The sequence below is a fragment of the Caulobacter sp. GW821-FHT10A06 genome, assembly GCF_059415805.1.
Window position 1 is genome coordinate 230,687 of sequence record NZ_JBWKNY010000005.1, and the last position, 442,201, is coordinate 672,887.

434 protein-coding genes, 10 tRNA genes and 5 pseudogenes (2 of these 449 cut by a window edge) are annotated in these 442,201 nt (G+C 67.6%); 251 read left to right on the plus strand and 198 right to left on the minus strand.

The window, feature by feature from the left end; genetic code table 11:
* The 3 genes from AC07NF_RS15830 to infC all read right to left on the minus strand — a co-directional run.
* Nucleotides 1-602, minus strand: the 5' portion of a protein-coding gene (locus AC07NF_RS15830; protein ID WP_492812737.1) for an MFS transporter. It extends 589 nt beyond the left edge of the window; only the first 602 of its 1,191 coding nucleotides appear in the window; the start codon lies at nt 600-602; its stop codon lies off the left edge, out of view.
* Between the two features lie 35 nt (nt 603-637).
* Complete coding sequence (locus AC07NF_RS15835) at nt 638-2,581, minus strand: alpha/beta hydrolase family protein (RefSeq protein WP_492812735.1); 1,944 nt, start codon at nt 2,579-2,581, stop codon at nt 638-640.
* Between the two features lie 135 nt (nt 2,582-2,716).
* On the minus strand, nt 2,717-3,238 hold the full coding sequence (gene infC, locus AC07NF_RS15840; RefSeq protein ID WP_172263415.1) for a translation initiation factor IF-3: 522 nt from the start codon (nt 3,236-3,238) through the stop codon (nt 2,717-2,719).
* 238 nt (nt 3,239-3,476) lie between these two features.
* Here infC and AC07NF_RS15845 point away from each other — a divergent pair, with 238 nt between their 5' ends.
* The gene (locus tag AC07NF_RS15845) at nt 3,477-4,076 is read left to right on the plus strand and encodes a YitT family protein (protein ID WP_494629013.1); all 600 of its coding nucleotides are present in this window, start codon (nt 3,477-3,479) and stop codon (nt 4,074-4,076) included.
* Between the two features lie 12 nt (nt 4,077-4,088).
* Here AC07NF_RS15845 and AC07NF_RS15850 read toward each other — a convergent pair whose 3' ends face one another.
* Together AC07NF_RS15850 and AC07NF_RS15855 are read right to left on the minus strand one after the other, a co-directional pair.
* Nucleotides 4,089-5,060 carry a glycosyltransferase family 9 protein gene (locus AC07NF_RS15850; RefSeq protein ID WP_494629010.1) on the minus strand — a complete coding sequence of 324 codons (972 nt, stop codon included), beginning with the start codon at nt 5,058-5,060 and terminating at the stop codon, nt 4,089-4,091.
* Entirely contained in the window at nt 5,057-6,244 is a 1,188-nt protein-coding gene (locus AC07NF_RS15855; RefSeq protein WP_494629009.1) for a glycosyltransferase family 4 protein, read from the minus strand. The genes AC07NF_RS15850 and AC07NF_RS15855 overlap by 4 nt, the downstream gene beginning before the upstream one ends.
* 56 nt (nt 6,245-6,300) lie before the next feature.
* On the opposite strand from AC07NF_RS15855, the gene AC07NF_RS15860 reads away from it, so the two are divergent.
* Complete coding sequence (locus tag AC07NF_RS15860; protein ID WP_494629008.1) at nt 6,301-7,173, plus strand: alpha/beta fold hydrolase; 873 nt, start codon at nt 6,301-6,303, stop codon at nt 7,171-7,173.
* 3 nt (nt 7,174-7,176) lie between these two features.
* On the opposite strand, the gene AC07NF_RS15865 is transcribed toward AC07NF_RS15860, so the two are convergent.
* A complete protein-coding gene (locus AC07NF_RS15865) occupies nt 7,177-8,037 on the minus strand; it encodes an SDR family oxidoreductase (protein WP_494629007.1) in 861 nt (286 codons plus the stop codon).
* A gap of 149 nt (nt 8,038-8,186) precedes the next feature.
* Between AC07NF_RS15865 and AC07NF_RS15870 the strand changes: the two genes are divergently transcribed.
* The 6 genes from AC07NF_RS15870 (at nt 8,187) to gafZ (ending at nt 13,175) form a co-directional block, all read left to right on the plus strand.
* Nucleotides 8,187-8,261 (plus strand) — tRNA-Gly (locus tag AC07NF_RS15870).
* A 98-nt stretch (nt 8,262-8,359) separates the two neighbouring features.
* Entirely contained in the window at nt 8,360-10,135 is a 1,776-nt protein-coding gene (locus AC07NF_RS15875; RefSeq protein ID WP_494629006.1) for a DUF885 domain-containing protein, read from the plus strand.
* A 1-nt stretch (nt 10,136) separates the two neighbouring features.
* Complete coding sequence (locus tag AC07NF_RS15880; RefSeq protein ID WP_494629005.1) at nt 10,137-11,069, plus strand: sugar kinase; 933 nt, start codon at nt 10,137-10,139, stop codon at nt 11,067-11,069.
* Nucleotides 11,069-11,986, plus strand: a complete 918-nt coding sequence (locus AC07NF_RS15885) for a hypothetical protein (RefSeq protein ID WP_494629004.1) — start codon at nt 11,069-11,071, stop codon at nt 11,984-11,986. The genes AC07NF_RS15880 and AC07NF_RS15885 overlap by 1 nt, the downstream gene beginning before the upstream one ends.
* Before the next feature lie 95 nt (nt 11,987-12,081).
* Complete coding sequence (gene gafY / locus AC07NF_RS15890) at nt 12,082-12,450, plus strand: gene transfer agent production transcriptional regulator GafY/HdaB (protein WP_291873758.1); 369 nt, start codon at nt 12,082-12,084, stop codon at nt 12,448-12,450.
* Nucleotides 12,450-13,175 (plus strand): gene transfer agent activator GafZ, encoded by a 726-nt coding sequence (gafZ, locus tag AC07NF_RS15895; protein WP_494629003.1) that lies wholly within the window; start codon nt 12,450-12,452, stop codon nt 13,173-13,175. Before gafY ends, gafZ begins: the two co-directional genes overlap by 1 nt.
* On the opposite strand, the gene AC07NF_RS15900 is transcribed toward gafZ, so the two are convergent.
* Nucleotides 13,172-13,921, minus strand: coding sequence for a glucose 1-dehydrogenase (locus AC07NF_RS15900; RefSeq protein WP_494629002.1), 750 nt, complete (start codon nt 13,919-13,921; stop codon nt 13,172-13,174). The genes gafZ and AC07NF_RS15900 overlap by 4 nt on opposite strands.
* Before the next feature lie 173 nt (nt 13,922-14,094).
* On the opposite strand from AC07NF_RS15900, the gene AC07NF_RS15905 reads away from it, so the two are divergent.
* The 3 genes from AC07NF_RS15905 to AC07NF_RS15915 all read left to right on the plus strand — a co-directional run bounded on the left by AC07NF_RS15905 (nt 14,095) and on the right by AC07NF_RS15915 (nt 17,829).
* On the plus strand, nt 14,095-14,568 hold the full coding sequence (locus AC07NF_RS15905; protein WP_494629001.1) for a GatB/YqeY domain-containing protein: 474 nt from the start codon (nt 14,095-14,097) through the stop codon (nt 14,566-14,568).
* A gap of 145 nt (nt 14,569-14,713) precedes the next feature.
* Nucleotides 14,714-16,861, plus strand: coding sequence for a DUF6311 domain-containing protein (locus AC07NF_RS15910; RefSeq protein ID WP_494629000.1), 2,148 nt, complete (start codon nt 14,714-14,716; stop codon nt 16,859-16,861).
* A gap of 86 nt (nt 16,862-16,947) precedes the next feature.
* Nucleotides 16,948-17,829 carry a DUF8189 domain-containing protein gene (locus AC07NF_RS15915; RefSeq protein ID WP_494628999.1) on the plus strand — a complete coding sequence of 294 codons (882 nt, stop codon included), beginning with the start codon at nt 16,948-16,950 and terminating at the stop codon, nt 17,827-17,829.
* On the opposite strand, the gene AC07NF_RS15920 is transcribed toward AC07NF_RS15915, so the two are convergent.
* The 5 genes from AC07NF_RS15920 to AC07NF_RS15940 form a co-directional block, all read right to left on the minus strand.
* Nucleotides 17,826-18,143: an ArsR/SmtB family transcription factor gene (locus AC07NF_RS15920; protein WP_494628998.1), complete on the minus strand. Its 318-nt coding sequence runs from the start codon at nt 18,141-18,143 to the stop codon at nt 17,826-17,828. The genes AC07NF_RS15915 and AC07NF_RS15920 overlap by 4 nt on opposite strands.
* A gap of 62 nt (nt 18,144-18,205) precedes the next feature.
* Nucleotides 18,206-18,655, minus strand: a complete 450-nt coding sequence (locus tag AC07NF_RS15925; protein ID WP_494628997.1) for a PA2169 family four-helix-bundle protein — start codon at nt 18,653-18,655, stop codon at nt 18,206-18,208.
* 57 nt (nt 18,656-18,712) lie between these two features.
* On the minus strand, nt 18,713-19,645 hold the full coding sequence (trhO, locus tag AC07NF_RS15930) for an oxygen-dependent tRNA uridine(34) hydroxylase TrhO (RefSeq protein WP_494628996.1): 933 nt from the start codon (nt 19,643-19,645) through the stop codon (nt 18,713-18,715).
* A complete protein-coding gene (locus AC07NF_RS15935; protein ID WP_494628995.1) occupies nt 19,638-20,063 on the minus strand; it encodes a SufE family protein in 426 nt (141 codons plus the stop codon). The genes trhO and AC07NF_RS15935 overlap by 8 nt, the downstream gene beginning before the upstream one ends.
* A gap of 43 nt (nt 20,064-20,106) precedes the next feature.
* Nucleotides 20,107-20,901, minus strand: a complete 795-nt coding sequence (locus AC07NF_RS15940) for a sensor histidine kinase (RefSeq protein WP_492812699.1) — start codon at nt 20,899-20,901, stop codon at nt 20,107-20,109.
* 196 nt (nt 20,902-21,097) lie between these two features.
* Between AC07NF_RS15940 and divJ the strand changes: the two genes are divergently transcribed.
* On the plus strand, nt 21,098-22,843 hold the full coding sequence (divJ, locus tag AC07NF_RS15945; protein WP_494628994.1) for a cell cycle sensor histidine kinase DivJ: 1,746 nt from the start codon (nt 21,098-21,100) through the stop codon (nt 22,841-22,843).
* Between the two features lie 6 nt (nt 22,844-22,849).
* Here divJ and AC07NF_RS15950 read toward each other — a convergent pair whose 3' ends face one another.
* Nucleotides 22,850-23,737: a hypothetical protein gene (locus AC07NF_RS15950; RefSeq protein ID WP_492812696.1), complete on the minus strand. Its 888-nt coding sequence runs from the start codon at nt 23,735-23,737 to the stop codon at nt 22,850-22,852.
* Nucleotides 23,738-23,803: 66 nt separating this feature from the next.
* On the opposite strand from AC07NF_RS15950, the gene AC07NF_RS15955 reads away from it, so the two are divergent.
* A complete protein-coding gene (locus tag AC07NF_RS15955; protein WP_492812695.1) occupies nt 23,804-24,133 on the plus strand; it encodes a DUF1491 family protein in 330 nt (109 codons plus the stop codon).
* Nucleotides 24,134-24,276: 143 nt separating this feature from the next.
* Entirely contained in the window at nt 24,277-24,657 is a 381-nt protein-coding gene (locus AC07NF_RS15960; protein WP_492812694.1) for a hypothetical protein, read from the plus strand.
* 4 nt (nt 24,658-24,661) lie between these two features.
* On the opposite strand, the gene AC07NF_RS15965 is transcribed toward AC07NF_RS15960, so the two are convergent.
* Nucleotides 24,662-24,799 carry a hypothetical protein gene (locus AC07NF_RS15965; protein WP_492812692.1) on the minus strand — a complete coding sequence of 46 codons (138 nt, stop codon included), beginning with the start codon at nt 24,797-24,799 and terminating at the stop codon, nt 24,662-24,664.
* A 253-nt stretch (nt 24,800-25,052) separates the two neighbouring features.
* Here AC07NF_RS15965 and AC07NF_RS15970 point away from each other — a divergent pair, with 253 nt between their 5' ends.
* From AC07NF_RS15970 to AC07NF_RS15990, 5 genes are all read left to right on the plus strand, one after another.
* A complete protein-coding gene (locus tag AC07NF_RS15970; protein WP_494628993.1) occupies nt 25,053-27,446 on the plus strand; it encodes a TonB-dependent receptor plug domain-containing protein in 2,394 nt (797 codons plus the stop codon).
* A gap of 103 nt (nt 27,447-27,549) precedes the next feature.
* On the plus strand, nt 27,550-29,139 hold the full coding sequence (locus AC07NF_RS15975; RefSeq protein WP_494628992.1) for a tetratricopeptide repeat protein: 1,590 nt from the start codon (nt 27,550-27,552) through the stop codon (nt 29,137-29,139).
* Complete coding sequence (locus AC07NF_RS15980; protein WP_494628991.1) at nt 29,136-30,632, plus strand: DUF1570 domain-containing protein; 1,497 nt, start codon at nt 29,136-29,138, stop codon at nt 30,630-30,632. The genes AC07NF_RS15975 and AC07NF_RS15980 overlap by 4 nt, the downstream gene beginning before the upstream one ends.
* 67 nt (nt 30,633-30,699) lie before the next feature.
* A complete protein-coding gene (locus tag AC07NF_RS15985; protein ID WP_494628990.1) occupies nt 30,700-32,163 on the plus strand; it encodes a tetratricopeptide repeat protein in 1,464 nt (487 codons plus the stop codon).
* Nucleotides 32,164-32,192: 29 nt separating this feature from the next.
* Nucleotides 32,193-33,791, plus strand: a complete 1,599-nt coding sequence (locus tag AC07NF_RS15990) for a peptide chain release factor 3 (RefSeq protein ID WP_494628989.1) — start codon at nt 32,193-32,195, stop codon at nt 33,789-33,791.
* Here the strand turns inward: AC07NF_RS15990 and AC07NF_RS15995 are convergent.
* Together AC07NF_RS15995 and AC07NF_RS16000 are read right to left on the minus strand one after the other, a co-directional pair.
* On the minus strand, nt 33,788-34,606 hold the full coding sequence (locus tag AC07NF_RS15995) for a hypothetical protein (RefSeq protein WP_494628988.1): 819 nt from the start codon (nt 34,604-34,606) through the stop codon (nt 33,788-33,790). The genes AC07NF_RS15990 and AC07NF_RS15995 overlap by 4 nt on opposite strands.
* Nucleotides 34,607-34,655: 49 nt before the next feature.
* Nucleotides 34,656-37,181, minus strand: a complete 2,526-nt coding sequence (locus tag AC07NF_RS16000; protein ID WP_494628987.1) for a hypothetical protein — start codon at nt 37,179-37,181, stop codon at nt 34,656-34,658.
* A gap of 104 nt (nt 37,182-37,285) precedes the next feature.
* Here AC07NF_RS16000 and AC07NF_RS16005 point away from each other — a divergent pair, with 104 nt between their 5' ends.
* Nucleotides 37,286-37,666 (plus strand): methylglyoxal synthase, encoded by a 381-nt coding sequence (locus AC07NF_RS16005; protein WP_494628986.1) that lies wholly within the window; start codon nt 37,286-37,288, stop codon nt 37,664-37,666.
* Between the two features lie 8 nt (nt 37,667-37,674).
* Here AC07NF_RS16005 and AC07NF_RS16010 read toward each other — a convergent pair whose 3' ends face one another.
* Nucleotides 37,675-38,154, minus strand: a complete 480-nt coding sequence (locus tag AC07NF_RS16010) for a ribonuclease H family protein (protein ID WP_494628985.1) — start codon at nt 38,152-38,154, stop codon at nt 37,675-37,677.
* 381 nt (nt 38,155-38,535) lie between these two features.
* Between AC07NF_RS16010 and AC07NF_RS16015 the strand changes: the two genes are divergently transcribed.
* From AC07NF_RS16015 to AC07NF_RS16055, 9 genes are all read left to right on the plus strand, one after another.
* Nucleotides 38,536-39,915, plus strand: coding sequence for a hypothetical protein (locus AC07NF_RS16015; RefSeq protein ID WP_494628984.1), 1,380 nt, complete (start codon nt 38,536-38,538; stop codon nt 39,913-39,915).
* 63 nt (nt 39,916-39,978) lie between these two features.
* Nucleotides 39,979-40,278, plus strand: coding sequence for a hypothetical protein (locus AC07NF_RS16020; RefSeq protein WP_494628983.1), 300 nt, complete (start codon nt 39,979-39,981; stop codon nt 40,276-40,278).
* A 112-nt stretch (nt 40,279-40,390) separates the two neighbouring features.
* Entirely contained in the window at nt 40,391-41,209 is an 819-nt protein-coding gene (locus AC07NF_RS16025; protein WP_494628982.1) for a DUF6794 domain-containing protein, read from the plus strand.
* A 3-nt stretch (nt 41,210-41,212) separates the two neighbouring features.
* Nucleotides 41,213-41,614 carry a hypothetical protein gene (locus AC07NF_RS16030; RefSeq protein WP_492812671.1) on the plus strand — a complete coding sequence of 134 codons (402 nt, stop codon included), beginning with the start codon at nt 41,213-41,215 and terminating at the stop codon, nt 41,612-41,614.
* A 138-nt stretch (nt 41,615-41,752) separates the two neighbouring features.
* On the plus strand, nt 41,753-42,016 hold the full coding sequence (gene fliQ / locus AC07NF_RS16035) for a flagellar biosynthesis protein FliQ (RefSeq protein ID WP_099580251.1): 264 nt from the start codon (nt 41,753-41,755) through the stop codon (nt 42,014-42,016).
* A 21-nt stretch (nt 42,017-42,037) separates the two neighbouring features.
* Nucleotides 42,038-42,793 (plus strand): flagellar biosynthetic protein FliR, encoded by a 756-nt coding sequence (fliR, locus tag AC07NF_RS16040; RefSeq protein WP_492812669.1) that lies wholly within the window; start codon nt 42,038-42,040, stop codon nt 42,791-42,793.
* 9 nt (nt 42,794-42,802) lie between these two features.
* A complete protein-coding gene (gene flhB / locus AC07NF_RS16045; RefSeq protein ID WP_494628981.1) occupies nt 42,803-43,900 on the plus strand; it encodes a flagellar biosynthesis protein FlhB in 1,098 nt (365 codons plus the stop codon).
* A gap of 101 nt (nt 43,901-44,001) precedes the next feature.
* On the plus strand, nt 44,002-46,083 hold the full coding sequence (gene cckA / locus AC07NF_RS16050) for a cell cycle histidine kinase CckA (RefSeq protein WP_492812665.1): 2,082 nt from the start codon (nt 44,002-44,004) through the stop codon (nt 46,081-46,083).
* 40 nt (nt 46,084-46,123) lie between these two features.
* Nucleotides 46,124-47,662: a DUF5605 domain-containing protein gene (locus tag AC07NF_RS16055; RefSeq protein WP_494628980.1), complete on the plus strand. Its 1,539-nt coding sequence runs from the start codon at nt 46,124-46,126 to the stop codon at nt 47,660-47,662.
* Here AC07NF_RS16055 and AC07NF_RS16060 read toward each other — a convergent pair.
* Entirely contained in the window at nt 47,659-48,186 is a 528-nt protein-coding gene (locus tag AC07NF_RS16060) for a DUF4199 domain-containing protein (RefSeq protein WP_494628979.1), read from the minus strand. The two genes, AC07NF_RS16055 and AC07NF_RS16060, sit on opposite strands and share 4 nt — an antisense overlap.
* Nucleotides 48,187-48,283: 97 nt before the next feature.
* Nucleotides 48,284-48,697, minus strand: coding sequence for a helix-turn-helix transcriptional regulator (locus AC07NF_RS16065; protein ID WP_494628978.1), 414 nt, complete (start codon nt 48,695-48,697; stop codon nt 48,284-48,286).
* Nucleotides 48,698-48,806: 109 nt separating this feature from the next.
* Here AC07NF_RS16065 and AC07NF_RS16070 point away from each other — a divergent pair, with 109 nt between their 5' ends.
* Nucleotides 48,807-49,511 carry a nuclear transport factor 2 family protein gene (locus AC07NF_RS16070; protein WP_494628977.1) on the plus strand — a complete coding sequence of 235 codons (705 nt, stop codon included), beginning with the start codon at nt 48,807-48,809 and terminating at the stop codon, nt 49,509-49,511.
* Here the strand turns inward: AC07NF_RS16070 and AC07NF_RS16075 are convergent.
* Nucleotides 49,508-49,819 carry a hypothetical protein gene (locus AC07NF_RS16075; RefSeq protein WP_494628976.1) on the minus strand — a complete coding sequence of 104 codons (312 nt, stop codon included), beginning with the start codon at nt 49,817-49,819 and terminating at the stop codon, nt 49,508-49,510. The two genes, AC07NF_RS16070 and AC07NF_RS16075, sit on opposite strands and share 4 nt — an antisense overlap.
* Nucleotides 49,820-49,853: 34 nt before the next feature.
* Here AC07NF_RS16075 and AC07NF_RS16080 point away from each other — a divergent pair, with 34 nt between their 5' ends.
* Nucleotides 49,854-50,177: a (2Fe-2S) ferredoxin domain-containing protein gene (locus AC07NF_RS16080; protein ID WP_494628975.1), complete on the plus strand. Its 324-nt coding sequence runs from the start codon at nt 49,854-49,856 to the stop codon at nt 50,175-50,177.
* Here the strand turns inward: AC07NF_RS16080 and AC07NF_RS16085 are convergent.
* Nucleotides 50,160-51,341: an MFS transporter gene (locus AC07NF_RS16085; protein ID WP_494628974.1), complete on the minus strand. Its 1,182-nt coding sequence runs from the start codon at nt 51,339-51,341 to the stop codon at nt 50,160-50,162. The genes AC07NF_RS16080 and AC07NF_RS16085 overlap by 18 nt on opposite strands.
* A 122-nt stretch (nt 51,342-51,463) precedes the next feature.
* Between AC07NF_RS16085 and AC07NF_RS16090 the strand changes: the two genes are divergently transcribed.
* Nucleotides 51,464-52,063: a TetR/AcrR family transcriptional regulator gene (locus tag AC07NF_RS16090; protein WP_494628973.1), complete on the plus strand. Its 600-nt coding sequence runs from the start codon at nt 51,464-51,466 to the stop codon at nt 52,061-52,063.
* Here AC07NF_RS16090 and AC07NF_RS16095 read toward each other — a convergent pair.
* Entirely contained in the window at nt 52,060-52,377 is a 318-nt protein-coding gene (locus tag AC07NF_RS16095) for a YbjQ family protein (RefSeq protein WP_291873847.1), read from the minus strand. The genes AC07NF_RS16090 and AC07NF_RS16095 overlap by 4 nt on opposite strands.
* Before the next feature lie 182 nt (nt 52,378-52,559).
* Between AC07NF_RS16095 and AC07NF_RS16100 the strand changes: the two genes are divergently transcribed.
* Nucleotides 52,560-53,024, plus strand: a complete 465-nt coding sequence (locus AC07NF_RS16100) for a DUF4112 domain-containing protein (RefSeq protein ID WP_494629443.1) — start codon at nt 52,560-52,562, stop codon at nt 53,022-53,024.
* 44 nt (nt 53,025-53,068) lie between these two features.
* Nucleotides 53,069-53,533 (plus strand): DUF4112 domain-containing protein, encoded by a 465-nt coding sequence (locus AC07NF_RS16105; protein ID WP_492812649.1) that lies wholly within the window; start codon nt 53,069-53,071, stop codon nt 53,531-53,533.
* Between the two features lie 7 nt (nt 53,534-53,540).
* Here AC07NF_RS16105 and scpA read toward each other — a convergent pair whose 3' ends face one another.
* Entirely contained in the window at nt 53,541-55,694 is a 2,154-nt protein-coding gene (gene scpA, locus AC07NF_RS16110; protein ID WP_494628972.1) for a methylmalonyl-CoA mutase, read from the minus strand.
* Nucleotides 55,695-55,698: 4 nt separating this feature from the next.
* Nucleotides 55,699-57,084, minus strand: a complete 1,386-nt coding sequence (locus AC07NF_RS16115; RefSeq protein ID WP_494629441.1) for a methylmalonyl-CoA mutase family protein — start codon at nt 57,082-57,084, stop codon at nt 55,699-55,701.
* Nucleotides 57,085-57,317: 233 nt separating this feature from the next.
* Between AC07NF_RS16115 and AC07NF_RS16120 the strand changes: the two genes are divergently transcribed.
* The 5 genes from AC07NF_RS16120 to AC07NF_RS16140 all read left to right on the plus strand — a co-directional run bounded on the left by AC07NF_RS16120 (nt 57,318) and on the right by AC07NF_RS16140 (nt 64,053).
* The gene (locus AC07NF_RS16120; RefSeq protein WP_492812645.1) at nt 57,318-58,325 is read left to right on the plus strand and encodes an NAD(P)H-dependent flavin oxidoreductase; all 1,008 of its coding nucleotides are present in this window, start codon (nt 57,318-57,320) and stop codon (nt 58,323-58,325) included.
* A gap of 93 nt (nt 58,326-58,418) precedes the next feature.
* The gene (locus AC07NF_RS16125) at nt 58,419-59,138 is read left to right on the plus strand and encodes a DUF2793 domain-containing protein (RefSeq protein ID WP_494628971.1); all 720 of its coding nucleotides are present in this window, start codon (nt 58,419-58,421) and stop codon (nt 59,136-59,138) included.
* A 242-nt stretch (nt 59,139-59,380) separates the two neighbouring features.
* Entirely contained in the window at nt 59,381-59,956 is a 576-nt protein-coding gene (locus AC07NF_RS16130) for a TMEM165/GDT1 family protein (RefSeq protein WP_494628970.1), read from the plus strand.
* A 45-nt stretch (nt 59,957-60,001) separates the two neighbouring features.
* Complete coding sequence (locus AC07NF_RS16135; RefSeq protein WP_494628969.1) at nt 60,002-63,583, plus strand: hydantoinase B/oxoprolinase family protein; 3,582 nt, start codon at nt 60,002-60,004, stop codon at nt 63,581-63,583.
* Nucleotides 63,568-64,053 (plus strand): low molecular weight protein-tyrosine-phosphatase, encoded by a 486-nt coding sequence (locus AC07NF_RS16140; RefSeq protein WP_494629439.1) that lies wholly within the window; start codon nt 63,568-63,570, stop codon nt 64,051-64,053. The genes AC07NF_RS16135 and AC07NF_RS16140 overlap by 16 nt, the downstream gene beginning before the upstream one ends.
* A 1-nt stretch (nt 64,054) precedes the next feature.
* Here AC07NF_RS16140 and AC07NF_RS16145 read toward each other — a convergent pair whose 3' ends face one another.
* The 4 genes from AC07NF_RS16145 to AC07NF_RS16160 form a co-directional block, all read right to left on the minus strand.
* Nucleotides 64,055-64,540 (minus strand): hypothetical protein, encoded by a 486-nt coding sequence (locus AC07NF_RS16145; protein WP_494628968.1) that lies wholly within the window; start codon nt 64,538-64,540, stop codon nt 64,055-64,057.
* Between the two features lie 143 nt (nt 64,541-64,683).
* Nucleotides 64,684-65,322, minus strand: coding sequence for a DUF1190 domain-containing protein (locus AC07NF_RS16150; RefSeq protein ID WP_492812638.1), 639 nt, complete (start codon nt 65,320-65,322; stop codon nt 64,684-64,686).
* A 12-nt stretch (nt 65,323-65,334) separates the two neighbouring features.
* Nucleotides 65,335-65,766, minus strand: coding sequence for a DUF350 domain-containing protein (locus AC07NF_RS16155; protein ID WP_494628967.1), 432 nt, complete (start codon nt 65,764-65,766; stop codon nt 65,335-65,337).
* Complete coding sequence (locus tag AC07NF_RS16160; protein ID WP_494628966.1) at nt 65,766-66,410, minus strand: YjfK family protein; 645 nt, start codon at nt 66,408-66,410, stop codon at nt 65,766-65,768. Before AC07NF_RS16160 ends, AC07NF_RS16155 begins: the two co-directional genes overlap by 1 nt.
* A 156-nt stretch (nt 66,411-66,566) precedes the next feature.
* On the opposite strand from AC07NF_RS16160, the gene AC07NF_RS16165 reads away from it, so the two are divergent.
* The 4 genes from AC07NF_RS16165 (at nt 66,567) to pelA (ending at nt 70,580) form a co-directional block, all read left to right on the plus strand.
* On the plus strand, nt 66,567-67,238 hold the full coding sequence (locus AC07NF_RS16165) for a YjfI family protein (protein WP_492812633.1): 672 nt from the start codon (nt 66,567-66,569) through the stop codon (nt 67,236-67,238).
* 25 nt (nt 67,239-67,263) lie between these two features.
* Nucleotides 67,264-68,022 (plus strand): PspA/IM30 family protein, encoded by a 759-nt coding sequence (locus tag AC07NF_RS16170; protein WP_492812631.1) that lies wholly within the window; start codon nt 67,264-67,266, stop codon nt 68,020-68,022.
* A complete protein-coding gene (locus AC07NF_RS16175; RefSeq protein ID WP_494628965.1) occupies nt 68,022-69,185 on the plus strand; it encodes a glutathionylspermidine synthase family protein in 1,164 nt (387 codons plus the stop codon). The genes AC07NF_RS16170 and AC07NF_RS16175 overlap by 1 nt, the downstream gene beginning before the upstream one ends.
* Nucleotides 69,186-69,272: 87 nt before the next feature.
* Nucleotides 69,273-70,580: a pectate lyase gene (pelA, locus tag AC07NF_RS16180; RefSeq protein WP_494628964.1), complete on the plus strand. Its 1,308-nt coding sequence runs from the start codon at nt 69,273-69,275 to the stop codon at nt 70,578-70,580.
* 4 nt (nt 70,581-70,584) lie between these two features.
* Here the strand turns inward: pelA and AC07NF_RS16185 are convergent, their stop codons facing one another.
* On the minus strand, nt 70,585-71,322 hold the full coding sequence (locus AC07NF_RS16185) for a copper homeostasis protein CutC (protein WP_494629436.1): 738 nt from the start codon (nt 71,320-71,322) through the stop codon (nt 70,585-70,587).
* 54 nt (nt 71,323-71,376) lie between these two features.
* Between AC07NF_RS16185 and AC07NF_RS16190 the strand changes: the two genes are divergently transcribed.
* From AC07NF_RS16190 to AC07NF_RS16235, 10 genes are all read left to right on the plus strand, one after another.
* Nucleotides 71,377-72,417, plus strand: coding sequence for a glycosylasparaginase (locus AC07NF_RS16190; RefSeq protein ID WP_494628963.1), 1,041 nt, complete (start codon nt 71,377-71,379; stop codon nt 72,415-72,417).
* Between the two features lie 62 nt (nt 72,418-72,479).
* Nucleotides 72,480-73,343 carry a dienelactone hydrolase family protein gene (locus AC07NF_RS16195; RefSeq protein WP_494628962.1) on the plus strand — a complete coding sequence of 288 codons (864 nt, stop codon included), beginning with the start codon at nt 72,480-72,482 and terminating at the stop codon, nt 73,341-73,343.
* A 98-nt stretch (nt 73,344-73,441) separates the two neighbouring features.
* The gene (locus AC07NF_RS16200; RefSeq protein WP_494628961.1) at nt 73,442-74,449 is read left to right on the plus strand and encodes a purine-nucleoside phosphorylase; all 1,008 of its coding nucleotides are present in this window, start codon (nt 73,442-73,444) and stop codon (nt 74,447-74,449) included.
* Nucleotides 74,450-74,538: 89 nt separating this feature from the next.
* Nucleotides 74,539-74,997 (plus strand): MarR family winged helix-turn-helix transcriptional regulator, encoded by a 459-nt coding sequence (locus AC07NF_RS16205; RefSeq protein ID WP_492812620.1) that lies wholly within the window; start codon nt 74,539-74,541, stop codon nt 74,995-74,997.
* 6 nt (nt 74,998-75,003) lie between these two features.
* Nucleotides 75,004-77,022: an FUSC family protein gene (locus AC07NF_RS16210; RefSeq protein WP_494628960.1), complete on the plus strand. Its 2,019-nt coding sequence runs from the start codon at nt 75,004-75,006 to the stop codon at nt 77,020-77,022.
* Nucleotides 77,019-77,228, plus strand: coding sequence for a DUF1656 domain-containing protein (locus AC07NF_RS16215; RefSeq protein WP_291873900.1), 210 nt, complete (start codon nt 77,019-77,021; stop codon nt 77,226-77,228). Before AC07NF_RS16210 ends, AC07NF_RS16215 begins: the two co-directional genes overlap by 4 nt.
* 4 nt (nt 77,229-77,232) lie before the next feature.
* Nucleotides 77,233-78,114 (plus strand): efflux RND transporter periplasmic adaptor subunit, encoded by an 882-nt coding sequence (locus AC07NF_RS16220; RefSeq protein ID WP_494628959.1) that lies wholly within the window; start codon nt 77,233-77,235, stop codon nt 78,112-78,114.
* Nucleotides 78,111-79,529 carry an efflux transporter outer membrane subunit gene (locus AC07NF_RS16225; RefSeq protein ID WP_494628958.1) on the plus strand — a complete coding sequence of 473 codons (1,419 nt, stop codon included), beginning with the start codon at nt 78,111-78,113 and terminating at the stop codon, nt 79,527-79,529. The genes AC07NF_RS16220 and AC07NF_RS16225 overlap by 4 nt, the downstream gene beginning before the upstream one ends.
* 55 nt (nt 79,530-79,584) lie before the next feature.
* A complete protein-coding gene (locus tag AC07NF_RS16230) occupies nt 79,585-81,564 on the plus strand; it encodes a TonB-dependent receptor (protein ID WP_494628957.1) in 1,980 nt (659 codons plus the stop codon).
* Nucleotides 81,565-81,697: 133 nt separating this feature from the next.
* Nucleotides 81,698-83,197 (plus strand): GH39 family glycosyl hydrolase, encoded by a 1,500-nt coding sequence (locus tag AC07NF_RS16235; protein WP_494629434.1) that lies wholly within the window; start codon nt 81,698-81,700, stop codon nt 83,195-83,197.
* Here AC07NF_RS16235 and AC07NF_RS16240 read toward each other — a convergent pair.
* The 4 genes from AC07NF_RS16240 to AC07NF_RS16255 form a co-directional block, all read right to left on the minus strand.
* Nucleotides 83,194-84,159: a FecR domain-containing protein gene (locus AC07NF_RS16240; protein ID WP_494628956.1), complete on the minus strand. Its 966-nt coding sequence runs from the start codon at nt 84,157-84,159 to the stop codon at nt 83,194-83,196. The genes AC07NF_RS16235 and AC07NF_RS16240 overlap by 4 nt on opposite strands.
* Nucleotides 84,149-84,670 carry an RNA polymerase sigma factor gene (locus AC07NF_RS16245; protein WP_494628955.1) on the minus strand — a complete coding sequence of 174 codons (522 nt, stop codon included), beginning with the start codon at nt 84,668-84,670 and terminating at the stop codon, nt 84,149-84,151. The genes AC07NF_RS16240 and AC07NF_RS16245 overlap by 11 nt, the downstream gene beginning before the upstream one ends.
* A gap of 99 nt (nt 84,671-84,769) precedes the next feature.
* Nucleotides 84,770-87,736, minus strand: coding sequence for a TonB-dependent receptor (locus AC07NF_RS16250; protein WP_494628954.1), 2,967 nt, complete (start codon nt 87,734-87,736; stop codon nt 84,770-84,772).
* A gap of 208 nt (nt 87,737-87,944) precedes the next feature.
* Entirely contained in the window at nt 87,945-90,662 is a 2,718-nt protein-coding gene (locus AC07NF_RS16255; protein WP_494628953.1) for a TonB-dependent receptor, read from the minus strand.
* Nucleotides 90,663-90,922: 260 nt separating this feature from the next.
* Here AC07NF_RS16255 and AC07NF_RS16260 point away from each other — a divergent pair, with 260 nt between their 5' ends.
* Both AC07NF_RS16260 and AC07NF_RS16265 read left to right on the plus strand, forming a co-directional pair.
* Entirely contained in the window at nt 90,923-91,624 is a 702-nt protein-coding gene (locus tag AC07NF_RS16260; RefSeq protein WP_494628952.1) for a dienelactone hydrolase family protein, read from the plus strand.
* A gap of 8 nt (nt 91,625-91,632) precedes the next feature.
* Nucleotides 91,633-92,571, plus strand: a complete 939-nt coding sequence (locus tag AC07NF_RS16265) for an alpha/beta fold hydrolase (protein ID WP_494628951.1) — start codon at nt 91,633-91,635, stop codon at nt 92,569-92,571.
* A gap of 61 nt (nt 92,572-92,632) precedes the next feature.
* On the opposite strand, the gene AC07NF_RS16270 is transcribed toward AC07NF_RS16265, so the two are convergent.
* A tRNA-Thr gene (locus tag AC07NF_RS16270) sits at nt 92,633-92,707 on the minus strand.
* A gap of 89 nt (nt 92,708-92,796) precedes the next feature.
* Between AC07NF_RS16270 and AC07NF_RS16275 the strand changes: the two genes are divergently transcribed.
* The 21 genes from AC07NF_RS16275 (at nt 92,797) to AC07NF_RS16375 (ending at nt 108,149) form a co-directional block, all read left to right on the plus strand.
* A complete protein-coding gene (locus AC07NF_RS16275) occupies nt 92,797-93,252 on the plus strand; it encodes a hypothetical protein (protein ID WP_494629432.1) in 456 nt (151 codons plus the stop codon).
* A 111-nt stretch (nt 93,253-93,363) separates the two neighbouring features.
* Entirely contained in the window at nt 93,364-94,653 is a 1,290-nt protein-coding gene (gene murA / locus AC07NF_RS16280) for a UDP-N-acetylglucosamine 1-carboxyvinyltransferase (protein ID WP_454717213.1), read from the plus strand.
* A gap of 3 nt (nt 94,654-94,656) precedes the next feature.
* Nucleotides 94,657-95,091, plus strand: a complete 435-nt coding sequence (locus AC07NF_RS16285) for a DUF2948 family protein (protein ID WP_494628950.1) — start codon at nt 94,657-94,659, stop codon at nt 95,089-95,091.
* Nucleotides 95,092-95,284: 193 nt separating this feature from the next.
* Nucleotides 95,285-95,479, plus strand: a complete 195-nt coding sequence (locus tag AC07NF_RS16290) for a hypothetical protein (RefSeq protein WP_295107763.1) — start codon at nt 95,285-95,287, stop codon at nt 95,477-95,479.
* Between the two features lie 222 nt (nt 95,480-95,701).
* The gene (locus tag AC07NF_RS16295; protein ID WP_494628949.1) at nt 95,702-97,147 is read left to right on the plus strand and encodes an NCS1 family nucleobase:cation symporter-1; all 1,446 of its coding nucleotides are present in this window, start codon (nt 95,702-95,704) and stop codon (nt 97,145-97,147) included.
* 45 nt (nt 97,148-97,192) lie between these two features.
* Complete coding sequence (hisD, locus tag AC07NF_RS16300) at nt 97,193-98,479, plus strand: histidinol dehydrogenase (RefSeq protein WP_494628948.1); 1,287 nt, start codon at nt 97,193-97,195, stop codon at nt 98,477-98,479.
* Nucleotides 98,480-98,498: 19 nt separating this feature from the next.
* Nucleotides 98,499-98,972, plus strand: coding sequence for a UPF0262 family protein (locus AC07NF_RS16305; protein ID WP_492812591.1), 474 nt, complete (start codon nt 98,499-98,501; stop codon nt 98,970-98,972).
* Nucleotides 98,973-98,976: 4 nt separating this feature from the next.
* Nucleotides 98,977-99,435 carry an arsenate reductase/protein-tyrosine-phosphatase family protein gene (locus AC07NF_RS16310; protein WP_494628947.1) on the plus strand — a complete coding sequence of 153 codons (459 nt, stop codon included), beginning with the start codon at nt 98,977-98,979 and terminating at the stop codon, nt 99,433-99,435.
* Between the two features lie 97 nt (nt 99,436-99,532).
* Nucleotides 99,533-99,751 carry a translation initiation factor IF-1 gene (infA, locus tag AC07NF_RS16315; protein WP_035044427.1) on the plus strand — a complete coding sequence of 73 codons (219 nt, stop codon included), beginning with the start codon at nt 99,533-99,535 and terminating at the stop codon, nt 99,749-99,751.
* 7 nt (nt 99,752-99,758) lie between these two features.
* Nucleotides 99,759-100,352: a Maf family protein gene (locus AC07NF_RS16320; protein WP_494628946.1), complete on the plus strand. Its 594-nt coding sequence runs from the start codon at nt 99,759-99,761 to the stop codon at nt 100,350-100,352.
* Nucleotides 100,349-101,431 carry a ribonuclease E/G gene (locus AC07NF_RS16325; protein ID WP_494628945.1) on the plus strand — a complete coding sequence of 361 codons (1,083 nt, stop codon included), beginning with the start codon at nt 100,349-100,351 and terminating at the stop codon, nt 101,429-101,431. Before AC07NF_RS16320 ends, AC07NF_RS16325 begins: the two co-directional genes overlap by 4 nt.
* Nucleotides 101,428-101,613 carry a DNA gyrase inhibitor YacG gene (locus AC07NF_RS16330; protein ID WP_494628944.1) on the plus strand — a complete coding sequence of 62 codons (186 nt, stop codon included), beginning with the start codon at nt 101,428-101,430 and terminating at the stop codon, nt 101,611-101,613. Before AC07NF_RS16325 ends, AC07NF_RS16330 begins: the two co-directional genes overlap by 4 nt.
* 98 nt (nt 101,614-101,711) lie before the next feature.
* Nucleotides 101,712-101,787 (plus strand) — tRNA-Phe (locus tag AC07NF_RS16335).
* Nucleotides 101,788-102,368: 581 nt separating this feature from the next.
* Complete coding sequence (locus AC07NF_RS16340) at nt 102,369-103,268, plus strand: MotA/TolQ/ExbB proton channel family protein (protein ID WP_492812582.1); 900 nt, start codon at nt 102,369-102,371, stop codon at nt 103,266-103,268.
* A 5-nt stretch (nt 103,269-103,273) separates the two neighbouring features.
* Entirely contained in the window at nt 103,274-103,705 is a 432-nt protein-coding gene (locus tag AC07NF_RS16345; RefSeq protein ID WP_454717203.1) for a biopolymer transporter ExbD, read from the plus strand.
* 13 nt (nt 103,706-103,718) lie between these two features.
* On the plus strand, nt 103,719-104,450 hold the full coding sequence (locus AC07NF_RS16350) for an energy transducer TonB (RefSeq protein WP_454717202.1): 732 nt from the start codon (nt 103,719-103,721) through the stop codon (nt 104,448-104,450).
* Nucleotides 104,451-104,653: 203 nt separating this feature from the next.
* A tRNA-His gene (locus tag AC07NF_RS16355) sits at nt 104,654-104,730 on the plus strand.
* Nucleotides 104,731-104,978: 248 nt separating this feature from the next.
* Nucleotides 104,979-105,479, plus strand: a complete 501-nt coding sequence (locus tag AC07NF_RS16360) for a TOL_0243 family YfiR-like periplasmic protein (protein ID WP_494628943.1) — start codon at nt 104,979-104,981, stop codon at nt 105,477-105,479.
* Nucleotides 105,476-107,203: an ATP-binding protein gene (locus AC07NF_RS16365; protein WP_494628942.1), complete on the plus strand. Its 1,728-nt coding sequence runs from the start codon at nt 105,476-105,478 to the stop codon at nt 107,201-107,203. The genes AC07NF_RS16360 and AC07NF_RS16365 overlap by 4 nt, the downstream gene beginning before the upstream one ends.
* A 61-nt stretch (nt 107,204-107,264) precedes the next feature.
* On the plus strand, nt 107,265-107,453 hold the full coding sequence (locus AC07NF_RS16370) for a hypothetical protein (protein ID WP_454717199.1): 189 nt from the start codon (nt 107,265-107,267) through the stop codon (nt 107,451-107,453).
* Nucleotides 107,454-107,612: 159 nt separating this feature from the next.
* Entirely contained in the window at nt 107,613-108,149 is a 537-nt protein-coding gene (locus AC07NF_RS16375) for a hemerythrin domain-containing protein (RefSeq protein WP_494628941.1), read from the plus strand.
* A 109-nt stretch (nt 108,150-108,258) separates the two neighbouring features.
* Here AC07NF_RS16375 and AC07NF_RS16380 read toward each other — a convergent pair whose 3' ends face one another.
* The 3 genes from AC07NF_RS16380 to AC07NF_RS16390 all read right to left on the minus strand — a co-directional run bounded on the left by AC07NF_RS16380 (nt 108,259) and on the right by AC07NF_RS16390 (nt 111,320).
* Nucleotides 108,259-109,689 (minus strand): UdgX family uracil-DNA binding protein, encoded by a 1,431-nt coding sequence (locus AC07NF_RS16380; RefSeq protein ID WP_494628940.1) that lies wholly within the window; start codon nt 109,687-109,689, stop codon nt 108,259-108,261.
* Entirely contained in the window at nt 109,689-110,909 is a 1,221-nt protein-coding gene (locus tag AC07NF_RS16385; protein ID WP_494628939.1) for a putative DNA modification/repair radical SAM protein, read from the minus strand. The genes AC07NF_RS16380 and AC07NF_RS16385 overlap by 1 nt, the downstream gene beginning before the upstream one ends.
* Before the next feature lie 129 nt (nt 110,910-111,038).
* The gene (locus tag AC07NF_RS16390) at nt 111,039-111,320 is read right to left on the minus strand and encodes an HU family DNA-binding protein (RefSeq protein WP_066682603.1); all 282 of its coding nucleotides are present in this window, start codon (nt 111,318-111,320) and stop codon (nt 111,039-111,041) included.
* Between the two features lie 330 nt (nt 111,321-111,650).
* On the opposite strand from AC07NF_RS16390, the gene AC07NF_RS16395 reads away from it, so the two are divergent.
* The 3 genes from AC07NF_RS16395 (at nt 111,651) to AC07NF_RS16405 (ending at nt 114,997) form a co-directional block, all read left to right on the plus strand.
* Nucleotides 111,651-111,908: a hypothetical protein gene (locus AC07NF_RS16395; protein ID WP_494628938.1), complete on the plus strand. Its 258-nt coding sequence runs from the start codon at nt 111,651-111,653 to the stop codon at nt 111,906-111,908.
* Nucleotides 111,909-111,915: 7 nt separating this feature from the next.
* A complete protein-coding gene (ligD, locus tag AC07NF_RS16400) occupies nt 111,916-114,510 on the plus strand; it encodes a DNA ligase D (RefSeq protein WP_494628937.1) in 2,595 nt (864 codons plus the stop codon).
* Nucleotides 114,511-114,571: 61 nt separating this feature from the next.
* The gene (locus tag AC07NF_RS16405) at nt 114,572-114,997 is read left to right on the plus strand and encodes a nuclear transport factor 2-like protein (RefSeq protein ID WP_494628936.1); all 426 of its coding nucleotides are present in this window, start codon (nt 114,572-114,574) and stop codon (nt 114,995-114,997) included.
* Here AC07NF_RS16405 and ku read toward each other — a convergent pair.
* The 3 genes from ku to AC07NF_RS16420 all read right to left on the minus strand — a co-directional run bounded on the left by ku (nt 114,994) and on the right by AC07NF_RS16420 (nt 117,422).
* Nucleotides 114,994-115,842: a non-homologous end joining protein Ku gene (gene ku, locus AC07NF_RS16410; RefSeq protein WP_494628935.1), complete on the minus strand. Its 849-nt coding sequence runs from the start codon at nt 115,840-115,842 to the stop codon at nt 114,994-114,996. The two genes, AC07NF_RS16405 and ku, sit on opposite strands and share 4 nt — an antisense overlap.
* Nucleotides 115,843-115,854: 12 nt before the next feature.
* Complete coding sequence (locus AC07NF_RS16415) at nt 115,855-116,886, minus strand: DNA topoisomerase IB (RefSeq protein WP_494628934.1); 1,032 nt, start codon at nt 116,884-116,886, stop codon at nt 115,855-115,857.
* A gap of 128 nt (nt 116,887-117,014) precedes the next feature.
* Nucleotides 117,015-117,422 (minus strand): helix-turn-helix domain-containing protein, encoded by a 408-nt coding sequence (locus AC07NF_RS16420; protein WP_291872646.1) that lies wholly within the window; start codon nt 117,420-117,422, stop codon nt 117,015-117,017.
* A 218-nt stretch (nt 117,423-117,640) separates the two neighbouring features.
* Here AC07NF_RS16420 and AC07NF_RS16425 point away from each other — a divergent pair, with 218 nt between their 5' ends.
* Entirely contained in the window at nt 117,641-118,651 is a 1,011-nt protein-coding gene (locus AC07NF_RS16425) for an NAD(P)/FAD-dependent oxidoreductase (protein ID WP_494628933.1), read from the plus strand.
* Between the two features lie 23 nt (nt 118,652-118,674).
* The gene (locus AC07NF_RS16430; RefSeq protein ID WP_494628932.1) at nt 118,675-119,838 is read left to right on the plus strand and encodes an acyl-CoA dehydrogenase family protein; all 1,164 of its coding nucleotides are present in this window, start codon (nt 118,675-118,677) and stop codon (nt 119,836-119,838) included.
* A 69-nt stretch (nt 119,839-119,907) separates the two neighbouring features.
* Here AC07NF_RS16430 and AC07NF_RS16435 read toward each other — a convergent pair whose 3' ends face one another.
* Complete coding sequence (locus tag AC07NF_RS16435; RefSeq protein ID WP_494628931.1) at nt 119,908-120,627, minus strand: energy transducer TonB family protein; 720 nt, start codon at nt 120,625-120,627, stop codon at nt 119,908-119,910.
* Nucleotides 120,628-120,821: 194 nt separating this feature from the next.
* Here AC07NF_RS16435 and AC07NF_RS16440 point away from each other — a divergent pair, with 194 nt between their 5' ends.
* Nucleotides 120,822-121,694: a transglycosylase SLT domain-containing protein gene (locus tag AC07NF_RS16440; protein ID WP_494628930.1), complete on the plus strand. Its 873-nt coding sequence runs from the start codon at nt 120,822-120,824 to the stop codon at nt 121,692-121,694.
* Here AC07NF_RS16440 and AC07NF_RS16445 read toward each other — a convergent pair.
* From AC07NF_RS16445 to AC07NF_RS16455, 3 genes are all read right to left on the minus strand, one after another.
* Nucleotides 121,684-122,871, minus strand: coding sequence for a CaiB/BaiF CoA transferase family protein (locus AC07NF_RS16445; protein ID WP_494628929.1), 1,188 nt, complete (start codon nt 122,869-122,871; stop codon nt 121,684-121,686). The two genes, AC07NF_RS16440 and AC07NF_RS16445, sit on opposite strands and share 11 nt — an antisense overlap.
* Nucleotides 122,872-122,960: 89 nt before the next feature.
* Complete coding sequence (gene rnk, locus AC07NF_RS16450; RefSeq protein WP_494628928.1) at nt 122,961-123,380, minus strand: nucleoside diphosphate kinase regulator; 420 nt, start codon at nt 123,378-123,380, stop codon at nt 122,961-122,963.
* A 216-nt stretch (nt 123,381-123,596) separates the two neighbouring features.
* On the minus strand, nt 123,597-125,390 hold the full coding sequence (locus AC07NF_RS16455) for a hybrid sensor histidine kinase/response regulator (protein ID WP_494628927.1): 1,794 nt from the start codon (nt 125,388-125,390) through the stop codon (nt 123,597-123,599).
* A 153-nt stretch (nt 125,391-125,543) separates the two neighbouring features.
* Here AC07NF_RS16455 and spbR point away from each other — a divergent pair, with 153 nt between their 5' ends.
* Nucleotides 125,544-126,692: a pole-localized protein SpbR gene (spbR, locus tag AC07NF_RS16460; RefSeq protein ID WP_494628926.1), complete on the plus strand. Its 1,149-nt coding sequence runs from the start codon at nt 125,544-125,546 to the stop codon at nt 126,690-126,692.
* A gap of 56 nt (nt 126,693-126,748) precedes the next feature.
* Entirely contained in the window at nt 126,749-127,513 is a 765-nt protein-coding gene (locus tag AC07NF_RS16465) for an NUDIX hydrolase (RefSeq protein ID WP_494628925.1), read from the plus strand.
* Here AC07NF_RS16465 and AC07NF_RS16470 read toward each other — a convergent pair whose 3' ends face one another.
* From AC07NF_RS16470 to AC07NF_RS16485, 4 genes are read right to left on the minus strand one after another with little or no spacing between them, the layout of a single operon-like run.
* A complete protein-coding gene (locus tag AC07NF_RS16470) occupies nt 127,514-128,140 on the minus strand; it encodes an ABC-type transport auxiliary lipoprotein family protein (protein ID WP_494629430.1) in 627 nt (208 codons plus the stop codon).
* Nucleotides 128,141-128,145: 5 nt separating this feature from the next.
* Nucleotides 128,146-129,084 carry an MlaD family protein gene (locus AC07NF_RS16475; protein WP_494628924.1) on the minus strand — a complete coding sequence of 313 codons (939 nt, stop codon included), beginning with the start codon at nt 129,082-129,084 and terminating at the stop codon, nt 128,146-128,148.
* A complete protein-coding gene (locus tag AC07NF_RS16480) occupies nt 129,084-129,920 on the minus strand; it encodes an ABC transporter ATP-binding protein (RefSeq protein WP_492812539.1) in 837 nt (278 codons plus the stop codon). Before AC07NF_RS16480 ends, AC07NF_RS16475 begins: the two co-directional genes overlap by 1 nt.
* Nucleotides 129,917-131,032, minus strand: a complete 1,116-nt coding sequence (locus AC07NF_RS16485) for an ABC transporter permease (protein ID WP_494628923.1) — start codon at nt 131,030-131,032, stop codon at nt 129,917-129,919. The genes AC07NF_RS16480 and AC07NF_RS16485 overlap by 4 nt, the downstream gene beginning before the upstream one ends.
* Nucleotides 131,033-131,284: 252 nt before the next feature.
* Between AC07NF_RS16485 and AC07NF_RS16490 the strand changes: the two genes are divergently transcribed.
* Nucleotides 131,285-132,844, plus strand: coding sequence for a methyl-accepting chemotaxis protein (locus tag AC07NF_RS16490; protein WP_494628922.1), 1,560 nt, complete (start codon nt 131,285-131,287; stop codon nt 132,842-132,844).
* 6 nt (nt 132,845-132,850) lie between these two features.
* Here AC07NF_RS16490 and AC07NF_RS16495 read toward each other — a convergent pair whose 3' ends face one another.
* The gene (locus AC07NF_RS16495) at nt 132,851-133,903 is read right to left on the minus strand and encodes a LacI family DNA-binding transcriptional regulator (protein WP_494628921.1); all 1,053 of its coding nucleotides are present in this window, start codon (nt 133,901-133,903) and stop codon (nt 132,851-132,853) included.
* Nucleotides 133,904-134,067: 164 nt separating this feature from the next.
* On the opposite strand from AC07NF_RS16495, the gene AC07NF_RS16500 reads away from it, so the two are divergent.
* From AC07NF_RS16500 to AC07NF_RS16510, 3 genes are all read left to right on the plus strand, one after another.
* Nucleotides 134,068-135,324 carry an MFS transporter gene (locus AC07NF_RS16500; RefSeq protein ID WP_492812531.1) on the plus strand — a complete coding sequence of 419 codons (1,257 nt, stop codon included), beginning with the start codon at nt 134,068-134,070 and terminating at the stop codon, nt 135,322-135,324.
* Between the two features lie 15 nt (nt 135,325-135,339).
* The gene (locus tag AC07NF_RS16505; protein WP_494628920.1) at nt 135,340-136,146 is read left to right on the plus strand and encodes a TrmH family RNA methyltransferase; all 807 of its coding nucleotides are present in this window, start codon (nt 135,340-135,342) and stop codon (nt 136,144-136,146) included.
* 77 nt (nt 136,147-136,223) lie between these two features.
* Nucleotides 136,224-137,204 carry an alpha/beta hydrolase gene (locus AC07NF_RS16510; protein ID WP_494628919.1) on the plus strand — a complete coding sequence of 327 codons (981 nt, stop codon included), beginning with the start codon at nt 136,224-136,226 and terminating at the stop codon, nt 137,202-137,204.
* Between the two features lie 4 nt (nt 137,205-137,208).
* On the opposite strand, the gene AC07NF_RS16515 is transcribed toward AC07NF_RS16510, so the two are convergent.
* Both AC07NF_RS16515 and AC07NF_RS16520 read right to left on the minus strand, forming a co-directional pair.
* Nucleotides 137,209-138,840: a M28 family metallopeptidase gene (locus AC07NF_RS16515; RefSeq protein WP_494628918.1), complete on the minus strand. Its 1,632-nt coding sequence runs from the start codon at nt 138,838-138,840 to the stop codon at nt 137,209-137,211.
* 59 nt (nt 138,841-138,899) lie between these two features.
* A complete protein-coding gene (locus AC07NF_RS16520) occupies nt 138,900-139,619 on the minus strand; it encodes a helix-turn-helix transcriptional regulator (protein ID WP_492812525.1) in 720 nt (239 codons plus the stop codon).
* A gap of 94 nt (nt 139,620-139,713) precedes the next feature.
* On the opposite strand from AC07NF_RS16520, the gene AC07NF_RS16525 reads away from it, so the two are divergent.
* Both AC07NF_RS16525 and AC07NF_RS16530 read left to right on the plus strand, forming a co-directional pair.
* A complete protein-coding gene (locus AC07NF_RS16525; protein ID WP_494628917.1) occupies nt 139,714-140,442 on the plus strand; it encodes a glutathione S-transferase family protein in 729 nt (242 codons plus the stop codon).
* Between the two features lie 330 nt (nt 140,443-140,772).
* Nucleotides 140,773-141,543, plus strand: a complete 771-nt coding sequence (locus AC07NF_RS16530; protein WP_494628916.1) for a FadR/GntR family transcriptional regulator — start codon at nt 140,773-140,775, stop codon at nt 141,541-141,543.
* Between the two features lie 66 nt (nt 141,544-141,609).
* Here the strand turns inward: AC07NF_RS16530 and AC07NF_RS16535 are convergent, their stop codons facing one another.
* Entirely contained in the window at nt 141,610-144,012 is a 2,403-nt protein-coding gene (locus AC07NF_RS16535) for a TonB-dependent receptor (protein ID WP_494628915.1), read from the minus strand.
* Nucleotides 144,013-144,367: 355 nt separating this feature from the next.
* Between AC07NF_RS16535 and kduI the strand changes: the two genes are divergently transcribed.
* The 4 genes from kduI to AC07NF_RS16555 all read left to right on the plus strand — a co-directional run bounded on the left by kduI (nt 144,368) and on the right by AC07NF_RS16555 (nt 147,648).
* On the plus strand, nt 144,368-145,216 hold the full coding sequence (gene kduI, locus AC07NF_RS16540; protein WP_494628914.1) for a 5-dehydro-4-deoxy-D-glucuronate isomerase: 849 nt from the start codon (nt 144,368-144,370) through the stop codon (nt 145,214-145,216).
* A gap of 26 nt (nt 145,217-145,242) precedes the next feature.
* Nucleotides 145,243-146,439, plus strand: coding sequence for a glycoside hydrolase family 88/105 protein (locus AC07NF_RS16545; protein ID WP_494628913.1), 1,197 nt, complete (start codon nt 145,243-145,245; stop codon nt 146,437-146,439).
* A gap of 30 nt (nt 146,440-146,469) precedes the next feature.
* Nucleotides 146,470-147,225: a FadR/GntR family transcriptional regulator gene (locus AC07NF_RS16550; protein WP_494628912.1), complete on the plus strand. Its 756-nt coding sequence runs from the start codon at nt 146,470-146,472 to the stop codon at nt 147,223-147,225.
* Nucleotides 147,226-147,321: 96 nt separating this feature from the next.
* Nucleotides 147,322-147,648, plus strand: coding sequence for a DUF8776 family protein (locus AC07NF_RS16555; protein WP_492812515.1), 327 nt, complete (start codon nt 147,322-147,324; stop codon nt 147,646-147,648).
* On the opposite strand, the gene AC07NF_RS16560 is transcribed toward AC07NF_RS16555, so the two are convergent.
* From AC07NF_RS16560 to AC07NF_RS16570, 3 genes are read right to left on the minus strand one after another with little or no spacing between them, the layout of a single operon-like run.
* Nucleotides 147,649-149,094, minus strand: a complete 1,446-nt coding sequence (locus AC07NF_RS16560; protein ID WP_494628911.1) for an efflux transporter outer membrane subunit — start codon at nt 149,092-149,094, stop codon at nt 147,649-147,651.
* Entirely contained in the window at nt 149,078-150,616 is a 1,539-nt protein-coding gene (locus tag AC07NF_RS16565; RefSeq protein WP_494628910.1) for a DHA2 family efflux MFS transporter permease subunit, read from the minus strand. Before AC07NF_RS16565 ends, AC07NF_RS16560 begins: the two co-directional genes overlap by 17 nt.
* The gene (locus AC07NF_RS16570; protein ID WP_494628909.1) at nt 150,613-151,692 is read right to left on the minus strand and encodes an HlyD family secretion protein; all 1,080 of its coding nucleotides are present in this window, start codon (nt 151,690-151,692) and stop codon (nt 150,613-150,615) included. The genes AC07NF_RS16565 and AC07NF_RS16570 overlap by 4 nt, the downstream gene beginning before the upstream one ends.
* 121 nt (nt 151,693-151,813) lie before the next feature.
* Here AC07NF_RS16570 and AC07NF_RS16575 point away from each other — a divergent pair, with 121 nt between their 5' ends.
* Nucleotides 151,814-152,758 carry a LysR family transcriptional regulator gene (locus AC07NF_RS16575; RefSeq protein ID WP_494628908.1) on the plus strand — a complete coding sequence of 315 codons (945 nt, stop codon included), beginning with the start codon at nt 151,814-151,816 and terminating at the stop codon, nt 152,756-152,758.
* An 80-nt stretch (nt 152,759-152,838) separates the two neighbouring features.
* Nucleotides 152,839-153,558, plus strand: coding sequence for a response regulator transcription factor (locus tag AC07NF_RS16580; protein WP_494628907.1), 720 nt, complete (start codon nt 152,839-152,841; stop codon nt 153,556-153,558).
* On the opposite strand, the gene AC07NF_RS16585 is transcribed toward AC07NF_RS16580, so the two are convergent.
* Together AC07NF_RS16585 and AC07NF_RS16590 are read right to left on the minus strand one after the other, a co-directional pair.
* Nucleotides 153,555-155,549, minus strand: a complete 1,995-nt coding sequence (locus tag AC07NF_RS16585; RefSeq protein WP_492812504.1) for a HAMP domain-containing sensor histidine kinase — start codon at nt 155,547-155,549, stop codon at nt 153,555-153,557. The two genes, AC07NF_RS16580 and AC07NF_RS16585, sit on opposite strands and share 4 nt — an antisense overlap.
* Complete coding sequence (locus tag AC07NF_RS16590; protein WP_492812502.1) at nt 155,546-156,271, minus strand: response regulator; 726 nt, start codon at nt 156,269-156,271, stop codon at nt 155,546-155,548. The genes AC07NF_RS16585 and AC07NF_RS16590 overlap by 4 nt, the downstream gene beginning before the upstream one ends.
* A 341-nt stretch (nt 156,272-156,612) precedes the next feature.
* Here AC07NF_RS16590 and AC07NF_RS16595 point away from each other — a divergent pair, with 341 nt between their 5' ends.
* Nucleotides 156,613-157,821: an MFS transporter gene (locus AC07NF_RS16595; protein WP_494628906.1), complete on the plus strand. Its 1,209-nt coding sequence runs from the start codon at nt 156,613-156,615 to the stop codon at nt 157,819-157,821.
* Here AC07NF_RS16595 and msrA read toward each other — a convergent pair.
* The 3 genes from msrA to AC07NF_RS16610 form a co-directional block, all read right to left on the minus strand.
* Nucleotides 157,818-158,333 carry a peptide-methionine (S)-S-oxide reductase MsrA gene (gene msrA, locus AC07NF_RS16600; RefSeq protein ID WP_492812499.1) on the minus strand — a complete coding sequence of 172 codons (516 nt, stop codon included), beginning with the start codon at nt 158,331-158,333 and terminating at the stop codon, nt 157,818-157,820. The two genes, AC07NF_RS16595 and msrA, sit on opposite strands and share 4 nt — an antisense overlap.
* A gap of 115 nt (nt 158,334-158,448) precedes the next feature.
* A tRNA-Val gene (locus tag AC07NF_RS16605) sits at nt 158,449-158,523 on the minus strand.
* 52 nt (nt 158,524-158,575) lie between these two features.
* A complete protein-coding gene (locus tag AC07NF_RS16610) occupies nt 158,576-159,289 on the minus strand; it encodes a phosphoglycolate phosphatase (protein WP_494628905.1) in 714 nt (237 codons plus the stop codon).
* 70 nt (nt 159,290-159,359) lie between these two features.
* Between AC07NF_RS16610 and glmU the strand changes: the two genes are divergently transcribed.
* The 8 genes from glmU to AC07NF_RS16650 all read left to right on the plus strand — a co-directional run bounded on the left by glmU (nt 159,360) and on the right by AC07NF_RS16650 (nt 169,317).
* A complete protein-coding gene (glmU, locus tag AC07NF_RS16615; RefSeq protein WP_494628904.1) occupies nt 159,360-160,736 on the plus strand; it encodes a bifunctional UDP-N-acetylglucosamine diphosphorylase/glucosamine-1-phosphate N-acetyltransferase GlmU in 1,377 nt (458 codons plus the stop codon).
* Nucleotides 160,733-161,416: a ribose-5-phosphate isomerase RpiA gene (gene rpiA, locus AC07NF_RS16620; RefSeq protein WP_494628903.1), complete on the plus strand. Its 684-nt coding sequence runs from the start codon at nt 160,733-160,735 to the stop codon at nt 161,414-161,416. The genes glmU and rpiA overlap by 4 nt, the downstream gene beginning before the upstream one ends.
* 47 nt (nt 161,417-161,463) lie before the next feature.
* Complete coding sequence (gene gor / locus AC07NF_RS16625) at nt 161,464-162,864, plus strand: glutathione-disulfide reductase (protein ID WP_494628902.1); 1,401 nt, start codon at nt 161,464-161,466, stop codon at nt 162,862-162,864.
* A gap of 80 nt (nt 162,865-162,944) precedes the next feature.
* Nucleotides 162,945-164,102: an O-antigen ligase family protein gene (locus AC07NF_RS16630; RefSeq protein ID WP_494628901.1), complete on the plus strand. Its 1,158-nt coding sequence runs from the start codon at nt 162,945-162,947 to the stop codon at nt 164,100-164,102.
* Between the two features lie 111 nt (nt 164,103-164,213).
* On the plus strand, nt 164,214-165,593 hold the full coding sequence (locus tag AC07NF_RS16635) for a class II 3-deoxy-7-phosphoheptulonate synthase (protein WP_494628900.1): 1,380 nt from the start codon (nt 164,214-164,216) through the stop codon (nt 165,591-165,593).
* A 77-nt stretch (nt 165,594-165,670) separates the two neighbouring features.
* Nucleotides 165,671-166,567, plus strand: coding sequence for an aspartyl protease family protein (locus AC07NF_RS16640; RefSeq protein WP_494628899.1), 897 nt, complete (start codon nt 165,671-165,673; stop codon nt 166,565-166,567).
* A gap of 102 nt (nt 166,568-166,669) precedes the next feature.
* On the plus strand, nt 166,670-168,460 hold the full coding sequence (locus tag AC07NF_RS16645) for a long-chain-acyl-CoA synthetase (protein WP_494628898.1): 1,791 nt from the start codon (nt 166,670-166,672) through the stop codon (nt 168,458-168,460).
* On the plus strand, nt 168,457-169,317 hold the full coding sequence (locus AC07NF_RS16650; RefSeq protein WP_494628897.1) for an alpha/beta hydrolase: 861 nt from the start codon (nt 168,457-168,459) through the stop codon (nt 169,315-169,317). Before AC07NF_RS16645 ends, AC07NF_RS16650 begins: the two co-directional genes overlap by 4 nt.
* Here AC07NF_RS16650 and AC07NF_RS16655 read toward each other — a convergent pair.
* Nucleotides 169,314-170,111, minus strand: a complete 798-nt coding sequence (locus tag AC07NF_RS16655; protein WP_494628896.1) for a DUF2306 domain-containing protein — start codon at nt 170,109-170,111, stop codon at nt 169,314-169,316. The genes AC07NF_RS16650 and AC07NF_RS16655 overlap by 4 nt on opposite strands.
* Before the next feature lie 125 nt (nt 170,112-170,236).
* Here AC07NF_RS16655 and AC07NF_RS16660 point away from each other — a divergent pair, with 125 nt between their 5' ends.
* The gene (locus AC07NF_RS16660) at nt 170,237-171,202 is read left to right on the plus strand and encodes a helix-turn-helix transcriptional regulator (RefSeq protein WP_494628895.1); all 966 of its coding nucleotides are present in this window, start codon (nt 170,237-170,239) and stop codon (nt 171,200-171,202) included.
* On the opposite strand, the gene AC07NF_RS16665 is transcribed toward AC07NF_RS16660, so the two are convergent.
* Together AC07NF_RS16665 and AC07NF_RS16670 are read right to left on the minus strand one after the other, a co-directional pair.
* A complete protein-coding gene (locus AC07NF_RS16665) occupies nt 171,199-172,101 on the minus strand; it encodes a M23 family metallopeptidase (protein WP_494628894.1) in 903 nt (300 codons plus the stop codon). The genes AC07NF_RS16660 and AC07NF_RS16665 overlap by 4 nt on opposite strands.
* 2 nt (nt 172,102-172,103) lie before the next feature.
* Nucleotides 172,104-172,781, minus strand: a complete 678-nt coding sequence (locus tag AC07NF_RS16670; RefSeq protein WP_494628893.1) for a hypothetical protein — start codon at nt 172,779-172,781, stop codon at nt 172,104-172,106.
* Nucleotides 172,782-172,958: 177 nt separating this feature from the next.
* On the opposite strand from AC07NF_RS16670, the gene panD reads away from it, so the two are divergent.
* Together panD and AC07NF_RS16680 are read left to right on the plus strand one after the other, a co-directional pair.
* Nucleotides 172,959-173,315, plus strand: coding sequence for an aspartate 1-decarboxylase (gene panD, locus AC07NF_RS16675; protein ID WP_492812475.1), 357 nt, complete (start codon nt 172,959-172,961; stop codon nt 173,313-173,315).
* A complete protein-coding gene (locus AC07NF_RS16680) occupies nt 173,315-173,776 on the plus strand; it encodes a hypothetical protein (protein WP_494628892.1) in 462 nt (153 codons plus the stop codon). Before panD ends, AC07NF_RS16680 begins: the two co-directional genes overlap by 1 nt.
* Nucleotides 173,777-173,842: 66 nt before the next feature.
* Here the strand turns inward: AC07NF_RS16680 and AC07NF_RS16685 are convergent, their stop codons facing one another.
* Entirely contained in the window at nt 173,843-174,595 is a 753-nt protein-coding gene (locus tag AC07NF_RS16685; protein ID WP_494628891.1) for an SIMPL domain-containing protein, read from the minus strand.
* A 148-nt stretch (nt 174,596-174,743) separates the two neighbouring features.
* On the opposite strand from AC07NF_RS16685, the gene AC07NF_RS16690 reads away from it, so the two are divergent.
* Together AC07NF_RS16690 and AC07NF_RS16695 are read left to right on the plus strand one after the other, a co-directional pair.
* A tRNA-Ile gene (locus AC07NF_RS16690) sits at nt 174,744-174,819 on the plus strand.
* Between the two features lie 221 nt (nt 174,820-175,040).
* Nucleotides 175,041-175,315, plus strand: a pseudogene (locus tag AC07NF_RS16695) (hypothetical protein); the annotation flags it as partial.
* Nucleotides 175,316-175,404: 89 nt separating this feature from the next.
* Here AC07NF_RS16695 and AC07NF_RS16700 read toward each other — a convergent pair.
* Together AC07NF_RS16700 and AC07NF_RS16705 are read right to left on the minus strand one after the other, a co-directional pair.
* The gene (locus AC07NF_RS16700; RefSeq protein ID WP_494628890.1) at nt 175,405-176,466 is read right to left on the minus strand and encodes a hypothetical protein; all 1,062 of its coding nucleotides are present in this window, start codon (nt 176,464-176,466) and stop codon (nt 175,405-175,407) included.
* Between the two features lie 138 nt (nt 176,467-176,604).
* Complete coding sequence (locus AC07NF_RS16705) at nt 176,605-179,328, minus strand: TonB-dependent receptor (RefSeq protein ID WP_494628889.1); 2,724 nt, start codon at nt 179,326-179,328, stop codon at nt 176,605-176,607.
* A gap of 307 nt (nt 179,329-179,635) precedes the next feature.
* Here AC07NF_RS16705 and AC07NF_RS16710 point away from each other — a divergent pair, with 307 nt between their 5' ends.
* Nucleotides 179,636-181,432 (plus strand): alpha-amylase family glycosyl hydrolase, encoded by a 1,797-nt coding sequence (locus tag AC07NF_RS16710; RefSeq protein ID WP_494628888.1) that lies wholly within the window; start codon nt 179,636-179,638, stop codon nt 181,430-181,432.
* Nucleotides 181,411-183,054, plus strand: a complete 1,644-nt coding sequence (locus AC07NF_RS16715) for an alpha-amylase family glycosyl hydrolase (RefSeq protein WP_494628887.1) — start codon at nt 181,411-181,413, stop codon at nt 183,052-183,054. The genes AC07NF_RS16710 and AC07NF_RS16715 overlap by 22 nt, the downstream gene beginning before the upstream one ends.
* Here AC07NF_RS16715 and AC07NF_RS16720 read toward each other — a convergent pair.
* A pseudogene (locus AC07NF_RS16720) lies at nt 183,051-184,137 on the minus strand (LacI family DNA-binding transcriptional regulator). The gene AC07NF_RS16715 and the pseudogene AC07NF_RS16720 sit on opposite strands and share 4 nt — an antisense overlap.
* 226 nt (nt 184,138-184,363) lie before the next feature.
* Between AC07NF_RS16720 and AC07NF_RS16725 the strand changes: the two are divergent.
* From AC07NF_RS16725 to AC07NF_RS16735, 3 genes are all read left to right on the plus strand, one after another.
* Nucleotides 184,364-185,878 carry an MFS transporter gene (locus AC07NF_RS16725; protein ID WP_494628886.1) on the plus strand — a complete coding sequence of 505 codons (1,515 nt, stop codon included), beginning with the start codon at nt 184,364-184,366 and terminating at the stop codon, nt 185,876-185,878.
* A 13-nt stretch (nt 185,879-185,891) separates the two neighbouring features.
* Nucleotides 185,892-188,207: a glucan 1,4-alpha-glucosidase gene (locus tag AC07NF_RS16730; protein WP_494628885.1), complete on the plus strand. Its 2,316-nt coding sequence runs from the start codon at nt 185,892-185,894 to the stop codon at nt 188,205-188,207.
* A gap of 124 nt (nt 188,208-188,331) precedes the next feature.
* The gene (locus tag AC07NF_RS16735) at nt 188,332-190,680 is read left to right on the plus strand and encodes a methyl-accepting chemotaxis protein (RefSeq protein ID WP_494628884.1); all 2,349 of its coding nucleotides are present in this window, start codon (nt 188,332-188,334) and stop codon (nt 190,678-190,680) included.
* Here AC07NF_RS16735 and AC07NF_RS16740 read toward each other — a convergent pair.
* The 3 genes from AC07NF_RS16740 to AC07NF_RS16750 form a co-directional block, all read right to left on the minus strand.
* Complete coding sequence (locus tag AC07NF_RS16740) at nt 190,677-192,362, minus strand: GH39 family glycosyl hydrolase (RefSeq protein ID WP_494628883.1); 1,686 nt, start codon at nt 192,360-192,362, stop codon at nt 190,677-190,679. The genes AC07NF_RS16735 and AC07NF_RS16740 overlap by 4 nt on opposite strands.
* 98 nt (nt 192,363-192,460) lie before the next feature.
* Complete coding sequence (locus AC07NF_RS16745) at nt 192,461-193,234, minus strand: hypothetical protein (protein ID WP_494628882.1); 774 nt, start codon at nt 193,232-193,234, stop codon at nt 192,461-192,463.
* Between the two features lie 11 nt (nt 193,235-193,245).
* Nucleotides 193,246-193,449: a hypothetical protein gene (locus AC07NF_RS16750; protein WP_494628881.1), complete on the minus strand. Its 204-nt coding sequence runs from the start codon at nt 193,447-193,449 to the stop codon at nt 193,246-193,248.
* 58 nt (nt 193,450-193,507) lie between these two features.
* Here AC07NF_RS16750 and AC07NF_RS16755 point away from each other — a divergent pair, with 58 nt between their 5' ends.
* The 8 genes from AC07NF_RS16755 to AC07NF_RS16790 all read left to right on the plus strand — a co-directional run bounded on the left by AC07NF_RS16755 (nt 193,508) and on the right by AC07NF_RS16790 (nt 201,408).
* Entirely contained in the window at nt 193,508-194,014 is a 507-nt protein-coding gene (locus tag AC07NF_RS16755) for a GAF domain-containing protein (protein ID WP_494628880.1), read from the plus strand.
* Between the two features lie 97 nt (nt 194,015-194,111).
* Nucleotides 194,112-195,263: a GNAT family N-acetyltransferase gene (locus AC07NF_RS16760; RefSeq protein ID WP_494629428.1), complete on the plus strand. Its 1,152-nt coding sequence runs from the start codon at nt 194,112-194,114 to the stop codon at nt 195,261-195,263.
* Nucleotides 195,263-196,183, plus strand: a complete 921-nt coding sequence (locus tag AC07NF_RS16765; protein WP_494628879.1) for a glycosyltransferase family 2 protein — start codon at nt 195,263-195,265, stop codon at nt 196,181-196,183. Before AC07NF_RS16760 ends, AC07NF_RS16765 begins: the two co-directional genes overlap by 1 nt.
* Nucleotides 196,180-197,103, plus strand: a complete 924-nt coding sequence (locus tag AC07NF_RS16770; protein ID WP_494628878.1) for a hypothetical protein — start codon at nt 196,180-196,182, stop codon at nt 197,101-197,103. The genes AC07NF_RS16765 and AC07NF_RS16770 overlap by 4 nt, the downstream gene beginning before the upstream one ends.
* A gap of 38 nt (nt 197,104-197,141) precedes the next feature.
* A complete protein-coding gene (locus AC07NF_RS16775; protein ID WP_494628877.1) occupies nt 197,142-197,666 on the plus strand; it encodes a flavin reductase family protein in 525 nt (174 codons plus the stop codon).
* A gap of 68 nt (nt 197,667-197,734) precedes the next feature.
* Entirely contained in the window at nt 197,735-199,231 is a 1,497-nt protein-coding gene (locus AC07NF_RS16780) for a CoA-acylating methylmalonate-semialdehyde dehydrogenase (protein ID WP_494628876.1), read from the plus strand.
* A 19-nt stretch (nt 199,232-199,250) separates the two neighbouring features.
* Nucleotides 199,251-200,216 (plus strand): M15 family metallopeptidase, encoded by a 966-nt coding sequence (locus AC07NF_RS16785; protein WP_494628875.1) that lies wholly within the window; start codon nt 199,251-199,253, stop codon nt 200,214-200,216.
* A 34-nt stretch (nt 200,217-200,250) separates the two neighbouring features.
* On the plus strand, nt 200,251-201,408 hold the full coding sequence (locus tag AC07NF_RS16790) for an META domain-containing protein (RefSeq protein ID WP_494628874.1): 1,158 nt from the start codon (nt 200,251-200,253) through the stop codon (nt 201,406-201,408).
* Here the strand turns inward: AC07NF_RS16790 and AC07NF_RS16795 are convergent.
* The 6 genes from AC07NF_RS16795 to AC07NF_RS16820 all read right to left on the minus strand — a co-directional run bounded on the left by AC07NF_RS16795 (nt 201,405) and on the right by AC07NF_RS16820 (nt 205,673).
* Nucleotides 201,405-201,818 (minus strand): Cif family virulence factor, encoded by a 414-nt coding sequence (locus AC07NF_RS16795; RefSeq protein WP_494628873.1) that lies wholly within the window; start codon nt 201,816-201,818, stop codon nt 201,405-201,407. The two genes, AC07NF_RS16790 and AC07NF_RS16795, sit on opposite strands and share 4 nt — an antisense overlap.
* Before the next feature lie 79 nt (nt 201,819-201,897).
* Nucleotides 201,898-202,632, minus strand: coding sequence for a DUF72 domain-containing protein (locus tag AC07NF_RS16800; protein WP_494628872.1), 735 nt, complete (start codon nt 202,630-202,632; stop codon nt 201,898-201,900).
* A gap of 31 nt (nt 202,633-202,663) precedes the next feature.
* A complete protein-coding gene (locus AC07NF_RS16805; RefSeq protein WP_494628871.1) occupies nt 202,664-203,389 on the minus strand; it encodes an endonuclease III domain-containing protein in 726 nt (241 codons plus the stop codon).
* 66 nt (nt 203,390-203,455) lie between these two features.
* Complete coding sequence (locus AC07NF_RS16810; protein ID WP_494655326.1) at nt 203,456-204,025, minus strand: NUDIX hydrolase; 570 nt, start codon at nt 204,023-204,025, stop codon at nt 203,456-203,458.
* A complete protein-coding gene (locus tag AC07NF_RS16815; RefSeq protein WP_494628870.1) occupies nt 204,022-205,023 on the minus strand; it encodes an inorganic phosphate transporter in 1,002 nt (333 codons plus the stop codon). Before AC07NF_RS16815 ends, AC07NF_RS16810 begins: the two co-directional genes overlap by 4 nt.
* A 5-nt stretch (nt 205,024-205,028) precedes the next feature.
* The gene (locus tag AC07NF_RS16820; protein WP_494628869.1) at nt 205,029-205,673 is read right to left on the minus strand and encodes a DUF47 domain-containing protein; all 645 of its coding nucleotides are present in this window, start codon (nt 205,671-205,673) and stop codon (nt 205,029-205,031) included.
* A gap of 175 nt (nt 205,674-205,848) precedes the next feature.
* Here AC07NF_RS16820 and AC07NF_RS16825 point away from each other — a divergent pair, with 175 nt between their 5' ends.
* From AC07NF_RS16825 to upp, 3 genes are read left to right on the plus strand one after another with little or no spacing between them, the layout of a single operon-like run.
* A complete protein-coding gene (locus AC07NF_RS16825; RefSeq protein ID WP_494628868.1) occupies nt 205,849-206,313 on the plus strand; it encodes a (2Fe-2S)-binding protein in 465 nt (154 codons plus the stop codon).
* Between the two features lie 2 nt (nt 206,314-206,315).
* The gene (locus AC07NF_RS16830) at nt 206,316-208,484 is read left to right on the plus strand and encodes a xanthine dehydrogenase family protein molybdopterin-binding subunit (protein WP_494628867.1); all 2,169 of its coding nucleotides are present in this window, start codon (nt 206,316-206,318) and stop codon (nt 208,482-208,484) included.
* A 32-nt stretch (nt 208,485-208,516) separates the two neighbouring features.
* Complete coding sequence (upp, locus tag AC07NF_RS16835; protein WP_454760796.1) at nt 208,517-209,146, plus strand: uracil phosphoribosyltransferase; 630 nt, start codon at nt 208,517-208,519, stop codon at nt 209,144-209,146.
* Nucleotides 209,147-209,150: 4 nt separating this feature from the next.
* Here the strand turns inward: upp and AC07NF_RS16840 are convergent, their stop codons facing one another.
* Entirely contained in the window at nt 209,151-210,434 is a 1,284-nt protein-coding gene (locus AC07NF_RS16840; protein WP_494628866.1) for a hypothetical protein, read from the minus strand.
* A 97-nt stretch (nt 210,435-210,531) separates the two neighbouring features.
* Nucleotides 210,532-211,434, minus strand: coding sequence for a 5'-methylthioadenosine/S-adenosylhomocysteine nucleosidase (locus AC07NF_RS16845; RefSeq protein ID WP_494628865.1), 903 nt, complete (start codon nt 211,432-211,434; stop codon nt 210,532-210,534).
* 162 nt (nt 211,435-211,596) lie between these two features.
* On the opposite strand from AC07NF_RS16845, the gene AC07NF_RS16850 reads away from it, so the two are divergent.
* Nucleotides 211,597-211,968, plus strand: a complete 372-nt coding sequence (locus AC07NF_RS16850) for a response regulator (RefSeq protein WP_494628864.1) — start codon at nt 211,597-211,599, stop codon at nt 211,966-211,968.
* On the opposite strand, the gene AC07NF_RS16855 is transcribed toward AC07NF_RS16850, so the two are convergent.
* From AC07NF_RS16855 to AC07NF_RS16870, 4 genes are read right to left on the minus strand one after another with little or no spacing between them, the layout of a single operon-like run.
* Nucleotides 211,969-212,598, minus strand: coding sequence for a hypothetical protein (locus AC07NF_RS16855; protein ID WP_494628863.1), 630 nt, complete (start codon nt 212,596-212,598; stop codon nt 211,969-211,971). It lies immediately after the preceding gene.
* The gene (locus AC07NF_RS16860; RefSeq protein WP_494628862.1) at nt 212,598-213,875 is read right to left on the minus strand and encodes a metal-dependent hydrolase family protein; all 1,278 of its coding nucleotides are present in this window, start codon (nt 213,873-213,875) and stop codon (nt 212,598-212,600) included. The genes AC07NF_RS16855 and AC07NF_RS16860 overlap by 1 nt, the downstream gene beginning before the upstream one ends.
* Nucleotides 213,876-213,917: 42 nt before the next feature.
* On the minus strand, nt 213,918-214,355 hold the full coding sequence (locus AC07NF_RS16865) for an acetyltransferase (protein ID WP_494628861.1): 438 nt from the start codon (nt 214,353-214,355) through the stop codon (nt 213,918-213,920).
* A gap of 9 nt (nt 214,356-214,364) precedes the next feature.
* Nucleotides 214,365-215,192: a helix-turn-helix domain-containing protein gene (locus AC07NF_RS16870; protein ID WP_494628860.1), complete on the minus strand. Its 828-nt coding sequence runs from the start codon at nt 215,190-215,192 to the stop codon at nt 214,365-214,367.
* Nucleotides 215,193-215,349: 157 nt separating this feature from the next.
* On the opposite strand from AC07NF_RS16870, the gene AC07NF_RS16875 reads away from it, so the two are divergent.
* Nucleotides 215,350-215,967, plus strand: a complete 618-nt coding sequence (locus tag AC07NF_RS16875; protein ID WP_494628859.1) for a GyrI-like domain-containing protein — start codon at nt 215,350-215,352, stop codon at nt 215,965-215,967.
* Here AC07NF_RS16875 and AC07NF_RS16880 read toward each other — a convergent pair.
* From AC07NF_RS16880 to AC07NF_RS16890, 3 genes are all read right to left on the minus strand, one after another.
* Nucleotides 215,964-217,460 (minus strand): phosphomannomutase/phosphoglucomutase, encoded by a 1,497-nt coding sequence (locus AC07NF_RS16880; RefSeq protein ID WP_494628858.1) that lies wholly within the window; start codon nt 217,458-217,460, stop codon nt 215,964-215,966. The genes AC07NF_RS16875 and AC07NF_RS16880 overlap by 4 nt on opposite strands.
* A gap of 98 nt (nt 217,461-217,558) precedes the next feature.
* The gene (locus AC07NF_RS16885; RefSeq protein ID WP_494628857.1) at nt 217,559-218,515 is read right to left on the minus strand and encodes a KpsF/GutQ family sugar-phosphate isomerase; all 957 of its coding nucleotides are present in this window, start codon (nt 218,513-218,515) and stop codon (nt 217,559-217,561) included.
* Nucleotides 218,516-218,526: 11 nt separating this feature from the next.
* A complete protein-coding gene (locus tag AC07NF_RS16890) occupies nt 218,527-218,754 on the minus strand; it encodes a hypothetical protein (protein ID WP_492813531.1) in 228 nt (75 codons plus the stop codon).
* A 149-nt stretch (nt 218,755-218,903) separates the two neighbouring features.
* On the opposite strand from AC07NF_RS16890, the gene gpmA reads away from it, so the two are divergent.
* The 3 genes from gpmA to AC07NF_RS16905 all read left to right on the plus strand — a co-directional run bounded on the left by gpmA (nt 218,904) and on the right by AC07NF_RS16905 (nt 222,331).
* Nucleotides 218,904-219,617 (plus strand): 2,3-diphosphoglycerate-dependent phosphoglycerate mutase, encoded by a 714-nt coding sequence (gpmA, locus tag AC07NF_RS16895; protein WP_492812413.1) that lies wholly within the window; start codon nt 218,904-218,906, stop codon nt 219,615-219,617.
* A gap of 82 nt (nt 219,618-219,699) precedes the next feature.
* Entirely contained in the window at nt 219,700-220,959 is a 1,260-nt protein-coding gene (locus AC07NF_RS16900) for a pentapeptide repeat-containing protein (protein WP_492812411.1), read from the plus strand.
* Between the two features lie 109 nt (nt 220,960-221,068).
* Nucleotides 221,069-222,331 carry a pentapeptide repeat-containing protein gene (locus AC07NF_RS16905; RefSeq protein WP_492812409.1) on the plus strand — a complete coding sequence of 421 codons (1,263 nt, stop codon included), beginning with the start codon at nt 221,069-221,071 and terminating at the stop codon, nt 222,329-222,331.
* A 77-nt stretch (nt 222,332-222,408) separates the two neighbouring features.
* On the opposite strand, the gene AC07NF_RS16910 is transcribed toward AC07NF_RS16905, so the two are convergent.
* Nucleotides 222,409-222,870 carry an Hsp20 family protein gene (locus AC07NF_RS16910; protein WP_492812407.1) on the minus strand — a complete coding sequence of 154 codons (462 nt, stop codon included), beginning with the start codon at nt 222,868-222,870 and terminating at the stop codon, nt 222,409-222,411.
* Between the two features lie 233 nt (nt 222,871-223,103).
* Here AC07NF_RS16910 and AC07NF_RS16915 point away from each other — a divergent pair, with 233 nt between their 5' ends.
* The 5 genes from AC07NF_RS16915 (at nt 223,104) to AC07NF_RS16935 (ending at nt 226,910) form a co-directional block, all read left to right on the plus strand.
* On the plus strand, nt 223,104-223,946 hold the full coding sequence (locus tag AC07NF_RS16915) for a class I SAM-dependent methyltransferase (RefSeq protein WP_494628856.1): 843 nt from the start codon (nt 223,104-223,106) through the stop codon (nt 223,944-223,946).
* 44 nt (nt 223,947-223,990) lie between these two features.
* Complete coding sequence (locus AC07NF_RS16920) at nt 223,991-224,884, plus strand: class I SAM-dependent methyltransferase (RefSeq protein ID WP_494628855.1); 894 nt, start codon at nt 223,991-223,993, stop codon at nt 224,882-224,884.
* Entirely contained in the window at nt 224,881-225,528 is a 648-nt protein-coding gene (locus AC07NF_RS16925) for a DUF2987 domain-containing protein (RefSeq protein WP_494628854.1), read from the plus strand. The genes AC07NF_RS16920 and AC07NF_RS16925 overlap by 4 nt, the downstream gene beginning before the upstream one ends.
* 87 nt (nt 225,529-225,615) lie before the next feature.
* Nucleotides 225,616-225,924, plus strand: a complete 309-nt coding sequence (locus tag AC07NF_RS16930) for an SCP2 sterol-binding domain-containing protein (RefSeq protein ID WP_492812399.1) — start codon at nt 225,616-225,618, stop codon at nt 225,922-225,924.
* A gap of 5 nt (nt 225,925-225,929) precedes the next feature.
* Entirely contained in the window at nt 225,930-226,910 is a 981-nt protein-coding gene (locus AC07NF_RS16935) for an alpha/beta fold hydrolase (RefSeq protein WP_494628853.1), read from the plus strand.
* Here the strand turns inward: AC07NF_RS16935 and hisN are convergent.
* Entirely contained in the window at nt 226,885-227,721 is an 837-nt protein-coding gene (gene hisN / locus AC07NF_RS16940; RefSeq protein WP_494628852.1) for a histidinol-phosphatase, read from the minus strand. The two genes, AC07NF_RS16935 and hisN, sit on opposite strands and share 26 nt — an antisense overlap.
* 51 nt (nt 227,722-227,772) lie before the next feature.
* Complete coding sequence (locus AC07NF_RS16945) at nt 227,773-228,162, minus strand: helix-turn-helix domain-containing protein (protein WP_492812393.1); 390 nt, start codon at nt 228,160-228,162, stop codon at nt 227,773-227,775.
* 124 nt (nt 228,163-228,286) lie between these two features.
* On the opposite strand from AC07NF_RS16945, the gene AC07NF_RS16950 reads away from it, so the two are divergent.
* Complete coding sequence (locus AC07NF_RS16950) at nt 228,287-229,231, plus strand: lysophospholipid acyltransferase family protein (RefSeq protein WP_494628851.1); 945 nt, start codon at nt 228,287-228,289, stop codon at nt 229,229-229,231.
* Here the strand turns inward: AC07NF_RS16950 and AC07NF_RS16955 are convergent.
* From AC07NF_RS16955 to gcrA, 5 genes are all read right to left on the minus strand, one after another.
* Nucleotides 229,228-229,746 (minus strand): response regulator, encoded by a 519-nt coding sequence (locus AC07NF_RS16955; protein ID WP_492812389.1) that lies wholly within the window; start codon nt 229,744-229,746, stop codon nt 229,228-229,230. The two genes, AC07NF_RS16950 and AC07NF_RS16955, sit on opposite strands and share 4 nt — an antisense overlap.
* A 126-nt stretch (nt 229,747-229,872) precedes the next feature.
* Entirely contained in the window at nt 229,873-230,721 is an 849-nt protein-coding gene (locus AC07NF_RS16960; protein WP_494628850.1) for a M23 family metallopeptidase, read from the minus strand.
* A complete protein-coding gene (locus tag AC07NF_RS16965; RefSeq protein ID WP_454717076.1) occupies nt 230,706-230,918 on the minus strand; it encodes a DUF2093 domain-containing protein in 213 nt (70 codons plus the stop codon). The genes AC07NF_RS16960 and AC07NF_RS16965 overlap by 16 nt, the downstream gene beginning before the upstream one ends.
* A gap of 27 nt (nt 230,919-230,945) precedes the next feature.
* Entirely contained in the window at nt 230,946-232,472 is a 1,527-nt protein-coding gene (xseA, locus tag AC07NF_RS16970; protein ID WP_494628849.1) for an exodeoxyribonuclease VII large subunit, read from the minus strand.
* Nucleotides 232,473-232,565: 93 nt separating this feature from the next.
* Nucleotides 232,566-233,090: a cell cycle sigma 70 cofactor GcrA gene (gene gcrA / locus AC07NF_RS16975; protein WP_492812383.1), complete on the minus strand. Its 525-nt coding sequence runs from the start codon at nt 233,088-233,090 to the stop codon at nt 232,566-232,568.
* A 240-nt stretch (nt 233,091-233,330) separates the two neighbouring features.
* On the opposite strand from gcrA, the gene AC07NF_RS16980 reads away from it, so the two are divergent.
* From AC07NF_RS16980 to AC07NF_RS17000, 5 genes are all read left to right on the plus strand, one after another.
* On the plus strand, nt 233,331-234,152 hold the full coding sequence (locus AC07NF_RS16980; RefSeq protein WP_494628848.1) for an ABC transporter permease: 822 nt from the start codon (nt 233,331-233,333) through the stop codon (nt 234,150-234,152).
* 145 nt (nt 234,153-234,297) lie between these two features.
* Nucleotides 234,298-235,512, plus strand: a complete 1,215-nt coding sequence (locus tag AC07NF_RS16985) for an aspartate aminotransferase family protein (RefSeq protein WP_494628847.1) — start codon at nt 234,298-234,300, stop codon at nt 235,510-235,512.
* 68 nt (nt 235,513-235,580) lie between these two features.
* Nucleotides 235,581-236,516, plus strand: coding sequence for an ornithine carbamoyltransferase (gene argF, locus AC07NF_RS16990; RefSeq protein ID WP_494628846.1), 936 nt, complete (start codon nt 235,581-235,583; stop codon nt 236,514-236,516).
* Nucleotides 236,517-236,635: 119 nt separating this feature from the next.
* On the plus strand, nt 236,636-237,886 hold the full coding sequence (locus AC07NF_RS16995; protein WP_494628845.1) for an SGNH/GDSL hydrolase family protein: 1,251 nt from the start codon (nt 236,636-236,638) through the stop codon (nt 237,884-237,886).
* A 45-nt stretch (nt 237,887-237,931) separates the two neighbouring features.
* Nucleotides 237,932-238,849 (plus strand): Hsp33 family molecular chaperone, encoded by a 918-nt coding sequence (locus tag AC07NF_RS17000; RefSeq protein ID WP_492812376.1) that lies wholly within the window; start codon nt 237,932-237,934, stop codon nt 238,847-238,849.
* Nucleotides 238,850-238,894: 45 nt separating this feature from the next.
* On the opposite strand, the gene AC07NF_RS17005 is transcribed toward AC07NF_RS17000, so the two are convergent.
* The 5 genes from AC07NF_RS17005 to metZ form a co-directional block, all read right to left on the minus strand.
* Nucleotides 238,895-239,743: a DUF4347 domain-containing protein gene (locus AC07NF_RS17005; protein WP_492812374.1), complete on the minus strand. Its 849-nt coding sequence runs from the start codon at nt 239,741-239,743 to the stop codon at nt 238,895-238,897.
* Nucleotides 239,744-239,871: 128 nt separating this feature from the next.
* Complete coding sequence (locus AC07NF_RS17010) at nt 239,872-240,522, minus strand: RhiA family protein (RefSeq protein WP_492812373.1); 651 nt, start codon at nt 240,520-240,522, stop codon at nt 239,872-239,874.
* Between the two features lie 179 nt (nt 240,523-240,701).
* A complete protein-coding gene (locus AC07NF_RS17015; protein ID WP_492812372.1) occupies nt 240,702-241,037 on the minus strand; it encodes a helix-turn-helix domain-containing protein in 336 nt (111 codons plus the stop codon).
* Nucleotides 241,038-241,256: 219 nt separating this feature from the next.
* Entirely contained in the window at nt 241,257-241,721 is a 465-nt protein-coding gene (gene apaG, locus AC07NF_RS17020; RefSeq protein ID WP_492812370.1) for a Co2+/Mg2+ efflux facilitator ApaG/CorD, read from the minus strand.
* A complete protein-coding gene (gene metZ, locus AC07NF_RS17025) occupies nt 241,702-242,886 on the minus strand; it encodes an O-succinylhomoserine sulfhydrylase (RefSeq protein ID WP_494628844.1) in 1,185 nt (394 codons plus the stop codon). The genes apaG and metZ overlap by 20 nt, the downstream gene beginning before the upstream one ends.
* Before the next feature lie 182 nt (nt 242,887-243,068).
* Here metZ and AC07NF_RS17030 point away from each other — a divergent pair, with 182 nt between their 5' ends.
* The 9 genes from AC07NF_RS17030 to AC07NF_RS17070 all read left to right on the plus strand — a co-directional run bounded on the left by AC07NF_RS17030 (nt 243,069) and on the right by AC07NF_RS17070 (nt 249,280).
* On the plus strand, nt 243,069-244,094 hold the full coding sequence (locus tag AC07NF_RS17030; RefSeq protein WP_492812366.1) for a 2'-deoxycytidine 5'-triphosphate deaminase: 1,026 nt from the start codon (nt 243,069-243,071) through the stop codon (nt 244,092-244,094).
* Between the two features lie 114 nt (nt 244,095-244,208).
* Nucleotides 244,209-245,084: a TraB/GumN family protein gene (locus AC07NF_RS17035; RefSeq protein WP_494628843.1), complete on the plus strand. Its 876-nt coding sequence runs from the start codon at nt 244,209-244,211 to the stop codon at nt 245,082-245,084.
* Nucleotides 245,085-245,232: 148 nt separating this feature from the next.
* Nucleotides 245,233-245,529, plus strand: coding sequence for a hypothetical protein (locus AC07NF_RS17040; RefSeq protein WP_494628842.1), 297 nt, complete (start codon nt 245,233-245,235; stop codon nt 245,527-245,529).
* A gap of 115 nt (nt 245,530-245,644) precedes the next feature.
* Complete coding sequence (locus AC07NF_RS17045) at nt 245,645-246,085, plus strand: hypothetical protein (RefSeq protein WP_494628841.1); 441 nt, start codon at nt 245,645-245,647, stop codon at nt 246,083-246,085.
* Nucleotides 246,086-246,096: 11 nt separating this feature from the next.
* The gene (locus tag AC07NF_RS17050; RefSeq protein WP_494628840.1) at nt 246,097-246,498 is read left to right on the plus strand and encodes a hypothetical protein; all 402 of its coding nucleotides are present in this window, start codon (nt 246,097-246,099) and stop codon (nt 246,496-246,498) included.
* On the plus strand, nt 246,495-246,689 hold the full coding sequence (locus tag AC07NF_RS17055) for a helix-turn-helix transcriptional regulator (protein WP_291872351.1): 195 nt from the start codon (nt 246,495-246,497) through the stop codon (nt 246,687-246,689). Before AC07NF_RS17050 ends, AC07NF_RS17055 begins: the two co-directional genes overlap by 4 nt.
* 4 nt (nt 246,690-246,693) lie before the next feature.
* Nucleotides 246,694-247,362: a hypothetical protein gene (locus AC07NF_RS17060; RefSeq protein ID WP_494628839.1), complete on the plus strand. Its 669-nt coding sequence runs from the start codon at nt 246,694-246,696 to the stop codon at nt 247,360-247,362.
* An 89-nt stretch (nt 247,363-247,451) separates the two neighbouring features.
* Complete coding sequence (locus tag AC07NF_RS17065; protein ID WP_494628838.1) at nt 247,452-248,336, plus strand: alpha/beta fold hydrolase; 885 nt, start codon at nt 247,452-247,454, stop codon at nt 248,334-248,336.
* A 65-nt stretch (nt 248,337-248,401) separates the two neighbouring features.
* The gene (locus AC07NF_RS17070; RefSeq protein WP_494628837.1) at nt 248,402-249,280 is read left to right on the plus strand and encodes a TraB/GumN family protein; all 879 of its coding nucleotides are present in this window, start codon (nt 248,402-248,404) and stop codon (nt 249,278-249,280) included.
* Nucleotides 249,281-249,405: 125 nt separating this feature from the next.
* Here the strand turns inward: AC07NF_RS17070 and AC07NF_RS17075 are convergent, their stop codons facing one another.
* On the minus strand, nt 249,406-249,990 hold the full coding sequence (locus tag AC07NF_RS17075) for an HD domain-containing protein (protein WP_494628836.1): 585 nt from the start codon (nt 249,988-249,990) through the stop codon (nt 249,406-249,408).
* An 80-nt stretch (nt 249,991-250,070) separates the two neighbouring features.
* Nucleotides 250,071-250,145, minus strand: a tRNA-Gly gene (locus AC07NF_RS17080).
* Nucleotides 250,146-250,316: 171 nt separating this feature from the next.
* Here AC07NF_RS17080 and AC07NF_RS17085 point away from each other — a divergent pair.
* Entirely contained in the window at nt 250,317-250,769 is a 453-nt protein-coding gene (locus tag AC07NF_RS17085; RefSeq protein ID WP_494628835.1) for a winged helix-turn-helix domain-containing protein, read from the plus strand.
* Here the strand turns inward: AC07NF_RS17085 and AC07NF_RS17090 are convergent.
* From AC07NF_RS17090 to AC07NF_RS17125, 8 genes are all read right to left on the minus strand, one after another.
* Entirely contained in the window at nt 250,766-252,604 is a 1,839-nt protein-coding gene (locus AC07NF_RS17090; protein ID WP_494628834.1) for a glycoside hydrolase family 9 protein, read from the minus strand. The two genes, AC07NF_RS17085 and AC07NF_RS17090, sit on opposite strands and share 4 nt — an antisense overlap.
* A 163-nt stretch (nt 252,605-252,767) precedes the next feature.
* Nucleotides 252,768-253,109 (minus strand): EF-hand domain-containing protein, encoded by a 342-nt coding sequence (locus tag AC07NF_RS17095; protein ID WP_494628833.1) that lies wholly within the window; start codon nt 253,107-253,109, stop codon nt 252,768-252,770.
* A 119-nt stretch (nt 253,110-253,228) separates the two neighbouring features.
* Nucleotides 253,229-256,105 (minus strand): TonB-dependent receptor, encoded by a 2,877-nt coding sequence (locus AC07NF_RS17100; RefSeq protein WP_494628832.1) that lies wholly within the window; start codon nt 256,103-256,105, stop codon nt 253,229-253,231.
* Nucleotides 256,106-256,439: 334 nt separating this feature from the next.
* Nucleotides 256,440-256,820 carry an ExbD/TolR family protein gene (locus AC07NF_RS17105; protein WP_494628831.1) on the minus strand — a complete coding sequence of 127 codons (381 nt, stop codon included), beginning with the start codon at nt 256,818-256,820 and terminating at the stop codon, nt 256,440-256,442.
* A gap of 3 nt (nt 256,821-256,823) precedes the next feature.
* On the minus strand, nt 256,824-257,762 hold the full coding sequence (locus AC07NF_RS17110; protein ID WP_494628830.1) for a prephenate/arogenate dehydrogenase family protein: 939 nt from the start codon (nt 257,760-257,762) through the stop codon (nt 256,824-256,826).
* Entirely contained in the window at nt 257,763-258,872 is a 1,110-nt protein-coding gene (hisC, locus tag AC07NF_RS17115; RefSeq protein WP_494628829.1) for a histidinol-phosphate transaminase, read from the minus strand.
* A 33-nt stretch (nt 258,873-258,905) separates the two neighbouring features.
* Nucleotides 258,906-259,706: a chorismate mutase gene (locus AC07NF_RS17120; RefSeq protein ID WP_494628828.1), complete on the minus strand. Its 801-nt coding sequence runs from the start codon at nt 259,704-259,706 to the stop codon at nt 258,906-258,908.
* 103 nt (nt 259,707-259,809) lie between these two features.
* Nucleotides 259,810-260,820, minus strand: a complete 1,011-nt coding sequence (locus AC07NF_RS17125; RefSeq protein WP_494628827.1) for a DUF2125 domain-containing protein — start codon at nt 260,818-260,820, stop codon at nt 259,810-259,812.
* Between the two features lie 29 nt (nt 260,821-260,849).
* Here AC07NF_RS17125 and AC07NF_RS17130 point away from each other — a divergent pair, with 29 nt between their 5' ends.
* The gene (locus tag AC07NF_RS17130; protein WP_494628826.1) at nt 260,850-261,401 is read left to right on the plus strand and encodes a gamma-glutamylcyclotransferase; all 552 of its coding nucleotides are present in this window, start codon (nt 260,850-260,852) and stop codon (nt 261,399-261,401) included.
* 118 nt (nt 261,402-261,519) lie between these two features.
* On the opposite strand, the gene AC07NF_RS17135 is transcribed toward AC07NF_RS17130, so the two are convergent.
* Genes AC07NF_RS17135 through ftsE form a run of 4 tightly spaced genes read right to left on the minus strand, consistent with a single transcriptional unit; the run spans nt 261,520 to nt 264,432 of the window.
* Nucleotides 261,520-262,224 carry a lysophospholipid acyltransferase family protein gene (locus AC07NF_RS17135; protein WP_494628825.1) on the minus strand — a complete coding sequence of 235 codons (705 nt, stop codon included), beginning with the start codon at nt 262,222-262,224 and terminating at the stop codon, nt 261,520-261,522.
* Entirely contained in the window at nt 262,221-262,838 is a 618-nt protein-coding gene (locus AC07NF_RS17140; RefSeq protein WP_492812329.1) for a YdcF family protein, read from the minus strand. The genes AC07NF_RS17135 and AC07NF_RS17140 overlap by 4 nt, the downstream gene beginning before the upstream one ends.
* A complete protein-coding gene (locus AC07NF_RS17145) occupies nt 262,835-263,728 on the minus strand; it encodes a cell division protein FtsX (protein WP_494628824.1) in 894 nt (297 codons plus the stop codon). Before AC07NF_RS17145 ends, AC07NF_RS17140 begins: the two co-directional genes overlap by 4 nt.
* Nucleotides 263,725-264,432 carry a cell division ATP-binding protein FtsE gene (gene ftsE, locus AC07NF_RS17150; protein ID WP_494628823.1) on the minus strand — a complete coding sequence of 236 codons (708 nt, stop codon included), beginning with the start codon at nt 264,430-264,432 and terminating at the stop codon, nt 263,725-263,727. The genes AC07NF_RS17145 and ftsE overlap by 4 nt, the downstream gene beginning before the upstream one ends.
* A gap of 58 nt (nt 264,433-264,490) precedes the next feature.
* Here ftsE and AC07NF_RS17155 point away from each other — a divergent pair, with 58 nt between their 5' ends.
* Together AC07NF_RS17155 and AC07NF_RS17160 are read left to right on the plus strand one after the other, a co-directional pair.
* The gene (locus AC07NF_RS17155; RefSeq protein WP_494628822.1) at nt 264,491-265,444 is read left to right on the plus strand and encodes an MJ0042-type zinc finger domain-containing protein; all 954 of its coding nucleotides are present in this window, start codon (nt 264,491-264,493) and stop codon (nt 265,442-265,444) included.
* Nucleotides 265,383-265,967 (plus strand): phosphoribosyltransferase, encoded by a 585-nt coding sequence (locus AC07NF_RS17160; protein ID WP_494628821.1) that lies wholly within the window; start codon nt 265,383-265,385, stop codon nt 265,965-265,967. Before AC07NF_RS17155 ends, AC07NF_RS17160 begins: the two co-directional genes overlap by 62 nt.
* A 47-nt stretch (nt 265,968-266,014) precedes the next feature.
* On the opposite strand, the gene lysA is transcribed toward AC07NF_RS17160, so the two are convergent.
* Genes lysA through argH form a run of 3 tightly spaced genes read right to left on the minus strand, consistent with a single transcriptional unit; the run spans nt 266,015 to nt 269,010 of the window.
* A complete protein-coding gene (gene lysA / locus AC07NF_RS17165; protein WP_494628820.1) occupies nt 266,015-267,280 on the minus strand; it encodes a diaminopimelate decarboxylase in 1,266 nt (421 codons plus the stop codon).
* 9 nt (nt 267,281-267,289) lie between these two features.
* Nucleotides 267,290-267,595, minus strand: coding sequence for a hypothetical protein (locus AC07NF_RS17170; protein WP_494628819.1), 306 nt, complete (start codon nt 267,593-267,595; stop codon nt 267,290-267,292).
* Nucleotides 267,592-269,010, minus strand: coding sequence for an argininosuccinate lyase (argH, locus tag AC07NF_RS17175; RefSeq protein ID WP_494628818.1), 1,419 nt, complete (start codon nt 269,008-269,010; stop codon nt 267,592-267,594). The genes AC07NF_RS17170 and argH overlap by 4 nt, the downstream gene beginning before the upstream one ends.
* Between argH and AC07NF_RS17180 the strand changes: the two genes are divergently transcribed.
* Nucleotides 269,011-269,634, plus strand: a complete 624-nt coding sequence (locus AC07NF_RS17180) for a TlpA family protein disulfide reductase (RefSeq protein ID WP_494628817.1) — start codon at nt 269,011-269,013, stop codon at nt 269,632-269,634.
* A complete protein-coding gene (locus AC07NF_RS17185) occupies nt 269,631-270,359 on the plus strand; it encodes a GNAT family N-acetyltransferase (RefSeq protein ID WP_494628816.1) in 729 nt (242 codons plus the stop codon). Before AC07NF_RS17180 ends, AC07NF_RS17185 begins: the two co-directional genes overlap by 4 nt.
* 56 nt (nt 270,360-270,415) lie before the next feature.
* Here AC07NF_RS17185 and AC07NF_RS17190 read toward each other — a convergent pair.
* A pseudogene (locus tag AC07NF_RS17190) lies at nt 270,416-270,517 on the minus strand (hypothetical protein); the annotation flags it as partial.
* Between the two features lie 72 nt (nt 270,518-270,589).
* On the opposite strand from AC07NF_RS17190, the gene AC07NF_RS17195 reads away from it, so the two are divergent.
* From AC07NF_RS17195 to AC07NF_RS17205, 3 genes are read left to right on the plus strand one after another with little or no spacing between them, the layout of a single operon-like run.
* Entirely contained in the window at nt 270,590-271,807 is a 1,218-nt protein-coding gene (locus AC07NF_RS17195) for an acyltransferase family protein (protein ID WP_494628815.1), read from the plus strand.
* A 35-nt stretch (nt 271,808-271,842) separates the two neighbouring features.
* Nucleotides 271,843-272,475: a hypothetical protein gene (locus AC07NF_RS17200; protein WP_494628814.1), complete on the plus strand. Its 633-nt coding sequence runs from the start codon at nt 271,843-271,845 to the stop codon at nt 272,473-272,475.
* Between the two features lie 7 nt (nt 272,476-272,482).
* Nucleotides 272,483-272,797: a winged helix-turn-helix domain-containing protein gene (locus tag AC07NF_RS17205; RefSeq protein ID WP_494628813.1), complete on the plus strand. Its 315-nt coding sequence runs from the start codon at nt 272,483-272,485 to the stop codon at nt 272,795-272,797.
* Here the strand turns inward: AC07NF_RS17205 and gluQRS are convergent.
* Both gluQRS and AC07NF_RS17215 read right to left on the minus strand, forming a co-directional pair.
* Nucleotides 272,794-273,633 (minus strand): tRNA glutamyl-Q(34) synthetase GluQRS, encoded by an 840-nt coding sequence (gluQRS, locus tag AC07NF_RS17210; RefSeq protein WP_494628812.1) that lies wholly within the window; start codon nt 273,631-273,633, stop codon nt 272,794-272,796. The two genes, AC07NF_RS17205 and gluQRS, sit on opposite strands and share 4 nt — an antisense overlap.
* An 8-nt stretch (nt 273,634-273,641) precedes the next feature.
* The gene (locus AC07NF_RS17215; RefSeq protein WP_494628811.1) at nt 273,642-274,265 is read right to left on the minus strand and encodes a TetR/AcrR family transcriptional regulator; all 624 of its coding nucleotides are present in this window, start codon (nt 274,263-274,265) and stop codon (nt 273,642-273,644) included.
* Between the two features lie 153 nt (nt 274,266-274,418).
* On the opposite strand from AC07NF_RS17215, the gene AC07NF_RS17220 reads away from it, so the two are divergent.
* The 5 genes from AC07NF_RS17220 (at nt 274,419) to AC07NF_RS17240 (ending at nt 277,148) form a co-directional block, all read left to right on the plus strand.
* Nucleotides 274,419-274,529 (plus strand): hypothetical protein, encoded by a 111-nt coding sequence (locus tag AC07NF_RS17220; RefSeq protein ID WP_291872289.1) that lies wholly within the window; start codon nt 274,419-274,421, stop codon nt 274,527-274,529.
* Between the two features lie 174 nt (nt 274,530-274,703).
* Nucleotides 274,704-275,186: a transcription elongation factor GreA gene (greA, locus tag AC07NF_RS17225; RefSeq protein WP_492812303.1), complete on the plus strand. Its 483-nt coding sequence runs from the start codon at nt 274,704-274,706 to the stop codon at nt 275,184-275,186.
* A gap of 51 nt (nt 275,187-275,237) precedes the next feature.
* Nucleotides 275,238-275,879, plus strand: coding sequence for a DNA-3-methyladenine glycosylase family protein (locus tag AC07NF_RS17230; protein WP_494628810.1), 642 nt, complete (start codon nt 275,238-275,240; stop codon nt 275,877-275,879).
* Between the two features lie 177 nt (nt 275,880-276,056).
* Nucleotides 276,057-276,617 (plus strand): HNH endonuclease, encoded by a 561-nt coding sequence (locus AC07NF_RS17235; RefSeq protein ID WP_492812302.1) that lies wholly within the window; start codon nt 276,057-276,059, stop codon nt 276,615-276,617.
* A 246-nt stretch (nt 276,618-276,863) separates the two neighbouring features.
* Entirely contained in the window at nt 276,864-277,148 is a 285-nt protein-coding gene (locus tag AC07NF_RS17240; RefSeq protein WP_492812300.1) for a hypothetical protein, read from the plus strand.
* Here the strand turns inward: AC07NF_RS17240 and AC07NF_RS17245 are convergent, their stop codons facing one another.
* The 6 genes from AC07NF_RS17245 to AC07NF_RS17270 all read right to left on the minus strand — a co-directional run bounded on the left by AC07NF_RS17245 (nt 277,149) and on the right by AC07NF_RS17270 (nt 283,672).
* A complete protein-coding gene (locus AC07NF_RS17245; protein WP_494628809.1) occupies nt 277,149-277,670 on the minus strand; it encodes a VanZ family protein in 522 nt (173 codons plus the stop codon). It lies immediately after the preceding gene.
* A gap of 82 nt (nt 277,671-277,752) precedes the next feature.
* A complete protein-coding gene (locus tag AC07NF_RS17250; RefSeq protein WP_494628808.1) occupies nt 277,753-279,495 on the minus strand; it encodes a M1 family metallopeptidase in 1,743 nt (580 codons plus the stop codon).
* A gap of 70 nt (nt 279,496-279,565) precedes the next feature.
* The gene (locus tag AC07NF_RS17255; protein WP_494628807.1) at nt 279,566-280,126 is read right to left on the minus strand and encodes a demethoxyubiquinone hydroxylase family protein; all 561 of its coding nucleotides are present in this window, start codon (nt 280,124-280,126) and stop codon (nt 279,566-279,568) included.
* Nucleotides 280,126-280,734, minus strand: coding sequence for a disulfide bond formation protein B (locus AC07NF_RS17260; protein ID WP_494628806.1), 609 nt, complete (start codon nt 280,732-280,734; stop codon nt 280,126-280,128). The genes AC07NF_RS17255 and AC07NF_RS17260 overlap by 1 nt, the downstream gene beginning before the upstream one ends.
* Nucleotides 280,731-281,339: a YqaA family protein gene (locus AC07NF_RS17265; protein ID WP_494628805.1), complete on the minus strand. Its 609-nt coding sequence runs from the start codon at nt 281,337-281,339 to the stop codon at nt 280,731-280,733. Before AC07NF_RS17265 ends, AC07NF_RS17260 begins: the two co-directional genes overlap by 4 nt.
* Nucleotides 281,340-281,446: 107 nt before the next feature.
* Entirely contained in the window at nt 281,447-283,672 is a 2,226-nt protein-coding gene (locus tag AC07NF_RS17270) for a TonB-dependent hemoglobin/transferrin/lactoferrin family receptor (protein ID WP_494628804.1), read from the minus strand.
* Between the two features lie 159 nt (nt 283,673-283,831).
* Here AC07NF_RS17270 and AC07NF_RS17275 point away from each other — a divergent pair, with 159 nt between their 5' ends.
* The 7 genes from AC07NF_RS17275 (at nt 283,832) to AC07NF_RS17305 (ending at nt 287,561) form a co-directional block, all read left to right on the plus strand.
* Nucleotides 283,832-284,617, plus strand: coding sequence for a DUF4198 domain-containing protein (locus tag AC07NF_RS17275; RefSeq protein ID WP_494628803.1), 786 nt, complete (start codon nt 283,832-283,834; stop codon nt 284,615-284,617).
* Between the two features lie 11 nt (nt 284,618-284,628).
* Nucleotides 284,629-285,096 carry an EF-hand domain-containing protein gene (locus AC07NF_RS17280; protein WP_494628802.1) on the plus strand — a complete coding sequence of 156 codons (468 nt, stop codon included), beginning with the start codon at nt 284,629-284,631 and terminating at the stop codon, nt 285,094-285,096.
* 159 nt (nt 285,097-285,255) lie between these two features.
* Nucleotides 285,256-285,504, plus strand: coding sequence for a DUF3297 family protein (locus AC07NF_RS17285; RefSeq protein ID WP_492812284.1), 249 nt, complete (start codon nt 285,256-285,258; stop codon nt 285,502-285,504).
* 26 nt (nt 285,505-285,530) lie between these two features.
* On the plus strand, nt 285,531-285,773 hold the full coding sequence (locus tag AC07NF_RS17290; protein WP_494629423.1) for a hypothetical protein: 243 nt from the start codon (nt 285,531-285,533) through the stop codon (nt 285,771-285,773).
* An 88-nt stretch (nt 285,774-285,861) separates the two neighbouring features.
* Nucleotides 285,862-286,638 (plus strand): hypothetical protein, encoded by a 777-nt coding sequence (locus tag AC07NF_RS17295; RefSeq protein WP_494628801.1) that lies wholly within the window; start codon nt 285,862-285,864, stop codon nt 286,636-286,638.
* 248 nt (nt 286,639-286,886) lie between these two features.
* A complete protein-coding gene (locus tag AC07NF_RS17300; RefSeq protein ID WP_454717013.1) occupies nt 286,887-287,411 on the plus strand; it encodes a MarR family winged helix-turn-helix transcriptional regulator in 525 nt (174 codons plus the stop codon).
* Between the two features lie 65 nt (nt 287,412-287,476).
* Nucleotides 287,477-287,561: transfer RNA gene (locus AC07NF_RS17305), tRNA-Leu, on the plus strand.
* A gap of 16 nt (nt 287,562-287,577) precedes the next feature.
* On the opposite strand, the gene AC07NF_RS17310 is transcribed toward AC07NF_RS17305, so the two are convergent.
* From AC07NF_RS17310 to msrB, 4 genes are all read right to left on the minus strand, one after another.
* The gene (locus tag AC07NF_RS17310) at nt 287,578-288,300 is read right to left on the minus strand and encodes a DUF3307 domain-containing protein (protein WP_494628800.1); all 723 of its coding nucleotides are present in this window, start codon (nt 288,298-288,300) and stop codon (nt 287,578-287,580) included.
* Nucleotides 288,301-288,385: 85 nt separating this feature from the next.
* Complete coding sequence (locus tag AC07NF_RS17315) at nt 288,386-289,060, minus strand: hypothetical protein (RefSeq protein WP_494628799.1); 675 nt, start codon at nt 289,058-289,060, stop codon at nt 288,386-288,388.
* A 58-nt stretch (nt 289,061-289,118) separates the two neighbouring features.
* Nucleotides 289,119-289,730 (minus strand): alpha/beta hydrolase, encoded by a 612-nt coding sequence (locus AC07NF_RS17320; RefSeq protein ID WP_494629420.1) that lies wholly within the window; start codon nt 289,728-289,730, stop codon nt 289,119-289,121.
* Between the two features lie 181 nt (nt 289,731-289,911).
* Complete coding sequence (gene msrB / locus AC07NF_RS17325) at nt 289,912-290,394, minus strand: peptide-methionine (R)-S-oxide reductase MsrB (RefSeq protein ID WP_454717010.1); 483 nt, start codon at nt 290,392-290,394, stop codon at nt 289,912-289,914.
* A 54-nt stretch (nt 290,395-290,448) separates the two neighbouring features.
* Here msrB and AC07NF_RS17330 point away from each other — a divergent pair, with 54 nt between their 5' ends.
* Nucleotides 290,449-291,027: a type 1 glutamine amidotransferase family protein gene (locus AC07NF_RS17330; protein ID WP_494628798.1), complete on the plus strand. Its 579-nt coding sequence runs from the start codon at nt 290,449-290,451 to the stop codon at nt 291,025-291,027.
* A gap of 131 nt (nt 291,028-291,158) precedes the next feature.
* Here the strand turns inward: AC07NF_RS17330 and AC07NF_RS17335 are convergent, their stop codons facing one another.
* Together AC07NF_RS17335 and AC07NF_RS17340 are read right to left on the minus strand one after the other, a co-directional pair.
* Nucleotides 291,159-291,656: a GlcG/HbpS family heme-binding protein gene (locus tag AC07NF_RS17335; protein WP_494628797.1), complete on the minus strand. Its 498-nt coding sequence runs from the start codon at nt 291,654-291,656 to the stop codon at nt 291,159-291,161.
* Nucleotides 291,653-295,559, minus strand: a pseudogene (locus AC07NF_RS17340) (LamG-like jellyroll fold domain-containing protein). Before AC07NF_RS17340 ends, AC07NF_RS17335 begins: the two are co-directional and overlap by 4 nt.
* Nucleotides 295,560-295,580: 21 nt before the next feature.
* Here AC07NF_RS17340 and AC07NF_RS17345 point away from each other — a divergent pair.
* The 3 genes from AC07NF_RS17345 to AC07NF_RS17355 all read left to right on the plus strand — a co-directional run bounded on the left by AC07NF_RS17345 (nt 295,581) and on the right by AC07NF_RS17355 (nt 298,487).
* Nucleotides 295,581-297,575, plus strand: a complete 1,995-nt coding sequence (locus AC07NF_RS17345; RefSeq protein WP_494628796.1) for an acetyl-CoA carboxylase biotin carboxylase subunit — start codon at nt 295,581-295,583, stop codon at nt 297,573-297,575.
* A 39-nt stretch (nt 297,576-297,614) separates the two neighbouring features.
* Nucleotides 297,615-298,010: a DUF805 domain-containing protein gene (locus tag AC07NF_RS17350; protein WP_494628795.1), complete on the plus strand. Its 396-nt coding sequence runs from the start codon at nt 297,615-297,617 to the stop codon at nt 298,008-298,010.
* A 72-nt stretch (nt 298,011-298,082) separates the two neighbouring features.
* Complete coding sequence (locus AC07NF_RS17355; RefSeq protein ID WP_494628794.1) at nt 298,083-298,487, plus strand: DUF805 domain-containing protein; 405 nt, start codon at nt 298,083-298,085, stop codon at nt 298,485-298,487.
* On the opposite strand, the gene lipB is transcribed toward AC07NF_RS17355, so the two are convergent.
* Nucleotides 298,484-299,209, minus strand: a complete 726-nt coding sequence (gene lipB, locus AC07NF_RS17360) for a lipoyl(octanoyl) transferase LipB (protein WP_494628793.1) — start codon at nt 299,207-299,209, stop codon at nt 298,484-298,486. The genes AC07NF_RS17355 and lipB overlap by 4 nt on opposite strands.
* A 17-nt stretch (nt 299,210-299,226) precedes the next feature.
* Here lipB and AC07NF_RS17365 point away from each other — a divergent pair, with 17 nt between their 5' ends.
* From AC07NF_RS17365 to AC07NF_RS17385, 5 genes are all read left to right on the plus strand, one after another.
* Nucleotides 299,227-299,532: a FliM/FliN family flagellar motor switch protein gene (locus tag AC07NF_RS17365; protein ID WP_492813525.1), complete on the plus strand. Its 306-nt coding sequence runs from the start codon at nt 299,227-299,229 to the stop codon at nt 299,530-299,532.
* Between the two features lie 87 nt (nt 299,533-299,619).
* Nucleotides 299,620-299,704, plus strand: a tRNA-Leu gene (locus AC07NF_RS17370).
* 151 nt (nt 299,705-299,855) lie between these two features.
* Nucleotides 299,856-301,310, plus strand: a complete 1,455-nt coding sequence (gene mgtE, locus AC07NF_RS17375) for a magnesium transporter (protein WP_492812263.1) — start codon at nt 299,856-299,858, stop codon at nt 301,308-301,310.
* A 95-nt stretch (nt 301,311-301,405) separates the two neighbouring features.
* Nucleotides 301,406-302,740 (plus strand): lysozyme-family localization factor SpmX, encoded by a 1,335-nt coding sequence (spmX, locus tag AC07NF_RS17380; protein WP_494628792.1) that lies wholly within the window; start codon nt 301,406-301,408, stop codon nt 302,738-302,740.
* Between the two features lie 86 nt (nt 302,741-302,826).
* The gene (locus AC07NF_RS17385; protein WP_494628791.1) at nt 302,827-303,984 is read left to right on the plus strand and encodes an isovaleryl-CoA dehydrogenase; all 1,158 of its coding nucleotides are present in this window, start codon (nt 302,827-302,829) and stop codon (nt 303,982-303,984) included.
* A 101-nt stretch (nt 303,985-304,085) separates the two neighbouring features.
* On the opposite strand, the pseudogene AC07NF_RS17390 reads toward AC07NF_RS17385, so the two are convergent.
* Nucleotides 304,086-304,171 (minus strand): annotated as a pseudogene (locus AC07NF_RS17390) (hypothetical protein).
* Nucleotides 304,172-304,260: 89 nt separating this feature from the next.
* A complete protein-coding gene (locus AC07NF_RS17395) occupies nt 304,261-304,410 on the minus strand; it encodes a hypothetical protein (protein WP_492812257.1) in 150 nt (49 codons plus the stop codon).
* Between the two features lie 138 nt (nt 304,411-304,548).
* On the opposite strand from AC07NF_RS17395, the gene AC07NF_RS17400 reads away from it, so the two are divergent.
* Nucleotides 304,549-305,322: a methyltransferase domain-containing protein gene (locus AC07NF_RS17400; RefSeq protein ID WP_494628790.1), complete on the plus strand. Its 774-nt coding sequence runs from the start codon at nt 304,549-304,551 to the stop codon at nt 305,320-305,322.
* Here the strand turns inward: AC07NF_RS17400 and AC07NF_RS17405 are convergent.
* On the minus strand, nt 305,300-307,075 hold the full coding sequence (locus AC07NF_RS17405) for a patatin-like phospholipase family protein (protein ID WP_494628789.1): 1,776 nt from the start codon (nt 307,073-307,075) through the stop codon (nt 305,300-305,302). The two genes, AC07NF_RS17400 and AC07NF_RS17405, sit on opposite strands and share 23 nt — an antisense overlap.
* 170 nt (nt 307,076-307,245) lie before the next feature.
* Here AC07NF_RS17405 and AC07NF_RS17410 point away from each other — a divergent pair, with 170 nt between their 5' ends.
* The 4 genes from AC07NF_RS17410 to AC07NF_RS17425 are packed head-to-tail and all read left to right on the plus strand — an operon-like array spanning nt 307,246 to nt 313,015.
* Nucleotides 307,246-308,838, plus strand: a complete 1,593-nt coding sequence (locus tag AC07NF_RS17410; protein WP_494628788.1) for a carboxyl transferase domain-containing protein — start codon at nt 307,246-307,248, stop codon at nt 308,836-308,838.
* Between the two features lie 24 nt (nt 308,839-308,862).
* A complete protein-coding gene (locus AC07NF_RS17415; protein ID WP_494628787.1) occupies nt 308,863-309,702 on the plus strand; it encodes an enoyl-CoA hydratase-related protein in 840 nt (279 codons plus the stop codon).
* A 20-nt stretch (nt 309,703-309,722) separates the two neighbouring features.
* Nucleotides 309,723-311,045, plus strand: a complete 1,323-nt coding sequence (locus AC07NF_RS17420; RefSeq protein WP_494628786.1) for a DUF3667 domain-containing protein — start codon at nt 309,723-309,725, stop codon at nt 311,043-311,045.
* Nucleotides 311,046-311,053: 8 nt separating this feature from the next.
* The gene (locus AC07NF_RS17425; RefSeq protein WP_494628785.1) at nt 311,054-313,015 is read left to right on the plus strand and encodes an acetyl/propionyl/methylcrotonyl-CoA carboxylase subunit alpha; all 1,962 of its coding nucleotides are present in this window, start codon (nt 311,054-311,056) and stop codon (nt 313,013-313,015) included.
* Here AC07NF_RS17425 and AC07NF_RS17430 read toward each other — a convergent pair.
* Both AC07NF_RS17430 and AC07NF_RS17435 read right to left on the minus strand, forming a co-directional pair.
* Entirely contained in the window at nt 313,012-313,332 is a 321-nt protein-coding gene (locus tag AC07NF_RS17430) for an MliC family protein (RefSeq protein ID WP_494628784.1), read from the minus strand. The two genes, AC07NF_RS17425 and AC07NF_RS17430, sit on opposite strands and share 4 nt — an antisense overlap.
* A gap of 9 nt (nt 313,333-313,341) precedes the next feature.
* A complete protein-coding gene (locus AC07NF_RS17435; RefSeq protein ID WP_494628783.1) occupies nt 313,342-313,896 on the minus strand; it encodes a hypothetical protein in 555 nt (184 codons plus the stop codon).
* 219 nt (nt 313,897-314,115) lie between these two features.
* Between AC07NF_RS17435 and AC07NF_RS17440 the strand changes: the two genes are divergently transcribed.
* Nucleotides 314,116-314,427 carry an energy transducer TonB family protein gene (locus tag AC07NF_RS17440; protein ID WP_291872229.1) on the plus strand — a complete coding sequence of 104 codons (312 nt, stop codon included), beginning with the start codon at nt 314,116-314,118 and terminating at the stop codon, nt 314,425-314,427.
* A 63-nt stretch (nt 314,428-314,490) separates the two neighbouring features.
* Here AC07NF_RS17440 and AC07NF_RS17445 read toward each other — a convergent pair whose 3' ends face one another.
* On the minus strand, nt 314,491-315,240 hold the full coding sequence (locus AC07NF_RS17445) for a DNA polymerase III subunit epsilon (protein ID WP_494628782.1): 750 nt from the start codon (nt 315,238-315,240) through the stop codon (nt 314,491-314,493).
* A 250-nt stretch (nt 315,241-315,490) separates the two neighbouring features.
* On the opposite strand from AC07NF_RS17445, the gene AC07NF_RS17450 reads away from it, so the two are divergent.
* Together AC07NF_RS17450 and AC07NF_RS17455 are read left to right on the plus strand one after the other, a co-directional pair.
* Nucleotides 315,491-315,892, plus strand: a complete 402-nt coding sequence (locus tag AC07NF_RS17450) for a DUF1489 family protein (RefSeq protein ID WP_492812237.1) — start codon at nt 315,491-315,493, stop codon at nt 315,890-315,892.
* Between the two features lie 80 nt (nt 315,893-315,972).
* Nucleotides 315,973-316,059: a hypothetical protein gene (locus AC07NF_RS17455; RefSeq protein ID WP_143324455.1), complete on the plus strand. Its 87-nt coding sequence runs from the start codon at nt 315,973-315,975 to the stop codon at nt 316,057-316,059.
* Here AC07NF_RS17455 and panC read toward each other — a convergent pair whose 3' ends face one another.
* Entirely contained in the window at nt 316,060-316,917 is an 858-nt protein-coding gene (panC, locus tag AC07NF_RS17460) for a pantoate--beta-alanine ligase (RefSeq protein WP_494628781.1), read from the minus strand. It abuts the gene before it with no gap.
* Nucleotides 316,918-317,117: 200 nt separating this feature from the next.
* Here panC and mipZ point away from each other — a divergent pair, with 200 nt between their 5' ends.
* From mipZ to AC07NF_RS17480, 4 genes are all read left to right on the plus strand, one after another.
* Entirely contained in the window at nt 317,118-317,954 is an 837-nt protein-coding gene (gene mipZ / locus AC07NF_RS17465; protein WP_492812233.1) for a division plane-positioning ATPase MipZ, read from the plus strand.
* 70 nt (nt 317,955-318,024) lie between these two features.
* Complete coding sequence (locus AC07NF_RS17470; RefSeq protein ID WP_494628780.1) at nt 318,025-318,459, plus strand: J domain-containing protein; 435 nt, start codon at nt 318,025-318,027, stop codon at nt 318,457-318,459.
* A 14-nt stretch (nt 318,460-318,473) separates the two neighbouring features.
* The gene (locus AC07NF_RS17475; RefSeq protein ID WP_106907314.1) at nt 318,474-318,533 is read left to right on the plus strand and encodes a hypothetical protein; all 60 of its coding nucleotides are present in this window, start codon (nt 318,474-318,476) and stop codon (nt 318,531-318,533) included.
* 75 nt (nt 318,534-318,608) lie between these two features.
* Nucleotides 318,609-319,841: an aminotransferase-like domain-containing protein gene (locus AC07NF_RS17480; RefSeq protein WP_494628779.1), complete on the plus strand. Its 1,233-nt coding sequence runs from the start codon at nt 318,609-318,611 to the stop codon at nt 319,839-319,841.
* Nucleotides 319,842-319,904: 63 nt separating this feature from the next.
* On the opposite strand, the gene AC07NF_RS17485 is transcribed toward AC07NF_RS17480, so the two are convergent.
* Entirely contained in the window at nt 319,905-321,221 is a 1,317-nt protein-coding gene (locus AC07NF_RS17485) for a D-alanyl-D-alanine carboxypeptidase (RefSeq protein WP_494628778.1), read from the minus strand.
* Nucleotides 321,222-321,527: 306 nt separating this feature from the next.
* Between AC07NF_RS17485 and AC07NF_RS17490 the strand changes: the two genes are divergently transcribed.
* The 4 genes from AC07NF_RS17490 (at nt 321,528) to AC07NF_RS17505 (ending at nt 324,490) form a co-directional block, all read left to right on the plus strand.
* Nucleotides 321,528-321,962 carry a phasin family protein gene (locus AC07NF_RS17490; protein ID WP_454716986.1) on the plus strand — a complete coding sequence of 145 codons (435 nt, stop codon included), beginning with the start codon at nt 321,528-321,530 and terminating at the stop codon, nt 321,960-321,962.
* Nucleotides 321,963-322,074: 112 nt separating this feature from the next.
* The gene (locus AC07NF_RS17495) at nt 322,075-322,536 is read left to right on the plus strand and encodes a RidA family protein (protein ID WP_492812224.1); all 462 of its coding nucleotides are present in this window, start codon (nt 322,075-322,077) and stop codon (nt 322,534-322,536) included.
* Nucleotides 322,536-323,309, plus strand: coding sequence for a glycerophosphodiester phosphodiesterase (locus tag AC07NF_RS17500; RefSeq protein ID WP_494628777.1), 774 nt, complete (start codon nt 322,536-322,538; stop codon nt 323,307-323,309). Before AC07NF_RS17495 ends, AC07NF_RS17500 begins: the two co-directional genes overlap by 1 nt.
* Nucleotides 323,273-324,490 (plus strand): GNAT family N-acetyltransferase, encoded by a 1,218-nt coding sequence (locus tag AC07NF_RS17505; protein WP_494628776.1) that lies wholly within the window; start codon nt 323,273-323,275, stop codon nt 324,488-324,490. Before AC07NF_RS17500 ends, AC07NF_RS17505 begins: the two co-directional genes overlap by 37 nt.
* A 3-nt stretch (nt 324,491-324,493) precedes the next feature.
* On the opposite strand, the gene AC07NF_RS17510 is transcribed toward AC07NF_RS17505, so the two are convergent.
* From AC07NF_RS17510 to AC07NF_RS17520, 3 genes are all read right to left on the minus strand, one after another.
* Nucleotides 324,494-324,982 (minus strand): pyridoxamine 5'-phosphate oxidase family protein, encoded by a 489-nt coding sequence (locus AC07NF_RS17510; protein WP_494628775.1) that lies wholly within the window; start codon nt 324,980-324,982, stop codon nt 324,494-324,496.
* Nucleotides 324,983-325,055: 73 nt separating this feature from the next.
* Nucleotides 325,056-326,813 (minus strand): ATP-binding protein, encoded by a 1,758-nt coding sequence (locus tag AC07NF_RS17515; protein ID WP_494628774.1) that lies wholly within the window; start codon nt 326,811-326,813, stop codon nt 325,056-325,058.
* A 65-nt stretch (nt 326,814-326,878) separates the two neighbouring features.
* Nucleotides 326,879-327,457, minus strand: a complete 579-nt coding sequence (locus AC07NF_RS17520) for a DUF4287 domain-containing protein (protein ID WP_494628773.1) — start codon at nt 327,455-327,457, stop codon at nt 326,879-326,881.
* A 52-nt stretch (nt 327,458-327,509) separates the two neighbouring features.
* Here AC07NF_RS17520 and AC07NF_RS17525 point away from each other — a divergent pair, with 52 nt between their 5' ends.
* Together AC07NF_RS17525 and AC07NF_RS17530 are read left to right on the plus strand one after the other, a co-directional pair.
* Nucleotides 327,510-327,944, plus strand: coding sequence for an HIT family protein (locus AC07NF_RS17525; protein WP_494628772.1), 435 nt, complete (start codon nt 327,510-327,512; stop codon nt 327,942-327,944).
* Nucleotides 327,945-328,052: 108 nt separating this feature from the next.
* A complete protein-coding gene (locus AC07NF_RS17530; RefSeq protein ID WP_494628771.1) occupies nt 328,053-328,499 on the plus strand; it encodes a BLUF domain-containing protein in 447 nt (148 codons plus the stop codon).
* On the opposite strand, the gene AC07NF_RS17535 is transcribed toward AC07NF_RS17530, so the two are convergent.
* The 7 genes from AC07NF_RS17535 to AC07NF_RS17565 all read right to left on the minus strand — a co-directional run bounded on the left by AC07NF_RS17535 (nt 328,496) and on the right by AC07NF_RS17565 (nt 336,135).
* Entirely contained in the window at nt 328,496-329,923 is a 1,428-nt protein-coding gene (locus AC07NF_RS17535; protein WP_494628770.1) for an alpha/beta fold hydrolase, read from the minus strand. The two genes, AC07NF_RS17530 and AC07NF_RS17535, sit on opposite strands and share 4 nt — an antisense overlap.
* A 76-nt stretch (nt 329,924-329,999) precedes the next feature.
* A complete protein-coding gene (locus tag AC07NF_RS17540) occupies nt 330,000-330,323 on the minus strand; it encodes a hypothetical protein (RefSeq protein ID WP_494628769.1) in 324 nt (107 codons plus the stop codon).
* Nucleotides 330,324-330,431: 108 nt separating this feature from the next.
* Complete coding sequence (gene clpA / locus AC07NF_RS17545) at nt 330,432-332,762, minus strand: ATP-dependent Clp protease ATP-binding subunit ClpA (RefSeq protein WP_492812204.1); 2,331 nt, start codon at nt 332,760-332,762, stop codon at nt 330,432-330,434.
* Nucleotides 332,763-332,774: 12 nt separating this feature from the next.
* Nucleotides 332,775-333,104: an ATP-dependent Clp protease adapter ClpS gene (gene clpS / locus AC07NF_RS17550; protein ID WP_013079900.1), complete on the minus strand. Its 330-nt coding sequence runs from the start codon at nt 333,102-333,104 to the stop codon at nt 332,775-332,777.
* Nucleotides 333,105-333,333: 229 nt separating this feature from the next.
* Nucleotides 333,334-334,590, minus strand: coding sequence for a DNA polymerase IV (locus tag AC07NF_RS17555; protein ID WP_494628768.1), 1,257 nt, complete (start codon nt 334,588-334,590; stop codon nt 333,334-333,336).
* Nucleotides 334,591-334,600: 10 nt separating this feature from the next.
* Nucleotides 334,601-335,491 (minus strand): ROK family protein, encoded by an 891-nt coding sequence (locus AC07NF_RS17560; protein ID WP_494628767.1) that lies wholly within the window; start codon nt 335,489-335,491, stop codon nt 334,601-334,603.
* On the minus strand, nt 335,488-336,135 hold the full coding sequence (locus AC07NF_RS17565; protein WP_492812198.1) for a hypothetical protein: 648 nt from the start codon (nt 336,133-336,135) through the stop codon (nt 335,488-335,490). Before AC07NF_RS17565 ends, AC07NF_RS17560 begins: the two co-directional genes overlap by 4 nt.
* Before the next feature lie 121 nt (nt 336,136-336,256).
* On the opposite strand from AC07NF_RS17565, the gene divK reads away from it, so the two are divergent.
* The 7 genes from divK to AC07NF_RS17600 all read left to right on the plus strand — a co-directional run bounded on the left by divK (nt 336,257) and on the right by AC07NF_RS17600 (nt 343,245).
* Nucleotides 336,257-336,637 (plus strand): cell-cycle response regulator DivK, encoded by a 381-nt coding sequence (divK, locus tag AC07NF_RS17570; RefSeq protein ID WP_454716973.1) that lies wholly within the window; start codon nt 336,257-336,259, stop codon nt 336,635-336,637.
* Nucleotides 336,634-337,998 carry a PleD family two-component system response regulator gene (locus tag AC07NF_RS17575; RefSeq protein WP_494628766.1) on the plus strand — a complete coding sequence of 455 codons (1,365 nt, stop codon included), beginning with the start codon at nt 336,634-336,636 and terminating at the stop codon, nt 337,996-337,998. The genes divK and AC07NF_RS17575 overlap by 4 nt, the downstream gene beginning before the upstream one ends.
* 136 nt (nt 337,999-338,134) lie before the next feature.
* On the plus strand, nt 338,135-339,772 hold the full coding sequence (phoY, locus tag AC07NF_RS17580; protein WP_494629412.1) for an alkaline phosphatase PhoY: 1,638 nt from the start codon (nt 338,135-338,137) through the stop codon (nt 339,770-339,772).
* A gap of 59 nt (nt 339,773-339,831) precedes the next feature.
* Nucleotides 339,832-340,971, plus strand: a complete 1,140-nt coding sequence (locus AC07NF_RS17585; RefSeq protein WP_494628765.1) for a sugar-transfer associated ATP-grasp domain-containing protein — start codon at nt 339,832-339,834, stop codon at nt 340,969-340,971.
* 96 nt (nt 340,972-341,067) lie between these two features.
* Nucleotides 341,068-342,096, plus strand: a complete 1,029-nt coding sequence (locus AC07NF_RS17590; RefSeq protein WP_494628764.1) for a D-alanine--D-alanine ligase family protein — start codon at nt 341,068-341,070, stop codon at nt 342,094-342,096.
* The gene (locus tag AC07NF_RS17595) at nt 342,086-342,889 is read left to right on the plus strand and encodes an NTP transferase domain-containing protein (protein WP_494628763.1); all 804 of its coding nucleotides are present in this window, start codon (nt 342,086-342,088) and stop codon (nt 342,887-342,889) included. Before AC07NF_RS17590 ends, AC07NF_RS17595 begins: the two co-directional genes overlap by 11 nt.
* A 113-nt stretch (nt 342,890-343,002) precedes the next feature.
* Nucleotides 343,003-343,245 carry a hypothetical protein gene (locus AC07NF_RS17600; protein ID WP_492812187.1) on the plus strand — a complete coding sequence of 81 codons (243 nt, stop codon included), beginning with the start codon at nt 343,003-343,005 and terminating at the stop codon, nt 343,243-343,245.
* Nucleotides 343,246-343,316: 71 nt separating this feature from the next.
* Here AC07NF_RS17600 and rpmG read toward each other — a convergent pair whose 3' ends face one another.
* The 3 genes from rpmG to AC07NF_RS17615 form a co-directional block, all read right to left on the minus strand.
* Complete coding sequence (gene rpmG, locus AC07NF_RS17605; protein ID WP_010920317.1) at nt 343,317-343,484, minus strand: 50S ribosomal protein L33; 168 nt, start codon at nt 343,482-343,484, stop codon at nt 343,317-343,319.
* An 81-nt stretch (nt 343,485-343,565) separates the two neighbouring features.
* Nucleotides 343,566-344,030 carry a DUF6265 family protein gene (locus AC07NF_RS17610; RefSeq protein WP_492812184.1) on the minus strand — a complete coding sequence of 155 codons (465 nt, stop codon included), beginning with the start codon at nt 344,028-344,030 and terminating at the stop codon, nt 343,566-343,568.
* A gap of 35 nt (nt 344,031-344,065) precedes the next feature.
* Complete coding sequence (locus AC07NF_RS17615; protein WP_494628762.1) at nt 344,066-344,794, minus strand: NUDIX hydrolase; 729 nt, start codon at nt 344,792-344,794, stop codon at nt 344,066-344,068.
* Between the two features lie 76 nt (nt 344,795-344,870).
* On the opposite strand from AC07NF_RS17615, the gene AC07NF_RS17620 reads away from it, so the two are divergent.
* Nucleotides 344,871-346,169 carry an amidohydrolase gene (locus AC07NF_RS17620; protein ID WP_494628761.1) on the plus strand — a complete coding sequence of 433 codons (1,299 nt, stop codon included), beginning with the start codon at nt 344,871-344,873 and terminating at the stop codon, nt 346,167-346,169.
* Between the two features lie 132 nt (nt 346,170-346,301).
* On the opposite strand, the gene AC07NF_RS17625 is transcribed toward AC07NF_RS17620, so the two are convergent.
* Entirely contained in the window at nt 346,302-347,450 is a 1,149-nt protein-coding gene (locus tag AC07NF_RS17625) for a pyridoxal phosphate-dependent aminotransferase (RefSeq protein WP_494628760.1), read from the minus strand.
* A 53-nt stretch (nt 347,451-347,503) separates the two neighbouring features.
* On the opposite strand from AC07NF_RS17625, the gene AC07NF_RS17630 reads away from it, so the two are divergent.
* Nucleotides 347,504-348,487, plus strand: a complete 984-nt coding sequence (locus AC07NF_RS17630; RefSeq protein ID WP_494628759.1) for an SGNH/GDSL hydrolase family protein — start codon at nt 347,504-347,506, stop codon at nt 348,485-348,487.
* On the opposite strand, the gene rnr is transcribed toward AC07NF_RS17630, so the two are convergent.
* The 3 genes from rnr to topA are packed head-to-tail and all read right to left on the minus strand — an operon-like array spanning nt 348,488 to nt 353,938.
* Nucleotides 348,488-350,770, minus strand: a complete 2,283-nt coding sequence (rnr, locus tag AC07NF_RS17635) for a ribonuclease R (protein ID WP_494628758.1) — start codon at nt 350,768-350,770, stop codon at nt 348,488-348,490.
* A gap of 56 nt (nt 350,771-350,826) precedes the next feature.
* A complete protein-coding gene (locus AC07NF_RS17640; RefSeq protein ID WP_494628757.1) occupies nt 350,827-351,201 on the minus strand; it encodes a hypothetical protein in 375 nt (124 codons plus the stop codon).
* Nucleotides 351,202-351,238: 37 nt separating this feature from the next.
* Nucleotides 351,239-353,938 carry a type I DNA topoisomerase gene (gene topA, locus AC07NF_RS17645; RefSeq protein ID WP_494628756.1) on the minus strand — a complete coding sequence of 900 codons (2,700 nt, stop codon included), beginning with the start codon at nt 353,936-353,938 and terminating at the stop codon, nt 351,239-351,241.
* Nucleotides 353,939-354,102: 164 nt separating this feature from the next.
* On the opposite strand from topA, the gene AC07NF_RS17650 reads away from it, so the two are divergent.
* Together AC07NF_RS17650 and AC07NF_RS17655 are read left to right on the plus strand one after the other, a co-directional pair.
* The gene (locus AC07NF_RS17650) at nt 354,103-354,273 is read left to right on the plus strand and encodes a hypothetical protein (protein WP_494628755.1); all 171 of its coding nucleotides are present in this window, start codon (nt 354,103-354,105) and stop codon (nt 354,271-354,273) included.
* A gap of 102 nt (nt 354,274-354,375) precedes the next feature.
* Nucleotides 354,376-355,170 carry a hypothetical protein gene (locus AC07NF_RS17655; RefSeq protein ID WP_494628754.1) on the plus strand — a complete coding sequence of 265 codons (795 nt, stop codon included), beginning with the start codon at nt 354,376-354,378 and terminating at the stop codon, nt 355,168-355,170.
* Here the strand turns inward: AC07NF_RS17655 and AC07NF_RS17660 are convergent.
* The 6 genes from AC07NF_RS17660 to ruvX form a co-directional block, all read right to left on the minus strand.
* Nucleotides 355,167-356,354, minus strand: coding sequence for a methyltransferase domain-containing protein (locus AC07NF_RS17660; RefSeq protein ID WP_494628753.1), 1,188 nt, complete (start codon nt 356,352-356,354; stop codon nt 355,167-355,169). The two genes, AC07NF_RS17655 and AC07NF_RS17660, sit on opposite strands and share 4 nt — an antisense overlap.
* 27 nt (nt 356,355-356,381) lie before the next feature.
* Entirely contained in the window at nt 356,382-357,479 is a 1,098-nt protein-coding gene (gene dprA / locus AC07NF_RS17665) for a DNA-processing protein DprA (RefSeq protein ID WP_494628752.1), read from the minus strand.
* Nucleotides 357,476-358,129, minus strand: a complete 654-nt coding sequence (plsY, locus tag AC07NF_RS17670) for a glycerol-3-phosphate 1-O-acyltransferase PlsY (protein WP_492812162.1) — start codon at nt 358,127-358,129, stop codon at nt 357,476-357,478. Before plsY ends, dprA begins: the two co-directional genes overlap by 4 nt.
* Before the next feature lie 218 nt (nt 358,130-358,347).
* The gene (gene pyrC, locus AC07NF_RS17675) at nt 358,348-359,649 is read right to left on the minus strand and encodes a dihydroorotase (protein WP_494628751.1); all 1,302 of its coding nucleotides are present in this window, start codon (nt 359,647-359,649) and stop codon (nt 358,348-358,350) included.
* Nucleotides 359,646-360,644, minus strand: a complete 999-nt coding sequence (locus AC07NF_RS17680) for an aspartate carbamoyltransferase catalytic subunit (RefSeq protein ID WP_295112569.1) — start codon at nt 360,642-360,644, stop codon at nt 359,646-359,648. Before AC07NF_RS17680 ends, pyrC begins: the two co-directional genes overlap by 4 nt.
* 73 nt (nt 360,645-360,717) lie before the next feature.
* Nucleotides 360,718-361,188: a Holliday junction resolvase RuvX gene (gene ruvX / locus AC07NF_RS17685; RefSeq protein WP_494628750.1), complete on the minus strand. Its 471-nt coding sequence runs from the start codon at nt 361,186-361,188 to the stop codon at nt 360,718-360,720.
* Between the two features lie 83 nt (nt 361,189-361,271).
* Between ruvX and gatC the strand changes: the two genes are divergently transcribed.
* Together gatC and gatA are read left to right on the plus strand one after the other, a co-directional pair.
* Nucleotides 361,272-361,559, plus strand: coding sequence for an Asp-tRNA(Asn)/Glu-tRNA(Gln) amidotransferase subunit GatC (gene gatC / locus AC07NF_RS17690; RefSeq protein WP_492812155.1), 288 nt, complete (start codon nt 361,272-361,274; stop codon nt 361,557-361,559).
* On the plus strand, nt 361,559-363,031 hold the full coding sequence (gatA, locus tag AC07NF_RS17695; protein WP_494628749.1) for an Asp-tRNA(Asn)/Glu-tRNA(Gln) amidotransferase subunit GatA: 1,473 nt from the start codon (nt 361,559-361,561) through the stop codon (nt 363,029-363,031). Before gatC ends, gatA begins: the two co-directional genes overlap by 1 nt.
* 62 nt (nt 363,032-363,093) lie before the next feature.
* Here gatA and AC07NF_RS17700 read toward each other — a convergent pair whose 3' ends face one another.
* Nucleotides 363,094-363,684 (minus strand): hypothetical protein, encoded by a 591-nt coding sequence (locus AC07NF_RS17700; RefSeq protein WP_494628748.1) that lies wholly within the window; start codon nt 363,682-363,684, stop codon nt 363,094-363,096.
* Between the two features lie 239 nt (nt 363,685-363,923).
* On the opposite strand from AC07NF_RS17700, the gene gatB reads away from it, so the two are divergent.
* Entirely contained in the window at nt 363,924-365,423 is a 1,500-nt protein-coding gene (gatB, locus tag AC07NF_RS17705; RefSeq protein ID WP_494628747.1) for an Asp-tRNA(Asn)/Glu-tRNA(Gln) amidotransferase subunit GatB, read from the plus strand.
* 75 nt (nt 365,424-365,498) lie between these two features.
* Here the strand turns inward: gatB and AC07NF_RS17710 are convergent, their stop codons facing one another.
* Together AC07NF_RS17710 and AC07NF_RS17715 are read right to left on the minus strand one after the other, a co-directional pair.
* The gene (locus AC07NF_RS17710) at nt 365,499-365,843 is read right to left on the minus strand and encodes a proteophosphoglycan 5 (RefSeq protein WP_492812147.1); all 345 of its coding nucleotides are present in this window, start codon (nt 365,841-365,843) and stop codon (nt 365,499-365,501) included.
* A 193-nt stretch (nt 365,844-366,036) separates the two neighbouring features.
* Nucleotides 366,037-366,543 carry an RcnB family protein gene (locus AC07NF_RS17715; RefSeq protein WP_494628746.1) on the minus strand — a complete coding sequence of 169 codons (507 nt, stop codon included), beginning with the start codon at nt 366,541-366,543 and terminating at the stop codon, nt 366,037-366,039.
* A 199-nt stretch (nt 366,544-366,742) separates the two neighbouring features.
* Here AC07NF_RS17715 and AC07NF_RS17720 point away from each other — a divergent pair, with 199 nt between their 5' ends.
* Both AC07NF_RS17720 and AC07NF_RS17725 read left to right on the plus strand, forming a co-directional pair.
* Entirely contained in the window at nt 366,743-367,468 is a 726-nt protein-coding gene (locus AC07NF_RS17720; RefSeq protein ID WP_494628745.1) for a glutathione S-transferase N-terminal domain-containing protein, read from the plus strand.
* Between the two features lie 172 nt (nt 367,469-367,640).
* Complete coding sequence (locus tag AC07NF_RS17725; RefSeq protein ID WP_492812141.1) at nt 367,641-367,919, plus strand: sel1 repeat family protein; 279 nt, start codon at nt 367,641-367,643, stop codon at nt 367,917-367,919.
* A gap of 49 nt (nt 367,920-367,968) precedes the next feature.
* Here the strand turns inward: AC07NF_RS17725 and AC07NF_RS17730 are convergent, their stop codons facing one another.
* Entirely contained in the window at nt 367,969-368,706 is a 738-nt protein-coding gene (locus AC07NF_RS17730; protein WP_494628744.1) for a polysaccharide biosynthesis/export family protein, read from the minus strand.
* Between the two features lie 133 nt (nt 368,707-368,839).
* On the opposite strand from AC07NF_RS17730, the gene AC07NF_RS17735 reads away from it, so the two are divergent.
* From AC07NF_RS17735 to AC07NF_RS17745, 3 genes are all read left to right on the plus strand, one after another.
* On the plus strand, nt 368,840-370,297 hold the full coding sequence (locus AC07NF_RS17735) for a GumC family protein (protein ID WP_494628743.1): 1,458 nt from the start codon (nt 368,840-368,842) through the stop codon (nt 370,295-370,297).
* Between the two features lie 74 nt (nt 370,298-370,371).
* The gene (locus tag AC07NF_RS17740) at nt 370,372-371,073 is read left to right on the plus strand and encodes a P-loop NTPase family protein (protein ID WP_454716943.1); all 702 of its coding nucleotides are present in this window, start codon (nt 370,372-370,374) and stop codon (nt 371,071-371,073) included.
* Nucleotides 371,074-371,159: 86 nt separating this feature from the next.
* Entirely contained in the window at nt 371,160-372,338 is a 1,179-nt protein-coding gene (locus AC07NF_RS17745) for an O-antigen ligase family protein (RefSeq protein ID WP_494629409.1), read from the plus strand.
* On the opposite strand, the gene hfsH is transcribed toward AC07NF_RS17745, so the two are convergent.
* The 4 genes from hfsH to hfsE are packed head-to-tail and all read right to left on the minus strand — an operon-like array spanning nt 372,335 to nt 376,998.
* A complete protein-coding gene (gene hfsH, locus AC07NF_RS17750) occupies nt 372,335-373,108 on the minus strand; it encodes an oligosaccharide deacetylase HfsH (protein ID WP_494628742.1) in 774 nt (257 codons plus the stop codon). The two genes, AC07NF_RS17745 and hfsH, sit on opposite strands and share 4 nt — an antisense overlap.
* Nucleotides 373,108-374,037, minus strand: coding sequence for a polysaccharide biosynthesis protein HfsG (gene hfsG / locus AC07NF_RS17755; RefSeq protein WP_494628741.1), 930 nt, complete (start codon nt 374,035-374,037; stop codon nt 373,108-373,110). The genes hfsH and hfsG overlap by 1 nt, the downstream gene beginning before the upstream one ends.
* Nucleotides 374,034-375,473, minus strand: a complete 1,440-nt coding sequence (hfsF, locus tag AC07NF_RS17760) for a polysaccharide biosynthesis protein HfsF (RefSeq protein WP_494628740.1) — start codon at nt 375,471-375,473, stop codon at nt 374,034-374,036. The genes hfsG and hfsF overlap by 4 nt, the downstream gene beginning before the upstream one ends.
* 10 nt (nt 375,474-375,483) lie before the next feature.
* A complete protein-coding gene (gene hfsE, locus AC07NF_RS17765; RefSeq protein ID WP_494628739.1) occupies nt 375,484-376,998 on the minus strand; it encodes a polysaccharide biosynthesis protein HfsE in 1,515 nt (504 codons plus the stop codon).
* A gap of 131 nt (nt 376,999-377,129) precedes the next feature.
* On the opposite strand from hfsE, the gene AC07NF_RS17770 reads away from it, so the two are divergent.
* Nucleotides 377,130-377,220 (plus strand) — tRNA-Ser (locus AC07NF_RS17770).
* 167 nt (nt 377,221-377,387) lie between these two features.
* On the plus strand, nt 377,388-378,620 hold the full coding sequence (locus AC07NF_RS17775) for a tyrosine-type recombinase/integrase (protein ID WP_494628738.1): 1,233 nt from the start codon (nt 377,388-377,390) through the stop codon (nt 378,618-378,620).
* A gap of 10 nt (nt 378,621-378,630) precedes the next feature.
* On the opposite strand, the gene AC07NF_RS17780 is transcribed toward AC07NF_RS17775, so the two are convergent.
* Together AC07NF_RS17780 and AC07NF_RS17785 are read right to left on the minus strand one after the other, a co-directional pair.
* On the minus strand, nt 378,631-378,888 hold the full coding sequence (locus tag AC07NF_RS17780) for a helix-turn-helix domain-containing protein (RefSeq protein ID WP_494628737.1): 258 nt from the start codon (nt 378,886-378,888) through the stop codon (nt 378,631-378,633).
* A 135-nt stretch (nt 378,889-379,023) separates the two neighbouring features.
* Nucleotides 379,024-379,296, minus strand: a complete 273-nt coding sequence (locus AC07NF_RS17785) for a hypothetical protein (protein WP_494628736.1) — start codon at nt 379,294-379,296, stop codon at nt 379,024-379,026.
* A gap of 582 nt (nt 379,297-379,878) precedes the next feature.
* On the opposite strand from AC07NF_RS17785, the gene AC07NF_RS17790 reads away from it, so the two are divergent.
* A complete protein-coding gene (locus AC07NF_RS17790; protein WP_492812123.1) occupies nt 379,879-380,211 on the plus strand; it encodes a DUF3768 domain-containing protein in 333 nt (110 codons plus the stop codon).
* An 86-nt stretch (nt 380,212-380,297) separates the two neighbouring features.
* Here AC07NF_RS17790 and AC07NF_RS17795 read toward each other — a convergent pair whose 3' ends face one another.
* Nucleotides 380,298-380,717, minus strand: a complete 420-nt coding sequence (locus AC07NF_RS17795; RefSeq protein ID WP_492812122.1) for a thermonuclease family protein — start codon at nt 380,715-380,717, stop codon at nt 380,298-380,300.
* A 226-nt stretch (nt 380,718-380,943) separates the two neighbouring features.
* Nucleotides 380,944-381,129, minus strand: a complete 186-nt coding sequence (locus AC07NF_RS17800) for a hypothetical protein (protein WP_492812120.1) — start codon at nt 381,127-381,129, stop codon at nt 380,944-380,946.
* A 299-nt stretch (nt 381,130-381,428) separates the two neighbouring features.
* On the opposite strand from AC07NF_RS17800, the gene AC07NF_RS17805 reads away from it, so the two are divergent.
* A complete protein-coding gene (locus AC07NF_RS17805) occupies nt 381,429-381,749 on the plus strand; it encodes a DUF736 domain-containing protein (RefSeq protein ID WP_492812118.1) in 321 nt (106 codons plus the stop codon).
* 409 nt (nt 381,750-382,158) lie between these two features.
* On the opposite strand, the gene AC07NF_RS17810 is transcribed toward AC07NF_RS17805, so the two are convergent.
* Both AC07NF_RS17810 and AC07NF_RS17815 read right to left on the minus strand, forming a co-directional pair.
* On the minus strand, nt 382,159-382,572 hold the full coding sequence (locus tag AC07NF_RS17810; RefSeq protein WP_492812117.1) for a hypothetical protein: 414 nt from the start codon (nt 382,570-382,572) through the stop codon (nt 382,159-382,161).
* 399 nt (nt 382,573-382,971) lie between these two features.
* Nucleotides 382,972-383,193, minus strand: coding sequence for a FecR/PupR family sigma factor regulator (locus AC07NF_RS17815; protein WP_492812115.1), 222 nt, complete (start codon nt 383,191-383,193; stop codon nt 382,972-382,974).
* 373 nt (nt 383,194-383,566) lie between these two features.
* Between AC07NF_RS17815 and AC07NF_RS17820 the strand changes: the two genes are divergently transcribed.
* The 8 genes from AC07NF_RS17820 (at nt 383,567) to AC07NF_RS17855 (ending at nt 390,729) form a co-directional block, all read left to right on the plus strand.
* Entirely contained in the window at nt 383,567-384,358 is a 792-nt protein-coding gene (locus AC07NF_RS17820) for a DUF2285 domain-containing protein (protein WP_492812113.1), read from the plus strand.
* A gap of 111 nt (nt 384,359-384,469) precedes the next feature.
* A complete protein-coding gene (locus AC07NF_RS17825) occupies nt 384,470-384,772 on the plus strand; it encodes a helix-turn-helix transcriptional regulator (protein ID WP_492812111.1) in 303 nt (100 codons plus the stop codon).
* A complete protein-coding gene (locus tag AC07NF_RS17830; RefSeq protein ID WP_492812109.1) occupies nt 384,769-385,227 on the plus strand; it encodes a DUF2840 domain-containing protein in 459 nt (152 codons plus the stop codon). The genes AC07NF_RS17825 and AC07NF_RS17830 overlap by 4 nt, the downstream gene beginning before the upstream one ends.
* A complete protein-coding gene (locus tag AC07NF_RS17835; protein ID WP_494628735.1) occupies nt 385,224-385,730 on the plus strand; it encodes a S26 family signal peptidase in 507 nt (168 codons plus the stop codon). Before AC07NF_RS17830 ends, AC07NF_RS17835 begins: the two co-directional genes overlap by 4 nt.
* Before the next feature lie 2 nt (nt 385,731-385,732).
* The gene (locus AC07NF_RS17840) at nt 385,733-386,410 is read left to right on the plus strand and encodes a lytic transglycosylase domain-containing protein (protein WP_494628734.1); all 678 of its coding nucleotides are present in this window, start codon (nt 385,733-385,735) and stop codon (nt 386,408-386,410) included.
* Between the two features lie 229 nt (nt 386,411-386,639).
* Complete coding sequence (locus tag AC07NF_RS17845; protein ID WP_494628733.1) at nt 386,640-388,331, plus strand: relaxase/mobilization nuclease domain-containing protein; 1,692 nt, start codon at nt 386,640-386,642, stop codon at nt 388,329-388,331.
* Between the two features lie 16 nt (nt 388,332-388,347).
* Nucleotides 388,348-390,303, plus strand: coding sequence for a conjugal transfer protein TraG (locus AC07NF_RS17850; RefSeq protein ID WP_494628732.1), 1,956 nt, complete (start codon nt 388,348-388,350; stop codon nt 390,301-390,303).
* 9 nt (nt 390,304-390,312) lie between these two features.
* On the plus strand, nt 390,313-390,729 hold the full coding sequence (locus AC07NF_RS17855; protein ID WP_494628731.1) for a CopG family transcriptional regulator: 417 nt from the start codon (nt 390,313-390,315) through the stop codon (nt 390,727-390,729).
* Between the two features lie 38 nt (nt 390,730-390,767).
* Here the strand turns inward: AC07NF_RS17855 and AC07NF_RS17860 are convergent, their stop codons facing one another.
* From AC07NF_RS17860 to AC07NF_RS17875, 4 genes are all read right to left on the minus strand, one after another.
* Complete coding sequence (locus tag AC07NF_RS17860; protein ID WP_494628730.1) at nt 390,768-391,190, minus strand: helix-turn-helix domain-containing protein; 423 nt, start codon at nt 391,188-391,190, stop codon at nt 390,768-390,770.
* A gap of 9 nt (nt 391,191-391,199) precedes the next feature.
* Entirely contained in the window at nt 391,200-392,282 is a 1,083-nt protein-coding gene (locus AC07NF_RS17865) for a FecR family protein (RefSeq protein ID WP_494628729.1), read from the minus strand.
* Between the two features lie 5 nt (nt 392,283-392,287).
* Nucleotides 392,288-392,812 carry an RNA polymerase sigma factor gene (locus AC07NF_RS17870; RefSeq protein ID WP_494628728.1) on the minus strand — a complete coding sequence of 175 codons (525 nt, stop codon included), beginning with the start codon at nt 392,810-392,812 and terminating at the stop codon, nt 392,288-392,290.
* 409 nt (nt 392,813-393,221) lie between these two features.
* The gene (locus AC07NF_RS17875) at nt 393,222-393,551 is read right to left on the minus strand and encodes a hypothetical protein (protein WP_494628727.1); all 330 of its coding nucleotides are present in this window, start codon (nt 393,549-393,551) and stop codon (nt 393,222-393,224) included.
* A 277-nt stretch (nt 393,552-393,828) separates the two neighbouring features.
* On the opposite strand from AC07NF_RS17875, the gene AC07NF_RS17880 reads away from it, so the two are divergent.
* The 3 genes from AC07NF_RS17880 to AC07NF_RS17890 all read left to right on the plus strand — a co-directional run bounded on the left by AC07NF_RS17880 (nt 393,829) and on the right by AC07NF_RS17890 (nt 396,457).
* A complete protein-coding gene (locus AC07NF_RS17880) occupies nt 393,829-393,978 on the plus strand; it encodes a hypothetical protein (protein WP_494628726.1) in 150 nt (49 codons plus the stop codon).
* An 80-nt stretch (nt 393,979-394,058) separates the two neighbouring features.
* On the plus strand, nt 394,059-394,721 hold the full coding sequence (locus AC07NF_RS17885) for a lasso peptide biosynthesis B2 protein (protein ID WP_494628725.1): 663 nt from the start codon (nt 394,059-394,061) through the stop codon (nt 394,719-394,721).
* Nucleotides 394,721-396,457: an asparagine synthase-related protein gene (locus AC07NF_RS17890; protein WP_494628724.1), complete on the plus strand. Its 1,737-nt coding sequence runs from the start codon at nt 394,721-394,723 to the stop codon at nt 396,455-396,457. The genes AC07NF_RS17885 and AC07NF_RS17890 overlap by 1 nt, the downstream gene beginning before the upstream one ends.
* Before the next feature lie 4 nt (nt 396,458-396,461).
* On the opposite strand, the gene AC07NF_RS17895 is transcribed toward AC07NF_RS17890, so the two are convergent.
* The 4 genes from AC07NF_RS17895 to AC07NF_RS17910 form a co-directional block, all read right to left on the minus strand.
* Nucleotides 396,462-398,615 carry an Atxe2 family lasso peptide isopeptidase gene (locus tag AC07NF_RS17895; protein ID WP_494628723.1) on the minus strand — a complete coding sequence of 718 codons (2,154 nt, stop codon included), beginning with the start codon at nt 398,613-398,615 and terminating at the stop codon, nt 396,462-396,464.
* Nucleotides 398,615-401,119, minus strand: coding sequence for a TonB-dependent receptor domain-containing protein (locus AC07NF_RS17900; protein ID WP_494628722.1), 2,505 nt, complete (start codon nt 401,117-401,119; stop codon nt 398,615-398,617). The genes AC07NF_RS17895 and AC07NF_RS17900 overlap by 1 nt, the downstream gene beginning before the upstream one ends.
* Before the next feature lie 139 nt (nt 401,120-401,258).
* Nucleotides 401,259-404,585: a tetratricopeptide repeat protein gene (locus AC07NF_RS17905; RefSeq protein ID WP_494628721.1), complete on the minus strand. Its 3,327-nt coding sequence runs from the start codon at nt 404,583-404,585 to the stop codon at nt 401,259-401,261.
* Nucleotides 404,582-405,730 (minus strand): AAA family ATPase, encoded by a 1,149-nt coding sequence (locus AC07NF_RS17910; protein ID WP_494628720.1) that lies wholly within the window; start codon nt 405,728-405,730, stop codon nt 404,582-404,584. Before AC07NF_RS17910 ends, AC07NF_RS17905 begins: the two co-directional genes overlap by 4 nt.
* A 216-nt stretch (nt 405,731-405,946) precedes the next feature.
* Between AC07NF_RS17910 and AC07NF_RS17915 the strand changes: the two genes are divergently transcribed.
* Together AC07NF_RS17915 and AC07NF_RS17920 are read left to right on the plus strand one after the other, a co-directional pair.
* Nucleotides 405,947-406,939 carry a HEPN domain-containing protein gene (locus tag AC07NF_RS17915; protein WP_494628719.1) on the plus strand — a complete coding sequence of 331 codons (993 nt, stop codon included), beginning with the start codon at nt 405,947-405,949 and terminating at the stop codon, nt 406,937-406,939.
* A gap of 91 nt (nt 406,940-407,030) precedes the next feature.
* On the plus strand, nt 407,031-407,537 hold the full coding sequence (locus tag AC07NF_RS17920) for a helix-turn-helix domain-containing protein (protein ID WP_494628718.1): 507 nt from the start codon (nt 407,031-407,033) through the stop codon (nt 407,535-407,537).
* On the opposite strand, the gene AC07NF_RS17925 is transcribed toward AC07NF_RS17920, so the two are convergent.
* Nucleotides 407,462-409,282, minus strand: a complete 1,821-nt coding sequence (locus AC07NF_RS17925) for an ATP-binding cassette domain-containing protein (RefSeq protein WP_494628717.1) — start codon at nt 409,280-409,282, stop codon at nt 407,462-407,464. The two genes, AC07NF_RS17920 and AC07NF_RS17925, sit on opposite strands and share 76 nt — an antisense overlap.
* Nucleotides 409,283-409,509: 227 nt before the next feature.
* Here AC07NF_RS17925 and AC07NF_RS17930 point away from each other — a divergent pair, with 227 nt between their 5' ends.
* Complete coding sequence (locus tag AC07NF_RS17930; protein ID WP_494628716.1) at nt 409,510-410,175, plus strand: GntR family transcriptional regulator; 666 nt, start codon at nt 409,510-409,512, stop codon at nt 410,173-410,175.
* A gap of 10 nt (nt 410,176-410,185) precedes the next feature.
* On the opposite strand, the gene AC07NF_RS17935 is transcribed toward AC07NF_RS17930, so the two are convergent.
* The gene (locus AC07NF_RS17935) at nt 410,186-410,830 is read right to left on the minus strand and encodes a GntR family transcriptional regulator (RefSeq protein WP_494628715.1); all 645 of its coding nucleotides are present in this window, start codon (nt 410,828-410,830) and stop codon (nt 410,186-410,188) included.
* 736 nt (nt 410,831-411,566) lie between these two features.
* Between AC07NF_RS17935 and AC07NF_RS17940 the strand changes: the two genes are divergently transcribed.
* From AC07NF_RS17940 to AC07NF_RS17950, 3 genes are read left to right on the plus strand one after another with little or no spacing between them, the layout of a single operon-like run.
* The gene (locus tag AC07NF_RS17940) at nt 411,567-413,051 is read left to right on the plus strand and encodes an ATP-dependent nuclease (RefSeq protein ID WP_494628714.1); all 1,485 of its coding nucleotides are present in this window, start codon (nt 411,567-411,569) and stop codon (nt 413,049-413,051) included.
* Between the two features lie 10 nt (nt 413,052-413,061).
* Complete coding sequence (locus tag AC07NF_RS17945; protein ID WP_494628713.1) at nt 413,062-413,346, plus strand: hypothetical protein; 285 nt, start codon at nt 413,062-413,064, stop codon at nt 413,344-413,346.
* The gene (locus tag AC07NF_RS17950) at nt 413,339-414,868 is read left to right on the plus strand and encodes an ATP-dependent helicase (protein ID WP_494628712.1); all 1,530 of its coding nucleotides are present in this window, start codon (nt 413,339-413,341) and stop codon (nt 414,866-414,868) included. The genes AC07NF_RS17945 and AC07NF_RS17950 overlap by 8 nt, the downstream gene beginning before the upstream one ends.
* 18 nt (nt 414,869-414,886) lie before the next feature.
* Here AC07NF_RS17950 and AC07NF_RS17955 read toward each other — a convergent pair whose 3' ends face one another.
* The 7 genes from AC07NF_RS17955 to AC07NF_RS17985 form a co-directional block, all read right to left on the minus strand.
* Nucleotides 414,887-415,669, minus strand: coding sequence for a hypothetical protein (locus AC07NF_RS17955; RefSeq protein ID WP_494628711.1), 783 nt, complete (start codon nt 415,667-415,669; stop codon nt 414,887-414,889).
* Between the two features lie 230 nt (nt 415,670-415,899).
* The gene (locus AC07NF_RS17960) at nt 415,900-417,345 is read right to left on the minus strand and encodes a hypothetical protein (RefSeq protein WP_494628710.1); all 1,446 of its coding nucleotides are present in this window, start codon (nt 417,343-417,345) and stop codon (nt 415,900-415,902) included.
* 219 nt (nt 417,346-417,564) lie between these two features.
* Nucleotides 417,565-419,406 (minus strand): hypothetical protein, encoded by a 1,842-nt coding sequence (locus AC07NF_RS17965; RefSeq protein WP_494628709.1) that lies wholly within the window; start codon nt 419,404-419,406, stop codon nt 417,565-417,567.
* A gap of 2 nt (nt 419,407-419,408) precedes the next feature.
* Complete coding sequence (locus AC07NF_RS17970; protein WP_494628708.1) at nt 419,409-419,933, minus strand: ABC-three component system middle component 2; 525 nt, start codon at nt 419,931-419,933, stop codon at nt 419,409-419,411.
* Nucleotides 419,921-420,865: an ABC-three component system protein gene (locus AC07NF_RS17975; RefSeq protein ID WP_494628707.1), complete on the minus strand. Its 945-nt coding sequence runs from the start codon at nt 420,863-420,865 to the stop codon at nt 419,921-419,923. The genes AC07NF_RS17970 and AC07NF_RS17975 overlap by 13 nt, the downstream gene beginning before the upstream one ends.
* A 562-nt stretch (nt 420,866-421,427) precedes the next feature.
* Entirely contained in the window at nt 421,428-422,114 is a 687-nt protein-coding gene (locus tag AC07NF_RS17980; protein WP_494628706.1) for a B3/B4 domain-containing protein, read from the minus strand.
* Between the two features lie 14 nt (nt 422,115-422,128).
* A complete protein-coding gene (locus AC07NF_RS17985; RefSeq protein WP_494628705.1) occupies nt 422,129-422,755 on the minus strand; it encodes a LysE/ArgO family amino acid transporter in 627 nt (208 codons plus the stop codon).
* Nucleotides 422,756-422,823: 68 nt separating this feature from the next.
* On the opposite strand from AC07NF_RS17985, the gene AC07NF_RS17990 reads away from it, so the two are divergent.
* On the plus strand, nt 422,824-423,720 hold the full coding sequence (locus AC07NF_RS17990; RefSeq protein WP_494628704.1) for a LysR family transcriptional regulator ArgP: 897 nt from the start codon (nt 422,824-422,826) through the stop codon (nt 423,718-423,720).
* A gap of 183 nt (nt 423,721-423,903) precedes the next feature.
* Here AC07NF_RS17990 and AC07NF_RS17995 read toward each other — a convergent pair whose 3' ends face one another.
* Nucleotides 423,904-426,945, minus strand: coding sequence for a PAS domain S-box protein (locus tag AC07NF_RS17995; protein WP_494628703.1), 3,042 nt, complete (start codon nt 426,943-426,945; stop codon nt 423,904-423,906).
* Between the two features lie 451 nt (nt 426,946-427,396).
* Here AC07NF_RS17995 and AC07NF_RS18000 point away from each other — a divergent pair, with 451 nt between their 5' ends.
* The 4 genes from AC07NF_RS18000 to AC07NF_RS18015 all read left to right on the plus strand — a co-directional run bounded on the left by AC07NF_RS18000 (nt 427,397) and on the right by AC07NF_RS18015 (nt 431,305).
* Entirely contained in the window at nt 427,397-429,376 is a 1,980-nt protein-coding gene (locus tag AC07NF_RS18000) for an excinuclease ABC subunit UvrA (RefSeq protein WP_494628702.1), read from the plus strand.
* The gene (locus AC07NF_RS18005; RefSeq protein ID WP_494628701.1) at nt 429,376-429,960 is read left to right on the plus strand and encodes an AAA family ATPase; all 585 of its coding nucleotides are present in this window, start codon (nt 429,376-429,378) and stop codon (nt 429,958-429,960) included. The genes AC07NF_RS18000 and AC07NF_RS18005 overlap by 1 nt, the downstream gene beginning before the upstream one ends.
* Before the next feature lie 110 nt (nt 429,961-430,070).
* Nucleotides 430,071-430,415 (plus strand): hypothetical protein, encoded by a 345-nt coding sequence (locus AC07NF_RS18010; RefSeq protein ID WP_494628700.1) that lies wholly within the window; start codon nt 430,071-430,073, stop codon nt 430,413-430,415.
* Between the two features lie 203 nt (nt 430,416-430,618).
* Nucleotides 430,619-431,305, plus strand: a complete 687-nt coding sequence (locus tag AC07NF_RS18015) for a TMEM175 family protein (protein WP_494628699.1) — start codon at nt 430,619-430,621, stop codon at nt 431,303-431,305.
* A 16-nt stretch (nt 431,306-431,321) separates the two neighbouring features.
* On the opposite strand, the gene AC07NF_RS18020 is transcribed toward AC07NF_RS18015, so the two are convergent.
* Nucleotides 431,322-433,406 carry a hybrid sensor histidine kinase/response regulator gene (locus AC07NF_RS18020; protein ID WP_494628698.1) on the minus strand — a complete coding sequence of 695 codons (2,085 nt, stop codon included), beginning with the start codon at nt 433,404-433,406 and terminating at the stop codon, nt 431,322-431,324.
* Nucleotides 433,407-433,679: 273 nt separating this feature from the next.
* Entirely contained in the window at nt 433,680-434,558 is an 879-nt protein-coding gene (locus AC07NF_RS18025) for an SDR family oxidoreductase (RefSeq protein WP_494628697.1), read from the minus strand.
* A 104-nt stretch (nt 434,559-434,662) separates the two neighbouring features.
* Here AC07NF_RS18025 and AC07NF_RS18030 point away from each other — a divergent pair, with 104 nt between their 5' ends.
* On the plus strand, nt 434,663-435,544 hold the full coding sequence (locus tag AC07NF_RS18030) for a LysR family transcriptional regulator (RefSeq protein WP_492811990.1): 882 nt from the start codon (nt 434,663-434,665) through the stop codon (nt 435,542-435,544).
* A gap of 116 nt (nt 435,545-435,660) precedes the next feature.
* Here AC07NF_RS18030 and AC07NF_RS18035 read toward each other — a convergent pair whose 3' ends face one another.
* Nucleotides 435,661-436,116, minus strand: a complete 456-nt coding sequence (locus AC07NF_RS18035; RefSeq protein ID WP_492811989.1) for a VOC family protein — start codon at nt 436,114-436,116, stop codon at nt 435,661-435,663.
* A gap of 598 nt (nt 436,117-436,714) precedes the next feature.
* On the opposite strand from AC07NF_RS18035, the gene AC07NF_RS18040 reads away from it, so the two are divergent.
* The 3 genes from AC07NF_RS18040 to AC07NF_RS18050 are packed head-to-tail and all read left to right on the plus strand — an operon-like array spanning nt 436,715 to nt 438,832.
* A complete protein-coding gene (locus AC07NF_RS18040) occupies nt 436,715-437,383 on the plus strand; it encodes a dihydrofolate reductase family protein (protein WP_492811987.1) in 669 nt (222 codons plus the stop codon).
* A gap of 2 nt (nt 437,384-437,385) precedes the next feature.
* A complete protein-coding gene (locus AC07NF_RS18045) occupies nt 437,386-437,823 on the plus strand; it encodes a DoxX family protein (protein WP_492811985.1) in 438 nt (145 codons plus the stop codon).
* 52 nt (nt 437,824-437,875) lie between these two features.
* Nucleotides 437,876-438,832, plus strand: coding sequence for an amidohydrolase family protein (locus tag AC07NF_RS18050; protein ID WP_494628696.1), 957 nt, complete (start codon nt 437,876-437,878; stop codon nt 438,830-438,832).
* A 36-nt stretch (nt 438,833-438,868) separates the two neighbouring features.
* Here the strand turns inward: AC07NF_RS18050 and pdxR are convergent, their stop codons facing one another.
* Nucleotides 438,869-440,266, minus strand: a complete 1,398-nt coding sequence (gene pdxR, locus AC07NF_RS18055) for a MocR-like pyridoxine biosynthesis transcription factor PdxR (protein ID WP_494628695.1) — start codon at nt 440,264-440,266, stop codon at nt 438,869-438,871.
* Nucleotides 440,267-440,365: 99 nt separating this feature from the next.
* Here pdxR and AC07NF_RS18060 point away from each other — a divergent pair, with 99 nt between their 5' ends.
* The 3 genes from AC07NF_RS18060 to AC07NF_RS18070 form a co-directional block, all read left to right on the plus strand.
* Complete coding sequence (locus AC07NF_RS18060) at nt 440,366-441,388, plus strand: hypothetical protein (protein ID WP_494628694.1); 1,023 nt, start codon at nt 440,366-440,368, stop codon at nt 441,386-441,388.
* Nucleotides 441,389-441,407: 19 nt separating this feature from the next.
* Nucleotides 441,408-441,980: a dihydrofolate reductase family protein gene (locus AC07NF_RS18065; protein WP_492811978.1), complete on the plus strand. Its 573-nt coding sequence runs from the start codon at nt 441,408-441,410 to the stop codon at nt 441,978-441,980.
* 83 nt (nt 441,981-442,063) lie between these two features.
* Nucleotides 442,064-442,201, plus strand: the 5' end (the start) of a protein-coding gene (locus AC07NF_RS18070) for an NmrA family NAD(P)-binding protein (RefSeq protein WP_494628693.1). It continues 720 nt past the right edge of the window; 138 of the gene's 858 nt are visible here — the first part of the coding sequence; it begins with the start codon at nt 442,064-442,066; its stop codon lies beyond the right edge, outside the window.

Sequence of the window (442,201 nt, forward strand, 5' to 3'; positions counted from 1 at the left end):
TTGGGCTGCACCGCGCCTGGCGCGGACGGCGCGCGGCTTTCGGCGACGAACAATACCACGCCCAGGGCCGCCGTGCCCGCCATGGCGGCGGCCAGGAACAGCGGCAGCTGGTAGCCCAGGTGGCCCGCGCCGGGATGGATGACCATCACCAGCGCCGGGCCGATCACGAAGCCGGCCCCGAACGCCGCGCCCAAGAGGCCCATGCGCCCGGCGCGCTTTTCGGGCGGGGTGACGTCGGCCATGTAGCCCTGGATCGTCGAGATGTTGCCGCTGCCAAAGCCGCCGACCAGGCGCACGGCCATGGCGATCCAGATGTTCGGGGCGAAGGCCAGGGCGATATAGGCCAGGGTGTTGGCGATGATGGTGACGATCAGCACTGGTCGCCGGCCGATCCGGTCCGACAGCCGGCCCCAGAACGGCTCGCCGAAGAACTGGCCCAGGCTGTAGGCGGCGAACATGGTCGTCACCTGCCACGGGGCGGCATTCATCGACTTGGCGTAGAACGGCAGCAGCGGAATGACCACGCCAAAGCCCACCAGGTTGATGAAGACCACCAGGAGCAGGACGACCAGGGCGCGGGCGCTGTGAGACTGTTCAGACATCAGGACGCGCGGTTTACGCCTGAACCTTGGGCTTGTCAGTCCGGCGGGTTGTGCTTTTCGACGAAGGCGACGGTTTCGCTCAGCATCTTCAGCCGCGTGGCGCCGCGCGACAGCCAGTGGTCCTCGCCGTCCAGGGTGATGAAGTTGACGGGCTTACCGGCCTTCTTCAGGGCGTCGGCCATGGCCTGGCTCTGGTCGTAGCGCACGACGGTGTCGTCCTTGCCGTGGATCAGCAGGATCGGGGCCTCGACCTTGTCGGCCAGCTTGGCCGGCGAGATGGTCGCCAGGTCGGGATCCTTGATGCCGTCCGCGCCCAGAAAGCGCAGCCAGTAGCGCTGCGAGGCCGAGGCGCCGCCATTGGCTTCGGCGCGGGTGGTCAGCATCATCTTCTTCAGGTCCGACGGGCCGGCCACCGAGACGGCGCAGCGATAGACGCCGCGATCCAAGGTCGCGCCGGCCAGGGCCGCGTAGCCGCCATAGCTGGCGCCGACGATGCAGACGCGCTTGGGATCGACGATCCCCTGCTTGGCCAGGTCGCGGACGCCGTCCGACAGATCGGTCTGCATCTTCTTGCCCCACTCGCCAAAGCCGGCCTTGACGAAGTCCCAGCCGAAGCCCTCCGAACCGCGGAAGTTGGGCTGCAGCACGGCGTAGCCGCGCGAGGCCATGGCTTGGCTCCACCAGTCGAAGCCCGGTTCGTCGCGGCCTTCCGGACCGCCGTGCGGCAGCACGATCAGCGGCAGGTTCTTCGGATCACGACCCTTGGGCAGGGTCAGGTAGCCGGTGATCTCCAGGCCGTCGGCGGCCTTGTACTTGATCGAACGAACGGGAGAGACCGTCTCGGGCGTGACGCCTTGATAGACGTCGCCCAGCCACGAGGCCTGCTTGGTGGTGAGGTCGACCAGGGCGTAGGCTTGGCCGTTCTCGGGAGAGTCGACCAGCACCACGACGCGCTTGCGGTCGTTGGACCACGAGGACAGGTGCACCCGGTCGCCCTTGAACGCCTTGATCACCGCGTTCCAGGCCTTCTGGCTGCCCTCGTCGAAGAAGGTGTAGGTCAGGTCGTCGCCCTTCAGCGTGACCCCGCCCAGCAGGGCCAGGGTCGCCGGATCACGGATCAGGCCGCTGAGCTCCAGGTCGTTGGGCAGGTCGGCATGCTTGTCGCCCGTATATTCACGCAGGAACGACTTGTTCTTGTCGTCGGTGCGCCAGACCAGCACCGACTTGCCGTCGCGGCCAAAGCCCGCGATGCCGTACGAGCCCATCGGGGTGTCGGCCTCGTCGACGGTTCTCCAGCCGCCTTCCAGCTTCATCCGCAGCGACCAGTGGCCGCGCTTGGTGTCGTAGAGCGTGGTGGCGACCGGATCGCCCTTGACGTCGACCAGCCAGCCGTCGGTATCGAGGCGCACGCCGTAGTCCATCATCCGGGTCGTGTTGCTGCGCAGGTTCACCCGGTACAGCATGTCCACGCCCTGGTTGGCGATGAAGTGGACGCCTTCCAGGAACACCACCGGTTCATTGTCGATCGAGCGCACCATCGGCGCGCCGATGATGACGTTCATGGCCGCCTCCTGGCTGCGCAGCAGGAGCGTCTGTTTCTTGGTCTTCCAGTTGAAGCTGGAGGCCATGTAGTACTCGCGCGCCGGACCCGACAGGCCCATGACGTCGGCGGTCTGGGACGTGATCAGCAGCAGGTGGTCCTCGCCGGCCCAGGTGACGCCGCGCAGCTTGGTCGGGCCGGCGTTGATGCCGGCCAGCACGCCGCCGCCGACCTGGCGGATCATCAGGTAGCGCTGCTCGCCATTGGTCAGGATCACCGCCAGCTTGCTGCCGTCGGGCGAGATCTCGACCTCTTCGATGTTGGGCAGCTGGCCGTAGATGGCCAGGTTCGGCTTGGCGGCCGGCGCGTCGGCGGCCTGGGCCGAGGCCGACAGCAGGATGCAGCAGGCCGCCCCGGCGGCCAGGATGGACTTGAACACGTGGTAGCTCCCCCAACTCGGCGAAACTCTACCAGAGGGTGCTATTGTGTCGAGGCGCCCGAAAACGAAAGGGCGCAAAACAAAACGCCCCGGCGCAGGGCCGGGGCGTTTGTTGTGTCTACCCAGTGATCGATCTTAGCGCGGAGCCAGGATCATGATCATCTGACGGCCTTCCATGCGCGGCTCGTATTCGACCTTGGCGACTTCGTCGAAGTCGGCCTTGACCTTGAGCAGCAGCTTCATGCCCAGTTCCGGGTGCGCCATTTCACGACCGCGGAAGCGCAGGGTCACCTTGACCTTGTCGCCTTCCTCGAAGAAGCGAGTCATGGCTTTCGCCTTCACTTCATAGTCGTGGATGTCGATGTTCGGGCGGAGCTTGATTTCCTTGAGCTCGACGACCTTCTGCCGCTTGCGCGCCTCGTTCTTCTTCTTCTGCTCCTGGAACTTGAACTTGCCATAGTCCAGGATCTTGCAGACGGGCGGATTGGCGTTCGGAACGATTTCCACCAGGTCCAGGCCGGCTTCCTCGGCCGCTTCCATAGCGGACGCGGTCGGCATCTCGCCTTGCTTTTCGCCGTGTTGGTCGATCAGCAGGACGCGCGGGACGCGGATGTCTTCGTTGATACGCGGTCCGTCTTTAACGGGCGGCGTTTGCATAGGACGGCGAATAGGGGCGGCTCCGGGGCAGTTGATGAAGGTAGAGTTGAACGCGTGCGCGCCGCGCTGGGCGCGCCGCGAGAAAGTGATATATGACGCGCCGGCCGCGCTCTATCAAGCGACGGCGGACAAAGAGACGCCGCGCAGGTCCAGTTTTTTCTGGTCTAGCGGCCAATAGGGCGGAAACGGCGGGACAGGGACGAGTTTTCTCCTGACCAAGACGCTTGTTCCGACCTTCATGACTCAGCATCGCCATACCGCCCTGGAGGACGTCCACGCCCTCCTGATCGGCTCCAGTTTCATCGCCGTGGGCCTGACCCTGCTGAAGGCCGCGGGCCTGGTCACCGGCGGGGTGGCCGGGGTGGCGCTGATCATCTCGTATCTGACCAATTGGCAGGTCGGCACGGTGTTCTTCCTGCTGAACCTGCCGTTCTACGTCCTGGCCCAGCGGACCCTGGGCTGGACCTTCACCTTCAAGACCCTGGCGACCAACCTGCTGCTGGCGGGCCTGGCCTTTGGCATGCCGTACTGGCTGAGGGTCGAACGGGTGGACCCGATCTTCTCGGCCGTGTTCGGCGGCACCATCATCGGCATGGGCATTCTGGCCTTGGCGCGTCACCGCTCCAGCGTCGGCGGCACGGGCGTGCTGGCCCTATGGCTGCAGGAACGGCGCGGCGTCAGCGCCGGCAAGGTGCAGATGACCGCCGACTGCCTGGTCATCGCCGCGGCCTTCTTCACGATCAGCTTCGACAAGCTTTTGCTGTCCATCGCCAGCGCCGTGGCGCTCAGCGCGGTGATCATCGCCAACCACAAGCCGGGTCGGTACGCGGGGTACTAAACCCCGCGCTGCCTAGTGCGGCAGCAGCGCCATTGCCGCGCTGGCCACCGTGCTGACGGGCAGGGCCTGCAGGTCCGGCGAGCGGATCACCGCCACGTGGCCGCGCGGGCCGCACAGGTCGGGGTCCGAGGCGTCCGAGAACAGCACGATGGTCGGCGCGCCGGCGGCGGCCAGCAGGTGCGTCGGGCCAGTGTCGTTGCCGACGGCCAGGGCCGCCTTGGCGCCCAGAACCGCCAACTGGGCGAAGTCGGTGCGGCCGGTCAGGTCGCGGGCGCCGCCGACGGCCTTCTGGATGTGGCGGGCCATGGCGCTTTCCTGCGGGCCGCCGATGATCACGATGTCCAGGCCTCGCGCCTTCAGCAGCGAGCCCAGCTGGGCGTAGTACTCGACGGGCCAGCGCTTCTCGGGCCGGTGGGCCGAGCCGCCGGGCACGAACAGGACGTAGGGCTTGGGCGTGGCGGCGCCGGCGACGGGGCGCGGTTCCTTGTGCTTGCGCAGGATCCACGACAGGTCCGGCGGCGGGGCGCTGCCCGGCTCGATCGGGGCGTCGGGCCAGATCCCGGCGGCGCGCAACTGGTCGGCCTGGCGCTCCAGGGTGTGCATGCGCAGGCGGGCCTTGCCCTTCTGCGGCAGCTGGGCGCCGACGGCGATGCCGTTCCATTGCGGCGGGAAGGGGCGCAGCAGCTGGAAGTACCAGTTGGTGCGGCTGTTGGTCTGCAGGTCGTAGACCCGGTCGTAGCGCGCCTTGCGGATGCGGCCGATCATGGCCAGCGTCTCGCCCACGTCGCCGGGGCGGCCGTCGGTCTCGACGGTGTTGAAATAGGGGCTGAGCTTGGCCAGGCCCTCGAAGGGGGCGGTGGTCAGCAAGGTGATCTTGGCCTTGGGATGCGCCTCGCGGATCTTCTTCATCGCGGCGAGCGCCAGGACGAAGTCGCCCAAAGCGCCCAGCTTGATCACCAGGACCTTCTTGATCTCCTTGCTCAAGCCGAACGCTCCAAACCCAATACGCGTGCCCCGAGGATATGGGCATAGACCTTGAGGGTCGCTTCGCACATAGCGTCCACTGAATACAACCGCCGCGCACGTGTTCTTGCGGCCAGGCCCATGGTCTGGCGGCCGGCGGCCCCGACTTCGCAGGCGTGCAACAGGGCGTCGGCCCAGGCCTGGGCGTCGCCCGGGGGCACTAGCCAGCCGGTCTCAGCCGGCGCGACAGTCTCGCGCGTAGCGCCGTGATCGGAGGCCAGCACGGGGCGGCCCATCACCTGCGGCTCGACGGCGGTGCGGCCGAAGGCTTCCGGCTCCAGCGACGGGGCGATGGCCAGGTCGCACAGCAGATAGGCGGCCGGCATGTCGTCGCAGTGGCCGACCAGCTTGACCGCGTCCTCCAGGCCGGCGGCGGCGATGGCCGCTTCCAGCTCGGCGCGATAGCCCTTGCGACCCTGGTCGTCACCGGCCAGCAGCAGCAGGATGCGGTTCTCGCCGCGATCCTTGAGGATCTTCATGGCCTCGATCATCAGGCCCTGGCCCTTCCAGCGGGTCAGGCGGCCGGCTAGCAGCACTTTCAGCCGGCGCTCGTCGGGCGCGACGCCCCAGGCCTTGCGCAGGGCCTCGATCCGCGTGGCCGGTACGATGCCGGGCTCGAAGCGCGAGAGGTCGACGCCGCGCGGGATGGCCACGACCTTCTCCGGCGCGATGCCGTGTTCTCGGATCACGTGCTGGCGGGTGTATTCGGAATTGGCGATGACCAGGTCACCCTTGGTCATAACCGCGTTGTACCAGCGCTTCAGGTCCGACTTGGCGTTATAGACCCCGTGATAGGTGGCCACGAACGGGACCTTGGTCGCATGCGCAGCCCACAGGGCGCTGAAGGCCGGGGCGCGCGAGCGGGCGTGGACCAGCGACACCTTCTCGCGCCGGATCAGGTCGATCAGGCGGGCGGCGTTGCCCAGCATCACCAGCGGGTTCTTGGACTGGGCCGGCATCTGGGCCAGGCGACCGCCGTCGGCCTCCAGGCGCGCGGCCATGCGCCCGCCCTTGGTCGCGACCAAGGCCTTGCCGCCTTGCGCTACTACCGCATGGGCGACATCAATCGTCGTTTGCTCCGCCCCACCGGTTTCAAGCTCCGGCGTGACTTGCAGCAAGGTGAAATCGGCGGGTAGGTCGGGCACGCGACTCTCGGCGAAAACGAGCGGATTTTAGTTAGCGAAAGGATCGAGGCGACGCCATGACCGAATCCCAAGGTGCTCTCGCGAGCAAAGACGGCTCGAAGATCGCCTTTCGTCGCGTGGAGGGCGAGGGACCAACGGTCGTGTGGCTGGGTGGTTTCCATTCGGACATGACGGGGACCAAGGCCGAGGTGCTGGCCGAGCAGGCCAAGGCGACGGGCGGCAGTTACATCCGCTTCGATTATTTCGGCCACGGCGAGTCGGATGGTCAGTTCAAGGACGGAACCATCAGCCGCTGGCGTGAGGACGCCCTGGCGGTGATCGACGAACTCACGACCGGGCCGCTGGTGCTGGTTGGCTCGTCCATGGGCGGCTGGCTGTCGTGCCTGGCGGCGATCGCCCGGCCCGACCGCGTCAAGGCCATGGTGCTGATCGCGCCGGCGCCAGACTTCACCGAGAAGCTGATGGAGCCGGACCTCTCGCCCGAGGCCAAGGCGGCCATCGCCAAGGACGGCTTCTGGATCCGGCCGTCGGACTATGACGACGGCGGCTACGCTATCACGCGCGAGCTGCTGGAAGACGGGGCGCGGTGGTCGATCCTGCCAGGGCCGGTGCCGATCGACGTCCCGGTGCGCGTGCTGCAAGGCGGCGATGATCCAGACGTGCCGTGGACCCACGCGCTAGAACTGGCCAACGCCCTGAAGTCCGACAATGTCGTCTTCAGCCTGATCAAGGACGGCGACCACCGGCTTTCGCGTCCGCAGGACTTGGAGCGCCTGGTCGCGGCGGTCGCGGAAGCCAAGGGCCTAGCCGAACCGGAGGAGGGCGACCTCGTCAGCCGTCGCCTGGCGCGGGCCGCGCGACTGCGCAATGCGGCGGGGCTGGACGCGGTGGGGATCACGCCGAGGGCGCCGGCGATCGACGACGAGTAGGATTTAGCCGCCCGCCTTCAGAATCCCCGCCAGCCCCTCGCGGTACGTCGCATAGGCCGGCCGCCAGCCCAGCTCAGCCTTGGCGCGGGCGTTCGAGACACGCTTGTTCTCGGCGTAGAACCGCCGGGTGGCTGGCGACATGCCCAGTTCGTTGAAGGGCAGGTCTGGCGGGACCGGGACGCCCAGCAGGTGGGCGGCGTGTTCCATGACGTCCTGGGGCGGAGCCGGGGCGTCGTCGACCAGATTGTAGATCCCGCCGGCGCGGGGGCGCTCCAGCGAGGCCAGGAGGCCCGTGACGATGTCGTCCAAATGGATGCGGCTGAACACCTGGCCCGGCTTGACGATGCGGCGGCCCTCGCCGGCCCGCAGGCGGTCCAGGGCGCTGCGGCCGGGGCCGTAGATGCCGGGCAGGCGGAAGGTGGTGACCGTCAGCCCCATGCCGCGTCCGACCTGACGCCAGTCGCGCTCGGCTCCCACGCGGCGGGCGCCCTCGACCGATTGCGCCTTGAGGGGGGAAGTCTCGAACACCCAGCGGCCTTCGAAGTCGCCATAGACGCCCGTGGTCGACAGATAGCCGATCCAGTCGGGGAAGGCCTGAGCCTGGGCGAGGGCGGGGATGATCGCCTCGAGAGCGGGGCAGCCGTCGGGGCCGGGCGGGGCGGTGACCAGGATGGCGTTTACCCCCGTGAGGGCGATGGCCATGGCGTCGCGGTCGTCCGGATCGGCGGGCGTGATTCCCTGGGCGCGCAGCCGGTCGGCCTGATCCTCGTCCCGCGCCGTGGCGGCGATTTCCCAACCGCGGGCTCTTAAGGCGCGCGAAAACGCCGCGCCAACATAACCCAGACCGAACACAAACAGACGCAACGCTTGAGACTCCGCCCCCGGAAAACGTGGCGGAATCTAGCCGCCGAAAAAACCTGCTTCGCAACCCCTCAAAGGGCGCTTGCCAAGCGCGAAGCCCTCTGCCATAAGCCGCCTCCTCGTCGCGGGGCGCTCTTCCGAGCCCCTCCGATGCGGGCGTAGCTCAGTGGTAGAGCACAACCTTGCCAAGGTTGGGGTCGAGAGTTCGAATCTCTTCGCCCGCTCCATTCTCGAAATCTTCCGAACATTTAGACGAACGCAACGGCCCTGATCGGGTCGGCGATTCGCGTGTTCCTGCGCGTCCGCTTGGCCTAAGCTGAACCGCATGACTCGCATCGCCTCATGCTTGGCTGGCGTCTGCCTGGCCGCGCTGACGGTCTCGGCCGCCTGGGCCGGACCTGCATCCGTCAACCTGACCAAGCTGGTCATCCGCTACGAGGCCCTGGGCGATCCCGGCGAGGACCCCGATTCCGGCGGTTCGGCCGATGCGCGCTGGAAGCTGCCCGACGTCTCGCCGGCCGCCGACGCCGATCGCACCGCCAAGCTCAAGCAGATCCAGGGCGACCTGAAGGCCATGGGCGACAAGGGCTTGGTCGAGGACGAGCGCCTGACGCGTGACCTGCTGCTGTTCAGCCTGCGCGACCGGATCGAGGCGGCGGGCTTCGACGAGGCGCGCATGCCGTTCAGCAGCGACGGCGGCTTCGACGTGATGATGCTGTATCGCGCCAGTGGCACGACCCTGCGCGGCGCCGATGAGGCGCGCCGCTGGATCGCGCTGCTGAACGGCATGCCCGGCTGGTACGCGACCAATATCGACAATGCTCGGCGCGGCGTCGCCAGCGGCTTCGTCCAGGCCGTCCCGACCGCTCAGGCGGTGCTGGAGCGCGCCCAGCGCGCGGCCACCACGCCCCTGGCCGAGGATCCCCTGCTGGCCCCGCTGCGGGCGCTGCCCGACAGCATCCCCGAGCGCGCCGCCCTGATCGCCGAGGGCGAAAAGGCGGTCACCGACAAGGTCGCACCGGCTCGCGCCAGCTTCGTCCAGTTCATGACCGACGAGTACGTCCCGCACGCCGCCAAAAGCCTGGCTGCCTCGGACCTGCCGGACGGCAAGCGCTACTACGCCTTCCTGGCCCGCCGGCACACGACCACCGACCTGACGCCGGACCAGATCCACGACATCGGCCAGGCCGAGGTGGCCCGCATCCGCGCTCGCATGCAGCAGGCCATGCAGGCCGCCGGCTTCCAGGGCGACCTGACCGCCTTCATCGCCATGCTGCGCAAGGACCCGCGTTTCTATGCGACCAGCCGCCAGCAGCTGCTGGAGAAGTCCAGCGAGATCGCCAAGCGGGCCGACGACCAGCTGCCGGCCCATTTCGGCGTCCTGCCGCGCCTGACCTATGGCGTGCGGCCGGTGCCGGCCAGCATCGAGAAGGGCTACACCACCGGCCGCTATTTCGGCGGCGATCCCAAGGTCGGCCGGGCCGGCGGGCTGATGATCAACACCTCCGAGCTGGACCAGCGGCCGCTGTACGAACTGCCGGCCCTGGTGCTGCACGAGGGCGCGCCCGGTCACCACATCCAGACCTCGCTGGCCCAGGAGCAGGTCGGCGTGCCGGAGTTCCGTCGCAACCTCTACTTCACCGCCTATGGCGAGGGCTGGGGGCTCTATTCGGAGTGGCTGGGCGAGGAGATGGGGATCTATCGCGATCCCTATGAGCTGTTCGGCCGGCTGTCCTACGAGATGTGGCGCGCCTGCCGCCTGGTGGCCGACACCGGCATGCACTGGAAGGGCTGGACCCTGGACCAGGCCCGCGCCTGCTTCACCGACAACACCGCCCTGTCGCCGGTCAACATCGAGGTCGAGCTGAAGCGGTATGTCTCCTGGCCGGGGCAGGCCCTGGCCTACAAGATCGGCGAGCTGAAGCTCTTGGAGCTGCGCCAGAAGGCCGAGAAGAAGCTGGGCGACCGCTTCGACGAACGCGGCTTCCACGATGCGGTGCTCCTGCACGGCTCCTTGCCGCTGTCGGTGCTGGAGACCCGCGTCGACGCCTGGATCAACGATCAAGCCAAGTCTGGGCAGAACAACAAGAAGAAGGGCTGACATGGCCAAGATCACCGTCCTCGGCGAATGCATGGTCGAGCTGTCGCCTGAGGCATCCGATGGCGGCGCGCCGCTGTACCGGATGGGTTATGCCGGCGACACCTTTAACACGGCGATCTACATGGCCCGCCTGGGCGACGAGGTCGCCTACTGCACGGCGCTAGGGCAGGGGGATCCTTTCAGCGAGGGCGTGCTGTCGACGATGCGCCGCGAGGCCATGGACACCCGCCTGGTCCGCCAGGTCGAGAACCGCCTGCCGGGCCTGTACGCCATCGTCCTGGACGAGCACGGCGAGCGCAAGTTCCACTACTGGCGCGAGCGGGCGCCGATCCGCGACCTGTTCTCGGCCCACACCGCCGACCAGCTGATCGAGGCGGCCAAGGCCAGCGACCTGGTCTACCTCTCGGGCGTGACCCTGGCGGTGATCGGCGACATCGGCCGGGCGCGCCTGAAGGACCTGTTGGCCTATGTCCATTCGCGCGGCGTGGCGGTGGCCTTGGACTTCAATTATCGGCCCGCCCTGTGGAGCAGCGCCGAGGCCGCGCGCGAAGCCTTGGACGGCGTCGTGCCCTCGTGCCGCTACGTCTCGCTGAGCAGCGAGGACAGCCGTCCGCTCTACGACCGCGAGGCCGAGGACCTGGCGGTCGAATGGGCCGCGGCGGGCGCCGAGGTGGTGGCTCGCGATGAGAGCCATTGCGTCAACGTCCATCGCCCCGACGGCCGCACGGCCACGCCGGCGCCCGGTCGCGTGAAGGCCGTGGACACCACGGGAGCAGGGGACAGCTTCAACGCCGCCTATCTGTCCTCGCGACTGGCGGGCCTTTCCATTCCGGAGGCCGTCGCGCGAGCCCATGCCCTGGCGGCGCTGGTGGTCTCGCATCGGGGCGCGATCCTGCCGCACGACGTGGCGCTGAACGTCGCCCGAGCGTCCTGATGATCGCATTGCCAGACGCGCTTGAGCCGAGCCCGCTCCAGGCGGATCTGGCCGCGCGCTTCCTGACGCCCGCGACCTCGGCGCTCGAAGCCCTGCTGCTGGAGCTCCGGATGGAAACGGATGCGGCGCTGGCGACTGACGCGCCGCTCTACGGCAAGCCTTATCCGTACGGCTACTGCCTGGAGATCACCCTGGATGTGATGACGCGGCTGCGTCTGCGGATGCAGCAGGCGCCCCGGTCCGCGGGCGAGCAGGCGATAAGGTCGTTCCTGCTGGGCGGTGGGGAAGGGCGGCAGGTCTGGGGCATTCTGCGCGAGCGCTATTTCCAGAACGCGATGGTGCTGGGCGACCTCTATGTCGACGTCGCCAACGACTCCGTCGATCCCAATAAGCCGAAGGTCGAGATCCTGCCGCTGGCGGCGTCTGGCCTGACCCTGGTGCAGACCGTCGAGGACTTCGTCCGCATCGCCGAGCCCTATTGGAACGTGCGCCTTTACGCCAATACGGCGTTGCCCTTCCTGGCGCCGCTGTTCCCGTTCCTGGCGGTGAACCCATCGGGCCAGATCAGGCTGGAGGCGCGGCCCAACCACATGATGCGCCTGCTGGCCGGTGGTGGCTTTGTTCAGTCGGAGCGCTGGCTGGCCGAGGGCCCTGAGCCCGCGGCGGAGATCGTCCAGGCGGTGCGCGATGCTTGCCCGCCCGACATCCTGGCCCTCGGCCCTCTCGCAGGTCGCGAGGCGTCGATCCAGATGTGCCGCGACCTGCGCGCGGTCGGCGCTCGCGACAAGGCCTGGCTGGACGCGATGTGGGCGATTCTCGAACGCATCCCGGTTGCGAGCCTTAGCGACGCGAATGCTCGTCCCGCGACGGGAATTGGCGAGTCCGCATTCAATAAAATCAACACCTTGGTCCCGTGAAGCTTGAGTGCAATAGGAATATCTTCCTCTCTATGGGAAAATAAACCTATAGTCGTATCCGTCCGCCGCGCTCGCGGCTGGGAGGAGAGGACGCCATGCTGGTTCAAGCCCTTGAGGACATCTGGGCGATCACGCCCGACCCCCGTCGCGACCGCCTGACGGTCGGCTTCGTCACCCATCTCGTTTCCCTGGCTACCGGCGTGCCGGCGGCCGAGATCTCGACGCCCAAGCGGGCCTCGCACGCCGCCGTCCGCGCGCGGCAGCTGGCCATCTACCTGACCCACATCACCTTCCACTGGCCGCTGGCGCGCGTGGCCTTCGCGTTTGGCCGCGACCGGACGACCTGCGGCCACGCCTGCCGCAAGATCGAGGACCTGCGCGAGGACGCCGCCTTCGATCGCCGCCTGGCCGAGCTGGAGGCCTGCCTGCGCCAGGCTCCGGCCCATGCCCAGGGGATGCCGTGATGAGCGTCGACGCGATCTTCGAGGCGGAGCTGGAGGCCCGCCGCCTGGCCGAGCGCGCCATGCGATTGCTGGCCCGTCCCGGCGCGGTGATCGAGGCGCAAGGCGTGGGTTATGGCGTGCGCCTGGGCGCCAGCCGCCGGCGCAGCGTGATGCTGGTGCTGGACGAGGCCGCCTTCCAGGTCTTGGCGCGTGAGGCGACCCTGAAAGTCCGGCCACAAGGCGGCTGGGTGATGACCACGCGGCCCGAGCCTGTCGTGCTTCCGCCCGGCCGTCCTGGCGTGATCGAGGCGGTGGTCGAAACCGTCGAAGGCAAGGCGCGCCGCAATCTCGGGGAGTCGCCGATCGCCTGGCTGGCGCGCCGCCGCGACGGGGCGGGGCGGCCCTGGCTGTCGCCGGTCGAGGCCGCCGCCGGCGAGCGCCTGCGTGAGGAGTTCGAGAGCCTGGGGACGCAAGGGCGCACGACCATGCGCTGGGACCTGACGCCCCGCGTCTCCGGCGGTCGCCCCGGTCTCGCGCCCGCCGAACGCGACCACGCCGCCCGCGAGCGGATCGCCAAGGCGCTGGCGGCCGTGGGGCCGGGCCTGCGCGAGATCCTGGAGCGGGTCTGCCTGATGGGCTCGGCCCTGGAACAGGCCGAGCAATCGCTGAAGCTGCCGCGCCGGGCGGGCAAGACGGTCCTGAAACTCGCCCTGCAGCGCCTGGCGCGGCACTACCATATGGCTTAGCGGTTGCCGCCGGCCACGGCGATGATCTCGCCGGTGATCCAGAAGCTGTCGGGCGAGGCCAGGAAGGTCGCCACCGGCGCGATGTCCGACGGTTGACCCATGCGGCCCAGCGGGGTCTGGGCGACCATCTGGGTCTCCAGCTCGCTGCCGATGATGCCCATGGTGTGGGTGCCCTCGGTCTCGACCGCGCCGGGCGAGATGGCGTTGACGCGGATCTTGCGCGAACCCAGCTCCTTGGCCAGCACGCGGGTGATCGAGTCCACGGCGGCCTTGGTGCCGGTGTAGACCGAGGCGGTCGGGATATCGACCGTGGTGGCCGCCGAGCTGATGTTGATCACGCTGCCGCCGTCGGCGCTAAAGCGCTTGGCCGCTTCCTGGGTGGCCAGCAGCAGGCCCAGGACGTTGATGTTGAACTGGCGGTGGAAGTGCTCTTCGTTGATGTCTTCCAGCGCGGCGAACTCGTAGACGCCGGCGTTGTTGACCAGGATATCGACGCCGCCGAAGGCCTTCACGGTCGCGTCGAACAGGGCGGTGACGTCGGCGGCCCTGGCGACGTCGCCCTTGACGGCGATGGCCTTGCCGCCAGCGGCGGTGATCTCGGCGACCACCTTGTCGGCGCCCTCGCGGCTGGAGGCGTAGTTGACCGCCACGGCCACGCCTTCGGCGGCCAGGGCCTTGGCGATCGCGGCGCCGATACCTTTCGAGGCGCCGGTCACGACGGCGGTCTTGCCAGTAAGCTTGCTCATTGTCTCTCTCCGGACGCCGTTTATCGGCGAACGCTTCGACATTTAGATATGTATCGAAGTGATTCAATGAGCGGGGAGACGAGAATTTTTGCATGCCCGTCGATGCAGGCTAGAAGTGGCCTGGAAACGGGATGGCTCTGTCCCCAAACAGAGTGAATTGAAAGGACGACGACATGGCTTTGCTCGACGCGCTCAAGGCTGACCAACTCGCGGCGCGCAAGGCGAGCGACCGTCTGAAGGCCGACGTGCTCACCACCTTGATCGGCGAAGCGACGCAGATCACGACCGAAGAGTTCAAGCGCGGCGTGACGGAGGTCACGGACGAAAAGGTTGTCGCGACCGTCGCGAAGTTCGTGAAGAACACGAAGCTGACGCTGGAAAACCTCGCGGCCGAACGCGCGCGCCTGATCGAAGCCGGCGGCGATGCGTCGAAGGTGGACGAGCGGGCCAAGGCGGCCGAAACCGAACTGGCGATCCTGTCCTCGTATGGCCCGAAGCAGATGTCGGAAGCGGAACTGCGCGACGCCATCAACGACTTCCGGGCCAAGAATCCCGACGCCAATGTCGGGGCGATCATGGCTCACCTGAAGACCAGCTTCGGCGGTCAGTATGACGGCAAGACAGCCAGCGCGTTGGCCAAGGGTTAGGTTGCACGTCGCTCCATCGCACTAGGCGCCCAGCCCCATTTCCGCCCTCAAGGTCAACCCTTGGGGGCGCGGGGAAAATCTCGTCGCTGAGGCTGTGCCTTGGCGACTTCGATGCTAAGCACGGGCGGCGTGACTGGGGAGCTGCATGCGTTTTCCGAAGACCCTGCGGTATGAGCCGATCGTTTTCGCGGCGCTGCTGACGATCGTCCCGATCCTGCTGTGCGGCTTCATGTTCGGGTTCGACATCCCGCTGGCCTCGGCCAAGTTCTGGAGCAATCCCAAGAACGACATGGCCATCATGTCGACGGCCTATGAGGCCTTCGTCCGCCAGCCCTGGACCTTCCCGCCGACCATGGTCTCGGGCCTGCTGCCCAAGCCGGTCTCGATCGTCTTCACCGACAGCATCCCCTGGCTGGCCATCCTGCTGAAGGCCTCGGGCCTGGGGCTGTATCTGAACCCCTTGGGCGTCTTCCTGCTGATCAGCTATCCGCTGCAGGCGTGGTCGATGGTCGCCCTGCTGCGGTCGCTGGGCGTCAGCAGCCGACCGGCGCTGCTGCTGGGCGGGCTTCTGGCGGTGGTGTTCCCGACCTGGATCGCCCGCCAGTTCGGCCACATCGCGCTCTCTGGCCACTGGCTGATCCTGCTGGCGCTGAGCCTGTCGGTGTCGTCGGCGCGCTTCGGGCTCACGGCGCGGCGGGTCGTCGGCTTCGCGGCCCTCACGGCCCTGACCGTGGGCGTCCACGCCTATCACCTGGTCCCGGTCGGGGCCTGTTTTGGCGCGGCCTTGCTGGCTGAGCTGACCCAGCGCCGGACGGACGCCTGGACGCGGGTCGCCGTCGCGGCCAGCGGCGTTCTGACCGTCCTGGCCTTCTCGGCCCTGCTGCTGGGCTATGGCGATGGCGCGGGGCCGACCGGCGGCGCCGACGCGCTGGGCCTGTATTCGATGAACGTCCTGGCCCCGGTGTGGCCGCAGGCCTCGCTGCTGGCCGGTCAGTACTGGACCGGCGGCTGGTATCTTCACACCTTGGACCCGAATGGCGGCCAGTCGTTCGAGGGCTTCCAGTTCCTGGGCTTTGGCGTGCTGATCCTGGTCGCGACCATGCTGTGGCTGGTCGGACGCGACCTGGCGGTCGGCCGCCGTCCCGAGGCCGGCTTCTGGGCCCGCTGGGCGCCGCTGATCCTGGCCATGCTGGTGCTGACCGCCTGGGCTATCGGCTGGATCGTCTATGCCGGTCCCTGGCGCCTGTTCGCCTTGCCCAAGCCTAGCGGCCAACTGGCGGAGGTGATCGCCGGCTTCCGCTGCTATGGCCGCTTCTTCTGGGCGCCGGCCTATCTGCTGACGGCCATCGCCATCAACTGGGTCAGCCGCCTGCGCCGTCCCGTCGGTCTTGGCCTGCTCGCGGTCGCCCTGCTGGTTCAGGCCTGCGACACCAGCCCGCTACGCCAGGGTGTGCGCGCCACCTTCGTCGGGCCCGACGATCTGGCCATGCCGGCCGCCTTCGCGCAGAGCCAGGCTATTCGCGGCCGCGCCTGGGTGTTTCGTCCGACCTACTTCTGCAGCCTCGACTCCCGCGACCTGCGGGTGATGCGGCAGATGGCCCTGATCGCCGTGCGCACCGGCGGGACGCTGAATACCTACGGCACTGCGCGCAGCAATGACGCGGCCGCTTGCGACCTGGTCGATCCGGTCCTGACCCGGGACGCCGTCCCTGGCGATCGCCGCATGACCATCGTGCTGTCCGGCGGCAAGCGCCAAGGCGGTTTCCTGCAGACCGTGACCCGGCGCACCGACTGTTATCGCTTTGCGCGTGGAGCGATCTGCGGTCGCGACCTGGCCGGCATCAGGGGCCTGACCCCGGTCGCGCCTGGCGAGCTGGGCGCGGCGCGTCCGCCGCTGCTGTCGATCCATCTGAACCAGCCGCCGCGCTCGCCGGCCTTGATCTCGGGCTGGTCGGTGCTGGATCCGGGTGGCAATGGCATCTGGACACTGGGCCATAGGGCCGAGTTCCAGCTGGATGCGCCGGCGACCCTGGGCGCGCGCGGCTTCTTCGTCGACATCAAGGCGATCGGCGCCACGCCCCAGCGTGTGACCCTTCTGGCCGAAGGGCGCCGGCTGGGCGTCCAGGAGATCGGACCGGCCGGTTTCGAGGACTATCGCTTCGCTGTGCCGGGCGACCTGGTGAAGCCGGGCGAGGCCATCCGCTTCGCCTTCGAGCTTCCCGACGCCCGCCGCGTCGGAACCGATCCGCGAATGCTGGGGATCGCGGTGCAGACGATCGAAGTCGTGCCGTAAACCTTCCGGCTGTAGCTAGAAGTGGTTACGCGGCTCGGTTGCGATCGGCCCTAAGCTTTCGGAAGAAAAGCTTGGGAGGCATTGCGATGACCGACACCCTCTACGTCCTGCACCAAGGTTACGGAAATGACGGCGGGCTCTGGTGCGCGACCTGGGACGGCGCGACCTGGGCCGACAAGGCGCTCGGCGCCGGCATCACCGGCGGACCGGCCGTGGCGGTCTACAACGGCGTGGTTCACGTCTTTCGCCAAGGCACGGGGGACAATCAGGGCGTCCTGCTGCACACGACCTGCACGAACGGCCAGTGGTCGGGCGACGAGTCCCTGGGCGCGGGCCTGTCGCACAACCCGGCCGCCGTCGTCTATGGCGGCAAGCTCTGGGTCTTCCACCAGGACGGCGATAATTCCGGCAAGCTGTTCCACATGACTTATGACGGGACGAGCTGGTCGGGCGACACCCAGATTCCGCTCGGCATGTCCTACAGCCCCAGCGCCGCAGTCTATCGCGGCAAGCTCTATCTGTTCCACAACGGCTATGACTCGCGCGGGCCAGAGCATTCCGACCGGTCGATCTGGTACTCGGCCTATGACGGAACCAGCTGGGGCGCGGACACCCTGGTCCTGCCGAGCATGGGCGTCGGCGCCATCGTGGGAAGTCCTTCCGTCACCGTGAGCGGCAACGATCTCTTCCTGTTCTTCTGCCGAAGCAGCGACGGGAAGATGTCCTGCTGGCGTGGCGATCCCGCCAATCCTACCACTTGGCGCAAGACCTACACCTTGCCGTGCGGGATGTCGGAGAGCCCCGCCGCGGTCACGTTCAACGGCTCGGTCTACACCTTCCATCAGGGCTACGGCGACGACGGCTCGCTCTGGTACGTCCGTTGGGAGGGCAGTGACCAATGGGACAATGACGTGATCTGCCCGCCCTTGCTGTCGGACACGCCCGGCGTGGCGGTGCTGCCCGGCTAGATCTCGGCCAGCTGGGCCAGATAGGCGTTCAGCACGTCGCGCTGCAGCACCAGGAAGGCGAACTTGCCTTGGCGGCAAATCTTGATCAGGCCGGCCGTCTCCAGCTCCTTCATGTGGTGCGAGAGGGTGGCGGCGGTCACGGGCACGTGCTGGGCCATCGCGCCGCAAGGAAAGGGCTCGCTGGCCGCGCCGACCTCCTTGAGGATCTGGCGACGACGCGGGTCGGCCAGGGCCTTGGCGATCAGGTTGACCTGTCTCTCGTCAAGGACAAGAGGGGCGTCGAGGATGCGCAGCGCGTCTTCCATGGCCTTCATATGCGGTGGGACGCGCCGGGAAGCAAATGGGCGGGACCTTTCGGCCCCGCCCCTTGAAGCCGCTAGTGCTTCAGCATGTGCTTGATGTCGCGCATCTGGTCGTGGCCGGACTTCACCGAGGTCCAGGCCTTTTCGATCGCCGCGCGGGTCTGCGGATCGACATCGGTGTCCTGCAGGGCCTTTTCGTACTTGGCCTTGATGTGGTCCTCGCCGGCCTCGACCTCGGTGACGACAGCTTCGTCGCCCTTGGTGATCGAGTCCTTCAGGTTCAGGAACACGCGGTGGGCGGCGGCCAGGATGGTGCCGTCGTCCTTGGGCTCGCCGCCCAGGCGGCGGACCTCGTCCTGCAGTTCCGAGGCGACCGAGCGGCGCTCCTGGGCGCGACGTTCGAACAGCTCGCGATAACGCGAGGCGTCGGCGTCCTTGGCGGCCTCGGCATAGCCGTCGGCGCTGTCGATCGTGGTCTCGACCAGGCCGTTGACGAGCTTGATGTGGTCTTCGTTGGTATGCATCGGGCGGCTCCTCGCTGGGTAGGGGAGCCGGGTCAACGCGGGGCGGCCGCGAACGGTTCAGCCTTGCTTTACAGGTAAAGTCGCGCCGACGTGGTCGATCCCCAGGGTCTCGCAGTGCACGGCCTGGCGGTGACGCTCGGCGGCGCGGGCCTTCTGATCGTCCGAGCGCTGATCGTGGCAGGTTGGGCAGGAGACACCCTCGACATACAGCGGCGAGGTCTGGCTTTCCGGGCTCACGGGCATGCGGCAGCCGCGGCACAGGACGTGGGTCCCTTGGGAGAGGCCATGGCCGACCGCGACGCGCTCGTCGAACACGAAACACTCGCCGCGCCACAGGCTTTCGGGCTCGGGCACCTGTTCCAGATAGTCGAGGATCCCGCCCTGCAGGTGGAAGACGTCCTCGACGCCTTCGGACTTCAGGAAGGCCGTCGATTTCTCGCAGCGGATGCCGCCCGTGCAGTACATGGCGATCTTCTTGGGCGGCGTCTCCAGCCCCTGGCGCCAGTCGCGGAACCAGGCGGGGAAGTCGGAGAAGCTGGCCGTCTTCGGGTCCAGCGCGCCCTCGAACTGGCCGACGGCGACCTCGTAGTCGTTGCGGGTGTCGATCACCACGACGTCGGGATCGCTGATCAGGGCGTTCCAGTCGGCGGGCGCGACATAGGTCCCGGCGTCGGTCGGATCCAGGTCGGGCTCGCCCAGGGTGACGATCTCTTTCTTGAGGCGGACCTTCATCCGGTAGAACGGCATGCGCTCGGCCCAGGCGGTCTTGGGCGCCAGGTTCGCGCAGCCGGGCAGGGCGCGGATGTGCTCCAGCACCGCCTCAATGGCGGTGTCCTCGCCGGCGATGGTGCCGTTGATGCCTTCCGGGGCCAGCAGCAGGGTGCCTTTGACGCCCAGGCCGCAGCACAGGGCGGCCAGCGGCCCCTGGATCGCCGCCGGGTCCGGAAACCGCGTGAAGCGGTACAGCGCGGCGACGCGATAGTTAGCCAAGACGAACCTGCGCATCGTGCTGGATGCGGGCGACCATCGACTTCAGGCCATTGGAGCGTTGCGAGGACAGCGCGCCCGACAGGCCCAGCTTGTCCATGGCGCCCTTGGCGTCGAAGGCGGCGATGTCGGCGGGCATGCGGCCTGAATAGAGGCGCAGCATGATGGCCACCAGGCCGCTGACGATGTGGGCGTCGCTGTCGCCGCGGAATTTCAGGGAGCCGTCGGCCTGGGGCTCGGTGACCAGCCACACCTGGCTGGCGCAGCCGCGCACCTTGTTCTCTCCCGAGCGCTCGGCGTCGGTGAGGGGCTCGAGTTCCTTGCCCAGCTCGATCACATAGCGATAGCGCTCTTCCCAGTCGCCGAGGAGCTCGAACTCGTCGGCGAGGTCGTTGAGGGCGGTATCGATGGTGCTGCTCATGGCGGCCAATTAGGGGGCTGGCCCCGTCAAGGCAAGCGCGGGGCTATGCCGCAGGCAGGATCAGCCGCGCCAGGAAGCCCGCGCCCAGGCTGGACGAGAGCTTCAGCTGACCGCCCATAGCGCGAGACAACAGGTCAACGATCGGCAGGCCAAGACCGACGCCCTCGCTGGTGCGGGTCAGGGTCGAGCCGCCCTGTTCGAAGGGCTGCAGCAAGCGCGGCAGTTCGGCGCTCTCAACGCCGGGACCCTGGTCGCGGATGGTGATCTCGACCTCGCGCCCGATCTTGGCGGCGGCGACATGCACGACTCCCCCAGCAGGCGAGTGCGTAACGGCGTTCTGCAAGAGATTGGTGAGCATGGTCCGCAGGCCCCGGCTGTCGGCCAGGACCGCCGGCATGGACCGCTCACCGACCACGTGGACGATCACGTCGCGGCGGCGGATTTCCGAGCCCAGGGCGTCGATGACGTCTTCCATCGCTTCGTCCAGGCTCTCGGGCGTCATCTCGATATCGGTAACGTGGCCCTCGAGGCGGGCGATCTCGACGATCTGGTTGACCAGCTTCAGCAGCTTCAGGCCGCTGTCGTGGACGATGGTCGCATATTCCTTGTACTGCGGGCTTCCCAGCGGGCCGTACAGCTCCTGGGAGAGGATCTCGGAGAAGCCGATCACGGCGTTCAGCGGGGTGCGCAGTTCGTGGCTGACCATGCGCAGGAACGACCGCTTGCGGTCGTCCAGAGCCAGACGTCGACGCTCGATCGCGGCCGCTCGGCGCTCGGCCGAGGTCGGGTCCGCGAAGGCGGAGACGATCGAAGCGTCCAGGGACGCCGGTTCTGGCATGGTAGGCTCCCGGACCTTCTGTCCGTGACGATTGAGCCGGGACTATCGCCTCAGGCGCTTACGAATCCGTTTCCGTCCACAACGCGTCCACCAGGAAAGGTCGCTCAGCGATTGTGCGGCCTTGGGGGAACGGCTGCGCCGCGTTAAGGTTTGACGACGGTGATCCTTCCCGCACCGCGCTTGAAGTCGACGGCCTTTGGAATTCGAGACGCTTCCAGACCCGATCAGACGCCCAGCCGCTCGCGCGGCGGGGTTCAATCCCGCGCATGCATGGCGCCTGGGATGGCTGGCGGCTATCTGTCTGGCGGCGGCCGCGACCCTGTTCACCGACGAAGGCGGCTGGCCCATCTGGGCGGCCCTGGGCGCGGGCGCGGTTCCGGCCCTGGCCTCCCTGATCTTCACGCGTGACGACGAGCGCACCCAGTCGCTGATCCTGGTCTTGTGGGCCGTGGGCGGCGCTCTTGCGGCGGTGCTGACCGGCGGCGTCTCCGGCGCCATGGCCGCCTGGTGCCTGGCCCCGGTCGCGGCGGCCTCGATCACCAACCAGTCCCGCCGCCTGGCCGAAGGCGCGGCCCTGTCGCTGATCGGCGGCTGCGTGGCCGCCCTGACCCAACTTTCCGGCCTGGCCCCGCCCGAGCCGACGGGGCCGCTGGGCTTCGTGCTGGGCTTCCTCGCGCTCGTCACCACGGGCCTGGGCCTGGCCGCCGGCCTGCTGATCGGCCGTCGCCGCCAGGGCGCGCGCGACGACCGCAACGCGTCGGAGATCCTGGCGCTCGAAACCCTGCTGGACGGCCTGCCGCACCTGGCCATCGCCATCAAGGGCCAGGGGCAGGTGACCGCCGTGCGCGGCGCGCCGCCGCCCGGCGTCACCACCGTCGACCTGGTCAATCGCGGCCTGACCGGCGCGGCCGCCCCCGGCGATCGCCAGCGCCTGACCGCCGCCATCGCCGCCGCCCATCGCGAGGGCGTGGCCAGTCTGACCTTCAACCCGGCCCTGGGCGTCGAGCGCATCGTCGCCATCGACCTGGTCCGCGTCTCGCCCAACCAACTGGTCGGCGTGCTGCGCGACGTCACCGCCGAGCGCAACCGCGAGAGCTCCCTGGACCAGGCCCGTGTCGACGCCGAGGCCCTGGCCGCCGGCCGCGCCCGCTTCCTGGCCAATATGAGCCACGAGCTGCGCACGCCGCTGAACGCCATCATGGGCTTTTCGGACATCATGCGCGGCCGGATGTTCGGTCCCTTGAGTGACCGCTATGCCGAATATGCCGAGCTGATCCACGAGAGCGGCGGCCACCTGCTGGACCTGATCAACGACGTGCTGGACATGTCGAAGATCGAGGCCGAGCGCTTCGAGCTGCAACGCGGCATCTTCGACGCCCGTGAGGCGGTGCAGGCGGCCATGCGCCTGCTGCGCGTCCAGGCCGACACCGCCAATGTCCAGCTGCGCGGCGTGCTGCCGCCGGGCGAGCTGGAGGTCGACGCCGACCGCCGCGCCCTCAAGCAGATCGTGCTGAACCTCGTCTCCAACGCCCTGAAGTTTACCCCGCGCGGCGGCCAGGTGACGGTCACGGCCCATGGCTATGACGGCGTGCTGGAGATCATCGTCGCCGACACCGGCGTTGGCATTTCCCCTGAGGACCTTGAGCGCCTGGGCCGTCCCTACGAGCAGGCCGGCGGCGTCGAGCAACGCGCCAAGGGCACGGGCCTGGGCCTGTCGCTGGTCCGCGCCTTCGCCAAGCTGCATGGCGGCGAGATGTTGATCGAGAGCCGCCTGGGCGCGGGCACCAGCGTGTCGGTGCGCCTGCCGGTGCTGCTGACTCCGCTGCGTCCGACCGCGCCGGAGCCGATCGCCGTGGAAGACCTGGCCACCCCCGAAGACGGCCCGCCGGCGCCGCCGCCGGCCGCCCTGGGCGATAACGTCATCGCCTTCGCGCCGCGCTAAGCGGGTCTAGCGCAGGAACGCGCGTCCCGCCGCGAAATCCCCGACCTCGACATAGGCCTTGCGGGTGACTTCGTCGCCGCGGCCGGTGAAGGCGAACTCCACCGTCACCGCTTCGCGCGGATCCAGTTGCGAGATCGCGTCGGCCGCCGCCGTCGGGAAGCGGAAGGCCAGGCCAGTCTTGGCGCCGGTCGGCAGCAGGGTGAGGGGGGCTTCCTCGCGGGTCTCGGCCGTGAACACCAGGCTGGCGTTGCGCGGCGCGACCTTGCCAGAGAGATTGCGGCCGGCGCCGCGAGCGATGTACGGGCCCAGGGTCCGGTTGGTGTCGCGTACGATGATCCGCGCGACATAGGGCCGCTGGCCGTTGTCGAAGGTGGCCACGGCTGTGACGGCCTTGGCGCGGCCGGCCAGGCCGAACATCAGGCGGTCGCCGCCGAAGCTGGACGGCTGCGACAGCCGCCAGACCGGGATGGTCGCCGAGACCGAACGCTCGGCCTTCCAGGACGCGACGTCGCCCGGATAGACCTGGCTCAGCATCTGCGAATAGCCTTCGAAGGCCTTCTTCACGCGGCCGGCGGCCAGGGTCAGGTCGTTGGAATTGCAGGCCGCGCCGGCGGCCTTGGTGCGGGCGCGCTGTTCCAGGGCGGTGACCTGCTGTTCGCTGGCGCCCGAGCGCAGGGTCGCGCCGCGCGCCTGGGCGCGGGAGGCGTCCAGGGCCGCCGAGACGGTGGGCGTGAACAGCCGGCAGCGGCCATCGGCCGCTGTCATCAGCGTGCGTTCGTAGAGCTGGTCGGCGGCGTTGGCGAACAGCGCCGTGGGGAAGGCGAACACCGCCAGCCCGATCGACACCCCGACCCATCGCGCCCCGCGACCTTTCTGGTGCGTACTTGGCGTCATTTGCTCGTATGCTTCGAGACTTGAAGGGCGACCTATAGGGCGCTGTGGTTGCGGTTCGGTTAGCGGATGCTTTTGTCGACGGATATCTGGGTAGGCGCGCTGATCCGCCGCGCGGAGCTGGGCGGCGCCTTCGCCATGGTGGCCCGCAAGGGCGACCAGCGGGCGGGGGCGGTGCTGGTCAAGGTGGTCGACCGCCGGGCTGGAACCGCCAAGCTCTTCAGCGAGGCCACGCGCGGCGACGGCGAGCGTTTCTGGATGCAGCCGGTCCGTTCGGAGTTCGAGCCCGACCTGGACGCCTATACCGAGCGCGCGGCCCGGATCGATCCGGACGTCTGGGTGGTCGAGATCGAAGACCGCGACGGTCGCCACTTCCTGACGGAACCCGTCGAGGCCTGAAACCGGCGGGATTTGAATCTCTTAGGTGGAGCGTCTGTGGAGAACTCGACTTAGGCGCAGCGTTAACCCTGCTCCTAAACCGGACCTAAAGCGTGTTTGAGGCATTTTGGACGGGCCTCCAAAACGCTCCCCCAGTGCTCGCCATGCTTTTCCTGATGAACGACGTGATCCTGAGTTTCGACCCGGCAGAACTGACGCCGCCGATGGCTCGCGACCGTTTCGCGGCGCTGTCGCTCAACTATGTCGGGGAACTGGGCAAGGAACTGTTCGCCGAAGAGCCGCTGCTGCCGCACAAGGATGTTGAACGCGCCGAACGCCTGGCGGCCTTGATCATGGCCAAGGGGCCGGGCGTGAATGCGGCGCTGTTCATCGCGCCGGGTCGCGGCTGCCGCAAGGAAGATGTCCAGGTGCGTTATGCGCAACTGAGCATCGAGATCATGGCCGCGCTTCTACAGCGCCAGAATTCCGGGGCGCTCACCAATCTCGAAGCCGACCGTCAGGTCTGGCGGCGCCTGGCCGCCTAGAGCGTTAGAACCGGATCAGCGTAAACAGCCAGCTCAGCGTCATCGCCAGGACGACAAGTCCGGCCAGGGTGATGCCGAAGCACAGCGCGCTGGTGGCGGGGTGACGCCGACCGTGGTCGCGATGATGGTCAAGCAGGGCCATCGTTCGATTTCCTCCATTCGTCCGGCGATCTGACGTCGTCGGTGCGGAACACGGGAAGCATGACTCCAAACCCATTCTTCGAATAGGGGCTTTTTGTCGCTTCCTTGAGCGAAATGGACAGGGCGCGGTCACGGTTGCGCCCAAGGTTTCGGCGAACGCCGTTCCAAGCCTTCATCTGGCCGACATCAGTCCGTCGCCTGTCCGACAACACCCATCGCTACCCCGCGCTGAAACCAAACAGTGCAGGTTCACGATGAAGCTTCTGTCCACCGTCGCCTGGAGCGTGCTCGCTCTGGCCCTTTCCAGCCAAGCCCAGGCCCAGCAGGTCGCCGCTGCCGACACGGCCGCAGCCGAGGTCGACACCATCGTCGTCACCGGCACGCGCCGGGTCGACCGCACGGCCTTCGAGTCGGCGGCGCCGGTCGACGTCGTCAGCCAGGAAGCCCTGCGCAACACGGTCTCGGACGAGATCATGGACAAGCTGGCGGCCACCACGCCGTCGTTCAACGTCCAGCGCCTGCCGGCCGCCGATGGCCAGGCCTTCGTGCGTCCCGCCACCCTGCGCGGCTTGTCGCCCGACCAGACGCTGGTGCTGGTGAACGGCAAGCGCCGTCACCGCTCGGCGGTCCTGGGCGGCCGTGGTCAGCAGGGCGTGGACTTGGCCTCGCTGGGCACGAGCGGCATTGACCACATCGAAGTGCTGCGTGACGGCGCCTCGGCCCAGTACGGTTCGGACGCCATCGCCGGGGTGATCAACATCCTGCTGAGCAACCAGGTCGGCTTCGACGGCCACGCCCAGGTCGGCCGCTACTATGCCGGCGACGGCGACAAGACCGAGGTCGGCGGCCGCTACGGCGTCTCGATCGGCAACGGCGGTTCGCTGGTCGGCGCGCTGGACTACACCAAGGCCGAGGCCACCTCGCGCACCCGCCAGCGTCCGGACGCCATCGCCTTCCAGGCCGCCAACCCGACGATCAACGTCAAGAACCCGGTCCAGCGCTGGGGCCAGCCCGATCGTGAAGTCTGGCGCGGTTCGCTGAACCTGGTCGTGCCGATGGGCGACAATGTCGAAGGCTACGCCTTCGGCACGTACAGCGACATGCACGGCGAGACCGACTTCAACTGGCGCAACCCGTCGAACGACACCTCGTACCGCACCAGCCCGGCCTTCCCGGGCTGGTCGCTGAACCAGCTGTATCCGGGCGGCTTCGCGCCGATCTTCGGTCAGGACGAAACCAACGCCTCGCTGGCCGGCGGCCTGCGCGGCGACGCCATGGGCTGGTCGTGGGACGCATCGATCAACTGGGGCCGCGACGACGTCGACTACTTCCTGAACAACAGCATCAACGCCTCGTTCGGTCCGCAGTCGCCGACCAGCTTCGACGCCGGCACGCTGATCCAGAAGGAGCAGACGCTGAACCTGGACGCCTCGCGTCCGCTGGAATGGTCGTTCCTGGCCAAGCCGGCCAACCTGGCCGTCGGCCTGGAAGCCCGCAAGGAAACCTACGAGATCCAGGCGGGCGACCGCTATTCGTGGGACGTCGGCCCCGGCGCGCCGGCCGGCCTGCCCAGCGGCTCGAACGGCTTCCCGGGCTACGCCCCCAGCCAGGCCGGGTCGTGGAACCAGACCAGCTATGCCGGCTATGTCGACCTGGACCTGCCGATCACCGACAAGTTCGGCGCCGACATCGCCATCCGCCACGAGGACTTCTCGGAGTTCGGCCAGACCACCGACGGCAAGATCGCCGCGCGCTATGAGTTCACGCCGAACTTCGCCATCCGTGGCGCGGTCTCGACCGGCTTCCGCGCCCCGACCGCCGGCCAGATCAACAACACCCGCACCTCGCAGGGCCTGAACACCACGACCCTGCTGCTGTTCACCTCGGGCCGCCTGTCGCCGATCAACCCGATCTCGCAGGCTTTGGGCGGCAAGCCGCTGGAGCCGGAAGAGTCCAAGAACCTGTCGCTGGGCTTCGTCTTCCGCCAGGGCGGCTTCACCGCCTCGGTCGACTACTACCGCATCGACGTCGACAACCGCTTCGCCGTGTCGCCGAACTTCACGGTGACCCCGGCGCTGCGGGCCCAGCTGGTCGCGGCCGGCGTGCCCGGCGCTGACAGCCTGACCACCGTCAGCTACTTCACCAACTCGTTCGACACCCGCACGCAAGGTGTGGACGTCGTCGGTTCGTGGCGCGGCCAGCTGCTGGGCGGCAAGGCCGGCGTGACGGCGGCCTGGAACTGGAACGACACCAAGGTCACGCGCTCCAAGCTGACCGAGGTCTCGAACCTGTCGCGCATCAATCTGGAGAACGGCCTGCCGCAGAACGCCGCCAACGTGACGTTCGACTACAGCCGCGGCATCTTCAGCGGCATGATCCGCACCCGCTGGTCGGGCGAGTGGACCGACGCTCAGGCCAACGGTACGGCGGATCTGATCCAGAACTTCGCCGGCAAGGCCCTGGTCGACCTGTCGGTCAGCGCCGAGCTGAGCGATCAGATCAAGCTGACCGTGGGCGCCGAGAACCTGTTCGACACCTATCCGGACGAGGCGACCTTCCAGGCCTCGCGCGGTCTGATCTACTCGCGCAACGCGCCGTACGACACCGATGGCGGCCTCTGGTACGCCCGGATCTCGGCGAAGTTCTAGGACTGTGTCGAGGCGCGGCTTCGGTCGCGCCTCGAACCCCCTTGCACCGGCGCCTCGAACCCGCCTAGCCTCAATCCCAGATTGCGGGCTGAGGGGTACGCGCATGATAGGGCGCAAGGGCGTGGCGGCGGTGGTTGGCCTGTTGGCGGCGACTGCCCTGACGGGCAATGCCTGGGCGCAAGAGGCCAAGGGCCGCTGGACCCGCGCCGAGAGCCCGCACTTCACCGTCTATGGCGACGTCACCTCGACCCAGCTGAAGGACTATGTCGTCAAGCTGGAGCGCTATGATGGCCTGCTGCGCTACCTGCACGGCATGCCGCTGGACGGCGACGCGGTGCGCAAGCTGCCGATCTACCTGGTCGTCTCCCGCGCCGGCTTCGAGACGGTGGTCCCGGGCCTGAGCGAGGGTGTCGCCGGCTTCTATTCGACCAGCCCCAACGACGTCTTCGCCGTGGCCTGGCGCCAGAAGGAAAGCAACACGGTCATCCAGCACGAATACGTGCACCACTTCATGCTGCGCTACTTCCCCTACGGCTATCCGGCGTGGCTGACCGAGGGCTATGCCGAGTATTTCGGCAGCGCGGTGATGGACGACACCAAGATCCAGGTCGGCCGCAACGCCATGCGCGGCGAAAACCTGCGCAACGGTCCGTGGGTCTCGATGGAGAAGCTGCTGAGCAAGCGGCCGTTCGAACTGTCGGGCAGCGAGCCCTTCATGTTCTACGCCCAGGCCTGGCTGCTGACGCACTACTTCATGAGCGACCCGGCGCGTTACCAGCAGCTGCAGGCCTATATGAAGGCCGTCGGCGGCGGGGCCGATCCGATCAAGGCCATGACCGAGATCACGGGCATGTCGCCGGGCAAGCTGCAGGTCGAGCTGCGCGGCTACATGATGGGCGCGCTGAAGTTCACCGACTACACCGTCAGCAACTTCCCGACGCCGCAGATCAAGCTGTCGCCGATGCCGCCGGCCGCCGACGACCTGCTGCTGGTCAGCCAGGGCCTGCGCCGGGCCGGCCTGTTCGGCGCCGATGAAGAGGTCGACGAGGACGCCCCCGGCGCGACGGCCAAGCGGATCGCCGAGTACAAGGAAGAGATGAAGGCCTGGGGGCAGGGGCTGCTGACCCAGGCCCGGCGTGGGGCCGAGCGCTATCCCGACGCGCCGCTGGCGCGCCTGACCCTGGCGCGCGCCGAGCTGACCTATGGCGATCGCGAGCAGGGCCTGAAGCTGGTCGACGCCTATACGGCCGAGCACCCCGACGATCCCGAGGGCTTCGAGCTGGCGGGGCTGGGTCGCATGGCCGTCGGCGACCGCGACGCCGCCCGCCGCGAGGTGCTGTACAAGGAGGCGGGCCTGAAGATGGGCCAGGCCTTCAAGCTGGACCCCGATCGCTTCCAGACGCTGTACGGGTATGCGCTCAGCCGCAGGCTGGATCCCAAATATCCCAGCGACAACGTCCTGAACGTGCTGGATCGGGCTCATGAACTGGCGCCGCAGGTGCCCGACATCACCATTACCGAGGCCGAGGCTCTGATCGCGCGTGGCCAGAACGGCGACGCCGCGGCGCTTCTGAAGCCCGTGGCCAACAGCCCGCACGGCGGCAAGACAGCCAAGCAGGCCAAGGCCCTGTTGCAGAAGATCGGCAGCGAAGCGCCGTCCAGCGAGAGCAATCCCAAGGACTCTGGCCAATGATCCGGAAACTGTCGGCCGCGCTGCTGGGCCTGGCCTTGCTGGCGCCCGCCACGGCCAGCGCCGAATGGCGACGGGCCGAGACCGAGCACTTCGTGGTCTATGGCCGCAGCGAGAAGGCGGTGCGCCAGTACGCCTCGATGCTGGAGGACTTCGACTCCGTCCTGCGCCGGCTGCACAAGCAGCCTCCGGAGGACGCACCGCCGATCAAGCTGCCGGTCTATCTGGTCTCGGATCTGGGCCAGTTGCGTCGCGTCCTGCCCTGGGCCCGCGAGGGGACGCAAGGCGTCTACATCCCCGCGACGACCGAGGTGTTCACCATCGCCATCCGCGACGGCGTGTCCGACGACAACGACCCGAACCGCGGCGACGACACGGTCATGCACGAGTACGTGCACCACTTCATGCTGCGCTACTATCCCAGCGCCTATCCGGCCTGGCTCGTCGAGGGTTATGCCGAGTACTACATGACCACCGACCTGGGCTGGAACCGCTTCGTCGTGGGCGGCTACAACAAGGGGCGGGCCTATAGCCTGGTGGCGCCGGGCTCCAGCTGGGTCTCGATGGCCGACCTGCTGACCAAGCGTCCCAGCGAGTTCGGTAAGTGGGAAACCAACAGCTACTACGCCCAGGCCTGGCTGCTGACCCACTACATCCTGTCGGACCCCGAGCGTCGCAAGAAGCTGAGCCCGTTCCTGGAGGCGGTGCGCACAGGCCAGAAGCCGACCGAGGCCTGGCAGAAGGTCTATGGCCAGGACATGGACGGCCTGCGTAACGCGTTGAAGTCCTACCTGGACCGCCCGCTGCCGGCCGGGGCGCTGCCGCGCGTCACGCCGGCCGAAGCCCAGATGACCGTGACCAGCCTGCCGCTCTCGGCCGACGCGCTGCTGCTGGACTATCAGCGGCTGAAGCTGGGCGTGGGCAAGGACGACCGGGCCGGCGTGCTGGCGTCGATCCGCGCCGCCGCCGCCCGCTATCCGACCGACCGCTTCGCCCGGCTGGTGCGGGCCCAGGCCGAGACCCAGTTCGGCGACCGCGCGGCGGGGGAGGCGATCCTGAACGCGCTGTTGGCCGAGGACTCCAAGGACAAGGACGCCCTGGTCGTGCTGGGCGAAAGCCGCCTGATGGTCGCCGACGCGGACAAGGAGCACCGCAAGGAGATCCTGGGCGAGGCGGGCAAGCTGTTCGCCCGCGCCTTCAAGATCGAGCCCGACGATCCGCGCGTGCTGCACGGCTATGCCGAGGCCAAGCAGCTGGAGCCGCTGAACGACAACATGGTCAACGTCCGGGTGCGGGCCATGACGCTGGCGCCCCAGGTCGGCCACCTGCGCCTGGACGCGGGCCGGGCGCTGGTCCAGTTCAAGGAATACGACACCGCCCGCACGGTGCTGACGCCCCTGGCTGGCAGCCCCCACGGCGGTCCGGAAGCCGAGGCGGCCCAGGCTCTGTTGAAGGCGCTGCCGGAAGACAAGCCGGCCGCCGACAAGAAGAGCTGACCGCGCAAGCTTCAGTTGAGGGCGGAGATCCGCTAAGCTTACGGGACTGTTTGTGTCGGGGGATTTCGTGCGGTTTTCTCGTTGCGTCGGCATGGCGGCCGGCGCCCTTTCGCTGCTGGCGGTCATGAGCAGCCCTGCCTTGGCCGAGAAGTGGTCCAAGGCCGAAACCAATCACTTCGTGGTCTATGGCAACGGCGACACGACGGCCCTGCGCAAGGCGGCCGAGAACCTCGAGGCGTTCGACGACCTGTTCTGGACGCTCTATGGCCTGGAGTCGCCGGCCGACGGGAGCAAGCTGAAGGTCTATCTGGTGTCGGGCGGTCTGGCCGACCTGCGCCGCGTGTCGCCGGAGATCTCGTCGGGGACGGCGGGTTTCTATTCGGCGTCGCCGGAGGAGACCTTCGCGATCGGCCTGCGGGCCGACGACCAGACGATCATGCAGCACGAGTACGTGCACTATCTGATGCTGCGGCATTTCCCGTCGACCTATCCGGCCTGGTTCGTCGAGGGTTACGCCGAGTATCTGATGACGGCCGATATCAAAGATCGCAGCGCCGATGTCGGCAAGCCGAACGCGCAGCGGCAATACAGCCTGACCAACGAGAAGTGGTTGCCGTGGACGGACGTGCTGAGCGAGCGGGTCAGCGACATCCCCGAGGCTAAGCGGATGGCGTTCTACGCCCAGGCCTGGCTGCTGGCCCACTACTTCTACGCCGAGCCCGCCCGCGCCCCGCAGCTGGAGGCCTATATCGCCGCCATGGCCAAGGGCGAGAAGTCGGTCGACGCCATGACCAAGGCCACCGGCCTGACGCCGCAGGCCTTGGACAAGGCCATGCGCTTCTACTACGCGGGCGCCAGCCACTATCGCGAGATCGACCGCTCCAAGCGCGCCAAGGCCGAGGTCAAGATGACCGCGATGCCGCCGTCGGCCGAGTTGATGCTGGAGGACCTGGACGTGCGGACGGGCGTGCCCGACAGCGCCAAGGCGGATGTGCTCGCCACGATCCGCGCCAAGGCGCCCCGCTATGCCGGCGACGCCTTCGCCGACCTGGCCCTGGCGCGCGCCGAGATCGTGCTGGGTGATCCGGCGGTTGGCGCGGAGATCTTGAAGAAGCGCCTGGCGGCAAATCCCAACGACGTCGACGCCCTGATGCTGGACGCCCAGCAGCGGATGAAGGCCGGCGACGCGGATCCCGCCAAGCGCCAGGCTCTGTATGACGAGGCCGGCGGTCTGCTGGTGCGCGCCTTCCAACTGGACCCTACCCGCTACCAGACGCTGTTCGCCTTCGCCCGCAGCCGGGCGCTGGACCCGCGTTATCCGTCCGACAACGCGCTGCAGGCGCTGTTGATGTCGTACAAGCTGGCGCCGCAGGTCGCTGACATCCGCCTGGAGACCGCGCGGGCCTTGATCATCCGCGGCAAGAAGGCCGAAGCGACCACGCTGTTGACGATTTTGGCCAACAGCCCGCATGGCGGCGCCAGCGCCAAGGCGGCCCAGGCGATGCTGGATGGGATCGCCGCCCCTTCCTAAATCGCTGGCGAAGGGGTAACCCCCGGACCATGAGCAAGTCCCCCGCCGCTGAAGCCGCCCGTCGGCGCACCTTCGCCATCATCAGCCACCCCGACGCCGGCAAGACGACCCTGACGGAAAACCTGCTGCTGGCCGGCGGGGCGATCCGGGCCGCCGGCGCCGTGCGGGCGCGCGGTCAGACGCGCCGCACCCAGTCGGACTGGATGAAGATCGAGCGCGAGCGCGGGATCTCGGTCAGCGCCTCGGTGATGACGTTCGACCACGACGGCCTGATGTTCAACCTGCTGGACACCCCGGGCCACGAAGACTTCTCGGAAGACACCTACCGCACCCTGACGGCCGCCGACGCGGCGATCATGGTGCTGGACGCCGCCAAGGGCATCGAGCCCCAGACCCTGAAGCTGTTCGAGGTGTGCCGCCTGCGCGACATCCCGATCATCACCTTCATCAACAAGATGGACCGCGAGGCCCAGGACCCGTTCGAGCTGCTGGACGAGGTGTCGTCCAAGCTGGCCCTGGACCCGGCGCCGCTGTACTGGCCGGCCGGCTCGGGCGGCCGCTTCAAGGGCATGCTGGACCTGCGCGCCGACAAGTTCATCCCCTACGCCAAGAAGAGCTCGACCGACGAAGAGGGCCATCCCGATCCGATCGCCTTCAAGGGCAATGCGGTGGTTCAGTATCTGGACCCGGAGGAAAAGGCCGAGCTGGAAGACAACGCCATGCTGGTCACCGAGGCCGGCAAGCCGTTCGACGTCCAGAGCTTCCTGGAAGGCCACATGACGCCGGTGTTCTTCGGCTCGGCCCTCCGCCACTTTGGCGTCGCAGAGCTGCTGGGCGGCATCGGCGCCTATGCCCCGCCGCCGCATCCGGCCAAGGTCAACAAGGCCGGCGTCGACACCCATGTCGCTCCCGGCGACAACGAGGTGTCGGGCTTTGTGTTCAAGGTCCAGGCGAACATGGACCCCAATCACCGCGACCGGATCGCCTTCCTGCGCCTGACCAGCGGCCGCTTCACACGCGGCATGAAGCTGAAGGCCCAGAACACCGGCAAGGCCATGAGCGTCAACGCGCCGATCATGTTCTTCGCCAGCGACCGCGAACTGGCCGAGGACGCCTTCGCCGGCGACGTGATCGGCATCCCCAACCACGGCGTCCTGCGCGTCGGTGACAGCCTGTCCGAGACCGGGACCCTGCGCTTCGCCGGCCTGCCCAACTTCGCCCCGGAAATCCTGCGTCGCGTGCGCGTGAAGGATCCGCTGAAGGCCAAGCACCTGAAGAAGGCGCTGGAAGGCCTGGCCGAAGAGGGCGTCACCCAGCTGTTCCGTCCGATGATCGGCAGCGACTTCATCGTCGGGGCCGTCGGCCAGCTGCAGTTCGAGGTCATGGCCGACCGCCTGGCCAACGAGTACCAGCTGGACTGCATCTTCGAGGCCAGCCCCTATGCCGAGGCTCGCTGGCTGGGCGGCGACCGCGTTGACGTCGAGGACTTCGTCAACAAGCACAGGTCGGCCATGGGCCAGGACATCGACGAACAGCCGGTGTTCCTGGGCAAGTCGTCCTGGGAAATCGGCTATGTCGCCGAACGTTATCCGAAGGTGCGCTTCGAGCGGACCAAGGAACGCGCCTAGCGGCCTCTCCGACTGTCATCAGGGCCGTCGGCGATCGCCTGCAGGCGCTGATAGACGGCCTTGATCTCCGGATCAGTGGTGTTGATGGCATAGGCCTTGGCGGCCGCGCGGCGGGCCTCGATCAGGTCCGGCGGCGCGCCGCCCTTGCGCTCGAAACGATCGATCCACGACGCGGCCTCGACCGTGGCCAGCATGGCGATCTCGGTCTGGGACGCGGCGGCCTTCGACGCCCAGAAGTCGCGCGCCGTCTCGATCGCCCGGTTCGGATGGCCGGCATGGCGCTGGAACCACGCCAGGTGCAGGGCGATGTCCGACCACGGCGCGCCCATGCCGTTGGCCAGCTCGCGCCAGGACTGGGCCAGCTGCGCGCCTTGGCGATAGAGCTCGTTGCGCTTCAACGCCCGCACCCACGGCCCCCGCAGAGCGCGTTCGGGCAGCTTGCCGGCGCGGCGGGCCATCTCGGCGGCGTGCACGGCCTCCAGGTCCTCGACCGAGGCGAAGGGGCGGGGATATTCCTCGCCCAGCTCGGTCTTCATCTGCTGGTGCAGCTTCTCTTGCGGCGAGACGCAGGCCCGGACCGCCGTCACGGCCGGATGCTCGGGCGGCGCGACCAGCAGGCAGTCGACGAGGCGGGCGAACGGGATGCGGACGCGGCCGCAGACGATCGCCTGGCGCTCCAGATCGACCTGGGTGATCGCCAGGGGTTCGTCGCACTCGCCATCATCCAGGGCGCAGCCGACCAGCAGGCCAGGCTCGGCCCCATCGGTGCGCAGCCAGCGCTGCAACAGGCGGCCGTCGATCTCGGTTTCGCTCATGAGGCGCAGATAGCGGGCCTGGCGTGTGGCGTCGATGGCGATCTGGAGTTCAACCCTCGGCGTGTCGGCGTAGCGTGCCGGTGATGGTCAGCAGGGTCAGCGACGTCACGATCCAACCCAGCACGGAATAGATCACCACAAGCGCGCGCCAGACCCAAGCCGCCGGGTCGGTCGTCACGGCGCATCGGCTCTCCTGACGCAGGTCAAGGGCCGGGACGAAGACATCCAAGGCATAGATCAGGGGCTCGATCTCGTTGCCGCATGGGATCTCGGTCGTGGCCTGAGGGGCTTCCTGGCCCATGAAGGCGGCGCCCTCGCTTGAAGCGACTGGATTGACCGGCTCTGCGTCGAGCACCAGAACTGGGTCTATTCGCGGCAGCCAGGCTTGGTCTAAGGGCGCTGGCGCGTAGGCGGGATCGATCCCCTTGTCGGCGACGTAGGCTCCGACAGACCCGATCAGGACACAGAAGAAGAACATGGTCAGCGCCAGGCTGGGGCTCATCCCGTAGTCGAACGCCTTGCCGTAGAGCCAGGCATAGGGCCGCAGAAGTACAAACGTCTTCTGCCGGCGTTCTATCGTCAGGCGTTCGCGGACGACGACCTTGGCTTCCTGGTAAAGGCCCTGCGCCCGGAAATAGCGCGTCAGGCGCTCGAAAGGCTCGGGTCGGTAGATAGGGTCGCCGAACTTGTCGCGGGGCTGAAGCGAGAGCCACTGGACCCGGCGATGAACCATCTCGCGCGGGAACGATAGGTCCCGGATGATCAAAAGGATCAGGCTCACGGTCCAGAGCGCGAAAGCGACGATAGACCAGAGAAGGCTGTAGGCCAGCAGCACGAGCGCAGCGAAGAAGAAGGCCAGCGGGATCACGTATCGGATCCTGCCGGAGGGCGACAGCTGCTTGATCCTGTCCTGAAGGTCCAGCAAGCGCTGCCGTGCTTTCGAGGTCGATGCGGTCGGCCGCTCAAGTTCCTCAAGCCGATCGTAGTGGAAGCCTTCCATCTTGAGATCGAACGCGGCGACACCGACGCCGTCGTCGTCGCTGAGCTCGCCGACGCGGGTTCCGCAAAGTCGGACCGTGGGGCGAGGCGCGGGCGTGGACGGTGTGGAGCTCTGGGCCGAGGCGGGCGGGCGGGGCTGCGCGATCAGGCCCAGACCCAGGCTATCGCCGATTTCGGCATGGTCCAGGCACAGATCCTCACCCAATGTCGCCTGGATGGTCAGGCTGCGTCCGACCGTGATGCCGGCGAACCGGGCGGTCTTGTCGACAATGGTAGGCAGATTGTCGAAGGCGCCGATTTCCAGCTGCCCTCCGATCTCGGCCAACTGCATGTCCAACTCACCGGCGATCGTCGCCCCGGTGATGGACAGCTCACGCGCGATCTTCGAGCCCTTCAGCGTTACGCCGGCGCCGGACGAGAACGGGCGACTGTTCGTTCCGTTCGGAATGCACTTGGTCCCGCAAAGATAGGCCGCGCCACCGATGTCCATGCCCTCGGCGTTCAAGCCGCTCTCCAGTTGCGCGCCGGAGAGGTCCAGGTCGCCGCCCACATGCCCGTTTCGGAACTTGGTCTCGCCCTTGGCCATGAAGGAATAGGTGTACGGCGCACCGTTGCGCACGCCGTCATAGGTGGCGAGCAGCAGGCCGTGGGCGACGACGATGTGCGTGCCCATCAGTTCGCCTTCCAGCTGGGCGCCGGTCATGTCCAGAGCCGCGCCGATCGAGGCGCCGAGCAGCCAGATCCTCCCCTTGGCGACGAAGGGTTGGGAATCACCGCCCTTCTGCTCCATGGCGCGGAGAAGGAGGGAGCCGCCGATCAGGGCGCCTTCCGCGACGAACGCATCATCCTCTTCGGCCACGAGCAGCGCGCCGTCGGCGCGAATGTCCGCGCCGACCTCGCTCACCTGCACGCCGCCATAGGCCTGGAAGTTCGGTGTCAGGACGACCCGGTTGCGGACGTGGCTGACCTTGAGATCGAGTGCGTACCTGTAGGGGCGCGACCCCTGGGCGGCCGGGTCGCGTTTGGGGAACGTCGCCAACTGGCAGTCGGCGGCAAACAGGCTGCCTTCGATCCTGGCGCCGTGCAGTTCGACCCAGCACAGGCCCTTGCCCTGGCATCCCGTGGGCGCGTTGGGCGGATCCGCGGATGAGAGGCCGGAGATCTCCAGGTCGCCCTCCACCTGGATGCCGGGCGCGTCCAGGTGCGTGATCTTGCTGTTCAGCAGCGACAGACGCCTCAGGCGGCCGTTGGCGAGCTTGATAGGCACCGAGATCTGACAGCTCTCGAGCATCAGCGGCGGCAACACACCGCCGTCCGGGCCGGCGACATTGCGCAGATTCAGCTCGCCTGACCCATCGTCGGCGATGATCGCGCCGGTCAGATGGATGCCGGCGGCCGTGATGGAAACGACCGCCGCCGCCGCGCGGCCCTTGGCGACCGGCAGTCCAAACAGCACGCGCCGCAGGGCTCCGGGCCGGATGCTGCGGTTTGGCGCGCCGGTAAGGTCGCAGATCTCCGCAGCCTCGATAGCCGCGACGAGTTTGCTCTCGGAGTCCGTGAGACGATAGATTGCCATGCCCCGCCCCCGCGATGCTTGTGGCGGTAGTTAACCAATGGTTGTTGCCGTTCGCAATCGCTTGTTTTGAGTGTGTTGCTTTGGTCGCCAGTCTCGAGGTTTCCATGACCGCCCCTCTCGCCATCGGCCTCGTGGCGCACGACGACAAGAAGGCGGCGCTGGTCGCGTGGTCGCTGGCCCATGCCGACTTCCTGAAGGACAAGGCGCTGTTCGCGACCGGCACCACCGGCGGGCGGATCCTGGAGGCTTTGCCGCATCTCAACTTGGTGCGACTGAAGAGCGGGCCGCTGGGCGGCGACCAGCAGTTGGGGGCGATGATCGCCGAGGGGCGGCTGGACGTGCTGATCTTCTTCGTCGATCCGCTGTCGCCGCAGCCGCACGATGTCGACGTCAAGGCGCTGATCCGCCTGGCGACGCTGGCCGATATCCCGTTCGCCTGCAATCCGGCGACGGCGGACCTGATCGTCGGCTGCCGCCCCGAATAGTTTGAAAGCTAGCCCGGGAACTTCATCAGGTTCGGCTTGGGGATGGCGGCCTTGAAGCTGCCGCGCGACTTGGCGGTGTCCAGGCCAAACTCCGCCCAGGCGTTGAGGAAGCCGCTCGCTGCGTCGCCGCTTGAGGCGGGGACCAGTTCCAGAACGGGACGTTTGGCGACCGCGGCGCGCGCGGTGGCCCAGGCGTCAGGCTCGGCCGTGGCGTAGGCGCCGTCCGAGGCGACCAGCTGGCCGGCCAGGTCCATGTCCAGGAAGCGCAGCGTCACGGCCGCATCGGCCGGCAGGTCCGAGAGCCCGTCTAGCGCCTCGGCCAGGGCCGTCAGGCTCATGCTGGCGGCGGTGGTCCGCCGTTCGCCGCCGGCCGCGCCCTTGATCGCCGCCGCGCCGGTCTCGCCCGCGATCCTGCGCACCCAGGCCCAGCCGCCATAGCCCGGATCGGTGCGGCAGAGGCTGGAGATCCAGACGGTGACGGCGGCCATGGCGGGGCTCCGGAATCGATGACGATCCGCGCTTTCTAGACCGTTTCGCGAGGCGGAGGGGAGGGCGTCCGTGAACGAAAGGTAAACCTGGGCTTAAAACTTAGGGTTAACGTCATTTTTAGTTCAGTGAACAAAGTTCTAAGAAATCATGTCGCTGCGTGGCTCTGCTTGTATTCGTCAAAGCAAGAAGTGTGCCAGTTCACTACATCTTCGCCCAATATGGGTGAAATTGGGAACATGATGTAAAAATATGGAAAATATTTATGGTTAACGCGCTGTAAACACCTGTTAACCACTTGTTAAGTGCGTTGGCTCCGGTTTTGCTGATTACGCGTTGAACCTCCGTCGGGCTGTCCCGACGTGGGACGATCCGCAGGCGGAGTGCGCGAAGCGATGTTCGAGTTCGGACGGGATCTGAAGCGGTTGTTCGGCGTCGATGCCGATGGCGGTTTCAAGGGGGCGTGGCGGGAAGGTCTCACGGGCGGCGACACGTCGCTGCTGGAGCTCCTGGATGTTCGTCTCCTGACCAACGAGGCGCGCTCGGCCGACGTGGTCGCCGGCCGCATCGGATCCAAGGATCGCGGCGTGCGTCTGCTGGAAGCCGCCGTCGTCTGGCGCGAACTGGCCCGCCGCAGCGGCGACGCCACCGCCCTTAGAAAGGGCGCCGCCCAGGCCGAAGCCGCGGTGAAGATCTTCGACACCGAGCGCCGTCACGACGCCCTGGCCGCCGCCCGCTGCGAGCAGGCGGTGCTGGCCGTGCTGGGCGCGGACCTGTTCGGCGACGAGGGCCTGGTGGCCGCCGCCTCGGCGACCCTGGCGCGCACGCCGGTTGCTCAGCGCACCGCCCTGTGTGGCGCGCTGGCCGCTGGCCTTGAAGGCCGCACGGCCCTCTCCGAGAACAATGTCGACCGCGCCCTGGCCGCGGTCCAGGCCTATGAGGCGCCGCTGCGCGCCCTGGCCGCCGCTAAGCGCGTGAAGGGCGGCGACGCCCGTCTGCAGCTGGCCGACCAGCGCGCCGCGCGTATCGAATTGATCCTGGCCTGTGGCGAGCGCCTGAAGGATCGCGCCCTGGCCGAGCTGGCCGTGTCGGAGGCCAAGACGGCCGCCGGCGTGCTGGATCCCGATTTCGAACCCTTGGCTTGGGCGCGGCTGGAAGGCTTGCGCGGCCAGGCCCTGGTGCTGCTGGGCGAGCTGGACGGCGAGCTGTCGCGCATCGCCGACGGCGTCGAGGCCCAGAGCGCCGCGGTAGAAGTTCTGACCGCCGACCACAGCCCGATGGATTGGGCGCGGGCCCAGGCTTGGCTGGGCGCGGCCATGCAGGCGATGGGCGAGGCCTCGACCAGCGAGCGCGCTTTCGAGCAGGCCGTCTCGGCCTATGACCGCGCCACCGTGGTGCTGAAGCTTCAACCGGCCCTGGCCCTGCGCGCCGTGGTCGCCAACAACCGCGCCCTCAGCCTGGCCCGCTGCGCCGAGCTGACCGCCGACCTGGCCGTGCTGGACGCCGCCGAGCTGGCCTTCAAGGCCGAGCTGGCCGCCGCGCCGGGCGGACGTGACCCGGCCAGCTGGGCCGTGGCCCAGATGAACCTGGCCCGCCTGTACGAGGCCCGGGTCGAGATCACCGGTCGCGACGATGGCCGCCTGGCCCGCGCCGGCGCGGCCCTGGCCTGCGCCTTCGACGTCTTCTCGGAACTGGGCCTGCGCTCACTGACCGACCTGGCGGCACAAGGCCTGCAACGCCTGAAGCAGGCCCAAGCCGCCTGATCCGAAATAGGACACACGGCGGCAGAGAGGCCGCCGGAAAAAGATAAAGTAAGGGATGAACTCGTGATCGCTTCGCTCGCTCTCGCCGCCGCTCTCGCCAACGCCGCTCCGGCCAAGGCTCCGTCCGAGCTGCTGACCCCGGTCTCCGAGCCGCGCGTCGCCGTCGCCCTGCTGAACTGCCTGGTCAAGCAGGACGGTCATCTGACCGGCTGCACCGTGCAGGAAGAAAGCCCCAACGACCTGGGCGTGGGCCAAGCGGCCCTGTCGATGGCTTCCCAGTTCCAAGTCGACCTGCTGGGTCCGGACGGCAAGAGCCGCGCCGGCTCGTACATCCAGGTCCCGGTGCGCATCCGCATCCGCTAGTCCGATCCTGAGGAGGCGGGCCTGTGTGCCCGCCTTATCTTCGGACAACTACAAATTGACCTCATAATTTAAGGTTGTAGTCTCGCTCCGGGACGTTAGGCGCCGGGGCAGGATGACAATGCGACACGTGGCGACGGTGACCTGGCTGCTGGTCCTCGCGCTGGCCGGGACGGCAAGGGCCGAGACGGTCGACACGGTGGCGGCTCGGATCCGCGACCGGGTCGAGACCCAGTGGGCGACGCTGCCCAAGTCAAAGCCCGAGACCGAGCAGCGCATCGGCTTCACCGGCTATTTCACGCCGCGCGGCGGCGCCAAGATCAACATCCGCTGCGACAGCGGCCCGGTTGGCGTGGTGACCTATACGCGCTTCGACGGCGGCGGGGTCTGCGCGGTCTATCCTTATCGCCGGCCGGACAACTTCATCTGGACACAGGTCGCGGTTTCCGCGCCCGACGCCCCGCTCGTGGACAGCGAGTTCGGCAAGAACGGCGGGGGGATGACTAACCGCGATGGCCATAGCCTGTGGCTGGAGGCCAATCCCGAGAACGAGACCCCCGAGGACCGCGCCGAGGCGGAAAGGTCGCGCGCCATGGCCGCCTGCGCGCCCGCCGACATGGTCCAGGCCATGGGCTGCCTGGACAAACACTGGAGCGCCGACACCAAGCAGCGCTTCGCCGCCCTTCCGGCCAAGCAGGTGATCCTGACGCACATGATCGTGGGCATGTGGATCCGCAACAACTGGGGCCTGTGGCGCGGCGGTTCTCTGCGGGAGTTCTTCGTGGCTCGTCAGGTCACGCATCCCGACAGCATGTCCAGCGTAATCCTGGACGCCTATTGGCTGCGCGAGCACGGCTGCAAGCTAGATTGGAGCGACCCGGCGGCGGTCAGGACACGGTTCGACCTGGCGATGAAGGGGGAGGGGTGTTCGTAGGCCATGCTGATCGCCGCTGTTTCCGCCCTGGCAATGGCCCAGGTCGCCGACACTCGAATTCCGATGAGCATCGTCGAGCTTCGTCCGCCGCAGGGCACGGAGCTGTCGGCCCACTATCTGTGTCCCGGAACCAACGTGCGGCTCAACATTTCCGCAGGCTATGGCTGGGTGAAGGTCACGCGGTACAGCGCGATAGAGCGATCACATCGGACGGCCGACTTGAAGACGTGGAACGAGGCCCTGCACGGGGTGGCGCTGTTCTCCCATTTCGACATTTCGTGTCAGGCAGAGAACGAGCAGCTGATCTCGATTCATGGCTGGTCCCGAACCCCGGGCGAGCGGCTAACCTGGGTGGAGGCGCGCTTTTCAGGCGGCCGCCTGGTCGAGGTGCGAGGACCCAAGTGACGCCCCCGCGACCCACCGTCGCGCCCCCCGTTTCTGACCGTCCGGGTAACAACTCCTAACGCTCCGTTAACCATATTCCGAGCATCTTCACGCCTCGAAACAACGCGGCCAGTACGGCCGATTCCCACGAGGCTTGGCATGACGGGCGCAGAGGTTCTTGATGTCGGCCGGGACGCGATCTGGCTGACGCTTCAGCTGTGCGCGCCCTGCCTGATCGTCGGCCTGGTGATCGGCGTCGCCATCGGTCTGTTCCAGGCCCTGACCCAGATCCAGGAACAGACCCTGGTCTACGCTCCCAAGATCGTCGCCATCTTCGTCTCGCTGCTGATCTTCCTGCCGATGATGGGCGCGCTGATGAGCGGGTTCATGCGCCAGATCGCCGCCCGCATCGCGGGCATGTAGGGAAGGGCAGGGGCCGAACCGGTGGATTCCTTCGCCACGGCATTTCAGGTCTATGTCGGCGCCCTCGTGTTCTCGCGGGTGGCCGCCATGGTCATGACCATGCCCGGCATCGGCGAGCAGTCGGTGCCGCCGCGCATCCGCCTGTCGTTCGCCCTGTTGATGGCGCTGATCCTGGGGCCGCTGGTCGCCCCGACCGTGCCGCCGATCCCGAGCACCCTGGGCGGCCTGGTCGGCGCGGTGATCCACGAGATCCTGATCGGCCTGATGATCGGCTCGGTGCTGCGCCTGTTCATGTCCTCGCTGACCACGGCCGGCGAAATCATCTCGATGCAGACGACCTTGAGCTTCGCCCAGAGCGTGAACCCCTCGATGCAGGGCTCGAGCACGGCGGTGGCCACTTTCCTGTCGATGATGGGCCTGACCCTGGTGATGGCCACGGGTCTGCATCACCTGTTCATCGGGGCCATCGTCAAGTCCTACACCCTGTTCCCGTTCACCCGTCCCGTGCCGGTCAATGACGCCGTCACCCTGGCCGTGCGGACGGTGGCGCAGTCGTTCACCCTGGGCGTCCAGCTGGCCGCGCCGGTGATCGTGTTCTCTCTGGTCTTCAACCTCGCCACGGGCCTGGTCGGCCGGGTCATGCCCGCCTTCCAGATCTTCATGGTGGCCTCGCCGCTCAGCGTGATCCTGGGCTTGTCTCTGCTGGCGCTGTCCCTGGGCGGCATCGCCATGGTCTGGACCGACCGCTACGCCGAACTCCTGCGAATTTTCAGCTAGGGGGCCCGGATGGCGGACGATCAGGATCCAGAGTCGAAAACAGAAGAGCCGTCAGCCAAGAAGCTTTCGGACGCCCGCGCCAAGGGCGACGTCGTCAAGTCGACCGACATCCCGCAGCTGGCCTCGCTGGCCGGCGCGGTCTCGGTGCTGCTGATCGCCGGCGGCTGGCTGACGCGCGACCTGATGAGCGCGCTGTATCCATTCATCGCCCACGCCGGCACCATCGAACTGTCCAGCGGCGGCGCCATGCTGGTCATGAAGCAGGCGGTCATGGCCGCCCTGCCGCCGCTGGTGCTGGTGATGATCGTGGCCTCGGTGCTGGGCGTGGTGGCCAATGTCGCCCAGACCGGCTTCATGCTGACGCCCGACAAGCTGAAGCCCGACTTCCAGAAGCTGGACCTCCTCAAGGGCCTGGGCCGGCTGTTCGGCATGGACGGCCTGGTCAACTTCGCCAAGTCGATCGTCAAGATCGGCGTGACCGGCTTCATCGCCTGGATGGTGCTGAAGCCCAATGTCGGCGAGGTCCGCAACCTGGTCGGCATGGACGTCTCGCTGCTGATTCCCGAGGCGCTGAAGCTGTCCAAGAAGCTGCTGATCATGGTGGTCATCTTCCTGGTCGCCACCGCCGCCTTCGACTACTTCTTCCAGCGCATGCGCTTCATGAACCGCATGCGGATGACCCTTCAGGAAGTGAAGGACGAGTTCAAGCAGTCGGACGGTGACCCCCACATCAAGGGCAAGCGTCGCCAGATCCAGATGCAGCGTTCGCGCCAGCGGATGATGCAGGCCGTGCCCAAGGCGACCGTGGTCGTCATGAACCCGACCCACTACGCCGTGGCGCTGAAGTACGAGCCGGGTGAGACCCCCGCGCCGCTGTGCGTTGCCAAGGGCGTCGATGAGCTGGCCCTGAAAATCCGCGCTATCGCCGAGGAGCACGGCGTGCCCGTGCTGGAAGATCCGCCCCTGGCGCGCGCCCTGCACGCCAGTGTCGAGGTCGACGAGGAGATCCCCGTCGAGCACTTCGAAGCCGTCGCCAAGGTCATCAGCTTCATCATGAACGGCAAGAAGCCGCAGGCGCGTCAGCCGGCCCGCGCGCGTCCTCTGTAAGCCAAATCATCGAAAACTGACCTACCGCTCGGGAAAGGCTATTCTTTCTCCGATTGCGGGTGAGTCGCTGCTTCGCCGTAACAAAGGTAACAATGCCGCCGATGGCCGATTTTCAGCTCCAGGACAAAGCTTCGACCGGCGCGTCGCGCCGGCGCTTCGATCCGTGGCTGGTGGGCGCGGCTATATTTTTCGTGGCCGCGGCCGCGTTCTCGGCTGCCCCGGCGCTGAAGGCTGGGCCCACCACCCTGGCGGGCCTGCTGCTGCTGCTGGGCGTGGCCGGCGTCGCGGTGCTGGGCCTGGTGGCCATCCGGGGTTCGGGCGCCAGCGGTGACGATTCCGACCAGGCCGAGGGCTTTATCGAGGCCTTGAGCGAGCCGGCCGCCCTGGCCGGCGCCGACGGTCGCGTGCTGCTGGCCAATCCCGCCTGGCGCGACGTCATGGGCGAGAGCCGTCGCCTGCCCAGCGGCGCGGCGGGCTCCAGCCTGTTCGCCGCCCTGGTCCAGGCGCGCAAGGGCCAGTTGGCCGAGGGCGTGCTGACGGCCGGCGCAAACGACTACACGGCCAAGGTCTCGCGCCTGGTCGGCGGCCGTCTGCTGATCCGCCTGGCGCCGATCTACGTGCCCGAGCCGGTGGCCGAGCTGTCGATCCCTGCGCCGGTGGTCGAGCGCGCCGCCGCGCCGCAGAACGCCCTGGACGCCTTCGCCGGCGCCTCGCCGTTCGGCGCGGCCCTGCTGGAGGGCATGGAGCCCTTCAAGTCGCGGATCCTGGAGACCAACCCCGCCCTGACCACCATGACCGGCGCCCAGGCCGGCGGCGTGTTCGGCGACCTGATTGATCCGGCCTCGCGGTCCGAGGCCGAGACCCGCCTGAACGAAGGCCGCGCCGGCCCCTTCGAGGTGCGCCTGGCCCGTGATCCCAGCCGGATCGCCCACCTCTATCTCTACCGCGCCGACGGTCGTGTCGTGGCCTACATGATCGACGTGTCGGAGCAGAAGCAGGTCGAGCTGCAGCTGGCCCAGGCCCAGAAGATGCAGGCCATCGGCCAGCTGGCCGGCGGCGTCGCCCACGACTTCAACAACCTGCTGACCGCCATCCAGCTGCGCCTGGACGAGCTGCTGCACCGTCACCCGGTCGGCGACCCGTCGTACGAGGGCCTGAACGAGATCCGCCAGACGGGCGTGCGCGCCGCCGATCTGGTGCGCAAGCTGCTGGCCTTCTCGCGCAAGCAGACCGTTCAGCGCGAGGTGCTGGACCTGGGCGAACTTATCAGCGAATTCGAGGTCCTGCTGCGCCGCCTGTTGCGCGAAGACGTCAAGCTGATCACCGACTATGGCCGTGACCTGCCGCAGGTGCGGGCCGACAAGAGCCAGCTGGAAACGGCGGTCATGAACCTGGCCGTCAACGCCCGCGACGCCGTGCGCGCGGCCAAGGGCGGCGGCATCGTCCGCATCCGCACCGCCCGCCTGACCCGCGACGAGGCCATCCAGCTGGGTTTCCCGGCCGCCGAGAATGACTGCGCCTTCATCGAGGTGTCGGACGACGGCCCCGGCATTCCGCCCGACGTCATGGGCAAGATCTTCGACCCGTTCTTCACCACCAAGCCGGTGGGCGAGGGCACGGGCCTGGGCCTGGCCACGGTGTACGGCATCGTCAAGCAGAGCGACGGCTGGATCCACGTTCACAGCCGTCCGGGTGAGGGCGCGGCGTTCCGCATCTTCCTGCCGATCTACGACGCGCCGCCGGCCGTCGCCGCCGCCCAGGCCGCGGCCAAGGCCGAGCCGGTCAAGCCGCGCGCCGCCCGCGACCTGTCGGGCGCCGGCCGCATCCTGTTCGTCGAGGACGAGGACGCCGTCCGCAGCGTCGCCGCCCGCCTGCTGCGCGCCCGCGGCTACGAGGTTTTGGAAGCCGCCGACGGCGAGGAGGCCCTGATCATCGCCGAGGAAAACGCTGGCACGATCGACCTCTTGATCTCCGACGTGATCATGCCCGGCATCGATGGCCCGACCCTGCTCAAGAAGGCCCGCGTCTATCTGGGCGCCGCGCCGGTGATGTTCATCTCGGGCTATGCCGAGGCCGAGTTCAGCGACCTGCTGGAAGGCGAGACGGGCGTGACCTTCCTGCCCAAGCCGATCGACATCAAGACCCTGGCCGAACGCGTCAAGCAGCAGCTGCAGGCGGCTTAAAGGGATTGCGGAATCCGAGCATGGCCGCGCTACTGCGGCCATGCGTTCGCTTTCCCTAACCCGCCGCGCCGCCACGGGCCTTGGCCTCGCCGCTCTCGCCGCGCCCGCTCTGGCTGCTTCGCCCACCGTTCCCCGCTGGGGCGTCCACGAGATCACGCTGAAGGCGACGACGTCCGGCAACCCGTTCGACGTCGCCCTGACCGCGACCTTCACCGACGGCAAGACTACCCTCAAGGTGCGCGGCTTCTACGACGGGGAGGGGACTTGGCACCTGCGTTTCAGCCCGCCGACTGAAGGCGTGTGGCGCTGGCGGACGACCAGTCCGGCCAAGGCGCTGAACGGCCAGGTTGGCGCTGTGACCGCCATCGCGCCGCGCGACCACGGCCCGCTGAAGATTGTCGCCGGTTTCCACTTCGCCCATGCCGACGGGACGCCCTACCGCCAGGTCGGCACCACCGCCTATTCCTGGGCCCAGCAGAGCGACGCCTTGTGCGCCGAGACCCTGGCGACCCTGAAGGCCTCGCCGTTCAACAAGATGCGCATGTGCGTCTTCCCGAACGTGGCGGGCGAGCCGATCCATCCGTTCGAGAAAGCCGGCGAGGGCTGGGACTACGACCGTCCGAACCCCGCCTATTTCCGGATGCTGGAGGACCGCGTCCGGCGTCTCGGCGAGATCGACGTCCAGGCCGACCTGATCCTGTTCCATCCCTATGACGAAAAGACCGGCTGGCACGCCATGACGCCGGCGCGGGACGACCGCTACGTCCGCTACATGGTCGCGCGGTTCGCAGCCTTCTCGAACGTCTGGTGGTCGCTGGCCAACGAGTGGGACCTGGTGAAGGCCAAGTCGGTCGCCGACTTCGAGCGCATCGGTCAGCTGATCCAAGCCGAGGACCCATACGGCCGCCTGTGCTCGATCCACAACTGGCGCGACCTCTACGACTATGGCCGGCCGTGGATCAGCCACGCCAGCGTCCAGCACGGCGCGGCGGTGATGGATGACAGCCGGGCCCAGATCTATCGCGACGTCTGGCGCAAGCCGGTGATCTTCGACGAGGTCCGCTACGAGGGCGACCTGGACAAGCGCTGGGGCGATCTGAGCGCCGAGGACCTGGTCCAGCGGTTCTGGCATGGCACGGTGGCAGGGACCTATGTCGGCCACGGCGAGGTCTTCAAGGAGGGCGTGCGCTGGACGGCCAAGGGCGGCCGCTTCACCGGCCACAGTGTCCCGCGCCTGGCCTTCCTGAAGGCGGTGCTGGAGGCCGGTCCGACGCCGGGGCTGGATCCCATCGACCGCACCTGGGACCAGCACCTGGGCGGCAAGGCGGGCGCGTACTACCTGCGTTACTTCGGCGAGACCGCGCCGACCCAGTGGGCGCTGGACCTGCCGAAGGACGAGTTGACCGGCGGCGAGCGTTTCAAGGTCGACGTGCTAGACACCTGGAACATGACCATCACCCCGGTCGAGGGCGAGTTCGTCATGGCCAAGAAGGATGCCTACTATCTGCACGACCCCCAGCGGCCGACCGTGGCGCTGCCCGGTCGGCCGTGGATGGCGGTGCGGGTGATGAAGGTCTAGGCCCGCGCCGGCAGGAACTTTGGATTGCGCAGCAGGGCGGCGCTGGCCAGGGCGACCAGCAGGCCGACCGGGAAGATCTCGGCGAAGGTCATCGGCAGGCGGTACCAGAGCTTGGCGTAGTTCGCCTTCATCTGCGCCATCTCGGCGACGGCCTTGTCATAGGCCGGGCCGGTGACGCCGGCGGCGCGCTTGGCCTCCAGGGCCTGGGCCGTGAACTCGTCCATGAAGCGGTAGTGGGTGACGGCCAGATAGACCTCCCAGGTCGCCACATAGGCCACGCTGGCGACGGCGACCACGCCCAGGCCGATCAGGAAGGCGGGCCAGAACTTGATGACCCCGCCCAGCGCCTTGTCGCGGTGGGTCTTGATCGCCAGCAGCACCGCAGACAGTCCGATCAGCATGATCAGATAGCCCAGCCACAGGCAGTGCTTCTGCAGATGGGCGGGCAGCATCATCGTGCCGATCATGCCCAGGATGATGAACGGACCCGCGATCAGGCCGTAGGTCAGGATGGTGCGTTGCATAGGGTTCCTCCTCCGCGCCGCCCCCTGCGACGCACCGCTAGACTGCCGGGTTCGCGGCCAGGAACGGTATCACCCGAACGGGTGAATTCGACCGGTTTCAGGGGATCAGCGCCAGCTCGCGCGCCTTGCCCACGGCCTGGGTGCGACGACTGACCTCCAGCTTGCCGTAGAGGTTGGTCACGTGGGTCTTCACGGTATTGGGCGAGAGGCCGAGATCGCGGGCGATCTCCTTGTTGGAGCGGCCGGCGGCCAGGCGCTCCAGCACCTTCACCTCCTGGCCCGTGAGGCCCAGCGACGCGAGGGCCGCGTCGTTGCGGGCGAAGGTCTCGGGCCGCGCCCGCGCCGCTAGTCTCCAGCCGATCCAGACCCCACCCGCCGCGAAGGCGACGCCGATCAGCCCGACATAGACCTGCCAGGAAAAGGCGCGGACCAGGAACCGGTACTCCAGCCACTGCAGCCCGAAGGCGCCGACGGCCAGCACCAGGGCCCACAGGAGGACGGTGCGGATCATGGCGGTGAAGGTGCGCGATCCGCAGCGGGATCGCCAGCATCCATCTGGCGAAACGATGAGGCGCGATCTTCGAAATTCCCGAACGGGGCGGGGCTGCTAGGCTTGGCTCATGATCGACGCATGCGAGACTCTTCCGGCCGCCATGGCCGCCTATGAGCAGGCCTTCCGCGCCGGCGACGCCGCCGCGATCGTGGCCCGGGTCCAGCCCTCGACCGTCGTCTATGCGATGGAGGGCGGCGAGGTCGTCGGCCAGACCCGTTCTGCCTGGAAGGCCGCGCCTGCTCAGCCCGCGCCGGACCTCACGACACAGGTCGTTAGCGAAGGCCCGCGCACGGCGATCGTCACGGCGCGGTGGACGCAAACCGGCGCCGCGAAACGAGACTACACCCTGTGGGTTCGGCTGGAGTGCCGCTGGCGCATCGTCGGCCGGGTGGTCGGTCCTGACAGCCCGCTGGAGGCAGCTGATGGGGTGCGGACGGCCGTAGACCTGAAGCTGAAATCCGACGCCGGCTGGAACGCCGCCGAGTTGGCCCAAGCGGTCGATCCTCGCGCCCTGGTCATTACCCTTGACGACGAACAGATGGTCGCCGCCTCGGTAGCCGACTGGCAGGCGCGCTATGCCGTGCGGGCGCGGACGAACTATCCGTCGAAACAGACCGTGGTCGCGCGGGCGGAAGAGGGGCGGGGCGACCTAGGCGCGGCGACCTGGACGTTCAAGTCGGCTTCAGGCGCGACCTATGCCGACCGCGCCCTGCTGCTGCGCACGCGCGAGGGCTGGCGGATGCTGGCCCTACTGTGGGTGCGCGAGGACTAGCCCAGGCGGGCCTTGGCCTCGGGCGGGGCGACCTGGTCGAACAGGATCTGCAGGTGCTGATCCTTGGCGTGGTCGTTGTGCAGCTCCCACGACAGCGAGACGGGCAGGCGCAGGCGGCCGCCGTCGTGCAGACGGGCGATCAGCACGCGCCACGAGAAGCCGTCGCCGGGATCGCCCAGCGGGTCCTTGAACTCGACCGGGGCCGGATCACGCAGGCGGAAGCGTCGCTCGGGATTGGCCTCGAACCAGGCGCGGTCCGCCTCGGCGGTAGGATCTTTGACGACTTTGGCGGTGAGTTTGCGAGCCATGGCGCCCTCCTAGCACCGTTCCCATCTTCAGGTCATGAGCGAGAAGCCGATCAAGCGCGTGAAGGCCGACTGGAGCGAAGTGGTGCTGGTGTGCCGCAAGTGCTCGAAGAAACTGAAAGGCGGCTTCGGCGACGACGGCGATCAGAAGCTGGCCAAGGTGCTGCGCAAGGCGATCGGGGCCAAGGGCAAGGGCCGCAAGGCCAGCGCCGCCGTGATCGAGGTCGACTGCCTGGACGTCTGTCCCAAGGGGGCGGTCGTGGCTGTAAAGGCCTCGGCGCCGCGCGAGTGGGCCGTGTTCCCGCGCGGCGCGTCGACCAGCAGCGTGGTCGAACGGCTGGGCTTAGACCGGCCGCGCTAGAACCCGCTGCCCCAGCCCGACGATCGCCAGGGCCGCGCTGGCCGCCACGATCGAGACCCAGAAGCCGTTGTGCGCGCCGAAGCTGTCGACCATCCAGCCGGCCACGAAGGCGCCCAGGGCCATGCCGATGCCGATCCCGGTCATCACCCAGGTCACGCCCTCGGTCAGCACCTCGGCCGGCACGCGACGCTCGACCAGGCCGAAGGCGGTGATGAAGGTCGGCGAGATGGCCACGCCGCTGAGGAAGATCGCGCCGGCCAAGGTCACGACGCTGTTGGCGGCAAGCAGGGGCAGGGTGGTGACCAGCAGCACGGCGAGGGCGACCAGCAGCTGACGGTTCAGCGGCGCGCGCAGGTTCAGGGCGCCGACGACCAGGCCGACCACGAACGAGCCGATGGCGTAGACCCCGATGACCAGGCTGGCCGCGCCGGGCTGGCCCAGGTCCTTGGTCAGGGCCACGGTGCTGACCTCGGCCGTGGCGAAGATCGCGCCGACAAAAACCAGGGCCGCGGTGATGATCTGGACGGCCGGCAGGGTGATGGCCGAGCGGTGCGGGACGCCGTCGACCGCGCGCACCTTGGGCTCGGTGGCCTTTTGCAGCACGAACGCGGTCATGCCGGCGGCCAGGAACAGGGTCGAGATCAGCACCCCGGCCTCGGGGAACAGCGCCACGCTCAGGCCCACCGACAGTGACGCGCCGGCGATATAGACCAGCTCGTCGGCGGCGGACTCGAAGGCGAAGGCGGTGTTCAGCTGCGGCGTGTCGCGGAACACCTCGGTCCAGCGCGCCCGCACCATGGCCGGCATGCTGGGCATGGCGGCGGCCAGCAGGGCCGAGCCGAACAGCGTCCAGGCGGGCCAGTCCAGGTGGGTGGCCAGGATCAGCAGGGTGAAAGCGACGACGGCGATCATGGTCGCGGGGACCAGCAGCCGGCTCTGGCCATGGCGGTCGACCAGCCGCGAGATCTGCGGCGCCAGAATGGCGTTGGTCAGGGTGAAGGTCGCCGCGACCGCGCCCGCCAGCCAGTAGCCGCCCTTGGCCTGCGAAAGCATGGTGACGATGCCGATCGGGGCCATGGCGATGGGCAGGCGCGCGGCGAACCCCGCGGCGGCGAAACCCTTGGTTCCGGGCGCCTGGAAGATCTCGCGATAGGGGTTCGACACGGTCCCTGCCTCCTGTTGGCGCGACGTCTTTGGCAGACATACATACGCCTCGTATGTTATCGCAGGTGGTGACATACGTGTCGTATGTCAACTACGCTCCAGGGCGTTTATCGAGGTCCGTCATGTCGCGCCGATCGCGCCCCGAGATGATCGCGGAGACCCGCGCCAAGCTGATCGCCACGGCCCGCAAGGCCTTTGGCGAGAAGGGCTATGCCGAGGCCTCGATGGACGACTTCACCGCCGAGGCAGGCCTCACTCGAGGGGCGCTTTACCACCACTTCGGCGACAAGAAGGGCCTGCTGGAGGCTGTGGTCTTGCAGATCGACGCCGAGATGGCCGAGCGGCTGTCAGCGATCGCGGCGGCCATGCCCTCGCGCTGGGAAGGGCTGGTGGCCGAGAACGTCGGCTATATCGAGATGGCGCTGGAGCCGGACATCCAGCGGATCATGCTGCGCGACGGCCCGGCGATCCTGGGCGATCCGTCCGGCTGGCCCAGCGCCGATGGCTGCATCGCCACGATCCGCGCCAATCTGGAGCACCTGCAAGCCGAGGGGATCGTGCGCGCCGACATCGACGCCGACGCGGGCGCGCGGCTGGTCTGCGGCGCCTCGACCGACGCGGCGCTGTGGATCGCCAATGCGGAAGATCCGGAAGCCGCCGCGCTGAAGGCCATCCCGACCTTCAAGGCGATGCTGGAAGGCCTGTTGCGCCGCCGCGATTAGAGGACGACGGCGGTCCCGGACACCGAAACCATCATCATCGAACCGTTGGGGCCGACGGTGTTGTAGTCGAGGTCGACGGCCAGGATGGCGTTGGCCCCCAGCTTCTCGGCTTCCTTGACCAGGTTCTTCATCGCGTCCTCGCGGGCGCGGGCCAGGACGCGTTCGTACGACTTGGAGTGACCGCCGACGAAGTCGCGGATCGCCGCCAGCAGGTCCAGCACGACATTGGCGCCCAGGATCGACTGGGCATAGATCGCGCCCTTGTACTCCCGGACGGGATTGCCTTCGATGAACGGCGTGGTCGAGATCAGCATCCGGGAATCCTGGCGCACGGCACGGTTAACTTAGGCGCAAACGCCGCCGTTCGCGAGGGGCTCCCCCGGAAAGCGATACTTTCGATCACGAGGTTCGCCTGGCGGGGGAATCTCAGGCCTTTGCCCTTCCTGCACGGCCGGGCTTCAGGCAGATTGCCCGCGTTTACCGTGTCCGGAGCCGCCTGGTGATCTTCGCGAAGTCGCACATCGAGCTGCACAACATCCGCAACAATGTCGAGCGGGTGAAGAAGCTCTCCGACAACGTCGTCGGCATCGGTCCGCTGGGCATCGGCCTGGACGGCCTGCTGACCTGGATCCCGGGGGCGGGCGAGCTGTACAGCCTGGGGGCTGGCGGCCTGATCGTACTGGAGGCCGTGCGGGCCCGCGCCGCACCGATGATCGTCATCCAGATCGTGGCCATCATCCTGATCGACACCGTCGCCGGCTCGATCCCGGTGGCCGGCAAGGCGGTCGACGTGCTGTTCACCGGCCACAAGTGGTCGGCCGACATGCTGACCAAGCACATGGACGACACGATCTATTTCGAGGGCTCGCGCAAGGACGTGCAGGCCACTCAGGAGTATCGTGACCTGCTGGCCCGCATCCAGCAGGGCAAGGAACGCCGCCGGGTCGTGTTCCTGGGCTGATCGTCCGATAGCAACGAGGTACGGAGCGGAGCGTTGAGCCAAACATGACCGACGATCTTTCGCTCACCTCCGGCTATTCGGATCGGCATGAAGGCCGTCGCGCCAAGGCCCATCGCGCCTGGCGCTCGGCCGAAACGATCAAGCGCCTGTCCGACCGGCTGATCGGGGTCGGGCCCTTCGGCATCGGCCTCGACGGCGTGCTGGCCTGGGTGCCGGGCGTGGGCCTGGCCTACGGCCTGGGTGCGGGCGCACTCCTGATGTTCCAAGCCTTCCAGGGCGGCGCTACCGCCGGCACCCTGGCGCGGATGGCGGCCTATCTCGCGGCCGACAACCTGTCCGACACCGTGCCGGTCGCCGGCTGGCTGGTCGACACCCTGTTCCCCGGCCACCTGATGGCCGCCAAGGCGCTGCAGAAAGACATCGAGGCCCGCCACGGGCTTCCCGAAGAGATCGCCGTGGAGCGGTCGAAGAAACGGCGCGGCCTGTTCGGGCGCAAGAAGGGCGGCTAGCGAGCCGCTACGCCGCCGTGCCTTGGCTGTAGCCCAGCTGCACGTTCAGCTTCTCCAGCACCTCGATGGCCGCCTCGGCGATGACCGTGCCGGGCGGGAAGATGCTGGCGGCGCCGGCGTCCAGCAGGGCCTGGAAGTCCTGGGGCGGGATCACGCCGCCGACCACCACGACGATGTCGGAGCGGTCGCGCTTGGCCAGTTCGGCCTTCAGTTCAGGCACCAGGGTCAGGTGGCCCGCCGCCAGCGATGACGCGCCGACCACATGGACCCCGGCGGCGATGGCTTCGTCGGCGGCCTCGGCCGGGGTCTGGAACAGCGGCCCGATCTCGACCTGGAAGCCCAGGTCGGCGAAGGCGCTGGAGATCACCTTCTGGCCGCGATCGTGGCCGTCCTGGCCCATCTTGGCGACCATGATGCACGGCGGGCCGCCATGGGCTTCGCGGAAGGCGGCGACCATGGCGCGGGCGCGGGCGGTCTTGGGGTCGGCGCCGGCTTCCTTGCCGTAGACGCCTTCGATCGCCTTGATCACGGCGCGGTGGCGGCCAAAGACCTTCTCCATGGCCATGCTGATCTCGCCGACCGTGGCCTTGGCGCGGGCGGCGTCGACGGCCAGGGCCAGCAGGTTGCCAGTCCCACGCGCGCCGTCCTCCAGCGCCTTCAGCGCCGCCTCGGTCGCGGCCGGATCACGCTCGGCCTTCAGGCGCTCCAGCTTTTCCAGCTGCTGGGCGCGGACCGAGCCGTTGTCGACCTTGAGCATCGGGATCACGTCCTCGACCTCGGGCTTGTAGCGATTGACGCCGACCACGCTCTGGCGATTGGCGTCGATGCGGGCCTGGGTCTTGGCGGCGGCTTCCTCGATGCGCAGCTTGGGGATGCCTTGCTCGATGGCCTTGGCCATGCCGCCGGCGGCCTCGACCTCCTCGATGTGGGCCAGGGCCTTTTGGGCCAGGTCGTGGGTCAGGCGCTCGACGTAGTAGCTGCCGCCCCACGGGTCGGCGACGCGGGTGGTGCCGCTTTCCATCTGCAGGAACAGCTGGGTGTTGCGGGCGATGCGGGCCGAGAAGTCGGTCGGCAGGGCCAGGGCTTCGTCCAGGGCGTTGGTGTGCAGGCTCTGGGTCTGGCCGTTCACAGCGGCCATGGCCTCGACGCAGGTGCGCGAGACGTTGTTGAACACGTCCTGGGCCGCCAGCGACCAGCCGCTGGTCTGGCTGTGGGTGCGCAAGGACAGCGAGCGGTCGTCCTTGGGTTCAAACTCGCGCTTCATCAGGCGAGCCCACAGCAGGCGGGCCGCGCGCATCTTCGCGACCTCCATGAAGTAGTTCATGCCGATCGCCCAGAAGAACGACAGGCGCGGCGCGAAGACGTCGATGCTCATGCCCGCCGCGACGCCGGCCCGGGCGTATTCGATGCCGTCGGCCAGGGTGTAGGCCAGCTCCAGGTCGGCCGTCGCTCCGGCCTCCTGCATGTGATAGCCGCTGATCGAGATCGAGTTGAACTTGGGCATGTTCGCCGAGGTGAAGGCGAAGATGTCCGAGATGATCCGCATCGAGGGCGCGGGCGGATAGATGTAGGTGTTCCGCACCATGAACTCTTTGAGGATGTCGTTCTGGATCGTCCCCGACAGCTTGTCGGGCGTGACGCCCTGTTCCTCGGCCGCGACGATGTAGAGCGCCAGGATCGGCAGCACCGCGCCGTTCATGGTCATCGACACGCTCATCTTGTCGAGCGGGATGCCGCTGAAGAGCGTGCGCATGTCCAGGATCGAGTCGATGGCCACGCCGGCCATGCCGACATCGCCCTTCACCCGCTCGTGGTCGCTGTCATAGCCGCGGTGGGTGGCCAGGTCGAAGGCCACCGACAGGCCCATCTGACCGGCGGCCAGATTGCGGCGGTAGAAGGCGTTGGAGTCCTCGGCGGTCGAGAAGCCCGCGTACTGCCGCACCGTCCACGGATTGGTCACGTACATGGTCGGGTAGGGGCCACGCACATAGGGCGCGACGCCAGGATAGCCGCCGGTGAAGTCCAGGCCCGCCGCGTCGTCGGCGTTATAGGCCGGCGCGACCGCGACGCCTTCGGGCGTGTTCCAGGCTTCGCCTTCGGGAGCGGGCGCCGAAGCGACCTCGGCAAAGTCGATCGTAGTGAAGTCGGGGAACTTGCTCATCGTCTCAAGCTCCTTCGAAGGCGGCGGCGAAGCGGACCGGCTTTAGGGCCGGGCAGTGGCTGTCGGGGCCGGGCAGGCGGACGTCTGGGGCGACGACCGAGACGGCTTCGGGCGTCTCGACCTCGGGCGTCTTGTCGTCGGCGTTCGGGAAGACCGTAACGCCCAGGATCTTGCGGCTCTTGTCGGCGAAGGCGGCTTCCTGGGCGGCGCGGGTCGTGGCCACGATCTGCGCGATCTGGCCGCTCTCCAGCGCCTTGATCATGCCGCCAAGGCCCTCGATGAATTGGAAACCGCCCCAGGCGGCGCGGGCCATCTGGTCGGTCAGGTTGTCCAGGTACCACGCTCCGCCGGCCGGATCGGCGACGCGGCCCAGATTGCTCTCTTCCATCAGCACCAGCTGGGTGTTGCGGGCCTGGCGGCGGGCAAAAGCGGTGGGCAGGCCGATGGCGTCGGTGAAGGTGTCCAGCAGGATGACGTCCGCCCCGCCGACCGCGCCGGCGAACCCGGCCGAGGTCAGGCGCAGCAGGTTGGTCCAGGCGTCGGCCTTGGCCAGCATGCGGCGCGAGGAGCGGACCTCGATCCTCGGGGCGACGGAAACACCGCACGCTTGCGTCAACCGCGCCCACATCGCCTTGGCCGCGCGGACCTTGGCGACGCCGGTGAAATATTCCCCGTCCAGGCTGACACCGAGCACGATCCTACCGAAGGCGTCTTCCATCGTCAGTCCCTGGCGCACCAGGGCCTTGGCGTAGGCCACGGCGCTGGCGGCCATCACCGCCAGCTCTTCGGTATTGGAGCCGCCGGCCTCGTGGACAGCGCGACCGGTGGCCAGGAACAGGTTGGCCTTCACGTAGGTCTGGGCCAGGCGCGAGGCGACCGTGGCGGCGTTGAAGACGTGGCTCTCGATCGGACCAGGGCTGACGCCGACGGTCGCGAAAGCGGTGAGGGGATCGAGGTGGAAAGCCAGCGGCGCATTGGGCGCGGCCTTGGCCAGAGCGCCCAGCCAGTCGGCGGCCTTGGGACCCAGGAAGCCGGCATCGAGAGCGACGGGGGCGAGGTCCACCAGCACGCCCGACAGCGCCTTGGCCAGGTCCTCGGCTGAGCCAATCGCAACGCCGTTCGCACCGGTCGGATCGATCTGCAGCAGCACCGACGCCGCGCCGTTCTCGAGGTCGGTCAGGACATCCCTAGCGGTATGCGACACGTCGGGATGGGCGGCGCGGACGCGCAGGTCCCAGGGGCGGTCGGGATCGCGGGCGCGCAGGTCGCGGGCCACGGCGACGCCGTCGGCGGCGGTGTAGAGCGGTTGAATCGTCAGGCCGTCGGGCGTCTTGACCGTCAGGGCGTCGTCGAAGCTCTGGCCCTTCAGGGTCTTCTCGACCAGGGCCATCCAGCGCGCGCGCGTCGCGTCGTCGCCTTGGGCGCCAAAATCCTCGGCCAGGGACGTCGTCGGCACGGTCAAAGCGTCTCTCTCCTGCGGTGCAGCATTTTTTGTCTTTTGGACGGTGATGCGCTCCTGCCCTTACGGCCGTCAAGTCTTGCGGAAGAACCGAACAGGCGTTTAATCTGATCGGTGATCACATATTCGGCGTTTCAAGCCGATCTCCGAAGGGGAGCTTTTCCATGGCCCTGCCGCCCATCCTGCGTGACCGTCTGCGCCTGCCGGTCATCGCCTCGCCGCTGTTCATCATCAGCAATCCCGACCTGGTGATCGCCCAGTGCAAGGCCGGGATCGTGGGTTCGTTCCCGTCGCTGAACGCTCGCCCGATCTCGCAACTGGATGAATGGCTGCACCGCATCACCGAGGAACTGGCCGCCCACGACCGCGCGCATCCGGAAGCGCCGTCGGCCCCGTTCGCCGTCAACCAGATCGTCCACAAAACCAACAACCGGCTCGAGGAAGACATCGCGTTGTGCGTGAAGCACAAGGTGCCGGTGGTCATCACCTCGCTGGGCGCGCGCGAGGACCTGAACGCCGCGATCCACTCGTACGGCGGCATCACCCTGCACGACATCATCAACGACCGGCACGCCCACAAGGCCATCGAGAAGGGCGCTGACGGCCTGATCCCGGTCGCGGCGGGCGCGGGCGGCCACGCCGGCACGCTGTCGCCGTTCGCGCTGATCCAGGAGATCCGCCAGTGGTTCGACGGGCCGGTGGCGCTGTCGGGCTCGATCGCCTCGGGCCGCTCGATCCTGGCCGCCCAGGCCATGGGCGCGGACCTGGCCTATATCGGCTCGGCCTTCATCGCGACGGAAGAGGCCAACGCCATCGAGGGTTACAAGCAAGGCATCGTCGAGGGGCGCGCCGACGGCATCGTCTATTCGAACCTGTTCACCGGCGTGCACGGCAACTACCTGCGCTCGTCGATCGTCAATGCGGGCCTGGACCCGGAGAACCTGCCGGTCAGTGATCCGTCCAAGATGAGCTTCGGCTCGGGCGGCAACCAGGAGGCCAAGGCCTGGCGGGACATCTGGGGCTCAGGCCAGGGCATCGGCGCGATCGACAAGGTGCTGCCGGCCGCCGAACTCATCGCGCGCTTCGCCGACGAGTATGAGCAAGCCAAGGCCGAACTGGCCGCCAAGACGGCGCTTACGTCTGGAAATCACTTGGCTTTCGCCGCCGAGTAGACGGGTGGAGCACGGGGACGGGGCGTCGCCTGTCCCCGGTCTTCGCGGCGCGGTGATGCTGGGAGCGAGATCAACCGCTCCCGGAGCCGCCCTATGTTCGATGAAACGACGCCCCGCCTTGGCCTGCCCTATGTGGTCGCCGCCCAGGCCCAGAAACACATCCCGATCAATGAGAGCCTGGCTCGGCTGGACGGCCTGGTGCAGTTGGCCGTCGAGAGCCGGACGGTCGCGGTCCTGCCGACCAGTCCGGTCAGCGGCGGCGTCTGGATCGCGGCCTGGCCCGGCCCGCCCGCCGGGGCGCTGATGCGCTTCGAGGCTGGCGCCTGGGAGGCGCTGGCGCCGGCTGAAGGCGTGCTGGCCTGGGTCAAGGACGAGAACCAGATGGTCGCCTTCGACGGCGCGGTTTGGGTCCCGCTGTCGGCCACCTTCCGCAGCACGATAGCGGCCCAGACGCCGAACCTGGCCAACACTCGGCTGGAGATCCTGGAGCAGGAGGTCACCGTCTCGGGCGCCTCGACCGCGACCAGCATCGCCATTCCCAATCGCGCCATCGTGTTGGCCGTTTCGACCCGGACCACGGCCGCGATCACCGGCGCGGCGTCGTACAACTGCGGCGTCTCGGGCGAGGCCGGCAAGTTCGGCGGTTCGCTGGGCGTGGCCAAGAATTCCAGCAACATCGGGGTGATCGGCCCGACGGCCTTCTATGCCGACACGCCGGTGCTGCTGACGGCGGTGGGCGGGAACTTCGTGGCCGGTAAGGTGAGGGTGGCCATCCACGTGCTGCGGTTCGACGCACCCGCTTCGGCAGCCTGACGCGTTGACGGCGGCGGCTCAGGCGGCTACACGCCCCTCACCTTTGGGGAGTAGCCGCCCGCATCTATCAGCGGGCCCCGCCGTCAACACACTTGGATCCTTCTCTTTCGGGAGGGGGACCATGGCGCGGGGAAGGGAAGCGACTTTAGAGCTTCCTTGGCGAGACCAATGGCGCCGATTTTCATCCGGGCCGGGTGGACGTCGACGCTATTGGCATGCGCCCGGCCCGGAGGACTATTTCAGTGGAAAGCCTGCTCGTCTCGACCCTGGTCGTGGCTATCGCCGAAATCGGCGACAAGACCCAGCTCCTGGCCATCATCCTGGCCACGCGGTTCAAGAAGCCGATCCCCATCATCATGGGCATACTGGTCGCCACCCTGGCCAACCACGCCCTGGCCGCCACGGCCGGCTACTGGGTCGCCGACTTTCTCAGTGGCGCCTGGTTCAAGTGGGCCATCGCCATCTCGTTCATCGCCATGGCCGGCTGGGCTCTGATCCCCGACAAGGCCGATGATGAGGAAGGTCAGAGCGCCGGCCGCTACGGCGTGTTCGTGACCACCGCCATCGCCTTCTTCCTGGTCGAGATGGGCGACAAGACCCAGATCGCCACGGTCGCCCTGGGCGCCAAGTTCCACTCGATCTTCTGGGTCGCCGCCGGCACCACCCTGGGCATGATGCTGGCCAATGTCCCCGCCGTGTACTTGGGCGAGGCCGCGACCAAGGTCGTGCCGCTGAAGTACGTGCGGATGGGCGCGGCGCTGATCTTCCTGTTGCTGGGCATCTGGCAGGTGGCTGAGCTGACGGGGCTGTTGAAGTAGACGGCCTAACGGCTATGAGGGGCGGAGCATGGAGTTCCGCCCCTCATGACCGAGCACCCCCGCGGCTGGGAATTCTGGATCGACCGGGGCGGTACGTTCACCGACATCGTGGCGCGGCGGCCGGACGGATCGCTGGTCACCCACAAGCTGCTGTCGGAAAACCCTGAGCACTATGCCGACGCCGCCGTTGCCGGCGTCCGAGCGCTGCTGCCGGAAGGCGCGGCGATCGACGCGGTGAAGATGGGCACCACCGTGGCCACCAACGCCTTGCTGGAGCGCAAGGGCGAGCCGACGGTGCTGGCGATCACCAGCGGCCACGCCGATGCCCTGCGGATCGGCTATCAGGCGCGGCCCAAGCTGTTCGAGCGCCATATCGTCAAGCCGGAAGCCCTCTACGACCACGTCGTCGAGATCGACGAGCGGATGAGCGTCGAGGGGCAGGTGCTGAGACCGCTGGATGAGGCGGCGGCACTGGCAGGTTTGCAGGCAGCGTTCGACGAGGGCTTCCGGGCCATCGCCATCGTGCTGCTGCACGGCTTCCGGTTCACCGACCACGAGGCGCGGGTCGCGGCGATCGCGCGCGAGATGGGCTTCACCCAGGTGTCGGTCAGCCACGAGGTCAGTCCGCTGATGAAGCTGGTCGGGCGCGGCGACACGACGGTGGTCGACGCCTATCTGTCGCCGATCCTGCGCCGCTACGTGGATCAGGTGGCCGGCGCGCTGGGCCACGACACGCGGCTGCTGTTCATGCAGTCGAACGGCGGCCTGACCGACGCGCGGGCCTTCCGGGGCAAAGACGCCATCCTGTCCGGTCCGGCCGGCGGCGTGGTCGGCATGGCGCGGACGGCGGGCGAGGCCGGGTTCGAGCGGGTGATCGGCTTCGACATGGGCGGCACCTCGACTGATGTCTGCCACTATGCCGGCCAGTACGAGCGGGCCTTCGAGACGGTGGTGGCCGGGGTGCGGATGCGTGCGCCGATGATGAACATCCACACCGTGGCGGCTGGCGGCGGTTCGATCTGTTCGTTCGACGGGGCGCGGCTGCGGGTCGGTCCGGCCTCGGCGGGCGCCGTGCCGGGGCCGGCGGCCTATCGCCGGGGCGGGCCACTGACGGTCACCGACTGCAACGTCATGCTGGGCAAGCTGCGGCCCGAGTTCTTCCCCAAGGTGTTCGGCCCGAATGCCGACCAGCCGCTGGACGCCGAAGCGGTGGCGCGCGGCTTCGAGGCCGTGTCGGCGCAGATTGAAGCGGCGACCGGCAAGGCCATGACCCCGCAGGAGGTCGCCGAGGGCTTCGTCACCATCGCCGTCGAGAACATGGCCAAGGCCGTGCGGCAGATCTCGATCCAGCGTGGCTACGACGTCACACGCTATGTGCTGGCCTGCTTTGGCGGCGCGGGCGGGCAGCATGCCTGCCTGGTGGCCGACGCGCTGAGCATGACCAAGGTGATGATCCACCCGTTCGCCGGTGTCCTCTCAGCCTACGGCATGGGCCTGGCCGACCTGCGCCTGATCCGCGAGGAGACGGTCGAGCGGCCGCTGGACGCGGCGGGTGACTTGGCTGTGCGCGCGAAGGTGTTGGCGGCCGAGGCGGAAGCCGCTCTGCGCGGCCAAAACGTGCCGATGGCCTCGGTCGAGACCGTCGCCAGCTTGCGCGTGAAGTACGCCGGCACGGACACGCCGCTGGTCGTGCCGTTCGGCGATCGCGTTCGTGGGGAGTTCGAGGAGCTGCACCAGCGCCGCTTCGGCTTCACCTCTCCGACGACGCCGCTGGTGGTCGAGACGCTGTCGGTCGAAGCGATTGGACACTCGGACGCGGGAGACGCACCAGAACCTAAATCTAGTGCGTCTGTGGAAGTCGCTTCGCTCGCCACGGTCGAAGTTCGTATGGCCGGCGCACTCCACAGCACCCCCGTGTTCGACCGCGAAGCGCTCGCCATCGGCGTCGAGATCCTCGGTCCCGCCATCATCCGCGAAGCCACCGGCACGACCGTCGTCGAGCCCGGCTGGCGGGCCACCGTCGACGCCCACCTGAACCTGATCCTCGACCGCGTCGTCGCCCTGCCGACCTGCAAGGCCATCGGCACGGAAGCCGATCCGGTCATGCTGGAGGTGTTCAACAACCTCTTCATGGCCGTGGCCGAGGAGATGGGGTTCGCGCTGCAGAACACGGCGTACTCCGTGAACATCAAGGAGCGGCTGGACTTCTCCTGCGCGCTTTTCAGCCGTGACGGCGACCTGATCGCTAACGCCCCGCACATGCCGGTGCACCTGGGCTCGATGGGCGACAGCGTGCGGGCGATCCGCGATGCGCGCGAGGGTGACGGCCGAGGCATGCAGCCCGGCGACGTCTACATGCTCAACGCCCCCTACAACGGCGGCACCCACCTGCCGGACGTCACGGTCGTCATGCCGGTGTTCGACGCGGCCGGCGCCTTGCTGTTCTACGTCGCCGCGCGGGGACACCAGGGCGACATCGGCGGTATCACGCCGGGCTCGATGCCGCCGACCAGCAAGACGGTCGAGGAGGAGGGGGTTCTCATCGAGAACTTCCTGCTGGTCGAGAGCGGGCGTTTCCTGGAGGCCGAGACCCGGGCCCTGCTGGCCTCGGGCAAGTGGCCGGCGCGCAATCCCGACCAGAACATCGGCGACCTCAAGGCCCAGATCGCCGCCTGCGCGCGCGGGGCCGAGGCCCTGACGGGCATGGTCGCCGAGTTCGGCCAGGACGTCGTGGAGGCCTACATGGCCCACGTCCAGGACAATGCCGAGGAGGCCGTCCGCCGCGTGCTGGCGACGACGCGGAGCGGGTCGTTCGCCTACGAACTGGATGACGGTTCGGTCGTGAAGGTCTCGATCGACGTCGACCAGCAGGCCCGCACTGCCCGCGTCGATTTCACCGGCACGAGCGACCAGGTCCCGACCAACTTCAACGCCCCGGCCTCGATCTGCCGGGCGGCGGCGCTGTACGTGTTCCGCACCCTGGTCGATGACGAGATCCCGATGAATGACGGCTGCCTGCGGCCCGTCGAGCTGGTCATTCCCGAAGGCTCGATGCTGCGGCCGCGCTATCCGGCGGCGGTGGTGGCCGGCAATGTCGAGACCAGCCAGGTGGTGGTCGACGCCCTCTATGGCGCGCTGAACGTCATGGCTGGCGCGCAGGGGACGATGAACAACTTCACGTTCGGCGACGAGCGTCGGCAGTACTACGAGACCATCTGCGGCGGCTCGGGCGCGGGGCCCGACTTCGCCGGAACCGACGCGGTCCAGACCCACATGACCAACAGCCGCCTGACCGATCCCGAGGTGCTGGAGACCCGCTATCCGGTGCTGGTCGAGGCCTTCTCGATCCGGCGCGGTTCGGGCGGGCAGGGCGCCTATCGCGGTGGCGACGGCGTGGTGCGCAGGATCGGCTTCCGCGAGCCAATGACGGCCACCTTGCTCTCCAACCGCAGGCGTGTGCCGCCGTTCGGACTGGAGGGAGGTGGTTCGGGCGAGGTCGGCGCGGCGCGAGTCGAGCGGGCCGATGGCTCCGTGCAAACCATGGCCGCCACCGATCTCGTCGAGGTCGGCGCTGGCGACGCCATTGTCATCGAGACGCCGGGCGGCGGCGGCTGGGGGAAGGCATGAAGGCTTCGGTTCTCTTCGTCTGCCTGGGCAACATCTGTCGCTCGCCCCTGGCCGAGGGCGCGTTCCGGGCCGAGGCCGAACGACTGGGCCTGGACGTCACGGTCGATAGCGCCGGCACCGGCGGCTGGCATGCGGGCGATCCGCCGGACCCTCGCTCGGTCGCCGTGGCGCGTCGCAACGGCGTCGACATCAGCGGCCAGCGGGCGCGCAAGGTGACGAAGGACGACTTCCGGACGTTCACCCACATCTACGCCCTGGATCACGACAATCTGGAAGGCTTGCAGGCGGTAGCGCCGCGCGATGCGACGGCCGAGGTCGGGTTGCTGCTGGACCTGGTCGAAGCGCATCGCGGCCGGGCGGTGGCCGACCCGTACTATGGCGACGACGCCGGTTTCGACGTGACGTGGCGCGATGTGGAGATGGCCGCTCGGGCACTGGCCCAGCGACTGGCGGACGAGGGCTGGCGCTAGGTTAGTGTAGCGTCGGCCGCACAGGCGTCACCACCGTCACCTCCGGTTCGTCGAACCGCATCGGCAATGCCATGCCGTCACTGGCCAGGGCCATGTTCAGGAACCGCGCCATCACGGTGACGCTCTCGGGCGTCACCACCATGCCTTCGATCAGCCGGCCGGCGATCTCGGGCGAGGCGGGGCAGACGCCGCAGGCGGTGATCAGGCGCTGCTCGTCGTCGGCGTAGCCCTTGCAGCAGGGCGCCGAGACGCAGAGCGGGCGGCGAACCTGGCCCTCGATGGCGGTCATCATCAGGATGAAGGCGCTGGCCACGCGGGCCGAGACTAGGCCGCCAGCCTTCTTGGACAGCCGCTGGCCGGGCTCTTCGCCCAGCACCCGGGCCGTCACCCACTGGCGCAGCATCCACAGCAGGATCCGCTCGCCATCGGCCAGCCCGACCGGGCCACAGTGATTCAGATGGGTCTCGTGGAAAGGGTCGGGCCGCACGCCGGAAATCTCCTCGCCAAGCAGGGGGCCGACACCCGCCGTGGCGAACCGATCTCGGTGAGCGGCCCGACGCGTTCTTGCGAACACCTCGCAACTAAACGGGATGTGTAGTTGCGAGTCAATTGCAAAATGTCGAGCTCGGATCAGCCGCCGAAACCGCCCTTATAGCCGCCGCTGCTGCGGGCGTAGCTGCGACCGCCGCCGAAGCCGCCGCGCGACACGACCGAGGTGCGGGTCTGGATCTTGGGCGGGGCGTTCCGGATGGCGTCCGGCGGATCGATGCTGGTCTTGCTGATCGTCGTCCGACCGGTGCCGTAGTCGCGGCCCAGGCGCCCGCCATAGGTCGAATAGTAGCCGCCGCCGTATTCGTCGTTCCGGCGATACATGCCGGTGCCGCGATAGCCGCCGCCGTCCAGCATCTGGCCGATCACGAAGCCGGCCAGCAGCGGCGTGAAGAAGCTGCCGCCGCCGTTCTCGCCGCCGCGCGGCACGCAGTTGCCGACGCCATAGACGTCCTCGCACGAGGCGCGAGCCTCGTAGCGCGGGGCGTTCTTCTGGTCGTCCTTTTGGGCGGCGGCATAGGAGGTGTCGCACTGGGCGTCGGGCACCTCGTTGGCGGCCTTGCACTCTTCCAGCGACTTGTAGCTGAAGGCTTCGACCTGCTCGCCGCGGTTCGGGTCCCAGCTGGCCTGGGGCGAGGGATCGTCGCAGCCGGACAAGGTCAGGGCCGTGGCCCCGGCTAGCATGGTGGTGAGTTTCAGCGAACTTGAGCGCTTACGCATGGTCTCTGGTCCTCACGAGGTCATGCAGGCGGCGTTCAGCAAGCCGACCGTGATCGAGATGCCGGCCAGATAGACGCCGATGGAGATCTCGTTGTTCTCGACCCGCGCCTTGACGTCGCGCAGGGCCAGCAGGCGCACGCCGGTGAAGGCGGCGATCTGGACGATGCCGGCCACGGTGGCCCAGGCGGCGAACTCCGGCAGGCTGACGGTGTGGCTCAAGGCCGAGGCCAGTGGCAGGGCATAACCGATCAGCGCGCCGGCCAGGGCGATGGCGGCCGTGACGTTGCCGTCCCGGATCAGCGCCTTTTCGTTATAGGGCGTCACCCACTGGTAGATGTACTTGAAGGCGATGGTGAACAGGCCAGCCACGACGAAGGCCAGCAGGAACGCCGTCGCGCCGTCCTGGAATGCGCTGAAGTCGAACATCTGGCTTTGGCCCCTCATCAAGCTTTGAATTCGCCCACCGACAGCGGCAGGCCGATCATCATCTCGTGGCTGACGTCCTTGCTGTCCTCCGGCTCCAGGGTCAGGGCCAGCAACAGCTCACGCCCGTCGCCGCCGGCGAGGTCGCGATGGAACAGCATGGCGGTCTGGAACAGGCGACGGTCGGGCTGGTCGGCCTCGCGGTCGTAGTAGACGTCTTCCCACAGGGTCACCGGATCCTGCTGCTCGGCCTCGTCGCCGAACCACAGGCGGGTATAGGCGGGCAGGCCCTCGGGCTGGAACGTGCGAGCGCCCAGGCGCTGGCTCCACAGCTCGCGATCGGCGCGGTCGGCCGGATACTCGCTAGCCCACGGCATGAAGATCGTGAAGTCGTTGGCCTTCTGGCCCTCGCGGTCGTCCGAGACAACCTGGAACAGGATCTCGTCGTCCGTATAGAAGCGGTGCACGAACGCGCCGTCGTTCAGCTGGATCAGGCCCTGGGCCGTGATCTCCAGCGTGTCGCGGTCGAGGGCGAACCGGGTCTCGGCGCCCAGGCGTCGCCAGGCCAGCGGGTCCAGCACCACGGTCCGGCCGATCGTCACGTTGCGAATGACGGGCAGGGCAGGGCGAGCGCCCTCTTTTCTGCCGAAAAGTTTTCCGAACATCGCGCTGCGCGAGCCCTCAAATGCCTGGCCGGCATACCTATCTGAATGGGGATGCCGGCTCTACCCCAAGGCGCGCTTGCCCTAAGGAGAAGTCGGTCGCAGGATGCCGTCGAACGACGCCTTGTCAAGCATACATGTTATGCGTACATGTAACGCATGCCGGTAAAGCCGACCCGAAGCGCCCAGGCCGCTGAAAGAACCCGAGCGTGGCGCGAAGCGCGCCGCGTCGCCGGCTTCGTGAAGATCGAAGTCTGGGCTCCGGCGGCGTGCAAGCCCGACATCCTTTCGGCCGTCCAGTCGATCGTCGTGGAATCGGTGCGTGGGCCGGCCCTCAAGACTAACCCCCATCCCCCCAAGGGCGTCAGACACATGGACTCCGTTATCGACACCGCCTGGACGATCCACAGCCTGCGCGACGCGCTGGTGGACAGCGCCCTCGTGCGCGAGGACGAGTTGACCGCCACCGTCGTCGAGGGCGTCGAGCCCGTGCTGCAGGTCGTGATGCACGAATTCGGCGACCTGCCGATCTATGTCAGCGGCGGCGCGCTGCAGCTGGTCGTCTCGACCCTGCTGTGGCCCTGCGACGAGCAGAACGACCGCGCGGCCTTCAACGAGTTCCTGCTCAAGGCCCAGAAGATCGTGCCGCTGTCGAATTTCGGCATCACCAGCGTCGACGGCCGTGACTATTACGAGTTGATGGGCGAGATCTCGTCCAAGACCACCTTGCAGACGCTGGTCATCGAGCTGCGCACCCTGGCCGACAACGCCATCGCCGCCGCCAGCGACCTGCGCGACACCTTCGAGAAGAGCCGCGTCGCGGCCGCCTAAAGAACCGGACCTGGAGACTTAACTGATGTCGATCTGGAGCAAGCTCTCGGCCCTGTTCCGTGGGACCGCGCATGACGGTGCGCAGACCATCGTGGACGCCAACGCCCTGAGGATCCTGGACCAGGAAATCCGCGACGCCGACAACGCCCAGGGTAAGGCCCGGGACGAGCTGGCCAAGCTGGTCGCCCGCCGCCGCAGCCTGGAGACCGAGGTCGCCCAGCTGACCGACCAGTCGAAGAAGTATGAGTCGTCGGCCCGCGCGGCGATGAACAAGGGCGACCAGGCCCTGGCCCTGGAAGTGGCCCAGCGCATCGCCGACCTCGAGAAGGACGCCGGTCAGAAGGCGACCCAGATGACCGAGCTGCGCACGGCCGAGGACCGGCTGCGCACGATCATCGCCCAGACCGACACCAAGGTCGAAGCGCTGCGTCGCGAGATCGAGATCGTGAAGGTCAACGAGAGCGTCCAGAAGGCGCAGGCCGCCGTGATCTCGCGTTCGGGTTCGGCCAGCGGCGTCGTCGGCTCGGCCGCCGACAGCCTCAAGCGCATCAAGGAGCGTCAGTCGGTCCGCGAAGAGCAGTTCCGCCTGCACAACGAGACCGAGGACCGCAAGACCGGCGCGGATCTGGACGCCAAGCTCGCGGCCGCCGGCATCCTGCCGGGCGGTGGCGGCGCTGAGGACGTGCTAGCTCGCCTGATGGCTCCGAAGGACGAGGCTCTGCCCGCCCCGGTGCTGGCCATCGAGGACAAGCAAAAAGTGGCTCGGGACGGCTCGGACGCCTGATGCGCCGTCTCACCCTGACGCCTCGGTCGGACTGGAAGTCCAAGGCCGAGGCGGTCGGCTTCACCTGGCACCACGCCGACGGCCGACGCTATTGGGACGAGCGGGCGGCCTACGCCTTCACGCTCGAACAGATCGAGGGTCACATCGAGCCCGCGACCGAGGCGCTGCACAAGCTGTGCCTGGAGCTGGTCGAGGACGCCGTGCAGAGCGACGCCCTGATGGCGCGCCTGCAGATCCCGGAAGCCTCGCGCGATGTGGTCGCCGCCTCGTGGAAGGCGCGCGATCCCTCGCTCTATGGCCGCTTCGACTTCTTCTACGACGGGGCCGGGCCGCCCAAGCTCTACGAATACAATGCCGACACCCCGACCAGCATCTATGAGGCGGGCGTGTTCCAGTGGCTGTGGCTGGAAGACCTGATCCAGCGCGGCGCGCTGCCGGAGAGCACGGACCAGTTCAACAGCCTCCACGACCAGCTGGCCGAGCGGTTCAAGGCGATCTTCCCGAACGGCGGGTTCGTGCACTTCGCCAGCGTCCCCGACTTCGTCGAGGACCGGCAGACGGTGCGGTTCCTGGAGGACATGGCGACCCTGGCGGGGCTGGAGCCCAAGTTCGTGCCGATCCAGGAGATCGGTCTGGACGCCGATGGCCGTTTCGTCGACCAGGACAACTATCTGATCGGCGCGATCTTCAAGCTGCATCCCTGGGAAGAGATGCTGCGCGAGCCCTATGCGGCCAATATCGCCGCCTCCAAGACCCTGTTCCTGGAGCCGCCGTGGAAGGCGGTGCTGTCGAACAAGGCCCTGCTGCCGCTGCTGTGGGAGCGTAACCCGGGTCACCCGAACCTGCTGGAGACCTATTTCGACGACGACCCCAAGGTCGAGCGCCTGGGGTCGAGCTACGCCCGCAAGCCGCTGTTCAGCCGCGAAGGCGCCAACGTCGAGCTCTGGAAGGACGGCCGCAAGGGCCGGGTGCTGGACCAGGGCTATGGCGAGGAAGGCTGGATCCGCCAGGAACTGAAGCCGCCGCCCAAGTTCGGCGTGAACTATCCTGTGGTCGGCTCGTGGGTCATCGGCGACCAGGCCGCCGGCATCGGCGTGCGTGAAGATCGTGGCCGCGTGACCCGCGACCGCTCGCGGTTCGTGCCGCACATCATCGAGGGCTAAACTGTTTCAACCCGGTAGGAAACCGGTATCATTCCCCAGATATCAAGGCGTTCAACGACAACGACGCCTTCGGGGAGAGACGTCCGGATGACCTACCGCGCCGCCGCTATCGGCCTGTTCCTGTCCACGAGCCTGCTGGCCGCGCCGGCCTTCGCCAGCGTGATCGGGACTAACACGCCGGCCCAGCCGATCACTGCCGAACGCATCGCCAAGCTGCCGGTCGCTCAGCAGCCGGCGTGGAAGGCCTATCTGGCCCGTTCCGACGCCCAGGAGAAAGCCGACCGCGCCGCCCTGGCCGCCGAGTTGAAGCCCGGTGAGGCCGCACCTGCGCCGCCGCCGACCGGTCACGGCGACGGCGGCATGCCGCTGAACAAGGACAGCGCCTGGTACGCCTCGCCCGAGGCTCGTCACGTCGCAGACGTCATCGTCAGCTTCCAAACCCCGGCCGGCGGCTGGAGCAAGAACCAGGATCGCCACGGCGCCCTGCGTCTGCCGGGCCAGCCCTGGGCCTCGGACAACAATTCCAAGTACCTGACCGAGAACGACTTCGACGCCGCCCGCGACCCCAAGTGGGGCTATGTCGGGACGCTGGACAACAACGCCACCATCACCGAGCTGCGCTTCCTGGCCAAGGTCGCCGCCCAGGCGCCGGGCAAGGATGGCGAGGCCTATCGGATGAGCTTCCTGAAGGGCGTGCATTACCTGCTGAACGCCCAGTTCCCGAACGGCGGCTGGCCGCAGGTCTGGCCGCTGGAAGGCGGCTACCACGACGCCGTCACCTTCAACGACAACGCCGTCTCCGAGGCCGCCGATCTGCTGACCGAGGTGTCCGAAGCCAAGCCGGAGTTCGCCTTCGTCCCGGCCGATCTGCGCGCCAAGGCCGGCGTCGCCGCCAAGAAGGGCCGCGCGGTCATCGTCGCCTCGCAGATCCGCGTCGACGGCAAGCTGACCATCTGGGGCCAGCAGGCAGACCCGTTCACCCTGGCTCCGGTTGCCGGCCGCAACTTCGAGCCGCCGGCCCTGTCGACGGGCGAGAGCGCCGACCTGCTGACCTATCTGATGAGCCTGCCCGATCCGACCCCGGCCGAGGTCGCCGCCGTCCATGCGGGCGTGGCCTGGCTGAAGGGCGCGGCGCTGATGGGCAAGGCCTGGACCGGCGGCAAGGGCAATCCCGAAGGTCGCCGTCTGGTCGACCAGCCGGGCGCGGGTCCGCTGTGGTCGCGCTATTACAGCACGGCCGGCAAGCCGGTCTTCGGCGAGCGCGACAAGACCCTGCGCGACGAGGCCAACGAACTCTCGCTGGAACGCCGCAACGGCTATGCCTGGTTCGGCACGGGCCCGGCCAAGGCGATCACGATGTACGAGGGTTGGGCCAAGAGCCACCCGGCCAAGTAGGCCTTCAGAGCGAACGCAGGATGCGGACCGCCTCGGCCACGGCTGCCTGATCCGTGTCCCGCAGTTCGGGCGGCACGAAGCCCATGGCGCCCAGGCGCGAGGCCGGATCGGCGCCCGGCAGCGTCCCGGCGAACGAGCCGTGGACCTCGCGCACGCCGGTCTTGCGGACCAGCTCGGCGACGTTGCTGGCCCGCACGCCGGCGCCGGCCAGGATGGCGATGCGGTCGCCGGCCTGTTGCACTACCTCGGCGATCTGCTCGGCGCCCGCCTGCGCGGTCAGGGCGCCGCCCGAGGTCAGGATGCGTTCGAAGCCCAGCTCGACCGCGACCTCCAGCGACGCGGCCTGGTCGGCCACGAAGTCGAACGAGCGGTGCAGGGTCATGCCCAGGCCTTCGCAGTGTTTGGCCAGCATCTCCAGCGCCTCGACGTCCAGCTCGCCGTCCGGGCGGTTGGCGCCGATCGCCACGCCGGCCAGGCCGTAGCCGCGCACCGCGTCGATGTCGCGGCGCATGGCGTCCAGGTCGCTTGTGTCGAAGCAGAAGTCGCCGTTGCGCGGCCGGATCATCGGATAGATCGGGATCGGCGCCTGGGCCGCCAGCGCCATCAGGCCCGGAGCAGGAGTCAGACCCTGCAGGCCCAGCGCCGCGCAAAGTTCGATCCGATCCGCGCCGCCCGCGATCGCCGCCGCCAATCCGGCGGGCGTATCGACACAGACTTCCAAGAGAATGTGATCGGCGGCCATGGTGTCTTTCCAGGTCATGCTAGGGAATCAGCGCGGTCTTCTTGGAGCACACGGATGTTGAATCGTAGAGGCCTGATCGGCGCGTCCCTGGCCGGATCGGCGCTGTTGAGCGGCAAGGCGTCAGCGGCCCAAGGGAATGGGGAGAGCATCACCAAGCTGGATGGCCCGTGCGTGATCTCCACCTGGGACTTCGGCGTCGCCGCCAACCAGGCCGCCTGGGCGGTGTTGTCCAAGGGCGGCCGGGCGCTGGACGCCGTCGAGGCCGGGGCCCGCATCCCCGAGCAGGACCTGAAGAACCACAGCGTCGGCCGCGCCGGCTATCCCGACCGCGACGGCCACGTCTCGCTGGACGCCTGCATTATGGACGAGCTGGGCAACTGCGGCGCCGTCGCGGCCCTGGAGCACATCGCCCATCCGATCTCGGTCGCTCGCCGGGTGATGGAAAAGACCCCGCACGTGATGCTGGTCGGGGCCGGCGCCCTGCAGTTCGCGATCGAGCAGGGCTTCCAGTACGAGGAGTTGTTGACCCCGGAATCGAAGATCGCTTGGGAGGCCTGGAAGAAGGACGCCAAATACGCGCCCAAGGCCAACAGCGAGGTCGGCGACTACGGCAAGACCACGGGCCAGCTGGGCACGCCGGGCGGGGCGAACAACCACGACACCATCGGCATGCTGGCCATCGACGCCAAGGGCAATATCGCCGGCGCCTGCACCACCAGCGGCATGGCCTGGAAGATGCGCGGCCGGGTCGGGGACAGCCCGATCATCGGCGCGGGCCTCTATGTCGACAACGAGGTCGGCGGCGCCACCTCGACCGGCGTCGGCGAGGAGGTGATCCGCAATGTCGGCAGCTTCCTGGTCGTGGAGCTGATGCGCCAGGGCCGCTCGCCAGAGGCCGCCTGCCGCGAGGCCGTCGAGCGGATCCTCAAGAAGAAACCCCAGGCCAAGGACATCCAGGTCGGCTTCCTGGCCGTCAACAAGAGGGGCGAGGTCGGGGCCTGGGCGATCCAGTCGGGCTTCAGCTACGCCCTGTGCGACGGCAAGAAGCAGGACCTCCTGCTACCGGGCAAAGCGACCTATCAAGTCGCGTCGTAAAGAGGGTAGGCGATCGCATAACGCGGTTATAGCGTGCCGCCCAAGTTCAGAGGGAGACCGCCATGTGCGATGACGATATCCACCCCGGCCTGGTTCACGATCCGCGCCTGTCGCGCCGCGCCTTCGGCCTGCTGACGGTGGCCGCCACCGGCGTCGCCTCGGTCGCTCGCGCCGACGACACGGTCGAGGAGAAGGACGTCACCATCAAGACCGCGGACGGCGAGGCCGACGCGGCGCTGTTCTATCCCAAGGCCAAGGGTAAGCACCCGGCCGTGCTGCTTTGGCCCGACGTCATGAGCCTGCGTCCGGTGTTCCGCGACATGGGCCGCCGCCTGGCCGCCGCCGGCTATGTGGTGCTGGTCCCCAACCTCTATTACCGGGTCAAGAAGGCGCCGGTGATCGACGGGACGTTCAACTTCGCCAACCCCGACGACCGCGCCAAGATCACGCCGCTGCGCGCCTCGGTGACGCCGGCCGGCACCTTCAAGGACGCCGAGGCCTATGTCGCCTTCCTCGACGCCCAGCCGCAGACCGACAAGGGCAAGAAGATCGGCGTGCAGGGCTACTGCATGGGCGGTCCGCTGTCGTTCCGCACCGCCGCCGCGGCGCTGGGCCGGATCGGCGCGGTGGCCACCTTCCATGGCGGCGGCCTGATCACGGCCGACGCCGACAGCCCGCACCTCTTGATCCCCAAGACCCACGCTTCGTACCTGATCGAGATCGCCGAGAACGACGATCAGAAGGAACCGGACGTGAAGGACAAGCTGAAGGCCGCCTTCGCCGAGGCCAAGCGCCCGGCCCAGGTCGAGGTCTTCGCCGGCGCCGCCCACGGTTGGACGGTCAAGGGCAGCCAAGTCTACAACGAGGCCGCTGCCGAGACGGCCTGGGCCAACCTGCTGGCGCTGTACAAGAAGGCGCTGGGCTAGCGCCCGGCGCATCGAAATCGAGCAATGACGGGAAGGCCCGCGTCTTCGATGGCGCGGGCCTTCGGCAAATCAGTCGCGAAGGTCGATAGCGTTCAGCCATGACCACTCGACCGCTTTTCCGATCCGCTTTGGCCGCCATTGTCGCCGCGTTCGCCCTGACGAGCGGCGCCCACGCCGACCCGATCAAGGTCAAGGTCTTCGTGGCCGCCATGTTCGAGATCGGCGAGAACACCGGCGACCGCGCCGGCGAGTTCCAGCCCTGGTACGAGCGCTACTGGCGCCAGAGCGCGCCCAGGACCGTGAAGGGCGCCCTGAAGCCCGTCTACTGCAATACCGACGGAGTCTGCGGCGCGACCCTGGGCATGGGCAAGGTCAATGCGTCGGCCTCGATGCAGGCCATCCTGCTGGACCCGGCCTACGACTTCTCGCAGGCCTATTTCATCCTAAGCGGCGTGGGCGGAACGCCGCCGTCGCGCGGGACGATCGGCGACGTCTCCTGGGCCACCTGGCTGGTCGACTATGACCTCGGCCATCGCTGGGCGCCGGAGGAGAACACGCCCGGCGCACCGACCTTCATGCCGCGGGCCGGCTATGAGGACTACCGCCGCTTCCAGCTGGATCCGACCCTGGTCGGCTGGGCCGTGCGCCTGTCGCAAGGCGCTCCGATGCAGGACAGCGACGCCGCCCGCCGCTACCGCATGCGTTATGCCGACGCTCGGGCGCGCGCGGCCCCCTCGGTCACGGTCGGTACGCACATGACCGGCGACACCTTCTTCCACGGTCCGGGCCTGTCAAAGCAGGCGCAGTACATCGCCAAGCTCTACGGCGCCGACGACTATGTGATCACCGAGATGGAAGCCGCCGCCCTGGCCCTGGTGATCAAGCGCCAGTGGGGAACGGGACGCATCCTGAGTCTGCGCGGCGCGGTGAACTTCGACCAGGGCGCGCCGGGTGAGACGACCCTGCAGCACCTCGACCCGGCGCCGGGCCAGACGGCCGGCGGCTTCGCTGAGACCATCGCCAATATCGGCGCGGTTGGATCGCGGGTCGTGGACCATATCGTCGCCGACTGGCCGCAGTGGCGGGACGGTCCTCCGCCCCTCTGAGTCCTTTCACGGCGCCGCTCTTGCGGAAAGATAGGTAGGATGCTATCTAATTTAGATAGGAAGCTACCTATTTAAAAGATCGCCGTTCCATGACCTCTCCTCGCACCCTCGATGAACGCGCTTTCGCCGGCGCCTTGCTGCGTCTGGCGCGCGTGTACCGCAAGGAAGTCAATCGCGCCCTGGCCGCCCACGGCATCTCGGACGCCAAGGCCATGCCGGTGCTGCACATCGCTCGCGCGGGCGGCGGCATGCGGCAGGGGACCCTGGCCGAGGAGATCGGCGTGGAAGGGCCTTCGCTGGTCCGCATCCTCGACCAGCTGGCCCAAGCCGGCCTGGTCGAGCGCCGCGATGATCCGTCCGATAAGCGCGCCAAGACCCTGCACCTGACCGCCGAAGGCCAGGCGCTGGCCGCCGTGGTCGAGGACGCCGTGCAGGTGGTGCGGGCCCAGATGCTGACGGGCGTCAGCGACGCCGACCTTCAAGCCGCCCTGCGCACCTTCGCCGCCTTCGAGGCCGCCCTGGACGCGGCGGCCGGGCAGGGGGTCTAGGCTCCCATGTTCCCCAAGCTCGATCGGCATACGCTGCTGTTCTCGGTGAACAGTTTCGCGGCGGCGATGCTGGCCCTCTATATCGGTTTCGCCCTGGGCCTGCCGCGCCCCTACTGGGCGATGACCACCGCCTATATCGTCAGCCAACCGCTGGCCGGGGCCGTGCGCTCCAAGGCCGTCTATCGGGTGCTGGGCACCATCCTGGGGGCCATGGCCGCCGTGGCCCTGGTCCCGAACCTCGTCAACGCGCCGTGGCTGCTGTCGCTGGCCCTGGCGCTGTGGGTCGGCGGCTGCCTGACCATCTCGCTGCTGGACCGCACGCCGCGAAGCTATGTGCTGATGCTGGCCGGCTATACGGCGGCGATCATCGGCTTTCCCAGTGTGAGCCAGCCCGGCGCGATCTTCGACGTCGCCGTCTCGCGGGTGATCGAGATCGGCCTGGGCATCGTCTGCGCCACCCTGACCCACAGCCTGGTGTTCCCCCGCCCGGTCGGCGCCGTGCTGCGCGCGCGGCTGAAGACCTGGCTGGGCGAGGCCGACCGCTGGGCGCTGGACGTGCTGTGCGGCGAGGACGCCGAGGCCATCGCCCGCGACCGCCGTCACCTGGCCGCCGCCGCCAGCGAGATCCAGATGCTGGCCGTCCACCTGCCGTTCGACACCTCGCGCCTGCGCGAAACCACCGGCGTCGTCCGCGCCCTGCACGAGCGCATGCTGCTGCTGATCCCGCTGCTGTCGGGCCTGGCCGACCGCATGGAGGCCCTGCGCGAGGTCCGTGACGACCGCGTCCGCGCCGCCCTCAACACGGTGGTCACCTGGATCGAGGCTGGCTCGCCGCGCGATCAGGGTCTGGACCTGATCGAGCGCCTGCAGGACCTGGCCGCTCGCCGTCGCGGCGCGGCCTGGGACAGCCTGCTGATCGAGAGCTTGCTTGTGCGCTTGGCCGACGCCGTCCGCGCCTTGGCCGAGGGCCACGCCCTGATGGCGCGCCTCGACAATCCCGACGCCCCGCTGTCACCGGCCTTGGACGCCTCGGCGCGGGGCAGGGGTCTGCGCCCGATGCACGCCGACCTGCCGCTGGCCGTGCTGTCGGGCGGCGCGGCGGCCATCGCCATCCTGCTGTCCTGTGCGACCTGGATCCTGGCCGGTTGGGGCGACGGCGCCGCCGCGCCGGTGATGGCGGCGGTGTTCTGCTGCTTCTTCGCGGCGATGGACGACCCCGTGCCGGCGATCAAGAACTTCGGCCTTTTCTCGTTGTTCTCCCTGCCGCTGGCGGCGGTCTACATGTTCGCCATCCTGCCGGCGATCGACGGCTTCCCCATGCTGCTGCTGGTCATGGCCCCGCCGCTGCTGCTGCTGGGCCTGTACATCCCCAATCCCGCGACCATGGGCGCCGCGTTGGCCGTGTTGATGGGTTTCTGCAACGCCCTGGCTCTGCAAGAGACCTTCAGCGCCGACTTCGCCGGGTTTCTGAACGGCAATCTGGGCCAGTTCGTCGGCCTGCTGTTCGCGATCATGGTCACGGCCGGCCTGCGCTCGATGGGCGTGGACGCCAGCGCCCGGCGCCTGTTGGTGCGCACCTGGAGGGGCCTGGCCCGTCTGGCCCGCGCCCGCCAGGCGCCCGAGCCCGCCGCCTTCGCCGCCATCCTGGTCGACCGTCTGGGCATGCTGACGCCCAAGCTGGCCCAGGCCGGCCAGCAGCATGACTTCGTCGGCGTCGACGCCCTGCGCGACCTGCGGGTCGGCATGAACCTGGTCGCTGTCCAGGTCGCCCGTCCTGACCTGCCGCCCGAGGGTAAGGACCAGCTGGACGCCGCCCTCGACGGGGTCGGCGAGCACTTCGCCGCCCTGGCCGCCGGCCACAGCCGCAAGCCCGGCGAGGACCTCCTGGCCCGCGTCGACGCCGCCCTGCGCAGCCTGTCGATCGCCCCCGCCGCCTCGGCGGTGCAGGGCGTCTCGGGCCTGGTCGGCCTGCGCCGCAACCTGTTCCCGGAGGCCCCCGCCTTCGTTCCGGAGATCGCCCGATGACCGGTGAACTGAATATCGACGGGGTCTTCCTGTCGTCCGTCTTGGTCTCGGCGGTGATCGCCCTGGCCGCCTCGTTCGTGTTGCGTCGCGCCCTGTCGAAGGTCGGAGCCTACCGCTTCGTCTGGCACCCGGCGCTCTTCGACACCGCCTTGTTCGTCATCCTCTGGGCCGCCGTCGTGACGGTCCCTTCACCCCTGAAATTCTGACCCCATGCCCTCGCTGAAAACCACCCTGATGACCACCGCCCGCGTCGCCGTCACTGGCGCCGTCGTCATCGCCGCCCTGGTCGGCGGCAAGGCGTTGTGGACCCACTACCAGGTCGATCCTTGGACCCGCGACGGCCGCGTCCGCGCCGATGTCGTGCAGGTGGCCCCCGATGTCTCGGGCCTGGTCACCCGCGTCGACGCCGCCAACGACCAGACGGTCAAGGCTGGCCAGCCGCTGTTCTATGTCGATCGCGAGCGCTACGCCCTCGCCCTGCGCCAGGCCGACGCCGCCGTCGAGGCCCAGCGCGCCGGACTGGCCCAGGCCCGCCGCGAACTCACCCGCAACCGCGCCCTGGGCGACCTGGTCGCCGGCGAGGTCACCGAGCAGAGCCTATCCAAGGTCGAGCTGAGCCAGGCGGCCCTGTCCCAGGCCCTGGCGGCCCGTGACGTCGCGGTGCTGAACCTGAAGCGCACCGTGGTGCTGGCCCCGACCGACGGCTTCCTGTCGGACCTGACCCTGCGCACCGGCGACTACGTCACCGCCGGCAAGCCGGTGCTGGCCCTGATCGACAGCCGCTCGTTCCGGGTCGAGGGCTATTTCGAGGAGACCAAGCTGTCGGGTCTGCGGATCGGCCAGCCGGTCAGCATCAAGGTGATGGGCGAGGATCGGCCGCTGAAGGGTCACATCCAGTCGATCGCCGCCGGCATAGAGGACCGCGACCGCGCCGCCAGCGGCAACCTGCTGCCCAACGTCAATCCGACCTTCAGCTGGGTGCGCCTGGCCCAGCGGGTGCCGGTGCGGGTGGCCCTGGACCAGACGCCGCACGACCTGCGCCTGATTGCCGGCCGCACCGCCACGGTCGCGGTGGTGGGAGCGGGTCGATGAGCCCGCTGAAAAGTCTCGCGGTCGCCGGCTCGTTGCTGGCCCTGACCGCCTGCACGACCGTCGGGCCGAATTACAAGCTGCCGGACGAGGCCAAGATCAACGCCCCGACGGCGCTGGGCGCGTTCCTGGGCGCGGCGTCGAAGGCCGTGAGCCAGGACCCGGTCCCGGCCGGCTGGTGGAAGCTCTATGACGACCCGGTCCTGAACGGCCTGGTCGAGGAGGCTCTGGCCGCCAACACCGACCTGCGCGTCGCCGCCGCCAACCTGGCCCGCGCTAGGGCCATCGCTGGCGAGGCCGACGACGCGGGCGGCCTCAAGGTCGGGGCCTCGGCCGCCGCCATGCACTCTCGCGAGTCCGGCGAGCAATTCCTCAAGGCCGAGCAACTGCCGGTCGAGAACCTGGCTGATGTCGGTTTGAAGGTCAGCTACCAGGTCGACTTGGTCGGCCGCCTCAAGCGCGCTTCCGAGGCCGCTCACGCCGACGCCGAAGCCTCGCAGGCGGCCCTCGACCTGGCCCGCGTCAGCGTCGCCGCCGACGTCGCGCGCGCCTATGTCGAGGCCTGCGCCAACGGCCACGAGCTGGCGGTGGCCCAGCGCACCTTGGATCTTCAGACCCGTAGCCTGACGGTCACCCAGAAGCTGGTGAAGGCCGGTCGCGGCACGGCCGTGGACATCACCCGCGCCCAGGCCCAACTGGACCTGTCGCGCGCCAGTCTGCCGACCTACCAGAGCCGTCGTCGCGCGGCGCTGTACAAGCTGGCGACCCTGACCGGCAAGCCGCCGGCGGAGTTTCCCAAGGCGGTCGAGACCTGCGTGGTCCCGCCGACCCTGACCCGGCCGATCCCGGTCGGCGACGGCGCGGCTCTGCTGAAGCGCCGTCCCGACGTGCGCCAGGCCGAGCGGACTCTGGCCGGCGCGACGGCCCGGATCGGCGTCGCGACGGCGGCCCTCTATCCCAGCATCACCTTGGGCGCCGGCGCGGGCTCGACAGGCCTGCTGGCCGACATCGGCACGGCTCCCGCCAACCGGTGGGGCCTGACCTCGCTGATCAGCTGGACCCTGCCGGGTGAGGGCGAGCGAGCACGGATCCGTCAGGCGGAGGCCGGGGCTGACGGGGCTCTGGCGCGGTTCGATGGCGTGGTGCTGACGGCGCTGCGCGAGACCGAGACCAGCCTGGACGCCTACGCCCACGACCTGCAACGGCAGGCGGCTTTGAAGGCTGCCCGTGACCAGGCGCAATTGGCCGAGAGCCAGGCCCAGCGGCTCTATCGCGCCGGCAAGAGCCCGTATCTCGTCGGCCTCGACGCCCAGCGCACCCTGGCCGGGGCCGAGGCGCAGCTGGCGGCGTCCGATAGCCAGGTTGCTGCCGACCAGGTGAACCTGTTCCTGGCCCTGGGCGGCGGCTGGGAACGATAGCGGCGCTATAGGGCTTTGGGCTAAGCATAGCCTTTCGCCAAAGTAGAGTTCGCCCGTGCCGCTTGACGCCCCGCCGCCCCCGGTCTCAGCCGTCGTCGTCGAGGCGCCCCGGCTGCTGCCCTTGCCCGGGCAGGACGTCTTCTCCACCGCCTACTACGACGCCGCCGAGCTAGGCGCGCAGGCGCGGCTGGACGACGTGCTGAAGACTACGCCCGGCGTCTCGCTGTTCCGCCGCACCGGCAGCGACGCGGCCAATCCGACCATCCAGGGCTTGTCTCTTCGCGCTGTCGCGCCATCCGGCGCGGGGCGGGCGCTGGTGACCCTGGACGGTGCGCCGCAGAACGATCCGTTCGGCGGTTGGGTGATCTGGACCGCCTTGCCGGGCGAGGGCCTGTCCGGGGCGACCATCGTGCGTGGGGCGGGGGCGGGGCCTTACGGCGCCGGCGCGCTGACCGGCGTGGTGGCCCTGCGCGAGCGGGACACCGGCGGCGGCCTGACCAGCTTCACTGCCGAGATGCGCGAGCGGGACGGCTGGCGCGCGGCGGGGACCTTCGGGACCGATCACCTGCTGCTGACCGCCAGCGGCTCGCGCACCGACGGCTATCGGCCCGTGCGCGGCTCGGCGGCCGGCGCGGCCGATGTGCCCACCACGCTGGAGGACGGCTCGATCGCCGCGCGGGTGCAGGGCGAGGCCGGCGGCGTGCGCTGGGCGGCGCGGGTCGCGACCTTCCAGGAAAAGCGCGGCGCCGGCCTGTTCGGCGCCAAGTCCAACGCCACCGGCAGCTCGTTGGCGGTGACCCTGGCGACCGACACCTGGCGCTTGCAGGCCTGGGCACGGTCCAGCGACCTGGAGAACACCTCCGCCGCCGTCGCGGCCGGGCGCACCGGCACGACCCCGGCCAACGACCAGTACTCGACCCCCTCCAGCGGCTACGGCCTCAACGCCGCCTGGCAGGGGGCGCTGGGCGAATGGACGTGGGAGTTGGGCGGCGACGTCCGGGCGACCGAGGGGCGGACCAACGAGCTCTTCCGCTACATGGCGGGAACCTTCACCCGCCAGCGCACGGCCGGCGGCCGGACCCTGGTGGGCGGGGTCTATGCCGAGACCGCCTGGAGCCGGCCGGACTTCATCCTGGTCGCCGGGGCGCGGCTGGACGGCTGGCGCTCCTACGACGGCGTGCGGCGCGAGCGGGATACGGCGACGGGCGCCCTGACCCTGGACGCACCGCCGGCCAACGCCTCGGGCACGACCCCGACGGCCCGCGTGGGCATCCGGCAGCGGCTATCGGGCGAGACCTGGATGCGCGCGGCGGCCTATGCCGGTTTCCGGCCCCCGACCTTGAACGAGCTGCACCGCCCGTTCCGGGTCGGCAACGACGTCACCGAGTCCAATGCCGCCCTGAAGCCCGAGACCCTGTACGGCGTCGAGGCTGGCCTGGCGGGTGAGGGGACGGTGCGGTGGAACCTCGGCGCCTTCTACAACCAGGTCCAGGACCCGATCACCAACGTCACCATCGGCATTGGCCCGGGGACCTTCCCGATCGCTGGCTTCATCCCGGCCGGCGGCGTGCTGCGCCAGCGGCAGAATGCGGGCGAGATCAACGCCTACGGCCTGGAGGGCGATATCGCCGCCGACCTGTCGCCGGCCTGGACCGTGCGCGCCGCCGTCTCGGCGACCCATGCCCGCGTTGAGGGCAGTGGCGCGGTCGCTCAGCTGGATGGCAAACGACCCGCCCAGGCGCCGGCCCTGACCGTCACGGCGGGCCTCCGCTGGAAGCCGATCGACCGCCTGACCCTCGACGCCGACCTGCGCTACGAGAGCAAGCGCTACGAGGACGACCTGAACCTGCGGGTGCTGAAGGCCGGGACGGGCGTCGACCTGCGCGCCGGCTGGGCGCTGTCGCCGACGTCCGAGGTCTATCTGGCCGCCGACAATGCCCTGGACGCCAACCTCGCTGTTGGCCAGACAGCGGATGGTGTCACCAGCTTCTCGGCGCCCCGCACCGTATATGTCGGCTTCGCCCTGCGGCGATGATTTGTAATTGTCCTACAATAGGCATTGATAGCGCTATCATGGCCGTGTAGCCCTGCTCTCAACGAAGAGGGAAGGGAACATCATGCGCCTGTCGCGCCGCGCCCTGCTGGCCGCCATCTCCAGCCTGCCGATGATGGCCCAGGCCGCGCCCGTGCCGCGCGTGATCGCGCTGGACGTGGCCAAGACCACCGGCCCGGTCGACCGCTTCTTCGACCTGTCGATCGGCTCGGACTATCCCGGCACCCTGATCCGCGACGACAGCCAGGCCCAGCTGAAGACCACGGTCGACGAGCTGGGCTTCCGCTACATCCGCTTCCACGCGGTGTTCCACGACGTGCTGGGCACGGTGAAGGTCCAGGACGGCAAAATCGTCTACGACTGGACCAAGCTGGACCAGCTGTACGACGCCCTGTTGGCCAAGGGGATCAAGCCGTTCGTCGAGCTGGGCTTCACGCCCGAGGCGATGAAGACCTCGGACCTGACGATCTTCTATTGGAAGGGCAACACCAGCCACCCACATCTGGGGCCCTGGCGCGACTTGATCGACGCCTTCGTCCGGCACGTGCGCCAGCGCTATGGCGAGGCCGAGGTGAGGACCTGGTTCTTCGAGGTCTGGAACGAGCCCAACCTGGACGGCTTCTGGGAGAAGGCCGACCAGGCGGCCTATTTCGAACTCTATGACGTCACCGCGCGGGCCATCAAGGCGATCGACCCGGCCTTGCGCGTCGGCGGTCCCTCGACGGCCGGCGCGGCCTGGGTTCCGGAGTTCCTGGCCCATGTGAAGGCCAGCGGCGCGGCCGTCGACTTCGTCACCACCCACACCTATGGCGTCGAGGGCGGGTTCCTGGACGAGAAGGGCGAGCAGGACACCAAGCTGTCGGCCTCGCCCGACGCCATCGTCGGCGACGTGCGGCGAGTGCGCGAGCAGATCGAGGCTTCCGCCTTTCCCGGCCTGCCGCTGTACTTCACCGAGTGGAGCACCAGCTACACGCCGCGCGACAGCGTCCACGACAGCTATGTCAGCGCCGCCTACATCCTGGAAAAACTGCGGCGTACGCAAGGGCTGGTCCAGGGCATGAGCTACTGGACCTATACCGACCTGTTCGAAGAGCCCGGCCCGCCGACCAAGCCGTTTGAGGGCGGCTTTGGCCTGATGAACCCGCAGGGGATCAGGAAGCCTGCCTGGTTCGCCTACAAGTACCTGAACGCCATCAAGGGCCAGGCTCTGGCGACCACCGACGATCAGGTCTTCGCGTCGCGCGACGGCGAACGGGTGACGGTACTGGCCTATGCCTGGCGCCAGCCGGACCAGAAGGTGAGCAACCGGCCCTTCTACCAGCGCCTGCATCCGACCTTCGACGTCGAGCCGTTGAAGCTGCGGGTGGCGGGGCTGAAGCCTGGCCGCTACCGCTTGCGCACGCGCCGCACCGGCTATCGCGCCAACGACGCCTACAGCGCCTATATCGAAATGGGCCTGCCCAAGACCCTGACCGCCGATCAGCAACGCCAGCTGGAGGGCCTGACCCGGGACCGGCCCGAGATCGACAAGGTCGTCGCCGTGCGGGGCGAGGCCATGGTCAACCTGCCCATGCGCGCCAACGACATCGTGCTGATCGAGCTGACGCCGGCCTAGGTCGCGGGGTCCTTGCGCGGCGTCAGGTAGACGCGGCGGCCCTCGGGATGGGCCTTCATGTCCAGCAGGGCGGCGATCATGGTCAGGGACTCGGTCGGCCGGTCCAGCTTGAAGCGGCCGGTGACCTTCAGTTCGCCCAGGCCAGGATCGTGCAGGGCCACGCTCTGGGTCGTGTAGCGGTTCAGGCGGGCGATCACGTACTTCAGCGGCAGGCCGTCGGCGTCCAGCCAGTCCGAGCGCCAGGCCTGGTAGCTATCGGCCTCCAGGCGACCGGCGACCGGGGCGCGGTTCGAGGCCAGCATCAGCCACTCGCCCTTGCCGACCCGGCGCTCGGCGCCGTCGCGATTGACCCGGACCACGCCGTCGAACACGCGGACCTGCACCGCGTCGCTGACCAGCTCGACCTCGAAGGTGGTGCCGACGGCGGTCACCTGGGTGTCGCCGGCCTGGACGCGGAACGGACGCTTGGCGTCCTTGGTCACGTCGAACACCGCGTCGCCCTTGGTCAAGGCGATGTCGCGCGCGCCGCGGCTGTAACGCACCGACACGCCGCTGTCGGCGGCCAGGGTGACGACGGACTTGTCGCTGAGCTGGTGCTCGGCGCGCTGGCCCAGCGGGGTGGCGAACTCCTGAGGCGCTTCGACGCCAGCGAGATAGGGGCGAACCAAGACCACGGCCGACAGACCAGCGACCAGGGCCACGCCGGCGGCGATCAGGCCCAGGCGCATCGAGCGCTTGGCGACCGGCGCGGCGCGCACGCGCTCGGCGGCGTCCAGCAGGGCGGTGTCGCGCTGGGTGTCGCGCATCAGGCCGAAGGCGGCGGCGCGGCCGGGACCACCGGCCAGCCAGGCCTCCAGCGCCTGGCGCTCGTCGGGCGTCAGCTCGGGCAGGCGGTCGACCCAGTCGGCGGCGATCTCCAGCTCGTCCTCGGACGGCAGACGCCAGTTGTCGTTAGCGCGCATCGCGGCCGCTCCCTTCTCGCGCGGCGTTGACCGCCGCGTCCTGCATCGCGCCGGCCAGTTCGGCCATGGCCCGCACGAGGTGTTTCTTGACCGCCTCGACATTGATCCGGAGATCGTCGGCGATGGCTTGTCTGGACTGGCCGTCGATGTGACGGCGGATGAAGATGTCGCGGCGCAGGGGCGACAGGCGCTTCAGCGCCTTCTCGAACACCGCGGCCCGCTGCTTGTGCTCCAGCACCGCGTCGGGCAAGGGCAGGTCGCAGCCGAAGTCCTCGTCGCCGATCGGCGACTCGCGTTTGTCACGCCTTGCCTGCGCATAGATCAGCGAGTCCGCCACACGGTAGGCGTAGGCCAGCGGCTGGGTGATCTCCTGCTTCTGGGCCTGGCGCATCACGGTGAGGAAGGTCTCCTGCAGAATGTCCTCGGCGCGGCCGGGGTCCTTGGACCGGCGCACGATATAGGCCGCGAGCTTGCGCTCGTGGGGCCGCAGCACCGCGATGATGTCGGTCATGGCGCTTCCGGTCGGCATGGTCGTGCGCGCGTCCATGTCGGGTAGAGGCGCGGGACGACCGAACGGGGACAGGGAGAAGATGCTTTTCCGCATGCGGCGTCAGAACTCGTAGGTCACGCCGAGCGTGAAGGTGCGGCCGCTGACCGTGCGGGCGGTCAGGCGCTTGTCGGTGAGGTCGGAGAACTGGGTGATCGGCGCGTTGGTCAGGTTCACGCCCTCGACCACGATCCGCAGACCGCCGGCGGTGTTGTAGTGGGCGGCGAAGTCGATGTTGTTGCTGGCCTTGTAGCCCGAGCCGATCGAGCCGCTGCCGCCGGCGCCGTCCAGATAGCCAGAGCGATAGGCCGACGAGACCCGCGCGCCCCAGCGCTTGGTCTCGTAATAGAGCGTGGCGTTCGAGGTCCATTTCGACAGCTGGAACAGGTCCAGCATGATCGAGACGTCGTCGATCAGCACGTTGGAGCGACCGGCGGCGCGGGTGACGTTGCCGACGAAACCCAGGCCGTCGAACGGGGCGGGCAGGAAGTCGAAGTCGCGCTGCACGGCCAGCTCGATCCCTCGGATCGAGGCGCCGTCGCCGTTCACCGGCCGCACGAAGCCGTAGATCGTGTCGGGGCCATTGCCGGGCGACAGGAACTCCAGCGGATAGCCGGTCGAGCCGTAGGTGACCGAGTTGCTGGCCGTGGTGATGAACGAGTCCATCCGCTTGTAGAACAGGCTGACGGCAAAATAGCCCTGGCGGCCCTGATAGACCTCCAGCGCCCCCTCGATGGCGTCGGCCAGGAACGGGCGCAGGTTGGGGTTGCCGGCCGAGATGGTGCCGCCGAACGGCGCGGAGTTGACGTTGCCGGCCGCCCGCAGGTCCGAGAGGCTGGGGCGGCTGATGTTGCGGTTGACCGAGACGCGCGCCACCACCGAGGGGCTGACGTCCAGGGCGAGGTTCAGGGCCGGCAGCACGCCGTCATAGGTGCTGTGCAGCACCGCCGGCTCCAGCTTGGTCCCGGTGTTGACCATCCCCGCCGAGGTCAGGTCGGTGGCGTACCAGCGCAAACCCAGGTCTCCGCGCCAGCTGCGATCGCCCACGAAGCCGCTGGCGCGCGCCAGCAGATAGGCGGCCCAGGTCTTCTCGGTGATCGAATAGTCCGAGCCCGGCATGTCGTCGGCCGCGCTGAGGTCGCGGGGCACATTGAGGCGCGCGAAGGTCGCCTCGATGTCGCCGACGATATAGGGCCGCAGCGACTTCTCGAAGATCAGTTCCTTCACCGCCTGGGGCGCGGGGCCGCCGGTCGGATAGTCGGTGCGGGCGCGCCGCGTATAGCCGTCGTTGCGGAACGCCTTGTACTGGACGCCGCCCTCGATCGTCAGCGTCGGGGCGGCCCGATAGTCGAAGTCGAGCCGGCCGGTGGTGAACTGGTTGACGACCTGGTCCTCGCGGGTGTCGGCGCGCATCAGGCTCCATTGTGCCGGATCAGCCGGGTCGAAGCCGTAGGTGCTGCTGGCCGCCGCGTCGGCGCCGCGCAGGTCGTAGCTGAAGGCCTTGTTGCTGGCCTGCAGGAAGATCTTGTCGAACACCGGCCCCTCGAAGTCGGACTTCGAATAGCCGGCCATGGCGCGCAGGCGCAGGCGGTCGGCGGCCTGCCACTCGCCGCTGAGCGCGCCTTGCAGGAAGACCGTCGAGTCCTCCGAGCGCTTGTGCTCGCTGCGCAGGTCCACGCCGCTGGAATAGTCGGCATAAACCAGGCTGTTGCCGCGGATATCGGCGGCGCGCAGGCGCTGGGTGCCCTTGACGTCGCCGGTCAGCGGGTTGTCGCCGGCGGCGGCCAGCGAGAACTCGTCGCGATCGTTGGAGAGGCGACCGTAAAGCAGGTCGGCGCCCAGCTTCAGCCGGTCGCCCGGCTCGTATTGCAAGGCCAGGGTGACGCCCAGGCGCGCGCGGTGGTCGAACCAGGTCGAATAGGTGGCCGCCACCGGCATGACGACCCGATTGGCACCGGTCCCGTTGATCAGGCGGCTGGCGACGCTGGGATCCAAGCCCGGCCCGATATTGGCCGCGCCGAAGGTGACCGGCGTCCAGCCCCAGTTGCGATAGCCGTACTCGTTGGCGTCGTTCTCGCTGTAGGCCACCGAGACCAGCGCCCCGACATCGCCCCAGCGCTTGGAGGCCAGGGCCGCGAAGCGCGGGCTGACCGCGCCCGTGGCGCTGTTGGTCAGGGCCTTGGCCGAGAAGGCCAGCTTGTCGCCCGCATAGTCGAACGGCTTGGCCGTGCGCAGCTCGACCGTGCCGCCGATGCCGCCCTCGTCCTGGTCGGCGGCGTACGACTTCCAGACCGTGACCTTGTTGAAGAGCTCGCTGGCGAAGATCGAATAGTCGAAGGCGCGTGTGCGGCTGACCGAGCCACGATTGTCCATGCCCGAGGCGGTCGAGGCCGAGACCTCCATGCCGTTCAACTGGGCGCGGGTGAAGTCGGGGCCCAGGCCCCGCAGGGCGATCTGGCGACCCTCGCCGGTGTCGCGCGAGATGGTCATGCCGGGCACGCGCTGCAGGGACTCGGCCAGGTTCAGGTCCGGGAAGGCGGCGATGTCCTCGGCCAGGATCACCTCCTGGTCGCCGGCCACGGCGCGCTTCAGGTCGCGGGCGTGCTGCATGGTCTCGCGAAAGCCGGTGACGACGACGGCGTCGACCTGGGTCGCGGCCTCGGGCGGCGGCGCGTGGCGCGCGGGCGGGGCAGGGGGCGGCGCGCCCAGCGGCGAGGCCTCGCGCAGGACATAGCCGCCGCCGGCCGCCACGGCGCGCAGGTTCTGGCCGTCGATCAGCCGCTCCAGCGCCTGGCCGGGCGTCAGCAGGCCGCGCACGCCCCGGCTGGTGCGATGGCGGATGTCGGCCAGGGTCATGACCGGCACGTCGGCCTGGCGGGAAAAGCTGCTCAGCGCGCGGGACAGGTCGCCGCCCTCGATGGCGAAGCGGCGCGGCGCCTCGGCCCGCGCGGGCGCGACGGCGGTGAAGGCCAGCATCGCGCCGGCCAATACCGAACCCGAACGCGACAGCCAGGCGCGCCGTGCCGCCATCAGGGTCCTCACAACGGCGACCAGCAAAGCTTCCGGCGCCTGGGCGAACCCCTACAAACGGCGCATGTCAGTAATTTGAAGGTTCTGTGGACGGAGTGATTGGACCGCCCGGGCGTGGCCCCAAGGCAACGAAAAGGGGGCAACGCAAAAAAGAAGGCCGCCGTCCGGGAAGGACGGCGGCCCCAAGTTCAGGGGATCGATAGAGGGATTAGAACTCGTAGGTCGCGCCGATCAGGATGGTGCGACCGCTGCTGACATTGACCGTGGTCCGCTGGGCGGCGACGTCGGTCCACTGGATGCTGTGCTCGTTGGAGAGGTTGATGCCTTCAACGGTCAGCTTCAGGCCCGACAGCAGGTTGTAGTGGGCGGCGAAGTCGATGTTGTTCGTCGCCTTGTAGCCGTCGCCGATGTTGCCGTTGCCGCCGGCGCCGGTCAGGTACTTGTCCCGATAGGCGGTCGACAGGCGCATGCCCCACTTGTCGGTCTCGTAGTAGATCGTGGCGTTGGCCGAGTACTTCGACAGCTGGAACAGCGGCAGGGTCACCGACTGGCCGCTGATGATCACCGGCGAGGAGCCGTCGGCATAGGTGCCGTTGGCCACGACGCCCAGGTGGTCGAACGGCGCCGGCAGGAACGTGAAGTCACGCTGGAACGCGACTTCCAGGCCCTGGATGTCGGCGCCGGGGCCGTTCACCGGGCGGCTGACATTGTACAGGATCGAGCCGTCCTGGCCCGGCAGCAGGAACGACAGCGGGAAGCCGGTCTGCGAGTACGGCATGATGCTGGTCTGCGACGTGATGAACGACGTCAACTTCTTGTAGAAGACGCCGACCGTGAACGAGCCGACCTTGCCGTCGTAGAACTCCAGCGAGCCTTCGATCGAGTCCGAGGTGAAGGGCGTCAGGTTCGGGTTGCCGGTGCTGATCGTGCCGCCGAACGGAGCGGTGGTCAGCGAGCCGGCGGCGGCCAGGTCGCCCAGGGCTGGGCGGCTGATGTCGCGGTTGGCGCTGAAACGGACGACCATGCCTTCGTTGACGTCGACGGCCACGTTTAGGGCGGGCAGCCAGCCGTTGTACTTGTGCTTGATCGACACGGGCTGGAGGCTGGTGCCGGTGTTCAGCATGCCGTCCGAGCTGAGCTCGGTCGAATAGTAGCGGACGCCGGCGTTGGCGCGCACGCCCTTGCCCAAGATCTCGGTGTTCAGGTCGTACTGCAGATAGGCCGCCTTGGTCTCCTCGGTCACCGTGTAGTTGGTGCCGGGGGTGGCGAACTTGGCGCCCTGGGCTTCCAGGTCACGCGTCTGGCCGATCAGGGCGTAGACCGGATCGACGTCGCCGACGATGTAGGCGCCCAGCGACTTGAAGGGCACGACCATCTTCAGGTTGTTGGGGATGACGGTGTTGGCCGGGACATTCCGGAACTGCTTGTCGCCCCACTGCGCGCCGAAGTTCTTGAACTTCTTGTATGAGACACCGCCCTTGAAGCTGGAGGTCTCGTTCAGGGCGTAGTCGCCGTCGAACTTGGCGTTGGTGTACTCCGAGGCGATCTTGTTTTCCTGGGTGTCCATCCGCATCAGGTCCCACTTGGCCGGATCGGTCACGCCCGCGCCGTAGGTGTTGACCGGCATGCTGGGACGGTCGTCGAAGCTGAAGGCGTAGTTCTTGGATTCCAGGAACACCTTGTCGAAGACCGGCAGGGCGTAGGTCGACTTCGAGTAGCCGACCAGGCCGGTCAGCAGCAGCTTGTCGGTGGCCTGGTACGAGCCGCTCAGACCCAGCTGGTAGAACTTGGTCTTGTCTTCCTCGCGGTTGAACTCGCTGCGGATATCGACGCCGGTGTAGCTGGCGGCCATCAGGGTGTTACCCTGGATGACGGCGCTCTGCATCACCTGGGTGCCGGTGATGTTGCCGGTCAGGCTGTTGATGCCCGAGGTGGCCAGCGAGAAGTTCTGGCGGCTGTTTTCCAGCTGGCTGTACAGACCGTCGAAGTCGACGTTCAGCTTGTCGCCCTTGTATTGCAGGGCCACGGTCGCGCCCAGGCGCTTGCGGTGATCGAACCAGGTCGAATAGGTGTTGGCCTGCGGGGCGAAGATGGTCGGGGTGGCGGCCGTCAGCTTGGCGGCGTCGGCGGCGCTGACGCCCGGACCGATGTTGGCGGCGTTGCCACGGATGGCGCCCCAGTTGAAGCTGCGATAGCCGAACTCGTTGGAGTCGTTCTCACCATAGGCGATCGAGGCCAGGGCGCCGAAATTGCCCCAGCGGTTCGAGATCAGGCCGACCACGCGCGGGGTGACCTTGTCGTCGGCGTTGCTGTTGCGCTGGGCCTTGGCCGACAGCACGGCCTTGAAGCCGGCATAGTCGAACGGCTTGGCGGTCTGCAGTTGCACGGTGCCGCCGATGCCGCCTTCGTCCTGCTCGGCCGCGTACGACTTCTGCACCGTCACGCGGTTGAACAGTTCCGAGGCGAACAGGCTGAAGTCGAAGGCGCGAGAACGGCTGACGCCGCCACGGTTGTCCATGCCCGAGGCGGTGTTGCCCAGCACTTCCATGCCGTTCAGCTGGGTGCGGGTGAAGTCGGGACCCAGGCCGCGCAGGGTGATCTGACGGCCTTCGCCGCTGTCGCGCGAGATGGTCACGCCGGGGATGCGCTGCAGCGATTCCGCCAGGTTCAGGTCGGGGAAGGCGGCGATGTCTTCGGAGACGATCACGTCGACGGCGCCGACGGCCTTACGCTTCAGGTCGCGGGCGTGCATCAGGCTGTCGCGGAAGCCGGTGACGACGATCGCGTCGATCTCGTCCGCGGCCGGCTCGGCGGCCGGCGCCAGCGCGGGGGCAGCCGCGTCGGCCGCATGGGCTTGCGCCGCGCCCAGCAGGGCGACGGACAGCGCCGTGGTGGTCAGAAGGTTGAACTTGATGGCTTTTTTCATGGCCCCGATCCCTTGCGGTTCTGGTGACGGGACGGGGAGGGTTCCCCGCGATCGTCGGCCGGGGAGAGGGCGCTGGGCCGCCGTCGGGGACAGGTTTAGGCCCGGGTTTTATGTGAAATGTTTGCGACGGACGGCGAGGTCTATCCGTTGGCGGACGATCGCCGAGGCGGGCCGTCGGGCCTAAACTCACTGCGACTTCGTTCAATCGCCGCGCCGACCCGCGTCGCAGTCTGGAGGCTCCCGCAAAGGAGCCCAAGACCATGGACGAAACCCTGACCATCGAGGCCGGCGATGGCCGGTTCACCGCGCTTGTCGTGCGCCCGGACGATCCCGGTCCCGCGCCGGTCATCGTGGTCCTGCAGGAGATCTTCGGCGTCAATGCCGGCATCCGCCAGATCGCGGCCGAGTACGCGGTGCAGGGCTATATCGCCGTCTGCCCTGACCTGTTCTGGCGCTTCGAGCCGGGCCTGTCGCTGTCGGAGCATACCGAGGCCAACTGGAAGAAGGGCTTCGACTATTACGGCCGCTACGACTTCGACCAGGGCGCGGACGACATCCTGCGCACCATCGCCGCCGCCAAGGCGCTGGGCGGCGGCAACGGCAAGGTCGGGCTGACCGGCTACTGCCTGGGCGGCCTGCTGACCTTCCTGGGCGCGGCGCGGGGGCAACCCGACGCGGCGGTCGTCTACTATCCCGGCGGCGCCGGGCGCTATGTCGGCGAGGGCGGCAAGGTCGAGTGTCCGCTGCTGATGCACCTGGCCGGCGAGGACGAATATATCGGCCACGAAGCCCGCCAGACGATCGTCGATGGGCTGAGCGGCAATCCCGAGATCGAGATCCACGTCTATCCGGGCCGCAACCACGCCTTCGCCCGGCCCGGCGGCGATCACTACGACGAGACCGACGCCCTGACCGCCAACGGCCGCACCCAAGCCTTCTTCCGCCAGCACCTGACCGCGTGAGGATCGACATGGCTTTGCAAGGCATCACCACCGGCCGACGCGGTCTGCTGGGCTCGGCCCTGGTCGGCGTGCTCGCCGCCGGGCTCGCTAATCCCGCACGGGCAGCGACCCGCGCTGTAGACGCCCCGACCCAGCACATCGACGTGGGTGGCCGCAAGCTGGCCTACCGCAGTATCGGAACCGGCCAGCCCCTGGTGCTGTGCACCCGCTTCCGGGGAACGATCGACGACTGGGATCCGCTGTTCCTGGACAGCCTGGCCCGGCAGGGCTTCCAGGTCATCACCTTCGACTATTCGGGCCTGGGCTTCTCGACCGGCGAGCCGACCCTCAACCCGTTCGCCTGGGCCAAGGACGCCGGCGACCTGATCGCGGCGCTGAAGCTGAAATCGGTGGTGCTGCTGGGCTGGTCGCTGGGCGGCATCGCGGCCCAGGCGGCACTGTCGATCTTTCCGGACAAGATCAGCCACCTGGTCCTGGTTGGCACCACGCCGCCCGGACCGGTCGCCAAGCTCGCCGAGCCCTTGTTCTATGAGGCTGCCGCGCGCGAGAACGACTTCGAGGACGAGGTGATCCTGTTCTTCGAGCCCAATTCGCCCGCCAGCCGCGCCGCCGCCAAGGCCAGCCACGACCGCATCGCCGCCCGAAAAGGGGAGCGTGCTCCAGCGGTGCCCTACAAGTGGGCCGCGCAGAACCTGGGCGATGCGCCCAAGGCCAATCCGTTCCCGGCGCCGCCGATCCTGGCGATCCTGAAATCGACGACGATCCCGATCCTGCACATCGGCGGCGACCACGACCTGATCTGCCCGGTCGAGAACTGGTACGCCCTGAACGATCAGCTGCCGACCTTGCAACTGCTCACCTATCCCAACGCCGGCCACGGGCCGCAGCACCAGCATCCGGTCTCAAGCGCGGCGCACATCGCCACCTTCGTGAAGGTGCGCGACTAAACGCCTAAATGTTGGAAATCTCTTCGGAATGGTGGGGATCCAAGCTGTGCTTGGATCCCCATGGTGCCACGACAGGGACTCGAACCCTGGACCTCAGCCTTACCAAGGATGCGCTCTACCACTGAGCTACCGCGGCGAAGAGGAGGGGCGTATAGCGAGGAGAATCGCGGATGCAAAGCCCTAAATCGCCTTGACCGCAGAACTTTGTCGCCGCACCCCGTGCGCATGCCGATCAGCGACGACAAGACGACCCGCGAAGCCAAGCTCGCCGAAGCGCTCAGAACCAACCTCCGTAAGCGGAAAGCCGCGGCCCGTGGGAGTTCTGGCGGGGATGCCGACCTTGCGACCGCCGCTGCCGAAGCCGCGCCCAAGCCGTATAACGTCGTTCGAAGCTTGCTGGGGATAACTCACCGCGACGGTAGCCGCGTCGATTTGACGGTCGAGCTGTCGGCGCCGTTTCCGAATCCGGAAGGCGAGGGCTGGGCGGTCGCGGTGCGGCTGGCGGGCGACGGCGGCCAGTTCGACACCGAGCACGGCAAGGCCGCCTTCGGGCGCGACGGCCTCTCGGCGCTGCGCAAGGCGATCGACATGGCCCAGGTCGCCCTGGACATCGCCGGCGCGACCCACGACCTGCGCTGGCCCGACGACGAGCGTCCCTACGACCTGTCGGCCCCGATTTAACAGGGCAATTTCGATGTGGAGCCCTTGCAAGCCCTCTTGCAACGGATAGAACCCGCCCCTCACATGTGGACCGCGCGGCGACCCCCACCTCCGCGCGTTCGAGGGACTTGAATGGATCGCATCGCCATCACCGGCGGCGCGCGGCTGAACGGGTCGATCCCGGTCAGCGGCGCCAAGAACTCTGCCATCAAGCTGATGGCGGCCAGCCTGCTCACGGATGAGCCGCTGCGCCTGACGAATATGCCGCGCCTGGCGGATACGCGCTTCCTGGGCAAGCTGCTGTCGCGCCTGGGCGTCGCGGTTACCGAGAGTGACGGTCCCGACGGCCAGCAGACCCTGTTGCATGCGGCCGAGATCACCAGCGGCTTCGCGCCCTACGACCTGGTCCGCCAGATGCGCGCCTCGTTCAACGTGCTGGGTCCGCTGGTCGCCCGTTCGGGCCAGGCCAAGGTCTCGCTGCCGGGCGGCTGCACCATCGGCGCGCGTCCCGTTGATCTGCACCTGCAGGCGCTGGAAGCCCTGGGCGCCAAGATCGACCTGCACGAAGGCTATGTCTACGCCCAGGCCCCGCGCGGCCTGAAGGGCGCGGAGATCCACTTCCCGATCGTGTCGGTGGGCGCGACTGAGCACGCCATGCTGGCCGCCGTGCTGGCCGACGGCGTCTCGGTGATCCACAACGCTGCCTGCGAGCCGGAACTGGTCGACCTGCAGGAATGCCTCAACGCCATGGGCGCCAAGGTCGAGGGCGCGGGCACGCCGACGGTGACCATCACCGGCGTCGCCCGCCTGCACGGCGCGACCCATGCGGTGATCCCCGACCGGATCGAGATGGGCACCTACGCCGTCGCCGCCGCCATGGCCGGCGGTGAAGTGCGCCTGACCAATGCCCGTCCGGGTCTGATCGACAGCCTGCTCACCAAGCTGGAAGAAGCCGGGGCCGGCGTCGAGCACACCGCCGACGGCTGCATCATCCGCCGCAACGGTTCGCGCCTGAACGCCGTCGACATCGAGACCGCGCCGTTCCCGGGTTTCGCCACCGACCTGCAAGCCCAGTTCATGGCCCTGATGACCACCGCGAACGGCGAGAGCCGCATCCGCGAGACCATCTTCGAAAACCGCTTCATGCACGCCCCCGAGCTGATGCGCCTGGGCGCCGACATCTCGGTCTCGGGCGGCGAGGCCCGCGTGCGCGGTGTCGAGCAGCTGGAAGGCGCCGAGGTGATGGCCACCGACCTGCGCGCTTCGGTCAGCCTGGTGATCGCCGGCCTGGTCGCGCGCGGCGAGACCACGGTCAGCCGCATCTATCACCTGGACCGCGGCTTCGAGCGTCTCGAAGAGAAGCTGGGCGCTTGCGGCGCTCAGGTCCGTCGCATCAAGGGCGACGGCGAGCCGGAGCTCTAGACGATGGCGGACCCCAAGCCCCTGCGCCTGCTGGCTCAAGACGCCGACGACCTGGGCGTGCTGTCGGCCGCCCTTCAGGACGCCGTGGCCAAGATCGGCGACATCCGTTGGGACGCGCAGAGCCGCACCCTGACCATCGCCTGCAACCGCTTCCGCTGGGAAGGGGCCGGCAAGAAGGGCGAGCGCGTGCGTTCGGCCCTGCAGTTCGGCGACGTCTCGGGCGTCCAGGCGCGCAATCTGCGCCGCGACGCCAAGGGCGCGGTGGTCTCGCTGATGTCGATCGGCTTCGAGCCGGCCGAGGAAGCGCCCGCCGGCCTGGTGGTGCTGACCTTCTCGGGCGGCGGCGACATGCGGGTTTCGGTCGACTGTCTGGACGTGGCCTTGGCCGACGTCTCGGATCCTTGGGCCACACCCCGGACACCGGGCCACGCGGACTGATACGCCGCTTGGGAATTAGGCGCCTGCTCAATCCCTGAGCGGCGCCTTTTTTCTGATCTTTCGACGAGCAGGGCCGGCGCCGGGGATTCGTCCCACGCGGTAGTGATCGCTGGGCCAATTCTCCTGAGACGCGAGCGGCGTTAGGTTAACGCCATGCGCCCACCAGAGGCGCGATCGTCTAGGGAGGCCCTCGATGGCCCGGAAGTCGTCCTATGCGGCTGGCGAAGCCCAGCCGGTTTTCTTCCGTTCGTGCGACATCTCCAAGCCTGAGCCGCCCGTGCTGCGGCATGGCGGGCCGTGCTTCGACTGGGGCCGAGCCACGCTGGTCGTGCTGAGCTTCGTGTTCTGCGCGGGCCTGGCGACGCTGGCCTACGCGGCGCTGAGCTAAACAAACCCCGCCTTCCTAGGCCTTGTGCCTAGGACCCATGGATCCGCTTGCTCGGAGTGGAAGGGCGCGCGCCGCGACGTACGGCGTCCCCTCGGGAGGAGTCGAGCCAGCTGACCCATGGGTCCTAGGCACAAGGCCTAGGAAGACATGATTTGTTGATGGGTGAGCGAACGCTGTTCGGCTGATTGCTATCTCGCGCGAACCCGCCCTAAGCTTCGCCGCATGAGCACGCCCGACAGCGACCTGTGGAACGAAGACCTGGCCCCGACCAGCGAGGCGCAGCGCAATTGGCGCTGGCGCCACTTCGCGGCGCTGTGGCTGGGCATGGTCATCTGCGTGCCGGCCTACATGCTGGCCTCGGGCCTGATCGAGCAGGGGATGTCGGCGGGGCAGGCGGTGGCGACCGTGCTGCTGGGCAATCTGGTCGTGCTGGTTCCGATGCTGCTGATCGGCCACGCCGGCGCGCGCTGGGGCGTGCCCTATGCGGTGCTGGCCCGCGCTTCGTTCGGTTGGAAGGGCGCGCGGATCCCGGCCGTGGCGCGGGCCGTCGTCGCCTGCGGCTGGTACGGCATCCAGACCTGGATCGGCGGCGGGGCGCTCTTGACCCTGCTGGGCGTGATCGTCGGCAAGAAGCTGGAGGGCGCGCCGCTGCCGCTGCTGGGCATCGGCCTGGGCCAGCTGCTGGCTTTCTTCGCCTTCTGGGCCATCCAGCTGCTGTTCGTCACCAAGGGCCTGACGGCGGTGCGCAAGCTCGAGACCTGGACCGCGCCGATCAAGATCTTGATCTGCGGCCTGATGGTCTGGTGGGCGGTCAGCAAGGCGGGCGGCCTGGGGCCGATCTTCCACCAACCCTCGGCCTTCGTCGAAGGTGGCGCCAAGGCGGGTCAGTTCTGGAGCGTCTTCGCGCCGGCCCTGACAGCCATGGTCGGGTTCTGGGCGACGCTCGCCTTGAACATCCCCGACTTCACCCGCTTCGCCCGCGCCCAATCCGACCAGATCATCGGTCAGGCCGTGGGCCTGCCGGCGCCGATGGGCCTGCTGGCCCTGGTCAGCGTAGTGACGACCTCGGCCACCGTCATCGTGTTCGGCAAGGCGATCTGGGATCCGGTGCAGCTGGCCGGCGACATCGGCGGCATCGCCGTGGTCGTGGGCCTGCTGATCATCAGTCTGGACACTGTGTGCTGCAACATCGCCGCCAACCTGGTCGGGCCGGCCTATGACTTCTCAGCGCTGTGGCCGTCCAGGATCACCTACCGCATCGGCGGCTGGATCACGGCCGGCATCGGCGTGCTGATCATGCCGTGGAAGCTCTTGGAGACCACCCAGGGCTACATCTTCACCTGGCTGGTCGGTTACGGCGCGCTGCTGGGGCCGATCGCGGGGATCCTGATCGTCGACTACTGGATCGTGCGGAAGGCGCAACTTGTCGTGGACGATCTCTACGCCAAGGACGGGGCCTATGCATACCGCGGCGGCTGGAACGTCGCGGCGATCGTGGCCCTGGTGCTGGGCGTGCTGCCGAACCTGCCGGGCTTCCTGGCGGCGGCCGCGCCGCACCTGTTCGGTGGGGTAGGGGCGTTCTGGACGGGGCTCTACACCTACGCCTGGTTCGTGGGCCTGGCGATCGCGGCGACGGTGTACGGGGTGATGATGCGAAGGCGCCCTTAGGCTTTCTCACTTGCTTGCCGCCGTAAAAGCCGCATTTAAGCGGCCATGCGCCGTTTCTCCTTCACCGCCCCGGATTTCCAGGCCGCCTTCAAGGCCTTTCTCGACGAGCGTCGTGGCTCGCCGGCCGATGTCGACGCCGCCGCCGCGGAAGTGCTGGAAGCGGTGAGGACCCACGGCATCGACGCCGTGCTCGACTACAGCCGCAAGTTCGACAAGGTCGAGCTGACCGCCGAGACGATCCGCGTCACCGCCGACGAGATCGAGCAGGGCTGGGCCGACACCGCCGTCGACGTGCGCGAGGCCATCGCCTTCGCCGCCGCCCGCATCCGCGCCTATCACAGCCGCCAGCGGCCGGCCGACCAGGCCTGGACCGACGAGGCCGGCGTCGAGCTGGGCTGGCGCTGGACGCCGCTGGAGGCCGTGGGCGTCTATGTCCCTGGCGGCCGCGCGGCCTATCCTTCGACCGTGCTGATGAACGCCGTGCCCGCCCAGGTGGCCGGCGTCGACCGCATCGCCATGGTCACCCCGCCCGGCAAGCTGCAGCCCGCCGTGCTGGCCGCCGCCAAGGAAGCCGGCGTCACCGAGATCTGGCGCGTGGGCGGAGCCCAGGCCGTCGCCGCGCTGGCCTATGGCGCTGGCCCGATCCAGCCGGTCGACAAGATCGTTGGCCCCGGCAACGCCTATGTCACCGCCGCCAAGCGCCGGCTGTACGGCGTGGTCGGCATCGACGCCCTGGCCGGCCCGTCCGAGATCGTCGTGGTCGCCGACAACAAGAACAATCCCGACTGGATCGCCGCCGACCTGCTCAGCCAGGCCGAGCACGACCCGGCCGCCCAGTCGATCCTGATCACCGACGACGAGGCCTTCGCCGCCGCCGTCGAGGCCGCCGTGATTGAACGCCTCAAGACCCTGGCCACCGGCGAGGACGCCGCCACCTCGTGGCGCGACCACGGCGCGGTGATCATCGCGCCGCTGGACGAGAGCCCGGCCCTGGTCGACGCCATCGCGCCCGAACACGTCGAGTTCGCCCTCGACAATCCGGAAGCTCTGTCGGACCGCGTGCGTCACGCCGGTGCGATCTTCCTGGGCCGCGTGACGCCGGAAGCCATCGGCGACTATGTGGCCGGCTCCAACCACGTGCTGCCGACCAGCCGCGCGGCGCGCTTCCAGTCGGGTCTGTCGATCTACGACTTCATCAAGCGCACCTCGATCGTGAAATGCGACGCGGCCTCGTTCGGCATCCTGGGACCGCACACCGTGGCCCTGGCCAAGGCCGAGGGTCTGCCGGCTCACGCCCTATCCGCGTCGATCCGGTTGCCTTCCGCCGACTGACACGCCAACGTCAGCGCAGATGAGCAGCGACACCAGCCACAGCATCAAGTCGATCGAGATCGACGAGGACAGCCTCGCGGCGGCCTCGCGCGACCAGGAGCAGGAGCGCCAGGTCGCGATCTTCGACCTCCTGGAGAGCAACTATTTCGAACCGGCCGAGGCGGGCGGCGGGCCGTACGACATCCGCCTGTCGCTGATCGAGAACCGCCTGGCCTTCGACATCAAGGGGCCCGCTTACGAGCGCCGGCACCTGCTGTCGCTGTCGCCGTTTCGGGGCGTGATCAAGGACTACTTCCTGATCTGCGACAGCTACTACTCGGCGATCCGCAACTCGACGCCGCAGCAGATCGAGGCCTTGGACATGGGCCGGCGCGGCCTGCACAACGAGGGCTCGGGCCTGCTGCGCGAGCGGCTGGAGGGTAAGGTCAAGACCGACCTGGACACCGCCCGCCGCCTGTTCACCCTGATCTGCGCGCTGCACTGGCGGGGCTAGGTCGGTGTCGGACCTGCTGCCCGATGCGGTGCTGTTCACCTGCAACTACAACCGCGTGCGCTCGCCGATGGCCGAGGGGCTGTTCAAGCGCTTCTACGGCACGCGGGCCTTCGTCGATTCCTGCGGGCTGAAGCCGGACCCGGCGGGGGAGGGGATCGACCCCTTTGTCGTTGTGGTCATGGACGAGTTGGGCCTGGACGTCTCGGACCACAAACCCAAGACCTTCGCCCAGCTGGAGGACGACAGCTTCGACGTCGTCGTTTCCTTGACCCCCGAGGCCCAGCACCGGGCCGTGGAGCTGTCGCGCGATCGCTCGGTCGAGATCGAGTACTGGCCCACCCACGATCCGACGTTGACGGACGGTTCGCGTGAGGCCCGACTTGAGGCGTACAGGGAGGTTCGTGACACCCTGGCCGAGGCTATCAAGCGACGTTTCGGTGCGCCATCGACGTTTGGGGGGTGAATGCGTTATAGAGGCGCCTCGCCGCGAATGGCCTCGTTCTGACTCGATGTCGGACGAGGGCTCGCGGCTGTTCGATTCGCTCCATTTGAGAGGCCTGATGGCTAAGGAAGAACTGCTCGAGTTTCCCGGTACGGTCAGCGAATTGCTGCCGAACGCCACCTTCCGGGTGACCCTCGAGAACGCACACGAGATCATCGCCCACACCGCCGGCAAGATGCGCAAGAACCGCATCCGCGTGCTGGCTGGCGACAAGGTCCTGGTCGAGATGACCCCGTACGACCTGACCAAGGGCCGTATCACCTACCGCTTCAAGTAGGACGGCGATGGCTTCGACGACGGCCGCCCAGCCGGCGCTGGTGCTGGCCAGCGCGAGCCCGCGCCGCTTCGACCTGCTGGCCCAGGTCGGCGTCACGCCCGACCGGGTCGATCCCGCCGACATCGACGAATCTCCTCTGCGCGACGAGACCCCGCGCCGCCACGCCCTGCGCCTGGCGCAAGAGAAGGCGCGCGCCGTCGCCGCCCGCGCGCCGGGCGACTTCATCCTGGCCGCCGATACGGTGGTGGCCGTCGGCCGGCGCATCCTGCCCAAGGCCGAGACCGAGGCCGACGTCCTTTACTGCCTCAAGCTGCTGTCGGGCCGGAACCACAAGGTCCTGACCGGCGTGGCCCTGATCGCGCCCGATGGCCGAGAGGGCTCGCGCCTGGTCGAGACCAAGGTCGGCTTCAAACGCCTGACCGACGCCGAGCGAGACGGCTACGTCGCCAGCGGCCAGTGGCAGGGCAAGGCGGGCGGCTACGGCGTCCAGGGCCTGGCGGGCGGCTTCATCACCGAGCTGCAGGGCTCCTATCCCAGCGTCGTCGGTTTGCCGCTGTATGAGACGCTGAACCTGCTCTCGGGCCTGGGATATCGGCCGTGAACGCTAAACCTGACCACAAGGCCGCCAAGGCCCCCGTTGAGCGCCGGGCCTACCTCTACAAGGGCGTCGGCGAGACCGTTGGGGTCGTGACCCTGGACGGCCGCCCTGAGCGCCTGTTCGTCTCCTGGCCCTCCGACGATCCGCTGGACGCCGAGGGCGTGCGTGGCGTTGCCCGCATCAAGTCGGTCGAGAAGACCTTCGCCTCGGCCTTCGTGGCCCTGCCAGGCGGCCAGGACGTGCTGCTGCCGATCCGGCCCGACATGCCCAGGCTGGTCGAGGGCGGCGTGGTCGAGATCGAGATCAAGACCGCCTCGCGCCAGGACAAGGCCGCCGTAGCCCGCTTCGTCGCCGAAGGGCAGGGCGAGCCGCGGGTGATCGACACCGCCCCGACCATTGAGGCGCTGCTGCGCCACCATGTGAAGGCCGGGTCGCCCACCACCGGCGAGAAGGCCCTGGCGGCCGTCGAGGAGGCCGAGGCTGACGCCCTGGCCATCGTCTTCGCCCTGCCGGGCGGCGGCGACATCGCCGTGGAGACCACCCGCGCCCTGACCACCGTCGACGTCGACCTGGGCGCGCGGGAAGCGACCGATTCGAAGCGGGCCTCGCGCCAGGCCAACATGGCCGCGCTGAGCGTCGCTTCGCGGGTCCTGCGCCTGAAAGGGCTCGGGGGAATCATCATTTTCGACCTGGTGGGGCGCGGCCATGATGGCCAGGCCCTGACCACGGCCGCTCGAAACCTGTTCGCGCCGGACAATCCGGGCGTGGGAATCGGGGCGATCAGCAAGTTCGGGACGCTGGAAATGATCGTGCCGCGCCGCGCGCCGCCGATTCTCGACCGGCTGCTGACCCGAAACGGGGAGACGAATCCCCGCTACGCGGCGCGCAAGCTGGCGCGCGCCCTTGAGCGGGAGGGCAGGGCGGATCCCGGCGGTCGCCTGACCGCGGCTTGCGCCCCGGCCGTCGCCGAGGCCTTCGCGGCCGAACTGGACGCCGGCGTCGCCGAGCGCCTGGGTCGCCGCTTCATCATCGAATCTCGATCCGACTTCGCGATCGAGCGCATAGAGGTGTCCGCCGCATGAGCACGGGCTGCGCTATTTGCGGCAAGCCGGTTGAAACCGCCTTCCGCCCCTTCTGCTCCAAGCGTTGCGCCGACGTCGACCTGCAGCGCTGGCTGAGCGACCGCTATGTCGTTCCGGGCGGCGAGGACGACGATGAGAATCCCTCAGGGAATCTCTCTTCGGAAGACATCCACAGAGAATGAAAAAGGGCGCTGGACAACCAATCCGGCCTCACCTATAGACCCGGCTCCTCGCTGCACAGCGAGGTCGCCGAAGCGGTTTCGACCGCCGAACGCAAGATGCCTGAGTAGCTCAGTTGGTAGAGCAGCGGATTGAAAATCCGCGTGTCACTGGTTCGAATCCGGTCTCAGGCACCACCTTCCCTTCTTCTTCCGATCTGGAAGCGATCGCTTTGCGGGCGTCCTGAAGCTGGGCCGTTCGCGTTGTCGTTTTTCCGTCATGACGACGGTTGACCGTTCGGTCCGCGGCCCCATCTGCCAAGTCGGCGGGCGCCTTTCTTCATCGACCGATGTTTTGTTGCCTTGCTGCAGTGCAGCATGGTTTTTCTCGTTGCCAGGGAAAAACCGCCCCTTTTTCCAGAAAACCCTTTTGTGCGGCGCGGCAAAGGGCGGGGGTGCGGGCCATCTACGACGATTTTGTGCCCACATGATCCCCTTGACGGTGCGAAAAGGGGTTGCCAAAGGACCACAGCCGCAATTCTAACATTGCGGTAAGACCGGAGCCCGTAACAGGGCGTCGGTTGCCCGCGCTTCGAAACGATCCTTCCGGTGGCCTTGGTCCTCGTGAGGGGCGTAACGGGTCGAGCGCAGCGAAGCGGGTCCGCCGCGGAGAGAGAGAAATCTGACTCCAAGGCGGGCTATTCAGAGTTAGGGTGGACACGCTCTCGCGCGACGACCCTCGGTCCAAACGTGCTAGACCAATCAGGAACTGGCGAAAGATGCTCGACATTAAACGGAAGACCCCCCTCATCGCTCTCGTCGGCGCTGTCGCGCTGATGGCGAGCGCCCCGGCTTTCGCCCAAGACGCCGCGGCTCCGGCCCCCGCGACTTCGGAAGCCGCCGCCCCCGCCGCTCCGGCCGCTGACGCCGCCGCTGCTGCTCCGGCTCCGGAAGCCGCTCCCGCCGAAGAAGGCGGCGAGAAGAAGGGCGGCCACTCGCTGACGCCCGTCGGCATGTTCCTCGCCGCTGGCGCCGTCGTTAAGGTCGTCATGATCGGCCTGCTGCTTGCCTCGGTCTTCTCGTGGGTTCTGCTGCTCACCAAGATTTTCGAGTTCGCTGGCCTGAACAAGCAATCGGACAAGTTCCTGGAAGCCTTCCGCGGCGCTCGCTCGATCGCCGACATCGCGCGCATCAGCTCGTCGGAAGAATTCGAAGGCAACCCGATGGCCGACATGGCCGCCGCCGCCTCGCAGGAAGTCGAACTGTCGCGTCAAGCTGGTCTGGCTGTCGCCGGCGAGCACCGCGACTCGACCATCGCCCGCGCCACCTACGCCATCAGCGCCGTGCAAGCTTCGCTGGTTAAGCGCCTGTCGGGCGGCATGGTGTTCCTGGCCTCGGTCGGTTCGGCTGGTCCGTTCATCGGTCTGTTCGGTACGGTTTACGGCATCATGACGTCGTTCATCGGCATCGCGAACACCAACACGACCAACCTGGCCGTCGTCGCGCCGGGTATCGCTGAAGCTCTGCTGGCTACCGGTATCGGCCTCTTCGCCGCTATCCCGGCCGTTATCTTCTACAACTACTTCCAGACCCGCATCTCGGGTTACGGCACCCGCTCGGAAGGCTTCGTTGCTGAACTGATGAACGCCATCTCGCGTCAGCTCGACAAGGGGGCGTAACACCCATGGCCGCCAAACTCTCAGGCGGTGGGGGCGACAGGTTCAACGTCGAACAGAACAGCGACATCAACGTTACGCCCTTCGTGGACGTTATGCTGGTGCTTCTGATCATCTTCATGGTGGCGGCTCCGCTCGCCTCCGTGTCGATCGAAGTGAACCTGCCCGCGGCGGTGGCGAAAGCAACTCCCAACCCGCCGAAGCCGGTCTACATCTCGATCAAGTCGACGGGGCAGCTCTATATCGGCGATAACGAGACCTCTCTCGACGAGATGGGTCAGGATATCGTCAAAGGTATGGGCCGACGCGACCCGTCTAAGGAGCGCATCTTCATCCGGGCCGACGAAAAGGTTCGCTACGGGGCTTTCATGGAGGTTATGAACACCCTCCAGGATAATGGCTTCTACAGCGTGGCTCTCGTTGGACGGGATGATAGCTAAGTAGGGGTGCTGCATGGCTGAACAACAAACGCCCGAGCATCGCCACTACGATCCGCTCACCTCGGAAGGCCCGCGTCGCAAAAAGGGCATGGGACCGTTCGGTGTCGCCCTTGTCGTGGTCTGCGGCGTTCACGCGCTCCTCTTCGCCTACCTGGCGAAGCAGAAGTTCGAAGCGGTAATGCAGGAGTATTCGGACGACGCCGTGGACGTGGAGCTGCCTCCGCCGCCCCCGCCGCCGCCGCCGCCTCCTCCGCCGCCGCCGCCGACCAACGAGCCGCCGCCGCCTCCGGCCGTCGTGCAGCCGCGTCCCCCGGTGGCTCCGCCGCCGGACGTGACGCCGCCGCCGCCGCTGCCGATCCCGCCCGTTGAAAAGCGGGTCGAGACGACGGCTCCGCCGGTGATCTCCGCCGTGCCGCCGGTTCCTACGAACCCGCCGGCTCGCGCTTCGGTCATCACGCGCCCTGACTGGGCTCGTAAGCCGAGCGGTGACGACATGGCCCGGTACTATCCGGACCGTGCTCAACGGATGGAAGTCTCTGGTCGCGCGACGATCTCGTGCACCGTGACGGCCAAGGGTACCCTGGAGAGCTGCTCTGTAGTCTCCGAGAACCCTGCGGACATGGGCTTCGGCGACGCTGCCCTGCGTCTGTCGCGCCTGTTCCGGATGAAGCCCAAAACCCTCGACGGCGCGCCCGTCGACGGTGGTCAGGTGACCGTCCCGCTGGTGTTCCAAGTCCCGCAATAGGACCTGGATCCAGGCGAAAGCTAAGAAGCGCCCCGGAGTTTCGGCTTCGGGGCGTTTTTCTTTGGAAAAACGCCCAAACAGGAATGCGCGCGTTTTTCTTTGGAAAAACGCCAAACCGGACCACCGCGTTTTCCTGTGAAAATAGCGTGTTTCGACGCTTGATCCGGGAAGCGCGTCCGACTAAAGACACTCCCTCGCGATGCGCCGCCTTAGCTCAGTTGGTTAGAGCGCCGGTTTGTGGAACCGGAGGTCCTCAGTTCAAGCCTGAGAGGCGGTACCATCGTCACCGAAAAGCCCGGGGTTCGCCCCGGGCTTTTTGCATTCTGGTCGCCCCCTTGCATTTTAGTCGCCTGCCCGACCCTTGCCTCCAAAATGTCATCGGTGTGGGATCGAACAGCACTGCTTCGCGTTCAGATTCCCATGGGGGACAGGCGTATGGTTTTGGGTTTCCCGCCCGGCGCCCCTGGACCTAGGTCCGGTTGGCGTAGTTGGTCGTCGTGGGTCCTCACGGCGACGGCTTTCGCCTGCGTGTTCGCCGGCGCCGCCCTGGCGGGCGAACAGGAACCTGGCTACGCGCTGAAGGCCGGCTACCTGGCCAAGTTCACCCCCTTCGTCGATTGGCCCGAGACCGCGTTCGAGGCGCCCGGCAGTCCGTTTCGCCTGTGTGTCGGCGGTCGTGACCCGTTCGGGGGGGCCATCGACCGCGTCGCCGGCGCCCTGCATGTCGGCGACCATCCCGTGATCGTCATTCGTCTGCCGACCGTGGCCAAGGGCATGGGCTGCCATCTGCTGTTCCTCAGCGCCTCGCGCCAGCAGACGCCGCAGCAGATGCTGGCCGTGGTGGCCGGCAAGCCGGTGCTGACCGTGGCCGACGAAGACCTCGAGGCCAGCGGAGCCATGGTCCAGTTCGTGACCGTCGAGAATCGCCTGCGCTTTTCCATCCGCGCCGACGCCGCCCAGGCGGCCGGCCTGACCCTGAGCTCGAAGCTGCTGGCCTTGTCGGCGCCGCCGCGGGATAGCGGCAAATGAAGCTGCCTCGGATGTTCGTTGTCGGCCGCATGGGCTTCAGGCCCGCCTTGACGGTGTCGATGGCCATCGGCCTGGCCGTGGCCATCGTCGCGGCCGCTTTCGGCATGGCCGCCTATAATGAGCATCTGGGTCAGCAGGAGCGCCACCGCGCGGCCGAGGTGCAACTGCGCATCCTGGCCGGCAGCATGGCCGCGCCGCTGGCCTTCGACGACCGCTCGGCGGCGCGCGAATATGTCGGCGCCCAGAGCTCCAACCCCGACATCGAGGCCGTGGCCGCCTACGACATGCAGGGCCAACTGACCGCCAGCTTCACCCGCTCTGGTGCGCCGCCGCCGCCGGCCCGCAACGTCCTGGGTCCGCCACGCCTGGATGGGGCGCGGCTGGTGCTGACCTCGCCGGTGACCGAGGGCGAGACGGTGCTGGGTTCGGTCTATCTGCGCTCAGTGCTGGAATCGCCGTCTCGGCGCGCCATGCGGTATGCGGGCTTTGCCCTGCTGATCGTCATGGCGGCGCTGTTGGTCGCCGTCTTGGGCGCGGCAGGCGCGCGCGAAGGCGAGGCCAATCGCAAGCTGCAGGCCGAGATCCGCGAGCGTGAAAAGGCCGAGGCGGCCCTGCGCCAGTCGCAGAAGATGGAGGCCATGGGTCAGCTGACCGGCGGCGTGGCCCACGACTTCAACAACCTCCTGATGGTCGCCTCCAGCGGCATCGACCTGCTGGACCGCACCACCGACCCCGCACGACGCGAGCGCCTACGCCAGGGCGTACGCCAGGCTATCGACCGCGGCGCCAGCCTCACCCAGCAGCTGCTGGCCTTCTCGCGCCGCACGCCGTTGAAGCCCGAGGTGGTCGATATCGCCACCCGCCTGGCCGGCATGCACGCCCTGCTGGACCGTTCGTTGCGCGAGGACGTCAAGGTCGAGATCAACCTGCCGCCGCACCTGTGGCGCATCGAGGTCGACGCCTCGCAGCTGGAAGTGGCCGTGCTGAACATCGCCATCAACGCCCGCGACGCGATGCCCGACGGCGGCACTATCACCATAGAGGCGCGCAACGAGCCCTCGGGCCGTCCGGATGGGGCAGGGGACATGATCCGCCTGGCCATCCGCGATACCGGCGTCGGCGTTGCCCCCGAGATGCTGACTCGGTTGTTCGAGCCGTTCTTCACCACCAAGGCCGTCGGCAAGGGGACGGGCCTGGGCCTGTCGCAGGTCTATGGCTTCGCCCGCGCCTCGGGCGGCGAGGCGGGGGTGGACAGCAAGCTGGGCGAGGGCACCACGATCTGGCTTCGCATCCCGCGCTCGACCAAGGCCCTGCCCAGCGAACCGGCCGCCATCGCCCCGCGCAAGGCCGGCCCGATCGGCCGCTACCGCATCCTGCTGGTCGAGGACGACGACAGCGTCGCCCAGCTGGTCGAGGAGATGCTGCGCGAGCTGGGCTATGAGGTGGTGCGGGCCGGCGAGGCCATGGGCGCCCTGGATGTGCTGCGTAAGGACGGCGCCTTCGACCTGGTGTTCAGCGACATGGTCATGCCGGGCGATATCGGCGGCCTGGACCTGGCGCGAGACATCTCGCGCCTGCGGCCGAGCTTGCCGGTGATCCTGACCACCGGCTACAGCGCCGCCGCCGCCGCCGCGACCAACGAGGGGCGGCGGGTGCTGATCAAGCCCTACCGCATCGAGGCGCTGGCCACCGAGCTCGACACGGCGCTCCAGCGGGCCAGCTAGGGTGTAGGAACTGGGCCTGCGCCGGATCGGTTGAAGTGGTTCACCGATCAAGGAGCACGCCATGTCCAAGCCGCCCCCCATTCCGCCCGAACAGCGCGCTTTCAAGGGCCAGAAGCCGGACCTGGATGACGGTCAGGCCGAGCTGGCCGGCAAGCAGCCGGGCAACGCCGACGTGAACCTCGACGAGCAGGGCAGTTCGGGCAATCTGCGCCAGAACACCAGCCGTTCGGGCAACATCCAGGACCGCTGATCCCCCAAGGGCCTTTAAGCCTGTCGAGCGGCCCAGCGTCGGCCGCTCGACACTGCGAACCTTTCGCAAAACCTCTTTTGATTGAGATGCTTAGCCTTCGGAACGGCCGGGGCGGTGAGGGGGTTTGTTGGCGGTCGGGGATATCGAGGGAGTCATTCCATGGCCGCCGCCGCCAAGTCATCCAGCAAGACCAAGTCCGCCAAGCCGCGCAAGTCGACCCGCCGCACGGGTCGCCGCGATCCGCTGGCCATCACCCTGCTCAAGAAGGACCACCGTGAGGTGGAGGCGATGTTCGACGAGTACGAACAGCTCGAGAAGGACGCCGACAAGCTGGCCCTGTTCAACCAGATTGCCCTGGCCCTGAAGGTCCACACCCAGATCGAGGAAGAGGTCCTGTATCCGGAGAGCCGCGGCGAGGTCGAGGACGACCTGATCGACGAGGCCTATGTCGAGCACGACGGGGCCAAGAAGCTGATCGCCGAGATCGAGGCGATGAAGCCTGGCCAGGAGTTCTACGACGCCAAGGTCAAGGTGCTGGGCGAGTACATCAAGCACCACGTCAAGGAAGAGGAGCAGCCCGGCGGCTTCTTCGCCCAGGCCAAGAAGGGCGACGAGGACCTCGAGGCGATGGGCGAACGCATGAAGGCCCGCAAGGAAGAGCTGATGGCGGATTACGGCGGTAAGGCCGCTCATTAAAAGCTGTCATCCCGGCCAAGCGCGTAGCGCGCCGAGCCGGGACCGCCGGAAGCTCTGAGTTTCCGGCGGTCCCGGCTCTTCGCTTTGCTACGGCCGGGATGACAGCCTTCTACGCCAGCCCCGCCAACTGCCCCGCCAGCCGCAGGTCCTGCACGAACTCCGCATAGGCCCGCGCCTTGGCGTCCTCGTCCGGCAACCGCAGCAGGAACGACGGGTGGTAGGTCACCACGCCCTGGCTCTGGTCAGGCAGCTGCAGCGCCTTCCCGCGATTGGCCCCGATCGGCGTTGGCTTGCCCATCACGCCCAAGGCCGCCGTCGCGCCCAGCATCACCACCACCTTCGGCCGCACCAGGCGGCGCTCGGCGTCCAGCCACCAGCGGCAGGCGGTGACCTCGCCCCGGTCCGGCGTCTTGTGGATGCGTCGCTTGCCGCGCGGCTCGTGCTTGAAGTGCTTCACGGCGTTGGTGACGAAAGTCCGGTCGCGGGCCACGCCGGCCTCGGCCAGAGCCCTGTCGAACACCTGGCCCGCAGGACCCACGAACGGACGGCCCGCGAGGTCCTCCTGGTCGCCGGGCTGCTCGCCCACGAACATCAGATCCGCCTTGGCCGCGCCTTCGCCCGGCACGCCCTGAGTCGCGTCGCGCCAGAGGTCGCAGCGACGGCAGACCTGCACGCCGGCATGGACCTCCTCCAGCGTCGTCGGCGCGCCTTGGCCGTACGAGGCGTCGCGGGCATGGCGCAGGGCGGCCTTCAGCACGCGGTCGGAGGGTTGGCGAGGCGTGGCGGCGACCATGGCGGTGGCGCGCTCCTGCGCGGTTTCGATCAGCTCGGGAATGAGCGCCGCCTCGGGCAGGTTCCGCCAATAGCGTTTCGGCATCTCCTGGCGCATCTGCTTCGGGTTCAGGCGGGCCGGATTGAAGATCGAGGCGTAGTAGGTGCGCCAGAGCTCTTCTTGGGCGTCCTCGGACGGCGCATCGGCCGGATCGGCGCCTTCCGACACGTACAGTCGCTCGCGGTCCCAGGCGACGCAGGCGTCGGGCGTCAGGATGGTCCAGTCCATGTTGGTGAAGCGGCGCACGAAGAAGCCGGCGGTGGCCTCCGTCACGCGGTGGGCGGGTTCGAACCAGGCGGCGTAGGTTTCGGTCGCGGCGCCTTCGATCAGCCGGAAGCGGACGAAGGCCTTCATCTTGTGCGAGGCGCGGCTGACGGCCTTGGCCATGTCGCGGGCCCGAGCCATGTCGGGATCGGCCGGATTGTCGATCAGCCGCGGCTCACGCTCCAGCCGCCACAGGATGCGGTAGAGCAGGGCGAGGCGGTCGGGGTTGCGGTGTTGGATCACCTGCTCGGCCAGCTCGACGAAGGCGGCGGGAACGGTGAAGTTGGCCGTGCTGGACGGCGTAGGCGGCGTGTCGACGTCGAACAGCTCCCGCTCCACCGTCCACACCACCGCCTGCGGCTCCACGCCTTCCGCCCGCAGAGCCCGCGCGGCCGTGCGCCAGCCGGCGAAGTCGATCTCGGACGCCAGGCGCACGACCCGCATCAGAACAGGCTCAGCTGCTGGGGCTGGACCAGGGCGGCCTTCAGGCTCTCGCGGTCGGCCAAAGCGCCGGGCGTCCAGTCGGCGGTGACCACGAAGGCCCTGGCGCGCTTCAGGACGGCCCCGACGCGTTTGAGGTCGTCGAGGGTCAGGCGGGTGATCTTCCGGGCCGCCAGGATGCGTTCCACGGCCTTTGCGCCCAGACCCGGCACGCGCAGCAACGTTTCCTTGTCGGCCGTCTGGATGTCGACCGGGAACTTGGCCCGGTTCCTCAGCGCCCAGCTGGTCTTGGGATCGACGGTGAGGTCTAGGTCCTCGCCCTCGGCCACGATCTCGGGGCGTTCGAAGCCATAGAACCGCATCAGCCAGTCGGCCTGGTACAGGCGGTGCTCGCGCAGCAGGGGCGGGCGAGACAGCGGCAGGCGCGAACTGGCGTCGGGGATCGGGCTGAAGGCCGAGTAGAACACTCGGCCCAGGCGATAGGCGCCGTACAGGCTGGCGCTGCGGGCCAGGATGTCGCCGTCCTTGGCTTCGTCGGCGCCGACGATCAGCTGGGTTGATTGGCTGCGGGCGAAGCTGCGCCTGCCGGCTTTCTTCGCCGGCTCGGCATGATCGTCGATGGCCAGGCGCATGCGACCCATGGCGCGCTTGATGTCGGTGGGACTCTTCTCGGGGGCCAGGGATGCTAGGCTGTCATCGCGCGGCAGCTCGATATTGATCGACACCCGGTCGGCATAGAGGCCCGCCTCGGCCGCCAGCTCGGGCGAGGCTTCGGGGATCAGTTTCAGGTGGATGTAGCCCCGGAAATCGTGGTCCAGTCGCAGCGATTTCGCCACCCGGACCATTTCCTCCATCGTGTAGTCGCCGGTGCGGATGACGCCCGACGACAGGAACAGGCCCTCGACATAGTTGCGCTTGTAGAAGTTCAGGGTGAGGTCGACGATCTCCTTCACCGTGAACCGCGCCCGGGGCGTGTTCGAGGACACGCGGTTGATGCAGTAGGCGCAGTCGTAGATGCAGAAATTGGTCAGCAGGATCTTCAGCAGGCTGATGCAGCGACCGTCGGGGGCGTAGGCGTGGCAGATGCCCATGCCCTCGGTCGAACCCACGCCCTGACCGCCGACGGAGGTTCTTTTCTCGGCGCCGGAAGAAGCGCAGGACGCGTCGTACTTGGCGGCGTCGGAGAGGATAGCGAGCTTGCGTCTGAGATCGAGAACGGCCATGCGCGGCACGTTATCGTTCTCTTTTTGTTCTGGAAAGTCTTCACGCGCGACGAGGGCATGAGGCTCAACGTCGCGCGTGAAGGGAAGCGTCGGGGAGCAGACTTTTAGAGCCGGCTCCCCGCCAAAGGCTTAGCCGTTGACGGCGTCCTTCAGTTGCTTGGCCGGCGTGAAGGCGACCTTCTTGCTGGCGGCGATTTCGATGGTCGCGCCCGTGGCCGGGTTGCGGCCGGTGCGGGCCGGCTTGGCCTGGACCTTGAACTTGCCGAAGCCCGGGATCGAGACTTCTTCACCCTTCACGGCGGCGTCGGAGATCGACTTGAAAACGCCGTCGATGATGGCCTTGGCTTGGGTCTTGGTCAGCTTGTCGTCGGCGGCGACAGCGGCGTCGACCAGATCGGAAACGTTCGTCATCTCTAAGCTCATGTCCTGTGAATCAGGGAGTTGTGAGCCTGCCGAGGCGTTTTGGGTTTGTCACCCGTTAGGGAAGGTTAAAACGCCGATTCATGGGGGCAAAACGCCCGTGGGCCGGGGATTTTTACGAAATCGTCGCCTCCGGAACGGCCAAGTTCAGGGCAAAAGCGTTAATGTTGGTCTTGGAAGTGGACTATCGGGCGACTCATGCACCAGGTGATTCTGCACGGAATCGCCTCCGGCCCGGTCCGCCGCGCGCTCAAAACGCCAAGTTAGGAACGCCCCCACGGCCCAGCCATTTCTCCTGCGAACCTCTCAAGGAGAACTGCCATGACCGACGTCGACAACGGATGGGACGGCCAGGACGGCGCCGAGGCGCTGGACGAGGATGTCGTCGGCAAGGACGGCGAACTGCGCACCTTCGAGGAGCTGCCGGACGTGCTGGACGTCACCCAGGCCGAGGGCGACGCCGACGATGACGACGCCCTGATCGCCGAAGAGCTGGATGACGACGAGATCATCGACCTCGAACAGGATGAGGACGGCGACCCCGACGACGTGCGTCCCGAAGTCTTCGACGGCGAGTAACCGGACGATGGCGACGCGCAAGCTGGCGGCCTACCAGGCCAAGCGCGACTTCAAGCTCACCGCCGAGCCTTCCGGCGAGGTCGAGGTCGCCGCGTCCGAGCGGGCGCGTTTCGTCATCCAGAAGCACGACGCCACCCGGCTGCACTACGACCTACGGCTGGAGCACGAGGGCGTCTTTCTTTCTTGGGCGGTGACCCGGGGGCCGTCGCGCGATCCGCACGACAAGCGCCTTGCCGTCCATGTCGAGGACCACCCGCTGGCCTATGGCGACTTCGAGGGCACGATCCCCGAAGGCCAGTATGGCGGCGGCACGGTGATGCTGTGGGACCGCGGCTGGTGGGCGCCCGAGCCGGGCTTCGACCTGGAGAAGGGTTTGAAGAAGGGCGAGATCAAGCTGGTCTTCGCCGGCGAGCGGATGAAGGGCGGCTGGGTCCTGGTCCGGATCAACAACGACAAATTTGGGGGCGGGAAACGCGAGAACTGGCTGCTGATCAAGCATCGCGACGAGTTCGCCATCGAGGGCGATCTCGACTTCCTGGAGGACACCAGCTTCTCGATCGCCTCGGGCCGGACGATGGACAAGATCGCCGCCGGCAAGGGCAAGGCGCCCAAGCCGTTCATGACCGACGCCGGCCCGGCCCCGGACGCGGTGTGGAACAGCAAGACCTCGCCCGAGGCCAGCGGCGAGAAGGCGGCCGCGGAGACGGGCGCGCCGAAGCGAAAAACGGCCAAAGCCAAGACGGCGGCCAAGATGCCCGACTTCATCCCGCCGCAGCTGTGCAAGCTGGTCGATCGACCGCCCGGCGGCGCCGGTTGGGTGCACGAGATCAAGTTCGACGGCTATCGCATGCAGTTGCGGGTCGAAGGCGGCCATGCGGCCCTTCGCACCCGCACGGGCCTGGACTGGAGCGATCGCTTCCCGCAGTTGATCAAGGACGCCGTCGATCTGCCCGACGCCCTGATCGACGGCGAGGTCGTGGCTCTGGACGACGCCGGCTCGCCCAGCTTCGCGGGCCTGCAGGCGGCGCTGTCGGACGAGGCGACCGAGGACCTGATCTTCTTCGCCTTCGACCTGCTGCATGCCGAAGGCGAGGACCTAACGGACCAGGAACTGGCGGACCGCAAGGACCGGCTGAAGACGCTGCTCCCCAAGGACGGCGAGCGCATCCGTTATGTCGAGCACTTCAAGAGCGGCGGCGAGGCGGTTCTCCAGTCGGCCTGTAGAATGTCGTTGGAGGGCGTGGTCTCCAAACAGCTGGATGCGCCGTATCGCTCGGGCAAGTCGGCGACCTGGACCAAGGCCAAGTGCCGGGCCGGCCACGAGGTGGTGATCGGCGGCTGGACCACGACGGGCGAGGCGTTCCGCTCGCTGATCGTCGGCGTCTACAAGGATGGTGATCTGGTCCATGTCGGTCGGGTGGGCACGGGCTTTGGCCGCAACAAGGTCGCCAAGCTGCTGCCGGCCCTGAAGGGCTTGGCGCGCAAGACCTCGCCGTTCAGCGGCAAGGGGGCGCCGAAGGGCGGGGCAGGGGTCCATTGGGTCGCGCCGGAACTGGTCGCCGAGATCGAGTTCGCGGGCTTCACGGGAGAGGGTTCGTTGCGCCAGGCGTCGTTCAAGGGACTGCGCGAGGACAAGCCCGCCAGGGCCGTCGAGGCCGAGGCCCCGGCGCCGGTCGAGGAGGCTAAGCTGGTTACGCCGAAAGCTGGCAAGGCCGCGGTGCTGGGCGTGGCGATCTCCAACCCCGACAAGCCGCTGTGGCCAGACGCCGGCGACGGCGCGCCGGGGACCAAGCTGGATCTCGCCCGCTACTTCGAAGCCGTTGGCCCCTGGATGCTGGAGCACGTGGAGGGCCGGCCCTGCTCGGTGATCCGCATGCCGGATGGGATCGGCCATGAGACCTTCTTCCAGCGTCATTCGGGCAAGGGCGTCTCGGCCCTGATCGACGAGGTCACGGTCAGCGGTGACCGCAAGCCGTATCTGGTCTTCAACACGGTCGAGAGCCTGGTCGCCGCCGCCCAGTGGGGCGCGACCGAGCTGCATCCGTGGAACTGCCGGCCGGGCGATCCCGAGGTCCCGGGGCGGCTGGTCTTCGACCTGGACCCCGCGCCGGACGTGGGGTTCGACGCCGTGGTCGAGGGCGCGCGCGAGATCCGCGACCGGCTGGAGGCGCTGGGCCTGGTCCCGTTCTGCAAGACCACCGGCGGCAAGGGGCTGCACGTGGTCACGCCGTTGAAGAGGGCGAAAACCGACTGGGACGCCGCCAAGGCCTTCGCCCGCGAGGTCTGCGCCCAGATGGCCGCCGACAGCCCCGACCAGTACCTGCTGAACATGTCCAAGAAGGAGCGCGGCGGGAAGATCTTCCTCGACTACCTGCGCAACGACCGGATGAGCACGGCCGTGGCCCCGCTGTCGCCGCGCGGCCGGCCGGGCGCGCCGGTGTCCTGGCCGGTGGCGTGGACCCAGGTGCGAAAAGGGCTGGATCCGTCGCGCTTCAACATCCGGACCGTTCCAGAGCTGGTGAAGGATCTCGACGCCTGGGACGCCTATGCCGACAGCGAGCGCGACCTGACGGCGGCGATCAAGAAGCTGGGCAAGGGGTAGGACGGATTTTACAGTGCCGCGATCCGGCGCCTTCGAACGTCGGAATAATGGGAGGGGCGACATGGCCCAAGAGCAAGCGCTGCAAACGCTGGAGACCTGGCACGACCTCCTGGAGAAGCGCGAGTTCGACCGCCTGCGGCCTTTGGCGGCCGACACAGTCGTTTTCCGTTCGCCGGCCTTCTTCACGCCGTATCCGGGCGTAGAGCCGCTGGTGCACATCATCTCGACGGTCAACACCATCTTCGAGGACTTCGCCTACCACCGCACGTTCTGGTCGGAGGGGCACGAGTCCGTCGTGCTGGAGTTCAGCGCCCGTGTCGGTGACAAGAAGCTCAAGGGCATCGACATCATCTCCTTCGATGACGCCGGCAAGATCCGGGAGTTCGAGGTGATGATCCGTCCCGCCAACGCCGCCGCGGCGGTGGGCGAGGCCATGGCCGTCAAGGCCGGGCCGCGCCTGAAGGAATTGTTGAGCAAGCCGGCCTAGCTGGCCTTCTTCCGCGCGGGAGCCTTGTGCGCGGCGGGCTTCTTGGTCGCCGACTTGGCCTTGGCCGGCGCCTTGCCCAGGCTGCTGCGCAACGCTTCCATCAGGTCGACGACGTTGGTGTCCTCGGGCTCCTCGACCACGACCTTGCGGCCCTTGCCCTTCTGCTTGTCCTTGATCAGGGCGCGCAGGGCGTCCTCGTAGCGGTCGTTGAACTGCTCGGGGTCGAAGGGACCTTCCTTCTGCTCGATGATCTTCTGGGCGATCTGGATCATCGCCGCGTCGGGCTGCTTGTCGGGAATGGCGTCGAAATAGTCGGCCGCGGCGCGGACTTCGTCATGGTTGCGCAGGCTCCAGGCGACCATGCCGTTATCGCGCGGCTCGATGGCCAGCAGGCGCTCGCGCTGGTGCATGACGACGCGGCCCAGGGCCACCTGGCCTTCCTTGCTCATCGCCTCGCGGATCACGCCATAGGCCTCGGCGGCCAACTTGCCGTCGGGGACCAGGAAGTAGGGATTGTCCCAATACAGGCGGTCGATGTCGTCGGCGCTGACGAAGCGCTCGATATCGATGGTGCGGGTGCTCTCCAGGCGGACGCTGTCGATCTCGTCCTGGGTGATGACCACGTACTCGCCCTTGCTGACCTCGTAGCCCTTGACGATCTCGGCCCGCTCGACGGGGCCGAGATCCGGATCGGTCGGGATCATCCGGATTCGGTTGTGCGTCTTTTTGTGCAGCATGTTGAAGTGCACGTCGCTGCTGGCGTCCGTGGCGGTGTAGAGGGCGACGGGGCAGGTCACGAGCGACAGGCGCAGGTGGCCCTGCCAAGTGGGACGGCCGGCGGCCATGGGCGCTCTCCTCTAGGCTTGCGCGCACGAGGCCTTCGCGGCCTCCAGGAAGCGGATAACGGCCAACTCGAACGCGCGCTCCGAGCGGCCCGGCTTCAGCGGCAGGACGCCTTGCTGATACGCCTCCAGCACCAGCGGATGGATGTACGAGCCGCGGCAGACGGCGGCGGTGTTGCCCAGCAGGCCCGCGACCGCCTTCACGCAGGTGTTGACGTTGCGCTTGGCCTCGCTGGCGGTGCCGGCCTTGGGGATCAGGCACAGGGCGCGGGCGGCGGCCAGGGTGCCGGCCCAGGTGCGGAAGTCCTTGGCCGAGAAGTCCTGGCCGATGGCTTCGCGGATATAGGCGTTGACGTCGGCGCTCTCGACCGAGCGGCGCTGGCCGTCCTCATCGAGGTACTGGAACAGCCTTTGGCCGGGCACGTCCTGGCAGGCCTTGACGATGCGGGCCAGGCGGCGGTCGCGGAAGCCCGTCGTGTGCGTCACGCCGCTCTTACCCTTGAAGGTGAACGTACCGCCCACGCTGGACAGCTTGGCGTGGCGGTCGCGCAGGGTGGTGAGGCCAAAGCTCTTGTTGGCCTGGGCGTATTCCTCGTTGCCGACCCGGATCAGGGTCAGCTCCATCAGGCGCACGACAGCGGCGATGACCTTGTCACGGGGCAGGCCTCGGAGGGTCAAGTCGGCCTCGACCCGGGCGCGCAGCTTGGGCAGGGCGCGGCCAAAGGCGATCATGCGGCCGAACTTCAGCCCGTCGCGGTCGCGCCGCCAGGCCTCGTGATAGCGGTACTGCTTGCGGCCCTTCAGGTCGCGGCCGGTCGCCTGGATGTGACCGCGCGGCGAGGGACAGATCCAGACGTCGGTCCAGGCTGGCGGGATGGCCAGGGCCTTGATGCGGTCCAGCGTGGCGGCGTCATCGACCTGATCGCCGTCCGGGTCGCGATAGGCAAAGCCATCGCCGGCCTTGACCCGGCGCAGTCCCGGATCGTCGTCATTGACGTACAGCAGACCGGTCGCCACCGGCTGAAGATCGAGCGTATCGCGCGGCATGTCGCCAGCCCTCCGTCCTTCGTCGGATCAACGGCGGGCGAGAGGGCGGGTTCCGGTGGGTTCCGAATGCGAAAAGGCCCGCGCCTTAGGAGGACACGGGCCTTTCGAAGCGTACTGTGCTGGGAAGCTTACGGAGCCTCGTCGTCCACCATGGCGCGGACCAGGTCGACCACGCGGCGACGCAGGCGGCGATCGGCCAGGCGGGGGAACAGGCTGGCCAGTTCCAGGCCTTCGGGCGTGGAGACGAACTCGGTCATGCGCTGGGCGAAGCCATCGTCGATGCCGCCGTCGGTCTCGTCCAGGCCCTCGAAGAAGTAGGACACCGGGGCCTGCAGCAGCTTGGCGGCGTCGTACAGCTTGCTGGCGCTGATGCGGTTAGCGCCGCGCTCGTACTTCTGGATCTGCTGGAAAGTGATGCCCAGGGCGTCAGCGACCTGGGTCTGCGACAGACCCATCATCTTGCGGCGGATTCTCAGCCGGGCGCCCACATACAAATCCACGGGGTGGGCTGGTTCGACTGCGGGTCGATCGTTCATCCGCCTCTATTCCAATTGCGCCGCAGGTAACGGCCATCATGCCAATATTAACGGGTATAGACACAGCTTGGCTGCATCGTCACGTCCGGACGTGCACGGAACGGGTCTTCGCGCCAAAGTGTCGCGCTCGATTTACTATCGTTAATGATGAATAGCCGAAGGATAGACGTGGTCGTTCCGGACTTGACGTCGGCGCCCTCCGGAGGTGTCTGCGCGCCATGACAGTTCAATCGGGCGTGCGTATCGCCGTGGCTGGGGCCGGGGCGCTGGGATCCGCGGCGGCTTTGCGCCTGGCGCGGGCCGGTTTTCAGGTCACCGTCTTCGATCCGGTGGCGCCGGGCGACAACGCCTCGGGCGTGGCGGCGGGCATGCTGGCGCCGGTTAGCGAGGCGCTTTTCGACCCCGCTTCGCGCGATCATTTGGTCCTGATGCGGCGCGCTCGGGACCTGTGGCCGGCCTTCGCCGAGGGGCTGGGGATCGAGATTCACCGCGCCGGCGTGCGAATCGAGGGCTCGGAAACCTGGCGCGAGCAGGTGGGGCAGAAGCTGCTCGACCTGGGCCTGCCGGCCGACGAGACCATTCCCGAGGACTGGCGCATCGAAGCCCGGCCGGCGCTGGCGGCGCTGCGGGCGGCGGCCGAGGCGGCGGGCGTGCGGTTCGAGGCCGTGGCGGTCGAAGACTTCACCCCCGGCGCGCTGCGGCTGACCGACGGCCGCGTCGAGGCCTTCGACATCCTGGTGCTGGCCACCGGTCCCGGCGCGCGGGACGGCCAACTGGCGCCGGAGACTGCCGCCCTGGCGCCGATCAAGGGGCAGCTTCTGCGGACCTCGGCGAGTGAAGGCGACATGGTCGTGCGCGGCGAGGGAGTCTATCTCGCGCCCGGCGCCACCCTGGCTGTCGGCGCCACCATGGAAGCCGGCCGCGACGACCTAGATCCCGACGCCTCGGCGACCCAAGCCCTGCGCGCCGCCGCCTGGGCGCTGCGGCCGGACCTGGATCTGGATGCGGCGAGTGTCGAGGTTGGGGTGCGGGTGACGACGCCCGACGGCCTGCCGCTGGTCGGCTGGAGCAAGGCGCCCGGTGTCATGCTGGCCGTCGGCGCGCGGCGCAACGGCTGGCTGCTGGCGCCGCTTGTGGCCGACATGGTCGCGGCGTATCTGAATGGCGATCACCCGAGCCCGGACGCCGCCGCCATGGACGCGCGCCGTTTCGAGAAGTCAGGGGTCTAACCAACGCAGGGGAGTAGGGCCGGATGTCCGGATTCTGGTTGACCGAAGAGCAGGAAGCCATCCGCGAAGGCGTCGCCAAGGTGTGCGCGGCCTTCGATGATGAGTACTGGCGCCGCACTGACGAGACCGGAATATTCCCTGAGGAATTCGTGGCCGCCATCGCCGAGGGCGGCTGGCTGGGCGTCGCGATGCCCGAGAGCGTCGGCGGCGCGGGCCTGGGCCTGACGGAAGCGGCCGTGATGATGCAGACCGTGGCCCAGTCGGGCGCGGGCTTCTCCGGCGCCTCGGCCATCCACCTCAACATCTTCGGCCCGATGCCGCTGGTGAAGTTCGGCACCGACGAACAGCGCGAGCGCCTGCTGCCCCGGATCATCTCGGGCGAGGACAAGATGTGCTTCGCGGTGACCGAGCCGAACTCGGGCCTGGACACCTCCAGCCTGGAGACGCGGGCCGAGAAGGTCGACGGCGGCTATCGCCTGAACGGCCGGAAGATCTGGACCACCGGCGCCCAGCGCGCCAACAAGATCCTGATCATCGCCCGCACGACGCCCAAGGACCAGTGCGCCAAGCCGCACCAGGGCCTGTCGCTGTTCTACACCGACGCCGAGAAGATCGAGGCCAAGCCGATCCCGAAGATGGGCCGCAAGGCCGTCGAATGTAACATGCTCTTCATCGAGGACCTGTTCGTCCCCGCCGAGGATCTGGTCGGGGAGGAGAACAAGGGCTTCGCCTATCTGCTGCACGGCCTGAACCCCGAGCGGGTGCTGTTCGCCGTCGAGGCCATCGGCCTGGGCCGCGCGGCCCTGGCCAAGGCGACCACCTACGCCAACGAGCGGATCGTGTTTGGCCGACCGATCGGCCAGAACCAGGGCGTGGCCCATCCGCTGGCCAAGTCGTGGGCCGAGCTGGAGGCCGCCAACCTGCTCGCCTTCAAGGCCGCCGCGCTCTACGACCAGGGCAAGGACTGCGGGGCCGAGGCCAATGCCGCCAAGTACCTGGGCGCCGAGGCGGGCTTCCACGCCTGCGAGAACGCGGTCCTGGCCCATGGCGGCATGGGCTACGCCAAGGAATACGACGTCGAGCGCTACTTCCGCGAGGCGATGATCGCCCGCATCGCGCCGGTCAGCCGCGAGATGATCCTGAACTTCATCTCCGAGCGCGTGCTCGGCTTGCCAAAGAGCTACTAGAGAAAAGGGCCGGATCGCCGATACGGAAGCGATCCGGCCCCCTCCGCTTCAAGGAGACGCGAGGGCGTATCAGGCGCCGGCGTTGAAGCGGATCGGGATGCGGACGGTGGCGCCGTCCACGGCCTCGCCGTTCTCGGTCTGCGGCTTCATCTTGAAGAAGCGCGAGACCTTGATGGCCGCGGCGCCGAAGCCTTCGTCGATCGGAGTCTCCGACAGCACCGAGCAGTCGCGGACCGTGCCGTTGATCGCCACCACGCAGTTCAGCGTGGCCGAGCCCGACAGGCCGCGCCGCTGGGCGCTTTCCGGATAGTAGCGCGCCATGTCGTCGGCCGAGGGCAGTCGCAGCCAGTTGGCGCGGGTGATGACCTTGGCCGGTGGCGACGGCGGGGCCGGAGGCGCGGGCGGATCGGCCGTGAACGTCGGCGGACCGCTGACGGCGGGGCCATCGGGCACGTCCAGGGTCTTCACCGGCAGGATGTCCGGCGGGGTGATCGGCGTCGTCACCGGCGGATGGATCTTGATCGGGTTCGACGGCGGCGGACGCGTGTTGCTCGGCGGGGGAGGAGGCGGCGGCTTCGGCGTCAACGGGGTGGGCTCGATGATGATGCCAGGGTCGTCGACCATCGGCGGCAGCGGCGAGACCCACTTCTGATAGGCCAGATAACCGATCAGCCCCATGTGCAGCGCGCCGGAGACGGCCAGGCCGATCAGCAGCACCTTCGAGGGCTTGCGCGGCGGGGCGTCCAGGCCGGGAATGCCGGAGCCACTGGGGTGGAGAGCCAGGTTCATGTCGATCTCCTACGCTTAAATTACATCTGTAGGATCAGGTCAGCACGAACGCTTCGGTCTGTAAATTGACATTCGTAATCCGCATGACGATTTGTCTTACGTCTGTAAGAATGGGTGCGGCATCTCGTCTCCGGACGCGAGACTCGGAACGTGGTTAATCGCGAATTAACCATAGTCGCCGACTCCTGAGGCCCATGCCCGCCGTCAGTTCCATCCGCAGCGTCGTCGAGTCGGCGATCCAGCGCGCTTCCAGCGCGACCGGGGTCGACTTCACGTTCTTGATGGGCACGGCCAAGCGCGAGAGCGGCTTCAACCCCGCCGCCAAGGCGCGGACCTCGTCGGCCTCGGGCCTGTTCCAGTTCGTCGACCAGACCTGGCTGTCCACGCTGAAGAAGCACGGCGCCAAGTACGGCTATGCCCGCTACGCCGACCTGATCAGCCAGGGCAGTGACGGCCGCTTCCGCGTCGACGGCGACGAGGCCCGCAAGGCCGTGCTGGGCCTGAAGACCGATCCGCACGCCGCCTCGCTGATGGCCGGCGAGCTGGCCAGCGACCACGCCTCGTATCTGCGCGGTCGGGTGGGGCGCGACCCCACGGCCGGCGAACTGTACGCAGCCCACTTCCTGGGTCCGTCGGGCTCGGCCCGCCTGATCCAGGCCGCCACCGCCTCGCCCGGCGCCAGCGCCGCGGCGATGTTCCCGGACGCGGCCCAGGCCAACCGCTCGATCTTCTACAAGGACGGCCGCGCCGCCACGGTGGGCGAGGTCTATGCCAACCTGACCAAGACCGGCGGCGCGACTCGCGTCGACATGGGTCCCGCCCAGGCTCCGGCGGTCCAGGCCGATCAAGGCTTCATGCAATATGCCAGCGGCCGTCGCCTGGAGCGCATCCGCCAGCAGGAGGCGATGGTCGACCTGATCCTGCGCGGCTCGCAGGACGTGGGCAATCCGTTCAGCGGCTCGTCCGACAGCGCCAGCATGGGCGGCGGTCAGCGCCTGGCCAGCTCGATGTTCTCGGCCGAGATGCTGCGCGTCCTGTCCGACGCCAATGAGAAGATCAAGCGCTGACGGCCGTCAGAGCCGCCACCTGATCCTCCGACCAACCCAATTCCCTGAACACCGCCTCCGTATCCGCGCCCAGCTTCGGCGCCGGGCCGCGCGGGCCGTCCTCTGATCCCGGGAAGCGGGCAGGGGCCGCCGGGGCCTTGAAGGTCCCGCCCGCGCCGTCGGGCGTATCCACGAAACAGCCCGCCGCCTCGGCCTGGGCGTCGACCGCCAGCTCGCGCGGGGTCTGGTAGGGCGCCCAGGTGATGTCGCCGGCGTCCAGGGCTTCGGCGGCGTCGTCATAGGCCATGGCCCCGAAGGCTTCATCCAGGATGTCGACCAGCGCCTGGCCGTTCTCGCGGCGGGTCTTGGCAGAGGCGAAGCGCGGGTCGTCGACCAGCTCGGGCCGGCCGGCGGCGGCGGCGATGCGGGGCCAGTCCACCGAGCCCTGACGCGGCAGCAGGCAGATCCAGCGGCCGTCGGCGGTCTTGTAGAAGTTGGCCAGCGGCTGCAGCGCCTCGCGCCGTCCACGCGTGGAGGCCAGCTTCCCGAAGCGCAGCTGGATCGCCATGTCCGAGCCGATCGCATAGACCCCGGTGCGCAGCAGCGAGGTCTCGACCAGCCGGCCGACGCCGGTGTTGGTGCGCTCGTGGACCGCCGCGAGGATCGCCGACACCGTGGCGAGCGACGTGACGTGATCGCCCATGCCGGTGCGGATCGGGAAGGGCTCGGTCCCCTTCGGCGCGGTGATCGACCCGACCCCGGCCCGCGACCAGAAGGCGGCCACGTCCATGCCCGGCTTGTCGCGGTCGGGACCGGTCAGGCCATAACCCGTCAGGCTGCAATAGATCAGGCGCGGATTGATCGCCTTCAGGGTCTCGTAGTCGACGCCGGCGCGGGCCAGGGCGGCGGGGCGGACATTGGTCAGGAAGATGTCGGCGGTCGCCGCCAGCGCCTTCAGGGCGTCGCGTCCCAGGTCGCTGCGGATGTCCAGCACCACCGCCTTCTTGCCCCGGTTGTCGAGCTCGAAGATCGGGTTGGCGTCCTGGTCCGAGCCGATGGTGTCGAAGAAGCGCCGCATCGGGTCGCCCTCGGGGGACTCGACCTTGATCACCTCGGCGCCCCAGTCAGCCATGATCCCCGCCGCGCCGGGGGCGGCGATATAGGTCGCCAGCTCGACGACCCGCAGTCCCTCCAGCATCGCTCTCTCCCTTTTATCGTTGGGAGGAGTGTGCGGGAGGGCGAGGGAAGGGGAAAGGCTTACCCGGCGGCAAGCCCTCCGTGGCGGCTCTAGAAGACCAGGCGGCCGGGCGGCTCGACCTTGAGGATGCGCAGCGCCCGCTCGTGGCCGTCGCGATCGGGCCATTGGATCGACTGGCCCACCGACAGGCCGATCAGGCCCGCGCCGACCAGGGACAGCACCGAGATCTTGCCGGCCTCGATATCGGCCTCCTTGGGATAGACCAGCAACACCGAACGGGCCGCGCCATGGGCGTCGTCCTCGAACCGCACGGTCGAGCGCATGCGCACGACATGGTCGGGCATGTCGGCGTCGGGGCGGACCTCGGCGCGGTCGATCTCGCGCAGCAGCAGGTCGGCCGCCAGCGGAGCGGCGTGCTCCATCTGCAGGGCCAGGGTCGACAGTTGTTCGGCCTCGGTTTCGGCCATGATGAGGTGTGGACGCACGACGGCGTCCGCTTGCGCGAGCATGGAAAGCTCCCAGCGATGATGTGATGGGGCGCGCGGAAGGGCGCGTTGTTAGGCGGCGGAATGCGTGATGTTCGCCCCGAACGCCCGCGACAGGCGCGCGGACGGTTCGGGGCTAGGAGCCTGCGAGCAGGCTACCGCCGTGATGGCGAAAACGCCGGAAGGTCGGGCGCGAAAACATGCGCCATTCTCGCCTTCGAACGCCTGAAGTCAAACGGCTTACGCGGCTTCCGACTTGGCGGCGTTGCGGTCCAGGGCCGAGGCGTCGGCCAGGGCGCGGGCCACGGCGGCCACGCTGACGGGTTTGCGCAGCACGATGTCGGCGCCAGCGTCGAGGAATTCCGAGGCCTCCTCGCCGTCGCCTTCGATGACCGCTATGATCGGCGTCTGGCGATTGGGGCCTTCAGCGCCGCGCAGCGAGGCGGCCGCGCCCGGGCCGTCCAGCACCGGCATGCGGTGGTCCAGCATCAACAGGTCGAACTCGGCGATCTTGGCCAGGTCGGCGGCGCGGCGGCCATTCTGGGCATGGACGACCTGGTGGCCCAGCTGCTCCAGGATGGCGCGCAGCATGGCCGCGTTCAGGGCGTCGTCCTCGGCGATCAGCACGCGCATCATGCGCTGGGTTCCCGGCGCTTCCGTGGGTCCCGTGTCCAGCTCTTGCTCCAGTTCGCACTCGGCGACGGCGTCGAAGGGCAGGGTCAGGGTGAAGCAGCTGCCAACGCCGACGGCGCTGCGGGCCTCCAGGGCGCCGCCCATCAGCCGCGCCAGCTGGCGCGACAGCGACAGGCCCAGGCCCGCGCCGTTGACGCCGGCGCCGGTGCGCTCGACGCGGCGGAAGGGCTCGAAGGCGTGCTCCATTTCCTCGGGGGTCAGGCCAGGACCGGTGTCGGCGACCTCGACCGCGACCAAACCGTCGCGCAGCTCGACACGGACCTCGATACGGCCCCGCACGGTGTATTTGACCGCGTTGCCCAGGATGTTGGCGATGATCTGGCGGGTGCGCAGGGCGTCGGCGACGGCGGCGCCCTTGTCGCGACCGCGCAGCAGCGGATCGATGTGGACGGACAGCTCCAGCCCCTTGGTCGCCGCGTGGGGCTTGTCCAGCAGGACCAGGTCCTGGACCAGGCGGACGGGATCGAACGGCTGGGTCTCGACGTTCAGGCGGCCGGATTCGGCGGTCTCGCTGTCGAGCGTGGCGTTCAGCACCGAGATCAGGTCCTGGGCCGCGTCGAGGGCGGCGTTCAGCTGTTCGCGCGACGGCGCGGCGCGGCCGCCCTTGCCGGCGGCGGCGGCCAGCACGTGGGTGACGCCGGTCAGGCCATTGCGGATCTCGTGGCTGAGGGTGGCGACGATGTCGGACTTGCTGCGGGCGGTGCGTTCGGCGGCTTCCAGCACCCGCAGGCGTTCGTCGACCAGTTCCTCGTGCGAGACGGCCAGGTCGTGCTGGCGGCGGAACATGCGGTTCAGGATCATGCCCAGGGTCAGGGCCAGAGCCACCGCGCCCCAGGTCAGCTCGCCGGCCTGGCGGCCGTCCGGGTGCGAGAACTGGGCGATCAGCGGACCGGCGGCGGCCAGCGGCGCGATGATCAACAGGGCGGGCAAGTAGGACGCGGCAAAGAAGGTGCACAGCACCGCGCCGGCCGTGGCCAGCATCAAAAGAGTTTCGCGGGCGGGGCCTGCGCCTTCGGCGAAGGCGGAGATCTGCACGACGCAGAGCGCCCACAGCACGCCGCACAGCACCTGGATCCGGGCGCGACGGTTAAGATCTTGCGACGCATCGTCGCGCAGCCAGTTCACGACGGCGTAGAAAGCGCCCCAGTTGATCGCGAAGATGGCGAAGCTGGCGGTCATCCAGGCGCGGTTGACGGCGAACGATCCGACCCACACGAACAGGGGCAGGCTGACCGCGAAAACCCCCAGCGCATAAGGCAAAAGCGCGGCCTGGGCGTCCAGGGCCTTGGCCAGTCGGGCGCCGTCCATCGGACTGGTTTTCAGGCGGCGCTCGGTGAGCAAGTTCGCGTTCCTCTTCGTTGAGCGCGAACCTTAGGGCAGCGTGGTTTGTACCCGGTTACGGGACATCGTTAATCCACAGCTTCCTAACGCAAACAATCATTAAGCCTAACCGCCCACCATGCGACTCCAAGCATAGCTCCCGGCAGGCGAACCATGGCCACGACACGCGCTGCACTCACCGACTCCGACATCCGCATGCTCGTGAAGGGCGCGACGCCTGACGAGCGCGCCTTGGCGGCGCACAAGCTGTGCCGGAGCATCGATCGCTCGGTCATGACCGACGACGAGCGTCAGGTCGCCCACGACATTCTGCGGGTGATGGCCGCCGACGCCGCCGAGCTGGTCCGCCGGGCCATGGCGGTCACGCTCAAGAATTCCCAGGCCCTGCCGGCCGATGTCGCCAACCGCCTGGCGCGCGACGTCGAGAGCGTCAGCCTGCCGATCATCAGCTTTTCGCCGGTGTTCACCGACACCGATCTGGCCGAGATCGTCCGCGTGGGCGGGCCGGTGCGCCAGATGGCGGTGGCCAAGCGTCCGAAGCTGTCGGCCAAGATCACCTCGATGCTGGTCGAGCAGGGCAATGAGGACGTGGTCGCCACGGCCGTCGCCAACGACAACGCCCGCTTCTCGGAAGTGGCGCTGCAAAAGGCCCTGGACCGCTTCGCCAAGTCCGAGACCGTGCTGCAGGCGGTGGCCTATCGCACGGCCCTGCCGCTGGCGGTGACCGAACGCCTGATCGAGATGGTCGGCGACCAGCTGCGCGACCACATCCTGGCCAGCCACGCCCTGTCGGCCGAATTGACCATGGAGCTGATCGTCGGCGCCAAGGAGCGAGCCACGATCGACCTGGTGGACCAGGCCGGACGCGCCGCCGATCCCAAGGCCTTCGTCGCCCATCTGCAACGGGTCGGCCGACTGTCGCCGTCACTGATCCTGCGCGCCCTGGCCCATGGCCACATGACCTTCTTCGAGTGGGCCGTCGCCGAGCTGTCCGGGGTGCCGCACCACCGCACCTGGCTGATGATCCACGACGCTGGCCCCCTGGGCCTGAAGGCGATCTGCGAGCGCGCCGGCCTGCCGCCGCGTCTCTATGCGGCGTTCCGCGCGGGCGTCGACGCCTTCCACGGCCTGGAGTTCGACGGTGGCGCCAACGATCGTGAGCGCTTCCAGGAACACATGATCCAGCGCTTCCTGACCTCGTCGCACACGGTTTCGCGCGAGGACAACGAGTACCTGCTGGAGCGCATGGACCGCAGCAGCAACAAGCGGCGCATCGCCCGCAAGGACCAGGGCACGGCTTAAACGGCTGTTCGAAAGGGGTCTGGGCAAGCGCACGCAGCGGCGCCAGACTTCCCGCCATGTCTGACTCACCGCCGGGCGCGATCCGTCCCGCCGCCACCGTCCTGCTGCTTCGAGACGCGCCTTCGTTCGAGGTGCTGATGGTCAAGCGGCACCACCAGATCGACTTCGCGGCCGGAGCCCTGGTGTTTCCGGGTGGCAAGAGCCACGGCGGCGACAGCGACCCGCGCTGGCGGGACCTGGCGATCGGCTTCGACGAGGTAGGGGGCGACGGCGTGGCCCTGCGCATCGCCGCCATCCGCGAAGCCTATGAGGAGGCCGGCGTCCTGCTGGCCCGCGACAAGGACGGCGCCTTCTATGCCGGCGAGGCGGCCAAGGACATCCGGGACGCGGTGGCGCAGGACAAGGTCGCCTTCATCGACGTGGTCGAGGACCTGGGGCTGAAGCTGGACCTGTCGGCCCTGACCGTCTTCGCCCGTTGGATCACGCCCAAGCTGATGCCCAAGCGGTTCGACACCTGGTTCTACGTCGCCCACGCGCCGTTGGCCCAGCAGGCGATCTGCGACGGCCACGAGGCGGTCGACGCCGAGTGGATCGCGCCGGGTCTGGCCCTGGAGCTGGCGGCCTCGGGCCAGCGCAAGGTGATCTTCCCCACGCGCATGAACCTGCAACTGCTGGCCGAAAGCGCCGATCCCGCCGACGCCGTGGCGCGGGCGGTAGCGCGTGAGCTGGTCACCGTCGAGCCGTGGATCGACGGTCCGGTCCTGCGGATCCAGGAAAACGCCGGCTACGGCCCGGTGACCGAACCGCTGGACGCGCTCTAGCTACTTCAGGCCGGTGCCCGAGGCGTTGACCCAGGCCACCACATCGCCCAGCACCTTGGCCGTCGCCTGGTCGAAGGCCGGGACGATCGCGCCGACGCGGTTGTCGGCGGCCTTCACGCGGGCTTCGAAGATCTGGTCGCCGACCAGGGCGCGGTCCTGGCTGCGGTTCAGCACGCCGCGCACGCGCACGACTACCTCCGGCGCGGCCTTGGGTCCGTTGACGTAGTCGGCCTCGAAAGTGCGGACTTCCAGCCGCAGCATCATGTCGGCCTTGGCCACCTCGCCGCGACCGATCAGGCGGGCGCGGCCGGGGTCGTTCTCGAAGGCGCGGGCGGTGGCTTCCTCGAACAGCACGAAGGCCGGCGAGACCCAGCGGGCGTCGGCGATATAGGCCACCTCGCCATTGGTGCTGGTCAGGATGCGGTCGCCGGCGGCGGCGCGGGTGAAGGACGAGGGCGTCTTCAGCACCCCGAACATCGCGCCGGGCGGGCCCTTAGGCACGCTGACCTCGGCCTCGCCGAAGCGATAGAGGCTGGCCGGCTTGGCCTTGGGGAAGACGCTGATGCAGCCGGAGAGGCTGACCACGAGCGCGGCGGCGGCCAGAGCGCGTGCGGTGTTGCGGATCATCGGGCTCACGGCTTGACCTCCATTTCCTTGGCGGGCGCCTTGCCGACCAAGCCTCGAGGGTTCTGTTCGACGTCGGCGACCAGGCGGTCCAGCGACTCGGCGGCCGACTGCAGGGTGACGATGGCTGACGACAGCTGCGGCAGGCCGGTGGTGGCGAAGTCGGTGGTCGGGCCTTCCAGCTTGCCGACCATGCCGCGGGCGTCCTTGGCGGCGGCCTTCAGCTCGGCGGCGGCGTCGCCCAGCTCCTTCAGGGTGCGCTTGCCGTCGCCATCGACCAGGCCGTTGGCGCTCTTGGAAAGCTCGGTGATCGACTGGGCGGTCGCATCGATGCTCTGAAGCGCCTTCTGGGCGTCGGCGATGATCTCCTTGCGCTCGCGCAGCTCGGCGGTGACCGCCTGGACGTCGCTGAGCGAGGCGCTGAAGGTCTTGATGTTCTGGTCGGACAGCACGCGATTGACGCGGTCCAGCGCCTCGATGGTGCGGGTCAGCACCGTGCCGCCGCCTTCCAAGAGGTCGGAGAGGGCGCTGCGCTGGCTGCGCAGGACCGGGACCTTGCCGTTCTTGACAGTGTCCTTCAGCAGCTCCTTGTTGGGCGAGCCGGCGGTGATCTGGACGTAGTTGACGCCTGTGATGCCCTGCGGCTCCAGCGTGGCGTAGCTGTCGACCTTGACCGGCACGTCCGAGGTCATGCGCACGCGGGCGATGACGCGGTTGGGATCGGTCTTGTCCAGCTCGATGCGGCTGACTTCACCGACCTTGATGCCGTTGAAGTGCACTTCGCCGCCCGTGGACAGACCGCGCACCGGACCGATGAACAGGATGTCGTACAGGTCGTAGTCCTTGCTGAAGCTGACCTTGGCCAGCCACACCACGAAGATCACCAGCCCCATGAACAGGGCCAGGGATATGGCCCCGACCAGGGCGTAGTTGGCGTTTCTTTCCATCAGAAGTCGGTCCTCGCCTCGGCCGGATCCTCGGAGGTCGCTGCGGCGCGTCCCCGGGGGCCCAGGAAGTACTGTTTGATCCAGGGATGTTCCGAACGCTCGAGCTCGCGCACGGGCGCCACGGCCACCACATGTTTGTCGGCCAGCACCGCCACGCGGTCGGTGATCGCGTAGAGGCTGTCCAGGTCGTGGGTGATCATGAAGACGGTCAGGTCAAGGCTGTCGGACAGGTCCTTGATCAGGGAGTCGAAGGCCTCGGCGCCGATGGGGTCCAGGCCGGCGGTGGGCTCGTCCAGGAACAGCAGCTCGGGGTCCATCGCCAGGGCGCGGGCCAGGCCGGCGCGCTTGCGCATGCCGCCCGACAGTTCTGCGGGCTTGAGCAGCGCGGCGCGGGCGGGCAGGCCGACCATGGCGATCTTGAGATCGGCGATCTCTTCGATTTCGCGACGCGGCAGCTTGGTGTGTTCGTGGAGCGGCGCGGAGACGTTCTCGCGCACGGTCAGGTTCGAGAACAGCGCGCCCTGCTGGAACAGCACGCCCCAGCGCCGCTCGACCGACGACCACCGCCGGCGCGAGGCCACGCGCATGTCGCCGCCAAACAGGCGCACCGTGCCGCCGTCGGGGACCTTCAGGCCGATGATGGTGTTCAGCAGCACCGACTTGCCGGTGCCCGAGCCGCCCACCACGCCCAGCACCTCGCCGCGCTCGACCTTCAGGTCCAGGCCGTCATGGACGGTGTTGTCGCCGAAGCACGAGACCAGGCCCTGCACCTCGATCGGATACTTCTCGGTGTCGGCCGTCTCGATTGCGGGCGGGATCACGGCGGGGCCGGTCATATGTCCAGCTCCATGTAGACCAGGGCGAAGATCGCATCGATCAGGATGATGGCGAAGATGGCGTGCACCACGGCCGCCGTCACGCGCCGGCCCAGTGACTCGATGTCGTTGCCGACCTCCATGCCCTGACGGCAGCCGATCGCCGCGATCACGGCGGCCATCACCGGCGCCTTGGACATGCCGATCCAGAAGTGCGTAGCCCCGACGAAGTCGATGATCCGCTGCAGGAAGAAGGTCGGCGACAGGTCCAGCACGGCCCAGACGACCAGGATGCCGCCGGCCAGGCCGGCGATTGTCGCCACGAAGACCAGCAGCGGGATCGTGAAGAGCAGGGCGGCGAAGCGCGGCAGCACCAGCGCCTCGTAGGGATCCACGCCCATGACCTGCATGGCGTCGATCTCCTGGTTCATCTTCATCGAGCCGATCTCGGCCGCGAAGCTGGAGGCAGAGCGGCCGGCCAGCAGGATGGCGGTGATCAGGATGTTGAACTCGCGCATGACCGAGATGCCGATCAGCTCGACCGAATACACCTGGGCCCCGAAGTCGGTCAGCATGTTGGCGCCCAAGAGGGCCACCACCGCGCCGATGAAGAAGGTCGTCACCGCCACGATCGGCATGGCGTCCAGGCCCGCGCGCTCGCACAGGGCGATGGTCGGGGCCCAGCGGATGCGGCGCGGATCGGCGATGCAGCGTCCCACGGCGACCAGCAGGTGGCCCAGGAACACCATGGTTCCGTAGGCGTCGCCGAACAGGCCGAATACGCCCTTGCCGATCCGTTCCAGCAAGGCGTGGAAGCCGCCGGAGCGGACAGTGGGTTCGGGCTCGACCTGGATGGCGGCGCCGACCAGCTCCAGCAGGCGAAGCACTTCGCGACGCGCCTGGACCTGTTCGGTCTTCAGGCGATCCCCCGCGGCGCGCAGGATGGCGTAGGCGCCGGCAGTGTCGCAGCGATTGACGCCGGTCAGGTCCAGATCCAGCGCACGCGCGCCCGACAGGGCGTCGTCCAGCCGAAGCCCGGCGTCGAACAGACCTCGCGCGGTCCAGTCCCCCGACAGCACCGCCGCCGTGCGGCCGTCCTGTTCGGTCAAGGTGAAGTCCGCCGGAAGCGCCATGAAGTCCTTGAGGATCGTTTCCTGGTTATATCCAAGCCCTGCCGTGGACCTGACAAGTCCAAAACGCGCCAAGGCGCAGCTTGTTGCTGCTTAAGGCGATATCGTGACGAAGAGCAGACAGCGCCCGGTTTTTGACGGCGTCCTCAAGCCCGGTGCGGCCACGGGGCGCATCGCGCCGAACTTCAATGTTGGTTAACGGATTCCCGTCACTGACATGGTCAACGAAACCTTACCCTCGAGTCGGAGTAACGCATGAGCGCGAACGCGAAGCTGGACCAGCGTATGGCTTTCATGCGCTTCGACGAACGCTCGCGTTCGGCCCTTCGCGCGATAAAGCCGGTGATCGACGCCGAGATCGCGGGCGCGCTAGGCAAGTTCTACAATCAGGTCCGCGTCTTCCCCGAGACCCGCGGCAAGTTCCGCGACGACGCCCACATGGCCGGCGCCGAGCGCGCCCAGGCCGCCCACTGGCGTCGGATCGCCCAGGCCGACTACGGCGAGACCTATGTCCGTGACGTCGAGCGCATCGGTCGGGCCCACGTCGACGCCGACCTGCAGCCGCAATGGTACATCGGCGGCTACGCCCTGGTGGCCGAAGAGCTGATCCGCGCCGTCATCGCCAAGCGCGCCAAGGGCATGTTCAGCAACGCCGCCAAGTCGGACGGCGAGCTGGCCGATGGCCTGGCCGCTCTGAACAAGGCCGTGTTCCTGGACATGGAACTGGCCATCTCCAGCTATCTGTCGCTGCTGCAGGAAGAGCGCGACGCCCTGGAGGCCGAGCGCGAAGCCGCCGAGGCCCGTCAGGCCCAGGCCGTAAAGGCCGTGGGCGAGGCCCTGTCGCGCCTGGCCGCCGGCGACCTGACCGCCCGGGTCGAGGGCGACCTGGCCCCCGAATTCCAAAGCCTGAAGATCGACTTCGAACAAGCCGCCGGCGCCCTGGCCGAGGCCATGCGTTCGGTCGAGCACTCGGCCGGCGGTATCCGCTCGGGCGCGGACGACATCGCCCGCAGCGCCGAGGACCTGTCGCAGCGCACCGAGCAGCAGGCCGCCACGCTGGAGCAGACGGCCGCCGCCGTCGAAGAGCTGACCGGCGCCGTCGGCAAGACCGCCCAGAGCGCCCGCGAGGTTTCCTCGCGCGTCGCCGAAGCCTCGACCGAGGCCGAGCGTTCGGGCCAGATCGTCACCCGCGCCGCCCAGGCCATGACCAAGATCGAAGCCCAGTCGCAGCAGGTGAACCAGATCCTGGGCATGATCGACGAGATCGCCTTCCAGACCAACCTGCTAGCCCTGAACGCCGGGGTCGAAGCCGCCCGGGCCGGCGACAGCGGCAAGGGCTTCGCCGTCGTGGCGCAGGAAGTGCGGGCGCTGGCCCAGCGCTCGTCGCAGGCGGCCAGCGAGATCAAGTCGCTGATCACCGAAAGCAGCCGTCAGGTCAGCGAAGGCGTCGAGCTGGTCGGCCAGACCGGCGAGGCCCTGCGGGGCATCCACGAGAAGGTCGGCGGCATCGACGAACTGGTCAACGCCATCGCCGCCTCGGCCAGCGAGCAGGCCACGGCCCTGGGCCAGGTCAATTCGGCCGTGAACCAGCTGGACCAGGTGACCCAGCGCAACGCCGCCATGGTCTCGCAATCGACCGAAGCCACCCACGCCCTGCGTGTCGAGGCCGCCGACCTGTCGAACCGCGTCGGGGCTTTCCGCCTGGGTGGCGGTCGTCCGCAAAGCTTCCAGCCGACCCAACGCGAACAGCCGGCCGAAAATCCGGTCCACGCCGCCCGCGCTCGCGTCGCCGCCTTCGCCCGTCCGGGTCGCTAAGGGCGGCTACTTCGGCGGCGGGGCCGTCGAGGCGCGGTGGATCAGTTCGAACGGCAGGAGCATGTCGACCGGCCGCTCGGGCGGTTCGCTGCTCTTGGCCCGGCCGATCAGCAGTTTGGCCGCCTCCGAGGACATTTCCGCCACCGGCTGACGCACGGTGGTCAGCTGCGGCCGGCTGAAGCGTGAGCTGGGGCTGTCGTCGAAGCCCGCCACCGAGACATCGCCGGGGATCATCAGTCCGGCTTCCGCGATCGCGGCGATGCAGCCCAGGGCCATGTCATCGTTCGACGCGAAGATCGCCGTCGGGCGGTCGGGCAGGGCCAGCAGCGCCTTGGCCTGCTCCAGGCCCGACTGGAAGGTGAAGTCGCCCTGGCGCACCCAACTGTCGGCCACGGGCAGGCCGCGTGCCTTCATGGCTTCCAGATAACCCTCACGCCGCGCCTGGCTGGCGCCATAGCGCGGCTCGCCGACGATGAAGCCGATGCGCTTGTGGCCAAGAGCGGCCAGATGCTCGGTCATCTCGCGGGCCGCGGCGATGTCGTCCATGTGCACGCGCGGGCCCAGGCCCTCGGCCTTTTCCGGACCGACGCGGACGTAGGGCGTGCCGGCCTTGTCCAGGGTCTCCAGCACGCCGGGATTGTCGGAAGAGGGCGGGGTCAGGATCACGCCGTCCGGCTTCAGGGCGGCCAGGAAGGCGGCCACGTCCTGGCGGACGTTCGGGCCGTCGTTGTCGATCAGCTCGATCAGCAGGTGATAACCCTGGTCGCGGCAGACCAGGGTCGCGCCCAGCTGGATGCGCGACAGGTAGTCGGCGCCGCGCTCGCTCTGCCAGTGGTCGATGGTCAGGGCCGCGTCGACGAACACGGCGATCACAAACGAGCGGGATCCGGCCAGGCTGCGCGCCGACAGATTCGGGCTGTAGCCGAGCTCACCGGCCGCCTCGAGCACACGATCGCGCATGGCGGGCCGAACGTTCGGCTCCTTGTTCATCACCCGCGAAACGGTCTTGATCGAGACGCCCGCCTTCGCGGCGACGTCGTAGATCGTCACCGAAGCCATCAGCTCGCCCCGACTACATTGAGATTCACGCCCATTTGCTCAGACTAGAGCGTCTCGGCGACAGAAGGAAACTCCCTGCTTTACCGTACGCGACCCCTTGTGCCGTAAGGGGGAGGCGGTCAGTGTGCCCAAGACGCGGCGCTAGACCGTGCAGGGGAGGAGAGATGGCGCCTGACGACGGAGCCCGGCCAAAAGAGCCGGTGCGGGCGAATTTCATCGCCGCGTACACCCTCGCGCAGGTCGGCGCCTTCGTATCCTTCCAGCCGCTTTTGCAGGTGCTGCTGCCCCTGAAGGCCGAGTCGATCGACGCGGCGTCCAAGGCGGTGGTGCTCAGCCAGGTCGCCTTCTGGGGCGCTCTGGTCGCCAGCATCGCCAACCTGCTGGCCGGAGCGATCAGCGATCGCACCACCTCGCGCTTCGGCCGTCGTCGCCCCTGGATGGTGGTCGGCGCGATCGGGGCCTCGCTGGCCTATCTGGCGATCATGAACGCCAAGACGCCGCTGGCCCTGATCGGCGGCGTGATCCTGTTCCAGCTGACCTTCAACCTGTGTTTCTCGGCCCTGGTGGCGGTGATGCCCGACCGGGTGCCCGACAACCAGAAGGGCATGGTCGCGGCGTTCCTCAGCCTGGGAAACCCGATCGGCACAGCGTTCGGCGCGGTGATGATCGGCGGACTGCTGGTCGTCGAGTGGCAGCGCTATGCCGCCATCTCCATCGCCTTGCTGCTGGGCCTGGCGCCGTTCGTCCTGCGCCTGAAGGATCCGCCACTGGCCAAGGAAGACGTGCCGCCGTTCCATCTGCGCGAGTTCATCGCGGGCCTTTGGGTCAGCCCGCGCAAGCACCCCGACTTCGCCTTCGCCTGGGCCGGACGGTTCATGGTGCTGGTCGCGCTGAGCCTGGTGCAGAGCTACATGCTCTACTTCCTGCAGGACGTGGTGGACTATCCACGCCTGTTTCCGGGGCATCGCTCCGAAGAGGGGCTGGCGATCCTGGCCACCGTCTCGACCGTCTTCAACGTCATCTGCGCCATGGCCGGCGGTGTGCTGTCGGACCGCTTGCGGCGGCGCAAGCTGTTCGCCTTCGGCGCGGCCCTGACCATCGCCGCCTCGATGATCGTGTTCTCGCTGACCTCGGACTGGACGGTGCTGCTGGCGGCCTATGTGGTCTATGGCTGCGGAGCGGGCTGCTTCTGCGCCGTCGACATCGCCCTGGTCACTCAGGTGCTGCCCTCGCAGCGGGATGCAGGCAAGGACCTGGGGGTCATCAACCTGGCCAACACGCTGCCCCAGGCCCTGGCGCCGGCCTTGGCGGTCTGGAGCCTGGGACCCAGCCACGTGAACTTCGACCTGTTCTTCCTGATGGCCGCCGGGTTGGCCCTGGCTGGCGGTCTGACGATCCTGCCGATACGAGGGGTGCGTTAAGCCCCGAGGTATCCATTGCCCCAGTATCGCGTCGTCACCGATCCCGACGATCCCGCCGTCGCCCCTTTCCGGGCGATCAAGGAGCGTGATCTGGTCGGGCGCGAGGGCCTGTTCATCGCCGAAGGCGAGACGGTGCTGCGGGCCTTTGTCCGCGACGCGCCCGAGCGAGTGGTCTCGCTGCTGATCGACCCAAAGCGGCGGGACAAGCTGGTGGAGGTGTTCGAAGCTCTGCCCGACGAGACGCCCGTCCATTTTGCCGACCAGGCCGTGCTGGACGCCATCGCCGGGTTCCACCTGCATCGCGGCGTGCTGGCGGTGGGCCGGAAGCCGGAGCCGGTTTCGGCGCGAGACCTGCTGGCCGGCCTGCCAGAGCGGGCCGTCGTGCTGGTGCTGTGCGGCATCGCCAACCACGACAACATCGGCGGCATATATCGCAACGCCGCCGCCTTCGGGGCCGATGCGGTGGTGCTGGACGCCGACTGCTGCGATCCGCTGTACCGCAAGGCCATCCGCGTCTCGGTCGGGGCGGTGCTGTCGGCGCCCACCGCGCGCCTGGAGCGGGGCGAGGACATCGCCGAGCTGCTGGCCGTCACCGGCTTCGAGGGTCTGGCGCTCAGCCCCGCCGCCTCCGAGATCTTGGCTCATCTCAAGCCCGCGCCGCGCACCGCCGTGCTGCTCGGCGCGGAGGGACCCGGCCTGACGCCCGAGGTGATGGCCAAGGCGCGGACCGTCGGCATCCCGATGGCGAACGGCTTCGACTCGCTGAACGTCGCCACGACCAGCGGCATCGTTCTGCATCACCTCCGCTTCGTGCAGAGCTAGGAAAGTGGACTAGGAAACCGGTTTCCTTGCCTCTAGGGTCTGCTCCGACAAATCACCCGTCAGAAGGCTTTGATCCCATGCTGAACCGTCGCGGCGCCCTTGCGGCTTTCGTCACCGGCGTCCTGGGATCCCTGGCGGCGCGCAAGGCGGAGGCCGCTCCCGTGCAATCGACCCCATTGGCCGACCCGACCGAGGTCATCACCCTGTGGCCCAACGGCGCGCCGGGCGGGGAGGGCGTCACGGCGGTCGAGGCGATCATCGACCGCACCGTGGCTGGCGGTCCGCGCGACCGCGCCCAGACCCATACCCGCAAGCCGACCCTAGTGGTCTTCCGTCCGAAGAAGCCGAACGGCGCGGCGGTCATGCTGATCCCGGGCGGCGGCTACGAGCGCGTGGTGCTGGACAAGGAAGGCTACGAGACCGCCCGCTGGCTGAACGATCGAGGCTACACCTGCTTCGTGCTGTTCTACCGCATGCCGGGCGACGGCTGGACGGCCGGTGGCGACGCCCCGCTGCAGGACGCCCAGCGGGCCATTCGCATTATCCGCTCCAAGGCGGCCGAGATGGGTTTCTCGTCAGACCGCGTGGCGATCATGGGCTTCTCGGCCGGCGGTCACCTGGCGGCCAATCTGACCGTTCGCTACGACGCGGCGACCTACGGCCCGATCGACGCCGCCGACCAGCTGTCGGCCAAGCCGAACCTGTCGGCGCTGATGTATCCGGTGATCAGCACCGACCCGGCCATCGCCCACGCCGGCTCGCGCAAGCAGCTGCTGACCGCGATCAACACGCCCGAGCGCGCCCTGGAGCTGTCGCCCGAGAAGCAGGTGCGCGAGGGCCTCTCGCCGGTGATCGTGATCCATGCCGCCGACGACAAGACCGTGCCGGTCGAGAACGCCCTGGTGATGTTCACGGCCCTGAAGGCCAAGGCCGTGCCAACCGAGATGCACATCTTCGAGGAAGGCGGCCACGGCTTTGGCATGCGCTTCACGCCGGACAAGCCCGTGGCGGCCTGGCCCGGCCTCTTCGAGGCCTTCGCCAAGCGCCACGGGGTCTGAGGGCCTATTTGGCCGGAGCCGGCGCCTTGGGGGCGTTCGGCGCGAAGGCGTCGCCGAAATAGTCCTTGGCGTACCAGCGCGGGGCCTGGTCGCCGTCGGCCAGGTCGCGCGAGATCAGGTAGTTCAGCTTGGCGAACTTGGCGCCGGCGCTCCACAGGATGGTCTGCGACAGGTCGTCGGACGGCTGGTGGTAGTGCTTTTCCTCGTACTCGGCCCAGGCCTTCTCGCCGCCGTTCTGGTAGCCGGTGACCATCATCACCGCCGGGATGCCGACCTTGACCAGGGCATAGTGGTCCGAGCGGACGAAGGTCGCCTGTTCCGGCGACGGATCGGGCGTCAGGGTCACGCCCATGGTCGCGCCGGCCCGCTTGATCGAGTCGCTCAGCGTCGAGTGATCGGCCCCGAACGCCACCACGTCGGTGAAGTCGTAGGTGATCATCGGCTCGTCCAGGTCGACGCCGGCGATGATCTTGCCGGCCGGCACGGTCGGGTGGTGGGCGAAGAATTCCGCGCCCAGCAGGCCCTTCTCCTCGGCGGTGTTGGCGATGATCAGCACCGAGCGGCGCGGTGGGGCGCTGGTCGCGAAAGCGTGGGCCACCTCGATCAGGGTCGCCGTGCCGGCCGCGTTGTCCAGCGCGCCGTTGTAGATGTTGTCGCCGGGCTTGTCGGGGCGGATGCCCAGGTGGTCGGCGTGGCCCATCAGGACCACGTATTCGTCCTTCAGCTTGGGATCGGAGCCTTCGATCAGGCCGATGACCTCGGGGCTGGCGTAGCGCCGCAGCTGGGTCGTGACCTTCAGCTCGACCTTGGCCTTCAGCGGGAAGCCCTTGGGGCGGACGCCCTTGTCGGCGTCGGCCAGGGCCTTGTCCAAGGTCCCCTTGGCGCCCTCGAACAGCTGGTAGGCCGGTTCGCGGTCGACCGTGGCGCGGGCCTTCAGGCCGTAGGTGTCGTCGAACGGCTTGCCGTCCTTGTCGGCCCAGGTGGTGCGCGGCTCCTTGGCGTATTGCAGCACGGCCTTCCACGGGAAGGCCTTGTACGAGGCCGCGTCATAGATCTGGATCATGCCGACCGCGCCGTGCTCGGCGGCGAAGCGGGCCTGCAGGGTCGAGAGGTGGGCGGCGATCTCGCTGTTCATGCCCTTGGGCACGCCGCGCAGCACCACGACGACCTTTCCTTTGACGTCCAGGCCCTTGTAGTCGTCGATGCCCACGACCGTGTCGGTCATGCCGTAGCCCGCGAACACCGTGTCCGCTGTGACCTGGGCCGAGCCGCCGACGGCAGGACCGCGCAGCACCGCCAGGGTCGCGTTCTCGTAGGTCTTGGCGCCCTTGGCGGTGGTGATGGTCAGGGTCGGCGTCGCACCGGCCAGCGAGGTGTCGACCAGGCCGACGCTCTGATACCAGCCGCCGTTCTCGCCGGCGGGCTTCAGGCCCAGCAGGTCGAACTGGGTGGCGATGTACTTGGCGGCCAGCTCGTGGCCGCGCGTGCCGGCCTCGCGGCCTTCCAGCAGGTCGTCGGCCAGATAGGCGACGTGGGCGCGGAAGCGCTCGGCGCTGAAGTCGGGTTCGGCGGCGTGAACGGTCGCACAGGCCAGCAAAGCGGCCGTCGCCGCCGAGGCAAAGATCTTCGATGTCATGGAGGTCCCCTAATTCCCGAGGGGACAGTGCTCCCGAGCGCGGCCGTCGCGCAAGCCGGTCAGCAGTCGGCCTTTTCCTTCAGCTTCCAGGCGGCGATCTCGGCGTCGCGGAACTTGACCCATTCGCCGCGCAGGACAGCGGGACGCTTGCCGTGGCGCTCGTCCAGGAACTGCGCGCCGACCACGCGATCGGTGCGGAAGGTGCGGAACGCCTCGCGCAGTTCGCACCAGGCGATGATCATGCGGACCGTCTCGCGATAGCCCACCGTGACCGGCCAGATCACCCGCGCGCTGATCGTCCCGGCCTCGTCGCTGTAGTCGAGGCGGATCTTGCGGCCGGCGTGGATCCAGGCGCGAACCTGGGCGACGTCGATGCGATCGGTCTGCGGCTTCCAGGCGGGGGAGGCGGCCGCCGCCGGCTCCAGCACATAGGGCCGCAGGCGGTCGGGCACGGCGGCGGCGATCTTGCTGATCAGGTCGCTGGCGGCCTTGGCCAGGACGGGGTCGCCGCGCCCGGCCACCCACTGCGCGCCCAGCACAGCCGCCTCGATCTCGTCGGGGGTCAGCATCAGGGGCGGCATGTCGAAGCCGGCTTCCAGCACGTAGCCGACCCCTGCCTCGCCACGGATCGGCGCGCGCTGGCCGACCAGGGCAGCGATGTCGCGATAGACGCTGCGCTTGGAGGTCTCCAGCTCGGCGGCGATGGCGTCAGCGGTCACCGGCGCGCGGCTGCGGCGCAGGATCTGGATGATCTGAAAAAGGCGTTCGGCGCGTCTCATGGCCTTACATATCGCTGATCGCTACTGACAGCATGCTGGCAGTAGCCTGGCGGTAGCAAGTCGTCACCAAGACATTCGAGATCGGAGAGGGACGATGATCACGCTGTTCGCCGCCGGAGCCGGGTTCGGGCTGCCCGAGATCAGCCCCTATGTGACCAAGACCGAGGTCCAGCTGATGATGGCCGGTCTTCACTATCGCAAGACCAAGGGCAGCCGCGAGACCGCGCCCAAGGGCCAGCTGCCGTGGATCGAGGACGCCGCCCAGGCGATCGGCGACTCCACCTTCATCCGCGCCCATATCGAGCAGAAGTACGACATCGATCTGGACATGGGCCTCTCCGGGAAAGAGCGGGCCCAGGCCTGGGCGATCGAGCGGATGATCGAGAACCAGCTGGGCTGGGTGTCGGCCTATTTCCGGCATCTGGATCAGGCCAATTTCGCCAAGGGCGCGGCCCGGTGGTTCGACCAGGCGCCGGAGCACCTCCGAGACGACCTGCGGCGCGGCCTGCTAGAGGCGATCGCGACCAATGTCCGCGCCGTCGGCGTGGGGCGGCACCTGCGGGAAGAGGTGACCTGGCTGGGCAGCCTGTCGCTGCGCTCGCTGGACGAGCTCCTGGAGGACAAGGCCTATCTGATGCGCGACAGCCATCCGGTCGGCGTCGACGCCACGGCCTTCGCCATGCTGGCGGCGATCATGACGCCCTTCTTCGAGTCGCCCCTGCGCCGCGAGGCCGAAAGCTATCCGCGCCTCGTCGACTATGTCAGCCGGATGATGGCCCAGTTCTATCCGGCCCATCCGTGGAACCTGCGCCAGGCGGCCTGAATCTGAGAACGCTACCAAATTGGTCGTACAAATCGAACAAATTGGTCAGGCCATTTTTGATTGCAGGATTGGCCAGTTTCGTTAAGTTGACCGGGCGTGATCGGACGTTTCGTTCGATCCTTGCTCGTCGACCACAGGCGCTGCGTACCTTGCGCCGACCTCCTCCCGGGGCGGACGACGATAGCGGCCGGAGTCCTTACCCTCCGGCCGCTCGCCGTCTTTCAGCGGCGTGCATGGTAAGGCCAGTTGCTCGCGGGCGCTTGTGAGGCGGCCGAACCGGCGTTAGTCCTGTGGGACGCGCCGTTCTTGGCGCTTGTCACGGCGTTTGCGATGTCGACCCCTCCGTCCACGGATTCCACGCGGCTGTATCAACAGGTGGCGGCCTCGATCAGTGCGTCGATCGCCGACGGGTCGTTCCAGCCTGGCCATCGTTTGCCGTCCGAGCGCGACCTAGCCGACGAGTTTGGGGTCAGCCGTCCCACCGTCCGCCGCGCCGTCATCGCCCTGGAGATGCGGGGCCTGCTGGAGGCCCGCCAGGGCTCGGGCGTCTATGTCCGCCTGGACCAGCCGCCGCCGCCGGCCAAGGACCTGGACATCGGCGCCTTCGAGCAGGCCGAGGCTCGCCGCCTGTTCGAGGGCGAGGCCGCCGCCCTGGCCGCCACCCTGATCACCGACGAGGAGCTGGCCTATCTGGAGACTCTGGTCGTCGAGATGAACAGCGACGCGGCGACCAAGGAGCAGTCCGAGCTGGCCGACCGCCAGTTCCACATCTCCATCGCCGCCGCCACGCGCAACGTCGCCGTGGCCCGGATCGTCGAGAACACCTGGGACCTGCGCTACCGCTCGCGCCTGTGCATGCAGATGCTGGAAAAGGCGCGGCACGTGCGCAAGCGCCCCCTGAAGGACGAGCACCAGGAGATCGTCGAGGCCCTGCGCACCCGTGACCCCAAGGCCGCCCGCGCCGCCATGCAGGCGCACCTGGGCGGGTTGATCGAGAACCTGCTGCTGACCGCCGAACTCGAAGCCATCGAGCGCACCCGCGAGAGCCTGGCGGCCAAGCGCGAAGAGATCGCCCTGCGCGCGGCTAGCGCCGCCAAATAAAAAACGGGCCGGATCCCCGAAGGAACCCGGCCGCGCAGGAGGGGACCGAATGAGAAAGGGGAGGTCCTAGAAGTTCACGTCGAGGCGGGCGCCGAAGTAGCGGAACGCGTCGCGACCGGGGAACCAGGTGCGGCCCTGGGCCGTCGGGATGGCCGGATTGCTGTAGCCCGAGGTGCCGTTGCCCAACCCTTGAGCGTAGCGCTTGTCGAACAGGTTGTTGGCGAAGGCCGAGACCGTGTAGCGGCCTTCGCGGTCGGTGATCCCGACCTTCAGGTCGACGATGCCGTAGGCCTTCTGGATCGTGCGCGGATCCTGGCTGAGCGAGAAGTTGACGTCGTCCTGCCAGCGATAGGTCGCGCCGACGAAGCCCTTGAAGGGCATGCCGGGCAGCTCGATGTCGTACTGGCCGCCGATGTTGAACTTGAACTTCGGGGTGTTGTTCAGGCGACGGCCGGCCAGGTTCTGCACGCGGCCGTTGGTGGTCGGGGTGCGGTAGCACTCGCCTGGCTTGCCGATGTAGCCGGCCGGCTGCAGCGGCAGGTCATTGGTGGCCGGCTGGGCGTTGTTGCAGGGGCCGTTCGGGAAGTCGACGACCTTGGCGTCGGTGTAGGCGAAGGCGCCGTTCAGGCGGAAGTTGCTGGTAATCCGCGCCACCGCGTCCAGCTCGACGCCCTGCGTGCGCAGCTGGCCCACGCTGTTGAGGAAGGTCAGGAAGGTGCCGTCCGGCAGGAACGACGTCACCGAGGTCTGGAAGCCCTTGTAGTCGGCCCGGAAGACGGTGGCGTTGAAGTAGACGCGACGGTTCAGCAGGCTGCTCTTGAAGCCCAGCTCGTAGTTCTTGGCCGTCTCGGGCGGCACCGGCATCTGAGCGGCGATCCGCGCGTCGAAGGTGCTGACCAGGTCGTAGGCCTGGCCCTTGTAGCCCGTCGAGAACGTCGCGAACGTCATGATGTCGGGCGTGATCTTGTACTGCGCGCCGATCTTGCCGGTGAAGGCGTCGTCCTCGTCCGAGCGGCCGAACAGCTGGTGGGTGGTCGCCGCGCCGATCGCCGTGCTGGCGAAGATGGTCTTGTCGAACTTGTAGCTGATCTTCTGGCGGTTGATGCGGCCGCCGCCGGTCAGGGCCAGCTTGTCGGTGATGTCCCAGGTGGCGTTGGCGTAGGCCGAATAGTTCTCGTTGGTGCTTTCGGCCAGGTAGCGGGCCAGCTGCAGCACCGGGCCGCGGTTCAGATAGCGGTCCAGGTCGTTCTTGGCGTACCAGAGGCCGGCCACGTAGCGGAACCGGGTGTCGCCCGGCGAGGTCAGGCGGAACTCCTGGGTCCAGCTGTCGGCGTGGAAATAGCCGTCGATGTGCGCGCCGCTGTTGATCCCCGACGGGCTGGCGACCGGGAAGCCCAGCAGGAACGGCTGGTCGGTGCCGTCGATGTCCTGGAAGTCGACCATCTTCCAGCGATCGTGCGAGGTGATCGACGACAGGGTGTGGCCCTTCAGGACCGAACCCTCGCCGAAGTCGTAGTCGATGCGGGCGGTGGTGCCGAAGACGTCCGAATTGCCGCCGCCGATACGGTCGTCGGCGCGGACGAAGTGGTTGTTCTTGTCGAAGGTGATGCCGCGCAGGGTCAGGGTGGCCGGGAAGGCCGGCGCGCCTTGATAGAACAGGCCCGGCGTCAGCTCGGTGATCGCGCTGGCGCAGCAGCTGCTGACATTGTGGTTGTAGCGTGGAGCCAGGCTGAGGGTCAGGTTATCGGTCGGCGTCCAGACCAGCTTGGCGGTGGCGGTGAAGCCCGAGCTGCCGTTGACGTTCTTGCCGGTGGTCAGGTTCTTGAGGTTGCCGTCGTAGTCGCTCTTGGCGACGGTCAGGCGCATCAGCAGGTCGTCGCCGTGGACCGGGCCCGAGACGGTGAAGCCGATCCGCTTCTCGGCGTCGTCGGTGACCAGGATCATGCCCTTGCCGGAGAACTCCTTGGTCGGGGCGGCGGTGACGATGTTCAGCACGCCGGCGATGGCGCTCTTGCCGAACAGGGTGCTCTGCGGGCCGCGCAGCACTTCCACCCGCTCGACGTCGATCAGGTCCTTGAAGGCGGCGGCCTGGAAGCCGACCGGCACGTCGTCGATGACCACCGCGACGTCCGACTCGACGGCGATGCCGTTCGAGAAGGTGCCGATGCCGCGCATGTTGATGCTGAAATTGCCCGGCTGGCTGCCGTAGTTGATGACCAGGCCCGGCGACAGCTTCACCAGGTCGCCCAACTCGCGGACGTTGTTGCGATCCAGCACGTCGGCGGTGACCGCGGTCACCGACACCGGCACGTCCTGCAGGCGCTCGGCGCGCTTGGTCGAGGTGACGATGATCTCTTCGAGCTGGGTTCCGTCGTTGGTCGAGGCGGTCTGAGCCATGGCCGCGCCGGGGGCGGCCGCCAGCAGAGCGGTGGCCGAGGAGGCAAGCAGCAGCGATCGTATGTTGGTCATCACCTGGTATTCCCCGCGCTAAGTGCTCACCGGTTCGAGCCGATGGCTAATTGGTATGCCCAACTGATGACTCCTGGTCAGGCCACTTGTCAAGCGGAGTCGTTGCGAGGCGGAAATGTGGCCTGACGATTGAAATTATTGCCTTATCGACCAACAGAAAAAGCTGGAGCGGGTAAATGACAACGTTGGACAGAAAAACCGTTTGTCCTTCGGGCTTTACGGCGATGGGTCGAAATTGGTAAGGTCAGTTTAGCAACCACACACAAGACGGGGGATGGGTGCGCCTTCGAACGACCGCCGGGCGGGTCGGCGGCCGGCGTCATCGATCGTCCCCATGCGAGGCCGTGATCCGCCTATGAGCGTGCAGATGGACTACCGTGAGAGCACGGATCGGGCGGGCATGAGCCGCATGACGGTGCGCGAACTGCGCGACACCTTCGTCATCGACAGTCTGTTCCGTCCGGGCGAGCTGGGCCTGTCCTATCTGGAGATCGAGCGGGCGGTGGTCGGTTCTGCCACGCCGACCACGGCGGCCCTGAGCCTGCCGACTCACAAGGAACTGGCCTCGCGCTTCTTCTGCGAGCGCCGCGAGGTGGGCGTGATCAATATCGGTGGTCCGGGGGCGATCACCCTGGACGGCCAGCGCTTCGAGATGGCTCGCCACGACAGTCTCTACATCGGTCGCGGGACCGAAAGCGTCGCCTTCGAGAGCGACGCGGCGGCCGATCCGGCCAAGTTCTATTTCGTCAGCTATCCGGCCCATGCCAGCTATCCCAGCAAGCGCGTGCGCCGCGACGAGGCCCGCACGATCCAGGCGGGGGAGGCGGGGACCGCCAATCGCCGTGTGATCCGCCAGGCCATCCGTCCTGGCATCGTCGAGACCTGCCAGCTGGTGATGGGCTTCACCGAGCTGGAGGACGGCAATGTGTGGAACACCATGCCGCCGCACACCCATCGCCGGCGCAGCGAGATCTACATGTATTTCGACGCTGCCCCCGGCCGGGTCATGCACCTGATGGGCGAACCGGCCGAACCGCGCGCGGTGTTCATGGACGAGGGCGAGGCGGTGTTCTCGCCCAGCTGGTCGATCCACAGCGGGGTTGGCACCGCCAACTACAGCTTCGTCTGGAGCATGGGCGGCGAGAACCTCGAGTTCGACGACATGGACATGCTGGCCGTCCACGACCTCGGTCCAGGCGCATAAGAACAAGTACGGGAAGAAACGCTCCAATGACCTTCAAGACGCTCCTGAAGGCCGCCGCCGCGGTCGCCATCCTGGCTGGAACCGCTGCGCCTGTTATGGCCGCGCCGAAGGCGGCCGTGGTCGGCACGCCTGTCTCGGCCATCGACGCCGCCGGTCGCAAGGTCGCCGCCTGGCAGCTGGCCCACATGGACAATTTCGACTACGTGCCGGTGACCTCGTTCCGCAAGGATACCGAGGCCCCGCGCGACTGGATTCAGGCGGCGTTCTACATCGGCCTCTACACCTTCGCCGATGAGACGCAGGACCCGTACCTGGCCAATGCCGTGATCAAGCATGGCGAGGCCGAACAGTGGGGCTTCGACCACCGCCCGCGTCACGCCGACGCCGACGCCACCGGCGCGGTCTGGGTCTGGGCCGCCGGCCGCACCAAGGATCCCAGCAAGCTGACCCCGATCCGCGCCCGCTTCGATGCGGTGCTGGCCGATCCGTCCAAGGTCTCGCTGGACTTCACGCCCAAGCCGGCGAAAGGCGACCCCTACTGCCAGGCCCGCTGGTGCTGGAGCGACGCCATCTTCATGGCCCCGCCGGCCTGGGTGTCCCTGACCAAGGTCAGCGGCGACAAGCGCTACCTGGCCCATGCCGACAGCGAGTTCTGGGCGACCCACGACTATCTGTTCGACAAGACCGAGCACCTCTATTTCCGCGACAGCCGCTTCATCACGCGGCGCAGCGACGCCGGCCAGAAGATCTTCTGGGGCCGTGGCAACGGCTGGGCCTTCGCCGGCCTCGCGCGGATCCTGCAGGACCTGCCGGCCAATCACCCCAGCCGTCCGAAATACGAGCTGGCCTTCAAGCAGATGGCCGCCAAGATCGCGACCCTGCAGGGGGCCGAGGGCTACTGGCCCGTCTCGCTGCTGGAGCCGCAGAAGACGCCCGAGACCAGCGGCACGGGCTTCTTCGTCTACGGCCTGGCCTGGGGCGTGAACCACGGCCTGCTGTCGCCCGCCAAGTACGGTCCGGTCATCGACAAGGGCTGGAAGGCCCTGGACGCGGCGATCGAGCCGGATGGCCGCCTGGGCTGGGTGCAGCGCGTGGGCGTGGCGCCGGATCAGGTCGGCCGTGACGACACCCAGTTGTACGGCGTCGGCGCTTTCCTGCTGGCGGCCAGCGAGGTTCGCAAGCTTGGTCAAGCCACCGCTTCCCAAGGTCAGGCCAAGCGGTAGAATAGCCCAGTAGAATCCAAGCGAGGATCGATGCGCGGCGCGCCGGACCCCCAGAAGCTCTATCAGCAGGTGGCCCGGTCCATCGCGGCGTCGATCGCCGAGGGGCGCTACGCCCCCGGCGACCGCCTGCCATCCGAGCGGGGGCTGGCCGACTCGTTCGGCGTCAGCCGTCCGACCATCCGCGACGCCATGATCGCCCTGGAGTTCCAGGGCATGGTCGAGGCCCGTCAGGGCTCGGGCGTCTATGTCACCGCCCGCGCCAAGCCCGAGGACGACGCGACCGAGGCCGAGGTCAGCGCCCTGGAACTGACCGAAGCCCGCCGCCTGTTCGAGGGCGAGGCCTGCGCCCTGGCCGCCGCCGCCGTCAGCGACGAACAGATCATGGCCCTGGAGCGCATCTCGCGCGACCTGGCCAGCCTGGCGGGCGCCGAGGATGGCGAGCGGCTGGAGCACGACTTCCACCTGGCCGTGGCCCACGCCACCCGCAACGCCGCCATCGTCGCGGCGGTCGAGGAGATTTGGACGCTGCGTCGCCAGTTCGCCGAGTGCGGCGCTCAGCTGCGCCGGGTGCGTCTGGCTGATCCGGAAGGCTTCGCCGAGGACCACCGCCGCGTCGTCGCCGCGCTGCGCGATCGCGATCCCAAGGAAGCGCGGCGGGTGATCCACGAGCACCTGAACCGCACCGTCGAGGCCCTGCTGTCGATGGCCGAGCGCGACGCTCTGGAGCGTACGCGCCTGGAGATGGCCGAGCGGCGTGACGAGCTCTTGCGCCGAACTGCTATCTGAAGTTGTCTGGGGCGCGATAATTCGCCGCACAAATCAAGGCCTTGCGGCCGTGGGGCGACGCGTGCTGACCTCCCTCCCAGGAATCAGGGGGTAATGATGTCGGATAAGTTGGCGCCTGCGAGCGTGGAAACGGTGCTGAAGGCGATCTCGTCGGAGATGTCGCTGGCCGCCGTCGCCTGCGGCCATCTGGACGTGGCGCTGGGCAAGATCCTGGAAGTCGTGCCGGACGAGCACCGCCTGTCGGTGATGCAGGAGCTGCACACGGTCGACCTGTTGGCCCAGCACATCACGGCCCTGACCGACTTCACCGGCAACCTGTCGCAGCAGCACGGCCAAGGCGTCCTGGAGGTCAACGACTCCCTGAACGCCATCACGCTGGGCGATGTCGCTCAGCGTCTGCGCTCGTCGATCGCTCCCGAATAACTAGCTGGTCCGCCAGTCGGCGCCCGTCGCGGCGAACAGGCGGATGGCATCCACAAGCCGCTGACCCTCGGCCCGCGCGCGGGCCGAGCGGGCGCTGTTGAGCGTGCGCTGGGCGTCGATCACCGCCAGCATCGTGCCGCCGCCCTTGTCGAAGGCGACCTTGGCCAGGCGCAGGCGTTCGCTCGCCTGCTGCTCAGTGCGAGTGTGGGCGGCCAGGGCCGTCTCATCGGCCGACAGGGCCGACAGCGCGTCCGCCACCTGGCCGAATGCCGTCAGCACCGTCTGCTGGTAGCGGGCCGAGGCCGCGCGGGCCGCCTCGCGCGCCTGCTGGCGCCGGGCCTTCAGCGCGCCGCCGTCGAACAGCGGGGCGGTGAGGCCCGCGCCGATGTCCCAGCCGCTGGCGTCGTACGAGAACAGATCGCCCGGCTTCAACGCGCCCTGGGTCAGCGAGGCGCTGAGCTTGATGTTCGGATAGAGGTCGGCCGTCGCCACACCGATGTCGGCGGTGGCCGCGTGCAGCTGCGCCTCGGCGGCCAGGATGTCCGGACGCTTGCGGACCAGCTGCGAGGGCAGGGCGACCGGGATCGGGGCGCTGAGGGCCATGGTCGAAAGGTCGAAGGCCGGCGCGGCCCAATCGGCCGGGGCCTTGCCGACTAGCACCGCTAGGGCGTGACGGGCCGCGGCCAGCTCGCTTTGCAGGGCCGGCAGTTGGGCGCGGTCCTCTTCCAGCTGGCTGGCGGCCGAGACCTTGGCCAGGCTGGTCGAACCGCCCAGGGCGTTGGCCTTGCGGATCAGGTCGATATTGGCCTGGTCGTCGGCGATCATCTGCTCGACGCTGGTGATCTGGCTGCGCAGCGTGGCGATCGTGGCCGCCTGCATCGCGACATTGGCGGTGAGGCTCAGATAGGCCGCTTCCGTCCGACGGCCCTCGGCCTCCAGACGCGCCGTCGCGCCTTCGATGCGGCGCTTATTCCCGCCCCACAGGTCCAGGTCGTAGCTGACCGCGCTACCGACCGAATAGAGGCTGAAGGTCGGGTTGCTGAGCTTGATGTCACCGAACCCGGTGAAGCCGAAGGCCTGCAGGTTGGCGCGCTCGCGGGCGACGCCGGCGTTTCCGGTCACCTGCGGCCCCGCGACGCCGCGCGCCTGGGCCAGGGCCGATTGCGACTGCGCCAGGGTGGCGTCGGCTTCCGCGAGCGTGGGGCTGTCCTTCAGCGCCTGACGGATGACGGCGTCCAGCTCGGGCGAGTTCAGCGCCGTCCACCACGGGCCGGCGTTGGCGGCGTCAGCGTCCAGGCGCACGGCGGCCGGGGCGGTCTCGCCCGCGCCCAGCGTCGAGGTGGTCTTCGGCGCTTCGGGCGCCTGGAAGTTCGGGCCGACCGTCGCGCAGGCGGTGAGGGACGTAGCCGCAAGGAGTGCGGCGATCAGCTTAGTGGTCGGAGACATTGGCGGCCTTGGCCCCCTGTTTCGGGGTGCGCATGAGAAGGATGAGCGGCGCGCAGGCGATGGTGATCACCAGCATCAGCCGGAAGTCGTCGAGATAGGACAGCATCGCCGCCTGCCGACCGACCAGGCCGTTGAACGCGGCGATGGCGGCCTGGCTGGAGAACAGGTGCGGCATGTAGGCCTGGTACAGCGGGTTGTCGGGCCGGGCGTGCTCGACCAGCACGGCGTGGTGCTTCTCGATGCCGCTGACGAACAGGGCCTGCATGATCGAAATGCCGGCCGCCGAGCCGATGTTGCGGATCAGGGTGAACAGGCCGGCGCCCTCGGCCCGGTGCTGAGGCATGACCTTGGCGAAGGCGATGGTCGACAGCGGCACGAAGATCAGGCCGGTGCCGACGCCCGACAGGAAGCCCGAGGTCACCAGCAGGGTGGTGTCCATCTGCAGATTGTAGTGGCTCATCTGCCAGAGCGAGAGGGCGCTGATGGCCAGGCCGATGCTCAGCAGCAGCTTGATGTTCATCCGCCCCATCAGCTGGCCCACCGCGAACATGGCGATGAACGAGCCCAGGCCGCGCGGCATCGAGACCAGGCCGGTGAAGGCGACCGGATAGCCCAGCAGGGTCTGCATCAGCGGCGGCAGCAGGGCCAGGGTGCTGTACAGCAGGATGCCGATGAAGAAGCCGAACAGGCAGCAGGTGATGAAGTTGCCGTCGGCCAGCAGCTCGCGGGCCACGAACGGCTTCTCGGCGGTGGCCAGCTGCACGCCGAACACCCACAGGGCGATGACGGCGATGATCAGTTCGATCCAGATCTCGCGCGCGCCGAACCAGTCCTGGCTGGGGCCGCGATCCAGCATCAGCTGGAAAGCCCCGATGGCGATGGCCAGGGCGAGAAAGCCCAGGGTGTCGAACTTGCGTTTCTCGCTGCTCTTCTTCTCGGACAGGAAGAAGAACACGCCGCAGAAGGCCAGGATGCCGATCGGCAGGTTGATGAAGAACACCCACCGCCAGTCGAGATTGTCGGTCAGCCAGCCGCCCAGGCCGGGGCCGAGCAGCGGACCCAGCACCGCGCCGGCGCCCCAGACGGCCATGGCCTGGCCGTGGCGTTCGGGCGGGTTGATGTCCAGCAGCACGGCTTGCGACAGCGGGATCAGCGCCGCGCCAAACAGGCCCTGCAACAGGCGGAACAGCACGATCTCGACCAGGTTCTGGGCCGCGCCGCACAGCATAGAGGCGATGGTGAAGCCGATGATCGAGACGATCAGCACCATCTTGCGACCCATGCGCTCGGTCAGGAAGCCGGTCAGCGGCGTCATGATCGTCGAGGCCACGATGTAGGAGGTCAGCACCCAGGTGATCTGGTCCGCCGACGCCGAGACGCTGCCCTGGATGTGGGGCAGGGCGACGTTGGCGATGGTGGTGTCCAGCGAGATCATGATCGTCGCCAGCATCACCGAGATGGTGATGGGCGTGCGATTGGCGACGTCCCTGGCCTGGCCCTCCTGGAGCGCCTTGGGGGTCATCCGTGGCGGCCCGACCGGACGTCGACGGTGGCCTTGGCGCTGAGGCCGGCGCTGAGGTTGGCCGGCGGAGCCTGGTCCAGCGTCAGCCGCACGGGCAGGCGCTGCACGACCTTGACCCAGTTGCCGGTGGCGTTCTCGGCCGGCAACAGGGCGAAGCTGGAGCCGGTACCAGGGCTGAAGCTGGCCACGTGGGCCTTCAGCGGCTTGTCATAGGCGTCGACCTTGATCGTCGCGGCCTGGCCGACGCGCATATGGGCCAGCTGGTCTTCCTTGAAGTTGGCCTCGATCCAGGGCTGGCCCGAGATCAGCCAGAACACCGGCTGCGAGGCGGTGACGCGGGCGCCGACCTGCAGCTGCTCGACCTTGGCCACCACGCCGTCGGTCGGGGCGACCACGGCGGAATAGGAGCTGTCCAGCCTGGCGCGCTCCAGCTTGGCGGCGGCTTCCAGCACGGCCGGCTGGCGTTCGGTGGCGGCCTTGGCGTCGCCGCCCAGGTCGGCCAGGGCGGTCACGACCTGCTGCTTGACCACCGCGATCTGGCGCTGGGCCTGGTCGGCGGCGTGGCGGGCTTCGTCCGCTTGGGCCTTGGTGGCGACGCCGGCGGCGGCCAGGTCGCGCTGGCGGGCGGCCTCGCGCTGGGCGTAGGCGGCGGTCTCCTGGATGGCGGCGAGGTCGGCCAGGCGCTGGGCGTAGACCGCGCGCTTGCCCTGGACGTCGAAGCGGGCCTGGGCGAGAGCCGCCTCGGCTTCCGACACCGCGACCTGGTAGTCGGCCGGATCCAGGCGGAACAGCACCTGGCCCTTCTTGACGGGCTGGTTCTCATGGACGGCGATCTCGACGACGCGGCCGTCGATACTGGTGCTGATCGCCGTGCGGCTGGTCTGGACGTAGGCGTTGTCGGTGGTCTCGGACTTGCCGCCGGTCAGCATCACCACGCCGGCCCCGATCAGGATGATGGCGGGCACGCCGATCATCAGCGGCCAGCGCAGCCGCTGGCCCAGGGTCCTGCTCCGCCGCCGGTTGGCCGCGTTCGCTTCGGCGTCCGCGATAGCTTCGTAACCTTCAGCGTCGCTCACGCGCTGCTCCACGTCTCGATAGGTTTTGGGGAATCCTCGAGGTCCGTTCGGGGCGCGAACCTTCGCCGGTGAAATAGGACTCCGCCTGTCATGAGGGAAATGATATGTCTTCACGACAGCCATGAATGCCGTGAATTTCAGAACCGCCGACCTCAATCTCTTCCGGGTGTTCGTCACCCTGCTGGAAGAGAAGAACGCCACGCGCGCCGGCGAGCGCCTGGGCCTGTCCCAGTCGGCGGTCAGCCATTCGCTACGCCGCCTGCGCGAGATGGTCGGCGACGACCTTTTCATCCGGGGCCAGACCGGCCTGCGTCCCACGCCCCGCGCACTTGAGATCGCCGACACCGCCCGCACGGCCCTGAAGCTGTTGGAGACGGCCGTCACCGCCCAGAAGTTCGACCCAGCGGTCGACCACCACGTCTTCACCATCGCGACGGGGACCTACATCTCCTACGTCCTGGGTCCGCTGATCGCCGAGCGGGTGCTGGCCCAGGCGCCGAACATCCAGATCCACTTCCGCGGCCTCTATGCCGGGATGACCGAGGATCTCGACACCGGCAGCCTGGACATGGTCATCGGCTGTTTCGAGGCGATCCCCGGCCGATTCACCCACACCCAGCTCTTCGAGGAGAGTGGTGTCTGGGTGCTGCGCAAGGACCATCCGGCCCTGGCTGGCGGCGTCGACTACGACACTCTGGCCCGCCTGCCGCGCCTGGGGGTGAAGGGCGGCGACGATGATCCCGACCGCACCTCGGCCGGACACCTGGGCCTGCGCCGCATCACCTCGTGGGGCGAGACCTACGCCCTTGGCGACAATCCCTACCAGCCGTTCTCGGTGCAGGACTCGTTCAGCGCCATGAACATGGTCAGCCGCTCGGACATGACCTGCATCCTGCCCCGGCGCCTGGCCGAGATGGCCGCCACGCGGGGCAAGGTGGCGATGATCGAGCCGCCCAACGCCCCGCCGCCAACGCCGTTCGGGGCGGTGCTGCGGACCACCGACGGGCCGGACTCGCCGAACGCCTGGCTGCTGCGCCTGTGCCAGGAAGCGGCGCGGAAGATCTAGCCGCAATCGCGCCACAATTGGCGATCTGCCGATACAAGCGGGTCAAGTTTTCCGCCCGAGGCGCCGGCTAGACCTTGGCCATGCGGTCCAGGGTCCTGCTTGTCGATTCCGATCCCGAAGGGCTGGCCAGCCTGGCCCAGTTCCTGGCGCGCCATGACCTGGAGGTGCTCCAGGCGACCTCGGTGGGCGAGATGGACCAGGTCTTGAGCAAGACCGAGGTCGACGCGGTGATCCTCGACCTGATGCGGCCGGGCGAGAAGGGCCTGGCGGTCTGCGGCAAGCTTCGTGAGCATCCGTCGGCGCCGGCCGTGATCGTGGTCAGCGCCGTGGCGGACGAGGCCGACATCGTCGTCGGGTTGGAGATCGGCGCCGACGACTATGTCGCCAAGCCCTGTCGGCCGCGCGAACTGCTGGCCCGCCTGCGAGCGGTGCTGCGCCGGCGCGGGGAGGCGGCCATGCTGGCCAAGAACCTGGCCCGCGCCGAGAGCTACCGCTTCGAGGGTTGGCGGCTGAACGCGGCCACGCACCAACTGTTCGATCCGAACGAGCGGTCGATCGACCTGTCGCCGGCCGAGTTCAACCTGCTGCGTACGCTGGTGGCCAAGCCCCAGGAGGTGGTGCCGCGTCGTGAGCTGACGCCGGGCGGGCCCGTCGGCGAGGCGCGGGTGGACTTCCAGATCAACGTCGCCATGAGCCGCCTGCGCCGCAAGCTGGCGCGGGCCGAGGGCGGAGCGCGGCTGATCCGCACCGTTCGCCACGCGGGCTATCTGTTCACCGTCCCGGTCGAGCGGGTCTCCTAGGCCGCCGCGCGCAGCGATCGGGCCTGGGGCAGGCGCAGCTCGGCCACCAGCCCTTGGTCGGCCGGCAATAGCCGCAGGTCGCCGCCATGGGCGCGGATCGTCGAGCGCGACACCGCCAAACCGAGGCCCACCCCGGACTTGCCCGAGGCTCGTGCGGCCTCGCTGCGGTAGAAGGGCTGGAAGACCCGCTCCAGGTCGTCGGACGATAGGCCGGGGCCCTTGTCGGCGACCTCGATGAAGGCCTCGCCGTCGCGGACGGTCAGGCTGACGCTGGCCTGCTCGCCGTACTTCAGGGCGTTGTCGATCAGGTTCTCGACCACCCGCTGGACGCCGACCACGTCGATCTCGGCCAGCACCGCCACGCCCGGCTCCAGCTTCACGGCGCCGGGAGCGTCGTCGACCACCACCTCGAGCAGCGAGCGCAGGTCGACCACCTGGCGCGTGGCCGTGTGGGTCTCGTCGCGCATGAAGGCCAGCACCGAGGCGATCATCTCCTCCATCTGGTCCATGTCGCGGCCGATGGCCTGGCGCAGGGCGGGGGAGGCGCGCTCCAGCTTGAAACGCATGCGGGTCAGGGGCGTGCGCAGGTCGTGCGAGATCGCCCGGATCATGCCGGTGCGGTCGTCCACGTAGCGTTTGAGGCGCTGCTGCATCAGGTTGAAGGCGTCGGCGGCCTTGCCGATCTCGGCGGGCCCCGACAGCGGCGGCAGGTCGGCCGAGGGCTCGCGGCCCAGGCGGTCGGCGGACTCGGCGAACACCTTCAGCGGCGCGGCCAGGCGCCAGGCCACGAACAGGGCCAGCGGGGCGATCAGGGCGACCGACAGGCCAAACCACAGCAGCACCCGGCGCTGCCAGCTGTTGGGGAAGCCTTCGGGGCGCGGACGCACGGTGGCCCAGCGGCCGTCGTCCATCTTCATGGCGGCGACGAACTCGCCCTCGACATAGGGCGCGCGGCCCAGGCTGAAGCCGCTGGCGACGGACGGCGGCGGCAGGGTGTGCTCGGCCACGGGAGCGGGCAGCGGCGTGTCGGCCTTGGGCAGGCTGGCGCGCGGCATCCGGGTGATCGAGGTCTCGGCTGCTGGGCGCGCCGGCTCGATCGGCTCGGGCGTGGCGACCGGTGGCGCGGCGGCGGGAGCGATGACGACCGGGGCGGGTGGCGGGACGGACGTGACGGCCATTGGCGCTCGCGCCGGGGTCTCGGTCGTCGCCGTGCTGGTGAACACGAAGCGCGGCGAGGGGCGGGCGAAGACGGCGGCGTCCAGCGGCGAGCGGATGATCGGCCCACGCGCCGGACCGTTCAGGACGTCCGGTCGACCCACTGGCATTTGACCGCCCATCGCAGGCGAAGCGCTCGGACCCCGGATCGCCGCCGCGCCGTCCGGGAATGAACCCGACGGACGCATCATGGGCCGGGACATCTGTTGTTGCTGCGGCATCGACGGACGCTGGAAGACGCGCTGCGAAGGCGGGAAGGCGCCGCCGGGCTGGCCCATCGGACCCGTGCGGACCATCGGCCCGCCGCCCGGCATGCGGCCGGGGCCGCCCATGGTCATCGGTGGACCGCCGGCGCCGCCGGCTTGGCCCACATTGATCATCTGCGGATGACCCTGCTCGGCGCGGGCCGGGGGCGGCGGCATCGGTGCGCCGGCCAGGGGCGGCGGGGCGTAGAACAGCAGGCGCACGTCGGCCTCGGTCGCGCCGACCAACTTGGCCAGGTCCTGGGTCGCGGCGGGCGAGACCACCCAGCCGGGGCTAGCCAGGCTGGGGGCGGTGTCCTCGAAGCTGAGCACCAGAGGCCGGTCGCGATCGTCAGGCGTGTCGCCCCCGCGCAGGGCTGACCCGATATCCGACAGGCTGTACTGGCTGGGCGGGGCCGGCGGGAAGAACACCGTCAGCACCAGGGTCACCACCTGGGCGGCGGCCAGGGCCCCGACCACGATGGCCAGGATACGGGCCCACAGAGGCGGGCTGAGGCGCTTGCTCCAGGTCATTGCCCGACCACTCCCGCGTCCAGCATGTAGCCCACGCCGCGATAGGTGCGGATCAGCTCGCGCTCGGTCTGGTCCTGGATCTTGCGACGCAGGCGGCTGATGTGCAGGTCGACCGCGCGGCCCATCTCGTCGGCCTCGTCGGCGCGCAGCAGGGCGATCAGGTCCTCGCGCGGCACGACCTGGCGGGCGCGGTCCAAGAGGGCGCCCAGGATGGCCAGCTCGCTGCGAGTCAGGAGCAGGATGGCTCCGTTCGGCGCCTGCAGCTGGCGCGCGGCCAGGTCCAGGCGGAAGTCGGCGAAGCGGTAGACGCTGGTCTTGCGGGCCGTGGCGCCGGCCGGGCGGCGGCGCAGCAGGGCCTTCACGCGGGCCAGCAGCTCGCGGGGCATGATCGGCTTGACCACATAGTCGTCGGCGCCGAGCTCCAGGCCCAGGATCCGATCGATGGGATCGCCCAGCGCCGTCAGCATCAGGATGGCCGGGCCTTCGCCGCCGGCCAGGTCGCGGCACAGGGACAGGCCGTCCTCGCCGGGCAGGTTGACGTCCAGCACCGCCACCTGGATCGCGCGCTCGGCCAGGATCTTGCGGGCGGTCGGCACGTCGCCGGCCTCGTGCACGACATGGCCGTTGTCGACCAGATAGGCGGTCATTTCGCTGCGCAGTTCGAGGTCGTCCTCGACCAGCAGGATTTCGGCGACAGGCGAGGTGTCGGTCTGCGGAGTCATGGGCTCGACCATAGACCATGAGCGTGGACGCGCGGACACGTCGTTTGCCGTCCGTCGCGGGACCGAACGTCGCGCCCATGTCGTGGTCACGGCCTGCTGGCCTAGGTTGCTCACTGCCCGGTCTCCGCGCCGCCCCTCGGGCGGGCGCATTAGACCGGCAGATTGTGGACGCCGTCGGGCGCGTTCGTATTGCGAATGTATCAGTCGGCGTCAGCGCCGACACAGTCGACTCGCGACCAGCCAGAACTTCTGGACCTCCGCCGAGAAAAACGGGGCCGGGGCGACCGAGCGCCGCGCCTTCGGAATCCTACTTAAGGGGTCGAGTATCCGGAGGGTTTTTCATGTCTTCAGTAACCGCTGAGCAGGACGATAGTCGTCCCGCCGCGTGGGCCGCCGTCGGCGCCCTGACCCTGGGCGTCTTCGCGCTCGTCACGTCCGAGTTCCTGCCGGCAAGCGTGCTCACGCCCTTGGCCCGCGACCTGGGCGTCAGCGTCGGCGCGGCCGGCCAGGCGGTGACCGCCACGGCCGTGGTCGGCGCCTTCGCCGCGCCGCTGACGCCGGTGCTGACCGGCCGTTTCGACCGACGCGTGGTGATGTGGGGCCTGATGGCGCTGCTCAGCGTCTCGAACCTGCTGACCGTGTTCGCCAAGGACTTGCCGACCCTGCTGGTCGCCCGCGTGCTGCTGGGCGCCAGCCTGGGCGGCTTCTGGTCGATGGCCGCGGCCTTGGCCATGCGCCTGGTGCCGCCGGCCGCCATGCCGCGCGCCATGTCGCTGATCTTCACCGGTGTGTCGGTCGCCACCGTCTCGGCCGCGCCGATCGGGGCCTATGTCAGTGACACCCTGGGCTGGCGGGCGGCTTTCATCATTTCCGGCGTGGTCGGCGCGATCGCTCTGTTGGCGCAACTGGCGACCCTACCGCGCCTGGCCCCGACGTCGGTCCCGCGCCTGGCGGGCCTGGTCGAGGTTGCGCGTCGGCCGGCCGTGGCGACCGCGCTGATCGGCGTGCTGCTGGTGATCTCGGGCCACTTCGCCGGCTTCACCTATGTGCGGCCGGTGCTGGAGCAGGTGGCGCATCTGGACCTGAAGGCGATCTCGCTGACCCTGCTGGCCTTCGGCGTCGCCGGTTTCTTCGGCAACCTCGTGGGCGCGGCCCTGGTCGGCCGAGATCCGCGCCTGGCGGTGCTAACCGGGGCGGCCTTGGTAGGCGTCTCGGCCCTGGCCATCGTCACGCTGGGCCATGTCGGCTTGCTGACCGCTGTCGCGCTGACGGTCTGGGGTTTCGCTTTCGCCATGCTGCCGGTGGGCTTCCAGTCCTGGGCGACTTCGGCCGCGCCGGACCAGGCCGAGCTGGCCGGCGGCCTGCTGACCTCAACCTTCCAGGTGGCGATCGCCGCCGGGGCGGTGTTTGGCGGCGTGCTGGTCGACCAGATGGGCCCACTCAGCGCCCCGGGCTATGCGGCCGTCTCGGCGCTGGCGGCGGTGGCTCTGGTGCTGGCGCTGCGTCGTCGTGCGGCGCGGGCGCCAGCCCAGGTTCCCTGCGAGGCCTAGCCGGCCGTCGCGGCGGCCCGCTTGGGCAGGACCCAACCCGGACGGATGAAGTGGCAGGTATATCCGTTCGGGATTCGCTCCAGGTAATCCTGGTGCTCGGGCTCGGCTTCCCAGAAGTCGCCGGCGGGCGCGATCTCGGTCACGACCTTGCCGGGCCACAGGCCCGAGGCGTCGACGTCGGCGATCGTGTCCTCGGCGGTCTCGCGCTGGGCTTCCGACGTGTAGAAGATCGCCGAGCGATAGCTGCGGCCGATGTCATTGCCCTGGCGGTTGCGGGTGCTGGGGTCGTGGATCTGGAAGAAGTATTCCAGGATCTGGCGGTAGCTGATAACCGCCGGATCGAACACGATCTCGATCGCCTCGGCGTGGTCGCCGTGATTGCGGTAGGTGGCGTTGGGCACGTCGCCGCCGGAATAGCCGACGCGGGTGTTCAGCACGCCCGGATAGCGGCGCAGCAGGTCCTGCACGCCCCAGAAGCAGCCACCGGCAAGAATGGCGGTTTCGGTGCTCATCGGTTCAACCCTTTCTGATCCCGGCTTCCCGGCTTCGATGAAGTGGGAACGCGCGGAGGGATTTCCAGAGCCTGCATAGGCCGAGGCGATCCGCGATGTCGAGAAAGGGAAGGAATGGTGGATGCGACAGGGATTGAACCTGTGACCCCCTCGGTGTGAACGAGGTGCTCTCCCGCTGAGCTACGCATCCGCCGGTGTGGAGAGGTCCGCTTAAAGAGGACCGATCCGCGAGAGGAGGGGGTCTATAATCTGGTGTTCGGCGCGGGGCAAGAGGCCAAAAGCGAGATGCAGGCCTGGGGCGCATCCAAAAAGCTGTGGATGACCAGATCCGCGCCCAGGGTCTCGACCGGTTCCTCGGTGTAGCCGAACGAGACCAGCACGCTGGGGACCCCGGCGTTCTTGGCCCCGAGAGCGTCGTTGATGCTGTCGCCGATCATGACGGCGCGGCTGATGTCGCCGCCCACGGCGGCGATGGCGGCGGCGACGTGGCGACCGTCGGGCTTGGCGGCGGGTGCGCTGTCGGCGCCGATCACCGCGTCGAAGAACGGCAGCAGGTCCACCGCTTCCAGCAGGGCGTCCGACAGGTTGGTCAGCTTGTTGGTGCAGACCACCAGCTTGGCGCCGGCGGCCTTCAACTGCGTGAGGACCTCGACCACGCCGGGGAAGGGCGCGCTCTCCTGGGCGATGCGGGTCAGGTAATGGGCGATGAAGCGCTCGACCAGCGGCGGGGCGCGCTCGGCGTCCAGCGGCGCGCCGGCGGCGGCGAAGCCGCGCTCCAGCAGGGCGCGGGCCCCGCGACCGACCATCAGCCGCACGTCGTCGAAGGGCAGGGGCGGCAGGTTCTCCTGCGCCAGGATGGTGTTCAGCGCACCGACCAGGTCGGGCGCGGTGTCGACCAGGGTGCCGTCGAGGTCGAAGGCGATCGTCGCCCCGTTGAGGTCATGATGCTCGCTCATGGGACTGGCGTTTCCGCCAATTGGGCGGCTAATGCAACGCTGAACGCTCTTCGGGGAGTCGCCCAGGCCCATGACTGATTCCGCTTCTACGACCGCTCGCCCGCGCGCCGCCGTCATCCTGGCCGCCGGCCAGGGCACGCGGATGAAGTCTCCGACCCCCAAGGTGCTGCATAAGGTCGCCGGCCGGACCCTGCTGGACCTGGCCATCGACGCCGCCGAGGGGCTGGGCTGCGATCGGATCGTCGTCGTCGTGGGCGCGCATAGCCCGCAAGTGGGCGAGCACGCCCGCAAGCGCCTGGGGCTCAATGCCACAGTCATCCAGGACCCGCCGCTGGGCACCGGCCACGCCGTGCTGGCGGCCAAGGACGCCCTGGCCGATTTCGACGGCGACGTGGTCGTCACCTATGCCGACTGCCCGCTGACCACCGCCGGCGTGATCGCGCCGCTGTTCGACCAGTTGGCGGGCGGCGCGCATGTCGCGGTGCTGGGCTTCGAGGCCGCCAACCCGACCGGCTATGGCCGTCTGATTCTGGCGCCGGGCCATGTGCTGCTGCGTATCGTCGAGGAGAAGGAAGCCGATCTGGCCACCAAGCAGGTCAAGCACTGCAATTCCGGCGTGCTGGCCGCCGACCGTGCGACCCTGTTCGACATCCTGGCCAGCGTCCGCAACGACAACGCCAAGGGCGAGTACTATCTCACCGACGTCGTCGGGCTGGCCCATGACCGCAAGCTGGTGACCCGCGCCGCCTTCGCGCCGGAGGCTTCAGTGCAGGGCGTCAACTCGCAGGCCGAGCTCGCGGCCGCCGAGGCCGTCTGGCAGAAGGCCCGCCGCAACGCCCTGATGGTCGAGGGCGTCACCATGTCCGCGCCCGACACCGTCCACCTGTCGTGGGACACCAAGGTCGCCGGCGGCGCGGTGATCGAACAGTTCGTGGTCTTCGGCCCGAACGTCAGCGTCGCCGCCGGCGCGGTCATCAAGGCCTTCAGCCATCTGGAAGGCGCGGCGGTGGGCGAGGGGGCCTTGATCGGCCCTTATGCCCGCCTGCGTCCGGGCGCCGACATTGGTCCCGAGGCCCACATCGGCAACTTCGTGGAAGTGAAGAACGTCAAGGTCGGCGCGGGCGCCAAGGCCAACCACCTGAGCTATCTGGGCGACGGCTCGGTGGGCGAGAAGGCCAACATCGGGGCCGGCACGATCTTCTGCAATTACGATGGCTTCGAGAAGTTCCAGACCCATGTCGGCAAGGGCGCCTTCATCGGCTCCAACAGCGCCCTGGTCGCGCCCGTGCGGGTGGGCGACGGGGCGATGACCGGCTCGGGCTCGGTGATCACCAAGGACGTCGAGGACGGGGCCCTGGCCCTGTCGCGCGCCGAACAGACGACGAAGGCCGGATGGGCGACCAAGTTCCGCGCCATCAAGCAAGCCAAGAAGGATGCGAAGAAATGAGCGCCGACGACCAGAAGCGCATCTCGGGCGAAGCCGCCGCCGAGCTCGTCGAGAGCGGCATGACGGTGGGCCTGGGCACGGGCTCGACGGCCGCCTGGTTCGTCAAGGCGCTGGCCGCGCGCGGCCTGAAGGACATCCGTGGCGTGCCGACCTCTGAGGCCACGGCTGCGCTGGCGCGTGAACTGGGCATCCCGCTGGCGGCGCTGGACGATGTGAAGTCGATCGACCTAACCGTGGACGGCGCCGACGAGGTCGGTCCGGGCCTGTCCCTGATCAAGGGCGGCGGCGCGGCCCTGCTACGCGAGAAGCTGGTCTGGGAAGCCTCCAACCGCTGCGTCGTCATCGCCGACGCGGCCAAGAAGGTCGACGCCCTGGGCAAGTTCCCGCTGCCGATCGAGGTGGTCCGCTTCGGCCACGTCCACACCAGCTGGCGCCTGGCCGACATCGCCGCCGAGTTCGACCTGCCGCCGCCGCGCCTGCGCCAGGCCGACCGGGGCATGGTGGTCACCGACGGCGGCAACCTGATCTACGACATGGCCTCGGGTGTGATCGCCGATCCGGCGGCCCTGGCGGCGGCGCTGAAGAGCATCACGGGCGTGGTCGATCACGGCCTGTTCCTGGACCTGGCCGATGAAGCGTTGATCGGAACCGACCAGGGTGTGGTGCGCCTCGTTCCCTGACGTCCTACATACAGCGCCGACAAGCTTAAGCGACCAGGAGGCCGGTGATGGCTGACTACGACTACGATCTCTTCGTCATCGGCGCCGGCTCGGGCGGCGTGCGCGCGGCGCGTGTGGCGGCCATGAGCGGCGCCAAGGTCGGCGTGGCCGAGGAGTATCGGGTCGGCGGCACCTGCGTGATCCGCGGCTGCGTGCCCAAGAAGTTCATGGTCTATGCCAGCGAGGTCACCAGCCAGCTGAAGACGGCCAAGGGCTATGGCTGGGCCATCGAGAACGCCCAGTTCGACTGGAAGGGCTTCATCCACGACAAGGACGTCGAGATCGCCCGCCTGTCGGGCATCTACGTCACCAACCTGCAGAAGGCCGGCGCCAACCTGCTGCACGGTCGCGCCCAGGTCGTCGACGCCCACACCGTCGAGGTGCTGCCCAAGGAGGGCAGCAAGGACGCCGGGACCTACACGGCCAAGAAGATCCTGATCGCCACCGGCGGCCGCCCCGTGAAGCCCGAGTTCCCGGGCGCGGAGCTGGGCATCACCTCGGACGAGGCGTTCCATCTGCCCAAGCTGCCGAAGAGCATCATGGTCGTCGGCGGCGGCTACATCGCCGTCGAGTTCGCCGGCATCTTCGCCGGCCTGGGCGTGCAGACCACGCTGCTCTATCGCGGGGCCAACATCCTGCGCGGCTTCGACGACGACGTCCGCTCGCACCTAGCCGACGAGCTGGGCAAGAAGGGCATCAAGGTGGTGCTGGGCTGCTCGCACACCTCGATCGAGAAGCAAGAAGACGGCACGCTGCTCAGCACCCTGACCAGCGATCTGACCTTCGAGACCGAGGCGGTGATGTTCGCCACGGGCCGCGAGCCTTATGTCCAGGGCCTGGGTCTGGAGAAGGCCGGCGTGAAGCTGAACGACAAGGGCGCGATCGCCGTTGACGAATTCTCCAAGACCAACGTCCCCAGCATCTGGGCCGTCGGCGACGTCACCGACCGCATCAACCTGACGCCGGTGGCCATCCGCGAAGGCGCGGCCTTCGCCCAGACCGAGTTTTACGACAACCCGACGAGCTTCGATCACGAGATGGTCGCCTCGGCGGTGTTCTCTCAGCCGCCCGTCGGTTCGGTGGGCATGACCGAAGCGCAGGCGCGTCACGCCTTCGGCGCGGTCGACATCTATCGCGCCGTGTTCCGCCCGATGAAGATCACCTTCTATGGCGGCCAGGAGCGCTGCCTGATGAAGATCGTGGTCAAGCAGGACGACCAGAAGGTGGTCGGCGTCCACGTGGTGGGTCCGGACTCGCCCGAGATCATCCAGATGGCCGCCATCGCCGTGAAGATGGGCGTGACCAAGCCGCAGTGGGACTCGACCTGCGCGGTGCACCCGACCCTGGCCGAAGAACTGGTCACGATGCGCGAGAAGTACGTCCCGGTCGAAGTCGGCGGGGTTGGATGACCCAACCTAACACTTTGCCCGGTGTTTTTGGGGGGGGCGAACAACGGACGCGCTGGCTGGGGGGCCTGGCCGTCTTTCTGATGGTGATGACGCCGTTGGTCGGCTACCTGGCGCCGCTGGGATCAGCCACGGTGCTGACCTTGGTCGGCCTGCTGGCGACGCCGGGCCTGGCGCGCTCGCGGCCGCCGGTGCTGCCGATGTTCGCCCTGCTGGCGCTGGTGCTGTGGGCGGCGATCAGCCTGGCCTGGAGCCCGGCCGCGCCGCACTGGGGCGACTTCAAGCGCAGCAAGGACCTCGAGGACCTGACGATCCTCAAGCTGGTGCTGGAGCTTGGTCTCTATGCGGCCGCCTATGCCGCGCTGGGTGGGATGTCCACGCGCTCGGCCCGCCTGGCCAGCCGGGTGATGGTGGTCGGCGTGATCCTGCTGGCCCTGGTCACCTTCCTGGACGGCGTGTCGAAGGCCGCCCTCTATCAGGCCTTGCGCAAGCTGACCGGCGATCCGGTCAGGCCCGACATCGCGATGGTGAAGGTCTCGATGGGGACCTACACCATGGTGCTGCTGTTCTGGCCGATGGTGCGCCTGCTGGACGCCTGGAAGTTCCGGGGACGCAACATCCTGATCGCCCTGACCGCCCTGATGATCCTGGTCGGCGCGCACCTGACCGGCGCCGATGCGCCGATCGCGGCCATGTTGCTGGCGAGCGCGGCCTGGCTGGGCGTGCGGCTGGTCGGCAAGCCGTTCGTGCGCGCCATGATCCCGATCGTCTCGGCGATCTTCATCTTCGCGCCGATGGCCATCCTGTGGGCCGTGCGCTCGGGCCTGTTCGCCTGGCTGCATGTGCTGGCCCCGCCGTCCTGGGACGCGCGCCTGAACATCTGGGCCTATTCCGCCAACCTGACCGTCGACCACGCCCTGCGCGGCTGGGGTTTCGACGCCGCTCGCACCTTCCCGGGCATCCCGCTGCACACCCACAACGCCGCTCTGCAGCTGTGGCTGGAGCTGGGCTCGGTCGGCGCGGCCCTGGCGGCGGCGTTCTTCGCCTGGATCCTGTACCGCATCGTCGGCTGGGTAGGGGTGAACCGCCGCGACGGCGCGATGGCCGCCGCGACCCTGACGGCCTTCCTGGTCATTGGCGGCGTCAGCTTCGGCGTCTGGCAGGAGTGGTGGATGGCGCTGGGCGTCATTGCCGCCATCGCTTGCGGCATCGCGCAAAAAACGAGCGCGGCATCCGAGTAGCGTCGCAACGAATTTTCCACTTCGGGCGGGTCTGCGGTATCGTCCCGCACGATTTTGCCTTTTCGTCCCTTTCGCGGTATCTACGCCGCCCCTTCAGTTATCGAGCCTGTCATGACCACCCGCTGGACCCCCGCGACCTGGAGAGCCAAACCCGCCAAGCACATGCCCACCGACTATCCGGACATGGGCGCGGTGGAACGGGTTGAGCAGACGCTGCGCCAGATGCCGCCACTGGTCTTTGCCGGTGAAGCGCGCCGGCTTAAGAGCCTGCTGGGCGATGTCGCCGAAGGCCGCGCCTTCCTGCTGCAAGGCGGCGACTGCGCCGAGAGCTTCAAGGAATTCCACGCGGACAACATCCGCGACACCTTCCGCCTGATCCTGCAGATGGCGGTGGTGCTGACCTTCGCCGGCGGCAAGCCGGTGGTGAAGGTGGGCCGCATCGCCGGCCAGTTCGCTAAGCCGCGCTCCGAGCCTATCGAGACGATCGGCGACGAGACCCTGCCGTCGTATCGCGGCGACATCATCAACGGCATGGACTTCACCGCCGAGGAGCGCGTGCCGGACCCGGACCGCCTGCTGAAGGCCTATGGCCAGTCGGCCTCGACGCTGAACCTGCTGCGCGCCTTCGCCAACGGCGGCTATGCCGACCTGCACAACATCCACCGCTGGACCCTGGGCTTCGTCGGCGACAGCCCGCAGGGCGCGCGCTACCGCGAGCTGTCGGACAAGATCACCGAGAGCCTGGCCTTCATGGCCGCCATCGGCGTCACGCCCCAGAGCCATCCGGGCATGCACCAGGTGGAATTCTTCACCAGCCACGAAGCCCTGCTGCTGGGCTTCGAGGAAGCCATGACCCGCGTCGATAGCACCTCGGGCGACTGGTACGACACCAGCGCCCACCTGCTGTGGATCGGCGAGCGCACCCGCCAGCTGGACGGCGCGCACATCGAGTTCATGAAGGGCGTGAAGAACCCGATCGGCCTGAAGTGCGGCCCGACCATGGAGGGCGACGACCTCCTGCGCCTGATCGACGTCTTGAACCCCAACAACGAGCCCGGCCGCCTGACGCTGTATGGCCGCTTCGGCTCGGACAAGATCGCCGACCGCCTGCCGCGCCTGATGAAGGCCACCAAGGCCGCCGGCCGTTCGGTGGTCTGGGCCACCGACCCGATGCATGGCAACACGCTGAAGGCCTCGACCGGCTACAAGACCCGTCCGTTCGACCGCATCCTCAGTGAAGTGAAGAGCTTCGTGGAGATCGCCCAGGCCGAGGGCGTGCACCCCGGCGGCGTTCACCTGGAGATGACCGGCCAGAACGTCACCGAATGCCTGGGCGGCGCCCGCGCGGTCTCGGAGACGGATCTCGCCGACCGCTATCACACCCACTGCGACCCGCGTCTGAACGGCGAGCAGGCCCTGGAGCTGGCCTTCCTGGTGGCCGAGAAGCTGAAGGCCGCCCGCGACGACCAGCGTCGTCTCGCCGCGGGCTGATCCAATCGCTCAGTGAACGGCGCTATCTGGCGCCGGGTCACGCCGCCGTATAGCGTCCTCCCTCGGGGAGGACGTGTATGGACGACATAGAGCGTCGCGCCGTGATGGGACTGATCGCCGCCGGAGCCATCGCGCCCGAGGCGGCGTTCGGCCAGGCCAGCGACGCGCCCGATCCCCTGAAATATCTCGACACGGCGCAGCGCCTGACGGTGAAGGCGTATGTGAACGGGCAGGGGCCGTTCGACTTCCTGGTCGATACCGGCGCCAGCAGTTCGGTGATCGCCACCGAACTCGCCGACCAACTGGGCCTGGTCCGGACGGGCTCCAACAAGCTGCACAGCATTGCCGGCGTCCAGTCGGTCGCGACCGCGCGGGTCCAGAGCCTGACGGTCGGCAAACGCTCGCGTTCGAACATGGCGGTGTCGGTCCTGCCGCGATCGCTGCTGCGCATGGACGGCGTTCTGGGCCTGGAGTGGCTGGGCCGGGCCAGCCTGCTGCTCGATTTCCAGCGCCACAAGATGGCGGTGGGCGAGGGCTTGCCGCTGGCCGACAGCCAGACCGTCGCGGTGAAGTCGCGCCTGACCCGCAGCGGCCTGATGCTGATCGACGCCTTCATCCCCGACCAGCGCCTGATCGCCTTCCTCGACACCGGTTCGACCACCACGGTGGGCAACCTGCCGCTGCTGGAGGCGGCGCGCGAAGGCAAGGCGATCGTGGGCGAACTTTCCGACACGCAGCTGCGCAGCGTGACCGGTCAGATCTTGTCGGCGAGGGCGACGGTGGTGTCGCGTTTGATGCTGGGAAAGCTGACGTTACGGAACATTCCACTGTTGATCGGTCAGGTTCACACCTTCGACTACTGGGGCTTTCGGGATGAGCCCGCTGTCGTCATCGGCATTGATATCCTGAAGAAATTCCAGACAGTCGCCATCGACTCCAAGCGTGGCGAGGTGCGGTTCCGGGTTCCCGACTAGTCCAGCTTTTCTGCGAGAACGCTGAAAGGTTTGCGATGCAGCACTCGGCGTCTTGACCCGTCGCGCGGCGCTCTCCAATGGTTGTTTGAAGGGAGAGCACGAATGCGTTTGCGTCAGAAGATCAAGCGGGAGATCAAGTTCCTGAAGGGACTGTCCCGGACGCTGAAGCGCGTTAAGTCCATTGCTCCCGACAGCCCGAACCTGATCTGCGACGACCTCGAGGCCGCGGTCGACAAGTGGCGCGATCGCCAGGCGATCACGTTCGAAGGCAAGACCGTCACCTATGCCGAGCTGGACGCCATCGCCAACCGCTACGCCCACTGGGCCAAGGGGCAGGGGCTGACGCGCGGCCAGACCGTGGCGCTCTTCATGCCCAACCGGCTGGAATACATGGCCATCTGGTACGGCCTGTCGAAGGTCGGCGTGGCCACGGCCCTGATCAACAACCAGCTGACCGGCGCGGCGCTGGCGCACTGTCTGAACATCTCCCAGGCCATGCACTGCATCGTCGACCCCGAGACCTCGCCGTGCTTCGAGGACGTGAAGGGCCAGTTGCAGCGACATATGCACCAGTGGGTGCTGGGTCCCGTCCACGGCGAACAGCGCGACTTGGTCAAGGCGCTGAAGAGCTGCAGCCAGTTGCGTCCCGACCGCGAGACGGCCCGCGACGGCATCGTCGCTAAGGACACCGCGCTCTACATCTTCACCAGCGGCACGACGGGCCTGCCCAAGGCCGCGCGCATTACCCACATGCGCGCCCAGCTCTATATGCGCGGCTTCGCCGGCTCGACCGGGGCCAACCAGAACGACCGCATCTACGTCACCCTGCCGCTGTACCACGCCACAGGTGGCCTCTGCGCCCTGGGCGCGGGCCTGCTGAACGGCGGCTCGATCGTGCTGCGCAAGAAGTTCTCGGCCACCCACTTCTGGCCCGACGTCGTGAACGAGAACTGCACGATGTTCGTCTATATCGGCGAGCTGTGCCGCTACCTGGCCAACCAGCCGCCGCACGAGCTGGAGCGCGCCCACAAGCTGCGGATGATCTTCGGCAACGGCCTGCGTCCCGACGTTTGGAACGAGATGCTGGACCGCTTCAAGGTCGGCGAGGTGCTGGAGTTCTACGGTGCGACGGAAGGCAATGTCTCGCTGTTCAACTTCGATGGCCGCCGCGGCGCGATCGGCCGGATCCCGGGCTATCTGAAGAAGAAGTTCAACATCCGGATCGTGAAGTTCGACGTCGAGAGCGAGACCCCGGTCCGCAGCGCCAATGGCTGCTGCATCGAGGTGGCGCCTGGCGAGGTCGGCGAGTGCATCGGCCATATCGGCAGCGACGCCCGCTCGAACTACACCGGCTATGCCGACAAGGCCGCCACCGAGAAGAAGGTCCTGCACGACGTCTTTTCCAAAGGCGACGCCTGGTTCCGCACCGGCGACCTGATGAAGGTCGATAGCGACGGCTACATCTATTTCGTCGACCGCATCGGCGACACCTTCCGCTGGAAGGGCGAGAACGTCGCCACCAGCGAGGTATCCGAGCGTATCGCCAGCTTCGAGGGCGTGCTGGAAGTCAACGTCTATGGCGTTCCGGTCGGCGATCTGGACGGCAAGGCCGGCATGGCCTCGCTGGTCGTCGAGGGTGAATTCGACATGGTCGCCTTCGCCAAGCATGTCGACGAGCAGTTGCCGACCTATGCCCGCCCGATCTTCGTGCGCCTGCAGAAGGCGATCGAGACCACGGGCACCTTCAAGTACCGCAAGATGGACCTGGTCAATGAGGGTTTCGACCCGGCCAAGACCAAGGACCCGCTGTACTTCCGCGATCCGGCCAAGGGCTATGTGAAGATCACCAAGGCCCTGCACGCCAAGATCGAGAGCGGCGCGTTCAAGCTGTGACCACCCGGCGCGCGGGCCTTGCCGCGCTGGCGGCGCTGCTGACCTCGGCCTGCTCGCCGCTGTCGCTCTTCGCGACCCTCACGCCCAAGGACGCCGCCAAGGTCGAGGGGCGCGGCTCGCGCTACGCCGCCGGTCCTCGTGGCGGGATCGATGTCTACGCGCCGCCGGCCGCTCACGGCGCGGCGCCGGTGGCGGTGTTCTTCTACGGCGGATCCTGGGACAGCGGCCGCCGCCAGGACTATGGCTGGGCCGCGCGGGCCTTGGCCGCCCAGGGCTTCCTGACCATCGTCCCGGACTATCGGCTGTATCCGGAGGTGCGTTTCCCGAGCTTCTTGGACGACTGTGCGCAGGCCGTCCGCTGGGCGATCGATCATGCCGCCGAGTTGGGCGGTGATCCCAAGCGCCTCGTTCTCGTCGGCCATTCGGCGGGCGCCTACAACGCCGCCATGCTGGCCCTGGACCCGCGATACCTGGCGGCGGCCGGCGTCGCGCCTGGCGCGGTCAAGGCCTTCGCGGGGCTGTCGGGTCCCTATGCCTTCCTGCCGCTGGACGGGCCGATCACGCAGCGGACGTTTGGCGAGGCCGCTGACCTCCAGGCGACCCAGCCGACCCGCTACGCCCGCGCCGACGCCCCGCCGGCGTTCCTGGCCACGGGCGACAAGGACACCACCGTCTATCCGCGCAACACCCGCAAGCTGGCGGCGGCTCTGCGCGAAGCGGGCGCGAAGGTGGAGGAGCGCCACTATGACGGCCTCGACCACGCCGGGACGGTGCTGGCCCTGTCCCGGCCGTTCCGGCGCAAGGCGACCTTGCTGGCCGACATGACGGCGTTTCTGAAGAGCGCGGTGGGCGCCTAGAGGTAGGGCCCCCACATGAAGGCGATGGTGCCGAAGACGCCCGCCGCCGTGTAGGCGGCGGCCACGGCAAGCACGGCCGCTGTCAGGGCCTTCAGGGCGCTGCTGTCGCTCCGCTTGGCGGCCTCGTACAGCTCTAGGATCGCCAGCGGGATCAGGTAGCTGCCGAAGGTCATGACGATGTCGGCGGGGCCGGACATGTCCTTGCTCATGCCTGCCGGGCCGCGGTTGATCAGGACCCAACCCATGATGCCGACCCGCAGGAACCAGACGCCGCTGACGACCATGAAGGTTCGCATGGCCCAGCGGCGATGCTGCTCGAACCGACGCTTGATCGCGTGCCGCCAGGCCAGGACCACGAAGACCAGGATCAACACGGCGTTGATCAGGATCGCGACCGCCGAGATCACCGACAGGTAGGTGCCGCGCACCACCGCCAGCCAGACGCCGCTCAGCGCCATGAACAGGGCGATGACCATGAAGGTCCGGCCGCTCCAGCGGTGCAGGCGAGGCCACTTGCGGCGCAGGGCGGGGACCAGCTGCATCAGGCCGCACAGCGTCACCACCGAGGCCAGCAGGACGTGGGCGGCGAAGACGGCGTTGCCCAGGTCGTCGCCCTTGATGTAGCCGTCGATCAGCGGCTTGTCGTTCCAGCCGGCGAAGTTCCCGGTCGCCGTGCGCACGCCATAGAAGGCCAGGATAAAGCCGATGAAGGCGAGTTGGCCGACGGCCGCGACGACGAACCAGAGCACGCTGGCCCCCCGCAGGGCCTTCTGGGGAAACGATAGGGACGACATGGAAGCTCCTGACACGACCTCCGGACTGAGGCCGACGGCAGGGATGGCGGCGACGCGAGCGCGGGGTCTCGCCGATTTGGAATTCGGCTAGAGATATTTTCGGAAAGCTGAGGCAGGTTCGGCTCATGACCCTGGCCACGACATCCGGCGCTTCGATCGCGGGCCTGCGGCCCTGGCGGCCGCGCGGACGGCTGCAGGTCTGCGTGGCGATCGCGACGGTGTCCTTCGTCTGCTATTTCCTCGCCCGCTTTGTCGGCGGCCACCTCGGGACGGCGTTCTCGGCCATCGGCGTCGGGGCTTGCGGCTGGGCCTGGCTGGTCGCCCGCGCCCTGTTCGATCCGGCGGAGCGAGACGCTCGATGGGCGAATGTCGTCGCCCTGGTCGTGGCGATCAGCGGCGGCCTGGCGGTCCTGGCGCCGGCCGGAGGCGCCGTCGGGCGCGTTGCCGACAATGTCTATGCTCTCAGCGGCTCGGCGGCTCTACTGCTGACCTTCGTCGAGCCCTTCCAGCGCTACGTGCGCGACCTGCCGGTTGTCGAGAAGCGGTTCCGGTTCGTCTTCGTCGCGGTCAATGCCGTCCTGGTGGCGGCCTCGATCCTGGGGCTGAGGGCCTCGACCGACGCCGCCCAGGACAATCTGGTCAAGGCCATTTGCGCGGTCGTGGGACTGGTGGCCATCCTTGCCGCGGTATGGTTCCGGCAAGGTCACCCGCTGGCGGCGAAAGCGGCTCGCCGCGCCCCGACCGACGACGACGCCCGCCTGGCCGAGCGCCTCAAACGGCTGCTGGCCGACGAGGCCATCGACACCCGGCCCGAGCTGAAGATCGCCGACGTCGCGGCGCGCTTGGGCGAGCCGGAGTACCGGGTCTCGCAAAGCATCGCCGCCTTGGGCTTTGCCAACTTCAATCGCTGGATCAACCATCACCGGATCGCCCGCGCCAAGGCGCTGCTGGCCAGTCCGGATGAGCGGCGCTCGATCCTGGAGATCGCCTTCGACTGCGGCTTCGCCTCCATCGGGCCGTTCAACCGCGCCTTCAAGGACGAGGTTGGTACGACTCCAAGAGCCTATCGGTCAGCGACGCGGGAGCGCTAGCTCCCGCAGGCCTTGCCATCCAGCTTGCGCTGATAGGCTTCGGCCAGGCTCAGATACGGCGGCAGGAAGGTGTGCAGCGCCACCGCCTTGCCGTCAGACGTCGTGCCGCTGACCCCCGCCCGCAGCTCGAAGTGCAGGTGGATCGTCGTGGGCGTGCCGCCGAAGTCGTTGGACACCTTGCCCAGCTTCTGGCCGACGGCGACGTTGTCGCCTTCCTTCACCGCCAGGGTCGACATCTGCATGTGCAGGTAGCGGTAGGTGTAGTGCGGCGCGGCCTTGGCCACGAGGGTGACGGTGTAGGTCCCGATGTCGGTGATGGTGCCGGCCTCGGCGGCCACGGCCCAGTGCTCGTTCTTCTTGCAGGTGGCCGGACGGATGTCCTGGCCCTGGTGGCCCGTGCCGGCCCCCGCGCACAGCGGGTTCGCGCGCGAGCGCGCCTCGCAGAAGGTGTCGTGCCACGGCAGGGTGTAGTTCAAGGTGTCGCACTGGCTGGGCTTGCCGGCAGGACCCATGCCGCCGCCGGGGCCATAGACCTGCGAGTTGGGGAAGCCGGCCTCCTGCATCGGCCAGCACATCTTGGGCGACCAGACCGTGCGGTCCAGATAGCCCGGACCCTGGCCGGCGGGGATCGCTCCGGCCGGCGCATGGTCGAAGCTCACCGGCGAGGGCGCGGGCGGTTCGGCCGGCTGCGGGGCGGGATCGGGGCTGGGCGGCACCGGCTCGCTGGACGGCTGCTCGGCCCCGCCATCGGCGGGCGAGTCATCCGGCGTCGGAGGACCGGGCTCGGGCGAGGGTGGCTTGGGCGTCTCGCCGGTCGCCGGGGTCTTGGTGGTGTCGTCGCAGGCGGCCAGCGGGGCCAGCGCCAGGGCGGCGACCAGAAGGAGCGGGGAGACTCGCATGATCAACCTCCCAGCCCGGCGGCCTGCCGCGCGGCCTTGCCCATCACCACGGCCGTGGTCTTGCCGACGAGGCCCAGCACGTAGTTGTCGTCGACACAGCGTGGGTCGCTGGGCGCGTCGCAGCGGATCTCCACCGTGTAGAGCACGCCGTAGCGCACGAAGCTGGCCAGCTGGCCGTCGACCGTGCGCTGGACGGTCAGCTGCTCAGGGCCGCTGTCGATCTTCAGCGGCTTGGTCGCCGGCATGGGTACGGTGGTCGTCGTGCCGCTGAACGACACCCCGCCGCCGGCCGTGTCGGCCGTGATCGTGTAGTAGTCGCCGAAGCTGTAGATCCGCGCGTTGCCGGCCAGCTTGGCGTCCGTCGGCAGCAGGATCGGCACGGCGGTGATGTCGACCTGCTGGCGATTCAGATTGCCGCCCAGGTTTTCGCCCAGACCGCCCGACTGCCGCAGGCCGCCGACCGCGCCCTGCCAGTCCACGCGATTGCGCGGCGGGGCCACGAAGGTCGCGACACCGGGCCGAAGGACCGGACGCGGCGCGGCGGCGCCAGGGATCGGCGCGCCTGTGGCGTCCCGTGTCTGGGCCTTGCTTGTGGTGATCCAGGTCGCCCCCGCGACCAGGGTCGCGGCGACGGCTCCCGCCGTCGCCAGCCATTTTCCGTGACGCATGGTTTCCCCCACCGAACCGCGTTCGGCGAAACCCTAGCGCGAAAAAGTCGCGGTGTTAACCTTTGTCGCCATGTTGCAGTGCGATTGAACCGCGAAAGCTTCATGCTATATGCGTGACATGTATTCACGGGCCTTGTGTGTGGCGGTCCGGAAGACCCCAAACCATTCAAAGGGATAGGCTTCCCCGCCATGCTGCTCACCATGCTCAAGGCCAAGCTGCACCGCGCCACGGTGACCCAGGCCGACCTCGACTATGAAGGCTCGATCGCCATCGATCGCGACCTGCTGGACGCCTCGGGCATCCTGCCGAACGAGCAGGTCGACGTGCTGAACATCACCAACGGCGCGCGCTTCACCACCTACGCCATCGAGGCCCCGCGCGGCTCGAAGGTGATCGGCGTCAACGGCGCCGCCGCCCGCCTGGTGCAGAAGAACGACCTCGTCATCGTCGTCACCTACTGCCAGATGGCCGCGGAAGAGGCGCGCAACTACGCCCCGACCGTCGTGCTGCTGGAAGACGGCAACCAGATCAAGAAGGCGGCCTGATGCGGCGCGTAGCGCTGGTTGGCCTGGCGGCTCTCGGCCTGTCGGCCTGCTCGGGCAAGCTGCCGGAAGGCGTCGACGAGAGCATCCTGACCCAGGCTGTCGGCAAGTCGATCGGCTCGCCCTCGACCTGCGTGGTCATCGCCGACGCCGACGGCAAGCTGGTCTGGCGCGGCGGCGGCTATGTCACCTGCTCGCGGAACCTGCCCGACTGCGACGGCAATCAGACCACGGCCGAGACCCTGCTGAAGGCCAGCCTGGGCAAGCCCGCCCGCTTCATCAGCTGCCCCAGCCCGGCCGCCGAAGCCAACACCGTCGGCTGGTCGATCGGCCCGGTGCCGACCGGCGCGGGCAAGCCGGCGCGGAACCTGACCTATGTCGCGGTCATGGAGGGCGAGCGCGCCCTGCCGGGGCTGGAGATCAAGGACCGGGTCGAGCGGGCCTTCAAGAAGGCCGGCTTCTAGGCTGAAACATCAAAGCCGCCGGCGGGATGTCCCGACGGCGGCTTTTTCGTGCCTGCTAGGCAGGGCTTACTTCGAGACTTCGTAGACCGCGCTGACGTCGATGCGGACCTTCAGCTCGCCGCCGGCGATGCTGGTCGAGTCGGCCATCTCGCGCTTGCCGGCGAACGCCATCATCGGCATCGGCGGCGGCGCGGGCATATAGCCGCCGCCTTCGCTCAGATTGACCAGGCGCACGGTCTTGTAGCCCGTGGCGCGGCCGTACAGCTCGGCCTTGGCCTGCAGGGCCTTCACGGCCTCCAGGCGGGCGGCGTCCTCGGCGGCCTGCGGGTTCACCAGGCCAAAGCTGATGCCGTTGACGGTGTTGGCGCCGGCATTGACCGTGGCGTCCACCGCCGCGCCCAGCTTCGACAGGTCGCGGACGGTAATCGTTACCTGGTTCGAAGCTTGGTAGCCGGTCAGCTTCGGCGGCTGGTTCTGCTCATAGGCGTATTGGGCGTTCAGGTTCAGGTTCGAAGTCTGTATGTCGCGCTCGGCGATCCCGGCCTTCTTCAGGGCGGCCATCACCTGGTTCATCCGCGTCCCGTTGGCCTTCAGGGCCTCGGCGGCGGTCGGCGCATCGGTCTGGACGCCCAGATTGATGGTGGCCATGTCCGGCGCCACGCGGGTCTCGCCATAGGCCGACAGGCTGAAGGTCGTGGCCTTGAAGGCCGCGTCGGTCGAGGTCTGGGCCAGGGCCGGAGCGGCCGCGCCCATCAGCAGAGCGCCGCCGATCAGGGCGGGCAAGACGATCGAAGGCAGGCGGCGAGCGGTGTTGGTCATCGTTCTTTCTCCAGGGCGGGCCAGCGCAGGGAAGCGTCGCCGAACCGCTATGGTTCCTTGGTGACAGCCCCAACCTGAACCGGAGCTTTAAGCCGCGTTCGGCTCATGTTATTCGCCGGCTCTCGCGTACGCTCAACCGTATTCGCGCGGGCCTGTAGCTCAATGGTTAGAGCCGACCGCTCATAACGGTCTGGTTGGGGGTTCGAGTCCCTCCAGGCCTACCAAAATCCAATGAATTCAATATTTTATCTCTGATGGTCCGCATTTTCGCATCAAATGTTCTTATTTTGTTCCAATTCCCTATGGAAACATGATCGCGCTGCGTCGGCGTCAGAACCGGACGTATGCGGCCTCGGAGCCGATCGACTCTTGGGCCGCGCATAGGCACATTTCTTAACGGCGGGGACGTTCCGGGCGCCGTCGCGGCAGCGATGCAGACCGGAACATCCCGACGCCGTCATCCCAAGATCCCGGGCTTAGGAGGCCGCGATGGACATCGATCCCGACCGCCTGCGCGCGATCGTGGGCGCACTGGGCGGCGTGGCCGTCTATGGGCTGGTGCAGATCGGCGCCTTAAGCCCGGCTGAGCGTGTGAACCTGCGCGAGCTGACCATCCGTCTGGCCTGCGCGACGGCCTCGGCCGTGATCCTGGCCGCGTTCTTCGTCAAGGCGGCCCTGCCTGTGATCCCCTGGGCGCCGATGCGCGAAGCCTATCTGTTCGGCTTCGTGATCGGGGCGTTCAGCTGGGAGCTGCTGCCGCTGCTGTTCCGCGTGGTCAAACGCCGCGCGGCCGAGCGGCTGGAGAAGCCCTAGAACTGGCTCGGATAGGCCTTGGCGGTCTTGGCGTCGTTGTAGCGCGCGCCGGGGCAGTCGACGGCATAGGCGTTGGCGGTCTCGGCCAGGTAGGGGCCGCGGCCGGCGTCGCCGTTCAGGGCGCGGCACGAGACGGCGGTCTTGTAGATCACCGAGCCGTCGCGGCTGAGGTCGTTCATGAACATGTCGAACGCCAGGGCCATCAGGCCGCGCGTGGCGGCGGCGCGGCGCGCCGTGCCGTTGAAGGCGGAGGTGATCTCGCCGTTCGAGGAGATCTGCCGCTGGACGGGGACGGGACCCGCCGCCGCGCCAGCTGCGCCGATCGCGCCGCCGGCCAGCATGGCCTCAAGGTCCTGGAAGCGGCCGGCGGCCGTGCCGGTGGCGACGGCGGCGGTGAAGGCGCTGGCGAAGCCCGGGCCCCACTGGCGCGGACCGCCGATGCTGGCGGCTTCCAGGCCACCGATCGCGCCGGCGATCGGGGCGTCGTAGATGTCGACGATGTGGTTCTGATTGACGTAGTAGCCCAGGCCGATGCCGACCAGGGCGCCGCCGATGGCCGCGCGGGCGATCTCGGGCGTCGCGCCGGTCCAGTGGACATTGTAGCCGGCCTCGACGGTCTTCTCGCGCACCACCTCGCCCGTGCGCCAGCGCACCAGGCGGAAGGTCACGCGGGCCGTGGCCAGCTTGTCGGTTCCCCACCAGACGTTGGGGCCGCGCAGCTCTTCGAACGTCGTGTAGAGCATGTACTCGGCGTCGAGGCGCGTGGGGGCCAGCATCTCGGCGCCCAGCAGGTGCTGGTTCAGGCCGGTGGTGACCTCGGCGCGGGTCGGGCGGGTGGTGATGACGCCGCCGCCGTCGAACCAGCGGAACTCGGGCGCGCCTTCGACCGCCTGGATGGCGACGTTGCGATAGTAGGGACGGGCAGGGGAGGCCTTGGCCACGGCCAGCGGCGGCAGGGCCGGCTGGCGCAGGGCGGCGACCTCGTCGCGGCTGGCGCAGGCGGTCAGCACGCTGGCGCTGGCCAGCAGGACGGCGATGCGGATGGTCTTGAACGGCATTCTGCGCTCCCCCTGATGGGCGCGCACTATCAGGCTCAATTCTAAAGAGAGCTTTTAAAGTCCGGCTCAAAGCAAAAAGAAGCCCCTGTCGGGCAGGACCGACAGGGGCGCCAAAGGCTTTGGGGAAGGCTTACGCGCTTAGAACTTGTAGTTCAGGCCCACCAGGAAGGTGCGGCCGTAGTTCTGGTAGTCGATGACCTGGCGCGGATCGTTGTTCTGATAGGTGACGAAGGGCTCGTTGGTCAGGTTGTTGACCTGGGCCAGCAGCGACAGGCCGTCCATCGGGCCGTCGCTGAAGGTGTAGCCGATCTGGCTGTCGACCACGGACTCGCCCTTGACCATCCGGTAGTTACGGCCGTTGCCGAAGCCGGAGACCTCGCCCAGGAACTTGGAGCGATAGCGGTCGCTGACCCGGAACGAGAAGCCGTTCTTCTCGTAGTAGACGGTCAGGTTGGCCACGGTCTTGGACAGGCCCGGGATCGGGGTGGCCTTGTCGGCGGGGTTCGGGTGGATCGAGCTGTCGGTGTACGAGGCGCTGAAAGTGGCGCCGAAGCCGTCCAGCCACGGGGTCAGCAGCGCGCCTGGCATCGAGGCGGCGAATTCGACGCCCTTCAGCGCGCCGCCCTTGCCGTTCTGCGGGGTCGTCACCAGTCCCAGGCGCGTGGCGGGATTGCCGCCGCCGGTCGGGAAGCCGGTGAAGTCGAAGATCACGCTCTGGTCGTAAACGTAGGTCTTCAGATCCTTGTAGAAGGCGGCCAGCGAGATGTAGGCCTGACGCCCGAAGTACTTCTCGTACGACACGTCATAGGCGTCGGCGCGCCAGGGCTCGAGCTCGGGATTGCCGCCCGTGCCGCTCCACGGCGAGAAGTTGATGTTGGTGTTGGCGGCCTTGGCCGGGTCGTAGCTGAAGGTCTTGCTGGCGCGCATCTGGTCCATCCGCGGACGGGCCAGGGTGCGGGCGACGGCGAAGCGCAGGCTCTGCTCGTTGGGCAGGGCGAACTGCAGGTTCACGCTGGGCAGGAAGTCGACATACTTCTTGCCGCCGGCCAGGTTAGCGCGGGTCACGCCCGCGCCGGTGCCCGAGGCGCCCAGGGCGGTCGAGCTCTGGTCGGTGCTGACGATCTGGAAGCCGAAGTTGCCGGTGACCGGCACGCTGCCGACGGCGGCGTCGATATTGGCCTTCACATAGCCGACCGCGACCTTTTCCTCGACGTCCCAGCTCTTGACCAACACGTCGGCGTTCGGGTTGCGGACCAAGTCGTAGGTCCCGTTCTTGATCAGGGCGAACGGGTCGTAGCTGACCATGCCGGCGATGCCGATGAAGGCCAGTGAGGTGGTGCCGACGATCGCCGACTGCGGGATCGAGACGCTGGCGGGCGAACCCTTCACGCGCAGGAACCACTCGTCGTTCACCAGCGCCTTGGAGCGTTCGCTGTAGTTGAAGCCGACCTCGAACGACGACAGGCCGTCATCCAGGGCCTTGGTCGCCGAGAAGCGCGCCGCCTTCAGCTCGTCCTCGATGGTCGGCTGGTTCAGATAGCCGTCCTGGCCGCCGGCGATGACGTCGCTGCCCCAGCCCTGCGAGCTGGTCAGCTTGATCAGGTTGGGATCGGCATAGTTCAGGGTCGACTTGAAGATCGCCACGCCGTCACTGTTCATCGTGAAGGTCATGTTGTCGGTCGCGCCCGTGCCCGAACGGCCGGTGCCGGCATAGCTCTCGACGATCTGGTCGGTGCGCTCGACCTTCGAGTAGGACAGGTCGCTGACCAGGGTCCAGTCGTCGCCGACGTTCAGCTTGTTGTTCCAGCCGACCGACTTGATCGTGGCGTCACGATCGTTGCCGTCGTTGCGGACCACGCCCTTGACGCCGTTGAAGGCGCCGCTGGTGACCATGCCGGCCGAGGCCTGGCTGTTGGTCAGCGGCACGCCGCCCCAGACCAGCGGCAATTCGATGCCGCGCTGGATCTGGTGGTTCTTGAACTCCGAATAGAAGACGTCCAGCGACGAGCTGAAATTGTCGGTCGGCTTGAATTCCAGAACGCCGATGACGCCGTCGCGCTTCAGCATGCTGGACTGCACGTACGGCTTGGCGCCGCCGATCACCAGGTTGCCGGCCGCGTCGGTGGGATAGCCCCACGAATTCCAGCGTTCGGCCTGGTAGGGCGACTCCATGTGGGCGTAGCCCAGGGCGATCCCCAGCTTACCGTCCATGAACTGGTCGATGTACGAGATCGACAGGCGGTTGCCGTGGGCCTTGGTGCCGGCGTTCAGCGCGCCGATGTCGTTCCACTCGTAGCGGGCGCCGATGGCCAGGGCGCGCTTGCCATAGGCCAGCGGGCGGACGGTGCGCATGTCGGCGGTGCCGGCCAGGCCTTGGCCGATCAGGCCGGCGTCCGGGGTCTTGTAGACTACGACGGCGCTCAGCAGTTCCGACGGATACTGGTCGAACTCGACGCCACGGTTGTCGCCGGTCGAGACCTGCTCGCGGCCGTTCAGCAGGGCGGTGGTGAAGTCAGGCGCCAAGCCCCGGATCGAGATGACCTGCCCGCGGCCGTCCAGGCGCTGGGCGGTCAGGCCGGGCAGGCGGGCCAGCGACTCGGCGATCGACACGTCGGGCAGCTTGCCGATGTCCTCGGCCGAGACGGCCTCGATGATCGAGCTGGAGCTCTTCTTCAGCGAGATGGCGCCTTCGATGCCGCGGCGGATGCCAGTGACGACGATCTCTTCGACCTTGCTGTCGTCCTGGGCGGCGGGGGCGGCGGTTTGGGCGTGGGCCGAGCCGGCCATGGCGAATGCCAGCGCCAGGCTCGTGGCGCTGCCGGCCATCAGCCACGCGCGGCGGCGCGAGAATTGGGTGTTCATCGAGTCTCCCTCCCTGGACCGGCTCTGCGCGTTTGACGTCGTGCGGCTGGCCGTTGGTGCAAACTACTGCAAATTAACGGGCTGTAATCAACCCAAAAAATCGCAAACGGGTGACCTGCAGCTCAGCGTCCTCAGCGGAATTGCGCTGTATGTGGCTTCTTTGCGCCACTGAGGTCGCGCTTTCCGTAGCGAAAGCGCCGCAAATCTCGCCAATGAGCTGGATTGACAACTTGCGATTGGCTCTGCAAATTCTTGCAAAGAGTTGCAAATGGCGATCCCCGAGGTCGCCGCCAACGGGAGGGGAGCGATGTCGGCCTTGACGCCTTGGCGCAAGATGCTGCTGGCCGTGACGGCCGTAAGCGCGCTGGCGACGGCCGTGTCGGCGGCTCCCCAGTCGTACCGGCAGCGCAAGCCGCAGGACGAGGTGATCTATTTCGTCCTGCCCGATCGGTTCGAGAATGGCGACGCGACCAATGACCACGGCGGCCCCGCTCTGGGTCCCTTGGTCGACGGCTTCGACCCGACGCGGGCGGGCTTCTATCACGGCGGCGATCTGAAGGGCGTGACCCGGCGGCTGGACTACATCCAGGGCCTGGGCGCGACGGCGGTGTGGCTGGCGCCGATCTTCAAGAACCGCGCGGTGCAGGGGCCGCCGGGCCACGAGTCGGCGGCGCATCACGGCTACTGGATCACCGACTTCACCGACGTGGATCCGCATCTCGGGACCAAGGCCGACTTCAAGGCCCTGGTCGACGCGGCCCATGCCCGGGGCATGAAGGTCTATATGGACATCGTCGTGAACCACACGGCCGACGTCATCCAGTACCGCGAGTGTCCGGAGAGCCGCTGCGCCTATCGCGGTGTCGCCGACTATCCGTATGTCCGCCAGGGCGGCGTGAGCGGCGCGCCGATCAATGATGGCTTCGACGGCAAGGACTTCTCCAAGCTCAAGCGGACCGACTGGGCCTACAGCCCTTTCGTCCCCGCGGGCCAAGAGCACGCCAAGAAGCCGGAGTGGCTGAACGACCCGATCTATTATCACAACCGGGGTGACAGCACCTTCGCGGGCGAGAGCTCGCTGCTGGGCGACTTCGCGACGCTGGACGACGTGTTCACCGAGAACCCCCGCGTGGTGGCGGGCTTCATCGAGGTCTATGGCCGATGGATCGATGACTTTGGGATCGACGGCTTCCGCATCGACACCGCCCGCCATGTCGAGCCCACCTTCTGGCAGGCCTTCGTCCCGGCCATGCTGGCCCGCGCCAAGGCCAGGGGCATCCCGAATTTCCACATCTTCGGCGAGGTGTTCGATCCCGACGTGGCCGCCCTGGCGCGGCATGTGAAGGTCGACAAGCTGCCGGCGGTGCTGGATTTCGCCTTCCAGTCGGCCGCGACCGACGTCGCTATCGGCCGGACGGGTACGGACCGCTTGGCCACGGTGTTCGCCGCCGATCCCGTCTATGAGGGCGGCGAGGCGACCGCGCGCCAGCTGCCAACCTTCCTGGGCAATCACGACATGGGCCGCATCGGCTGGTTCATGCTCAAGGCCAAGCCGGCGATCAGCGACGACGAGCTGCTGGCCCGCGTCACCCTGGCCAACGCCCTGATGCTGACCGCGCGCGGCGTGCCTACTGTCTATTATGGCGACGAACAGGGCTTCACCGGCGACGGCGACTACTCGGACTCGCGGGAAGACATGTTCCCCAGCCAGGTCGCCAGCTACAACGACAACCGCCTCGTCGGCTCGAGCGCCAAGGGGCCGATGTCGGCCTTCAAGACCGACAGCGTGCTCTACCAGCGCATCGCCGAGCTCTCGAAGCTGCGCGTCGCCACGCTGGCCTTGCGCGAGGGGCGCCAAGTGACCCGCGCCGCCGGCGACAAGCCGGGGCTACTGGCGTTTTCGCGCATTCTGGACAAGACCGAGCTGGTGGCGGTGTTCAACACCAGCGACCAGCCGCTGAAGGCCAACATCCCGGTCGAATACGGCTCCGTCGCCTGGAAGGCGCTGCACGGCGCATGCGCCGCGACGGCTGTCGCACCGGGCAGCTATTCCGTCGAGCTTGCGCCGCTCGACTACAAGATTTGCGTTTCCGAGGGACGATAGTGACAGTGCAGGTTCTGGTTCGCCCCGGTGCGGAGACGTCGATGAACGCCGAATGGTGGCGCGGCGCGGTCATCTATCAGGTCTATCCGCGCAGCTATGCCGACTCGAACGGCGACGGCGTTGGCGACCTGCCGGGGATCACGGCCCGCCTTGAGCACATCGCCTCGCTGGGCGTGGACGGGGTGTGGCTGTCGCCATTCTTCACTTCGCCGATGAAGGACTTCGGCTACGACGTCTCGGACTATCGCGACGTCGATCCGATCTTCGGGACCCTGGCCGACTTCGACGCCCTGATCGCCAAGGCCCATGACCTGGACCTGAAGATCATTATCGACCTGGTGTTCTCGCACACCTCGGACGAGCACCCGTGGTTCACGGAAAGCCGCCAGGATCGCGCCAACGCCAAGGCTGACTGGTTCGTCTGGGCCGACGCCAAGATCGACGGCAGCCCCCCTAGCAACTGGCAATCGGTGTTCGGCGGTCCCGCCTGGACCTGGGACGCCCGCCGCGGCCAGTACTACATGCACAACTTCCTCAGCAGCCAGCCGCAGCTGAACCTGCACAATCCGGCGGTTCAGGCAGCCCTGCTGGCCGTCACCCAGTTCTGGGTCGACAAGGGCGTGGATGGCTTCCGCTTCGACGCCATCAACTTCTCGATGCACGACCCGGCATTCACCGATAACCCGCCGCTGCCGCCGGGCGGCAAGCGCACGCGGCCGTTCGATTTCCAGGACAAGATCCACAACCAGAGCCACGCCGACATCCCGAAGTTCCTCAGCCGCCTGCGGGCGCTGACCGACGCGGCGGGCGGCCGGTTCTCGGTGGCGGAGGTCGGCGGCGACCACGCCGATCGCGAGATGAAGCTGTTCACGGCCGGCGAGGACCGCCTGAACAGCGCCTATGGCTTCCTCTACCTCTATGCCGACAAGCTGACCGGCGAGATGATCCCGCGCGGCGCGGCCATGTGGCCGGGCGCGGACGGGGAGGGCTGGCCGTCCTGGACCTTCTCCAACCACGACGCCCCGCGCGCGGTGTCGCGCTGGGCCGAGGGGCGCGACCGCAAGGCCTTCGCCGAGATGTGCCTGCTGCTGCTGATGGGTCTGCGCGGCAACGTCTTCGTCTACCAGGGCGAGGAGCTGGGCCTGCCTCAGGCCAATGTGCCGTTCGAGCGCCTGCAGGACCCCGAAGCCATCGCCAACTGGCCCCAGACCCTGGGCCGCGACGGCGCCCGCACGCCGATGCCGTGGGTGTCAGGTGCGGTCAATGCCGGCTTCTCGGGTGTCGAGCCGTGGCTGCCGGTCGATCCCGAGCACCTGCCGCTGGCCGTTGACGCTCAGGATGCCGACCCGACCTCGAGCCTGCACGTCGCCCGCCGCCTGATCGCCCTGCGCAAGGCCTATCCGGCCCTGCGCACCGGCGCGATCAGCTTCGTCGAGACCAACAGCCCGCTGCTGATCTTCCAGCGCGGGGAAGGCGAGGGCGCTTTGCTGCTGGCCTTCAACCTGGGCTTCGAGCCGGCGACCTGGTCGCTGCCCGAAGGCTGGGCGCTGGTCGACGGCGTCAACCTGGGCGGCGAAGGCGAGATGCCGCTGTGCGCGGGTCTGATCGCGCGGCGAGCCTAGCCGCCGCAGCTTTCGCGGATGATCAGGTCGGTCGGCACGCGCTCCGACCGGCTGGCGCGCTCGCCGCTGTCGAGCAGCTTGGACACCATCAGCCGTCCGGCCTTGGTCGTGTCTTGGGCGATTGTGCTGAGCGCCGGGCTGGCGTATCGGCTGAAGGGCACGTTGTCGAAGCCCATGACCGAGACGTCGCCCGGCACCGACAGGCCGGCATGCTTCAGGGCGCGCATGGCGCCCAGCGCGATCAGGTCGGAGGCGGCGACGACGCCGTCGAACTTCACGCCGTGGTGGATCAGGCTGTCGAGGGCGGCCTCGGCCGACTCGACCTCGAAGTGGGCCGGGACGATCAGCTCAGGATCGACGCCCAGCTTGGCGTGCTCCAGGGCGTCGAGATAGCCGCGATGGCGCTGCATGGCTTCCGGCGCCTCGGTGTCGCCCAGGAAGACGATGCGTTTGCGGCCCAGGCGCTGCAGGTGGAGCGTGGCGCGGCGGCCGCCCATGACATTGTCCGAGCCGACCGAGCAATAGTTCTGGTCCGGGAACTGCGCGCCCCAGACCACGAAGCGGTTCTCGGTCTCGGCCAGGCGGTTGAAGGCCGCGTGCAGCGAGCTCTGGCCCAGGAAGATCACCCCCTCGGCCCGGCTGGTGGTCATGGCCGCCGACAGATCCTCGAAATTGGCCGGGGCGATGTGGCTGAGAATGACGTCGCATCCCCGTTCCCGCGCCGCTTCGCCGACGCCGGCCAGAAGCTCCTGGAAAAATGGGTCCGACATGCCGCTGTCGCGGCTCTGCACGCGCGGGGTGACGATGGCGATAGTCGCCTCGGCCCCGATCGGGCCGGCGGGCATGTAGCGGCGGAAGGGGTAGTCCATCTCGCGCGCCAGCTTCCAGATCAGCTGCTTGGTGCGCTTGTTGACGGCGGGACTGTCGTTGAGGGCCCGCGAGGCGGTCGAGATCGAGACCCCCGCCAGCTTGGCCAGGTCCTCCAGTCGCGTCGCCCCCTTGCTCACTCGAAACGCCCCTAATGCAAAGATTTCTGCAAATTTTTTCAGAGGCCCATAAGGCGCCGTTCGAGCGGGTTGGCAAGTCGGGCGGGGTGAAAATTGCTCTGAAAACTCCTGCAAACTGTTTCGCAAGCTTTGCTATTTTCAAGCGCGAGTGATGATCGCGGGTTTGCTGATAACCTCAAGCAAGTCTGGATTTTCCGTTGCGCCACGCGGCGGCGCGTGCGCAAATGCCTGCCACGAAGTTTTATGAAAAAACTTGCGAACCAGCCGGGAGCAACCGGCGGTCGGAGCGGGGCGGAGGATCCATGGCCAGGCAAAGGCTGAACTTCCTGCAGATCTGGAACATGTGCTTTGGCTTCTTCGGAATCCAGATCGGTTTCGGCCTGCAGAACGCCAACACCAGCCGCATCTTCCAGACCCTGGGCGTGGATGTGAACCACCTGGCGATCCTGTGGATCGCCGCGCCGGCCACGGGCCTGCTGGTCCAGCCGATCATCGGCCATCTCTCGGACAAGACCTGGGGGCGGCTGGGCCGCCGCCGGCCGTACTTCTTCTGGGGCGCGATCCTCACGACGCTGGCGCTGTTCGTAATGCCCAACTCGCCGAGCCTGTGGGTGGCGGCGGGCGCGCTATGGCTGATGGACGCCTCGATCAACATCACCATGGAGCCGTTCCGGGCCTTCGTCGGCGACAACCTGCCCGATGAGCGGCGGGCCACCGGCTACGCGATGCAGAGCTTCTTCATCGGCTTGGGCGCGGTGCTGGCCTCGGCCCTGCCGTGGATCCTGACCAACGGGTTCCACGTCGCCAACACCGCCCCGGCGGGCCAGATCCCCGACGCCGTGCGGATCGCCTTCTATGCCGGCGGCGCGCTGCTGCTGGCGGCGGTGATGTGGACTGTCTTCACCACCAAGGAATACAGCCCGAGCGAGCTGGACGCCTTCGAGACCGCCGAGCGGGCCGAGGCCAGCTGGAACCCGCATGAGGAGCCCGAGCCGTCGGTCAACGCCTATATCGGCCTGGCCGCCCTGGGCCTGCTGGGTGGCGCGGCCCTGGCCGTGACCGTCTGGGGCGCCAGGCTGGAGAAGGAGCTCTACGTCTTGGCAGCGTTGCTGGCCGCGTTCGGCGTCATGGGCGTGGTCGGCGTGCGGCTCAAGCGCATGGGCAAGACCCGCAACGGCTTCTCCGAGGTGTTGGAGGATTTCTTCCGGATGCCTCGCACCATGCGCCAACTGGCGGTGGTGCAGTTCTTCTCGTGGTTTGGCCTGTTCGCCATGTGGATCTACACGACCCCGGCGGTGGCGGCGGTCCACTTCCACGCGGTCGATGCGACGTCCAAGGCCTATAACGACGGCGCGGATTGGGTGGGCGTGCTGTTCGCCATCTACAACGGCGTCGCGGCCCTGGCGGCGCTGCTCATCCCGCTGATGGTCCAGGCCACCAGCCGCCGGGTCAGCCACGCGGTGTGCCTGGTGCTGGGCGCCATGGGGCTGCTGTCGTTCCTGCTGATCCGCGAGCCGGGGATGCTGTGGATCGGCATGGTCGGCGTCGGTTTCGCCTGGAGCTCGATCCTGTCGGCCCCGTACTCGATCCTGGCCGGAGCCCTGCCGGCCCGGAAGATGGGCGTCTACATGGGCATCTTCAATTTCTTCATCGTCATCCCGCAGCTGCTGGCGGCGACGGTGCTGGGCCTGCTGCTGAAGAGCTTCTTCAGCGGCGAGGCGATCTACGCCCTCGTCCTGGGCGCGGTCGCTTTCGCGATCGCCGCCGCCGCGACCTTCATGGTCCAGGACCGCACCCCTTCTTCCCTTCAAGCCTGACGAGGTCCTCGCCATGCGCAGCCTGAAATCCATCGCCCTGGCCTCGGCCGCCCTGTTCGCTGCTGGCGCCGCGCAGGCGGCTCCCTCCACCTGGGCCTATTCCGCCAAGACCGGTGTCGGCGCCTCCTACGAGGCCTATGTCGACGGCGCCTACAAGGCCGGCGGCAAGACCGGGGCGGTGTCCAAGGTCTGGTTCTCGATCGCCGACGGCGTGCTGACCGAGACCATGTACGGCCTGATCCACGAGGCTCAGATCAAGCAGATGCGCATCGCCGTCCAGACCGCGAGCGGCTTGGCGGTGGAGGGCGCGGACACCACGTCCAAGACCGAATATCTGCATGTCGACGCCGCCGGCCGTCCGCTGTCGCCGGCCTACAAGATCACCACGACCGACAAGCAGGGTCGCTTCGTTATCGAGAAGCGGATCTTCACCGACCCGGACCGCAACAGCCTGTTCGTGCGGGTGACGGTGAAGGCGCTGAAGGGGCCGGTCACTCCGGCCCTGGTGCTGGAGCCGCACATGGCCAACACCGGCGGCGGCGACGTCGGTTCCGCCTCGGTCTCTGCGCTGACCGCCTACGAGGGCAAGGCGTTTCTCAGCCTGAAGGGGACCAAACCGTTCGCCAAGGCCTCGGCCAGCGTGCTGAAGGACAACGACGCGCTCGCGGGTCTCAAGGCCACGACGGCATCGGCCAAGGGCGCGATCGTCCTGACCGGCCAACTGCCGGCCGTGGCCAAGGAAGCCACCTTCGATTTCGCCATTGGCTTCGGCCCCGACGCCAAGGCCGCCGACGCGAGCGCCGCCGCCACGCTGAAGACCGGCTATGCCGAGGTGCTGGCCCGCTACAACGGCGAAGGCGCGCGCGTGGGCTGGGAGGACTATCTGGCATCGCTCACCGAGCTGCCGCGTCTGCGCGAGGCGTCGGAGGACGGCGGCAAGCTGCTGCAAGCCTCGGCCCTGATGCTGAAGGTCCAGGAGGACCGCACCCACGCCGGCGCCCTGATCGCCTCGCTGTCCAATCCGTGGGGCGACACGGTTGACGCGACCCAGTCCTCGACGGGCTACAAGGCCGTCTGGCCGCGCGACTTCTACCAGTGCGCCATGGCCCTGGCGGCCCTGGGCGACAAGGACACGCCGCTGGCGGCGTTCCACTATCTGCCGACGGTGCAGGTCGGCCCAAAGACACCCGGCAACAAGGGCGATGGCGGCTGGTTCCTGCAGAAGTCGCACGTGGACGGCACACCCGAATGGGTTGGCGTCCAACTGGACCAGACAGCCATGCCGATCATGCTGGGCTGGAAACTGTGGAAGCTGGGCTGGCTGTCCGACGCCGACCTCAAGACCTTCTACGGCAAGATGCTGAAGCCAGCGGCCGACTTCCTGGTCAAGGGCGGCAAGGTCGATCTGGGCTGGAACCACAGCACGATCACCCCGCCGTTCACCCAGCAGGAGCGCTGGGAAGAGCAGGGCGGCTACTCGCCCTCGACGACCGCCGCCGTGATCGCGGGCCTGGTCGTGGCCGGCGACATCGCTGAAGCCGCAGGCGACAAGGCTTCCGCCGAGACCTACCGCAAGACCGCCGACGACTACTCCGGCAAGGTCGAGGCCCGCATGGTCACGACCAAGGGATCGTTCGGCGACGGCCACTACTATCTGCGCCTCAACAGCGACCAGGACGCCGACAACAAGAGCCCGGTCGAGGAGCGCAACGGCCAGGCGGCCGTGCCCGAGGACAAGATGCTGGACGCCGGCTTCCTGGAGCTGGTTCGCTACGGCGTGCGCCGCGCCGACGATCCGGCCATTGTCGCCAGCCTGCCCAAGATCGACGATCAGGCGCTCGAGGACCTCTACCGCGTCCGCTACGACTTCAAGTTCCCGGGCGTCGACGGGACCTTCCCGGGCTACCGCCGCTACGGCGTCGACGGCTATGGCGAGGACACCAAGACCGGCGCCAACTACGGCGCCGACAACCAGATGCGGCCGGGCCAGCGCGGCCGGGTGTGGCCGATCTTCACCGGCGAGCGTGGCCACTACGAGCTGGCCCTGGCCGGTGTCGCGGGCAAGCCGGACGCGGCGGCGGTCACGAGGATCCGCGACACCTACGTCAAGGCCATGGAGCTGTTCGCCAATGACGGCCTGCTGATCCCTGAACAGGTCTGGGACGGCGTCGGGGCCGACAGCGCCCACACCTATACGCGCGGCGAGGGCACCGACAGCGCCACGCCGCTGGCCTGGAGCCACGCCGAATACGTCAAGCTGCTGCGGTCGGTCAGTGATGGCCAGGTGTGGGACACCTATGCGCCAGTTAAGGCGCGGTTCTCGCGCTAAGGTAAGCCGTTGAGGCGCGCGGATTGTCGCAGTTCAGCGCGCTTACGGCGTAGTTAACGCGGGCTTTAGGATTCGGTCGCGAAGAGATGGTTAACGCCATCGCTCGCGGCCGGAGACCTTTGAAATGACAGCGTTCCGTCGGTTGACCATCGCCTGGAAACTGATCCTGGTCGCCGGTCTTGCGATTGGCTTTCTGCTCATCGCCGCGGCGGTCGCGGTGTCGTCGCACACGGCGACCATCGTCTCGGGCCTGACCAACCGCTACGCCGGCGCCGTCGCCGACGACGCGATCCAGAGCGTGCAGGCCGACATCGGCAAGGTGCAGTCGACCGTGCGGTCGATGGCCGTCTCGATCGGCGCCGCCCACGAGGCCGGCCTGCGCGACCGGGCCACCGTCGTCCAGATGCTGAAGCCCAACGCCGAGTCCTCGGAGATGGTGCTGGGCAGCTGGTACATGGCCGAGCCGAACGCCTTCGACGGCAAGGACGCCGAGTTCGCCGGCAACACCGCCTCAGGCTCGAACAAGGCCGGCAACTTCTCGCCTTACTGGGTGCACGACGGCGACAAGGTGATCTTCCAGCCGCTGGACCAGGGCAACGAGTACGCCGAGCCGTACTACGCCGTGCCCAAGCAGACCGGGAAGTCGACGGTCGTCGAGCCCTATTCCTATGACGTCGCGGGCAAGTCGGTGCTGATGACGTCGGTCGTCTATCCGGTGTTTTCGCACGGCCAGTTCATCGGCGCGGCCGGCCTGGACATGGCCCTGGACAGCGTCTCCAAGACCCTGGGCGAGCTGAAGCCCCTGGGCGGCGGCCGGGTGATGATGCTGTCGCCCAGCGGCAAGTGGATCGCCCACCCCGACGCGTCCAAGCGCACTCAAGCCTATGCCGATGTCGGCGCCGATGAGGTCAAGAACGTGCTGGCCGGCGGCGCGGCGGTCGAGATCAAGGGCGTGGTCGAGGATGGCGTGCCGATGGCGCGTATCGTCCGCCCCGTGCCGATCCCGGCGCTGAACACCACCTGGGCTCTCGTCATGGACGTGCCAGTGGCCGCCATCACCGGTCCCGCCGACCGCCTGGCCAAGATCCTGTTCGTCGGCGGCCTGGTCATCACTGCCGCCGTGCTGGCCGCGCTGTTCTTCGCCAGCGCCGCCCTGGTCAAGAAGCCGCTGACGGGCCTGACTCGCTCGGTCGATAAGTTGTCGGCCGGCCGCTATGACGAGGCCGTCCCCGGCGTCGACGGCGGCGACGAGATCGGCGCCATCGCCCGCGCCCTGGACGGTTTCCGTCACGACCTGGCCGATGGCCAGCGCCGCCGGGCCGAGCAGGAGGCCGAACGCGCCGCCGCCGAAATCCAGCGCCAGCGTCACGAGCAAGAGGCGCAAGCCTTCGCCGCCGCCCAGGCCAAGGCCGTCCACGCGCTGGGCGAGGGCATGGAGCGCCTGGTCGACGGCGACCTGATCTGGCGCATGCGCGAGGACGAGTTCCAGGGCGATGCGGTGAAGATGCCACGCGACTTCAACGCCGCCGTTGAGAGCCTGCAGACCACCATGGCCGGCATCCTCAACGCCGCCCGCAGCATCCGCACCGGCTGCGCCGAGATCAGCGGCGCCGCCGACGATCTCTCGCAGCGCACCGAACGCCAGGCGGCCGGCCTGGAGCAGACCGCCGCCGCCCTCGACCAGATCACCGCCACGGTGAAACGCAGCTCGGAAGGCGCCGAGCGCGCCCGCCAGGTGACGATCAGCGCCAAGGCCGCCGCCGAACGCAGCGGCGCGGTGGTGAAGGAAGCTGTCGTCGCCATGGGCGGCATCGAGAAGTCCTCGCAGTCGATCACCCAGATCATCGGCGTCATCGACGAGATCGCTTTCCAGACCAACCTGCTGGCCCTGAACGCCGGCGTCGAAGCCGCCCGCGCCGGTGAAGCCGGCCGTGGCTTCGCGGTGGTCGCTCAGGAAGTCCGGGCCTTGGCCCAGCGCTCGGCCGACGCGGCCAAGGAGATCAAGGGCCTGATCAGCGCCTCGACCGCCGAGGTCGGCAAGGGCGTGAAGCTGGTCGGCGAGACCGGCGAGACCCTGGAGCAGATTCTGACCCAGGTGGCCGAGATCAACGAACTGGTCGGCGAGATCGCCGCCTCGTCCAAGGAACAGGCCGTCGGCCTGGCCGAGGTGAACCAGGCGGTGAACCAGATGGACCAGGTCACCCAGCAGAACGCGGCGATGGTCGAGCAGTCGACCGCCGCCAGCCATGCCCTCTCGACCGAAGCCGCCGAGCTGGAACGCCTGATCGGCCGCTTCCAGGTCGGGGCGGTGGTCCACGAGATGCCGGCCCGCGCCGAGCGTCGTCCCGCCGCGCCGGCTCCGCGCCCGGCCGCCGCGCCGACCCGCGAAAGCTTCCGCCAACGCTACGTCCAGGGCTCCAGCGCCTTGAAGGTGCAGCCGAGCAATCGTCCGGGCGAGTGGGAAGAGTTCTAGGGCTTTCGCTCCAGCACCAGCAGCGACACGCCCTGACGGGGTAGCTGGAAGGTTACGGTCGCGCCCGTCTTGGCCCAGGTCGGCGGCGAGCCGTCGATGACGGCCAGGCCGCTGGCCGCTTCCAGCGCGTCGTACTGGGCCTTGGTCGGCGCCATCGGCGAGCCCATCCGCTGCCAGGCGCCGTAGACGTTGCCGTGATCCTGATCGACCCGGTAGTGGGTCAGTTTCCCGCCCGAAAAGCCCTTGGGCAGGTTCTTCAGGTCCAGGCTGACATCGGCGGCCGGGCCGGGCACGTCGTCGTCGTGATAGTTCCAAACCATGATCGCCACGCGGTTCTTGTCCAGGCTGGCCAGGGCCCCGACGTCGGGCGCTCCGCGCACACCCTTGGCCATGATCTCGTCCAGCGGGATCTGGCCTGAGCTGACCGCCTCGATGCGGCGCGGACCCATCAGGCTGAACATCCGGAAGACATTGACCACGGCCAGGTCCAGGCCATTGCTGGACAGCTGCCGGAAGCCGGCGAAATAGGGCTGGTCCTCGAACTCGAACGCCCAGGTCAGGGCCCCGTCCAGGGTCACCCCGCGCCGCTTGGCCAGGTCGTGCTTGCGCGCGAAGCTGGCGGCCGTGTAGCTGGAATAGACCGTGCCGTTTCGGTAGCTGAGGCTGGGTCCCTGGCAGGCCGCGCAGCCCTCCGGGTCGGACTCGCCGATGACGATCGGCTTGTCCTTCAGCGCCGGCCGGGCGGCGATCATCGAAAAGCCCTTGTCGATGCCGGCCAGCTGGTTGGCGATGCCCATCTGGACGTGACCATCGACGAACTTCGGCGAGCCCTTGGCGTGGAAGGCCAGAAAATCGGTCGGCGTGCCTTTCTGCCCGGTGGCGTAGTTGGTCCCGTCGGTAACGTGGGTGAGGAAGTCCTCCATGAACTGGCCGCCGCTGCCGGCCACGTCGGGTCCGCCCACCCGCGCCGTCGGCAAGGCGCGGCGCACCCCGGCGATGGCGTAGTCGTGCAGCTTGTGGAACTCCTGCGGCGTGCCTTTCCAGTAGGCGGGGCCGTTCGGCTCGTTCCAGACCTCAAAGTACCAGGTCTCGACCTCGGCCCGGCCGTAGCGCTCGATGCAGTGGCGCACCCACTGGTAGGCCAGCTCGGACCACTTGTCGTAGTCCTTGGGCGGATAGCCCCAGCCGCCGCTGATCAGGTTGTAGTCGAAGCCCGGCCGCCAGGCGTGCTGGTAGGGCTCGGGGTTGGTCGACAACGCCTTGGGCATGAAGCCGATCTGGACATACGGGCGAACGCCGGCGGCCAGATAGGTGTCGAACAGGTGGTCCAGGATGGTCCAGTCGTAGACCGGCCGGCCTTGGGCGTCCTCGGTATAGACATTGGTGCTGCCCCACTTCAGGGCGGGGGTGCCGTCGCCGGTGTTCAGCAGATTGTGGGTGCGGAAGTAGACGCTCTTGGGCTTCAGCGCGCCCAGGTGGCCGAGCAGCTTTCGCCCATCCTTCATGGTCGCGTAGTTCGGCTCGTCCGCCCCGAAGAACCGCCAGATGGGACGGAGCTCTTCCTGCGGTTTGCCGGCGTCGACGGTGATGGCGACGGGAAGGGGCGCTGTTGTCTGAGCGAAGGCCGAGATGCTCGTCAGTGACAGGGCGGCCAGCAAGCCGAGACCAACGCCATTCCGCATGACTTCACTCCCTTGAGGCGCTGTGCTCGCGCCGTTCGGGGATGCCTAGCATGGATAGCGGGAGGCTGAGAATATTGTCAGACAAAAGTGGGGCTGCGTCAGTCGCTGCCGAGCGCGACGATCGGATCGCTGTCGTCGGCCTCGACGCCCTGGTCGTCTTCGAACACCAGCGGCGTGTACACGATGTTCTTGATCTCGGCCTTGGTCAGCAGGACCCGCAGCTTCTTGTCGGCGCGCGGGGTGGGGGTGCGCAGGATGTGCCGATCCTCCAGCACCGTCAGGCTGAAGGGTTCGGCCCGCGTCAGGACCAGGGACGAGATCTGCTTCTCGGCATCCAGGGTCACGTATTCCAGCAGCCCCTGATAGCCGACGGTTCCATGGTCGTTCTCGAACTGCGTCAGGACGTAGGCATAGGCGCCCTGCGTTTTTTCGATCTGCCAGAACCAGCCGTAGAGCGCGCCGCCGATCAGTTCGCTGCGCCCGATCGGGCTGTTCATGACGGCTCGGGTGGCGAGATAGGTCCCGAGACAGAGCATGGTCAGAAGGGAGAGGATCCAGGCGAAGCTCGCCGAGGTCGCCAGCCCGTCAGCGGCGGCGAGATGCCTTGCCTGGTAGTACGGGTTCGGGTCGAGCGTCGGCCAATGCCACCGCGTCCACGTGTTGAGGACGTGGCACAGGAGAAAGATGACGGCGGCGACGGTGTGGGCGACCAGAGAACCGCCGGTGACCATGGCCAGCGCCATGATCGAGTTGGGTGGTGGTGGGGACGCTTCGTGGATCGCCGTGCGGCCGGTGGCGTAGATTCCAGCGACGAATGCAAATCCTGGTGCGAGCAGAAAAAGCGCCAGGACCAGATTGTAGCTGAACGTCACGGCTCAGCGGGTCAGCGGTTGGCCGTGCGCGCCATCAGGCCGAAGAGGCCGCGCCGTTGTGGGCGAGCCAAGGCTTGCTCGGACTTGGGGCGCGGGACAATGATCGCCCCATCGCGCGTGCGGCGCGCGGTTGCGATGAATTCGTCCCACGACTTGTCGCCGCGGGCTTCGTCCAACGCTTCGATCATCGCGGGCGAAGTGACCTTCATGCCCAAACTATATGAGTATCACGGCGGAATTGCCAAGGCCGCCGCCTGCGCTATATCCGCAACCATGGCCGAAGCGTTCAACGACCTCACCCTCTCCGCCGACAAGGCGACCCGTTATGCCGAGGTCGCCGAGGAGATCGCGTCCGTGCTGGACGGCGAGCCCAATGTCACCGCGCGCATGGCGACGGTGGCGTCGATGCTGGCCAACAGCTTCGACAGCTATTTCTGGACCGGCTTCTACGTCGTGGATCCCGACAAGGAACGCGAGCTGGTGGTCGGGCCTTACCAGGGCACGCTGGGTTGCCTGCGCATCGCCTACGGGCGCGGCGTCTGCGGCGCGGCGGCGGCCACGGGCCAGACCCAACTGGTGCCGGATGTGCACGCCTTCCCGGGCCACATCGCCTGTGACGGCCGCTCGCAGAGCGAGATCGTCGTGCCGGTCTTCGGTCCCGACGGCCAGCTGATCGCGGTGTTCGACGTCGATTCCGACCAGCTCGCGGCGTTCGACGAGACCGACCAGCACTGGCTCGAAAAGATCATCAAAGCGACCTTCGAGACGACGATTGCATAAATGGGTATCCGCTTCGTCGGATTCCCCACACATGGCCCGCTGATTGCAGCGAGAGGTCCATCTTTCCCTAACCCGAGCCGGAGTAGGACAGGTGGACATGATGGACGTCGAGACCCTTCACCCGAGCCTGTTGAGCGCTGATGACGTGGCGCTGTGGCGGAGCCTGGCCATGGCTCAGGCCGGGTTCGGCAACCCGCTGCTGGGACCCGATTTCACGCAAGCCGTTGGAAAAGTTCGTGAAGATGCACGCGTTGCGGTGATCCGCCGCGACGGTGTGACCCTGGGCTTCTTGCCGTTCCACCGCCGTCCGGGCGGCCTGGCGCGGCCGATCGGCTCGCCGCTGTCGGACTATCACGGCCTGGTGGCCCGTCCCGATGCGGGACTTGATCTGGCACAGGTGCTGCGCGCCGCCGACGTCTCGGTGTTCCGTTATACCGGCCTGATCGATCCGAACGGTGTCTTCCCGGCCTCGCCCGAGACCGACCGCACGGCCTATGTCATCGACCTGGCCGAGACGTCCGCTGAGGACTATCTCGAGGCTGTCCGGGCCGCGAGCCCCAAGAAGATCAAGAACTACCGCCGCCTGGACAACAAGCTGGACCGCGAGGTCGGGCCGGTGCGCCTGGTGGCCGGTGACGTCTCGCGCGACGCCTTCAACCAACTGATCGACTGGAAGCGCGAGCAGCTGCTGCGCACCGGCATGCACGATTTCCTGCGCGCCGACTGGACGCGCGAGCTGATGGCCGACTTGTTCTCGGTCCGCGACAGCGACTTCCGCGGTCTGATGATCAACCTCTATGCCGGCGACACGCTGGTCGGCGGCCATTTCGGCGTCCGCCAGGGCGCGACCTATCATCCTTGGCTCGCTTCGATGAACCCCGAGCACGCCACCTGGTCGCCGGGGCAGATCTTCTTCCTGCGCGCCATCGCCGCCATGCCGGCGCTGGGCCTCACCCGCTACGATCTCGGTCCCGGCCACGACCACTACAAGCGGTCCTACGCCTTGAACAGCATCACGATCGGCGAGGGGGCCGCGACGGCCTCCGGCATCGGCGGGCGCGTGGCGTCGTCGATGGAGAGCGTCTGGAACATGGCCGGCGCCCACGGCGCGGGGCCGGTCGGCCAGCTGCGCCGGCGGATGGACGCCATCGCCAGCAGCGAGCTGACCATGTCCGGCCGCGTGCGCGACTTCGTCGAGGCCGTGGCCTCGAAGGCGCAGCGCCGTGGCGGAGAGCATCCGGAGGCCTGATGGCGCGCGTGACGATCATGATCCCGACCCAGCGACGCCCCGACGGCCTGGCCGTCGCGGCGCGCTCGGTGTTCGCCCAGACCGGCGTCGATTTCGCCGCGCTGGAGCTGGTGATCGTCGACAACGACCAGGTCCCGTCGGCCAAGCCGGTGGTCGACGACCTGGCCAAGACCGCGCCGTTCCCGGTGATCTACGTCAACGAAAAGCGCCCCGGCGTCGCCTTCGCCCGCAACGCCGGCATGGCCCGCGCCTCGGGCGAGTTCATCGCTTTCCTGGACGACGACGAGGAGGCCCCGGCTGGCTGGCTGGCGGCGCTGCTTGCGGCCCAGGCGCGCTACGAGGCCGACGTGGTGTTTGGCCCCGTGAGGACCCGCGCTCCGGACCACATCGTCGAGCATCGCGACTATCTGGAGCGGTTCTTCTCGCGCGAAGGCCCTGCCGAGGCGCAGCTACTGGACCATTATTACGGCTGCGGCGACAGCCTGATGCGCCGCGCGGCCCTGCCGGATCCGGTCGCGCCGTTCGCGGTCGAGCGCAACCACATCGGCGGCGAGGACGACATGTTGTTCGGCCACATGCAGGCCGCCGGCGCGCGTTTCGCCTGGGAGCCTGCCGCCTGGGTCTGGGAAGAGCCCGTACCCAGCCGCATGACCCTGGCCTATACGATCCCGCGCGCCTTCGCCTATGGCCAGGGACCGACGGCGCACTGCGCCGCCGCCCAGCCGCGCGACACTGCCGGCGTCGCCCGTTGGATGGTCATTGGCCTGGGTCAAGCCGCCGTCTTCGGCGTCGTCGCCGGCTTCAAGTGGCTGACCCGCGCCCGCGACCGCGCCGCCTGGCTGGACCGCGCCGCGCGAGGCCTGGGCAAGACCCTGTGGTGGGGACCCTTCAAGATCCATTTCTACGGGAGGACCGCGTGAGCGTGATCACCGACTGGTCGCAGGAGAAGGCCAAGGCCTTCGGCCGCGAGAACCTGATGTTCAAGCACGCCCTGCATGAGCGTCCGATGTTCGACGACGAGGGCCTGGCGCGCCTGCTGGACATGTATCCGCGCGACAAGCTGGGCGTCTTCACCATGGGCGAAGACCCCAAGGCCTGGACCACCTGGCGCAAGGGCTCGGGCGGCAATCTGACCGGCGACCAGTTGCTGGAGGGGGCCAAGAGCGGCCGCATCTGGCTGAACCTGCGCCAGACCAACGACCACGTGCCGGAATACGCCGCGCTGAGCGACGAGATTTTCGCCGACAAGGAGGCCCATGTTCCGGGCCTGAAGACCTTCAAGCGCGACGTCGGCATGCTGATCAGCAGCGCCAACGCCCAGGTCTTCTACCACCTGGACGTCCCGCTGGTCTCGCTGTGGCAGATCCGCGGCGAGAAGAAGGTGTGGGTCTATCCGGTGGCCGACCCCTATGTGGGCGACCTGGCCCTGGAGAAGATCGTGCTGCGCGAGACCGCCGAGCAGTTCGCCTTCGAGCCCGAATGGGACAAGGGCGCGCAGGAGGTGCTGCTGACGCCGGGCAACATGGTGACCTGGAAGCAGAACGCCCCGCACCGGATCGAGAACGGCCCGATGCTGAACGTCTCGATCTCGATCGAATTCATGACCCCGCCGGCTCTGATGCGCGCCAACGTGATCTACGCCAACGGCGTGTTGCGCCGGCGCATGGGCATGAGCCCGCGCGTGCAGAACGGCTTTGGCCCCACGGCCCTGGGCAAGCTGGCCGTCGCGCGCGGCGCCAAGGCTCTGGGCCTGCAGACGCCGCATGTGCGTCACCTGCCGGTCACCTTCGGCCTGGATGCAGCGCGACCGGGCGTTTTGATCGACCAAGCGCACGGCTGATCTTGAAGGGCGCCGCGCTTTGCCCCACTGCTTAGGTGATGAGTAAAGCGGTTACGATCGAACTGGGGGAGGGCGCCGAGCACGACGCCCGGGCCCTGCGCAACGCGTTCGGATGCTTCACGACCGGGGTGACGGTGGTCACGACCGTCTGCGAGGACGGGCGCAAGGTCGGGCTGACGGCCAATTCCTTCACCTCGGTGTCGCTGGATCCGCCGCTGGCGCTGGTCTGCGTCGACCTGAAGTCGTCCAGCCTGCCGGCCCTGGACGCCGCCGGGCGCTGGGCGGTCAATGTGCTGCACGCCGAGCACCAGACCCTGGCCCGCCAGTTCGTCCAGAAGGACACCGACCGCTTCGCCGGCATCGACACCGAGGCCTGGCGGACCGGCGTGCCGATCCTGCCCGGCTGCATGGCCAATTTCGAGTGCGAGACGCACCACGTCTTCGACGCCGGGGATCACCGGGTCTATGTCGGGCGGGTGGTGAAACTGCGCTACGACCCCGACCACGAGCCGCTGGTCTATCTGCAAGGTCGGTTCCGTCGCGTCCATGTGGATGCGGAGTAGAATTTCGCGCGATACGGCGCGAACCTTGGATGCTATTGACGCCAAAAAACAGCGTTAGGGAGCGCATCATGCGAGACATCGCCCATTTCGTGAACGGTCAGACCCTGGCCGGCGCCTCCGGCCGGTTCGGCGACGTCTTCAATCCCAACACCGGCGAGGTCCAGGCCCGCGTCCAGTTCGCGACCGACGCCGAGCTTGACGCCGCCGTCCAGGTCGCCGCCAAGGCGCAGATCGGCTGGGCCGCGACCAACCCGCAGCGCCGCGCCCGGGTGATGTTCGAGTTCAAGCGCCTGATCGAGCGCGACATGAACAGCCTGGCCGAGATCCTGTCGTCCGAGCACGGCAAGGTCATCGCCGACAGCAAGGGCGACATCCAGCGGGGCCTGGAAGTCATCGAGTTCGCCTGCGGCATCCCCCACATCCTGAAGGGCGAATACACGGAAGGCGCCGGTCCCGGCATCGACGTCTATTCGATGCGCCAGCCGCTGGGCGTGTGCGCGGGCATCACCCCGTTCAACTTCCCAGCCATGATCCCGATGTGGATGTTCGGCATCAGCATCGCTGTGGGCAACACCTTCATCCTCAAGCCGTCGGAGAAGGATCCGACCGTGCCGGTGAAGCTGGCCGAGCTGATGATGGAAGCCGGCGCGCCGGCCGGCGTGCTGAACGTGGTGCACGGCGACAAGAGCGCTGTGGACGCCATCCTGACCCATCCGCTGATCCGTGCGGTCAGCTTCGTCGGCTCCTCGGACATCGCCCATTACGTCTACCAGACCGGCACGGCGCACGGAAAACGCGTCCAGGCCATGGGCGGCGCCAAGAACCACGGCATCGTCCTGCCCGACGCCGACCTGGACCAGGTCGTGAAGGACCTGTCGGGCGCGGCCTTCGGATCGGCCGGCGAGCGCTGCATGGCCCTGCCGGTCGTCGTGCCGGTCGGCAAGAACACCGCCGACGAGCTGCGCGAGCGGATGGTCGCCGAGATCGCGTCCTTGAAGGTCGGCGTCTCCACCGATCTGGACGCCCACTACGGCCCGGTCGTCTCCAGCCAGCACCGCGCCAAGATCGCCGACTACATCCGCATCGGCCAGGAAGAGGGCGCCGAACTGGTCGTCGACGGCCGCGACTTCCAGCTGCAGGGCTTTGAGAAGGGCTTCTTCATCGGCCCGTCGCTGTTCGACGGCGTCAAGAAGGGCATGAAGACCTACCAGGAAGAGATCTTCGGCCCGGTGCTGCAGATCGTCCGCGCCGAGAGCTTCGAGGAAGCCGTGGCCCTGCCGTCCGAACACCAGTACGGCAACGGCGTCGCCATCTTCACCCGCAACGGCCGCGCGGCGCGCGAGTTCGCCGCCAGCGTCAATGTCGGCATGGTCGGCATCAATGTGCCGATCCCGGTGCCGGTGGCCTACCACACCTTCGGCGGCTGGAAGCGCTCGGCCTTCGGCGACACCAACCAGCACGGCGTCGAGGGCGTGAAGTTCTACACCAAGGTCAAGACCGTGACCGCCCGCTGGCCGGAAGGCGAGGTTGGGGACTCCAGCTTCGTCATCCCGACGATGAAATAGCCTTCAGGGGGCGGTGGTGATGAGCATGCTGGTTCGACGATCCTTCCTGTCCATCGCCGCCGCCGGGCTCCTGGCTCCGGCCGCGTTCGGCCAGACCAAGGCCGAGTGGGCCGCCATCGGCCAGTACGGCGACAAGGCCGCGCCTTTCACCGTCTTCGAGAAGGACGGCGCGCTGCACATCGACGGCGAGGGTTTCTCGTCCGCGCGGCTGACGCTGATCGGCGGCGACCGCTACGCCATCATGGGCGGCGGCGAGCTGGCGCTGGAGAAGGGCGCGGTGCGCCTGAACGGCAAAACTCTGGCCTTCCACGACTTCGGCTCGGAGACGCGCGACCGCATCCACAAGGCTGTCCGCGCCGACCCGGTGGCCCTGCGCAAACGCGCCCTGGCCGCGACGCCGCCGGTCGAGACCGATCGCCTGCCGTCCGACCTGGTCGACGTCACGACCATCGATCCGGGCATCAAGCTCGACATCTGGTACGCCACGCCCGACAACTTCATGGGCATCCCGCTGTACGAGAAGCCGGCCGCCTATATGCAGCGTCCCGCCGCCGAGGCCCTAGGGCGGATCCACAAGGCGCTGACGGCCAAGGGCTATGGCCTGCTGATCCACGACGCCTACCGCCCCTGGTACGTCACCTGGATGTTCTGGGACGCGACCCCGCCCGAGGACCACGTGTTCGTCGCCGACCCGTCCCAGGGCTCGCGCCACAACCGCGGCTGCGCGGTGGACCTGACCCTGTACGACCTGAAGACCGGCAAGGCCGTCGAAATGCCCGGCCGCTACGACGAGTTCTCGACCCGCTCCTATGCCGACTTCGTGGGCGGCACGACGGCGCAGCGCGCCCGGCGGCTGGTGCTGCGCCAGGCGATGGAGGCCGAGGGCTTTACCGTCTATCCCGAGGAGTGGTGGCACTTCGACTTCAACGACTGGAAGCGTTACCCGATCGGGACGAAGACCTTCACGCAGCTGGCGGGCGGCTAGGGCTTCGTTCAACTTTAGGGCGCAGATTTCCGCCATGCGCCCCTCAAGGTTCCTTATCGCCATTCTCGTCCTGACGGCGCTGGCGGGCTGCCAGCAGAAGAAGCCGCGCTATCTGGACGACGGCAAGGACAAGACCGGCGGGAAGATGCTGGCGTCGGGTGAGTTCATCCCGCCGGTCTCCGGTTCTCCCCAAGGGGCCTGGCGACTGACCCATATCGACGGAAAGCCGGTTGATCGCGGCAGGATCGCCTTCGCGAAAGGGTGGATCTCCGCTGGCGGGGGCTGCAATGGGATCGGCGGCGAGTACGTGTCCCATCGCGACGGGCGTATCCGGATCAAGGATATGTCCGGCACGGTCATGGCCTGTCGCGACGCGGACGGAGGCGCGTCCGGCATGGCGCTGGACGACCTGATCTGGCAGCGTCTCGGCCGGGCGGTGAAGTTCCAATGCCTGACGTCCGACGACCTGCTGCTGACGACGTCGGACAATCACAGCCTGCGGATGGCGCGCTTGCCCAGGCCGCCGCGCTCCGTCGAAGGCGACTGGGCGCTACTTGGGTCCAAGGCGGACCGGTCGGCGCCTCGGCCAACGGCGCACTTCCGTCGGGGGCGTTACCACGATGCGGTCGGCTGCACAGGACGCTTCTGGCAGGCATTCGGGTTCCTGCATCTGGCGCTGGACGAGACGCCCGCCTGCAAGGGCAGCGCCTTGATCTCGGGCGCCCACAGGGTGCGGGGAACCTATTTTGGCATGGCCCTCTATCCGCGAGATGACGGCGGCCTGCAGCTGGCGCCCCTTTCGAACTGGGAGCGCATGCCACGCGGTCGATGGACGCTCGACGGGTTGTGGTACGGCGATATTCGGGAGGCATCCGGACGGCACGAGCGGTACCGGTTCGCCTTCTCCGGTGGGCGGGTCGGCCAGTGGGAAAACTGCCAGGGTGACTTCAGCCTGCGCGGAGACAGGCTGTCCTTTGCCTTTCCGGACACTACGGGCTGCCGCGCGCCTGCGGCGCCGCTTCCCGTCGACGACTGGGCCGAAGGCGTCCAGCTGCCTCCGGGCGTGACGACGGCCACGCTCAGGATGAGATCCTATGGCGAGATCCATCTGACCTTCGCCGATGGCAAGACGATGTGGATCTACAGGGCCGAGCCGAAGGAAAGACGGCCCGAGCTTAGCGATCAACGCTAGGTTTCCCAGGCAAACGCCACGACCGCCCAGCCGTACGAGCGGATCCGCCAGCGGTCGCCCTCGCGGACCTGCACGAAGGTCCAGCCGCCCAGTTCGCTGAAGGCCTTGCCGTCCCGCACGCCGCGCCAGCGGGTGGGCAGGGTGAAGTGGACGGTGTCGCCGGTGACGCCGAAGTCCTGCGGCGGCTCGAACGTGTGGCGCAGTGCGTTGATCGCCCCGACATGCTTGGCCATCAGCGCCTTCCATTCGGCGAGGCCGGCCTGGCCGTTGAAGACGTGCGGCGGGAAATTCTCGAGGATCGTGACGTCGTTGTCGGAGAACACGCCGTCCAGCAAGGCCGCGTCGCCGGATTCGAGGAAGCGGGCGAGGGCTTTGGGCGCGGCCATCATGGCGGGGTCTGGGGCGGACATGGCAACTCCGTGGGGCCGAAACCTCGCCCTTCGACAGGCTCAGGGTGAGGTTTCTACTTATGGGGCCTACCAGTAGCCCTCATCCTGAGCTTGTCGAAGGACGAGGGCGGTTCCACAGATGGTCGATGACTCTCAAGGCATCCCGCGTGGCCGCGCCGAACTTGGTGTTGTCGAAGACGCACCAGGTGTCGGGCTCTTCGATCAGCCGCGCCGCCAGGGTTTCCAGCGTCTCCACCGAATAGGCGCTCTCGTAGATCACCGGTGAGCCGTGCCAGCGGCGATAGACGAGGCCAGGCCAGCCGCCGGGTTCGGCCACCGCCGGAACCACGGCCGGGTCGGCGGCCACGCGCGCGACCTGGAAGTCGGCCAGCATCCGCTCCGGCGGGTCCGCCAACCAGCTCGCATGCCGAGGCTCCAGCACCGTCGGCGCGTTGGTGAGCGCGCGCCAGGTCTCCAGAAACGCCCCAACCCGATCCGCCTCGAACCGCAAGCTCGGCGGTAGCTGCACCAGCAGCGGCCCGCGCTTGCCGCCCAGGCCAGTGGTCTCGTCCAGGAACCGCGCGAGCAGGTCGTCGACCCCGACCAGCCGCCGCTCATGGGTGATCGCCTGCGGAACCTTCACTGAAAACCGGAAGTCCGCTGGCGTGCTGGCGGCCCAACGCTCATAGGTCTTCCGTTGATGCGGCCGATAGAAAGAGGAGTTGATCTCCACACAATCGAACCGCGCCGCATAACGCTCCAGGCCCGTCCCCTCGACCGGGAAGTCGAGGTCACGCGGAAAGCTCCAGCCGGCCGTGCCGATGCGGATGGTCATGCTCCCATCAGCGCACGACATCGTGTCAGGTTCAGCCTCGCGGCCGCCAGGCCAGAACATCGGCGCTGTGACCCACGCCCGCCTTGGCGCACATGCCCTTCACCGGACACGCTCCGCATTTCGGTCCCTCGTGGGGGCACAGCATCTGTCCCAGGCCGCGCTTCATCAGCCAGTGCAGTTCGAAGAGGTCGTCAGCGGTCCATGTGTCCGGCGCCAGGCCCATCAGCGTGTGGTAGGTGTGGGTCGTATCCCCCGAACCCACCAGTCCGATCCGCTTGGCCACCCGGTCGATGTGGGTGTCGACGACCAGCGACCGCATCGCCAGGTCGCTGAAGTTCAGCACGCAGGCGGCGACCTTTACGCCCACGCCGGGCAGGGCCTGCAGTTCCCAGCGGGCCTGATCGACCTCCAGCGTCTTGAGGTGACTCAGCGACAGCCAGCCGACCTTGGCCTCGATCATCTTCAGGGCGGTGGTCAGGTGGCGGGCCTTGTCGCCGGGGAAGGTGACGTCGTCGATGATCCGGGCCACGGCGGCGACGGGCGCACGGGCCAAGTCTTCCCAGCACTTGAACTCGGCGCGCAGGCGCAGGAAGGCGGCCCACGAGACGGCGTCCAGGGTGCGGCCGCTGATCGAGGCCTTCACCAGCTGCGAGATCGGATCCATCCGCGCGACCGGCCGCTGGGCGCCAAACTCGCAGAGCAGGGCGTCGCGCACGCTTTCCAGCGGGGATCGGGCAAGGCCTAGGGACAGCTGCATGGGAACTCGCCGCGCAAGAACATAATGAGAACATTATGCGCTCCGCGTGAACTTGTCCACAGCCTGTTAGCTTCGGTAGCGACCCCAGAGCGCCGTCACCCGGCGACGCAGGCGCTGGAAGGCCACGCGCACGGGCGTCGGTGCGGGATGCGGGTCAGGACGCTCTTCCTCGGGCAGCGCGACGCCGGCGAAGCGGGCGATGAGGTCACGCAGCTGCGGCTCCTGGACGGCGAGGGCGGCCTCGACGGGCTCCATCCACTCCAGGGTGCGCTGGCCCTTTTCCGGCCAGGTCTCGAGTTCGCTAGCGACCTCCAGCGGATAGACGTCGACCTTCACGAGGCGGGCCGCGCCGCTCTTCAGTTTCTTGAGGTACTCGTATTCGCCGATCGGCTGCTCGGCGATGACGCCGACCAGGCCGGCTTCTTCATAGGCTTCGGTGGCGGCGGCCTGGAAGTCGGTCTTGTCCTTCATCGGCCAGCCCTTGGGGATCACCCAGCGGCGGGTCTCGCGCGACGAGACCAGCAGGATGCGCAAGGCTTCGCCCTCGCCGCGCCAGGGGAGGGCGGCGACCTGGCGGCGCTTGCCGCCGCCGCCTCCGGACTTGCGTCCGTCCTGCTTCCCCCCAACGTCGGTCACTTCATCCAGAACCCGAGGTAATAGAACAGCGCCGCCGTCAGAGCCGCAGCCGGCAGGGTGACGATCCAGGCGGTGACGATGTCCTTGGCGACGCCCCAGCGAACCGCCGAGACCCGGCGCGAGGCGCCGACGCCCACAATAGCGCCTGTGATCGTGTGAGTCGTCGAGACAGGAACGCCCACATGGGTGGCCAAAAACAACGTGATCGCGCCGCCGGTCTCCGCGCAGAAGCCCTGCATGGGCGTCAGGCGGGTGATCTTGCTGCCCATGGTATGGACGATGCGCCAGCCGCCGAACAGCGTGCCCAGCCCCATCGCCGTCTGGCAGGCCAGCACCACCCAGAACGGGATGTGGCCCGGCTGGTCGGTGGCGCCGTGCGCGAACAGCAGGGCGGCGATGATGCCCATGGTCTTCTGCGCGTCGTTGCCGCCGTGGCCCAGGCTGTACAGCGCCGCCGAGACGAACTGCAGCTTGCGGAAGATGCGATCGGCGAAGAACGGCGAGCTCTTCACGAAGGTCCACGAGACGATCAACACCAGAACCAGAGCGAGCAGGAAGCCCATGGTCGGCGAGACGATGATGCCGGCCGCGGTCTTGCCCAGCCCGGCCCATTGGATGGCGCCGATGCCGCCAACCTTGGCGATGGCCGCGCCGACCAGGCCGCCGATCAGCGCGTGCGAGCTGGACGACGGGATGCCCGCCCACCAGGTCAGCAGGTTCCAGCTGATCGCGCCCATCAGCGCCGCGAAGATCAGCCGGTCGCTGATCACGTGCGGGTCGACGATGCCCGAGCCGACCATCTTGGCCACGTGCAGGCCAAAGAACAGGAAGGCGATGAAGTTGAAGAACGCCGCCCAGATGACGGCCCACTTGGCCGACAGCACCCGCGTCGAGACGATGGTGGCGATTGAGTTGGCGGCGTCGTGCAGGCCGTTCAGGAAGTCGAACGCCAGGGCGACGACGACCAGGAAGACCAGGATAATGAACGTGGGATCCACGGCGATCAGACCTGTTCGACGACGATGCCGCTGATGCGGTTGGCCACGTCCTCGAAGCGGTCCATGACCTTTTCCAGGTGGCTATAGATGTCGACGCCGACGATGAAGGCCATCGGATCGCCGGTGCGGTTGGCCAGGAACAGCGCCTTGCGGCCCTCGTCGTACATGACGTCCGACTGTTCCTCGATCTCGGTGATCCGCACCGCGATCTCGCTGAGCTTGCCGGCGTTCAGGCGCATCTTCGGCAACAGGGCGACGGCTTCTTCCGTCAGCTTGGCGGCCTCGACGATGATGCGGGTCATCTCGCGCATCTGCGGCTCGAAGGTCTTGACCTCGAACAGGTTCACCACCTTGGCCGTCTTGCGCATCTGGTCGATGGCGTCGTCCAGAGACGTCGTCAGGCTCTGGATGTCGCTGCGGTCGAACGGGGTGATGAAGCTGCGGCGCACGGCCACCATCACCTGGCGGGTGACCTCGTCGGCCTCGTCCTCGTACTGGTAGACCCGCGCGCTGGCGGCCTCGACGGCGTCACCGCCCGCGGTCATGTCGTGCAGAGCCTCGGCTCCGGCGACCAGGGTCCGCGCGTGGGCGGAGAACAGGTCGAAGAAGGCGTCTTCCTTCGGCATGACGGCCTTGAACAAGCCCAGCATCAGCGTCTTTCCTTGCTGTGGAGTCGCATTCGTCCGTGAACGGATCGCGCGCGGCGCACCGGAACCACGGAAGGATTTGCCCGTCAAATCCTATCTGTGAAACTTATGTGACGGTCCTCGCGCGAACGGCGCCGTTAAGGCAGGATCGCTGCAACCTTGAGGACCGGAGTACGTCATGGCCTTCACGCTCAGCATCAATGGCGAGACCAAGACCGCCGACGTCGATGGCGACACCCCGCTGCTGTGGGTGCTGCGCGATACGCTGGGCCTGGTCGGGGCCAAGTTCGGCTGCGGCGCGGCCTTGTGCGGGGCGTGCACGGTGCATCTGGACGGCGCGCCGGTCCGGGCCTGCGTCACCCCGGTCGAGAGCGTGGGCAAGAAGAAGGTCACCACCATCGAGGGCGTCGGCAAGTCGCCGGTGGGCAAGCGGGTGCAGGAGGCCTGGAAGGCCATCGACGTGCCCCAGTGCGGCTATTGTCAGGCCGGCCAGATCATGTCGGCCACGGCCCTGCTGACCGAAAAGCCCAAGCCGACCGACGAAGATATCGACGCGGCGATGAACGGCAACCTGTGCCGCTGCGCGACCTACATCCGCATCAAGAAGGCGATCAAGGTCGCCGCCGGCCAGGTGGAGGCTTGATCATGGACGGCGAGTTCCTGCGCGACCCGACCCGCCGCTTCGTGCTCACGAGCGGCGCTGCGACCGGTGGCGGCCTGCTGCTCAGCTTCACCATGGCTGCCGAGGGCAGCGCCGCCGGCGCGACCCAGGTCAACGCCTATGTCCGCATCGGTCCGGACAGCAAGGTGACCATCGCCTCGAAGGTCCCGGAGGTGGGGCAGGGGATCAAGACTTCGCTGCCGATGCTGATCGCCGAGGAGCTGGACGTCGAGTGGTCGGTCGTCACGGTCGAACAGGCCATCGCCGACACCAAGGTCTATGGCCGCCAGGTGGCCGGCGGCAGTATGGCCACGACGCTGGAATATGATGGCCTGCGCCGGGTCGGCGCGACGGTTAGAGCGCTCCTGATCCAGGCCGCCGCGACGCGCTGGAGCGTGCCGGTGGAAAGCTGCTCGACCGAGCGGGGCATTGTGATCTCCGGCGCCCGCCGCGCGGCCTATGGCGAGCTGGTCGAGGACGCCGCCAAGCTGCCGGCCCCCGATCCCAAGAGCCTGACCCTGAAGGACCCCAAGGCCTTCCGGATCATCGGCCAGAGCCACAAGAGCCAGAACCTCGACGCCATCACCACGGGCAAGCCGCTGTACGGCATCGACACCCGCGTGCCGGGGATGCTGTTCGCCACCTTCGCCAAGGCGCCGGTGTTCGGGGCCAAGGTCGCCTCGGTCGATCTGGCGCCGGCCAAGGCGGTCAAGGGCGTCAAGGACGCCTTCGTGATCGAGGGCGGGACGGCGCTGAATGGCCTGCTGCCCGGCGTGGCGGTGGTCGCCACCAGCTGGTGGGCGGCGCGCAAGGGCCGCGAGGCGCTCGAGATCAAATGGGCCGATCACCCGACCTCGGCCCAGAGCAGCGCCGCCTTCGCCGCCAAGGCCGCCGAGCTGGCCAAGGCCCTGCCGCAACGCGTCGACCGCGCCGACGGCGATGTCGACGCGGCCCTGAAGGGCGCGGCCAAGACGGTCAGCGCCGCCTACAGCTATCCGTTCATCGCCCACGCGCCGCTGGAGCCGCAGAACTGCACGGCTGTGGTGAAGGACGGCAAGGTCGAGATCTGGGCCCCGACCCAGAACCCCGAGCCCGGCCGCAAGCTGGTCGCCGCAGCCCTGAACGTGCCGGAAGAGGCGATCACCATCCACCTGGTGCGCGGCGGTGGTGGTTTCGGTCGGCGCCTGAACAACGACTACATGGTCGAGGCCGCGGCGATCGCGGCCAAGGCCGGCGTCCCGGTCCAGCTGATCTGGACGCGCGAGGACGACATCCAGCACGACTTCTACCGCCCCGGCGGCTGGCACAACCTGACCGCCGGCCTGGACGCTTCGGGCAAGCTGGTGGCCTGGAACGACCACTTCGTCAGCTTCGGCGAGGGCGAGCGGTTCGCGCCGAGCTGCGGCTTCAACGCCACCCAGTTCCCGTGCCGGGCGGTCGACAACTACCGCGTCCAGGTTTCGGTCATGCCGCTGGGCGCGCCGACCGGGCCGCTGCGGGCGCCGGGCAACAACGCCTTCGGCTTCGTGCTGCAAAGCTTCACCGACGAACTGGCCCTGGCCGCCGGCAAGGACCCCGTCGCCTTCCGCCGCGAGCTGCTGGGCGAACCGCGCCTGCTGGGCGAGGTCGGCAAGGGCGACAGCTTCCACACCGGCCGTATGCGCGGCGTGCTGGACCTGGTCGCCGAGAAGTCTGGCTGGGGCCGCAAGCTGCCGGCCGGCACGGGGATGGGCGTGGCCTGCCACTACAGCCACATGGGTTATGTGGCGGTGGTCATTCAGGTGACGGTCAAGGACGGTTCCTTGAAGGTCGACAAGGCCTGGGCCGCCGCCGACTGCGGTCGCCAGATCATCAACCCCAAGGGCGCCGAGCAGCAGGTGCAGGGCTCGGTGCTGGACGCCGTCGGCGCGGCCCTGGCCCAGGAGATCATCTTCGAGGGCGGGGCGACGACCCAGAGCAACTTCGGCGACTTCCCGCTGCTGCGCATGGCTGACGCCTTCGACGTCGAGGTCCACTTCAAGCTCTCGGACAACAACCCGACGGGCCTGGGCGAGCCGGCCTATCCGCCGGCCCCGGCCGCGCTGTGCAACGCCATCTTCGCGGCGACGGGCAAGCGCATCCGGTCCTTGCCGGTGGGGGACCAAGTGGCCTAGGACCGGAAGGTATTCTCTAGCAGGACTATCCCATGTCGCAGGTCACCGTCGTCAGCCACCCGCTCGTCCAGCACAAGCTGACCAAGATGCGCGACAAGCAGACCTCGACGAAGACCTTCCGCGCCCTGATGCGCGAGGTCGCGACCCTGATCTGCTACGAGATCACCCGCGACCTGCCGATGGACGCCGTCCAGATCGAGACCCCGGTCGCCCCGACCACGGCCTATGAGATCGCCGGCAAGAAGCTGGTCTTCGCCCCGATCCTGCGCGCGGGTCTGGGCATGTGCGAGGGCATGCTGGACCTGGTCCCGTCGGCCCGCGTCGCCCACATCGGCCTCTATCGCGATCACGAGACGCTCGAAGCGGTCGAGTACTACTTCAAGGCGCCCGAGGACATCGCCGGCCGCCTGGTCATCGTGGTCGACCCGATGCTGGCCACCGGCCACTCGGCCATCGCCGCCATCGCCCGCCTGAAGGCCGCCGGCGTCACCAACCTGCGCTTCGTCTGCCTGCTCGCCGCCCAGCCCGGCGTCGACGCCCTGCAAGCCGCCCACCCCGACGTGCCGATCTGGACGGCGGCGGTGGACGCGACGCTGAACGAGCACGGCTACATCGTGCCGGGCCTGGGCGACGCGGGCGATCGCACGTTCGGGACGCGGTAGGACCCTACGGCCTGTTCTCGGGGAACTTGAAGCCCAGATACACCCCGTTCACGATGCCAGCCAAGATCAGCAGGTTCGTGTCGAAGGTTGGGAAGGCATAGTTCCACACGACGGACCAGACGAAAATCAGTCCCAAAACCACCGTCCATGTCAGCATCTGGACGCGGTGCAGGACGATGGACTGACCGTCCGAAAGGAGGTCCTTCCAGAAGCCTTTCGAGATTTCCGGTGGTGGCTGTGGCGGCGCGGGCGGATTTGCTGGCGGCGCCGGGTTTGCTGGAGCCGGCGCTGTTCCCGCATCGATCGCCACGGCCGCCAGACCGCTGACGCTCGAGATGCCGAGCAGCGTCACGACGCTGGACGTCATGACCTCTATCCATTGCCCTGAGGTCAGCCAGATGAAGAGAAACCCGCCCAGGGTCAGGCAGAACCACCATGTCATCTGGACGCGCGCCAGGCTGAACGGCGGTTTGATCTGACCAATGACCGGCGCCGTCCGCAGCAACGCGGTGTCCCAGCCGAGCATCACGAGGCCGACGATGAGCAGGACGAAGGCTGCCGCGCCGGCGAGCAGCCAGGCGTGTTCATAGGCGGAAATCCTCAAGTTGGTGACCCGCGCGAACGCGCGCGGCATCTTCGCGCCCTTGTCGCCAAGGCCGACCTCGACGGGGCGGCTCCCATCGCGGCCGATCCCTTGCAACAGGTAGCGCCAGTCCTTGGCGGCCTGGGTGTTGGAACTCTCGGGCGCCCGTAGATCGATGCTCTGCCAAGGGAGCGTCTTACCGTCCACGGTGTCGGCGACCCGCGCTTCGAAGGAGGCCCCGGTCTCCACGCCATCGATGAAGATCGCGATATCCGTTTCCTTCGGGATCTTGGCGATCTCTGCCTCGATCAGCTCACGCGCGTCTTTCGCTGCCTTGAGGCGGGTCTTGTTGGCGGTCTTTTCCGCCTCCGTGCCGCCCGGCGCGTTTCCGGCAGCATCCTCTTCCGTCTTGGCGGTCGTCAGTTTGGCGTTCAGCTTGTCGCGAAGTTCGAATTCCGTCTTGAAATAGACCTTCGGCTGCCAGGCGAAGCAGAGCTGCCCATTGGCGCCGAACCTGCCGCCCTTGGAGAAGAGCGCTTTTTGCTCAGGCTTGTTCTCGGGGCGTAGCTGTTCCTGGAAGTCCGAAACGGCGGAGCCGGTGCAGACCTTCCGATTGTGGATGGCGTTGTAGCCGATGGCGCAAACGATGAGGATCAAAGCGCCCGCGCCGACGAACGCGAACAGCCTGCCTAGCTTCTCACGCATCTCACCGCCCCCGGCCGCCGTTCAAAGAACGGCGTTCACTAAAGCTTAACTTCAGCGGAAAGGCAATTGGAATACAGCTCTGGCGGGTGTTTTGCGCCTAGTCCGCCAGCGCCTTCACAAACGCCTTCACCACCGTGGCCGAGTTGTCGGAAGCCAGGGCCATGAAGGTCCCCATCTCGTTGGCGCCCGCGCCGCCGCCGGCCAGGTCCGAGAGGCTGCGGAAGGCGATAAAGGGGGTCTTGCTGACCAGGGCCACATGGGCGACGGCGGCGCTTTCCATGTCGACCACGCGGGCGTCGAACGTCGCGCGCAGATATTTGCGGTAGGCGGCGTTGTCCAGGAACACCGGGGCAGAGACGCCCTTGCCGCCCACCACCACCTTGGGCGGATGGACCAGGCACTTGTCGGCGGCGCAGCGTTGCAGGGCGACCGAAGCTGCGACCTTGCGGGCGGTGTCGAGCAGGACTGGATCGGCCGGGAACCAGACGCGGGCCGGGGCGCCCAGGGCGTCGCCGGGCAGGACGATCCCGCGCGGATAGATCATGCCGTAGTTGGCCAGGTCGCTGTTGCGGATGAACGACTGGACCTCGAAACCCTTGTCGGTCTCGCGAGCGAAGGCGCTCTCCAGGTTCTGGGCCCACTGGTCGGCGACCACGACGTCGCCGATGTCCAGGCCCTCGTCGACGCCGCCGGCGATGCCGGAGAAGACGATGCGGGTGATGTTGAAGCGGTCCAGCGCCATCTGGGTGGTCATGGCCGCGTTGACCATCGACACACCGCTCAGGAACACCACGACCGGCTTGCCTTCGAACTTGCCGGTCATGAACCGCACGCCGTTGACGTCGTAGGTTTTCTGCTCGCCGGTCGCCGCGTTCAGGGCGCCGATCTCGGGCGGGAAGGCCGAGATCACGGCCACGCGCGGGGTCTGGTCCAGACGCTGGGCCATGGCAGGCGAAGCAATGAGGATGAGGCAGGCTAGAACGAGAGCGGGCAGGCGCATGACGACTCCTTCAATGGCCAAGCCTTAGCCGCCCGGCGGCGCGGACCCAAGCGCCTCAGACCGAAAGCGTTCGAAACCTGAGAACGTGGTTTGACGCCTTAACCATCTTGAGCTTCAACCGCTCGAACGGCATGCAGAGTCGAACACGAGTCCAGGCCATCGATGTCCAAGAGCGTACCGTTGATCTACGTCGCCGATGACGACGAGCCGACGCTGGAGCTGATCGAGACCTTTCTGGCGCGCGACGGGCTGGAGGTCGTCGGCTTTTCCGACGCTGCGCGCTTGATCGCCGCGATCGCCGTTCGCAAGCCGGACGCCATTCTGCTGGACGTGCGCATCCCGGGCCTGAGCGGCCTGGACGCCCTGAAGACCATCAAGGAATCCGACGCCGCCGCCATTCCGGTGCTGATGCTGACCGGCGACGGGCGCTTCGACCGCATCGTCCAGGCCATGCAGCTGGGCGCCAAGGGCTATGTGATGAAGCCGTTCGACGGTCCCAAGCTGGTCGGCGAAGTCCGGGCGATGCTGAAATAGCTAGCCGATCAGGCCCTTCAGCCAGGCGAGGGTCTCGTTGCACCAGGCCAGGAAGTTTTCGAACAGACTGGGCGCCTTGGCGGGGGCGGTGGGTTTCTTGACCTCAACCGGTACGAACCAGCTGGGCGCCGCCGGCGGGGCGCAGTTCATCCGCATGCCGACGCCCTTGAGGTAGCCGCGCCGCACACCGCCCGACTGGATGGCCTTGGCGATCGCCTTGTCGTGCTTGGCCGCGCCGGTCAGCTTGCGGATCCAGCTGCGGAACGGCAGCACGTCCCGCGTCGTGTCGCGCACGCCGGAGACGCCCACGCCGTAGGCGGCGTCGGCGACCTTCTTGCCCTTCGAGCGGTTGTCGGGCGGAGGAGCCTCGTCGAGATCGGGCCCCAGGGCCGCGTCCAGCCGGCCGATCTCGGCGGCGATCGGCTCGCAGCGGTTCAGGCCGGTCATGTCGTAGGGATCGGCGACAGCGCGCTGCAGCACCGCCGGGATGCTCTTCTGCTTGAGGTTCAGATCCTCCAGCGGCGCGGTGGCGGCGTCGCGGAAGGTGTCGTGCTGCTGCATCGTGCCCTGGTCGGTTTGGGCCAGGGCGGGGCCTGCGAGGACCAGCAGGAGGGCGGGCAGGGCGCGCATCACGGACGCCGCACCACTTGGCCGCCCTTCATGACGAAGACGACGTCTTTCGTCGCTTCGATCGCCTGGGTCGGGTCGCCCTGGACGGCGACGATGTCGGCCAGGTAGCCGGGCTTCAGCTGACCCAGGTCGCCGGCGCGGCCCAACACCTTGGCGTCGACGGCCGTGGCGGCCAGCAGGGCCTGGACGGGCGTCATGCCCTCCTTGACCAGCCAGACCAGCTCGCGGGCGTTGTCGCCGTGCTTGAACACCCCGACGTCGCTGCCCATGCCGATGGTGACGCCGTTCTTCACCGCCAGCTTGAAGGCGCGCTCGGCATTGGTCATGGCGGCCGTCGGTGGCGTCTTGCCGGCGATGTAACCACCGAAATAGGTCGAGGTGCTCTCGACCGCCGTCAGGGTCGGGAAGAACACCACGCCCTTCTCGGCCATCAGCTTGAAGGTCGCGTCGCTGCCGCCATAGCCGTGCTCGATGGTGTCGACGCCCGCCAGCACGGCCCGGCGCATGCCTTCGTCGCTGGAGGCGTGGGCGGCGACCGGCCGGCCGCTGGAATGGGCCGCGTCGACCAAGGCCTTCAGCTCTTCGATCGAGAAGGTCGGCTGGGTCGAGCCGTCCGGGCCGATGCGATAGTCGGCATAGACCTTGATCCAGTCCGCGCCCGCGCCGGCCTGCTCGCGCACCGCCTTGACCACCTCGGCGACGCCGCTGGCTTCCTGGGCGCCCTGGGGCAGCTCGGCCTCGGGATTGTAGTTCTTGCGAGCCGGGCCGTACGAGCCGGTGGCGACGATGGCGTTGGTCGCCACGAACAGGCGCGGACCGGGGATCAGCCCGTCATTGATCGCCTTGCGCAGCGGCACGTCGGCCGCGCCGACGCCCTCGGTGCCGAGGTCCCGCAGGGTGGTGAAGCCGGCCTCCAGCGTCGCCTTGGCCTGCACCGCCGCGCGCAGGGTGCGGTAGGTCGGTGTCTCCTTCAGCACCTGATCGTCCCACAGGGTCTCGTTGTAGGGATGTAGGAAGAGGTGGCTGTGCAGGTCCATCAGGCCCGGGATCACCGTCGCGCCCGGCAGGTCGACGACCTCGGCCCCGGTCGCGTCGATCTGGGCGGCGGGTCCGACGGCGGCGATCTTGCCGTCCTTGACCAGCACGGCCCAGCCTTCGCGCGGCGGGCCGGCATTCTCGGCGGTCCAGACGCGAGCGGGCTTGAGCAGGATCGGCTGGGCGGCCTGGGCAAGGCCCGGCGTCAGGATCAGGGCGAGGGCGGTGAGCAGGCGGCGCATGAACGACTCTGTGGTTGGACGCCCAGCTAAGCCGAAATCGCCTCAGGCGCCAAAGCGCAGATGGATCAGAGGGTAGGGCCGGCCCTGGCTGTCCAGTTCGGAGCGGCCGGTGCGTTCGAAACCCATGTGCTCGTAGAAGCCGACCGCCTGGGCGTTCTGCTCGTTGACGTCGGTGGTCAGGCTCGGGTGAACGGCCAGGGCGTAGTCGATCATGATTGCGCCGACGCCCGCCCCGCGATGTTCGGGATCGATGAACAGCGCCTCCATATGGCCGTTGTCGATCAGCATGAAGCCCAGCGGCCGGTCACGGTCGTCCACGGCCAGGGTCATCGGCGCGTAGGGCAGGAAACCCTCGACCTCGGCGCCGATCGCGGCGCGGTCCTCGGGCGAGAGAAAGTCGTGGGTGGCGCCGACGGCGGCGGCCCAGATCTCGACGACGCGCGGGCCGTCTTCGGGCCGGGAGGGGCGGAGCTTGATCATCGCGGGGGTCTAACCCGGCCCGCCCTCCCGCGCCAGCTGGGCGCAGACCTCGGCGGTGTGGGCGTCGGCGGGGAAGGCGCACTCGATCCGCAGCTCGTCCAGGGTGACGTCGCGCGGCGCGGCGAAGGTGGTGATGGTCTCGAAGAACCTTAAGGTCCCCAGGTCGCTCTGGAAGACTAGGTTCAGCACTGGGGCCGGCTCTTCCTCGACGTCGCGGAAGCGCCAGCGGGCCGGCACGTCGGGATAGGCCAGTACCTCGTCCAGCAGGGCCTGGGCGGTGGTGTCGGATGGAACGGCGGCGATGTCGGCGTGCAGGTGGCGTAGGAACTTCTGGGCGACCTCGGGCCAGTTGACGATCACCTTGCGGAAGTCGTCGGGGTCGAACACCTGGCGCAGCAGGTTGCTGTGCGGGCTCTGCTGGCCGCGCATCAGCAGGGCGTTGACGCGCTGGGCGGCGGTGTTGGCCATCAGCACGTCGAAGTGGCGGTTGATGACAAAGGCCGGATAGGGCTCTTGGTGGGCGATGATCAGCTCGATCGCCTCGCGCATCCGCTCTAGGGCCGGGGTGACCAGGGTGTTTTCCGAGTACTGCGGGGCGTAGCCGGCGGCCAGCAACAGGGCGTTGCGTTCGCGCAGCGGCATGTCCAGGGCGTCGGCCAGGCGAGCCAGGGTCTCACGGCTGGGCTGGGCCTTGCCGGTCTCGACGCACGACAGGTGGCGGGTCGAGACGCCGGTGTCCAGCGACAGGTCCAGCTGGCTGAGCCGCCGCGCCGCCCGCCACTCGCGCAGCAGCACCCCAACGGGCGGATGAGGTTTCCGGACCTGGCTGGACGTCATGGGCGCTCCCTAGCGGTCGTCCGCCGATGGGACCATGACCTGCGAGGTCATGCTGATCTTGTCGCGCTGAGAGCGCTAGTCGTCGCAAAACGTTGGAGCGGACGCTGCTGACAGGTTCAGGCTCAAAGTCCTCCAATCTCGCGACAGGAGACGGAGCGTGCGCTTGGAAAAGATCGACCTGAAGGCGGCGCTGCCCGCGCTCTATAACGCCCCGCGCGGACGGTTCGTGATCGTCGACGTGCCGCCGATGAACTATCTGGCCGTGGAGGGCGAGGGGGATCCCAACGCCGCGCCGGCCTATCTCGCCGCCGTCGAGACCCTGTACACGGCGTCCTACACCTTGAAGTTCATGGCCAAGGCCGTCCTGGGCCGCGACTATGTCGTGCCACCGCTGGAAGGCCTGTGGTGGGCCGATGACATGGACGACTTCGTCGCGCGCCGGAAGGATCGCTGGCGGTGGCGGATGATGATCGCGACGCCGGACTTCGTCGACGAGCCGGTCGCCTTGCGCGCCGTCGAGCAGGCGCGGGCCAAGGGCAAGGCGATGGCGGGCGTGACCTTCCAGCGCCTGGAGGAGGGCCGTTCGGTCCAGGCCCTGCATGTCGGATCTTACGACGAGGAGGGCCCCGCGCTGGAGGCCCTGCACAAGCGGTTCCTGCCCGCCAACGGCCTGGTTCCGGCCGGGCTGCACCACGAGATCTATCTGAACGATCCGCGCCGGACGTCGGCGGAGAAGCTGAGAACGCTGCTCCGCCAGCCGGTCAGGGCCGCTTAGATTTCTTGATTGTACTTGCCAACGCGGTCGCCCAGGCGCGGCTTCACTTCCTGGCGGAAGAGGGCGCGCATGTCGTCCTCGGACTGGGTGCTTTCCACGACCACCACGACCTCGGGCTTGTTCGACGAGGCGCGGACCAGGACCCACGAGCCGTCTTCCAGGTGCACGCGCACGCCGTTGACGGTGATCACCTCGGTGATCTTGCGGCCCAGGATCGAGCCGCCGGCGGCGAACAGGTCCTGGTATTCCTTCACCACGTCGTCGACGACGCCGTACTTCACCTCGTCGCCGCACTTGGGGCTCATGGTCAGCGAGGTGAAGGCCACCGGCAGGGCCTTGCGCATGTCCGACAGCTTCACGCCGGGATTGCGGTCCAGCATGGCCAGGATGGCGGCGGCGGCGGTCAGGCCGCAGTCGTAGCCGTAGCCCAGGTCGCCGTTCATGAAGAAGTGGCCGCTCTTCTCGAAGCCGGCCAGGGCGCCCAGCTCGGCGCTCTTGCGCTTGATGTAGCTGTGGCCGGTCTTCCAGTAGATGACCTTGCAGCCGTGCTGCTGCAGGATCGGGTCGGTGGCGTAGAGGCCCGTCGACTTCACGTCGACGACGAAGGTCGCGCCGGGGTTCAGCGGGGCCAGGTCGCGGGCCAGCATCAGGCCGATCTTGTCGGCGAAGATCTCCTCGCCCTCGTCATCGACCACGCCGCAGCGGTCGCCGTCGCCGTCGAAACCGAAGGCCAAGTCCGCGCCGGTCTCATGCACGGTGTGCGCCATGGCGTGCAGCATCTCGGCGTCTTCGGGATTGGGATTGTACTTGGGGAAGGTGAAGTCCAGATCAGTGTCCATCGGCACCACCTCGGCCACGCCCATCTTCTGCAGGGCCTCGACCACGAAGGCGCCGGCCGTGCCGTTGCCGCAGGCGGCGATCACTTTGAGAGGACGGGTGACGCTGGCGCGCTTGGCGACGTCGTCGATATAGCGCTGGGCTTCGCCCTGCACGCGGATCAGCTTGCCGCCGTCGCGCTCGACGAATTCAGCGCCCAGCACGATCGCCTTCAGGCGGCTCATCTCGTCGGGGCCGAAGGTCAGCGGACGCTGGGCGCCCATCTTCACGCCGGTCCAGCCGTTCTCGTTGTGGCTGGCGGTGACCATGGCCACGCAGGGGATGTCGAGGTCGAACTGGGCGAAATAGGCGGTCGGCGACAGGGCCAGGCCGATGTCGTGGACTTCGCAGCCGGCGCTGATCAGGCCCAGGATCAGGGCGTTCTTGATCGAGGTCGAATACGAGCGAAAGTCGTGGCCGACCACGATCTTCGACTGGCCCAGCTCGTGGATGTAGGTGCCCAGGCCCAGGCCCAAAGCCTGCACGCCCAGCAGGTTGATCTCCGGCCCGAACAGCCAGCGCGCGTCGTACTCGCGGAAGCCGGTCGCCTTGACCAGCGGTTCGTTTTCATACGCGGCGGTATTCGCAACGAGATCGGCGCGGGGCGCGGAGAACATCGAAAGCTCGCTTCAGTTGAGATGGTGTGGCTTTAGCCGCGCGAAGCTCGCGCGACTAGCGCGTTCGCATGACAAAGTTCGATTAAATCAGATGTGACTTAGATCACGCCGGCGCGAAGCAGGTCGTGAACATGCAGGATGCCCACAGGCTGACCAGCTTCGACCACGAACAGCACGGTGATCCGGCGATCGTTCATGATCTTCAGCGCCTCGGCGGCCAGAGCGCCCGGCGCGATGGTCTGGGGCCCCTTGGTCATGACTTCGCCGGCCGTGTGGGTCAGCAGGCCGTCCATGTGCCGGCGCAGGTCGCCGTCGGTGATCATGCCGGCCAGGGCGCCCGCGCCGTCGACGACGCCAACCGCGCCGAAGCGCTTCTCGCTCATCACCAGCAGGGCGTCGGGCATGGGGGCGTCCAAGCCGATCAGTGGCAGCTCGCCATCGTCATGCATCAGGTCGCCGACCGTGCGCAGCATGGCGCCCAGCTTGCCGCCGGGGTGGAAGACGCGGAAGTCGCTGGCCGTGAAGCCGCGCCGCTCGAGCAGGGCCACCGCCAGCGCATCGCCCAAGGCGATCTGCAGGGTGGTGGAGGTGGTCGGGGCGTTGACCTCGGCCGTGGCCTCCGGCGCGTCGGGCAGCAGCAGCAGGATGTCGGCGGCTTTGCCCAGCGGGCTGTCGGCCACCGCGGTCATGGCGACCAGCGGAATCGAGAAGCGCTTGGCGTAGGCCAGGGTGTCGGAGAGCTCGCGTCCCGCGCCCGACTTTGACAGCGCCAGGATCACGTCGTCCGGACCGATCATGCCGAGGTCGCCGTGGCTGGCCTCGGCGGGGTGGACGAACATGGCCGACGTTCCGGTCGAGGCCAGGGTGGCGGCGATCTTGCGGGCCACGTGGCCGGACTTGCCCATGCCGGTGCAGACGACCCGGCCCTTGGCGTCGAACACGGTCTCGACCGCGCGGACGAAGGTCTCGCCCAGCGACTCGGCCAGGGTGTTGAGGGCCTCGGCCTCGGTGCTCAGCACGCGATGGCCGACGGCGACGGCGTCGAACCCTTGCATTTCTTTGGGGCTCATTGCGGAACCTGATCCGGCATCTGGCTGGCGGCCTCGACGGCCTTCTTGGCGGCTTCGTCGCGACGCTGGGCGGCGTCCTTCTCGCGCTGCAGCTTGGCCTTCATCTCTGGCGTCTGCTGCACCGGCGTGTGGCCGAACGGACCCCACGAGCGGTCGCCTTCGCCTTGCGGCCAGACGAGCGAAAAAGTGACCAGGGCCAGGGCGATAAGCCCCATCAGCGGCATGAAGAAACGATCCGACATGGTCCGCCTATAGCACGGCCATTGGGGCGGGGGAGAGGCCATGACGGGAGAGGGCGCGGCATCCGTGCTTGACGCTGCGCCCGCCTGGCCTTAGCCCGCGCCCATACCTCCCCCGTCTATAAGGAAGCCCGATGCCGACGCTTGTCCTGCTCCGCCATGGCCAGAGCCAGTGGAACCTGGAAAACCGCTTCACGGGCTGGGTCGATGTCGACCTGACCGCCGAGGGCGAGGCCCAGGCCAAGAAGGGCGGCGAGCTGATCGCGGCCGCCGGCATCCAGCTGGATCACATGTTCACCTCGGTCCAGACCCGCGCCATCCGCACCGGCAACCTGGCCCTGGACGCCGCCAAGCAGAGCTTCGTGCCGGTGACCAAGGACTGGCGCCTGAACGAGCGTCACTACGGCGGCCTGACGGGCCTGAACAAGGCCGAGACGGCCGAGAAGCATGGCGAAGCCCAGGTCACGATCTGGCGTCGTTCGTATGACGTGCCGCCGCCGGAACTGGCCCCGGGCGGCGAGTACGACTTCAGCAAGGACCGCCGCTACAAGGGCGCGGATCTGCCCTCGACCGAGAGCCTGGCCACGACCCTGGTCCGCGTCCTGCCGTACTGGGAAAGCGACGTCGCCCCGCACCTGAAGGCCGGCGAGACCCTGCTGATCGCCGCCCACGGCAATTCGCTGCGCGCCATCGTCAAGCACCTGTTCAACGTGCCGGACGACAAGATCGTCGGCGTCGAGATTCCGACGGGCAATCCGTTGGTCATCGAACTGGACGCCCAGTTGAAGCCGACCGGCGCGCGCTACCTGGACGAAAGCCGCGCCGAAGCGCTGCCAGCGGTCGGTTAAGCTTTACCGGAAGCCGTTGGAAACACGGCGTTAATTTTGGTCTGCGCATGGTGATCCCTCACTACGGGATTCCATGCCAGACATGAGCGCGCCGGCGCCCAACACCCAGGAATATAAGCGTTTGACGCAGTATGACGTGGACGTCATCTGCGCCAAGCACGACCGCCTGTGGTCCGCCCGGATGGGCGGCGCGCGTGCCGTGTTCGCTTTCTGCGACCTGTCGGGCCTGTCGATGACGGGCCGCAATCTGTGCGACGCCGATTTCACCGGCGCGATCATGGTCGGCTGCGACCTGCGCAAGACCAAGCTGGACAACGCCAACTGCTACGGCGCCGACATGCAGGGCGCGGACCTGACTGATGCGTCCTTGCGTCGCGCCGACCTGCGCGGCTCCAGCCTGCGCGGCGCCAACCTGACCGGCGCCGACATGTTCGAGGCCGACCTGCGCGAAGGCACGATCGCCGCCGCCGACCGCAAGGAAGGCTACAAGGTCATCGAGCTGACCCAGCGCGAGGCCTATGCCAGCGGCGCCAACCTGTCGGGCGCCAACCTGGAACGCTCGCGCCTGTCGGGCATCGTGGCGACCAAGGCCGACTTCAGCGACGCGATCCTGAAGGACGCCAAGCTGGTCCGCGCCAACCTGAAACAAGCCAATTTCAACGGGGCGAACCTCGCCGGCGCCGATCTGTCGGGCGCCAACCTGGCCGGGGCCGACCTGCGCAACACGGTCCTGGTCGGCGCCAAGACCATGTCGTGGAACATCAACGACACCAACCTGGACGGGGCTCTGACCGACAAGCCGTCGGGCACCAGCGTCTCGGACCTGCCCTACGAACAGATGATCGCCGACCATGCCAAGTGGATCGAGACCGGGGGCGGCGAGGGCAAGCCGTCGGTGTTCGACAAGGCCGACCTGCGCAATCTGCGCTCGATCCGCGGCTTCAACCTGACGGCCCTCTCGGCCAAGGCGGCGGTGTTCTACGGCCTCGACATGGAAGGCGTGCAGATGCAGGGCGCCCAGTTGGAAGGGGCGGATCTGCGGGCCTGCAACCTGCGCCGGGCCGACCTGCGCGGCGCGCGGCTGAAGGGCGCCAAGCTGACGGGCTCGGACCTGCGCGACGCCCAGCTGGGTCCGTTGCTGATCGCCGCCGACCGCACGCTGCCGTGCGACATGACCGGCGCCATCCTGACCAATGCCGATTTCGCGCGCGCCGACCTGCGTCAGGCCCGGATGGCCGGGGCGGACGTCTCGCGCGCCAACTTCACGGGAGCCCAGCTCAAGGATGTCGATCTGACCGGCGCGATCCGCATGGCCGCGCGCGGATTGGACGACGTGATCTGAGAGAAATTGCTATTTTTCGCGACAAACGGACGCAGGCTTAACGGTTCGCTCGTCCATCGCCGCTACAGTCCGCGTAACACACAAAAGAACACTAACGGGGACCATCGTTATGAACGCCGCGCAAAGCGTGGCCGGGCGGCGACGCCTGAGCCAAGCCGAGCTCGACATGATCGTAACGGCGCACGAGAAATTCGTTACCGGCAAGCAGGGAGGCAAGCGAGCTTCCCTACGCTTCATGCAGCTGTCGGGCCTAGATCTGTCGTTCCGGAACTTGACCGACGCGGACTTGACCGCCTCGATCCTTGAAGATTGCCGCATGGTCCGCACCAAGCTGGATCGCGCCAGCCTGTTCGGCTGCGACCTGCGAAAGAGCGACATGCGCCAGGCCTCGCTGGTCCGCGCCGACCTGCGCGGCGCCTGCCTGCGCGGCGCCAACCTGGCCCAGGCCGACCTGACCCAGGCCGACTTCCGCGAAGGCCAGATCGCCATTCCGCACCCGCGCAAGGGCCTCGAGACCATGCGCCACGAGACCCGCCAGGGCGAGGTCGACGAGGTCAACTTCTCGGGCGCCACCCTGGACGGTTCGCAGTTCGAGGGCGTCTCGGCGTTCAAGGCTGACTTCAGCGACTGCTCGCTGCGCGGCGCCAAGCTGTCGGGCGCCAACCTGAAGGAAGCCAATCTGGTCGGGGCCATCCTGGACGGCGCCGACGTCAAGGGCTGTAACCTCGAGGGCGCGAACCTGTCGGGCGCGGTCATGGCCGGCGTCGACACCTCCACCGCCCGCACCAGCGGCGCCAGCATGAACGGCGCCGTCGGCACGGTGACCCGCGAGGCGCTGAGCAAGGCCGAGGAACTCTACAACCGCTGCCTGGGCAACCAGCGCTGGTGCCAGACCGGCGGCAAGGAAGGGCAGGCGGCTCGTCTCGACGGCGAGGACCTGCGTCCGCTGGGCAACAAGCTGAAGGGGCTGCGCCTGACGGCCATGAGCGCCAAGGGCGCCTGCATGGTGGGTCTCGATTTGTCCGGCGCCCAGCTGCAGGGCGCGAACCTGCAGAACGCCGACCTGCGCGCGGCCAATCTGCGCGGGGCCGACCTGCGCGGCGCTAAGCTGACGGGCGCCAACCTGACCAAGGCCGATCTGCGCCAGGCGTTCTTGTCGCCGCTGCCGCTGGGACCGACGCGCCAGACGCAGGCCAACCTTCAATCGGCCCGCATGCGCTACGCCATGCTCCAGACGGCCGACCTCAGCGAGGCGGTGCTGGACGGGGCCGACCTGCGCGGCTCGGACTTCACCGGCGCCCGCGTGGCCAAGGCCAGCTTCCGCGACGTGGACCTGAACCAGGTCCAGGGCCTCGACTTCTCACTGCCCTGAACATGAAAAAGGCGGCGCATCGCTGCGCCGCCCAAGTTCAGAGGGGAGTGTGGGGGATCAGGAACAGAGGCCGCCGGTTAGGCGGCCTTTTCGCCTTCGATCAGGGTCGAGGCGGCAGTCGTCTTGATCTCCACCGTGCGGGGCTTGAGGGCTTCCGGCAGTTCACGCTTCAGCGCGATCGACAGCAGGCCGTTCGACAGATCGGCATCTTCGACGATCAGGTAGTCGGTCAGCTGGAACTTGCGCTCGAAGTTACGCTCGGCCAGGCCGCGGTGCAGGTACTGCTTGGCGTCGCCATCGTTGGCGGCCTTGCGACCAGTGACGGTCAGCAGGTTTTCCTTCACCTCGACGGTCAGTTCGTCCGGCTTGAAACCGGCCACCGCGATCTCGATGCGGTAGTCGTTCTCGCCGGTGCGTTCGATGTTGTAGGGGGGATAGCCCGAGGCCGCTTCGGTGCGGGCGGCGGCGTCCAGCTGGTCGGCGAGGCGGTCGAAGCCGACGAGCGAGCGGTACAGGGGCGAAAGGTCGATCGTACGCATAGGTCTAGATCCTTCTTATCAAGCAAGGTCTTTGATGTTCGTCCCGTCGGCGACCCGAAATCGGCATCGCCAGGTGGTCCGGAAGGCCCGGGTTTCCAGCGCCTTCGTGAAACTAATTGGTGAGCGGATTTTCGGGTTCAAGGGGCCGTTTCGTCAAAGAACGTGAATCGTTTGACGCACCGGTTCCCCCGGCTAAGGTCGCGGCCTCCGTTACGCCGAAGGACACGTCCCCCATGCCGCTTCGCCGCCACATGCTGTTGCTTGCCGCCGCCATCACCCTGGCCGCGCCCGCCGCTTTCGCCTCGACCGACGCCGCGCTGAAGGCCGCCGTCGCCTCGCCGACCCGTCCCGCCGGCGACGTCGCCCGCGACGGCGCGCGCCACCCGGTCGAGAGCCTGGACTTCTGGGGCCTCAAGCCCAAGCAGACCGTGATCGAGATCTCGCCCGGCGGCGGCTACTGGACCGAGATCCTGGCGCCGTACGCCAAGGCCACCGGCGGGACTTACATCGCGGGCGTCGCCGACCTGTCGAACCCGAAGATCTCGGAAGGCGCCAAGAAGGGCCGCGCCGACTTCGAGGCCCGGTTCTCGGACGCCGCCAAGTACGGCAAGCCGCAATACGCCAATTTCGGCGCGGTCTCGGGCCCGCTGGGCGCGTCGGGCTCTGCCGATCTGGTCCTCACCGCCCGCAACGTCCACAATTGGACCCAGGCTCCGGGCATGGCCGACAAGGTGTTCGCCGACTTCTTCGCCGTGCTGAAGCCGGGCGGCGTGCTGGCCATCGAGGATCACCGCGCCGATCCGCGCTCGGAAAAGGACGCCGGCGCCGACGGCTATCTGAACACCGCCACGGTGATCGCCCTGGCCGAGAAGGCCGGCTTCAAGCTGGACGCCAAGTCCGAGATCAACGCCAACCCCAAGGACACCAAGGACCACCCCTTCGGCGTCTGGACCCTGCCGCCCGTCAAGCGCACCGCCCCGGGCGGCCAGCCGGCCAATCCGAACTTCGATCGCGCCAAGTACGACGCGATCGGCGAAAGCGACCGCATGACCCTGCGCTTCAAGAAGCCGGCCTGACTTTGGTCAAGGTCGAGGGGCAGGCTGGAGTCGTTGTCGGGGGGATGATGGCTCCAGCTCACACGTGGTCGCGACGGGCAGTCCTGGCGAGCGTCAGCGCGCTGGGACTTACCGCCTGCGGCAAGAAGAATGATCCGGCCAAGGTCGAGGCCAAGGCCGCCGAAAAGGCCGGGCCCAAGACGATCGAGGCGGTGGTGGCCGGTGACTGGCGCCGGTCCGAGGACCGCGCGCGCGATGTCTGGCGCCATCCGGTCGAGACCCTGAAGTTCTGGGATCTCAAGCCCGGCCAGACCGTGGTCGAGTTCTGGCCCGGCGCGGGCTGGTACACCGACATCCTGGCCCCGTACCTGGCCGACACCAAGGGGCATCTCTATGAGGCGCTGCTGCAGACCGACCCCGCCGATCCGGCCGCGGCCGAGATCGCCGAGGGCTATCGCCGCAAGCTGACCGAGAAGAAGAAGGTCTATGGCGACGTGCAGTTCACCGCCTTCGGCCCGACCAGCGGTCCGGTAGCGCCGGCGGGCACGGTCGATCTGGTGCTGTTCCTGCGCAACCTGCACAACTGGATGGCCGGCGGCATCGCCGAGAAGGCCTTCAAGGACGCCCTGGCGGCCCTGAAACCCGGCGGCATCCTGGGCATCGAGGAGCATCGCGGCGAACCGGGCCGGGTGCAGGACGTGCTGGCGACCGACGGCTATGTCCAGCAAGACTACGTGATCCAGATGGCCAAGGAGGCGGGTTTCGTCCTGGTCTCGGCCAGCGAGATCAACGCCAACGCCAAGGACACCAAGGACCATCCGTTCGGCGTCTGGACCCTGCCGCCCACGCGCCTGTCGGCCCCGCGCGGCGAGCCGGCCGAGCCGGGCTTCGACCACGCCAAGTACGACGCGATCGGCGAGAGCGACCGCATGACCCTCAAGTTCATGAAGCCCAAATGAGGAAGGCGCTGATCCTGGCGGCCGTTTTGGCCGCCGCCGCGACGCCGGCCTTGGCCGAGAAGAGCGCGCCGGCCAACAAGGTGTTCTCGTACCTCGACAAGTACCTGAAGATTCCCCCGGCCGAGCGCACGCGGGTCAGGCTGGGCTATGGGATCCGCCATGACGGCAAGCCCATACCGAACCTGAAAGCGACCCTGGTCGAGAAGAACGGTGCGAAGACGCCGATGCCGCTGACGGCCGACGGCGCCTTCGAGCGCCTGCCGACCCTGGCTCAGTTGGACGGCGATCCGACGATGGTGTTCGATGTGCCGGCCGACTGGAAGATGGGCTCGGTCATGGACTTCCAGACCCAGTTCAAGCCGGCGACCGAGTACGACGTCCGTGAACTGACGGCGACGGTGAACGAGGCCAACGCCGTGATCGGCAAGGCCGCCGGCGTCGCCAGCTTCATGGTTCCAAAGATGTCCGGGATCGCCTTCCTGAAGGCCGAGACCGGCATGGCCGTCTATGCCGACGGCCGGACCGTGGCTCTGCCCCTGGCCGGAGGCATGCCGTATTTCTTCGCCGCCGATCATCAGGGCGCCGTACGGGTAAAGTTGACAAAAACCCCGACTAGGGTCGCCTTCTATCAGGGGAAGAAATAGACCCTGGGTCGTCTGAACGGTGTTTACTTAACCGGGCGGCCCGGTCTAGCTTTTTGCAAACGCATCGCGCAGAGGGAGATCGCGCATATGGCCACGATTCAAGAAGTCACCGACCGCATCAAGGGCGCCGTGGGCGACGACAGCGGCCTGGGCAAGAGCCTGAAGTTCGATCTGAAGGACGCCGGCGTCATTCACATCGACGGCGGCGCGGTCACCAACGAAGACAAGCCGGCCGACCTGACCATGACGCTCAGCCTGGACGACCTGCTGGCCATCGGCGCCGGCTCGCTGGACCCGACCATGGCGGTCATGACCGGCAAGCTGAAGCTGTCGGACATGGGCACGGCCATGGCCCTGCAGCCCAAGATGGGCGCTCTGTTCGCCAAGATGCGCTAAGCCGAATGGGAGAGGAACCGCGTCTCGTCTCGATTCCAGACGCTCCGGTTCCCAACCACGGTAAGGCTGAATGGTTTAGCGGCGCGGATGGGGCGACCCTCCGCGCCGCGACCTTTTTCCCGGACGGCCCGGTTCGCGGCACCGTGGTGCTCAGCCCGGGCCGCAGCGAGCCGCTCGAGAAGTATTTCGAGGTCGTCGAAGACCTCCTGAAACGCGGCTTCGCCGTGCTGCTGCATGACTGGCGAGGGCAGGGGCTGTCGGCCCGCAGCCTTCCCGACCGCCTCAAGGGCCATGCCCTCGGCTTCAAGACTTTCATCGCCGACTACAAGGCGCTGCTCGACGCGTTCGAGGCGCGGATGCCCAAGCCGTGGATCGCCGTCTCCCACTCGATGGGCGGCTGCCTGACCATGCTGGCCCTGGCCCACGGCGAGACGCGGTTCGCGGCGACGGTGCTGTCGGCGCCAATGCTGGGCCTCAACACGGCTGGCGTGCCGCCCTGGCTGGCCAAGCCCTTGGCCTGGACCATGTCCCGTATCGGCCGGGCCGGGGACTACGTGTCGGCGCCCTACGACCCGCTGGTCCAGACCTTTCAGGGCGACGGCCTGACCCACGACGAGACGCGTTACGATCGTTACCAGAACCAGCTGCGCGCCGACCCCGAGATCGCGCTCGGCGGCATGACCTGGGGCTGGGCGGACTTCGCCATCTCGGCCTGCGCCTGGCTGAGGGCCACCAAGGGCGTAGAGGCGATCGCCACGCCGGTGACCATCGTCGGCGCCGAACTCGACAACCGCGTTCTGAACGCCGACGCCGAGACGATCGCCGGCCGCATCCCCAAGGGGCGCTATGTCGAGGTCCCGGGCGCGTTCCACGAGATCCTGATCGAGACCGACCCGCGCCGAGCGATCTTCTGGCAGGCCTTCGACGAGACCGTCGATCCCGTCGCGCCGCGCGAGCCGCTTATTTCGCCGAACGTTTCAGACTGACCAGCGCCTCGTCCAGCGGACGGCGGTCGCCGGAGATGACCATCTGGCCGCCGTTCGGGCCGACGGGTTCGCCGCGCCAGTTGGCGACGATGCCGCCGGCGCCTTCGATCAGGGGAATGGCGGCCTCGATGTCCCAGGACTTCAGGCCGGCTTCGATCACCATGTCCATCTTGCCCATGGCGACCATGGCGTAGGCATAGGCGTCGCAGCCCTGGCGGGCCAGCTTGGCGGCCGCGCGCACCTGCAGCCAGGCGCCGCGCTCGGCCCCGTCGAAGCAGGCGTCGGCGTCGGTGGTGGCGATGACGGCGTCGGTCAGGTCGGCGCACTCGCGCACGCGGATCGGCGTCTCCTGGCCACGCGCCAGCAGGCGCGAGCCGCCGGCATGGCCGACGAAGATCTCGTCCATATAGGGCTGACCGATGGAGCCCAGCACGGGGCGGCCCTGATGGCGTAGGCCGATCAGGGTGGTCCACAGCGGCAGGCCGGAGATGAAGGCGCGCGTGCCGTCGATCGGGTCCAGCACCCAGACGAACTCGGCGTCCGGGCGGTCCTCGCCGTACTCTTCCCCGATCACGCCGTGCTCGGGGTAGCGATCGCCGATAAGCTTTCGGATCGCCGCTTCCGCGCCGCGGTCGGCCTCGGTCACCGGGTCGAACGCCGCGTGGGTGTCGCGTGGCAGGTTCTTGCCCGCCCCCTTGTCCTCGAGGCCGTGGTCGGCCCGGAACAGCGGCAGGATCACCTGGGCCGAAGCCCGGTTCAGGTCGATGATGAAGGCGTCGAGCGCCGCGAGCCGATCAGCGGAGAGCGTCATGGGGCGGGGTTTAACGCCCCCGCCCTAGGTACGCTAGCTCACACAGACAACTTAGGCGTCGGCGTGTTCAGGACCGCCGCCGTTCAGCGACTTGGCCAGGTCCAGCAGACGACGGCGCGGACGCTCGCCCAGCAGGTAGTAGGCGCGGATCAGGTCCAGCGTCTCCTTGCGCGCGAACATCTCGCCGCCCTCGGCCGACTCGCCGGCAGTCTCGCGGCGCACGTCCGACAGGCCGTCATAGAAGTAGCCAACCGGCACTTCCAGGGCCTCGGACAGTTGCCACAGACGTGCGGCGGAGATGCGGTTGGCGCCGCACTCGTACTTTTGAATCTGCTGGAACCGAACGCCGACAGCGCCCGCCAGTTGTTGCTGGGTCAGGCCCAGCAGACGACGGCGGCGACGCAGACGCTTGCCCAGATGCGTATCGATGTCGTTACCCATGGAAGCCGTGCCCCCTAGCTTTTCCACCCGTCCCGAAACGGAACGGCCTGGTTCGACAGCCGCAAGTCGCGTGCCGGGCGAGATGCCGTTGCGCGATACGTGCGTGCGAGCCTAGTAAGGACACATGTCGGATAAGCGTCAGCCCTGGGTTCAGGACCTTCTTTGGCGGTTGGAGGCCCTGGGCTTCGACCTCTTTATCGGCGCGGTGCGCCTGATGGGCGTGGACCGCGCCTCGGACTTCGGCGGTTGGCTGGGCAAGACGTTCGGGCCGATGAGCGGGGCGCACAAGGTCGCCACGCGCAATCTAAAGCTGGCCTTCCCGGACAAGGACGCCGCCTGGCACGCCCGCATCCTGGAGGAGCAGTGGGAGGGCCTGGGCCGCTCGTTCGCCGAATTCCCGTTGATGGACAAGATCTTGCCGTCCACCGGCCGGGTCGAGGTGGTCAACAAGGAACGCCTGGCACAGATCGCCGAGGACAAGGTCCCGGTGGTGTTCGTCTCGGGCCACCTGTCGAACTGGGAGATCATGCCGGCCGCCATCGTCGACAGCGGCGTCGCCTGCGAGATGACCTATCGCGCGGCCAACAATCCCTATGTCGACAAGCGCATCCGCGACAGCCGCTTCCGCTACGGCGTGCGCCTGTTCGCGCCCAAGGGCGGCGACGGCTCGCGCGAGCTGCTGAGGGGGATGATGGAGGGCCGGTCGGTCGCCCTGATGAACGATCAGAAGTTCAACAGCGGCGTGGCGGCCCCGTTCTTCGGTCACGACGCCCGCACCGCGCCGGCCCCGACCCGCATGGCGATCCGTTTTGGCACGGTGCTGCAGACGATGTCGGTGCAGCGGGTGAAGGGCGCCTATTTCCGGGCCGTGGTGCACGAGCCGATCGTCCCGCCCAGCACCGGCGATCGCACGGCCGACATCGAGGCCGGCGTGCGGATGATCAACGCCTTCCTGGAAGATCGCATCCGCGAGCGCCCGGCCGAGTGGTTCTGGGTCCACCGGCGCTGGCCGAACGAAGTCTATGCGGAACTGGCCGAGCGCGAACGCGCGGCGGGGGCTGGAGCCTAGATCTCCAGTGTCCCCGAGGCCGCGTCCTTCTCGCCGTCGCGGCGGAAGGGGCCGGGGTGGTGCGGGTCGACGCGGCGACGGCGGCACGGGCCGAAATAGTCGGCCGAGCGGATGAACGGCCGCGGGTGGTAGATCACCGTATTGATGCGATCCAGCAGCGAGCGGGCGGTCACCGGCTTGACCACCACCTCGGTCACGCCGGCGTCGCGGGCCTCGAACACCCGGTGACGCTCGGCGAAACCGGTCAGCATGATGATCGGCAGGAACGGGTCGACGCTGTCGGGCGAGTTGCGGACCAGTTGGGTGAACTGCACCCCGTCCAGCGGGCTCATCTTGAAGTCGACGATGGCGATGTCCGTCTGCCAGTCGCGCAGAATCTGCAACCCCTCGGCGCCGTCCATGGCCTCGCGGATGTGGCGGACGCCGACACCCTTGAGGATGGCCGAAACGATCGAGCGGATATGCTGGTTATCGTCCACCAGCAGAAAGCGCAGCTTTTCCAGCGCCGCCGACATGCGGGAGCCGCCTCCTCAAGGATCTTGCGGAAAGACCGAAACCCTGGTGTCCGTTCCCCCGACGGACCCCTATCCCGATCGGCGGCATAGCTAGCGAATGATTGTAACTCGCGCCAGGGGGGAAACTTAAGCTTGGAAGGGGCCTGCGCCGACCAGCAGGGACGGATCAAGGTTGCGGCCGCGCCACTTCATGCGCCAGCACAGGTGAGGGCCGGTCGCGCGGCCTTCCTTGCCAGTCTCGGCGATCAGCTGGCCCTGCTTGACGTAAGTGCCCGTGGGAACGAGGATTTTCGACAGGTGCAGATAGGCGGTCACCAGACCTTGGCCGTGATCCACCAGGACGAGACCGCCTTCATAATGCAATCCGGTCTCGGCGAAGGCGATCATGCCACCCGCCGGAGCGCGCACCGGCGTACCCACGGGCGTCGCCAGATCAACCCCATAATGGGGACGCTTGGGTTCGCCATTGAGGATCCGCTGGCCGCCGAAGCGGGCTGAACGGCGGGCGCCTACAACCGGTAGTATGAATCCGTCGCGAAACCCCTCTAGGTCGGCCTGGCTGGCGAAGCCGGCGACCTTGCGGACGTTCTCGGCGGTGATCCGCTCCAAGAGGATAGGATCGGTCGGGGTGACCTGCTCGGGCGGCAGGCCGTCGATGCGCTGGATGTCGAAGTCGCCTGGAGCGATCGTGCGCTCGTCGATGGCCGAGCCGTCGGGCGTGGTCACCGTCAGCCTGCTGGCGGGCAGGGCGTCACGGTCGAAACCGATGACAAACCAGCCATTGGCCGAGGCGGTGGTCTGCACCAGGCCGTCGACGTCGATCAGCGCCCGCGGCGTGGTGCGGCCCACGGCATAGCCGCCCTGGACGAACTTGCCCGAGAGAGACAGGCCCGGCGCGGCGGCGTGCGTCACCCCGGCCAGAGCGGAAAGCGGAAGCGCGGCGATGACCGCGCGGCGGCTCAGGCCCCTTGCCAACGCTTCAGCGCTTCGGTCGGGCCGGCATAGGCTTCCTGGTGCTCCGGGCTCCAGTAGCGCAGGGCTTCCAACGGGATCTGCTTGTTGGTGATGGCGCACAGCACGAAGCGGCCGGGGCTGAGCACGGCGTACTCGCCGTCGCCATAGTGCAGGACGGCCAGGCCGTCCTTACCGAGATCACGATCGAAAGCGTTCATAGGCTCACTTTACGCCAAACCGGCGTCTCAGAACAGATCGCCCTGACCGGCCGGTGGCGTGGCCGGCTTGGGGCGGGGCTTGGGGGTGGGCGCTGCTGTGGGCGCCGGCGGCGGAACGAAGCCGCCTTCGCCGTCGATCACCGCGTCACGGTCGCCGCTCTTGAACTTCAGGTTCACGCGCTCGCCGGAGACCAGGTCGGCCGCCGAGCGAGCCAGGGTCCCGTCGCCCTTGCGGACCAAAGCAAAGCCCAGCTCCAGCGGACGCTCGGGGTTCAGCGACTGGCGCAGCTTTTCCAGGTTGGCCAGGCGGTCGGCGTCGCGTTGCAGACGGCGGTCGCCGGCCGCGTTCAGGCGCTGCCACAGGGCGGGCAGGCGGGCGTGCTGGGCGGCGCGATCGGGGACGCGGCGGGCGGCCAGGTCCAGGCGGCGGCCCAGATCGGCAACGCGGTCGGCCTTGGTCGCATGCTGGCGGCGCAGAGCGTCCGGCGTCAGGCGCGCGGTGACCTTCAGCAGTTCCTGGGCGTGGACGGTGGTGTTGCGGTGCAGGGCCGCGTCCAGGCGTCCGGAGGCGATGTCGAACCGCTGCTGGGCCAAAGCCAGAATGTCATCCGGACGGGGCAGGCCCCGGGCGGCGCTGACCAGGCGGGTGCGGCGGTCCTCGATCAGCCGCGCGCCCGAGCGGGCCAGGCGGCGATCGAAGTCCGAGATCAGGGCGCGCAGCTCGGCCAGCACGGGGGTCGCCATCTCGGCGGCGGCGGTGGGTGTGGGCGCGCGGCGGTCCGAGACGAAGTCGATCAGGGTGGTATCGGTCTCGTGGCCGACGGCCGAGATCAACGGGATGGTCCCCTCGGCCACGGTGCGGGCCAGGCCCTCGTCATTGAAGGCCCACAGATCCTCGACCGAGCCGCCGCCACGGGCGACGATCAGGATGTCGGGACGCGGCACGGGCCCGCCGGGTTCGATGGCGTTGAAGCCCCGGATCGCCGCGCTGACCTGGCCGGCGGCGGCGTCGCCTTGCACGACGCACGGCCAGACCAGCACCTGGCAGGGCCAGCGGTCGCGGATGCGGTGAAGGATGTCGCGGATCACCGCGCCGGTTGGGCTGGTGATGACGCCGACCACGGCCGGCATCGAGGGCAGGGGCTTCTTGCGCTCGGGCGCGAACAGGCCTTCGCCCGCCAGCTTGGCCTTCAGGCGCTCAAGTTGCGCGAGCAGGGCCCCGACGCCGGCGGCCTCCATGCTGTCGATGACGATCTGATAGCGCGAGCCGGCCGGATAGGTGGTGATCTTGCCGGTGACGATGACCTCGAGCCCGTGCTCGGGCCGCACGCCCAGGCCTCGGACATTGCCCTTCCAGACGACGCCGTCGATCGCGGACTTGTCGTCCTTGATGGTCAGATAGACGTGACCGTTGGAGTGATGGGTGACCTTGCTGAGCTCACCGCGCAGCCGCACAAAGCCGTAGCGGTCCTCCAGCGTGCGCTTCAGGGCGAAGGCCAGCTCGGAAACCGAATAGGGCGGCGCGTTGGAATCGTTCGGCGCGAGGTCCGTCATGCGCCCCTACTTAGAGCGATCCCCCAAAATGGAAAATCCCGGACGGCCTTTTGGGCCATCCGGGATCCGCCGCCTGAGAGACTTTTGTTCTTCTTAGATGTAGCGGCGAAGCGAACGGGCGAGCTCGGTGGCGCCGCCCTTCTTCTTGGTCTGCTGCGGCTGGTACGCCACACGGGCGTGTTCGACGCAGTAGGGGCCTTCCGACGAGCGGCGGCCGCAGAAGGTGAAGCCTTCCGACGACGGGTCGCCGATCGGCCACTTGCACATGTGCGCGCCCAGGGTCAGCACGGTGGCCGAGCCGGGCTCTTCATGCCGGAAGGCCGGCAGCGACGGCGGGGCCGAGGCCACCGGAACCGACGAGGTCGGCGCCTCGACCGGCGTCACGCGACGTGGGGCCGAGGGCATGGCCTGGGCGGCCGGACGCGCCGGGCGCGGAGCCTTGAAGGCCGGACGCGCCGGTTGCGAGGGGGCCGCGCGGCCCGAAAGGCCCAGGCGGTGCACCTTGCCGATGACGGCGTTGCGCGTGACGCCGCCCAGTTGTTTGGCGATCTGGCTGGCCGACAGGCCGTCCAGCCAAAGCTTCTTCAAGGTCGAGACTCGTTCGTCGGTCCAGCTCATAACCCGTCTCCGCCGTTTACCTAGGAGAGACGAGCGTCCCCACGCCCATCGCCCCTACATGTGGTGATCGGACCGCCCCGCCGGCGGTCGTCCTACTAGATATCGTAAAGAATGTGTTAAAGCGCACAATAGGCGCCAACGACTCTGTCCACAGAAACAAGATGTTGATTCAGGCAAGCCCAAGCTTGCGGAATGGCCCCTCAGGGCGCACATGGCCAAGCAACACAACGGGTTGAGCCTATGAGAGACATGACGAACAGCGTCATTCCGCCGCAGCCGCGCGACTACCACGGCTGGAACTGGTCCGGGTTCGTCACCCTGTATCAGCGTGAAATCCGCCGGTTCTGGAAGGTCGGGACTCAGACGGTGGCCGCGCCGGTGGTCACCACGCTGCTCTACATGCTGGTCTTCGTGGTCGCCGTCGGCTCCAGCCGGCCGGCCGTGGGCGGGGTGACCTTCGGCCATTTCGTGGCTCCCGGCCTGATCATGATGGCGATCCTGAACAACGCCTTCGCCAACTCGTCCTCGTCGCTGATCCAGGCCAAGATGATGGGCCTGACGCCCGACTTCCTGACGCCGCCGCTGTCGGCGCTGGAGCAGATCCTGGGCTTCGCCCTGGGCGCGGCGACGCGGGGCATCGTGGTCGGGGCGGTCACGGCCATCGTCATCGGCGTGCTGCCGGGCGCGGGCTTGTCGGTCGCCCACCTGTGGGCCGTCCTCTATTTCGGCGTCGCGGCCTCGCTGATCCTGGGCCTGGCCGGCGTGCTGGCCGGCCTGTGGGCCGAGAAGTTCGACCAGCTGGCCGCCGTCACCAACTTCCTGATCATGCCCATGACCTTCCTGTCGGGCACCTTCTACCTGGTCGACAAGCTGCCAGAGCCGTTCCGCACGGCCAGCCATTTCAACCCGTTCTTCTATCTGATCGACGGCTTCCGCTACGGCTTCATCGGCCATGCTGACGGCTCGATCCTGATCGGCGTCGTCGCCACCGGCGCGCTGACCGTGGCGATGTTCCTGTGGTGCTGGCGGCTGTTTGTCACCGGTTACCGCCTAAAGAGCTGATTGAAGAGCTGAGATTTTCGCCGGTTTATCAGGGCCTTTTCACAGTCCCTTGATTGACACGACCTCGTTCGACGGCGACAACCTGCGGCCTTCCGGTCCCCGCACTTGCAGTGCGGGGGCTTCTTTCCTTTTAGGAGGGCCGGTCTTGAGCACCGCGACGTCGTCCAACCCCGCACAACACCACATCATGGGCGTCTACAACCGCGCCCCGCTGGCGTTTGAGCGAGGCCGAGGCGCGCGCCTGTTCTCGACCACGGGCGAAGAGTACCTGGACTGCGTGGCCGGCATCGCCACCTGCGGCCTGGGCCACGCCCACCCGGTCCTCGTGGACGCGCTGAAGACCCAGGGCGAGAAGCTCTGGCACGTCTCCAACATCTACACGATCCCCGAGCAGGAAGTGCTGGCCGACAAGCTGTGCGCGGCCACCTTCGCCGACGTGGTGTTCTTCACCAACTCGGGCACCGAGGCGATCGAGTGCGCCCTGAAGGCCGCCCGCCGTTATCACGTGATCAACGGCCAGTCCGAGCGGATCGACATCATCGGCTTCGACGGCTCGTTCCACGGCCGCTCGTACGCCGCCGTCAACGCCTCGGGCAACGCCGGCTACCTCGACGGCTTCGGCCCGCGTCTGCCGGGCTTCGTGCAACTGCCGTTCGGCGACTTCGACGCCCTGAAGGCGGCGATCGGCCCGACCACGGCCGGCGTCATCATCGAGCCCGTGCAGGGTGAGGGCGGCGCCCGCGCGCTGACCGAAGCCCAGCTGCTGGAGCTGCGCCAGATCACCCGCGACGCCGGCGTCCTGCTGATCTACGACGAAGTCCAGAGCGGCATGGGCCGGACCGGCAAGCTGTTCGCCCACGAATGGGCGCCGGGCAGTGAGCCGGACATCATGTGCGTGGCGAAAGCCCTGGGCGGCGGCTTCCCGGTCGGCGCCTGCCTGGCCACGAACGAGGGCGCCAAGGGCATGACCCCCGGCACCCACGGCTCGACCTACGGCGGCAACCCGCTGGCCATGGCGGTCGGCAACGCGGCCTTCGACGCGATCAACAGCGAAGAGCTGCTGGACAACGTCAAGACCGTCGCCGGCTACTTCACCCAGCAGCTGAACGGCCTGAAGGATCGCTTCCCGGACGTCATCGTCGACATCCGCGGCAAGGGCATGCTGATCGGCATCAAGGTCGTGCCGAACAACCGCGAGTTCATGGTCATGGCCCGCGACGAGAAGCTGCTGATCGCGGGCGGCGGCGACAACTGCGTGCGCCTGCTGCCGCCGCTGAACCTGACCGTCGAGGAAGCCAGCGAGGCGATCGCCAAGCTGGAAAAGGCCTGCGAAACCGCGCGCGCCAAGGCCTCGGCTTAAACGACAACAAGCACTAGCCGCCCGCTCCGGACCACGGGGCGGGCGGAACCGTTAGGGATATGGCCAAGATGACCACCCCCCGGCACTTCATCGACCTGTGGAAGCTGGACGGCGCGACCCTGCGCCTGATGCTGGACGACGCCCACGCCCGCAAGACCGCCCGCAAGGGCTGGCCGCAGGGCAAGGTCGACGCCGACGCGCCGGCCAAGGACCGCGTGCTGTCGATGATCTTCCAGAAGAACTCGACCCGCACCCGCTTCTCGTTCGACGCGGCCATGCGCCAGCTGGGCGGCAGCGCCATCATCTCGACGTCCAACGACATGCAGCTGGGCCGCGGCGAGACCATCGAGGACACCGCCAAGGTGCTGTCGCGCATGGTCGACGCGGTGATGATCCGCGCCAACAGCCACGCCGACGTCGAGCGCTTCGCCCAGGTCTCGACCGTGCCGGTGATCAACGGCCTGACCGACAAGAGCCATCCCTGCCAGATCATGGCCGACATCCTCACCATCGAGGAGCATCGCGGCCCGATCGCCGGCAAGACGATCGCTTGGGTCGGCGACGGCAACAATGTCTGCTCCAGCTTCATCCACGCAGCCCCGCTGCTGGGCTTTGAGCTGAAGATCGCCTGTCCGGCGGTCTATCACGCCGACCTGCACGACCTGGCCCGCGCCGAAGGCCTGCAAGGCCGCGTCAGCATGGGCACGGACGCCAAGGAAGCCGTGAAGGGCGCTGACGTCGTCGTGGCCGACACCTGGGTCTCGATGGGCGACACCGACCATGACGAGCGCCTGGCTGCGCTGGAGCCCTATCAGGTCGACGACAAGCTGATGGACCTGGCCGCCGGCAACGGCGTCTTCCTGCACTGCCTGCCGGCTCACCGGGGCGAGGAAGTCACCGACGCCGTCCTGGACGGCCCGCGCTCGCTGGTCTGGGACGAGGCCGAGAACCGCATCCACGCCCAGAAGTCCGTGCTGGCCTGGGCTTTCGGGGCCATCGGCTAAGAGCCTGTCCGTTTCGAGCATCGAAACGGATAAACAGGCTCGCCAAACCAAGACTAAAAAGTGGGGTGTCGTCGGACCTCCCTCGGCTAGGGTCCCTTCCAAAGAAGTCGGGAGGGATCATGAAGGCTCGTCATTTCACCGCCGTCTGTGTGGCGGCTTGCCTTGTGGCGAGCCAGGCCCTGGCCGCCGATCGCTGGCTGGGCGCCTGGGGTTTCGCGCCCGTCTCGCCGAATGCGCCACCGCCGGCTTCCGCGCCCAATCCCGCGCCCGCGCCGGCTCCCGCGCCGCCAGCCACGCAAGCGACCCCGCCGCCTCTGGCTTCGGGTCCCTCGACCGTCGCCGACGTCACCCTTCGCCAGCTGGTCCGGGTCTCGGCGGCCGGGACCAAGGTGCGGGTGCGGCTCTCCAACGAGTTCGGGGCCGCGCCGATCGTCATCGGCAAGGCGGTGGTCGCGCCGGCCAAGGCCGACGGCTCGGCCGGGGAGGGCAAGGCCCTGACCTTCGGCGGCCAGGCCCAGGCGATCATTTATGCGGGCGCGCCGCTCTATAGCGACCCCGTCGACCTGCCGGTGGCGGCGCTGCAGGAACTGGCCGTCAGCCTGTACCTGCCCGAGGAGACGAAGCTCCCGAGCCATAGCCTGAGGCAGACCCTGTCGGAGAAGGGCGACTTCACCACGGCCGCCCGCTTCGGCGACAGGCCGCTGCGCCTGGGCGCGATCGTCAGCGGGGTCGAGGTCGCCTCCGTCCAGCCGCGCCGGGTGATCGTCACCCTGGGCGACTCCATCACCGAGGGCGCGGGCTCGACGCCGGGCGCCTACCAGTCCTGGCCCGACCAGCTGGCCGTGCGCCTGGCTGGCCGCGCGGCGGTGGTCAATGTCGGCATCAGCGGCAACCGCGTGCTGCGCGAGCGTTCAGGCCCCAGCGCCCTGGCGCGCTTCGACCGCGACGTCCTTTCGGTGCCCGGCGCCACCGACGTGGTGCTGATGGAAGGCATCAACGACATCAACCGCGCCTTCAATCCGCAGTATGGCGAGCGTGCCAATGCCGACGACCTGATCGGGGCCTACAAGCAGATCATCCTGCGCGCCCACGCCCAGGGCCTGAGGATCTATGGCGCGACCCTGACGCCGCAGGGCGGCTATCGCAGCTTCTCGCCCCAGACCGAGGCCGTCCGCCAGGCGGTCAACGCCTGGATCCGCACCTCGGGCGCGTTCGATGGCGTGATCGACTTCGACGCCGCCGTGCGCGATCCAGCCAAGCCCGACACGATGGTCGCTACCTATCAGAGCGGCGACTGGCTGCACCCCGGCGACGCTGGCTACAAGGTCATGGCGGCGGCGGTGGATCTGCGACTGTTCGGGGTCAAATAGCGGTTCCTCTCGCTTTTTTGGAAAGAGGCCCTATCTAGCCTCCCCATGACCGACATCGCTCCCAATCCCGGCGTCCTCGACGACGTCGTTTCCGCGTTCCAGATCGAAGGCCTGCCCGTGCGCGGCCGCATGGTCCGTCTCGGCGCCGCCGTGGACGAGGTGCTGACCCGTCACGACTATCCCGAAGCCGTCGCCAACCTGCTGGGCGAGGCCTGCGCGCTGGCGGCCCTGGTCGGCTCGAGCCTGAAGTTCGAAGGTCGCCTGATCGTCCAGGCCCAGGGCGACGGCCCGGTGCGCTATGTCGTGGTCGACTATGACACCAGCGGCGGCCTGCGCGGCTATTGCCGGTTCGACCCGGAAGAGGTGGCCAAGGCTTCGGAAGGCTTCACGCGTCCGGGCGCCAAGACCCTGCTGGGCGGCGGCGTGTTCATCATGACCCTGGACCAGGGCGCTGACATGGACCGCTATCAGGGCGTCACGCCAATCGAAGGCGAGACCCTGGCCCTGTGCGCTGAGCAGTACTTCGCCCAGTCGGAGCAGACCCCGACCCGCGTGCGTCTGGCTGTCGGCCAGGTCGATACGGGCGAGGGTCCCAAGTGGCGCGCCGGCGGCATCCTGATCCAGGTCATCGCGGGCGACCAGGCCCGTGGCGACACCCAGGACGCCTGGACCCACGTGCAGGCTTTGTTCGAGACCACGGGCGAGGACGAGCTGATTGATCCGACCGTGACGACGCCGACCCTGCTGTGGCGACTGTTCAACGAGGACGGCGTACGCCTGCTGGAGGAAAAGCCGCTGCGCGCCTTCTGCCGCTGCTCGGACGAGCGGATCGGCGTGGTGATGGACTCGTTCTCGGCCGAGGAAGTGGCCGACATGGTCGAGCCCGACGGCAAAATCCACGTGACCTGCGAGTACTGCTCGCGTGTGTACAAGCTGGACCCACCGGCCGCCGCTTCGGCCTGACGTAGAAGAAGCGCCGGCGGGCCGAAGGGGCAGCCGGCGCGCCGTCTATTTCTGCCTCAACGAGACGACGAGATCGTAGAATTTCGAGGTCGTCTCGTAATAGATTTCCGGCTGCGTCTCATCCTGCAGCAGCCGGTCGGCCAGGACGAGATAGGTCTTGGTCAGCAGGCCAGCCGCACCGGGCGGCTTGAGAACCACCCTCAGCTTGCCCGTCGTCTTGGCCAGGGGAGCGCCCGGTGGCGTGAACGGCGTCTTCCAGTTCACCTCGGTGGCGATGGCCCGCGAGATCGTCGAGTTCTGGTCGCGGCCCAGAGCCGGCGTGTAGGTCGTGTCGACGAAGGTGTTGGGAAGCGACATCGTTGATGGCGGGAGCTGCGGAGGCGCGGGCGGCGGGGCTGGCGGTTGGGCGGGCGCTGCTGCTGCGGCGGCTGGGGGCGGAGGCTGAACCGTATTCCACACGGCGCCAGCCTGCAGCGTAAAGTTCCCGTGACCGTCCAGATAGAGCATGCCGGTCGGCGCCGAGACCGGCGCGTTGATCGTGGTGGCGATCGCCAGCAGCAAGGCCGCGCCGTTTACGCCGCCGCCGACGCAGCAGCCATAGAGGATCAGGGACGTGGCGTGGCCGTTCAGGTGCGCGAGTTCGGGCCCCCATGCGGCCTGATTGTAACGGGTGATGCACTCACCGGTCGCCTTGTAGGTGTCGATGTCTCCTTCGGCGCCATGGCCGACGATGCTGGTCAGCGGGCCGCCGCAGAACAGGAGATTGGCGACGGCGGATTGGGTGCCGGCGTTCTCCTGGGCGTCGGGGTTGTTGTCCCTGATTTCCTCAAGAACGGGATCGGGGCTGGCGTCGATCGTGACGCAGGCCGGCAGTGGGGCATTCATGGCGGGCATGATGACCTCCAAAAGAAATTGAATTGAGGGTGGGAAGGCAGGGCGGACCGGCCTCGGCGGAAGGCGGTCCGCCCGCCCCCAGGGCGGGCGCGGCGGCGTGTGGTGGGGTCACACCGCGCGCGGCGGCCTTAGCTGTAGACGACCGAGAAGCTGCCGTCGGCGGCTTGGATAACCGTCGCGGTGGTTTGCGGCTTGCCGGTGAAATCGATCTCCGCGTAGTCGCTGGAGGTCATCGACACGTCGATCACGGCGCCGGGCGTGTAGACGCCGTCGGCCACGTAGAACTTCTCGACGGGCGTGATGTTGAACGTGTCGTTCGGCTGGGCCAGGAACGTCGCGACCGGGGTCGGCAGCGGCGTCTTGCCCGGACGGGCCAGGCCGAAGACGTAGTTGTTGTCGGCGGTGAAGTCCGTGGTGGCGGTGATCTGGTACGAGCCGGTCATGGCGCCGCCCTTCTGCACCGCCTCGAAGCCCAGGGAGTCCGAACCGTCGAAGGCGATGGTGTCGCGGGTGGCCGTGTTGACCTGCGCCACGCCGCCCCAGACGACCGAGGTGTTCGGCGCCAGTTCACGCGGGGCGGTGCCCCAGTAGGCGTAGGTGACGTCTTCGTAGGTGATGGAGTCGAAGCCGCCGTTCAGCAGGCTGGGAAAGGTGGCCCAGGCGTTGGCGTAGATGTCCGGATCGCCGCCGCGGCCCGTGACGACCGGGCTCTGCATGAAGGCGACGTAGCTCTTGGGGAACTTGGACTGGTTCCAGACTTGAATGGTGTAGATGGCCATTGTTTGATCTCCGGTTTGTATTGGTCGATAAATCGAGAGACGTTTTTCGCCTGACCATTTTTTGTGTGTTTGGTATTGGCGATCTCTTCGATGATTAATTCTGTTCCAAGTCGATCTTAGAAAATAGATCGAGCGACTTGCGTGGTGTTCAAACGCGGGGCGCTAAACTTGTACTGAGCTCAAGTCGGCGGCTGGGTCATGTCGTCCAGCAGGGCCAGCAGGTGAACGAGGGCCGTGCGCCGCAGCTTGCGGACGATCTGGACGAGCTCGAATTCCTCGACGGCCAGGCTTTCGGCCGTGTGGGCGTCCATCTCGCCGCGGCCCAGCACCAGCCAGTCCAGGGAGATGTCCAGCACCTCGGATATGCGCGCGGCATTCTCCAGCGACATGGGTCCGCCCTTGCGCCACCGGCTGATGGCGCTTTCGTGCACGTCGAGATCCAACGCCAGGGCCATCATCTTTGAGACGCCGCGACCCTTGATGGCGTGGCTAAGCCGATCCCCCCTGGACTCCATCACTCGGCCCACTGAAAGGGCGAGGCCTTACTGAGCCGCGCCCACCCCCGAAGAGAAAGTCTCGAAACAACCGTAGTCGGTATTTGTTATGTGTTTGTCTTATGGTTGTATTTCAAGGCGCGCTCGCGGAATCGCGGAATGCGCGAATTTCTCTGCGGGAAAGTTGGGTTACGGACGGTTCGGGAAGGCGGCGTCAGCTGTATGCTGAAAGCGCCGCGCCTAGTTCAGCTTCGCCGCGGCGCCGGGCAGGTGCAGCGAGAATTCCGGGATCTCGACGTCGAACAGTTCGCCCTCGTCGGTGACCATGGCGTAGCTGCCCTTCATCGCGCCCGACGGGGTGGGCAGGGGGCAGTTGGAGACGTAGCGGAAGGCCTCGCGAGGCTTCAGCTCCGGCTGCTCGCCGACCACGCCCGAGCCCTCGACGTCGTTCACGCGGTTGAAGGCGTCGATGATTGTCCAGCGGCGCGAGACCAGGGTCACGGTCTCCTGGCCATGGTTCTCGATCTCGACCGTGTAGGACCAGAGATACAGGCCCTGCTCGGGCGAGGATTCCTCGGCCGCGTAGATCGGGAATACACGCACGACGATGTCGCGCGTGCGCGCTTCATAGGCCGCGCCATCTTGGCCGCGACGCCGACGCATGCGCTGCATCGGGGGAGAAGTTTCACGCCTGATCGAGCGCACGGATCACATCCCGCTTGAGGTCTTCGACGCCTTCCAGGCCCACCGACAGGCGCACGCCGCCTTCGGTAACGCCCAGCGACGGGCGTTGCTCCTCGGGCACCGAGCGGTGCGTGGTGGTGGGCGGATGGGTCGCCATGGATTTCGCGTCGCCCAGGTTGTTGGAGATGTCGACGATCTCCAGGGCATTCAGGAACTTGAAGGCCGCTTCGCGCGAGCCCAGGTCCAGGGCGATCACGGTGCCGCCGCCGGTCATCTGCGACTTGGCGACGTTGTGGCCCGGATGGTCGTGGCGGAAGGGGTAGAGCACCTTCTGCACCTTCTTGTGCTCGGCCATGGTGTTGGCCAGGGCAAAAGCGCTGTCGGTCTGGCGGCGGACGCGCAGGTCCAGCGTCTCCAGGCCCTTGACCATGACCCAGGCGTTGAACGGCGACAGCGACGGGCCGGTGTGGCGCAGGCTGTCGCGGTAGAATTCCTCGTTGATCGCCTCGCTGGTCAGGATGGCCCCGCCCAGCACGCGGCCCTGGCCGTCGATGTGCTTGGTGGCCGAGTAGACGACCACGTCGGCGCCCAGCTCCAGCGGCTTCTGGAAGATCGGGGTGGCGAAGACGTTGTCGACAATGACCTTGGCGCCGACCGCGTGGGCCAGCTCCGACACCGCGCGGATGTCGGTGATTTCGAGTACCGGATTCGAGGGCGTCTCGATCAGCACCGCCTTGGTGTTGGGGCGGATCGCCGCTTCCCATTCGCGGATGTCGGTGGCGTCGACGAAGGTGGTCTCGACGCCGAAGCGCGGCAGCCACTCCGACACGATCCAGCGGCACGAGCCGAACAGGGCGCGGCCGGCCACCACGTGGTCGCCGGCGCGGACCAGGCCCATCAGGGCGGCGTGGATCGAGGCCATGCCGGTCGCCTGGGCGCGGCAGACTTCCGCGCCTTCCAGCAGGGCCAGGCGGTCCTCGAACATTTTCACGGTCGGATTGTTGAACCGCGAATAGACGAAGCCGGGGTCCTCGCCGGCGAACCGGCGGTCGGCGCCCTCGGCGCTGTCATAGGTGAAGCCTTGCGTCAGATAGAGCGCCTCGGCGGTCTCCATGAACTGCGAACGCGCAATGCCCCCACGAATGAGCTTCGTCGCGACGTCCCAGTCTTTTGGATCCTCGGCCACGGGCCTTGCCTCATCTCACGCGTAAAAACCGCCGGCATAAGGAGCGGCGAGGGGGTCTTGGTCAAGCGCCAACGCCCCATCCGCGACCGGAGAATTGTCACGGGCGAAAAACACATTGTCACGGGCGAGCTTGCGTCTCTCTTACCTTGCCTTTGGGGCGAGGTTTGGCGAGTGTCGCGCCGATGACCGACGCCCACGCCGCAGGGATTCTGCCCTGCCAAAATATCGAAAACCTGATCGCTGAAGAGGCGATCACCTCGGCCACGCCGTTCGACGTCGATCAGGTGCAGCCCGCCAGCCTGGACCTGCGCCTGGGCGCGCGCGCCTGGCGGGTCCGCGCCTCGTTCCTGCCGGGCCTGCATCGCAAGGTGCCTGATCGCCTCAAAGACGTGGCCATGCACGAGCTCGATTTAACCAAGGGCGCGGTGCTGGAGAAGGGTTGCGTCTACATCGCCGAGATCCAGGAGCGCCTGGCCCTGCCGATGACGGTGTCCGCGCGCGGCAACCCCAAGAGCTCGACGGGCCGGGTGGATGTGTTCGTCCGCCTGCTGACCGATCACAGCCGCGCCTTCGACGATGTCGACGCCGGCTATACCGGGCCGCTCTATATCGAGATTGCGCCGCAGACCTTCTCGGTGCTGGTCCGGGCCGGCACGCGCCTGAACCAGCTGCGCCTCAAGCGCGGCGAGCCGGCCAAGCTGGCCACCCGCAGCGTGGGCGTCGACCTGACGTCCGACACGGGCATCGTCGGCTTCCGCGGCCGTCGCCACGCCGGCGTCGTCGACCTGGACCACGAGGACGGCCACGACCCGCGCGACTACTGGGAGCCGCTGGAGGCCCGCCACGGCGAGCTGCTGCTGGATCCGGGCGAGTTCTACATCCTGGCCTCCAAGGACGACATCGAGATCCCGGTGATGGAAGCGGCCGAAATGACCCCGATCGATCCGTCGGTCGGCGAGTTCCGCGTCCACTATGCCGGCTTCTTCGACCCGGGCTTCGGCACCGAGGAAGCCGCCGCCGTCGGCTCCAAGGGGGTGCTGGAAGTGCGCAGCCACGAGACGCCGTTCTTGCTGGAGGACGGCCAGACCGTGGCGCGGCTGGTCTATGAACCCCTGACCTCGCGACCGGCGCGGTTGTACGGCGAAGGTGGGTCGCACTACCAGCGCCAGGGTCTGAAGTTGTCCAAGCATTTCAAAGCCTGGCGCTGATCGGGCCAAGCTGAGTCGTTATGTCGCGGCGGCCGTTCACTAACGGCTGACCAGAGTCGCGCTTATCTCGGGGCCTAGTTTCGGTCGGGCCTTGAAGAGATGTTCAGTGGCGTATTGAGGCGTCTGTCGCGCGGGGCGATCGCGGCGGGTCTCGTCTGGATGGCGGGAGCTGGCGCGGCCAGCGCCGCTCCGGCGATGTGGGAAGTCCGCGACAAGGACTCCGTCGTCTATCTGTTCGGTTCGATGCATGTGCTGCATCCCGACGTGCGCTGGCGCACCCGGGCCTTCGACCACGCCTATGCCGTCGCCGACCGCGTCTGGTTCGAGACGCGCGCGGATCTGCCGTCCAGCGAGGTGAAGGTTCTGCTCGATCGCTACGGCGTCGACGCGGACCGCTCCCTGACCCAGAAGCTCTCCCCGACGGCCCTGGCCACGCTGCGGCCGGTGCTGGATCGTGACGGCGTGCCGCTGGAGCGTGTCGAGCGTCTGCGGCCCTGGGCGGCGGCGATGATGCTGTCGGTCGCGCCGATGACCCGCGAGGGCGGGGCGGTGGCCAGCGGCGTCGACTCCGCCACCACTCAGCGCGCCAAGACGGCCGACAAGCCGATCGCCACCTTCGAGACCTTCGAACAGCAGCTGCGCATCTTCGCCGACCTGCCCGAGCAGGCCGAGCTCGACTACCTGGACGATGTCGCCCGCGAGCAGTTGACCCCGCCGCGCGATGGCGTCGCCCTGGAGCGCGCCTGGCTGAGCGGCGACATGAATCGGCTGGGCAGCCGCCTGGTCGATCGCATGAAGACGGGTCGCCCGGCGCTCTACGACGCCCTGCTCAAGCGCCGCAACCTGGCCTGGGCCGACCGTCTGGACGCCGAGATGCGGCAGGGGCGGGGCACGGACCTAGTCGTCGTCGGCGCCCTGCACATGGCGGGCGGCGAGGGGCTTCCGGCCCTGATGAAGGCCCGCGGCTACAGCGTTCGAAGGATCCAATGAGCTGTCGCAGCGCCTGTCGCGCGGCAACCCGCCGCACCACATCTGGTGGACAGTCGGTGCGATTACACAAATTCTAGCCCTTGTCCTCTCGGGGCGCGACTCAGTCTCGCTTCGACGCGGAGGATGCGGAAAGTCTACGGAGGCCCCCTTGGCCCGTACTGCTCAAGACCCGTTCCTGATCCTGCAAGGCCGCGTCGAGGCCTGGGAGCGGTGTGCGCGTATCCCCGGCTGCGACAAGGCCGTCTGGCGTCAGGACGCCGAAGGGCGGGTCATCCGCTGGTCCGATTTCGGCGACCGTTTCTCGCGTTATGGCTGGGAAGTTGTCAGCCGTCCGCGCCCCGGCATGCTGGGCCGCGCCCTCAAGCGCCTGGAGGCCGTCCACTGGCGCGCCGTCACCGGCGAGTCGCTGTCGGTCGACCCGTTCCTGGGCCGCAAGGCCGCCTGAAACGTCAAGCTTCTCCGTCCTTTAGTCGATACTGCCTGACAAAATGACAACCACGCTTGACATGGCGTGCTCGGGAATGACAAATGTCCTTGTCATTTAGACGGGGTGGCTTGTCATGGAAAAGATCGAAGCGCGTAAGGCCAGCCGGGAGGAGATCGCTCAGCGGATCCTGGTCGGTTGCGGGGTCTTCGGCGCCCTGGTCGGGGCTGGCGGCGCGCTGGCGAACCGTCTGGAAATCCAGATCCCGATGCCCGTGATCGCGGTCGGGACGGTCATCTTGATGATCGTGATGGCCGGGCTGACGGCGATCTACTGGCGCATGATCGACGAGGCCGCCCGCGAGGCGCACAAGTTCGCCTGGTTCTGGGGCGGCATGGCCGGCGCGGCCGTGGCCCTGATGATCGGCGCGGTCACGGACTCGGCCTGGCTCACGGCGATGTACGGCGACCTCAAGCCAGCCGGCTGGCTGATCCTGGGCATGGCCGGGCTGCTGATCGCCCAAGCCATCGGCTACGGCCTGGCCTGGGCCGGCTGGTGGCTGGTCCGTCAGCGCTGAGGGAGGGGATCATGCGCAACTGCCAGACTCCCGCCGCCCGCAACTACCTGCGCCGCTTCGTTCCGGCCATGACCGGCTACGTCGTCGTCCTGTTCGCCTCGCTCTGGTTCATCGAGAACCACAACCCCAAGGGGGCGCTGCTGTGGCTGCTGGGCGTGGCGCCGGCCATCCCGGTCATGGGGGTGATCGCCGCCATGGGCCTGTACTTGGTGGAGGAGACCGACGAGTTCCAGCGCGCCATCCTGGTGCAGTCCATGCTGTGGGGGATCGGGATCACCCTGTCACTGTCCACCGCCTGGGGCTTCCTGGAGAACGTCGGCGTGCTCCCGCACTTCCCGCTGTACCTGATCTTCGCGGTGTTCTGCGGGGCGTTCGGCCTGGCCCAGCCCTTCATCCGGAGGCGCTACCAGTGAAGAACCGCCTCAAGGTGTTGCGGGCCGAGCGCGACTGGAGCCAGGCGGACCTGGCCGAGGCGCTGCAGGTCTCGCGGCAGACGATCAACGCGCTGGAGACCGGCAAGTACGATCCCAGCCTGCCGCTGGCCTTCAAGATCGCCCGGCTGTTCGGGCAACCCATCGAAACCATCTTCCAGGACGAGGCCTAAAGCCATGACCCTCGTGTCGCAATTTTCCAAGGCCTATCAGTCCAACCGCCTGGTGCGAGGCCTGGTGTACGGTATCGCCGCCGCGCCGCTTGGCTATCTGTTCGGTCGTTGGCTGAGCAGCTGGACGGACTTCGGGGAGTGGAACCCTGCTTGGCCAGATCTGATGGCCGCGCTGCTGGGCCTGTTCATGGTCGGCATCGGCATGGGCGTCCTGGCCGTCTGCGCCAGCCGCAAGGCGCTAGGCCGGCAGCTGGATCCCGAGCGCGGTCGCCCCGCGACGCCGGCCCAGGTGTTCTTCTACGCCCAGAACGGCGTCGTGCTGCTGCTGGCCGGCGTCATGATCGTCACGCCTGTGGCGATCCGCACCGCCTTCGAGACGGTTCCGGCGCTCGTCGGCTCGGCCGCCATGATCGGCCTGATCGCGCTGTTCCTGCTGCAGACCGCCATGAACATCTCGGTCTGGATCCGCAGCGACGAGCTGATGCGGCAGGCCATGACCGAAGTCGGCGCACTGTGCTTCATGGTCCTGCAGGGCGCGATGTTCCTGTGGGCGGCCGGCGGGAAGCTGGGCCTGCTGCCGGTCATGACCCTGTGGGACGCCGTGCCCGTGATGATGGCCGTCTACCTGCTGATCGCCTTCGCCGTCACTTGGCGTCGCGGCCTGGCCGCCTAGACCAAACAGTATCCAACAAAGCGTCCCGCTCCATCGGCGTCCTGAAAACGCCGAAGCCTTCCGCACGTCCCTATGGGGGAGAAAGATCCATGCTGCGCAAACGCTTCCACCTGTTCGTCATCGCCTTCGCCATCCTGGCCGCCCTGGGCGTGTTCGGCGGCAACCATGCCCACGCCGCTGACCGGATGACGGTCACCGTCACAGGCAAGGGTCCTGACGTCGTCCTGATCCCCGGCCTGGCCTCGTCCGGCGCGGTCTGGGACGCCACCGTCAAGCAGCTGTCGACCTCGCACCGTGTCCACGTCGTCCAGGTGGCGGGCTTCGCCGGCGCGCCGGTCGGCGGCAATGCCGAAGGGCCGGTGGTCGACCCGCTGGTCGAGGCCGTCGACGGCTACATCAAGGCCAACCACCTGAAGGCGCCGGCCGTGATCGGTCACTCGATGGGCGGTTTCACGGGCCTGCTGCTGGCGCGCCGCCACCCTGAGGACGTCAGCCGGCTGATGGTCGTCGACAGCCTGCCGTTCTTCGCGGTTCTGTTCTCGCCGGCCGCCACGGTCGAGACCGTCAAGCCGCAGGCCGCGGCCATGCGAGACGGCGTCACCGCCATGAGCCCCGAGGCCTTCGCCAGTCAGCAGGCCATGACCGCGCCGCGCTTCGTCAAGTCGCCGGACGGTCAGAAGCTGGTCCTGGCCTGGTCGGTCGCCTCGTCGCAGTCGGTCGTCGGCCGCGCCATGTATGACCTCCTGACCACCGACGCCCGCGGCGAGCTGGCGGCGATCAAGACGCCGGTGACGCTGCTCTATCCATACGACCCGGCGATGGGCGCGCCGACGGCGGCGATCGACAAGACCTATGCCGACGCCTACGCGGCCCTGCCGGGCGTGACGCTGAAGCGGATCGACGACGCCCGCCACTTCATCATGCTGGACCAGCCCCAGGCCTTCGCCACGGCGGTCGAGACTTTCCTCAAATAGCCAATCGTCCTTGCGCCGACGCGCAAGCCGCCCAATTCTCAACCTCAAGTCATTCGGGGATTTTCATGCTTCGTCATCTGCGCCGCGCCGCGGCAGGTCTCGTGTCGGTCGCCGTGCTGGGCTTCGCCGGCTCCGCCCTGGCCGAACCCGCCCTGTGGGCCATCAAGGACAAGGACTCGACCATCTATCTGTTCGGCACGATCCACGTGCTGAAGCCCGACACGAAATGGCGCTCGGCCAAGATCGACAAGGCCCTGGCCGACAGCGGCGACCTGACCCTGGAGATCGTCGGCTCGGACGACCCGGCGGTGATGCAGCCGCTGGTCATGAAGTACGGCATGGACCCGGCCAATCCGCTGTCGGGCAAGATCGCGCCCGACAAGTTCAAGAAGGCCAGCGACCTGGCCCAGGCCAGCGGTATTCCGCCTCAGGCCGTGAACATGATGCGCCCGTGGCTGGCGGCGGTGACGCTGTCGATGATCCCGGTGATCAAGGCCGGCTACGACCCCAAGAGCGGCGTCGAGTTCGTGTTGGCCAAGGAGGTCCGCGCCGCTGGCAAACCCGAGAAGGCCTTCGAGACGCCCGATCAGCAGATCCGCTTCTTCGCCGACCTGCCGGCCAAGACCGAGGCTGACTTCCTCAGCGTCACCCTGGATGACGTCGACGAGGGCGTGGGCAAGATCGACAAGATGGTCGCGGCCTGGGCCGCCGGCGACACCAGCGCGCTGGAGGCCGAGTTCGTCTCGGAGATGAAAGGCAAGTATCCTGAGCTCTACGACCTGCTGCTGACCAAGCGCAACGAGGACTGGGCCAGGCAGCTGAAGACCAAGCTGGCCGGCTCGGGCGTCAGCTTCGTCGCCGTCGGCTCGGGCCACCTGGTGGGGCCGGAGAGCGTGCAGGCGCAACTGGCCAAGTTGGGTATCAAGGCCGAGCGGGTGGAGTAGGCTTTTAGATCCTCCCCCGCGACGCGGGGGAGGTGGCCCGGAGGGCCGGAGGGGGCAAGCTGGGCATAAGGCGCGTCAGCCCCCTCAGTCGCTCCGCGACAGCTCCCCCGCATCGCGGGGGAGCATCACGCCCGCAGGTAGATCGAGCGTTTCGGCACGCTCATCACCCGCTGCAGCATGGGTTCGAACGCTTCCAGGGGCATCGACTTGAAGTTCGGGTCGAAGGCCTCCTGGTCGTACACATGGCAGAACTTGGCCGTGTGTTCGAAGTCCGGGTGGCCGCGGAACTGGTCGCGCATGTCACGGTCCAGGCCCAGGTGGTGGAAGAAGTAGTAGCCCTGGAAGATCGCGTGGTGGGCCACCATCCAGTGGTTCCGCTCCGACACGAAGGGCTGGAGGATGGCGGCGGCGATGTCGGCGTGATTGCGCGGACCCAGGATGTCGCCGATGTCGTGCAGCAGGGCGCAGACCACGTACTCTTCGTCCTCGCCGGCCTGGTGGGCGCGGGTGGCGGTCTGCAGGCTGTGGTCCAGGCGGTCGATGGCGAAGCCACCGCAGTCGCCCTTCAAAAGGTTCAGGTGGGCGATCAGCCGGATCGGCAGCTCGCGCCCGAACTCCACCGATGCGCCGGCGATGATGCCCCAGTCCTCAGGCGTGCCGTCGGTCATCGCGTGGAATTTGGCGCGCGGATGATCCTCGCCGTCGGCCATCACGTTTCTCCCCAAACGTCTGTTTGAAGTGATCGTGCGCTCGATGAGGGCTGAGGTCAACGCGGTGTGGGGAGGGGCCTTGGAGCGGGCGGGGGGAATCGAACCCCCGACATTCAGCTTGGGAAGCTGACGTTCTACCTCTGAACTACGCCCGCCAAAGGGACGCTCCGTTTAGCCCGGCTCGCCGCGGTACTCAAGCAGCGGTTGGAGCGTTGTGCCTTTTGGTAAGGCAAGGACCTAATTGCGCCGCAGAGTGCTCCCCTGATGCCGGCCGCAAAGTCATGGGAGTCGATCGTCGCGTGCCAGTTCAGACGGAAACCCCTCGCATGGCGTTTGGCGACGTCACCATCGATGTCGAAACCCGCCGCGTGCGGGCGCCGGGTGGAGCCAGCTGCCTGGAGCCTCGGACCTTCGACCTGCTGATGACCCTGGCTGAACGGCCCGGCCTGACCGCCTCGCGCGACCACCTGATCGAGACCGTCTGGAGCCCCGACCAGGGCTCGCATGTCGCCCTGAACCGGGCGGTTGCCGACCTGCGCAAGGCCTTGGGCGACGACGACCAGGCGCCGCGCTTCATCGAGACCGTGCCGGCGATCGGCTATCGCTGGATCTATGAAGCGGCCCCCGACAGCACGCCGCCGGCTCAGCGCTGGAGCCTTGGGCCCAGCTGGGTGGCGGTCGGCGCGATGCTGGCCATCGCCGTGGGCGGAGCCGCCAGCGTCGGCGCCTATGCCTGGGCGCAGGACGACGACCCGCCGCGCGCCGTCGCCGAGCGCTAGCGGGCAGTATCGTCCAGGAACACCGAGGCCCAGACCAGCGGGGCGTTCCAGTTGATCGCCACCTCGTTCTGGGTGAAGGCGCGGTAGTCGTCGGTCCAACAGGTCTGGGGCTTGCACTGGCCTTTCATGGTCTTGGCCACGTCGTCGCCCATGCTGGTCGAGTTGGGACCGCCCGAGACCACGCCGGCCGGCGGGGCGGGGTAGGCGGCATTGGCCTGCTTGGCCCAGAAGCGGTGGTGCGGGTTCCGCATCGCCCGCGCGCCGAAGCCGGTGACGTACGAGCGGTCCAGCGGATTGCGGCCCAGGACGTAGTCCATGGCGTCGACCGCGCCGTAGCGATAGGCGATTTCGCCCGTGAAATCGTAGGCCAGGCCCAGCACCACGGCGCGGTTCAGCACTGAGCTGTTCGAGCCCCACGGATAGCCCGGCGCGGCATAAGGCAGGCCGTAGCCCTGGCCGAGGTCGTCCGACAGGTAGCGGCCGGCGGCGGCCGTCAGGCTGGCGCGAGCCTGAGCGATCTCGGCGGGCTTCAAGCCGTTGGGCGCGAGCGCCAGGGTGATCGTGCCCAGGGCGCTGACCGAACCCCAGCTGATGTCGCTGGTCGCCAGGAACAGCGGCGAGGCGCGCAGAGCCTTCTCGGCGTTCGCGTCACCCGTCGTGGCGTAGAGCTCGGCGGCGGCCCAGTAGAGCTCGTCGGTCAGGTCGCCGTCTCCATAGCCGCCCGAGCCGGTGAACGGACCCAGCTGGTAGATGTCGGGATGGCGCAAGGCGGCGGCGAAGGCGCGTCGGGCGGCTTCCAGGCAGCGGGCCGAGAACGCCGGGTCGATGGTCTTCCAGACCCGCGCGGCCTGGGCGGCGACGGCGACCAGGTTCAGGGTCGCGCCCGTGGTCGGGTAGTAGAGATACCGCACCTGCTTGTCGTCGGCCGGCGCGGTGGGCAGGCCGGTCCAGTAGCGGTCGGCGATCTTCTGGTGGGCCATGCCCGAGGCGTCGATGGCGGTCAGCTTCAGCTTGCCGTCGACGGGCTTCTGCTTGCCGACCGGGACCTGCAGGGTCTTGCCGTCCGGAACCTGCATGGCCAGCAGGAACGACAGCTCGAAGCGGGCCTCATCCAAGATGTCGGGCACGCCGTTGGCGTTCTCGGGCAGAGCCTGGGAGCCGTCGCCCAGGGCCTTCAGCGCGCCGGGGCGCTTGAGCACGGCCGCGCGCTCATAGGCGTTGACCAGGGTCCAGACCGAGATGCCGCCATTGACGACATACTTGCCGTGGTCCCCGGCGTCGTACCAGCCGTCGCTGGCGTCCAGGGTGTAGTCGCAGCCCGGCCAGACCTGGCCGCGTTCGTCGGCCTGGTCGAAGCAGGTGGCCTTGTCCGGGGCGTGGCCGGCGGGACGGGCCAGGTCCGGCCGCTCGACGAAGCGGGCCTCGATCGGAACGCTGGCGCGCTGCTGGTAAAAGAACGACAGGGCCGCCTTGGTCAGCTTGCCGTCGGGCCTGGCGCGCAGGGAGAAGGGACGGCTCTCGGCCGCGCCGACCTTCAGGCGATAGCCGTCGCCAGCCTTGCGGAGGCCCGAGAAGTCGATCTGGTGGACATGCTCGCCCGAAGCGGCGTCGTCGCCGAACACTTTGGTCTTTCCCGAAGCGACGGTCGCGCCCGAAGCGTCCAGCAGGGTCCAGTCCAGCGGGCTCTTGGAAGCATCAGCCAGCACGGCGCGCTTGGGGCCGTTAGCCTCCAAGCCGGTCTGGTTCAGGCGAATGGGGCGGGGGGCGTCTTCAGCCCGGGCGGCGCCGGCCAGCACCAGCAACGAGGCAAACGACAGGGCGGCCAGGCGGGTCATCAACGCTTCCTCCGTGGCGCATCGACCTGCGCGCCTTGGCGGCGAAGCTAGCGGAGCGCCGACAGCGTTGTCACGATCTTTGTTACCGGTATCTCTGTGTCCGGACGCGAAAACGCCGCCCGAGGTCATCGGGCGGCGTTCGAAGCGGCTCGGGCAGGCGCGCCTAGTTCTGCGGCGGCGGGCCTTCCGGCGGCGGGCCGGGAGGCGGGCCGCCACCCTGCTGAGCGCGGCGGGCGCGCATCTGTTCGAAGGCGGTCTTCAGCTCGGCCAGGGTGACCTTGCCGTCCTTGTCGGCGTCGATCATGGCGAAGCGGTCTTCCGGACGGCCAGCGCCGGTCCATTCGGCCTTGTCGACGACGCCGTCGCTGTTGGTGTCCCAGCGCTTGAAGACGTCTTCCGGAGCCGGCATCTGGCGCGGGCCCGGAGGCGGGCCGTCTTGAGCCAGGGCGGCGCCGGCCACGAGGGTGGAGAGCGCGCCGAGCGCGACGATGAGCTTACGGCTCATAGAGGGGGTTTCCTTCCCGGGGTTAAGTCCCTGGATCGCTGAAATGGGCCTCGATTGTTGCGGCCTTATTTCGGAAAAAGGGCGGGAAAGGACGGGCCCGTAGACCCGTCCTCCGCAGGTTAGAACTTGTACTGCAGCCCCAGGCTGAACTGCCGCCCGGTGTGAGTGTAGACGAAGGTGCTGTCGCGGTCGGAGTCGATGAACTGCCGGTTGAAGCGGTCCAGGATGTTCAGACCCTCCAGCGACAGCTTGAGGTGCTCGCCGATCTGGTACGAGGCGGCCATGTCGAAGGTCAGGTTGGGCGAGTAGCCCTCGATGTCCTGCAACGGGTTGTTGGCCGGCAGGGCCACGACCGACTTGTCGCGGTACGAGGCCGAGACGCGGGCGCTGAACTTGCTGTCCTCGTAATAGAGCGTGGCGTTGTAGGCGTTCTTGGACAGGCCGATCAGGTCGTTGGTGGTGATGCCGCCGGCCGCCAGGAAGTAGTCGATCTGGCTGTCGACATAGGTGTAGTTCACCAGCGCGCCGGTGTGGCTCAGGAAGCCCGGCAGGAAGGTGAAGGCCTGCTGGTAGTTGACCTCGAAGCCCTTCAGTGGGCCGCCCGGGGTGTTCAGCGGCCGGGTGACGGTGATCGGCGTGTTGTCCGGATCGACGCCCGACGCGCCCAGCAGGGCCAGCGGCAGGCCGGTCTGGCGGAAGGTCAGCTGCTGGGACTGGTTCTGAACATAGGTCTCGATGTCCTTGTAGAAGAAGCCCACGCCCAGGATGGCGCCGGGGGCAAAGTACCACTCAGCGCCGACATCGGCGGTCCAGGCGCGGATCGGGTCCAGGGTCGGGTTGCCCGAGGTGATTGACGGCGTGCCGGTCAGGTTCAGGCTGCCGCCGGGCGTCAGGAAGCCCAGGTCCGGCCGCGACACGGTCTTGGCGCCCGAGAAGCGCAGGATGAGGTTGTCGGTGACATCGACGGCGACGTTCAGCGAGGGCAGGACGTCGTTGTAGCTATGATCGGCCGTGACCTGCTGCGGCGTCAGGCCGATCTGGTAGCCGCGCGACTCCAGCTCGGTGCGGGCGAAGCGGAAACCGACGTCGCCGCGCACGGGCACGCCGCCGATCTCGGTGCGCAGATCCGCCTGGATGAAGGCCGAGGTCACCTTTTCGTCCACCCGGCGGATGCCGCCGAAATTGTTGACCAGGGTGTAGAGGCCGGTCTGGCTGTAGAGGTTCTGGTTGCCGACGAACTTGTCGTAGTCGATCGTCGCCCAGGCGCTGGGGAAGACCCCCGCATTGATGCCGTGGCCGCCGAAGCCGCTGACCACCTTGGTCAGGTTCTTCAGCTCGGCCGAGGTGAAGCTGGGCACCAGGAAGTTGTTGGCCCGCTGGAACGCCGAGGTGTCGAACGAGAACTCGTCATAGTGGCCGCCGACCTTGACGGTCAGGGCGTCGTCGACGGCCCAGGCCAGGTTCAGGTCGATGGTCTTGTAGATGTTGGTCGTGAAGATCTGCGACAGCCGCACCTCGGCGTTTGGGGCCGCGAAGCTGTAGAGACTGGCGTCGGTGACGTCGAAGCCGTGGGTGATGGTCGGCTGGTCGCGGTCCTTGCGGAAGTCGATCGTCATGCTGGTGTTGGGCCGCTGGAACATGATCGTCGTCGTCATCGGCTGGTCGTAGTCCGACTTCGAGTAGCCGATCAGGCCCCTGACCGTGATCTTGTCGGTCAGCTCGTGCGTGCCCGCCAGGGTGTACTGCTGGAAGACGTTCTGGAACTCGTCGTGCTGGGTGTCGGAGCGCACGTCGACGCCGTCGAAGCGGGCGAAGTCGACGTCATAGACCGTCTGGCCCAGGTTGACGCCGGCCGTGTGGCTGGTCCCGGCGTTGCGCAGGATCAGCTCGCGGACGGCCGTCTGCGGCTTGCCGTTCTGGCTGATGGCGCGGGCGAACGAGAAGCCCTCCAGCCAGTTCTCCTCGCGCTTGACGTCGTAGTTCGAATACAGGGCGTCGAAGCTGAGGGAGGTGCGCGAGGTCGGCTTCCATTGCAGGGCCAGGGTCGCGCCGGTGCGCTCCTGGTTGTGATGGAAGCGGCCGTAGCGCGGCAGGCGGGGGAAGAAGACCGTCGAGCGGTTGGCCTGGTCGAAGACGGTGTCATTGGCGGCCGGACGCGGCACGCCGGTCGCGCAATTGGCGGCGTCGGTGCCGTTGGCGGCGTTATCGACCGGGTTCTGGACAGGGCGACCGACGGGCGTGCAGAAGCCGCCGTCCACCGTGGCCGGGTTCCAGCCGCCCGAGCCCCACTGGTCTTCCAAGTAGCGACGCTTGCTGTAGGCCAGCGAGGCCTGGGCCCCGAATTCGCCGAACGCGCCGCTCCAGCGGTTGCCCAGCACGGCGGTGAAGCGCGGATCGACCTTCTTGGCCAGGTCGGTATAGCTGCCAGCCGCGCCCAGCACGAAGGTCAGGCCCTTCTGGTCCAGCGGGCGGGCGGTCTCCAGGTCGACCGTGGCCCCCAGCGAGCCCTCGATCACCTCGGCCTGGGCGCTCTTGCGCACCGTGATGCCGCTGAACAGCTCCGAGGCGAAGGTGTTGAAGTCGAAGCCCCGGCCCAGGTTGGCGCCCCGGTCGCTGGTGGTGGCGCCGCTGGTCGACTGGGCTTCCATGCCGTTAATGCGCACGCGGGTGAAGTTCGGCGGCAGGCCGCGCACGGTGATGGTCCGGCCTTCGCCGGCGACGCGGGTGATCGACACGCCCGGCACCCGCTGGATGGACTCGGCCAGGTTGGCGTCGGGGAAGTCAGCGATGTCTTCGGCCTTGATGGCGTCGACCACGCCCGAGGACTGGCGCTTGACGTTCAGGGCGCTCTTCAGGCTTTCGCGAAAGCCGGTGACGACCACCTCTTCGACGGTGGTGTCCTGCGCTTGAGCGCTGGTGGTGGCGGCCATTGCGCCGACAATTGCCAGGGCCAGCAACGAGCAGCTCGATTTCCAGCCCAACTTGGACGGCGACATGAGGACCTCCAGACAGGGCCGGCCCCGCCGCACCCCTGATGTTTCCAACCCGAGGCTCCCGGTTTTCCCGGTTCAGCTCTCTACGTTGCGTAGTCCCGTATGTCGGGATCAAATCTCACAACGTAGATAATATATGTCTGACAAATGACGGAGTCGCAAGATGCCGTAACAAGGGTTGGCTCAGCACAGGCCACCGCCTGACCTGCTCGCGCAGGCCTGTCCGCCCCCAAGCGGGGCGGGGGGAGGGAGGAGTTCTGCGTGGACGAGTTTCATCTCTCCTCCCCTGTTGGGGGGGAGGGGGACCGGTGCAGCCGGTGGAGGGGCTCGCGCCCGTCTAGGGCTTGGTGTCGGTCGAGAGGTTCTCGTTGATCAGACCGATCTTCGTCCAGCCATGACTCTTCAGGCGGTTCAGGACATCCATGAAGCGGTCGTACTTCACGTCGCCGGTCGCACGGATCAAGACGCGTTGCTGATCCATCGGCACGTTGGCGAAGCGCGCGGCCACGTCCTGCGTCAGGGTGTCTAGCGTGGTGGGCTGTTCGTCCACCGTCAGTCGGCCGTCGGGCTGCATGCCGACGAAGACAGGGCCGACGGTTTTCGGTTGCTCCGCGGGCGGCAACTCGATCCGGATCGACGTGATGCTCATGCAAAGCGCCGTAACGATCACCATGAAGCCGATCAGGACGCCGATCGCGATCTTCGTCCCCCGCTTCATCGCCTAGTGCTTCCCGCGGTCGCGCCCGAAGTTCGGCAGGGCGCTTTCCTGGCCCGCCGCCACGATGCCTCGGCGGATGGCCCGCGTCCGAGTGAAGTGGGCGTGCAGGGTGTCGGCGTCGCCCCAGCGGATGGCGCGGCTCATGGCCTGCAGGTCCTCGGTGAAGCGGCCCAGCATCTCCAGCACCGCGTCCTTGTTGGCCACGAAGATGTCGCGCCACATGGTCGGGTCGCTGGCGGCGATGCGGGTGAAGTCGCGGAAGCCCGAGGCCGAGTACTTGATGACCTCGTTCTCGGTGACGTTCTCGAGATCGGCCGCGCTGCCGACGATCGTGTAGGCGATCAGGTGGGGCAGGTGGGAGACGACGGCCAGCACCAGGTCGTGGTGCTTCTCTTCCATCAGCTCGACCTGGGCCCCGAAGGCGCGCCAGAAGGCCGACAGCGTGGCGACGGCCTCGGCGTAGTGCTCGTCGTCGCTCTCGAACGGCGTCAGGATCGTCCACCGGCCCTCGAACAGCTCGGCGAAGCCGGAGTCGGGGCCCGACTGCTCGGTGCCGGCGATCGGGTGGCCGGGGATGGCGTAGATTTTCGAGATGTCCTGGGCGCGAAAGGCCTCGGCGACATTGGCCTTGGTCGAGCCGACATCGGTCAGGGTGGCGCCCGCCTTCATGGCCGGGATGATCTCGGCGGCCAGGCCGGGGATCGACAGCACCGGGGTGGCGATGACCACCAGGTCGGCGTCTTTGACCGCCTCGGCGATGTCGCCGGTGACCTGCTCGGCGATGCCCAGCGCGACGACGCGGGCGCGGTTGGCCTCGCTGGCGTCGGCCACGGTGACCTCGCCGACGACGCCGTGCTCACGCGCCGCGCGGATCACCGAGCCGCCGATCAGGCCGCAGCCGATGACGGTGAGCTTGGGGTAGAGGACGCCCGGAGCCGACATCTAGCGCCCCATGAACTCGGCCAGCAGGTCCACGACGGCGCGGTTCTGCTCTTCCAGGCCGATGGTCACGCGGATCGCGTCGGGCAGATTGTAGTTGGCCACGGCGCGGACCAGATAGCCGCGCGACGCCAGGAAGGCTTCGGCCTCCTTGGCGGTCTTACCCGGCGTCTGCGGGAAGGTGGCTAGCACGAAGTTGGCCGCCGACGGCGTCACCTCCAGGCCAAGGCCGCCCAGTTGCTGGGCCAGCCACGGACGCCACTGCTCGACCAGGGCCAGCGAGCGGGCCTGGAACTCGTCGTCGAACAGGGCCGCGACGGCGGCTTCCTGGCCGGGGATCGAGGTGTTGAACGGCGGGCGGATGCGCTCGATCGGTTCGATGATGTGCTCAGGCGCATAACCCCAGCCCACCCGAAGCGCGGCCAGGCCGTGGAGCTTCGAGAAGGTGCGGGTGACGATCACGTTCTCGGCGGTGCGGGCCAGGTCCAGGCCGTCCTCGAAGCGCGGGTCGCTGCAGAATTCCGAATAGGCGCCGTCCAGCACCAGGATCACCGACGGAGGCAGGGCCGCGTGCAGGGCGCGGATCTTCTCGCCCGTCAGCCAGGTGCCGGTCGGGTTGGCGGGATTGGCGATGAACACCAGGCGCGTGCGCTCGTCGACGCACTTGAGCGTCTCGTCGATGTCGACGCGGTGGTTGATCTCCTTGGCCATGCGGACTTCGGCCTGGCAGGCGCGGGCTCCGATGGCGTAGGCGGCGAAGCCGTGCTCGCCCTGGACGATGTTGTCGCCGGGCTCCAGATACACTTGGCACAGCAGGGCGAAGATCTCGTCGCTGCCGTCGCCGAAGGTCAGGCGCTCGGGCTCCAGCTTGAAGCGCTCGGCCACGGCGGCGCGCAGGATGCCGGCCTTGCCGTCCGGATAGATGTGCATCCGGTCGACGGCGTTGCGATAGGCCGCCTTGGCCTTGTCGCTGCTGCCCAGGATGTTCTCGTTGCTCGACAGCTTCACCGGATGGGCGATGCCTTCGACCTTCGACTTGCCGCCGACATAGGCATGGATGTCCATGATGCCGGGTTTTGGGACAGGGCGAGGCGCGGCGAAGCGATCGGTCATCGGACTACTCAAGCTCTACGGACGGCGTGTCTCTTACACGTCGAACTGTTCGGGCGCAGCCCCGATGACGCCCGTAAGGTCTCCGGGGGCGCGGGCCAGGCGCTCGTCATTGGGCTGGAAGAAGCCCGACAGCGAAAACAGCTTCAGGCCACCGGCGTCGGCGATCAGTTCGGCGGCGACGTCGGTCTGGCTCAGGGCCTCGACGATGACCTGGGCGCTCTTGGCCGAGTCGGTGACCCAGAAGGTCTGGTCGCCGCCGGTGGGTTCGACCTCGACTTCGGCTACCGCGAGGGCGGCCTGCGGACCCCAGGTGGCCAGGCAGGGCAGGGCGGCGAACACCCGCAGCTTGGGCTCGGCCAGCAGGCGGCCCCACCACGGGGTCTCGGCGGCCAGCGGCAGGACGGCGACGCCCCAGGGCGTGCGCGCGATGGCCAAGGCGTCCTGGGCGGTCGGAACGATGGAGAGGCGCGGCGCCGTGCCGAAACGCAGGCGGGTCAGTTCGACGGTGCGGGCGGCCTCACGGCCTCCGAAGACGCCCAGGTGGTACGGACCCTGGCGCGCCAGGTTGTCGGCCATGATCTCGCGCCAGATGCGGATGACCAGGGCGTTGCTGGCGCCGGTGCGGGGCGCGGCCAGCAGCTTGCGGACGATCTGGGCCTCGCGGCCGGGGCGCAGGCCAAAGCCGGTGTCGCCGGAGGCGCGCTTGGCGGCCGCGACGGCGCTGGCCAGGCCGGCGCGCTCGTCCAGCAGCTTCAGGAGTTCAGTGTCGATGGCGTCGAGCCGCCATCGGACCTCTTCGAGAGACGGCGTGGCCACCGTCGCGTCGCTGCCCATGTTCTTCCCCGAAATTGGAGGCGGGACCATAGTCTTTGCCGCGAAACACGCAATAGCCAGCCTTCGCGGGAATAAAATTGCGTGCTGGGCGATCGTTGCTCGCTCAGTAAACGGTCGGCGCGGGCCCCGTGTCGAGGATGCCCAGATAGGTGCGGCCGTTCTGGAACTTGAGGTCGGCCTCGATCACCGGCTCGGCGCCCATGGCCTGGGCGGCGGCCGCCACAGCCTGTTCCGGCGTCCTGATCGGCTGGCCGGGCATGGTCCGCTCCTTGAGCGCCGCGTTCAGCGAGCCGGTCACCCGGCCTTGGTTGTCGACCGACAGCACGCCGGACTTGATCTTACCCTCGGCGTCGCCGGCCAAGAGCTGGCTCTGCTGCAGAGTGATCTGGCCGCCGGCCTCGCTCCAGCGCTTGACGGCGGCTTCCCAGTTGCGGCCGCGCAGTTGCGAGACGTGCGACAGGCGGGTCTCCAGCAGCATCGAGGCGGTCTTGTCCTGGGCGATGCGGCCCAAGAGGCCCGTGAAGGCGGTCTTGGCGCCGTCGGCCTTGAAGAACACCGCGCCCTGGTCGTCGGGACCAGAGCGAGTGTGCAGCTGCATCTTGTCGGCCGAGACCAGCTGGAACGGCTTGGTCCCCGGGGCGGGGGTGAAGGTCAGCTTGGCGCCCTCGACCGAGATGCGCGGCGGATACTCCGTCACGTGCGAGATGCTGGCGCGCAGGGCCTGGCCGGTGATGGTCACGTCGCCGGCCTCGGGACGGGTCATGACCACGCCTTGCTCGGCGACCAGCACCCAGTGGGTCAGGTCGAAGATCTCGGCCTCGCCCTTGAGGACCGGCGCGCGCACGGCCCAGCCGGTGGGCTCGGCGACGCGGGCGTTGGTCAGGTCGACATTCATGCGGAACGGGAAGCCGTGGAAGGTGCGGGCGCTCCACGACAGGTCATAACCGCGCGACTTCAGGTCGGCCGCCTGGGCGTCCATCCGCTGCTCGGCCTGGCCGCGCAGCCAGAACCATCCGTAGCTCCAACCGCCCGCGATCAAGGCGGCGAGGATGAAAGGCGTGAATAGACGGCCGCGACGGGCTTTGCGGGACGGGGCGGCGTCGTTATGGGTCATGTATAGGGCGCGTCCAGTCGGGATCGAGAATGGGTTTGGCAGGCGACAGCGAAGATCGCTGGGTGTTCGGATATGGATCGCTCATGTGGCGGCCCGGGTTCCCGTTCATAGACCGAAGAACGGCCGTGCTCCACGGTCGGCGGCGGGCCTTCTGCATCTATTCGGTGCATCATCGCGGCACCTATGAGCGCCCCGGCCTGGTGCTGGGCCTGGCACCCGGCGGCGCGGTACGCGGCATGGCCTATCGCGTGGCGGCGTCCGAGTGGGAAGACGTCTACGCCTACTTGCGCGAACGCGAGCAACCGACCGAGACCTATTTCGAGACCTGGCGCGACGTGAAGATCGACGGCGGGGACAAGACGCCGGCGCTCGTCTTCCTGTCGGACATGAAGCACAGCCAGTGGGCCGGGGCCCTGACCCTGGAGCAGCAGGCGGCGCTGATCGCCGGCGCCACGGGGCTCTCTGGGCCGAACATCGACTACCTGCGCGACCTCGTCCTGCACCTGCGCGAGGACGGCGTGCGCGATCACGCGATGGAAAAGCTGCTCAAGATGGTCGAGGCGATCGAGGTCGCTTCCTAGATTCTTGGCCCGAAACCCTCGTCCTTCGACAAGCTCAGGATGAGGGTTTCTACTGAACCGTCATCGACACTAGCCCTCATCCTGAGTCTGTCGAAGGACGAGGGCGACCGCGCGGCGGCTAGATCCCGCTGTCCTCCAGCGCCTTGGTCGCCGTGTCGATCCGGGTCTGCAGCTCGCGCATGAACTCGCCGCGCTTCAGGCCGGCGGGGATGGGCTCCAGATACTCGAAGACGATCGTCCCCGGCTTGACGATGAAGCCCTTGTTCCAGTGGCTGCCGCAGTTCAGGGCCAGCGGCGTGACGGGCATGTTCAGCTCGCGATACAGTGCGGCGATGCCGGGCTTGTACTCGCCGGGCTGACCGACGGCGCCGCGCGTGCCTTCCGGGAAGATCACGATCTGGCGTGTCTCCTTCATGCGGTCGACGGCGTCGCGGACCAGCTTTTTCAGCGCGGTCGAGTGGCCGCCGCGATCGACGACCAGCATGCCCGCCTTCAGGCCGTGCCAGCCGAACAGCGGCACCATCAGCAGTTCCTTCTTCATCACGAAGCAGGCGTCGGGCAGCAAGGCGAACTGGCTGAAGACGTCGAACATCGACTGGTGCTTGGGCGCGACCAGGGCGTTTCCGGTCGGTCGGACGCCACGCACCTCGACCTTGACGTCGGCCAGCCAGCGCAGGCCCCAGATCAGGCCCTTGGCCCAGGTCGTCAGCGACCAGGTGTTGACGCGGCGCGGCAGGGGATAGGTGGCGATCATCAGGACCGCCGTCCCGATCGACCACAGCCAGAAGAACAGCTGGAACAGGAACGAACGCAGATAGATCAAGACGCTTCCTTCGCCGCCGGGGCGGCCTTCTCCTTAGGACCCAGGCCTAGGAACGCTTCACGGCCCAGGATCGCCAGGTACTTGCAGTATTCCACGATCATCCGCCGGGCGCTGATCGACGTCTTCCACCAGCGGTGGGCGTTCAGATCGGTCTTCACCGGATAGGGCGACAGCTTCACGCCGGGCATGGCGGCGGACAGCTCCAGCATCGAGCGCGGCATGTGGTAGTCGGCCGTGACCACGATCAGGCTCTGATAGCCCTTTGACTTGGCCCACTCGGCGGTCTCGCGGGCGTTGCCCACCGTGTTGGCGGCGGCGAAGCCCAAGTCCACGCAGCAGTCGTAGATCGGCTTGACCGCCTTGGTCACGGTCTGGACGTCGGCGCGGGTAGCCTCGCGGTTGACGCCGGAGATCAGCAGGCGTTTGCCCTTGCCCTCTTCCAACAGACGGGTGGCGGCTTCCAGGCGCACGTTCGAGGCACCGGTCAGCACCACGACGCCGTCGGCGGTGGGCGGTTCGGGCGCGGGCGTCGACTGGTCCACGCGGCCGGTGAAGGCCAACAGGCCCAGGCCCCAGATCATCAGCGCTATCAAGAGCGCAGCCAAGGTCTTCACGGCATCTCCCCCACGATGCGCGACGCCGCCAGACGGGCCGAAAGACCGGCGACCAGAGCCGCCACCACCGGCGCGGGCAGGGCGGCCAACAGATCGATCCAGGCCAAGGGCAGAACCGGCGCAACCCCCGCGCCGCCGCCGAAATAGCGTGCAACGGCGCCGATGATGGCCGCGCTCGCGCCCCCCAGCAAGCCCGCCAGCGCGCCCATGGTCGCGAAGCGGTTCTGGAACAGGCCGGTGATGAAGCCCTGCTCGGCCCCGGAGAAGTGCAGCACCTCGATCACGTCGCGGCGAGCGGCCAGGCCTGCCCGCGTCGCGAAAGCGATGACGGCGGCCGTCGCCGCGGCGATCAGGGCGAAGACGCCCAAGGCCGCCAGGCGGGCCAGATTGGCGGCGCGCTCGATGTCGGCGATCCAGCGGCTGTGGTCGTCGACCGTGGCGTCGACGCCGGCGACCTTCAGGGCGCGGTCCAGGGTGTCGGCGGTCGGCGGGGTCTTGGGGTCCAGCTCCAGGGTCACCAGGCGCGGCGTCGGCAGGTCGTCGACCAGGGCCTCCTTGCCGATCCAGGGCTCCAGCAGGGCCTCGGCCTTCTCGCGGGTCAGGGCCTGGGCCTCGACCACGCCCTTAATGCCGGCCAGGGTCTCGGCGGCGCGGGCGGCGGCGCTGTCAGGGGTCTCGTTGGCGCGAGCGCGGACCACGACGGTGGCCGAGCCGGTCAGTTGGCTGGTCCAGCCGTGGGCGGCGCGGTTGGCGGCCAGGGCGGCGAAACCCGTCAGGCAGGCCAGGAAGCACAGCACCGCGACCACGAACACCAGCGCCCCGTCACGGCTGTCGCGCGGCGGCAGCAGTGGACCGGGCTTCCAGCGGGCGACTTGGAAGAACTCGCTCATTTGCGGCCTCCCACATTCACGAGGCGGCCTTGATCCAGATGCAGGGTCGGACGGGCGGCGCGGGCCACCAGGTCCTCGTCGTGCGTCGCGATCAGGACGGTGGTGCCCAGGCGGTTCAGCTCGACGAACAGCCGCAGCAGGCGCAGCGACATGGCCGGATCGACATTGCCCGTCGGCTCGTCGGCCAGCAGCACGTCGGGGCGGTCGACGACGGCGCGGGCGATAGCCAGGCGCTGCTTCTCGCCGCCCGACAGGGTGGCGGGCAGGGCGTGCATGCGGTCGCCCAGGCCGACCCAGCTGAGCAGCTCGGCGACATCCTCGCGATAGGTGGCGGGTTTGCGCTTGAGGATGCGCAGGGGCAGGGCGGCGTTGTCGAACACCGACAGGTGTTCCAGCAGCCGGAACTCCTGGAACACCACCCCGATCCGACGGCGCAGGAACGGCAGGTCCGAGGTGTGGGTCAGGCTGACATCACGTCCGAAAAGCTCGACGCGACCCCGTGACGCACGGTGCGCCAGATAGATCAGCTTGAGCAGCGAACTCTTGCCCGCGCCCGAGGCGCCGGTCAGGAAATGGAAGGAGCCCTGGTCCAGGGAAAAGCTTATGTCCCTTAGGGTTTCGGGCGCTCGCCCGTACCGCATCGAGACGCCTTCGAAGCGGACCACCGGTAGGGCGTCATCGCCCTGTTCTGTGTCGATCCGCAAGGCGCGTCACTTGGGTTTCTGGACATCAGGGTTAAAATCAGCGACCCCCTTTAGGTGTGTGGGGAGCGTTCGATTCGCGGCCATGATACTGACCTGTCCGGAGTGCGCCAGCCGCTATTTCGTCGACGACTCCAAGGTGAGCGCGGCAGGTCGCGTCGTGCGTTGCGCCTCGTGCGGGAACAGCTGGACCGCCCGTAGCGAAGAGCCGCTCGACCTCTTTGACGACCCCGAAACGCCGACCCTGGCCAGCCAGCTGGAGTCCGCCGAGCAGCTTCCCGAGAGCGTCGCCGCCAAGGCCGAGGAGCCGCCGGTCAGCGCCCTGCCGGGCGAGGAACTGCCCAAGGTTTTCCGGGCCCGCGCCGACGCCGAGCGTCGCCTGCGCGAAGCCACCGCCACGGGCGTGATCTGGGCCGGCATGGCCGCCGCCATGGCGGTGGTCGTGGTGGCCGCCCTCATCTTCCGCATCGACGTGGTCAAGATCCTGCCGGGCTCGGCGGGCGCCTATGCCGCCGTCGGCCTGCCGGTGAACACCGTGGGCCTGGTCATCGACCGCTCCAGCATCAAGGCCCAACCCTCGATGCAGGACGGCCATGCCGCCGTCACCATCACCGGCTCGATCCGCAACATCACCGAACACGCTGTCCTGTCTCCGCCGCTGCGCGTCGAGCTGCTCAGCAAGGACAGCAAGCGCGTCGCCGGCCAGCTGGCGGCCGCCGCCGACGCCAAGATCCCGCCGGGCGAGGTGCGCCACTTCTCGATCACCTTCCTGGACCCGCCGCGTTCGGCCAAGGACCTGCAGATCGGCTTCGCCACCGAGCCAGGCGCCGCCAAGGCGGTGAAAACCGCCCTGAAGAAGCCCGACGCCCACGGCGCCGAGCCTGAATTGTCGCTACGCGGCGCACAAGAAGCCCCCGCCGAGCACGAAGCGGCTGGACAGGAACCCTCGGGACATGAGAGCGGGGAGGAAACTCCTCCCCCTGCAGACTCTCACGAACCCGCACATCATGAATGACACCAAGAAACCCGAAGTCCTGATCTCGGAAGCCGAGATCGCCGACCGGGTCCAGAAACTGGCCGAAGCCATCGCGCCGCGCATCGACAACGACACCGTCGTGGTCTGCCTGCTGACCGGTGGCCTGTGGTTCGCCGCCGACCTGACCCGCGCCCTCTACAAGGCCGGCCGCGACGTGCGGTTCGACGCCCTGTGGCTGGCCTCCTATCACGACGAGCGCAAGAGCACGGGCCGCTGCGAAGTGCGCGCCGACCTGCAGCGTCCGCTGATCGGCCGCCGCGCTCTGGTCGTCGACGACGTGTTCGACACCGGCCTGTCGCTGTCGGAAGCCGCTCGCCTGGTCAAGGACGCCGGCGCCAGCGAAGTGCTGACCGCCGTCTTCGCCCGCAAGCCCTGGCCCAAGGATCGCGGCATGGAGCCCGACTTCGTCGCCTGGGAAGCCCCCGCGCGCTACCTGGTCGGCTACGGCCTGGACGATGAAGGCAAGAGCCGAGGGCTCCCCTACATCGGCGCGCTGGACTGATAAGCAAAAGGCCCTCTCCGACGGAGAGGGCCTTTTCTCTTTGGGGGCTAGACCCAGTCGGGGACAAGGTCCCGCGCCAGCATCTCGTCATAGGTCGGCCGCTTGCGGATCACCGCATAGCGGTCGCCGTCGACCAGCACCTCCGGCACCAGGGGCCGGGTGTTGTACTCGCTGGCCATGGCCGAGCCGTAGGCGCCGGCCGACATGAAGGCCACCAGGTCGCCGGCCGCGAACGGCGGCAGGGCGCGATCGCGGGTGAAGGTGTCGCCGGTTTCGCAGATCGGGCCGACCACGTCATAGACGGTCTCGCCGGCGCGCTGGATCACCGGGCGGATGTCGTGGAAGGCGTCGTACATGGCCGGGCGGACCAGGTCGTTCATGGCCGCGTCGATGACCAGGAACTTGCGGCCTTCCGGGCGCTCGTGGACGTGGATCACTTCCGAAACCATCACGCCGGCATTGGCGGCGATCACCCGGCCCGGCTCGAAGGCCAGCTTCACCGGCAGGCCCTTGGTGACCTCGCCGACCATGGCGGCGAAGTCGGCGGGCGAGGGCGGTTCGGGGTTGTTGAAATAGGGCACGCCCAGGCCGCCGCCCAGGTCCAGGCGCTCGACCGACAGGCCTTCGCCCAGCAGCTGCTCGACCAGGCCCCGCATCTTGCTGAAGGCCTCGCGCATCGGCGACAGATCAGTGATCTGGCTGCCGATGTGGCAGGCCACGCCGATGGGCTCCAGCGCGGCGTTGTTGCTGGCGTTGGCGTACAGGCGCGCGGCCTCGGCGAACGAGACGCCGAACTTGTTCTCCGACTTGCCGGTGGCGATCTTGGCGTGACCGCCGGCCGCGACGTCCGGATTGACCCGGAAGGCGATCTTGGCGCGCACGCCCAGCTCGGCGGCGACCTGGGCGATCAGGTTCATCTCCGGCTCGGACTCGACATTGATCTCGGCGACGCCGGTCTTCAGGGCGAACTCGATTTCGCGACGGGCCTTGCCGACGCCCGAGAACACGATGCGCTCGGGCGGGATGCCGGCGGCCAGGGCGCGGCGGACCTCGCCTTCCGAGACCGTGTCGGCCCCGGCGCCCAGGTCGCCCAGAACTTTAAGCACCGCGACGTTGGAATTGGCCTTCACGGCGTAGGCGACCAGCGGGTCGACCACGCCGGCGGCGACCAGGGCGTCGCGGAACACGGTGAAGTGCCGCTCCAACGTGGCGCGGCTGTAGACATAGACGGGCGTGCCGACCTCGGCCGCGATCTTGGCCAGGGGCACGCCCTCGCAGGCCAGGCCCTCGGGGCCGTACTCGAAGTGGTTCAATGGAGTCTCTTAGTTGGGCGTGGCGCCGGGGAAGCCCTTGGCGGACGGGCCGCCGAACGGGTCCTTGGTGCCGGGCAGCGGGGCGGCGCGAATGGTGCGGTTGCTGGTGGCCGGGTCGCGGATTTCCTGGTCGCCGCCGGCGCGGGCCGGCTGGTTGGCCTGGGCCGAGGCGGCGCGGCGTTCAGCTTCCCAGGCGGCCTTCTTGGCCGGATCCCACATCGGGGCCGGACGCTCCAGGGCGCCTTGCTTACCGCAGGCGGCGGCCGTGACGGCCAGGGCGGTCAGCGCGAGGATCGTGAGCGGGCGACGGATCATGCGAGAACTTCCTTCCAACGCGCGATCTGGGCGCGGACCTGGGCGGGGGCGGTCCCACCGTAGCTCATGCGGCTGGCCGCCGAGGCGGCCGGAGTCAGAACGGCGTAGACGTCCTGGGTGATCCGGGCCTCGATCGCCTGGAACTGTTCCAAGGTAAGATCGGCCAGATCGACGCCAAGACCCTCGGCCGCCTTTACGGCAGAGCCTGTCACGTGGTGGGCGTCGCGGAAAGGCATGTTCAGCGTCCGCACCAGCCAGTCGGCCAGGTCGGTGGCGGTCGAAAAGCCCGCGCCGGCCGCCTTGGCCATGTTTTCGGTGTTCGGGGTCAGGTCGGCGACCATGCCGGCCATGGCCAGCAGGCTCAGTTCCAGCGCGTCGAAGGCCTCGAAGGTCGGGACCTTGTCCTCCTGCATGTCCTTGGAATAGGCCAGCGGAAGGCCCTTCATGACCACGGTCAGGGTAGTCAACGAGCCCAGGATGCGGCCGACCTTGGCGCGGATCAGTTCGGCGGCGTCCGGGTTCTTCTTCTGCGGCATGATCGAGCTGCCGGTCGTGAAGGCGTCGGTCAGCTTGATGAAGCCGAACATCGGCGTCGTCCACAGCACGATCTCCTCGGCCAGGCGCGACAGGTGCGTGGCGGTGATCGAGGCGGCCGACAGGGCTTCCAGGGCGAAGTCGCGGGCCGAGACGCTGTCCAGCGAGTTGGCGGTCGGACGGTCGAAGCCCAGCGCCGTGGCCGTCTGCTGGCGGTCGATCGGGAAGGGCGAGCCGGCCAGGGCCGCGGCGCCCAGCGGGCACTCGTTCATGCGGGCGCGGGCGTCGCGGAAGCGGCTGGCGTCGCGGCCGAACATCTCGACATAGGCCATCAGGTGGTGGCCGAAGGTCACCGGCTGGGCCGGCTGCAGGTGGGTGAAGCCCGGCATCAGGGCGTCGGCATAGGCCTCGGCCTGAGCCAGCAGGGCCTTCTGGAGGGCTTCCAGCTGGGCAGCCGAGCGGTCGGCGGCGTCGCGCACCCACAGGCGGAAGTCGACGGCCACCTGGTCGTTGCGCGAGCGGGCGGTGTGCAGCCGGCCGGCGGTCGCGCCGATCAGCTCGCGCAGCCGCGCCTCGATGTTCATGTGGATGTCTTCGTATTCGTCACGGAACGGGAAGGTCCCGGTGGCGATCTCGTCCTGGATCTTTGCCAGGCCGCCGAGGATTTCCTCGCCATCGCTGCTTGAAATCACGCCCTGGTTCATCAACATCCGCGCGTGGGCGCGGGAACCCGCCAGGTCTTGCGCCCAAAGGCGCTTGTCGAAGCCGATGGAGACGTTGATCGCCTGCATCAGTTCCGCCGGCTTGGCCGTGAACCGACCGCCCCACATGGCTTGGCCCTGGCTGTTGGCCTTGGGCGTATCGGAGGCGTTGTCGGTCATATGAGCGAAGTCCAATCGGAGGCGGCGGCCAAGAAGCGCAACCCTGTGAGGTTGGCGCTGGGCGGCGTCATCCTCGTCGGCGTGGCGGCGGTTCTATACGTCATCGCCACTGCTTCGTTCAAACCCTCAGGGCCCGCGGACCTCACAGAATTCAAGAAAGGGACGCTGGTAAAGCTGGATGTACCCGCCACGCCGCGCGCCGCGCCGACCACGGTGTTCACCAGCCTGGACGGCAAGCCCACGACTTTGGCCGATTTCAAGGGCCGGGTGGTGGTCATGAACCTGTGGGCGACCTGGTGCGCGCCGTGCAAGGCCGAGATGCCGACCCTGGCCAAGCTGCAGGCCGCCTATGCGACCGCGCCGGTGACCGTGCTGCCGATCAGCGTCGACCGCGACGGCGACCTGAACCTGATCAACGAGGAGATGGCCGCCAATCCGCCGCTGAAGACCTATCGCGATCCGGGCTACAAGCTGTCGTTCGCCATGGAGCCGCGCGCGGCGGGGTATCCGACCACGGTGATCTATGACCGCCAGGGCCGTGAGCGCGCCCGCATGGCGGGGCCCGCCGACTGGTCGGGTCCGGAAGCGCGCGGCATCGTCGAGAAGCTGCTGGCCGAGAAGTGATCGATCCGGCTCTCCTGGAACCCCTGGCCGACGACGCCTGGCCGGCGCGCGAGCGTGACCGGCTGGGCGGCTGGCGGCTGAATGCCTCGTCGGGCCGCTCGATGCGGATCAACGCTTGCTGGCCGTTGGGTGAACCAGACCGCGATCCGGAGGCGGCGCTGGATGGCGCCGAGGGCTGGTTCGCGGCGCGGGGCCTGCCGCCACAGTTCAAGCTGACCGACGGGGTCGTCGCGCCGGCCGACCTGGCCGAGCGCCTGACGGCGCGGGGCTACGCGGCCACCAAGGAGACGGTGGTCATGCTCGGTCCGACGGGCGGGGAGGGGGATCAGGACCTCCGCGTCTCGTCCGCTCCGGATGCAACGTTCGAGGCTGTGTTCACCGCCACGGCCGGCGATCCCGAGGACGGCCGCGAGCGGCTGGAGGCCTTGGGGCGCATTCCCGCCCCGGCGCGGTTCGCCCGGCTGGACATCGACGGCGCCCCGGCGGCGATCGGGGCCTCGGCGATCGGCGGCGGCTTCGCGGGCATTTTCGGCATGCGCACCACGCCGGATCATCGTCGGAAGGGCTTAGCGCGCCGGGTGCTGCGCGGCTTGCTGGCTGAGGCGGGCGCTCTGGGCGCTGAGCGGGCGTGGCTGCAGGTCGAGGCCGACAACGCGCCGGCGATCGCGCTGTACGCCGACGAGGGCTTCGAGCCGGCTTATCGGTATCGGTACTGGACGCGCTGAGCGGTCCGGAAGCTCAAGAACTTCAAATCTCTAATCCGTGTCATCCCGGACGGCGTAGCCGATCCGGGACCCAGGGGCCGGCGCATCGCGGTCGCCCCTGGGTCCCGGCTCTCCGCTTCGCTGCGGCCGGGATGACACTCGAGGGCGTCAAAGATCATCGTTCTATAGACTAGTTTACAAAACAAACTTGTTGATCCATGGTGCGGCCACCTGAAGAGGGGAGCCAAGCCATGCATGCGCCACTCAGCGCCACCGAACGATCCACGGCCGCCCAGATCGGCGGCCGCAACGCCCCGATCGGCGCCTTGCGCGCCTTCATCACCCTGCTGGTGATCGCCCACCACACGGCGCTGGCCTATCACCCGTACGCGCCGCCGCCGAAGGCGTTCGACGCCCAGCCGATCCTGTGGACGGCGTTCCCGGTGGTGGATCCGCAGAAGTTCGGGGGCTTTGGCCTCTTCACCCTGGTCAACGACATGTTCTTCATGTCGCTGATGTTCTTCATCTCGGGGCTCTTCGTCGCCGACGGCCTGCGGGCCAAAGGTGACGGCGGGTTTCTGAGAGGAAGGGTCCTGCGCCTGGGCGCCCCGTTTATCCTGGGCGTGGGACTGCTGGCGCCGCTGGGCTACTATCCGGCATGGCTACAGGCGGGCGGGGCCAATTCGCTCCCGGCCTTCGCGGACGCTTGGACCCATCTGCCGTTCTGGCCCAGCGGCCCAGCCTGGTTCCTGTGGGTGCTGCTGGCCTTCGGCGCGATCGTCACCGCCTTGCACATGGTCGCCCCCGGCGTGATCGACGCCTTGGGCGGCCTGGCCAAGGGCGCGGAGCGCAAGCCGGCCCGCTTTTTCTGGGGCCTGGTCGCGCTGAGCGTGCTGTTCTACCTGCCGCTGGCCATGACCACACCGTTCGGTCACTGGAGCATGTTCGGGCCGTTCCTGGTCCAGACCGCCCGCATCGGCCACTACTTCGTCTATTTCCTGGCCGGGATCGCCGTCGGCGCGGCCGGCGTCGGCTATGGCCTGACGGATCCCGACGGCAAGCTGGCCAAGCGCTGGTGGCTGTGGTGGGCGGCGCCCGTCCTGCCGATCGTCGGCGGCATCGCGGCGATGATCATGGCCTTCTCGCCCAACCCGCCGCCGCGCGCTTTCCTGGACGTGTTCGGCGGGGTCAGCTTCTGCCTGGCCTGCGCGGGCCTGTCCTTCGCGGCCTTGGCGACCTTCCTGCGCTTCGTCCGCAAGACCGGTCCGGTGGGCGCCAGCCTGCAGGCCAACGCCTACGGCATGTACCTGGTCCACTACGTCTTCACCTCGTGGCTGGCCTTCCTGCTGCTGCCGCAGATCTGGGGCGGCCTGGCCAAGGGCTGCGTGGTGTTCGGCGGGGCGGTCGCGCTGAGCTGGCTGACCACGGTGGTCCTGCGTCGCATGCCGCTGTTGGGGCGAATCCTGTGACCAGTCATGATGCAGCGCTGAAGGGGGCCGGGCCCATGAACGACAAGCTGAAGACCGCCCAGGACGACCTGGCCTTCCTGCGCGGCCTGGCCGAGGGCAGCAACGAGCGAGGTGGGTTGGGCGTGGCCGGCGGCGCGCTCTACGGCTCGGCCGGGGTGCTCTACGGCATCCAGACCCTGAGCTATTTCGTCCAGGAGAAGGGCCTGGTCAGCCTGGGGACGACCGGGAACATCGTGATGGCCTGGGCCCCGACGGCGATCTTCCTGGTCCTGATGACCATCGTCATCATCATCGACCGCAAGAACCCTCAGCGCGGCGTCACCAACCGCGCGGTCAACGCCGCCTTTTCGGGGACGGGCATCGCCAACCTGGCGCTGGTCCTGGTCTTCGCCTCGGCCGCCGTGCGCAACCACGACTTCCGTTACTGGCTGTTCCATCCCGCGGTGGTGTTCATCCTGCAGGGCGCGGTCTGGTACGTGATCTTCGTGCTGCGCAAGCGGATCTGGATGGCGCTGGTGGCGATCGGCTGGCTGGTGTCGGGCGTGGCCATGGGGATGCTGATCCATCGCGCGGACCTCTATCTGGCGATCGCGACCTTCGGCCTCTTCGCGCTGATGGGAGTCCCCGGCTTCTTCATGATGCGCCAGGCCCTGCGGCCGGCCGCCTGAGACGATCGTGGCCGGCAAGTTCGACATCAGCGGGCTGGACGACGTCATCCATGGCCGGGTGCGGCTGGGGATCGTCGCCTACCTGGCCAGCGCCGAGGTGGCCGACTTCACCGAGCTGAAGGACCTGCTGGAGGTCACCCAAGGCAACCTGTCGGTCCACCTGCGCAAGCTGGAGGAGGCCGAGTATGTGCTCATCGAGAAGAGCTTCGTCGGCCGCAAGCCCCTGACCCGCGTGCGCCTGACCGAACCGGGCCGGGCGGCCTTCGCCAGCTATTTGAAGGCCATGAGCCAGCTGGTCGAGCAGGCTGGGGGCGGAGGCTAGAAGCCCAGTTCCGCCCGTAGGGCCTCGGGCGACATGCCCGCCGCCCGCAGCTCGCGCAGCGTCTGGGCCTTGTCGCGCTTGGCGTATCGCTTCCCGTCCGGACCCATCAGCAGCCCGTGGTGGCGGTAGGTCGGCGTCGGCAGGTCGAGCAGGGCTTGAAGCAGGCGCTGGATGTGGGCGGCCTCGAACAGGTCGACGCCCCGGATCACGTGGGTGACGCCTTGCAGCGCGTCGTCATGGACCACGGCCAGGTGATAGGCGACGCCGACGTCCTTGCGGGCCAGGACGATGTCGCCGGCGGTCCCGGGCCGCGCCCGGATGACGCCGGTCTCACCATCCGGTCCCGCGCCTTGCTCCAAGAAGGTCAGGCCTTCGAACCCGCCCAGGGCTTCGCGCGCCGCGGCCAGTGACAGCCGCCAGGCGAAGGCCTCGCCACGCTCCAGGCGCTGGGCTTCCTCATCGGCGGGGAGGGGGGCGCCGATATAGGGAACCGCCGGCTCGTGCGGGGCGCGGCCGATGTCGATTTCCTTGCGGGTCTTGAAGCAGCGATAGACCAGGCCGCGCTGGCGCAGGGTCTCGATGGCCGCGTGGAAGTCAGCCAGGTGCTCGGACTGCCGGCGGACGGCCGCTTCCCACTCTAGGCCCAGCCAGGCTAGGTCCTCGAAGATCGCCGCGTCGTAGTCCGGTCGGCAACGGGTGGCGTCGATATCCTCGATGCGCAGCAGGAAGCGGCCGCCGGCTTCGCGCGCGGCCTGATAGGCCGTCAGCGCCGAGAAGGCATGGCCGCGATGCAGGTAGCCCGTCGGGGACGGGGCGAACCGGGTAACGAAGCTCACTTGGGGCCTCAGGCCTTGTCGGTGAACTTCGCAAACATGCCCAGGTGCTCGAACACGGCGCGCAGAAAGGCCTCCTCGCCGCCCAGCAGTTCCTTCAGCGGGGCGAACTGCTTGAAGCCGATCATCTCGGCCAGGCCGTGGCCGGCGCACCAGGCGGCGATGGTCGCCAGCTCCAGGTCGATCTCGCTGACGCCGCCGCCGGCGTTCTCGTCGATGGTGTTGCGCACCTGGCAGTAGGCGCCGTCGTCCTTCAGCTGGTCGGGCAGCGCGTCCTTGTCGCGCGAGCGGTCGTACATCACCCGGTACAGGGCCGGATTGTCGCGGGCGAAGCAGACATAGGCCACGCCCAGATTGGTCATCCGCGCGCGGGGATCCTGCGTCGAGGTGCGAGCGGTCGACAGGGCCACGTCCAGCTCGTGCCAGCCCTCGTGGGCGACGGCTTCGAGCAGCTCGGCCTTGTCCTTGAAGTGGTGATAGGGCGCGGCGGGGCTGACCCCGGCTTCACGCGCCACGGCCCGCAGGGACAGGGCGGCGGGGCCGTCCGTCTCGAGGATCTTGCGCGCGGCGTCGACCAGAGCGCGGCTCAGGTCACCGTGGTGATACGGGCGGGATTCGGCGGTCGCGGTGCTCATCGGCCTCACTCTAACCCCACCTTTCTAAAATTTCATCCAAACGCTGTAAAGATCATCTTGACGGCGTTTAGATATGCGCTATCTAAGCATCGTCCAGATTGGTTCGGCCAATCGCCCGCTGGGGGCGAGGACAACAAGAGAGGGACTATCGTCATGCAACGCACGCTCAACGCCTTTGAAACCGCCTTCGACCGTCTGGCCGCCGGCTACTTCCTCGTGATCGCCCTGGGCGTCGCCGCCGCTGTCGTCGGCGTGGCCATCTAAGAGTTCGATTGCTCGCGAACGGCGGGGCGTCCCTGATCCCCCAGGAACCCCGCCGCCGCGTTCGGCTTGAACCGCTCCGAAGACGGAGCTAACCAAGTCAGGACGCGTTAGGCCTCCGACGCCGCATCACCGTCGCGCGTCCCAGGCTTTCTCCATGATCCAAGACTTCTTCCGATGAGCGTCGCCTTCACGAAAGAGGGCGACAGCGAGGCCTTCGCGGCGGACCTGCCCGATCGCCCGATCTCCACCCATCCCAATCTTGTGACGCCCGAGGGGCTCGACCTGATCGAGGCCGAGCTGGCCGCTGCTCGTGCCGCGTACAGCGCCGCCCAGAGCGCCGGCGGGGCCGCCGATGGCGACCGCACCGCCATGGCCCGCGCCACCCGCGACCTGCGCTACTGGTCCTCGCGCCGCGCCACCGCTCAGCTGATGGAACGCGATCCGGCCAAGACCGTCGTGCAGTTCGGCGATCGCGTGACTTTCGAGCGAGAGGACGGCCGCGTGCAGACCTTCCGTATCGTCGGCGAGGACGAGGCCGATCCCGCCCAGGGCTCGGTGTCCTATGTCGCGCCGATCGCCCGCGCCCTGCTGGGCAAGGCCGTCGGCGACAGCTCGCCCGCGCCCGGCGGCGAAGTCGAGATCACGCAGATCGGATAGTTCAGCAAGAAGCGGATTGTCATTCGGCAGGGGAAGCTCCACCTGCGAGGGATGTTCGTTCCGCCGACAGCCGCAGCGCTTCTGGAAGCTCGCAAGCATCTCGCCGCCGTCGACCCGGCCTTGGCGGCGATGGAGGCCGTCACCCCTTTGTTCGAATGGCGCGTCAGCCTGGGCGGCTTTCCGGGCCTTTTGAAGATGGTCGTGCAACAGCAGGTCAGCCTGGCCTCGGCCGCCGCCATCTGGGCGCGGGTCGAGGCAGGGCTGCCCGAGATGACGCCCGAGGCGGTGATCGGCCACGAGGACGCCTATCTGCTGACCCTGGGCCTGTCGCGCCCCAAGGCCCGCTACGCTCGCGCCCTGGCCGAGGCGCACGTCACCGGCGCCTGCGATTTCGACGCTTTGCCGGGCCTGTCGGACGAAGAGGCCATCGCGGCCCTGACGGCCATCACCGGCATCGGCCGCTGGACCGCCGAGGTCTATCTGATGTTCACCCAAGGCCGCCTCGACATGTTCCCCGGCGGCGACGTCGCCCTGCAGGAAGCCATGCGTTGGGCCGACCGCGCCGAGGTGCGGCCGAACGAGAAACAAGCCTATCAGCGTGCGGAGCTTTGGCGTCCCTACCGGGGTGTCGCCGCGCATCTGCTGTGGGCCTGCTACGGCGCCGTCAAACGACGCGAGATCGCGCCTTTCTAAGACCCTTCAGCGAGATGTCTTGGTTCTGTCGCTGACATGGCCCATCCTTTCCATGCGTTCGGGGATGAATGGCGATTCCCAGAATTGCGTAGGAAGGAGGCCCGTCTTCAGTCCTGTCGCGTACCAAATCAGCCGAGGCGCTGAACGTTTCGACGTTCGCCTTGAAGGGGGGCTCTAATGCAGGTCCTCACGCGTCCACCGTCGGGCATGCCGGCCCTGGTGCTCAACGCCGACTTCCGGCCTCTTAGCTATTATCCGCTGTCCCTCTGGCCTTGGCAGGAGGTGATCAAGGCGGTGTTCCTGGATCGCGTCGACGTCGTGGCCAGCTACGACCAGGTCGTCCATTCGCCATCCTTCGAGATGCGGCTGCCCAGCGTCGTGGCGCTGAAGCAGTACGTCCCCCAGGAGCGGCCGCCGGCCTTCACCCGCTTCAACCTGTTCCTGCGCGACAGCTTCAGCTGCCAGTATTGCGGCTCGCCCGAGGACCTGACCTTCGACCACGTGATCCCCCGCTCGCGAGGCGGTCGGACCACCTGGGAGAACATCATTACGGCCTGCGCGCCCTGCAACCTGGCCAAGGGCGGCCGCACGCCGCGCGAAGCCGGCATGCAGCCGTTTCACCACGCCCGCCGCCCGTCGATGCACGAGCTGCAGGAACGGGGCCGCAGGTTCCCGCCCGGCCGTCTGCACGTCAGCTGGCTGGACTATCTGTATTGGGACATCGAGCTGGAGGCTTAGGGCTCCACACAGCAAAACGGCCCGGGCTATCTTTGAGGAGAGGCGTCCCGGGCCGTGGCTGTGAGGCGGAAGGGGATCAGACCGCCTGAGCTGCACCATAAAATGCAGCGCTATGGCGAAGGTTCCGGCTTGGCGCGGAAAATGTTTCAGCGGCGCAACATGGGATATGTCGGGCGCTGAACGATGCAACCCTAACCTCGACCAATGGGTTTTTACAGCCGAGGCAAAAGCCACGGGAGGTTACCCATGAACCGCAACACCACCGAAGACGGCGACAAGCGCCACTTCACCCACGGTACGGCCGCTTCGACCGCCGACATGGCTTCGGAAGGCAAGGTCCGTCCGGAAGATCGCCACATCGACGCGCCGCATGCGCGCGAAGCCAAGCGTCCGCTGGCCGATGGCGAGAAGCACGACCAGCTGGCCGGCAAGGTCGCCCAGTCCGAAAGCCGTCAGGAAGCGCTGCTGGACGAAGGTCTGGAAGAGAGCTTCCCGGGCAGCGACCCGGTCAGCGTCAAGCGCATCACCTGATCAGCGGGCCGGAAACCGGCGGGCGGCGCGTTCGGCGAAGCTGAGCACGACGCCCGTCTCGGCTTCGGGTTCGACGATGGTCGGCTCGAAAGCTACGACCGGACGCCGGCGCGGCTGGCGACGGTCGAGAGCCGCGATCTGATCGAAGGTCAGGTCGCCTTGCTCGCGGGCCATCTTGCGGACCGTCTCGATCATACTGGCGCCGTAGATGGTCAGGATGCCGGCCGCGTCGGCCAGCCAGTCGGGGATGTTGCCGTCGCGATGGGCGATGACCTGCGCGACCTCGACGCCCGCGCCGAGCACCAGGGCCGCGATCATCAGGTCGTTGCGGCGCATCCGCGGAAACGCCAGGAACGAAACCGCCAGCAGGCCGCCGAACGCGATCGCGTGGGCGGCCTTGTCGTTCAAGCCGAAGATTGCTTCGGCCCCCTGGAACGGACCCAGGGTCAGCACGGCCACCGCCAGGGAGCCGACCACCAGCGTGACGCGGGCGGCGGTGACGAAATGGGCGGGCTTGAACATGAGACGCGACCTTCGGAAGGAACGTATCGGTCCTAACAGCGAAGGTCGCGCCATTCGGTAAATGGGCAGGGTTAGCGAGACCCTACTTCTTTTCGGCTTCAGCCTTCTTCTTGGCCTCGGCTTCGGCCTTGGCGGCGTCTTCCTGGGCCTTGGCCCAGACCTGATACTCTTCGAGATAGGGCTGGCGGCGCAGGATCTTCGAGGCCGGGTCGACGATCACCGGCGCGGTGTCGCCCACGGTCAAACGGCCGGTTCCGTCGGCCATCGGCACGGTGACCAGCTTGTCGCCGACCTTGACCTCGACGGGCAGGGGGAAGGGCTTGTCCTTCGGGGTCTTCCACTTCAGCACCAAGTCGCCGCCCTCGCGGGTTTGGATCAGGTCGGGCAGCTGGGCCTCGTATAGATAGACGTCGAAGAACCAGCCATAGTCCTTGCCGGTCACCTGGTTGACGATCTTGATGTAGTCCTTGGTGCCGAGATAGTGCGGCGCGAAGTTGCCCGGCTTGGGATCAGGCGTGCCATAGACGGCGATGCGGGTGATCTTGAAGAACGTCTCGTCGCCCAGCAGCTGCCGCAGCGTGTGCAGCATGTTGGCGGCCTTGTAGTAGATGTCGTTCCCGGGACCGCGGTCGCCGTTATAGACGTCGTCTTCCTTCAGCTGCCTGCCCGAGACGATCGGGAACCTGTTCTTGCTGTCGACGCGCATCTTGTTCAGCCGCGCCATATATTCCATGTCGCCGTGCAGCCATTGCGACATCAGCGGCTGCATGTAGCTGCCGTAGCCCTCGTGCAGCCACATGTCGTCGTTGTCGGTGTTGGTCAGCTGGTTGCCGAACCACTCGTGCGCGAACTCGTGCTGCAGCAGCCAGTCGAAGCCGTAGATCTCTTCCTTGTACTTGTTGCCGTAGGCGTTGATCGTCTGGTGCTCCATGCCCAGGTGCGGGGTCTCGACCACGCCCATCTTCTCGTCGCGGAACGGGTACGGGCCGATCATCTGCTCGTAGAAGTCCAGCATCGGCGTGAACTCGGCGAACAGGCCCTTGGCCTTCTCGGCATTGCCCTTCAGGTACCAGAACGCCATCGGCACGGTGTCGCCGAAGCGGCTCTTGTAGGCGCCCGACAGCTCCTCGTAGGGGCCGACGTCCAGGGCGATGGCGTAGGTGTTGGGGTTCTTGGTCTGCCAGTTGTAGGTCCGCCAGCCGTCCTTTTCGGTCATGCCCTTGAAGACGCCGTTGGCCGGGGCGACCAGCGGAGCGGGGACGGTGATGTGCAGGTCGACCAGCTTGGGCTCGCCCATCGGGTAGTCGATGCAGGGCCAGAAGATGTCGCAGCCATCACCTTGCACGGCGGTGGCGATCCAGGGCTCGCCGGTCTCGGTCTTGCTCCAGACGAAGCCGCCGTCCCACGGCGCGCGCTTGGCCTCCAGTGGAACGCCGGCATAGGTGACGACCACCGTTACGGACTTGCCCTTGGCCACGGCCTTGGGGAGCTTGATGGTCATCCGGCCTTCCGGATTGGTCCAGGTGGCCGCCTTGCCATCGACGGTCAGCTTGCTGATCGCGAACACGCGGTCGAAGTCCAGGACCAGGGTCTTCAGCGCCGACTTGGCCGTGAAGGTCAGGGTCGCTTCGCCCTCGATCGCCTTCTTGTCGGGCAGGATCTTGAACTTCAGGTCGGCGTGGTCGAAGGCCAGGGCCTGCTGCTCGGCGGGCATGGCGCCGCCGGTCTCGAGCGATAGTTCGCTGGTCTTGAGCGGCTCGGCCGCATGCGCAGTGGAAAGCGCAAGCAGCGACGCCGCGCAGGCGGCGAGGTTACGGAAGGACAAGTGGGCGACTCCCCAACGCGATGACGTGTTGGGGCGTATCGGTAGGCCCGAGCGGGCCAAACGCCAAGCTTCAGATCTTTTCGCTGATCTTGATGGCGGCGCGGCAGCCGGCCTGGATCACGGCGGTGAGCAAGGGATAGGCAGTCGCCTCGTGTGCGCCTTCCTCGATGGCCAGGTCACGGTGGGCCAGCTCGTCGTCGCGGAACTGGGTCAGCTCGGCGGCGAGGGCAGGATCGCGGTCCTTCAGCTCTTCGATCTGGCCGGCATAGTGTTGCTCGATGACGTTCTCGACGGCTTCGGTGCAGGCGTGGGCGGCCTTGTCGCCCAGCAGGGCTGTGCCCGCGCCGAGCGCGAAAGCGGCCGCGCGCCAGACCGGCGACATCAGGGTCGGGCGCACATTGCGCTCGGTCAGCAGTTCGTTGAAGCGGGTCAGGTGGACCTGCTCGTGGCCCTCCATCTCCTTCAGCTGGTCGGCGATACGCTCGCGGCCCGGCGCGTTTCGCATGACCGCCGCCTGGCCACGATAGATGTGTACGGCCGCCAGCTCGCCAGCCTGGTCGACGCGCAGGATCTCGGCGAGGCGCGAGCTCAGCGCGCCTTGACCGGGGCGAGGGGGGACCGGACGGGTCATTACAGCGTCTCCGCCTTGCGCAGGCCCGCCAGCGCCGACCAGACGGCCAGCTTCAGCGAGACCAGGGCGTTCCAGCCGGCCATCGACAGGCCCAGGAACACCCAGGCGGCCTTGTCGCACATCGGCGCCTTGACCTGCATCGTGCCGTTCAGCATGGCCGAGAGGTTGGCGGCGCTGGCCGCGCCGCTGCCGGTGCAGGTGGTCGGGCCCGGCCACCACTTCCACTCGACGCCGGCGTGGAACACCGCCAGGCCCGCGCCATACAGGAAGATCGCGCCCAGCAGCAGGTTCACCGGCTGACGCAGGCGCGCCCACAGCCGCGTACGCTGCAGAACCGCGCCGATCAGGCCGACGGTTCCGGCGACCCAATAGACCTCCCGCGCCTTCAGGCAGAGGTGGCAGGGGGCGAGGTGGCCGAAGGTCTCGAACGAGTGCGCGATGGCCAGCATCAGCGCGCTGGACAGGAAAGCGACCAGCGGCCAGTGGCGCGTGACCAGGTCATAGACCGTGGCGATGAAGGTCGGCGCAGCGGCTTCAACCGCCGGCGCGGGACCGCGCACGGGCGTCGCGGCCGGCGTTTCGGTCTTGTGGTCTTCGTTATTCGTCATGCGGCGCAAGCTCCACCATGTCCGCCCCCGCCCAGGAGATGGCTGGCGGTGAGGCCGATGACAAGGAGGGCGATCAAAAGGCCGGCGAAGAGGGCGAGGCGGCGCTCGACGATCGGCAGCAGGGTCGGGCCGAACTTCTTGATGATGAAGGCCACCAGGAAGAAGCGGGCGCCGCGCGTCACCACCGAGGCGGCGATGAAGATCGGGAAGGCAAAGGCGGCCAGGCCCGAGGCGATGGTCACCAGCTTGTAGGGGATCGGGGTCAGGCCCTTGGCCAGGATCACCCACACGCCGTATTTGGCGTACCAGCACTGGAACTCGGCCAAGCCGCCGGCGTGGCCGGTGGCGGCCATCATCCACAGGCCGAAGTCACGCAGGAAGTAGCCGATGGCGTAACCCAGGCAGCCGCCCAGCACCGAGGCGATCGTGCAGATCAGCGCGTAGTTCCAGGCCTTTTCCGGCTTGGCCAGGCACATCGGAGCCAGCATCACGTCCGGCGGGATCGGGAAGAACGAGCTCTCGGCGAACGAGACCGCGAAGAGGCTCTTCGAAGCGTGTTTGGAAGCGGCCAGGCCCATGACCCAGTCGTACATACGGCGCAGCATGCGGACTCCGAAGAACGTGATGCGCCGTTGCTAGCAGGGTGGGACCAGCTTGTCCGCAAGGATGTCGGCGCGCGCGGCTTCCCGGCCCACGCGCGCCTCCATTCCGATCAGAACTTCAGCGCTAGGGAGACGCTGTAGTTACGGCCGGGCTGGCTGTAGCCGTCCTTGACGGTGGAGTTGTCGGCCAGGCCGCGCGCGTCGGCCCACCACCAATACTTCTCGTCGGTCAGGTTGAAGACGCCGCCGCGCAGGGTGACGTTCTGGGTGACCGCCCACCAGGCCGTCAGGTCGCCGACGGTGAACGAGGGCGGGGTGAAGCAGTTGAGCGGCGAACTGCCGGGAACGACCCCGGTGCACGACACGCCGGCGCGGCCGGCCGACTTGCGGTCCGAGTGAATGACCGAAAGGTCGCCGCCGAACTTGCCCGAGGGCGCGCGATAGGTGACGCCGCCCGTCAGCTTGACCGGGTCGATCGAGGTCAGGGGCGTGTTGACGCCGTTCGAACGCGAGGCGCCGCGCGCATAGGAGGCGGCCGCGCGGGCGGTGAAGCCGTAGCCCAGGTCGAACGAGCCCTTGGCCTCTGCGCCGCTGATCTTCACGCCCGACAGGTTGACGTACTGATAGACGGCCGGATTGGTCGGCGTGAAGTTACCGGCCACCTGCACCTGCTCGATGAAGTCGTCGTACTCGCCCGTGAAGCCGGTGACGGCCACGCGCCAGCCGTTGCGGTGCAGGCGGAAGCCGGCTTCCAGGGTCTTGCTGGTCTCGGGCTTCAGGTCAGGGTTCGAGATCGAGCGGTAGTTCGAGATCGGGTTGGCGAAGCCCGTGTTCACTTGCGACGGGGAGGGGGCCTTGAAGCCCGCCGCCACGTTGGCGAACACGGTCACGAGGTCGGTAGCGTCCCAGACCAGGCCCAGCTTCGGCGAAACGTGCGTGTCGCTCTGGCCCGAGCTGGGAATCGTGAACAGCGGGTCCGACTTCGGATCCAGCTTGTAGTAGTCCAGGCGCACGGCCGGATAGATGGTCACCGGACCAGCCGTGATCTCGTCCTGGACGTACAGGCCGGCCAGGGTGAAGTCCGTGGTCGGGAAGGCCTTGGCGGGGAAGGTCTCGCCGGCCGGCGGCACGGTGCCGTCGCGCGTGCCCTGCTGGCGGGTGATCGAGGCGTCGCCGCCCCAGACGATCTCATGCTTGAACGCGCCCTGGTCGAACACGCTGTGCAGCTCGACGGCGGCGCCCAGCACGCGGTTGTCGAAGGTGGCGTCGCGGGTGCGGTCGGCGGCGGTCGAGCGGTCCTCGGCCGAGAACTGGCGGGTCGTGCTCTTCTGCCAATACAGCGAGGTGCGGGCGGCGTTGATCAGGCCCTGGCCGTTGTCGAAGCGGTGGTCCAGGGCGACGCGGTCGCGCTTGACCCGGTCGAAGGCGGTCAGGCCGATGACGCTGGTCGCGGCCAGCGGCGGCTTGGCGATAGCCGACAGCACGTTCCAGTCGACGTCGCGATCCATGTGGTCGACGGTCAGGCGGAAGCGGTTGTTGTCGTTGGGGCTGTAGACCAGCTTGCCCAGCACCGAGTTGGACTGGTTGTCCTCGGGATTGGCCGTCGTGCGGTCGGTGTTGGCAGAGTTGTTCGTGCCGGCTGTCTCCTGGCCCTCGCCGTCGCGGCGGGTGTAGGCGACCAGGGCTTCCCAGCGGTCGGACTTGCCGGCCAGCACCAGGCTCTCGGTCCAGCTCTTGTCGGCCGAGGCGTAGCCGACGCGGGCGCGGACGGCGAAATTCTTGCCGTCCTTCAGGATGTCGGACGGGTCCTTGGTGATGAAGGTGACCGAGCCGGCCAGGCCGTCGGCGCCGTACAGGGCCGAGGCGGGACCACGCACGATCTCGACCGATTTCAGGATATCGAGGTCCACATAGTCGCCGCGACCGGTCGACTGGGCGCCGAAGGCGAAGCCGTCCGGCGCGCGCACGCCGTCGACGACGATCAGCACGCGATTGCCTTCCAGGCCGCGGATGTTGAAGCCGGCATTGCCGTCACGGCCCGTCGAGGCGCCGGCGGCGGTGAAGCGGGCAGGGGCGTTGCGCACCGACACGCCCGGCTCGTCGCGGACCAGGTCCTTGATGTCGCGAACCAGGCCGTCCTCGATCTCTTCCGACGAGATGACGCTGACGGTCACCGGGGCCTGCGAGACGGTCTTTTCCGAGCGCGTAGCGGTGACGGTGACCTTGTCGACTTCGGCCGAGTCGGCGGCGGTGTTGACGTCAGCAGCGTAGGCGGCGGTGGCCAGCAGGGCGGCGGTCGAGGCGGCCGCCAGGGCTGCCAAACTCAGGCGAGACATCGATATCCCCTCGATGGTGCTTCTGCGAGTTAATCGCATCTTATGGCGATGGCCCTAAGGCCGGTGGGGGCATTGGTCAAGCTATTTGCAATTGATTCTCAGAAGTAATCGCAATATGCCGAGGTCGCCGCGACTGGAGCGGCGCCTGGGGTGTTCCCGATGATCCGTTCTCTCCGCGCTGGCCTGCTGGGCGGCGCGCTCCTGCTGGCCCTGGCTGTTCCGGCCGCCCAGGCCCACTCGCCCTATCTGCTGCCGACCGTGTTCGACGCCTCGGACCGCAAGATCGTCACCGTGGAGGGCGCCTTCACCGAGAGCTTCTTCACGCCCGAGGTGGTGATGAAGTCCGACGCCTATGCGGTGGTGGGGCCGGATGGCGTGCGCACGGCCATCACCCCGACCTACTTGCGCCAGCTGGCGGTGTTCGAGGTCGCGACTGAGGCGCCCGGCACCTACCGCATCACCACCGGCCAGCGCGGCGGCCGCACCGCCAAGGCCGCCCTGGTCAAGGGGCAGTGGGAGTTCTTCGAAGGCGCCAAGGCCCCGGCCGACGCCATCGACATGCAGAGCCTGACGACCGCCGAGGTCTATGTCACCCGTGGCGCGCCCAGCGACGCGGCCCTGGCTCCGACCGGCAAGGGCATCGAGTTCAAGGCGATTACCCACCCCAGCAAGATCGTCACCGGCCAGGACGCGGTGTTCGAAGTGCTGTTCGACGGCAAGCCGGTGGCCAATCAGGCGATCGAGTTCGTCGCCGCCGAAGACCGCTACGCCGACGCCAAGCCGGCCCCCAAGACCGTCACCAGCGACGCCAAGGGGCGCTTCGCCGTGAAGCCCGACCACTCGGGCCTCTACCACATCCAGACGCGCTATCGCCTGGGCCCGGCGGCCGCCGGCCAGCCTGGCCACAGCTACACCTACGCCCTGACCTTCGAATCCCTCCGCTAGGACGAAACGCCATGAAGACCCGCATCATCCTGGCCGCCGCCGTGGCCGTCTCGCTGGCCGCCGGCTCGGCGCACGCCGCCTCGCACGCTCGCGACACCTTCATCAAGGAGCAGGACCAGAACGGCGACGGCGTCGTCAGCAAGGACGAGTTCGCCGCCACCCGCGCCATCCAGTTCGCCAAGACCGACGCCGACAAGAACGGCTCGCTGTCGCAGGCCGAGTACGTGGGCGAGTTCAAGGCCCGCCTGGAGAAGAAGCTGGCCGCTGACACCCGCCCGGCCGACAAGAAGGACGAGGAGCGCGTTCGCCAGCTGCGTCAGGCCGACGTGCGGTTCGGCGTCCTCGACAGCGACAAGAGCGGCGCCATCACCCGCGCCGAGTTCGACTATTCCGGCTGGCGGATGTTCAACCACCACGACACCAACAACGACGGCACGGTCTCGGCCGCCGACCCGGTCAAGGAAGACCAGCAAGACTGACCGCTTGGTCGCCGCGCCGCCTTTCGGGGCTCCTGCTTGCAAGGCGCGGCGATCGGGGTGGGGGAGGGCGGCGTGTCGCCCAACTTGGTTTTTCGGCGTTTCGTGGCTATGACCGCCCGCTAACACGGGCCCGTGGCCCAGACTGAAAGCTTGAAGACCATGAGCGACACGCCTCCCGACCGCCTCTCGGTGAACCCGGACAGCCCGTACTATGACGCCGACCTGCTGGAGCGCGGCATCGGCATCCGCTTCAAGGGCGTCGAGAAGACCAACGTCGAAGAGTACTGCATCAGCGAGAAGTGGGTGCGGGTTGCGGCCGGCAAGACCGTGGACCGCAAGGGCAACGCCATGACCCTGAAGCTGCAGGGCGAGGTCGAGGCCTATTTCCGCGACACCGCCGAAGGCTAAGGGTGGCCGACGCTGATCTCCAGGCCATGGCGCGCGACGAGCTTTCGCGCGCCGTGACCCTGCGCTGGCAGGACCTGCGCGGCATCGTGCCCTGGGGCGACACCTTCGAAGGCATCTCGCCCGCCGGCCGCTATGTCGAGGTCGAGCGCAGCTACATCTGGGCTGCGGAAAAGGGCGGCGACATCCTCTGCGAGGTGACCGTCTATGGCGGCCCGTCGCGCTATGACGCGGGCGAACGCGTCTCCAGCATCATTTATCGCCCATCCTGAGCACCTTGGCCGTGCATCGATAACGCTGTTGCGTTAACCATAGGGCGCGCCCGCCGACGGCGCGACGTGTGGGCTCAGGGGGATCGTCGTGTACCAGTCAGAATTTCCGGTCGAGACGCCGATACCGGTCTTCGACCCGACCCTGGTGTTCCTGCTGATCCTGGCGGGCTTGGCCATCGCCGGTCTGGCCTTCTTCGCCGGCCGCCTGACGGGCCGCGGCGACAAGGGCGAGAAGCAGAGCGATGTGGCCAAGATCATCCACGAGGCCGTGAAGGCCAAGTGCGTGGCCGCTTCCAGCGCCCATTCGGGCGAGCTGATCGTCAAGACCCAGGACCTGATCGACGAGGTCAAGCTGCGTGTCGGCCCGCTGCTGGCCTTCGGCGGCCCTTGCGCCAAGGCCTTCGAGCACCTGGGCAAGGCCATGAAGGGTGATCCGCCCGAAGAGAAGAAGAAGGACGACCACGGCAAGGGCGGCGACAAGCACGGTCACGGTCAAGGCAAGGACGCCCACGGCCACGATTCGCATGGTCACGGCGATTCGAAGGATCACGACGCGGCGGCCATCGGTCTCCTGACCCGCAATGTCACGATCGTCGCGCCCCAGACCGTCGTCATCGCCAACGCCCCCAAGCCCGACAAGCCGCACGACGATCACGGCCACGGCCACCACGACGACCACAAGGAAGAGGCTCCCAAGGTCCTGGACCACAAGGAGTTCATGCAGCTGCTGCGCCTGGCCGTGGCCGAGTTCTCCGACTTCTGGAACCGCCCCAACTGCCTGCGCGAGATCGAGGACTGCCAGAAGGTCCTGACGCAGACCCAGCCGCTGCCCAAGCCCAAGGTCCGTTATTCCGAGCGCGACTGATCCCCGGAAAAACACGTCCGGGGGCATGAGAACGCCAATCAGGAAGGCGAGACGACTATTCGCTGCCCAAGCGGCGTGCGAAAGTGCCTGTTCGTGCAAGTGAACTCGTCGGGGCGTTGAGCCTTGGACGGGGGACGCCCAAATCAAGAGTACGCGCGGGCTCGGCAGAGTCGTCAGCGTGAAACGGACTGGCGAAGGCCGCTCCTCCATAAGGCGGCCGCGCCGCCTGGGAGGACGAAAGGAAGGGCATGACCGCGACGGTCTCTCCGATTACCCCTGGCGCGTCCGAAGCGCCTGAGCCGGGCGTCAGCCTGGTCGACTACGTACCCTATCGCCTGGCCACGGCCTCGGCGGCGGTCAGCCGGCTGATCGCCCGGGCCTATGAGGACCGCTTCGGCCTGACCATCCCGCAGTGGCGGCTGATGTCGGTGCTGGCCGAGGGCTCCCTGACCCAGCACACCGCCGTCACCCGCACGGCCATGGACAAGGTCCGGGTCAGTCGCGCGGCCCAGGAGCTGGTCGTCCGCCGCCTGGTGGCCCGCACCACGGTCCGCTCGGACCGTCGCTCGCACATGCTGGAGCTGACCGCCGCCGGCCGCCGCCTGTTCGCCGAGATCGCCCCTCTGGCCCTGGCCTACGAGGCGACCCTGCTGGCGGGGCTCGCTCCCAGCGAGGTGGCGATGTTCAAGCGCCTGCTTGACCACCTGGAGACCGCCGCCATCCAACTGACCGGCGGCGAGACGGTTTCTCCGCCGCACGGCATGGAAGACTAAGCACGGGCTGGAATTCGTATTCGGCCCCTGCTAGGAAGGCGGCCCTTCGCGGCGACGCGAAGCCTGCGGGCGTGGTGAAACTGGTAGACGCGCCGGACTCAAAATCCGGTTCCGAAAGGAGTGTCGGTTCGACCCCGACCGCCCGCACCATATCTTCTGGTTGCCTTTACGGCGACCAGTGCTTGATCACCAACTGCGTCAGAGCGGCGATCAGCAAGCCCCAGCCAAAGCTCATGAACGTGCCGATGATGATGTACTCCGTCGCCTTGCGTGACTTGGAGTCCTTCACGTCTCCGAACCGCAGGATTGATTTTGCGGTGATGAGAAAGCCGACGCCGGCCGGCTGGTTGATCAGGACCAGCAACATGACCAGCGCTCGCTCCAGCAGGCCGATATAGAAGCCGCCCTGGTTGAGGCCACGGATGTTGCTGCGGATTTGGGCGACGAAGCGCGTGGTCGCCTTGCGGATGACGATGGCCCCGACCTGCAGATTGACGATCAGGCCGCTCAGCAGGGTAAGGCCGATGAGATAGACGGTCTGGCCGTCCGCGGGCAGATGCGCCCAGAACCCATCTCGCCAGGTCGTGGGAAAGGCGATGGCCAGGCCGGCGACGACCGCCAGATGGACGGCCTGGTCGAGGGCGAACGTCCAGAGCCTGTCCTTGAGGACGTAGGTCTTCACCGCGTCCATCGCCAAATGCGTGCCGGCGAGAATGCCCAGCAGAAGCCAAGGCGCCGATCCCAGAGCCACGGCGGCGACCGTCACGACGATCACGAGGTGCAGCAGCAGCATCAACGGATTGCGCTTGCGTTCGACCATCCAGTTCGGCTGCAACGGAAAGTCGGCCAGGATGTGCGCGGCGGTGAGGGCGAAGAGGGTCTTGTCCATCAGCGTTCGCTCTTCGACAGGCTGGGAAGGCTGTCCTGACGCAGACAGGCGTCAGCGCCTGTCCGACCTTGGCTTTTCGCGGTCATCATGGGACGGGCGCTCCGGTGCGCCAATCCGTCTTCTCGAAGACGGTCAAGGCCTCGCTAAGCAGGCGCCAGTTGGCCGCCTCAAGAATGTCGGTCACGGACTGTTTGCGGATTGGGGGGGTCAAGGCCTGACCGATCGCCTCGTGCGTGGCGTCGGTCATCAGCAGGGCGTGGGCCACGACCTCGGCCTGTCGCCGCGTCCAGGAGCGGGCAAGGCCGCCGCACAGCTGCAGGGTGAGGGTGAACCAGGGTCGCACGAGCGCGAACCTGTCCGGCAGGTCGCCGGTCAGATCGAAATAGGTCGTCATCCGGTCGAGCTTCCGGCCCGAGAGCAGGAAGGCTTCGCCGGTGGAAAGCGAGATGCGCTGGTGGTCGATGTTATCGACCGTGCCGAGGCCGATCGAGATGCGCGTGTCGACATCGGCCGCGGCGCGTAGCTGCGCCCGGATCACCAGCGCGGTCCGCAGCGCATGGGTTGGATCGCCTAGCAGCAGCTGCCAGGCATCGCCGCGAAAGAACTCCAGGGCCGCGAGCGGATGCAGGGCCAGGGCCTTCTGGCTGTACGCCGCAGCGTCGGCGGCGACGCCGCGCGCGTCGGCCAGCGTGTCGACCGAGAGTGTCGTGGAGCGGATCAGGTCGCCGGTCAGAACGGCATAGAGCGAGGGAACCGCCACACGGAGATCCTTGGCAGGCAAAATTGCCTGTCTAGCATCTGACAGGCGATATTGCCTGTCAAGTCGCTCGCTCGGCCGCCTCGACCTTCTGCACTAAACCCCGCAGCAGGCTACGGCCCTTCATCCAGGCGCCGTGGCCGCTGTCGACGTTGATGTGCCCCGCGCGGCCCAAGTCCACAAACTCCGAGCCCCACCCGCGTGCAAACGCTTCGGCGCGGTCGAGTTCGACGTAGGGATCGTCGCGGCTGGCGACGACCAGGCTGGGGAAGGGCAGGCGTTGGCGGGGGATGGGCGAGAAACCCACCAGCAGGCGGCCGGCCGGACCCTCACGATTGACGTCAGCTGGCGCGACCAGCATGGCGCCGCCGACGCCGCGTCCGCCGGTGACCTGGGCGAAGTGGGCGACGAGGGCGCAACCCAGGCTGTGGGCCACCAGGATGGCGCCGGGGCGCTGGCGCACGGCCTCGGCCAGGCTGATCATCCAGTCGCCCAGCAGAGGGCGCTCCCAGTCCTGCTGGTCGACACGCTCGGCGCCGGGCAGCTCACGCTCCCAATGGCTCTGCCAGTGGTCGGGACCGGAATTGTAGAGGCCCGGCACGATCAGGATCGGCGGATCCTCGCGGTCGCCGCGATAGGGCTGCGAAGGTTCGAAGGCGGAAGAAGCGGGCATCATCATGCGAAACTCGGAGGCTGGGCCGTCGATCCGCAGATAGGCCCGGTCCGCCCCTCGCTCAATTCATATCAATTCGATAGGAATTCAGAAAAGCTGGGGCGAGACCGGGATTCCTTCCTTCTGCGCGCGTCCGGGCGGCGAACCGCAAACACTTCGCCTGACGCGCTTACTGGAACCGCTAGGCCGCGATCTTGTCGCCGCGATGCAGCGGATCGGGCAGGGGATCGCCGTCCTTCACGAACTGCAACGACACCGAGTTGATGCAGTAGCGCAGCTTGGTCGGGGCCGGGCCGTCCGGGAACACGTGGCCCTGGTGGCTGTCGCAGCGGGCGCAGCGGGTCTCGATACGGACCATGCCGTACGAGGTGTCGCGGATGCCCAGCACGTGGTCCTCGGCGAACGGGGCGTAGAAGCTGGGCCAGCCCGTGCCGCTCTCGAACTTGGTCTCGTGCTTGAACAGCGGCAGGCCGCATAGGCGGCAGGCATAGACGCCGGGGTTCTTCTCGCCCAGCAGGCCGCCGCAGAACGGGGCCTCGGTGCCGTGATGCAAGAGAACGCGGGCCTCTTCGGCCGTCAGGTCGGCCTCCAGGCGTTGGCGTTCCGGCTCCGTCGGCGGCGAAAGGTCGAAACCGGCGGTTGAAAGGGTGGCTGCGTCTGTCATGAACGCCAATGTAAGCGCTCGAGCGTTGAACCGGTAGGACCCAGGAGACTTCCAATGACCATCGCCGTCGCATTCCTGCAGCCGGGCTGGGCCGATTGGGAGGCCGGCGCCGTGCTGGCGCTGCTGCGCGAATATCTGAAGGTGCAGATCGAGGTCGCGACCCCGACCGGCGATCCGGAGACCTCGATCGGCGGCGTGTTGGCGGCGGCCGACTACCGCTTCGACGATCCGGTGCTGAGCGACGCTGACGTCTACATCCTGATCGGCAGCGACGAATGGGCCAAGGGCGAGAACCCGGCGATCTCGGCGCTGATCCGCCAGGCCTTGGCCGACGGCAAGCCGGTGGCGGGCATCTGCGCCGGGACCACGGCCCTGGCCCATGCGGGCCTGTTCGAGGGCCGCAAGCACACCTCGAACGGCGGCGAGTGGCTGGCCGAGCAGGTCCCCGGCTATGTCGGCGCCGACCAGTATGTCGACAGCGCCAAGGCGGTGGTCGACGGCAAGCTGGTCAGCGCCTCGGGCCTGGCGCCCGTGACCTTCGCCGCCGCCGTCGCCCGCCTGATCGCGCCCGAGCAGGAAGAGATGATCGCGGGCTATCTGGCGATGTTCGCCCGCGAGCACTCGGATCAATAATTCCGGTCTTCCCGGCGAAAGCCGGGGCCCAGATCGTATGGCTGTGAGGCAAACGCAGAAACGCCCGCGATCCTGTCCGGAACGCGGGCGCTCTTGCATCTGGGCCCCGGCTTTCGCCGGGGAAACGGAGATTATTTAAGCGCGGCGACGCCGATGCGGGCAATCTGGCCGTCCTGAGCGGCCGTGCCGCCCGAGACGCCGATGGCGCCGACGATCTTGCCGTCGACCAGCAACAGTTCGCCGCCCTCCAGCGCCATGGCGCCGGTGAAGATCGAGTTCAGCGTCCCGGCCTTCACCGCGTCCTGGAAGTAGGACGAGGGCTTGCGGAAGTTGGCGGCGGTCTGGGCCTTCCCGAGAGCGACCTCGGTAGAGCCGTATTGCGTGCCGTCCATCTTCTCGCTCAGCACCGGCTGGCCGTTCGGCTCCAGCACGGTGATGACCATGGTCCAGCCGTTCTTGCGGGCTTCGGCCTCGGCGGCGGCGACCACGGCCTTGGCTTCAGCCAGGGTGATCACCCGGCTGGAATAGGCCGGCGAGGGCGGAACGGGCGGAGCCGGCGCCGTCTGAGCCAGGGCCGAGCCGCAGGCCAGAGCTAGGCCGGCGGCGATCAGGGCGAACGTCTTCTTCATGGCAGCACGACCTCGTCGTTCAGGGCGGTGTTTTGCGGTTGGGTGGACACGATCCGGACGCGCAGGCCTTGGGCCTTCACGCCGGCCGGGATCTTCAGCTTCACCGAAGCGGTCTTGGGCAGCAGGTCCAGCGGGGCCTTCAGGGCCGGGGTCGGCGCGCTGGCCAGCACCTTGCCGGCCTGATCGACCAGTTCCAGCTTGGCCGCCGCGGCGTCCTGGGCGCCCAGGCTGTGAACCTTGGCGGTGATGGCCGAGCCCTTCACCACGACGTCGCCGCGGCCGATGCCCAGGTCGGCGCGCTTGGCCGGGTCGTCGCCGGCCGTAGCCAGCTTCATGTCGATGACCGTGGTCTGGCGCGGGGCCAGGGTGACCTTGGTCCCCAGGCTGCGCTCGAAGGCGACCGTGCGGGTCTGGGTGCTGCCGTCGATGGCGTCGTCGCCATTGGCGTCGAGGCCTTCGGCCAGGCTCCATTGGCCCGGCGCGACGTTCCAGCCGGTCATGGTCGCCGTCACCGGCTTGTCGGTGCGGTTATAGGCGATGACCTTGAAGCCGGTCTTGGTCGCGTCCTTGACCAGCAGGGCGATGTCCGTGCCGTCGGCATTGTCGAAGCGCCAGCTGACCACGTGGCCCGGAGTCATCTGGCTACGCTTGTTGGCGATGCCGCCCAGGCGCGTGCGTTGCAGGATGTCGGACGGCAGCTCCACACGGTCGGACCACCAGTGGCCTTCCGTGTGCATGTACATGTGCTGGGCGTTCCACTGGATCTCGTCGGCATAGAGGTCCTCGAGGAAGCTCTTGTCGCCGGTCAGGTTCCAGGCGGCATAACGGTCCAGGGCGTTGCCGCCCTTCTTGGCCGAGGCGACGATCTGGTCCTTGTTGGCCTCGCCCAGCTTCAGCTCGGTCAGCGCGTTGTCGTTGATGCTGCCCAGCGAGCGGATGCTGGCCTTGCCGATGCGCCACTTGATCGGGGCCAGGTACTTGGCGTCGCCGGTCAGGCGATAGGCCGACCAGAACACCTGGAACGGACCGTCCGCGCCCGAGCCCTGCAGCACGGTGCCGCCGCGCTCGGCGTCGGTGCGCCAGTTGATCTCGTTGGGGTACGAGCCGTCCTTGGCCACGTGGGCCAGGTAGCCGTCGGCCAGGCCAATGATGGTGGCCTTGGCGGTCGGGTCGCCATTGTAGTCGCTGATCAGGATCGACGGGTGGACAACGCCGAACGAGTACGGCTTCTGCCACTCCCACGGGCCTTCCCGGTACGAGATCTTGCCGCTGTACCAGTTGGTGTTGAAGTGGACGTGGCCGGCCGGGTTCTTGTCGACCACCCGGGGCAGGGCCTTCACGGTCGTGAACAGGCGCTCGACGGCCAGCGGGTCGCCGTAGTTGACGTACATCGCCTCGGAGTTGGAGTTGATGCCTTCCTCGTAGGCGTGCAGTTCGTCGGTCACGATGGTCGACAGGCCATCGGTGAACATGCCGTTCTTGTAGACCGCGTCGGTCAGGCGGTTCAGCGAGTGGGTGATCTTGTCCGGCTGGACGCCCATCAAGGCGACACCCGGCCACTGTTGCAGCAGGTCGGTGTCGTCCGACAGGCCGCCGCCGAAGTCGCCGAAGTCGGACTGGCGCTCGTCGATCCACCAGTTGATGAAGCTGGAGACCAGTTTCAGGTCTTCCGTCTGGCGGAAAGCCCACAGCGGGGTGTTGTCGGTCGGCTTGGGCTGATCGAAGGCCGGCCAGCCCTGGCTGCCATAGGTGATGTCGCCCCAGTACTCGCGGCCGATCTGGTTGTCGGGATCGACCTTCAGCAGGTCGGAGATGTCGGCGTACAGGCGGCGATACAGGCCCTGGCGCTTGGAGGTGGTGTGCTCCTCGACCAGGAAGGCCCAGTTGTCCTTCACCTGGTTCAGGCGGTCGGCGATGTGCTCGGCCTTGGCCTTGTCGCGGTCCTTGAGGACGAGGCGGATCTTGGCGCCGTCCAGGGCCTTGGGCCCGAAGTCGGCGCTATCGGCGGCGATGGTCAGGTACAGGCTATCGGCGGTCAGGATGCGGTCGCGCATGTCCAGCCACACGGTGCGGGCCTCGCCGGCCTTCACCGAGACGCTGACGTCGATCATGTTGCGGCCCGGCCAGATCGGGTCCTTCACCTGGATGTTCAGGGGGATGACCGTACCGGCGGCGCCGGGCAGGGCGGGGATGTCGATCGCCACGCCGTCCAGGCCGTCGCGGGCGTTCTCCCAGCCATAAGCCCAGTTGCGAGCCAAGGCCTTGGCGGCCGGGGCGTCGCCGAAGCCCGACGGGATCAGCACGTGGACGATCGGCAGGCCGGGGGCGGTCAGGTCGCCGGCCGGACGCGGACGGGTCGGCGCGGCATCCGGAATGGCCACGACGGTGGCGCGCTCGCCGGCCGGGTGGCGGCCAGCGATGTAGGCGTTCAGGTCGGCCAGGTTCAGATAGTCCGGCGCCACGTCGGCGCGGACCGTGTAGGTCATCTTGAAGGCGTCCTTCGGCTCGGCCCCGGCCGAGACGTTGTAGGCCCAGATCTCCTGGATCGGGGTTTCCTGCGCCACATTGGTGAAGGTCAGGACGCCGCCCTTCAGCGGCTGGGCCAGGGCGCTGACCGTGCGGGCCTGGTCCTTGGCGCGGACGCCGACGCTGGAACCCTTCTCACCGGCCTTGGCGGCCCACGTTAGGTCGCCATAGGCCGGGCCCTGGATCTCGAGGCGGTTGATCGGCTCGTCGGGCAGGGTGAGCGTCAGGGCCTTGCCGCCGTCGACATAGACGTTCCAGTCGGGCAGCTGGAAATAATCGTCACGGCCGGGCAGGCGCGAGCGGTTGTAGACGCCGGGCCAGGTGGTCTCCTGGATGCCGTCGTTGGCGCGCCACATCCATTCCTTGATGTCCTTGGCGTCGGCGAACTCGACCTTGCGGATCGTGGTCTTGGTGTCGGTCAGCAATGGGGGGGATGCGAGGTTCCAGCCGTAACGCTGCTTCCAGGCGGCGCGGATGGCGGGATCGGCCAGGGTCGGGACCGGCGCTTCGGCGGCCGGGGCCTCGTTGCGGGCCAGGGCGGCGATCGTGTCGGGGGCCAGCGGGCGGTCGTAGACGCGCAGCTCGTCCAGGTCGCCGCCGCGGGTGAAGTTGTAGCGGCTCTGCACCTGGTGCGGGGCGATCACGCGACCGGCGACGCCGAACTGGTCCAGACCGGCGTCATAGACTGCCTTGGTCTCCTTCTTGGCCGCCAGCTTGCCGTCGACATAGAGCTGGACGCCGGCAGTCTCGTCCCAGGTGAAGGCCAGGTGCGTCCAGGCATCGGCGGCCGGAGTCTTGTCGACCTTGAAAGACACGCGGGTGCGGGCCAGGCCGTTGTCGGTGACGAAGGCGTCGAAGCCGTGGCCATTCCAGTCGATGCGCAGGAACGCCATGTCCCAGCTGGAGTGGTCCGCATAGCCGACGCGGAAGATCACGAACGGCGCGACGCCGACCGGATAGCCCGAACGCCAGAAGAAGGAGAGCGTGCCCCGCTGGGCCTGGATGTTGCCGGGCGCGTTCCACGAGACGATGCCGTCGTCCTCGGCGTGGAAGCCCTTGCCGGCCTTGCCGTCGATCGACGTGACCTTGTCGGCGAAGTTGGGGATGGGGTCGCCGGCGGCGACGTCCGCGACCAGGCCCTTGTCGCCCGACATCTTGAACAGCAGCGCGGGTTCAGCCGCCACAGCCGCGTTGGCAAGGATCAGCGCGCAGGCCGAACCCAGGAAAATCGCCTTCATATGGACCGTCTCCTCCCGATGGCGGACATCACGGAACCATACTCTCGGTAACCGGTGTCATGCCTGGGCGCAGGTGTAGCGCCGTAAGGGCATGCTTGCAAACCCGGGTGGGACTGATAGGCCGTGCTGCAAAGCACAAAAGATACGGGCGGAAGTTGCCATGTTCTCGAAGATCCTGATCGCAAACCGGGGCGAGATCGCTGTTCGCGTGATCAAAACTTGCCGTCGGCTGGGGATCGCCACCGTGGTGGTTTATTCGGACGCCGACGCCGGTTCGCTGGCCGTCGAGATGGCCGATGAGACCGTGCATATCGGAGCTTCGCCCGCCGCCCAGAGCTACCTCGTCGCCGACAAGATCATCGCCGCCTGCAAGCAGACGGGCGCCCAGGCCGTGCACCCGGGCTTTGGTTTCCTGTCCGAGAACGCGGGCTTCGCCCAACGCTGCGCCGACGAGGGCATCGTCTTCATCGGTCCCAACCCCGGCGCCATCCAGGCGATGGGCGACAAGATCGAGAGCAAGAAGTTCGCCCAGGCTTCGGGCGTGTCCTGCGTGCCCGGCCACATCGGCGAGATCGCCGACACCGCCGAAGCCGTGACCATCGCCGAGCAGATCGGCTATCCGGTGATGATCAAGGCGTCGGCCGGCGGCGGCGGCAAGGGCATCCGCGTGGCCTGGAACCGCAAGGACGTCGAGGAAGGCTTCCCGGCCGTCCGCGCCGAGGCCAAGGCCAGCTTCGGCGACGACCGGATCTTCATCGAGAAGTTTATCGAAAGCCCGCGCCACATCGAGATCCAGGTGCTGGGTGACAAGCACGGCAACGTCGTCCACCTGTTCGAGCGCGAGTGCTCGATCCAGCGCCGGAACCAGAAGGTCATCGAGGAGGCGCCGTCGCCCCTGCTGGACGAGGCCACCCGCGCCGCCATGGGCGCCCAGGCCGTCGCCCTGGCCAAGGCCGTCAACTACGACAGCGCCGGCACGGTCGAGTTCGTCGCCGGCCAGGACAAGAGCTTCTTCTTCCTGGAGATGAACACCCGCCTGCAGGTCGAGCACCCGGTCACCGAGCTGATCACGGGCCTGGACCTGGTCGAGCAGATGATCCGCTCGGCCTATGGGGAGAAGATGGCCTTCGAGCAGAAGGACCTGAAGATCAACGGCTGGGCCATCGAGAGCCGCATCTACGCCGAGGATCCGTACCGCAAGTTCCTGCCGTCGATCGGCCGTCTGGTTCGTTATGACCCGCCGGAAGAGGGCGACCACGGCGCCTACACGATCCGCAACGACGCCGGCGTCCGCGAGGGCGACGAGATCTCGATGTACTACGACCCGATGATCTCGAAGCTGTGCAGCTGGGCTCCGACCCGGATCGCGGCGATCGACGGCATGGGCCGGGCGTTGGAGGACTTCCACATCGAGGGCCTGGGCCAGAACATCCCGTTCCTGGCGGCCGTGATGGACGAGGACCGCTTCCGGTCCGGCAACCTGGCGACCAGCTACATCAAGGACGAGTTCCCGGAAGGCTTCCACGGGACCGAACCGACGCCTGAGCAGCTGGACATCCTGACCGCCGTCGGCGCGGCCATGCAGCGGGTCTATGCCGCCCGCGCGCGATCGTACGCCTCGGGCCTTGCCGGTCCGCCGCGCGCCGACTGGATCGTCGCCGTCGGCCACGCCAAGCGCAGCGTCAAGGTCAGCGGGGAGGGCGACATCGCCGTCGAGATGCTGGACGAAGGCCGCACCCTGGTGCTGACCGACATCGACTGGCGTCCGGGCAAGCCGGTGTTCAAGGCGATCCTGGACGGCAAGGCCTTCACGGTCCAGGCCGCGCCGGCCGCCGAGGGCTTCGACATCCGCCACCGCGCGACCAAGGCCCGCGTGCTGGTCCTGACCCCGCGCAATGCCGAGCTGCACGACAAGCTGCCCGAAAAGCAGGCCGCCGACACCTCCAAGCTTGTGCTGTCGCCGATGCCGGGCCTGGTGGTCTCTATGGACGTCACCGCCGGCCAGCAGGTCCGCGAGGGCGAGGTGGTCTGCGTGCTCGAGGCCATGAAGATGCAGAACATCATCCGCGCCGAGCGCGACGGCGTGGTGAAAGCCGTCAACGCCAAGGGCGGCGACCCGGTGGCTGCCGACGAGGTGCTGGTGGAGTTCGCCTGACGCGCGTGCTACCGCTCTGGTGGAGTTTCGGGGCGTGCGATGACCGTTTGGCGTGACTACTTCGGCATAATGGGTCGCATCCGTCGCCGTGACTACTGGCTGCGGTGGATCATCTCGGTCGTGGTGATCACGATCCTGGATGTCATTGCCAGCCTGCTTCTCGGGCGATCAGACGGATATTGGCCCGCCAATCCGGTCAGCTGGATATTGTGGTTCGTGTCGCTCTGGATCGGCCTCGCCCTGATGGTCAAGCGCCTGCACGACCACAATAAGGGACCGGTCTGGATACTCGTCTACAACATCCCGATCATCGGCTGGATCTGGTGCCTCGTCGAAATCGGCTTCCTGGACGGTACGCCGGGCCCCAATCGCTACGGCCCGTCGCCTAAGGGCGTCGGCGCGGCGCCGGTCGCGGGACCCGCCATCAGCGAGTAGCGCTCTTTCTCCGTCGCGACCTAGGCCCTAGATTGTCCGTGTCGGCGAGTGGCCGACTCGAAGAGGGCGGGCATGAGCGATCGTAGCGAATGGGCGGAGCTGTTCCTGTCGTCGAACGGCAGGCTGTCGCGCACGCCGTTCCTGATCGCGGCCGGCGTGCTGGTCGGCGTGGCGGTGCTTTACGAGGCCATCGCCGGCTACACCCTGCACTGGCTGACCGGCTGGCTGGTCTATCCGGCCCTGCTGTTCTCGGGCGCCTGCGTGCTGTCCAAGCGGCTGCATGACCGCGGCCGCTCAGGCTGGTGGGCGCTGCTCATCCTGGTGGCGGTGGTCGCGGTCTGGCCGCAGCCAGAGCACTTCCTGGACTTCCTGTTCAGTCTGGTCCTGCTGTGGGCGATCGTCGAACTGGGCGTCATGGGCGGTGAGCAGGGCGCCAACCGCTACGGTCCCAACCCGCTGAAGCAGGTCGCGATCTAGACCGGAGAGGCCGCGTCCTCGACCGGCCCGAAGATCTTCTGGAAGCTGGTCTTCAGCGCCGCATCCGCTTCATCCAGCGTCACCAGCAGGCCCAGATCGACCAGGCTGGTCACCCCGTGCTCGGTCTGGCCGCACGGCACGATGCCGGAGAAGTGGCCAAGGTCCGGCTCCACGTTCAGGCTGACGCCGTGGAAGCTGACCCACTTGCGCAGCTTGACCCCGATGGCGGCGATCTTGTCCTCGCGGCTCCAGCCCACGCCCTTGCGTTCGACCCAGACGCCGACCCGGCCGTCGCGCAGCTCGCCGGTGACGTTGAAGGCGGCCAGGGCGTCGATGATCCAGGCCTCCAGCGCGGCCACGAAAGCGCGTACGTCGCGGCCGCGCTGGGTCAGGTCCAGCATCACATAGGCCACCCGCTGGCCGGGGCCGTGATAGGTGAACTGCCCGCCGCGCCCGCTCTCGAACACCGGGAAGCGCTCGGGCTCGATCAGGTCGGTCGCCTTGGCCGAGACGCCGGCGGTGTACAGCGGCGGATGCTCCAGCAGCCAGATCAGCTCGCCCGCCGTGCCGTCGGCGATGGCGGCGGCGCGGGCCTCCATGGCGGCCACGGCTGCCGGGTAGGGCACGTAGTCGGTCGAAACTGCCCACCCCACCGGCGCCGCGTCGTCGCGACCCATGCTCGGAAGCCCAGTGTTTTCAGCGTTTAACGGGAGAGCAAGCATGTGGCCCTAATCTTGCGATCGAGACGGTGCGGCCCGATCGGTCGCGTGAGTCAGTTCAAGGGTCTTACTTCGTGAGCCAGGTCAACGCCGTCAATGTCGAGATCTCCGTTCTACTGGGGCGCTCGATCCTCCCCATGCAGCAACTGCTGCGCATGGGCCGTGGCGCGGTGATCCCGCTGGACGCCAAGACCAATGACGAAGTGTGGATCCTGGCCAATAACCACCCGATCGCGCGTGGCGAAATCCAGATCAGCGACGACCGCATCGCCATCCAGGTGACCCGCGCGGCCGACGTCTACGACTACATGGCCGGCGGCGCTTAATTCGTCGCAGGCTGGAACTTCGCACATAGCGAACTTCCGACTTCCCAAATCCGATTCAGTTTGCTACCTGCCGCCCCTCACCACGATGCGGTCGTGGCGGAATTGGTAGACGCGCAGCGTTGAGGTCGCTGTATCGCAAGATGTGGAAGTTCGAGTCTTCTCGACCGCACCAGTGTTGAACACAGAATAGAGCGCTCCCGGCGAAATCGGTTTCCGACTCGCTAGGGGCGCTCTAATCGTTTCTAGGCCCTGATTTCGCCTCAGGGTCGCTTCATCGGACCAACCAGCACGAACCCAGCAGCTCTTGAGCTCAGGAGGCCCCCATGACCCGGGACACCGCCGAACTGACCGACGACGTGCTGGACGACATCCCGCTGGCCAAATCCGAAACTCCCGAGGAGCTGGAAGATCTCGCCCTTGGCGAGGACTACGCCCTCAATCCCGAATATGTCGAGATGGTGATCGACGCCGTCGACAGCGGCGACCTGAAGCGCCTGCGCGAGCTGGTCACGGCGCTGGAGCCGGCCGACGTCGCTGACCTGATGGGCTTCCTGACCGCCGACTATCGCGAGGACGTGATCCCGCTGCTGGATCCCGAGGCGCTGGGCGAGATCATCTCGGAAATGGATGAGAACCTCCGCGAGGAGGTGCTGGAAGCCACGCCGTCCGTCACCCTGGCCCGCGCGCTGGAGGAACTGGACACCGACGACGCCGCCGACGTCATCGACGACCTGGACGACACCAAGCGCTTCCAGGTGCTGGCCGCCATGGGCGAGGTGGATCGCGCCGCCATCGAGACGACCCTGTCGTACGAGGATGAGACCGCCGGCCGCCTGATGCAGCGCGAGTTCCTGGCCGCGCCCGAGTTCTGGACCGTCGGCCAGACGATCGACCACGTCCGCGAGGAAGGCGATCAGCTGCCCGAGCTGTTCTTCGACGTCTATGTGGTCGACCCGACCTACAAGCCCGTCGGGGCCATCCCGATCAGCATCCTGCTGCGCAGCCGCCGCGAGACGCCGCTGGCCGAGCTGATGGAAGCCGTCACCGAAATCCCGGTCGAGATGGACCAGGAAGAGGTCGCCTACATCTTCGACAAGTACCACCTGATCAGCGCCCCGGTGATCGAGCCGGGCGGGCGCCTGGTGGGCCAGATCACCGTCGATGACATCGTCGAGGTCATCCGCGACGAAGCCCAGGAAGACATTCTGGCCCTGGCCGGTGTGTCCGACGCCGGCCGTGACGCCTCGGTGATCGAGATCGTCAAGTCGCGCCTGCCATGGCTGATGCTGAACCTGGCCACCGCCACCTTGGCGGTCAGCGGCGTGGCCATCTTCCAGGCCGAGATCGCCCAGCTGGTGGCCCTGGCCATCCTGATGCCGATTGTCTCGTCCCTGGGCGGCAACGCCGGCACCCAGACCCTGGCCGTGGCCGTGCGCGCGCTGTCCAGCAAGGAGCTGACCACGGCCAACGCCCGCCGCATCGTGCTGCGCGAGCTGCTGGTGGGCCTGGTCAACGGCGTCAGCCTGGCCCTGGTCATGGGCCTGGCGACCTATCTGTTCTTCGGGCCGGCGGACCATCACGACAAGCTGGCGATCATCGTTGGCGCGGCCTTGATCGCCAACATCTTCACCGCGGCCTTGGGCGGCATCCTGATGCCCCTGGCGCTGGAGAAGATGGGCCGCGACCCGGCGGTGTCGTCGTCGATCTTCGTGACCTTCCTGACGGACTTCACCGGCTTCTTCGCGGTGCTGCTGATCGCGTCCCTGCTACTGCACTGACGTTTTTCTCGCGCTCCTAGGGAAAACTGGCGCCGACCTTGCGCCGAGACAGACGAACGCATCCGCGTCTGTCTCAAACTGGGTCAAACTCCGCGATGAAACCGCGCCATCAGGTCACCCGGACGGCCGTCGATCTCATCAAGAGATTCGAAGGCTACCGTCAGAAGGCCGCGCAGCTCCCCGACGGGCGCTGGACGGTCGGCTATGGCCACACCCTGACCGCTCGCGAGGGCGCCTCCGTCTCTGAAAAGGACGCCGAGGCCCTGCTGCTGTACGACCTGATCTCGGTCGCGCACTCGGTCAACGAACACACCTACGCGCCTCTGAACCAGAACCAGTTCGACGCGCTGGTCTGCTTCGCCTTCAATATCGGCCTCGACAACTTCCTCCGCTCGGGCGTGCTGCGCCGGATCAACGAAGGCTCGCTGCTGCAAGCCGCGTGCGCGATGGAGATGTGGCGCAAGGCCGACTTCGAGGGCGAGCGGATCGTCATCGACGCCCTGGTCCGCCGCCGCTCGGCCGAAAAGACCCTGTTCCTGACGCCGGCCAATGGCGAATGGGTGCCCGCGCCCAGTCCGGTGCTGCGTCCCAAGGTCGACTACGACGCCAGCTGCGCCATTCCCAAGCAGACGCCGATGGCCGTCAGCACCCGCACGGAGGGCGATCGCGTCGTCGCCGAGCGGGAAGAAGGCCTGCCGCTGAACGTGGTTGTCCCGGAAGAGGACGGCCCGACCGCCACCGAACAATCGGCCGCCGCCGTCAGCGCGCGCCTGGAGGCCATCCTCTCGGACGCCCCGCTGGCCGCTCCGGTCACGACGACCAAGCCGGTCGCCCGCCAGGACGACCTCGGTCTGCCCGAGCCGCCGGCCCCGGCCCAGCCGGCCGTCACCGAGCCCGCGCCGGTTTTGTTCCAAAATGAGCCGACCACCACGCCGATCGAGCCCGTTTCGCAAACGGACGCCCCAGCGGCCGCGCCGGTCGAGTTCACGCCGTTCCGCCTGACCCCGCAGCCGGTCGAAGTGGAAGAAGTCGCCAAGCCGACCCCGGTCGAGGCCTTCGCCCCGGCCGCCAAGCCGGCCCCCAGCGAGCCCAGCCTGTTCGGCGCCCCGGCCTCGGCTTCGTCGGTGTTCAATCTGGGCGGCTTCTCGACCAGCGAAGAGGTCGACCTGCACCCGATGGACGTGCCGATGGTCGAGTCGGAGCAACCGCGCTTCGGCAACACCAGCCTGCTGATCAGCCTGGGCATTCTCGGCCTGGCCCTGTTCGGCGGCGGCGTCCTGTGGATCCTGACCGTGGCCGCCGGCTCGGATGGCCAGGTGAAGCTGTTCGGCTACGGCGCCAGCATGATTGGCGCGATCTGCTTCGTGGTTTCAGCCTATCTTCTGCTTCGCCGCCTTGCCGGTCCGGAAACGGGTGAAGACGAAGAATAGTTTTCTTTGCTTCCCTCGCGGAAACTGAGCAAGAACGCCCGCAGGTCTCAACGACCGGCGGGCGTTTGTGCTATGGGAGAGCCAGGATGACCAATTTCGCACCCTCGATGGATTTCGCGCTGGGCGAGACGGCCGACGCGATCCGTGACACCACGGCCCGCTTCGCCGCCGACAAGATCGCGCCGATCGCGGCCAAGATCGACGAGACCAACGAATTCCCGCGCGACCTGTGGGTCCCGATGGGCGACCTGGGTCTGCACGGCATCACGGTGGAAGAAGAGTTCGGCGGCCTGGGCCTGGGCTATCTCGAGCACGTGATCGCCATGGAGGAGATCTCCCGCGCCTCGGCCTCGGTGGGCCTGTCGTACGGCGCGCACTCGAACCTGTGCGTCAACCAGATCCGCCGCTGGGCCACGCCCGAGCAGAAGCAGCGCTACCTGCCCAAGCTGATCAGCGGCGAGCACGTTGGCTCGCTGGCCATGAGCGAGGCCGGTTCGGGCTCTGACGTCGTGTCGATGAAGCTGCGCGCCGAACAGAAGGGCGACCGCTACGTCCTGAACGGCACCAAGTTCTGGATCACCAACGCCCCGCACGCCGACACCCTGGTGGTCTACGCCAAGACCGGCGAGGGCAGCCGCGGCATCACCGCCTTCATCGTCGAAAAGGGCATGAAGGGCTTCAGCGTCAGCAAGAAGTTGGACAAGATGGGCATGCGCGGGTCGGACACCGCCGAGCTGGTGTTCGAGGACTGCGAGATCCCGGAAGAGAACATCATGGGTCCGGTCGGCGGCGGCGTCGGGGTGCTGATGAGCGGTCTGGACTATGAGCGCGCCGTGCTCAGCGCCGGCCCGCTGGGCATCATGCAGGCCTGCCTGGACATCGTCCTGCCGTACGTGCGCGACCGCAAGCAGTTCGGCCAGGCCATCGGCTCGTTCCAGCTGATGCAGGGCAAGATCGCCGACATGTACGTGGCCCTGAACTCGGCCCGGGCCTATGTCTACGCCGTGGCCCGCGCCTGCGACGCCGGCAAGACCACGCGCTTCGACGCGGCGGGCGCGATCCTGATGGCGTCCGAGAACGCGGTGAAGGTGTCGCTGGAAGCCATCCAGGCCTTGGGCGGCGCCGGCTACACCAAGGAATGGCCGGTCGAGCGTCTGCTGCGCGACGCCAAGCTCTACGATATTGGCGCGGGCACCAACGAGATCCGCCGCTTCCTGATCGGCCGCGAGCTGATCGGGGCTTAAGTCCAGCAAAGAAAAAGGGCCGCCCCGATTGCTCGGGACGGCCCTCCATCGTCGTGGCCGCTTTCGCAGCGCGTGACTTAGAAACCTTGGGCGTTCAACGCCTAGGCGGAGACCTCACTCGTAAGGCTCCAGGTCACGACTTGCGACCGCGGTTGGAGACAATGAGACACTGGTCACCTCCTTTCAGTTGGTTGAACACAACAGTCAGCATATGGGGCTGATCGCGCGGTTGAAAAGAGGAAACCGCGCGCGACGCGACGTCGCAGCGTCGAATGATCAGACCGACAGCAGCTTAAGGCCCACCAGGATGGCCGCCCACAGGACGAGGGCCGCGCCGACCGCGATGGGACGGTTGAAATTGAATCGACGAACGTTGGTGGCCGGGCCAGATGGGCCGTTCGGCGCCAAGTGAATGCGCGTGGGCATACCGCGTGAATCCTTCCCTAGTAGCCCCTCTGTCGGAGACCTGACTCGAACCGTATGATGAATCTTCGCGTATAGGAAGAATTCTTCACATAGGCGCAGGTTGCATGGCTTGGCGCGATCAGTTGGGAGGGGATTCGCATGGCCAGCTGGGACCCGGATACCTACGCTCTATACCGTCGATACCGGGAGCGGCCGGCGTTTGACCTGCTGACCGCCATCCCGCGCGATCTGGATCCGCTCGACATCTGGGACCTGGGCTGCGGCTTGGGCGAACAGGCGGCCTTGCTGGCCGCGCGGCATCCGCAGGCGCGGGTGAGGGGGCTGGATTCCAGTCCCGACATGCTGGAGCGAGCCAAGGCCCTGCAGACGCGCGTCGAGTGGATCCTGGGCGATATCAAGGGGTTCGCGCCGGACTCTGCGACCGACCTGATCTTCAGCAACGCCGCCCTCCAATGGGTGGACGACCACGCCGTCCTGATCCCGCGCCTGGCCGAGAGCCTCTCGCCCGGCGGCGTGCTGGCGGTGCAGATGCCGGTGGCCGACGGGCTGGGCTGGCGCGGAACGCTCACCGAGATCGCGGCCGAAGGGCCGTGGGCCAAGCACCTGACCGGCGTCGAGGGCGTACGCCACGCCAATGCGCCGGAGGACTACTACGCCTGGCTGGCGCCGCTATGTCCCGATGTCGATATCTGGACCACGACCTATCTGCACGCCCTGCACGGCCAGGACCCGATCGTCGACTGGACCATGGGCACAACGCTACGGCCGTACCTCGACGCCCTGCCGGACGAGGCCAAGACGCCGTTCCTGGACGCTTGGCGCGCGCGGCTGGCGCAGGACTATCCGCGCCGCGAGGACGGCGTGACGCTGTTCCCGTTCAAGCGGCTCTTCATCGTCGCGCGGAAGGGGTAAGGCCCGCGCGCTTTTCCGCCAGGCTGGGACGACGGCGCAGTTCGGTCACTGGGCCGTGCAGACCCTCCAGCGCGAAGCTGGCGGCGACATAGCCGGCGCGGACCGCGGGCTCGAAGGCGCGCCAGTCGCGGATGTCCACGCCTTCCAGCTTCGGGGTGATCAGCACGTCGGTGGCTTCGCGGGCGGCGGCGAGATCCCGGCCGGTGGTCACCGTGGCGGCGCGCATCAAGAGGGCCACGATCGGCGGGCCCTTGCGCCACTCGCCCGAGACGATCCAGCTCCAGATCGACGGCGGGCGATAGACGTCCTCGGCGGTGATGCTGCGGCCGCGCGTGACGTCGACGCCGACGATCGGCCCCAGCTGGAACGAGCGCATCACGTCGGCCGGGAAGTTCTTCATCACCGCCCCGTCGACCAGCACCGCGCCGTTTTCGGTGGCCGGCGGCAGCACGCCCGGCAGCGAGATCGAGGCCCGCAGCGCGGCCTGCAGGTCGCCGGTCCGATGCAGCTGATAGGCGCCCGAGGTCAGGTTCGACGAGACGCAGAAGAACGGCAGCCACAGGTCGCTGATGTCGACCGTGCCGAAGTGCTCGTCCAGCCGCGCCTTGACCTTCTCGCCGCGGGTCATGGCGATCAGGGGGAAGGCGATGTCGTCCAGCGGGCTGGTGTCGACGAAAGCCTTGCGGATGCGGTGCTCCAGCTCGCCGTCGTCCCAGCCCATGGCGATGCCGGCCGCCACGATCGCGCCCATCGAGGCGCCGCCGACGAAGTCGATCGGGATGCCGCGCTCGCGCATGGCCTGGATCGCGCCGATATGGGCATAGGCCCGCGCGCCGCCGCCCGAGAGCACCAAGCCCACCGACTGGCCCGTCAGCACCCGTGCCAGCCGCTGCATGTCGGCCACGCCGTTCTCGCGCAGATGGAACAGCCGCGCGGCCTGGGTGGCCTCGACCCAGGCGGCCGAGCCGACCGGGCGCGCGGCGGTGGCCGACTGCAGCAGGATCAGATCGACCAGCCGCTGGGCCTGTAAGGGGCCAGAGGCATAGCTAGGGATGCTGGCCGGTGGCGCGCGGTCGCCGCGTCCGATGCGGAACAGTCGGTCCACCTGGCGGCCGACCACGTGTTTCCAGGCGGTCTCATCGGCCTCGGCGACATAGAGGACGAAGTCGTGCTCGCGCTCGACATTGCTGAACCACTCGGTTGGGGCCAGCAGGGACTCCCCGCCCTCGACGGTGACGGAGTAGCCGAGGTGTTCGATGCAGCGGGCCAGGCGCTCGACGATCGGTCGGATGGCCGCGCCGGCCTCGACGGCGATGAAGCCGAACACCGAGGGATCGCCGATCGCCGCATGGGTCTGGGCCTGGCGGGCGCGGCGGATCATCAGCCGCGACAGCTCCAGCATCACGGTCGGGTCTTCCTCGGCCGCCTCGAAGAAGTCCTCGCGGGGCAGGGCCAGGACCTCGCTGTCACGCAGGGCCACCATGTTGGCCGAGTGGGCCGTGCCGCCGACCAGGGCCATCTCGCCGGCCGGCTCGCCGGGACGGATCACGCCCAGGAACTGCGGCTCCTGGCCTTCTTCCCGGCGGAAGGCGCCCAGGCGACCGGTCTTCAGGAAATAGAGATTGTCGGCGTCCTCGCCGGGCTCGAACAGCGTCGCCCCGCCAGGCAGGGAGAACCACGTTGCCACGCCGGTGCGCCGCTCGCGGGCGAACAGGCGCGCCAGGGCCGAGTCGTCGGGCAGGGGCGTTTCCACGGCGCGGACGCTAGCTGGTTCGGGCAGGCTTGACCACGGGGGCGGGTTCAGGCGCAACTGTTGATCTCGAACTCGAAATGTCCGAGAACGGATTTGGCCCGGAATCTTTCTCTTCGGGGTCCAAAAAACTACGACTTCCGGGATGGGGTGGAAGAGGCTAAGCGTCGGTCATGCCGAAGTTGAACTCCGTTATCGACGCGTCCGCTGACGCTTTCGCCCGTAACGCGGCTCATAACCGCGCCTTGGCCGACGAGCTGCGCGCAAAGGTCGCGGAAGCGGCCCTGGGTGGTCCCGAGAGCTCGCGTGAGCGCCATGCCTCGCGCGGCAAGCTGTTGCCCCGCCAGCGCGTCGAGCGCCTGCTGGATCCCGGCTCGCCCTTCCTGGAGATCGGCCAGTTGGCCGCCTGCGACCTTTACGGCGGCGAGGCTCCCGGCGCGGGCATGATCTGCGGCGTCGGCCGGGTGTCGGGCCGCGAAGTGATGATCGTGGCCAACGACGCCACGGTAAAGGGCGGCGCGTACTTCCCGATGACGGTGAAGAAGCACCTGCGCGCCCAGGAGATCGCCGCCCAGAACCGCCTGCCGTGCGTCTATCTTGTCGACAGCGGCGGCGCGAACCTGCCGCACCAGGCCGAGGTCTTCCCCGACCGCGACCACTTCGGCCGCATCTTCTTCAATCAAGCCCGCATGAGCGCCGTGGGCATCCCGCAGATCGCCTGCGTCATGGGCTCGTGCACCGCCGGCGGGGCCTATGTCCCGGCGATGAGCGACGAGACGGTCATCGTCCGCAACCAGGGCACCATCTTCCTGGCCGGCCCGCCGCTGGTGAAGGCCGCCACGGGCGAGGTCATCTCGGCCGAGGAACTGGGCGGGGCCGAGACCCACGGCCGTCGCTCGGGCGTGGTCGACCACGTGGCCGAGAACGACGAGCACGCTCTGGAGATCGTTCGTTCGATCGTGGCGAACCTCAACACCACCAAGCCCGACCAGCTGGTCCTGACCGAGGCCGAGCCGCCGCTGTACGATCCTGAAGAGATCTACGGCATCGTCCCGACCGACGTCCGGGCGCCCTACGATGTGCGCGAGGTCATCGCCCGCATCGTCGACGGCAGCCAGTTCGACGAGTTCAAGGCGCTGTACGGCACGACCCTGGTCTGCGGCTTCGCCCGCATCTGGGGCCAGCCGGTGGCGATCCTGGCCAATAACGGCGTGCTGTTCAGCGAGAGCGCCGTGAAGGGCGCGCACTTCATCGAGCTGGCCTGCAAGCGCAAGATCCCGCTGATCTTCCTGCAGAACATCTCGGGCTTCATGGTCGGCGGCAAGTACGAGGCCGGTGGCATCGCCAAGGACGGCGCCAAGCTGGTCACGGCGGTCGCCTCGGCCGAGGTGCCCAAGTTCACCGTCCTGATCGGCGGCAGCTTCGGGGCCGGCAACTACGGCATGTGCGGCCGTGCCTATTCCCCGCGCTTCCTCTTTACCTGGCCCAATTCGCGGATCTCGGTGATGGGCGGCGAGCAGGCCGCCAGCGTGCTGGCCACCGTCCACCGTGACGCCGCCAAGTGGACGCCGGAGGAGGCGGAAGCCTTCAAGGCGCCGATCCGCCAGCGCTACGAGGATGAGGGCAATCCGTACCACGCGACCGCTCGCCTCTGGGACGACGGCATCATTGATCCGGCTCAAACCCGTGACGTCCTGGGTCTGGCCATCTCGGCGTCACTGAATGCGCCGATCCCGGAGACGACCTTCGGCGTTTTCCGAATGTAGCTTAAGGCCAGAAGAGGGCACGTCATGACCAACCCGATCGCCGACCCCATCGTCGAAGTGACCGACACCGACGCGATGACCCCGCTGGTCCACATCGACAGCACGCCCGACGGCGCGGTCACCGTGTGGATCAACCGGCCCGACAAGAAGAACGCCTTCAACGCCGAGACCATCGCCGGCCTGCGCGAGGCCTTCGAGACCCTGCACGGCGCCGAGGGCGTGCGGGTGGTGTTCCTGCGCGGCGTGGGCGGAGCGTTCAGCGCCGGCGCCGACCTGGAATGGATGGGCGCGGCCGTCGAGTGGGACGAGGACGACAACCGCGACGACGCCCTGGGCCTGGCCCACATGCTCAAGGCCCTGCACGACATCCCGGCCCTGACCGTGGCCCTGGTCGAAGGCCCGGCCTTTGGCGGCGGCGCGGGCCTGGTGGCCGCCTGCGACCACGCCATCGCCCTGATCGACGCCAAGTTCTCGTTCTCGGAAGTGAAGCTGGGCCTGACCCCGGCGACCATCAGCCCCTACGTGATCCAGGCCCTGGGGCCGCGCACGGCCAAGCTCTTGTTCGCCACCGGCCGGGTGTTCGACGCCGACGACGCCTGGGGCTACGGCCTGGTCGACGAGGTGTTCGAGGACGTCGCCAGCCTGGAAGTCGCCCGCGACGCCCTGATCGAGGAAATGGCCCCCTGCGCGCCCGGCGCGATCGGCGACGCCAAGGCTCTGGTCAACGACTTCGCTGGCCAGAAAATCGACAAGGGCCTGATCGAGGAGAGCGCCAAACGCATCGCCCGCCGCCGCGTGTCGGAAGAGGGACAAGAAGGCGTGCGCGCTTTCCTGGCTCGTCGTAAACCGTCCTGGGCTGAATAGACTCAATCAGGGGGCGTAGGGTGGTTACAGGCGTTGAATTGGAAGCGGCGGCGGCGGACTCGGCCGCCGGGCTGGTCGGGCATCGCAAGAAGCCGTTCACCCACAAGGGTGAGCCCTGCAAGAACTGCGGGGCCACGCTCGAGGGCTGGTACTGCCATGACTGCGGCCAGAATTCCGACACCCATCACCGCTCGATCCTGCACCTGATCTGGGAGGCCATCGAGGGGATGTTCCACCTCGACGGTCGCCTGGCCAACACCCTGCCGCTGCTGTTCTTCAAGCCGGGCAAGCTGGCCAAGGACTACATGGAAGGTCGGATCGTGCGGCACGTGCCGCCGTTCCGCACCTTCCTGGTGGCCCTGCTGCTGTTCATCTTCGCGGCCGAGCACGCGATCCACACCTTCCGCCACGAGCAGGAGCTCAAGGAGGAGAAGGAAGCCCAGGCGCTGATGACGCCTCAGGGGCGCAAGACCAAGGCCGACGAGATCCGCAAGGAGGCGACGGCCGATCGCAAGGAGCGCCTGGCGGACGCGACCAGTGAGCGTGATGAGGGCCTCAAGGAAGCGGGCGTCGACAAGGCCAAGATCGCCGACGAATACGCCGACGACGTCAAAAAGGCCGAGGATCGCTACGCCAAGGACATGGCGGAAGCCGACGCCCTGCAGAACAATCCCAACGCGGGCAAGGAAGCGCTGGACCGGCTGCACAACCGCAACGCCAATGCCGCCGCGCAGATCCAGGGCCTGGATTTCCAGAGCCCGGACAAGCTGGAAGCCGGCGCGAACAAGATCGCCGAGGCCCAGGTCGCCGGCCAGCACTTCAATGTCGTCGTGCCGGACAAGAATGCGCCGGCCGCCGCCGGGCACGCCGCGTCGGAACACGCTACCGGCGGCCACGAGGCCAAGAAGACGTCCAAGTACTGGCCCCAGGAAGGCCTGGCCAAGGCCGTGGCCAATCCGGACTACTACCTGCTGGTGACGTTCGGCTGGGCCCACCGCCTGGCGGTGCTGCTTCTGCCGATCGTCGGTCTCAGCCTGGCCTTCGTCTACGTGAACAAGCGCCAGTACTTCATCTACGACCACCTGATCGTGGCCACGAACCTGCTGTCGTTCGCGTTCCTGTCCTACGCCCTGCTGTTCGTGCTGCCGCACGGCCTGCAGCCGGCCTATCTGACCATCCTGTCGCTGTGGATACCCATCAACCTCTTCCAGACCCTGCGGGGCGGCTACGGCTCCAGCATCTTCGGGGCCGTGCTCAAGACCATGATCGTCTGGCTGTTCAGCATGACCGCGTTCGGCGTGCTGGTGGGCGGCCTGATGCTCTTCACCCTTTCCCAGATGTAGGTTCCGCCTTGCTCTCCTCCGTCCTGATCGCCAACCGCGGCGAGATCGCCCGACGCATCATCCGCACCGCCCGCGAGCTGGGCGTGCGGACGATCGCCGTCTATTCGGAAGCCGACGCGAACGCCCCGTTCGTGCTGGAGGCCGACGCGGCGATCCTGATCGGTCCGGCGCCGGCCAAGGAGAGCTATCTGGATCCCAAGAAGATCCTGGCGGCCGCCAAACAGATGGGGGCGGAAGCCATCCACCCCGGCTACGGCTTCCTCTCGGAAAACGCCGACTTCGCCCAGAGCGTCACTGACGCCGGCCTGGTCTGGATCGGCCCGCCGCCCTCGGCGATCCGCGCCATGGGCCTGAAGGACGCCGCCAAGAAGGTGATGATCGACGCCGGTGTGCCGACCACGCCCGGCTATCTGGGCGAGGACCAGTCGGTCAAGCGCCTGACCACGGAGGCCGGCAAGATCGGCTTCCCGGTGCTGATCAAGGCCGTGGCCGGCGGCGGCGGCAAGGGCATGCGCAAGGTTGATCGCGCGGAGGACTTCGAGGCCGCCCTGGGTTCGTGCCGCCGCGAGGCCGCCGCCAGCTTCGGCGACGACCGCGTGCTGCTGGAGAAATACGTCACCCGCCCGCGTCACATCGAGGTGCAGGTGTTCGGCGACACGCATGGCAACGTCGTCCACCTGTTCGAGCGCGACTGCTCGCTGCAGCGCCGCCACCAGAAGGTTATCGAGGAGGCTCCGGCCCCCGGCATGGATGAGGTCACCCGCGCCGCCGTCTGCGCCGCCGCGGTGAAGGCCGCCCAGGCGGTGGGTTATGTCGGCGCTGGCACGGTCGAGTTCATCGCTGACGCCAGCGAAGGCCTGCGCGCCGACCGCATCTGGTTCATGGAAATGAACACCCGCCTGCAGGTCGAGCACCCGGTCACCGAGATGGTCACCGGCCAGGACCTGGTCGAGTGGCAACTCCTCGTGGCCTCGGGCGAACCGCTGCCGCTGGAGCAGGACGAGATCACGCTGGACGGCTGGGCCATGGAGGCGCGCCTCTATGCCGAGAACCCGGCCACCGGCTTCCTGCCCTCGACCGGCAAGCTGAAGCACTTCCGCCTGCCCGAAGGCGATGTCCGCGTCGACAGCGCGGTGGAGGAGGGCGGCGAGGTCACGCCTTTCTACGATCCGATGATCGCCAAGCTGATCGCCCACGGCGCCGACCGCGAGGATGCTGCTCAGCGCCTGGCCGAGGCCTGCGCCCTGGTCGAGGTCTGGCCGGTCAAGACCAACGCCGCCTTCCTGGCCAAGTGCGCCAGCCACCCGGACTTCGTCGATGGCGCCGTCGACACCGGCTTCATCGAGGCCCGCCTGGATGAGCTGGTCGAGCGGTCGTTCAGCGACGAGCCGGCCATGGCTGCGATCGGCTGGCGGCTGGACAGCTTCCTGGAAGCCGAGGCCCGCCGCGATCCGTGGGAAAGCGCGCCGTCAAAGCTGCTGGGCTTCCGCATGAACGCCCCGCGCGCGCCGATGCATCTGCCGATGTCGGCCGACGGCAAGGCCATGCCGCTGCAGGTCGCCCTGATCGGCGGCGGCAGCGAGGACTGGTCGTGGGATATCCGTCACCAGGACGGCTCGACCTTCGACGAGGTCACCCGCCTGCCGACCACCTATGGCAAGGGGCCGATCCAGGTGTTCGAGGGCGGCGACGTCCAGACCTTCGACTTCGAGGCCCAGGTCGGCGGGGCGGGCGAGGGCGCGGCGTCGGACGGCGCGATCCTGTCGCCGATGCCGGGCAAGATCGTCTCGGTCGCCGTCGAGGCCGGCCAGGCGGTCACCAAGGGCCAGACCCTGCTGACCCTGGAAGCCATGAAGATGGAACACGCCCTGGCTGCGCCGTTCGACGGTGTTGTGGCCGAACTGACCGTCGTCGCCGGCGGCCAGGTCAGCGAGGGTGTGGTGCTGGCGCGGCTGGAGGCGAGCGCCTAGCGCGCCTTGCAGGTCATCGGGACCATGCGGCCCACGGTGTAGGTGACCTCGTCACCCTTGCCGCGGATCGAGTGGGTCGGCGTCTCGTACCAGACGCCCGACGCCGCCGGCTTCTGCGGCAGCACGATCGCGGCGGTTCCATCCGAGCCGATGATGCTGGCCTTGCCTTCGGAGTAGACCACCGTCAGGTCGGGTCCACGATCACAGCCGTAGGTGACGCGGTGCTCCTCCGGGGCAGGCGGCGCCTTGGAGGGAACGGTTGTCGCGCAACCCGTGACGAGGATCGTCGCGAGTCCCAGGGTGATCGGTTTCAGCATTCAGGTCTCCTATCGCGTCCGCGTGCACAGGACGTCGGCCAGATAGACGCGACCAGCCACGGTTTCTTGTCGTTCGTAAGACGCGGCGGTCCAGCCGCGTCCCTGGCAGAACCGGTCAGCCGCCTCGGCCGCGCAGGCCGCTGTCGCCTGACGACAGGTGGGGACCCGGCCGCCGCGATCGCTGGGCTGCGGGAAGAACTCGGCGCTCATGCCGCGCAGGGACTGGTTGTTGCCCGGCGGGCCGGGCGGCGCGGGGCCTTGGCGGGCGGGGCGGGCGGAGTTGACCGTCCAGGCGATGTTGCCCTGGTCCTTGTCGACGACCTGGCAGCGACCCTTGTAGCGCGTCCCGGTGCAGATCTCCCAGGGTCCGCCACGACCGAGCCGAGCGCTGCGGATGGTGAACGGGATACGCGTGTTCTCCCGAGGGCCGTTCACCGTGAACGACTGACCCCGGAAGGCGATCTGACTGTAGAAGGTGATTTCACCGGGCCCTTGCGCCGAGGTCGGCATGGGCAGGAGCAGCGGCGTCAGAGCGAGCCAGGCCAGAGACTTGAGACGGGCCATGATCATCTCCTGTGAGGGGTGACGACGATCTGGATTCAAGCTGTTCGGATCTGGTCGAGACCATAGTCCTTTTGGGACGTGCTCACCACCACGTTAGGCCTACGGCGGCGTTCACCATTTTTGGAAATGATTAACCGCAAACCTTGGCCGTTCCTTAGGGCTTAGGCGCGATAACCATCCTCACAAGTTTGGTTCGGTTCCAGAAGGAATTAGGTGGGTATGAAACTCTCGATCGCTTTCGCCGCGGGTATCGCTGGCAGCTTCTTCGTCGCTCAAGCCGCTTCGGCCGCCGGTGGTTTCGAAGACCAGATGGGCCGCTGCCTGCAGCAGTTCGCCAACACCCGTGACGCCGCTCAGGTGATGCTGGAATGCAATGCCGCCGACGGCAAGCTGTCGGACTGCAAGGTCGTCGACAACAGCGCCGGCGGTAAGGGTTTCGACAAGGCCGCCATGTGCATCGCCGAGAAGCTGCCGATGGGCGCCAAGACCGGTTCGGTGAAGGTTCCCTTCCGCTTCCCGGGCGGCGCGTAAGCTTCTACGCTTAGCGTCATCCTCAAGGCCCCCGCCGGTTCGCCGGCGGGGGCTTTTGCGTTTTCAGAGCAGGGTTCGCTGCGCCGGTTCGGCCGGGGCGGGCTCCAGCGTCTCGCCGCGACGGCGCAGCTCGGTCTCGGCGCTGAAACGTAAGGCCGGGTCGCGCTCGCGGGCGAAGGCGCGCAGGGCCTCGTCGTCCAGGCGTTGCCACGGCTTGCCGCGGTCCGGCCCGGTCGGCACGCGGGGCAGCAGGCCGGGCTCGTCGCTCCAGGCCAACAGTTGCTCCAGCGAAGCTTCGTTCAGCATGTCGCGCAGGTGATGGGCCGTGACATAGGCGTCGGGCAGGGCGCGATGGGCGGGCAGGCCCAGCTCGTGGACCAAGCCTTCGGGCATGCGTTGATAACGCAGCATCTGGTTGGAGAAGCTCTGCAGCTGCGGCCACAGGCGCAAGGCGCATTTCCAGGTGCAGATCCAGGGCGCGCCGCCCGCGTGCCGCGGCGTGCAGTAGCGCTGCCCGAAGGCCGCGCGGTGGGCGCCCAGGGCCAGGACGCCGCCGTCGGGCTTCAGCACGCCGGGGGCGACAGCCTTCCAGAACGGCGCATCGGCGACCTCGCTGTCGAGAATGTGGTGCACCGACATGGTGTCGGCCGGGATCGGGTGGCCCGGATTGACCAGGTGCGCGCCGCGCTCGTCATCGAGCCGCCAGCGGCCGTCGGCGTCCTGGACGACGTCCTGCCAGCCGATCTCGCAGACATCGTTGGGGCCAGAGCCTGCGGTCTCGAGATCGATGACGCGGACGCGGGGAAGGGACATGTAGTGATAATGGGGCTGGATCGTCCGCGATCCAACATTCCGCCCAAAACAGAACCGCCGCTGCGGACGGCCCCCACAAGGCGTCCGTAACGGCGGTGTCGGGCTCTGAAGCCCCCCTCGCGCCCCCACATAAACGCGATGACCACAGTGGATAACGCTGTCATGCGGACGTCGACGGGTTTCACCCATTGGGCGAGCGTCGTGTATCAGCGCCTGTTGCCTTGCTGGACCGGCGCGCTATCTACCGCCCATGGCGTTGCACATCATCAAGCTGGTCGTCGGCTGCGAAACGATCGACGATCTTCTGGCCTGGCACCAGGACAAGAGCCAACCCTGGGTCATGCACACCCGCATGACGCCCAAGCGGATCGACGAGGTCCTGGATGGCGGCTCGCTGTACCGCGTCTTCAAGGGTCAGATCCTGTGTCGCCAGACGATCCTGGCCATCGACACGATCGGCGAGGGCGCGGCCTCGCGCTGCGAGGTGACCGTGGATCCGCCGATCATTCGTGTCGCGCCGCAGCCGCGCCGGGCCTTCCAGGGCTGGCGCTACCTCAAGCCCGAGGACGCGCCGCCGGACCTGACCGCCAGCGAGGCCGCCGACCTGCCGCCGGATCTGGCGAGGCAGCTGCGCGAACTGGGCGCCTGGTAGAAAACTTTCTGGCGAGCTGTTAGCGTTTCGGCAACCGAGACGAGTGTCATCTTGCCGCAGGGGACTGTGGAGGGATGACGATGAAGGCCGGTTTTGCCGCCTTGGGCGTGGGGATGCTGTTCGTGGGCCTGATCGCGGGTCTGTTGATCGCGCTCAGGCCGATCTAATCAGCCGACGGCCATGTTGTCGATCAGCCGCGTCTTGCCCAGCCACGCGGCGACCAGGATCCGGCCTTCAGCATCGCCGATCGAGCCGGGACCCAGGCGCGACAGGTCGCTGGCCTCGCGCACTTCCACATAGTCGACCTGACCAAAGCCGGCCGCCTTCAGGGCGGCCGTCGCCTTTTGCTCGGCCTCGTCGATACGACCGCCGGCGGCCACCTGGGCGGCGGCGGCCTTCATCGCGGTAGGCAGGGCCGCGGCGGCGGCGCGTTCGTCCGCCGACAGGTAGGCGTTGCGCGAGGACAGGGCCAAGCCGTCGTCCGCCCGCGCCGTTGGGGCGCCGATGATCTCGATCGGGATATCCAGGTCGCGGGCCATGCGCTTGACCACCTGCAGCTGCTGATAGTCCTTCTCGCCGAACACGGCGACGTCGGCTTGGCTCTGGATGAACAGCTTGGCCACTACGGTCGCCACGCCGCCGAAGAACTGCGGCCGCGCCGCGCCTTCCAGCGGTTCGGAGACGCCCGAGACGCTGATCGCGGTGGCGAAGCCGGGGGCATACATTTCCGCGCCGTTGGGGGCGAACAGCAGGTCGCAGCCGACGCTGGCCAGCTTCTCGACATCGACGGCCTCGCCGCGCGGATAGGCGTCGAAGTCCTCGTGCGGGGCGAACTGCTTGGGATTGACGAAGATCGTGGCGACCACCCGGTCTGCCTTCTGCTGGGCGATCTTGATCAAGGACAGGTGGCCCTCGTGCAGGGCGCCCATGGTCGGAACCAGGGCCACGCTCTGGCCGGCGGCCTTCCAAGCGCGCACGTGCTCGCGCATCTCGGCGACGGTGCGGACGATGGTCGGGCTGCTCATACTGAAGGGCTCCACACGGACAGGCCCGGCTTATGACCTCGCGGTCCTTTCAGGTCCACTATCCCTTGCGGGAACGCAATGTCGGGGGTGCGACAATTATGCCTGTGGATTGAACCGGTTGACCCGGTAGGGCGCTGGTAACATCGTGTTAACCTTCAGTCCAAGGTCGCGCCGAGTCGCGACGCATCGAGGATCGAGCCATGGCCGAAACGCGCGTCATCGTCGTCGGCAACGAAAAAGGTGGTGCGGGCAAGTCCACCATCGCCGTCCACCTTGTCACCGCGCTGCTGTACGGCGGCGCCAAGGTCGCCGTCCTCGACCTGGACCTTCGCCAACGCACCTCGGGCCGGTTCTTCGAGAACCGCGTCGCCTGGACGGCCAGCAAGAAGCTGGACCTGCCCATGCCGCTGTCCCTGACCCTCAGCGACAACGACATCGCCCTGGCCGAGAAGTCGGAAGAAGAGCAGGTCGCCGGTTTTGAAGCCGCCTTCGCCAAGGCCGCCGAGGAATGTGACTTCATCCTGATCGACACCCCCGGCGGCGACAGCGCCATCACGCGCCTGGCCCACGGCCGCGCGGACCTGGTGGTCACGCCGATGAACGACAGCTTCGTCGACTTCGACATGCTGGGCACCGTCGATCCCGTGACCTTGGAGCTGACCAAGCCCAGCCTTTATTCGTTGACCGTCTGGGAAGGCCGCAAGCAGCGCGCCCTGTCGGGCCAGCGCCAGGCCATGGACTGGGTGGTGCTGCGCAACCGTCTGGCCACCACCGAAGCCCGTAACCGCAAGCGCCTGGAAGATCGCCTCACCGCGCTGGCCAAGCGCGTCGGCTTCCGCATTGGCCCCGGCCTGCGCGACCGCGTGATCTATCGCGAGCTGTTCCCGTTCGGCCTGACCATCGCCGACCTGTCGCCGCAAGTGCGCCCGGTGCCGGTGTCGCTGCAGCATCTGGCGGCTCGCCAGGAACTACGCGCCCTGATGCACAGCCTGGGCCTGTCGGCCTATTCGGGCGAGACGCTTCTGGCGGCGCAGTAAGCCAACGGCTACATGACTAGGAGCGGGCGGCCGGGGCGACCCTGCCGCCCGTTTTCGTTTCGGAGTTGCGATGCTGTACCTGCTGCTGGGCGCGGCCATCCTGGTCTTCCTGCTCTGGCCCAAGGGCCGGTCGTTCCTGAACGGCGACGGCTGGCGGGTCGGGGCGGGCGCGGCCTCGATCGCCGCCTTCGCCGGGGCCGCCTACGCCACGATCCGCGGCTCGTGGGGCACCGGCATCGTGCTGGGCGTCATCGGCCTGTGGAGCGTCACCGAGGCCCGTCGCCGGCCGCTGATCCGCCGCGAGATGGTCCAGCCGCCCAAGGCCGAACTCAGCCTCACGGAGGCCCGCGCCATCCTGGGTGTGGGCGCGGACGCCAGCTTGGCCGAGGTCAAGGCGGCCTATACCCGCCTGATCCAGATGGCCCACCCCGACAAGGGCGGCACCGAAGGCCTGGCCGCCCAGCTGAATGCCGCACGGGATCGTTTGATCAAGCGCCGCAGCTGAGCTAGGAGAGGGGCATGATCAATCGCGAACGCTTCTGGCGCCGCCGGTCGTCCGGCCCGACCTGCTCGGTATGACGCTCTAACCTTTGGTTCAGAGCGAGCCGCCGCACGCGGCTCAAGCGTCATTCAAGTTCGGACTTCGATCACCCCATGACTACCCAGACCATCGACCGCGCCGCCGAGTGGGCCGCGCGCTTCAGCGATCGCATGAGCCGCGTCCGCGCCAGCGAGATCCGCGAGCTGCTCAAGCTGCTGGACCAGCCCGACATCCTGTCGTTCGCCGGCGGCATCCCTGATCCGGGCCTGTTCCCGGCCGAGCAGATCCAGGCCGGCTACGACGCCATCCTGGGCGACGCGGCCCTGTCGCGTCAGGCGCTGCAATATTCGGTCAGCGAGGGCTACCTGCCACTGCGCCAGTGGATCGCAGAGCGCATGACTCGCGACGGCATGCCGTGCGAGCCGCATAACATCATGCTGACCGCCGGCTCGCAGCAGGCGCTGGACCTGATCGGCAAGCTGTTCGTCAGCCCCGGCGACACGGTCGTGGTGGCCCGTCCGACCTATCTGGGCGCGCTACAGGCCTTCAACGGCTACCAGCCGGCCTATCGCGACCTGCCGGAAGGCGCGTTGCAGGACGCAGGCAGCACCGACCTGCCGGCTGGCGCGCTCGGCTATTTCGTCCCCGACTTCGCCAACCCGACCGGCGTCAGCCTGACCCTGGAAGAGCGCCAGGGCGTGCTGGCCCTGGCCGATACCCTGGACATGACCCTGGTCGAGGACGCGGCCTATCGCGAGCTGCGCTTCATCGGCGAGCCGACCCCGACCCTGCTGGCGATGGACATCGCGCGCGCGGGCCACATCGACAATGCCCGCACCATGTTCCTGGGCACCCTGTCCAAGACCCTGTCGCCGGCCCTGCGTATCGGCTGGGTCTGCGGCCCCAAGGCGGTGATCGAGAAGTTGGTGCTGCTGAAGCAAGGCGCAGACCTGCACGTCTCGACCATCAACCAGATGGTCGCTCACCGCGCCGTGTCGGAAGGCTATGACCAGCACCTGCACCGCCTGCGCGGGGCCTATGGCGCCAAGGGGCGCGTGATGCTGGCGGCCCTGGAGCGGACGATGCCCGAAGGCGTGACCTGGTCGCGCCCCGAGGGCGGCATGTTCGTCTGGATCGACCTGCCAGAAGGGATCGACGGCGCGGCCCTGCTGGCCCGGGCCATCGAGGAAGAGCGCGTGGCCTTCGTGCCCGGCGCACCGTTCTATGCCGAGGTCCAGAACGCCAACGCCATCCGCCTCAGCTACTCCCTGCCGACCGACGCCCAGATCGAAGAGGGCGTCGAGCGGATCGCCAGGCTGATCCGCAAGGTCATCGCCGAGGGCTAGAAAAGCAAAACCCCGGAAGGCCTGGCCTTCCGGGGTTTGTTGTATCTGGATTGTCCGAGCGCCTTACGGCTGCAGCACCATGCAGGGCACGTGCTTGGCCTTCAGGGCCGAGCAGGCGCTGCGGGCGGCGTCCGAGGTCATGCCCTGGAACTGGGCGCGGAAGGTGCCGCCAGCGCCTTCGACGGCGCCCTCGGCTTCGGCGACCATCTTGGCGAAGCGGCCGCGCACCAGCTTCAGCTGGTCGTTGGCCAGCGACTTGGACTTGAACGCGCCGACCTGCACGCCCCATTCGCCCTTCGGCTTCTTGGCGGCCTTGGGGGCCGGCTTCGGAGCGTCCTTCTTGGCCTCACGCAGGGTGGGGGAGACCTTCACCGGCGTCGGGTGCGGGTTCTCGGTCAACACGATGCGCAGGCCGGCCTGGTCGCCGTCGCCCTGCTCGGTCGAGGGGCGCTCGATCGGGCCCGAGGGTTCTTCTTCATAGATGTTGGCGGCGATGCTGGTGCGCTCGCCGCGCGAACGACGCTTCATCACGTCGAAGCCGGTCAGCAGCAGGTCTTCCATATTGTTGTCGCGCCAGGCCGTCGAGGGGCCGCCCAGGACCACGGCGATCAGGCGGCGACCATCGCGCACGGCCGAGCCGGCGAGGTTGAAGCCACTGGCATTGGTGTAGCCGGTCTTCAGGCCGTCGAACCCTTCCATGCTGTCCAGCAGGCGGTTGTGGCCTTTGACGTAGTTGCCCCGGAAGTAGAAGCCCTTCACGGCGAAGTAGCTGTAGTACTGCGGGAAGTCGCGCATGGTGGCGCGCGACAGGATGGCCAGGTCACGCGCCGTCGAGATCTGACGGCTGTCCGGCAGGCCCGAGGCGTTCACAAAACGGGTATTGCGCATGCCCAGCTCCTGGCCGCGCAGGGTCATCAGGGCCGAAAAGCGCGACTCACTGCCGGCGAGTCGCTCGGCCATGGCCACGGCGACGTCGTTGGCCGACTTCACGGTCATGGCCTTGATGGCCTCGTCGACCGACAGGCTGTCGCCCGGCGAGATGCCGATCTTGGTCGGGGCCTGGGCCGCCGCGCGGGGCGACATGACGACCCGGTCCGTCAGCTTCAGGCGGCCTTCGCTCAGCGCCTCGAAGGTCAGGTACAGGGTCATGACCTTGGTCACGGACGCCGGATAGCGAGGGCTGTCGGCCCTTTTGTCGTAAAGGACTTCACCCGAATTGGCGTCGATCACGATCGCCGCGTATTTCGGTTCCTGAGCGTTCAGCTGCAGATACGGTATGGCCGCCTGAGCAACGCTGGGCGCGGCGACGCCAAACAGGCACGACAGGGCCAGGCCGGCGGCGGCTAGCAGGGAACGGGCGGAGGTAAGCTTGGCGAACATCGAGCAGCGTCCGTCATTTGAACTGGGAAGCGGTTCCGCACCGCTACACGCGTGACCAGTAGCATGATGGAAGCGGCCTTTCGCTAAAGTAAACAACTGGTGAGCGATCTTGCCGCAGGCGCGAATAAATCAATCGCGTGGCGCCAATGCTGTAGCTTTGGCGGCTGACGTTGCGTCATGGTGCGCTGCACAAATTTGTTGACTGCTGCACTGCAACATGAGAGAACCGCGGTGTTCCAAGCGCAGATGGGCGAGTTGCAGCTCGCTTGTCCGCCCCGCCCGCCTTCTTCCTCCCAGGAGACTCCCATGGCCGCCGCCGAAACCGTCAAGAACACCGTCGAGCAATACACCGCCGCTTCGAACCAAGCGTTCAAGGATGGCGTCGAGAAGTCGCTGGCCGCTCTGGCTGAAGCCAACACCCACTCGAAGAAGAACCTGGAAGCCGTCGTCGCTTCGGTGACCGCCGCCACCAAGGGCGCTGAAGCCCTGGGCGCCCAGACCTTCGCCTATTCGAAGAAGGCCGTCGAAGACCAGGTCGCCGCCGCCAAGTCGCTGGCCGGCGCCAAGAGCGTCCAGGAAGCCGTCGAACTGCAGACCGCTTGGGCCAAGTCGGCTCTGGAAGCCTACATCGCCCAGGTCAGCAAGGCCTCGGAGATCGTCTCGGCCTCGATCAAAGACTCGGTGAAGCCGCTGAACGAACGCGCCAGCGCCGCCGTCGAGAAGTTCCAGGCCGCTCGCTAAGAGCACTTAGAATTCCGGATTGAAGGCTCGGACCGAGAGGTCCGGGCCTTTTTTCTTTTGTGCTCCGGATACCCGCGTTAAGCATGCCGCACCAATTCAGTGGAGCGCGTGCATGTCGAAGGTCGAGGAACGTCTGAAGGCGATCGGGATCGAGCTGCCCCAGCCGGTGGCGCCGGTGGCCAACTACGTGCCCTTCGTGCGCTCCGGCAATCTCGTGACCATCTCCGGCCAGATCTCGATCGCGGCTGATGGCGGCGTCAAGGGCACGGTCGGCGTCGACGTCGACCTGGAAACCGCCCAGAAGGCCGCCCGCCTGTGCGGGATCAACCTGCTGGCCCAGATGAAGGCCGCCTGCGACGGCGACCTGGATCGCGTGGTCCGCGTCGTGAAACTGGGCGGCTTCGTCCAGGCCGGTCCCGACTTCATCGACATCCCCAAGGTCATCAACGGCTGCTCGGACCTGATGGTCGAGGCCCTGGGCGACGCCGGCCGTCATGCCCGCTCGGCGGTGGGCGTCTACAAGCTGCCCCTCGGCTTCGCGGTCGAGGTCGATGCGGTGGTGGAGATCGCCTGATGCGCTCGCGCGAACGCCCCTCGACCGATGTCTTCGGCGAGGCGTGGGAGCGCCTGTTCGACCCGCCGGTGGCCCACCGCGGCCTCTGGACCCCTGACGGCGCGCCGGAGAACAGCCTGGCCGCCTTCCAGGCCGCCTGCGCTGGCGGATACGGCATCGAGCTGGACGTCCAGCTGACCGCCGACGGCGAGGCGGTGGTCTTCCATGACGAGCGCCTGGAGCGCATGACCGGCCAGGAAGGCCGCCTGCGCGACCACACCGCCGCCGAACTCGGGGCCATGGCCCTGAAGAGCACGGATGAGACCATCCCGACCCTGGCCGATACGCTGACCATGATCGGCCACCGCGCCATGGTCTTCATCGAGCTGAAGACGCCCTTCGGCGACGTCGGGCCGCTGGAGAAGCGGGTCACCGACATCCTGGTCGACCACAACGGCCCGACCGCCGTAATCGGCTTCAACCCGTACTCGCACGCCTGGTTCGCCGACCATCACCCGCAAATCCTGCGCGGCCTGGACAGCTACAGCTGGAATGACGAGGGCGCCCGCAAACTCGCCCCCGAAATGCGCAAGTCGCTGGCGGCGCTGGAGCAGGTCGAGATCGCGCGGCCTGATTTCCTGGCCCTGGGCCTGGACATGTTGCCCAGCCCGCGCGCCGACCTATATCGCGCCAAGGGCATGCCGATCGTCGCCTGGACGGTCCGCTCGCCCGACCAGTGGGAAGGCGTGAAGGATCATTGCGACAATCTGATCTTCGAGGGCTTCACGGCGTGAGTTCGGTCCAGTCGGCGGTTCGCGTCCATCGCGACATCGCCGAGATCGGCAAGGACGCCTGGGACGCCTGCGCCGCCCATACCGGCGACCCCTTCGTCAGCTACGACTTCCTGTCGATCCTGGAGGAGAGCGGCTGCGTCGGTCCCCGCACTGGCTGGGCGCCGCAACATCTGTCGGTGCTGGACGACAACGATGTCGTCGCCGGGGTCATGCCGCTGTACTTGAAGTCCCACAGCCAGGGCGAATATGTCTTCGACCACGCCTGGGCCGACGCCTATGAGCGGGCCGGCGGGCGGTATTACCCCAAGCTCCAGTGTTCTTCGCCGTTCTCGCCGGTGACCGGCTCGCGGCTGATCGTGCGGCCAGATGTCGATCCCGATGACGGCCGCAACGCCCTGCTGGGCGGGGCCCTGACCCTGTGCGACCGCATGGGCGCGTCGTCCCTGCACGTGACCTTCCCGGTCGAGGACGAGTGGGCCTGGATGGGCGAGCGCGGCATGCTGCTGCGTCAGGACCAGCAGTTCCACTGGGAAAACAACGGCTACACGACCTTCGACGACTTCCTGGCGGCCCTGTCGGCCAATCGCCGCAAGACCATCCGCCGCGAGCGTCGCGACGCTCAGGACGGCCTGGAGATCGTGGCCCTGACGGGCGACGAACTGACGGAAGAGCACTGGGACGCGTTCTTCGGCTTCTACATGGACACCGGCAGCCGCAAGTGGGGCCGGCCGTATCTGAACCGCCGTTTCTTCTCGCTGCTGCACGAGCGGATGGCCGACAAGGTGCTACTGATCCTGGCCCGCCGGCCGGGCGGCGACTGGATCGCCGGGGCGCTGAACCTGATCGGCCGCGACTGCCTGTACGGCCGCCACTGGGGCTGCACCGAGGACGTGCCGTTCCTGCACTTCGAGCTCTGCTACTACCAGGCCATCGAGCACGCGATCCGGCTAGGCTTGCCACGCGTTGAGGCCGGCGCGCAGGGGCAGCACAAGATCGCCCGCGGCTACCTGCCCAGCGCCGTCTACTCGGCGCACTGGATCGCCGACCCGGCGCTGCGTGAACCGGTCGCCCGCTACCTCGAACGCGAGCGCGAGGCGGTCGACGCGGATATCGAGATGCTGACGGAAGAGTACTCACCCTTCCGCCATGCGCCGGACCCGCGCCGCGACGAGCGCGAGTAGGGGCTAGTTCAGGCGAACCTCGCCGACCTTGTCCTTGTATTCCTTCTTCGGGTCGGCCCCGAGCAGCATCTTCACGCCGGCGAACAGGTTGTTCTCGTTCAGCCAGATCTGGGCGTCGGCCGGCTCGAAGCGAAGCAGGCGCAGCTTGGGATCGTCCTTGCCCTCGAACCAGGCGGCGATGAAGGGGTTCCAGAGGCGATCGATCGTCTCGTAGTCGGTGTCGATCCGCAGGCGGCCGTCGACCGCCGCGAACAGGTGGTGGCCCTTGTCCTGGAAGTGGATGAAGGCGTCGCGGCCTTGGCTGTCCAGCGAGTGGACGAGGTCGGTCTCCGACGAGGTGAAGATCCAGATCGGCCCGGAATGGTCGCCCTCGATCAGGGCGGTCATCGGCTGGGCGCGCCCGCCATCGACATCGGGCAGGCCCAGCATCACGGTGCGGTCGGACTTCAGGGCCTTCCAGAACTTGGCGGCCAGATCGGCTTCCTTGGACATTGTGGATCTCCTTGTTTCGCGGAGACCAACGAAGGCCAGAGAGGGCCGTTCCTAGGGTGAAGCTATTGACGTCTCAGCTGGCGACGGCGTGCTTGGCCGGCGCGGTCGCCAGGACATCGGCGATGGCGGCAAACAGCGTGGTCAGGTCGATCGGTTTGCTGACATGGGCGTCCATGCCGGCGGCAAGATAGTCCTGCTTCTGGTGATCCATGGCGTTGGCGGTCAGGGCGATGATCGGGATGCGGACGCGAGCGCCGGCATGTTCTTCGGCCCTGATCGCGCGTGTGGCGCTCAGCCCGTCCATGACCGGCATGTTGATGTCCATGAGGATCAGGTCGAAGGCCCGCCGCCGCCAGGCCTCCAGCGCCAGGCGGCCGTCCTCGACCACCTCCAGGTCGACCCCGGCGCCGGCGAGCAGGCTGCGCAACACCAGCTGATTGGTCGGATTGTCCTCGGCGACCAGAATGGCAAGGCGTTCGCCGGGCGCGGCGGTCAGGCGTTCGGCCGCCGGCGTGGTCAAGGGCGCGGCAGCCGGCAGGGCGGCCCGGGGCAGAGGCAGGGCGACACGGAAGGTGGAACCCTCGCCCGGTCGGCTGGCGACCGCGATGTCGCCGCCCATCAGCCGGGCCAGGTCGCGGGAGATCGGCAGGCCCAGGCCCGAGCCGCCGAAGCGTCGGGTCGTGGTGGCGTCCCCTTGGCTGAACTTCTCGAAGAGTGCGCCTCGGGCCGTATCGGAGAAACCAACCCCGGTGTCCGCGACGGCGAACGTGAACCCCGTCGCCTCGCATTCCAGTCGCACATCCACGCGCCCGTGATCCGTGAACTTCACGGCGTTGCCGATCAGGTTGTAGAGGATCTGTCGCACCCGCGTCGGGTCGCCCCGATAGAGGCCGTGCGGCCCCCGTGTCTCGAAGGACAGGGTCAGGCCCTTCTCCATCGCGATGGCGCCGAAAGCGTCGCACGCATCGCGACCCAGGGTCTCGGGGGCGAAGTCCAGGGGTTCCAGCTGGATCTTGCCGGCTTCGATCTTGGCCATGTCCAGCATGTCGTTGAGCAGGGTCAGCAAGGTCGCGCCGGACTGCTGCAGCACCCGCAGGCGCTCATGCTGGTGGTCGGTCATCGGCTCGCGCGACATGGCCTGGGCCATGCCCAGGATGCCGTTCAGCGGTGTGCGGATCTCGTGGGAAACCGTGGCCAGGAAGGTGCTCTTGGCCTGGTTGGCTTCCTCGGCGTTGAGCTGGTCCTGGATCACCTCTTCATAGGACACGGCGTTGGCGATCTGCAGATCGCGGGCATTGACCACGAAGCACACGCCCAGCGCCGCTAGGACCCAGGCCTCCGCCCCCGACTGCAGGCGGGTCACGCTGTAGAGCAGCACCAGAGCCGGGACCGGCGCGGTCCACAGGATCATATTGCGTGTCAGGGTGTGCTGGGCGGCGCAGGTCATCAGGATCCCGGCGGAGACGACCACCAGGGTCACGACGGCCGTGTTCGTCGTCGGATGGGTGAGCAGCAGCGGTCCGGATGAGGTCGACGTCATCAGGATCGTGATGGCGATCAGCTGGTTCTGGAAGACCCGGAACTGCTCTTGCGTCGCACAGGCCAGGCGCGGCACGACCCGCCGCCACCACGTCATGGTCGCCCCTTCGGACGACACGTAAGCGACGAACCAGCCCAGCGCGACCCAAGGCGAGATCGCCTTCAGATACAACAGGATCATCGCCACCATGGCGATGCTGCCGATCCGCATCAGCACGTGACCGGAATAGGTTCGAGCGTAGTACTTCTCGAACGCCTGCTGCGAATAGGGTGTGTAGGCGCGGGCCGTCATGACGGCAGCTATGGGCGCGCTAGCTTTACAGGGCGTTGGCTAACCGTGCGGCATGGCGCCACAGTCTACGACCGCTCCCAGGCCGCCTTCAGCAGGGCCTTGACCGCGTCGTCGACCTCGGCGGGCGAGGCCAGGATCAGCTTGGCCTTCAGGCGTTCGGACCAGCCTTCGTTCTTGGGCTCCAGCAGGCGCGGGGAGGCGTCGGGCGTGAGCGCCAGACCCAGCACCGCCTGGCCGCCCTTGAGCGGCTTCAGGGCCGCGAACTGGGACTTACGTGACCAGGCCGTGAAGCCCTTGCGCTGTCCGGTCACCAGGCCCTCGAGATCGGTGACAGCCGCCTCGACCGCCTCCAGGATCGCCGTCGAGGCGGCGTCCGTCCACAGCGCCTTGCGCAGGGCGTCAGCGTCCTCCCAGCCGGTCTCGGGATAGGCGACAGAGAAGATCGTGGCGGCGCGGTTCACGCCGATGCCGTAGGTCGCCTTCAGCCAGTCGGTGCGGGCGCGAGGTTTGGTCTCGGGGCATTCGCGGCGGACGATCTCGACCCATTGCTCCAGCGTCTTGCCGGTCTCGCGCTCGAGGTTGGCGCGGACCGAGGCGAACCATTTCTGCTGCTGCTCGGTGAGGCCTTGGGGCTTGTTGTCCATGGTTGCGCGCGTCCCCCCGTTTGCTACGACCGTCCTCCAGAAGGAGACGCCCATGAGCCTCGACGGACGCTACGACGCCGACAACATCTTCGCCAAGATCATCCGTGGCGAGATCCCCAGCGTGAAGGTGTTCGAGGACGACGAGGTCCTGGCCTTCATGGACGTCTTCCCGCAGTCGCCCGGCCACGCCCTGGTGATCTCCAAGGTCAGCCAGGCCCGCAATCTGCTGGAGGTCGAGCCCGAGGTTCTGGCCGACCTGACGGCCGCGACCCAGAAGCTGACCCGCGCGGTCGTCGCGGCCCTGAAGCCCGATGGCGTGGTCGTCACCCAGTTCAACGGCGCTCCGGCCGGCCAGACGATCTTCCACCTGCATTTCCACGTCATCCCCCGCTACGAAGGCGCGGCCCTGGGGCGTCATGGCGAAGGCGGCATGGCCGATGTTGAAGAGCTGAAGGCCTTGGCGGCGAAAATCTCGGCGGCGCTGTAGCCGCACGGAAACCGAACCCGCATCGGGAACGGTCTTCGTCCGCGCTCGGCGCTCTTTAACGGTTGGCGCGTTAGCGGTACCGGCGACGACGCCAGACCCGGGAACGCCATGCTTGAATTCGAGGAAGGCCGCAAAGGCCTGCGCCGCCTGATCTATGCCAGCCGTTTCGCGGGCGACGGGGACTTCGGCGAGGCGGTGCGGACGATCGTCAACGCCTCGATCCAGAACAACCGCCTGGTGGACGTCACCGGCTTCCTGCTGGCGGGCGAGGGCTGTTTCCTGCAGTGGCTGGAAGGCCCCGCGACCGCCGTCGAGGAGACCTACGCGCGGATCGCCCTGGACAGGCGCCACGCCGATCTGAAGGCCCTTGCTGACGGTTCGGCCGAGCGTCGCAGGTTCCGCGACTGGAACATGGGTCAGCATCGCCTGGGCGCCGCGGACCAGACGCTGCTGGTCGAGGTCGGTCTGGAAGTCTTCAATCCTGCCGGCCTGGATGCAGACCGCGCCGAGCGCCTGCTGATCCGCGCCGGCGAGCGGCACCTGCGCGGCGGCTAGGGTTTCGCGACCGACAGGCTCCAGTCGGGGCCGCGCAGCTGGGTGACACAGCGGGTGTCGAGCGGCTTGGCCGGGTCGTTGACGAAGGCCACGGTCATGCGGCCGGCGCAGGCGTTGAAGGATGCGCCGTGGGCGCGGCCGGGCATCAATACGAACTGGGCGTTTGGCAGGTCGGCCAGCAGGCTCTGGGCCCAGGCCGGCGGGGTGTTGGCGTCCAGCGCGCCCGCGAAGATCAGCACCGGAACGTCGCTCTTCACCGGCGTGTTCTCGATCGCCGGGGCGGGGGCGACCTTCCAGGCCTGGCAGGTTTCGGGCGCGACCGTGCGGACGTCGACGCCGCCCAGTCCATGGCGGGGCGAGACCTGGTCGGCGACGCGGGCGGGATCCTCGAACGGCATCTCCTCGGCGCACCAGACCGACAGGCGCAGGCCCCAGGCGAAGTTGGACGAGCCCCTGGCGCGGGTGATCAAGGGCGCGAGCTCGGCGGTGCGGCCGGCAGCGGCCTCGGCGATAATGCGGGGCAGGAGGGGCGCTGTCTTCTGATCGCCCAGGGTTTCGGCCAGGGCGTTGGCGATCTCGGCGCCGCGGGCGGGGTGGCCCTCGATCATCAGCGGCTTGCGATCAGCGCCAACGATTAGGGCGGCGAGATCGCTCGAAAGCTTGGGATGGGCGCGCGAGCAGGCCGGGTCGACGGCGCAGCCATCCAGCACCAGGTTCAACGCTCGGCGTAGGCCAGCCGTGGCGGTCTCGTCGTAGTTCACATGCGGCGGCAGCGGCGAGTCGAGCACCACGGCGCGCACGCTATCAGGATGACGGCGCAGGACGGTCAGGGCCAGGCGGCCACCGTAGGACAGGCCGTAGAGGTTCAGCTTGTCGTAGCCCAAGGCCGCACGGGCGACCTCGATGTCATCAGCGTTCTCGGCGCTGGTGTAGCCGTCCAGATCGACCCCGGCGGCGACCAGGCGCGCTCGGCAGGCGGTCGCCGCTTGGGTCACGGCGGGAGGGGCGGAGGCGGGGGCTTCGCGGGCCGCGGCGACCTCCGGACATTCCAGCGCCGGCTGGGCGGCATGGCCGCCGCGCGGCTCGACCAGGATCTGGTCGCGGGTCTCAAGGAACGGGTTGCCCTTGCTCGAACGGGCATTGGCCATGGCCGTCACCCCCGGACCGCCGGGCATGAAGATCAGGGCGTCCTTGGCCGGTGTCGCCGTTCGAGCGCGCTGGATGACGACGGGCAGGCGGATCGATCGGCTGCCGGGCTTGGCGCGGTTCTCGGGAACGATCAGCAGGCCGCAGTCGATCTTCTCGCCGGGCGCGGTCTCGAAAGGGCAGGGGCCGAGCTCGAAGCGGCCGGCGGGCGTCTCGGCATGGGCTGCGATGGGCAGGATCAAGGCGGCCCCGAACGCGGCCGCGAGCACCGTCTTCATGCGAACTCTCCCCTCAGTCGTCCCGACTGTCGTGGGGCAGGGGAGCGGGATCAAGTTAAGGTGGCGTTAGGTGCGCCTACGCGATCAGCTTGGCCAGCGCCGTATAGAACGCCAGCAGCACCGCCATGCCGCCAAGGATCGCCCAGCCTTGCATGCGGATCTTTTCGCTGAGGCGGGTTTCCAGCTGGGCGATCTCCATACGGAGCGTGAGCTTGGTCTCGAGCAGGTCGTCCTTGGTGACGAACTGCTTGAGGTCATCCTTCGTCGCGAGATGGCTTATGTCAGGCATGCCGGCCGCTTGCTGAAAGATCTCCACGACCGTTTCGGCCATGCGCTCATCCATGCCGGCTTCGCGCAGCCGTTTGGAGGCGCCCAAGCTGTCGAAAGCGATCGTTGCCATAGAACACACGCTAATCGTTTGTTCTCGTTTCGTCCACAATTTTCCCGCGACCCAAATGAAAAGGGCCCGGATCGCTCCGGGCCCTTCGCTTAAGGCTGAAAGCAAGCCCTACTCGGCCAAGGCCGGTTCGGCTTCGTCGGTCTTGCTGGCCTTCGGATCGGGCGTGCCTTCGATCTCGAAAGCGATCTTGCCGTTCTCCAGCACCACGGTGACGTGGCCGCCGCGCACCAGGCGTCCGAACAGGATGTCGTCGGCCAGGGGCTTCTTGATGTGCTCCTGGATAACGCGACCCAGCGGGCGGGCGCCGTAGAGTTCGTCGAAGCCGTTCTTGGCCAGCCAGTCGGCCGCGTCGTCGGTCAGCGAGATCGTCACGTTCCGGTCGGCCAGCTGGGCCTCCATCTGCATGACGAACTTCTGCACGACCTGGCGGATGATGTCGGCCGTCAGCGGCTTGAAGGCCACGACCGCGTCGAGGCGGTTGCGGAATTCCGGCGTGAACAGGCGCTTGAGGGCGGCCTCTTCCTCGCCGACCACCTTGTCGCGGCCGAAGCCGATCGACTGGCGCTGGGCGTCCGACGCGCCGGCATTGGTGGTCATGATCAGGATGACGTTCCTGAAGTCGACCTTCTTGCCGTTGCTGTCGGTCAGCACGCCGTGATCCATGACCTGCAGCAGGATGTTGTAGACGTCCTGGTGGGCCTTTTCGATCTCGTCGAGCAGCACGACCGCGTGCGGGTGCTGATCGACAGCGTCGGTGAGCTGGCCGCCTTGGTCATAGCCGACATAGCCGGGAGGGGCGCCGATCAGGCGGCTCACGGTATGGCGTTCCATGTACTCCGACATGTCGAAGCGGATCATCTCGATGCCGAGCGTCTGGGCCAGCTGCTTGGCGGCTTCGGTCTTGCCGACGCCGGTCGGACCGCTGAACAGGAACGAGCCGATCGGCTTGTCCGCGTCGCGCAGGCCGGCCCGGGCCAGCTTCATGGCCGAGGACAGTTGCAGCAGGGCTTCGTCCTGACCGAACACGGCGCGCTTCAGGTCCGCTTCCAGTTCTTTCAGGGCCTCGGTGTCCGACTTGGAGACCGACTTGGGCGGGATGCGGGCGATCTTGGCCACGACAGCCTCGATCTCCTTGACGCCCAGGACCTTCTTGCGACGGCTTTCCGGCAGCAGCATCTGGCCAGCGCCGGCTTCGTCGATCACGTCGATCGCCTTGTCCGGCAGCTTGCGGTCGGTGATGTACTTGGCCGACAGCTCCACCGCGACCTTCAGGGCCTCGGCGGTGTACTTCAGCTTGTGGAAGTCCTCGTAGTAGGTCTTCAGACCCTTGAGGATCTTGATGGTGTCTTCCACCGTCGGTTCGTTCACGTCGATCTTCTGGAAGCGACGGACCAGGGCCCGATCCTTCTCGAAGTGCTGGCGGAACTCCTTGTAGGTGGTCGAACCCATGCAACGCAGGCTGCCCGAGGCCAGGGCCGGCTTCAGCAGGTTGCTGGCGTCCATCGCCCCGCCGCTGGTCGCGCCAGCGCCGATCACGGTGTGGATCTCGTCGATGAACAGCACCGCGTTGGGGTGGTTCTCGAGTTCCTTGACGACCTGCTTCACGCGCTCTTCGAAATCGCCGCGATAGCGGGTGCCGGCCAGCAGCGCGCCCATGTCGAGCGAGTAGATGGTGGCGCCTTCCAGGACCTCGGGGACCTGGTGCGTGACGATCTTGCGGGCCAGGCCCTCGGCGATGGCGGTCTTGCCGACGCCGGGATCACCCACGAGCAGCGGGTTGTTCTTGGTGCGACGGCACAGGATCTGGATCGCGCGTTCGACTTCGTTCGCGCGGCCGATCAGCGGGTCGACCTTGCCCTGGCGGGCCTTTTCGTTGAGGTCGACGCAATAGGCTTCCAGAGCCTCGCCGCCCGTCTTGGTGTTGGGCTTCTCGCCGTCGTCCTCGGCCGAGTTCGAACCGGCGCTGGCGCCCTTGACGTTCTTGGTCTCGGAGGCGCCGGCCTTCTTGGCGATGCCGTGGGCGATGAAGTTGACCGCATCGTACCGCGTCATGTCCTGCTCTTGCAGGAAGTAGGCGGCGTGGCTTTCGCGTTCGGAGAAGATGGCGACCAGAACATTGGCGCCGGTGACCTCTTCGCGGCCCGACGACTGGACGTGGATCACCGCGCGCTGGATCACGCGCTGGAAGCCGGCGGTCGGCTTGGCGTCCTCGTCGTCGTCGACAACCAGCGAGGCCAGTTCGACGTCGAGATAGTTCGAGAGGCTCTTCTTCAGCGCGGCGAGATCAACGTCGCACGCGCGCATAACTCCGGCGGCGTCCTCGTCGTCGGTCAGGGAAAGCAGAAGGTGCTCGAGCGTGGCGTACTCGTGCTTACGCTGGTTGGCGTACGCGACGGCGCGATGCAGGGACTCTTCCAGGGGGCGCGAAAAAGAGGGCAACGGGGAGGCTCCTCAGTCCTTTTCCATGGTGCACTGTAGAGGGTGCTGATGGCGTCGCGCCGAGTCGATGACTTGGGCGACCTTGGTTTCTGCGACTTCGTATGTGTAGACACCGCAGACACCGACGCCGTTCTGGTGAACGTGCAGCATGATACGGGTAGCGTCTTCACGCGACTTGTTGAAGAACCGTTCGAGAACGTAGACCACGAACTCCATGGGAGTGTAGTCGTCGTTGAGAATCAGAACTCGATAAAGCGAGGGCTTCTGCGTCTTCGGCTTCACTTCCGTGACGACCGACGACCCAGCGCCGTTGCTTTGTCCGCCTTGCTTCCGCTCGGCCATCGACTTGTTCTCTCCTGGCGAGCAAATCACCCGCCTGCCTGAATTAGATATGGAAACGCGGCGGCATTGGAAGAGCCTGAGACGCGCCTGCGCCGCTTTAGCACAGGGACGCCCAGGAATTCGGCTTCACATTTGGGAGAGCGAAGACCGCGCGCGAACGGTTCCGTGGGTGGAAGGCCCAAATGGTTAGCGACGATGCGCCGCGCAAGGGGTGATGTCCGCGACTCGGCTAGCGCCCCTTTAGTGCCCGTCCACTAATCACGGCTGCGGCGCCGAATTTCCCGCGCAGGGCGTCGATGGCCGTCTCGTTCTTGAGCGTGCGACGCTCGTCGTCGGCGAACATGTCGGCGCCGGCGGTCTCGGCGTCGACGAACTCGGTCAGGCCCGCGCCGATCAAGCGGTAGGGCTGACCGGGCTTTTCGGCCGCCAACAGCTCGCGGGCCACCTGGAACAGGGTGCGGGCGGTCTGGGTCGGTATGGCCAAGGTGCGGCGGCGGGTGTGGATCTTGAAGTCGGGCGTGCGCAGCTTCAGCGTCGCCACCCGGCCGGCCACGCCTTCCTTGCGGGCCTGCTTGGCGACCTTCTCGCAGAGGGGCCACAGCTCGTCCTCCAGGTCCTCGCGCTTGTGCAGGTCGTCGTTGAAGGTGGTCTCGGCGCTGATCGTCTTACGCGACTGGTCGGGATCGACCATCCGGCTGTCCTGGCCCTGGGCCAGGCGGTGCAGGCGCAGGCCGCCCGAACCCAGACGATTGGCCAGCATCTTCAAGTCGGCGGCGGCGATGTCGCCCACGGTCTTCAGCCCGATCTCGGCCAGGGAGGCGACGGTGGCCGGTCCCACGCCCGGCAGGATGCTGACCGGCTTGTTGGCCAGGAAGCTCTGCGCTTCGGCCGCGCCGATTGCCGAGAAGCCGCGCGGCTTGTCCAGCTCGGACGCGATCTTGGCCAGGAACTTGTTGGGGGCCAGGCCGATCGAGACGGTCAGGCCGATGTCACGCTCGATCTCGGCCTGTAGCCGGGCCAGCATCTGGGCGGGCGTCGCGCCATGCAGGCGCTCGGTGCCGGTCAGGTCGATCCAGGCCTCGTCCAGCGACAGCGGCTGGATCAGCGGCGTCAGCTTGTCCAGCTTCTCGTGGATGCGCCGGCTCTCTTCCTTGTATTTGGCGAAGTTGGGCTTGATGACCACGGCCTGCGGGCACAGCTTCAGCGCCTTATACATCGGCATGGCCGAGCGGGGGCCGCTCATGCGGGCGATGTAGCAGGCGGTGGTCACCACCCCGCGCTTGCCGCCGCCGACGATGACCGGCAGGTCGCGCAAGACCGGATTGTCCCGCTTCTCGACCGAGGCATAGAAGGCGTCGCAGTCCAGGTGCGCGATCGACAGCGTCCCCAGCTCCTCATGAAAGACCACGCGCGGCGAGGCGCAGGACGGACAGCGCGAGACCTTGGCCTCGCCCGTCCACCCGCAGTCGCGGCACAGGGACTTCATGAAGGGCTCCCTAGGCCTCCGGCGGCCACAGCCACACGGCCCCGCGCACGCCGGAGCTGTCGCCATGGGCGGCCTTCTTCACCGGGGTCTCGAAGACGTCCGAGAAGACATGCGGGGCGATAGCGGCGGGCAGGCGCTCATAAAGCGCATCGACATTCGACATGCCGCCGCCCAGCACGATGACGTCCGGATCGATGATGTCGCAGATCGCGGCCAGGCCTCGGCTTAAGCGGTCGACATAGCGGTCCAGGGCCGCGGCGGCCGAGGCGTCGCCCGACTGGATGGCGTCCATGGTCGCCTGGCCGGTCGGGAAGCCCGCGTCATGCGAAAACGCCGGGCCGGAGACCCACTTCTCCATGCACCCTTTGCGTCCGCACCAGCACTCGGGGCCGGGATACTCGTCCGGCTTGGGCCAGGGGAGGGGCATATGGCCCCACTCGCCGCCGAAGCCATTGTGGCCGTCGATGATCTTGCCATCGACGACGACCCCGCCGCCGCAGCCGGTGCCGATGATGACGGCGAACACCACGCGCGCGCCGGCGCCCGCGCCGTCGGCGGCTTCCGACAAAGCGAGGCAGTTGGCGTCATTGGCCAGGCGCACCTGACGGGCCAGGCGCTGGGACAGGTCCTCGCCGAAGCGCTGGCCGTTCAGATAGGTGCTGTTGGCGTTGCGGATCAGGCCCGAGCGGGGCGAGATCGAGCCCGGGATGCCCATGCCCAGTCGCGCGCAGGTCGCGCCGGCCATGGCCTCGGCGTCCTTGACCAGCTCGGCCACGACCTCCAGCGCGTCCTTGTAGTTGCCCGGATTGGGCTTGCGGACGCGGGCGACGAACTGGCCCTGCGCGTCGAGGGCGGCGGCCTCGATCTTGGTGCCGCCGAAATCGATGCCGAAGCGGATCATGTGAACAGACGCTCCTCGATCGCCGCCTTCAAGGCGGGCCACTCGTCTATGCGCGTGTGACGATCGGGGGCGGAGGGGGCGAAGGGGCGCAGGCGCTCGTCGCTGACCATCTGGAACCGGCCGACACGCGGAGCCTTCTCAGCCACCGATTCGAGCTGCGGCAAAAGGTCATCGATGAAGACGGCTGGGCCCGTGGTTCGATCGGACAGTTCGGCGGCGGGCGGTCCCTTGGGGCCGCTGTTGATGATCAGGGGATAGTCGAAGCCGTGGGTTTTCAGCCACTTGATCCGCGCGAGGCGTCCGTGCTCTGGCGCATTGGTCAGGATGACCACCTCGGCGCGCGTCGACAGGTCGGCCAGGGCGTCGGCCGCGCCGATCGCCGGCATCAGGTCGTCGGCCCCGTCGCGGAAGAAATCATCGAACAGGGCCTTGCCCGCGATCAGATCGAGGTGTTCCGTCTCTCCAGGCCGATAAAGGTTCTGGAACAGGGCGAAACGGTCGACCCGCAGCTCGAAGCCATGGCGCTCCACAAAGGCGCCGAAGCCGCGCATGAACTGGGCCAGCACCTCGTCGACATCGACGATGACCAGCGGCGCGGCGGGAGAAATGGCGCAGGCCTGGAGGTCGGAGTACTGTTGTTCCATGAGCTCGGATCGTTGGGTCTTAACGCGATTAGCGCGGGCTTAAGGATATTCGTGCCATCAGGTTCTGGAAGACGGCGCGAATCCCTATGTGTCGTCACGTGACCGTTTGGTCGGGGTAAGGATGACGAAGAAGGTCCTCATCGTGGAGGATAACGAGCTGAACATGAAGCTCTTTCATGATCTGCTCGAAGCCCAGGGTTACGAGACCCTGCAGACCCGCGAGGGTCTGTCGGCGCTGTCCATTGCTCGCGACAACAAGCCCGACTTGATTCTGATGGACATTCAGCTGCCGGAGATTTCCGGGCTGGAAGTCACCAAGTGGCTCAAGGAAGACGACGACCTGGCGCATATCCCGGTCGTGGCCGTCACCGCGTTCGCTATGAAGGGCGACGAGGAGCGGATTCGCGAGGGCGGCTGCGAGGCCTATATCTCCAAGCCGATCTCGGTGGTCCACTTCCTGGACGTGATCAAGCGCCTGCTGGACAAGGTCCCCGCTGCATGAGCGCCCGGATCCTCGTCGTCGATGACATCGAGGCCAATGTCCGCCTGCTCGAGGCCAAGCTGACGGCCGAGTACTATGAGGTCTCGACCGCCATGGACGGGCCGACGGCCCTGGCCATGGCCTCCAAGGACCTGCCCGACATCATCCTGCTGGACGTGATGATGCCCGGCATGGACGGTTTCACCGTCTGCCGCAAACTGAAAGAAGACCCGACCACCCGCCACATCCCGGTGGTGCTGATCACGGCCCTGGACGGCCGCGCTGATCGCATCCAGGGCCTGGAATCGGGCGCTTCGGACTTCCTGACCAAGCCGATCGACGACGTCATGCTGTTCGCCCGCGTGCGCAGCCTGACCCGCTTCAAGCTGGTGATCGACGAACTGCGCCAGCGCGAGGCCTCGGGCCGCCGCATCGGCGTGATCGCTGGCGCCGCCGCCCGCCTGGACGGCCTGGGCGGCCGCATCCTGGTGGTCGACGACAACGAGCGCCAGGCTCAGCGCATCGCCGCCGAGCTGGGCGTCGAGCATCGCCCGGTCATCGAGAGCGATCCCGAAAAGGCCAAGGTCAGCGCCGGCGGTCCGGTCGACCTGGTCATCGTCAATGCTTCGGCCAAGGGCTTCGACGGCCTGCGCTTCACCGCCTCGCTGCGGTCCGAAGAGCGCACCCGTCAGCTGCCGGTCCTGGCCATGGTCGATCCCGACGACCGCGGCCGCATGGTCAAGGCGCTGGAGATCGGCGTGAACGACATCCTGTCGCGTCCGGTGGACCCGCAGGAGCTGTCGGCCCGCGTCAAGACGCAGATCCAGCGCAAGCGCTACACCGATTATCTGCGCAACAATCTGGATCACTCGCTGGAGCTGGCCGTCACCGACCAGCTCACCGGCCTGCACAATCGCCGCTACATGACCGGCCAGCTCGACTCGCTGGTCAAGCGCGCGACCATGGGCGGCGAGCCGGTCTCGGCCCTGCTGATCGACATCGATTTCTTCAAGAAGATCAACGACACCTTCGGCCATGACATCGGCGACGAGGTGCTGCGCGAGTTCGCCCTGCGCCTGGCCTCGAACGTTCGCGCCATCGACCTGCCGTGCCGCTTTGGCGGGGAAGAGTTCGTGGTGGTGATGCCCGACACCCAGCTGGCGGACGCCCTGCGCATCGCTGAGCGGATCCGCAACAACGTCGCCGGCTCGCCCTTTAAGGTGGCCCACGGCCAGGAGTTGCTGACGGTGACCATCTCGGTCGGCGTTTCGGCCACGATCGGCCAGGGCGACACGCCCGAAGCCCTGCTGAAGCGCGCCGACGAAGGCGTGTACCAGGCCAAGGCCTCGGGCCGGAACGCGGTGGTCGGCAAGGCCGCGTAGAACGTCAGCTTCCCAAGCTGAATGTCACAGGGCTGCCAGCCGGCTTACATTTCAGCGCGGAAACCCTTCCGTCCTTGCGCGGATGAAGTGTTCGGGCGAAATCGCTCGTATGAAGAAGATGCTTACCTTCGGCGCCGTGGCCGCCGCCGCTGTCTCCGTGGGCTTCGCCGCCCAAGCCGAGACCAAGCCCGACCCCAAGTTGGTCGTGGTCATCTCGGTCGACCAGTTCAGCGCCAATCTCTACGCCCAGCACCGGGCTGAGTTCACCGGCGGGCTGGCGACGCTGAGCAGCGGGATCGTCTATCCGAACGGCTACCAGTCGCACGCCTTCACCGAGACGTGCCCGGGCCACTCGACCCTGCTGACGGGCAAGCATCCCAACAAGACCGGCATCAGCGCCAATGACTGGTACGACCGCGCCACGGGCAAGACGGTCTACTGCCTGGCCGATCCCAGCGTGACCCTGGCCGACGATCCGAAGGGCAGGGCGGTGTCGCCGGCCAACATGGTCGCCACGACCTATGGCGACTGGCTGAAAGAGGTCTCGCCGAAGAGCCGCGTGTTCGGCGTCTCGGGCAAGGATCGCGGCGCGATCACCATGTCGGGCCACCAGGCCGACGGCCAGTTCTGGTACCAGCCGGGTTTTGGCTTCACGACCTATGTCCGCGAGGGCCAGACGGCGGAAGAGCGGCTCAAGCCCGTCGCCGCCCTCAACGCCAAGCTGGCGGCGGACCTCAAGAAGCACCCGTTCACCTGGGACTACGCCAAGGACTCGGCCAAGCGCTGCAAGGCGCTGGAGGCGGACTACGAGACCGGCGGTCGCAAGTGGCATGCGGGCCTGCCGATTCCGGCGGCGGCCGATGACGCCGGCAAGCAGCGCGACCTCTACGCCAGCCCCTATACCGACGCGGCGACCCTGGAGCTGGCCCAGGGCCTGCGCGAGACCTACGGCTTGGGCGACGGTCCGCAGGTCGACGTGCTGACGGTCAGCCTGTCGGCCACCGACTTCATTGGCCACCGCTACGGCACGCGCGGTCCGGAGATGTGCGACCAGATCGCCCGCCTGGACGACCGCCTGGGCGCGTTCCTCAAGAGCCTGGACAAGGTGAAGGGCGGGGTCCTGGTGGTCCTGGCCGCTGACCACGGCGGCGCCGACTTCGCCGAGCGCTTGCATGACGAGGGCTATGACAGCGAGCGCGTCCTGGGCAAGCCGTGGATCGCCGGGCTGAACAAGCAGCTGCGCGTTGATCTCGACCTGTCGTGGGATCCGCTGAAGGCCGATGGCGGCATCGACCAGGTCTATGTCGTCGGTCCCGACGGCAAGACGCCCTCGATCACCGACCGCGCCCGCGTCACCGCCGCCGCCCTGGTGCTGATTAAGCGCGACCCGGCCGTGGCCGAGGCCTTCGACTCCAACGTCATCCTGACCCTGGAGGCCGCCCCAGCCGACGCCTATCCGGAAGAGATCTCGGTGGCCGAGCGCCTGCGCCGCAGCGCCTATCCGGGCCGGGTGGGCGACATCCTGGTGGCCTTCAAGCCCAATCGCGTGCCGGCCACGGCGGGGGCGACCTATGTCTCCACCCACGGCAGTCCCTGGGACTATGACCGACGCGTGCCGATCCTGTTCTGGTGGAAGGGCGCGACCCCGCACGAGCGAGTCCTGCCGCTGGATACGGTCGACATCGCGCCGACCATCGCCGCCGCCACGGGCGTCAAGCCGCCCGCCGATGTCGACGGCGTGTGCAGGCCGCTGGTTTATGGTCAAGCTTGTTAGAACGGCGTTCTAGAATCGTCACAAGCGGTCGCTAGTCCTTCCCGTCCCGGGGGAATGGCATGGGCTACGACCGCTTCTACTTTCTCAAGAAGGCGTACGGGATCTATCCCGGCGTCACCGCGCCGGTGTCGGCGCGCTGCCTGACGGCGCACTACGCCCGTCGCCAGAGCCGGCGCGGGCCGATCAGGGCGGGGCTGGATGCGCTGGTCGGGCTGGCCTTCAAGGCCTGGATCCCGTGGCGCGCGGCCAAGGTGCAGAAGAAATTCGGCCTGGACGAGGCCTGGCGCACGCGCGCCATCCAGATCGCTCGCGCCCGCTTCGCCGATCCCAACGACCTGGCGCTGTTTCGCATCACCGAGGCGGGCCAGCTGGACGACTATATCCGCCGCTATGAAGACGCGGCGCTGAACAAGCGCATCAACCCGCTGGGCTGGACCGCGCGCTGCGCCCTGGCCGACAAGGCGCGTTTCCAGGCCCGCTGCCAGACGGCCAACCTGCCGACGCCCCGGACCGTGGCCATCGTCCGCGATGGTCGCCTGGACCTGAAGGCCGACCCCGCCGGCCGCGACCTGGTCCTCAAGCCGACGGACGGCGAGGGCGGCGACGGCGTCGTGGTGCTGGAGAAGGTCAAGGACGCCGCCGACCTGACCGCCCGCCTGCCGCGTGGCCGAGGCGCTTTCGTGGTCCAGGATCGCGTCCTGCCGCATCCCTCGCTGCTGGGCCTCGCTTTGGACGCCCTGCCGACCGTGCGGATCGTGACCATGGTCGACGAGGTCGGCGCGCCTGAGGCCGTCAGCGCCACCTTCCGTTTTGCCTCCGTCGCCGGGGCGCGGGTCGACAACATGAAGGCCGGCGGGCTGATCTGCGCTGTCGACCTGCCGATCGGCACCCTGGGCCTGGCTTGCAAGGGCTATGGCGGTGGCGACCACGCCGTGCATCCGGTCACCGGCGCGACGATCATCGGCCGCAAGCTGCCCGACTGGGCCGCGGCCAAGGGGCTGGTCCGCCGCGCCCACGCCGAGGCCTTCTCCGACTACGCCCTGATCGGCTGGGACGTGGCCCTGACCCCGGACGGTCCAATGCTGATCGAGGGCAACGGCAAGCCCGGCGTTCTGATGCCTCAGCGCGCCGCCCGCCAGGGCCTGGGCGGTGGTCGTTATGGCGCGCTGCTGGCTTATCATCTTGCCATGAAACCGTAGCGCGCACGTCATGGGGCGCTCCTAGGCTCGGAACCTCGTCATCCAGGCGGCCGTGGGTAAGGGGCCCGTCGGTCGCCGGGCCTCAGGAGGCAACCGATGACCCGCTACGCTGCTCCGCGAAGCCTTCCGCTCGAGGCCAAGCGCGCCCTGCGCATCATGCTGATCGCCAAGCACGCCAAGGGGCGGGGCGAGCTGCATCCCGAGGACGGCACGCACGCGGTCTATCACTGCGAGATGCGCGAGACGCTGGAGGACATCGGCGTCAACCTGATGGTCGCCGACGAGTACAGCGTGCTGTTCGAGCGCCCGAACGTAGACTTCGTGTTCCCGCTGCTGAACCGCGCAGGTTTCCTGAATTCAGAGATGCTGGTCCCGTTGCTCTGCAACCGCCTGGCCCTGCCGTATCTGGGCGCGAGCCCGATCCTGCGCGGCCTGTCGGACGACAAGCACCTGACCAAGCGCGCCGCCGTCGCGCGTGGCATCCCGACCGCGCCGTGGGCCGTCTATCGTCGCGGCGCGCCGCTGGATCCGGCCCTGCTGCCGCCCGGCGACCACTTCGTGATCAAGCCCAACGCCTCCTCGGCCAGCTGGGGCGTCGGGGACGCCTTCGATTGGGGCGGCGTGCGCGAGGCGGTGGTCGCCCTCCAGGAAGAGGGCCATGACGTCATCGTCGAGCCGTTTATCCAGGGCCACGATATCGAGGTCTCGGCCATCACCTTGAACGGCGAGCCCTTCATTCTGCCGACCCAGATCGTCGAGCAGATCAACCCGGCCCAGCTGCGCACCTATCAGGAGAAGCGCAACCTGGTCGGCGGCCAGGCCTACGAAATCCGGCCGCTGGAGGCCGGCGTCCTGCAGCGCACCGCCGAGACTCGCGCCCGCGAAATGATGCGTGAGTTCATGCCGTTCGACTACGGCCGCTTCGAGTTCCGTCTCGACCTCGCCACCGGCGAGGTCCAGTTCCTGGAAGTGAACCTGAACTGCAATCTGTGGTCCAAGAAGACCATCTCGATGGCCGCCCAGCAGATGGGCTGGAGCCACGCCCAGCTGATCGAGACCATCCTGACGGAGAGCCTCGAGCGCCAGGGCCTGCTGCAGAAGGCGTTCGACTTTGTTGCTGCCTAAGCCTTTCGTCGGCGTGATCCTGGCCGGGCAGCGGCCAGGCAGGGTGGACCCGTTGGCCGAGGCCGCCGGGGTCGTGAACAAGAACCTCGTGCCGATCCACGGCGCGCCGCTGGTGCGCTATGTCGTGGACGCGCTGGCCGCGACGCCGGGCCTCACCCGTCTGCGCATCGTCGTCGAGCCGGAGACCGCGCCGCTGATCGACGCGGTGCTGCCGCACGGCGGCAGGCTGCTGATCGACTACGTCCCCGCCGCCAACAACCTGGCCGACAGCGTCTATGCCGCCGTCGAGGGCGTGGGCGACATGCCGATCCTGGTGACCACGGGCGACAACGTCCTGCTGACGCCCGGCGCGGTGACCGAGGTTCTGGCGGTCCTGGAGAACGGGGCGGATGTCTCCCTGGCCATGGCGACGCAAGCCTCGGTGCTGGCGGCCCATCCGGAAGGCCAGCGGCGGTTCTACAAGTTCTGGGACGACGCCTATTCGAACTGCAATCTCTACGCCTTCGCCGGTCCGGCCGCGACCTCGGCGGCCGAGAGCTTCCGCAGCGGCGGGCAGTTCGCCAAAAAGCCGATGCGGATGATCATGGCCCTGGGGCCGATCAACCTGGCCCTGATGCTGATGGGCCGGCTGTCGCTGCGCGGCGCGCTGATGCGCCTGGGCCGCCGCTTCCGACTCAAGGTCGAGCCGGTGGTCCTGGTCGACGGCGCCCACGCCATCGACGTCGACAACGAGCGCACCTTCGGCGTGGCCCAGACGCTGCTGGCCAAGCGGGCGGTCGCCAACGCCGCCTGACTGCTTGGATGGCAGTCCAGCGTGGTTAACAAGAGTTAGGTCGCTTTTTTAGGACCTCGAACATTCCTGTCGCACATCCTCCGTATGCATCCTATGCGGGAGGGCGTGTGGTGATGAGAGCAAGAGTTCGAGCCAAGAAGCATCCGTTTCCAGCCGGATGGCTGGTCCTGGGCATTTTGACCTGTGTGGTCCTGTTCGTGCTGGGCGCGCAGGCCAGTGAACATCTGTCGGGCGGGTTATCCACCGCCGCGATGCTGGGCGCGTTCGCCGCCGTCTGCGTCGGGCCGGTGCTGCTGATCGTGACCGTGCTGTGGGGGAGCTTCGCGTTCTTCCGCTGGCTCTGGATCGGCCGGTAAACAGCTAGAATCAAAAACGCCCGGCTATCGCTAGCCGGGCGTTTTCGTGTGTCGTAGCGCTGAAAGCGATCTTACTTGATCTTGCCTTCGCGGAATTCGACGTGCTTGCGGATGACCGGATCGTACTTCTTCAGCACCATCTTTTCGGTCTTGGTGCGGGCGTTCTTCTTGGTGACGTAGAAGAAGCCGGTGTCCGCCGTCGAGTTCAGGCGGATCTTGATGGAAGCCGGTTTGGCCATGGTCGAATCCCTGCGATGGTCGCGCAGGTTCCCGCGCGTTGGAAATAAGAGGCGCGGAACATACTCATCGGCAGCTCAAAGTCAATTGGCGGCGGTACACCGCTTGTAAGGAAAGTCCGCCGACCGGGCCTGACCCCCAACGGAGCCCTCGATCCGGGCCACCAGGGTGTCCTTGTCGACCAGGCGGTACAGGATCCGCTGCGGGAAGTCGTGCTGCGGGTTCTCGAAGGTCACGGCGTTGTCGGCGATCTCCTTCACCGGGAAGGCCGCCTCGGCCTGGCCGGAGGGAATCGCCACGTACTGCAGCTTGCCGTCGGCGGCGGGCAAAATGCGCATGAACTCGAACTCGCGCAGCTTGCCGTCGCGGACCGTGCGACTCATGCCGATCATCGCGCCGCCGGCCGGGGCCAGCCACTGCTCTTCGATCTTGGCGCCGTTGGGCCGGGTCAGGGTCCAGCAGCCGCTGATAAAGGCGAGCTTGTTGATGTCCGATGGCGGCGGTGCGGGCGTTGCCTGCAGAGCCAAAGCCAGAATCGTACCGATCATTCGCGAATCTCCTCCCCCGAGGGACCCACCGGAGATCAGAGGTGGGTCAGATGCCGCTTGCCGTTCAGGAAACGCATGAAGGGGGCCGGCCGTCCAGTGTCCGCGAGTCGCTGGCCGATCTCGTGAACCACGAAGCGAGTGATGTTGGGCAGGTCGAGAGCCATGGCTTCCTGGAAGTCGACCCAGGCGATCTCGTCCAGCTCGCCGCAGTCGGGGCGACGTTCCAGCGACAGCAGCGCCTCGGCGGGGGCCATGAAGAAACGGGCGTCGAAGCGGCGCGGGCGATAGGGCGGGGTGATGGCGCGGGCCACGAAGGACAGCGGCGCGAGGTCGGGCAGGGCGCCCTGGGCCAGGAATGGCCGCCAGGGCCCTGCGCCGGGGCGTGCAGGGGCTTCCTTGGCCAGCAGCAGGCCTGTCTCCTCGAAGGTCTCGCGCACGGCCGCCAGGGCCAGGGCGCGGGCCAGGCGGGCGGGCTTGGGGTGGCGGGGCTCAAGGCCAAGGCGGGCGGCGACTTCCGGTGACAGCTCGGTGGCGCTGGGGGCGTCGTAGTCGGTCTTGTCGACGCGGCCGCCGGGGAACACCCACTTGTCGGGCATGAAGGCGACGCCGCCGTTGCGCCGGCCCATCAAGAGGCGCGGCGAGGGGCCGTCGGTGCGGACGATGATCACGGTCGCCGCGTGCTTGGGCGTGATCGTCGCGCCGGTCTCGCGCACGGCGCCGTCGTTGATCGTGTCGAATTTGGCGTCGATCGGCGGCAGGGTCATGCCGGCGAGGTTAGACCGATTGCGCGGCCTGGAAAGACCGACGTAACGTCAGGGCGTATTCTTGAGGGGCTTCACCATGATCGGACGGATTTCGACGCTGGCGCTGGTCGCCGGCCTGGCTGTTGGCGCGCCTGCGATCGCGGCGCCGTCCAAGGCGCAGGTCGAGGCGGCGGCCAAGGCCGTGCAGCCCAAGGTCATCGCCTGGAGGCGCGAGATCCACGAGCATCCCGAACTGGGCAACCAGGAGGTCCGCACCTCGGCCCTGATCGCCAAGGAGCTGAAGGCCCTGGGCTTCGAGGTCCGCGAGAACGTCGGCAAGACCGGCGTGGTGGGCATCCTCAAGGGCGGCAAGCCCGGCAAGGTCGTGGCCCTGCGCGCCGACATGGACGCCCTGCCGGTCGAGGAAAAGACCGGCCTACCGTTCGCCTCCAAGGTCACGGCGACCTGGGAGGGCCGCACGGTGCCCGTCATGCACGCCTGCGGCCACGACACCCACGTCGCCATGCTGCTGGGCGCGGCGACCGTGCTGGCCGGCATGAAGAAGGACATCAAGGGCACGGTTGTCCTGATCTTCCAGCCTGCCGAGGAAGGCCCGCAGGCCGGCGAGGAGGGCGGCGCCAAGCTGATGATCCGCGACGGGGCGCTGGACCAGCCCAAGGTCGACGCCATCTTCGGCCTGCACATCGGCCCCGGCGACGCCCACCAGCTGAATTACCGACCCGAGGGCTTCTATGCCTCGTCCGACCGCCTGACGATCACGGTGAAGGGCAAGCAGACCCATGGCGCGCGACCCTGGGCGGGCGTCGACATGGCCAGCGTGGCCGCCGACATCATCCAGGCCATGAACCAGATCGCCGCCCGCCAGGTCGATGTCGGCGCCTCGCCGTCGGTGGTGACCATCGCGGTGATCAACATGGGCATGCGCCAGAACATCATCCCCGAGGACCTGAAGATGGAGGGGACCATGCGGACCTTCTCCAAGGCCCGTCACGAGGATCTGGTCGCCAAGGTGCAGAAGGCGGTGGCCAGCATCGGCGACCGCTACGGCGCCAAGGCCGAGGCGGTGTTCAGCCAGCCCTATCCGGTGACCTACAACGACCCGGCGCTGTCGAGCTGGGTCAAGGCCAGCCTGGAGAAAGCCTCGGCCGGCAAGGTCGATGACAAGGCGGCGCTGGTGACCGGGGCCGAGGACTTCTCGATGTACGCCGAGAAGGTGCCGGGGGTGTTCGTGCAACTGGGCGGGCGCAAGGCGGACGTCCCGGCGGCGACGGCGCCGGCCAATCACTCGCCGCTCTTCGATGTGGACGAGGCGGTGTTCGAGACCGGCGTGAAGGCCGAGGTCTTCATGGCGCTGGATTATCTGGAGAAGAAGTAGAGGCGGCGCTGGCCCCTCCACCGGCTTCGCCGGTCCCCCTCCCCCAAGAGGGGGAGGAGAGGTGCGCGCCCCGGTGCGGGCGTTGTGGTTCCTCTCCGCCCCGCTTGGGGGCGGACAGACCCGCGTAGCGGGTCAGGTGGGGGCCTGTGCTGAGCGCGCCGCGAACCACGGCGTAATCCGCCGCAGCGCCTCCTCGACCTCCGCCGTCGACACCGCGAAGCTGAAGCGGATGAAGTGCTTGCCCTCGACCGGGTCGAAGTCGACGCCGGGCGCCGTGGCGACGCCGGTGTCCTTCAAGAGCTGCTGGCAGAACCCCAGCGAGTCGTCCGTCAGGTGGCCGATGTCCGCCCAGATGTAGAACGCCCCATCCGGCGGGGCGATCTTGCGCAGACCCAGGGCCGGCAGGGCGTCCAGCATCCGTTGGCGATTGGCGCGATAGACGTCGATATGGGCTTCCAGCTCGTCGATGCAGTCCATGGCGGCCAGGCCTGCGTGCTGGCTCAGCGAGGGCGCGGTCAGGAACAGGTTGCCGACATAGGCCCGGGCGCGGTCCAGGTCCTCGCCCAGCGGCGCCAGCAGCCAGCCCAGCCGCCAACCGGCCATGCTGAAGTACTTGCTGAAGCTGTTAACGATCAGGGCGTCGGGCGCGAACTCCAGCATCGACGGTGTGCGGCCGGTGTAGCTGAGGCCGTGATAGATCTCGTCGCTGATGATGCGGATGCCGCGTTCCCGGCACACCTTGGCGATGGCTTCGAGTTCTTCGGGCGCGATGATCGTGCCGGTCGGATTGGCCGGGCTGGCGACGATGACGCCGGCCGGGGCGGGGTCCAGTTCCGCCAGGTGCTTGGCGGTCAGCTGGAAGCGGTCTTCCGGTCCGCAGGCGATCTCGACCGGCTCCAGGTGCAGTGCCTTCAAGCTGTTGCGATAGGCGACATAGCCGGGGCGGGCCAGGGCGATGCGGTCGCCGGGCGTGAACACGCTGGAGAGCGCCAGCACGAGCGCGGGCGAAGCGCCGCAGGTCAGCACGATCCGCTCGGGCTCGACCGTGACGCCGTAGAGCGTCTGGTAGCGCTGGGCGATGCGCTCGCGCAGCAGCGGGCTCTCCCAATAGCCCATGGCCTCGGCGTCCAGGATCTGGTGCGCCGTCGCGATCGCCTTGCTGGGCGCACCGGTCGAGGGTTGGCCGAACTCCATGTGGATGATCGAGCGCCCCTCGGCCTTCAGCTGGTGAGCCAGGCGGCTGATGGCGATGGCGTGGAAGGGTTCGATCTCTGCGCGCATGCCTGTGCCATAGCGGGGTTTGACGCGGCGCGCATCCCGCTTGAGAAGAGGACATGCTCGCGCTTCTCCTCGCCGCCGCCCTGGTCCAGACGCCCCTGAACATCGGGGGGCGCGTGGCCCCCGCGCCGGAGGGGGCTTACGACTTCGGCTGGCCGGGGGTCTATTTCGAAGGACGCTTCACGGGTCCCGAGGTCGAGATCGCGGTCCAGCCCGGCGCCGAGCACCTGGCCGTCAGCGTCGATGGCGTCCGCAAGGCCGAGCTGGCCAATCCCGGCGAGACCCGTCTGAAACTAGGCGACCTGGGTCCCGGCCCGCACGTCGTGCGCCTGGACAAGCTGACCGAGAGCCAGACCGGCTTGGCGCGGTTCGAAGGGTTCTTCGTCGAGCAGGGCAGGGCGCTGCCCGCGACTAGTCGCCCGCGCCGGATGGAGTTCATCGGCGACTCCCACACGGTCGGCTACGGCGTGCGCTCGACCAGCCGCGACTGCACCGAGCAGCAGGTCCACGACCTGACCGACACCAGCCTGGCCTTCGGGCCGATCCTGGCGAGCCGTCTGAACGCCGACTACCGCATCGAGGCTTTCTCGGGCCGGGGTGTGGTGCGGAACTACAACGGTGTGGCGGCCGGCGAGCCGCTGCCGTTCCTGTTCCCGCGCGTGATCCCGGGGCAGGCCGAGCCGCGCGCGGCGAACGACGCCTGGAAGCCGGATGTGGTGGTCATTGGCCTGGGCACCAACGACTTCTCCACACCCCTGCATGCCGGCGAGGCCTGGGCCGACGAGGCGGCGTTGCGGCATGACTACCGCGAGACCTACGTGACCTTCGTCCAGGGGCTGAAGGCCAGCCGGCCCGGCGCGCGGGTGTTCCTGATCGCCGGCGACACGTTCGCCGAGGACGTCGCGCAGGTCGCCGACCGCACCGGCGCCAAGGCCGTGCGGATCACCGACATGGACCGCGGCGCCTGCCACTGGCACCCGTCGGTCGCGGACCAGAAGATGATGGCGGATCGCCTGGAGGCGGCGATCCGCGCCAACTAGCTAGCGCCGCTTGCCGCGCCGAACACCCTTCGGCAGCCCGCCGCGCGGCTTCACCGCCGCCTGCCGCCTCGCCCCCAACCGAGGACGCGGCATCTTCGGATCGGCCGGCATCGGGTCGCTGAGCATCTCGAACAGCAGGCCGCCGGTCACGGGCGTGGCCTCGACCAGCTTGACCTCGACGTTCATGCCCAGCGTCCAGCGCTGGCCGGTCCGGTCGCCGACCAGGGCGTGCAGCTTCTCGTCGTGGACGAAGAACTCCTCGCCCAGGGTCGAGACCGGCACCAGGCCGTCGGCGCCGGTGTCGGCCAGCTTGATGAACAGGCCAAAGCGCGTGACCCCGGTGACCCGGCCCGCGAAGGTCGCGCCCACGCGGTCGGCCAGGAAGGCGGCGATGTAGCGGTCGGTGGCGTCGCGCTCGGCGGCCATGGCCCGGCGCTCGGCGTGGGTGATGACCTCGGCCGTGTCCTTGATCTGGGCGATGTCCTGATCGGTGAGGCCGTCGTCGCCCAGGCCCAGCGCCCGGATCAGGCCCCGGTGGACGATCAGGTCGGCATAACGCCGGATCGGGCTGGTGAAGTGGGCGTACTTGGCCAGGTTCAGGCCGAAGTGGCCGATGTTCTCGCTGTTGTAGTGGGCCTGCATCTGGGTGCGCAGGACCACCTCATTGATGATCGCCGCATTGGCCCCCTCGCGCGTCTCGTCCAGCAGCTTGTTGAAGCGCGAGGTCTGCGGGGCCTGGCCCTTGTCCCAGCGGATCTCCAGCGTCTGCAGGAAGTCGGAGAGGTTCTGCATCTTCTCCAGGCTGGGCGTGTCGTGCACCCGGTAGATCAGGGGCGAGCGCTTGGCCTCCAGGCTCTCGGCGGCGCAGACATTGGCCTGCACCATCATCTCCTCGATCAGCTTGTGGGCTTCCAGGCTGGCGCGCTTGGTGATCGAGAGGATCTCGCCCTCGCGGATGATGATCCGGCGCTCGTCGCTCTCGATCGCCAGGGGCGAGCGGGCGTCGCGGCCGATCTTCATCGTCCGGTAGGCTTCCCACAACGGCTGCAGGATCGGCTCCAGCAGCGGGCCGGACTTGTCGTCCGGCTGGCCGTCGATGGCCGACTGGGCCTGCTCGTAGGACAGCTTGGCGGCCGAGCGCATCAGGCCGCGCACGAACTTGTGGCCCTTCTTGCGGCCCGATTTGTCGAACACCATCCGCACGGCCAGCGTGGCGCGGTTCTCAGCTTCGCGCAGGGAGCACAGTCCGTTGGACAGGGTCTCGGGCAGCATCGGCTCGACCCGGTCGGGGAAGTAGACGCTGTTGCCCTTCTCGCGGGCGTCACGGTCCAGGGCCGAACCGGGGCGCACATAGGCGGCGACGTCGGCGATGGCCACCCAGACCACCCAGCCGTCGACATTGGTCGCGTCCTCGTCGCGGTGGGCAAAGACGGCGTCGTCGTGGTCGCGAGCGTCCACCGGGTCGATGGTCACGAACGGCAGATGCCGCAGGTCTTCGCGACCCGTCAGCGTCGGCTCGACGGCGGTCTTGGCCTCGGCCTCGGCGGCTTCGGAGAAGCCGGTCGGGATGCCGTGGCTATGGATGGCGATCAGCGAGGCGGCGCGGGGATCATTCTCGGTGCCGACCACCTCCAGCACCTTGCCGGGCTTGGGACCATAACGACCGCCATGCGTGCCGACCTGGGCGAGGACCAGATCGCCGTCCTTGAAGTCGTGGGCGACGCTAGGGTCCAGGACCAGGACGTCCTTGGACTTGCGGTCGACCGGCTCGACGCGGATTTCCTTGCGGTGCTTGCGGATGACGCCCAGCACCTTGTGGGCGCTCTGACCCAGCTTCTTGATCAGCTTGGCTTCGAACTCGCCGGTCTCCAGGCGATCGAAGCGGACCAGCAGGCGGTCGCCCAGCCCCGGCGCGCCGGCCGCGGCCTCGCCCTTGGTCGGGGCCAGGCGGACATTGGGCACGTCGTCGTCGGACTTGGTCAGTTTGACGTAGAGCTCGCCGTCGCCATCGCGATCGACCACGTCAGCCACGCCCACCGGCGGCAGGGAGCCGGCTTCCGCGAAGCCCTTGCGGCCGCGCTTGGCCAGCGCGCCCTGGGCCTCCAGTTCGCGGATCATCTCGCGCAGGGCCCGGCGGTCAGCGCCCTTGAGGCCGAAGTGGCGGGCGATGTCGGCCTTGCCGCTCTCGCCGGCGTCGCGCAGGAACGCGATCAGCGTCTCGCGGTCAGGCAGACCGGCGGGCGGCTTGGGCTTGAAAGTCTTGGTCGGGCGAAGTTTGGCCATGTCCTGCCTTACCCCGTTACGGGGGCGGATGGCCAGACGTGGGGCCTAGTGGGACCCTAGTACAGGTCTTCGATCGAGCGCGGCGGCGTCGGTTCGGCGGGCTTCGCCGCAGCCGGAGCGGCGGCGGGCGTGGGTGTCGAAGGCGGAGCCTCGACGACCGGGGAAGCGATCGGGGCTTCCTGTTCGGCGGTCTCGACCTCGACGGCCTTGGGCTTGGGCTTCTCGACCGGCGGCGGCTCGTAGGCGAGGGCGGGGGCGGCGTCCTTGACCGGCACGCCCGAGACCTCGGCCAGCGGCTGCTTGGAGGTTTCCAGGCCGCCGCGATCGATCTTCATGGCGTTGGTCAGGCCCATGGCGAAGCCGCCCACGCAGCACAGGATCAGCGCGGACACCACGACATGCAGCGGCAGGGGACGTTCCAGCGTCGTCATGCCTGAACTCTACTCCCCTGCCGTCAAACTGAACAGATTAGGCTTCGTCGTCCCAAGGGGCGGCGCCGTCCTCGGTCGTCTCGGCGGCGGCCTTAGCCTTGGGCGCGGCCTTCTTCGCCGCAGGCTTTTTGGCTGCCGGCTTCTTCGCGGCCGTCTTCTTGGCTGGAGCGTCGCCTTCAGCCTTGGCGGCGGCCTTCTTCGGGGCAGCAGCCTTCTTCGCCGGTTTCTTGCCACCGCCCTTGGCGGCGCGCTCGGCGATCAGGGCCACGGCCTCGTCCATGGTGATGGAGGCCGGGTCCTTGCCCTTGGGCACATTGGCGTTGGTGTCGCCGTGCTTGATGTATGGGCCAAAGCGGCCCGACAGCACGCGCACCGGCTTACCGTCCTCGGGGTGGTTGCCGAGCTCGGCCAGAGCCGCCGCGGCGCCGCGCTGCGGACGTCCGCCGCCGGCCCGCTTGTCGGCCAGGATGGCCACGGCGCGGTTCAAACCGACGTCGAACACCTCGTCGGCGTTCTCCAGATTGGCGTAGGTGCCGTCGTGCAGCACGAACGGTCCGAAGCGTCCCAGGCCCGCCGTGATGACCTTGCCGTCGTCCGGGTGCTTGCCGACTTCACGCGGCAGCGAGAGCAGGCGCAGGGCCTTCTCCAGGTCCATGGCCGAGGCGATCCAGCCCTTGGGCAGGGACGAGCGTTTGGGCTTCTCGCCGCTGTCGGCGGCGGCCAGTTCCTCGACATAAGGACCAAAGCGGCCGTTCTTCAGCCACACGGCCAGGCCGGTCACCGGGTTGGTCCCCAGTTCCTTGTCGGCGCTCTCGGCCTCGCCGTCGCCTTCCGACACGCCCAGCTGGCGGGTGTAGCGGCATTCGGGATAGTTCGAGCAGCCGATGAAGGCCCCGAACTTGCCGGTCTTCAGCGACAGCTGACCCGAGCCGCAGGTCGGGCACAGGCGCGGATTGCTGCCATCACCCTTGTCCGGGAAGATGTGCGGACCCAAGGCCTCGTTCAGCGCGTCCAGGACGTTGGTCGTGCGCAACTCGGCGATCTCGCCGACGGCGGCGTGGAAGTCCTTCCAGAAGTCGCGGAGGAACTGTTTCCAGTCCAGCTTGCCGTCCGACACCAGGTCCAGCTGCTCTTCCAGGGCGGCGGTGAAGTCGTATTCGACGTAGCGCTTGAAGAACTGCTCCAGGAACGCGGTGACCAGGCGGCCCTTGTCCTCGGGGACGAAGCGCTGCTTGTCCATCTTCACGTATTCGCGGTCGCGCAGCACGGTCAGGACCGAGGCGTAGGTCGACGGACGGCCGATCCCCAGCTCTTCCATCTTCTTGACCAGGCTGGCTTCCGAATAGCGCGGCGGCGGTTCGGTGAAGTGCTGGTCGGCGCGGGCCTCGATGACCTTGGCGGCGGCGCCTTCCTCGATCATCGGCAGGCGGGCGCTGTCCTCGTCGCCCTCGTCGTCGCGGCCTTCTTCATAGACGGCCAGATAGCCGGGGAAGAGCACGACCTGACCCGTGGCGCGCATGCCGGTCTGGCCGTCGGCGCTCTCCAGGTCGACCGTGGTGCGCTCGATGCGGGCGCTTTCCATCTGGGAGGCGATCATCCGCTTCCAGATCAGCTCGTACAGGCGGCCCAGGTCCGACTCCAGACGCAGCGAGCCCGGGTTGCGGTTCAGGCTGGTCGGGCGGATGGCTTCGTGGGCCTCCTGGGCGTTCTTGGCCTTGGCCTTGTAGTAGCGCGGGGTTTCGGGGACGTAGGTGTCGCCATAGACCTTGCCGATCACGCTGCGCGCCTCGGCGATGCCTTCCGGCTCGACCGACACGCCGTCCGTACGCATGTAGGTGATCAGACCGACGGTCTCGCCGCCGATGTCGATGCCTTCGTACAGCTTCTGGGCGGCCTGCATGGTGCGTTGGGCGCTGAAGCCCAGCTTGCGGGCGGCTTCCTGCTGCAGGGTCGAGGTGGTGAAGGGCGGGGCGGGTGAGCGCTTGCCGGGCTTCTTCTCGACGGCGGCGACCTTGAACACGGCCGCGCCGACGGCGGCCTTGGCGGCCAGGGCCGAGGTCTCGTTGTTCAGGTCGAACTTGGTGAGCTTCTTGCCTTCGTGCTTGACCAGGCGGGCCAGGAACGGATCGGCGCCGGCCGAGACGTCGGCGTCGACGGTCCAATATTCCTGGGTCTTGAAGCGCTCGATCTCGATCTCGCGGTCGACGATCAGGCGCAGGCAGACCGACTGCACGCGGCCGGCCGAGCGGCTGCCCGGCAGCTTCCGCCACAGCACCGGCGAGAGGGTGAAGCCGACCAGGTAGTCGAGGGCGCGGCGGGCCAGATAGGCCTCGACCAGCTCCATGTCGACGTCGCGCGGATTGGCCATGGCCTCCAGCACGGACGTCTTGGTGATGGCGTTGAAGGTGACGCGCTGGACGGCCTTGTCCTTCAGCGCCTTCTTCTTGTTCAGCACTTCCAGGACGTGCCAGCTGATCGCTTCCCCTTCGCGATCCGGGTCGGTGGCCAGAATCAGGCGGTCGGCCTTCTTCAGGGCGTCGACGATGTCGCTGACCCGCTTGGAAGCCTTGGCGTCGACCTCCCAGCTCATGGCGAAGTCGTTGTCCGGTTCGACCGAACCGTCCTTGGACGGCAAGTCACGGATGTGACCGTACGAGGCGAGAACCGTGTAGTCGGACCCGAGGTACTTGTTGATGGTCTTGGCCTTGGCCGGGCTCTCGACGACGACGACGTTCATTCTGACTCTGGGCTGCAAGCAAAGCGATCGCCCTGGAGGCGAGCGCCGGGAAAGTGGGGCCCGGCTAGGGGTCTGTCAACGCAGGCCGGTAGAAACGGCAGCGCTTAGCCGCTTGTTAAGACCGTTGTGTGAGCATCGGGACGTCGTTTTATGACCGGATCCCAATGGACCTGAGCGTGAACCGGATCGCCACCGAGGCCTATGTCTCGCCGGTCCAACCGATCAAGGCCGTGACCTCGAACGCCGAACGCGCGGAAATCGCCGATCGGCTGAAGCAAGCCGTGCGCGCCGCGCCGGCCGCGGGGACGGGGCTGCTGGTGGACCTGTCGGTCTAAGACGCCTCTCTTCAAGCTAGACCAATCGCCACGTTCCTGACGCGGGAGCGTGGCCAAAGTCGTGGCTTGGGCCGGCGCTTCGGCCTGTGACGCGGCGGATTGATGGCGCAGTGGAGACGACGCGGCCGGAAAGGCGTGGCCTTGATCGTGAGCGTTGGCGCGCACGTCGCCGCCGTGGCGGTGCTGATGGCCGCCCATGTGACGCCGCCGACGCCTGAGCCGCCATCGGTGATGGTGACGCTGGTCGATCCCCCACCGCCACCTCCGCCGCCGCCGCCACCCCCTCCGCCGCCGCCCGCGCCGCATGACGCCCCCAAGTCGCCGGTGAAGGCCCCGGCCAAACCACCGTCGCCCGAAAAGCCCAAGGACAAGCCCAAGGCGGCGCCGCGCTCGCCGCTGCGGGTGACCAAGGCGCCGCCCAAGAACGTCCCGACCCTGGTGGCCAGTCGTGATCCGGCCCCCAGTCCGGTCATGGGCCTGGGTGATTCCGAGCTGCAGGGCGCGGCGAGGGCTGGTTCAGGCAGCGGCGGGGGCGGCGGCGGGGACGGCTGCGACATGGTCCGGCTGCTGCAGGAGGGCCTGCGCAAGAACCCGCGCGCTCGCGCTTCGCTGATGCGGGCCCACAGCGCCACGGTCGGCGCCGGCCGCGCACCCCTGGTGTGGAGCGGCGACTGGGCGCGGGTCACGGGCGAGGAGGGCGACGGCCTGGCCGGTTTGCGCGAGATGATCATGATGGAGGTCGCCTTCGCCCCGGCCGCCTGCAAGGCCGAGCCGGTGCGCGGCCTGGTATTGATCTCGCTGAACGACGGCCCCGGCGGCGCCCGCTTCGTGCTGGGCGGTGGTCACTGGAAGTGGTCGGACCTGCTGTTCGCCAAGGGCGCGCGGCGAGGAGGCTAGAGGCGCTCGAGCAGGTACAGGCAGCCGACGGTGACGTCCGCGCCTTCGCGACGCAGCGGGATTTCCTGGCGCTCGAGGATCCGGAAGCCGGAGGCGCTCGCCTGGACATAGGCGTCGCCGTGGGCGTAGCGGGCCGAGGGCAGCAGGGTCCAGCCGTCTTGGCCAAGCTCGGTGCTGACCGCCATCAGGCCGCCGGGCGCCAGCGCCGCCGCAGCGGCGGCGAACAAGGGCGCTAGGTCGCCGAAATAGATCAGCACGTCGGCGGAAAAGATCAGGTCGAAGGCGCCGGGGTTGCTCTCCAGGAAGGTTACGGCCTCGTCTTGGATCAGGGCATAGTAGCCGCCGCGCTCGGCGGCCTTGGCCAGCATGCCCGAGGACAGGTCGACGCCGGTCAGCCGGCCGCCGAACCGCTTGAGGTGCGGCCCGGCCAAGCCCGTGCCGCAGCCCAGGTCCAGGATGCGTTCAAATTTTTGGCCGTGTTGCGCGATCAGCTCGGCCAGCAGGGCGGGGGCCTCGTAGCCCAGCATGTCGACCAGCTGATGGTCGAAGCGCTCGGCGAAGCCGTCGAACAGCGCCTCGACGTAGGACGCCGGGGCCTTGTCGATGCCCGGCTCGACCAGCACCCGCAGCTCGTGCGCCCGGATCGTGTCGGCGGGGTTGCGCGCCTCCAGCCAGGCGCCCAGGGCGCGGGCGGCGTCCAGGCGCTGGAAGGCCACCAGGATGCCGAAGCTCTCGCGGGCCACGGTTTCCGGATCCTCGGCGTCGGACCCGGCGATGCGAGCGTAGAGGTCCAGGGCCTCCTGCGCAGACGCGCCGTCGAGCGCGGCATAGGCGGCGGCGCGGGCCCAGGTCAGGCGGGCGCCTTCAGGCACGGGCTCTACGGCTTCGGCGGCGGCGAAGGTCGCGGCGGCGCCGGCGAAGTCGCCGGTCAGGAACTGAGCCTGGGCCAGGCATTGGTGGCGGATCGGATCGTCTGAGGCGTCAGCCGCCCGAGCCAGCGGCTCGACAGCTTCTGCAAAGCGTCTCGTCTGCATCAAGGCCAGGCCCAGGCCGAACAGGGCCTCGTCGTGGCCGGGGCTCATGACCAGCACGGCGCGGAAGGCGGCCTCGGCGTCGTCCAACCGACCCTCGGCGCTGGCGGCGACGGCGACGCCGAACATGTCTTCGATGGCCTGGGCTTCCATGGACGCTCCCTCCGACTCGGAAGGAGGTTAAACGCCAGCCGCCATGCCGCCGTCCAGCAGTTCCGCGCGGCCGGCCAGGCTGAGCTCGACCAGGGCCGCCATCACGGCCGAGACCGGGGCGCCGGCGGCGCGCACCAGGTCGTTGCGCGACACCGGCGTGGGCGAGAGCAGGGCGGCGACCCGCTCGCGCAGGGCGTCGTGGTCGATGTCGGTATCCGGCTGGGATTCGTAGCCGCGATCGCGCTCGCGCAGGTGGATCTGGCCCGACAGCGAGCGCAGCACGTCCTCGGCCCCCTCGCACAGGATCGCGCCCTGGCGGATCAGGTCGTTGGTGCCCTTCGAGCGCGGGTCCAGCGGCGAGCCGGGCACGGCGAAGACGTCGCGGCCCTGCTCGGCGGCCAGGCGGGCGGTGATCAGCGAGCCGGACTTCAGCTCGGCCTCGACCACGATGACACCGCACGACAGGCCCGAGATGATGCGGTTGCGGCGCGGGAAGTCCTTGGCCTGGGCGCGGCGGTCGGGCGCGCTTTCGGAGACGACGCAGCCCTCGGCGGCCAGGCGGGCGTGCAGCTTGTCGTGCTCGGGCGGATAGACGTCGCCGACCCCGCCGCCCAGCACGGCGATCGTGCCGGTGGTCAGCGACCCTTCATGCGCCGCGCCGTCGATGCCGCGCGCCATGCCGGATACGACGACATAGCCGGCGGTCCCCAGGTCGGTGGCCAGTTGGCGGGCGAAACGCTGGCCGGCGGCCGAGGCGATGCGGGCGCCGACGATGGCCAGGCTGGGTTCGGACAGCAGTTCGGCGCGGCCCAGCGTCCAGAGGACCGGCGGCGGCGGATCCAGGGCGGCCAGGCGCGGCGGGAAGTCGGGCTCACAGCCGCAGATCAGGCGCGCGCCCAGCTTCGCGCCGGCCTCAAGCTCCTGCTCGATCGCCTCGCGCGGCGGCAGGGACAGCGGCACGGCGCGGCCGCCGCGTCTGGAGAGATCGGGAAGGGCGGAGAGGGCCCGCTCGGGCGTGCCGTAGCGGGCGATCAGGTGGTCGAAGGCGACGGGGCCGACGGTCTCGGTGCGCGCCAGGCGCAGCCAGGCGAAGCGCTGGATGTCCGAGAGCCGGCCGACCGTCACGGCGCGTCGGCGACGGGCGGGGGCGCCGCGTCCTTCTTCTTGCCGATCTTGGGCTCCTGGCCCTTGAGCAGGCGGGCGATGTTCTCGTGGTGGCGGATGAAGATCAGCACGGCCATGAACAGGCCCAGGCCCACCATCGGATAGGGCTGGTCGAAGGCCAGGGCGAACGGCGCGGCCAGCACGGCGGCGGTCAGGGCCGCCAGCGAGCTGATGCGGAACAGGAAGGCCATGGCCAGCCAGGTCGCGCCGGCGGCGACGCCCACCGGCCAGCAGGCGCTGAGCAGCACGCCGTAGAAGGTGGCCACGCCCTTGCCGCCCTTGAACTTCAGCCAGACGGGGAACAGGTGGCCCAGGAACGCCGCGCCGCCGGCCAGGGCGATCACCGCTGGATTGCCGTGGGTCAGATAACGGGCCAGCAGCACCGCGACCACGCCCTTACCCGCGTCACCCAGCAGGGTGATGGCCGCCAGGTCCTTGCGGCCCGAGCGCAGCACGTTGGTCGCGCCGATATTGCCCGAGCCGATCTGCCGGATGTCGCCAGCCCCGCCCAGCCGCGTGGCGATCAGCCCGAACGGGATCGACCCGAGCAGGTAGCCGCCGACGATGGTGATGGCGAGCGTCAGATAGGTGGCGGCGACGAGATCTTGCACGTTTCGACCCTAAGGCGAGTTGCGCGCGAATTCAACCGCTGCGCAAGCGAGAGTTGTGGCGTTAGGTGTAGTGCAGACTCGGGATGCCTCCAAATCTCCTCCCCCGCGATGCGGGGGAGGTGGCCCGGAGGGCCGGAGGGGGCGAGCTGGATCGAGGCCGCATTAGCCCCCTCAGTCGCTACGCGACAGCTCCCCCGCATCGCGGGGGAGCAGATTACCTACCCCTCCGCCCGATGCACCACGCGGCCGTCGACCACCGTCATCAGCACCTGGCCTTGCAACCTACGCCCGTCGAATGGCGAGTTCTTGGACTTCGACAGCAGGCGGGCGGCGTCGATGATGATCGGCGCGTCGATATCGCACAAAACCAGGTCCGCCGGCGCGCCCGGCGCGATACGGCCGCCGCGCAGGCCCAGCAGTTCGGCCGGAGCCAGGGTGACGGCGCGGATCAGGTCGACCAGGGCGATGCGCTCGTCGTGGTACAGGCTCAGCATCGCCGGCAGCAGGGTTTCCAGACCCACCGCGCCAGGGGAGGCTTCGTCGAACGGCAGACGCTTGTCTTCGGCCGGGGCCGGGTTGTGGGCCGAGACGATGATGTCGATCAGGCCGCTGGCCAGGGCCTCGATCAGCGCCTGGCGGTCGTCCTCGCCGCGCAGGGGCGGGTTCAGCTTGGCGAAGGTGCGGTAGTCGCCGATGTCCAGCTCGTTGAAGGACAGGTGGTTGATCGACACCGAGGCGCTGATCCGCAAGCCCTTCTTCTTGGCGCGGTCCAGGGTTTCCAGCGCTTGAGCGCTGGTGATCTGGTCGACCAGCAGCTTGCCGCCGGTGGCTTCCAGCAGGGCGACGTCGCGCTCCAGCATGATCCGCTCGGCCATCGGCGAGATCGAGGGCAGGCCCATGCGGCCGGCGAACTCGCCGCCGGTCGCCGCGCCGCCCTTGGCCAGCCACGGGTCCATCGGACGGTGGGCCAGCAGGGCGTCGAAGCCCTTGGCATAGGTCAGGACGCGCTGCATGACCTTGCTGTCGACGATGGGCTTGCCCGCGTCGGTGACATAGACGCAGCCGGCCTCGCGCATCAGGCCGATCTCGGCCATCTGCTCGCCTTGCAGGCCCTTGGTCGCCGCGCCGGCCACCAGGATGCGGGCGCTGTCGATGTCGCGGGCCCGGCGCAGGATGAAGTCGACGACGCTGGGATCGTCGATGGCCGGGGCGGTGTCGGGCTGGACGACCATCGAGGTGACGCCGCCGGCCGCCGCGGCTTTCGCCGCCGAGGCCAGGGTCTCCTTGGTCTCGGCTCCGGGCTCGCCGGTGCGGACGCGCAGATCAATCAGGCCGGGGGCCAAGAGGGCGCCGCCGCAGTCGACGACCCGCACGGCCTTGGACAGCTTGCCGAACTCGCGGCCCTTGGCGACGTCGCTGATGACGCCTTCGGAGACGATGACGCCGCCGGGGCCGTCATAGCCGCTTTCCGGATCGACCAGGCGGGCGTTGACGAGGGCGAGGGGCTGAGGCGCGGTCATTGGCCGACCTTTTCGATACGGGCGGCAAGGCTGGTCAGCACGGCCATGCGGGCGGCGACGCCCATCTCCACCTGGTCCTGGATCAGGCTGACGGCCGGATCGTCAGCGACGTCGCTGTCGATCTCGACGCCCCGGTTCATGGGGCCGGGGTGCATGACCTTGGCCCCCGGCGCGGCGCGGGCCAGCTTCTCGCGGTCCAGGCCGTAGAAGCGGAAATACTCACGGGTCGAGGGCACGAAGGCGCCCTGCATCCGCTCCAGCTGCAGGCGCAGCATCATGACCACGTCGGCGCCGGCCAGGCCCGACTTCATGTCGTGGTGGACGGTGACGCCCCAGCGTTCGGCCTGGGCCGGCATCAGGGTGGGCGGCCCGACCAGGCGCACGCTGGCGCCCAGGGTGTGCAGCAGGGCGACGTTCGAGCGCGCCACGCGGCTGTGCAGCACGTCGCCGCAGATCGCCACGGTCAGGCCCGAGACCCGGCCGAAGGCGCGGCGGATCGACAGGGCGTCCAGCAGGGCCTGGGTCGGGTGCTCGTGCTGGCCGTCGCCGGCATTGACCACGTGGCCGCTGACCTTCTGGCTGAGCAGGCTGGCCGCGCCCGACGAGGCGTGACGCACGACCAGCAGGTCTGGGCGCATGGCGTTCAGCGTGACCGCGGTGTCGATCAGGGTCTCGCCCTTGGCGACCGACGAGGTCTTGGGGTTCATGTTGACGACATCGGCGCCCAGCCGCTTGCCGGCCAGCTCGAACGAGCTCTGGGTGCGGGTGCTGTTCTCGAAGAACAGATTCATCAGCGTCCGGCCGTGCAGAAGGTCCAGGCTCTTGGACGTCTGCCGGTTGAAGGCGACGAACGCATCGGCCAGGTCCAGCAGGTCGGTGGCCTGAAGCGCGTTCAGGTCGCCGGCGGACAGGAAGTGGCGTTTGGGGAATTCGAAGACGCGGGCGCGGATCGTATCGATGGCCGCGCGGGCGGGGTCATGGGCTGAAGCCGTCATGAGCCCGCGTCATAGGCGGCTTTGGAGGGGAAGGGAAGCTGTGGCGCCGTTCGCTCCACAGCTACCGGGATGTTCAGAGCGACCGCAACCGCTCCAGCGCGCCCTGCAGGATCCAGCCCGCCGCCATCTTGTCCACGACCTCGTCACGGCGCTTGCGAGAGATGTCATGCTCGTCGATCAGCACCCGCGTCACCGCCGCCGTCGACAGGCGCTCGTCCCAGAAGGTGATGGGGAGGTCGGGCTTGATGCGCAGCAGGTTGCGGGCCAGGGCGCGGTTGGACTGGCAACGGACACCCTCGGTGCCGTCCATGTTCATCGGCAGGCCGACGACGATGCCGATGGCGCCGCGGCTGTCCATCAGCTTGAACAGCGCCTCGGCGTCCTGGGTGAACTTGGTCTTTTCGATCAGGGCCAGGGGGCTGGCGACCGTGCGGGTGACGTCGGAGACGGCGACCCCGATGGTCTTCTCGCCGGGGTCCAGACCCACGATCGGCGCATATTCGGGGAGGGCGGCGGCGAAGTCCGCGATGTCGAGAACGGGCATGTCTCTCCTTATACAGTAGCCGGCGTGCTTGAAACCTCGCGCGGGGACCGCTAACCCACGCTCTCGAATTTCAGGAGATCCCCATGGCCATTGACGCCGCCACGGTGCGGAAGGTCGCCCGGCTCGCCCGCATCGCCGAACCCGAAGAGCGCATCGAGGCCCTGGCCAATGAGCTCAACGGCATCATGACCTGGATCGAGCAGCTGGCCGAGGTCGACACCGACGGCTGCGAGCCGCTGACCAGCGTCGTGGCCGCCGGCCTGCCGCTGCGCGAGGACGTCGTCACCATGGGCGGCGATCCGGCCCGCGTGACCAGCAACGCCCCCAAGTCGATCAACAACTTCTTCGTCGTGCCGAAGGTCGTGGAATAATGAGTTCGCTGACGAAGCTGACCCTGAAGGCCGCCGTCGACGGCCTGGCCAAGCGCGAGTTCTCCTCGGTCGAACTCACCCAGGCCCACATCGAGGCCATCGAGGCCGCGCGCGGCCTGAACGCCTACATCCTGGAAACCCCGGACAAGGCGCTGGACATGGCCGCCAAGTCCGACGCCCGCCGGGCGCTGGGCGAAGCCGGCCCGCTGGAAGGCGCGCCGCTTGGGGTGAAGGACCTCTTCTGCACCGACGGCGTGCGGACCACGGCCTGCTCGAAGATCCTCGAGAACTTCGTGCCGACCTATGAGTCGACCGTGACCAGCCAGCTGTGGCGCGACGGCGCGGTGATGCTGGGCAAGCTGAACCTTGACCAGTTCGCCATGGGCTCGTCGAACGAGACCAGCTACTTCGGCCCGGTCACCAATCCCTGGCGCGCAAGCAACAGCAACAAGGCGCTGACGCCTGGCGGTTCGTCCGGTGGTTCGGCCGCGGCCGTCGCCGCCGATCTGTGCCTGGGCGCCACGGCCACCGACACCGGCGGCTCGATCCGCCAGCCGGCCGCCTTCACCGGCACCGTCGGCATCAAGCCGACCTATGGCCGTTGCTCGCGCTGGGGCGTCGTCGCGTTCGCCAGCTCGCTGGACCAGGCTGGCCCGATCGCCAAGACCGTCGAAGACGCGGCCCTGCTGCTGACCTCGATGGCGGGTCATGACCCCAAGGACTCGACCAGCCTGGACATCGCCGTTCCGGACTTCACCCAGTTTGTGGGCAAGTCGGTGAAGGGCCTGAAGATCGGTATCCCCAAGGAATACCGCGTCGACAACATGCCGGCCGAGATCGAGAAACTGTGGGCCGACGGCATCGCCTGGCTGAAGGAAGCCGGCTGCGAAATCGTCGACATCAGCCTGCCGCACACCAAGTACGCCCTGCCGGCCTACTACATCGTGGCCCCGGCCGAGGCGTCCTCGAACCTGGCCCGCTATGACGGCATGCGTTACGGCCTGCGCGAAGACGGCGCCAACCTGACCGAGATCTACGAGCACACCCGCGCGTCGGGCTTCGGCGACGAGGTCAAGCGCCGCATCCTGATCGGCACCTATGTCCTGAGCGCCGGCTACTACGACGCCTACTATCTGAAGGCCCTGAAGGTGCGTCGCCGCATCGCCGAGGACTTCGACAACGCCTGGCAGAAGTGCGACGCGATCCTCACCCCGACCGCGCCGTCTGCGGCGTTCGGCCTGGGCGAGAACAGCAACGACCCGATTGCCATGTATCTGAACGACGTCTTCACGGTGACGACGAACCTGGCGGGCCTGCCAGGTTTGTCGCTGCCTGCGGGCCTCGACGCCAACGGCCTGCCGCTGGGCCTGCAGATCATCGGCAAGCCTCTGGACGAGGCCACGGTGTTCTCGGTCGCCGGGGCGGTCGAGAAGGCCGCGGGCTTCACGGCCAAGGCCGAGAAGTGGTGGTAAACTGAAAAGGGCGGCTCCTCGCGGAGCCGCCCTTCTTCATTATCGGGGCGTGGGACCCTGACTTACATCGGCGCGGCGGGTTCAGCCGGGGCCGGAGCGGCCGGGGCCGGGATGACCAGCGGAGCCGGCTCGGCGATCGGGGCGCTCACGGCCGGCGGGGCGGCCGGGACGGTGGCGCTGACATTAGCCGAAGCGCTGTCGGCGGCCGGGGCGCTCTCGACCGGAGCCGCGCGGCGAGCGGCCGGGCGGGCCGGGGCCGTCGAGCGAACCGGGGCCGTGCGGGCGACCGGAGCAGGGTCAGCGGCGGCCAGTTCGGTCGGCTGCGGGATCGGGGCCGGGGTCGTGGCGGCGCTGGCCGGGACCGGTGTGGCGCTAGCCGGGGGCGGGCTTTCGGCGGCAGCGGTCTTCAGCGAGGCCGGATCGGTCGGAGCCTCGGTGCGATTGGCCGTCATGGCCCAGATCATGCCGCCGGCGACGACGGCGACGATCGGCGCGCCGACCAGAAGCGGCAGGTTGCTGCTCGCTTTCTTCTTGGGCGTGCGAGCATAGATCGGCTGCGCGGGAAACAGAGCCGAAGCATTCGGATCAGTCGCAACGACCGGTTCCGGGGCGTCGAAATTAAGAGTCGGGCGAATGGTGCGAGCGGTGGGCATTTCTACCTCCGTGAGTGAGCTGTTCGAGAAAATGAACGGTGCGATAACTCAGCGGTTCCCTTGCCTCGCAATGGCGCCGGATTTGACTCAATCCGGCCTTATTCAAAGAAGTCGCAAATCGAACGGTTTCGCTTACTCTGAGCTAGCGCAAAGCCTTGTGGGCCTTGCAACGGAGAAGATGCTTCGGATGACGTCCCAGAGCTTTTCCGGCCCGGCCCGCTTGATGTAGAGAGACGGCCATGACGCAAGATTCCAAAGTGATCCAAGGCCGCACCGGCCCCTGGGAAATGGTCCTCGGTCTCGAGGTGCACGCTCAGGTCGCCAGCAAGTCCAAGCTCTTCTCGGGCGCCGCCGTCGGTTTCGGCGCGGGTCCGAATGAGCAGGTCAGCCTCGTGGACGCGGCCATGCCGGGCATGCTGCCGGTCCTGAACAAGTTCTGCGTCGAGCAGGCGGTGAAGACGGGCCTGGGCCTGAAGGCGCAGATCAATCTGAAGAGCCGTTTCGACCGCAAGAACTACTTCTATCCCGATCTGCCGCAGGGCTATCAGATCAGCCAGTTCGACCAGCCGATCGTCGGCGAAGGCGTTGTCACCGTCGAACGCGACGACGGCACGACCTTCGACGTGCGTATCGAGCGCCTGCACCTGGAACAGGACGCGGGCAAGTCGCTGCACGACCAGGATCCGAACGCGACCTATGTCGACCTGAACCGCGCGGGCACGGCGCTGATGGAGATCGTCTCCAAGCCCGACATGCGCACCTCGGAAGAGGCGGCGGCGTATGTGAAGAAGCTGCGCACGATCCTCGTCTACCTGGGCACCTGCGACGGTGACATGGAAAAGGGCAACCTGCGCGCCGACGTCAACGTCTCGGTCTGCCGCCCGGGCGCCTATGAGAAGTTCCGCGAGACCGGCGACTTCAAGCACCTGGGCACGCGCTGCGAAATCAAGAACGTCAACTCGTATCGCTACATCCAGCAGGCCATCGAGTACGAGGCCCGTCGCCAGATCGAGATCCTGGAAGACGGCGGCAAGATCGACCAGGAGACCCGCCTGTTCGACCCGACCAAGCTCGAGACCCGCTCGATGCGGTCGAAGGAAGAGGCGCACGACTACCGCTACTTCCCCGATCCGGACCTGCTGCCGCTGGTGCTGGACCCGACTTGGGTGCAGGAACTCGAGACGACCCTGCCGGAACTGCCGGACGCCAAGAAGGCGCGCCTGCAGAGCCAGTACGGCCTGTCGGCCTATGACGCCGGCGTGCTGATCATCGAAAGCGACCGCGCCGACTACTTCGAAGCGGCCGCCAAGGGGCGTGACGCCAAGCTGGTCTCCAACTGGGTGACCAACGAGCTGCTGTCGAAGCTGTCGTCGGGCGGCCACGAGATCGTCAACTCGCCGCTGCCGTCGTCGGACATCGCCCAGCTGGTCGAGCTGATCGAGAACGGCACCATCTCGTCGAAGATCGCCAAGGAGGTCTTCGAACACATGTGGGCCGGCGAAGGTCGTCCCTCGGAGATCGTCGAGAAGCGCGGCCTGGTGCAGATCAACGACACCGGCGCCATCGAGAAGGCCATCGACGACCTGATCGCCGGCAATCCCGACAAGGCCGAGGCCGTGAAGGACAAGCCGCAGGCCCTGGGCTGGTTCGTCGGGCAGGTCATGAAGGCCACGGGCGGCAAGGCCAACCCCGGCACGGTCAACGAGCTTCTCCGCAAGAAGCTGGGCGTCGCCGAATAGGCGTTACGACTATCCAGAAATGACGAGGGCCCGCGGCGAAAACCGCGGGCCCTTCTTCGTTGATGCGAACTTTTATTATTGGGGCGCAGTCGGCTCTTCGGCCGGCTTCTTGTGCTTCTTGCTCTTCTTGGCGGCCTTCTCGTCGGCGGCCGGGGCCGTCGGTTCCTGGGTCGCCGGCGCGGTGGCCGAGCTGGGCGTGCCGGCGCTGTCGGCCGGAGCGGCGCTTTCGGTGGCCGGCGGCGCGGCCTGGGTCGACGGATCGCTGGCCGGTGGCAGCGTCGTGGCCGGAGCCGGGCTGGTCATGCTGGGTTGCGGGTCGGCCGGCGTGGTCTGCGGGGCCGTCGTCTGGGCCATAGCCGAGCCGGCAAAGGCGGCGGCGGCCAGAGTGAGCGCGGCGGTCGTGATGCGCAGGGTCTTCATGGGCTTGGGACCGTATTGCTGCAGCGTCGAAGTGTGACGCGAGCCCAACGCTGGCTTGGCAATGCGGTCGAAATGACTTCGCAATCGGGCGCTTAGGCCTCACACGCGGCGAGGTTGCGGCGCTCGTGGCGGCAAAACGGCGCCCCAGGCAGAGCCCAGGACGCCGTCTTCAACTGCTCTAGAGCAGTCAGGTCTAGTGATTGGCGATGACGTCGAAGATCAGGCCGCTGGCGATGGCGGCGAGCACGTAGTCATTGCCGGTGCGGTACCAATAGTAACCACGGGGCGGAGCGCGCAGGTTGTAACGATAGTAATCGTTCACCACGTAGCCGCGGTCACGATAGTATCCGGGCAGATATGCGCCGCGCTGCCACGACGAATAGCCAGGGCGGAAGCCCGGACGGCCGTAGTAGCTGGCCGGCGGCGGGCCGTAGGACCAGCGATTGTTATAATAGTAGCCGTTGTGACGGCCGCGATCCCAGCGGTCACCGCGGTCCCAACCGCCGCCACGGCGGTCATCGCGATCCCAATGGCCGCGGTCACGGTCCCGGCCGCGATCCCAATCGCGGCCATGGTCGCCGCGGTCACGGTCACGATGTTCCCAGCGGCCGCGATCCTGGGCGGCGGCGTCGGTGGCCGTGAAGGCCAGCGGCCCGGCCACGGAGGCCACGGCGGCGATGGTGAGCAGCAGACGTTTCATCTCGTCTTCTCCTAGTGGTCGGGCGATGCTTGCGGAGCCTCGCCTAGAAACTTCCCTCGACCTTGAAACGCAGAATGTCCGTCTTCGGCTGAACCCAGGCTGAACGGCGCGGTCAGGCTTTTCGTCGGGTCACACTTGGCGCAACGAACGGTCGCGACCATGTTCCGTAACAACGACGATGACCGGGGAGGGAAGGCCGATGAGCCGTCCGATCGAGCTGCACTACTGGCCCACGCCCAACGGCTGGAAGGTGTCCATCGCCCTGGAGGAGATGGGGCTGCCCTACGAGATGATCCCGGTGAACATCGGGACTGGCGAGCAGTTCAAGGCCGAGTTCCTGGCCATCAGCCCCAACAACCGCATGCCGGCCATCGTGGATCCGGATGGTCCCGATGGCCAGCCGATCTCGATCTTCGAGTCCGGGGCCATCCTGCAGTACCTGGCCCGCAAGACCGGCAAGTTCTACGGCGAGACCGAGCGGGACCGCGTCAATATCGACCAGTGGGTCATGTGGCAGATGGGCGGGCTGGGGCCGATGGCCGGCCAGACGCATCACTTCCGCCAGTACGCGCCGGCGATCATCGCCGACCAGCGCCAGATCGCCTACGGCGCCATCCGCTACACCAACGAGACGCACCGCCTGTACGGGGTGCTGAACAAGCAGCTGGAAGGCCGCGATTTCGTCTGCGGCCAATTGTCTATCGCCGACTTCATGATCTGGCCCTGGATCGTTCCCTGGAAGAACCAGGGCATTATTCTCGATGAGTTCCCCAATTTGAGGACGTGGTTCGAGCGGGTCGGGGCGCGGGAAAACGTGCAGAAAGGCTTTAAGCTCGGCGCCGAGTTACGGGCTGGAGGCCTGCAATCCTCGGGAAAAGCGGCCGAAGACGCCCGTAGAGTCCTGTTCGGACAGCGCGCCCGTTAAGGGGCTGTATACTGTGATTTACACCCAGTAATCAGGGTCAATAAAGAGTAACGGGGTGCGGCATTTATGCTCTCCGCGCGCTTAACTATATGTTCAGTCGCGCGGGACTTTCCTCTCATCAAGCTCAAAACCGACAAAACGTCGGGGCGAGCTTGAGAGAGGAGATCAAGCCATGATGATGATGCAAGAACCGCCGGCCGCCGTGGTGATGCTGCCCCTGCCGACGCCTGAGTCCACCGGTGACGAACTGTTCCGCATGGGCCTGCTGTATTCGACCGGTCAGGGCGGCGCGCCGCTGGACTACGTCTCAGCCCACATGCTGTTCAATCTGGCCGCCATGCGCGGTTCGATCGAGGCCAAGGCCTACCGCAAGGAACTGTCGCAAGAAATGGCCAGCGACGACGTCGCCGAAGCCCAGCGTCAAGCTCGCGAATGGCTCGCTCACGGCTAAGCCCGGTCTAACGGGCTCAACTGTCAGCCGATCCCGTGGGAGGATCGGCTCAGTTGCCGCCGTTGATCGCGTAGCTGAAGCTGATGGGCAGCAGGTCGCGGAAGTACTGCTGCATGAAGAGACCGGCCTCCGACACGCCGCTGCGTGGGACATAGACCACGTCGAACCGGCGCAGAGGCACCAGATCCGTTCCGCCCGGACGCGTGATGCCTGCCAGCAGGTCCGCCGTCCGCATCATCGCCCGCCCGTCCGTGCCGCGGCGAATGATCACAACCTGATTGCGCTTGGCGCCATTGGTGAAGCCGCCGGCCTGGATGACGGCCCGCAGGGCGTCGCTGTCGCCCGCCATGTCGAACACGCCGGGGTTCTTGACCTCGCCCCCCACAAATACCTTGAGCGGCTGCGTCGATTTGACCGCCACCTGAACCTGCGGCCGCAGCAGCGTGCCGGCATAGGCCTGGCTGATCGAGCCCTGCAGCTCGTCGATCGTCCGATCCGCCGCCATCACCGGCTGGGCCAGGGGCAGGCTGATCCGCCCGTCCGGCTGCACCGTTGCGGTCTTGCTGAGTTCCGGAGCCGACGGCACCGTCACCTCGACCTCGTCGCCTGGATAGAACCGGTAGGACGGCTCTTCCTCGCTCCAATCGGCGTAACCGATATTAGAGAAGTTCGCGCTAGGTCTGGGACCTGGCGTGATCGGCTCGGCGTCGATGTGGCCGCAGGCGGAAACTCCGCCGGCCAGCAGAACCACGGCCAGGGCCGTCATGAGATGCGTGCGACGTTGCATGCGACAAGTCTTAACAGGAATGGGTAACGAACCCTTAAGGCCGGTCCCTCCAGGGTGCGAGACAGATTGAACCGCTTGGATTCGTATGTCGACGAGCGCCTGGACCAGCGTGCCTCACGACCCGCCGCCTAGAATGGCCTCGGGGCTCGGCGGCGCGCGTCCGAAATACGCCCCGACCGACTTCGTCACGCTGCTCTGGCGTGAGCGTTTCCTGATGCTCGTCGTCTTCGTGGTGATCGTGATCGCGGGCTTCGCCTTCGCCACGACGCTGAAGAAGAATTACACGGCCGAGAGCAGCCTCTTCGTCCGCCTGGGCCAGGAATATGTCTACGAACCCCGCGCCGGCGACGCCGGTCGCGGCGCGGTGCCCAACATCGATGAAGTCATCCAGTCGGAAGCCGAGATCCTGGGCAGCGGCGAACTGCGCGAGCGGGTGATCCGCAAGATTGGCTTCGCCAAGATCTTCCCGAAACACGCCGCCAAGTACGCCAGCGCGACGCCCGAGGGTAAGCGCAAGCTGATCATGGAAGGTCGCGACGCCATCGGCAAAAGCCTGAAGATCCAGACCGCGCCGGACAACTCGATCATCCGCCTGGGCTTCCAGAGCGACGATCCCGAGATGGCCGAGAAGGTGCTCAACACCCTGCTCGAGGAATATCTGGTCTATCGCCGCAGCCTGCTGATCGGCGGCGACAGCAACATCCTCCAGCGCCAGCGCGACATTTTCTCGCAGAAGCTGGCCGAGGCCGACACGGCCTACCAGTCGTTCCTGACCACGAACGACATCGGCGACTTCACGGCCCAGAAGACGGCCCTGACCCAGCTGCAGGCCCAGGTCGAGCAGCAGAAGTATTCGATCGACGCCCAGCTGCAGGACCGCGTGGGCCGCCTGGCCTCGGTGGAGTCCGAGCTGTCGCGCACGCCGCCCGAGGCCATCCTCTATCGCGACGTCGACATGTCGGCCTCGACTAAGCTGGCCGCGCTGAAGCTGGACCGCGAAGGCCTGCTGGCGCGCTACACGCCTGGCGCCGCGCCGGTGCAGGACATCAACGCCCAGATCGCCCAACTGGAGGCGGGTCTCGCCGCCGGCCGGACGAACGGGGAGGGCGCGCGTCGCAGCGGCCCGAACCCGATCTGGCAGACCCTGACCACCACCCGCAACGACTTGCGCGCGGAAGTCGCGGCCCTGCAGCAGTCGCAGGCCGCCTACGCCCAGCAGGTCACCGACGTGAACACCCGCCTGCTGCGCCTGGCCGGGCTGGAGCCGCAGTTCAACGAGCTGTCGCGCGACCGCGACGTCCTGTCCTCGAACGTCCGCGACTTCACGGTCAAGGAACAGCAGGACGAGGCCCAGCGGCAGATGTCGGCCGAGAGCAGCGACAATATCCGCATCGTCCAGCGCGCGGTGGCCCCGACCACGGGCAAGAGCCTGAAGAAGCCGGTGCTGATCCTGGCCATCCTGTTCGGCGCTTTCAGCGCCCTGTGCATCGGCCTGGTCCGCATGTTCCTGCGTCCGGGCCTGCAGACGCCGGAATCGGCTTCGCGCACGCTGGGCATGCCCGTCCTGGCCACGGCCGGGGTCAAGCGGTGAGCCGTTTCGTCGCCTTCCGCCGACAGGGTTAATGTCGCAAGTTGCGGGCTTCTGAGTACGCGGCGATTCGTTAGATGGTCGATTTGAACGTCGAGATGACCGAGCTTTGGGGGGCGCTAGGCGCACCGCCGGCCGGCCGTCCGCACGTCATCCAGTTCGTGTCCGCCCGACGGGGCGAGGGGACCTCGACGGTCGCCCGCGAATTCGCGCGCTTCGCCTCGCGCCGCGCCGGTCGCAAGACCTGGCTGATCGACCTGGATCTGAACAGCCCCAGCCAGTTCCGCGAGATGGCCTCCGAGCCCAGCCGCTTCGGGCCGATGGGACCGCCCGTCGCCGCGTCGCCCGACGGCTCGGTCTTCTTCACCGTCCAGCCGCCCGCGCCCCGCGCCGAGGGCGGCGTGTGGCCCGACGCCAAGTTCCTGACCGGCCACAGCGTCGGCGGGCCGCGCCTGTGGGTCGCCCGCTTCAATCGCGAGGCCCTGCGCGGCCGCCAGCAAGCGCACATCATTCCGTCGGCGGACTACTGGCGGGCGCTGCGCAAGCACGCCGAGGTCATCGTCGTCGACAGCCCGGCCATCGACCGCTCGCAGGCCGGCCCGACCGTGGCCGCCCACATGGACCAGACGGTGCTCGTCGTCTCGGCCGACCAGGCTGACGTGCGCCAACCGGCCATGCTGCGCGACGCCATCACCGCCGCCGGCGGGCGTTGCGCGGGGATGTTCTTCAACAAGGTCACGGTCCAGACGCCCGGCTTCCTGAAGGCGATCCTGCCGTGACCAGCGTCACCTCCGGCGCGACCTGGGACCGCCAGGAGGCCCGGACGCTTGAGCCCTCGCTGCTGACCATCCTGTGCGCTGTGGTCATGCTGCTGATCTACACCGGCGGCTGGCAACTGCCGCTGTTCGGCGAGAAGGCCGATGAGTCCGCCTCGGGCCTGCTGCGCGTGGCCTTCCTGCCAGCCTACGCCCTGGCCTTCCTGCTGATCCTGGGGCGGCCCTGGAACGTGGTGCGCGCCACCGTGCGCCAGCCGTTCCTGATCATCCTGATGGGCGTGGTCGCCGCCTCGATCATGTGGTCGATCCAGCCCGACGTCTCGATCCGTCGGGGCTTCGCCGTCGGCTGCACCACGCTGTCGGGCCTGGCCCTGGCCGCCCGGTTCCGATGGGTGGAGCTGGCGCGGGTGTTCTCGATCACCTTCTGCGTGCTGATCGTCGCCTGCTACATCGCCTGCATCGCCTTTCCCAAGATCGGCATCATGGTCGAGCTGTTCCCCGGCGCCTGGCGCGGCTTGTGGCTGGAGAAGAACTCGCTAGGCGGCATGATGGCCCTGGGCTGCTGCCTGCTGTGCGCCACGGCCTTGCTGGACCCGCCGAAGGCCAAGGTCTGGCTGGGCTTCGCGGCCCTGTCGATCGGGCTCGTCCTGATGTCGCAGTCCAAGACCTCGCTGGCCTCGCTGATGTTGGGCCTGATGGCGTTGGGCTTCGTCTGGATCTGCCAGCGCGGGCCAGCCTATGCCGCCGCCGCGACCTGGACCGGTGTGACCGGCTTCCTGCTGCTGCTGGCGTTCATCGTCTTCGCCTCGGACGTCTTCTTCGGCATCCTGGGCAAGGACGCCACCCTGACCGGCCGGACGCAGATCTGGGAGGCCGCCTTCCGCCAGATCGAGCTAAGGCCCTGGTTGGGCTACGGCTACGCCGCCGTCTGGAGCGACAAGTCCGGCTGGGGCCCGCTGGCCTGGATCGTCCACGACGCCAAGTTCACCCCGCAGCACGCCCACAATTCGTGGATCGAGCAGCTGGTCGGCATGGGGGTGGTTGGGCTGACGGCCTGGGGCTTCTTCTACCTGCAGACCATGGCCGTGGCCCTGATCGCGGTGTTCCGCGACCGGGGGGCCATGCTGGCCTTCCCGTTCCTGATCGTCTTCACCCTGGTCAGCCTGACCGAGAGCATCGCGGTCGTGTACAACGACTTCCGCTGGGCCGTGTTCGTGGCCTTGGCCGCGAAACTGGCCTTCTCTGACAGAGCGCAGGACGCGGTTTAAAGCCCGATCCGCTTGGCGCCCTCGGCCACCGTCACGACATCGAAGCCGTCCGCCACCGCCCGGTCGATCAGCCGCTCTAGCGCGCCCGTCGTGCAGCCCCATTGCGAGGGCTCGTCAGCCACGTCGTGGGTATAGAGGATCAGCCAGGCCTTGCGGGCCTTGGCCTTGTCCAGCCAGGCATTGGCGACGCTCTCGCCATCCTCGCCCTCGATGCCCACGGCCGGCGCCTGGTTGAGGTCAGCGCCGTCGGCGATCAGGCCGTGGTGCAGGGCGCGCAGGGTCTTGAAGCGGCCGGCCAGGGCCGTCTTGGCCGGCGCGCCGACGTCGCCATACGGATAAGCGAAGCTGACCGGATCGGGCGTACCCCACTGCGCCAGGCTCTCGGCGTTCTGGTCGACATCGGCCAGGGTCACGGCCTTGGACGACTGGCCGCAGTCCAGGTGCGAGAAGGTGTGGCAGGCGATCTCGTGCCCAGCGTCGTGTAGACGGCGAGCGTCCGCGCCGGTGGCGAAGCGGCCCATCGGACCGTCACGCCCGGCCAAGCCAGCGGCGAAGTAATAGGTGCCGAGCAGGCCGCGCTTCTCCAGCGCCGTGGCGCCGGCCTCGCAGGCCGTGGCGGGGGCGTCGTCGAAGCTGAACGAGACCATCGGCCGCTCCAGCGCCACCTTGGCCGGCCGGCGGTGGGCCAGGCGGATCAGGCGGCGGCGCAGCTTGCCCTTCAGGCTGCGGTCGGGCTCGTAGGCGTCGACCTTCTCGAACGAAGTCTGCATCAGACGGCCTCGATATAGAGGGACGCGCGGTACAGCCGCATGGCGAACGCGCGCAAGGGTAGGGGAGCGGCCTCGGCCAGGGCGATGTTCTTCAGCATCGGCCGCCACACGCCACGCAGCGGGAAGGGCTTCAGGGCCTTGGCCACCTTGTAGCTGGGATAGGCGCTGACGATGTCGCGGTGACTGGCCACGACGCGGGCGAAGTTGGCGGCCGACTGCTCGTACTTGGCGGCCATGGTCGGCGCGGCGTCCAACCCTAAGTGCGTGGCTGTGTTGTCGATGTGCAGGATCGGATGCTGGCGCACGACCCGCATCGCCCACTCGACATCCTCCCAGCCCCAGCCGGAGAAGCCCTCGTCGAAGCCGATGGTCTCGAACACGTCGCGGCGCACCAGCAGGTTCGAGGTGAAGACGTGCTTCTCGGGTTCCTTGGCGCGTTCGGGGGCAGGGGTGCAGTCGCTCTTCAGGGCCATGGCCCGGTGCAGGGCGTGTTCTGGGCGCTGGGGCGTCTGGTCCAGGGTGAAGCCGCCGAAGGCCACCGGCGCGTCGCTGTCGGCCACGGCAGCCCAACGGCTCAGGAAGTCGGGCGTATCGGGCAGCATGTCGCTGTCCAGGAACAGGAAGTGGCCGCCGCGCGCATGGCTGGCCAGACGGTTGCGGCCCTTGGCGCGACCCTCGTTGCTGGACAGGCGCACGAAGCGGACGGGCACACGCAGCTTCTCGACCCGGCGGGCGATGCGTTCGGCCAGGGCGTCATCGCCGCCACCGTCGTCCAGCACCACGATCTCGGCTCCGGCGCTGGGGTCGTCCAGGGCCTTGAGCAGGGCGACGGGGTCATCGCGGAAGGTCGGGATCAGGACCGACAGGCGCGGCTGCGCTGTGGCCCAGGCGGCGTTCTCGATACGGATTTCGGTGATGGGCGCGGTCATGACGCTTGGGCCCTCCGGTGGAGGATTACAGAAAGCTTGGCCCGTAGGCCGCCGACGTCCAGGCCCAGCACGATCACGCCATAGACGGCCGCGCCGACGCCGGCCTTCAAGGCCAGCTCCAGGACGCCGCCGGGCGAGGGCAGGAGCCGCACGGCCAGGGCCATGGCGACACAGGCCGCGCCGGCCTTGGCCAGCACGTCCCACGGGATCGGCAGCGGGCAGGCGCGACGGCCCAGGGCCCAGGCCGCGACGGCGCCGATGCCATAGCTGACCGTGGTGGCCCACAGGGCGCCGTCAAGACCCATGCGCGGGATCAGGACGAGGTTCAGGATCACATTGGCGATGGCCGGCGCGCTCATGCTGACGATCAGCAACGGCGTGCGGCGAGCCAGGGTGAAGGCCTGCAGCAGGTAATAGGTCGTCACGCCCGACAGCCAGCCGCTGGCGGCGATCCAGGGCGTCACGTGGCTGGCGCCGACCCGCAGGTCTTCGCCGACCATCAGCTCGGCCAGCGGGCGGGCGACCAAAGCCAGGCCCACGGCGGCGGGCAGGGTCAACAGGGTCATGAAACCGGCCTGCTCGCGCGCGGCCTCGGTCAGGGCCGGTTGGCCACCGCGCTCTAGCGCCGAGATCAGGGCAGGGCCGCCGGCCATGCCCAGCCAGATGAAGACGACGTCCAGGGTGCGGCTGCCGAGGGAGTAGCCGGCGTGATAGACGCCGACCGTCGCCTCATCCAGGAACGCGCCCAGCAGCAGGCGGTCGGTGCTGGCCAGCACCAGGGCCAGGATCAGCGACAGCGACACCGGCAGGCCATAGGCGGCGTAGGCGTGGGCCAGGCTCTTGTCGAACTTGCCGCCGGCCATCCGCTTGAGCTCGCCCGGCAGCACCAGGACCACCAGCAGCGTCGAGATCGCGCCGACGCCCAGGATCGGCGCCGCGCCGCCCAGGCCGGTGAAGGCCAGGGCTAGACCCACCAGGAAGCCGCCCAGGTTCTGGACCATGGTTAGCATGGCCGCGCCTGACACCTCGCCAGCGGCGCGGCGGCGCTCGAGGGCCAGCTTCATCAGGCTGTTGACCAGGGTCGAGGCCAGGGCCGCGACCACGGCGACCTTCAGCGGCGCGTTCAGCGGCAGCACCGCCACGACGGCGCAGGCCAGGGGCACGACCACGGCCGCGCCGATCCACAGCTTGAACAGGGTGGCGAAGTGATCGGCCAGGCGGCCATCCTCGCTGCGCGTCGCCAGGAACCGGGCCATGGCGGCCTCGGTCCAGGTCAGCAGGATGGTCTGGGTCAGGCTGCCGACCGAGAAGGCCAGGGCGTAGACGCCATATTGCGCGGGATCCAGCACGCGCGTGAACAGGACGATGGTGAGCAAGCCCACCACGCCCTGCACCACGTTGACCGGCAGATAGCCGAGAACCCCGCGCCAGAACATCGCCGGCCGCCTAGCGCACCGCCGACCGATCCCCCAGCAGGCAGGGAATGGTCATGACGATGACGTAGAGGTCCAGCCAGAACGACTGGCGCTCGATATATTCGACGTCCAGGGCCACGCGCAGGCGCACGCTCTCGGGCGTATCGACCGGACCGCGCGAGCCCTTGATGGCGGCCCAGCCGGTCAGGCCCGGCTTCATGCGGTGGCGGTGAGCGTATTCGGCGACCAGCTTGGCCGACTCTACACCGCCGGTCTTCATGCCGATGGCATGGGGGCGGGGGCCGACGATCGACATCTCGCCACGCAGCACGTTGAACAGCTGCGGCAGCTCGTCGAGGCTGGTCTTGCGGATGAACTTGCCGACCTTGGTGACGCGGTCGTCATTGGCGCTGATCTGGCGCGCGGCCTGGGCGTCGGCCATCTCGTGGCGCATCGACCGGAACTTCCAGACGAGGATCTCCTCGTTGTTGAAGCCGTGGCGGCGCTGGCGGAAGAAGATCGGGCCGGGGCTGTCCAGCTTCACGGCCAGGGCGACGATCAGCATGACCGGACCGGCGACCAGCAGGCCCGCCAGGGTCACGACCAGGTCCTGGGCGCGCTTGATCCAGGCATGGCGCGCGCTGGCCGAAGTCCCTGACAGCTCGTTCTCGCCGCCCGCCGCGATGCGGGCCGCGGCCGCGTCGTCGTCGGCCGGGCCGCCGACGTCGATGAAGAGGTTCAGGGGATTGGGCAGCACGCCCAGCTTGTCGACGAGCTGCCGCACGCGGCTCTGAGCCGTCGACTGCACGGCGATCACCACGCGGTCGACATAGGGCATGATGCGGTGGTCGAGCAGGGCGGTCGTGTCGCCCAGCACGGGCACGCCCATGATGTTCTCGGGCGCGCGGTCCAGGCGGTCGTCGAACACGCCCAGCACATTGACCTCGCCGGTGCGCATGGCCGCGTCGATCAGGCGCTCGGCATTGGCCGTGGCGCCGACCACGACGATGTTGGGGGTCAGGCGGCCTTGCTGGCGGCCGCGGGCGATGACGCTCCACCAGACGCCGTGCAGGGCGGCCAGCGCGCCGGCGGCGACCAGCAGCGTCCAGACGGTGGCGGTGTCGACATTGCCCGGCGGCAGCAGCGCCACGGCGGCGGCCAGCAGGCCAGCGCCCAGCGCCAGGGCGACTTCACCCAGGTGACGCGCCAGGGTCTGCTTGCGGGGGAAGGCGTAGCCGCGCAGCGCGCGCAGGCTGATCAGGGTGGTCACGGCCCACAGGCCGGCGGCGATCGGATGGCCCTCGACCGTGACCGTGACGGCGAAGGCGGCGATCGTCAGAATATCGGCGATGCGGAAGGCTCGGGCCAGCACACGGGCTTCCAGCCGGGCCCGTGTCGGGATCAGCTGGCCGGGGCGAAACGGCCCCCGCCGCGCGCGTCCGGGATCGCCGCCACCGCCGCCGCCAACGCGCGCGGGACCCTCCGTCGAAGCGACGAAGGCCGAGGCGTTTTCGGCGTGGGCGGTGGTTGGCGAGACAGGAGACATGGCGCTCTTCATTGAGAAAACCACGTTCATCCTAGCGTCGCCGTCTGAGCGTCACGTTAACATCGGAATTTTCCGACATCCGCCGTTGTCATCCCGAAGCGAACAGGCTATCTGACCGCTCCCTCTCAGGAGGAGACGTGGCCGAGAGGCTGAAGGCACCGCTTTGCTAAAGCGGCATACCTCAAAAGGGTATCGAGGGTTCGAATCCCTCCGTCTCCGCCATCCCCCCTTCCATGGCTGTCCAGCGGTGTCCGAGAAGGTCCCTCAAGTCCTTGTCCCGTAAGGGATAATCGCAAAATCGTGTTTGGACGCGTCCAGCCTGATCCAGCACTGTCGACGCACAGACCGTGGGTAGGGACTGGGGTAAAATGGCCCGGCTTCTAGAGCGTTTGACCGCCCTTCAAGTGCGCCGACTCGGACCGGGTCTGCACCCCGATGGCGGCGGCCTCTATCTCCAGGTCACGGGGGAGGCGGGCCGGTCGTGGATTTTCCGCTATTGGACCGATGGCCGCGAACGGCAGATGGGTCTTGGCGCGACCCATACCGTTTCACTTGGAGAGGCGCGCGACGCTGCGCGTGACGCGCGCCGCCAACGGGCCGCGGGGCTTGATCCGATCGACGAGCGGCGCAAGGCGCAGGTCGCACAACAGCTCGAACGGTCCAAGAGCGTCACCTTTGACGACGCCGTCGACGCCTACATCGCCGCCAACAAGGCCGCCTGGGCCAACGATAAGCATCGCCAGCAGTGGAAGAACACGCTGACGACCTATGCGTCGCCCAAGATAGGCAAGTTGCCCGTCGGTGCGGTCGAAACCCAGCATGTCATTTCGGTGCTGCAGCCCATCTGGCAGACTAAAACCGAAACGGCCAGTCGTGTGCGCGGGCGCGTCGAGACCGTCCTGGACTGGGCCACCGTCCAGGGTCAGCGCGCAGGCGACAATCCGGCCCGATGGACTGGTCACCTGGACAATGTCCTGCCGGCCAAGGCCAAGGTGAAGAAGGTTCGCCACCACGCCGCGTTGCCTTTCGCCCAGCTGCCGGCCTTCATGAAGACCCTGGCCAGGGTCGGGGGCGTCTCGGCCCGGGCTTTGGAGTTCACGATCCTGACCGTGGCGCGGACCGGCGAGGTCCTGGGCGCCGAATGGGAGGAGTTCGACCTCGACAGGAAGGTGTGGATCGTTCCGGCCGAACGGATGAAGGCGGGCCGGGAGCACCGGATCCCGCTCAGCGCCCCGGCCATCGTCATCCTGGAGGCCATGCGCGCGCGGTGGCTCGAGGTCGATGGGCGTCGTTGGCGAGGCAAGGACGCGCCCAAGGAGCCGGTGGCTCCCTACGGGCCGGTGTTCTTCGGCCAGCGGGCGGGCAAAAGCCTCTCCAACATGAGCATGCTCAAGGTCCTCAAGAACCTCCAGCGCGGCGACCTGACTACCCACGGCTTTCGCAGCACGTTCAGCGACTGGGCCGCCGAGACCACCAGCTATCCCGGCGAGATGATCGAGATGGCCCTGGCCCACGCCATCGCCAGCAAGACCGAGGCCGCCTACCGGCGCGGCGACCAGTTCGCCAAGCGCCATGCCCTGATGGCCGACTGGGCCAAGGCCTGCGCGCCCGCCAAGGGTTGAGCGCGGAAGATCATCGGCCTGGCCGGCGGCAATACCGGGGTTTAGGGGCGACGGGCTTGGCGTTCAGCTCGAGGCGTTCGAGGAACGCATCGAGTTCGCTGCGGCGCACGAGCGTGCGCGCGCCATCCTTGAGGACGCGGATCTCGCCGGCCGCCACCAGTTCGTAGAAGCGGCTGCGGCTGATCGCCAAGGCTTCAGCCGCCTCCTTGACGCGGTAGGCAAGCCTCTCAAGTCGGGCCGGTTCGGACGGGAAACTCTCGGGCGGCATCGCGGCGGCTCCTTCCTCGAAAAAGGAGCCTGGCGTTGCTGGTCTCGCGCGCAAAGGGGATGATGATCCCTGTCGTGGCGGCGGGGGCAAAGGCAGGCGATCGACGACACGCCCTCCGTGGCGGCCTTGCGTCCGTCACCCCACTGACGCCTCGGTTGGCGGATCGATCTGTCGGACCGCCCGCCACCAAGGCCAACGGTGCTCGCCGCCGCGCTCGGTCTTCTCCACCTCGAACCAGGCCACGTCACCCTCGAAGGCCGGAACATGTTCGGGGTTCACATAGTCGGCCGGACTGTTCAGGCTGCCTGCTGTGTGCAGCAGGAAGTACAGGGTGCGGCGGGTCTTCGTTTTGCCGTAGCCTTCGTCGACGGCGATGCGGGTCAGGCGGGCCTTGGTCTTCAGGAACACTCTGGGCGGCCTTGCGGCGTGTGTTGTCGCGCGCGGACTGGCGCGTTTGGGCGGCATGATTGGCTCTCTGATTGTTCTTCAAATGTTCTCATCCTGGGGCGGCGCGAAGTCAATCTTGATGAGGCGTGACGGTCCCCGTTCCGGGGCGCGGGGGCGGGGTTCCCGCCGGCCGCTTGCGCGGTCGGCTTCACCGAACCGGAGAGCGGCCGGCGGTCACGCTCGGTCCCGCGGCTTTCGCCGCTCCCTCGGGCGCGACGCCTGGCGGGCAGGCCCCAGAAGGGTTTGGGGCCTGCCGCCGGCCGCTCGACGCCGCTTCCCGCCCGCGCGGTGCGCGGGCTCCTTGCAGGCTTCATCTTGGTTGGCGGCCTGGCGGCCGCGGGACTTGGGGCTCCGCCCCCGGCGCGCTTCGGATCGCCTTCCGCCCAGCTTCGGGCGAGGCGGGCAAGATTGGGCAATGGTCAGGGACGCCCTGCAGCCGGGTCCCCGCGAAGGCGCCCCTCCGCTTGCACCCCCGGTCTCGCCGACGGGCAAGGAGGCAGGCGCGCTTTGCGCCGGCCCCCTGACCCCAAAGGAGCTCCTGTTATGACCGAGGAAGAACACACCGCAGCCATCGCGATGCTCAACGATAGGCATCGAAGCAGCGTCAACGTCGGCTGGGTGATGACGTCGGGCGTCAACGCCCTGGACGAGAGGACCCTTGCCCAAGTCATCGCCGCCGTCTGTGGCTTCACGGCTTTCAACGCCGACAACGACCCGCATGGCGAACGGGACTTTGGGGCGATCGACGTCGGCGGCGCCAAGCTGTTTTGGAAGATCGACTATTACGACCTGGACCTTGTCCACGCTTCGCCAGATCCGGCTGACCAGGCTGTCACCCGGCGCCTGCTGACCCTGATGTTGGCGCAGGAATATTGAAACGGCGGCCGCCGCGTTGCTGGCGCGGCGGCTGCCACCGCTTGTGATCAGGCCCAAGGCGTGAGCGCTCGGGCCAGACCTCAGGTCTATCGAAGGCGGCGGGCCGGAGCGCCGGGCGCCCACAAACCGCGACCGGCGGTGCGGGCTTCTTCCTGCGCGGCCGCATAGACGCCCTTGCTGAAGGCGCGCCATTCGGTGGTCAGGCCCGAGCGGATCATGGCGGCGTTGACGTCAGGGCTGGCGCTCGACCAGCATCTGGCGACGTGGCGACCGTAGCGGTCTTCCTCGACCACCCGGCAGCCGACCCGGCCGCGCGTTAGGCTGATCAGCAGGTCGCGCGCCTCGTAGGCCAGCGGTTCGGCCGGCTTTTGTCCGTTTCGCACCTCGGGCGCGTCGACCCCGAACAAGCGAATGCGATCAGGCCCGCAGCGCAGGGTGTCGCCGTCGTGAACGGTCGGCGCGGTGCAGGCGATCAGGCCGGCGGCGAGCAAGGCAAGAGCGGTCATGGCGCGGGTATAGGGTGCTTTGGCGCGCTCGCCATGGCCAAGGCCCTGGAGAAGAGCCCGCGTCGCGCCCGCCCCGCCGGATCGGCGGGCGGGCTGACCGCTAGTCTTCCTTGGGAGGCCCGCCGTGCGACCAGACCCGGGTGTGAACGCCGTCGATGACGACGAAGGCGGCATTGATCGCCGCGCCAAACGAGGGGACGTCCATCCGGAGCGACAGATATTCGTTCTACTCCTTGGTCTTCTTCCTGGCCGCGCCTCGGTCGGCCAGCTGCGGGTGACGGGGGAGTCGGGGCTTACTGCCAGCCGTTTCGGCCATGGGGCGGATCTGAACCTTCTTGAGGTTGATGGCCAGGGTGGCGATGTCGCCGGTGAACACGCCGTCGGCAGGGGCGAAGGTTTCGATGGTCGTCACGGCTGTCTCTCCAAGAGATCATCGCCCGGTCGCGTCGAACGCGGCCTCTTCTGGCCTGATCTGACCGGGGATCGGTCCATCCCCGCAACCTTGGCCTCTTCCTTTCTTCCCCTGGGACGGGGCGTCCCATTCCTCGCGAGGCAAGAAACTCAAGGCCTTCGGTCCTTCGCTGACGCTTCGGGAGCGCGCCCACAAGCTTGCGGGCAGGGCGCGCACTGCGGGGCCGACATCGACCCCGATCTTGGATCGCCATCGAGGCCGCGATCGGCGCGGCCCGCAAGACGATCGGAGAGACAATCATGACGACCATCGGAACCTTCGCCGCCCATGCCGACGGCTCGTTCACCGGCGACATCGCCACCCTGGCCATCAACCTCAAGAAGGTTCAGATCCGCCCCGTCGCCGAAAAGGCCAGCAGCAAGAGCCCCGACTACCGCGTCACCTGCGGCCTGGCCGACCTGGGCGCGGCCTGGAAGAAGACCAGCAAGGAGCAGAACGAATATCTGTCGGTTCGGATGGACGACCCCTCGTTCGGCGCAGCGATCAACGCCGCGCTCGTCGTCATCGACGGTGTCCACACCCTGGTCTGGTCGCGCGGGACGCCGCCCAAGGAAGACTAGCCGTCAGCCCGCCCCGCCGATCCGGCGGGGCGGGCGCGACGCGCGGGTTGTTTTTGAGGATGCGGCGATGGCCCTTCATTCTCAAGGTGGTCCGCCGTTGTTGCGCCAGGGTTTGTCGTTGTCCGACCGACCCGCCAGGCGTCTTGAGGCCGGTGTTTGGGCGGCTCAGAACAGCCCTGCGGGTTCCGCGAGGGCGCTTCCAACCGCCCGCCCAGGCGTCCGTTTCGCAAATCCGCGCCGTCGCCCACGCTCGCCGCCTTGAGCGTGCGGTGAGGCGGCGGCTCGAACGGCCTGCTTTCCTCCCCCGGGCATGTCCTCGAGCCGCCGCCAGACCGCGCCGCTGGCGCTTCAAGCCGTCAGTCGACAAGCCGCCGCCCAGCTGATCTCGAGGTCTTAAGGATCTGGGGCCTTAAGGATCCCCGGACTGTGGTGGGGCGGGGTGATAGGCCTCGGCGATCGCCCGTTCCAGCCATTCCTCGGTGCTTTCGGTGCGCTTGGTCAGATACGTCTCGATCTCTTCGAAGGCGCGCCGAAACGCCGCCAACAACAGAGCGGGCGGCACCAGCGCCAAGCGCGCGCCGACCCGCTCGCGAAACTCCTTGAACGCCACCCAGAAGGTCGAGAAGAGCTTGTTGTCCATGGTCTGGATCGCCAGGTCCGGGTCCTCGAAGGTCACGGCCAGGACGACGCCGATAGCGTCGCTGCGCGTGGCGGTGGCGAACTGTCGGACCTTGTAGAGATCAAGGCGGCCCACGCCGGCTTCGAAATCCTGATAGGTGCGCGAGGCGACGCCCATCTTCTGCGCGGTCTCATCGACCGTCATGCGCCGTTCGTCCTTGCGCAGCGTTCTGAGGATTTTGGAGAGCAGTCGCGCTTGACGCACAAGCGGTCTCGACGGCGAACCGTCCATGCGACGCTCCAACTTAAGCAAACAACTTATGGGCGACTATAGCGAGCCGCTCGCTGCCGTCGAGGTGGGGTGCGGCCTGGATGACGAATTTGCCCGCGCAGCAATCCATTGCATTGCGCAGGTCGCAACGCGCGTGGACGCGGGGCGATTTTCCGCGTCCTTTTCGGCAGGGTTTGGCCAAAGGGCGCGCGGCCGATCTTACGGATACGGGCGCTTCTCCGCGCCGTCCTATGGCGATTTGGACCTGGCTGTGGAATTGGCTGACGGCGGAAGACAGGCGCGTGCGCGGTCTTGGGTCTCTAGCCGGGGCTTCTAGCTGGGCGCGCGCTCGGGGAGTCTTGCCTCGGGGCTGTCGCCAAAGACCTGATCGTCTCGCGCCAAGAGCGCCTGGCGGCTGACATCCTCGACTCGATTGTAGGCGGCGAGATTGTCGGGGTCGCAGCGCCAGGCCTCGAACGCGGCCAGATCCTCGTTCTCGACGGACGACTTCAAGAGCCGCTTGAACCACTGCGCGGCCTGTTGTTCGACGCTCATGGGTTCGCTGGGCGCCTCAATCATCGCGGCTGCTCCGGTCGCATCGCGCTAAGAACAATTCCATAGGCCCAACGTCGCGGGAGGGTAGAGGCGTGTCGTCGGCGCCCAACCGGTCGGGCGCATGCTGATACGAAAGACCGATGATCTTCTTCAGTACAATATATCGCGCGCCGTCGACGCGAGCACAAAAATGATCTGCTTGAACCAAGGCGTCCGGTTCTGAAACGCGCTCGCGACCCAAGCGTAAAGACCAACGGGCGCAAGACGCCGGCGTGACCTTTCCAGCGTCGAGCCGTTCCTTGGCGCGCGGCGGATGGGCTGACGTCGCGCGGGGTTTTCCTTGAGCGCCTGATTTCATCCGCAAGCGGACAGCTTGGCCCATGGCTACGCTGTCCATGAGGCGCGCGCCTCTGGCGCCATGCGCGTCATGGCCGCGCCGCTCGATCCTTCGAGACCGGATCGCGCCGCGGGCGATTGGCGCGCGCGGCTGGAGCTCAGCGCGCCCGAGCTGGCCTGGGAGTTTCTGCGCCGTAATGGCGACTATCACCTGGAGTTTGCGCGGGTGGCGCGCGCGCCAGACCAGGTGGATCCGCGCTGGGGCCTGCGGTTTGGCGCCGATCCGGCGGTCGCCGCGCCGCTGGCCGAGGTCTTCTGGCGCGCCGACGCCGCGCCTGGCCTGGTCGTGCCACTTGCCCAGGACAGCGCGCGGCCTGCGCCTGAAGCCCGGTCCTGGCGGCCGGCCGGCCGGGCGCGCCAAGCCGATGACGGGCTCCATGTCCGCCTGCCGGAGGGCCTCCAACTGCAGTATCGCGGCCGCGCGCGGCCGGGCGGGGCGCTCGTGGTGGTGCTGGGTTTCGACCAGGACCTTGGCCTTCGAGTGCGCGCCGTCGAGCGGTTCCACCGCGCCGTGACGGGCCTTGCCGCGCCGCCGTCACACCTCACCGCCGCCCAACGTGAGCGCCTGGCCAAAAGCCTCCTGGCGTTGGACGCCGCCCAGGCGGGCGCCAGCTATCGGACCATCGCGGTGTTGCTGTTCGGCGCCGAGGCGGTCGATCGCGAAGTCTGGCGAACCTCCTCGGTGAGAGCCTCGACCATCCGCCTGGTCCAGGCCGGTCGCCAGATGATGCGCGGCGGCTACCTGAAGATCCTGCGGGGAGGCCTCTAGAGGGGGTGACGAAAAGGGCGCCCCTCGTCTTCGTCATCCGCTCAGGCGCCGCCGCCGCGCCAGCCTATCCCGACGACGCCGGGCTTAGCCGAGCGTCGCCGAGGATCTGTCATGAGCAACAACACCTCATCTGTCCCCCAACGTCATCTGCGAACGCCGGAGGCCGCACGGTTCTTGGGCCTGTCGGACCGAACCCTGGAGAAGCATCGCTGCTACGGCACCGGCCCGGTCTATCGCAAGATCGGCGGCCGGGTGGTCTATACCCTCGAGGACTTGCAAGCCTGGTCGGCGCGCGGCGCGCGCACTTCGACCAGCGATCCAAACGCTGAGGTCCTTCCGCCGGCCAAGCGCCACGCCGCCCTGGCGCCGGCCTATGCCGCCCAATCGACTGGCCCCGGCGGGCGCCAGCCATGAACACGGAGGTCGATCTCCTGTGGCTCGAGGGGCGCATCGAACGCTCGATCCGGTTTGGTCGCCAAGCCGCCGAACGGATCATCGATGCGCGCCGGCGCATCGTCGCGTTCGCGCCGGGGAGCGTCTTTGGTTTCGTTCGCTTGCGCGCCGGCGAGCGCGGCTCGGTCGAGGCGCGCATCGCCATCTTGCGCGCGCCCGCGCCGGGCCAGGCCTTCACGACCTATCCCTTCGTCGCGCCTGGCGCGGAAGTCCTGCTGAACCTTCACGGCGGGACGAAGGTCCAGGCGGTGTTGGAGGCGATCGGCGCGGTCGAGCGCCTGGGGCTGGCGCCCGGCGCGATCGCGCCCGACCATTGGCGCCATGTCGGCGCGCGGATCGGGGTTGGCCTGCCGCCGCGCGGTTATGATCGCGCGCGCCATCGCGCCTTTCTTTTGCGTCGGAAGCTGGCCCTGTGACCGGGCGTGCGTGGACGGTGGCGAGCCTGATCACGGGCTGCGCGCTGGTCGTTGCGCCCGCTGTGCTGTCGCTGCGCGAGCGGCTGATCCTCAACACCACGGCCAGCGCGCCGCTGGGCGTCTACTGGCTGGCCTATCGACGCCCTGAGGTCGGGGCGCTGGCGCTGGTGCGACCGCCGGAGGATCTGGCCCGCTGGATGGCGGCGCGCGGCTACCTGCCGCGTGGCGTGCGGCTCATCAAACGCGTCGCGGCCGTCGAGGGACAGGCCGTCTGCGTGAAGGACGGCGTGGTAACGATCGATGGGGCGATGGTCGCCGCCGTGCTGGATCGTGATCTGGTGGGCCGGCCCTTGAGCGCTGCGAGGGTTTGCCGGCGTCTGGCGGCCGGCGAGATCTTCCTGCTCAACGCCGCGCCCAGGAGCTTGGACGGACGCTATTTCGGGCCGCTCTCGCAGCGCTGTGTCGCCGGACGCCTGACGCCGCTTTGGACCTGGGGGCGCTGAAGATGGCGCTCGTTCTTCATTCCAGACATGGCCATCCGTCACGCCTGACGCGCGCGCTTGGCGGCCTGGCGATGAGTATCAGTCTTGCTCTGACCGCGCCCGCGCAGAGCGCGGTGCGCGCGCCTGACGCGCAGGCGATCGCGACGATCATCGACCAGGCGGCGGCGCGGTTCGGGGTGCCGCCGATCTGGATCAAGGCGGTGATCACGGCCGAAAGCGGCGGCGATGCGCGCGCGGTTTCACCTAAGGGCGCCAAGGGGCTGATGCAGCTGATGCCAGGCACCTGGCGCGCGATGAGCGCGCAACATGGACTAGGCGCTGATCCTTTCGACCCTCGCGACAACGTGCTGGCCGGGGCGGCCTATCTGCGTCAGCTCCATGACCAGTTCGGTCAGACCGGTTTCCTGGCTGCCTACAATGCCGGGCCGGGGCGCTATGGCCAGGCGCGCGCGGGACGTCGCCGTCTGCCGTCCGAAACCCTCCTCTATGTGCGCCGGGTCGAGCGGCTGATCGCGGCCCAGCATGGGACGGGCGCGACGTTCAAAGCGCCGGCCAAGATCGATTGGCGCGCGGCGGGGCTGTTCGTCGAGACCGAGGCTGCCTTCGCCGACGAGACGGCCGCGCCGTTCTTTCCAGTGACCCCAGGCTTTCCGGTGACCCCAGGGCGGGTGTCGCCATGAGTCGTCCTCGTCTGGGTCGCGGGGGCAGAGGGGATTGCGAGGGGATCTGCGCGCCGGTTCTGGGGGGCTGGGGGCTTGGCAAGATAAAAGGACCGGGACCTTGCGGCCCCAGGTCGTTGATGGTGCTGGCCAATTTCCGGGACCTGTCGATGCGGCCGGGTCCCGGGTTTTCGCCGATTTCGTTTGCCGACAATGACTTGACCGGGACCTGCCGCCGGGATCGGCGGCCATGAACCGGGAGGACGACTTCTTTGTCCGTCTTGGCCGTATTGGCGATCGTGGCGCCTTGGGCGGCCAAGCTCGCGGCTTTGTGGGCGAGGTGCTCGGGAGCGCACGCAAGACCGGGCAGGGGACGTTAGGCTCAAGCGGGCGCCCGCGCGGCGGCGGGCGTGGCCGAACGGCCAGGGCCGGGCTGAACGGCGGGCGCCGGGTGATCGTCAAGGCGCGGATCGTCCGTCACCGTGGCGCGCACTATCGGGCCGCCTCCCTAGCCCAGCACATGCGCTACCTGCGGCGCGAGGGCGTGACCAGGGATGATCGCCCCGCCCAGATGTTCGATCGCGCCGGGGCGGCTGACCACGACGCGTTCGCGCAACGTTGCGAGGACGATCGCCACCACTTTCGCTTCATCGTCTCACCGCAGGACGCCGAGCGACTGGAGGACCTCAATACCTATACCCGCGATCTGATGGCCCAGGCCGAACGTGATCTTGGGACGCGGCTCGACTGGGTGGCGGTCGATCACTGGAACACCGACAACCCCCATATCCACGTCCTGGTCCGCGGCCGCGCCGATGACGGGACCGACCTCGTCATCGACCGCGACTACATCGCGACAGGCTTGCGTCAGGCCGCTGAGCGGCTGGTGGGGCTGGAGCTTGGGCCGCGCACGCAAGCCGAGATCGACGCCAGCCTCGACCGGGAGGTCACCGCCGAGCGCTGGACGAGCCTTGACCGACAATTGCAGGCGATGGCGCGGCCGGACGGCCGGATTGATCTGCGGCCGGATGGCGATGGCGTCCCGACGCGCCTGATCGGTCGGGCCGCCCATCTGGAGCGATTGGGCCTGGCTCAGCAGCATGGCGGCGTCTGGCGACTGGCCGAAGATCTCTCCGAGCAGCTACGCGGCCTGGCGCTGCGGGGCGACATCATCAAGACCTTGCACGCGGCGATGCGCGGCGAGGCGCGCGACCCGGCTCAGCTGGTGATGCACGCCCAGCCGCCGGCAACGGCGATCCTGGGCCGCCTCGCCGATCGGGGTCTGCAGGATGAACTGAGCGGCCAGGCTTATGTCGTCATCGACGGCCTGGATGGCCGACTGCATCACATCCGGTTTCCGCATCTAGACCAGACTGGCGACACCCGTCTCGACGGGCTTGTCGAGGTGCGATCCTGGGCGCGGGAAGGCCACGCGCCGCGCCCCGATCTTGTCCATCGCGCCGACCTTCCGATCGACCGGCAGGTGACCGCGCGGGGCGCGACCTGGCTTGATCGGAGGTTGGTCTCAGGTGAGCCGGCGCCGATCGGCGGCGGCTTTGCGCGCACGGTGCGGCAAGCCTTGGAGGCGCGCCGTGGCGTGCTGGCGCAACGCGGCCTTGTTGATGAAGCGGGCCGACCGGCCGCCGACCTTCTGGGACGGCTTCGGCGCGAGGACCTGACGGCTGCTCGAGAGACCTTGGCGCGTGAGACGGGCCTGGCGGCCAAGACGCCCATCGCGGGCGAGGCGGTGGGCGGCCTCTACAGCCGGCGGCTTGATCTGGCATCGGGACGCTTTGCCATGCTGGAGGATCATCTGGGCTTCCAGCTCGTGCCCTGGACGCGCGGGCTGGAACGCTTGCGCGGCCAGGTCGTGCGCGGAACCGCGCGGCCGGGCGGCGGCATCGATTGGGCGCTGGGGCGCACGCGGGGGATCAGTCTTTGAAAGAAGGTCCAGCCCGATGAACGGGACCAAGGTCCTATGGGGCCAGATGATCGTCGTCTTGGCGCTGACGCTGGCTGGCGTATGGGGCGCGACGCAGTGGACGGCCTGGCGGCTGGGTTTCCAGGCCGGCTTGGGGCCGCCATGGTTCGAACTGGGTGACTGGCCGATCTATCCGCCGCCGGCCTTCTTCGTCTGGTGGTTCGTCTATGAGGCCTATGCGCCGGCGATCTTCCTACGCGGGGCCTTGATGGCCGCCGGCGGCGTCCTGGCGGCTGTCGCGGCGGCCATGGTGATGTCGATCGGCCGCGCCCGCGAGGCGTCAAATGTGACGACCTATGGCTCGGCGCGGTGGGCGAGCGCGGCGGAGGTTCGGCGCGCGGGCTTACTTGGCGAAGATGGTGTCGTCCTGGCCCGCTTGGGCGATCGCTATCTTCGACATGACGGACCTGAGCACGTCATCGTCGTCGCGCCCACGCGGTCGGGCAAGGGCGCGGGGCTTGTCGTGCCAACACTGCTGACCTGGACGGGTTCGGTCATCGTCCACGACATCAAGGGCGAGAACTGGACGCTGACGGCGGGCTGGCGCGCCAGGCTTGGCCCTGTGCTGCGCTTTGATCCGACCGACGCAGGCTCGAGCGCCTACAACCCGCTGATGGAAGTGCGGCGCGGCGAGGCCGAGGTCCGGGACGTCCAGAACATCGCCGACATCCTGGTCGATCCCGAAGGCGCGCTCGAGCGTCGCAATCACTGGGAAAAGACCAGCCACAGCCTCTTGGTCGGGGTGATCCTGCACGTGCTCTATGCCGAGGCGGACAAGACCTTGGCCGGCGTGGCCAACTTCCTTTCCGACCCACAGCGCCCGATCGAGGCTGCTCTGTCGGCGATGATGACCACCAAGCACCTGGGTGATCGCCCTCATCCGGTCGTGGCCAGCGCGGCGCGGGAGTTGCTCAACAAGTCGGAGAATGAACGCTCGGGCGTGTTGTCGACGGCGATGAGTTTCCTCGGGCTCTATCGCGACCCGGTGGTGGCCGCCGTGACCTCGCGTTGCGACTGGCGCATCGAGGATCTGGTGGGGCTGGGGCGGCCCGTCAGCCTCTACCTCGTGGTGCCGCCGTCCGACATTAGCAGGGTCAAACCGCTGATCCGCCTGATCCTGAACCAGATCGGGCGTCGCCTGACCGAAGGCTTGGCGGACGTGTCAAGGCGCCAGCATCTCCTGCTCATGTTCGACGAGTTTCGGGCGCTTGGGCGTATGGACTTTTTCGAGCAGTCCGTGGCCTTCATGGCCGGCTATCGGATCAAGGCCTTTCTGATCGCCCAGAGCCTCAATCAGATCGCCGACGCCTATGGCGAGAACAATTCCATCCTCGACAACTGTCACATCCGGGTTGCGTTCGCGACCAATGACGAGCGGACCGCGCGGCGCGTGAGCGACATGCTCGGCACGGCGACACAGCTCCGCGCGATGAAGAACTATGCCGGGGACCGGCTGGCGCTCTGGCTGGGCCATATGATGGTCAGCCGCCAGGAGACGCCGCGGCCGCTGCTCACCCCGGGCGAGGTGATGCAGTTGTCGGCCGATCAGGCGCTGGTGCTGGTCTCGGGACTGCCGCCCATCCGCGCCCACAAGATCCGCTACTGGACCGACGCGCGTCTGGCCGAGCGGGTGCTTGCGCCGCCACAGGCGCTCGCGGCGATCGCGAGCGATGTCGGCAGTCCTTGGACCAAGGTCACGGGCGGCGCCAGCCGTCCTGAGACGGGCGGGCGACCGCGGGACGAAGGCGGACTGAAACTGGAGCCGATGCTGCTGGGCGACGAGGCGGTCGCGCCGAAAACAGCGGTGGAAGAGACGCCGTGGGACGAGGTCGAGGAGGGGGGCGATGAGACCTCGCAGGCCAGTGAAGCCCAACGCCAAAGCGCGCTCGCCCGCCAGGCGGCTCTGGATCCCGACGATGGCATTCCGCTTTGAGGTCCACCCATGAAGGTTCAGACTAAGGTCTTCCTGTCGCGCGATCTCGTCCTGGCGCTGGATGGGGCAGCCAAACGCCTTCGGTGTTCGAAGTCGGAAGTCATGCAGGCGGCGCTGGCCAGTTATCTTTCACCCGACAGCGCCGAAGCCAGTGAGGCGGCGATCAGTCGTCGGCTGGATCGCATGGCGCGCGAACTCGAGCGCATTCAGCGCGACGTGACCATCACCAATGAGGCGACGGCCCTGTTCATCAAGGCCTGGCTCAGCGCCACGCCGGTCCTGGCCGAGGCTGACCAAAAGGCCCAGACCGCCAAAGGCCAGGAGCGGTATCGGGGGTTTCTCGAGGCGCTTGGGCGGCGCTTGGCGGCTGGCAGATTGCTGCGTACGGAGATCCCGGAGGACCGGGCCGATGGCGCTGGGCTGTAGCGAAAACGGTGGGCGGCCGCACTATGTGGGCCGCTGGTTCAGTCCTGTTCGCTCTCGGCCGCCAGAGCGCGGGTGAGGTCCAGGATCTGCCGACGAACGGTGTTGCGGCCGATCCGTGGAAAGAGTTCGGCCAGTTCCAGGCCCTCGGGGGTGGAGAGGAAGGCCTGGATCATGCGTCCGGCCTCCTCGGCGGCGGGATCGGGATTTTCGGCGCAGGGGTCGGCCAGCCCCTCGAAGAAGAACGACAGGTGGACCTGAAGGGCCTTAGCCGTCTCGTAGAGTTTGCTGGCGCTGACACGATTGGCGCCGCGCTCGTATTTCTGCACCTGCTGGAAGGTCAGGCCCAAGGCCGTCGCCAACTGCTCTTGGCTAAGGCCCAGCATCTTGCGGCGCATGCGCAAGCGTGCGCCGACGTGGATATCGACCGGGTTAGGACCTGGGCTCTCTGTGGGCGAGGTCATTGGCGGCTCCTAGGGCCTAGCCCCGCCAGGCGCATCGTCGCGCCAGGCCAGGACGCGCGCGCGTGCGCCGCGAGGGGTGACGACCAGCGGATAGTAGGCGGTGAGGACCGTCTGGAAGTTCTCGGGACGGGCGGTTGCGAAGACGCCGCTGATCCGCAGATCGGCGATGCGGGGATCCTCGATCACCAAGGGCGCTGCGCCATAGCGGTTCATCTCGGCCACGGCGTCAGCCAGGCGCTCGTCGCGGAAGACGAGCTGTCCGTGGTTCCAGGCCGTGTCGCGGTCGATGTCGGCGGTCGACACGCTGACAACACCGCCCGGATCGGCCACCAGGGCTTCGCCAGGAGCCATGGCTTGTCGCTCCAGCGGCAGCAGCGCGGTCAGGCCCTGGGCCTTCAAGGGATCAACGATCACGCGGCCTTCAATGAGCACCACCTTGACCCGGTCGTGGTCTAGGCGGACGTCGAAGGCCGTACCGGTGGCGGTGATGCGGCGGTCGCCGGCGGCGACCACGAACGGCCGCGTCTGATGCTTGGCGACCTCGAACAGGGCTTGGCCCTGCAGGAGCCTCACCAGCCGCTGGCGGTCATCATAGGCCACCTCGATGAGGCTGGCGGTATTGAGGGTGACGCGCGAGCCGTCGTCCAGGCGCACGCTGAGCCGCTCGCCGACCCGGCTGGCGTATCGGCGCGCAGTTACAGGGGCTTCCGCGCCTGCCGGCGTCGGGGGCGGCGCCAAGGTCGCCGGCCGCTCGCGCATCCAGGCCCAGCTTCCCGCCGCGCCGACGACGGCGAGCAGCGCTGCGGCCGCCAGCGCCCAGGCCGGCGCGCCGCGGCGAGCCGGATAGCGCGTCAGCGCCATGTCACGCAGAGCCAGGATCTCGTCGGCGCCCGCCAGGTCACCGGCCATCTCCGCAGGGCCGTCTGCTTCGGCATAGGCTGCGGCATTGGCCGGATCGGCCAACCAGGCCTGGAAGCGTGCTTCCTCGGCCGCGGAGGTTAGGCCCAGGCGCCGTCGCGCCGCCCATTGGACGGCCGCGTCACGCGGCGCGACGGGCTCGGCCCGCCGCCTGTCGAACCACGAAAGGGTCATGCCCTCTATTTCACCCGGTCGCGCAGAAACGCCACCGCCCGCATCATTTCCTTCTGGACCAGACTGACCGACAGACCCATCCGCTTGGCGATCTCGCGGGCGGGAAGCTGTTCGTAGCGGTTGAGAACGAAGATCATACGAGCGCGTTCGGGAAGCGCGCGCAGGCCGCCGAGCAGCTGCCCGTAGGCTTCCCTACCGAGTAAGATCCGTTCTGGCGAGAAGTCTTCATCGCCGGGTAGGGCGTCCGCGTCGAGTTGGGACAATTGTCCAGGCGCGACGGCTATCCGGCGCTGGTTTCGCTCGTAGTGCCGACGCAGCACATTGGCGGCGGTCTGAAAGATATAGCCCTCGATATTGTCGATGGCTTTCAGGTCGGCGCGACGCAGCAGGCGAGCAAAGACTTCCTGGGCTAGGTCGTCGACGTCGGCGGGGATGGTCACCCGGCGTCGGAAATAGGCTCGAACGGGCGCGCCATAGTCATCGGCCAATTGCTCGAGGCGGGCGCGGTCGTCGAGAGCCGTATTGGGCATAGTCGTATTGGCGGTCGTTCAAGTGTGATTCCGAATAGGCATGAGTTGCCTTGGCCTGGTGCGTGTCAATGCCGCGCCCCGCTTAGAAGAAGCAGGTCGTGCGTCATGGCCTAAGAAGGCGGCACAGTTTTCGCCGCCAAGTTGAAATGCGAAGATCGAATATCTCGTCTCTAACGCATGCTCGAGGAATTTGGACAATTGGCGAGCGATAGGCGTTGGAAATCGAATTCGACCGACGGTTGTTCTTGGCGTCTTCGAAATCCTTTGCCAAATAGCGATGGTCGCCTACCGTCGCTCTGCGATTGGCTCGCAGGCAGCACCCTGGGTAGAAAGGCGGCTCTTTCCGCCAAGAGGGGCTCAATCGCATGCGATTTGGGCCGCGAAAGAGGTTGCGGCAAGTTGTCGCAGATCAGCCGAGGCGACGCCAAGCGATCGCGACGAGAAGGCCTATTCCAGTCGCGACCCCGATCCAGAACAGCGAGCCTCGGCGACGGGGGCGCAACGCCGCGCGTCGTAGGCGCACGATCTCGGGATCATCGGCCAACGCACCTGCCGCCCGCACCGCGTGTTCAACAGCCTGGAAGGCCGCCGCGCACACCGGATCGGCGCGCCAGCGTTCGAAGGCGGCTTCGTCATCGGGCCGGTTTAAACCAAGGCGTCGGCGCGCCGACCAATAGGCCGCCGCGTCCTCGGGCCTGGCGGGCGGATTGACCGGCTCGTGACGAAAAGCGGGAAGCACGGCGACGCTCGGCTCACGTGAAAAAGATGGGGCGAAATACTACCATCGGTATAGGCGATTGTGTCGCTATCGCCAAGCTTCTGCGGCCATATGACGATCGACCTCGAAGGTTTTGGAAACTGGTGTTTCGCTCGCGGGCGAACGCGTTCAAATTATAATGAGATTATAATCTAAGTATCTGAGATTATTTCCAAGTTATCTTCGTTGTCGGAAACTACGTTTGCAACCAACCTCGTCTGGTCGCGAATGTTCGCGACGTTCAGAAGGAGGAACTGTCATGCAACGCACCGACCAATTCCGCGCCGAAGACCTGATCGACCTGGGCTCGATCACCGAAGAAACCAAGGGCGGCTTCATCGAGCCGCTCGCCGATCTGGACGTCGGCACCGGCGAGTATCGGGTCGAGCCCGGCATCTCGGCCGTCTGAGCTGGGCGATGCTCTCGAGCGCGCGGACAAGTTCCGCGCGCTCACAGCGCCCCGGCTTACCGCGCCCCGGAGAACCCGATATGGCCTATGCCTTGCGTGGCGACCTGTCCCTGGCTTTGGTCCGTGATCAGGCGATTTTCCTCGACCTGCGGGCGGGGCGGTATTTTGCTCTGCCGCCGGCGCTGAACGCCGCCTTCGTCGCCTTCGCCTCGGCCCGGGAAGCGTCGATGTGCGCGTCTGACCAGGCCGCGCTCGTCGCCTTGGTCCAGCGTGGCCTTTTGGTCGACTGCCTGGAGGCTGGTCCTCTTTCCATCGTCCGCGCGCCACCCATCACCGCGGGGCCGTTTGGAGCGCCGGCCGCTGGCCACGCCGTCTTGGTTTTGCAGGCGCTCGCCGCCCAGGCGCTGGCGGCGCTCTGGCTGAAGACCCATTCCTTCGCGACGATCATCGACGCTATTCGCCGACGCAAGGCCAGGCTCGGGCGGCGGGCGAGGACGGATCTGGATTTGCACGCCGTCTCGGACGCCTTCGCGCGCAGCAATGTTTGGTTCAGCCAACACGATCGCTGTCTGCTGCGCGCGCTGGCGCTTACCTGTTTCCTCCTCGATCGCCGCGGCGAGGTTCAGCTGTGCCTTGGCGTCAGGACGCCGTTCGCCGCGCATGCCTGGGCTCAGAGCCAGGGCAGGGTGCTGGGCGACGACGCCGAGAATGTCGAAGAATACACCCCCATCCTGGTGGTCTGATGTTCGCGCGGTTCGTCGCTCTCATCGTCCACGACACCGCCGCGGCCGCCGAGGCGATCGCGCGGTTGCAGGCCGTAACCGGGCTGGCTCTGGCTTATGAGCGCCCAGATCTCGTCGTGCTGGCCGATCGCGCCATCCTGTCTCTGGGTGAAGAAGGCGTGATCCTGGGCGCGATCTTTGCACGTGACGGCTCCTCGAGCGCCTTGAGATGTCTGTCTGCCCAAGCTTGCGAGGCGGTCGGGGCCAGCCAGGGCGCGCGGCTGATCGAGGACTACTGGGGAGGTTATGTCGCCCTGATCCGCTCGCGGTGCGCGAAGGGCGTGGTGGGTATCCGCGAGCCTTCGGCTTCCTATCCCGGATATTTTCTCGACACGCCAGCCTATACGCTTGTCGCGTCAGACTGCGCCACCTTGGTCCGAGCGCACGGCGCCGCGCCCAGGATCGACTGGTCGGAGGTGGCGCTCGCCCAGCAGAAGACCTTCGAGGCGCCGGACGCGACCTGCCTGGAGGGCGTGCGCGAGTTGAGGCCCGGCTGCAGGGCGCGGTTCTCGGCGGATACGCGCTTTGAACCGCTTTGGTCGCCCTGGTCGCATATTCGCGATCGCCTCGATCTGTCCGACGCCGATCTTGCCGCACGGATCGAGGCCACGGTCCAGACCTGCGTCGATGGCTGGGCGAGCGGCTTCCAGCATGTTTCGCTCGGCGTTTCTGGCGGTCTGGACTCCTCGGTGGTCGCCGCGAGCCTCAAGCGCGGCGGCCATAGGACGCTCTGCTATACCTTGTCGACGCGAGATCCGAGCGGTGACGAGCGGCGTTTCGCTCGTGCGCTCACCCAGCATCTGCGCTTGCCGTTGAAGGAGCGTCTCTATCAGTTGAGCGATGTCGATATCGCCCGCTCGGACGCGGCTTCGCGGCCGCGGCCAAGCGCCAATCATGTCGGTCAGGTCGTGTTGCGCACGCGAGAGCGCTTGGTTCACAGGCACGGCGTGGATGCGCACTTTGGCGGCGGAGGTGGCGACAACGTGTTCTTTCTGCTGCACTCGGCCGCGCCGCTGGTGGATCGCTTCCGCCTGGAGGGTCCAACGCGCGGACTACTGACGACGATCGGCGACATATCGGGCGTGACGAGCGCCAGCGCGTTGACGATCGTCAAGCTGGCCCTGGCGCATGCCACCCACACCCGGCTCTTCCGTCCCAAGCCCGACCTCAACCGCTTCGCGCCGGTCGAGGCCGCGCGTCTGACCGCGCGGCGCTATGCGCATCCTTGGCTCGACGCGCCGGCCGATATTGGTCCTGGCAAGGTTCGTCACGCGGCGCTGATCGCCATCGCCGAGCGCGGCGCACACGTCGATCAGGCGATAGGCGCGCCGCCGGCGATCAACCCTCTGTTGTCTCAGCCCATCGTGGAGCTGTGTCTGCGTATCCCAAGCTGGCGGTGGTTCGCTGGCGGGCAGAACCGCTCGCTGGCCCGTCGCGCCTTCGCCCCGCTCTTGCCAGAAACCGTCACCCGCCGCGCCCATAAGCGCGGCCCAGACAGCTTCTGGAGCCAGATCTACGAGGCGCACCGGCCGGCCATGCGGGAGATGCTGCTGGGAGGTGTGCTCGCCGCCAAGGGCGTCATCGATCGCGATGCGGTGGCCGTCGCGCTTGAAGCGCCTCAGGCCCCCACCAGCCTTGAACAGCGCCAGCTTCTGAACCTGACCAATACCGAGGCCTGGGCGCGCGCCTGGTGTTGAGCCGCTACGGCGCCAGGCGTGGGGCGCGTCCGGTCTGTTCGCGCAGCCGCCGCCAGCGCGCATATTGTTCGAGCTTGGCCGGATCAGGATCTTCGTCGCCGTTTAGCCAAAAGTCGAACCAGTCGATATTGCGCTGATAGACGGCGGCGCGGTGGGCTGGCTGCCATTTGTTGTGAAACTCGTCAGGGTAGATGAAGAGCTCCACTGGTTTGCCATGCTCGCGCAGCGTCGCAATCGTCGGCATCGCCGGTAAGGTCTCGCTATCGGCCGCCTGAATGAGGAGAGGCGTGTCGATCCGTGCGGCATTCTGGGCCAGGGATATGGGGGCGAAGAATGCCGCCCCGGTCGCGGGGGCCGGATAGCCGTAGCCCTTTAGGCGCTCGACGCCGGCGGGACCGACCAGCGATATTCCATACTCGTCGTCGCAGCAGCTGCTCATCGCCGCGGCTGCGTAGCGGCGGCCATTGACCAGCGCGAACTGTACAGATTGAGCGCCATTGCTAAGGCCGGTGATCCCGATCCGCGTGGTGTCGATCCCGCCCTGGGCGATGGCCTCATTGATCCCGGCCTCGAGGGAGGCGTTGACGCTTCGCAGGTCTCCCCAGTCGACCTTCTCGCGGCGATTGAGTTCGATGGGGTCGCGGCTGGGAAACAAATAGGCATAGGACGCCGGCCGATTGATCGATAGGACCGCCATGCCCTTGGCGGCCAGCAGATGGATCGGATACTCATCGCCGACTCCGCCGCGCAAAAAGCCCTTGCTGACATACTGAACGACAATGAGCGGATAGGTCTGGCCGCGTGCTGGACCAGGCGGGAGCACCAAACTGCCGCTGGCGCGCAGTCCCAGCCCGTTGCTCCAACGCAACGGGATGACCTTGCCAAATTCGATCGCCGCATACTCGGGATTGAGATCAAGCAGCGGCCGTATCTTGCCATGTTTCAGGTCGATGGCGACCAGGCGGCGCGGCTGTGTGGCCGTCTCGTGGCCGCAGACGAGATCCACGCGCGCCAGCTCGCAACCATAGAGCATGTCGTCCGTGAGGAGCAGGCGGCTTGGGCGCGGCGCTCCGGCTTGCCAGCTGTAGAGCCCGATCTGACCGCCGCGCCAGCCCTCGCGCCGCAGGTAGATGAGCCGTTCTGCGTCCAGCCACAGATCGACGATCTGGTCGCATTCGGCGCGTTGGCAGGTCAGGCTCGCGCCTCGCGTGGTCTCGAGGCGCAGACCCGTCTTGGCGTAACGTTCCGTCGGATCGCTCGAACCCGTCTCGATACGGAGATCCGCCGGCAGGTTGAAGGTCCAGGCGCGCGCTGCCGGATTGGCGGCGAAGCTGATCGCGCCCTTGGGGCGGTCCGGCTCGGCGCGGCGCGGCAGGAGCGCGCGTTCGTCGGGGCTGGCCTGTCTTGCCTCGCCGCCCGAAGGGCGGACGGCAAGGACTTCGAGCGGTACGCCGCCGGGCAGGAAGGGTTTCACGCCCACCGTGGGCACGAAGCGGCGATCGTAGAGATAACCGCCCAGCCCTTCGGCTTTCAGGCGATCAGCGGTCTCCGTCAGCCTTGGGCGGCTGGCGTAGAGAACCCAAGCGCCGTCTGGCGACCAGTCCACACTCTCGATGTCGACCGCCGAGCGGGTCACCGGCATGGCGGACGCGCCATCAAGACGCGCGATCCAGGCCTGGGTCGTGCCGGCGTCGCGGCGGAGGTAGGACAGAGCGCGGCCATCTGGCGACCAGCGGGGAATGGTTGTTTCGACATAGCCGGAGGGAAAGGCGCCCCAATCCTTGGTGCTTTGGACGCGTCGGATGAGGTCGCCGCCGACATCGAGCAACACCGGCCGCGCACTCGGGGCGATCTTCATGACGAACAAGCCCACGCAATACTGGTTCGTCACCGGATTTGCGCGTCGCGCCTGGAAGGCCACCATCGTGCGATCGGGCGAGAGGCTGAACAAGCGATCGGGAATGGACTGGTGAGGCGAGGGTTGGCCGATATCACGCAACCGCACGAGATCATCGCGCGTGATCGTACGTCGCGCGCTGCCAGCAGCGATCGCCGTCCCCTCTAAGCGGAGCTGGTCGCGGCAGTCGGTCGGCTGGGCCATGGCGGTCGAGGCGGTCGCCGCGGCCAGGCTGGCCGCGACGACAACGGCGGAACGCATCACCAACGCCGCGACACCGAAACGCTCAACACGCGGCCGGTGACGGCGAACGCGGGCGCATCGAAGCTCGTCTCGGTCGCCGAACCCGCGACCACGGTCGGCTTGGCGCCAAAGGCGTTGGCGAGCTTGACCGACAGGATCAGATCCGGCCGCGCGGTCCATTGGCCCACGAGGTCCACGAGCGTGGTGGGATCGACATCGATGATCGGCGAGACGGCCCGATAGCGCGCGGCGCCAACATAGGTCGCGTAGGCTGACAACGTCAGGCCGCCATGGTCCCAGCTGGCCCCATTGCGCGACGTGAAGTGGCGCGGCTGGTAGAAGTTGCCGGTCAAGCCAAGCGAGGCTTCGCCGGCGATGCGTGTCTGGGTGATGTCGAGATAGGTCGAGGACGAGGTGAGGCTCAGCCGATCGCCATTGTTCAAGGTCAGATGATAGTCGGCTGACAGATCAAAACCTTCGATCCGTTGCGCCGAGGCGTTGACGAACCGCTCGTCTAGAATGGCCACTACCCGCGCGGGATCGTAGGGCCCCGGCGTGGCCAGCAGCAAACCTTGCGGCGCGGTGGCGATGATGGCCGCTTGTTGGGTCGCCGTCGGATTGCGGGTGACAAGATCGGCATAGATCGGATTGGTCAAAGCGCCGGCCAAGCGCGCGATCGGCGTGATGACACGATCGCGGAAGGCGATGTGATAGTAGTTGGCGCGTAGGCGCAGACCGTGCGCCCAGGGCGGACGGTATTCGACCGAGAAGGTGCGGCTCTCGGCCCGCTCGGGCTTCAGATCCGGATTGCCGCCGGCATATTCCAGGAAGGTCGCGCCGGTAGGGAACTGTGCGCCGTAGCCGCTCACCGCGCTCAACGCCACCTGCATGCGAGAATAGCGCTGGACGAAGGTCGGGGCCTTGAACGACTTACCCCAGGAAGCCTTCAGCTCCAGCGCATCGTTTGGCGCGTAGATCAACCCCACCTTGGGCGTGGCGACCGAACCGAAGGCGTTGAAATCCTCGTAGCGCACCGCCACGTTGGCGCGCAGCGACTTTACGAAGGCGACGTTTTGCTCGGCTCCCACAAGTGGCGCGTCCAGTTCGCCAAAGGCGTAGTGGACCGTGTCGGTGCGGGCGAAGTTGGACCCGGACACCACACCGTTGGTCACCTGGCTAAGTTCGGTGCGGTTCGAACGATAACCGCCCCCCGCCGCCACCCGTAGCCGTCCGGCGGGCAGGGACAGAAGTGGTCCTTCGACGCTCAGTTCGGCGGAGCTGGACGTATTGCAATAGCACTCGGCGATGTGGCGAAAGCGGGCGCCGGCCGTGTAGTAGGCCGTGTTGCCCCGCGAACGATCCAGGCCATAGGTTCCGTATGCGCTCAGCGTCCAGTCATGGGGCAGGCGAGCTTCAAGGCTCGGCGCGACGAGGAAGCTGCGGATTGTCGGCGTGGCGACGAGACCTTGGGTTTCAACCGAAGCCCGCGTCTGTGGCGTGCGGATGACGCTATCGGTGGTGCTGTAGAGCAGGTCGATGGCGCCGCCGAGCGACGGGCCCAACTGTTGATGCGCCGAGGCGAAGAGGTTCATCCGGTTCTGATCCGGAAAGAGCGTCGTCTCCTGGCTCATCGGCGCGGCGTAGGATCGTTGGTTGGCGCGGATCTCGCTATTGCCGCTGGCGGTGAGCGCGGCGATGACACCGCCACCACGCCAGGCTAGGCCGCCGCCGATATTGATCTGGGTCTGATCGAAACCGCCGTCGAGCGAGTCGGCGTAGGTCGCGCTGGCGCTCAGGCCCGTATAATCGCGGCGGGTGACGATGTTGGCCACGCCCCCCACCGCGTCCGATCCATAGAGCGCCGAAGCGCCGTCCGGCAGGATCTCGATCCGCTCGACCGCCGCCAGGGGAATGGCGTTGATATCGACCCCGGAGTTGCGGTTGGCCGACAGCCGACGGCCGTTGAGCAGGGTGAGGGTGGCGTCCGAACCGGCGCCGCGGAGGTTTAGGGTCGAGGCGCCGTTGGCGTTGCCGCTGTTGGAGCCGGCCCGAAGGCCCGCGCCCGGGTTTTGCCCGCCCGCGAAATTCTGCGGCAGCGCCCGAACGACCTCGCCAAGATCGTGATGGCCGGCTCGATCGATCGCTTCACGCGAGACGATGATGAGCGACGAGACGGGGGGCGCGCCGCGGATCCGCGTGCCGGTGACGACGACCGCGTCGAGGACGGCGGGTTCAGCGGCCGCGGCGGCCGCGGCGTACTGGGGGCTGGCGGCCTCCACGATGACGCTGTTGAGATTGACCCGGCGAACCCCCAGACCGCTGCCATAGAGCAGGCGCTGTAAAGCGTCGTCCGGGCGATAAGGTCCGATCACCGCGGGGGCGCTTTTGCCGCGAAGCAGGGCCGCGTCAAAGACGATGTCCTGGTCGCTTTGGCGCCCGAAGGTTTCCAGCGCGCCCGCCAGGTCCTGGCCTGGGATGTCGAAACGACGGATTTCGTTGGCCCAGGCGGGGGCGGCGATCATCGCGATCGCGGCCCCCGTCAACATCCAAGTCCGAAACCCCAAACCGCGAGAACCGACCATATCCAACCCCTCCTGCGCCCGCTGTTTGCGGGTCTCATGGGGTAAGATCCGGGTCGTCGCCGATCTTTCACAAAAAAGTTCAATCCTTGTCTCGGAGGTGTGGCGGCGGCCACTGGCGGGTCAGCCGAGAACGCGGAGATGGTCGCCAGGGCGACGCGCGGCGGCGCCTTTCGGGATCACTCTGCGGAGCGGTGACGGCGCCATCGACAGGGACGAGCCGCCGATAGATTTGCGCCGCCGCCACCCGAACCTCAGGATTGATATCCAGAAGGCGTTCCTCGCCGTGCAGATAGGCGTCGAAGGCCGCATCGATCGGCCAATAGCGGTCTCTGTGGCCCTGCTCGCGGAAACGTTCAAGAAAGGCCGTTCCGTGGCCCCGATCGGCGACGGTTCGCAGGAACAATAGGAAAAAGCCGCCGTAGCTTACGTAGAAATCGTTCTCGTCGCTTCCCAGCGCCATCGCGAGGCGGTCGGTAGCGGTGTCGACATCATCGAGAAGCAGGGCCGCCAGACCTTGAAGGATCGCAGCGCCGTGCGGTGGGTGTCGACGCGCCAAGTGTTCGACGCGTTCGTCTATCGGGGCGTTGGACGGTGCGCGCATCATGTTCAGGACGAACAGATTGCTCGTGACGACGAGATCGTCGGCCCCTTGCCCTTTCGCCGCTTCATAGGCCGCTATGCCGTTATCGAGATCACACAGATAGAACGACAGGCTAAAGCCCCTTTCGCACCATTCGGACTCGTCCCGAGGGGTAAGCGTCATCGCGTGCCGGATCGCACGTCTGCCTCTCTCGGGATCATCGCCCCCATCGATCAATCGGCGTCCTAGAGCCGCCCAAAGGCAAATCGACAGTGGGTGGCGTCGCGTGCCTTCTTCCAGCGCCTCTAGGGCAGCGGCGTGACCCTGCACCCGCTCCAACAGAAGGGCGTAGTCCACCCAGGGCGAGTAGGTGCTTTCCTCGTTCTGTGCGACCTTCTCGTAGAGCTCGAGCGCTTCTAAAGCTCTTTCGGGCTGCTTCTGAACGATCCACGCCAGCTCATGAAGCAGTAAAGAGCTTTCAGGGTGTGTGTTCAGGCCCAGACGAAGGACGCGTTCGGCGCCGCGGAGATTGTCCTGCTGTTGGAGCACGATCTGGGCGTAGTCCCGGATCGCGAACTCGGCGATCTCATTCGTGCTCATCGCGCGGTCAAACGCAGCGTCGGCCTCCTCGGCGCGACCGGTTTTGGCCAGGAGGCACGCCAGGTAATACCAATTGTCGACATCATCCGGCGCCAGGGCGATGGCCTGACGATAGGCGTCTTCGACGTCGGGCGTGGGACCTGAAACGTTCGACAGCGCTCGCGCGAAGTTGCGAAGGCATTGGCTTGACTGCGGATTGGCCAGCTTGGCTCGGCGCGCAATGTCCAGGACTTCAACAGGGTCGCGCGAAGTGTCCGGCAGGTAGAGCAAGTTGTTCCAAGCGAGAACATAGGTCGGATCGTTCGCTACGGCTTGTTCGAGCAGCGCGATGCCCTCGGCATCCCCGCGGCTCCGACCTAGGAGCAAGGCGGCGAGATTGTTCAAGGCAGCCTGCTGGTTGGGCTCGATGCTCAAGGTGCGGCGATAGGCAGCCTCCACCTCATCCGTATCGCCGTCCATCCGCGAAAGACGATAGCCGAGGCTAAACCACGCCAGGCTGTTGTTGGGCTCCAGACGCGTCGCCTCGCGCAGATCGGCCTCGGCCTGGAGGTTCTCCGTCTCGGAAAATCCTGCGAGGCGTCCTCTGTTCATCCGAGGCAGAAAGTCCGCAGGTGAGAGCTCTATGGCCGTCGTGAAGGCGGTGCGCCCCTCCTCGGCGTCTCCAAGTTCGCTCCGCACCAAGCCAAGATTGTTCCAGGCCTTGGCGTGACGCGGCTCGAGCTCAAGGACCTTGCGAAAGGCTCTTTCGGCGCTCGGACGATCTTGGAGTTCGCGATAAAGCAAAACGCCCTGTTCATTCCAATCCGCGGCGGTGGACGGCAATGGCAGGTCGGATATGTCAATCGGCGAGCCCCCTTGCGTCGCGGCTTGGCGGGCATGTTCGACGGCCTGATGGCCCATGAGGTTGCGCCACGCCCTGTCTTCGAAGGCGTCGGTGAGGGCGGTGTAGTATTCGTTTTGCCCGCCAGGATCGCTTCCCTTCCGCCGCAGGAGTCTGCGAGCGTACTCGGTGAGCTGCTTGGGCGTGTAGAAGGTTCGAAAGAACTCGGTCAGCCAGCGAAGCCTGGAGCGCTGGCGGCGGGGGCCGTGGCGCATCAAATACCAGATGTTGAAGAAGCGCTCGCTCAGCTGAAAGCCCAACTTGCTGGTGGAGGAGAGCGGCGTCGTCTCGACGACGCCGTCTTTGCGGAGGCGATCAAGCTGGGTGGAAGTGGCGGAAGTCTCCAGGCCCGCGGCGAGCGCGACATCAGCCGCGGTCATCGGATTCCAGGCCAAGGCTAGGGCGTCCAGAACGACACGGGTCTGCGGCGCGAGATCCTCTACCCGGGCCTTGTAGAGCACGGTCACCTGGTCCAGCAGGCCCTCTAGATGCGAGAACACGTCCCCGCCGGGATCGAGCTCGAGCATCAGATAAATGATGTGTAGGGTTCGCGGATTACCGCCCGTCAGATTGTGCAACGTGGCGATGCGGCTAGGATCCTCGGTGAGCATCGCCAGCACGTTGGCGCCGTCTTCGCCGCGCTGGAGCGCCTTTCGGCGAAGGCAGGTGAGAAGCTCTGAGGCCGATAGCTTCTCAAGGACCTCGAGCTGGAAGAAGTCATAGAAAGCGGTTTGCTTGCCGCTCATGGCCTCGAGATAGACCGACGAGGCGCCCACCAGGACGATGCCGCCCGGTTCCTGCAGCACCCTTCGCAGATCCCATTGGTAGCGCAGGAGGCCGTTGAGGATGATGTCCAGATTGTCGACGAACAGGATCGGTCGCCGCCCTTCGGCTCGAACCCATTGTTTGAACACCGCGAGCGCGGCTTCACCCTTGGCGTCCTTTGTTAGCGACGAGACGCGGTGAATATCGGCGTCCAGCGCGGCGGCCCGCTCGTGATCGCCTCGCGCGTCGAAAAGATCGCCTAAGGCGTCCAGGCAGTTGCACCAGAAGATGTGCAGGTTGTGGACGTTGTATTGTTCCTCGCGAAAGGACAGCGGCAATACGGTGTCCCGCAAACCAGGTTCCTGACCGACCGCGATCGCTAGGCGGCGTAGGAGACTGGTCTTGCCCATGCCGCGCTGACCCAGGATCAGATGATGATGCGTCAACCCACCGGGCGTGATCTCGCGTAAGCGCGACAGCATCGTCTCTGTCTGCTGCTCGCGCGCAACGTAGCCGCTGAGAAATTCCTCTTCCCGTAGGGCCGCTGGATTGTAGAGCGCGAAGTTGAGCTTGGCGTTCATGCCGCCACCTCTTCGAGCACGACATAGCGACGCCACCATTCGCGCAACAGGCTCATCCGGAAGCTAAAACCTCCGATGTGTTGGACGAGATAACCATCACCCGTCAAAGCGTCGAGTTGGGCCCGTAGGTCGGTTCGAGAGAGGCTTGGATTGATCGCGTGAAGCGCGGCCAGAATGCCCTCGAAGGGGATCGGCGTGGGGTGTTTGGCGACCACTTCCAGGATCAGGTGCAAGCTATCTCGCTCCACCGGCGGGTAGTTTCGATCTAGGTGCTCGCGCCAAGCCGCCCAGTAGAGTCGTTTGCCTAGATCCAGCAGTTGATCCATCGCTGTTTCGGCCGCCGCCGCGTCGATCACGCCGCCAGGACCGACGCGCCCGCAGGCGTCTTCGGTGATGCGGGTGAGATAGTAAGGCGAGAGCCAGCCTAGGCGGGTTATGATGGCGTCGCTCGCGGCGTGCGTCAGGACGTGTCCGCGCTTTGCGGCGAGATCCTCGAGAAACCGCCGCGCCGTGGCCGGATCAAAGGCTGGCAGCGTGGTGGAGGTCAGGTCGTTGAGAGCGCCCTCGACCTGATGTCGGCGGGCCTGGACATCGAGGCCCACCGAGCCGGTGTAGAGCCACCGAATATCGTGATGTCCTTGGCGGACGCCGCGCCACCAGTAGAGGAATTGGCTTGCACGCTCTGGGCCTGAGGTCTTGATCAGCGCCTGGATAAACACGGGCAATTCGTCCACCAGAATGAGCCAGGGCGGTCCGTCCCGGTGTTCATTCAGGTGGGCGAGCAGCAGGTTTGCGAATTCCTGCCAGTCGACGTCGATCAGCCATTGGCGCCAGTCCCGGACCTCAACCCCATCGCCGCGCAAGACGCGATTAAGGCGGTGCGAAAAAGCGGCCAAGATCCTGGCGCCAGGCCCCAGGTCCTCCTGGATTTGGTTGCAGAGATTTCGAAAGAGGGCCTTCTCGTCCTTCAGGCCCTGCACATCGAGCAGCACGGCGCGATAGCCGCGGGACGGCGCTGTTTCTCGCAAGTGATTGAGAAGCACCGTCTTGCCCACCCGGCGAGGGGCCAGCAGCAGGATGTTTTCGCCGCTGTCCAGCATGCGCCAGAGGGCGTTGGCTTCTTCATCGCGACCAAAGCATCTCACGGGAGTTCTCCCAGGCTGCGGCTCACAACAGAACTGTTGCACAACAAGATTGTTGTGTAAATTCCCTCCTGAAGGTGCGAGTGAACTAAGGCTTCCGACGGCCAGGCCAGGCCAGGCCAGGCGCTGTCGCGAGGCGAACTCGGGAGGGGGCTAGCTTCCTCCAACCAGGGCGTGTAGAATCTGTTTCCGTATTGTTCTGGTCGTCGAAAGCGTCCCATGGCCAAGCCCGAGCATCATCGCGCCGCCCGCGCCGAAGAGGCGCTTGCCATGCAACGGACCGCAGGCGACACCAACGCCATGGCCAACACCCTTGACCACTTGCCCGCTGGCAAGCAGCGTGAACTGGCTCTCGTTGCCGATATCCTCAAGGAGGCCTTCGCCGAGGAGGTCGCCAAGCGCACGGGCTTGCTTGGCCAAGGCAAAATCCTCAACATCATTCTGTTCGGAAGCTACGCGCGGGGCGACTGGGTCGAGGATCCCGCTGGCCGCTACTTCTCGGACTATGATCTTCTGGTCGTGGTCGATCAGGAGAAGCTGGCTGATACCCTGGAGTTTTGGGCCGGCGCCGAGGCGCGCCTGCTAAGCGAGTTCTCCGGGGGGCAGCGCCTGCGCACGCCTGTCAACTTCATCGTCCATGACCTCGACGATGTCTCCGACCAGTTGGCACGGGGGCGCTACTTCTTCGTCGATATTTTGCGCGATGGCGTCACGCTTTTCGAGGAGCCGGGTCACGAACTGCCGCAGCCGACGCCGCTGTCGCCCGAGGCGGCGTTAACTGAGAGCTCGGGCTACTATCGGGAATGGTTTGAGAGCGCGTCGGGCTTTCTCGACACCGCGCGATATGTGGCGGGCCAAGGCAGGGAGAAGGAAGCTGCTTTCCAGTTCCACCAGGCTGTAGAGCGCCTTTATTACTGCCTGCTCCTTGTTGTTTCCCTTTATGCGCCCAAGTCGCACAATCTCGTTCGCTTGCGCGCCTTGTCCGAGCCGTTCGATGCGCGCCTTGCGGAGGTTTGGCCGACGGAGACCAAGTTCCAGAAGCGCTGTTTCGAACTGCTGCGCGCGGCCTATGTGAAGGCGCGCTATTCGCCGCACTACACGATTACCGCCGAGGAGTTGGGCTGGATCCAAGAGCGCATCGAGCACTTGCGATCGGTGGTGCGGGAGCTTTGTGAAGCAAGGCTTGCCCAGCTGAAGGAGGCCGCTGGCTAAGCTTCCCGTCCATTGCCCTCAAGGCCCCGTGTGAGCGTCTGCGGACTGCCCGGTTTTGACCGGGGAGGCGTGAGACACGAGGAGACGAGCCATGGACACCGACCCTCAGGACGGGCGCGACCCGATCGACGTCTTTGTCGGTACGAGGCTTCGTGTGCTGCGTAAGGCACACGGCTTTAGCCAGCAGACGCTGGCCGCGCGGCTGGGTGTCAGCTTTCAGCAGGTGCAGAAGTACGAGAAGGGCGCCAACCGGATCAGCGCGGCCATGCTCTATCGGATCGCGGCGTTGCTTGGCTTGCCGATCGGTGCGCTATTCGAAGGTTTGCCGGCGGAGCTGGTCCTGCCGTTTGGCGCGCCGCCGCGCGGGGAGACCGCGCCAGGGCTTCACGCCCTTCTGGAGGCTGCGGGAGGTCCCAGCTTGGCCGAGACTTATCTGCGCATACCTGCGGCTCTGCGTGGGCCTTTGCTCGATATCGCCCGTGTCATGGCGCAGGTAGGTCCTGTGCCCGCCAACCCGCAGTCTCAGGCTGATCCGGCGGCGACGATCGAGCCGATGTCGTCTCGGCCGCGCCCACGGCTGGCGGCCTCGGCCTCTTGAGCGCGCCAGAGCCGCGCATAGAGACCATCGCCAGCGAGCAGGGCCGGGTGGTCACCGCGTTCTACGATACGCCCGGCCTCCAGCACGAGGATCTCGTCGACGCCGGATAATGCGGAAAGTCGGTGTGTGACGATCAGGCATGTTGCTTGCCGTGAAAGTCCGCTCATGGCGCGCCAGACCGCCTGCTCGGTCTCCGGATCGAGCGCGGCGGTGGCCTCGTCGAAGATCACCAGCCGGGCGCCCTTGAGCGCCGCGCGGGCGATGGCGACGCGTTGCTTTTCGCCACCCGAAAGCTTGAGGCCTCGCTCGCCGACGTGGCTGTCGAGGCCGTCGGGCAGCCGGTCGAGCAAAGGGCCCAGGCGCGCGGTGCGCGCGGCGGCCAGGATGGCGGCGCGATCGGCGCCCTCTCGCGCCAGGGCGATATTCTCGGCGATGGTGTCGTTGAGCAGAATGGTGTCCTGCGAAACCAGCGCTACCTGCTCGCGCACGCTGGACAGGGGCAGGTTCGGTAGCGCCTGGTCGTCGAGCCTGATCGTTCCGGCGGTCGGCTCGAACAGGCGTAGCACCAGGCGAAGCAGCGAGGACTTGCCTGCGCCTGAGGGGCCGACAATGGCCACGCGCGCGCCGGGCCGGATGGAGAAGCTGATCTCGCTTAGGATCGCTTTGCCGCCAACCTCGAACGCGACGTTCTCGAAGGTCAGCGCCGCTGGTCCTGAACTGGGTGTATTTTTGGCGACGCGTCCGATGGTCGTGTCCGCTGCGGCTTCAGCAGGTCGCGCAAGCAGATCGAACAGGCGCTCCAGATAGGCTTGTCCCTGGCCGATGTCGCGCATGGCAAAGCCCAGCATCTCCAAGGGGCGAATGAGCTGGAGCACATAGGTGTTGACCATCACGAAGGCGCCCAGGCTCATCGACCCGCGGGCGACGGCGAAGATGGCGAGACCAAGGACGCCGCCCAGGGCCAGCGCGAACACGCCGGCCACGGCCAAGCCGTTTTGTAGCCGGCGATCAAACACCACCCGCCAACGCTGTTCGGCCGCGCTCAAGAGCGCATCGTGCCGTCGAACATAGCGGCCTTCGGCCTGGTAGGTCTTGATTGCCTCGATGTTCATCAGGCCGTCGACCGTGACGCCGCCGACATCGATCTGCGCGGCGGAGACGCCGCGCGCGGCGGCCTGAATTCTGGAGACGCTCCAGGCGAAGACCGTTGCATACGCCAAGACTGCGGCAAACAGGGCCAAGCCCATGTGGGGGCCCAACACCACAGCCAGGACGCTGCCGACGACGAGGATTTGCACGAATATCGGCGCGATGGAGATTACCAGGTGGGTAAGGATCAGTCTCGCACCCGCGACACCTTCGGCGAGCGTCTGGGAAAAGCCGCCCGACTTGCCGTCGAGGTGAACTCCCAGAGGCAGGGTGAGGATATGGGCGAAGGCCTGGCTATTGAGCCGGCGGATCAGCCGCTGCTCTCCCATGGCATAGGCCAGGGCTTGGACCTGCTCGCAGAGGCGTTGAAAGAGGAGGGCGCCGACATAGGTCGACAAGGCCAGCAATGCAGGGGCCATGTTGATCGTAACCTGCCCGCCCGTTGGGACGGTTAAGTCATCGACAAGCGTCTTGAGGGCCAGGGGCGCTAGGCTCGCGGCCAGGCCGCCCAAGCACACGACAAGTAGGGCAAGTCCCAGCCATATCAAAGCGGCGGTGTCGACCAGGCGCGGCGCCCACCTCAGGCCCAGATCCAACCGGGTCCGCCAAGCGCTCACCGATGGGGCGAAGGGCTGGGTCATCGCGATACGCTAGTGTTCGGCGCCTGTGATGACGACGATTATAATCTCATTGCTCAGCACGGCGGCTGGAGCTGTCCGTCAACGGACTATCCTCAGGTGAAATCGCCGAGCACGTTGTTGCCTATAGGTTGTATTTCTCGTACGCTTAGCCATTGCGCGTGCGGGTGGCTTAAGGACAGGCGATGACCCGATACCTCATTTCTCGGGAGATCGCGGGGAAGTCGGCGACCGCGTTCGAGCATCTTCGTCAGATGGCGCTGGAAGGCGAGCTGCCCTTGGGGCGGCGCCTGGCCCCCCAGGATTTGGCCAGCTACTTCGGGGTCAGTGCTTCACCCGTCCGTGACGCTCTGATGCGCTTGTCGACCGAAGGCCTCATCGAGTGGAAGATGAGCCAAGGCTTTTTCAGCAAGCCCTTCGATGTGGAGGAACAGCGTCAGTTGCATGAGGCGCTGTTGGTGCTCGTCGGCAGCGCGCTCGATCGTCTTGCGCCCGAACCACCGGCCGACCTGTTGATCCGCTTGGCGGATGTCGAGGGTTCGGCCACCCTGACGGTGGCTATGTTGGAGGATCATCTTCGGGCGCTGACGGCCGCGGCCGGCAACCGTGTGATGGCGGACATGGCCTGGTCGCTAATCGATCGGACGCACCTGCCGCGCAAGCTCGACCTGCAAGCTGCCGCTGGCCCGGGCTTAACCGAAGGGTTGCGGGCGATCGCCAGCACGCTTCTGGAGGGGGATGCGCGTAAGGCCCGGCAGGTCGCCACGCGTTTGATCGAGGGGCGTATCACCCGGTTGCCAGACCTGGTCGACCAGGCCAACGCCAAGGGGCTGCGCGCCAAGTTGTTCTAGGCGCCGGCGCTCAATTGCGCGCCAGCGCGCTATCCTGCTGCAACATCGCCACGAGGGTCGGCGCTAGACGACCGCGCCGCTTATGATAGGCGCCGATGGTCCGATCGAGCGCATTGTGAGCGCCCTGTTCCAACAGACTGCGCATGGTCGCGAGTTCGCCGTCGAGGTCAGGTATTAGTTGCGGCTCCAGCCGGCGCGCCAGGCGCAGTCGTTCGGTTACCAGCACGATCGCTCGCGCATACTCGACATTGCCCGCGGCGCCGATCGCGACGAATAACTGCTCGGTCTCTCTGAGGACAGACGCGCCGCCTGATCCATTCCAGGACGCGATCTCTGGCGCGCGGGGCGCGAGAAGCGATGTCGAAGTCGAAGCAAGCTTCAGGGCATGGCTCAAGAGGCCCCGTGACAGGTCGTAGAGCGCTCGCAGACTGTTCTCGGTTACGAGCGGCGCCATGAACCCTTCATTTGATCGGGCTTCGATGAAGCGTTCACCGGCAAGCCGAGCAAGCGCTGCGCGAACCGGAGTGATGCTCCAGAAGTAGCGCTCGGCGAGCGCTGCGGCTTCCAGTCGCTCGCCTGGGCGATAGGCCCCCTCGAGCAGTTGGGCCTTAATGGCGTCGTAGGCTTGGTCGCTGATCGAAAACCGTCCCACCACGTTGGGCGCTCCCTCTTGGACCCGGCCTACAAGGACGCGTCGTCTGTGACGTCGCGTACAGCCGCCTGGGTCGGTACGTCCCCGCACCTCCAGTAGTCCAAGCTTCACTCACGCGGGCTGGCTCGTGAAGCGATATATTTGATAATATATTGTGAGTGTAATGTCGGGATGGCGACGGTGTAATTCTAAGCCGCTAGGAAAAATTTGGCGTCATCACCTCAATGATTTGTGTCATTGCTAAAAGCAATTCCTGACATTGTCATTGTCGCTGCCAATTTATGCCTCGAGGGGCGAGCGCTCTGTCCCAGCGCGCCTCCTATTGCGACGCGCCCACTGGAGACGGACCACAATCTCAACGACGCGTGGTGACTCATAGCTGCCGTTCGGAATGGCAGTTCGTCGATGGCGATGGCGATGGCGATGGCGATGGCGATGGCGGACGGGCCTGCTTTCGCAGAGGGCCGGCCTCGTCTCCAACCGCAACTGGTAGAGGTGCAAGCGCTTCGACGGATTCGTTGCCGAACAGCCGAGACGCTGACAGAAGCGCCGGCGGCCATAAGGTTGGGTCGGCATCAGACGGTGCCATGAGAGTGATGACTATCGCGTTCGCCGTGGACTACTGAGTGGGTCGGACGTTCGGATGCGTCCGATCAGCTTTCAATCGAGCAGGCGCGGAACATCGCGGCCAAGCTGCAAGATGCTTTCGGGATGTGATAGCCTCCGCCGAAGGGGCGAAATGAACAAACCCGAATCGCACAAGCACGCGGTCATCCGGAAACTGTCGATACGGCGGTATCGCGGCCTTGAAGCGCTGGACTGGTGTCCCGACCCGACCCTGAATCTCGTCCTAGGCGGCGGGGACGTCGGCAAGACCACGATCCTTGACGCGGTCAGCCTGCTGCTCAGCGCCTCCAACGCGAACACGGTGTCGGAGACCGACTATTGGCGCCGCGACAATTCCACCGAGTTCTCGATCGAAGGCGTCGTCTCGCTGCCCGAAGGCGTCGATCCCAACGGCCTCTCCATTCTGCTGATGCCGTGGGAGTGGAACGGCCAGGACGCCGTCCTGCCGGGCAACCCTCAGGACGGCGACGTCGCCGAGGCGAAAGAGCCCGTCTATCGCCTTCGTGTCCGAGGCACCCCCGATCTCGAATTGGTCTGGGAGGTCGTGCAGCCTGACGACAGCACCATCCCCTTGTCGGCCGCCTTCAGAAAAAAGATCGGCCTGATCCGCCTGAGCGCCGACGACCGTAACGACCGTGACCTGCGCCTGGTGTTCGGATCGGCCTTGGACCGGCTGCTGGCCGACCCGGCGATCAAGGCGCGGATCGCCAAGCAGGTCGCCGAGCAGGACTTCTCCGTCCCGGTGGGCGAGGACGGCCAGAAGGCCCTCGAGCGACTCGACAAGCGCCTGAGCGACGCCGCCCTGCCGCACGGTGTTCAGCTCGGTCTGACCTCAAGTCAGGGCCTCTCCATCGGCGCCTTGATCGGGCTGCTGGCGGACCGTGACGGCGTGGCCTTGCCGCTGGCGAGCTGGGGCGCGGGGACGCGCCGCATGGCCGCGCTGGAGATCGCCTCGGCGACGCAAGCCGACAACTCCGTGACCGTGATCGACGAGGTCGAGCGCGGATTGGAGCCCTACCGGCTCCGCCAGCTTTTCGCGATCCTGCAAGGCAGCTTCGGCCAGTGCTTTGTCACGACCCATAGTCCAGTCACCATCCATTGCGCCCGCTGGGGCAAGCTCTGGTATCTCGACGGGGGCGGCCGGATCGGCGAACTGGCCCAGGACAAGATCGCCGCCCAGCAGCAGCGCGATCCCGAGACCTTCCTGGCCAAGCTGGCGGTGATCGCCGAAGGCCCGACCGAGATCGGCTTCCTGCGCCGTTTGCTGGAGCTGGCCTTCAAGACCGATCCCGTAAACCTCGGGGTCCGCCTCTGCGACGGCCAGGGGAACCAGCAGGCGCTGGGTCTTCTGGAAGCCTTGGGCGAGGCTCGCCTGAGCTTCGCCGCCATCGTCGATGACGAGGGCGTACAAGGCGGACGGTGGAACACTATCAAGCAGGCGATGGGCGATCGCCTGCTTCGCTGGGACGCCGCCTGCACCGAGAAGGTGGTGATTGATCTTCTTCCGGAAGAGCGTCTGGCCGACCTCGTGAAGACGCCGGACGGGGGGGGGGGACGGCGAGCGGCTCCGCACCTTGGCCACGCGGCTCGGGCTTAAGGATAAGTCCTTGCCCGCCATCCACGCGGCCCTGGAGGCTGAGGGCGCATCGCTGAAGGCGCTCATCATCGCCGCCGCGACCGGCAGCGCGGCCGGGGCGCCCGAGGACGCGAAGAAGGAGTGGAAGGGCCACGCCGGCCGCTGGTTCAAATCGCGGCAGGGGGGCTACGATCTGGCCGGCTGCGCGCTCGCCGACGACGTCTGGCCTAAGCTGGAGCCGACGGTCCTGCCGCTGCTCAACGCCATCCTGATCGCCGTGAACAGGCCCGCGATCGAAAGTCTGGATCGTGGCTGACGCGTCGGTCGCGGCGCTGCTCCGATCCGATGAGCCTCTGGTCGTCGTCGAGGCGCCAGCAGGATGCGGAAAGACCTATCAGGGCGCCGCCTACGCGCGAGACGTCTCCGAGCGCTTGAGCCAAGGGCGGCTCCTGATCCTTACCCATACGCACGGCGCCTGCGGGGTCTTCGCCGAGCGCACTCAAGGTCTCTCCGGGCGGGTCGACATTCGAACCCTGGATTCGCTGATCAGCCAGGTCGCCACCCTCTATCGCCGTGCGCTCGGCCTGCCTGACAACCTCTCGACCTGGGCCTATCAGAACGACGGCGAGGGCTTCGATATCATGGCCGACAAGGTCGCCGGTTATCTGGAACGGCACCCGATCGTCCGAGAAGCCATCGCTCGGCGTTATCCCGTCATCATCTGCGATGAACATCAGGACGCCAGTCAGGCCCAGCACCGGGCCATCATGGCGTTAGGTCAGGGCGGGTCGCGCTTGAGGATCTTCGGCGACCCGCTTCAGGCCATTTTCGCCAATACCAAATCAGACAAGGCGATGGCCGCAGCTCTTGCACAATGGGAGACGCTGAAGGCAAATGCGACCTTCGACGAGCTCGATCACCCCCATCGCTGGCAAGGCGGAGCGCCCGCGCTGGGCCGCTGGATTTTGGCCGCCCGCGCCGAATTGAAGGCTGGACGTCCGATCGGGCTCAACGGTCCGCCCGTCGACGGTCTAACGATCGTGCGGGCCGACAATCTTTTGAACGTCCGCACGGCCTATCAGCTTGGCCGCGCCGACCGCGCGTCGATCGACGCGGCCGCCCGAGGCCCGGTCATGGTCCTGGCCGCCACCAACGAGCGGGTGCGGGCGTTGAGTGCGTTCTGGGGGCGGCGCATCCCAATCTGGGAAGGCCACACTCGCTCGGCGCTGGCGGACCTGGTGCAGGTCGCCAAGGCCCACAAGGGTGACGCCGCGCAGATCGCGCAAGGGTTCGCGCAGTTCGCCGCCTCGGTCGCGGGCAGCGGCTTTTCGGCTAGCAGTCACGGCGATCGGCTGGTGAAGGAAGTTCGCGACGGCTGCGCCAAGCCCGCGCGGGGCAAGCCCGGCAACATCCAACGGCTGGCCCGCCACGTTCTGGCGGCTCCCGATCACCAGGGTGTCGCGGTCGCGCTGCAGGAGTTTGGCGAGTTGGTCGCCGCCAAGGCCGACGGGTTCGGCGACATCCAGGTCGTCCATCGCAGCGAGCTTCGCGACGCGATCCGCCTGAAGGCCTTTGACTGTCCCGATGAAGGTTACGCCGAGATCGCCCGGCGCAGGTCACATGCCATGCCGGCGCCGCCGGTCCGTACCCTCAGCACCGTTCATAAGGCCAAGGGGCTGGAATGCGACAACGCCCTGCTGATCGCCGGCGATCGCGACCAGTTCAGCGGCACCCAGTACGCGCGCTGCAAGCTCTATGTCGCGCTAAGCCGGGCCAAGCGATCCCTCACGATCGTCGTCTCCCAGAACAATCCGAGCCCGCTGTTCGTGGCCGGTTAGCGCTAGCGCGTGTTGATCTCAAAGGCGCGCAAGCTGGTCGGCGTTGACCGGGGCGATGGCCGCTGCATGCGCTGCGATGAGCGCCTTGAACCTGCCAAAGGCGACCAGGCAGGCGTCACGCTGGGTCGTCAGCACGTCGGCTATGACGGGCAACGCGAAGGGCTCGGCGCCGCCAAACCCATAGGTCACGCCGCCGCCCTTTCTGGGCCGACGCGTGACGATGTCGGTGACGCCGATCACGAACCGGCGCGAAAAGCGGTGATTGTAAGCGTTTCGGAAATCGGCGGTGGCGTTGCGATAGGCCCCGTTTCCCACCTTCTGAAGGGCCATGCGAAGCTTTTGGGCGGGCCTGGCCCAGGGCTCTAGCGCCTTGTCGAAGGCGTCCTGATAGATCTCGTGATCGAGGGCGAGGTCGTCGACCCAGGCTGAACCCTGGAGCGCCTGATTGGCCTGGTGCGACAGGTGGGCACCGGCGAAGAAGAACCGCGACCGGATCACGTAAGGCAGGTTGAGGCTGATCGTGGCCAGGTCGTCGATGGCGATCCAGCACGCCTCCAGCTTTTCGACATCGTCGAGCGTCTCCACGACGACGGCCCAGGCCCGCAGCCGTTCGATGTGGTCGGTCAGCTTGTTGATGATGTTGGCCAGCTCCCGAACGAACTCCTCGTGCATCTGGGAATAGGCCATCCACGTCATGAACAACGGGTCGGGCAATGGGCTGTCGCCACGAGTGACGATAGGGGGCTCGGAGTGCCGCGCGTTCAGCGCGTCGTCAAAGCGCCGATAAAGTTCAAGGCTCATTGTGGGGCTCGTTGGGCTGATTGGGACGTCGAGCAAAATGTTCCGCGGCCGTCGCGAGCCAGGTCGCTAATTTCGTACGGTAGTGGATCAAGCTATTGAAGCTCCAAGTTCTATTGGACGTGTAACTGTCCTAAGACTTCGGACGATAGCAGTTCAATCCTCCAACGTGAGTCAATGTCCGCAATTATTACTTGGCGGACCTACACATATAAAAGCGGCGCCGCGTAAGCTCAGGCGGTGGCTCGGCTAATGCGCTCGAGATAGTTCTCCAAGGACATCATCGGCTTTGACGCATCCTCTATGAAAGTTAGAGAATGGAGGATCGAGGTCTCATAATGCGAGGCGCACATGACCTCGCCCTCATCATCGAACCAGTGGGTAGCCTCCGGGATCAGGTCGAACGATAGCGGATGGCGGGCGAAGGGGTTGTGGAATACCTCCAGCTCAGCGGCCAGAGGTTCGGCACCCTGCGGCCAAAGGCTCCGATACTCTTCGCTCATGATATCGAGCCGGAACGGCTTGCCCTCGTAGGCCCCAGGCCTACGGTCGAAGAGTTCCCCGAACCGTACGACCCGAGCCCCTGGTGTCGGTGCGCCCCGCGTGATCATGTAGCGGTTGAGCTTGGCCACGGAGCAAGCGTTCGTGAAGATGAGCGCGGACAGCTCCGAAGCGCGGTCGTCTCGAAACAGACCCGCAGGAAAGGCACCCGGGCCTTTCAGCGTCGCGGTTGTGAGCCGTTCAGGGATCGGTTGTGCGTGGGTGCGATCCAGGCGGGCACCTTCGCCGTACAGATAACCGACTAGGCTCGAACGGCTCCACACCATCGACGCCCCGCCCTGGAAATCCGCCAGGGCGATCGTAAAGGGTTTTCCTGTGACATGATCCAGGTCCGCATACCGCCGTTGAAGCTTGCTGCCGATCGTCTTGGCGAACCGTTCGGCGGCGGCCCCAAAGAACAGCTCTTCCTTGTCGTCGGGGGCATGAAGCGGCGGCGCATTGACGTGGTCGTAGGCGACCGGCGGGTTTGCGGTCACCGCCTCGACCCAGGCCTCGCCGCCCCGCCGGTTGCTGATGTGAAAATCCGGGGACTCGACCGGTTGGCTGACCAGCAGGCCCTGTTCGCGGAAGGAGCCTAGGAGTTGCGCCTCCCAGAGTCGGGTGTGGAAGTTGGCGGTCTGACAGTCGCTGACCCAGTTGGCGTCGGGATTGGGCAGGGACAGATAGAGCTGGTTCAGGAGCCAGGCAGCACCCGTGTGGGTCGGGCGGAGCAAGGTCTTGAAAGCCGGACTAAGCGTCCGGCCAGCGAGGTCTCGCAGGCTGGCGCGGCGTCGCACGGAAGGGGGCAAGGGCTCCGGCGGATCTGTATCCCGGAGCCGGTCGGCGACCGCGGCCTTCGCCGCGTCGAATGTCTCGAAGCCGTGTTCGTCAGAGACGATCGTCCAGACGTCGTCCACCCGCCGCCGCATGGCGAGAATGCCGTAGGAGCCGTCGGCGTCATCCCGCCGTACGCACCCCCAGCTGCGTTCCTCGTCGCCGATCCAGGCTCCGACGGGCGAACGCGTCCCGAACCCGTGCCCACGGGGCAGGGCCAGGGCGAACACGTCGAACATATTGGGGCGGAGTTCGTTCATCGCCTTAACACCAGCTTTCGGCAGCGTGATCAGGGGCCTGCCCAATTACGCATGCTCATGGCGCGACCCGGCCGACAAGGCGGACCTTCGGATCGGCAGAGAAGTGTGGATTGTAGTCCTAAGCACCGAAGCGCTGTTCGGCATCTTCATCGAACCAACCTCGCCTCTCGAATATTGCGAGAGCGATCTTGGCAACGGAAGGCCAGGAGAAATGACCGGCGATTCACGGGTATAGATTTCGGGACCTGGCAGACTAAGGGAAGATCAGACTGGGAAGAAACCAGCTCTTTGACCGTCCGTGGCGAACTCACCCGCAAACCACGTAAACGCAACGGCGTCGGCCACGGCCTGAGGCGGCGGCTTGTTCTCGATCACGATGACCTGGACCTCAGGACCGATGCGGGTCAGCGAGTTCCAGAACTTGGCTTCAACGCCATCGCCGACCCCCGCGTCCGGTTGGGCGCCGGGCTGGAGGTTCTTCTGCTTACTGAACGCGGTCAACGGCGAGTCAATGACGACCAGCCCCGCATGCGGCCGGCCGCGCGCTCGACAGTAGTTGAGAAGGCCGATGGCGAAGGCCGAATATAGCACACCCCGCACACCTTTGCCGTGTGACTGGCGCGGCTGTCCATCGACGTCAATATCAAAGGCGTTTTGGTCGAACGTCACCTTACCACGCCCTGGCCAGCTCCAGTCCTTGAGCACGAGCTCGATCTCCGTACAAAGCTCGTCCACCGCCTTGCCTGGAAGCGCTTCCCACTTGCGGGCTGTGGTGCGGGGGCGCCGAGCCTCAGCCTCGATGGTTTGACGCATGGCTCGCAGGCCCTCGGCCTGCTCCTTGTCGCTGCGTGCGGCTTCGAGGATGACCCTGCGCTCCACAAGGCGGGTGAGGCGGGCGTCAGCATCGCGCAGACCTGGATTCATCAGCGCCTGGGCTTGGCGATCGACGCGGGCGATCGTTTCGCGCGCCTCGTCGCGGGCGCGAGTCTGGTATTCGCGCCGAGCCTCGACATTCTCGATCGTCGCCGTCAGGTCGGCCCGCAACGTTAGGATCTTGGCCGCCTCGGCGCGGGCGGCAAGTTGGACGTCGGGCACCTCGACCTCATGGTGCTGATGCTCGTCCATCATCTGGTCACACAGTGGGCAGAGCACCGACTGCAGGGCTCCAAAGTAGTGGGCGCCCTCGGCGATGAAATCCAATCGCTCCAGGTCAGAGGCGTATCGACCATCGAGCAGTCGGTAGCGGGCTAGCAGTTCGTCGATCGCCAGCACTTGGCCTTCGGCCTTGTGTTGCTGGGTGAGGGCGTTTTCCCGTTCGCGTTGGAGGGATTCATGGGCCTGGGTGCTGTCGTCCAGGATCGTCGACAACCGAGCAATAGCGTTCTCGACCTTCTCGATAGACTCCTCGGCTTCATCTCCGATTGCCGCCAGCCGGGTGTCCAACGGCTCCAACAAGGTGTCGATCACCGCCAGCTTGGCGTTCAGCCGTGCGACTACGACGTCGTTTCGTTCGGCCGAGACCACTTCGCCGTCATCGCGCCCCGAAAGCGAAAATGCGAAGGCCCTCTCATTGATAGTCGTATCGAACCCCGCCTGGCCCCGGACGGGTGAGCGCGCGTCGATCACCGCGACCTCGTCGACCAGCATGGACGGCATCCAATGACGGAAGGTCAGCCGCTGAAGTTCGCCGAACCGGTTCTTACGAAGATTTGCTTCCGGTAAGTCGGCGAACGGAAACAGCACCGAAGTGATGTCGTCGGCCTTGCTCTTGCCTCGCCGGCGGGGAACCACGGTTACGACGTCGTTTGCCTTGGATGATCCGTCGATCTCGCAACTTTGTGCTGTCAGGTCGCCCCCGGCCAGCGGACGATAGAGGGTCAGCGGTTCACCCTCGTCGTTGGCGAATTGGACGAACAGCTGCGAGTAGGGCTCGGACAACGGAAATCGTTTGATCGTGTCGGCGCCGAAGATGAAGTCGAGGCACTGGACAAGATAGCTTTTGCCCGTGTCGGAGACGCCGGCGAGGATATTAGCCCCCGGCGCGAAGGTCAGTTCGGCGTCCGGAACGCCGGGGCCCCTAACGACCACCTTCCGCAGCTGAAACACGACTAAAGCTCCAATTCATTGAGAGCGGACAGGCGGTCGAACTCCGCGCCCCACTGTCCGATATTGCTTTCCATGAAGGCTGCGAGTTCAGCGTCCTCGAGGGTGCCGAAACGTTCGATGACCCATCGCGCGCGCCAACGCAGCGCCTGGGCGTATTCGTTGGACAAGAGCTGCACGAAGGCCTCAGTCAGATTGGTACGGCAGTAGGTGATGCCTTCCCGATCGAAGCTTTTCTTCAACAGTTCTCTTGAGAACATCTGATCTAGGCCGGCGCGAAGCACGTCGCGCTTGACCAGCATCTCGCCGCCGCGGAAGGGGACCGCCGGATGAAGGCTTTCGGGTCCTTCGTCAACGTCGCCCGAATGGACCAGAAGATAGTCGTAGGCGATTAAGCGCTGCAAATCGCAGGGACGTCCGTCGGCGGCGGTTAGAATGAAAAGCAGACGCAGGCCACATTCGAGCGGCGTGTTGAACAAGCGCTGCTCTGACTTCAGCAAAGGGACCGAGGGGCCGATCACGGCGCGCACCAGTGTACACGGTCGTCATTGGCCATCTGATGGCACATCCCTTCGCGATCCATGGTCTGGACCAAGTTTGCAAGGATGTGGCCGCCCAGTTGCAAACTCTGGGCAGCCTTGATCGTATCAACTAGGCGCTTGTAGCCCGAAGCGCCCGGGGCGCTGTAGTTGTGGAAAAGCCCGTTGCTGAACTCGTCCAGCAAGGTGGTGAAGAAGCCCGCGTCGGCCATGTTGTCCCGAGCCAATTCCTTGAGGCCCTCGGCGGCATAAAAAGTGATGCGGGAACGATCGAAGAGCACGCGGAACGTCCGGTCGTGGGCAAAATCGGTCGGCGTGCTGACCGCGACCTTCAATTCGTGGCCGATCAATTCGAAAAGCTGACCCACATATGCCGTTTCCAAAGGCGCGACAGTCGACGGCGGTGGTTGGGTCGGCGGGCGCTCAACCAAGGGCAGGCCGAAGATCACATGGTGGTACTTCGTCTTGCCGTGTTCGGCGATCAGTTCGAGCGGCTGCTTAACCCGAAAGATCGAGAAGTCGAACGCTTCGACGTAGACCTTAAAGGCACCCGTAAGGGGCACGTCGAACTTGCCCGAAACCGCCTTCGCGCAATGGGCGTCCCAGTTGTCCAAGACAAATTGCCGAAGAGTCTTTGGAGCATCGATCAGATCTTGGAGCGGCCCCGTGACTCCCAAATGGGTGACGAAAGCGTAGATTTCCGGAACCGGAAATTCGTTCTTGAAGGTGTAATATAGCAGCTTGGCGATCTCGCCGGCTGCCGCGCCACCGCCAAGGCGGGTCGCATAATGTTTGCATTGATAGATTTGGCTGCGGCGCGGTTGGACCGAAGGCGGATCGAACCACACCACAATGTCGCGTCCTTTATCGCCGGCACCGCCGCGCTGTTGAACTTCCAGCGCGCCGGGCAGATGAATCTTCAAGAATCCCTCTGCCCACTCAAGCGTAAAGCGCTCGAAATCCAGCGGGCTGAACTGGGCAAGTCGGTCCAGGGGAGAGACGGGCAACCCGGCCGCCACGCCGAGGAGGTGGGCATTGGCGTTCGGCCAGGGCGTCGGGCTGGGAAGGACGGCGGGTTGGAACTCCGCTTGAACCTTACCTTCTGCTCCCAACCGAACACCCGCTTTTCAATGGCGCCTACGCGACGCTCTAGCCCTTAGGATGAATGACCCTTGAGACTCACGCTGTGATGGTTTCGTTCTAAACAGCTGAATTGCCACGGTCCAGCTTAGCACCCTCCTCTTCGGCGCAAGTTCAGGTCGACTCTGCTGCGCGGACTTCGCGTCCGCCAAACTTACAGCTCATCAGCGGAGCGACCCAAATTCAAGGCGAGGTGAGGCCGGTTTTCTCGTCCTAGGCGCTTGAGAGTCCGGTTCCTGGCGGGGTGCCGATGTCTGCAAATGGCGCGACCCTGCCGCCAACGCGGACTTCCAGCTCGGAAGGGAAGGCGGCGAGGGGCGAGAGTCACACGCGCGAAAGCCGTCGCTAGGCTCCTGCGCCGAGCATCAGCGTCGACGCGCGAATGCCAGGGCTGAAGGCTTTCAGGCCGTTCAGGAGCTCAGCGCCGGCTTGCTCCAGGGCCTCGATTGGCATCGGAGCCAAGCGTTCTAGAACGAACCACATCCTGGTGGTGTCGGCGCCGATGCGGGTTCGAACGCCTTGCCGCCAATTCCAGCGCCGGCACGTGACGCCCCGGGCGTCCCGCCAGACCACCTCTCCACGATCGACCGGCTCGATCTGCGGCCGACCCTCCTGGATGGTGTCAAACGGCTCGCCGCCGATCGCGCGGATCAAGGACGGCGCTCCTGCGTAGAGGTCCGCGTCCTCGCCGCCGATGGGCAGCGCAAAGCGGACGCTGATAGCGTTGTAAAGATCGACGACCGCGTTGACTGTCGGCAGCCGGCCATCCTTAAGCGCGCGCTTGCGCAGGGCATCGGCCGAGCACGGTGTACGTTGAGGCTTGGCGCCGAAGGCGCGATAGGCTTCTCGCCAAGCCTCCAGATGCGCCTCAGCCCAAGGAGCCGCGTCCAGCATACCGCATGCTGCGTCCAACAGGCCGGCGCTTTGGGCGTCGCTCTCTGTGTTGCGTGCCGCATTGACATAGATGCTCAGCGCGGTGAAGTCCGGTCGTAGGGCGAAGATTTCTGGCGAGATGGCAGGCGCGAACGACATTGGAATGACCCTACCTAGCCGGTGATGGCGCTGTGCACGAGGCTGGCGGCGAGCGCCAGCATCAGTATCCCGATGGCCACGTCGAGTACGCGCCACGCCATTGGCCGGGCGAACAGCGGCGCCAGGAAGCGCGCGCCGAAGCCTAGCGAGGAAAACCAGACAAAGCTGGCCAGGGCTGCACCAGCCATGAAGAGCGGGCGCTCCAGGGGCGGCAAGCTGGCGCCGACCGCTCCCATCAACATGACGGTGTCAATGTAGACGTGCGGATTCAGGAAGGTGAAGGCGGCCGTTCCCGCCAGGGCCGCGCCCAAGGTCAAACCGGCTTCTTGGCCGATAACCAGGGCTGAAGGTCTGGCGGCCCGGCGCAGCGCCGAGATTCCGTACCAACTCAAGAACGCTGCGCCGCCGAGGCTGAGCCCGAGGGCCAAGCCCGGGATCAACGCCAGGACCCCGCCCAGCCCGCTGACACCAGCCACGATCAAGGTGGCGTCGGCGAGCGCGCAAAACAGCACGATCGGCAGCACGTGCTCGCGCTTCAGGCCTTGCCGCAGCACGAACATGTTTTGGGCGCCGATCGCAATGATGAGGCCGGCGGAGAGGACGAAGCCCTTGGTGAAGGCGGGAAGAACGTCTTGGGTCATGGGCGCTTGATGCCCGACGTGGACGCTGTAGGCTAATTCAGGTTCCTTACGTTAAATTAGGCGAGCTAATGTTGGACTATGCTTCGCTTGCCGCCGTCGCCGCCGTTGCCCGCGAAGGCAGCTTCGATAAGGCCGCGGCGCTGCTGGGCGTGACCCCCTCGGCCGTGTCGCAACGAGTCAAAGGCTTGGAGGAACGCGTTGGCGCAATCCTACTGACGCGCGGCGCGCCTTGCCGTCCCACGGACATGGGCGCCAAGCTTTGCGCCCATGTCGAACAGGTGCGCCTCCTGGAAAGTGAGGTGATCCGTAACTTGCCAAGCCTGGCCGGCCCGACCCTCGAGCCTTCGACCGTCCGCGTGGCGGTCAATGCCGACAGCGTCAGCACCTGGTTTCCAGAAGCCGCGGCGCTCTTTGCTCGAGAGACGGGCGCGATGCTGGACTTGGTGCTTGAAGACGAAGCTCACACGGCTGACCGCTTGAGGTCGGGCGAAGTGCTCGCGGCCGTAACGGCGGATCCGTCGCCGGTGTCCGGCTGCAAGACCTACCCGCTCGGCGCCATCGACTACGTCGCGGTCGCCAGCCCCGCATTTATGGTGCGCTTCTTCGCCGACGGCGTCGGTGCGGACAGCCTTCAAGCCGCGCCCATCCTGCGTTTCGATCGACGCGATCAGTTGCAGGCGCGGTGGGCTCGCGAGGCTTGGGACGTGGAGATTTCTCCACCGACGCACTGGGCGCCCTCGACGCCGGGCATGCTGGATATGACTCTTGCTGGCCTCGGCTGGGCGACCACCCCGACGGTTTTGGCCGCGCCACATCTAAGCGCCGGCCGTCTTGTTGAGCTTTCGCCGAAGCATCGAATCTCGGTTTCGCTCTACTGGCAACGCACAAGACTGTCGGCCCGGCTCCTCGACAACCTTACCCAGGCTATCCGAACGGCCGCCACCCGCACATTGGCGCCTTGCTAGTCAAAGAAGGTGCGCGCCGACGCCTCAAATCGGTGCCCTCGATCATCCGCCAGGTTCGGTGTTGGCCGTCGCGGCAAGGCGCCGAATGTCGCGTTCTTGGAGGTGCGCTAACGTCGGCTCCTGGCGCTGCATCGACCAACGCATCGGCCTGTCATAGCTAGTTGGGGGATTGCGCAGGGAGGACTAGGCTTCGCCGAGGATCTCGCGTACTCGCGTGGCCAGGAGTTCCATGGCGAACGGCTTGGTGATCATCGCCATGCCGGGCTCCAGGAAGCCCGAGGCCAGGGCCGCGTTCTCCGCATATCCGGTCATGAACAGCACGCGCAGTTCAGGGCGCAGCTGACGTCCGGCGTCGGCGATCTGCCGCCCGTTGAGCCCGGGCAGGCCCATGTCGGTGATCATCAGGTCGATACGGCGCTTGGATTGCAGGACCTCCAGGCCCTGGTTGCCGTCGGCGGCCTCGATCGCCGCATAGCCTAGGTCGCTGAGCACCTCGACGATCAATCCGCGCACTACCGGCTCGTCCTCCACGACCAGCACTGTCTCGCCGGCATGGGCCTGATGGTCCTGCGACAGTTCCGGAAGCGCGTGGTCTTCCTCGGTCGGTCCGCGGAAGCGCGGCAGATATAGCTTGAACGTCGTGCCGTTGCCGACCTCGCTATAGATCTTGGCATAGCCCTCCGACTGCCGCGCGAAGCCGTAGATCATCGACAGGCCCAGGCCCGTGCCCTGACCGATCGGCTTGGTGGTGAAGAACGGCTCGAAGGCCCGCGCGATGGTCGCCTCGTCCATACCCACGCCGGTATCGGTAACGCAGATGCAGACATATTGCCCGGGCGCGACCTCGCGCTGGCGCGCCGCATACTGGCTGTCCAAGTGCGCGTTGCAGGTTTCGATGGTTAGTTTGCCGCCGTCGGGCATGGCGTCGCGAGCGTTGATGGCCAGGTTGAGCAGAGCGCTCTCCAGCTGGTTGGGATCGCACAGCGTCGTCCACAATCCGCCGGCCAAGACCAGTTCCAAATGCACCCGTTCGCCCAATGTACGGCGCAGGAGATCCTCCATCGAGGCGACCAGCGGATTGGCCCGCACGGGGCGCGGGTCGAGCGGCTGGCGGCGCGAGAAGGCCAGCAGCCGGTGGGTCAGGGCCGAGGCGCGATTGGCCGAGTTCATCGCGCCGGTGACGAAGCGGTCCAGCTCGGCCATTCGGCCCTGAGCGATGCGTTTTTGAACGAGGTCCAGGCTGCCGGTGATGCCCTGCAGCAGATTGTTGAAGTCGTGCGCGATGCCGCCGGTCAGCTGGCCCACCGCCTCCATCTTCTGGCTCTGGCGCAGAGCTTCTTCGACCGCCCGTTGCTCGGTGACGTCGCGGCCAAAGCCGTAGACGGTGTTGCCCTCGCCGGCGAAGGTCCAGACGATGTGCCGGCGCTCGCCATCCTGGGCGTCCAGGGTGATCTGCTCATCGCGCACACGCTCTCCACGCGCGAGGCGCTCCAGGATCGCCTGGCCGGCGTCGCGATCCTCCGCCGACAGGAAGTGACCGAGCGTGCGACCTAGCGTCTCTTCAGCGCTCCAGCCCAGCACATGCGTCCAGGCCGGATTGATCGCGGCGATGACGCCGTCCTGGCCGGCGATGAGCTTGAGCACCGGCGACAGGGTCCAGATCCGCTCCTGGTCCCGCGCGGCGGCCCGTTCCTTGGTGATGTCTCGCCCGACGGCGTGGATGCGTCCGGCCTCGGGCACGGCGGTCCATTCTAGCAGGCGATAGCCGCCGGACTTGGTGCGGTAGCGGTTCTCGAAGGCCAGGGTCGTACGGCCGGTCGAGAGCTTTTCCAACTCCGCCGTCGTGGTCTCAAGGTCCGACGGATGAATGAAGTCGGTCAGCGGCTGGCCGATGAACGCGTCCAGGTCCCAGCCGAGCATTCGGGTGACCGAAGGGTTGGCCGCGGTGACCATCCCCTCGAAATCGCAGACCAGCATCAAGTCCTGCGACATCGTCCACATGCGGTCACGATCGCGCGTGCTTTGCGCCTCGGCCAGCTTCTGATCGTGGATGTCGGTGTTGGTCCCCACCCAGCGGATGACCGCCTCGTCGGCGTCGCGCAGCGGCACCGCGCGGCTCAGATGCCAGCGATAGCGGCCCTCTCGGTCGCGGATGCGAAACTCAGCCTCATAGGTTTCGCCCGACGCGACCGCCCGGCTCCAGCGCTCGGCGGTCGCCATTAGGTCCTCGGGGTGGACAAGCTGCGACCAGCCGCTGCCAAGCAACTGCTCGGTGGTCGAGCCGGTGTCGTCCAGCACCCGGGCGTTGAACCAGTCGAGGCCCCCGGATGGCGTCGCCGTCCACACCTGGTTGGGCAAGGCCTGGGTTAGGGCCCGAAACTGCGCCTCGCTTTGTTCGAGCGCTCTCTGCTCTGCGCGGCGCTCGGTGACGTCCTGCACCACGCCGACGAGCCGAACGGGCAGGCCGTCGGCGTCGCGCTCATATTCGCCGCGCCGCGCGATGATCCGTTCACGGCCGTCATCGGCGCGATGGATGCGGTATTCCACGTCGAGCGCGGCCTGGCCGCTCGCTCGACGGTCCGCGTCGGAGATCGTCTGGCGATCTTCCGGCGCGACCAAGCGCTGAATGTCCTCTGGCGGGGCGACCTCGACCTGGGGCAGACCAAATAGCCGGTAGAACTCCGGTGTGCCGCGCAGCTGGTTTTGACGGATGTCGATGGTGAACAGGCCCACGCCGCCGGCCTCCTGGGCGCGCCGCAGCTGCGCCTCAGACTCGCCCAATACGCGGCGCGCCAGGACCTTCTGGGTAGTCTCGATGACGATGGCGATTACGCCGACCGGACGGCCGGCCTCATCGAGGATCGGTGAATAGTCCAGATCCATCCAGACCTGTTCGGGCGCGCCGCTGCGGTTCAGGGTCAGTTCCTGGTCCTGGAAGCTGAGATTGCCGCCGGCCAGGCCCACGCGCATGACGTTGTCGTTGAACTCGGCCACCTCGTCCCAGCCCTCGCGGACCTTGGAGCCGAGGAGCTGCGGGTGTCGCCCGCCAGCGAAGACCGAATAGGCGTCATTATAGATCATCAGCCCGTCCTCGCCCCAAAGGGTGACGATGGGCACGTGGCAGCGCAGGATCAGGCTGGTGACGGTCTTCAGATGAGCGGGCCAGGCGTCGAGCGGACCAAGCGCGGTGGCGCCCCAATCGTGGACCGCGATCAGGCGCGCCATTTCGCTGTCGCCCGCCAGGAAAGACGGTTCTGGTTCGCGTAGATCCACGCCGAACGACATTGCTTTCACATCCCCAGGCGCCGCGTGCGGTGAAGCTTATGGCCGGCGCCTGACTTCAACGCCAAGCCGCCCGATCGGTTCGGTCGCCTCTAACGATCTGTCGGAAAAGCGACATGAAGGCCACGGTCGAGCGCCGGCTCGAGAGATTGGGCGAACCTGAAAAGGGCCCAGGCGGCGGTCTCGACCGCGACCAGGCCCAAGCTGAATGTCCGGATCCTGGAGGCGTACCAACTTCCGCTTCTGGATGCTCGAGGACGACAGCGCCGGCGGACTGTTCCGCGTCACGCCGAAATAGGGTTGTCCGCGGAGCAAGATCGGCATCGGCGCCAGGCGCCTGGTCGAGCGGATCGGCCGCGCGGCTGGGCCGTTATGTGATCGCGAAGGAGCCGCCATGGCAACGACCACCCCCCGGCCGAGGGTCACGAGCGCGTCCGGCGGGGCCGTCCCGGATCGTGTCCGGGTGAGGGGCGCTCGAGAGCACAATCTCAAGAACGTCGATGTGGACATTCCGCGCAATGCTTTGGTGGTCTTCACGGGTGTCTCGGGATCTGGAAAATCGTCGCTCGCCTTCAGCACGCTCTATGCCGAGGCGCAGCGCCGATACCTGGAATCGGTCTCCCCCTACGCGCGGCGCCTCTTCCATCAGATGAGCGTGCCGCAGGTCGACGAGATCGAAGGCTTGCCGCCGGCCGTAGCCCTGCAGCAACAACGGGGCTCGCCCACCACCCGATCGTCCGTCGGCAGCGTCACGACGCTCTCCAATCTGCTGCGCATGCTGTACTCGCGCGCCGGCGACTATCCCGCCAGCCAGCCGCATCTGGAGGCGGAGTCGTTCTCGACCAATACACCCGAGGGCGCCTGTCCGCGATGCCATGGCCTGGGCAGGATCCACGAGGTCACCGAAGCGTCGATGGTGCCCGACCCCTCCCTGTCCATCCGTGAGCGCGCCGTCGCGGCCTGGCCCACGGCCTGGGGCGGCCAAAACCTGCGCGACATCCTGATCACCTTGGGCGTCGACGTCGACAAGCCCTGGCGCGACCTGCCGAAGAAAACTCGCGACTGGATCCTGTTCACCGACGAACAGCCGGTCGTGCCGGTCTATCCCGGCTGGGATCATCAGCAGATCCAGCGCGCGATCCGCCGCAAGACCGAGCCCAGCTACATGGGCACGTTCTCCAGCGCCCGGCGCCACGTCACACACAGCTTCGCCACCACCCAAAGCGCGATGATGAAGAAGCGCGCCGCGCGCTACATGGTCAGCAGCGACTGCCCGCTGTGCGAGGGCAAGCGGCTGCGCCGAGAGTCCCTGTCGGTGACCTTCGAAGGTCTCGACATCGCGCAGATGTCCCGCCAGCCGCTGAAGGCCTTTTCGGAGATCTTCGCGCCCTACGCTGAAGGCCGTGCGGACAGACTAGAGGCCCTTGGCCAGGATCATCCCGAGAAGGTCATGGTTGTGGAGCGGATCGCCGCAGACCTTTGCAAGCGCCTCTCGGTCCTGCTCGACCTTGGACTTGGCTATCTGACCCTGGAACGCAGCACACCGACCCTGTCGCCGGGGGAGCTGCAGCGCTTAAGACTGGCGACACAGGTCGTCTCCAATCTGTTCGGCGTCGTCTACGTGCTCGACGAGCCGTCGGCCGGTCTGCATCCGGTCGACACCCAAGCCTTGTTGAGGGCCCTGGATGCGCTCAAGGCCGTGGGAAACTCGCTGTTCGTCGTTGAGCATGAACTGGACGTCGTGCGCCATGCCGACTGGATCGTGGATGTCGGCCCCGCGGCCGGAGAGCTTGGCGGCCAGATCCTCTACAGCGGGCCGCCGGATGGTCTGGCCAAGATCGAGCGCTCGGAGACGGCGCGCCACCTGTTCGCCAAGCCAGCGGGCGCGGCCCGCTCGCCTCGCGAGGCTGATGACTGGCTCCGGCTCGCCGATGTCACGCGCAACAATCTTCGCGAGGTCAGCTGCGCCTTTCCGCTCCACATCTTGACGACGGTCACTGGCGTATCAGGGTCCGGCAAATCCAGCCTGGTGAGCCAAGCGCTCGTGGAGCTGGTCGCCGAGGCGTTAGGTGCGCCTCCTGCCATTGATGAGGACATCGACGCGGAGGCGGCGCTCGAACGGGACGCCCCAATTGCGACCGAGGGACGGATCGACGGCGGTCTCGGACCGGTCAAACGCTTGATCCAGGTCGATCAGAGGCCATCGGCCGAACGCCGCGCTCGAACCTGGCGACCTATACGGGGCTGTTCGACCATGTCAGGGCGATCTTCGCCGCGACGCCGGAAGCCAAGCGCCGCCGCTACGACGCGGGCCGCTTCTCGTTCAATGTCGCCAAGGGCCGTTGCCTGCACTGTGAAGGTGAGGGCTTCGTGATGGTCGAGCTCCTGTTCCTTCCCAGCGTCTATGCGCCGTGCCCCGCCTGTCATGGCGCGCGCTACAACGAAAAGACCTTAGAAATTCGGTATCGTGACAAGACCATCGCCGACATCCTGGGCATGACGGTCGAAACCGCCTGGGACTTCTTCTCGGACGCGCCGACGGTCCGTCGCGCCCTGACCGTCCTTCGCGAAGTGGGTCTCAACTATCTTCGGTTGGGACAGCCGGCCACGGAGTTGTCAGGTGGTGAGGCTCAGAGGGTCAAGCTGGCCACCGAGCTTCAGCGCGCGCAGCGCGGTGGCGCCCTCTATGTGCTGGACGAGCCGACGACGGGGCTGCATCCCACCGACGTTGAACGACTCCTGAAGCAACTGAACGCCTTGGTGGAGGCGGGCAACACGGTGATCATCGTCGATCACGACATGAGCGTGGCGGCGGCAAGTGACTGGGTGATCGATATCGGTCCAGGCGCCGGCGACGAAGGTGGGAACATTGTCGCCAGCGGGCGGCCGGGGGTGGTCGCGCGCGTCGCCGAGAGCCGCACGGCGCCCTTCTTGGCGCGCGCGCTTGGAGCGGCGTGAACGCCGCGTGGCGATCGAAACGCGGTGAATGCGCGATAGGCGCGTGACGGGCGCCCCCCGACGGCGGTCTCAGCCGTTGGTTCGGGCAGCCGTTGCAAAAGGAGGCCGTCATGGCCGACGACGAAAGCTCGCCCGTGAACAAGGCGCTGTTTGTGCGCTTGCAAGCAAAGCCAGGGAAGGGGCCCGAAGTGGAGGCCTTCCTTCGCGACGGCTTGTCGGCGGTGATGGAAGAGCACGACACGACAACCTGGTACGCCGTCCGCTTCGGTCACGACGACTTCGCCATCTTCGATACTTTTCCGGGCGACAAGGGACGGCTCGCGCACCTGGCGGGCAAAGTTGGACGTGCGCTAATCGCCAAGACGCCCGAATTGCTCGACGGCGTGCCCAAGATCGAACACGCGCAGGTTCTAGCCTACAAGCTTCCCCACGAGAGCGGCCAGGTCGAAGACTGAGGCCGTGCTGGGGACAAGCGGCGTCGCCTAAGGATGTCCCCTCCAGGCTTCCCTTTATTCCCTACAAGAGGCCGATCGATACCGGCGCCGGGACAGACCGCCGCGACCTAAGGCGGGACGCGCAGGGTTCGGCGGTTGGACGGGACAAGGCCATTTTGGCGCAAGCCGGACCGAAGGTCCGAAAGGGTTGTAAGGCGGACACCATGGCCGAACGCCGCAAAGCCAACACGCATGGCGCCGAGCGCGGACTGAGTCGCTTCGAGGGGTTCAGCGACGCGGTGTTCGCGATCGCGCTAACCCTGCTTATCGTCGAGATCAAGGTTCCTGGGTCGCCAGACGGGCCGCAGGGCTATACCGACCTGGTCGAAGCCATGGCCGCGCAGTGGCGCGAGCATCTTGCCCTGGTTCTCTGCTACGTGGTGATCGGCGCCTATTGGATCCAGCATCACTATTCCGGGCGCATCTACGCCAAGAGCGACCACTGGTTCAGTGCGATCAATCTGGTGTTCCTTCTGGCGATCGTCGTCATCCCGTATCCGATCCGCTTGTGGTGCTTCCATGTCGGGCGGCACTTCGAGCCGACCGCATCGGTGGCGCTGGTGGCGGGCCTCGCCTTCACTTCCTGCATCTGGATGGCCAAGTGGTTCTACGGACTTTCGGGCCGACGGGTGATGGACAAGCGTCTTGCGCCGGATCTCCTGCGACAGATGACGCGCCGCTATGGCGTTGCCACTCTCGTGCAGATCGCCGCCATTCCCCTCGCGCTCGCGGCCCCGCGCGCTGGTGTCGCCATTGGGCTTCTCTGCGTGGCCTTCTTCCTGCTTCCCCAGCCCAGGCCCCGCTACAATCCAGGAGAGGCGCCGAGCGAGGACGAGAAACTAAGCGAATAGATCGGTCGCCAAGCGACTATCCGACCGCGCTCTCGGATCTAGTGCCGGCGCCGTCCAGCGCCTCTGCGAGACGGCCGATCAGGTCCTCGACCTTGAAGGGCTTGGCGACAACGCCGTCCATACCCGCCACCTCATATTCAGTGATCTGGTGAGGCATCACGTTGGCCGTCAGCGCCAGAATAGGTGTCCTGGGCCGGGAGCCTGCTTGCTCTAGACGTCGGATTTCACGACAGGCGGCCATCCCGTCCATGACCGGCATCTGAATATCCATCAACACGAGGTCGAAGGTCTGCGCTGCGAAGGCCGCCACCGCTTCGGCGCCGTTGGTCGCGACTTCAACTTCCAGGCCCAACGGTTCGAGCAGCGCCCGAATGAGCGTGCGGTTTGTCCGATTGTCGTCGACCGCCAGGACGCGCCCGGCGCTGATGCCGGTTGCCTCCGCTGGTTTGCTATCGGCGCTCTCCACGTTCGCGGCCTCGCCACGGGCCAGCTCCAGATCGAACCAGAAGCAAGACCCTTCGCCGGACCAGCTCTTAACCTGCAGCTCCCCGCCCATCGCCTCCACGAGGCGGCGACTTATCGATAAGCCCAGACCTGTGCCGCCGTAGACGCGCGTCGTGGAGGGGTCGCCTTGCACGAAGCTTTCGAAAACCCGCTCCAGGCTGTCGGGCGTCATGCCAATGCCTGTGTCTGCCACGGTGAAGCGGACCGCGCCGCCAAGGCGACGAGCACTGACCTCCACGCCGCCGCTCTGGGTGAATTTCAGGGCGTTGGAGACCAGATTTGCGATCACCTGCCGTAGCCGCAGGTCATCACCGCGCCAGACGCCGCACAGAGCGGGGTCAAGTTCAAGGTCCAGCCCTAGGCTTTTTCCAGCCGCCAGATCCGAAAACGTGCGGCACGTTATTGTCAGCAGATGCTCAAGGTCGAAATCGCGCGTGTCCAAATTCAGGTGACCAGCCTCGATCTTGGATAAATCCAACAGGTCGTTGAGCAGGACCAGCAGCGTTTCACCCGACTCGCGCGCGATCGCGATTCTCTGAGCTTGAACCTGCGGAAGTCCCTCGCGCTCGACCACCTGCAGCATCCCAAGCACGCCGTTCAGGGGCGTGCGGATCTCGTGGCTCATGTTGGCGAGGAATTCGCTCTTGCTGCGGTTGGCCGTTTCCGCCGCGAGGTGGGCGCGCATCCGGGCTTCGAGGGCGTTGTGCAACTCGGCCTCGGCCCGATCAACACGGCCCACGACCTTGCCGATCCGTGACGCCAGCAGGAGGCCAACGAGCGCCAACAAGGTGACGACGACACCGATCAAGGCGCCGGCTTGCCGGAAGACCTGAAAACCCGGTCGGCCAGGCGTCCAAACCACCCCGGCCACGGGGCGGCCGTCAAGGTCGCGCAAGGTCAGTCGGTCTGCTGGGCCAGGGGGCACGATCGCCGGCGCGATCAGATGGAGATCATTCTTGAGGGCGTCTTGGAACGCGCGGTCGGCGCGAACGGCGGTGAAAAGGACAACAGTGCGTTCCGCGCGCGCCGCGTCGGCCGCATCCTCGGGGATCACCGTCGAGCCCGAGACGAAATAAACCGCTCCACGCCAGCGCATGACGCTGCTCAAAGTCGTGGCCAGTTCCGGCGCTGTCGGCGGTGCGTTGGAGAGTCGGCCCAGTTGGCGCTTGGCCTTGAGGCGCAAGGCCTTCAGCAGCGGCGCGGTCTGGCGTTCGAAGTCGCGAAGTTGCGCCGTGCGGGTAAGGCCTTGCTCGGTGTAGGCGTAGAAAGGATGGTCATTTCCATCAACGGCAAAAGCCAGATCCACCCCGCGGTTGTGCACGAAGAACGTGCCGATCTCCGCGTTCGCCCACTGAACGTCGCCGCCCGGATGGAATTGACGATAGGCCTGATCCCACACCGTCGCCGTCGTCAAATCGTTGCTGATTTTGTCCGTCCAACGCTCCAGCGTCCGTTCGACGAGCGCTTTTTCCTGCTGCTCCTGCAGGTGATTGACCGCCGAGGTCGCGTACGCCAGCAACGCGCCGCACGCGCCAACCACGATCGCGAGCAGGATCGAGGCCAGCCAAAGCAATAGGCGAACATCGCGCTTGATCACGACGGGGCTGTGTTCAACGGATGGGGCACGCATCTGCGAGCTAGTAGATCGCTAGGTGTTAACGGCGCCGGATTTTGCGGTTGAGGCCATCTGTCGCAGTACAGGCTGATCGGGCGGTCGCGCCACCGGGGGCTGGCTGTACCGTCGCGCGCTCGCGGGCCAAACGCCTCAAAGTCTTGTTTCTGGAGGTGCGTTAAGGTCCGCTTCTGGCGCATACCAAACAAAGCGGCACGAGGGCGGCCGACTCTAGCCGCCCCCAATTTTCCGCAGAAGCTAAGCCTGTTTTTTGTCAGCGACGACCGCGTTGGCGAACTCGCGATAGGTGTGCAGCGGGCGACCCAGGATCGCGGTCAGGCGCTCGACATCGCCGGCTTCCGGAACCATGCCGTCGCTGACATAGCGCTCGGCCATCAGCCGCATCTCATAGGCCATCCACTTGGGCATGAAGGCCGAGACGGCCTGCTCGAAGCCGCTGGGATCGTCGCCCCCATAGGCGACCGGCCGGCCCAGGACGTCCGACCAGATCGCCGCCACGTCCGCGCCCGTCAGCGAGTCGGGACCGACCAGGTTTAGGGTTTCGACCGGCAGCTTGCCCGGCGCCTGGTCGCGGCGGATCAGTTCGATCGAGGCGACCTCGGCGATGTCGCGGGCGTCGACCATGGCGATGCCCTTAGCCCCGATCGGCATCGGATAGACGCAGTGGTTCAGGACCACCTCCTTGATCATCAGCTCGTTGTCGATGAAGTAGGCCGGGCGCAGAATCGTGGCGGAAAAGCCCATCTGCTGGATCATCCGCTCGGCCCCGGACTTCACCGCGAAGTGGGGCACGTTCACGAAGCGGTCGGCATGCAGCACCGACAGGTAAACGACGCGATCGACGCCGCATTCGCGGGCGATGTTCAGGGTGATCAGCGCCTGGGTGAATTCGTCGCCGGCCACGGCGTTGAGCAGGAACAGGGTGCGTACGCCCTTGAAGGCCGCGCGCAGGGCGTCGATGTCGAGCAGGTCGCCCTTGGCGATCTCGACCGAAGTCGGGAAGTCGGCCTTGGCGGGGGCTCGGGCCAGGACGCGGACCTTGGCGCCGCGATCGGTCAGCTGCTGGACGACGTGGCGACCGACACGGCCGGTAGCGCCGGTGACGAGGATGGTCATGGAAAATCTCCGGGTTGCAGTGGTTTGACGCCCAGAGAAATGATCGATCCACAGGTGGGCCAATAGTCGCTATATCTGGACGCCTCGTCTCACTGGCGGAACGTATGGATCTTCTGGCCCTCGCCGACTTCAATCTGGTCGCCCGTCATGGCGGCTTCGGCCGCGCCGCCCGCGAAGCCGGCCGGCCCAAGGCCACCCTGTCGCGCCGGGTGGCCGAGCTCGAGGCCAGTCTGGACCTGCGCCTGTTCGAGCGCGGGCGCACCCTCAAGCTGACCGAGGAGGGCCGCGCGCTCTACGCCCGCACCGGCGCGCTGCTGGCCGAGCTGGATGAAGCGGCCGCGGCGATCGCCTCCGGCGGCGGCACGCCGCGCGGCCGGCTGCGGATCAGTGCGCCGCTGCTGTTTTCGCAGACCGCCATGGGCCGCCTCGCCGCCGACTTCGCGGGCCAGTTCCCCGAGGTGAGGCTCGAGGTGACCACCGACGACCGCCAGGTCGACATGGTCGAGGAAGGCTATGACCTGGTGATCCGGGTGAACCCCGACCCGGACGCGGGCCTGATCGGCCGAGTCTTCCTGCACGACCGACTGGTGGTCGTAGCCTCGCCGGATCTGACGCAGCCGATGGACGGCGCGCCGGTGCGGGCCGTCGTGCGCGGCGCGGCCAATGACGCCGAGACTTGGCAAGTAGGCGCCTCCCGCATCGCAGTCGAGCCGGTGCTGCGGCTGTCGTCGATGATCATGGTGCGCGACGCGGTGCGCGCGCGCGTGGGGATTGCCCGGCTGCCGATCTCGCTGGTCAGCCACGATTTGGAGGCGGGCCGCTTGGTCTCTTGGGGCGAGGTCGCAGAATCCAGGATCGCGCTCTGGGCGCTCTATCCGTCCCGGCGACTGTTGAGCGCGCGGGTCTCAGCTTTTCTGGATCATCTCAAGGCCACGTTCCCAACTGGCGCGCCTGAGGAGCTCGCTAGGTACGTCGAGCTAAGCTGAAGCTTGCGGGAAGAGGGTTGGGCAATCACCTCTGGCTCAGAGCAGAAGGTCCGTTTGAGCACGTCTGCTTCTGGAGCTGCGCTCAATGTCCGCTCATGGCGCCGCTGCGCCCAATGCTACTGACCACCGGCGAGCGGTTGCGCCAGTCCGATGAGAAGGTTTTCGGGGCCGCGGATGTAGCAGAGCCTATACGCGTCTTGGTACCGAACCACTTCGCCGACTAGCCGCGCCCCGTGCTTTTGAAGACTGGCTAGGGTTTCGTCGATGTCGCTTACGGTGAACATAGCCCGCAAGTAGCCGAGGGCGTTGACCGGAGCGTTGCGGTGATCGGCGATGACGGATGGCCTGAGAAACCGCGACAGCTCAAGGCGGCTATGGCCGTCGGGCGTGACCATCATGGCGACCTCGACGTGCTGATCGCCAAGCCCGGTGACGCGTCCGGCCCACTCACCTTCAATCGCGCCTCGTCCTTCGCACGTCAGGCCAAGCGCGGTGAAGAACTCCACGGCATCATCAAGGGATTCCACCACGATGCCCACGTTGTCCATCCGCAGCAGGTTGCTCTTGGTCATGTTCTCTCCCCAGGGGCGGCGTGTCGCCACCCGGATCATTCGCGCGCTGTGGGCTGGTCGCTATCGAATTCTTTAGTCATAGGCAGTGGGCGCCCTAGCCTCTGCAGGCGCGCTGGGCTGAACGTCCGCGAGTTGGTTGAAAGCTAGAGTCTGGCGCCGGCGCCAGCCGCCACGAAAGCTGCGTCGCTTAAGCTCCAGACGGTTGAGAAGCGTGGGATGCGCGTCGACGGTATCGGCGCGCCGGGCCAAGTTCCGCGCACAACGTTGGCGATGCGGTGGCGGCGCCGAAGCGTGATCCCGCGCGAAGGCGTCGAGATCGGACGCCTGGTTCATGGCCTACTCGTTTTTACCAGAAATGGCCCTGTGCAGTGGTCCATGTGACCTCTCTAGTGCGACCGTTGTCGAACCTGGCGACGACAGGGATGTACGCGGTGTCGACAGAGGTTGCAGCAAATTCGGGATTGGCTTTCGCCACATCGGGCCGAGCCGCCTCGGTCTCGCCCTGGCCGCCGATCGGCGCCGCGCTCCTGCATCCGCGGGCGCTCAGGGCGGCACGGAGAGGCGGTCTCCGGCGGCCTGACCTCCGCGGGAGCGCGTCATGGCCACCACAGTTGAAGGAGAAGCGTCGATGAGCAGCCTCGTGGTATTCGATATTAGCCTGTCGGTGGACGGGTTCATGCGCGGTCCCAACCCAGGCCCCGGCAATATCCTCGGCGATGGCGGCGAAGCGCTCCACGCCTGGGTTGGCCGCGACGCCACCGAGGAAGACCGCCGCCTGTTGGCCGACGGCGTCGGCGGGGCAGGGGCCATAATCTGCGGTCGCCGGACCTATGACGACTCTCTCCCAAGTTGGGGCGCCGACGGGCCGACCGGCGCCGCCCGCCTTCCACTGTTTGTTGTCTCGCACACGGTCCCTGCCGCCATCCCCGATGGCGTCTACCATTTCGCCGGCGACATCGTGTCCGCGCTGGCGTCAGCCCGCGTCGCGGTGGGCGGCAAGGACATCTGCATCATGGGCGGCGCCGATATCGGCCGGCAGTTCCTGCGCGCCGGGCTCGTCGACGAAGTTTCGCTTCATGTCTCGCCAGTTCTTCTCGGTGGCGGCACGCGCATGTTCGACGATGCGTTCGGGCGCGTCGTCGCTCTGGAGGCCCGCTCGGTCGTCACCACGCGCGCGGCGACCCACCTGCGCTACGCCATCGCACGGCCGCCCAGAGGGCAAACGGCCGCATCCGAGGCGAGGGAACAGAGCGAGGGAGAGCGATAATCGTGACCGATAATCTCCCCCTAGCGCGATGGTCGGACGCGATCGCGCTCTTGGCCCGCTTCGCGCTCGCGCTTGTCTTTCTCATGGCGTTTGCCTCGAAGGTCATGATGTTCGCCACGATCGCCGAGACCATCGCCGCAGCGGGCTTCCCCGTCCCGTGGGTCCTGGCGGTCCTCGCCGCGCTTTTCGAGCTGGGCTTGATTCTCGCGCTCGCGACCGGAGCATTCTTCTCCGAGATGATGCTGCTGGGCGCGATCTACGTCCTGTTCCTTGCCTTCGCGTTCCATGGCGCGTCGCATTGGACCGACGCAAAGAACCTCGAGCTCGGCGCTTTCGTCAGCCACTTCCCCTTCGCGGCGGGGATGTTGTTCGCCGCGGTCCATGGCCCCGGAAGGCTTCTCGTCCGGCGGCGGTCCTTGATCGTCGACCGCGCGCGCTGAACGGATGAGCAAGCCGCGATCCTTGCCGAACCGCCATAGAGTGAGATCAAGCATGACCATAAATCGCCGAAATTTTCTGGCGACCGCGGCGGTGACTGCCGCCAGCGGCTATGCCGGCGCGGTCTGGCCACATCCAGAAGGCGTCAAGGCCAACCCCATCATCGACGTGCACGTGCACGCCTATCCCGCAGCGATGAGGTTCGATGGCCCGATCGTCAATCCGATCACAAAGCAAAAGAGTTCGATCCGCAACGGCGCGGATCATATGCAGGCCTGCATCAATGAGATGAGGCGGCTCAACGTCGCCCGCGCGGTGGTGAGCGGTGGTGACGGCGACAGGATAGGCGCAGCGCTCGAATGGCGCCGCGCCTATCCGGATCAGGTGATCGGTGGAGCGGGGATCCGAGGCTCGGAGGACGCGCCCTTGCCGTCTATCGATACATTACGACAGCTGTTCACCAATGGCGACCTAAGGGTCCTGGGCGAAGTCACAGCGCAATATGCCGGCAAGACGCTGGGTGATCCAATCTATGAGCCCTATCTTGCCTTGGCCGAAGACCTAGGCGTCCCCGTCGCCGTGCACCTGGGCACGATGCCGGGCCAGACCGCATTTGATCCCTGCTGCCGTCTCGCGCGGTCCGGACTTGGGCATCCCGAGTCCATCGAGGAGGCGATAAATCGGCATCCCAAGCTTAAGATAAACCTGATGCACAGTGCTTGGCCCCACATCGAGGAGGCCATGGCGGTCATGATGATCTACGACAATGTCAATATCGACACCGGCGCCCTGTCGTGGCTGCTGCCGGCGCCGGCCTTCCGCGACTATCTCCGCCGTATGATCGATGCCGGCTTTGGTAAGCGCATAATGTTCGGCTCCGACCAGATGTTCTGGCCCGACGCCATCGCTCTCGCCGTCGAGCGCATCGAAACTGCATCCTATCTCTCGACGGATGAGAAAAGAGATATTTTCTACAACAATGCGGCGTCGTTCTACGGCATCCGGGGCTGAACCGGCCGTCGCCGGCCTTTTAAGTCTCGCGGCGTCTCACATGAGGACGCTCGCCAAAGCGGCGGCGACCTGGTCGGCCCGATCCTCGGGGATGTTGGTGAAGCTCATCAGCAGGCCTTGGTCGCTGCCCCGCGCCATATATTGGCCTGATAGCGGGCTCGGCCTGAGACCGGCTCGCGCCGCCCGCTGGGCCAGGTCGACATCCTCGCTCAGGCTTGGAAACCGACCCAGCACATGCAGGCCGCCAGCGCGGTGGGTGAGGGCGATGCGGTCGCCGAAAGCGCGTTCCAGCGCGGCGACCAGAGCGTTGCGGCGCGTCTTGTAGCAGACCGCCATGCGCCGCAGATGCCTCGCGAAATGGCCTTGGCGCATGAACTCGGCGACAGCCAATTGCTCGAACATCGCCACGCCGCGATGACGCAGCTGCTGAGCGGTCCTGGCCGCGTCCACGAGGTGGGGGGGAAGAACCAGATAGCCCAGGCGCAGCGAGGGCAGCAGCGACTTGCTGAAGCTGCCGGCGTAGAAAACCCTCTGGTCGACGTCCATCGTCTTCAGCGCCGCCGGCTTATGGCCGCTGTAGTGGAATTCGCAGTCGTAGTCGTCCTCCAAGATCCAGCGGTCAGCCTCCGCGGCCCAGGCCAGCAGGGCGCGCCGCCGCGCTGACGACAGGGTGACGCCCAGCGGGAACTGATGGGCCGGCGTGACGATGGCGAGCTTGGCGTCAGGCGCTTTGGCCCGGGCCTGGTCGACATCCAGACCTTCCTCGTCCACGGGCGCGGCGGCGACGGTCATCAGCCGCGCGCTCAGGGTTCGCTGGACGAAGCCATAGCCAGGGTCCTCGATCCACACCGTGTCGCCCATGGCCAGCACCAGGTCGACAGTCAGGTTGAGCGCGTCCTGATAACCATGGGTGACGACGATCTGGCGCGCGTCGCAAGTGATCCCGCGCGACACGGCCAGATAGGCGGCGATCGCCTCGCGCAGCGCCGGCAGGCCCATGGGATCGGGCGCGACCATCTCGTCGATCGGCAACTGTCGCGCCTGCCGCGCGAGGATCCGGGTCCAGGTCTTGCGGGGAAAGAGATCCAGAGCCGGCAGGCCCAATTGCAAGGGAAGCCAGGGCTCGGATGAAGGCTGGAGCTTGGGTGCGGCAGGGGCGCCGGATGGCGGCCGAAAGCTCGGGCTGACGATCGTGCCGCCGGGGCGGCGGGCCGTCAGGCAGCCCTCGCCGGCCAGGCGCGCATAGACCGCGTCGATGGTCCCGCGCGCGACGCCCAATTGGGTGGACAGGCTGCGCGTCGAGGGCAGCCGCGCGCCCGGCGCCAGACGCCCATCGCGGATCGCGCCATGGATCCGCTCATAGAGTTGATCATGCAGCGGCATCGCCGAGGCGCGGTCGATGACGAAGGCGTCGAGATGGGGCGCAGCATTCATGGCTCACTAATTTTCATCGAAAGTGGCTCTGTGCAATGGGCCATGGGGCGCCTCTAGTCCTGCCGTCGCCACGATGGCGAACCAGCAGGGACGTGTGGCGTGTCGACAAGCGTTTCGACGAATTCAAGGCTGAACCTGGCGGCGACGGACCTAGCGGTTCGCGGCGCACTCTGGCTGCCGGTCGCCGCGGCGCTTCTGTATCCATGGGCGCTTCGAGCCTTCCACGGCGCTGCGGCGAGCGCCGGCGGGCTGACGCTGGGCGCGTGCATCCGGTTGCTCGTCGTCTTCGCCCTACCGCTCTCGTGCCTGGCGCTGACGTTGCCCGGTCTCGCGCAGGTCGGCGTCGCCGCGCGCCGTCTGGCCTTGGCCGGACTGGCCGCGCCGCCAGTGTTCGTGCTGACCGGCGTCCTGGCTGGGCTGCTGCATTCGCCCGTAAAGGATCTCTGGATCTGGACCGGCCTCTGGATCGGCCTCGGCGTGATCTCGTCGTTCGTCAAACCGGACCGGACGGAAGGGGAGGTGGAGTCATCCCCTCGCCTTCGGATCGCCCATGGCGTGGCGGCCGTCTTGATCCTGCTGTTCGTGGCGTTTCACCTGTTCAACCACTTGATGGGCCTTCTGGGTCCCGACATGCATGCCCGCGTGATGGCCCTGGGGCGGGTGGTCTACCGGTCGCGCTTCGTCGAACCCGTGCTCGTGATCCTGCTGCTGTTCCAGGTCGCCGGCGGCGGCGTCATGGCCTGGCGCTGGAGCGCCCGCCCGACGGATCTGGTCCGCACGATCCAGGTCGGATCAGGCGCCTATCTGGCGGCCTTCATCGTCACCCACATGAACTCGGCGTTCGTGTCGGCCCGGGCTGTCCACAAGATCCAGACCAATTGGGCGTGGGCGACGGGCGCGCCCGACGGCCTGCTGCTCGACGCGTGGAACATCCGCCTCGTCCCGCACTACGCCCTGGGCGTCTTCTTCATCGTCGCGCACCTGTTCTGCGGCCTGCGCCAGGTGCTGCTCGCGCATGGCCTGCGCCAGGCAGTGGCGGATCGTGTGTGGGGCGCGGGCCTAGCCGGCGCGGCGGCCTTGTCGGCGGCGATCATAGCCGGGCTGTGCGGCCTGCGCCTCTAGTCCAAACAAGGGAAACCGGATGTCCAAACTGATCCTCAGCATGTTCATGACCCTCGACGGCTTCGTCGAGGGGCCGGACGGGGCGATGATCCGCCCCGACTGGTCCGACGACCTGGAGCAGCACTGGTCCGCGCCGAACGTCGCGCCGGGCAGCCTGCTGCTCTACGGCCGCCGGGCGTTCGAGCAGAACGCGCCGCTCTGGCCGGCGATGGAGCAGGACGAGCGCAATCCGGCGGCCTTTCGCGCCCTGGCCCGGACGATGAACGGGCTGCCCAAGGTCGTCGTCTCCCGCACGTTGCGCGACCCCGGATGGAACGCGACGGTCTCGGCCGACAGCCTCGAGGCGACGGTCGCGGGGCTAAAGCAAAGCTTCCAGGGCGACATCAACGCCGTCGGCGGCGTCTCCCTTGCCGCGGCGCTGCTGGCCGAGGATCTCGTCGACGAGTACCGCCTGCTGGTGACGCCGCACCTGTTTGGCGGCGGCCATTCGGTCTTCAAGCATCCGCACACGCCCATCGCCCTGGCGCTCGAGGATGTCCGGCAGATGGACACCGGCGCAGTGAGGCTCACCTACGCGCGTCTACGCGGGTGAGGTCGCTGGTGGCGCGGCCCCATGGCCAAGCCGAACGACGGCCGCGCCGACGGGTTTAGGTCACACGCAACAAGGAGGCTCCCATGTTCATCATCCTCAGTGCGAGCGGTCACGTCGGTTCAGCGACGGCCAAGGCCTTGCTCGACGCGGGCCAGCCGGTCACCGCCGTACTGCACGACCAGGCCAAGGCGGCCGATTGGGAGGCGCAAGGCGCGCGGACG

What these genes read in the sequence shown, in the direction of transcription:
- AC07NF_RS17890 (WP_494628724.1), top strand. Translation starts at nt 394,721, where the DNA reads ATGTTCGCGCGGTTCGTCGCTCTCATCGTCCACGACACCGCCGCGGCC.
- AC07NF_RS17855 (WP_494628731.1), top strand. Translation starts at nt 390,313, where the DNA reads ATGAAGGTTCAGACTAAGGTCTTCCTGTCGCGCGATCTCGTCCTGGCG.
- AC07NF_RS17060 (WP_494628839.1), top strand. Translation starts at nt 246,694, where the DNA reads ATGACCCTCGTGTCGCAATTTTCCAAGGCCTATCAGTCCAACCGCCTG.
- AC07NF_RS16630 (WP_494628901.1), top strand. Translation starts at nt 162,945, where the DNA reads ATGGTGATGACGCCGTTGGTCGGCTACCTGGCGCCGCTGGGATCAGCC.
- AC07NF_RS17490 (WP_454716986.1), top strand. Translation starts at nt 321,528, where the DNA reads ATGGCCGCCGCCGAAACCGTCAAGAACACCGTCGAGCAATACACCGCC.
- ligD (WP_494628937.1), top strand. Translation starts at nt 111,916, where the DNA reads ATGGCGACGCGCAAGCTGGCGGCCTACCAGGCCAAGCGCGACTTCAAG.
- AC07NF_RS18030 (WP_492811990.1), top strand. Translation starts at nt 434,663, where the DNA reads ATGGATCTTCTGGCCCTCGCCGACTTCAATCTGGTCGCCCGTCATGGC.
- AC07NF_RS17620 (WP_494628761.1), top strand. Translation starts at nt 344,871, where the DNA reads ATGATCGGACGGATTTCGACGCTGGCGCTGGTCGCCGGCCTGGCTGTT.
- fliQ (WP_099580251.1), top strand. Translation starts at nt 41,753, where the DNA reads ATGACGGGCGCAGAGGTTCTTGATGTCGGCCGGGACGCGATCTGGCTG.
- AC07NF_RS17905 (WP_494628721.1), bottom strand. Translation starts at nt 404,585, where the DNA reads ATGAACGCCAAGCTCAACTTCGCGCTCTACAATCCAGCGGCCCTACGG.
- gcrA (WP_492812383.1), bottom strand. Translation starts at nt 233,090, where the DNA reads ATGAGCTGGACCGACGAACGAGTCTCGACCTTGAAGAAGCTTTGGCTG.
- AC07NF_RS17400 (WP_494628790.1), top strand. Translation starts at nt 304,549, where the DNA reads ATGGCCAGCTGGGACCCGGATACCTACGCTCTATACCGTCGATACCGG.
- AC07NF_RS17535 (WP_494628770.1), bottom strand. Translation starts at nt 329,923, where the DNA reads ATGAAGACGGTGCTCGCGGCCGCGTTCGGGGCCGCCTTGATCCTGCCC.
- divK (WP_454716973.1), top strand. Translation starts at nt 336,257, where the DNA reads ATGACGAAGAAGGTCCTCATCGTGGAGGATAACGAGCTGAACATGAAG.
- AC07NF_RS16485 (WP_494628923.1), bottom strand. Translation starts at nt 131,032, where the DNA reads ATGGCGCTTCCGGCGGACTTCACCTTGACCGAACAGGACGGCCGCACG.
- AC07NF_RS16080 (WP_494628975.1), top strand. Translation starts at nt 49,854, where the DNA reads ATGAGCGAGAAGCCGATCAAGCGCGTGAAGGCCGACTGGAGCGAAGTG.
- AC07NF_RS16705 (WP_494628889.1), bottom strand. Translation starts at nt 179,328, where the DNA reads ATGAACACCCAATTCTCGCGCCGCCGCGCGTGGCTGATGGCCGGCAGC.
- AC07NF_RS16435 (WP_494628931.1), bottom strand. Translation starts at nt 120,627, where the DNA reads ATGAACCTGGCTCTCCACCCCAGTGGCTCCGGCATTCCCGGCCTGGAC.
- AC07NF_RS17940 (WP_494628714.1), top strand. Translation starts at nt 411,567, where the DNA reads ATGAACAAACCCGAATCGCACAAGCACGCGGTCATCCGGAAACTGTCG.
- AC07NF_RS16730 (WP_494628885.1), top strand. Translation starts at nt 185,892, where the DNA reads ATGCGCAGCCTGAAATCCATCGCCCTGGCCTCGGCCGCCCTGTTCGCT.
- gor (WP_494628902.1), top strand. Translation starts at nt 161,464, where the DNA reads ATGGCTGACTACGACTACGATCTCTTCGTCATCGGCGCCGGCTCGGGC.
- AC07NF_RS17240 (WP_492812300.1), top strand. Translation starts at nt 276,864, where the DNA reads ATGAACCGCAACACCACCGAAGACGGCGACAAGCGCCACTTCACCCAC.
- clpS (WP_013079900.1), bottom strand. Translation starts at nt 333,104, where the DNA reads ATGGCCGAGCGGAAGCAAGGCGGACAAAGCAACGGCGCTGGGTCGTCG.
- AC07NF_RS16790 (WP_494628874.1), top strand. Translation starts at nt 200,251, where the DNA reads ATGCGCCCCTCAAGGTTCCTTATCGCCATTCTCGTCCTGACGGCGCTG.
- AC07NF_RS16240 (WP_494628956.1), bottom strand. Translation starts at nt 84,159, where the DNA reads ATGCGCGCTAACGACAACTGGCGTCTGCCGTCCGAGGACGAGCTGGAG.
- AC07NF_RS17720 (WP_494628745.1), top strand. Translation starts at nt 366,743, where the DNA reads ATGAGCCGTCCGATCGAGCTGCACTACTGGCCCACGCCCAACGGCTGG.
- AC07NF_RS16390 (WP_066682603.1), bottom strand. Translation starts at nt 111,320, where the DNA reads ATGACGAACGTTTCCGATCTGGTCGACGCCGCTGTCGCCGCCGACGAC.
- AC07NF_RS16030 (WP_492812671.1), top strand. Translation starts at nt 41,213, where the DNA reads ATGCTGATCGCCGCTGTTTCCGCCCTGGCAATGGCCCAGGTCGCCGAC.
- AC07NF_RS17915 (WP_494628719.1), top strand. Translation starts at nt 405,947, where the DNA reads ATGGCCAAGCCCGAGCATCATCGCGCCGCCCGCGCCGAAGAGGCGCTT.
- AC07NF_RS15995 (WP_494628988.1), bottom strand. Translation starts at nt 34,606, where the DNA reads ATGAGCGAAACCGAGATCGACGGCCGCCTGTTGCAGCGCTGGCTGCGC.
- hfsH (WP_494628742.1), bottom strand. Translation starts at nt 373,108, where the DNA reads ATGCAGACTTCGTTCGAGAAGGTCGACGCCTACGAGCCCGACCGCAGC.
- AC07NF_RS16365 (WP_494628942.1), top strand. Translation starts at nt 105,476, where the DNA reads ATGAAGCTGCCTCGGATGTTCGTTGTCGGCCGCATGGGCTTCAGGCCC.
- AC07NF_RS16005 (WP_494628986.1), top strand. Translation starts at nt 37,286, where the DNA reads ATGACCGCCCCTCTCGCCATCGGCCTCGTGGCGCACGACGACAAGAAG.
- AC07NF_RS17005 (WP_492812374.1), bottom strand. Translation starts at nt 239,743, where the DNA reads ATGCCCGCCATGAATGCCCCACTGCCGGCCTGCGTCACGATCGACGCC.
- AC07NF_RS16565 (WP_494628910.1), bottom strand. Translation starts at nt 150,616, where the DNA reads ATGACCCCCAAGGCGCTCCAGGAGGGCCAGGCCAGGGACGTCGCCAAT.
- AC07NF_RS18035 (WP_492811989.1), bottom strand. Translation starts at nt 436,116, where the DNA reads ATGACCAAGAGCAACCTGCTGCGGATGGACAACGTGGGCATCGTGGTG.
- rnk (WP_494628928.1), bottom strand. Translation starts at nt 123,380, where the DNA reads ATGCTCGCGCAAGCGGACGCCGTCGTGCGTCCACACCTCATCATGGCC.
- AC07NF_RS17845 (WP_494628733.1), top strand. Translation starts at nt 386,640, where the DNA reads ATGAACCGGGAGGACGACTTCTTTGTCCGTCTTGGCCGTATTGGCGAT.
- AC07NF_RS16710 (WP_494628888.1), top strand. Translation starts at nt 179,636, where the DNA reads ATGTCGGCCTTGACGCCTTGGCGCAAGATGCTGCTGGCCGTGACGGCC.
- spmX (WP_494628792.1), top strand. Translation starts at nt 301,406, where the DNA reads ATGAAACCGCGCCATCAGGTCACCCGGACGGCCGTCGATCTCATCAAG.
- AC07NF_RS16055 (WP_494628980.1), top strand. Translation starts at nt 46,124, where the DNA reads ATGCGTTCGCTTTCCCTAACCCGCCGCGCCGCCACGGGCCTTGGCCTC.
- topA (WP_494628756.1), bottom strand. Translation starts at nt 353,938, where the DNA reads ATGAACGTCGTCGTCGTCGAGAGCCCGGCCAAGGCCAAGACCATCAAC.
- gafY (WP_291873758.1), top strand. Translation starts at nt 12,082, where the DNA reads ATGCTGGTTCAAGCCCTTGAGGACATCTGGGCGATCACGCCCGACCCC.
- AC07NF_RS16850 (WP_494628864.1), top strand. Translation starts at nt 211,597, where the DNA reads ATGTCCAAGAGCGTACCGTTGATCTACGTCGCCGATGACGACGAGCCG.
- AC07NF_RS16825 (WP_494628868.1), top strand. Translation starts at nt 205,849, where the DNA reads ATGGCCTTCACGCTCAGCATCAATGGCGAGACCAAGACCGCCGACGTC.
- AC07NF_RS17610 (WP_492812184.1), bottom strand. Translation starts at nt 344,030, where the DNA reads ATGATCGGTACGATTCTGGCTTTGGCTCTGCAGGCAACGCCCGCACCG.
- AC07NF_RS17740 (WP_454716943.1), top strand. Translation starts at nt 370,372, where the DNA reads ATGGTCGATTTGAACGTCGAGATGACCGAGCTTTGGGGGGCGCTAGGC.
- panC (WP_494628781.1), bottom strand. Translation starts at nt 316,917, where the DNA reads ATGAGCAGCCCGACCATCGTCCGCACCGTCGCCGAGATGCGCGAGCAC.
- AC07NF_RS17455 (WP_143324455.1), top strand. Translation starts at nt 315,973, where the DNA reads ATGAAGGCCGGTTTTGCCGCCTTGGGCGTGGGGATGCTGTTCGTGGGC.
- AC07NF_RS16340 (WP_492812582.1), top strand. Translation starts at nt 102,369, where the DNA reads ATGCTCGACATTAAACGGAAGACCCCCCTCATCGCTCTCGTCGGCGCT.
- gatC (WP_492812155.1), top strand. Translation starts at nt 361,272, where the DNA reads ATGGCCATTGACGCCGCCACGGTGCGGAAGGTCGCCCGGCTCGCCCGC.
- AC07NF_RS17980 (WP_494628706.1), bottom strand. Translation starts at nt 422,114, where the DNA reads ATGTCGTTCGCGCCTGCCATCTCGCCAGAAATCTTCGCCCTACGACCG.
- mgtE (WP_492812263.1), top strand. Translation starts at nt 299,856, where the DNA reads ATGACCCGGGACACCGCCGAACTGACCGACGACGTGCTGGACGACATC.
- AC07NF_RS17865 (WP_494628729.1), bottom strand. Translation starts at nt 392,282, where the DNA reads ATGACCCTTTCGTGGTTCGACAGGCGGCGGGCCGAGCCCGTCGCGCCG.
- AC07NF_RS16520 (WP_492812525.1), bottom strand. Translation starts at nt 139,619, where the DNA reads ATGAGACGCGCCGAACGCCTTTTTCAGATCATCCAGATCCTGCGCCGC.
- panD (WP_492812475.1), top strand. Translation starts at nt 172,959, where the DNA reads ATGCTGCTCACCATGCTCAAGGCCAAGCTGCACCGCGCCACGGTGACC.
- AC07NF_RS18065 (WP_492811978.1), top strand. Translation starts at nt 441,408, where the DNA reads ATGTCCAAACTGATCCTCAGCATGTTCATGACCCTCGACGGCTTCGTC.
- AC07NF_RS17450 (WP_492812237.1), top strand. Translation starts at nt 315,491, where the DNA reads ATGGCGTTGCACATCATCAAGCTGGTCGTCGGCTGCGAAACGATCGAC.
- AC07NF_RS17880 (WP_494628726.1), top strand. Translation starts at nt 393,829, where the DNA reads ATGCAACGCACCGACCAATTCCGCGCCGAAGACCTGATCGACCTGGGC.
- AC07NF_RS17480 (WP_494628779.1), top strand. Translation starts at nt 318,609, where the DNA reads ATGACTACCCAGACCATCGACCGCGCCGCCGAGTGGGCCGCGCGCTTC.
- AC07NF_RS17640 (WP_494628757.1), bottom strand. Translation starts at nt 351,201, where the DNA reads ATGACGACGCTGGAACGTCCCCTGCCGCTGCATGTCGTGGTGTCCGCG.
- AC07NF_RS16170 (WP_492812631.1), top strand. Translation starts at nt 67,264, where the DNA reads ATGTCGATCTGGAGCAAGCTCTCGGCCCTGTTCCGTGGGACCGCGCAT.
- AC07NF_RS16870 (WP_494628860.1), bottom strand. Translation starts at nt 215,192, where the DNA reads ATGACGTCCAGCCAGGTCCGGAAACCTCATCCGCCCGTTGGGGTGCTG.
- AC07NF_RS18015 (WP_494628699.1), top strand. Translation starts at nt 430,619, where the DNA reads ATGGCCGAACGCCGCAAAGCCAACACGCATGGCGCCGAGCGCGGACTG.
- gatA (WP_494628749.1), top strand. Translation starts at nt 361,559, where the DNA reads ATGAGTTCGCTGACGAAGCTGACCCTGAAGGCCGCCGTCGACGGCCTG.
- AC07NF_RS16765 (WP_494628879.1), top strand. Translation starts at nt 195,263, where the DNA reads ATGGCGCGCGTGACGATCATGATCCCGACCCAGCGACGCCCCGACGGC.
- cckA (WP_492812665.1), top strand. Translation starts at nt 44,002, where the DNA reads ATGGCCGATTTTCAGCTCCAGGACAAAGCTTCGACCGGCGCGTCGCGC.
- AC07NF_RS16115 (WP_494629441.1), bottom strand. Translation starts at nt 57,084, where the DNA reads ATGGCCCTGGTCGAGAAGACCCTGAAGGGCCAGAGCTTCGACGACGCC.
- AC07NF_RS16880 (WP_494628858.1), bottom strand. Translation starts at nt 217,460, where the DNA reads ATGTTCTCCGCGCCCCGCGCCGATCTCGTTGCGAATACCGCCGCGTAT.
- pelA (WP_494628964.1), top strand. Translation starts at nt 69,273, where the DNA reads ATGACCTACCGCGCCGCCGCTATCGGCCTGTTCCTGTCCACGAGCCTG.
- AC07NF_RS17100 (WP_494628832.1), bottom strand. Translation starts at nt 256,105, where the DNA reads ATGTCGCCGTCCAAGTTGGGCTGGAAATCGAGCTGCTCGTTGCTGGCC.
- AC07NF_RS17440 (WP_291872229.1), top strand. Translation starts at nt 314,116, where the DNA reads ATGAAACTCTCGATCGCTTTCGCCGCGGGTATCGCTGGCAGCTTCTTC.
- AC07NF_RS16550 (WP_494628912.1), top strand. Translation starts at nt 146,470, where the DNA reads ATGCGCGGCGCGCCGGACCCCCAGAAGCTCTATCAGCAGGTGGCCCGG.
- AC07NF_RS17830 (WP_492812109.1), top strand. Translation starts at nt 384,769, where the DNA reads ATGAACACGGAGGTCGATCTCCTGTGGCTCGAGGGGCGCATCGAACGC.
- AC07NF_RS16680 (WP_494628892.1), top strand. Translation starts at nt 173,315, where the DNA reads ATGCGGCGCGTAGCGCTGGTTGGCCTGGCGGCTCTCGGCCTGTCGGCC.
- AC07NF_RS17735 (WP_494628743.1), top strand. Translation starts at nt 368,840, where the DNA reads ATGGCCTCGGGGCTCGGCGGCGCGCGTCCGAAATACGCCCCGACCGAC.
- AC07NF_RS16685 (WP_494628891.1), bottom strand. Translation starts at nt 174,595, where the DNA reads ATGACCAACACCGCTCGCCGCCTGCCTTCGATCGTCTTGCCCGCCCTG.
- AC07NF_RS16475 (WP_494628924.1), bottom strand. Translation starts at nt 129,084, where the DNA reads ATGGAAAGAAACGCCAACTACGCCCTGGTCGGGGCCATATCCCTGGCC.
- AC07NF_RS17520 (WP_494628773.1), bottom strand. Translation starts at nt 327,457, where the DNA reads ATGGACAACAAGCCCCAAGGCCTCACCGAGCAGCAGCAGAAATGGTTC.
- AC07NF_RS16150 (WP_492812638.1), bottom strand. Translation starts at nt 65,322, where the DNA reads ATGCGTAAGCGCTCAAGTTCGCTGAAACTCACCACCATGCTAGCCGGG.
- AC07NF_RS17650 (WP_494628755.1), top strand. Translation starts at nt 354,103, where the DNA reads ATGGACCTGAGCGTGAACCGGATCGCCACCGAGGCCTATGTCTCGCCG.
- AC07NF_RS16660 (WP_494628895.1), top strand. Translation starts at nt 170,237, where the DNA reads ATGACCCTGGCCACGACATCCGGCGCTTCGATCGCGGGCCTGCGGCCC.
- AC07NF_RS17805 (WP_492812118.1), top strand. Translation starts at nt 381,429, where the DNA reads ATGACGACCATCGGAACCTTCGCCGCCCATGCCGACGGCTCGTTCACC.
- AC07NF_RS17900 (WP_494628722.1), bottom strand. Translation starts at nt 401,119, where the DNA reads ATGATCGCCGCCCCCGCCTGGGCCAACGAAATCCGTCGTTTCGACATC.
- AC07NF_RS16555 (WP_492812515.1), top strand. Translation starts at nt 147,322, where the DNA reads ATGTCGGATAAGTTGGCGCCTGCGAGCGTGGAAACGGTGCTGAAGGCG.
- AC07NF_RS16125 (WP_494628971.1), top strand. Translation starts at nt 58,419, where the DNA reads ATGTTCGATGAAACGACGCCCCGCCTTGGCCTGCCCTATGTGGTCGCC.
- AC07NF_RS16375 (WP_494628941.1), top strand. Translation starts at nt 107,613, where the DNA reads ATGGCCGCCGCCGCCAAGTCATCCAGCAAGACCAAGTCCGCCAAGCCG.
- AC07NF_RS16380 (WP_494628940.1), bottom strand. Translation starts at nt 109,689, where the DNA reads ATGCGGGTCGTGCGCCTGGCGTCCGAGATCGACTTCGCCGGCTGGCGC.
- AC07NF_RS16260 (WP_494628952.1), top strand. Translation starts at nt 90,923, where the DNA reads ATGGACGAAACCCTGACCATCGAGGCCGGCGATGGCCGGTTCACCGCG.
- AC07NF_RS16425 (WP_494628933.1), top strand. Translation starts at nt 117,641, where the DNA reads ATGACAGTTCAATCGGGCGTGCGTATCGCCGTGGCTGGGGCCGGGGCG.
- AC07NF_RS16200 (WP_494628961.1), top strand. Translation starts at nt 73,442, where the DNA reads ATGACCACTCGACCGCTTTTCCGATCCGCTTTGGCCGCCATTGTCGCC.
- AC07NF_RS16305 (WP_492812591.1), top strand. Translation starts at nt 98,499, where the DNA reads ATGAGCAGCGACACCAGCCACAGCATCAAGTCGATCGAGATCGACGAG.
- AC07NF_RS15940 (WP_492812699.1), bottom strand. Translation starts at nt 20,901, where the DNA reads ATGCCAGAACCGGCGTCCCTGGACGCTTCGATCGTCTCCGCCTTCGCG.
- AC07NF_RS16645 (WP_494628898.1), top strand. Translation starts at nt 166,670, where the DNA reads ATGCGTTTGCGTCAGAAGATCAAGCGGGAGATCAAGTTCCTGAAGGGA.
- AC07NF_RS17780 (WP_494628737.1), bottom strand. Translation starts at nt 378,888, where the DNA reads ATGCCGCCCGAGAGTTTCCCGTCCGAACCGGCCCGACTTGAGAGGCTT.
- AC07NF_RS16775 (WP_494628877.1), top strand. Translation starts at nt 197,142, where the DNA reads ATGAGTAAAGCGGTTACGATCGAACTGGGGGAGGGCGCCGAGCACGAC.
- AC07NF_RS17990 (WP_494628704.1), top strand. Translation starts at nt 422,824, where the DNA reads ATGTTGGACTATGCTTCGCTTGCCGCCGTCGCCGCCGTTGCCCGCGAA.
- AC07NF_RS17860 (WP_494628730.1), bottom strand. Translation starts at nt 391,190, where the DNA reads ATGACCTCGCCCACAGAGAGCCCAGGTCCTAACCCGGTCGATATCCAC.
- AC07NF_RS17555 (WP_494628768.1), bottom strand. Translation starts at nt 334,590, where the DNA reads ATGAAGTCCCTGTGCCGCGACTGCGGGTGGACGGGCGAGGCCAAGGTC.
- AC07NF_RS16925 (WP_494628854.1), top strand. Translation starts at nt 224,881, where the DNA reads ATGAGGAAGGCGCTGATCCTGGCGGCCGTTTTGGCCGCCGCCGCGACG.
- AC07NF_RS17230 (WP_494628810.1), top strand. Translation starts at nt 275,238, where the DNA reads ATGTTCGTTCCGCCGACAGCCGCAGCGCTTCTGGAAGCTCGCAAGCAT.
- AC07NF_RS16155 (WP_494628967.1), bottom strand. Translation starts at nt 65,766, where the DNA reads ATGAGGGGCCAAAGCCAGATGTTCGACTTCAGCGCATTCCAGGACGGC.
- AC07NF_RS17600 (WP_492812187.1), top strand. Translation starts at nt 343,003, where the DNA reads ATGAGAGCAAGAGTTCGAGCCAAGAAGCATCCGTTTCCAGCCGGATGG.
- AC07NF_RS17530 (WP_494628771.1), top strand. Translation starts at nt 328,053, where the DNA reads ATGCTTGAATTCGAGGAAGGCCGCAAAGGCCTGCGCCGCCTGATCTAT.
- AC07NF_RS16205 (WP_492812620.1), top strand. Translation starts at nt 74,539, where the DNA reads ATGACCTCTCCTCGCACCCTCGATGAACGCGCTTTCGCCGGCGCCTTG.
- AC07NF_RS17995 (WP_494628703.1), bottom strand. Translation starts at nt 426,945, where the DNA reads ATGGCGCGCCTGATCGCGGTCCACGATTGGGGCGCCACCGCGCTTGGT.
- AC07NF_RS16740 (WP_494628883.1), bottom strand. Translation starts at nt 192,362, where the DNA reads ATGCGGAATGGCGTTGGTCTCGGCTTGCTGGCCGCCCTGTCACTGACG.
- infA (WP_035044427.1), top strand. Translation starts at nt 99,533, where the DNA reads ATGGCTAAGGAAGAACTGCTCGAGTTTCCCGGTACGGTCAGCGAATTG.
- AC07NF_RS17330 (WP_494628798.1), top strand. Translation starts at nt 290,449, where the DNA reads ATGACCATCGCCGTCGCATTCCTGCAGCCGGGCTGGGCCGATTGGGAG.
- AC07NF_RS17345 (WP_494628796.1), top strand. Translation starts at nt 295,581, where the DNA reads ATGTTCTCGAAGATCCTGATCGCAAACCGGGGCGAGATCGCTGTTCGC.
- AC07NF_RS16785 (WP_494628875.1), top strand. Translation starts at nt 199,251, where the DNA reads ATGAGCATGCTGGTTCGACGATCCTTCCTGTCCATCGCCGCCGCCGGG.
- AC07NF_RS16500 (WP_492812531.1), top strand. Translation starts at nt 134,068, where the DNA reads ATGGCGCCTGACGACGGAGCCCGGCCAAAAGAGCCGGTGCGGGCGAAT.
- AC07NF_RS17125 (WP_494628827.1), bottom strand. Translation starts at nt 260,820, where the DNA reads ATGACCCATAACGACGCCGCCCCGTCCCGCAAAGCCCGTCGCGGCCGT.
- AC07NF_RS17790 (WP_492812123.1), top strand. Translation starts at nt 379,879, where the DNA reads ATGACCGAGGAAGAACACACCGCAGCCATCGCGATGCTCAACGATAGG.
- AC07NF_RS17350 (WP_494628795.1), top strand. Translation starts at nt 297,615, where the DNA reads ATGACCGTTTGGCGTGACTACTTCGGCATAATGGGTCGCATCCGTCGC.
- AC07NF_RS17710 (WP_492812147.1), bottom strand. Translation starts at nt 365,843, where the DNA reads ATGAAGACCCTGCGCATCACGACCGCCGCGCTCACTCTGGCCGCCGCC.
- AC07NF_RS16905 (WP_492812409.1), top strand. Translation starts at nt 221,069, where the DNA reads ATGAACGCCGCGCAAAGCGTGGCCGGGCGGCGACGCCTGAGCCAAGCC.
- AC07NF_RS16245 (WP_494628955.1), bottom strand. Translation starts at nt 84,670, where the DNA reads ATGACCGACATCATCGCGGTGCTGCGGCCCCACGAGCGCAAGCTCGCG.
- AC07NF_RS17725 (WP_492812141.1), top strand. Translation starts at nt 367,641, where the DNA reads ATGATGATGATGCAAGAACCGCCGGCCGCCGTGGTGATGCTGCCCCTG.
- AC07NF_RS16510 (WP_494628919.1), top strand. Translation starts at nt 136,224, where the DNA reads ATGCTGAACCGTCGCGGCGCCCTTGCGGCTTTCGTCACCGGCGTCCTG.
- AC07NF_RS16010 (WP_494628985.1), bottom strand. Translation starts at nt 38,154, where the DNA reads ATGGCCGCCGTCACCGTCTGGATCTCCAGCCTCTGCCGCACCGATCCG.
- ku (WP_494628935.1), bottom strand. Translation starts at nt 115,842, where the DNA reads ATGGCCGCCGGCCGTCCCACTTGGCAGGGCCACCTGCGCCTGTCGCTC.
- AC07NF_RS17700 (WP_494628748.1), bottom strand. Translation starts at nt 363,684, where the DNA reads ATGCCCACCGCTCGCACCATTCGCCCGACTCTTAATTTCGACGCCCCG.
- AC07NF_RS16635 (WP_494628900.1), top strand. Translation starts at nt 164,214, where the DNA reads ATGACCACCCGCTGGACCCCCGCGACCTGGAGAGCCAAACCCGCCAAG.
- argH (WP_494628818.1), bottom strand. Translation starts at nt 269,010, where the DNA reads ATGACCGACAACGCCTCCGATACGCCCAAGGCCAACAGCCAGGGCCAA.
- AC07NF_RS17065 (WP_494628838.1), top strand. Translation starts at nt 247,452, where the DNA reads ATGCTGCGCAAACGCTTCCACCTGTTCGTCATCGCCTTCGCCATCCTG.
- AC07NF_RS16725 (WP_494628886.1), top strand. Translation starts at nt 184,364, where the DNA reads ATGGCCAGGCAAAGGCTGAACTTCCTGCAGATCTGGAACATGTGCTTT.
- murA (WP_454717213.1), top strand. Translation starts at nt 93,364, where the DNA reads ATGGATCGCATCGCCATCACCGGCGGCGCGCGGCTGAACGGGTCGATC.
- AC07NF_RS17235 (WP_492812302.1), top strand. Translation starts at nt 276,057, where the DNA reads ATGCAGGTCCTCACGCGTCCACCGTCGGGCATGCCGGCCCTGGTGCTC.
- AC07NF_RS17270 (WP_494628804.1), bottom strand. Translation starts at nt 283,672, where the DNA reads ATGTCTCGCCTGAGTTTGGCAGCCCTGGCGGCCGCCTCGACCGCCGCC.
- AC07NF_RS17300 (WP_454717013.1), top strand. Translation starts at nt 286,887, where the DNA reads ATGACCGCGACGGTCTCTCCGATTACCCCTGGCGCGTCCGAAGCGCCT.
- glmU (WP_494628904.1), top strand. Translation starts at nt 159,360, where the DNA reads ATGACTGATTCCGCTTCTACGACCGCTCGCCCGCGCGCCGCCGTCATC.
- AC07NF_RS16445 (WP_494628929.1), bottom strand. Translation starts at nt 122,871, where the DNA reads ATGCTGGAGGGACTGCGGGTCGTCGAGCTGGCGACCTATATCGCCGCC.
- AC07NF_RS16490 (WP_494628922.1), top strand. Translation starts at nt 131,285, where the DNA reads ATGAGCGCGAACGCGAAGCTGGACCAGCGTATGGCTTTCATGCGCTTC.
- AC07NF_RS16185 (WP_494629436.1), bottom strand. Translation starts at nt 71,322, where the DNA reads ATGGCCGCCGATCACATTCTCTTGGAAGTCTGTGTCGATACGCCCGCC.
- AC07NF_RS17850 (WP_494628732.1), top strand. Translation starts at nt 388,348, where the DNA reads ATGAACGGGACCAAGGTCCTATGGGGCCAGATGATCGTCGTCTTGGCG.
- AC07NF_RS16610 (WP_494628905.1), bottom strand. Translation starts at nt 159,289, where the DNA reads ATGAGCGAGCATCATGACCTCAACGGGGCGACGATCGCCTTCGACCTC.
- AC07NF_RS16195 (WP_494628962.1), top strand. Translation starts at nt 72,480, where the DNA reads ATGTGCGATGACGATATCCACCCCGGCCTGGTTCACGATCCGCGCCTG.
- AC07NF_RS16755 (WP_494628880.1), top strand. Translation starts at nt 193,508, where the DNA reads ATGGCCGAAGCGTTCAACGACCTCACCCTCTCCGCCGACAAGGCGACC.
- AC07NF_RS16465 (WP_494628925.1), top strand. Translation starts at nt 126,749, where the DNA reads ATGTCTGACTCACCGCCGGGCGCGATCCGTCCCGCCGCCACCGTCCTG.
- AC07NF_RS16070 (WP_494628977.1), top strand. Translation starts at nt 48,807, where the DNA reads ATGATCGACGCATGCGAGACTCTTCCGGCCGCCATGGCCGCCTATGAG.
- rpmG (WP_010920317.1), bottom strand. Translation starts at nt 343,484, where the DNA reads ATGGCCAAACCGGCTTCCATCAAGATCCGCCTGAACTCGACGGCGGAC.
- AC07NF_RS17105 (WP_494628831.1), bottom strand. Translation starts at nt 256,820, where the DNA reads ATGAAGCGGGGGACGAAGATCGCGATCGGCGTCCTGATCGGCTTCATG.
- AC07NF_RS16655 (WP_494628896.1), bottom strand. Translation starts at nt 170,111, where the DNA reads ATGTCGTCCCTATCGTTTCCCCAGAAGGCCCTGCGGGGGGCCAGCGTG.
- AC07NF_RS17495 (WP_492812224.1), top strand. Translation starts at nt 322,075, where the DNA reads ATGTCGAAGGTCGAGGAACGTCTGAAGGCGATCGGGATCGAGCTGCCC.
- AC07NF_RS16250 (WP_494628954.1), bottom strand. Translation starts at nt 87,736, where the DNA reads ATGGCGGCACGGCGCGCCTGGCTGTCGCGTTCGGGTTCGGTATTGGCC.
- AC07NF_RS16945 (WP_492812393.1), bottom strand. Translation starts at nt 228,162, where the DNA reads ATGGGTAACGACATCGATACGCATCTGGGCAAGCGTCTGCGTCGCCGC.
- AC07NF_RS17030 (WP_492812366.1), top strand. Translation starts at nt 243,069, where the DNA reads ATGACCGACGCCCACGCCGCAGGGATTCTGCCCTGCCAAAATATCGAA.
- AC07NF_RS15845 (WP_494629013.1), top strand. Translation starts at nt 3,477, where the DNA reads ATGACTCAGCATCGCCATACCGCCCTGGAGGACGTCCACGCCCTCCTG.
- AC07NF_RS17525 (WP_494628772.1), top strand. Translation starts at nt 327,510, where the DNA reads ATGAGCCTCGACGGACGCTACGACGCCGACAACATCTTCGCCAAGATC.
- mipZ (WP_492812233.1), top strand. Translation starts at nt 317,118, where the DNA reads ATGGCCGAAACGCGCGTCATCGTCGTCGGCAACGAAAAAGGTGGTGCG.
- hfsE (WP_494628739.1), bottom strand. Translation starts at nt 376,998, where the DNA reads ATGTCTCCTGTCTCGCCAACCACCGCCCACGCCGAAAACGCCTCGGCC.
- AC07NF_RS17160 (WP_494628821.1), top strand. Translation starts at nt 265,383, where the DNA reads ATGAGAGCGGGGAGGAAACTCCTCCCCCTGCAGACTCTCACGAACCCG.
- AC07NF_RS17095 (WP_494628833.1), bottom strand. Translation starts at nt 253,109, where the DNA reads ATGAGCCGTAAGCTCATCGTCGCGCTCGGCGCGCTCTCCACCCTCGTG.
- AC07NF_RS17050 (WP_494628840.1), top strand. Translation starts at nt 246,097, where the DNA reads ATGCGCAACTGCCAGACTCCCGCCGCCCGCAACTACCTGCGCCGCTTC.
- AC07NF_RS16735 (WP_494628884.1), top strand. Translation starts at nt 188,332, where the DNA reads ATGACAGCGTTCCGTCGGTTGACCATCGCCTGGAAACTGATCCTGGTC.
- AC07NF_RS16295 (WP_494628949.1), top strand. Translation starts at nt 95,702, where the DNA reads ATGAGCACGCCCGACAGCGACCTGTGGAACGAAGACCTGGCCCCGACC.
- AC07NF_RS16255 (WP_494628953.1), bottom strand. Translation starts at nt 90,662, where the DNA reads ATGAAAAAAGCCATCAAGTTCAACCTTCTGACCACCACGGCGCTGTCC.
- AC07NF_RS16215 (WP_291873900.1), top strand. Translation starts at nt 77,019, where the DNA reads ATGACCGGTGAACTGAATATCGACGGGGTCTTCCTGTCGTCCGTCTTG.
- AC07NF_RS17575 (WP_494628766.1), top strand. Translation starts at nt 336,634, where the DNA reads ATGAGCGCCCGGATCCTCGTCGTCGATGACATCGAGGCCAATGTCCGC.
- AC07NF_RS16900 (WP_492812411.1), top strand. Translation starts at nt 219,700, where the DNA reads ATGAGCGCGCCGGCGCCCAACACCCAGGAATATAAGCGTTTGACGCAG.
- AC07NF_RS16440 (WP_494628930.1), top strand. Translation starts at nt 120,822, where the DNA reads ATGCCCGCCGTCAGTTCCATCCGCAGCGTCGTCGAGTCGGCGATCCAG.
- AC07NF_RS16220 (WP_494628959.1), top strand. Translation starts at nt 77,233, where the DNA reads ATGCCCTCGCTGAAAACCACCCTGATGACCACCGCCCGCGTCGCCGTC.
- AC07NF_RS17510 (WP_494628775.1), bottom strand. Translation starts at nt 324,982, where the DNA reads ATGTCCAAGGAAGCCGATCTGGCCGCCAAGTTCTGGAAGGCCCTGAAG.
- AC07NF_RS17470 (WP_494628780.1), top strand. Translation starts at nt 318,025, where the DNA reads ATGCTGTACCTGCTGCTGGGCGCGGCCATCCTGGTCTTCCTGCTCTGG.
- AC07NF_RS16175 (WP_494628965.1), top strand. Translation starts at nt 68,022, where the DNA reads ATGCGCCGTCTCACCCTGACGCCTCGGTCGGACTGGAAGTCCAAGGCC.
- AC07NF_RS17085 (WP_494628835.1), top strand. Translation starts at nt 250,317, where the DNA reads ATGGCGTTTGGCGACGTCACCATCGATGTCGAAACCCGCCGCGTGCGG.
- AC07NF_RS17355 (WP_494628794.1), top strand. Translation starts at nt 298,083, where the DNA reads ATGAGCGATCGTAGCGAATGGGCGGAGCTGTTCCTGTCGTCGAACGGC.
- AC07NF_RS18000 (WP_494628702.1), top strand. Translation starts at nt 427,397, where the DNA reads ATGGCAACGACCACCCCCCGGCCGAGGGTCACGAGCGCGTCCGGCGGG.
- AC07NF_RS16535 (WP_494628915.1), bottom strand. Translation starts at nt 144,012, where the DNA reads ATGACCAACATACGATCGCTGCTGCTTGCCTCCTCGGCCACCGCTCTG.
- AC07NF_RS16760 (WP_494629428.1), top strand. Translation starts at nt 194,112, where the DNA reads ATGATGGACGTCGAGACCCTTCACCCGAGCCTGTTGAGCGCTGATGAC.
- AC07NF_RS16385 (WP_494628939.1), bottom strand. Translation starts at nt 110,909, where the DNA reads ATGGCCGTTCTCGATCTCAGACGCAAGCTCGCTATCCTCTCCGACGCC.
- AC07NF_RS16865 (WP_494628861.1), bottom strand. Translation starts at nt 214,355, where the DNA reads ATGATCAAGCTCCGCCCCTCCCGGCCCGAAGACGGCCCGCGCGTCGTC.
- hfsG (WP_494628741.1), bottom strand. Translation starts at nt 374,037, where the DNA reads ATGACCGCGCCCATCACCGAAATCCGTATCGAGAACGCCGCCTGGGCC.
- AC07NF_RS17255 (WP_494628807.1), bottom strand. Translation starts at nt 280,126, where the DNA reads ATGACCCGTCCGGTCCCCCCTCGCCCCGGTCAAGGCGCGCTGAGCTCG.
- AC07NF_RS17410 (WP_494628788.1), top strand. Translation starts at nt 307,246, where the DNA reads ATGCCGAAGTTGAACTCCGTTATCGACGCGTCCGCTGACGCTTTCGCC.
- AC07NF_RS16935 (WP_494628853.1), top strand. Translation starts at nt 225,930, where the DNA reads ATGGGAGAGGAACCGCGTCTCGTCTCGATTCCAGACGCTCCGGTTCCC.
- AC07NF_RS16120 (WP_492812645.1), top strand. Translation starts at nt 57,318, where the DNA reads ATGGCCCTGCCGCCCATCCTGCGTGACCGTCTGCGCCTGCCGGTCATC.
- AC07NF_RS16350 (WP_454717202.1), top strand. Translation starts at nt 103,719, where the DNA reads ATGGCTGAACAACAAACGCCCGAGCATCGCCACTACGATCCGCTCACC.
- kduI (WP_494628914.1), top strand. Translation starts at nt 144,368, where the DNA reads ATGAGCGTGCAGATGGACTACCGTGAGAGCACGGATCGGGCGGGCATG.
- AC07NF_RS17415 (WP_494628787.1), top strand. Translation starts at nt 308,863, where the DNA reads ATGACCAACCCGATCGCCGACCCCATCGTCGAAGTGACCGACACCGAC.
- upp (WP_454760796.1), top strand. Translation starts at nt 208,517, where the DNA reads ATGTCGCAGGTCACCGTCGTCAGCCACCCGCTCGTCCAGCACAAGCTG.
- AC07NF_RS16860 (WP_494628862.1), bottom strand. Translation starts at nt 213,875, where the DNA reads ATGCGCCGCCTGCTCACCGCCCTCGCCCTGATCCTGACGCCGGGCCTT.
- AC07NF_RS17280 (WP_494628802.1), top strand. Translation starts at nt 284,629, where the DNA reads ATGAAGACCCGCATCATCCTGGCCGCCGCCGTGGCCGTCTCGCTGGCC.
- AC07NF_RS15960 (WP_492812694.1), top strand. Translation starts at nt 24,277, where the DNA reads ATGCTTTTCCTGATGAACGACGTGATCCTGAGTTTCGACCCGGCAGAA.
- AC07NF_RS16780 (WP_494628876.1), top strand. Translation starts at nt 197,735, where the DNA reads ATGCGAGACATCGCCCATTTCGTGAACGGTCAGACCCTGGCCGGCGCC.
- AC07NF_RS17110 (WP_494628830.1), bottom strand. Translation starts at nt 257,762, where the DNA reads ATGTCGGCTCCGGGCGTCCTCTACCCCAAGCTCACCGTCATCGGCTGC.
- AC07NF_RS17920 (WP_494628718.1), top strand. Translation starts at nt 407,031, where the DNA reads ATGGACACCGACCCTCAGGACGGGCGCGACCCGATCGACGTCTTTGTC.
- AC07NF_RS16530 (WP_494628916.1), top strand. Translation starts at nt 140,773, where the DNA reads ATGTCGACCCCTCCGTCCACGGATTCCACGCGGCTGTATCAACAGGTG.
- AC07NF_RS16955 (WP_492812389.1), bottom strand. Translation starts at nt 229,746, where the DNA reads ATGTCGGCGGCGCTGGAAAAGCTGCGCTTTCTGCTGGTGGACGATAAC.
- AC07NF_RS18025 (WP_494628697.1), bottom strand. Translation starts at nt 434,558, where the DNA reads ATGACCATCCTCGTCACCGGCGCTACCGGCCGTGTCGGTCGCCACGTC.
- AC07NF_RS16285 (WP_494628950.1), top strand. Translation starts at nt 94,657, where the DNA reads ATGGCGGACCCCAAGCCCCTGCGCCTGCTGGCTCAAGACGCCGACGAC.
- AC07NF_RS16105 (WP_492812649.1), top strand. Translation starts at nt 53,069, where the DNA reads ATGACCGACGATCTTTCGCTCACCTCCGGCTATTCGGATCGGCATGAA.
- scpA (WP_494628972.1), bottom strand. Translation starts at nt 55,694, where the DNA reads ATGAGCAAGTTCCCCGACTTCACTACGATCGACTTTGCCGAGGTCGCT.
- AC07NF_RS16190 (WP_494628963.1), top strand. Translation starts at nt 71,377, where the DNA reads ATGTTGAATCGTAGAGGCCTGATCGGCGCGTCCCTGGCCGGATCGGCG.
- AC07NF_RS17615 (WP_494628762.1), bottom strand. Translation starts at nt 344,794, where the DNA reads ATGACCCTGCCGCCGATCGACGCCAAATTCGACACGATCAACGACGGC.
- AC07NF_RS16415 (WP_494628934.1), bottom strand. Translation starts at nt 116,886, where the DNA reads ATGCCGCGCGATACGCTCGATCTTCAGCCGGTGGCGACCGGTCTGCTG.
- AC07NF_RS16950 (WP_494628851.1), top strand. Translation starts at nt 228,287, where the DNA reads ATGTCGGATAAGCGTCAGCCCTGGGTTCAGGACCTTCTTTGGCGGTTG.
- AC07NF_RS16595 (WP_494628906.1), top strand. Translation starts at nt 156,613, where the DNA reads ATGTCTTCAGTAACCGCTGAGCAGGACGATAGTCGTCCCGCCGCGTGG.
- AC07NF_RS17655 (WP_494628754.1), top strand. Translation starts at nt 354,376, where the DNA reads ATGGCGCAGTGGAGACGACGCGGCCGGAAAGGCGTGGCCTTGATCGTG.
- gafZ (WP_494629003.1), top strand. Translation starts at nt 12,450, where the DNA reads ATGAGCGTCGACGCGATCTTCGAGGCGGAGCTGGAGGCCCGCCGCCTG.
- AC07NF_RS17795 (WP_492812122.1), bottom strand. Translation starts at nt 380,717, where the DNA reads ATGACCGCTCTTGCCTTGCTCGCCGCCGGCCTGATCGCCTGCACCGCG.
- AC07NF_RS16665 (WP_494628894.1), bottom strand. Translation starts at nt 172,101, where the DNA reads ATGCGAGTCTCCCCGCTCCTTCTGGTCGCCGCCCTGGCGCTGGCCCCG.
- AC07NF_RS16585 (WP_492812504.1), bottom strand. Translation starts at nt 155,549, where the DNA reads ATGACCTGGAGCAAGCGCCTCAGCCCGCCTCTGTGGGCCCGTATCCTG.
- AC07NF_RS17220 (WP_291872289.1), top strand. Translation starts at nt 274,419, where the DNA reads ATGCAACGCACGCTCAACGCCTTTGAAACCGCCTTCGACCGTCTGGCC.
- gpmA (WP_492812413.1), top strand. Translation starts at nt 218,904, where the DNA reads ATGCCGACGCTTGTCCTGCTCCGCCATGGCCAGAGCCAGTGGAACCTG.
- AC07NF_RS16320 (WP_494628946.1), top strand. Translation starts at nt 99,759, where the DNA reads ATGGCTTCGACGACGGCCGCCCAGCCGGCGCTGGTGCTGGCCAGCGCG.
- AC07NF_RS17090 (WP_494628834.1), bottom strand. Translation starts at nt 252,604, where the DNA reads ATGACCCGCCTGGCCGCCCTGTCGTTTGCCTCGTTGCTGGTGCTGGCC.
- AC07NF_RS17500 (WP_494628777.1), top strand. Translation starts at nt 322,536, where the DNA reads ATGCGCTCGCGCGAACGCCCCTCGACCGATGTCTTCGGCGAGGCGTGG.
- AC07NF_RS15965 (WP_492812692.1), bottom strand. Translation starts at nt 24,799, where the DNA reads ATGGCCCTGCTTGACCATCATCGCGACCACGGTCGGCGTCACCCCGCC.
- pyrC (WP_494628751.1), bottom strand. Translation starts at nt 359,649, where the DNA reads ATGACCGCGCCTCAGCCCCTCGCCCTCGTCAACGCCCGCCTGGTCGAT.
- AC07NF_RS16405 (WP_494628936.1), top strand. Translation starts at nt 114,572, where the DNA reads ATGGCCCAAGAGCAAGCGCTGCAAACGCTGGAGACCTGGCACGACCTC.
- AC07NF_RS16590 (WP_492812502.1), bottom strand. Translation starts at nt 156,271, where the DNA reads ATGACTCCGCAGACCGACACCTCGCCTGTCGCCGAAATCCTGCTGGTC.
- AC07NF_RS16830 (WP_494628867.1), top strand. Translation starts at nt 206,316, where the DNA reads ATGGACGGCGAGTTCCTGCGCGACCCGACCCGCCGCTTCGTGCTCACG.
- AC07NF_RS17000 (WP_492812376.1), top strand. Translation starts at nt 237,932, where the DNA reads ATGACCGACATCGCTCCCAATCCCGGCGTCCTCGACGACGTCGTTTCC.
- AC07NF_RS15920 (WP_494628998.1), bottom strand. Translation starts at nt 18,143, where the DNA reads ATGAAGGCCATGGAAGACGCGCTGCGCATCCTCGACGCCCCTCTTGTC.
- AC07NF_RS17180 (WP_494628817.1), top strand. Translation starts at nt 269,011, where the DNA reads ATGAGCGAAGTCCAATCGGAGGCGGCGGCCAAGAAGCGCAACCCTGTG.
- AC07NF_RS17745 (WP_494629409.1), top strand. Translation starts at nt 371,160, where the DNA reads ATGCTGCTGATCTACACCGGCGGCTGGCAACTGCCGCTGTTCGGCGAG.
- AC07NF_RS16495 (WP_494628921.1), bottom strand. Translation starts at nt 133,903, where the DNA reads ATGGCTTCGGTGACGATCTACGACGTCGCCGCGAAGGCGGGCGTCTCG.
- AC07NF_RS17840 (WP_494628734.1), top strand. Translation starts at nt 385,733, where the DNA reads ATGGCGCTCGTTCTTCATTCCAGACATGGCCATCCGTCACGCCTGACG.
- AC07NF_RS16000 (WP_494628987.1), bottom strand. Translation starts at nt 37,181, where the DNA reads ATGGCAATCTATCGTCTCACGGACTCCGAGAGCAAACTCGTCGCGGCT.
- pdxR (WP_494628695.1), bottom strand. Translation starts at nt 440,266, where the DNA reads ATGAATGCTGCGCCCCATCTCGACGCCTTCGTCATCGACCGCGCCTCG.
- AC07NF_RS17430 (WP_494628784.1), bottom strand. Translation starts at nt 313,332, where the DNA reads ATGCTGAAACCGATCACCCTGGGACTCGCGACGATCCTCGTCACGGGT.
- AC07NF_RS17715 (WP_494628746.1), bottom strand. Translation starts at nt 366,543, where the DNA reads ATGAAACGTCTGCTGCTCACCATCGCCGCCGTGGCCTCCGTGGCCGGG.
- AC07NF_RS16820 (WP_494628869.1), bottom strand. Translation starts at nt 205,673, where the DNA reads ATGCTGGGCTTGTTCAAGGCCGTCATGCCGAAGGAAGACGCCTTCTTC.
- AC07NF_RS16930 (WP_492812399.1), top strand. Translation starts at nt 225,616, where the DNA reads ATGGCCACGATTCAAGAAGTCACCGACCGCATCAAGGGCGCCGTGGGC.
- rpiA (WP_494628903.1), top strand. Translation starts at nt 160,733, where the DNA reads ATGAGCGCCGACGACCAGAAGCGCATCTCGGGCGAAGCCGCCGCCGAG.
- AC07NF_RS18005 (WP_494628701.1), top strand. Translation starts at nt 429,376, where the DNA reads ATGGTCGAGCTCCTGTTCCTTCCCAGCGTCTATGCGCCGTGCCCCGCC.
- AC07NF_RS15880 (WP_494629005.1), top strand. Translation starts at nt 10,137, where the DNA reads ATGGCCAAGATCACCGTCCTCGGCGAATGCATGGTCGAGCTGTCGCCT.
- AC07NF_RS17335 (WP_494628797.1), bottom strand. Translation starts at nt 291,656, where the DNA reads ATGAAGAAGACGTTCGCCCTGATCGCCGCCGGCCTAGCTCTGGCCTGC.
- AC07NF_RS17955 (WP_494628711.1), bottom strand. Translation starts at nt 415,669, where the DNA reads ATGAGCCTTGAACTTTATCGGCGCTTTGACGACGCGCTGAACGCGCGG.
- AC07NF_RS16345 (WP_454717203.1), top strand. Translation starts at nt 103,274, where the DNA reads ATGGCCGCCAAACTCTCAGGCGGTGGGGGCGACAGGTTCAACGTCGAA.
- AC07NF_RS17810 (WP_492812117.1), bottom strand. Translation starts at nt 382,572, where the DNA reads ATGACGGTCGATGAGACCGCGCAGAAGATGGGCGTCGCCTCGCGCACC.
- AC07NF_RS17930 (WP_494628716.1), top strand. Translation starts at nt 409,510, where the DNA reads ATGACCCGATACCTCATTTCTCGGGAGATCGCGGGGAAGTCGGCGACC.
- AC07NF_RS17275 (WP_494628803.1), top strand. Translation starts at nt 283,832, where the DNA reads ATGATCCGTTCTCTCCGCGCTGGCCTGCTGGGCGGCGCGCTCCTGCTG.
- AC07NF_RS16420 (WP_291872646.1), bottom strand. Translation starts at nt 117,422, where the DNA reads ATGAACGATCGACCCGCAGTCGAACCAGCCCACCCCGTGGATTTGTAT.
- AC07NF_RS16525 (WP_494628917.1), top strand. Translation starts at nt 139,714, where the DNA reads ATGATCACGCTGTTCGCCGCCGGAGCCGGGTTCGGGCTGCCCGAGATC.
- AC07NF_RS15970 (WP_494628993.1), top strand. Translation starts at nt 25,053, where the DNA reads ATGAAGCTTCTGTCCACCGTCGCCTGGAGCGTGCTCGCTCTGGCCCTT.
- AC07NF_RS16060 (WP_494628979.1), bottom strand. Translation starts at nt 48,186, where the DNA reads ATGCAACGCACCATCCTGACCTACGGCCTGATCGCGGGTCCGTTCATC.
- greA (WP_492812303.1), top strand. Translation starts at nt 274,704, where the DNA reads ATGAGCGTCGCCTTCACGAAAGAGGGCGACAGCGAGGCCTTCGCGGCG.
- AC07NF_RS15900 (WP_494629002.1), bottom strand. Translation starts at nt 13,921, where the DNA reads ATGAGCAAGCTTACTGGCAAGACCGCCGTCGTGACCGGCGCCTCGAAA.
- AC07NF_RS16210 (WP_494628960.1), top strand. Translation starts at nt 75,004, where the DNA reads ATGTTCCCCAAGCTCGATCGGCATACGCTGCTGTTCTCGGTGAACAGT.
- AC07NF_RS15990 (WP_494628989.1), top strand. Translation starts at nt 32,193, where the DNA reads ATGAGCAAGTCCCCCGCCGCTGAAGCCGCCCGTCGGCGCACCTTCGCC.
- AC07NF_RS16980 (WP_494628848.1), top strand. Translation starts at nt 233,331, where the DNA reads ATGAGAGACATGACGAACAGCGTCATTCCGCCGCAGCCGCGCGACTAC.
- AC07NF_RS17045 (WP_494628841.1), top strand. Translation starts at nt 245,645, where the DNA reads ATGGAAAAGATCGAAGCGCGTAAGGCCAGCCGGGAGGAGATCGCTCAG.
- AC07NF_RS16160 (WP_494628966.1), bottom strand. Translation starts at nt 66,410, where the DNA reads ATGTTCGGAAAACTTTTCGGCAGAAAAGAGGGCGCTCGCCCTGCCCTG.
- AC07NF_RS16225 (WP_494628958.1), top strand. Translation starts at nt 78,111, where the DNA reads ATGAGCCCGCTGAAAAGTCTCGCGGTCGCCGGCTCGTTGCTGGCCCTG.
- AC07NF_RS17145 (WP_494628824.1), bottom strand. Translation starts at nt 263,728, where the DNA reads ATGAGCGAGTTCTTCCAAGTCGCCCGCTGGAAGCCCGGTCCACTGCTG.
- AC07NF_RS17215 (WP_494628811.1), bottom strand. Translation starts at nt 274,265, where the DNA reads ATGAGCACCGCGACCGCCGAATCCCGCCCGTATCACCACGGTGACCTG.
- spbR (WP_494628926.1), top strand. Translation starts at nt 125,544, where the DNA reads ATGGCCACGACACGCGCTGCACTCACCGACTCCGACATCCGCATGCTC.
- AC07NF_RS16515 (WP_494628918.1), bottom strand. Translation starts at nt 138,840, where the DNA reads ATGACATCGAAGATCTTTGCCTCGGCGGCGACGGCCGCTTTGCTGGCC.
- AC07NF_RS16855 (WP_494628863.1), bottom strand. Translation starts at nt 212,598, where the DNA reads ATGCGCGCCCTGCCCGCCCTCCTGCTGGTCCTCGCAGGCCCCGCCCTG.
- AC07NF_RS17435 (WP_494628783.1), bottom strand. Translation starts at nt 313,896, where the DNA reads ATGGCCCGTCTCAAGTCTCTGGCCTGGCTCGCTCTGACGCCGCTGCTC.
- AC07NF_RS17290 (WP_494629423.1), top strand. Translation starts at nt 285,531, where the DNA reads ATGGCGCGCGACGAGCTTTCGCGCGCCGTGACCCTGCGCTGGCAGGAC.
- AC07NF_RS16275 (WP_494629432.1), top strand. Translation starts at nt 92,797, where the DNA reads ATGCCGATCAGCGACGACAAGACGACCCGCGAAGCCAAGCTCGCCGAA.
- AC07NF_RS18040 (WP_492811987.1), top strand. Translation starts at nt 436,715, where the DNA reads ATGGCCACCACAGTTGAAGGAGAAGCGTCGATGAGCAGCCTCGTGGTA.
- AC07NF_RS16910 (WP_492812407.1), bottom strand. Translation starts at nt 222,870, where the DNA reads ATGCGTACGATCGACCTTTCGCCCCTGTACCGCTCGCTCGTCGGCTTC.
- AC07NF_RS16395 (WP_494628938.1), top strand. Translation starts at nt 111,651, where the DNA reads ATGACCGACGTCGACAACGGATGGGACGGCCAGGACGGCGCCGAGGCG.
- AC07NF_RS17120 (WP_494628828.1), bottom strand. Translation starts at nt 259,706, where the DNA reads ATGGGCAGCGACGCGACGGTGGCCACGCCGTCTCTCGAAGAGGTCCGA.
- AC07NF_RS15875 (WP_494629006.1), top strand. Translation starts at nt 8,360, where the DNA reads ATGACTCGCATCGCCTCATGCTTGGCTGGCGTCTGCCTGGCCGCGCTG.
- AC07NF_RS15860 (WP_494629008.1), top strand. Translation starts at nt 6,301, where the DNA reads ATGACCGAATCCCAAGGTGCTCTCGCGAGCAAAGACGGCTCGAAGATC.
- AC07NF_RS17885 (WP_494628725.1), top strand. Translation starts at nt 394,059, where the DNA reads ATGGCCTATGCCTTGCGTGGCGACCTGTCCCTGGCTTTGGTCCGTGAT.
- AC07NF_RS16840 (WP_494628866.1), bottom strand. Translation starts at nt 210,434, where the DNA reads ATGCGTGAGAAGCTAGGCAGGCTGTTCGCGTTCGTCGGCGCGGGCGCT.
- AC07NF_RS15980 (WP_494628991.1), top strand. Translation starts at nt 29,136, where the DNA reads ATGATCCGGAAACTGTCGGCCGCGCTGCTGGGCCTGGCCTTGCTGGCG.
- AC07NF_RS16560 (WP_494628911.1), bottom strand. Translation starts at nt 149,094, where the DNA reads ATGTCTCCGACCACTAAGCTGATCGCCGCACTCCTTGCGGCTACGTCC.
- AC07NF_RS17815 (WP_492812115.1), bottom strand. Translation starts at nt 383,193, where the DNA reads ATGAGCGTCGAACAACAGGCCGCGCAGTGGTTCAAGCGGCTCTTGAAG.
- AC07NF_RS16095 (WP_291873847.1), bottom strand. Translation starts at nt 52,377, where the DNA reads ATGCTGATCTCGACCACGCCGTTCATCGAAGGCAATCCCGTCCGGGAG.
- AC07NF_RS16965 (WP_454717076.1), bottom strand. Translation starts at nt 230,918, where the DNA reads ATGAACGCTTTCGATCGTGATCTCGGTAAGGACGGCCTGGCCGTCCTG.
- AC07NF_RS17590 (WP_494628764.1), top strand. Translation starts at nt 341,068, where the DNA reads ATGACCCGCTACGCTGCTCCGCGAAGCCTTCCGCTCGAGGCCAAGCGC.
- AC07NF_RS17870 (WP_494628728.1), bottom strand. Translation starts at nt 392,812, where the DNA reads ATGCCCAATACGGCTCTCGACGACCGCGCCCGCCTCGAGCAATTGGCC.
- AC07NF_RS17825 (WP_492812111.1), top strand. Translation starts at nt 384,470, where the DNA reads ATGAGCAACAACACCTCATCTGTCCCCCAACGTCATCTGCGAACGCCG.
- AC07NF_RS17625 (WP_494628760.1), bottom strand. Translation starts at nt 347,450, where the DNA reads ATGCGCGCAGAGATCGAACCCTTCCACGCCATCGCCATCAGCCGCCTG.
- AC07NF_RS17565 (WP_492812198.1), bottom strand. Translation starts at nt 336,135, where the DNA reads ATGGAACAACAGTACTCCGACCTCCAGGCCTGCGCCATTTCTCCCGCC.
- AC07NF_RS16075 (WP_494628976.1), bottom strand. Translation starts at nt 49,819, where the DNA reads ATGGCTCGCAAACTCACCGCCAAAGTCGTCAAAGATCCTACCGCCGAG.
- AC07NF_RS17730 (WP_494628744.1), bottom strand. Translation starts at nt 368,706, where the DNA reads ATGCAACGTCGCACGCATCTCATGACGGCCCTGGCCGTGGTTCTGCTG.
- AC07NF_RS17630 (WP_494628759.1), top strand. Translation starts at nt 347,504, where the DNA reads ATGCTCGCGCTTCTCCTCGCCGCCGCCCTGGTCCAGACGCCCCTGAAC.
- AC07NF_RS17515 (WP_494628774.1), bottom strand. Translation starts at nt 326,813, where the DNA reads ATGACGGCCCGCGCCTACACACCCTATTCGCAGCAGGCGTTCGAGAAG.
- flhB (WP_494628981.1), top strand. Translation starts at nt 42,803, where the DNA reads ATGGCGGACGATCAGGATCCAGAGTCGAAAACAGAAGAGCCGTCAGCC.
- AC07NF_RS16795 (WP_494628873.1), bottom strand. Translation starts at nt 201,818, where the DNA reads ATGTCCGCCCCAGACCCCGCCATGATGGCCGCGCCCAAAGCCCTCGCC.
- AC07NF_RS16235 (WP_494629434.1), top strand. Translation starts at nt 81,698, where the DNA reads ATGGCCCAGGCCGCGCCCGTGCCGCGCGTGATCGCGCTGGACGTGGCC.
- AC07NF_RS17200 (WP_494628814.1), top strand. Translation starts at nt 271,843, where the DNA reads ATGAACGACAAGCTGAAGACCGCCCAGGACGACCTGGCCTTCCTGCGC.
- AC07NF_RS16845 (WP_494628865.1), bottom strand. Translation starts at nt 211,434, where the DNA reads ATGCGCCTGCCCGCTCTCGTTCTAGCCTGCCTCATCCTCATTGCTTCG.
- hisC (WP_494628829.1), bottom strand. Translation starts at nt 258,872, where the DNA reads ATGACCGATCGCTTCGCCGCGCCTCGCCCTGTCCCAAAACCCGGCATC.
- AC07NF_RS17265 (WP_494628805.1), bottom strand. Translation starts at nt 281,339, where the DNA reads ATGCTGCGCCGTATGTACGACTGGGTCATGGGCCTGGCCGCTTCCAAA.
- AC07NF_RS16580 (WP_494628907.1), top strand. Translation starts at nt 152,839, where the DNA reads ATGCGGTCCAGGGTCCTGCTTGTCGATTCCGATCCCGAAGGGCTGGCC.
- AC07NF_RS16800 (WP_494628872.1), bottom strand. Translation starts at nt 202,632, where the DNA reads ATGACCATCCGCATCGGCACGGCCGGCTGGAGCTTTCCGCGTGACCTC.
- rnr (WP_494628758.1), bottom strand. Translation starts at nt 350,770, where the DNA reads ATGGCCAAACTTCGCCCGACCAAGACTTTCAAGCCCAAGCCGCCCGCC.
- AC07NF_RS15915 (WP_494628999.1), top strand. Translation starts at nt 16,948, where the DNA reads ATGACCGACACCCTCTACGTCCTGCACCAAGGTTACGGAAATGACGGC.
- AC07NF_RS15885 (WP_494629004.1), top strand. Translation starts at nt 11,069, where the DNA reads ATGATCGCATTGCCAGACGCGCTTGAGCCGAGCCCGCTCCAGGCGGAT.
- AC07NF_RS16025 (WP_494628982.1), top strand. Translation starts at nt 40,391, where the DNA reads ATGACAATGCGACACGTGGCGACGGTGACCTGGCTGCTGGTCCTCGCG.
- AC07NF_RS16065 (WP_494628978.1), bottom strand. Translation starts at nt 48,697, where the DNA reads ATGATCCGCACCGTCCTCCTGTGGGCCCTGGTGCTGGCCGTCGGCGCC.
- AC07NF_RS17195 (WP_494628815.1), top strand. Translation starts at nt 270,590, where the DNA reads ATGCATGCGCCACTCAGCGCCACCGAACGATCCACGGCCGCCCAGATC.
- AC07NF_RS16915 (WP_494628856.1), top strand. Translation starts at nt 223,104, where the DNA reads ATGCCGCTTCGCCGCCACATGCTGTTGCTTGCCGCCGCCATCACCCTG.
- hisN (WP_494628852.1), bottom strand. Translation starts at nt 227,721, where the DNA reads ATGACGCTCTCCGCTGATCGGCTCGCGGCGCTCGACGCCTTCATCATC.
- hfsF (WP_494628740.1), bottom strand. Translation starts at nt 375,473, where the DNA reads ATGTTCTGGCGCGGGGTTCTCGGCTATCTGCCGGTCAACGTGGTGCAG.
- AC07NF_RS16165 (WP_492812633.1), top strand. Translation starts at nt 66,567, where the DNA reads ATGCCGGTAAAGCCGACCCGAAGCGCCCAGGCCGCTGAAAGAACCCGA.
- AC07NF_RS17985 (WP_494628705.1), bottom strand. Translation starts at nt 422,755, where the DNA reads ATGACCCAAGACGTTCTTCCCGCCTTCACCAAGGGCTTCGTCCTCTCC.
- AC07NF_RS16640 (WP_494628899.1), top strand. Translation starts at nt 165,671, where the DNA reads ATGGACGACATAGAGCGTCGCGCCGTGATGGGACTGATCGCCGCCGGA.
- AC07NF_RS16700 (WP_494628890.1), bottom strand. Translation starts at nt 176,466, where the DNA reads ATGCCGTTCAAGACCATCCGCATCGCCGTCCTGCTGGCCAGCGCCAGC.
- AC07NF_RS15905 (WP_494629001.1), top strand. Translation starts at nt 14,095, where the DNA reads ATGGCTTTGCTCGACGCGCTCAAGGCTGACCAACTCGCGGCGCGCAAG.
- AC07NF_RS16290 (WP_295107763.1), top strand. Translation starts at nt 95,285, where the DNA reads ATGGCCCGGAAGTCGTCCTATGCGGCTGGCGAAGCCCAGCCGGTTTTC.
- AC07NF_RS17660 (WP_494628753.1), bottom strand. Translation starts at nt 356,354, where the DNA reads ATGGAAGCCCAGGCCATCGAAGACATGTTCGGCGTCGCCGTCGCCGCC.
- AC07NF_RS16265 (WP_494628951.1), top strand. Translation starts at nt 91,633, where the DNA reads ATGGCTTTGCAAGGCATCACCACCGGCCGACGCGGTCTGCTGGGCTCG.
- AC07NF_RS17075 (WP_494628836.1), bottom strand. Translation starts at nt 249,990, where the DNA reads ATGGCCGACGGCGAGGATCATCCGCGCGCCAAATTCCACGCGATGACC.
- AC07NF_RS17395 (WP_492812257.1), bottom strand. Translation starts at nt 304,410, where the DNA reads ATGCCCACGCGCATTCACTTGGCGCCGAACGGCCCATCTGGCCCGGCC.
- AC07NF_RS16995 (WP_494628845.1), top strand. Translation starts at nt 236,636, where the DNA reads ATGAAGGCTCGTCATTTCACCGCCGTCTGTGTGGCGGCTTGCCTTGTG.
- AC07NF_RS17010 (WP_492812373.1), bottom strand. Translation starts at nt 240,522, where the DNA reads ATGGCCATCTACACCATTCAAGTCTGGAACCAGTCCAAGTTCCCCAAG.
- AC07NF_RS16330 (WP_494628944.1), top strand. Translation starts at nt 101,428, where the DNA reads ATGAGCACGGGCTGCGCTATTTGCGGCAAGCCGGTTGAAACCGCCTTC.
- AC07NF_RS16920 (WP_494628855.1), top strand. Translation starts at nt 223,991, where the DNA reads ATGATGGCTCCAGCTCACACGTGGTCGCGACGGGCAGTCCTGGCGAGC.
- AC07NF_RS17070 (WP_494628837.1), top strand. Translation starts at nt 248,402, where the DNA reads ATGCTTCGTCATCTGCGCCGCGCCGCGGCAGGTCTCGTGTCGGTCGCC.
- AC07NF_RS15935 (WP_494628995.1), bottom strand. Translation starts at nt 20,063, where the DNA reads ATGAGCAGCACCATCGATACCGCCCTCAACGACCTCGCCGACGAGTTC.
- AC07NF_RS17015 (WP_492812372.1), bottom strand. Translation starts at nt 241,037, where the DNA reads ATGGAGTCCAGGGGGGATCGGCTTAGCCACGCCATCAAGGGTCGCGGC.
- AC07NF_RS16575 (WP_494628908.1), top strand. Translation starts at nt 151,814, where the DNA reads ATGAATGCCGTGAATTTCAGAACCGCCGACCTCAATCTCTTCCGGGTG.
- hisD (WP_494628948.1), top strand. Translation starts at nt 97,193, where the DNA reads ATGCGCCGTTTCTCCTTCACCGCCCCGGATTTCCAGGCCGCCTTCAAG.
- msrB (WP_454717010.1), bottom strand. Translation starts at nt 290,394, where the DNA reads ATGACAGACGCAGCCACCCTTTCAACCGCCGGTTTCGACCTTTCGCCG.
- AC07NF_RS16135 (WP_494628969.1), top strand. Translation starts at nt 60,002, where the DNA reads ATGACCGAGCACCCCCGCGGCTGGGAATTCTGGATCGACCGGGGCGGT.
- AC07NF_RS15925 (WP_494628997.1), bottom strand. Translation starts at nt 18,655, where the DNA reads ATGCATACCAACGAAGACCACATCAAGCTCGTCAACGGCCTGGTCGAG.
- AC07NF_RS17320 (WP_494629420.1), bottom strand. Translation starts at nt 289,730, where the DNA reads ATGCCCGCTTCTTCCGCCTTCGAACCTTCGCAGCCCTATCGCGGCGAC.
- AC07NF_RS15955 (WP_492812695.1), top strand. Translation starts at nt 23,804, where the DNA reads ATGCTTTTGTCGACGGATATCTGGGTAGGCGCGCTGATCCGCCGCGCG.
- ruvX (WP_494628750.1), bottom strand. Translation starts at nt 361,188, where the DNA reads ATGCCCGTTCTCGACATCGCGGACTTCGCCGCCGCCCTCCCCGAATAT.
- AC07NF_RS17245 (WP_494628809.1), bottom strand. Translation starts at nt 277,670, where the DNA reads ATGTTCAAGCCCGCCCATTTCGTCACCGCCGCCCGCGTCACGCTGGTG.
- AC07NF_RS17285 (WP_492812284.1), top strand. Translation starts at nt 285,256, where the DNA reads ATGAGCGACACGCCTCCCGACCGCCTCTCGGTGAACCCGGACAGCCCG.
- AC07NF_RS17485 (WP_494628778.1), bottom strand. Translation starts at nt 321,221, where the DNA reads ATGTTCGCCAAGCTTACCTCCGCCCGTTCCCTGCTAGCCGCCGCCGGC.
- AC07NF_RS16805 (WP_494628871.1), bottom strand. Translation starts at nt 203,389, where the DNA reads ATGCAGCTGTCCCTAGGCCTTGCCCGATCCCCGCTGGAAAGCGTGCGC.
- lipB (WP_494628793.1), bottom strand. Translation starts at nt 299,209, where the DNA reads ATGCTTGCTCTCCCGTTAAACGCTGAAAACACTGGGCTTCCGAGCATG.
- AC07NF_RS15910 (WP_494629000.1), top strand. Translation starts at nt 14,714, where the DNA reads ATGCGTTTTCCGAAGACCCTGCGGTATGAGCCGATCGTTTTCGCGGCG.
- AC07NF_RS15975 (WP_494628992.1), top strand. Translation starts at nt 27,550, where the DNA reads ATGATAGGGCGCAAGGGCGTGGCGGCGGTGGTTGGCCTGTTGGCGGCG.
- AC07NF_RS16480 (WP_492812539.1), bottom strand. Translation starts at nt 129,920, where the DNA reads ATGACCGGCCCCGCCGTGATCCCGCCCGCAATCGAGACGGCCGACACC.
- gatB (WP_494628747.1), top strand. Translation starts at nt 363,924, where the DNA reads ATGACGCAAGATTCCAAAGTGATCCAAGGCCGCACCGGCCCCTGGGAA.
- AC07NF_RS17170 (WP_494628819.1), bottom strand. Translation starts at nt 267,595, where the DNA reads ATGATCCGTCGCCCGCTCACGATCCTCGCGCTGACCGCCCTGGCCGTC.
- argF (WP_494628846.1), top strand. Translation starts at nt 235,581, where the DNA reads ATGACCACCCCCCGGCACTTCATCGACCTGTGGAAGCTGGACGGCGCG.
- AC07NF_RS17385 (WP_494628791.1), top strand. Translation starts at nt 302,827, where the DNA reads ATGACCAATTTCGCACCCTCGATGGATTTCGCGCTGGGCGAGACGGCC.
- infC (WP_172263415.1), bottom strand. Translation starts at nt 3,238, where the DNA reads ATGCAAACGCCGCCCGTTAAAGACGGACCGCGTATCAACGAAGACATC.
- AC07NF_RS16545 (WP_494628913.1), top strand. Translation starts at nt 145,243, where the DNA reads ATGACCTTCAAGACGCTCCTGAAGGCCGCCGCCGCGGTCGCCATCCTG.
- AC07NF_RS16885 (WP_494628857.1), bottom strand. Translation starts at nt 218,515, where the DNA reads ATGCAAGGGTTCGACGCCGTCGCCGTCGGCCATCGCGTGCTGAGCACC.
- AC07NF_RS17130 (WP_494628826.1), top strand. Translation starts at nt 260,850, where the DNA reads ATGGGTTTGGCAGGCGACAGCGAAGATCGCTGGGTGTTCGGATATGGA.
- AC07NF_RS16890 (WP_492813531.1), bottom strand. Translation starts at nt 218,754, where the DNA reads ATGCCGCTGATGGGGCTTATCGCCCTGGCCCTGGTCACTTTTTCGCTC.
- AC07NF_RS17445 (WP_494628782.1), bottom strand. Translation starts at nt 315,240, where the DNA reads ATGTCCCTTCCCCGCGTCCGCGTCATCGATCTCGAGACCGCAGGCTCT.
- AC07NF_RS16430 (WP_494628932.1), top strand. Translation starts at nt 118,675, where the DNA reads ATGTCCGGATTCTGGTTGACCGAAGAGCAGGAAGCCATCCGCGAAGGC.
- AC07NF_RS16470 (WP_494629430.1), bottom strand. Translation starts at nt 128,140, where the DNA reads ATGATCCGCAACACCGCACGCGCTCTGGCCGCCGCCGCGCTCGTGGTC.
- AC07NF_RS17680 (WP_295112569.1), bottom strand. Translation starts at nt 360,644, where the DNA reads ATGACGGCTTCAGCCCATGACCCCGCCCGCGCGGCCATCGATACGATC.
- AC07NF_RS17260 (WP_494628806.1), bottom strand. Translation starts at nt 280,734, where the DNA reads ATGACGAATAACGAAGACCACAAGACCGAAACGCCGGCCGCGACGCCC.
- msrA (WP_492812499.1), bottom strand. Translation starts at nt 158,333, where the DNA reads ATGAGCACCGAAACCGCCATTCTTGCCGGTGGCTGCTTCTGGGGCGTG.
- AC07NF_RS17585 (WP_494628765.1), top strand. Translation starts at nt 339,832, where the DNA reads ATGGGCTACGACCGCTTCTACTTTCTCAAGAAGGCGTACGGGATCTAT.
- AC07NF_RS17310 (WP_494628800.1), bottom strand. Translation starts at nt 288,300, where the DNA reads ATGGACAAGACCCTCTTCGCCCTCACCGCCGCGCACATCCTGGCCGAC.
- AC07NF_RS17540 (WP_494628769.1), bottom strand. Translation starts at nt 330,323, where the DNA reads ATGGCAACGATCGCTTTCGACAGCTTGGGCGCCTCCAAACGGCTGCGC.
- AC07NF_RS15950 (WP_492812696.1), bottom strand. Translation starts at nt 23,737, where the DNA reads ATGACGCCAAGTACGCACCAGAAAGGTCGCGGGGCGCGATGGGTCGGG.
- AC07NF_RS18050 (WP_494628696.1), top strand. Translation starts at nt 437,876, where the DNA reads ATGACCATAAATCGCCGAAATTTTCTGGCGACCGCGGCGGTGACTGCC.
- xseA (WP_494628849.1), bottom strand. Translation starts at nt 232,472, where the DNA reads ATGACGGACCTCGCGCCGAACGATTCCAACGCGCCGCCCTATTCGGTT.
- AC07NF_RS17895 (WP_494628723.1), bottom strand. Translation starts at nt 398,615, where the DNA reads ATGCGTTCCGCCGTTGTCGTCGCGGCCAGCCTGGCCGCGGCGACCGCC.
- AC07NF_RS17560 (WP_494628767.1), bottom strand. Translation starts at nt 335,491, where the DNA reads ATGATCCGCTTCGGCATCGATTTCGGCGGCACCAAGATCGAGGCCGCC.
- AC07NF_RS16090 (WP_494628973.1), top strand. Translation starts at nt 51,464, where the DNA reads ATGTCGCGCCGATCGCGCCCCGAGATGATCGCGGAGACCCGCGCCAAG.
- AC07NF_RS18010 (WP_494628700.1), top strand. Translation starts at nt 430,071, where the DNA reads ATGGCCGACGACGAAAGCTCGCCCGTGAACAAGGCGCTGTTTGTGCGC.
- AC07NF_RS16370 (WP_454717199.1), top strand. Translation starts at nt 107,265, where the DNA reads ATGTCCAAGCCGCCCCCCATTCCGCCCGAACAGCGCGCTTTCAAGGGC.